General features: G+C 71.1%; 342 protein-coding genes, 6 tRNA genes, 8 pseudogenes, 1 CRISPR repeat array and 1 riboswitch (2 of these 358 running past the window's edge). Of the genes and pseudogenes, 217 read left to right on the top strand and 139 right to left on the bottom strand.

Features of this window, described 5'->3' with window-relative positions; translation table 11 throughout:
* A protein-coding gene (gene secA, locus JG540_RS07930) for a preprotein translocase subunit SecA (RefSeq protein WP_200275170.1) crosses the window boundary here: on the top strand, window positions 1-1,328 show its final stretch. The gene continues 1,462 nt to the left of window position 1, outside the view; only the last 1,328 of its 2,790 coding nucleotides appear in the window; the start codon falls outside the window, past its left edge; the stop codon is at window positions 1,326-1,328.
* Window positions 1,329-1,645: 317 nt separating this feature from the next.
* On the opposite strand, the gene JG540_RS10420 is transcribed toward secA, so the two are convergent.
* Both JG540_RS10420 and JG540_RS07920 read right to left on the bottom strand, forming a co-directional pair.
* Window positions 1,646-2,455: an Rv3235 family protein gene (locus tag JG540_RS10420; protein WP_234042750.1), complete on the bottom strand. Its 810-nt coding sequence runs from the start codon at window positions 2,453-2,455 to the stop codon at window positions 1,646-1,648.
* Window positions 2,456-2,726: 271 nt separating this feature from the next.
* On the bottom strand, window positions 2,727-3,704 hold the full coding sequence (locus tag JG540_RS07920; RefSeq protein WP_200275168.1) for a LysM peptidoglycan-binding domain-containing protein: 978 nt from the start codon (window positions 3,702-3,704) through the stop codon (window positions 2,727-2,729).
* Window positions 3,705-3,819: 115 nt separating this feature from the next.
* Between JG540_RS07920 and JG540_RS07915 the strand changes: the two genes are divergently transcribed.
* Complete coding sequence (locus JG540_RS07915) at window positions 3,820-4,353, top strand: Fis family transcriptional regulator (RefSeq protein ID WP_200275166.1); 534 nt, start codon at window positions 3,820-3,822, stop codon at window positions 4,351-4,353.
* Between the two features lie 10 nt (window positions 4,354-4,363).
* Here the strand turns inward: JG540_RS07915 and JG540_RS07910 are convergent, their stop codons facing one another.
* Entirely contained in the window at window positions 4,364-4,585 is a 222-nt protein-coding gene (locus tag JG540_RS07910; RefSeq protein ID WP_200275164.1) for a helix-turn-helix domain-containing protein, read from the bottom strand.
* Between the two features lie 113 nt (window positions 4,586-4,698).
* On the opposite strand from JG540_RS07910, the gene JG540_RS07905 reads away from it, so the two are divergent.
* From JG540_RS07905 to JG540_RS07895, 3 genes are read left to right on the top strand one after another with little or no spacing between them, the layout of a single operon-like run.
* Window positions 4,699-5,397 (top strand): hypothetical protein, encoded by a 699-nt coding sequence (locus JG540_RS07905; protein ID WP_234042749.1) that lies wholly within the window; start codon window positions 4,699-4,701, stop codon window positions 5,395-5,397.
* Window positions 5,394-7,535, top strand: a complete 2,142-nt coding sequence (locus JG540_RS07900; RefSeq protein ID WP_200275162.1) for an AAA family ATPase — start codon at window positions 5,394-5,396, stop codon at window positions 7,533-7,535. Before JG540_RS07905 ends, JG540_RS07900 begins: the two co-directional genes overlap by 4 nt.
* A gap of 16 nt (window positions 7,536-7,551) precedes the next feature.
* A complete protein-coding gene (locus JG540_RS07895; RefSeq protein ID WP_200275160.1) occupies window positions 7,552-8,022 on the top strand; it encodes a DUF6912 family protein in 471 nt (156 codons plus the stop codon).
* A 137-nt stretch (window positions 8,023-8,159) separates the two neighbouring features.
* On the opposite strand, the gene JG540_RS07890 is transcribed toward JG540_RS07895, so the two are convergent.
* The 3 genes from JG540_RS07890 to JG540_RS10615 all read right to left on the bottom strand — a co-directional run bounded on the left by JG540_RS07890 (window position 8,160) and on the right by JG540_RS10615 (window position 16,062).
* Window positions 8,160-11,798, bottom strand: coding sequence for an AAA family ATPase (locus JG540_RS07890; protein WP_200275158.1), 3,639 nt, complete (start codon window positions 11,796-11,798; stop codon window positions 8,160-8,162).
* Entirely contained in the window at window positions 11,798-13,186 is a 1,389-nt protein-coding gene (locus tag JG540_RS07885; protein WP_200275156.1) for an exonuclease SbcCD subunit D, read from the bottom strand. Before JG540_RS07885 ends, JG540_RS07890 begins: the two co-directional genes overlap by 1 nt.
* A 131-nt stretch (window positions 13,187-13,317) precedes the next feature.
* Window positions 13,318-16,062 carry a tetratricopeptide repeat protein gene (locus tag JG540_RS10615; protein ID WP_267977935.1) on the bottom strand — a complete coding sequence of 915 codons (2,745 nt, stop codon included), beginning with the start codon at window positions 16,060-16,062 and terminating at the stop codon, window positions 13,318-13,320.
* 196 nt (window positions 16,063-16,258) lie between these two features.
* On the opposite strand from JG540_RS10615, the gene JG540_RS07875 reads away from it, so the two are divergent.
* Window positions 16,259-17,905, top strand: a complete 1,647-nt coding sequence (locus JG540_RS07875; protein WP_200275154.1) for an OmpA family protein — start codon at window positions 16,259-16,261, stop codon at window positions 17,903-17,905.
* 113 nt (window positions 17,906-18,018) lie between these two features.
* Here JG540_RS07875 and JG540_RS07870 read toward each other — a convergent pair whose 3' ends face one another.
* The 13 genes from JG540_RS07870 to JG540_RS07810 form a co-directional block, all read right to left on the bottom strand.
* Window positions 18,019-18,858, bottom strand: coding sequence for an undecaprenyl-diphosphate phosphatase (locus JG540_RS07870; RefSeq protein ID WP_200275152.1), 840 nt, complete (start codon window positions 18,856-18,858; stop codon window positions 18,019-18,021).
* Window positions 18,859-18,996: 138 nt separating this feature from the next.
* Window positions 18,997-19,815, bottom strand: a complete 819-nt coding sequence (gene hisN, locus JG540_RS07865; RefSeq protein WP_200275150.1) for a histidinol-phosphatase — start codon at window positions 19,813-19,815, stop codon at window positions 18,997-18,999.
* A 136-nt stretch (window positions 19,816-19,951) separates the two neighbouring features.
* On the bottom strand, window positions 19,952-20,611 hold the full coding sequence (locus JG540_RS07860) for a hypothetical protein (protein WP_200275149.1): 660 nt from the start codon (window positions 20,609-20,611) through the stop codon (window positions 19,952-19,954).
* A gap of 110 nt (window positions 20,612-20,721) precedes the next feature.
* Window positions 20,722-22,182, bottom strand: coding sequence for a proteasome accessory factor PafA2 family protein (locus JG540_RS07855; protein ID WP_200275147.1), 1,461 nt, complete (start codon window positions 22,180-22,182; stop codon window positions 20,722-20,724).
* The gene (locus JG540_RS07850; RefSeq protein ID WP_200275145.1) at window positions 22,179-22,364 is read right to left on the bottom strand and encodes a ubiquitin-like protein Pup; all 186 of its coding nucleotides are present in this window, start codon (window positions 22,362-22,364) and stop codon (window positions 22,179-22,181) included. Before JG540_RS07850 ends, JG540_RS07855 begins: the two co-directional genes overlap by 4 nt.
* Before the next feature lie 52 nt (window positions 22,365-22,416).
* Window positions 22,417-24,252, bottom strand: coding sequence for a proteasome accessory factor PafA2 family protein (locus tag JG540_RS07845; protein WP_234042748.1), 1,836 nt, complete (start codon window positions 24,250-24,252; stop codon window positions 22,417-22,419).
* Window positions 24,253-24,269: 17 nt separating this feature from the next.
* Entirely contained in the window at window positions 24,270-25,835 is a 1,566-nt protein-coding gene (gene arc, locus JG540_RS07840) for a proteasome ATPase (RefSeq protein WP_200275143.1), read from the bottom strand.
* A gap of 574 nt (window positions 25,836-26,409) precedes the next feature.
* The gene (locus tag JG540_RS07835) at window positions 26,410-27,180 is read right to left on the bottom strand and encodes a GNAT family N-acetyltransferase (RefSeq protein WP_234042747.1); all 771 of its coding nucleotides are present in this window, start codon (window positions 27,178-27,180) and stop codon (window positions 26,410-26,412) included.
* A gap of 342 nt (window positions 27,181-27,522) precedes the next feature.
* Window positions 27,523-28,815 (bottom strand): ribosome small subunit-dependent GTPase A, encoded by a 1,293-nt coding sequence (gene rsgA, locus JG540_RS07830; RefSeq protein ID WP_234042746.1) that lies wholly within the window; start codon window positions 28,813-28,815, stop codon window positions 27,523-27,525.
* Entirely contained in the window at window positions 28,815-30,599 is a 1,785-nt protein-coding gene (aroA, locus tag JG540_RS07825) for a 3-phosphoshikimate 1-carboxyvinyltransferase (protein ID WP_267977934.1), read from the bottom strand. Before aroA ends, rsgA begins: the two co-directional genes overlap by 1 nt.
* Before the next feature lie 122 nt (window positions 30,600-30,721).
* Window positions 30,722-30,928: a hypothetical protein gene (locus JG540_RS07820; protein ID WP_200275140.1), complete on the bottom strand. Its 207-nt coding sequence runs from the start codon at window positions 30,926-30,928 to the stop codon at window positions 30,722-30,724.
* 32 nt (window positions 30,929-30,960) lie between these two features.
* A complete protein-coding gene (locus JG540_RS07815; protein WP_200275139.1) occupies window positions 30,961-33,180 on the bottom strand; it encodes an NADP-dependent isocitrate dehydrogenase in 2,220 nt (739 codons plus the stop codon).
* 204 nt (window positions 33,181-33,384) lie between these two features.
* Complete coding sequence (locus JG540_RS07810) at window positions 33,385-33,909, bottom strand: DoxX family membrane protein (protein ID WP_200275138.1); 525 nt, start codon at window positions 33,907-33,909, stop codon at window positions 33,385-33,387.
* 419 nt (window positions 33,910-34,328) lie between these two features.
* On the opposite strand from JG540_RS07810, the gene JG540_RS07805 reads away from it, so the two are divergent.
* The 3 genes from JG540_RS07805 to JG540_RS10725 all read left to right on the top strand — a co-directional run bounded on the left by JG540_RS07805 (window position 34,329) and on the right by JG540_RS10725 (window position 35,797).
* Window positions 34,329-35,054 carry a sigma-70 family RNA polymerase sigma factor gene (locus tag JG540_RS07805; RefSeq protein WP_200275137.1) on the top strand — a complete coding sequence of 242 codons (726 nt, stop codon included), beginning with the start codon at window positions 34,329-34,331 and terminating at the stop codon, window positions 35,052-35,054.
* On the top strand, window positions 35,051-35,395 hold the full coding sequence (gene rsrA, locus JG540_RS07800) for a mycothiol system anti-sigma-R factor (protein ID WP_200275135.1): 345 nt from the start codon (window positions 35,051-35,053) through the stop codon (window positions 35,393-35,395). The genes JG540_RS07805 and rsrA overlap by 4 nt, the downstream gene beginning before the upstream one ends.
* Window positions 35,396-35,722: 327 nt before the next feature.
* Window positions 35,723-35,797 carry a 50S ribosomal protein bL37 gene (locus tag JG540_RS10725; protein ID WP_370427841.1) on the top strand — a complete coding sequence of 25 codons (75 nt, stop codon included), beginning with the start codon at window positions 35,723-35,725 and terminating at the stop codon, window positions 35,795-35,797.
* A gap of 344 nt (window positions 35,798-36,141) precedes the next feature.
* Here the strand turns inward: JG540_RS10725 and JG540_RS07795 are convergent, their stop codons facing one another.
* A complete protein-coding gene (locus JG540_RS07795) occupies window positions 36,142-36,741 on the bottom strand; it encodes a GDSL-type esterase/lipase family protein (RefSeq protein ID WP_200275133.1) in 600 nt (199 codons plus the stop codon).
* A gap of 307 nt (window positions 36,742-37,048) precedes the next feature.
* Window positions 37,049-40,789, bottom strand: a complete 3,741-nt coding sequence (locus JG540_RS07790) for a multifunctional oxoglutarate decarboxylase/oxoglutarate dehydrogenase thiamine pyrophosphate-binding subunit/dihydrolipoyllysine-residue succinyltransferase subunit (RefSeq protein ID WP_407648363.1) — start codon at window positions 40,787-40,789, stop codon at window positions 37,049-37,051.
* 1,176 nt (window positions 40,790-41,965) lie between these two features.
* On the opposite strand from JG540_RS07790, the gene JG540_RS07785 reads away from it, so the two are divergent.
* From JG540_RS07785 to JG540_RS07765, 5 genes are all read left to right on the top strand, one after another.
* Window positions 41,966-42,403 (top strand): hypothetical protein, encoded by a 438-nt coding sequence (locus JG540_RS07785; RefSeq protein ID WP_200275129.1) that lies wholly within the window; start codon window positions 41,966-41,968, stop codon window positions 42,401-42,403.
* Complete coding sequence (locus JG540_RS07780) at window positions 42,403-43,731, top strand: hemolysin family protein (protein WP_200275128.1); 1,329 nt, start codon at window positions 42,403-42,405, stop codon at window positions 43,729-43,731. The genes JG540_RS07785 and JG540_RS07780 overlap by 1 nt, the downstream gene beginning before the upstream one ends.
* The gene (locus tag JG540_RS07775) at window positions 43,728-44,789 is read left to right on the top strand and encodes a hemolysin family protein (RefSeq protein ID WP_200275126.1); all 1,062 of its coding nucleotides are present in this window, start codon (window positions 43,728-43,730) and stop codon (window positions 44,787-44,789) included. The genes JG540_RS07780 and JG540_RS07775 overlap by 4 nt, the downstream gene beginning before the upstream one ends.
* 167 nt (window positions 44,790-44,956) lie before the next feature.
* Window positions 44,957-47,035 (top strand): M23 family metallopeptidase, encoded by a 2,079-nt coding sequence (locus JG540_RS07770; protein WP_200275124.1) that lies wholly within the window; start codon window positions 44,957-44,959, stop codon window positions 47,033-47,035.
* 18 nt (window positions 47,036-47,053) lie between these two features.
* Window positions 47,054-47,842 (top strand): glycerophosphodiester phosphodiesterase, encoded by a 789-nt coding sequence (locus JG540_RS07765; RefSeq protein ID WP_200275122.1) that lies wholly within the window; start codon window positions 47,054-47,056, stop codon window positions 47,840-47,842.
* Between the two features lie 146 nt (window positions 47,843-47,988).
* Here the strand turns inward: JG540_RS07765 and JG540_RS07760 are convergent.
* A tRNA-Arg gene (locus tag JG540_RS07760) sits at window positions 47,989-48,064 on the bottom strand.
* A gap of 225 nt (window positions 48,065-48,289) precedes the next feature.
* Between JG540_RS07760 and argS the strand changes: the two genes are divergently transcribed.
* The 4 genes from argS to thrB all read left to right on the top strand — a co-directional run bounded on the left by argS (window position 48,290) and on the right by thrB (window position 55,622).
* Window positions 48,290-49,966 (top strand): arginine--tRNA ligase, encoded by a 1,677-nt coding sequence (gene argS, locus JG540_RS07755; protein WP_200275120.1) that lies wholly within the window; start codon window positions 48,290-48,292, stop codon window positions 49,964-49,966.
* Between the two features lie 1,193 nt (window positions 49,967-51,159).
* A complete protein-coding gene (lysA, locus tag JG540_RS07750; protein ID WP_200275119.1) occupies window positions 51,160-52,701 on the top strand; it encodes a diaminopimelate decarboxylase in 1,542 nt (513 codons plus the stop codon).
* A gap of 707 nt (window positions 52,702-53,408) precedes the next feature.
* A complete protein-coding gene (locus JG540_RS07745; protein ID WP_200278266.1) occupies window positions 53,409-54,713 on the top strand; it encodes a homoserine dehydrogenase in 1,305 nt (434 codons plus the stop codon).
* Window positions 54,714-54,716: 3 nt separating this feature from the next.
* The gene (gene thrB / locus JG540_RS07740) at window positions 54,717-55,622 is read left to right on the top strand and encodes a homoserine kinase (RefSeq protein ID WP_200275117.1); all 906 of its coding nucleotides are present in this window, start codon (window positions 54,717-54,719) and stop codon (window positions 55,620-55,622) included.
* Here the strand turns inward: thrB and JG540_RS07735 are convergent.
* Entirely contained in the window at window positions 55,610-57,013 is a 1,404-nt protein-coding gene (locus tag JG540_RS07735; protein WP_200275115.1) for a PAS domain-containing protein, read from the bottom strand. The genes thrB and JG540_RS07735 overlap by 13 nt on opposite strands.
* Window positions 57,014-57,203: 190 nt before the next feature.
* On the opposite strand from JG540_RS07735, the gene JG540_RS07730 reads away from it, so the two are divergent.
* From JG540_RS07730 to rho, 5 genes are all read left to right on the top strand, one after another.
* Window positions 57,204-58,397, top strand: a complete 1,194-nt coding sequence (locus JG540_RS07730) for a CE1758 family FMN-dependent luciferase-like monooxygenase (protein ID WP_234042745.1) — start codon at window positions 57,204-57,206, stop codon at window positions 58,395-58,397.
* Window positions 58,394-59,119, top strand: coding sequence for a CE1759 family FMN reductase (locus JG540_RS07725; RefSeq protein WP_200275113.1), 726 nt, complete (start codon window positions 58,394-58,396; stop codon window positions 59,117-59,119). The genes JG540_RS07730 and JG540_RS07725 overlap by 4 nt, the downstream gene beginning before the upstream one ends.
* Window positions 59,120-59,194: 75 nt before the next feature.
* Window positions 59,195-60,019 carry a TIGR03943 family putative permease subunit gene (locus JG540_RS07720; RefSeq protein WP_200275112.1) on the top strand — a complete coding sequence of 275 codons (825 nt, stop codon included), beginning with the start codon at window positions 59,195-59,197 and terminating at the stop codon, window positions 60,017-60,019.
* 62 nt (window positions 60,020-60,081) lie between these two features.
* The gene (locus JG540_RS07715; protein WP_200275110.1) at window positions 60,082-61,074 is read left to right on the top strand and encodes a permease; all 993 of its coding nucleotides are present in this window, start codon (window positions 60,082-60,084) and stop codon (window positions 61,072-61,074) included.
* 420 nt (window positions 61,075-61,494) lie between these two features.
* Window positions 61,495-63,429: a transcription termination factor Rho gene (gene rho, locus JG540_RS07710; protein ID WP_407648362.1), complete on the top strand. Its 1,935-nt coding sequence runs from the start codon at window positions 61,495-61,497 to the stop codon at window positions 63,427-63,429.
* A gap of 238 nt (window positions 63,430-63,667) precedes the next feature.
* Here rho and JG540_RS07705 read toward each other — a convergent pair whose 3' ends face one another.
* Window positions 63,668-63,901: a hypothetical protein gene (locus JG540_RS07705; protein WP_200275107.1), complete on the bottom strand. Its 234-nt coding sequence runs from the start codon at window positions 63,899-63,901 to the stop codon at window positions 63,668-63,670.
* 247 nt (window positions 63,902-64,148) lie between these two features.
* On the opposite strand from JG540_RS07705, the gene rpmE reads away from it, so the two are divergent.
* The 3 genes from rpmE (at window position 64,149) to JG540_RS07690 (ending at window position 66,719) form a co-directional block, all read left to right on the top strand.
* Window positions 64,149-64,361 carry a 50S ribosomal protein L31 gene (gene rpmE, locus JG540_RS07700; RefSeq protein WP_200275106.1) on the top strand — a complete coding sequence of 71 codons (213 nt, stop codon included), beginning with the start codon at window positions 64,149-64,151 and terminating at the stop codon, window positions 64,359-64,361.
* A gap of 199 nt (window positions 64,362-64,560) precedes the next feature.
* Window positions 64,561-65,652, top strand: coding sequence for a peptide chain release factor 1 (gene prfA, locus JG540_RS07695; protein ID WP_200275105.1), 1,092 nt, complete (start codon window positions 64,561-64,563; stop codon window positions 65,650-65,652).
* Window positions 65,653-65,765: 113 nt separating this feature from the next.
* On the top strand, window positions 65,766-66,719 hold the full coding sequence (locus tag JG540_RS07690; RefSeq protein ID WP_267977963.1) for a N5-glutamine methyltransferase family protein: 954 nt from the start codon (window positions 65,766-65,768) through the stop codon (window positions 66,717-66,719).
* 314 nt (window positions 66,720-67,033) lie between these two features.
* On the opposite strand, the gene JG540_RS07685 is transcribed toward JG540_RS07690, so the two are convergent.
* The 3 genes from JG540_RS07685 to JG540_RS07675 are packed head-to-tail and all read right to left on the bottom strand — an operon-like array spanning window position 67,034 to window position 73,247.
* Complete coding sequence (locus JG540_RS07685) at window positions 67,034-68,728, bottom strand: hypothetical protein (RefSeq protein WP_200275103.1); 1,695 nt, start codon at window positions 68,726-68,728, stop codon at window positions 67,034-67,036.
* A complete protein-coding gene (locus JG540_RS07680) occupies window positions 68,725-72,135 on the bottom strand; it encodes a DUF5682 family protein (protein WP_234042743.1) in 3,411 nt (1,136 codons plus the stop codon). The genes JG540_RS07685 and JG540_RS07680 overlap by 4 nt, the downstream gene beginning before the upstream one ends.
* A gap of 11 nt (window positions 72,136-72,146) precedes the next feature.
* Window positions 72,147-73,247 carry an ATP-binding protein gene (locus JG540_RS07675; RefSeq protein WP_200275102.1) on the bottom strand — a complete coding sequence of 367 codons (1,101 nt, stop codon included), beginning with the start codon at window positions 73,245-73,247 and terminating at the stop codon, window positions 72,147-72,149.
* 151 nt (window positions 73,248-73,398) lie between these two features.
* Here JG540_RS07675 and JG540_RS07670 point away from each other — a divergent pair, with 151 nt between their 5' ends.
* Both JG540_RS07670 and JG540_RS07665 read left to right on the top strand, forming a co-directional pair.
* Window positions 73,399-74,244, top strand: coding sequence for a DUF4132 domain-containing protein (locus tag JG540_RS07670; protein WP_200275101.1), 846 nt, complete (start codon window positions 73,399-73,401; stop codon window positions 74,242-74,244).
* Entirely contained in the window at window positions 74,237-78,793 is a 4,557-nt protein-coding gene (locus JG540_RS07665; protein WP_200275100.1) for a hypothetical protein, read from the top strand. The genes JG540_RS07670 and JG540_RS07665 overlap by 8 nt, the downstream gene beginning before the upstream one ends.
* Window positions 78,794-78,909: 116 nt before the next feature.
* Here the strand turns inward: JG540_RS07665 and JG540_RS07660 are convergent, their stop codons facing one another.
* Together JG540_RS07660 and JG540_RS07655 are read right to left on the bottom strand one after the other, a co-directional pair.
* The gene (locus JG540_RS07660) at window positions 78,910-79,221 is read right to left on the bottom strand and encodes a transcriptional regulator (RefSeq protein ID WP_200275099.1); all 312 of its coding nucleotides are present in this window, start codon (window positions 79,219-79,221) and stop codon (window positions 78,910-78,912) included.
* Window positions 79,218-79,901: a hypothetical protein gene (locus JG540_RS07655; protein ID WP_200275097.1), complete on the bottom strand. Its 684-nt coding sequence runs from the start codon at window positions 79,899-79,901 to the stop codon at window positions 79,218-79,220. The genes JG540_RS07660 and JG540_RS07655 overlap by 4 nt, the downstream gene beginning before the upstream one ends.
* Window positions 79,902-80,136: 235 nt before the next feature.
* Here JG540_RS07655 and JG540_RS07650 point away from each other — a divergent pair, with 235 nt between their 5' ends.
* Both JG540_RS07650 and JG540_RS07645 read left to right on the top strand, forming a co-directional pair.
* Entirely contained in the window at window positions 80,137-80,325 is a 189-nt protein-coding gene (locus JG540_RS07650; protein WP_200275095.1) for a hypothetical protein, read from the top strand.
* Window positions 80,322-81,038: a DNA alkylation repair protein gene (locus tag JG540_RS07645; protein ID WP_200275093.1), complete on the top strand. Its 717-nt coding sequence runs from the start codon at window positions 80,322-80,324 to the stop codon at window positions 81,036-81,038. Before JG540_RS07650 ends, JG540_RS07645 begins: the two co-directional genes overlap by 4 nt.
* A gap of 113 nt (window positions 81,039-81,151) precedes the next feature.
* On the opposite strand, the gene JG540_RS07640 is transcribed toward JG540_RS07645, so the two are convergent.
* Window positions 81,152-82,033, bottom strand: coding sequence for an Abi family protein (locus tag JG540_RS07640; RefSeq protein ID WP_200275091.1), 882 nt, complete (start codon window positions 82,031-82,033; stop codon window positions 81,152-81,154).
* A 178-nt stretch (window positions 82,034-82,211) separates the two neighbouring features.
* On the opposite strand from JG540_RS07640, the pseudogene JG540_RS10405 reads away from it, so the two are divergent.
* Window positions 82,212-82,476: pseudogene (locus JG540_RS10405) on the top strand (hypothetical protein); the annotation flags it as partial.
* A 216-nt stretch (window positions 82,477-82,692) separates the two neighbouring features.
* Here the strand turns inward: JG540_RS10405 and JG540_RS07635 are convergent.
* Both JG540_RS07635 and JG540_RS07630 read right to left on the bottom strand, forming a co-directional pair.
* Window positions 82,693-83,721, bottom strand: coding sequence for a DUF5692 family protein (locus JG540_RS07635; protein WP_200275088.1), 1,029 nt, complete (start codon window positions 83,719-83,721; stop codon window positions 82,693-82,695).
* The gene (locus tag JG540_RS07630; RefSeq protein ID WP_200275086.1) at window positions 83,721-84,761 is read right to left on the bottom strand and encodes a hypothetical protein; all 1,041 of its coding nucleotides are present in this window, start codon (window positions 84,759-84,761) and stop codon (window positions 83,721-83,723) included. Before JG540_RS07630 ends, JG540_RS07635 begins: the two co-directional genes overlap by 1 nt.
* Window positions 84,762-84,912: 151 nt before the next feature.
* Between JG540_RS07630 and JG540_RS07625 the strand changes: the two genes are divergently transcribed.
* Window positions 84,913-86,262 carry a DUF5692 family protein gene (locus tag JG540_RS07625; protein WP_200275084.1) on the top strand — a complete coding sequence of 450 codons (1,350 nt, stop codon included), beginning with the start codon at window positions 84,913-84,915 and terminating at the stop codon, window positions 86,260-86,262.
* A 404-nt stretch (window positions 86,263-86,666) separates the two neighbouring features.
* Window positions 86,667-89,864 carry an ATP-dependent helicase gene (locus tag JG540_RS07620; RefSeq protein ID WP_200275082.1) on the top strand — a complete coding sequence of 1,066 codons (3,198 nt, stop codon included), beginning with the start codon at window positions 86,667-86,669 and terminating at the stop codon, window positions 89,862-89,864.
* A gap of 132 nt (window positions 89,865-89,996) precedes the next feature.
* On the opposite strand, the gene JG540_RS07615 is transcribed toward JG540_RS07620, so the two are convergent.
* Together JG540_RS07615 and JG540_RS07610 are read right to left on the bottom strand one after the other, a co-directional pair.
* Window positions 89,997-90,713 (bottom strand): nitroreductase, encoded by a 717-nt coding sequence (locus tag JG540_RS07615; RefSeq protein WP_200275080.1) that lies wholly within the window; start codon window positions 90,711-90,713, stop codon window positions 89,997-89,999.
* Between the two features lie 273 nt (window positions 90,714-90,986).
* Entirely contained in the window at window positions 90,987-92,546 is a 1,560-nt protein-coding gene (locus tag JG540_RS07610) for an ROK family protein (RefSeq protein ID WP_200275078.1), read from the bottom strand.
* A gap of 140 nt (window positions 92,547-92,686) precedes the next feature.
* Here JG540_RS07610 and JG540_RS07605 point away from each other — a divergent pair, with 140 nt between their 5' ends.
* The 4 genes from JG540_RS07605 (at window position 92,687) to JG540_RS07590 (ending at window position 97,760) form a co-directional block, all read left to right on the top strand.
* A complete protein-coding gene (locus JG540_RS07605; protein ID WP_200275076.1) occupies window positions 92,687-93,958 on the top strand; it encodes an ABC transporter substrate-binding protein in 1,272 nt (423 codons plus the stop codon).
* Between the two features lie 15 nt (window positions 93,959-93,973).
* Window positions 93,974-94,924 carry a carbohydrate ABC transporter permease gene (locus JG540_RS07600; RefSeq protein ID WP_234042742.1) on the top strand — a complete coding sequence of 317 codons (951 nt, stop codon included), beginning with the start codon at window positions 93,974-93,976 and terminating at the stop codon, window positions 94,922-94,924.
* Between the two features lie 3 nt (window positions 94,925-94,927).
* Window positions 94,928-95,833, top strand: coding sequence for a carbohydrate ABC transporter permease (locus tag JG540_RS07595; protein WP_200275074.1), 906 nt, complete (start codon window positions 94,928-94,930; stop codon window positions 95,831-95,833).
* A gap of 73 nt (window positions 95,834-95,906) precedes the next feature.
* Window positions 95,907-97,760 carry an alpha-glucosidase gene (locus tag JG540_RS07590; RefSeq protein ID WP_200275072.1) on the top strand — a complete coding sequence of 618 codons (1,854 nt, stop codon included), beginning with the start codon at window positions 95,907-95,909 and terminating at the stop codon, window positions 97,758-97,760.
* A gap of 746 nt (window positions 97,761-98,506) precedes the next feature.
* On the opposite strand, the gene JG540_RS07585 is transcribed toward JG540_RS07590, so the two are convergent.
* Together JG540_RS07585 and JG540_RS07580 are read right to left on the bottom strand one after the other, a co-directional pair.
* Complete coding sequence (locus tag JG540_RS07585) at window positions 98,507-99,181, bottom strand: sugar O-acetyltransferase (protein ID WP_407648310.1); 675 nt, start codon at window positions 99,179-99,181, stop codon at window positions 98,507-98,509.
* Window positions 99,182-100,168: 987 nt separating this feature from the next.
* Window positions 100,169-102,511, bottom strand: a complete 2,343-nt coding sequence (locus JG540_RS07580) for a 6-phosphofructokinase (protein WP_200275071.1) — start codon at window positions 102,509-102,511, stop codon at window positions 100,169-100,171.
* Between the two features lie 318 nt (window positions 102,512-102,829).
* On the opposite strand from JG540_RS07580, the gene sucC reads away from it, so the two are divergent.
* From sucC to JG540_RS07515, 13 genes are all read left to right on the top strand, one after another.
* The gene (gene sucC / locus JG540_RS07575; protein WP_200275069.1) at window positions 102,830-104,014 is read left to right on the top strand and encodes an ADP-forming succinate--CoA ligase subunit beta; all 1,185 of its coding nucleotides are present in this window, start codon (window positions 102,830-102,832) and stop codon (window positions 104,012-104,014) included.
* A 4-nt stretch (window positions 104,015-104,018) separates the two neighbouring features.
* Window positions 104,019-104,966 carry a succinate--CoA ligase subunit alpha gene (gene sucD / locus JG540_RS07570; RefSeq protein WP_200275067.1) on the top strand — a complete coding sequence of 316 codons (948 nt, stop codon included), beginning with the start codon at window positions 104,019-104,021 and terminating at the stop codon, window positions 104,964-104,966.
* Between the two features lie 8 nt (window positions 104,967-104,974).
* Window positions 104,975-106,189 (top strand): cell division protein PerM, encoded by a 1,215-nt coding sequence (locus tag JG540_RS07565; RefSeq protein ID WP_200275065.1) that lies wholly within the window; start codon window positions 104,975-104,977, stop codon window positions 106,187-106,189.
* Window positions 106,186-108,990, top strand: a complete 2,805-nt coding sequence (locus JG540_RS07560; protein WP_200275063.1) for a hypothetical protein — start codon at window positions 106,186-106,188, stop codon at window positions 108,988-108,990. The genes JG540_RS07565 and JG540_RS07560 overlap by 4 nt, the downstream gene beginning before the upstream one ends.
* A gap of 19 nt (window positions 108,991-109,009) precedes the next feature.
* Window positions 109,010-109,834, top strand: a complete 825-nt coding sequence (locus tag JG540_RS07555; RefSeq protein ID WP_200275060.1) for an ABC transporter ATP-binding protein — start codon at window positions 109,010-109,012, stop codon at window positions 109,832-109,834.
* 16 nt (window positions 109,835-109,850) lie between these two features.
* A riboswitch (ZMP/ZTP riboswitch) is annotated at window positions 109,851-109,951 on the top strand.
* 24 nt (window positions 109,952-109,975) lie between these two features.
* A complete protein-coding gene (gene purH / locus JG540_RS07550; RefSeq protein WP_200275059.1) occupies window positions 109,976-111,817 on the top strand; it encodes a bifunctional phosphoribosylaminoimidazolecarboxamide formyltransferase/IMP cyclohydrolase in 1,842 nt (613 codons plus the stop codon).
* A gap of 122 nt (window positions 111,818-111,939) precedes the next feature.
* A complete protein-coding gene (locus JG540_RS07545; protein ID WP_234042741.1) occupies window positions 111,940-112,260 on the top strand; it encodes a DUF3017 domain-containing protein in 321 nt (106 codons plus the stop codon).
* 135 nt (window positions 112,261-112,395) lie between these two features.
* Window positions 112,396-113,778, top strand: a complete 1,383-nt coding sequence (locus JG540_RS07540; protein WP_200275057.1) for a dicarboxylate/amino acid:cation symporter — start codon at window positions 112,396-112,398, stop codon at window positions 113,776-113,778.
* A 145-nt stretch (window positions 113,779-113,923) separates the two neighbouring features.
* Complete coding sequence (locus tag JG540_RS07535) at window positions 113,924-114,913, top strand: malate dehydrogenase (protein WP_200275055.1); 990 nt, start codon at window positions 113,924-113,926, stop codon at window positions 114,911-114,913.
* A gap of 283 nt (window positions 114,914-115,196) precedes the next feature.
* Entirely contained in the window at window positions 115,197-116,537 is a 1,341-nt protein-coding gene (locus JG540_RS07530) for an ABC transporter substrate-binding protein (protein ID WP_200275053.1), read from the top strand.
* Between the two features lie 90 nt (window positions 116,538-116,627).
* Window positions 116,628-117,560, top strand: coding sequence for a carbohydrate ABC transporter permease (locus JG540_RS07525; RefSeq protein WP_200275051.1), 933 nt, complete (start codon window positions 116,628-116,630; stop codon window positions 117,558-117,560).
* Window position 117,561: 1 nt separating this feature from the next.
* Entirely contained in the window at window positions 117,562-118,443 is an 882-nt protein-coding gene (locus JG540_RS07520) for a carbohydrate ABC transporter permease (RefSeq protein WP_407648309.1), read from the top strand.
* Window positions 118,444-118,588: 145 nt separating this feature from the next.
* Window positions 118,589-118,879 carry a hypothetical protein gene (locus JG540_RS07515; RefSeq protein ID WP_200275049.1) on the top strand — a complete coding sequence of 97 codons (291 nt, stop codon included), beginning with the start codon at window positions 118,589-118,591 and terminating at the stop codon, window positions 118,877-118,879.
* 13 nt (window positions 118,880-118,892) lie between these two features.
* On the opposite strand, the gene JG540_RS07510 is transcribed toward JG540_RS07515, so the two are convergent.
* Both JG540_RS07510 and JG540_RS07505 read right to left on the bottom strand, forming a co-directional pair.
* Window positions 118,893-119,345, bottom strand: a complete 453-nt coding sequence (locus tag JG540_RS07510) for a hypothetical protein (RefSeq protein WP_200275047.1) — start codon at window positions 119,343-119,345, stop codon at window positions 118,893-118,895.
* Window positions 119,346-119,444: 99 nt separating this feature from the next.
* On the bottom strand, window positions 119,445-120,794 hold the full coding sequence (locus JG540_RS07505) for a coiled-coil domain-containing protein (protein WP_200275045.1): 1,350 nt from the start codon (window positions 120,792-120,794) through the stop codon (window positions 119,445-119,447).
* Between the two features lie 406 nt (window positions 120,795-121,200).
* On the opposite strand from JG540_RS07505, the gene JG540_RS07500 reads away from it, so the two are divergent.
* Genes JG540_RS07500 through JG540_RS07490 form a run of 3 tightly spaced genes read left to right on the top strand, consistent with a single transcriptional unit; the run spans window position 121,201 to window position 124,587 of the window.
* Window positions 121,201-122,592, top strand: a complete 1,392-nt coding sequence (locus JG540_RS07500) for a hypothetical protein (protein WP_200275043.1) — start codon at window positions 121,201-121,203, stop codon at window positions 122,590-122,592.
* Window positions 122,589-123,629 carry a hypothetical protein gene (locus tag JG540_RS07495; RefSeq protein ID WP_200275041.1) on the top strand — a complete coding sequence of 347 codons (1,041 nt, stop codon included), beginning with the start codon at window positions 122,589-122,591 and terminating at the stop codon, window positions 123,627-123,629. Before JG540_RS07500 ends, JG540_RS07495 begins: the two co-directional genes overlap by 4 nt.
* Window positions 123,630-123,642: 13 nt before the next feature.
* Window positions 123,643-124,587, top strand: a complete 945-nt coding sequence (locus JG540_RS07490; RefSeq protein WP_200275039.1) for a tetratricopeptide repeat protein — start codon at window positions 123,643-123,645, stop codon at window positions 124,585-124,587.
* Between the two features lie 214 nt (window positions 124,588-124,801).
* On the opposite strand, the gene JG540_RS07485 is transcribed toward JG540_RS07490, so the two are convergent.
* On the bottom strand, window positions 124,802-127,168 hold the full coding sequence (locus JG540_RS07485) for a glycogen/starch/alpha-glucan phosphorylase (RefSeq protein WP_200275037.1): 2,367 nt from the start codon (window positions 127,166-127,168) through the stop codon (window positions 124,802-124,804).
* A 490-nt stretch (window positions 127,169-127,658) separates the two neighbouring features.
* On the opposite strand from JG540_RS07485, the gene JG540_RS07475 reads away from it, so the two are divergent.
* Both JG540_RS07475 and JG540_RS07470 read left to right on the top strand, forming a co-directional pair.
* Entirely contained in the window at window positions 127,659-127,922 is a 264-nt protein-coding gene (locus JG540_RS07475) for a hypothetical protein (protein ID WP_200278396.1), read from the top strand.
* Complete coding sequence (locus JG540_RS07470) at window positions 127,888-128,508, top strand: AAA family ATPase (protein WP_234042740.1); 621 nt, start codon at window positions 127,888-127,890, stop codon at window positions 128,506-128,508. The genes JG540_RS07475 and JG540_RS07470 overlap by 35 nt, the downstream gene beginning before the upstream one ends.
* Before the next feature lie 579 nt (window positions 128,509-129,087).
* Here JG540_RS07470 and glgB read toward each other — a convergent pair.
* The 6 genes from glgB to glgX all read right to left on the bottom strand — a co-directional run bounded on the left by glgB (window position 129,088) and on the right by glgX (window position 139,690).
* Window positions 129,088-131,301: a 1,4-alpha-glucan branching protein GlgB gene (glgB, locus tag JG540_RS07465; protein WP_200275033.1), complete on the bottom strand. Its 2,214-nt coding sequence runs from the start codon at window positions 131,299-131,301 to the stop codon at window positions 129,088-129,090.
* Window positions 131,302-131,434: 133 nt separating this feature from the next.
* Window positions 131,435-132,964: a phosphotransferase gene (locus tag JG540_RS07460; protein WP_407648306.1), complete on the bottom strand. Its 1,530-nt coding sequence runs from the start codon at window positions 132,962-132,964 to the stop codon at window positions 131,435-131,437.
* Window positions 132,961-135,507: an alpha-1,4-glucan--maltose-1-phosphate maltosyltransferase gene (locus JG540_RS07455; RefSeq protein WP_325132793.1), complete on the bottom strand. Its 2,547-nt coding sequence runs from the start codon at window positions 135,505-135,507 to the stop codon at window positions 132,961-132,963. The genes JG540_RS07460 and JG540_RS07455 overlap by 4 nt, the downstream gene beginning before the upstream one ends.
* Window positions 135,508-135,811: 304 nt before the next feature.
* Window positions 135,812-136,090, bottom strand: a complete 279-nt coding sequence (locus JG540_RS07450; RefSeq protein ID WP_200275031.1) for a hypothetical protein — start codon at window positions 136,088-136,090, stop codon at window positions 135,812-135,814.
* 97 nt (window positions 136,091-136,187) lie between these two features.
* Complete coding sequence (gene trpS, locus JG540_RS07445; protein ID WP_200275030.1) at window positions 136,188-137,321, bottom strand: tryptophan--tRNA ligase; 1,134 nt, start codon at window positions 137,319-137,321, stop codon at window positions 136,188-136,190.
* A 50-nt stretch (window positions 137,322-137,371) separates the two neighbouring features.
* Window positions 137,372-139,690 carry a glycogen debranching protein GlgX gene (gene glgX, locus JG540_RS07440; protein WP_407648305.1) on the bottom strand — a complete coding sequence of 773 codons (2,319 nt, stop codon included), beginning with the start codon at window positions 139,688-139,690 and terminating at the stop codon, window positions 137,372-137,374.
* Between the two features lie 103 nt (window positions 139,691-139,793).
* On the opposite strand from glgX, the gene JG540_RS07435 reads away from it, so the two are divergent.
* The 3 genes from JG540_RS07435 to JG540_RS07425 all read left to right on the top strand — a co-directional run bounded on the left by JG540_RS07435 (window position 139,794) and on the right by JG540_RS07425 (window position 142,880).
* A complete protein-coding gene (locus JG540_RS07435; protein WP_200275026.1) occupies window positions 139,794-140,552 on the top strand; it encodes an electron transfer flavoprotein subunit beta/FixA family protein in 759 nt (252 codons plus the stop codon).
* Between the two features lie 97 nt (window positions 140,553-140,649).
* Entirely contained in the window at window positions 140,650-141,627 is a 978-nt protein-coding gene (locus JG540_RS07430; RefSeq protein WP_200275024.1) for an electron transfer flavoprotein subunit alpha/FixB family protein, read from the top strand.
* A 368-nt stretch (window positions 141,628-141,995) separates the two neighbouring features.
* Window positions 141,996-142,880, top strand: a complete 885-nt coding sequence (locus JG540_RS07425; protein ID WP_234042739.1) for a hypothetical protein — start codon at window positions 141,996-141,998, stop codon at window positions 142,878-142,880.
* Window positions 142,881-142,988: 108 nt separating this feature from the next.
* Here JG540_RS07425 and JG540_RS07420 read toward each other — a convergent pair whose 3' ends face one another.
* Window positions 142,989-143,267 (bottom strand): DUF1540 domain-containing protein, encoded by a 279-nt coding sequence (locus JG540_RS07420; protein WP_200275022.1) that lies wholly within the window; start codon window positions 143,265-143,267, stop codon window positions 142,989-142,991.
* Window positions 143,268-143,753: 486 nt separating this feature from the next.
* Here JG540_RS07420 and JG540_RS07415 point away from each other — a divergent pair, with 486 nt between their 5' ends.
* Window positions 143,754-144,926: a DDE-type integrase/transposase/recombinase gene (locus JG540_RS07415; RefSeq protein WP_200275020.1), complete on the top strand. Its 1,173-nt coding sequence runs from the start codon at window positions 143,754-143,756 to the stop codon at window positions 144,924-144,926.
* A 66-nt stretch (window positions 144,927-144,992) separates the two neighbouring features.
* Here the strand turns inward: JG540_RS07415 and mnmA are convergent, their stop codons facing one another.
* A complete protein-coding gene (gene mnmA / locus JG540_RS07410; protein ID WP_200275018.1) occupies window positions 144,993-146,111 on the bottom strand; it encodes a tRNA 2-thiouridine(34) synthase MnmA in 1,119 nt (372 codons plus the stop codon).
* Between the two features lie 258 nt (window positions 146,112-146,369).
* Here mnmA and JG540_RS07405 point away from each other — a divergent pair, with 258 nt between their 5' ends.
* Window positions 146,370-151,802, top strand: a complete 5,433-nt coding sequence (locus tag JG540_RS07405) for a ZmpA/ZmpB/ZmpC family metallo-endopeptidase (protein WP_200275016.1) — start codon at window positions 146,370-146,372, stop codon at window positions 151,800-151,802.
* A 166-nt stretch (window positions 151,803-151,968) separates the two neighbouring features.
* Here the strand turns inward: JG540_RS07405 and JG540_RS07400 are convergent, their stop codons facing one another.
* Complete coding sequence (locus JG540_RS07400; protein ID WP_200275014.1) at window positions 151,969-153,156, bottom strand: cysteine desulfurase family protein; 1,188 nt, start codon at window positions 153,154-153,156, stop codon at window positions 151,969-151,971.
* 241 nt (window positions 153,157-153,397) lie between these two features.
* Between JG540_RS07400 and nudC the strand changes: the two genes are divergently transcribed.
* Complete coding sequence (gene nudC / locus JG540_RS07395) at window positions 153,398-154,765, top strand: NAD(+) diphosphatase (RefSeq protein ID WP_200275012.1); 1,368 nt, start codon at window positions 153,398-153,400, stop codon at window positions 154,763-154,765.
* A gap of 61 nt (window positions 154,766-154,826) precedes the next feature.
* Window positions 154,827-156,896 (top strand): ATP-dependent helicase, encoded by a 2,070-nt coding sequence (locus tag JG540_RS07390; RefSeq protein WP_200275010.1) that lies wholly within the window; start codon window positions 154,827-154,829, stop codon window positions 156,894-156,896.
* A 236-nt stretch (window positions 156,897-157,132) separates the two neighbouring features.
* On the opposite strand, the gene JG540_RS07385 is transcribed toward JG540_RS07390, so the two are convergent.
* Window positions 157,133-158,134 carry a thiamine biosynthesis protein ThiF gene (locus tag JG540_RS07385; protein ID WP_200275009.1) on the bottom strand — a complete coding sequence of 334 codons (1,002 nt, stop codon included), beginning with the start codon at window positions 158,132-158,134 and terminating at the stop codon, window positions 157,133-157,135.
* Window positions 158,135-158,474: 340 nt separating this feature from the next.
* The gene (locus tag JG540_RS07380; protein WP_407648361.1) at window positions 158,475-159,698 is read right to left on the bottom strand and encodes a YlbL family protein; all 1,224 of its coding nucleotides are present in this window, start codon (window positions 159,696-159,698) and stop codon (window positions 158,475-158,477) included.
* Between the two features lie 164 nt (window positions 159,699-159,862).
* Here JG540_RS07380 and JG540_RS07375 point away from each other — a divergent pair, with 164 nt between their 5' ends.
* A complete protein-coding gene (locus JG540_RS07375; RefSeq protein ID WP_200275005.1) occupies window positions 159,863-161,272 on the top strand; it encodes a zinc-dependent metalloprotease in 1,410 nt (469 codons plus the stop codon).
* A 139-nt stretch (window positions 161,273-161,411) separates the two neighbouring features.
* On the opposite strand, the gene JG540_RS07370 is transcribed toward JG540_RS07375, so the two are convergent.
* On the bottom strand, window positions 161,412-162,005 hold the full coding sequence (locus tag JG540_RS07370) for a PPA1309 family protein (protein ID WP_234042738.1): 594 nt from the start codon (window positions 162,003-162,005) through the stop codon (window positions 161,412-161,414).
* 678 nt (window positions 162,006-162,683) lie between these two features.
* On the opposite strand from JG540_RS07370, the gene JG540_RS07365 reads away from it, so the two are divergent.
* The gene (locus JG540_RS07365; protein WP_234042991.1) at window positions 162,684-165,650 is read left to right on the top strand and encodes a UPF0182 family membrane protein; all 2,967 of its coding nucleotides are present in this window, start codon (window positions 162,684-162,686) and stop codon (window positions 165,648-165,650) included.
* A 226-nt stretch (window positions 165,651-165,876) separates the two neighbouring features.
* Here the strand turns inward: JG540_RS07365 and JG540_RS07360 are convergent, their stop codons facing one another.
* The 3 genes from JG540_RS07360 to JG540_RS07350 form a co-directional block, all read right to left on the bottom strand.
* Window positions 165,877-169,431: a hypothetical protein gene (locus JG540_RS07360; protein WP_200275001.1), complete on the bottom strand. Its 3,555-nt coding sequence runs from the start codon at window positions 169,429-169,431 to the stop codon at window positions 165,877-165,879.
* 688 nt (window positions 169,432-170,119) lie between these two features.
* Window positions 170,120-170,193: transfer RNA gene (locus JG540_RS07355), tRNA-Met, on the bottom strand.
* Between the two features lie 106 nt (window positions 170,194-170,299).
* Window positions 170,300-170,515 (bottom strand): DUF3107 domain-containing protein, encoded by a 216-nt coding sequence (locus JG540_RS07350; protein WP_200274998.1) that lies wholly within the window; start codon window positions 170,513-170,515, stop codon window positions 170,300-170,302.
* Window positions 170,516-171,014: 499 nt separating this feature from the next.
* On the opposite strand from JG540_RS07350, the gene JG540_RS07345 reads away from it, so the two are divergent.
* On the top strand, window positions 171,015-174,755 hold the full coding sequence (locus JG540_RS07345; protein WP_200274996.1) for a UrvD/REP family ATP-dependent DNA helicase: 3,741 nt from the start codon (window positions 171,015-171,017) through the stop codon (window positions 174,753-174,755).
* A complete protein-coding gene (locus tag JG540_RS07340; protein WP_200274994.1) occupies window positions 174,752-178,348 on the top strand; it encodes an ATP-dependent DNA helicase in 3,597 nt (1,198 codons plus the stop codon). Before JG540_RS07345 ends, JG540_RS07340 begins: the two co-directional genes overlap by 4 nt.
* A 24-nt stretch (window positions 178,349-178,372) precedes the next feature.
* On the opposite strand, the gene JG540_RS10720 is transcribed toward JG540_RS07340, so the two are convergent.
* Window positions 178,373-179,950 carry a phosphotransferase gene (locus JG540_RS10720; RefSeq protein WP_200274992.1) on the bottom strand — a complete coding sequence of 526 codons (1,578 nt, stop codon included), beginning with the start codon at window positions 179,948-179,950 and terminating at the stop codon, window positions 178,373-178,375.
* Between the two features lie 519 nt (window positions 179,951-180,469).
* On the opposite strand from JG540_RS10720, the gene JG540_RS07330 reads away from it, so the two are divergent.
* The 7 genes from JG540_RS07330 (at window position 180,470) to JG540_RS07300 (ending at window position 185,199) form a co-directional block, all read left to right on the top strand.
* On the top strand, window positions 180,470-181,819 hold the full coding sequence (locus JG540_RS07330; RefSeq protein ID WP_200274990.1) for a CpaF family protein: 1,350 nt from the start codon (window positions 180,470-180,472) through the stop codon (window positions 181,817-181,819).
* Window positions 181,819-182,670, top strand: a complete 852-nt coding sequence (locus JG540_RS07325) for a type II secretion system F family protein (RefSeq protein WP_200274987.1) — start codon at window positions 181,819-181,821, stop codon at window positions 182,668-182,670. The genes JG540_RS07330 and JG540_RS07325 overlap by 1 nt, the downstream gene beginning before the upstream one ends.
* Window positions 182,667-183,581 (top strand): type II secretion system F family protein, encoded by a 915-nt coding sequence (locus tag JG540_RS07320; RefSeq protein ID WP_200274985.1) that lies wholly within the window; start codon window positions 182,667-182,669, stop codon window positions 183,579-183,581. Before JG540_RS07325 ends, JG540_RS07320 begins: the two co-directional genes overlap by 4 nt.
* 71 nt (window positions 183,582-183,652) lie before the next feature.
* Entirely contained in the window at window positions 183,653-183,847 is a 195-nt protein-coding gene (locus JG540_RS07315; protein ID WP_200274983.1) for a hypothetical protein, read from the top strand.
* Between the two features lie 37 nt (window positions 183,848-183,884).
* On the top strand, window positions 183,885-184,268 hold the full coding sequence (locus JG540_RS07310) for a TadE/TadG family type IV pilus assembly protein (protein ID WP_200274981.1): 384 nt from the start codon (window positions 183,885-183,887) through the stop codon (window positions 184,266-184,268).
* Window positions 184,265-184,714: a peptidase T4 gene (locus JG540_RS07305; RefSeq protein WP_234042737.1), complete on the top strand. Its 450-nt coding sequence runs from the start codon at window positions 184,265-184,267 to the stop codon at window positions 184,712-184,714. Before JG540_RS07310 ends, JG540_RS07305 begins: the two co-directional genes overlap by 4 nt.
* On the top strand, window positions 184,711-185,199 hold the full coding sequence (locus tag JG540_RS07300; RefSeq protein ID WP_234042736.1) for a glycosyltransferase: 489 nt from the start codon (window positions 184,711-184,713) through the stop codon (window positions 185,197-185,199). Before JG540_RS07305 ends, JG540_RS07300 begins: the two co-directional genes overlap by 4 nt.
* Here JG540_RS07300 and JG540_RS07295 read toward each other — a convergent pair.
* A complete protein-coding gene (locus JG540_RS07295) occupies window positions 185,156-185,524 on the bottom strand; it encodes a CBU_0592 family membrane protein (protein WP_234042734.1) in 369 nt (122 codons plus the stop codon). The two genes, JG540_RS07300 and JG540_RS07295, sit on opposite strands and share 44 nt — an antisense overlap.
* 87 nt (window positions 185,525-185,611) lie before the next feature.
* Here JG540_RS07295 and JG540_RS07290 point away from each other — a divergent pair, with 87 nt between their 5' ends.
* The 12 genes and pseudogenes from JG540_RS07290 (at window position 185,612) to prfB (ending at window position 199,363) form a co-directional block, all read left to right on the top strand.
* Window positions 185,612-186,523, top strand: coding sequence for a LysR family transcriptional regulator (locus tag JG540_RS07290; protein WP_200274978.1), 912 nt, complete (start codon window positions 185,612-185,614; stop codon window positions 186,521-186,523).
* Between the two features lie 219 nt (window positions 186,524-186,742).
* The gene (locus JG540_RS07285) at window positions 186,743-187,828 is read left to right on the top strand and encodes a BMP family lipoprotein (protein ID WP_200274976.1); all 1,086 of its coding nucleotides are present in this window, start codon (window positions 186,743-186,745) and stop codon (window positions 187,826-187,828) included.
* A 103-nt stretch (window positions 187,829-187,931) separates the two neighbouring features.
* Window positions 187,932-189,506 (top strand): annotated as a pseudogene (locus tag JG540_RS07280) (ABC transporter ATP-binding protein).
* A gap of 5 nt (window positions 189,507-189,511) precedes the next feature.
* On the top strand, window positions 189,512-190,738 hold the full coding sequence (locus JG540_RS07275; protein ID WP_407648360.1) for an ABC transporter permease: 1,227 nt from the start codon (window positions 189,512-189,514) through the stop codon (window positions 190,736-190,738).
* Entirely contained in the window at window positions 190,735-192,012 is a 1,278-nt protein-coding gene (locus JG540_RS07270; RefSeq protein WP_200274974.1) for an ABC transporter permease, read from the top strand. Before JG540_RS07275 ends, JG540_RS07270 begins: the two co-directional genes overlap by 4 nt.
* Window positions 192,013-192,031: 19 nt before the next feature.
* On the top strand, window positions 192,032-192,448 hold the full coding sequence (locus JG540_RS07265) for a cytidine deaminase (RefSeq protein ID WP_200274973.1): 417 nt from the start codon (window positions 192,032-192,034) through the stop codon (window positions 192,446-192,448).
* 52 nt (window positions 192,449-192,500) lie between these two features.
* Complete coding sequence (locus tag JG540_RS07260; RefSeq protein ID WP_200274972.1) at window positions 192,501-193,784, top strand: thymidine phosphorylase; 1,284 nt, start codon at window positions 192,501-192,503, stop codon at window positions 193,782-193,784.
* Between the two features lie 82 nt (window positions 193,785-193,866).
* Window positions 193,867-194,823 (top strand): sugar-binding transcriptional regulator, encoded by a 957-nt coding sequence (locus tag JG540_RS07255; RefSeq protein ID WP_200274971.1) that lies wholly within the window; start codon window positions 193,867-193,869, stop codon window positions 194,821-194,823.
* A gap of 149 nt (window positions 194,824-194,972) precedes the next feature.
* On the top strand, window positions 194,973-195,680 hold the full coding sequence (gene deoD / locus JG540_RS07250) for a purine-nucleoside phosphorylase (protein WP_200278242.1): 708 nt from the start codon (window positions 194,973-194,975) through the stop codon (window positions 195,678-195,680).
* Between the two features lie 29 nt (window positions 195,681-195,709).
* On the top strand, window positions 195,710-196,363 hold the full coding sequence (deoC, locus tag JG540_RS07245) for a deoxyribose-phosphate aldolase (protein WP_200274970.1): 654 nt from the start codon (window positions 195,710-195,712) through the stop codon (window positions 196,361-196,363).
* Window position 196,364: 1 nt separating this feature from the next.
* A complete protein-coding gene (locus JG540_RS07240; protein WP_200274969.1) occupies window positions 196,365-198,047 on the top strand; it encodes a phospho-sugar mutase in 1,683 nt (560 codons plus the stop codon).
* Window positions 198,048-198,241: 194 nt separating this feature from the next.
* On the top strand, window positions 198,242-199,363 hold the full coding sequence (gene prfB / locus JG540_RS07235; protein WP_200274967.1) for a peptide chain release factor 2: 1,122 nt from the start codon (window positions 198,242-198,244) through the stop codon (window positions 199,361-199,363).
* Between the two features lie 116 nt (window positions 199,364-199,479).
* Here prfB and ettA read toward each other — a convergent pair whose 3' ends face one another.
* Window positions 199,480-201,162 carry an energy-dependent translational throttle protein EttA gene (ettA, locus tag JG540_RS07230; protein ID WP_200274965.1) on the bottom strand — a complete coding sequence of 561 codons (1,683 nt, stop codon included), beginning with the start codon at window positions 201,160-201,162 and terminating at the stop codon, window positions 199,480-199,482.
* 301 nt (window positions 201,163-201,463) lie between these two features.
* Between ettA and JG540_RS07225 the strand changes: the two genes are divergently transcribed.
* On the top strand, window positions 201,464-202,159 hold the full coding sequence (locus JG540_RS07225; RefSeq protein WP_200274964.1) for a hypothetical protein: 696 nt from the start codon (window positions 201,464-201,466) through the stop codon (window positions 202,157-202,159).
* Window positions 202,160-202,334: 175 nt separating this feature from the next.
* On the opposite strand, the gene JG540_RS07220 is transcribed toward JG540_RS07225, so the two are convergent.
* A complete protein-coding gene (locus JG540_RS07220; RefSeq protein ID WP_200274963.1) occupies window positions 202,335-203,294 on the bottom strand; it encodes an acyl-CoA thioesterase in 960 nt (319 codons plus the stop codon).
* Window positions 203,291-204,988: a phosphoenolpyruvate--protein phosphotransferase gene (gene ptsP, locus JG540_RS07215; protein WP_200274962.1), complete on the bottom strand. Its 1,698-nt coding sequence runs from the start codon at window positions 204,986-204,988 to the stop codon at window positions 203,291-203,293. The genes JG540_RS07220 and ptsP overlap by 4 nt, the downstream gene beginning before the upstream one ends.
* 305 nt (window positions 204,989-205,293) lie before the next feature.
* On the opposite strand from ptsP, the gene malQ reads away from it, so the two are divergent.
* Window positions 205,294-207,459, top strand: coding sequence for a 4-alpha-glucanotransferase (gene malQ, locus JG540_RS07210; protein WP_200274961.1), 2,166 nt, complete (start codon window positions 205,294-205,296; stop codon window positions 207,457-207,459).
* Between the two features lie 91 nt (window positions 207,460-207,550).
* On the opposite strand, the gene JG540_RS07205 is transcribed toward malQ, so the two are convergent.
* The 3 genes from JG540_RS07205 to JG540_RS07195 form a co-directional block, all read right to left on the bottom strand.
* On the bottom strand, window positions 207,551-208,006 hold the full coding sequence (locus tag JG540_RS07205; protein ID WP_200274960.1) for a PTS sugar transporter subunit IIA: 456 nt from the start codon (window positions 208,004-208,006) through the stop codon (window positions 207,551-207,553).
* On the bottom strand, window positions 208,003-208,233 hold the full coding sequence (locus JG540_RS07200; protein ID WP_200274959.1) for a glucose PTS transporter subunit EIIB: 231 nt from the start codon (window positions 208,231-208,233) through the stop codon (window positions 208,003-208,005). Before JG540_RS07200 ends, JG540_RS07205 begins: the two co-directional genes overlap by 4 nt.
* A gap of 197 nt (window positions 208,234-208,430) precedes the next feature.
* Window positions 208,431-209,204 carry a GntR family transcriptional regulator gene (locus JG540_RS07195; protein WP_200274958.1) on the bottom strand — a complete coding sequence of 258 codons (774 nt, stop codon included), beginning with the start codon at window positions 209,202-209,204 and terminating at the stop codon, window positions 208,431-208,433.
* Window positions 209,205-209,470: 266 nt separating this feature from the next.
* Between JG540_RS07195 and JG540_RS07190 the strand changes: the two genes are divergently transcribed.
* On the top strand, window positions 209,471-210,910 hold the full coding sequence (locus JG540_RS07190; RefSeq protein ID WP_200274957.1) for a PTS transporter subunit EIIC: 1,440 nt from the start codon (window positions 209,471-209,473) through the stop codon (window positions 210,908-210,910).
* Window positions 210,911-211,095: 185 nt separating this feature from the next.
* On the opposite strand, the gene pepN is transcribed toward JG540_RS07190, so the two are convergent.
* The 4 genes from pepN to JG540_RS07170 all read right to left on the bottom strand — a co-directional run bounded on the left by pepN (window position 211,096) and on the right by JG540_RS07170 (window position 218,520).
* A complete protein-coding gene (gene pepN, locus JG540_RS07185) occupies window positions 211,096-213,672 on the bottom strand; it encodes an aminopeptidase N (protein WP_200274956.1) in 2,577 nt (858 codons plus the stop codon).
* Between the two features lie 137 nt (window positions 213,673-213,809).
* Window positions 213,810-214,859: an LCP family protein gene (locus JG540_RS07180; protein ID WP_234042732.1), complete on the bottom strand. Its 1,050-nt coding sequence runs from the start codon at window positions 214,857-214,859 to the stop codon at window positions 213,810-213,812.
* A gap of 144 nt (window positions 214,860-215,003) precedes the next feature.
* On the bottom strand, window positions 215,004-215,996 hold the full coding sequence (locus JG540_RS07175; RefSeq protein ID WP_200274954.1) for a hypothetical protein: 993 nt from the start codon (window positions 215,994-215,996) through the stop codon (window positions 215,004-215,006).
* Between the two features lie 388 nt (window positions 215,997-216,384).
* The gene (locus JG540_RS07170) at window positions 216,385-218,520 is read right to left on the bottom strand and encodes a M13 family metallopeptidase (RefSeq protein ID WP_200274952.1); all 2,136 of its coding nucleotides are present in this window, start codon (window positions 218,518-218,520) and stop codon (window positions 216,385-216,387) included.
* Between the two features lie 475 nt (window positions 218,521-218,995).
* On the opposite strand from JG540_RS07170, the gene JG540_RS07165 reads away from it, so the two are divergent.
* The 3 genes from JG540_RS07165 to JG540_RS07155 all read left to right on the top strand — a co-directional run bounded on the left by JG540_RS07165 (window position 218,996) and on the right by JG540_RS07155 (window position 222,547).
* A complete protein-coding gene (locus JG540_RS07165; protein WP_200274950.1) occupies window positions 218,996-219,448 on the top strand; it encodes a ribose-5-phosphate isomerase in 453 nt (150 codons plus the stop codon).
* 3 nt (window positions 219,449-219,451) lie between these two features.
* Window positions 219,452-220,426, top strand: coding sequence for an Fpg/Nei family DNA glycosylase (locus tag JG540_RS07160; protein ID WP_200274948.1), 975 nt, complete (start codon window positions 219,452-219,454; stop codon window positions 220,424-220,426).
* Between the two features lie 798 nt (window positions 220,427-221,224).
* Complete coding sequence (locus JG540_RS07155; RefSeq protein ID WP_407648302.1) at window positions 221,225-222,547, top strand: alpha/beta fold hydrolase; 1,323 nt, start codon at window positions 221,225-221,227, stop codon at window positions 222,545-222,547.
* A gap of 392 nt (window positions 222,548-222,939) precedes the next feature.
* On the opposite strand, the gene epsC is transcribed toward JG540_RS07155, so the two are convergent.
* The 3 genes from epsC to JG540_RS07140 all read right to left on the bottom strand — a co-directional run bounded on the left by epsC (window position 222,940) and on the right by JG540_RS07140 (window position 225,533).
* Window positions 222,940-223,515 (bottom strand): serine O-acetyltransferase EpsC, encoded by a 576-nt coding sequence (gene epsC / locus JG540_RS07150; RefSeq protein WP_200274944.1) that lies wholly within the window; start codon window positions 223,513-223,515, stop codon window positions 222,940-222,942.
* A gap of 130 nt (window positions 223,516-223,645) precedes the next feature.
* Window positions 223,646-224,575: a cysteine synthase A gene (gene cysK / locus JG540_RS07145; protein WP_200274942.1), complete on the bottom strand. Its 930-nt coding sequence runs from the start codon at window positions 224,573-224,575 to the stop codon at window positions 223,646-223,648.
* A gap of 283 nt (window positions 224,576-224,858) precedes the next feature.
* The gene (locus JG540_RS07140) at window positions 224,859-225,533 is read right to left on the bottom strand and encodes an IMPACT family protein (RefSeq protein WP_200274940.1); all 675 of its coding nucleotides are present in this window, start codon (window positions 225,531-225,533) and stop codon (window positions 224,859-224,861) included.
* Between the two features lie 296 nt (window positions 225,534-225,829).
* Between JG540_RS07140 and rpmF the strand changes: the two genes are divergently transcribed.
* The 5 genes from rpmF (at window position 225,830) to JG540_RS07115 (ending at window position 228,238) form a co-directional block, all read left to right on the top strand.
* A complete protein-coding gene (gene rpmF, locus JG540_RS07135) occupies window positions 225,830-225,994 on the top strand; it encodes a 50S ribosomal protein L32 (protein WP_200274938.1) in 165 nt (54 codons plus the stop codon).
* A gap of 39 nt (window positions 225,995-226,033) precedes the next feature.
* Window positions 226,034-226,107, top strand: a tRNA-Gly gene (locus JG540_RS07130).
* Between the two features lie 341 nt (window positions 226,108-226,448).
* Window positions 226,449-227,150: a hypothetical protein gene (locus tag JG540_RS10750; protein WP_234042731.1), complete on the top strand. Its 702-nt coding sequence runs from the start codon at window positions 226,449-226,451 to the stop codon at window positions 227,148-227,150.
* Window positions 227,151-227,237: 87 nt separating this feature from the next.
* A complete protein-coding gene (gene cmtR, locus JG540_RS07120; RefSeq protein ID WP_200274936.1) occupies window positions 227,238-227,597 on the top strand; it encodes a Cd(II)/Pb(II)-sensing metalloregulatory transcriptional regulator CmtR in 360 nt (119 codons plus the stop codon).
* A complete protein-coding gene (locus JG540_RS07115) occupies window positions 227,594-228,238 on the top strand; it encodes a cation diffusion facilitator family transporter (protein ID WP_200274934.1) in 645 nt (214 codons plus the stop codon). Before cmtR ends, JG540_RS07115 begins: the two co-directional genes overlap by 4 nt.
* Window positions 228,239-228,340: 102 nt before the next feature.
* Here the strand turns inward: JG540_RS07115 and JG540_RS10675 are convergent.
* Together JG540_RS10675 and JG540_RS10670 are read right to left on the bottom strand one after the other, a co-directional pair.
* A pseudogene (locus JG540_RS10675) lies at window positions 228,341-228,448 on the bottom strand (LLM class flavin-dependent oxidoreductase); the annotation flags it as partial.
* Between the two features lie 13 nt (window positions 228,449-228,461).
* Window positions 228,462-228,569: pseudogene (locus JG540_RS10670) on the bottom strand (helix-turn-helix transcriptional regulator); the annotation flags it as partial.
* A gap of 822 nt (window positions 228,570-229,391) precedes the next feature.
* Here JG540_RS10670 and JG540_RS07105 point away from each other — a divergent pair.
* Window positions 229,392-230,018 carry an endonuclease III domain-containing protein gene (locus JG540_RS07105; protein ID WP_200274932.1) on the top strand — a complete coding sequence of 209 codons (627 nt, stop codon included), beginning with the start codon at window positions 229,392-229,394 and terminating at the stop codon, window positions 230,016-230,018.
* 147 nt (window positions 230,019-230,165) lie between these two features.
* Here the strand turns inward: JG540_RS07105 and JG540_RS10745 are convergent, their stop codons facing one another.
* Window positions 230,166-230,585, bottom strand: coding sequence for a hypothetical protein (locus JG540_RS10745; RefSeq protein ID WP_456048978.1), 420 nt, complete (start codon window positions 230,583-230,585; stop codon window positions 230,166-230,168).
* Between the two features lie 414 nt (window positions 230,586-230,999).
* On the opposite strand from JG540_RS10745, the gene JG540_RS07095 reads away from it, so the two are divergent.
* Both JG540_RS07095 and JG540_RS07090 read left to right on the top strand, forming a co-directional pair.
* Window positions 231,000-231,073, top strand: a tRNA-Pro gene (locus JG540_RS07095).
* A gap of 37 nt (window positions 231,074-231,110) precedes the next feature.
* Window positions 231,111-231,401: an FMN-dependent dehydrogenase gene (locus JG540_RS07090; RefSeq protein WP_200274930.1), complete on the top strand. Its 291-nt coding sequence runs from the start codon at window positions 231,111-231,113 to the stop codon at window positions 231,399-231,401.
* Between the two features lie 174 nt (window positions 231,402-231,575).
* Here JG540_RS07090 and JG540_RS07085 read toward each other — a convergent pair whose 3' ends face one another.
* Window positions 231,576-232,535, bottom strand: a complete 960-nt coding sequence (locus JG540_RS07085; RefSeq protein WP_200274929.1) for a PI-PLC domain-containing protein — start codon at window positions 232,533-232,535, stop codon at window positions 231,576-231,578.
* A 463-nt stretch (window positions 232,536-232,998) separates the two neighbouring features.
* Here JG540_RS07085 and tig point away from each other — a divergent pair, with 463 nt between their 5' ends.
* The 5 genes from tig (at window position 232,999) to JG540_RS07060 (ending at window position 237,873) form a co-directional block, all read left to right on the top strand.
* A complete protein-coding gene (gene tig / locus JG540_RS07080; RefSeq protein ID WP_200274927.1) occupies window positions 232,999-234,387 on the top strand; it encodes a trigger factor in 1,389 nt (462 codons plus the stop codon).
* Between the two features lie 239 nt (window positions 234,388-234,626).
* Entirely contained in the window at window positions 234,627-235,250 is a 624-nt protein-coding gene (locus JG540_RS07075; protein ID WP_325132769.1) for an ATP-dependent Clp protease proteolytic subunit, read from the top strand.
* A gap of 1 nt (window position 235,251) precedes the next feature.
* Complete coding sequence (locus tag JG540_RS07070; protein ID WP_200274926.1) at window positions 235,252-235,947, top strand: ATP-dependent Clp protease proteolytic subunit; 696 nt, start codon at window positions 235,252-235,254, stop codon at window positions 235,945-235,947.
* A gap of 265 nt (window positions 235,948-236,212) precedes the next feature.
* Window positions 236,213-237,502: an ATP-dependent Clp protease ATP-binding subunit ClpX gene (gene clpX, locus JG540_RS07065; RefSeq protein ID WP_200274925.1), complete on the top strand. Its 1,290-nt coding sequence runs from the start codon at window positions 236,213-236,215 to the stop codon at window positions 237,500-237,502.
* Window positions 237,499-237,873, top strand: a complete 375-nt coding sequence (locus JG540_RS07060; protein ID WP_234042730.1) for a chorismate mutase — start codon at window positions 237,499-237,501, stop codon at window positions 237,871-237,873. Before clpX ends, JG540_RS07060 begins: the two co-directional genes overlap by 4 nt.
* 24 nt (window positions 237,874-237,897) lie before the next feature.
* Here JG540_RS07060 and JG540_RS07055 read toward each other — a convergent pair whose 3' ends face one another.
* From JG540_RS07055 to proC, 4 genes are all read right to left on the bottom strand, one after another.
* Entirely contained in the window at window positions 237,898-239,811 is a 1,914-nt protein-coding gene (locus JG540_RS07055; RefSeq protein ID WP_200274924.1) for an AMP-dependent synthetase/ligase, read from the bottom strand.
* Window positions 239,812-239,925: 114 nt separating this feature from the next.
* Entirely contained in the window at window positions 239,926-241,833 is a 1,908-nt protein-coding gene (locus JG540_RS07050) for an AMP-dependent synthetase/ligase (RefSeq protein ID WP_407648358.1), read from the bottom strand.
* Window positions 241,834-241,985: 152 nt separating this feature from the next.
* Window positions 241,986-244,772, bottom strand: coding sequence for a valine--tRNA ligase (valS, locus tag JG540_RS07045; RefSeq protein ID WP_200274923.1), 2,787 nt, complete (start codon window positions 244,770-244,772; stop codon window positions 241,986-241,988).
* Between the two features lie 524 nt (window positions 244,773-245,296).
* The gene (proC, locus tag JG540_RS07040) at window positions 245,297-246,145 is read right to left on the bottom strand and encodes a pyrroline-5-carboxylate reductase (protein WP_200274922.1); all 849 of its coding nucleotides are present in this window, start codon (window positions 246,143-246,145) and stop codon (window positions 245,297-245,299) included.
* Window positions 246,146-246,816: 671 nt separating this feature from the next.
* Between proC and ileS the strand changes: the two genes are divergently transcribed.
* Window positions 246,817-250,173 (top strand): isoleucine--tRNA ligase, encoded by a 3,357-nt coding sequence (gene ileS / locus JG540_RS07035; protein ID WP_200274921.1) that lies wholly within the window; start codon window positions 246,817-246,819, stop codon window positions 250,171-250,173.
* 140 nt (window positions 250,174-250,313) lie between these two features.
* On the opposite strand, the gene JG540_RS07030 is transcribed toward ileS, so the two are convergent.
* From JG540_RS07030 to JG540_RS07020, 3 genes are all read right to left on the bottom strand, one after another.
* A complete protein-coding gene (locus JG540_RS07030) occupies window positions 250,314-250,517 on the bottom strand; it encodes a hypothetical protein (protein ID WP_200274920.1) in 204 nt (67 codons plus the stop codon).
* 4 nt (window positions 250,518-250,521) lie between these two features.
* The gene (locus JG540_RS07025; protein WP_200274919.1) at window positions 250,522-251,154 is read right to left on the bottom strand and encodes a hypothetical protein; all 633 of its coding nucleotides are present in this window, start codon (window positions 251,152-251,154) and stop codon (window positions 250,522-250,524) included.
* Window positions 251,155-251,447: 293 nt separating this feature from the next.
* Window positions 251,448-251,762, bottom strand: a complete 315-nt coding sequence (locus JG540_RS07020; RefSeq protein WP_200274917.1) for a transcriptional regulator — start codon at window positions 251,760-251,762, stop codon at window positions 251,448-251,450.
* Window positions 251,763-251,825: 63 nt separating this feature from the next.
* On the opposite strand from JG540_RS07020, the gene JG540_RS07015 reads away from it, so the two are divergent.
* Window positions 251,826-253,748, top strand: coding sequence for a bifunctional folylpolyglutamate synthase/dihydrofolate synthase (locus tag JG540_RS07015; RefSeq protein WP_200274915.1), 1,923 nt, complete (start codon window positions 251,826-251,828; stop codon window positions 253,746-253,748).
* A 287-nt stretch (window positions 253,749-254,035) separates the two neighbouring features.
* Window positions 254,036-254,470, top strand: a complete 435-nt coding sequence (gene ndk, locus JG540_RS07010; RefSeq protein WP_200274913.1) for a nucleoside-diphosphate kinase — start codon at window positions 254,036-254,038, stop codon at window positions 254,468-254,470.
* Window positions 254,471-254,695: 225 nt separating this feature from the next.
* Here ndk and JG540_RS07005 read toward each other — a convergent pair whose 3' ends face one another.
* Window positions 254,696-255,946 carry an ABC transporter permease gene (locus JG540_RS07005; RefSeq protein WP_200274911.1) on the bottom strand — a complete coding sequence of 417 codons (1,251 nt, stop codon included), beginning with the start codon at window positions 255,944-255,946 and terminating at the stop codon, window positions 254,696-254,698.
* Window positions 255,943-256,887, bottom strand: coding sequence for an ABC transporter ATP-binding protein (locus tag JG540_RS07000; protein ID WP_200274909.1), 945 nt, complete (start codon window positions 256,885-256,887; stop codon window positions 255,943-255,945). Before JG540_RS07000 ends, JG540_RS07005 begins: the two co-directional genes overlap by 4 nt.
* A gap of 167 nt (window positions 256,888-257,054) precedes the next feature.
* Between JG540_RS07000 and JG540_RS06995 the strand changes: the two genes are divergently transcribed.
* The 11 genes from JG540_RS06995 to JG540_RS06945 all read left to right on the top strand — a co-directional run bounded on the left by JG540_RS06995 (window position 257,055) and on the right by JG540_RS06945 (window position 274,230).
* Entirely contained in the window at window positions 257,055-258,326 is a 1,272-nt protein-coding gene (locus JG540_RS06995; RefSeq protein ID WP_200274907.1) for an alpha/beta hydrolase, read from the top strand.
* Between the two features lie 121 nt (window positions 258,327-258,447).
* A complete protein-coding gene (locus JG540_RS06990; RefSeq protein WP_234042729.1) occupies window positions 258,448-259,797 on the top strand; it encodes a sensor histidine kinase in 1,350 nt (449 codons plus the stop codon).
* Complete coding sequence (locus JG540_RS06985; RefSeq protein ID WP_234042728.1) at window positions 259,794-260,552, top strand: response regulator transcription factor; 759 nt, start codon at window positions 259,794-259,796, stop codon at window positions 260,550-260,552. Before JG540_RS06990 ends, JG540_RS06985 begins: the two co-directional genes overlap by 4 nt.
* Window positions 260,553-260,686: 134 nt before the next feature.
* A complete protein-coding gene (locus tag JG540_RS06980; protein ID WP_200274905.1) occupies window positions 260,687-261,454 on the top strand; it encodes an ABC transporter ATP-binding protein in 768 nt (255 codons plus the stop codon).
* The gene (locus tag JG540_RS06975) at window positions 261,451-263,199 is read left to right on the top strand and encodes an ABC-2 family transporter permease (protein WP_200274904.1); all 1,749 of its coding nucleotides are present in this window, start codon (window positions 261,451-261,453) and stop codon (window positions 263,197-263,199) included. Before JG540_RS06980 ends, JG540_RS06975 begins: the two co-directional genes overlap by 4 nt.
* Before the next feature lie 268 nt (window positions 263,200-263,467).
* On the top strand, window positions 263,468-267,214 hold the full coding sequence (smc, locus tag JG540_RS06970) for a chromosome segregation protein SMC (RefSeq protein ID WP_200274903.1): 3,747 nt from the start codon (window positions 263,468-263,470) through the stop codon (window positions 267,212-267,214).
* Between the two features lie 175 nt (window positions 267,215-267,389).
* A complete protein-coding gene (locus tag JG540_RS06965) occupies window positions 267,390-267,710 on the top strand; it encodes a hypothetical protein (RefSeq protein ID WP_200274902.1) in 321 nt (106 codons plus the stop codon).
* A 296-nt stretch (window positions 267,711-268,006) separates the two neighbouring features.
* Window positions 268,007-269,134, top strand: coding sequence for a signal recognition particle-docking protein FtsY (ftsY, locus tag JG540_RS06960; RefSeq protein WP_200278222.1), 1,128 nt, complete (start codon window positions 268,007-268,009; stop codon window positions 269,132-269,134).
* Between the two features lie 290 nt (window positions 269,135-269,424).
* Window positions 269,425-271,083, top strand: a complete 1,659-nt coding sequence (ffh, locus tag JG540_RS06955) for a signal recognition particle protein (RefSeq protein WP_200274901.1) — start codon at window positions 269,425-269,427, stop codon at window positions 271,081-271,083.
* 144 nt (window positions 271,084-271,227) lie between these two features.
* Window positions 271,228-272,358, top strand: a complete 1,131-nt coding sequence (locus JG540_RS06950; RefSeq protein ID WP_200274900.1) for an amidohydrolase family protein — start codon at window positions 271,228-271,230, stop codon at window positions 272,356-272,358.
* A 348-nt stretch (window positions 272,359-272,706) separates the two neighbouring features.
* Window positions 272,707-274,230 (top strand): alanine/glycine:cation symporter family protein, encoded by a 1,524-nt coding sequence (locus tag JG540_RS06945; protein WP_234042726.1) that lies wholly within the window; start codon window positions 272,707-272,709, stop codon window positions 274,228-274,230.
* A 58-nt stretch (window positions 274,231-274,288) separates the two neighbouring features.
* Here JG540_RS06945 and JG540_RS06940 read toward each other — a convergent pair whose 3' ends face one another.
* The 4 genes from JG540_RS06940 to JG540_RS06925 all read right to left on the bottom strand — a co-directional run bounded on the left by JG540_RS06940 (window position 274,289) and on the right by JG540_RS06925 (window position 278,112).
* Window positions 274,289-274,924: a response regulator transcription factor gene (locus tag JG540_RS06940; RefSeq protein ID WP_200274898.1), complete on the bottom strand. Its 636-nt coding sequence runs from the start codon at window positions 274,922-274,924 to the stop codon at window positions 274,289-274,291.
* Complete coding sequence (locus JG540_RS06935) at window positions 274,921-276,054, bottom strand: sensor histidine kinase (protein ID WP_200274897.1); 1,134 nt, start codon at window positions 276,052-276,054, stop codon at window positions 274,921-274,923. Before JG540_RS06935 ends, JG540_RS06940 begins: the two co-directional genes overlap by 4 nt.
* Before the next feature lie 16 nt (window positions 276,055-276,070).
* A complete protein-coding gene (locus tag JG540_RS10605; protein ID WP_267977933.1) occupies window positions 276,071-276,913 on the bottom strand; it encodes an ABC transporter in 843 nt (280 codons plus the stop codon).
* Window positions 276,914-277,062: 149 nt separating this feature from the next.
* Window positions 277,063-278,112: an ABC transporter ATP-binding protein gene (locus JG540_RS06925; RefSeq protein WP_200274896.1), complete on the bottom strand. Its 1,050-nt coding sequence runs from the start codon at window positions 278,110-278,112 to the stop codon at window positions 277,063-277,065.
* Between the two features lie 424 nt (window positions 278,113-278,536).
* Here JG540_RS06925 and rpsP point away from each other — a divergent pair, with 424 nt between their 5' ends.
* Window positions 278,537-279,004, top strand: a complete 468-nt coding sequence (gene rpsP / locus JG540_RS06920; protein WP_200274895.1) for a 30S ribosomal protein S16 — start codon at window positions 278,537-278,539, stop codon at window positions 279,002-279,004.
* Between the two features lies 1 nt (window position 279,005).
* Window positions 279,006-279,242, top strand: a complete 237-nt coding sequence (locus JG540_RS06915; protein WP_194949043.1) for an RNA-binding protein — start codon at window positions 279,006-279,008, stop codon at window positions 279,240-279,242.
* A 97-nt stretch (window positions 279,243-279,339) separates the two neighbouring features.
* Here JG540_RS06915 and JG540_RS06910 read toward each other — a convergent pair whose 3' ends face one another.
* Window positions 279,340-280,650: a hypothetical protein gene (locus JG540_RS06910; protein ID WP_200274894.1), complete on the bottom strand. Its 1,311-nt coding sequence runs from the start codon at window positions 280,648-280,650 to the stop codon at window positions 279,340-279,342.
* A 411-nt stretch (window positions 280,651-281,061) separates the two neighbouring features.
* On the opposite strand from JG540_RS06910, the gene rimM reads away from it, so the two are divergent.
* From rimM to JG540_RS06860, 10 genes are all read left to right on the top strand, one after another.
* Complete coding sequence (rimM, locus tag JG540_RS06905) at window positions 281,062-281,640, top strand: ribosome maturation factor RimM (RefSeq protein WP_200274893.1); 579 nt, start codon at window positions 281,062-281,064, stop codon at window positions 281,638-281,640.
* 8 nt (window positions 281,641-281,648) lie between these two features.
* On the top strand, window positions 281,649-283,265 hold the full coding sequence (gene trmD, locus JG540_RS10375; RefSeq protein ID WP_234042990.1) for a tRNA (guanosine(37)-N1)-methyltransferase TrmD: 1,617 nt from the start codon (window positions 281,649-281,651) through the stop codon (window positions 283,263-283,265).
* A 202-nt stretch (window positions 283,266-283,467) separates the two neighbouring features.
* The gene (gene rplS / locus JG540_RS06895; protein ID WP_200274892.1) at window positions 283,468-283,815 is read left to right on the top strand and encodes a 50S ribosomal protein L19; all 348 of its coding nucleotides are present in this window, start codon (window positions 283,468-283,470) and stop codon (window positions 283,813-283,815) included.
* A gap of 164 nt (window positions 283,816-283,979) precedes the next feature.
* On the top strand, window positions 283,980-284,798 hold the full coding sequence (gene lepB, locus JG540_RS06890; protein ID WP_234042725.1) for a signal peptidase I: 819 nt from the start codon (window positions 283,980-283,982) through the stop codon (window positions 284,796-284,798).
* Between the two features lie 21 nt (window positions 284,799-284,819).
* Window positions 284,820-285,518, top strand: coding sequence for a ribonuclease HII (locus JG540_RS06885; RefSeq protein WP_200274891.1), 699 nt, complete (start codon window positions 284,820-284,822; stop codon window positions 285,516-285,518).
* A gap of 69 nt (window positions 285,519-285,587) precedes the next feature.
* Window positions 285,588-285,890, top strand: a complete 303-nt coding sequence (locus JG540_RS06880; protein ID WP_200274890.1) for a DUF2469 domain-containing protein — start codon at window positions 285,588-285,590, stop codon at window positions 285,888-285,890.
* Between the two features lie 511 nt (window positions 285,891-286,401).
* Window positions 286,402-286,869 (top strand): YraN family protein, encoded by a 468-nt coding sequence (locus JG540_RS06875; protein WP_200274889.1) that lies wholly within the window; start codon window positions 286,402-286,404, stop codon window positions 286,867-286,869.
* On the top strand, window positions 286,869-288,452 hold the full coding sequence (locus tag JG540_RS06870; RefSeq protein ID WP_200274888.1) for a YifB family Mg chelatase-like AAA ATPase: 1,584 nt from the start codon (window positions 286,869-286,871) through the stop codon (window positions 288,450-288,452). Before JG540_RS06875 ends, JG540_RS06870 begins: the two co-directional genes overlap by 1 nt.
* Window positions 288,442-289,734 carry a DNA-processing protein DprA gene (gene dprA, locus JG540_RS06865; RefSeq protein WP_200274887.1) on the top strand — a complete coding sequence of 431 codons (1,293 nt, stop codon included), beginning with the start codon at window positions 288,442-288,444 and terminating at the stop codon, window positions 289,732-289,734. The genes JG540_RS06870 and dprA overlap by 11 nt, the downstream gene beginning before the upstream one ends.
* Before the next feature lie 151 nt (window positions 289,735-289,885).
* Entirely contained in the window at window positions 289,886-290,848 is a 963-nt protein-coding gene (locus tag JG540_RS06860; protein WP_234042989.1) for a tyrosine recombinase XerC, read from the top strand.
* 1,119 nt (window positions 290,849-291,967) lie between these two features.
* Here JG540_RS06860 and JG540_RS06855 read toward each other — a convergent pair.
* On the bottom strand, window positions 291,968-292,600 hold the full coding sequence (locus JG540_RS06855) for a M23 family metallopeptidase (protein ID WP_200274886.1): 633 nt from the start codon (window positions 292,598-292,600) through the stop codon (window positions 291,968-291,970).
* A 781-nt stretch (window positions 292,601-293,381) separates the two neighbouring features.
* On the opposite strand from JG540_RS06855, the gene rpsB reads away from it, so the two are divergent.
* Together rpsB and tsf are read left to right on the top strand one after the other, a co-directional pair.
* On the top strand, window positions 293,382-294,188 hold the full coding sequence (gene rpsB / locus JG540_RS06850; RefSeq protein WP_200274885.1) for a 30S ribosomal protein S2: 807 nt from the start codon (window positions 293,382-293,384) through the stop codon (window positions 294,186-294,188).
* A 44-nt stretch (window positions 294,189-294,232) separates the two neighbouring features.
* Window positions 294,233-295,072, top strand: coding sequence for a translation elongation factor Ts (gene tsf, locus JG540_RS06845; protein ID WP_200274884.1), 840 nt, complete (start codon window positions 294,233-294,235; stop codon window positions 295,070-295,072).
* Window positions 295,073-295,533: 461 nt separating this feature from the next.
* On the opposite strand, the gene JG540_RS06840 is transcribed toward tsf, so the two are convergent.
* On the bottom strand, window positions 295,534-296,877 hold the full coding sequence (locus tag JG540_RS06840; protein ID WP_200274883.1) for an MATE family efflux transporter: 1,344 nt from the start codon (window positions 296,875-296,877) through the stop codon (window positions 295,534-295,536).
* Window positions 296,878-297,530: 653 nt separating this feature from the next.
* On the opposite strand from JG540_RS06840, the gene pyrH reads away from it, so the two are divergent.
* The 9 genes from pyrH to JG540_RS06795 all read left to right on the top strand — a co-directional run bounded on the left by pyrH (window position 297,531) and on the right by JG540_RS06795 (window position 306,874).
* Entirely contained in the window at window positions 297,531-298,280 is a 750-nt protein-coding gene (gene pyrH / locus JG540_RS06835) for a UMP kinase (RefSeq protein ID WP_200274882.1), read from the top strand.
* A gap of 60 nt (window positions 298,281-298,340) precedes the next feature.
* Complete coding sequence (gene frr, locus JG540_RS06830) at window positions 298,341-298,898, top strand: ribosome recycling factor (protein WP_200274881.1); 558 nt, start codon at window positions 298,341-298,343, stop codon at window positions 298,896-298,898.
* Window positions 298,899-298,942: 44 nt separating this feature from the next.
* A complete protein-coding gene (locus JG540_RS06825) occupies window positions 298,943-299,899 on the top strand; it encodes a phosphatidate cytidylyltransferase (protein WP_200274880.1) in 957 nt (318 codons plus the stop codon).
* A gap of 176 nt (window positions 299,900-300,075) precedes the next feature.
* Window positions 300,076-301,254 (top strand): 23S rRNA (adenine(2503)-C(2))-methyltransferase RlmN, encoded by a 1,179-nt coding sequence (gene rlmN, locus JG540_RS06820; protein ID WP_200278215.1) that lies wholly within the window; start codon window positions 300,076-300,078, stop codon window positions 301,252-301,254.
* Window positions 301,251-301,799, top strand: a complete 549-nt coding sequence (locus tag JG540_RS06815) for a DivIVA domain-containing protein (RefSeq protein WP_234042724.1) — start codon at window positions 301,251-301,253, stop codon at window positions 301,797-301,799. The genes rlmN and JG540_RS06815 overlap by 4 nt, the downstream gene beginning before the upstream one ends.
* 13 nt (window positions 301,800-301,812) lie before the next feature.
* Complete coding sequence (dxr, locus tag JG540_RS06810; protein ID WP_234042723.1) at window positions 301,813-303,102, top strand: 1-deoxy-D-xylulose-5-phosphate reductoisomerase; 1,290 nt, start codon at window positions 301,813-301,815, stop codon at window positions 303,100-303,102.
* 16 nt (window positions 303,103-303,118) lie between these two features.
* Complete coding sequence (locus tag JG540_RS06805) at window positions 303,119-304,432, top strand: M50 family metallopeptidase (protein WP_200274879.1); 1,314 nt, start codon at window positions 303,119-303,121, stop codon at window positions 304,430-304,432.
* A gap of 249 nt (window positions 304,433-304,681) precedes the next feature.
* Entirely contained in the window at window positions 304,682-305,866 is a 1,185-nt protein-coding gene (gene ispG, locus JG540_RS06800) for a flavodoxin-dependent (E)-4-hydroxy-3-methylbut-2-enyl-diphosphate synthase (RefSeq protein WP_200274878.1), read from the top strand.
* Between the two features lie 30 nt (window positions 305,867-305,896).
* On the top strand, window positions 305,897-306,874 hold the full coding sequence (locus tag JG540_RS06795; RefSeq protein ID WP_234042722.1) for a GNAT family N-acetyltransferase: 978 nt from the start codon (window positions 305,897-305,899) through the stop codon (window positions 306,872-306,874).
* 130 nt (window positions 306,875-307,004) lie between these two features.
* On the opposite strand, the gene JG540_RS06790 is transcribed toward JG540_RS06795, so the two are convergent.
* Entirely contained in the window at window positions 307,005-307,259 is a 255-nt protein-coding gene (locus JG540_RS06790; RefSeq protein WP_234042721.1) for an RNA-binding S4 domain-containing protein, read from the bottom strand.
* Window positions 307,260-307,313: 54 nt separating this feature from the next.
* Here JG540_RS06790 and JG540_RS06785 point away from each other — a divergent pair, with 54 nt between their 5' ends.
* Entirely contained in the window at window positions 307,314-309,149 is a 1,836-nt protein-coding gene (locus JG540_RS06785; RefSeq protein ID WP_200274876.1) for a proline--tRNA ligase, read from the top strand.
* A 228-nt stretch (window positions 309,150-309,377) separates the two neighbouring features.
* Here JG540_RS06785 and JG540_RS06780 read toward each other — a convergent pair whose 3' ends face one another.
* The gene (locus JG540_RS06780) at window positions 309,378-310,388 is read right to left on the bottom strand and encodes a ferritin family protein (RefSeq protein ID WP_200274875.1); all 1,011 of its coding nucleotides are present in this window, start codon (window positions 310,386-310,388) and stop codon (window positions 309,378-309,380) included.
* Between the two features lie 117 nt (window positions 310,389-310,505).
* On the opposite strand from JG540_RS06780, the gene JG540_RS06775 reads away from it, so the two are divergent.
* The 4 genes from JG540_RS06775 to infB all read left to right on the top strand — a co-directional run bounded on the left by JG540_RS06775 (window position 310,506) and on the right by infB (window position 315,567).
* A complete protein-coding gene (locus tag JG540_RS06775) occupies window positions 310,506-310,961 on the top strand; it encodes a ribosome maturation factor RimP (RefSeq protein WP_200274874.1) in 456 nt (151 codons plus the stop codon).
* Between the two features lie 82 nt (window positions 310,962-311,043).
* Window positions 311,044-312,093 carry a transcription termination factor NusA gene (gene nusA / locus JG540_RS06770; protein ID WP_200274873.1) on the top strand — a complete coding sequence of 350 codons (1,050 nt, stop codon included), beginning with the start codon at window positions 311,044-311,046 and terminating at the stop codon, window positions 312,091-312,093.
* A gap of 86 nt (window positions 312,094-312,179) precedes the next feature.
* The gene (locus JG540_RS06765) at window positions 312,180-312,521 is read left to right on the top strand and encodes a YlxR family protein (protein ID WP_234042720.1); all 342 of its coding nucleotides are present in this window, start codon (window positions 312,180-312,182) and stop codon (window positions 312,519-312,521) included.
* 91 nt (window positions 312,522-312,612) lie between these two features.
* The gene (gene infB / locus JG540_RS06760; RefSeq protein WP_200274872.1) at window positions 312,613-315,567 is read left to right on the top strand and encodes a translation initiation factor IF-2; all 2,955 of its coding nucleotides are present in this window, start codon (window positions 312,613-312,615) and stop codon (window positions 315,565-315,567) included.
* An 88-nt stretch (window positions 315,568-315,655) separates the two neighbouring features.
* Here the strand turns inward: infB and JG540_RS06755 are convergent, their stop codons facing one another.
* From JG540_RS06755 to rarD, 3 genes are all read right to left on the bottom strand, one after another.
* A complete protein-coding gene (locus JG540_RS06755; protein WP_234042719.1) occupies window positions 315,656-316,285 on the bottom strand; it encodes an RES family NAD+ phosphorylase in 630 nt (209 codons plus the stop codon).
* Window positions 316,282-316,863 (bottom strand): hypothetical protein, encoded by a 582-nt coding sequence (locus tag JG540_RS06750; protein WP_200274871.1) that lies wholly within the window; start codon window positions 316,861-316,863, stop codon window positions 316,282-316,284. The genes JG540_RS06755 and JG540_RS06750 overlap by 4 nt, the downstream gene beginning before the upstream one ends.
* A gap of 428 nt (window positions 316,864-317,291) precedes the next feature.
* On the bottom strand, window positions 317,292-318,230 hold the full coding sequence (gene rarD, locus JG540_RS06745) for an EamA family transporter RarD (protein WP_234042718.1): 939 nt from the start codon (window positions 318,228-318,230) through the stop codon (window positions 317,292-317,294).
* Window positions 318,231-318,992: 762 nt separating this feature from the next.
* Here rarD and rbfA point away from each other — a divergent pair.
* From rbfA to JG540_RS06720, 5 genes are all read left to right on the top strand, one after another.
* Complete coding sequence (gene rbfA / locus JG540_RS06740; RefSeq protein ID WP_200274870.1) at window positions 318,993-319,568, top strand: 30S ribosome-binding factor RbfA; 576 nt, start codon at window positions 318,993-318,995, stop codon at window positions 319,566-319,568.
* Entirely contained in the window at window positions 319,565-320,926 is a 1,362-nt protein-coding gene (truB, locus tag JG540_RS10665) for a tRNA pseudouridine(55) synthase TruB (protein WP_325132739.1), read from the top strand. The genes rbfA and truB overlap by 4 nt, the downstream gene beginning before the upstream one ends.
* Before the next feature lie 13 nt (window positions 320,927-320,939).
* The gene (locus tag JG540_RS06730; RefSeq protein ID WP_200274869.1) at window positions 320,940-322,049 is read left to right on the top strand and encodes a bifunctional riboflavin kinase/FAD synthetase; all 1,110 of its coding nucleotides are present in this window, start codon (window positions 320,940-320,942) and stop codon (window positions 322,047-322,049) included.
* Window positions 322,050-322,417: 368 nt separating this feature from the next.
* A complete protein-coding gene (gene rpsO, locus JG540_RS06725) occupies window positions 322,418-322,687 on the top strand; it encodes a 30S ribosomal protein S15 (protein WP_200274868.1) in 270 nt (89 codons plus the stop codon).
* A gap of 376 nt (window positions 322,688-323,063) precedes the next feature.
* Entirely contained in the window at window positions 323,064-324,092 is a 1,029-nt protein-coding gene (locus JG540_RS06720; protein WP_200274867.1) for a DUF6882 domain-containing protein, read from the top strand.
* A 302-nt stretch (window positions 324,093-324,394) separates the two neighbouring features.
* On the opposite strand, the gene fucO is transcribed toward JG540_RS06720, so the two are convergent.
* Entirely contained in the window at window positions 324,395-325,546 is a 1,152-nt protein-coding gene (gene fucO / locus JG540_RS06715) for a lactaldehyde reductase (protein WP_200274866.1), read from the bottom strand.
* A 386-nt stretch (window positions 325,547-325,932) separates the two neighbouring features.
* On the opposite strand from fucO, the gene JG540_RS06710 reads away from it, so the two are divergent.
* The 3 genes from JG540_RS06710 to JG540_RS06700 all read left to right on the top strand — a co-directional run bounded on the left by JG540_RS06710 (window position 325,933) and on the right by JG540_RS06700 (window position 331,346).
* Window positions 325,933-328,317, top strand: a complete 2,385-nt coding sequence (locus tag JG540_RS06710; RefSeq protein WP_200274865.1) for a polyribonucleotide nucleotidyltransferase — start codon at window positions 325,933-325,935, stop codon at window positions 328,315-328,317.
* A 291-nt stretch (window positions 328,318-328,608) separates the two neighbouring features.
* Window positions 328,609-330,021 (top strand): M16 family metallopeptidase, encoded by a 1,413-nt coding sequence (locus JG540_RS06705; protein ID WP_200274864.1) that lies wholly within the window; start codon window positions 328,609-328,611, stop codon window positions 330,019-330,021.
* Window positions 330,022-330,179: 158 nt separating this feature from the next.
* A complete protein-coding gene (locus JG540_RS06700) occupies window positions 330,180-331,346 on the top strand; it encodes a glycosyltransferase family 4 protein (protein ID WP_200274863.1) in 1,167 nt (388 codons plus the stop codon).
* 173 nt (window positions 331,347-331,519) lie between these two features.
* On the opposite strand, the gene JG540_RS06695 is transcribed toward JG540_RS06700, so the two are convergent.
* Window positions 331,520-332,254, bottom strand: a complete 735-nt coding sequence (locus JG540_RS06695) for an IclR family transcriptional regulator (protein ID WP_200274862.1) — start codon at window positions 332,252-332,254, stop codon at window positions 331,520-331,522.
* Between the two features lie 169 nt (window positions 332,255-332,423).
* Between JG540_RS06695 and leuC the strand changes: the two genes are divergently transcribed.
* From leuC to JG540_RS06670, 5 genes are all read left to right on the top strand, one after another.
* Complete coding sequence (gene leuC / locus JG540_RS06690) at window positions 332,424-333,842, top strand: 3-isopropylmalate dehydratase large subunit (RefSeq protein WP_200274861.1); 1,419 nt, start codon at window positions 332,424-332,426, stop codon at window positions 333,840-333,842.
* Window positions 333,843-333,862: 20 nt separating this feature from the next.
* Complete coding sequence (gene leuD / locus JG540_RS06685; RefSeq protein ID WP_200274860.1) at window positions 333,863-334,546, top strand: 3-isopropylmalate dehydratase small subunit; 684 nt, start codon at window positions 333,863-333,865, stop codon at window positions 334,544-334,546.
* Window positions 334,547-334,894: 348 nt separating this feature from the next.
* Window positions 334,895-336,226 carry a UDP-N-acetylglucosamine 1-carboxyvinyltransferase gene (murA, locus tag JG540_RS06680; protein ID WP_200274859.1) on the top strand — a complete coding sequence of 444 codons (1,332 nt, stop codon included), beginning with the start codon at window positions 334,895-334,897 and terminating at the stop codon, window positions 336,224-336,226.
* 55 nt (window positions 336,227-336,281) lie between these two features.
* A complete protein-coding gene (locus JG540_RS06675) occupies window positions 336,282-337,166 on the top strand; it encodes a lysophospholipid acyltransferase family protein (protein WP_200274858.1) in 885 nt (294 codons plus the stop codon).
* Entirely contained in the window at window positions 337,163-338,227 is a 1,065-nt protein-coding gene (locus tag JG540_RS06670) for an NAD(P)H-dependent glycerol-3-phosphate dehydrogenase (protein ID WP_200274857.1), read from the top strand. The genes JG540_RS06675 and JG540_RS06670 overlap by 4 nt, the downstream gene beginning before the upstream one ends.
* A 10-nt stretch (window positions 338,228-338,237) precedes the next feature.
* On the opposite strand, the gene JG540_RS06665 is transcribed toward JG540_RS06670, so the two are convergent.
* Window positions 338,238-338,876: an AMIN-like domain-containing (lipo)protein gene (locus tag JG540_RS06665; RefSeq protein WP_200274856.1), complete on the bottom strand. Its 639-nt coding sequence runs from the start codon at window positions 338,874-338,876 to the stop codon at window positions 338,238-338,240.
* 64 nt (window positions 338,877-338,940) lie between these two features.
* Here JG540_RS06665 and JG540_RS06660 point away from each other — a divergent pair, with 64 nt between their 5' ends.
* Complete coding sequence (locus JG540_RS06660) at window positions 338,941-340,146, top strand: D-alanine--D-alanine ligase family protein (RefSeq protein WP_200274855.1); 1,206 nt, start codon at window positions 338,941-338,943, stop codon at window positions 340,144-340,146.
* 7 nt (window positions 340,147-340,153) lie between these two features.
* Complete coding sequence (gene thiL / locus JG540_RS06655) at window positions 340,154-341,233, top strand: thiamine-phosphate kinase (RefSeq protein WP_234042717.1); 1,080 nt, start codon at window positions 340,154-340,156, stop codon at window positions 341,231-341,233.
* Window positions 341,234-341,324: 91 nt separating this feature from the next.
* Here thiL and JG540_RS06650 read toward each other — a convergent pair whose 3' ends face one another.
* Complete coding sequence (locus tag JG540_RS06650; RefSeq protein ID WP_200274854.1) at window positions 341,325-342,359, bottom strand: LacI family DNA-binding transcriptional regulator; 1,035 nt, start codon at window positions 342,357-342,359, stop codon at window positions 341,325-341,327.
* Between the two features lie 238 nt (window positions 342,360-342,597).
* Between JG540_RS06650 and JG540_RS06645 the strand changes: the two genes are divergently transcribed.
* Together JG540_RS06645 and JG540_RS06640 are read left to right on the top strand one after the other, a co-directional pair.
* Window positions 342,598-345,684, top strand: coding sequence for a glycoside hydrolase family 2 TIM barrel-domain containing protein (locus JG540_RS06645; RefSeq protein ID WP_200274853.1), 3,087 nt, complete (start codon window positions 342,598-342,600; stop codon window positions 345,682-345,684).
* A gap of 33 nt (window positions 345,685-345,717) precedes the next feature.
* Window positions 345,718-347,115, top strand: coding sequence for an MFS transporter (locus JG540_RS06640; RefSeq protein ID WP_200274852.1), 1,398 nt, complete (start codon window positions 345,718-345,720; stop codon window positions 347,113-347,115).
* Between the two features lie 130 nt (window positions 347,116-347,245).
* Here the strand turns inward: JG540_RS06640 and rpmB are convergent, their stop codons facing one another.
* Entirely contained in the window at window positions 347,246-347,437 is a 192-nt protein-coding gene (rpmB, locus tag JG540_RS06635; protein ID WP_111835583.1) for a 50S ribosomal protein L28, read from the bottom strand.
* Window positions 347,438-347,666: 229 nt separating this feature from the next.
* Between rpmB and JG540_RS06630 the strand changes: the two genes are divergently transcribed.
* On the top strand, window positions 347,667-349,571 hold the full coding sequence (locus JG540_RS06630) for a DAK2 domain-containing protein (protein ID WP_325132727.1): 1,905 nt from the start codon (window positions 347,667-347,669) through the stop codon (window positions 349,569-349,571).
* Between the two features lie 49 nt (window positions 349,572-349,620).
* Window positions 349,621-351,993 (top strand): ATP-dependent DNA helicase RecG, encoded by a 2,373-nt coding sequence (locus tag JG540_RS06625; protein WP_200278197.1) that lies wholly within the window; start codon window positions 349,621-349,623, stop codon window positions 351,991-351,993.
* A gap of 292 nt (window positions 351,994-352,285) precedes the next feature.
* Window positions 352,286-353,410: direct repeats of the CRISPR family, unit length 37 nt; unit sequence GTCAGGAAGCACCACGCACCTGTAGGTGCATTAAGAC.
* A 766-nt stretch (window positions 353,411-354,176) separates the two neighbouring features.
* On the opposite strand, the gene rsmD is transcribed toward JG540_RS06625, so the two are convergent.
* The 3 genes from rsmD to JG540_RS06610 form a co-directional block, all read right to left on the bottom strand.
* Window positions 354,177-354,755 carry a 16S rRNA (guanine(966)-N(2))-methyltransferase RsmD gene (gene rsmD / locus JG540_RS06620; RefSeq protein WP_200274851.1) on the bottom strand — a complete coding sequence of 193 codons (579 nt, stop codon included), beginning with the start codon at window positions 354,753-354,755 and terminating at the stop codon, window positions 354,177-354,179.
* A 187-nt stretch (window positions 354,756-354,942) separates the two neighbouring features.
* Entirely contained in the window at window positions 354,943-356,328 is a 1,386-nt protein-coding gene (trpB, locus tag JG540_RS06615) for a tryptophan synthase subunit beta (RefSeq protein WP_200274850.1), read from the bottom strand.
* A gap of 385 nt (window positions 356,329-356,713) precedes the next feature.
* Window positions 356,714-357,379 (bottom strand): class II aldolase/adducin family protein, encoded by a 666-nt coding sequence (locus JG540_RS06610; RefSeq protein ID WP_200274849.1) that lies wholly within the window; start codon window positions 357,377-357,379, stop codon window positions 356,714-356,716.
* Window positions 357,380-357,590: 211 nt separating this feature from the next.
* Between JG540_RS06610 and fucI the strand changes: the two are divergent.
* Window positions 357,591-357,785: pseudogene (fucI, locus tag JG540_RS06605) on the top strand (L-fucose isomerase); the annotation flags it as partial.
* A gap of 667 nt (window positions 357,786-358,452) precedes the next feature.
* Here fucI and JG540_RS06600 read toward each other — a convergent pair.
* The 10 genes and pseudogenes from JG540_RS06600 to JG540_RS06550 form a co-directional block, all read right to left on the bottom strand.
* On the bottom strand, window positions 358,453-359,124 hold the full coding sequence (locus JG540_RS06600; protein WP_200274848.1) for a 4'-phosphopantetheinyl transferase family protein: 672 nt from the start codon (window positions 359,122-359,124) through the stop codon (window positions 358,453-358,455).
* The gene (locus JG540_RS06595) at window positions 359,121-360,566 is read right to left on the bottom strand and encodes an AMP-binding protein (RefSeq protein ID WP_200274847.1); all 1,446 of its coding nucleotides are present in this window, start codon (window positions 360,564-360,566) and stop codon (window positions 359,121-359,123) included. The genes JG540_RS06600 and JG540_RS06595 overlap by 4 nt, the downstream gene beginning before the upstream one ends.
* Before the next feature lie 25 nt (window positions 360,567-360,591).
* Entirely contained in the window at window positions 360,592-361,851 is a 1,260-nt protein-coding gene (locus JG540_RS06590; RefSeq protein ID WP_200274846.1) for an MFS transporter, read from the bottom strand.
* The gene (locus JG540_RS06585; RefSeq protein ID WP_200274845.1) at window positions 361,844-363,070 is read right to left on the bottom strand and encodes an ATP-grasp domain-containing protein; all 1,227 of its coding nucleotides are present in this window, start codon (window positions 363,068-363,070) and stop codon (window positions 361,844-361,846) included. Before JG540_RS06585 ends, JG540_RS06590 begins: the two co-directional genes overlap by 8 nt.
* A gap of 6 nt (window positions 363,071-363,076) precedes the next feature.
* Window positions 363,077-363,325, bottom strand: coding sequence for an acyl carrier protein (locus JG540_RS10715; protein ID WP_200274844.1), 249 nt, complete (start codon window positions 363,323-363,325; stop codon window positions 363,077-363,079).
* Window positions 363,326-363,334: 9 nt separating this feature from the next.
* Window positions 363,335-364,063: a hypothetical protein gene (locus tag JG540_RS06575; protein ID WP_200274843.1), complete on the bottom strand. Its 729-nt coding sequence runs from the start codon at window positions 364,061-364,063 to the stop codon at window positions 363,335-363,337.
* A 308-nt stretch (window positions 364,064-364,371) separates the two neighbouring features.
* Window positions 364,372-365,112 (bottom strand): annotated as a pseudogene (locus JG540_RS06570) (HesA/MoeB/ThiF family protein).
* 9 nt (window positions 365,113-365,121) lie between these two features.
* A complete protein-coding gene (locus JG540_RS06560) occupies window positions 365,122-365,361 on the bottom strand; it encodes a hypothetical protein (protein ID WP_200274840.1) in 240 nt (79 codons plus the stop codon).
* Window positions 365,358-365,987, bottom strand: a complete 630-nt coding sequence (locus tag JG540_RS06555; protein WP_200274839.1) for a formylglycine-generating enzyme family protein — start codon at window positions 365,985-365,987, stop codon at window positions 365,358-365,360. The genes JG540_RS06560 and JG540_RS06555 overlap by 4 nt, the downstream gene beginning before the upstream one ends.
* Before the next feature lie 75 nt (window positions 365,988-366,062).
* Window positions 366,063-366,458: a hypothetical protein gene (locus JG540_RS06550; RefSeq protein ID WP_200274838.1), complete on the bottom strand. Its 396-nt coding sequence runs from the start codon at window positions 366,456-366,458 to the stop codon at window positions 366,063-366,065.
* Between the two features lie 242 nt (window positions 366,459-366,700).
* Here JG540_RS06550 and JG540_RS06545 point away from each other — a divergent pair, with 242 nt between their 5' ends.
* From JG540_RS06545 to fucP, 3 genes and pseudogenes are all read left to right on the top strand, one after another.
* Complete coding sequence (locus tag JG540_RS06545) at window positions 366,701-367,111, top strand: FGGY-family carbohydrate kinase (protein WP_234042716.1); 411 nt, start codon at window positions 366,701-366,703, stop codon at window positions 367,109-367,111.
* A 49-nt stretch (window positions 367,112-367,160) separates the two neighbouring features.
* Window positions 367,161-367,590: pseudogene (locus JG540_RS10600) on the top strand (RbsD/FucU family protein).
* Entirely contained in the window at window positions 367,590-368,930 is a 1,341-nt protein-coding gene (fucP, locus tag JG540_RS06535; protein ID WP_200274836.1) for an L-fucose:H+ symporter permease, read from the top strand. The pseudogene JG540_RS10600 and the gene fucP overlap by 1 nt, the downstream one beginning before the upstream one ends.
* A 170-nt stretch (window positions 368,931-369,100) precedes the next feature.
* On the opposite strand, the gene JG540_RS06530 is transcribed toward fucP, so the two are convergent.
* Entirely contained in the window at window positions 369,101-370,102 is a 1,002-nt protein-coding gene (locus JG540_RS06530) for a LacI family DNA-binding transcriptional regulator (protein ID WP_200274835.1), read from the bottom strand.
* 148 nt (window positions 370,103-370,250) lie between these two features.
* On the opposite strand from JG540_RS06530, the gene coaD reads away from it, so the two are divergent.
* From coaD to JG540_RS06500, 6 genes are all read left to right on the top strand, one after another.
* Entirely contained in the window at window positions 370,251-370,781 is a 531-nt protein-coding gene (gene coaD, locus JG540_RS06525) for a pantetheine-phosphate adenylyltransferase (RefSeq protein ID WP_200274834.1), read from the top strand.
* Between the two features lie 10 nt (window positions 370,782-370,791).
* A complete protein-coding gene (locus JG540_RS06520; RefSeq protein WP_200274833.1) occupies window positions 370,792-371,352 on the top strand; it encodes an ATPase in 561 nt (186 codons plus the stop codon).
* 83 nt (window positions 371,353-371,435) lie between these two features.
* Window positions 371,436-372,035, top strand: a complete 600-nt coding sequence (locus tag JG540_RS06515; RefSeq protein WP_200274832.1) for a YceD family protein — start codon at window positions 371,436-371,438, stop codon at window positions 372,033-372,035.
* Window positions 372,035-372,838 carry a ribonuclease III gene (gene rnc / locus JG540_RS06510; protein WP_200274831.1) on the top strand — a complete coding sequence of 268 codons (804 nt, stop codon included), beginning with the start codon at window positions 372,035-372,037 and terminating at the stop codon, window positions 372,836-372,838. Before JG540_RS06515 ends, rnc begins: the two co-directional genes overlap by 1 nt.
* Window positions 372,831-373,823, top strand: a complete 993-nt coding sequence (mutM, locus tag JG540_RS06505; protein WP_200274830.1) for a bifunctional DNA-formamidopyrimidine glycosylase/DNA-(apurinic or apyrimidinic site) lyase — start codon at window positions 372,831-372,833, stop codon at window positions 373,821-373,823. Before rnc ends, mutM begins: the two co-directional genes overlap by 8 nt.
* A gap of 71 nt (window positions 373,824-373,894) precedes the next feature.
* Entirely contained in the window at window positions 373,895-374,545 is a 651-nt protein-coding gene (locus JG540_RS06500) for a response regulator (RefSeq protein WP_200274829.1), read from the top strand.
* Between the two features lie 97 nt (window positions 374,546-374,642).
* On the opposite strand, the gene JG540_RS06495 is transcribed toward JG540_RS06500, so the two are convergent.
* From JG540_RS06495 to JG540_RS06475, 5 genes are all read right to left on the bottom strand, one after another.
* Window positions 374,643-376,538 (bottom strand): GAF domain-containing sensor histidine kinase, encoded by a 1,896-nt coding sequence (locus JG540_RS06495; protein ID WP_200274828.1) that lies wholly within the window; start codon window positions 376,536-376,538, stop codon window positions 374,643-374,645.
* Window positions 376,519-378,417 (bottom strand): thiol reductant ABC exporter subunit CydC, encoded by a 1,899-nt coding sequence (cydC, locus tag JG540_RS06490; RefSeq protein ID WP_200274827.1) that lies wholly within the window; start codon window positions 378,415-378,417, stop codon window positions 376,519-376,521. The genes JG540_RS06495 and cydC overlap by 20 nt, the downstream gene beginning before the upstream one ends.
* On the bottom strand, window positions 378,414-380,270 hold the full coding sequence (gene cydD / locus JG540_RS06485; RefSeq protein WP_200274826.1) for a thiol reductant ABC exporter subunit CydD: 1,857 nt from the start codon (window positions 380,268-380,270) through the stop codon (window positions 378,414-378,416). The genes cydC and cydD overlap by 4 nt, the downstream gene beginning before the upstream one ends.
* A gap of 690 nt (window positions 380,271-380,960) precedes the next feature.
* Complete coding sequence (gene cydB, locus JG540_RS06480) at window positions 380,961-382,091, bottom strand: cytochrome d ubiquinol oxidase subunit II (RefSeq protein WP_200274825.1); 1,131 nt, start codon at window positions 382,089-382,091, stop codon at window positions 380,961-380,963.
* 24 nt (window positions 382,092-382,115) lie between these two features.
* Window positions 382,116-383,600 carry a cytochrome ubiquinol oxidase subunit I gene (locus JG540_RS06475; protein ID WP_200274824.1) on the bottom strand — a complete coding sequence of 495 codons (1,485 nt, stop codon included), beginning with the start codon at window positions 383,598-383,600 and terminating at the stop codon, window positions 382,116-382,118.
* A gap of 1,162 nt (window positions 383,601-384,762) precedes the next feature.
* Between JG540_RS06475 and JG540_RS06470 the strand changes: the two genes are divergently transcribed.
* From JG540_RS06470 to JG540_RS06435, 8 genes are all read left to right on the top strand, one after another.
* Window positions 384,763-387,255, top strand: coding sequence for an Rne/Rng family ribonuclease (locus tag JG540_RS06470; protein WP_407648356.1), 2,493 nt, complete (start codon window positions 384,763-384,765; stop codon window positions 387,253-387,255).
* A 68-nt stretch (window positions 387,256-387,323) separates the two neighbouring features.
* Window positions 387,324-389,954, top strand: a complete 2,631-nt coding sequence (locus JG540_RS10590) for a choice-of-anchor M domain-containing protein (protein WP_200274822.1) — start codon at window positions 387,324-387,326, stop codon at window positions 389,952-389,954.
* 240 nt (window positions 389,955-390,194) lie between these two features.
* A complete protein-coding gene (rplU, locus tag JG540_RS06460) occupies window positions 390,195-390,515 on the top strand; it encodes a 50S ribosomal protein L21 (RefSeq protein WP_200274821.1) in 321 nt (106 codons plus the stop codon).
* 42 nt (window positions 390,516-390,557) lie between these two features.
* Window positions 390,558-390,815 (top strand): 50S ribosomal protein L27, encoded by a 258-nt coding sequence (rpmA, locus tag JG540_RS06455; RefSeq protein WP_200274820.1) that lies wholly within the window; start codon window positions 390,558-390,560, stop codon window positions 390,813-390,815.
* A 145-nt stretch (window positions 390,816-390,960) separates the two neighbouring features.
* Complete coding sequence (gene obgE / locus JG540_RS06450) at window positions 390,961-392,547, top strand: GTPase ObgE (RefSeq protein WP_200274819.1); 1,587 nt, start codon at window positions 390,961-390,963, stop codon at window positions 392,545-392,547.
* Window positions 392,544-393,674: a glutamate 5-kinase gene (proB, locus tag JG540_RS06445; RefSeq protein WP_200274818.1), complete on the top strand. Its 1,131-nt coding sequence runs from the start codon at window positions 392,544-392,546 to the stop codon at window positions 393,672-393,674. The genes obgE and proB overlap by 4 nt, the downstream gene beginning before the upstream one ends.
* Before the next feature lie 160 nt (window positions 393,675-393,834).
* Entirely contained in the window at window positions 393,835-395,211 is a 1,377-nt protein-coding gene (locus JG540_RS06440) for a glutamate-5-semialdehyde dehydrogenase (protein ID WP_200274817.1), read from the top strand.
* Window positions 395,212-395,383: 172 nt separating this feature from the next.
* Entirely contained in the window at window positions 395,384-395,815 is a 432-nt protein-coding gene (locus JG540_RS06435; RefSeq protein ID WP_200274816.1) for a hypothetical protein, read from the top strand.
* Window positions 395,816-395,925: 110 nt separating this feature from the next.
* On the opposite strand, the gene JG540_RS06430 is transcribed toward JG540_RS06435, so the two are convergent.
* From JG540_RS06430 to JG540_RS06395, 8 genes are all read right to left on the bottom strand, one after another.
* On the bottom strand, window positions 395,926-396,591 hold the full coding sequence (locus tag JG540_RS06430; RefSeq protein WP_200274815.1) for a response regulator transcription factor: 666 nt from the start codon (window positions 396,589-396,591) through the stop codon (window positions 395,926-395,928).
* Between the two features lie 42 nt (window positions 396,592-396,633).
* Entirely contained in the window at window positions 396,634-398,079 is a 1,446-nt protein-coding gene (locus JG540_RS06425; RefSeq protein ID WP_200274814.1) for a sensor histidine kinase, read from the bottom strand.
* 18 nt (window positions 398,080-398,097) lie between these two features.
* Window positions 398,098-399,291 carry an aminoglycoside phosphotransferase family protein gene (locus JG540_RS06420; RefSeq protein ID WP_200274813.1) on the bottom strand — a complete coding sequence of 398 codons (1,194 nt, stop codon included), beginning with the start codon at window positions 399,289-399,291 and terminating at the stop codon, window positions 398,098-398,100.
* Window positions 399,288-401,069, bottom strand: coding sequence for an ABC transporter ATP-binding protein (locus tag JG540_RS06415; RefSeq protein ID WP_234042985.1), 1,782 nt, complete (start codon window positions 401,067-401,069; stop codon window positions 399,288-399,290). The genes JG540_RS06420 and JG540_RS06415 overlap by 4 nt, the downstream gene beginning before the upstream one ends.
* A gap of 209 nt (window positions 401,070-401,278) precedes the next feature.
* Window positions 401,279-402,493 (bottom strand): glycosyltransferase, encoded by a 1,215-nt coding sequence (locus JG540_RS06410; protein ID WP_200274812.1) that lies wholly within the window; start codon window positions 402,491-402,493, stop codon window positions 401,279-401,281.
* Between the two features lie 15 nt (window positions 402,494-402,508).
* Entirely contained in the window at window positions 402,509-403,699 is a 1,191-nt protein-coding gene (locus tag JG540_RS06405; protein ID WP_200274811.1) for a glycosyltransferase family protein, read from the bottom strand.
* 504 nt (window positions 403,700-404,203) lie between these two features.
* On the bottom strand, window positions 404,204-406,384 hold the full coding sequence (gene gnpA / locus JG540_RS06400; RefSeq protein WP_200274810.1) for a 1,3-beta-galactosyl-N-acetylhexosamine phosphorylase: 2,181 nt from the start codon (window positions 406,382-406,384) through the stop codon (window positions 404,204-404,206).
* 49 nt (window positions 406,385-406,433) lie between these two features.
* On the bottom strand, window positions 406,434-407,216 hold the full coding sequence (locus JG540_RS06395) for a DeoR/GlpR family DNA-binding transcription regulator (protein WP_200274809.1): 783 nt from the start codon (window positions 407,214-407,216) through the stop codon (window positions 406,434-406,436).
* 279 nt (window positions 407,217-407,495) lie between these two features.
* On the opposite strand from JG540_RS06395, the gene JG540_RS06390 reads away from it, so the two are divergent.
* From JG540_RS06390 to JG540_RS06350, 9 genes are all read left to right on the top strand, one after another.
* Window positions 407,496-408,389, top strand: a complete 894-nt coding sequence (locus tag JG540_RS06390) for an SIS domain-containing protein (RefSeq protein WP_200274808.1) — start codon at window positions 407,496-407,498, stop codon at window positions 408,387-408,389.
* Between the two features lie 2 nt (window positions 408,390-408,391).
* Entirely contained in the window at window positions 408,392-409,348 is a 957-nt protein-coding gene (locus JG540_RS06385) for an ROK family protein (RefSeq protein WP_200274807.1), read from the top strand.
* Window positions 409,349-409,420: 72 nt separating this feature from the next.
* Complete coding sequence (locus JG540_RS06380; protein ID WP_200274806.1) at window positions 409,421-410,257, top strand: class II fructose-bisphosphate aldolase; 837 nt, start codon at window positions 409,421-409,423, stop codon at window positions 410,255-410,257.
* Between the two features lie 158 nt (window positions 410,258-410,415).
* Window positions 410,416-411,099: a nicotinate-nucleotide adenylyltransferase gene (gene nadD, locus JG540_RS06375; protein ID WP_200274805.1), complete on the top strand. Its 684-nt coding sequence runs from the start codon at window positions 410,416-410,418 to the stop codon at window positions 411,097-411,099.
* Complete coding sequence (locus tag JG540_RS06370; protein ID WP_200274804.1) at window positions 411,089-412,900, top strand: hypothetical protein; 1,812 nt, start codon at window positions 411,089-411,091, stop codon at window positions 412,898-412,900. Before nadD ends, JG540_RS06370 begins: the two co-directional genes overlap by 11 nt.
* A gap of 22 nt (window positions 412,901-412,922) precedes the next feature.
* Window positions 412,923-413,318 carry a ribosome silencing factor gene (rsfS, locus tag JG540_RS06365; RefSeq protein WP_200274803.1) on the top strand — a complete coding sequence of 132 codons (396 nt, stop codon included), beginning with the start codon at window positions 412,923-412,925 and terminating at the stop codon, window positions 413,316-413,318.
* Between the two features lie 178 nt (window positions 413,319-413,496).
* The gene (locus tag JG540_RS06360) at window positions 413,497-414,105 is read left to right on the top strand and encodes a histidine phosphatase family protein (protein WP_200274802.1); all 609 of its coding nucleotides are present in this window, start codon (window positions 413,497-413,499) and stop codon (window positions 414,103-414,105) included.
* A gap of 244 nt (window positions 414,106-414,349) precedes the next feature.
* Window positions 414,350-414,422, top strand: a tRNA-Ala gene (locus JG540_RS06355).
* Window positions 414,423-414,460: 38 nt separating this feature from the next.
* Window positions 414,461-414,536: transfer RNA gene (locus tag JG540_RS06350), tRNA-Ala, on the top strand.
* A 568-nt stretch (window positions 414,537-415,104) separates the two neighbouring features.
* On the opposite strand, the pseudogene JG540_RS10355 reads toward JG540_RS06350, so the two are convergent.
* Window positions 415,105-415,281, bottom strand: a pseudogene (locus tag JG540_RS10355) (ISL3 family transposase); the annotation flags it as partial.
* A 91-nt stretch (window positions 415,282-415,372) separates the two neighbouring features.
* On the opposite strand from JG540_RS10355, the gene JG540_RS06345 reads away from it, so the two are divergent.
* The 11 genes from JG540_RS06345 to JG540_RS06295 all read left to right on the top strand — a co-directional run bounded on the left by JG540_RS06345 (window position 415,373) and on the right by JG540_RS06295 (window position 429,016).
* Window positions 415,373-415,897 carry a hypothetical protein gene (locus tag JG540_RS06345; protein ID WP_200274801.1) on the top strand — a complete coding sequence of 175 codons (525 nt, stop codon included), beginning with the start codon at window positions 415,373-415,375 and terminating at the stop codon, window positions 415,895-415,897.
* Window positions 415,898-416,602: 705 nt separating this feature from the next.
* Window positions 416,603-417,361, top strand: a complete 759-nt coding sequence (gene ppgK, locus JG540_RS06340) for a polyphosphate--glucose phosphotransferase (protein WP_200274800.1) — start codon at window positions 416,603-416,605, stop codon at window positions 417,359-417,361.
* Window positions 417,358-417,789 (top strand): NifB/NifX family molybdenum-iron cluster-binding protein, encoded by a 432-nt coding sequence (locus tag JG540_RS06335; protein ID WP_200274799.1) that lies wholly within the window; start codon window positions 417,358-417,360, stop codon window positions 417,787-417,789. The genes ppgK and JG540_RS06335 overlap by 4 nt, the downstream gene beginning before the upstream one ends.
* 393 nt (window positions 417,790-418,182) lie before the next feature.
* A complete protein-coding gene (locus JG540_RS06330; protein WP_200274798.1) occupies window positions 418,183-419,781 on the top strand; it encodes a sodium-dependent transporter in 1,599 nt (532 codons plus the stop codon).
* A gap of 1 nt (window position 419,782) precedes the next feature.
* Entirely contained in the window at window positions 419,783-419,971 is a 189-nt protein-coding gene (locus JG540_RS06325; RefSeq protein WP_200274797.1) for a methionine/alanine import family NSS transporter small subunit, read from the top strand.
* Between the two features lie 79 nt (window positions 419,972-420,050).
* Window positions 420,051-420,884, top strand: coding sequence for an HAD hydrolase family protein (locus JG540_RS06320; protein ID WP_234042714.1), 834 nt, complete (start codon window positions 420,051-420,053; stop codon window positions 420,882-420,884).
* Between the two features lie 6 nt (window positions 420,885-420,890).
* Complete coding sequence (locus JG540_RS06315) at window positions 420,891-422,600, top strand: metallophosphoesterase family protein (protein WP_234042712.1); 1,710 nt, start codon at window positions 420,891-420,893, stop codon at window positions 422,598-422,600.
* 124 nt (window positions 422,601-422,724) lie between these two features.
* Complete coding sequence (locus tag JG540_RS06310) at window positions 422,725-423,462, top strand: vitamin K epoxide reductase family protein (protein ID WP_200278189.1); 738 nt, start codon at window positions 422,725-422,727, stop codon at window positions 423,460-423,462.
* A gap of 21 nt (window positions 423,463-423,483) precedes the next feature.
* On the top strand, window positions 423,484-424,311 hold the full coding sequence (locus JG540_RS06305; RefSeq protein ID WP_200274796.1) for a metal-dependent transcriptional regulator: 828 nt from the start codon (window positions 423,484-423,486) through the stop codon (window positions 424,309-424,311).
* 80 nt (window positions 424,312-424,391) lie between these two features.
* The gene (locus JG540_RS06300) at window positions 424,392-424,835 is read left to right on the top strand and encodes an HIT family protein (RefSeq protein WP_200274795.1); all 444 of its coding nucleotides are present in this window, start codon (window positions 424,392-424,394) and stop codon (window positions 424,833-424,835) included.
* A 1,235-nt stretch (window positions 424,836-426,070) separates the two neighbouring features.
* Window positions 426,071-429,016, top strand: a complete 2,946-nt coding sequence (locus JG540_RS06295; RefSeq protein WP_200274794.1) for a leucine--tRNA ligase — start codon at window positions 426,071-426,073, stop codon at window positions 429,014-429,016.
* A gap of 321 nt (window positions 429,017-429,337) precedes the next feature.
* On the opposite strand, the gene JG540_RS06290 is transcribed toward JG540_RS06295, so the two are convergent.
* On the bottom strand, window positions 429,338-431,470 hold the full coding sequence (locus tag JG540_RS06290; RefSeq protein WP_200274793.1) for a helicase HerA-like domain-containing protein: 2,133 nt from the start codon (window positions 431,468-431,470) through the stop codon (window positions 429,338-429,340).
* A 123-nt stretch (window positions 431,471-431,593) separates the two neighbouring features.
* On the opposite strand from JG540_RS06290, the gene JG540_RS06285 reads away from it, so the two are divergent.
* The 5 genes from JG540_RS06285 (at window position 431,594) to JG540_RS06265 (ending at window position 438,310) form a co-directional block, all read left to right on the top strand.
* Window positions 431,594-432,409: a DegV family protein gene (locus tag JG540_RS06285; RefSeq protein WP_200274792.1), complete on the top strand. Its 816-nt coding sequence runs from the start codon at window positions 431,594-431,596 to the stop codon at window positions 432,407-432,409.
* A gap of 270 nt (window positions 432,410-432,679) precedes the next feature.
* A complete protein-coding gene (locus JG540_RS06280) occupies window positions 432,680-433,528 on the top strand; it encodes a helix-hairpin-helix domain-containing protein (protein ID WP_234042710.1) in 849 nt (282 codons plus the stop codon).
* A complete protein-coding gene (locus JG540_RS06275; protein ID WP_200274791.1) occupies window positions 433,525-435,378 on the top strand; it encodes a ComEC/Rec2 family competence protein in 1,854 nt (617 codons plus the stop codon). Before JG540_RS06280 ends, JG540_RS06275 begins: the two co-directional genes overlap by 4 nt.
* Before the next feature lie 257 nt (window positions 435,379-435,635).
* Window positions 435,636-436,664 (top strand): DNA polymerase III subunit delta, encoded by a 1,029-nt coding sequence (gene holA, locus JG540_RS06270; protein WP_200274790.1) that lies wholly within the window; start codon window positions 435,636-435,638, stop codon window positions 436,662-436,664.
* A gap of 260 nt (window positions 436,665-436,924) precedes the next feature.
* A complete protein-coding gene (locus JG540_RS06265) occupies window positions 436,925-438,310 on the top strand; it encodes a TrkH family potassium uptake protein (RefSeq protein WP_200274789.1) in 1,386 nt (461 codons plus the stop codon).
* Window positions 438,311-438,440: 130 nt separating this feature from the next.
* Here the strand turns inward: JG540_RS06265 and JG540_RS06260 are convergent, their stop codons facing one another.
* The 6 genes from JG540_RS06260 to JG540_RS06235 form a co-directional block, all read right to left on the bottom strand.
* On the bottom strand, window positions 438,441-439,931 hold the full coding sequence (locus JG540_RS06260; RefSeq protein ID WP_200274788.1) for a DUF1846 domain-containing protein: 1,491 nt from the start codon (window positions 439,929-439,931) through the stop codon (window positions 438,441-438,443).
* Between the two features lie 129 nt (window positions 439,932-440,060).
* Window positions 440,061-440,321, bottom strand: a complete 261-nt coding sequence (gene rpsT, locus JG540_RS06255; protein ID WP_200274787.1) for a 30S ribosomal protein S20 — start codon at window positions 440,319-440,321, stop codon at window positions 440,061-440,063.
* A gap of 241 nt (window positions 440,322-440,562) precedes the next feature.
* Window positions 440,563-441,225: a type II toxin-antitoxin system PemK/MazF family toxin gene (locus JG540_RS06250; RefSeq protein WP_200274786.1), complete on the bottom strand. Its 663-nt coding sequence runs from the start codon at window positions 441,223-441,225 to the stop codon at window positions 440,563-440,565.
* Between the two features lie 88 nt (window positions 441,226-441,313).
* Window positions 441,314-442,060: an ABC transporter permease gene (locus tag JG540_RS06245; protein ID WP_200274785.1), complete on the bottom strand. Its 747-nt coding sequence runs from the start codon at window positions 442,058-442,060 to the stop codon at window positions 441,314-441,316.
* Window positions 442,061-442,065: 5 nt separating this feature from the next.
* Window positions 442,066-442,944, bottom strand: coding sequence for an ABC transporter permease (locus JG540_RS06240; RefSeq protein WP_200274784.1), 879 nt, complete (start codon window positions 442,942-442,944; stop codon window positions 442,066-442,068).
* Complete coding sequence (locus tag JG540_RS06235) at window positions 442,944-444,104, bottom strand: ABC transporter ATP-binding protein (protein ID WP_200274783.1); 1,161 nt, start codon at window positions 444,102-444,104, stop codon at window positions 442,944-442,946. Before JG540_RS06235 ends, JG540_RS06240 begins: the two co-directional genes overlap by 1 nt.
* Window positions 444,105-444,554: 450 nt before the next feature.
* On the opposite strand from JG540_RS06235, the gene JG540_RS06230 reads away from it, so the two are divergent.
* On the top strand, window positions 444,555-446,120 hold the full coding sequence (locus tag JG540_RS06230; protein ID WP_200274782.1) for an ATP-binding protein: 1,566 nt from the start codon (window positions 444,555-444,557) through the stop codon (window positions 446,118-446,120).
* A gap of 5 nt (window positions 446,121-446,125) precedes the next feature.
* A complete protein-coding gene (locus JG540_RS06225) occupies window positions 446,126-446,875 on the top strand; it encodes a response regulator (RefSeq protein ID WP_200278185.1) in 750 nt (249 codons plus the stop codon).
* A 405-nt stretch (window positions 446,876-447,280) separates the two neighbouring features.
* On the opposite strand, the gene JG540_RS06220 is transcribed toward JG540_RS06225, so the two are convergent.
* Entirely contained in the window at window positions 447,281-447,766 is a 486-nt protein-coding gene (locus tag JG540_RS06220) for a DedA family protein (RefSeq protein WP_200274781.1), read from the bottom strand.
* Between the two features lie 434 nt (window positions 447,767-448,200).
* On the opposite strand from JG540_RS06220, the gene lepA reads away from it, so the two are divergent.
* From lepA to hemW, 3 genes are read left to right on the top strand one after another with little or no spacing between them, the layout of a single operon-like run.
* The gene (lepA, locus tag JG540_RS06215; protein ID WP_200274780.1) at window positions 448,201-450,078 is read left to right on the top strand and encodes a translation elongation factor 4; all 1,878 of its coding nucleotides are present in this window, start codon (window positions 448,201-448,203) and stop codon (window positions 450,076-450,078) included.
* 6 nt (window positions 450,079-450,084) lie between these two features.
* Window positions 450,085-451,008, top strand: a complete 924-nt coding sequence (gene trmB / locus JG540_RS06210; protein WP_200274779.1) for a tRNA (guanosine(46)-N7)-methyltransferase TrmB — start codon at window positions 450,085-450,087, stop codon at window positions 451,006-451,008.
* Entirely contained in the window at window positions 451,005-452,273 is a 1,269-nt protein-coding gene (gene hemW, locus JG540_RS06205) for a radical SAM family heme chaperone HemW (RefSeq protein ID WP_200274778.1), read from the top strand. The genes trmB and hemW overlap by 4 nt, the downstream gene beginning before the upstream one ends.
* Before the next feature lie 360 nt (window positions 452,274-452,633).
* On the opposite strand, the gene JG540_RS06200 is transcribed toward hemW, so the two are convergent.
* Both JG540_RS06200 and JG540_RS06195 read right to left on the bottom strand, forming a co-directional pair.
* Window positions 452,634-453,368 carry a YwaF family protein gene (locus tag JG540_RS06200; RefSeq protein ID WP_234042709.1) on the bottom strand — a complete coding sequence of 245 codons (735 nt, stop codon included), beginning with the start codon at window positions 453,366-453,368 and terminating at the stop codon, window positions 452,634-452,636.
* A 208-nt stretch (window positions 453,369-453,576) separates the two neighbouring features.
* Window positions 453,577-453,888: a DUF4298 domain-containing protein gene (locus tag JG540_RS06195; RefSeq protein ID WP_200274777.1), complete on the bottom strand. Its 312-nt coding sequence runs from the start codon at window positions 453,886-453,888 to the stop codon at window positions 453,577-453,579.
* A gap of 289 nt (window positions 453,889-454,177) precedes the next feature.
* Here JG540_RS06195 and hemH point away from each other — a divergent pair, with 289 nt between their 5' ends.
* Together hemH and JG540_RS06185 are read left to right on the top strand one after the other, a co-directional pair.
* Window positions 454,178-455,233 (top strand): ferrochelatase, encoded by a 1,056-nt coding sequence (gene hemH, locus JG540_RS06190; RefSeq protein WP_234042983.1) that lies wholly within the window; start codon window positions 454,178-454,180, stop codon window positions 455,231-455,233.
* 252 nt (window positions 455,234-455,485) lie between these two features.
* Complete coding sequence (locus JG540_RS06185) at window positions 455,486-456,889, top strand: sodium:proton antiporter (protein ID WP_200274776.1); 1,404 nt, start codon at window positions 455,486-455,488, stop codon at window positions 456,887-456,889.
* A gap of 194 nt (window positions 456,890-457,083) precedes the next feature.
* On the opposite strand, the gene JG540_RS06180 is transcribed toward JG540_RS06185, so the two are convergent.
* Window positions 457,084-458,139 carry a DUF3097 domain-containing protein gene (locus tag JG540_RS06180; RefSeq protein ID WP_407648297.1) on the bottom strand — a complete coding sequence of 352 codons (1,056 nt, stop codon included), beginning with the start codon at window positions 458,137-458,139 and terminating at the stop codon, window positions 457,084-457,086.
* 165 nt (window positions 458,140-458,304) lie between these two features.
* On the opposite strand from JG540_RS06180, the gene hrcA reads away from it, so the two are divergent.
* Complete coding sequence (gene hrcA, locus JG540_RS06175; RefSeq protein WP_200274774.1) at window positions 458,305-459,357, top strand: heat-inducible transcriptional repressor HrcA; 1,053 nt, start codon at window positions 458,305-458,307, stop codon at window positions 459,355-459,357.
* Window positions 459,358-459,398: 41 nt separating this feature from the next.
* Window positions 459,399-460,523 (top strand): molecular chaperone DnaJ, encoded by a 1,125-nt coding sequence (gene dnaJ / locus JG540_RS06170; RefSeq protein ID WP_200274773.1) that lies wholly within the window; start codon window positions 459,399-459,401, stop codon window positions 460,521-460,523.
* A 166-nt stretch (window positions 460,524-460,689) separates the two neighbouring features.
* On the opposite strand, the gene JG540_RS06165 is transcribed toward dnaJ, so the two are convergent.
* A protein-coding gene (locus JG540_RS06165; protein ID WP_200274772.1) for a YggS family pyridoxal phosphate-dependent enzyme crosses the window boundary here: on the bottom strand, window positions 460,690-461,373 show its 3' portion. 147 nt of this gene lie beyond the right edge of the window; 684 of the gene's 831 nt are visible here — the last part of the coding sequence; its start codon lies beyond the right edge, outside the window; it ends in the stop codon at window positions 460,690-460,692.

Raw genomic sequence — 461,373 nt, 5'->3', positions numbered from 1 at the left:
ACATGGCGGGCCGTGGCACCGACATCATGCTGGGCGGAAACGCCGAGCACATCGCCGTGACCGCGCTCAAGGAGAAGGGCCTGGACCCGGAGGAGAACGCGGAGGAGTACGACGCCGCCTGGCCCGCCGCCCTCAAGGCCGCCAAGGAGGCCTGCAAGGCGGAGCACGACGAGGTGGTGGAGCTCGGCGGCCTGTACGTGCTGGGCACCGAGCGCCACGAGTCGCGCCGTATCGACAACCAGCTGCGGGGCCGCTCCGGCCGCCAGGGGGACCCGGGCGAGTCCCGCTTCTACCTGTCCATGGAGGACGACCTGATGCGCATGTTCGCCTCCGGGGCCGCCCAGCGCATCATGGCCTCTGACGCCTACCCCGACGACGTCCCCCTGGAGTCCAAGATCGTCACGCGGGCCATCGCCTCCGCCCAGCGCCAGGTGGAGTCCCGCAACTACGAGATCCGCAAGAACGTCCTGAAGTACGACGACGTCATGACCGAGCAGCGCGAGAAGGTCTACTCCGAGCGCCGCCGGGTCCTGGACGGCGAGGACCTGGAGCCGCAGATGGAGGCCTTCCGCGCCTCAGTGGTCGCCAACGTGGTGGCCGCGCGCACCGCGCAGGGACGTGCCGACGAGTGGGACCTGGAGGGGCTGTGGAACGACCTGGCCCAGCTCTACCCGGTGAGCCTGACCAGTGAGGAGATCCTGGAGTCGGTGGGTGGCACGGACCACCTCACGCCGGAGGTGCTGACGGCGGAGCTCACCGGTGACGCCGAGGTCGCCTACGAGGAGGCGGAGGCCCGCCTGGACGCCAACCCGCTGGCCCAGGACCAGCTGGGGGAGGAACCCATGCGCACCATGGAGCGGCGCATCCTGCTGGCCGTGGTGGACAAGCGCTGGCGCGAGCACCTGTACGAGATGGACTACCTCAAGGAGGGCATCGGCCTGCGGGCCATGGCCCAGCGCGACCCCCTGGTGGAGTACGCCAATGAGGGCGCCCACATGTTCAAGGCCATGATGGAGGGCATCCGCGAGGAGACCGTGGAGCAGATCTTCGCCAACGTGGCCCGCTTTGACGAGGCTCGGGCCCGCTACGAGTCCCAGACGGCGGAGCTGGCTGACGGGCGCGCGGCGGCGGGGATCGACCCCTCCCGCCCCGGCGGCACCGTGCTGGGGGACACCGGGCAGCAGCACATGAGCGACAAGGTGTCCTACTCGGCGCCGGACGAGGACGGCCAGGCCACCACCACCTCCGGCGGGCAGTCCGCTGCGGACGGCGGGAAGGGCCTGAACCGGGCGGCCAAGCGGGCCGCTAAGCGCAGCAAGCGCCGCTAAGCGGAGCAGGCGCCGCTGCGGCGGGCTGGAGCCGGGGCCCGGTTGGCTGTAGCCATGAGCATGTGGGCCGGAGCCGGAGCCTGTGGTCCGGAGGTCTGGCTGCCAGGCCGCCGCTCCCGGGCGACGGCGTAGGGGGTGCCTCCTTCTGGTGCTCCGCGCCTGCTGGTGGTCCTGCGGCCAGTCTGGTCTGACTGCCTGGGCCGCCCCGGCTGGAGCAGGTTGTCTGAGACGGCGCCGCTGTCTAGGTGACCACCACCCGTGCCAGGCAGACCGGCTGGGCGGGTGCCTGCGGTGGCGCTCCTGCCGGGTCGCTGCGGCTAGGCGATCTCCAGGCCGGTGAGGATCCAGCGTCCCCGGCGCAGCAGCAGGTGCGCGGCGGCTGCCCGTACCCGCCCGGCCGCCTCCAGGACCACTACGGCCTCGGCCCGCCCGGGCAGGGGCTCCTGGGCACGGCTGGAGCGCACCTGGGGGACGGTCGCCGGGGAGACCCGGCCTGCTAGGCGCTGGGCCAGGCTGGCCCGCCTGGCCAGGGCGTCAAAGAGCTCGGGGGTGGTGCGGCGCACCAGGGCCTGCACGGAGCGGTGGCCCTCCAGGACCTGTACGCAGGCGCTGACCAGGTGCGCGGCTGCCTGGCCGGGGCTCTCGGCGGGGGCTGGCGGCCTGGGGGTGCTGGCGCGCTCTACCAGGGTGACGGCCTCCGGCTGGGCCACCTGGGTCTGGAACTGCACCCGGTCCCAGTGTTTGCGCGTCAGTGGGGCGGCGGTGACAGTGGGCCCCGGGGACAGAGCCTGGTTCCTGGCGCGGGCGGGCTCGGCCAGCACCGGCTGTGGCGGTAGCGGTTGTTGACGGCGGGGCAGCAGTGCCCCGACGGCGGGGGCCACACTCACGCGCACCTTGGGGGCGCCGCCTGGGGTGGAGTGCTGCTTCAGGTTGTGGCGCGCTTCAGGGTGGCAGCTCCGGGTCGTCGGTGAAGGCTGGCCCGGACGGGCTGGGCGGGGGCGCGGGTGCCCCACCTGGGGCAGGGGCCGCTTGGGTGGGAGCACGTGCGGGCCGGTCACGGCAGGACGGGGCGCCTCCGGGGCGGGTGGGCAGGAGCTGGGCGGCTGCATGGTGGTCAGGGCGGTCATGAGCGTTCCTTGGCTAGGTCTGGGGCCGTGCTGGTGGCCAGTTGCGGGCGGTGGTCAGGGCTGGTGGTAAGGCGTTGGGTACAGGTCGGTGAGGTCGGGGCAGGGGCGCAGATCGGTGGGTGCAGGTCGGCGAGAGTGGATCGGCGGGTCCAGGGCGGCGGGCTACGGAGGGCAGCAGGGTCTGAGCGCTGGGCTACGGAGGGCAGCAGGGTTGGAACAGAACGAGACGGCGATGTCTCGGGCCGCAGGTAGGGTAAGAGCCAAGGCTGGGTCAGGGCTGCTCCCAGGGCAGCTGCAGGACGGTGCCCGGCTGGATCAGGGAGGGGTCTGGGCCAAGCGTCTCCCGGTTGCGCTGGTAGAGCTGGGGCCAGGCGGTGACCAGCTCGGGCGCGCTGTTGTCCAGCCCCAGGTAGGCGGCGCTGATCGACCACAGGCTCTCCCCAGGACGCACCGTGTGCTGAGCCGGAGGTCTCTGGTCCCCGCCGCCGTTCCCGCGCCCGGCCCCAGCCGGGTTGCTGGGGCCGCCGGTGGCTGCCTGGGCTGGTGTGGGTGCCTCCGGGGGTATAGGCGCCGCCGCGGGGGCGCGGGCGGCAGCGCCGGGCGCCTGTGGTGCGGTGGAAGGACTGGTCCCTGGGCGCGCCCCGGGGCTGGCCGCTGGTCCCGGGGCAGGCGTCGGTGCGGCGCTCTCGGGGGTGCCGGGTGTGGCGGGGGCGGCAGAGGGTGCTGCAGGAAGCCCACGGCTTGCGGGTGCTGCTGCGGCTGAGGGCGCGTCTGGCTCGGTTGGCGTGGACGCTGCGCCGTCGGCCTGCGACGGGACGGTGGCGGTGCTGCTGGGCTGCCAGCCCAGGTCATGTGGCGGCGGGACCTCTGCGGCCAGGGCCGGGCTGGCGCTGAGGGACAGTACCAGGGTGCCGGCGGCCAGGCGCCTGATGGCCGGGGCGCCCCAGCGCTGCAGCAGGTACCCGGCCACCTGGCTGCCCAGGCTCGCAGGCAGGCGACGGCGGGGCCGTGGCGGCTGCGGGGCCGTGGCCACCAGGGCCAGCAGGGCGGAGAGCCCGTACCAGGCGGCAGCCACTGCCCCTAGGGCGGAGAGGACGGTGAGCAGGGCGCTGGAGAGCTGGGGGCTACCCCAGGCGGAGCCCGGCAGGCCGCTGAGTGCCTGTGCGTGCAGGTAGGACAGGTGTCCGAGCAGCGCGGCCACGGCTGCCGACGCACAGACAATAAGTTTGAGAGTTGTACGTGTGTGCATCGCTGCTCCATCGTCTTTGGCAATGTTTGATGCTTAATGATGAAACAACGTGGTGCGTGGCCTGTCAAGGGGGTAGGCGCTTGAGGTGGGCTCTGGCCTGTGGTGAAGTGCTGCCGTGAACCTGGAGTCCCTGTTTGCTGACCTGGAGAGCGTCTTCGAGGCGGAGAGGCGCGCGGACCTGGCTGCGGCCGCCCATGAGCTGGCGGAGGCGGAGCTGGGCTCCGTGCGGATGCTGGAGCGGTTGCGGGGGGCCAGCGGGCGCCGGGTCCAAGTGCTATTGCGCGGGGGAGCCGCACTGGGCGGGATGCTGCTGCGCGTGGAGGAGGACCTGCTGCTCGTGCAGGAGGACTCGGGGGTGCAGGCGCTGCTGCCTGCCGCGGCCGTGGTGGCTGCCTGGCCGCTGGGCGCCAAGGCGGTGGTGCAGGCCCCCAGGGGCGGCGTGGGCCTGCGGGCGGCGGCGCGCGCCCTGGTGCGCCGCGGGGTGGTGGTGCGCCTGACGCTGCTGGGCTCAGAGCTGGTGGGGCGGCCGGTCAGGGTGGGGGCGGACCACCTGGACCTCGTCGTCGATGGTGGCTCACCTCTGGGGCCGGGGGCTGGAGGGCGTGTCAGCGTGGCGCTCGACGCCATCGACGCCGTGCGCTCGCTGTGACGCTACTGCCTCAGTCCTCCAGGTCAGCGCGCCCCGCGGCAACCATGTCGCGGGTGGAGGCGTACTGGCGCTGGATGTACTCCTCCAGGGCGGTGTCCTCGATGCGCCAGAGCTTGCGTGCACCGACCTGGATGGCGGGAAGGTCGCCGCTGTGGATCAAGGCGCGCACCGCCTGGGCGGAGAGCTGCAGCTGCTCGGACACGTCGCTGATGGTCAGGAACCGGATACTCATGCCTAGATTGTGACATTATCGTAGGCTAAGCGCTACCGTTAACCATCCCTGAGGGCGCCTAAACCCCTGAAGCAGGCGCCAACAGTGATCGCGAAGCACCAAAGGAGCAGCTCGTGACCGCCCACCGCCCCACCCTGCCACCATCCCTGGGCCCGCTTGCCGTGGCCGGAGGAACAGGGGAGGGCAGCCGGAGTCCCGGCAGGCGCAAGCCCTGGCGTGACCCACGATTCGCCTTGGGGGTGGTCCTGGTGGCGGGTGCGGCCGCGCTCGGGGGCTGGGCCGTGGACAGCGCCGCCGACACCCAGGAGCTCTACGCCCTGGCCGTGGACGTCGCCCCCGGAACAGACCTGACCCAGGAGGGGGTACTGACCGTGGTCTCCTCCCACCCCGGCACCGGCAGCTACGTGGTTGCCGGAGAGCTGCCCGCGCACGCCGTCGCCACCCGCTCCATGAAGGCCGGGGAGCTGCTGCCTGCCGCTGGCGTGTCCCAGGGTACTGACACTGGTATGCGGGCCGTGGTGCTCCCGGTGTCTACCGGCCTGCCCAAGGGCGTAGGGGTAGGCGACCAGGTGGACCTGTGGCTGCTGGCCCGGCCCCAGACGGGCAGGACGGAGGCGGCAGCCCAGCCGGCCCGGATGGTGGCCGGGGGCCTGATCGTCTCTACGGTGGTGGAGCAGGAGAAGACCCTGGTCGGCGGCACCAAGGAGCGGGAGATCGAGGTCCTGGTGCCTGCCGCCGTGCTGCCGGAGGTTCTCGGGGCCCTGGCCGACGGCGGCGCGCTGGTGCTGGTCCCGGTGGGGGCAGGCGTATGAGCACTGCCGTGCTGCTGGCCCTGTCAGGGGACGACACCAGCCTGCTGCGCACGCTGACCGCCCCCGGAACCGGGCTGACTGTGGCCCGCCGCTGCGCCGACCTGGCCGAGCTGCTGGCGGCAGCGGCCGCGGGCCTGGGGCAGCTGGCCGTGATCGACTGCGCGCTGGACCAGGTGGATCTGACGGTCCTGGACCGGCTGGGACGCGCAGGGGTGCGCTGCCTGCTGCTGGCCCCCGCCCAGCAGCTGCCGCAGTGGGGCTCCCTGGGGGCGCCGGTGGAGGACCGGGCGGCAGGGCTGCAGCGGCTCCTGGAGGCGGTCCAGCGCCTGGCCCAGCAGGAGACGTCGCCGGGCCCTGACCTGGCTAGGGAGAGCTCCTGGCCCTTCGCGGAGGCGGGTGGCTGGCCCGGGCAGACCCAGCCGGTGCCAGTCAGCGCCCCCACCCCTGCGGAACCGGGACACGGCGGTTCGACGGCGGCTCTGGTGGACAACCAGCTGGTGGGCTACCCGCCAGCAGGAGCACCGGGCCTGCAGGCGGTCGGCCCTGGTGACGTCGAGAACATGCTCCCGGCTGGCTGGCTGGAGGCCGCCGACCGGGCGGCAGCAGGTCCGGCGGCTGTGGGCGTACCGGCCTACGGCTGGGCGGGAGCCGAGCCAGCGGCTGCTGCTAAGACGCCGGTACTCAGCTGGGCGGAGGCCTTCGGGGCGGCTGCCGACTGTCCTGCCGACGCCGCCCCAGGTGCTGCTGCGCAGGCAGGTGCTGGGGGCGGCGCGGCCCCGGTATGCGGTTCTCCGACGCCGACGTCGCTGCCGACGGTGACGGAGCCGGGCGAGGCTGCCAGTGCTCCGGCTGCGCCGTCGTCACCCTCCAGGGCCTGGATACAGGGGAGGGGGCCGCAGCGTCCGGGGCGGCTGGTGGTGGTCTGGGGGACGGCGGGGGCGCCGGGGCGTTCCACGGTCGCGGCCTCCTTGGCGACGGGGCTGCGGGCGGTGGGGGAGGTGGTCCTGGTGGACGCGGACCTGGAGGCGCCCAGCCTGGTGCAGCTGCTGGGGATGCCGGAGGACTCCTCGGCCTTGGCGACTGCTGCCCGCCTGGCCACCCACGGGGGCCTGGACCAGGAGACCTTCCGGGGCCTGCAGGCGGAGGTGTCTCCGGGGGTGCGGCTGCTGTCCGGGCTGGGCAGGCAGGGGCGGTGGCGGGAGCTGCCGCCGGTGTCCATGGAGGTGGTCTGGAACCGTTGCCGGGCGCAGGCCGACTGGACCGTGGTGGACGTGGCTGGCGGCCTGGTGGAGGACGAGCTTGACGAGCTGACCTTGGAGCCGGGCCGGGGCGCGGTGGTGGCCGATCTGCTGACGCGCGCGGACGTGGTACTGGTGGTGGGCGGCGCGGACCCGGTGGGGGTGCGGCGTCTGCTGCAGATGCTGGCGGAGGTCCGCCCCCAGGGCTGGCAAGGCAGGCTGGAGGTGGTGGTCAACCGGGTGCGGGCCTCTGCCACGGGCCCGTCCCCCAAGCGGGCGGTAAGGGAGGCGCTGTCGCGTTTCGGTGGCCTGCAGGACGTGCTGCTGCTGCCTGAGGACGCCGCCACGGCTGACCGGGCGCTGCTGGAGGGGCGTGCGGTCCTGGAGCTGGCGGCGTCCTCGGAGCTGGGCAAGGCCCTGCATGAGCTGGTGGTGCGGGTGGACCCGGCGGCGGCCCCCGCCCTACGGCAGCGCCAGCGCCAGCGGCGCAAGGATGAGGGGCGGCGGGAGCGGCGCCAGCGTGAGAAGCGCCAGCGTGAGCGGCGGGGCCTGTTCGCGCGCCGCAGGGCCGGGGCGGAGCACAGCTACGGCGTGATGCCGGGGGCGGGTTCTGCTTCGGTCCCGGGGGCGACGGCGGTGCCTGCGGTCGGTTCTGGGCCTGTGCTGGGGGCGGGACCGGGGGCAGCTGCAGCGGCTGGTTCTGGGCCTGTGCCAGGGGCGGGGCTGGGGCCGGGTGGCCCGGTGGGGCAGCCGGTTCCGACCGCGGTGCCTGCTGCTGGCGCCCTGGGGGAACCGCCTGTGGTGCCTGCTGCTGGCGGCCCGGGCGTGCCCGTGGACTGGCCGGGGGCGGGGCCTGCGGGGGACACGCCTCCGCAGCCGTCGGGCCGGCACCGCCGCTGACGTGCACACTGGTGCCATGCGTGTCTATGTTCCTGCTACCGCCGCTGACTTGCGGGCGGCCCAGATCTCTGCGCGTCTGGCTCATGCGGCCACCCGGACCTTGGCTGAGGCCCTGACGGAGGAGGACGAGGAGGGCCTGGAGGTGTCAGCCAGCCTGTGCGCCGCTGATTCCTCCTTGATGCTGCTGGCGGTGCCGGGGGCGGAGACGCTGCCCTCCCGCCGGGTGGTGGTGGCGGCGGACGTGGACGGCGCCAGCGTGGAGGAGCTGGCGGTGGGGGAGGACGTGCTGCCGGGCACGGTGCGCCTGGGAGCGCCGGTGCCGTGGGAGTCTGTGGCGGCGCTGCTGGTTGACGAGGCTGCCGCCGAGGGTGACGTGGAGGCCGCCCGCAGGGGTGATGAGGAGGCCTTTGAGCGGACGGCGGAGGCGGACCTGCTGTGGTTCGACGTCTCTGAGCGCGCCCACCTGGCCGCCGAGCTGGGGGTGTGAGCCTGCGCCTGACTGGCTGCTGACCTGGAGGCCGTGGGGCTGCGGGCCTGCCCGCTGACCTGGAGGTTGCAGGTAGGACCGGATGCTGGCGGCGCCTGCTTCTAGACGGTGGCCTGGTATCAGGCGGTGGCCTGGTCTCAGGTGGCGGTCTGGCGCAGGGTGGAGCCGGTGGCGGTGCGCCGGACCTCGATGCGGTCGGCTATCTGACGGCGTAGCTCTTCCACGTGGGAGACGATGCCGACGGTGCGGCCTCCGGCCTGGAGACGGGCGAGCTCGGCCATGACCTTGTCCAGGGTCTCGGGGTCCAGGGTGCCAAAGCCTTCGTCGATGAAGAGGGTCTCCATGGTGATGCCGCCGGACTCGGTGGCGACCACGTCGGCCAGGGCCAGGGCCAGGGACAGGGAGACGTAGAAGGTCTCCCCGCCGGAGAGGGTCTTGGGGTCGCGGACGGCCTGGTCCCCGAGGTGGTCGATGACGCCCAGGCCCAGGCCCCGGTCCTTGCGGCGGGCGGAGCCGGTCTCGTGGTCCACGTGGGTGAGCTGGTAGCGCCCGGAGGACATCTCGGCCAGGCGCTGGTTGGCGAATACGAGCACCTCCTGGAACCGTTCTACCAGCACCCAGGTGGCCAGGGGGGTGGCGAGGTCGTTGTCCCCGCTGACGAGGGCGGCTACCCGGAGCAAAGCGGCCTGGCTGGCGGTTACCTCCTGCAGGCTGGTGGCGGCGTCCTGGACGCTGGTGCAGGCGTCTTCGAGGGCCTGGTGCTGGGAGCGGGCCCGTTCCAGGGCGCGCACGGCCTGCGTGTGCCGGGTGTCGGCCTGCGTGCGCGCCTCCTGGGCGGCTGGCAGGTCGGCCTGCTCCTGGCCGGTGAGCGTGGTGATCTCGGGCTCGGCCAGGGCCAGGCGGACTCGTTGCCGCTGGGCACGGGCGTCGTCCACCTGGGTGCGCAGGGCCTTCAGCTCGGCTGGGGGCAGGCGCAGGGACTCCGCCTGCTGGAGGCTGGCAAGGCCTTCTGCGCGCAGCACCTGGGCCAGGTCAGTGTGGGCCTGGGCCACGGCCTGGGCGTCTGCCAGGCAGCGGGTGAGGGCCTGGGTGCAGGCCTCGTAGGCCTCGGCCCGCTGGGTCAGGGCGGCGATCCGGGCCTGGACGCTGGGGGCACCGTCCTGGGCCTGGCGGACCTTCTGGGTGTCCGCCTCCAGGGTATCCTGCTGGACCTGGAGGGCCGCGGCTGCGGCCTGGTTGCGGGCCTTGGCGGCGGCGGCCTCCTGGGCCAGGCGGGCGGTGGCCTGGGTGAAGCCAGCGGCCTGCTCCTCCAGGTCCTTGAGGGGCTGGGCGGCCTGCTGCGCCGTCGCCAGCTCCTGCTGGGCGGCCTGCAGGGCGGCGCTGGTATGGGCCTGGCCCTGGTTGCCTGCCTGGGTGACGGCGGCCTCCAGCCGCTCCTGGAGGGACTGGCGCTGCATCACGGTGTCCTGGAGGTACTGGCGGGCCTGGCTGGCGTGGGCCTCGGCGGCCTCGACCTGGGCGCGGCTGACGGTGCCCTCCTCGACGGGGGCGGGGTGTGGGTGCTCGGTGGAGCCGCAGACGGGGCAGGGACTGTCTGCTTCCAGCTCTGCAGCCAGGTTCCCGGCGGTGGTGGCGATCCAGCGGCGCCGTTGGGCGTGTACCGCCTCCTCAGCCTGCTGGGCGGCCTGCGCGGCGGCATCGACGGCCTCCTGCGCCCGCGTGTGCTGCTGCGTGAGCTGGTCGGCCAGGGCGGCGGCCTGGTGGCGGGCCTGCGCCTGGTCGTGGGCGACCTTGAGGGCGGGCAGGGAGTCCTGGGCGGCCTGCGCCGTCGCGAGCCTGGCGTGCAGGGCCTCAAGCTGTGCGGGTCGGGCCGACAGCTCGGCCTCCACCTGGCTGAGGTCCTGCTCGGCCTGCGCCAGGGCCGCGGCCTGGGCGGTCAGGTCCTGCTCCCGCTGGGGCAGCCCGGCCTCGGTGCTAGCCAGGGCGGTCAGGGTCCCGGCCTGCTGCCTGGTGCTCTGGGCGGCGGCGGTGAGTGTCTGGGTGGCGTTGGCCAGCAGCTCCTCGCCGGGGAGCTGGGCGTCAGCACCGGTGGGCCGGGACGCGGGTGCCTCGGGTCCGCTGCCGGGGCTGGCTGTCTTAGAGCGGAGCGTGCCCGGGAGGCGGGGGGAGGCTGAGGCGGGGTCTTCCAGGGAGCCTGCGGCTGCGCTGCCGCTGGGCTGTGCGGCGGGCACCTGCACGGGTGCACCGGGCAGGGCTTCGGTAGCCTCGGGCGCACCGGGGGTGCTGGAGGCACTGGTTTCCAGGGTGGGGCTGCTGGTGGCGTCCTGGAGCAGGCGCAGGCCCTGCTGGGCGGAGCTGCTGACCTCCACGATGGCGGGCTGGGGCTGTGCCAGGAGCGTGGTGGCGGCCTCCACGCTGGCTGTGGCGCTGGCCTGGGCCCGGGAGAGCACCTGCGCGGGGGTGCTGGTGTGGGCGGCGGCCTCGGCCTGCGCGAGCCGCTGCTCGCGCTCCTGCTGCTGGGGTGCCTGGGCCTCCTGCTGGGCCTGTTCCTCCAGGAGCCTGCGGCGTCGTTCCAGGCGGTTGGCCAGGTCACGGACCTGCTCCAGCTGGTGGGTGGCTTGGTCCCGGTCCTGCTGGGCCTGGGCCTCCTGCCCCTCCAGCTGATCCAGCCGGGTGGACGAGGCCTGGAGGGTGCCGTCAAGCACCTGGGACAGGCGCTCTGGGTGGGGCGGAGTCTCGGCGCTGGCTGCCAGGAGACGGTCGGCGGTGGAGAGGACGACCGGCGGCGCCGCAGCACCCGCAGCACCCGCACTGCCCTCGTCGCCCGCAACGCTCTCACTGCCCGCCTCGCTCGAACCACCCGCAGCGCCTTCACCGCTCGCACTGCCCGCCTCGCTCGAACCACCCGCAGCGCCTGTACCGGTGGCGCTCGCGCTTGCGCCCCCGTCCTCCGCCTCCGGCCTCTCCTGGGCAGTGCCGTCTCCCGCTGACACCGCGGGGGAGGGCTGGGGACTACGGTCAGCCGTGCTGCTTGGCCCGGGTTCCGCCGGAGTGTCGCCCTCCGGCTGGGCCCCGGAGCTGCCTGCGGCGTCGTAGGTGCTTAGCAGGGTGAGGAGGTGCTGGACGGTGGCGTCCAGGTTGGTGCGGGCTGCTTGGCTGCGGCGCTTGGCCTCGCGGGAGCGTTCAGCGATCTGCTCCTGCACGCGGTCGTAGACGCCGGTGCCGAACACGTCCCGCAGCAGCTGGTGGCGTTCGGCGGAGCTGGCGCGCAGGAACTGGGCGAACTTGCCTTGGGGGAGCACCACGGTCTGGGTGAGCTGCTCGCGGCTGAGCCCCACCACGCGCGCGACCTCCGCCCCGACCTCCCGGGGCCCGCTGACAGGCTCCTCCGTGGGGCTGGCGTCTGGGTCTGCCAGGCGCCACAGGTGGGCGGTGGCCTTCTCGGTGGTGGTGCCGCCGCCGCGTTTCTTGGGGCGCTGGTACTCGGGGCTGCGGCGCAGCCGGTAGGTGCCTGCGCTGGTGGAGAAGACGAGCTCCACGACGGTCCGGGTGGTGGCCTCGGCGTGGGTGGAGCGGATACGTGCCTTGGAGGAGTCCTCGGAGTCGGCCACCTGCCCGTAGAGGGCGAAGACGATGGCGTCAATGATGGTGGTCTTGCCTGCGCCGGTGGGCCCGGTGAGCAGGAAGCGCCCGGAGGCGGCAAAGCGGTCAAAGTCGATCTGCTCGGTGCCGGGGTAGGGGCCGACAGCGGTCATGGTGAGGCTGTGTACGCGCATCAGCGGGAGCCTTCCTGGTTGCGTGCGGCCTCGTAGGCCTCCCGGAGCACGGCGCTTTCTGCGGGGGTGGGGGCGCGGCCTCCGGCGGCCGCCAGGAAGGCGTCTGCGACCTGGGGCAGGTCCGCCTGGCGGTGTAGGGCGGGCACGCTGCCTGCCGCTAGTGCGGGGGCCACCCGGGTCAGGGCCAGGAGATTGGGGAAGCGACGGCGTAGGCGGGCGGTGGCGTCGTGCACGAGCTCGCCGGTGAGCTCTACCCGCAGCCAGGCCGCCTCCAGGCCGTCGTGCTGGGGGGAGAGGAGCTCTTCAAGGCTGCCCCGCAGGGTCAGGACCTGGTGGGTCTGGGGGGTGGGGACCAGCTCGCTGCGGGTCACGCCCTTGGGGCCGAGCTCCAGCAGCACGGAGGACTTGGGGTAGGGGGCCTCGGAGAAGGAGAAGGGCAGGGGGGAGCCGCTGTAGCGCAGCAGCGGCAGGGGTGTGCCGGTGGACTCCACCTGCTGGCGCAGGGCGGCGGGGAGCTTCACCTGCTGGGGCCGGTGCAGGTGCCCGAGGGCCGCATAGTCCAGGCCGCCGCTGGCGGGGGCGTGGGGAGAGCCGCCCAGGGTGGCGAAGACCTGCGAGGGCACCAGGTCCACGCCCCCCACCTTGATGTCCCGCTCGGACTCACTGGGCTGGGCGGACTCGGCGTCGCTGGCGCCAGGGCCGGTGGGGGAGACGAAGGCGTGGGCCATCACGACGGCGGGCAGGCGGCGGCTCGCGCCCTGGCGCTGCCGGGCCAGGTCCGCGGCCACCAGCCGCAGGGCGCCGCTGACCACCGCCTCATGGGAGCGGGGCAGGCGGGGGCTGCCGGGAGGCTCCTGGCTGGCGGGGGGCGCGAGGCTGGCGGAGTGCTCCGGGGCAGCGGGGACGGTCTGCTGCTCCGGGACCTCGCCCGGGCTCTCCCCGAGGCGTGCGGAGAGCAGTGGCGGCAGGGACCAGCGGGCGGACTCGGGGTCCAGGTAGGGCAGGGCGTAGACGAGCGCGCCAGGGCGGCCTGCGGAGTCCGGCAGGGTGATGGCACGGTCTACGCCGTCGGCCCGGGCCTGGATGACCAGGCCCTCCCGCAGCAGGGAGGAGGCGAAGCCCAGGCGCTGGGCGGAGTCGTGGTTGCCGGGGGTGAGGACCACGCGGGTGCGTTCGCTCAGGCGGCGGAGCGTCTCGTCCAGGAGCTGGACGGACTGCTGGGGCGGGACCGTGCGGTCGTAGACGTCCCCCGAGACCAGCACGGCATCCACCTTCTCGGCGCGCACCAGCTCCAGCAGGTGCTCGGTGAAGGCGGCGTGGGCGTCATCCAGGACGCGCCCGTGAAAGGTGCGCCCCAGGTGCCAGTCGGAGGTGTGCAGGATCCGCATGGATTCAGCCTCTCACAGGGGTCTGACAGGAACTCGCGCAGGCCAGGGCGGTCGGGGCGCGGGCCGTCCTGCCAGGCCTGTGCGGGTCTGGCGGCCCCGGCGCGCTCCCGACGGCGTGGCGGCCGTCTGCCTCAAGGCTGGTCCGGCCGGGTGCCGGGGGCCTCCGGGGCCGGGCTGCCGGACAGGGCCTGCGCCTCCTGCTCCCGGCCCGCCTCCCGGTAGGCGGTGGCCAGGTTCCTCCGGGAGGTGAGGGTGTCAGGGTGGTCAGGACCCAGGACCCGGGCGCGGTCCTCAAGGTTCTGGGAGTGCAGGCTAATGGCCTCCTGCAGACGACGAGCGTCCTGGTAGGCGGTGGCGAGGTTGTTGCGGGCGGTAAAGGTCTGGGGGTGGTCCGGGCCCAGCACGCGCGCGTGGTCGGCAAGGCTCTGCTCGTACAAGGAGGTGGCCTCCCGCAGGCGCCCCGCCTCCTGGTAGGTGTAGGCCAGGTTGTTGCGGGCGGTGAGGGTGTCAGGGTGGTCGGCCCCCAGGAGGCGGGCGCGGTCAGCGAGGTTCTGCTCGTACAGGCGCGTGGCTTCCTGCAGGCGGCCTGCGTCCGCGTAGGCGTAGGCCAGGTTGTTACGGGCCTGCAGGGTGTGGGGGTGGTCGGGGCCCAGTACACGGGTACGGTCCGTGAGGTTCTGCTGGTACAAGGTGACGGCGTCCTGGAGGCGTCCGGCGTCCGCGTAGGCGCTGGCTAGGTTGTTGCGGGAGGTTAGGGTCTCGGGGTGGTCAGGTCCCAGGACGCGGGCGCGGTCCGCAAGGTTCTGCTCGTACAGGGGGATGGCGTCGCTAAGACGGCCAGCCTCCTGGTAGGCGCCAGCCAGGTTGTTGCGGGCTAGCAGGGTGTCAGGGTGGTCCGGACCGAGAAGCCGGGCAACTAGGGCAACGGCCTCCTCCAGGCAGACTGCGGCCTGCGGCGCTCCCAGGGCGGAGGCCTCGTCAAGGGCCAGGCACAGCGCCTCCACCACGGGCTCCTGGCTGAAGAGCTCTTGTGACAGCTCCTGCTCGGCGATGGCCGTCAGCTGGTCCGTCAGGGCCAGGGCCTGCTGCCGGGTGTCGTGAAAGGTGTCCGGTGCCCGCTGGGGCAGGTCGGCGGCACCCAGGACGGCGGCGGCGCTCGCGATCATCTCCGTCCGGCTGCCTGCCCACACCTCCCGGAGCACCCGGGCCTGCAGGCCGTGAAGCAGCACCAGCTGACCGTCAGAGGACCTCTGGCACACTGAGTGCTCAACCAGGTCGGCCAGGGCGGCCCTGGTCAGGTCCTTCCTTCCAAGGGCCTTGGTCAGCCACTCACCGGGTACGCCTGAGGCGGCGAGCCAGGACAGGGCCTCCAGCTGTCTGCGAGCGAGCTGGCCGCGTGCCCGGTCGGAGCGGCAGATGTCGTCCAGGGCCGATTCCGCCGCGAACCACAGGGCTACGGCCACCGCCTCCGGGTACTCGTCCCCCTCCTGCCGGGTCACCGCCCGTTCCAGGGAGGCGCAGCGTAGACGCTCCGCGTACTCCTCGAAGGAGCAGTCCTCGCGCCGTATCGTGGCCGCTGCCTGGGACAGGGCCAGTGGCAGGTCCCCTAGCAGGTCCGCGAGCCTGTCTGCCTGCGTCTCCTGGAGGCTGGGCAGCTGCGAGCGTAGGAAGCCGACTGACTCCTCACGCTCGAACACTCCCACCGGTACCCGCTCCCGGTCCTGCCATATCTGCTGCCTGGTGGTGGTCGCCAGCAGGCGGAGCCCCGCTCCCCGGGGAGCCAGGCCCTCCAGGTCGTCAAGGTCCTCCACGTTGTCAAGGACGACCAGGCGGTCAGCGGCCGGGCTGGAGGCCAGGTGGCTCAGGCAGCGCCGGGCCAGTTCCTCCTTGGTGTCGTCCTTGCCTGCGGGCAGGTGCAGCAGGAGGCCCAGATCGGCCAGGTCTGCCACCAGGGAGTCGCGGGACTGGGCATGCAGCCAGGCCACCAGCGGCCAGCCCTGCTCCTCGCACCTCTGTGCCAGCAGGGAGGCGAGCTGGGACTTGCCTGAGCCGCGCATCCCCACCAGGGCGGTCCTTTCGGCGCCCTGGTCCAGGACCGCCGTCATCAGGGTCTCCACCTGCTGGCGCTCCACGAAGTCTGCGGTCACACGCGGGCGGCTGCCGGAGCGGATGTGCTGGGCAGGCCCAGGGACTGCATTGGCACTGAGCCCGTCCATCTGCTGCTTCATCTGCTCCTGCCCGGCCCGCAGGTGGCTGATGCCGTCCTCTATACGTCTCTGCCTGTCCTGCAGGCTGCTGACCCCGGCCTCCAGGCGCTCCGTGGAGTCCAGCAAGGTGGTGAAGGCGGCCAGGTCAAAGCTCTGCGACCCCGGGGCCACCCGGGTGAAGGCGTGGGCGGACTCCTCCAGCAGGCGGTCAAAGAAGTGCTCGGCGGCGGACTCCACGTGCTGGCGCCTACCTGTGGCGCTGCGCCTGAGCAGGGCCGGAAAGTCCTCGGGCTGCCGCACGGCTGCCAGGATCAGCTCCCTGTCACCGCAGGCGTCGCTGATGGCCAGGGAGACCTCGGTGACCACGCCCCCGAGAAGCTCCTGCGCGTTTCCCGCTTGCGCGCACTGGCGCTGCACCTGCGCAATCTCCTGGGCCAGCTGGCTCTCCAGCTCCGCCGCGAGCTCTCGTGACAGCTCTTCCTGCTGCGGGCCGCCGTCAAGCATCTGCCGCAGAAGCTGCCACCGTGCTGCTGCGTCAGTGGCCGAGCCTAGTCCGTCCGCCACTAGGCTCAGACCTCCGGCAGCAGCAGACTGGCCTGTGAGCCAGGCTCCGGCGGCTAGGAACTTAAGCAGGCTGGTGGTGGCTGGCAGCAACGTCTGTGAACGCACGGGGAGAATCCTAGAGCGTGCTTCCTGGCAAGCGGTCAGCCAGGCTCGGCCCTGTCACCGCACCGCGCAGGTCCGGGCAGCCCTCCCCGGGTACCCGTGGACCGCATGGGTAGCACGGCACTGGTCCCCATACACTTTGGGTACTGCCCGTGCATACCTTGTGGGTATCCGCAAGGTTCCCTAGAAAGGTACTCCAATGCGCAAGCGCAGCGACCTCCTCCTCTCCCGTCGTCGCCTCCTGGGCGTGCCGGTCCTGGCAGCCCTGGCAGGCGCCCTGACCGCCTGCGGTGACGAGTACGCCAGCCCCAAGCCGCCCGCCACCGGCGCCTCCGGCGGCTCCACCCCGGGGGCCCCGGCCTCCGGCGCCCCGGCCCACACCCCGGCAGCCGTGCCCGTCCCCGCTGGCACCACCATGCGTATCGACAACCTGGCAAAAGGCAAGCACAGCATCGAGATGACGGTGGGTCCCGTCATCCGCGTGGACGACAGCTCCTCCCTGCTCAAGGTCGTCGCCCACCGGCCCCAGGACGACCCCGGTGCCGACGAGCAGATCTACCCGCCACTGCCTGAGCTCTGGCTCGGCAGCCAGTCCGCCGAGAACCAGGGAACCCGCCCGCTCCGGCTGGTCGACACCGCCAACCGCAGGGTGTGGGTCAGCACCCAGACCGCCGAGCCCAAGGACCCCTTCGTGGAGAAGGGCGACACCAACGAGTACTACTTCAGCTTCGGGGCTATCGACGCCGGGACCACCAGGCTGGTCGCCATGCTCTCAGAGACCGGCTTCTTTGAGGTGGAGGTGGTGGAGGCTGCCACCGTGCCGGGCGTAGACGGCAAGGCCCTGGTGGCCGCCGCCGCACCGGAGCCGAACCGGTCGGCACCGCTGGACCTGGAGTTCTACGCCCGCGCCTTTGACGGCTCCAGCGGCTCGCTCACCACCAGCAAGGACGTGACCCTGTCCCTGTCCGGTGACGTCACCTTCGCCACCGACTCCGCTGATCTCAGCGCCACCGCTGACGCCGGCCTGCAGGTGGGGGCCCTGCTCATCAAGGCCTACCCTGATGGCGGCAGCATGACCATCACGGGCCACACCGATGACGTCGCCGAGGACGCCTACAACCTGACCCTCTCCGAGAAGCGCGCCCAGACCGTGCACCAGCGCCTGGGAGAGCTGGTGGACCTGTCCAAGTGGCAGGTGGAGGTCGTCGGCAAGGGCGAGACCGAGCCCAAGATCAACGACACCACCGAGGAGGCCCGGGCCGCCAACCGGCGGGTGGAGGTGGTGCTGACCCCCACCGGCGGCACCAAGCTGCTGCCCAAGCCCGACGGGGCGGCTGCCCAGGTCCCAGAACCCAAGGGGCCTAGCGCCACCGGCGCGGCAGGGGTGAAGGTGGTTGACCCGCACAGCCAGGACGAGGTCACCATCTACCTGGACCAGGTCACGCGCCGGGGCCAGGTGCTGCTGGGCGAGTTCCGGGTGGTGGGCGGAAAGGTCGCCCTGTCCTCCAGCCTGAACGTCTGGTTCCGCGACTCCGTGGGCAGCGCCGAGTACACGGCCCGTGGGGAGAAGGCGGGACTGAGCCCCTTCTCCGCGGCCAGCGGCGTGACCCTGGCGGTGGACGGCCAGTACGTCTTCCCGCTGGACTACCTGCCGCTGGGCGCGGACGGGCACCGTCCGCTCGCGGAGCTGGACCTGGACGAGTACGCGCAGGAGGGCAAGACCTACCGGGTGCTGGTGGTCTGGCCGGACACGGGCGGCTCCACGGTCACCGTGGACCGGGCGGACGACAGGGAGAGCCACGCCAACCCCTGGCGCCTGACCGACGTCCCCGTGGTAGAGGCCTGACAGGCGCCTACTGCCCCTGGAGCGCACGCGGCACCGTAAGTACCCCGCTCCCGAGAACGCGGCGGCCCGGCACAGGATCACCCCGTGCCGGGCCGCCGCCTCTGCCAGCAGCCTCAGGCGGCCACGACGTCGGTAGCCACCAGGGCGATAATCACCAGGCCCAGCGCCACCCGGTAGACCAGGAAGCTGGTGAACTTGTTGGAGGAGACGAAGCGCAGCAGCCAGGCGATAGTCGCGTAGGCCACCACCCCGGAGGTCAGGGTGGCGATTCCCGTGGCCGCCCAGCCGATCTCCGGGGAGCCGATCTCGTGGAAGGCAGTGACCGCCTCCAGGGCCCCCGCCGCCACCAGCGCCGGAATACCCATGAAGAAGGACAGGCGCGTGGCCGTAACCCGGTCAAAGCCCCGGAACAGGCCCGCCGAGATCGTGGCGCCGGAGCGGGAGATACCCGGCAGCACCGGGGCCAGGGCCTGGAAGCCGCCGATAATCAGGGCGTCCACCAGCGTCACGTCACGCATGCCCTTGGTCAGGTTGGTGCGCCGGTCCGCCAGCCACATAACCGCCGACCACACGATCAGCGCGCCCGCGATCACCCACAGGGAGCGGGAGGTGACCTCGATAAAGTCCTTCAGCAGCAGGCCGATAGCCGCCACCGGCACGGACCCCAGGATGATGCCCCAGCCCAGGGTGTAGTCCGGGTCCTGACGCTGCTCCTTGGAGCGCAGCCCCCGCAGCCAGGCGGTCACGATCCGCACGATGTCCCGCCAGAAGAACACGACGGCAGCCAGGATCGCCCCCACCTGGATCACGGCGGTGAAAGCGGTCATCCCCACCGAGTCGATCTCGTAGCCGAGCAGCTTCTCGGCGATATTCAGGTGCCCGGTGGAGGACACGGGCAGGAACTCGGTAATGCCTTCGATAACGCCGAGGATGACGGCGTGCAGCCAGTTCATAGGGCTCCCAGGTCGCAGGTACGGGGAGGCCCCAGGCTACCGCCGCCCCGCCCCGGCGCCCTGCCGAGAGCGTGTGGCAACGGCCTCAGTCAGGGCCCAGAGCCTGAGCCAGAGCCTTCAGCCCCGGGCGCGGAGCCTTCAGTCACTGTCCTGCCCCAGCAGCGCCAGGGCAGCCTCGTGCAGGTGGCCGTTGGTGGCCAGGGCGTCCCCGCCCCAGGGGCCCGGGGCGCCGTCCAAGGAGGTGAAACGGCCGCCCGCCTCCGTGACGATCGGTACCAGCGCCGCCATGTCGTACAGGTTCAGCTCCGGCTCGGCCGCCAGGTCCACGGCCCCCTCCGCCACCAGCATGTAGGACCAGAAGTCCCCGTAGGCGCGGGTGCGCCAGCACTGCTGCATGAGCGAGAGCATGGCCCGCAGGCGCCTGCGCTCCGCCCAGCCGGACAGGGAGGAGTAGGACAGGGAGGCGTCCGCCAGCAGCGCCACCCCTGAGGCGCGGACCTGCCTGGCGGAGGACAGGCTGCGGCCCGTCCAGGCCCCGCCGCCCTTGACCGCCCACCAGCGCCGTCCCAGGGCAGGGGCGGAAACCAGGCCCACCACCACCTCCTCGTCCTCCACGAGCCCGATCAGGGTGGCCCACACGGGCACGCCCCGCACATAGCTCTTGGTGCCGTCGATCGGGTCCACCACCCACTTGCGGGAGGAGTAGCCGGTGGTGCCGAACTCCTCGCCCACCACCGCGTCCCGCCCGCGGGCGCGCGCCAGGTGCTCACGGACCAGGGTCTCGGTGGCGCGGTCGGCGTCCGTGACCGGGGTCAGGTCCGGCTTGGTCTCCACCTCAAAGTCCTGGGCCTCGAAGCGCGCCGCCGTGAGCTTGTCCGCGTGGTCGGCGATCAGGTGCGCCAGGTGCAGGTCGTCACGCCAGCGGCGCTCGGGCGTAGGTGACACCGGGGAAGTCATGTGTCCACGGTAACGGGGCGGGGCGCGCCTGCCGCCCACCGACACCAGCCCGCCCCCAGGCGGTGTGTGAGGAGCCGCCGAGGAGCCGCCGAGCAGCAGGCGGACGGCCCCAGGCAGGCGGGCGACGTCGGCGCCGTCAGGAGCCTGGGGAGCCCTGCCCCCGGGTGCGCCGTCGCCACCAGCGGAGGACCGTTACGACGCCGCCGCAGGTGCCTGCCACCAGCATCACCCAGCCGGAGACGCGCTCGGCCACCAGGCTCGGGGTGCTCGGGTCCACCCCCTCCGGGAGCCTTCCCAGCCAGTTTCGTAGCAAGGGCTCCGTGACAGCGCCTACGGGTAGCAGCAGGCGCGCCACCAGGCCGCCCAGGCCCCCGCTCCGCCACAGCGCCCCCAGGGCCCCCAGAGGCACCCCGGCCACCACCGCCGTCACGAACCAATGCAGGTTCTCTGCCCACACCCCAGGAGGCATGATCCCCAGCAGACGGCCCAGGGCGTAGTGGAGCACCAGGGAGAGCTCCCCGGTCAGGACTGCCGCCCAGGCGCCGCGCAGGGGACGTGCCAGCACCGCTCCTGCCGCCAGCTGGGCTGCCGCCCACAGCACACCGGTGTTGAGCAGGAGGGAGACCACCCAGCGGGCTACGGAGAGCTGGTCGGGGACTTGGCGGGACAGCATGGCCAGGCTCTGGAGGTTGCTCAGCAGGGAGCACACCGCGAGCCCGGTGCTCAGCAGCGCGACCACCAGCCAGGGCGACCACCTGCCGGCTGTAGCCGCCGGAGCCTTGCGGTGCTGCGACATAGTCGCATCCTAGGCGCCTCCAGGGTCGGGTGCTGCACCGGCAGGGTGACGCTTTGGTCAGCCTGCGGGAGGCGCCCCCACCCGCTGGCCGCCGGGCTGCGGGCAAGGTGCTAGCGGCCCGGGGCGCGTCGGGGAGCCTCGCCCAGGGCCTCGATCCGTGCCAGCAGCGCCTCCACGGCCTCGTCCTGGCTGCACCGGGGGTCGGGCAGGTCGATCTGCGGCTGCGGGGGCTCGTCCAGGCGCACGTGCGCCCAGCCGACGGACAGGGCACGGCCGGTGCGCTCGCAGGCCTCCACCACCCGGCCCCGCAGCCCCGCCCGGGTGCCGCCAGGCGGCTGGGTGCGGGCCGCCGCCACCACGTCTGCGGGCACGAGCGGGCGCATCAGGCCCGCGGCGCTCAATGCCTCCCGCAGGCCGGTGGACCGGGACAGGTCGTGGTAGGCGAGCTCGGCGCGGCGCACCTGCGGGTCGGCCCAGCCCTGCGGGGCGCGCTGCGCCACCCGCGACAGCACCCGGTGCTTGACCGCCCAGTCCAGCTCGGTGGACACCGGCGCGGCCTCGCCCGTGCGCAGCGCCTGGGCGCCCCGGCGGGCCAGCTCCAGGACCTCCTTGGTCAGGGCGTCCGTGCCCAGGCCGGGGGCGCCTGCCAGCCGCTCCAGCACCAGCTCCAGCAGGTCGGGGCAGGCCAGGGGCGGGCGGCCCCCGCGGCGCGGGCAGAGGGTAGCAGGGGCCAGGTTCCAGGTCCGGGCGGCCTGCACGGGGTCAAGCAGCTCGCACTCGGCCAGGTCCCAGCCCTCCTGCTCCACCAGGGTCAGGACGGCGTCCAGCAGCACCACCTTCACGGCGGTGCCCCAGGGGCTCATGGCGGAGTCCCCGGCCACCACGTGCAGCCGCCGCCACCTGGCGGGGTCCGCGTGCGGCTCGTCGCGGGTGTTGACGAAGGCCCGCTCGTGGGTGGGGTCGGCAGAGGACACCGCGCTGATGTGCTCCGCCCGGGCCGAGTAGCGCAGGGGCCACAGGGGCAGGCCGGGCGCGGGCACCTCCTCGCCCCGTGCAGGCAGGGCCGTCCCCAGCGCAGGCAGCGCCCCCGCCCCCGTAAGCACCTGGCGGGCCGCGAGGAAGCCCACCAGGCCAGGCAGGGGTAGGCGGGTGCCCCGGGCCACCTGGTAGTTCTCGTGGCAGCCGAAGGTCGATCCCCAGGCGTCCGTGTTCGACTTGAGCACGTGCACCCGCACACCAGCCGGGGCGAGCCGCTCGTTCGCGGCCTGCGTCAGGTCCGCCAGCAGCGCGTCCCCCGCCAGGTCCTGGGCCACCACGTCGCTGGCCCACAGGCACTCGGGGCCCGCGTACTCCGGGTGGCTGCCCACGTCCACGTAGAGGCGGGCACCGGCGGTGGTGAAGCGGTGGGTGCCGCTGCGGGGGCTCTCCACGGGCCGGAAGACCTCCTGTACCGCCTCCTCCACGCTCAGCGGCACCCCCGCGGCCCCTGGTCCCAGGGACGTGCTGGTGACCCCGTACTCGGTCTCGATCCCGACGACCCGGTGCAGCGGCCCGGCAGGGGAGCCCTTCACTGGCCGCCTTTCTGGCGGAAGCCCTGCACGAAGGTCAGGGCGTTGACCTCCAGCACGTCGGTGATCTCGTCCAGGACCTCGTCCAGGCCCTGGACCTGGGTGGTCGGGGCGGCAGGCGGGGCCGTGGGCTCGGGCTCGGGGGCTTCCTCATGGGAGGTCTGGGCGTGGATACGGTCAGTCATGCTCTGCTCCGGCTGTCTCTTGTGGTGGGTGGAATGCGAGGGGGCAGGGGACTCAGGGCGGGCCGGGGTCGCGGGCGGCCCGGGCAGGAGGTGCACCCGGTTCCGCAGCCTCGGCGGGGCCAGCACCGCTGGCGGGGCCGGTACGTGCGGCAGTGCCAGCGACGGCGCCGCCGTCTCCCGCGCCGCCTCCTGTGCCGTCGTCGGCCTCGGCGTAGAAGCCCTCGTCCCAGCCGAAGGTCTCCGGTGTCTCCGGCACCTCCAGCCCCAGCGCCTTAAGCGTCGCCACCAGCCGGGCAGCAGGCTCCAGCCCGCCGTCCGCGCAGGACGCGTACGCCGTCTCCACCTCCGCGCGCGTGGGGTGGAGCGGATCAGGCAAGGTGACCCGCAGCAGGTGCTTGCCGTCGGTGTCCACCACCAGCGAGGTCCAGCTGGCCGCCCACACCCGGTCCGGGAAGAGCCGCAGGAAGGCCGCCCGGCCCCCGGCGCGCGTGTCCTGCGGCGCCTGGGTCACCGCCGCCGCCACCTGCGCGGCGGACAGCACCGGGCGCACCCGCCCAGCCTCCTCCAGCCGCGCCGCCAGGGAGCTGCCCGGGTCCACCACCGCGAACTGCAGGTCCGCGGCCCGCAGCCGCAGGTCCTCCCAGCCGCAGCCCGCCCGCTCCCGCAGCCGCTCCAGCACCGAGAGCTTGGCGCACCACTCAACCAGGTGGGCGGCCTGCTCCGGCCCCTGGGCCAGCGCGTCCAGGGCCTCGCGCCACAGCCCCAGCACCAGGGCGGTCTCCGGGTCCGGGGCCTGCGGGCCCAGGCAGGAGGTGACCTCCTCCAGGAAGGCCCGCTGGATCTCCAGGGCAGTGGCCTGGCCCCCGGCAGCCAGCGGGCAGCGGGCGCTCAGGCTCAGGTCCCGGGAGAACACCCGCAGCGCCGTCACCGGGTCCGCCAGGGCCACCCGCCGGGCCAGGGCCTGGGCCCGCTCCGGCGCCTCCTCCACCAGGCCCAGCACGCAGGCGGTCAGGCCCAGCCGCAGCACGGCGCTGACCGCCAGCGACGAGGAGTCTGCCGTGATCACGTGCAGGCGGCGCCACCGCCCGGCGTCGGCGTGCGGCTCGTCGCGGGTGTTGACGATCGGGCGCTCGCGGGTGGTGTACAGCGACACCGGCTGCTCCACGTAGTCGGCCCGCGCCAGGATCTGGAAGCCCGGCTCCTCCCCGGCCTCCCCGATCCCCACACGGCCCGAGCCGCACACCACCAGGCGGCTCACCAGCAGCGGCAGCAGCACGTCGGTGAGCAGCTGCCAGGGGACGGCGCGCGGCACGGCGTAGGACTCGTGCGCTCCCCAGGCGGAGCCCCGGCCGTCCGTGTTGTTCTTGATGACCTGCACCCGGCTGCCACGCTCGGCGGACAGCGCCAGCTCTGCCTGGTGCATGAGCAGGTCCCCCGCCCGGTCGTAGGTGGCGGCCGCCAGGGGGCCCAGCACCTCCGGGGAGGCGTACTCGGGGTGCGTGTGGTCCACGTACAGGCGGCACCCGTTGGCCCCGTGCGTGGCGGTGCCCCGGTAGTAGTGCTGTCCGAAGGCCCCCACCCGCTGGATCCACCGGGCCTGGGTGCCGGTCAGCACCGCCCCCGGCTCCAGGTCGGTGCGGGCCTCGGGGGCCAGGGCGTGCTCCTGGCCGTCGCGCGCGTCGACGGCGGGCAGCTCCCCGGAGTAGTCGAAGCGGGTGCCTGCCCCGCGGGTCAGGGTCCGGCCCGTGCGGGAGGGTACGTGCAGGGTCGAGGGCGCCTGCGGGGCCGCGGCGGTGGCGTAGGCGTACAGCAGGTCCGTGGCCAGCTGCTGGGGGTCGGCCCCCGGCTCGTCACGGTCGAGCAGCGCGTACTCGGTCTCGATCCCCATGATCCGGCGGACGGTGATTATGAGCGCTTCTCCTCCCCGGCCGGGACCAGGGCCGTCACGGGGTCGGTGCGGCGCGACCGGCCGACCACGCGCACCCACTCCTCGGGGTCGGAGGTGCCCGGCTGCTCCGCGGCGTCGGCCGCCTCCGCCGCGACCGCCGCCAGCAGGTGGGCGGTGGTCAGGCCGCGGCGCCCCGCCAAGGCGTCCTTGAGGGCGGCGGCCTTGGCCCGTGCCACCACGGAGGCGATCATGGCCCCGGACACGAGGTCCGCCAGGTACCAGGTCTCGCTGGCCCCTGAGCGGCGGTGCACGTGCAGGACCATGGTGCTGCGGTCGCGGGTGAACAGGGCCGTCAGCACCTCCCGGCTCATGGCCTCCACCAGCCGCTGCGGGGAGCCGTGGGCCTGGACCTCGGCGGGGGCCAGCGGCAGGTCGGGGGTCAGGTAGCGGGCGAGGATCTGGCGGGAGGCCTCATAGTCGGGGCGGTCGATCCGGATCCGCACGTCCAGGCGGCCGGGCCGCAGGATCGCCGGGTCGATCATGTCCTCCCGGTTGGAGGCCCCGATCACGACGACGTTGCGCATCTCCTCCACGCCGTCGATCTCTGCCAGCAGCTGGGGCACCACCGTGGTCTCCACGTCGGAGGACACGCCGGTGCCGCGGGTGCGGAACAGGGACTCCATCTCGTCAAAGAAGATGACCACGGGCACGCCGTCGGCCGCCTTGTCCCGGGCGCGGGAGAAGATCAGGCGGATGCGCCGCTCGGTCTCGCCCACGTACTTGTCCAGCAGCTGGGGCCCCTTGATGCTCAGGAAGTGCGTGCTGCGGCCCGTGGCCCGGCCCAGGGAGGTGGCCACCGCCCGGGCGATCAGGGTCTTGCCCACTCCGGGGGGACCGTAGAGCAGCAGGCCGCGCGGGGGCCGCAGCCGGTGCTCGGCGAACAGCTCCGGGTGCGTCATGGGCAGCTCGACGACGTCGCGAATACGCTCAATGGTCTGGTCCAGCCCGCCGATCGCCTCCCAGGGGGTGTCCGGGGCGGTCTGCAGCAGCAGCTCCTCGACCTCCTGGCGGGGCACGAGCGCCACCACGGTGCCCTCCCGCACGTCTGCCAGGAGGCTGTCGCCGGGGCGCAGGCGGGCGCTGGTGAGCGTGGGGGCCAGGCGCAGCACCCGGGAGTCCTCGGCCCGCACGGCAGCCAGGACGTGGTGCTCGTCCAGGCGTTGCTCGAAGGACACCAGCTCGCCGGTGTCCGGGCTGGCCCCCAGCTCGACGGCGTGCAGGTCGGCGTTGAGCAGGAGCGGGGTGCCCGGCTCCAGTCCCCCCAGGGGCAGCTGCGTGCTGGCCCGCACCCGCAGGCGCCGTCCGCCCTGGGCCACGTCTAGCAGACGGTTGCGGGCGTCAACGACCTGCACCAGGGTGGCGTGGCTCAGGGCCGGGGAGGTCAGGCGGGTGATCTCCCGGTGGGCGGCCTCCAGCTCGGCGCGGGCCTGGCGCAGGGCGTGGGACAGGGCCCGGTTCTTGCGTTCCGTGGGGTTGGTGGGCGCGCTGGGGCCTGGGGGCGGGTCTCCGACGTGCTCTGCCACGACCAGCTCCTTGCGGGCGACGGTGCCAGGCGGGCCTCAGGGCCGAGAAAATGGCACGCCTGTACCAGATAGGGTAGCGCCTCTGTGGCCTGCGCAACAGGAAATGGGCGGGACTTCCGGTCCCCGGTCTGGGGGTGCCCCTATGTGGTGTGTGAAGGCGCGGCCGCCAGTTGGGGTGCTGGATGGGGATCGTAGAGGGCGTCGTCTCTGGGCAGGGGGTGCAGGGTCAGGATGCGGCGGTGGGCCAGGGCGAGGATGCGGCGGCGGGCCAGGGCGAGGATGCGGCGGCGGGCCACGGCGAGGACGACCTGGTTGTGCCGGGGCGTGCCCACCCCACTCCGACTTGTGCATTTCGGCGCGAGTGGTGCGGTATTTCGGCACCACTCGCGCCGAAATGCACCAGTGGAGGCGAAGGGGGCCCGGAGCACGGGTGGCGACCCGGGGGGGACGGGCACAGGCGGGGGAGGGTCCCCGGGGTGCTGGAGCAGGCCGGGTTGACGGGGCTACGTCCCGGCTCAGGCGGGGGAGGGGCCCCGCGGTGCTGGAGCAGGCCGGGCTGACGCTACGTCCCGGCTTAAGTTGGGGAGGGGCTGGCGGGCGCCTGGGCCGGGCGGGTCAGGGCCCAGTAGCGGGGCAGCGGGTCGCAGGGGCCCAGCTCCGCCGTCTCCCGGAAGCCGTGACGCTCGTAGAGGCGCTTGGAGGCGGCAGTGGTGGCCTCCAGGTGCGCGGGCAGGCCGGCGGCGTCGGCCCGCGCCAGCCCGTGCGCCAGCAGCCGTGAGCCCACGCCCCGGCCCTGGGCGCGCGGCGCGACCGCCAGCATGTACAGGTGCCAGTGCGGCTCCAGGGGGCGGACCGCCTCGCACAGCCGCTCGTCCAGCAGGCACAGGTCCCAGGCCCCGCCCATCACCGCCCGGTTGATCCCGGCAGGTGCGGCCGCGGAGCCCTCACCGGTACGGGAGGTCCTGACGGCGTGAGCCCCCGACGACGCGCGCCGGGCCGGACCGCGGGAGGAGGCTACGCGGCTGGAGGCGGGCTGGAGACCGGGGCCGTCCAGGTCTGCGGGCGGGGTGCTGCGGCGGGGGGCGTTCCACAGGGCGGCCCCCAGCAGGGCACCGGTGGAGTCGGCGATGACGTCGACGGCGGTCGGCGCGTGCGGGGCACGCAGGTCGCTGACCAGGTACTCGTCGCGCAGCGTCACCTCCAGCAGGTGGCGCAGCGCCAAGGCGGGGTCCGGGGCCGGGGCGGCCAGGGCGGTCATGAGCGGGTCGGTGCTGAACACCTGCTCCAACAGGTCCGCCAAGGCGTCGTAGTCCCTGGTGCTGGCTGACCGGATCTTCTCTCCCACGGGCCAGACCATACGCCAAGGTCCCTGTTGCCTACCGGGACGGTCCAGGCCCGGCGAAGGTCAGGCCCGGCGAAGGTCTGGCCCGGCGAAGGTCTGGCCAGGTGCGACCGGGCCGGGGTGGCACAGGCGTGGCAGGACGGGCCAGGCCGGGTGGTGGGACTGGACCCGGGGCGGCCACTGGCCCCGGCGTCGGCCAGGTGCGCGAGCTGGGTAGCAGGCCGGGGTGGCACAGGCGTGGCAGGACGGGCCAGGCCGGGTGGTGGGACTGGACCCGGGGCGGCCACTGGCCCCGGCGTCGGCCAGGTGCGCGAGCTGGGTAGCGGGCCGGGGCAGCGGGCCGGCTCAGCGGCTGGGGCGGTGCCCGGTGGGCACCGGGTCCTCCGCCTCCAGGGAGGGGGCCAGCAGACGGCGGAAGGAGTCCAGGCGGGACTGCCGCTGGACCAGCACGCTGTCGGGCGCCGTCGTCCCAGAGCCCGTGCCGTTGGCTGCCAGGCCGTCCGAGCTGTTGCTTGTTACGCCCTGCACGCCGTCAACCGCCTTTGCCAGGCCGTCTGGGCCGCCGCTCGCCACGCCCTGCACGCCGTCAACCGCCTCTGCCAGACCGTCCGAGCTGCTGCCCGGGCTGCTGGCGAGCAGACCGCCGTCGCCGTCGGCACCGCTGGCCCACCGGTCCAGGGCGCAGTCGAGCACCCCGGCCTCGTGCGTGCAGCCCCGGGGGCAGTCCTCGGCCTGGGCCGCCAGGTCCGGGAAGCCACGCAACACGTCCGCGCTGGAGACGTGCGCCACCCCGAAGGAGCGCACCCCCGGGGTGTCGATCACCCAGCCGCCCCCCGGCAGCTCCAGGGCCTGCAGGTTGGTGGAGGTGTGGCGGCCCCGGCCCGTGACCTCGTTGACGTGCCCGGTCAGGCGCTGCGCCCCCGGCACCAGGGCGTTGATAATCGTGGACTTACCCACCCCGGAGTGCCCCACGAGCACCGAGGTGCGCCCAGCCACCGCCTCCCGCACGGCCTGGACCCCCTCACCTGCCCGGGAGGCCGTGCTGCTGGAGGCCGGGTCCAGGCGGGTCAGCAGGGCCCGCACCCCCAGGGGCTCGTAGAGGGCCAGCAGCGCGGAGGGGTCGGCCAGGTCCGTCTTGGTCAGCACCAGCAGCGGCTCCATGCCTGCGTCGTAGGCGGCTACCAGGTAGCGGTCGATCATGCGGGGGCGGGGCTCGGGGTCGGCCACGGCGGTGACGATCACCAGCAGCTGCGCGTTGGCGACCACCGGCCGCTCGGTGCCAGCGGCGTCGCCGTCCTCCGCGCTGCGCCGCAGCAGGGTGGTGCGCTCCTCGATCCGCACCAGGCGGGCCAGGGTGTCCTTGCGGCCGCTGGTGTCTCCCACCACCGCCACCCGGTCCCCGACCACGATCCTGCCGCGCCCCAGCTCGCGGGCCTTCATGGCGGTGATGTCCCCGCCGCCGTCCGCGGTGAGGCGGGGGTCGTCCAGGCGGATGCGGTAGTGGCCTCGGTCGATGCGCGTGACCATGCCGGTTACGGCGTCCTCGTGGGCGGGGCGCTGCTTGGTGCGGGGGCGGGAGCCCTTGCCGGGGCGCACGCGCACCCGGGGGTCGTCGGTGCCGGTGTCGCGGCGGGCCATCAGCAGGCCTCCTGGGTCGTGCGGGTGGTGGCCGGGGCCTCCGCCCAGCTGTCGGGGGCGGGCGCCCGAGAGCCTGGTACCTGTGCGGCGGTGCTGCGCAGCAGCTTCTCCCACAGGGCGGGGAAGCCGGGGAGGGTCTTGGCGGTGCAGGCGACGTCGTCGAGCCTGGTGCCGGGCACCGCCAGGCCGGTAACCGCCGCGAAGGTGGCCAGGCGGTGGTCGGCGTAGGCGTGCAGGCAGGCGGGACGCAGGCGCGTCCCGGCAGGCAGGGCGGCGACCTCCAGACCGTCGGCGGTCTCACGGGCGCGGCCGCCCAGGCGGTTGATCTCAGCGACCAGGGCCGCCAGGCGGTTGGTCTCGTGCCCGCGCAGGTGCGTGATGCCGCGCAGGCGGCTGGGGTGCCCCTGCGCGGAGGCCAGGGTGGCCAGCGCCGCGACGGTAGGGGCCAGCTCCCCGACGGCGGAGAGGTCCGCGTCGATCCCGGTGAGCCGTCCCGTGCCGTGGGCGGTGAGCCGCAGCGCGCCGTCCGGCTGCACGGTGGTGGTGACGGTGCCGCCCAGCCGGGGGAGGAGCTCACGCCAGGCGTCCCCGGCCTGCGTGGTGCGGGCGGGCCAGTGCGGCACGGTCACGCTGCCGCCCGCCACCAGGGCCGCCGCCAGGAAGGGCCCGGCGTTGGACAGGTCCGGCTCGATCTGCACCTCCCCGCCGCGGGGGCGCCCCGGGTGGACCCGCCAGCTGCGCGCGCCGTCGGGGGCCTGGGGGGACGGCTCGTCGACGACGATCCCGCGCTCGCGCAGGCTCTCCACCGTCATGTGGATGTGGGGCAGTGAGGGGACCGGCCCGGTGGGGGTGATCTCCAGGCCGCCGGGCAGCAGGGCCCCTACGAGCAGGAGGGCGGAGAGGAACTGGGAGGACTGGGAGGCGTCGATGCTCACCCGGTGCGGGGCGGTGGGGTCGGCGGGGTCGGCGGGCCGCAGGAGGGCGCCGCTGCCCGGCCCCACGCGCACCGGCAGGTGGCCGGGGGCGCCGAGCTCGCTGACGGCGGCCCCCAGGGCGGCCAGGGCGTCCAGGACCGGTCCCAGGGGGCGCAGGCGGGCGGCCTCGTCGCCGTCGAAGACCACAGGACGCTGGGCCAGGGCGGCCAGCGGCGGCACGAAGCGCATGACGGTGCCTGCCAGGCCGCAGTCGACCTGGGGCGGGCCGCCAGCCGTGGCCGTGACCGGCAGGGGCTCGGTGACGGGGAGGATCCGCAGGCTGCTGCCGGACTCGTCCAGGACCTCGGAGCCGACGCCGAGCACGTGCAGGGCGTCCAGCATCAGGTCGGTGTCCCGGGAGCGCAGGGCTCCACGCAGGGTGGAGGGGGAGTCTGCCAGGGCGGCGAGGACCAGGGCCCGGGCGGTCAGCGACTTGGAGCCCGGCAGCTCCACGACGGCGTCGAGCGGCCCGGTGGCGGCGGGGGCTTCCCAGGCGGTGGGGCCGGGGTTGGTCCGGGTGGCTCGGGCACTGGTGGGGGCGGGGCGGCCGGAGCTGTCTCGGGTGGCTCGGGCGCTGGCGGGGGCGGGGCTGCCGGGGTTGGTCCGGGTGGCTCGGGCGCTGGCGGGGGCGGGGCTGCCGGAGCTGTCTCGGATGGCTCGGGTGCTGGCGGGGGCGGGGTTGGCTGAGGGGCCGGGAGCGGTAGTGCCGGGGCCATCAGTGCGCACTGGGGTGGTGGGAGCGTCGGTGCTGCCTGCGCCGTCTGGGCTGGCAGCACCGTCTGTGGGGGCGGAGGGGGCCTCGCGTGTCACGGGAACCATTGTGTCAGGCCCAGGCACCGGGCTCCTCCCGGCCCAGCCAGCCCGCACTGGTGCTGGGGCCTGCGGCTACGGCGTCGTGCCTGTTCTGCGTACGCCTGGCCCGGTGGCGTGAGTCAGTGTGAGCGGCGGTACCTGAGGACCAGCATCCACAGCACCTGCGCGCCAAGAACCACCAGCAGCAGCCAGCGGACCGGGTGCCAGAGCGCGGTCGGCATGAATGAGTAGGACAGGCCCACTGCCAGGCACCAGATCAACAGAAACTGAAGCTGACGCTTGTTGTCATGCCTGGCGGGTGTGCTGCAAGAAGGTCCTGCGTTCACGGTAGCTCTCCTGGTTCAGGTACTTCAGTGCCTCAGAACGTGTCGATGATCTGGTTGAAGGTGGCGCTGGGCCGCATGACCGCCGCCGTCAGGGCGTGGTCGGGGCGGTAGTAGCCGCCGATCTCCACCGGGTGGCCCTGGGCCTCCACCAGCTCGGCCTGCACCTGCTCATTGGTCTCCTCCAGGGCCCTGGCCACCGGGGCGAAGTGCTGCGCCAGGGCGGCGTCCGCCGTCTGCTGGGCCAGCGCCTGCGCCCAGTACAGGGCCAGCCAGGCGTGCGAGCCCCGGTTGTCCACCGCGCCCAGACGGCGGGCGGGGGAGCGGTCCTCCTCCAGCAGCCGCGCGGTGGCCGCGTCCAGGGCGTCGGCCAGGACGGCGGCGGACGGCTTGGAACGCACCTGAGCCACGTGCCGCAGCGCCTCCGCCAGGGCCAGGAACTCGCCTAGGGAGTCCCAGCGCAGGTAGTTCTCCTCCAGCAGCTGGCGCACGTGCTTGGGCGCTGAGCCGCCCGCCCCGGTCTCGTACAGGCCACCGCCGTTCATCAGGGGGACCACGGAGAGCATCTTGGCGCTGGTCCCCAGCTCCAGGATGGGGAACAGGTCGGTGTTGTAGTCGCGCAGCACGTTGCCGGTCACGGAGATGGTGTCCTCGCCGCGGCGCGCCCGCTCCAGGGACAGGCGGGTGGCCGCCACCGGGTCCAGCACGCGCAGGTCCAGGCCGGTGGTGTCCTCCTCACCCAGGTAGCGCTCCACCAGCACCGTCAGGGCGCGGTCGTGGGCCCGCTGGGGGTCCAGCCAGAAGACGGCGGGGGCCCCGGTGGCCCGGGCGCGGGTGACGGCCAGGTGCACCCAGTCGCGCACGGGGGCGTTCTGGGTCTGGCAGGCCCGCCAGATGTCCCCGGCGGCCACCTCGTGGCTGAGCAGGACCGTGCCCGGGGCGGCGTCGACGCCGTCGACCACCACCACCTCCACGGTCCCGGCCACCGGCACCAGGAAGGTCTTGTCGTGGCTGCCGTACTCCTCCGCCTTGCGGGCCATGAGCCCCACATTGGGCACGCTGCCCATGGTGCGCGGGTCCAGGGCCCCGTTGGCCTTGCAGTCCTCGATCACGGCCTGGTAGACGCCCGCGTAGGAGGAGTCGGGGATCACGGCCAGGGTGTCGGCCTTGGCGCCGCTGGCGTCCCAGAGCTTGCCGCCGCCCCGGATCATGGCGGGCATGGAGGCGTCGATAATGACGTCGCTGGGCACGTGCAGGTTGGTGACGCCCCGCTCGGAGTCCACCATGGAGATACGGGGCCCGGCTGCCAGCTCTGCCTCTATCGCCTCCCGCACCTGCGGGCCCTCGGGCACCTGCTCCAGGCCCGCCAGGATCGCGCCCAGGCCGTCCTCCGCCCGCAGGCCCTCCTGGTCCAGCAGCCCCCCGAAGCGCGCAAAGGTCTGGGGCAGGACGGCGCGCACGGCGTGGCCGAAGATGATCGGGTCGGAGACCTTCATCATGGTGGCCTTGAGGTGCACGGACAGCAGCACGTCGTCGGCCTGGGCGGCGGCCACCTGCTCGGCCAGGAAGGCGTCCAGGGCGGCGGCGCTCATGAAGGTCGCGTCCAGCACCTCCCCGGCGGTCACTGCCAGCTCCTTGCGCAGCAGCAGCGGCTCAGCGCCGTTGGCGGGGCGCAGGCGGATCTGCAGGGTGCCTTCCTCGGGGATGATCACGGAGCGCTCGTTGTGGCGGAAGTCACCGGCGCTCATGGTGGCCACGCGGGTCCTGGAGGTGGGGCTCCACTCGCCCATGGAGTGCGGGTGGGAGCGGGCGTAGGCCTTGACGGCGGCGGGGGCCCGCCGGTCGGAGTTGCCTTCCCGCAGCACGGGGTTGACGGCGCTGCCCTTGACGGCGTCGTAGCGGGCGCGGGCGGCGCGCTCCTGGGCGGTGCGGGGGGAGTCGGGGTAGCTGGGCAGGTCGTAGCCTGCGGCCTGCAGCTCGGCGATGGCGGCCTTGAGCTGGGGCAGGGAGGCGGAGACGTTGGGGAGCTTGATGATGGTGGTGTCCGGCTCCTTGGTCAGGGCCCCCAGGACCCCGAGCTCGTCGGGCCCCAGGTTGAAGGCGGCCAGGACCCGCCCGGCCAGGGAGATGTCAGCGGTGGCGACGGTTACGCCTGCAGCCCGGCTGAAGGCCTGGACTATAGGCAGGAAGGAGTGCGTCGCCAGCATGGGCGCCTCGTCGGTCCAGGTGTAGATCACGTCGCTGCGCTCAGCCATGCTCGGCTCCTCTGGTCTGGCTCCCCGGTGCTCCCGGGCCTTTTCATGCGCCCACCTTAGCGTGACCTTGGTCGCAGGGCCTGTGTGTGGCGGCGGCTTGTTGGTGTAGTGGCCAGGTCTCAGGGCTGCTGAGGTGCTGCGCGGAGCCGTTCGCTGCAACATATGGGACCTAGGTCCTATATGAGGGTGGGTGGGGTCCCGGTCTCAGACCTCCACGTAGCGGGAGGCCACCGCCTGCTCGACGGCGGCCGCCGTGGCCTCACGCACCGCGGACAGCTCCGCCCGGTGCTCCCGCTCGTTGGACAGCCACCAGGCCAGCGAGGGCTTGCCGCCACGGTCCAGCGCGGCCATGACCAGCCCGGCCCCCAGGGCAGCCCCGCGCGTGAGCCCGGACAGCCTCTCGGTACGCACCTGGGCGCTGGAACGCAGCCAGACCGGGTTGTTGACCAGGGTCAGGGGCACGTTCAGGGTGGCCAGCACGGTGGCGCAGGAGCGGGGGGCCACGCCCGTGGCCAGGCCCAGGCCAGCCAGCACGCTGACGGCACCGCTGGCACGGGCCAGCAGGGCGGCGTCGGCGTCCATGACCGGGGGCAGGCCGAGCCTCTCCAGCCCGTTGGTGACGACCTTCAGCCTCTCGACGTGCTTGGCGGGCCGGGTCACGGCGTCCAGCCCGTCGACGACGAAGGGCGCAGCGAGCAGGGGGCGGGCGATCAGGCGCAGTAGGTCCATGCCTCCATAGTCACCCAAATGCTCCGCCGCTGCCAGGGGCGGAGGCGCGCTCGCCCCACCCCGACTTGTGCATTTCGGCGCGAGTGGTGCGGAATTCCGGCACCACTCGCGCCGAAATGCACAATTGGAGGCGAAGGGGGTGCCCCGGCGTGCGGGTGATGCCCAGGGGGGCTGTCGCGGGCAGTACGCGCAGCGCGGCGCTGGGGGGGCGCCGGGGGAGGGACTCTCCTGCTGTGGGTGCCCGGGAAGGGGCTCTCCTGCTGTGGACGCCCTGGAAGGGGCTGCTTGGGGAATACCGGGCGCGGCGCGCCCGTTTAGCGGTCGTGACCTTGACCCTCCAGGACCGCCGTGTCCGATCGCGCCACGCGCCCCGGCCTTCCCGTCCCGTGCGCCGCCGGTCGGCGCTAGGCTCGTGGCTGATGACGGACACCAACCACCCGGGCCCCACCGGCCTGCTGCGGGAAGACCAGGGCCATGCCGCCGAGCTGGTTGCGGAAGCCGACCTGCTCCAGGACGGCAGCGCAGCTGACTACGGCGAGGAGCTGGACCGCGCCCCGGCGGACGAGACCGAGGAGCAGCGCGCCGCCCGCTTCGAGGCGGAGGCCCTGCCCTACCTGGACCAGCTCTACGGCGCCGCCCTGCGCATGACCCGCAACCGCGCCGACGCCGAGGACCTGATCCAGGACGTCTACGTGCGGGCCTTCTCCTCCTTCCACCAGTACCGGCCCGGTACCAACCTCAAGGCCTGGCTCTACCGGATCCTGACCAACACCTTCATCAACTCCTACCGCAAGAAGCAGCGCGAGCCCCAGCAGTCGGACGCCGACGCCGTCGAGGACTGGCAGCTGCACCGTGCCGCCTCCCACGACTCCACCGGCCTGCCCAGCGCCGAGAACCTGGCCCTGGACGAGCTGCCCAACGAGGAGATCAAGGCGGCTTTCGCCGCGCTCAGTGAGGACCGCCGCCTGGCCGTCTACCTGGCGGACGTGGAGGGCTTCGCCTACAAGGAGATCGCCGAGATCATGGGTACGCCGATCGGCACGGTCATGTCACGCCTGCACCGTGGCCGCGCCCAGCTGCGCGAGCTGCTGGCCGAGCACGCCCGCGACCTGGGCTACAAGACGGACGGGGGTGCCCGCCGATGACCGCCTCCCCCTGCCCGGACGAGGTCTCCTGCGCCGAGGCGCGGTCCCTGCTGGAGATGTTCCTGGACGACGAGTGCGACTGCGGCACCACCGCCCGCCTGGCAGCCCACGTAGCGAGCTGCGACCACTGCTCCCGGATCGCGGACGCGGAGCGCCACCTGCGTGCCATCCTGCGCTCCAGCTGCGTGGAGCAGGCGCCGGTAGAGCTGCGGGCCCGGGTACTGAGGCGGCTCTCCGCCCTGCGGGTCAGCAGCACCACCGTCACCCGGACCGTGGTCGTCGACGACGGCCAGGCGGTGGTCTCCTCCACGGTGCGCAGTACCCGCCTGGAACGGGGCTGACCAGCGTCCGGTACGGGGCGCCAGATGAGCCTTGGCGGGGCTGAGGAGCTGGACTCCTGCCTTGGTGCGGCTCTTGGTCGGGGTGCTGGCTGCGGCGCTGCCCTGCTGGTGGCGCTGCGGGGCGCGGGCTGGTTCCCGTCGCTGTGGTGCTGCCCTACCGGTTAATCGGCAGGGCTGTGTCCGGGGCCAGTGCCCGCGTACCTCCTTGTGGTGGTACTCACTAGGGCGGTAGGCGGCAGGGGGTTGGCGGCTGGTCCGGGGCGTGTGCGAGAATCGGCGGCGTTCCGTGCCCCCTCGTGGGGCCAGTCCACACACGAGGAGATCAAGATGAGCAAGCGCGGTCGCAAGCGTCGGGCACGTGCTAAGGGCGGCGCCAACCACGGCAAGCGTCCCAACGCCTGAGCTGGGGGAGCCGCCTGGTAGCGGCCCCCGCCTGGACTCTTAACGGTCGACCATCCTCACGGTGGTCGGCCGTTCTTTTGTCCCTCCGGTCTGCCGCAGGGCTGCTGCAGCTCGTGACCGGGGCCTCGCCAGGGCGGGCGGAACCCGAGGGCAGGGGAGCCCCCGTCAGGCTTAGACCGCTCCCGCGTCGCCGTGAACGAGCGCGACGGCAACTCGGATAGCCCCTGCCGGGCGTGGGCCGCTCCTGCGCCTGGTGCCTGCCCCTGGGGAGCAGACATACCTCCGCCCCTTCCTGGGCCTGCCTCTAAGGCGGATGCTGGTGCGGAGCCCTGTTCCTGGGCGGATCAGACCTGCTCCGGCACCCCCAGCCACTCGTACCAGCCCCGGTGCAGCACCAGCCAGGTCAGCAGCCCGTAACCCGCCTGCCCGGGGCGGGCCCCACCGGTGGCGGCCACGTCAGTGCTCCACTGCTCATGGCCGAGCAGCGGGTGGAAGGTGTCCACGTACGGCACCGCCCGGCGCAGGCACACCTCCGCCATCGCGTCCGAGAGCCGCTCCACGGCCAGCGGGTCGTAGTGGGGTAGCGGCGGCGGTCCCACCACAAAGCACTCCAGGTGCTCCAGGCGGGCGCCGTCCAGCATATTGGCCAGGTTCAGGCGCGAGCGGGAGACCGAGGTGCCGGACTCCAGGTCCGCCAGGCCGATCCCCACCACCATCCGGTTCTGCGCTCCCGGGACCAGGCGGCGACCCACCTCCGTGGGCCAGCGCTCTGCCAGCTGCGCCGTCGTCTCACCGAAGGCCGGCAGGGTGGTCCACATGATCGGCGGGTAGAGCGGGTCCAGGCGGGTGTGGGCCATCACCCGACCCACCCACCCCAGGGCGCGCGCGTCACCGTAGGCAGAGATGAGCTCGTCGCCGACGAAGAGCAGGTTCACAGGCCGCATGGGCCCATTATCAACCGCAGGACCACCCGCGCGCGCCACTGCGTCCAGTTGTTAGGCGCATGTCAGGTAACTTGATTGGCAGAAGTCGCTGCAGGTGGCAGATTCCAGCCCTCCCGACGGCGTCTCTGGTCAGCTGCAACAGACGCTGGCCGCGCCTGCTGGTCAGCTGCAACAGACGCTGGCCGCGCCTGCTGGTCAGCTGCAACAGACGCTGGCCGCGCCTGCGGGTCAGCCGCGAGCACCAGCTGCGCCGTCGCCGTCGCCGGTCAGCTACAGCGGACGCCCGCAGCGCCTACGCCGTCGCCGGTCAGCCGCGTGCGAAGGCCGCCCGCATCAGCTCGGCCTGCTGGCGCTTGTAGGCGCCCGCAGTCCCCAGGGCGGGGGAGGCCGCCTCCGGCGGGGAGACCAGACGCAGCCGCCGCCGCCCGGTCAGCTCCTCCGGCAGGTGCAGCGCCAGCCACGGCCAGATGCCCTGGTTGGCGGGCTCGTCCTGCACCCACACCAGCTCGGCCATGCTGTAGGGGGCCAGGGCGGCGGCCAGGGCCTGCTCGTCCAGCGGGTAGAGCTGCTCCAGGCGGATGATCGCGGTGGCCCGCTCCCCCAGGCGCTGGCGCTCCGCAACCAGGGCGTAGTAGGCCCGCCCCGAGCACAGCAGCACCCGGTCAACGCCCCGCCCGGTGGACAGCTCCTGGTCCACCTCGCCCAGGACCGGCAGGAAGGAGCCCGCCATGAAGTCCTCCACCGGGCTGCTGGCCGCCTTCAGGCGCAGCAGCTGCTTGGGGGTGAAGACCACCAGGGGGCGGCGCGGGCGCGAGTAGGCCTGCTCCCGCAGCAGGTGGAAGTGGTTGGCGGGCGTGGAGGGCATGGCCACCCGCATGTTGTTCTGCGCGCACATCTGCAGGTAGCGCTCGATCCGGGCCGAGGAGTGGTCCGGGCCCTGCCCCTCCTGGCCGTGCGGCAGCAGCATCACCAGGCCCGAACGCTGCCCCCACTTCTGCCCGGCGCTGGTGATGTACTCGTCGATCACGGACTGCGCGCCGTTGGCGAAGTCCCCGAACTGCGCCTCCCAGCAGGTCAGCGCCTCCGGCCGCTCCACCGAGTAGCCGTACTCGAAGGCCAGGGCCGCGTACTCGCTGAGCAGGGAGTCGTAGATCTCGAAGGGCGCCTGCTCGGGGGTTAGGAAGCTCAGGGGCGTCCACTCCGCGCCGGTGACGTGGTCGTGCAGGACCGCGTGACGCTGGGCGAAGGTGGCTCGGCGGGCGTCCTCACCAGCCACCCGCACCGGCACGCCCTCCATCAGCAGCGAGCCGAAGGCGATGAGCTCGCCCAGGCCCCAGTCGATCTCCCCCTCACGGGTGGCGGCCTGGCGCCTGGCGAGCATGGCGGCGAGCTTGGGGTGGACGGTGAAGCCCTCCGGGTAGGCGGTCTGGGAGTCACCGATGCGCTCCACCACGTCCCGGCTCACGGCGCTGGTCCAGCCCAGCATCATGCCCTCACCGGCCTGCTGGGAGGAGGGCACGTCCAGGGTGGTGATCTGGCGGCCCACCTGGGTGGGGTCGGTGGCGTCAATGACCTGTGAGGGGGCGGGGGCGGCCTCGTTGGCGTGGGAGGCGCGGGTCTCCACCAGGATCCGCTCCAGCTCGTCGTGGAAGGAGCGCTCGATCTGCTTGGCGTCCTCCGTGGTGATCTCACCGCGGCCCACCAGCGCCCGCGTGTAGACCTCCCGGGTGGAGGGCAGGGAGTCGATCAGGCGGTACATGACCGGCTGGGTCATGGACGGGTCGTCACCCTCGTTGTGGCCGCGGCGCCGGTAGCAGATCAGGTCGATTATCACGTCCTTGTGGAACGCGGCCCGGTACTCGTAGGCACGCTCCGCCACCCGGGCCACGGTGTCCGGGTCGTCGGCGTTGACGTGGAAGATCGGCACCTGCAGGCCCTTGGCCAGGTCGGTGGCGTAGGTGGTGGAGCGGGCGGAGGCCGCCCCGGTGGTGAAGCCGATCTGGTTGTTGACCACCACGTGCACGGTCCCGCCGGTGCGGTAGGCGGGCAGCTGGCTCATGTTGAGGGTCTCGTAGACCACACCCTGCCCGGCGAAGGCGGCGTCCCCGTGCACCAGCACCGGCATGACCGTGTAGCCCTTCTCTCCCAGGCCGATCCGGTCCTGCTTGGCGCGCACGATGCCCTCCACGACGCCGTCCACCGTCTCCAGGTGGGAGGGGTTGGCGGCCAGCGACACGCGGGTGCTCACGCCGTCGGTGCCCGTGAACACGCCCTCGGTGCCCAGGTGGTACTTGACGTCCCCGGTGCCGTGGCCGACGGTGACGGCGTTGCCGTCGAACTCGTCGAAGACCTGCCCGTAGGACTTCCCGGCGATGTTGGTGAGCACGTTGAGGCGACCCCGGTGCGCCATACCGATCACCACCTCGTCCAGGCCGTCGTGGGCGGCGGCGTCCAGCAGGCGGTCAAGCAGCACGATCAGGGACTCGCCGCCCTCCAGGCTGAAGCGCTTCTGCCCCAGGTACTTGGTCTGCAGGAAGGTCTCGAATGCCTCGGCCTGCTCCAGCTTGGTGAGGATGCGGCGTCGTTTCTCCGAGCTGACCGGGGTCCACTCGCCCTCCAACCGCTCCTGCCACCAGCGGCGCTGGGCCGGGTCCTGGATGTGCATGTACTCCACGCCGACGGTGCGGCAGTAGGAGTCGCGCAGGCGGTCCAGGATCTGGCGCAGGGTGGCACGCTCGGTGCCACCTATGCCGCCGGTGGGGAACACCCGGTCCAGGTCCCACAGGCTCAGTCCGTAGTTGCTCAGGTCCAGGTCGGGGTGACGGCGCAGACGGTAGGTGAGCGGGTCAGTGTCGGCGGCCAGGTGCCCGCGCTGGCGGTAGGCGTGGATCAGCTCGGCCACCCGGGCGGGCTTGCCGGTCTCCAGCTCGGCGTCGTAGGTGGTGTCCCGGGCCCAGCGGACCGGCTCCAGGGGGATGCGCAGGGACTCGAAGGACCGTTCCCAGAAGCCGTCCAGGCCCAGGAGCTTGCGCTCGATCAGGCGCAGCAGCTCTCCGGAGGCCGCTCCCTGGATGACGCGGTGGTCGTAGGTGGAGGTCAGGGTGATGGTCTTGCCCACCCCGGTGCGGGCCAGGGTCTCCTCACTGGCCCCGGCGAAGGCGGCCGGGTAGGCCATGGAACCGACGCCCACGATCAGTCCCTGGCCGGGCATGAGGCGGGGCACGGAGTGCAGGGTGCCGATCATGCCGGGGTTGGTCAGGGTGACGGTGGTGCCACGGAAGTCCTCCACCGTCAGGGCGCCGGCGCGGGCCCTGGCCACGACGTCCTCGTAGGCGTCCACGAAGCCAGCCAGGTCCAGCAGGTCGGCGCCCTTGATGCTGGGGACCATCAGGTGCCGCTCGCCCTTGGCGGTGGGTACGTCCACGGCCAGGCCGAAGGCCACGTGGGCGGGCTGGTGCAGGCTGGGCCTGCCCGTCTCGTCCAGCGAGTAGGAGTAGTTCATGGCGGGCATCTCGGTGAGGGACTCCACCAGGGCCCAGCCGATCAGGTGCGTGAAGGAGACCTTGCCGCCCCGGGTGTGCGCCAGGTGGGCGTTGATGATCGAGCGGTTCTCGATCAGCACCTTGGCGGGGACGGCGCGGGCGGAGGTGGCGGTGGGGATGGTCAGCGACTCCTCCATGTTCTTGGCGGTGCGGGCCGCCGCGCCCTTTAGGCGGGAGTCGGTGTCCTGGGCGCTGTCAGCGGCCGGGGTGGTGCGCGAGGCCTGGCGCTGCGCGTAGGGGGAGGTGGGGGGAGCGACGTTCGACGGCGGTGCCGGGGGCAGGTCCGAGCGGGTCATGTCCTGTACGACGACCGCGGGGCGGGGGGCGGCGTCCGGGGTACGGGGCTCGCTGGGGGAGCCTGCGGGCGGGGGCGCCAGCTCGGGGCCCGGCGTGGCTGCGGGCGCGGGTGCGGCGGGGGTGCGGGAGTCGTGCTCGAAGAACTCTCTCCAGGCGGTGGGCACGGCGCCGGGGTCAGCCTGCCAGGCCTCTCGCATCTCCTCAACCATCCACTCGTTGGCTCCGAAGTCAGTTGCGGAGGTGCGCTGGCTCGTCACGGCTTGTCTCCTTGAGAGTCCTGAACCGGTGCGGGCTGATTGCCCGGGTATGTCCTGTGTCATCTTACGGAAGACGCGCCCGCCGCGTGCGCAAATCCGGGACCAAAGACTCATTCTCGCGAGACCGGGACATATGTACCGCGAGTTCGGTAAGGGGTGCCTTAGTTGTGGATAGCTGGGGAGGTGCTTATGAGGGTGGGAGGGGCTTGGGGGCTCGGGTGTTCCTTGGGAGGCTGTAGATGGTGTCCTGGCCGAGGGGTGAGGACGAGGCCGCCCCGCGTCACCCGTACCCTGGTGGTCCTGGGCGTGCCCATATGCCGATCCGTGCTTTAGCCGCCCACTGCCCCGCACCTGGTGATCCGGGACCCGGCTCCTGTGGGGGGCGCGTAGTGACGCTGTTGCTAAGGCGGCTGCGGGGGTGCGGCCTTGAGCCAGGGCGCTAGCAGCGAGTTCTCCAAGGGCCTGGACGCCGCCGCGCGGTGAGGGCTTGGCCTGTGGCGTCTTGGTCCCTGCCCGTCCGGGGCCGCGTGCTCGAAGCCTGGAACCTGGGTCTTGGGTACGGGTGTCTAGGGGCCTGGTGCTATGGCGCTGGGCTATCTGGGGGCGCGCCTTTTGGGGGCGGGGGTGTCCGGTGGTGGGGCCGGTGGCGGCAGGTTCCTTGGCACGCATGCCCTGTGACGCCTCCCGGAGGCTCAGGAGAGGCTACCCCTTTGGCTCCCTGGGGTGGTTGCATACATTGGAAACAGGCCGGTGTTGGGATTTCAACGTTTCTGGCTGTCTGATGACGAGTAGGACGGCGTTAGTTGTGCAGCGAGGTAGTCGTTGCACAACTAGCCCAGGTGAGCGAAGCCGACAGGTCGGAGCGTGTACCAGGATATTGCCTGTCATGGCAGCGGAAAACCCTGCTCCGTCCGCTGGGGTGCTCTCCGCTATGTGTGCAACCAGGGGTGGGGCTGCCTGTCTCACCTGCAGCAAGCCCCGCAAGCCCCGCCGTCGTCGAGAAGCCGCCAGCCCCCGAGACCGCTGGAGTTATCCACAACTAAGGTCATCCTTACCGAACTCGTGAGCCATATGTCCCGGTCTCGCGAGCCATATGTCCCGGTCTCGCGGTGGTACGGTGCGGGCACTATGCGTCGACATGCCCGCCGGAACCGCCGTCGCCCCGCCGCCTCCCTGCAGGAGAGCGACAGTCCCCACCCAGCCGCGCCCCTACAGCCGCCCGTACCGGCCGTCGCCCCCCTGGTTCTGCGCGACGCCGTAGCCCTACGTTCTGCGGCCGTCGGCTCCAACCTAGCCCCCCTGGGCCTGCGCGACGCCGTAGCCCTACGTTCTGCGGACGTCGGCTCCAACCTCGCCCCCCTGGGCCTGCGCGACGCCGTAGCCCTACGTTCTGCGGCCGTCGGCTCCAACCTAGCCCCCCTGGGCCTGCGCGACGCCGCTCCTGGCTCTCGGTGCGCCAGCGCGTCCCCATCCCCGCGCTCCCACCGTGCCAGCGCGCCCACCGCGCCCACCACGCCCACCCCTCGGCACGCCAGCCCACCCGCCAACCTCGGAGGCCAGCGTTGATGGGCAGCCTCAACGACTGGCTGATGATCGGCCTGGGGGTGCTGCTGACTGCAGGCACCGCCCTGTTCGTGGCCGGAGAGTTCTCCCTGGTGGCACTGGACCCCGCCACCGTGGAGACCCGCGCCGCCGAGGGGGAGCGGCGCGCCGCCACCGTTCGCCGGGCCCTCAGCCGCCTGTCCACCCTGCTGTCCGGCGCCCAGGTGGGCATCACCCTGACCACCATCCTGCTGGGCTACACCATGCAGACCGCCCTGGCCAACGTCCTGACCGGCCTCATGTCCCGCTGGCTGGCCGGCTCCGTGGCCGCCGGGGCCGCCGTCGTGACCGCCCTGGTGCTGGTAAACGCCTTCTCCATGGTGCTGGGCGAGCTGATCCCCAAGAACGCCACACTGGCCAACCCCATGCGTGCCGCCGGGGTGGTGGCCCCCTTCCTGACCGCCTTCACCACCCTGCTCAGCCCGGTGATCCGGCTGCTCAACGGCACCGCCAACCTGTTCCTGCGGCGTATCGGCATCACCCCCACCGAGGAGCTCTCCGGCACCCGTTCCGCCTCTGAGCTGGCCTCCCTGGTGCGCCACAGCGCCGAGGAAGGCACCCTGGACCTGTCCACCGCCGCCCTGCTGACCCGCTCCATCGGCGTCGGCGAGCTGACCGCCGTGGACGTCATGACCGACCGGGGCCGCCTGCACACCCTGGACGAGGACGCCACCGCCGCCGACGTGGTGGAGGCCGCCCGCACCACCGGCCACTCACGCTTCCCCGTGGTAGGGGAGGGGAGCGACGACGTCCTGGGCATCGTCCACCTGCGCCGGGCCGTGGCCGTGCCCTACGAGCGCCGCAGTGAGGTGCCCGTGGCCTCCTCGTCGCTGATGACCCCGGCCCCGCGCGTGCCCGAGACCATGCCCCTGGCCAGCCTCCTGCTCGAGCTGCGCGTGACCGGCAGCCAGATGGCGGTCGTCGTCGACGAGTACGGGGGCACCGCCGGGGTGGTGACCCTGGAGGACGCTGTGGAGGAGATCGTGGGGGAGGTGTCTGACGAGCACGACCGCCGCCGGGCCGCCGCCCAGCCTGGGGCTGACGGCGACTGGCTGGTCCCGGGCTGGACCCGTCCGGACGAGATCGCCAGCCGTGCCCAGCTGCACGTCCCCGACGACGGCCCCTACGAGACCCTGGCCGGGCTGGTCATGAACGAGCTGGGGCGCATCCCCCAGGTGGGTGACCAGGTGGACGTGGCCCAGGTGCGGCTGCGCGTGGAGGCCATGGACGGGCGGCGCGTCATCCGCCTGCGCCTGTCCGCCCTGCCTGACCCGCAGGAGGAGGCCCGGTGAGCACCCCGCTGGCCCTCCTGACCGCCCTGGTGCTGCTGCTGGGCAACGCCTTCTTCGTGGGGGCGGAGTTCGCCGTCACCTCCGCCCGCCGCGCCCAGCTGGAGCCCCTGGCCGAGGCTGGGGACAAGCGTGCCCAGACCGCCTTGTGGGCCTTGCGGCACGTCTCCGCGATGCTCGCCACCGCCCAGCTGGGCGTGACCGTGTGCTCCACCGGGCTGGGCATGGTGGCTGAGCCTGCCATCGCCCACCTGCTGCAGCCCGCCCTGGCCGTCGTGGGTCTGGAGGCGGCTGCGTCCCACGGGGTCGCGGTGGTGGTGGCCCTGGTGCTGGTGGTCTTTGTGCACGTGGTGGCCGGGGAGATGGTCCCCAAGAACATCTCCATCACCTCCCCGGAGACCGCCGTGCGCTGGCTGGCCCCGCCCCTGGTGGCTCTGGCGCGCCTGCTGGGGCCGGTGGTCAGTGGGATGAACGGCCTGGCCAACGGGGTGCTGCGCCTGTGCGGCGTGGAGCCGCGTGACGAGATCCCGGCAGCCTTCAATGCCGCGGAGGTGGCCGCGATCGTGGAGCGCTCCACCGCCGAAGGCGTGCTGGAGGACGAGACCGGCCTGCTGAGCACCGCCCTGGAGTTCTCGGAGGAGGCCGCTGGCAGCGTGATGGTGCCGGTAAAGGACCTGGTTTCCCTCCCGGTGGATACCACGCCTGCCGACGTCGAGCACGCGGTGGCCACTACTGGATTCTCTCGCTTCCCCACGGTAAAGGCTGACGGGGAGGTGGTGGGCTACCTGCACCTCAAGGACGTGCTTTACGCCGACGCCGAACAGCGCCACGCCCCGGTCCCTGGCGGGCTGCTCCGGCAGATGGTGTGTGTACGCCCCGACGACGAGGTGGAGGAGGTCCTGCTGGCCATGCAGCGCAGCGGTGCCCATCTCGGGCGGGTAGAGGACCAGGCAGGTAGGCTGCTGGGGGTGGTGTTCCTGGAGGACATCATTGAGGAGCTGGTTGGGGAGGTCCATGACGCGATGCAGCGTGAGGAGCACCAGCGCCGAGACCTTGTCTAGGAAAAGACTGAGAGCCTATTGTGTGACAGTTGTGAAACCTGGGCGTGACTGTGGTCAATGTGACCGAGGTCCTGGTACGCCCCTGTCTCACTAACTAATGTCAAAGCCCATTGGGCCCCACCGGGCCCTGCCGTTACTGTGACCCTTGACCTGGGAGAGTCCGCAGCGTGTCAGACAAGCCCATGACCCGGCGCCAGCGCCGTGAAGCTGAGAGAGCCGCCGCCCAGGCTGCGCTCCGCCAGGAGGCGGAGGCAGAGGCGCTGGCCGCAGCCGCACGACGCCGCTCCGAGATGCGCTCACGGCAGGGGGACCTCGTAGCACCCGGTCTTGAGCGTGCCGATGACGCTACCCTGGACGCCACCTCTGAGGACACGACGGCGGACGCCACCACCGCCAACCGCAGCACTGCCGCCATCGCCCGGGCAGGCGCTGCCGCCGCCGCCAAGGAGCTTGAGCAGGAGGCCGCCGCAGCCGCGGCGCAGGAGGCTGCTGCCCGGGCGGAGGCTGAGAACGGTGGGGTGGGTCGCTTTGTGGTCCCGCCCAACGCCACGAGCCCGGCTGGGAGGCGCAAGCCCGCCAGGGCCGACCGGAGTGGTGCCAACTCGCGCCCGGGCGGTCCTGCTGGTGCCAGCAGTGGCTCAGCTGACGGTCGCATTGTCGGCGACACCACCGCTGACGGTCCCGACACAGGTGGCGCCGGAGCAGGTGGAACGAGTGTGGGCGGTGCCGGTGCGGGCAAAGGAACACGTCCTGGTGGTCGCGGCACCGGGACTGCCCAGGAGAACCACAGCAGCGTGGCCCAGGCTGGCAGCGCCCGGGGAGAGGCCGGAGCCTCAGCCCGGACCGGCTCCGCCCAGGCTGGCTCTGTATCCAGGCGGAGCCGCTCCAAGGCCCGGACGGGATCCGACTCACAACCGGCTTTCGGTAGCAGCCAGACGACTGTTACCGTCCCCGGTCCGTCGGCCACCCCGGTCGGAGGGGCACAGGCTGCTGCCTCGGCTGTAGAGGCGCAGGCTGATCCCCGGTTGGCGGCGCAGGAGGCCGGCCAACCCGCGGGGAGGCGACGTGGTCGGGCCCAGTCCGTGGCCCGCCGTCTGGTGCGCAAGCCGAACACCGTCTCCGCGCAGACCGCTTCCCGCTTCGTCACCCACATCCCCGCGGCAGCCGAGGACCAGGACGCCACCACCACCGTCATCCACTCCCACGAGCTGACCGCCGGGCCCGCGGCCCGTGCTGCCGCCGCCAAGGTCGGCCCCCGTCCCACCTGGGCGACGTCGGAGCCGGATGCCGCCGTGGCGGCTGAAGCCGGTGCCGCCCCGGAGCCGGACGGCCCCGGCCAGGTCGACGGGGAGGACGCCGACTCGCTGCCCCGCAGCTATCGGCCCCGCCTGGGGGCTGGCGGTGCCTGGGCCCGGGGGGGACTGGCTGGTGCAGGCAAGCCCCGCCCCACCGGGATCGGCACCTTGGGGCGGGCCTCGGTGCTGGCTGTGCTGGGGGTCCTCACCATCGTCATCCCCTTGACGGGCCGGGTCCCTGACATCACCAGCTTTGCCGCGCCCCGTACCGGACATGCCTTCTCCGCCCAGGCCTCCCAGCAGGCCACCGGCTCGTCCCTGGCGGCCCCGATCCTGGGCTCCGACGCCGACGTGGACACCTCCTCCAACGCGGCCCTGAACAACGTCCCTGACGCCGCCACCCTGGCGCGGATCAAGGAGGCCTACGCCAACTCCTCACAGAGCTGTGCCGTCAAGATGGGCGCCTCCGGGGAGGCGGCCGCCTTCGTGCAGCCGCCGGACGTGTACATGCCCATGATTGCTGGCAGCTACGTGGTCTCCTCGCCCTTCGGCTACCGCGTCCACCCGACCCTGGGTTACATGCGCCTGCACGCCGGGCAGGACTGGGCGGCCTCCGTGGGTACCCCCATCTACTCGGTGGCTGACGGCAAGGTCACCACCGCGCGCATGGTCGCGGGCATGGGAACCATCACGATCCAGCACAACGTCGACGGCAAGGTCTGGTACTCCCGCTACCTGCACATGTACCAGGACGGGATCTACGTGTCCGAGGGGCAGGAGGTCAAGGCCGGTGACCTGATCGCTGGTGTGGGCTCCTCCGGGCAGTCCACCGGCGCCCACCTGCACTTTGAGATCCGCACCGCCGACGACTGGGAGGACGGCTCTGCCATCGAGCCCGGTCAGTGGCTGCGGGACCGGGGTGCCGTAGAGTTGTCCTCCGACTGCAAGTGACACCCAGGAGCCCAGGAGATGCTGCGACGTGGACGCCCGCAAGGGCGGGAGCGGAAGGTACCCGAGGTCGTCGCCCACCGTGGTGGCGGCAAGGAGGCTCCTGAGAACACCTGGACCGCTGTGGAGCACACGGTAGGGCTGGGGCTGCAGTGGCTGGAGACCGACCTGCACGTGACCAGCGACGGCGTCGTGGTCCTGTGGCACGACCCGAGCCTTCAGCGGGTCAGTGACCAGGCGCGGCCTATAGGGCAGCAGACCTGGAAAGAGCTGTCCCAGCAGGACGCGGGGGACGGCCGCCCGCCTGTGCGTCTCGACGACGTGCTGTACGCCTTCCCGCAGCTGCACCTGAACATGGACCTGAAGGTCCCCGAGGTGGTGCAGCCGGCCCTCCAGGTGGTGCGGGCCACGGAGGCCCTGGAACGGGTGCGCTTTGCCTCCTTCTCGGCCCGGCGCCTGGCGGTGCTGCGGCGCCAGGAGCCGCGGGCCACGACCTCGGTTGGGGTCAGCGACGTGGCGGGCCTGCTGCTGCGGGCCGAGTCCGGGCTGCCGCTGCCCCGTACCCGCTGGAGCTGGACCCAGGACCGGTCCAGGGTGGACTGCGTGCAGGTGCCTACCGTGCACCTGGGGGTCCCGGTGGTTACCAGCCGTTTCGTGTCCACCGCGCACCAGCTGGGCCTGGAGGTCCACGTCTGGACGGTGGACGACCCCGCCGAGATGGAGCGCCTGGCCCGGATGAACGTGGACGCGCTCATAACCGACGTACCGTCATTGGCGCTGGCGCGCATGAGGCAGCTGGCGGCGGTCTGAGGGCCTGCCGCAGGTGCTGGAGGCGCGTCCTGACGGCGAAGGCGCGTCCGTCTGTCAAACGTGTCCGAGGTTCGGGGCCTGGCCGTTCGGAGCGCACGCCCGAGCACGCAAAAGGGCCGGAACCAGAGGATTCCGACCCTATGCGCTGGTGCCCCGGACAGGATTCGAACCTGCGACCTTCTGCTCCGGAGGCAGACGCTCTATCCACTGAGCTACCGGGGCCCGAGGCAGCACCCTACCAGCGTCTGCGCTCTGGAGCGCAACTCAACTGCCCCAGTACAAAACCGTGATGATGAACACGGTGCTGCGCCTACGGGCCGGTTGACCAGCCCGCCTGCGCCGTCGTCGTCCCCACTGGCCACCCTCACGCGCCCAGCCCCGCGCCATATTGGACACATGGGGCCGCCGTCGGGACGCCTGACGCAGTCCCTCAGATAAACTCCCGCCGTGACCCCAGAAGAGCTTGCTGAAGCGATCCGCACCGTCCTGGCCGCCGCCGTGCAGGACGGCTCCCTGAGCCTCCCCGCCGAGGAGGTGCCCCTGCCCAAGGTCGAGCGCCCGCGCTCCCGGGAGCACGGGGACTGGGCCACCAACGTCGCCATGCAGCTGGCCAAGAAGGCAGGCACCAGCCCACGCGCCCTGGCTGAGACCCTGGTGGACCGCCTGGCGCAGGTCGACGGCGTGGCCTCCGTGGAGGTCGCCGGGCCCGGGTTCCTCAACATCCGCCTCGACGCCGGGGCCGCCGGGGAGCTCGCCCGCACCATCCTGCAGGCCGGGGATGCCTACGGGCGCAACAGCTCCCTGGCCGGGCAGCACGTGAACCTGGAGTACGTCTCCGCCAACCCCACCGGACCTGTGCACCTGGGCGGGGCCCGCTGGGCCGCCGTCGGCGACTCCCTGGCCCGTATCCTCAGCGCCTGCGGGGCCCGGGTCACCCGCGAGTACTACTTCAACGACCACGGCACGCAGATCGACCGTTTTGCCCGCTCCCTGCTGGCCGCCGCCCGCGGGCAGGAGACGCCCGAGGACGGCTACGGCGGCGCCTACATCGCCGAGATCGCTGCCAAGGTAACCGCCGACGAGCGCGCTGCCGGCCGCCCCGAGCCTGCCACCCTGCCTGATGCTGAGGCCGCTGAGGTCTTCCGGGCGCGCGGGGTCGAGCTCATGTTCGCCTCCATCAAGGCCGAGCTGCACGCCTTCAGCTCCGACTTTGACGTGTTCTTCCACGAGGACTCCCTGCACGAGTCCGGCGCCGTCACCAAGGCCATAGGCAAGCTGCGTGAGCGCGGCATGATCGAGGACAGGGACGGGGCCACCTGGCTGCGCACCACCGAGTTCGGGGACGACAAGGACCGCGTCCTGATCAAGTCCGACGGCCAGGCCGCCTACTTTGCCGCCGACGTGGCCTACTACCTGGACAAGCGCTCCCGCGGCGCCGACTGCGCCATCTACCTGCTGGGTGCGGACCACCACGGTTACATCGGGCGCATGATGGCCATGTGCGCGGCCTTCGGTGACGAGCCGGGCAAGAACATGCAGATCCTGATCGGTCAGCTGGTCAACCTGGTCAAGAACGGTGAGCCGGTGCGCATGTCCAAGCGGGCCGGGACCATCGTGACCCTGGAGGACCTGGTCTCCGCCGTCGGGGTGGACGCGGCCCGGTACGCCCTGGCGCGCGTGTCCATGGACTCCATGATCGACATCGACCTGGACGTGCTGGCCTCCGCCAGCAACGAGAACCCTGTCTACTACGTGCAGTACGCCCACGCCCGCACCCGCAACGTGGCGCGCAACGCCGCCGCGCACGGGGTCAGCCGGGAGGCGGGCTTCGACCCGGCGGCCCTGGACGCTCCTGCAGACTCGCAGCTGCTGGGGGTGCTGGCCCGCTTCCCCGCGATCGTGGCGCAGGCGGCGGAGATGCGCGAGCAGCACCGGGTGGCTCGCTACCTGGAGGAGCTGGCTGCCGCCTACCACACCTGGTACGCAGCCACCCGCGTCACCCCGCGGGGGGACGACGCCGTGGACGCCGGTCACGTGGCCCGCCTGTGGCTCAACGACGCAGTCAGCCAGGTGCTGGCCAACGGTCTGGGACTGCTGGGGGTCAGCGCCCCCGAGCGCATGTGAGCCCCGGCGGGGGGCATAGCGTCCCTCTCGCGAGACCGGGACATATGTACCGCGAGACCGGGACATATGGCTCACGAGACCGGTAAGGGTTACCTTGCCTGCGGGGTGAGGGCTTGTGCTGTTGCCCTGTTTGTTAGGTAGCTGCTTGTGTAACTGGCCGTTAATGGCTTGTGCCGGGCGGGTTTGAGGCTGGTGGACCGCTGCTGGCCGAGTGGCGGTGGGAATGACGGTGGATTCCTGATTGGTCTGGCTGGGGTTGGGGGCGTTCACGGTTTTGTACGCAAGTAATTCGCGGGGGTGCGCGGGAACAAATTATCCTCTCCCGGCTTGGTGCCGCCCGGGGTGCGGATCTGGCTGCTGTTTTCTGGGGCATTCTTGGGGAATCCCCGGGGCGTGCAAGGGGCGACGTCGTTGGTGCTGCAGAGGCCGTGCGTTGCACACGTGAGGCTACTGGGCTGTGCATAAAGTACTGAAATTTCAACGTTTCCGACTGGGGTGCAGCAGGGGAGGCGTCGCTAGATGTGCGTCGATGTTGCCGTTGCACATTTAGGCGGGTGCGGGAACTGTCCAGGCAGAAGCAGGGCGAGGCACGATGAGCGTGATTGCAAGGGCAAATCTTCGTAGCCTGCTTTGTGTGGTGCTTTCTGTGTGCAACTGCGACGACGTCGGCACTCGCGCACGTTGTTATGGTCGCTGGGGCCTGCAGGGCCGCGCTCTAACGGGCGCCGTCAGTCCCTAGTGCGTGGTACAGACTTGTAGTCTTTGGCACGCCCCATGTTTAGGCCCACGTCAACCCCTCGCGTTGCACGGACGCTGGTCTAAGGCGCTCGGTCTACAAGGCCAGGCCGGGATGGTGTCTCACGGCGCATACCGCAGGCAGTAGCTACCAGAGCAGGTTCAGGTTGCCAGTCGCTTCTCTGGCTATTGCAAGGCGTGGACCATCTCGTCTGACGTGGGGCTGACCGTGCCCGGGCTCGTTATGGCCTCGACGGCCAGGAACCGGGCCGCGCTGTCCGCAAGTAAGGCCGCCCTTACCGAACTCGTGAGCCATATGTCCCGGTCTCGCGGTACCGATGTCCCGGTCTCGCGAGAGAGGCGGTGGCTCCCAGCTTCCGGGCAAGGCTTGTCCCCTTGCACGGCGCGCTTGTAGAAAGGACCAGACCCCCGGACCAGGACCAAGCGCAGGAGCAGATATGACCAACCCCGCCGTCGCCGCCGGAGAAGCGCCCCTGGGCAGCCTGGTTGCCCCCGAGCCCACGGAGCGCCCGGACCTGTGGCCCACCACGGTCCGCCGTGGACCGGACGGCGCCCTGACCCTGGGTGGACGCACGCTCACCCAGGTGCTGGAGCAGGCCCCCACCCCGGTCTTCGTGCTGGACGAGGCCGACCTGCGTGGCCGCGCCGCCGCCTGGGCCGCCGCCATGGAGGAGGAGTTCTGGCCCCGGTACGGGATGGGTGGGGGCAGCGCCTTCTATGCGGGCAAGGCCTTCCTCACCACCCGGGTGGCGCGCACGGTCCTGGAGGAGGGCATGGGTATCGACACGGCCAGCCGTTGCGAGCTGGCAGTGGGTCTGGCCGCCCTGCAGGATGTCGACGGCGTGCCGGTCTCGGCGCAGAAGACCGCCGCCGCTCAGGGCGCCTTGCAAGAGGTCGACGGCGTGCCGCCTGCCCTGCAGGACGCCCCCACCCAGGCCACCCGCCTGGGCCTGCACGGCAACGGCAAGACGGAGGCTGAGCTGCGGGTGGCCCTGCAGCACCGCGTGGGGCACCTGGTGCTGGACTCCGCCGCCGAGGTCGATCTGGCCGCCTGCGCGGTCCGCTCCCTGCGGCAGGCTGGGGTCTACGGCCCCCAGGAGCAGGGCAAGGTCATGGTGCGCCTGACCACCGGCGTGCACGCGGGCGGCCACGAGCACATCTCCACCGGCCACGAGGACCAGAAGTTCGGGGTGTCGGTGGCCTCCGGGGAGGCGCGGGAGGTCTGCGAGCGGATCATCGCGGCCCCCGAGCTGGAGCTGCACGGCCTGCACTCCCACATCGGCTCCCAGATCCTGGCCCTGGACGGCTTCCGGCAGGCGGCCCAGGTCGTGCTGCGGCTGCGTCACGAGCTGGCCGCGGCCACCGGCTGGCTGTGCCCGGAGGTGGACCTGGGGGGCGGCCCCGGCATCGCCTACACGGGCGCCGACCCGGTGGCCCCCAGTGCCGCGGAGGTGGCCCGCGCGCTGGCGGAGGTGGTCCGCTCCACCTGCGCTGAGCTGGGCGACGGCGTCCCCCATGTCTCGGTGGAGCCGGGCCGCAGCGTGGTGGGCCCCACCACCGTGATGCTCTACACCGTCACGGGGCTGAAGACGGTCCAGCTGGGGGAGGGGGCCAGTCGGGTCTACGTGAGCGTGGACGGCGGCATGAGCGACAACCTGCGGCCCGCCCTGTACGACGCCGAGTACACGGCCCTGCTGGCCAACCGCCGGCCTGACCCGGCTGTGGGGCTGGTGCGCGCCCGCGTGGTGGGGAAGCACTGTGAGAGCGGGGACGTGGTGGTGCGGGACGTGGACCTGCCTGTGGACCTGGCGGTGGGGGACGTGCTGGCGGTACCCGCGGTAGGTGCCTATGGGCGCTCGATGGCTAATAACTACAACCTGTTTACTCGTCCGGGGGTGGCCTGGGTGGCTGACGGCCAGCAGGGCTGGGTGCTGCGCCCGGAGACCTTGGAGGACCTGCTGCGCCTGGAGGGTGACTGACGGCGGAGCCCCGGTCTGTGCCTGCCTGACGGTGGTGGGGTGGTGAGGCCTGCCTGCCGGGCGACGTCGGCCGCCTGGCCGGTGGGTGGCTGGCGACGGCGGGGCGTGCCCACCCCACCACGACTGGTGCATTTCGGCGCGAGTGGTGCCGAAATACCGCACCACTCGCGCCGAAATGCACAAGTGGAGGCACGCGGTGACCACGAGCGTGCGGCGCTCCTGCGCGCCGAGGCGGAAGCCCTGCCCCAGCCGCCCGCAAGGGGCCGCGGCCCCAGTGCCGGCTAAACGCCCCTCCGGGCACGTGGACGCTGACCGCACCGCCCCAGGGCGGGTGCCTGGTGCTCAGGGCCAGGCCCAGGTGAGTGGACGCTGTCCGCACTGCCCGGGGAGGGCACCTATGCTGGCTCCTGTGACCCCGCCCGACCCGGGCGGCCCCCACGACGCAAGGTGGCTACATGACCTCTGAGTCCCGCACCGGCTCCGCTGCCCCCGGCACCCCTGCCGTCCCTGACCTCGTTGCTGGTTCAGGTGCCACGGCTGCAACCGGCGCTGCAGCTGCTGACGGCGCCACGCCCGCCTCCAGCGCCCCTGACCCTGACCCCGCCCCCGGCACCACGGCTGCAACCGGCGTCACCCCTACCGCCCCCATCCCGGCCGCCCCCGTCCCAGCCCCTATCCCGGCTGCCCCCGTCCCAGCCCCCGCCCCCCTGCTGGTGGACCGCCCGGTGCTCAAGGTCGGTGTGCTCGGCGCGGGCACCGTCGGCAGCCAGGTGGTGCGCCTGCTGCTGGAGCGGGCCGAGGACTTCGCCGCCCGCTCCGGCGCCCGCCTACACGTCACCGGGGTCGCCGTGCGCGACCTGGAGGCCCCGCGTGACCCCGCCGTCCCCCGCGAGCTGCTGACCACCGACTCCACCGCCGTCGCCACCGGCAACGACCTGGTTATTGAGCTGATCGGCGGCATCGAGCCGGCCCGCACCCTGATACTGGCGGCCTTCCGCGCCGGGGCCTCAGTCATAACCGGCAACAAGGCCCTGATCGCCGCCCACGGCCCCGAGCTCTACGCCGCCGCCGCCCAGGCCCAGGTGGACTTCTACTACGAGGCCGCCGTGGCCGGGGCGATCCCCGTGGTCTACGCCCTGCGCGAGTCCATGGCCGGGGACCGGGTGACCAGCGTGCTGGGCGTCGTCAACGGCACCACCAACTTCATCCTGGACGAGATGAGTACCAAGGGCCTGTCCTTTGACGCCGCCCTGGCCACCGCCCAGCAGCTGGGCTACGCGGAGGCTGACCCCACCGCCGACGTCGAGGGCCTGGACGCCGCTGCCAAGTGCGCCATCATCGCCTCCCTGGCCTTCCACACCAGGGTGGGGCTGGACGACGTAGCGGTGGAGGGAATCACCGACGTCACCGCTGACGACATCCGCGAGGCCCACGCCTCCGGCTGCGAGATCAAGCTCCTGGCCATCGCCCAGCGCCGTGACGACGAGCTGGCCCAGGGCGTCTCCGTGCGCGTCCACCCGGCCCTGGTGCCCAAGGACCACCCGCTGGCCTCCGTGCGCGGGGCCTTCAACGCCGTGCTGGTGGAGGCCGAGGCCGCGGGCCGCCTTATGTTCTACGGGCAGGGCGCGGGGGGCGCCCCCACCGCCTCCGCGGTCCTTTCCGACGTCGTGGCCGCCGCCGCCCACCGTGTCAACGGCGGACAGGCGCCTCGGGAGTCCTCCTACGCGGCCCTGCCGGTGCTCGGCCTGCAGGACGCCCTGACCCGCTACCAGGTGCAGCTGCGCGTGGTGGACGCTCCCGGCGCGCTGGCAGCGGTGGCCCAGGTCTTCGCGAGCAACCAGGTGTCTATCGACTCGGTGCGCCAGTCCAGCTACGTGGGTGGTCAGGACGCCGTGGTCACCATCGTCACCCACGTGGCCCCCGTTCGGGCCCTGGACGCTGCCGTCCGCGACCTGGAGCAGGAGGAGCGGGTGGAGTCAGTGGTGTCCGTCCGTCGCGTCGAGGGGCTGTGAACCATGTCGGTCAGGCTGTCACAGGAGCGGGCCGCGGTGCGTGTACCCGCCACCACCGCCAACATGGGGCCGGGTTTTGACTCCTTCGGCATGGCCTTCCGGTTCTACGACGAGGTCACGGTGCGCCCGGTGGTAGGGTCCACCCACGTCAAGGTGGTGGGCGTGGGGGAGGGGCAGGTTCCCACGGACGACTCCAACCTGGTGGTCCGGGCCCTGCGCGCGGGCCTGGACGCGGTGGGCGCCCCCCAGGCGGGCTTCGAGATGAGCTGCTTCAACCGCATCCCGCACGGTGGGGGAATGGGGTCCTCGGCCTCCGCCGCGGTGGCTGGGCTGATGCTCGCCCGGGGGCTGATCTCCGAGCCGGAGGCGCTCGGCGACGAGCTCGTGTTCCGCCTGGCCACCGAGTTTGAGGGGCACCCGGACAACGTCGCCCCCGCGGTCTTCGGTGGGGCCACCGTGGCCTGGACCGACATGGACGGCACCCCGCACGCCGCCCCCATGCCTGTGGACGCCTCCCTGCCCGTGAGCCTCCTGGTGCCTCCGGAGTCCACGCGCCTGTCCACGGAGGAGGCCCGTAAGGTCCTGCCCTCGGCGGTGCCGCGTGCCGACGCCCTGTTCAACACCGCCCGGGCGGCCGTGCTGATGCTGGCCCTGGCGGGCCGCCCCGACCTGCTGATGGCCGGGACCGAGGACCGCCTGCACCAGCAGTACCGACGCCGGGTGCTGCCGGACTCCATGGCTGTCATGGACTCCTTGCGCGACCAGGGATATCCGGCGGTGATCTCCGGGGCCGGACCGACGGTGCTGGTGCTGGCCCGTCTGGAGCAGGGCACGCGCCTGGCCCTGGAGCGCCACGGCTGGAGCGTGCTGGAGCCCGCCATCGACCTGGAGGGCGCCTACCTGTCCTGAGGGGCCGTGGCGGCGACGGCGTCGCCAACCTGGGTGACCAGCTCGAGCAGCTCGGTGCCGGTGCTTCCGGAGCCGCTGGTGGCGGCGCACTGGTGGGCCAGCCCGGCCAGGTCGGAGAGGATGCGCTCGGAGTCGGACAGCGCCGTGCTGGCGGCCCGGGTCAGGGAGCGGGCGCTGTCGGCCAGCGTCGGGTCGCTGGCCCGCGGGCTGCTGGTCCACAGCTCCAGGAGCTGGTGGGGCACGGTCAGCAGCCGCTCCACCTGGCTGACGGCCTCACTGGTCCGCTGGGCCAGGTCACGGTAGCTGGCGGCCTGGGCGGCCAGGTCCTCCACCCCTTCCTGCAGGGCCTGGCCCAGGTCGTTGACGGCGCCCTGGGTCAAGATGGTGTCCTGGCTGGTACCGCCTGCCTGCTCCTGCGGGCCCTGGGCGGCGTCGATCAGCTCGGCCAGGAAGGTCGCGGTCATGGATGCGTGCAGGCGGGCCAGGGCGATGCGGAACCGGGTGCGTCCCACATTGGTCTCCATCTGGGCCAGGGTCTGCTGCAGGCGGGCCACCTGAGGGGTGACGAGTGCCTGCATCTGCAGCCACAGGTCCAGCAGCTGCGCCAGGGTCGCCACCTGGGCGTCGGAGCGGTCCAGGGTGCTGACGGTCTGCTCGTTGATGGTGCCGGTGCCTACCGCACGGCCTAGCCGCTTGGAGGCCCGGCGCAGGGACTGGTCCAGGTCGGAGAGCTCCTCCAGCCGGCTCATCCAGGAGTCCAGTCCGGCGCTCAGTGCGTGCACGGCGCTGAGCGCCTGGGCCAGGGGGCCGGTGGCGTCGGGCCGTTGTGGCAGCCCGCTGCTGGCCTCCTCCCGGCTGGCTACCTCTGCGGGCAGGGCCAGGTTCTGGAAGGACTCGTAGGACTCCAGCCCTGACTCTGACAGGAGCCCTACCAGCCTGGTGGCACCTTGCTCGGCGACCTGACGGCGGCTGGCGCCGTTGGCTGCAGTGGCGTGCTCTAGGTCCAGGACCTGCTCGTACAGGGAGTAGGCGGTCTGCTCCAGGTCAGGGCGCATGGGGCGGGAGCGTACGGATAGGTAGCCGCCTGCGCGCAGCGGGGTGATGGTGGCGAAGACCCTGTACTCTGAGCCGGTGGCGGCCAGGTTGCGCACGTAGGCGGCAAAGGGCTGGCCCGCCTTGAGGGTGTCCCACATGACTCGGAAGGCTGCAGCCGGCATGGCTGGGTGCCGCACCAGGTTGTGCGGGGCGTCACTGAGGCTGCTGGCGTCAAAGTGTGAGAGCCGCACGAAGACGTCGTTGGCCCTCTGGATCACGCCTTTGTCGTCGGTGGTGGAGAAGAACAGCTCGTCAACTCCGACCTCGTGGAGCTCACCTGTGGGGGTGCTAGGCATAGCCCGTTATCTCCTCATGATCGGTTTCCTACCGGGGAGGGTACAGGACGCCGCGGGCGAGGGTGGTGGCAGATTCGTTACCCAGCTGTGTCCAGGGTCTCCCTTGAAGTAGTTGAGTACTCAACTATTATGGGTGCCGTACCAAGTAGGCAGACCGGGGCCCCTGTCGGGGCGCCCCCCTAGGAGAGACATGAGCACCGCCACAGCTTCCAGCAGCCCCCGTGGGCGCAACCGTATGCACTTCGGGATCTTCACCGTCGGGGACATCACCTCCGACCCGGCCACCGGCAAGGCGCCCAGCGAGCACCAGCGCATCAAGAACACCGTGGAGATGGCGATCGCCGCCGAGCAGCTCGGGCTGGACTTCTTCGCCACCGGTGAGCACCACAACCCGCCTTTCGTGCCCTCCAGTCCGGTGGCCCTGCTCGCCAGCGTCGCGGCCCAGACCAAGGACCTGCTGCTGTCCACCGCCACCACCCTCATCACCACCAACGACCCCGTGCGCCTGGCGGAGGAGTACGCCTACCTCCAGCACCTGGCTGACGGCCGGCTGGACCTCATGATGGGGCGGGGCAACACCGGGCCGGTCTACCCCTGGTTCGGCAAGGACATCCGTCAGGGCATCTCCCTGGCCGTCGAGAACTACCAGCTGCTGCGGACCCTGTGGGAGCAGACCAACGTCGACTGGCAGGGCGAGTTCCGTACCCCCCTGACCGACTTCACCTCCATGCCCCGCCCCCTGGACGGCGTGGCCCCCTTCGTCTGGCACGGCTCCATCCGCAGCCCCCAGATCGCTGAGCAGGCCGCCTACTACGGTGACGGCTTCTTCCACAACAACATCTTCTGGCCCGCTGACCACGTGCGCCGCATGGTGGACCTCTACCGCAGCCGCTTCGAGCACTACGGGCACGGGCGCGCCGAGCAGGCCTTCGTGGGGCTGGGTGGCCAGGTGTTCCTGGGGTCCAGCCAGGCTGAAGCCATTGAGCGCTACACCCCCTACTTCCGCAACACCTACGTCTACCAGGGCGCCTCCCTGGAGGAGATGACCGCGAGCACCCCGCTCGCCGTCGGCACTCCCGAGCAGGTGGTGGAGAAGTACCTGGGCTACCGTGAGGTGGTTGGTGACTACCAGCGCCAGGCCTTCCTCATCGACATGGGCGGGGTCCCCCACGCCGAGGTCATGCGCCAGCTGGAGATCCTGGGTACCGAGGTGGTCCCCGCCCTGCGTGCCGAGCTGGAGAGCGGACGCCCCGAGGACGTGCCCGACGCCCCGCTGCACCCCCGTCACCTGGCGACCCTTACCGGCAGCCAGCCCCCAGCCGAAGAGCCCTTCGAGCTGACCAACGAGTTCGACCCCCTGACCGGAAGGAAGGTCCGCCTGTGACGTCCAGCAACAACTCTGAGCCGCGTGTGACCGAGGACGCCTGGCAGCGTTCCCAGGCTGGGCGGCTGGCCCGGATCGTGGCCGTGCACGCAGGCCTGGGCACCCCCTCGACCAGCTCCATGCTCGCCGAGCGTCTGACCGTGGCCACCCGGCAGGCCCTGGAGGAAGGCTCCCGCCTGGCGTCCGTCAAGACCCACGGCCTGCGTCCGCTGGCCGTGGACATCGCGGGCGCCTCCATCGGCGGTGCCCTGAGCCCCGCCCTGGAGGAGGTGGTAGCGGACCTGCGCGACGCCGACGGCGTCATCCTGGTCAGCCCGGTCCTCCAGGCCTCCTACTCGGGCCTGTTCAAGTCCTTCATCGACGTGCTGCCCGAGGGCACCCTCAAGGGGGCCCCGGTGCTGCTGGGGGCCACCGGGGGGACCGCCCGGCACAGCCTGGTCACGGAGACCGCCTTGCGTCCCCTGGTAGCCCACCTGGGTGCCCTGGCCGCACCTAGCGCCGTGTTCGCGGCCTCCGAGGACTTTGGGGCTGCCTGGGAGGACACCAGCTCCCAGACGCATCGTGCTGAGGCGCTGGCCAACCGCATCGAGCGGGCGGGCAAGCAGCTGGCTCAGCTGGTGGGCCAGACCAGCCGCCAGGCGCCAGTTGACGCCCTGAGCGACTTCAAGCCCATGGGGCAGCTCCTGAGTCCGGGCACGGGCAAGGGGGAGCAGCAGGGCTAACCTTTCTGCAGGGTGCCTGCCTGGCCGGTGGGCCCCGCGCCACTTGGCGCCGCCCGGCCCGGCAGGAAGGACAGGATGAGCAGGCACCAGCAGCCCCAGGGTCCGGGACGGGCACCATTACAGGTGCCCGTCCCGGACCCGGTGCGTCGGGCCGCGGCAGGTTCCGTCCAGGCGGCTGCCCTCATGGCGGTGCTGGGCCTGGCGGCCCTGGTGCTGTCATTGAACGGCAGGCTCAACCTGTACCTGCAGCCGCGCTTCCAGCCGCTGGTCCTGGTGTCCGCGCTGGCCCTGGTGGTCCTGTCCCTGTGGACCCTGGTGGACCTGGACCGCCCCGAGGTGCTCCGTGCCCACTCGCCGGTCCGTGCCAGCACCTGGCTGCTGCTGGTGCCCCTGCTCCTGGTGGTGCTGTGCGCACCCAGCCCCCTGGGAGCCGCGCACATGTCCTCCGCGGCGGTAGCGGGCGGACTCACTGACTCCCCAGGAACCGGACGGCAGAGCCTGCGGGTGCGCGTTGCCACGACTACAGGCTCAGGCCCCGACGGCGCTGCCGTCCTCCCGCCGCTGCCCACCGGCACCGTCAACCAGCTGCCCCTGGACGAGCTGGCCGACCGCTACACCCTGGCGGACAAGGCTGACCTGGAGGGCCGCACCGTCTCCGTGCTCGGAGTGGCGCTGCCCGGCCCTACCGGCGGCTGGCACCTGGGCCGCTTCAAGATCTTCTGCTGCGCCGCCGACGCCGTCGCCTACCAGGTGGTGCTGGAGGACCTGCCCCAGGAGCCGCAGACGGACCGCTGGTACCAGGTGACCGGGGTGGTGGACACCAGGTCGGGCACGGTGCTGCCCACCATACGGGTCACCCATCTGGAGCCCGTGCCCCAGCCCCAGGCCCCCTACCTGTGATGGGCCGCCAGCCAGCACCGGGACCCAGCCCGCGGACCCCGGCAACCACGGAGGTCGGCGAGGTGACGCAGGAGGTGGCTCGCCGGGCGGCCGCCGGCCGCTGGCTCCTCCCTGCTGCCGCCACCGGTCTCGTGGCCCTGTGCCTGGGGCTGCAAGGCCGCACCGGCAGGCTGTTGGCTCTCGGGGGAGCGTTCGAGGCCTGGGCGGCCGTAACCGTGGCGATCACCTTGCAGGCGCTGCCCTTCCTGGTGCTAGGGGTGCTCGTGTCGGCGCTGGTTGCGGCCCTGGTGCCCCAGTCCCTGCTGCGTCGGCTCACTCCCCGCGACCAGCGGCTGGCCGTGCCTGCGGCCGCCGCCTGCGGCACCTTGCTGCCAGGCTGCGAGTGCGCCTCGGTGCCCGTGGCCCAGTCCCTGATCCGCCAAGGTCTGCCACCGGCGGCCGCCTACGCCTTCCTGCTGGCCAGTCCCGCCGTGAACCCCGTGGTGCTGGTCTCCACTGCCGTCGCCTTCCCTGGCAACCCGGCCATGGTGTGGGCCCGGCTGCTGGCCTCGCTGCTGGCCGCGGTGCTGGTCGGTTGGGTCTGGATCATCCTGGGGCGGGGGCAGGGCAGCGGGCAGGGGCTGCACCACACGCACGGCGGAGCCAGCCGGGCAGAGGTGTTCCGTGCCGCAGCCGTGCACGACCTGATGGGCGCTGGCGGCTACCTGGCGGCCGGGGCCATGGCGGCGGCCCTGATAAAGGTGGCGGCACCGCGCAGCTGGCTGTCCGTGATGGGGCAGAACCCGGCCGTGGCGGTGCTGGTCCTGGCGGGGCTGGCGGTGCTGCTCAGCCTGTGCTCAGAGGCGGACGCCTTTGTGGCCGCCTCCTTCGTGGGGGTGCACCCGACAGCCCAGCTGGCCTTCCTGGTGGTGGGCCCGATGGTGGACCTCAAGCTGGTGGCCATGCAGTACGGGGCCTGGGGCAGAGGATTCGTGCTGCGTTTCGTGCCCCTGACCCTGGCGGTGGCGGTGGCCTGTGCCAGTGCGGTGGGGGCGCTGCTGCTCTCCTGGCCCTGAGGCGGCTGACCGGCCGCCAGCAGCCCACGCTGACAGGCGTCCTGGCCCGGCAGGCGCGAGGCTGCTCAGTACCTGTGCTGCGCAGAGGGAGTGAGGCCCTCGCCAGGGGGCTGCTGCACCTACAGGTCGGCCGGTGCCCTGGCAGGACGCCGGGACCGTCAGGGGCCTGTGGCTCCGGCTGGCAGCCGGATGCAACAGGCTGCCGGATGCTGTTAGACTCTCCCTGGCGTCAGGACCGTAGCGGCCCGCGTCAGCATCAGCCTCGGACCGGTGGTGTAACCCCGGGATCCCGCTGTGCCGGACCTTCCCCGTGACCTATCCGGACGGTCCCTCCCTACGCCACCGGATCTGCCGGAGCCAAAGCACACTGTAAGGACCCTCGTGACCGAGACCTCCCCCAAAGCCACCACACTGACCGCCATGCGACTGGCTGAGCTCCAGGGCCTCGCCAGCCAGATGGGCCTCAAAGGCACCTCCCGGATGCGCAAGAGCGAGCTGGTTGCCACCATCAAGGCCGCCCGCGCAGGCGATGAGCCCCCGGCCGCAGCCTCCGCGGCCGAGCCGAGCCAGGCGGCTGCCGCTGCGACGGCGGCCCCGGAGGGCGCCCCGGAGCCGGTCGGCGGGCGCGGTCGACGCCGTCGGGCCACAGCGGCCGCCGGTGCTCCCACCGCCGCCCCGCTGCTGGACCTGCCACAGACCCGTACCGAGCCGGAGGCGGGGGAGCGGGACCAGGGGGAGGAGCCGGCTGCCAGCCCGGAGCGCGGCCTGCGCGAGCGGCGCCCGGCGCGCACCGACTGGAACGAGCGGGCGGAACGCCGTAACCGGGGCGAGGAGGCGCAGGGCCGCCAGGAGGGTGCGCGCCGTGGCCGGCGTCGGGCCCAGGCTGAGGGCGGCCAGGAGGGTGGCCCCGAGCACCAGGACGCCAAGGCCGCGCTGATGCGTGACCTGGCCGACGTAACCGGCACCCCCGTGGTCGAGCCCAGTGAGGCGCGCCAGGGCGGCCAGCGGGACGACTGGGAGGAGGAGGGGCGCTCCGGACGCCGCCGCCGCGGACGTCGTCGGGGCCGTGACGAGCGCCAGAACGGGCAGAACCACCAGGACGGCGGCCACCAGGGCCACCAGGACGGCGGCCAGCGCGCCCCCCGGGAGGACGAGGTGCTCCTGCCGGTGGCGGGCATCCTGGACGCCTCCGACTCCAACCACGCCTACCTGCGCACCTCCGGCTACCTGCCCGGTCCCAAGGACGTCTACGTCAGCCAGCAGCAGATCAAGAACTACGGCCTGCGGCCCGGGGACGCCATCACCGGGTGGGTGCGCGAGGGCGGGGAGTCCGAGCAGCCGCACCGGGGCGCCGGACGCCAGGGGCGCCGCAACCGGGCCGCCGGGCGCGTCAAGTACAACCCGCTGGTCAGCGTGGACACGGTCAACGGCATGGACCCGGAGCGGGCCAAGCGCCGCCCGGACTTCACCAAGCTCACGCCCCTGTACCCCCAGGAGCAGCTGCGCCTGGAGACCACGCCTAAGGCCCTGACCCCGCGTGTCATCGACCTGGTCTCCCCGATCGGCAAGGGGCAGCGTGGCCTGATCGTCTCCCCGCCCAAGGCCGGTAAGACCATCGTGCTGCAGCAGATCGCCAACGCCATCGCCATCAACAACCCGGAGGTGCACCTCATGGTGGTGCTCGTGGACGAGCGCCCCGAGGAGGTCACCGACATGCAGCGCACCGTCAAGGGTGAGGTCATCGCCTCCACCTTTGACCGGCCGGCCTCCGACCACACCACCGTGGCCGAGCTGGCTATCGAGCGGGCCAAGCGCCTGGTGGAGCTGGGGCAGGACGTGGTGGTGCTGCTGGACTCCATCACCCGCCTGGGGCGCGCCTACAACCTGGCCGCCCCGGTCAGCGGGCGCATTCTCTCCGGTGGTGTGGACGCCTCCGCCCTGTACCCGCCCAAGCGCTTCTTCGGGGCCGCCCGCAACATTGAGAACGGCGGCTCCCTGACCATCCTGGCCACCGCCCTGGTGGAGACCGGCTCCAAGATGGACGAGGTGATCTTCGAGGAGTTCAAGGGCACCGGCAACATGGAGCTGCGCCTGTCCCGCCAGCTGGCCGAGAAGCGGCTCTTCCCGGCCGTGGACGTGGCGGCCTCCTCCACCCGCCGCGAGGAGTTCCTGATCGACCCGGCCCAGCTCAAGATCATGTGGCGCCTGCGCCGCCTGTTCACCGGGCTGGAGCAGCAGCAGGCCCTGGAGCTGGTGCTGGGCAAGCTCAAGGAGACCGGCTCCAACGCGGAGTTCCTCATGGTCATCTCCAAGACGACGCCGCAGGGCAGCTCCCTGGCCGACGCCGACGACTGAGCCGCGGCGGCCGGGCACAGCCCAGGCCTCAACCGTGCAGCAGGGCCCTCCCGTGAGCGGGAGGGCCCTGGCTTGCTGACGGGGCTGGCGGGTGCGGTCCGGGTGACGGCGTTGCAGAGTGGCTCAGGGGTGCCCCGCACCGGCTCAGGCCGTCGGGTGCGGTCCGGGCGCCTGCCGGGGTGGGGTGGCTGGAGCTGGCCGGGGCGGGCCCGGCCGCGGACCTGCCCCGGGGTGGGGCTCAGGCCTGCTCTGGCTTGACGGGTTTCAGCGCCTTCTCCAGGGCCTGGGTGCGGGCCTCGTTCAGCAGGTGGCCGACCAGCAGGTGCGCGGCGAGCACCACCATTGCCAGCAGCATGATGACCCCGGCCTTCCCAGGATGGTCCTGGTAGAAGATGACCCCAAAGAAGACCAGGAGGGCTGCGCTGGCCAGGACGGCGCCGTGACGGTTGGCGCGTAGGTACTTGTAGAGCATCTGGGTGGTCCTCTCTCGTAGGTCTGGACCGCGGCCGGCAGGGGGAGGGCTGCGGCACTGGCGGGGACATACTACTACTGCTGTGACTGGAGTTACATCAATGGCTTCTGAGGTGCCTGAACTCACCAGTCCGCTCGGGCGGGGCCGTTGTTGGCTGGCGACGAAGCCGATATCCTCTGCTGTTGGTATCCGGTTCACCTGTGCGACCCCGTGCGGGACCCGGTGCCCTCTGAAGCTAGGAGATACCATGAAGCAGGGGATCCACCCCGATTACGTGGCCACTACCGTCACGTGCACCTGCGGCAGCACTTTCGAGACCAAGTCCACGGTCACCTCCGGTGAGATCCGTGTGGACGTCTGCTCCGAGTGCCACCCCTTCTACACCGGCAAGCAGAAGATCCTCGACACCGGTGGTCGCGTGGCCCGCTTCGAGGCCCGCTACGGCAAGCGCACCAAGTAAGCAGCCTGCTCGACGCCGACGGTTGGTCCCCGGACCCCGTCGGCGTCGTCGCGTCCCCACCCCTGTTCGCCGCCCCTCTCGCGAGACCGGGACATATGCACCGCGAGACCGGGACATATGCACCGCGAGACCGGTCAGTCCGGCTAGGCACCCCGGGGACGCGCCCCCCAACAAACTCTTAAGACCCAAGGAGCAGAGCGTGAGCGAGGACTTTGCCGCCGTCGAGCCGGTGCTGGCCGAGCACGCCCAGATCGAGCGGGACATGGCTGACCCGGCCACCGCCGCAGACCCCGCTGCCCTGCGCCGTCTGGGACGCCGCTACGCCGAGCTGGGCCGCGTCGTCGCCGCCTACCGCAGCTGGCAGGCCGCCGCCGCCGACGCCGCCGACGCCCGCGAGCTGGCCGCCGAGGACCCGGACTTCGCCGCCGAGCTGCCTGCCCTGGAGACCGCCGAGACCGCCGCCGCCGAGCACCTGCGCGACGTCCTGATCCCCCGGGACCCCGACGACGCCCGCGACGTCATCATCGAGGTCAAGGCCGGGGAGGGCGGGGAGGAGTCCGCCCTGTTCGCCGCCGACCTGGCCCGCATGTACACCCGCTACGCCGAGCGGCAGGGCTGGGCCGTGGAGGTCATGGACGCCACCGACTCCGACCTAGGCGGATACAAGGACCTGCGCCTGGCCATAAAGGCCCGCACCACCCCCGAGCCCCCCGACGGCGTGTGGGCGCACCTGAAGTACGAGGGCGGCGTCCACCGCGTACAGCGCGTGCCCGTCACCGAGAGCCAGGGCCGTATCCACACCTCCGCCGCCGGGGTGCTGGTCATGCCGGAGGTCGACGATCCCGGCGAGATCGAGATCGACCCCGCTGACCTGCGCGTCGACGTGTTCCGTTCCTCCGGCCCCGGCGGCCAGTCCGTGAACACCACCGACTCCGCCGTGCGCCTGACCCACCTGCCCACCGGCATCGTCGTATCCATGCAGAACGAGAAGTCCCAGCTGCAGAACAAGGAGGCGGCGCTGCGGGTCCTGCGCGCCCGCCTGCTGGCTGAGCGGGCCGCCGCCGCGGAGGCCGAGGCCAGCGCCGCCCGCCGCTCCCAGGTGCGCACCGTGGACCGCTCCGAGCGCATCCGCACCTACAACTTCCCGGAGAACCGGATCGCCGACCACCGCACCGGCTACAAGGCCTACAACCTGGACGCCGTGCTCGACGGCGACCTGGGGCCCGTCATCGCCTCCGCCATCGCCCTGGACGAGGCCGAGCGGCTGGCGGCCTTCGGGGACCAGGGGTGACAGGGAGCCAGGAGAAGGGCTGGGCGGGTGCGCCCCGCGACTGGCCGCAGGCTCTTTTAGGTCTTCGGGACGGGCGCTCGGCCCAGCCGCTTGGCCGCTACGCCTTCCGCCGCCTGGTCCGTGACGCCTCTCGGGCCCTGGCGGAGGCGGGGGTGAGCTCGCCGGAGAGTGACGCCCGCGCCCTGGCCGATCTCGTGGTGGGCAGGCCCCTGGTCATGGTCGACGACGTCGGGGCCGCGGAGGCTACGCGTTTTCTTACGCTTGTTGCACGGCGGGCCGCCCGTGAGCCGCTGCAGCTCATCACCGGACGCATGTGGTTCCGGGGCCTGGAGCTGCGGGCGCGCCCGGGCGTGTTCATCGTGCGGCCGGAGACCGAGGTGGTGGCCGGTGCCGCGATCGATGCTGCGCGAGGGCTCGCCCGGGAGGCGGAGAGCCCGGGGGAGCGCGCCGACGGCGGGGCCGCGCGCCACCTGGCCGCGCGCCACCGGGACGCGGACGGGGCCTCGGTGCGGGCCGCGTCCGGTGCGGTGAGTGGGGAGGCGGCGCTGGTTCCTGGGCCGCTGGTGGTGGACCTGTGCACGGGTTCGGGGGCGATCGCGGCGGCGGTGGCCACAGAGGTGCCGACGGCGCGGGTGGTCGCCGTCGAGATCGACGCTGTGGCTGCTGCCCTGGCGCGGGAGAACTGCGAGCGCCTGGCGCCGGGCCGGGTGGAGGTCGTCCAGGCTGACGCTACCGCCCCCGCCACCCTCGCGGCGCTGGACGGCACCGTGGACGTCGTCGTGTCGAATCCGCCCTACGTGCCCGCCGGGGCGGTGGAGGACCCGGAGACCGCGCGGCACGACCCCGAGCGGGCGCTGTTTGGCGGGGGAGCGGACGGCCTGGCGGTGCCGACGGCGGTGGTCCGCCGCTCTGCTGCTCTCCTGCGCCCCGGCGGGCTGCTGGTCATGGAGCACGACGCCGGGCAGGGGGCGGCCCTGCGCGCCGTCGCCACCGCTGCGGGACTCAGGCAGGTGCGCACCGGCCAGGACCTCACCGGCCGGGGCCGCTACCTGCGGGCACGGCGCTGACTGCCTTGGGGCGGGCCGCTGCCTCAGTCAGGGAGCCAGTGCCTGAGCCAGGGCGGGGGTGCTGCCTCAGTCAGGGAGCCAGCGCCTTAGCCAGAGGTGGGGTGCCGCCTAGGCCTGGGTGCTAGCGCCTTAGCCAGGGGCGGACCGCCGCATCAGTCCGGCGGGGGCCAGTGCCTCAGCCAGGGGCCCGTCGCGCAGGCCCAGGTAGCTGTTCTGTTCAGGAGGTGGGCTGCCGGGACCCCGGCCCAGGCCGCACGGCACCTTCCCGGCACTGCCCCAGCCCGGTACTTGTTCGGTACCTGCCCAGTACGCGCTCAGTACTGGCTCAGGGCCAGCCAGGCCCCTCGCAGCTCCGCCGCGTCCGCCTGCCAGGTGCCGTCGAAGCGACGGCTCCCCACGTGCCTGGCGGCCTCCAGGCCCCCCAGCAGCTCCGCCGCGAAAGGCGCCCCAGCCGCTCGTAGCCACTGCCGGTCCCGCTCCAGGGCGGGCGAGGCCAGCACGGCGGGCCCGGCGTCCAGCACCCGCTGGCACCAGCGGGCCGTGACCTGGCGGACCTCAACCGGGCCGTCCCCCGTCCACCCCGTCTCTGTCAGCGGCTCCTGCGGGCCGTGGGCCTCTGTCAGCGGCTCCTGCGGCCCGTGGTCCCCTGCCAACAGGTCTTCCGCCTTCGGGCTCTCTGGCAGCGGCTTCTCCGGCGGCAGCGCCCCCACCCAGGAGCGGTTCACCACGTCCAGCCCCGGCCACCACACGCCTGACAGGGCTGCGGGCACCGTAATGATCCCGGAGACGACGCTCAGGCCCAGCAGCTCGCCTGCGCGGCTCAGGCACCGCACCCGGGTGCCCCGCGCCGCCCCGAACAGCTCCGTGGCCAGCCCTGCCCCGCGGGCCCGCGCCGCCTCCCGCAGGGCCAGGAACCGGCCCCCGACCTTCAGGCCGCGTCGGTTCCCGCCACTGATCTCCGCCTCCACCACCTCGTAGGGTGCCCGGGCCTGGTCCCAGCCGGTACCGGCCGCCCCCAGGCTCGCCCGCACCTGCGCCCCCGCCCCCAGGCGCCCGTCGTCCCGCGCCGTTGCCCGTGCCAGCAGCAGCCTGTGCCGGGACAGGCGCAGCAGCGGGACGCTCAGCTCCTGCCACACCTTCTCCGCCTCGTAGACGCTCTGCACCTCTGAGCCGTCTCCGGGCCGCAGCCGCGCCACCGACCAGGTGCCCCCGCTGGCGTCGGTGTACACCACCTGCACCCCCGAGAAGCCGGAGGCCGCCAGCACGGGCTCGGCGTACAGTGGCACCAGGCGCAGGGCGCCGACCTCCCGGTAGCTGCCCCGGGCGGAGCCCAACAGGTCGCCCACCGGTGCGCCCGCACCCAGCGCCACCACCTGGTGCAGGTTCAGCAGCGCCGTGGCTAGGGCCTGGGCACGCTGCCGGGCACCGCCCCCGAGCTGCTGCACGAAGGCTGTCAGCGCCCGGTCCGCCGTCACCAGGCTGTGCGCCCGCAGCAGGTGCAGGTCCCGGGCCAGCGCGGCCCGGCTGGTGGCCCCCAGGCGGCTCGTGCCCGTCAGCAGCACCCCGCCCAGGCGCTCCAGGACCTCGGTGGCCACGCGGTGCTGCGCGGCGGTCAGCCGCAGCTCCTGCTCCGCCGCCCCCGCAGGCGAGCCCGTCCCGGCAGCCGCCCCCGCCGTCGTCCCGGCAGCCGTCCCCGCAAGCGAGCCGGCCCCGGCAGCAGTCTCCCCGGCAGCCGTCCCCGCCGCCTGCCCCTCCTCCGCCTCGCTGGGCTCCAGCAGCAGGGCGACGACGGCGCGGTGGGCGCAGCGCGGCGCCAGCAGGCAGTTGCAGCGGACCTGCTCCGGGCTGGTCACCACCTCCACCTCGGCTACCGTCACGGTGGCCTCACCCACCACCGTCACCGTCCCGACCTGCGGCGGCTCCGCCAGGTAGACGTCCACCCGCCTGTGCACCCGAGGGCTCAGGGCGTCCACGATCGCGGCCTGCACCGCCGGGCTGATCCGGGTCACGAGCCCTCCCGGACGACGTCGCCCACCCAGCGGGCCAGGTCCAGGGGAGAGACCGCCGCCACCCGCATCCCGGCCGCCGCCACCTGGACGGCCACCCCCACGTTGTACACCCCGGTGCCAGCGTCGTTCAGGGCGGCGCAGCCCAGCAGGGTCACCCCGCTGGCGTGCAACGCCGCCACCTCCGCCACCAGGGCCGCCGGGGAGCCCATCTCCTCAAAGTCAGAGACCAGCACCACCAGGGTGCGGGACGGCACCCGCACCCGCGAGCGCGCCAGCCGCACCGCCCCGGCGATGTCGGTGCCGCCACCCACCTCCACCTCCAGCAGCAGGGCCAGCGGGTCCGCCACCTGCCCGGTGAAGTCGATGACCTCCGTGTTGAAGGCCAGGAAGTCCACGCTCAGGCACGGCGACTGGGCCAGTACCGCCGCCGTCAGCGCCGAGTAGACCACCGACTCGGACATGGACCCGGATACGTCCACCAGCAGCACCAGGTGCCAGTCGACCTCCTGGGTCTGGGCGGCGTGGAAGACGGGGTGCACCGGCACCACCTGGGCACGCCCGTTCACGCTGGCCACGTGCCGCAGGTTCGCGCGCAGGGTGCGCTCCAGGTCCAGCCGGGAGGTGCGACGCCGGGTGGGGCGGCCCACGGCCAGTCCGGTCAGCGCCGGGCGCAGCCGCACCGTCAGCTCCCGCCCCAGCTCAGCCACCAGGCGCGCCACCAGGGGCCGCAGCCGGGACAGGCGCGCCTCCGGCAGCGCCCCGGTCAGGGACAGGGCCGTGGTCAGCAGATCCACCGAGGGGCGCACGGAATCGGGGTTGAGCCTCTCCAGCACGTCGCCGCGGCCCCGCTCAGCCGCCTGCCCGAAGACCTCCTCGATCTGCCCGTGGCCGAACAGGGCCGTGATCTCCTCCTCCCACTGGCGCACCCCCAGCTGGGAGGGGCCGTTGCCCACGCCCCGTTGGCGGGCGTCCAGGGCGTCCGTGCCCTCCCGCCCGTAGAGCTCGTCCAGGGCGGAGGCCAGGCGTCGCCCGGTGGGGGAGAGGCGCTCGCGGCTGGTGCCCAGCACCAGGCGCCAGCGCTCAGCGGGGCTGAAGGCCAGGTCCGCCAACCCCAGGGCCGCCAGGCGGGCGCGCGCCTGCGTGTCCTGCTGGGCCACGGCCACGGTCTCCTCCGGGGGCAGCACCAGCCTCCCTCCCTGGCTGAGCCCCGGGGCCAGGCCTGCCAGCAGCTGCTCCCGCTGCTCCTGGCTGAGCAGGTCGAAGCCGCCCCGCAAGGCGGGCAGGATGGCGGTGAACTCGGCGTCCGGGAGGGTACCGACCCGCTCCACCAGCGCCAGGGTGGCGGGGGCCGTGTCGAAGCGGGCCCCGCAGGCGGCCAGCAGCCCGGTGAGGCGACGGCGCAGCACCCGGCGGGCCGGTGGGGTGGGAGCGTCCAGCCAGGAGGCCACCAGCCCCGCCACCTCCGCCTCGTCCAGCAGCAGCCCGGTGGCGGCCCCTTGCATCAGGGGGGAGCCCTGCGCCACCAGGGTCCGCAGGGCGGCTGTCAGGGACAGTCCGCAGTCTGTTCCCGCCTGCGTGAAGGTGGCCAGGGCGGTGGCGTCAGCCGGGTCGTCCGAGCCTGCCACGCCCCTGATTTCCCGGACGGCGGCGCTGGTGAACACGGTGGCCTGCGCCTGCGCCGCCTCCCGCAGCGACCCGGCCAGGCACTGGGCCCCCGGGACGTGTGCGCGGGCCACGTCGAGCAGGGCGGCGTGAGCCGTGACCGCCCGGGCGAAGCTCACACTGGCTGACTGCGGGCCCAGCAGGTCAAGGGCCCGTTCCACCGCCGCCGGGCAGGCGCAGGCGGCGGCCTCCCGCAGCAGGGCGACGGCGTCGGGCAGGCTGGTGGCGGGGCGGGCCAGCAGGCTGGTGGTCGCCACCTGCTCGCTGCTCAGCCCCCTGGCCCCAGCCAGGTCGATGCTGGCCTCTGTCGCGGCGCTCCAGGCCAGCTGCCAGGTCTGGCTGAGCGTCTCCGCGCCGCGCGTGGTGGTGGCCTCCTGCAGGTGGCCGTAGACGATGCCGCCCGCCTGCAGCCGGTGCAGCAGCACGGTGCGGCGCAGGGCCAGGCCGCCGCGCGCGGGGAGCAGCACCAGCTCCTTGCTGCCTGCGGTCGGTAGGCGGGCGGCCTGCAGCTCCCCGGCCACGGCCTCCCGCAGCGGTGAGCGCGGTGCCCCGGGGGCGACGGCGCCTTGGCGCCGCCCTACCAGCACCTGCTCCAGGGCCTGGGCCACGGCCCGGCCCCGCCCCAGCACCTCGCCCTGGGCCAGGACGCTGGTGACCGCCTCGATCAGCTCCCGCCGGGAGGGGGCGGCCAGGCCCCGCAGGGTCGCCAGGTCCAGGGCCGTGCGGGCGGTCTCCGTGGCCTCACCGGGTCCGGCCGGGTGCCCCTGTGCGCGCAGGGAGCGGGTCACGGCGGTGATGACCTGGGTGGCCTGCTCCTGCAGCGTCCGTGGGTCCAGGCCGGAGTCGTGCACCAGCTGCTGCCAGCCGGGGTCCCGGATACCGGAGGGGTAGCCGGAGCGGGAGTCCAGCTGGGCGAAGGAGTAGCCCACCAGGGCGGAGCGCACCGGGGAGGCCTGTGGCAGCGTCGCAGCCCGACGGGGCGCCAGCAGGGCGGGCGCGTGGAAGGCCCCGACGACGGCGGCCACCCGGCACCCGGCTGCCAGCTCTTGGGCCAGCACGTCCGTCATCCACGCCTCCCGGGCGCGGGTGCGGGCGTCAGGCTGCCCCTCCTCCAGGCGCAGTGCCCAGCCTTGCGCCAGGGCCGCCACCCGTATCTGCTCGGGGGTGGAGGCCGGGGCGTGGGCCTCCACCAGGCGGTCCCAGCCCTCCTGGAAGTCTGTGGGTTCGCTGCGCGCCCGCGCCGCCAGGGCCAGCCGCCCCCGCGGGTCACCGGCGGGCCCGGAGCCCTCGTCCGGCTGCGCCTCCTGCCCGGCCTGCTTCTCCTGCCCGGCCTGCTTCTCCTGCCCGGCCTGCTTCTTCTGCGGCGGCACGCCTGCCGGCAGGTCCAGGCAGACCACCCGCACGCCGCGCCGTCGCGCCCAGCGCAGGGCCGCCAGCTCGGGGGAGAAGTCCGCGAAGGGGTAGAAGCTCAGCCCGGCGTCGGCCTCGGCGCTCAGGGCCAGGGCCACCGGCGCCGTGGTGGCGGGATGCGTCAGCCACTCCAGCCAGGGAGCCGCCTCCACAGGCAGCTCCACGCCCAGCACCTCCGGGCTGAAGTCCTCCAGCAGCGCGGGCACCGCCACCGCCAAGGCGGGGGAGTGGTGCCGCACCCCGATCAGGAACGGGGCCCGACAGCCCGCCAGGTCCGCGACCGCCGCCTGGGCGTCCGGTCCCGGGGCCGCCTCCCGCTCCACGCTGTTGCCCACCGGGTGCCTGCTCAGTCCGCCAGCACGTCACGCAGCTCCCACAGCTGCTTCCAGGTGCGGCGCCCCTCCGCGGCCCGCCGTTTGACCACCGCGTCCCAGTAGGCCAGCAGCCGGGCCCCGTCCTCGGCGTCGTCCTTGCGCACCGCCCCGAGCAGCTGGCCCGGGATCTGGCGCACGCCGTCGCGGGCGTGCGGGAAGAAGGCCCCGGCCAGGGCGATGGACCCCGAGACCGCCACCGCCTCCGCCGTCGAGAGCACTGTGGTGGGCCGCTCTACCGCCCAGCCCTCCTGGCTCACTCCCGAGCGCAGGTCCCGGAAGGCTGTCACCAGGGTCTCCACCACGACGGCGTCCACGCTCACGGGAGCCCCAGCAGCCTCCAGCACCTGCCGGGTGCGCTCCGTGACCAGGGCGATCTCCGCCTGGGCGTCACGGATCGGCCGGACCGTCTCAAAGCTGAAGCGGCGCTTGAGGGCGGCACTCATCTCCGTGACCCCCCGGTCCCGCAGGTTCGCGGTGGCGATCAGGCAGAAGCCGGGGGCGGCGTGCACCGCGTACTCGCCCAGCTCCGGCACCGCCAGGCGCCGCTCCGACAGCACGGAGACCAGCGCGTCCTGCACCTCCGGCAGGCAGCGGGTGATCTCCTCCACCCGCGCCACCCGGCCCGTGCTCATGGCGGACATGACCGGGGAGGGCACCAGGGCCTCCGCGCTGGGGCCGCGGGCCAGCAGCTGGGCGTAGTTCCAGCCGTAGCGCAGCTGGTCCTCCGTGGTGCCCGCGCTGCCCTGCACCGTCAAGGCGCTGGTGCCGCACACCGCCGCCGCCAGCAGCTCCGAGAGCATGGACTTGGCGGTGCCCGGCTCACCCACCAGCAGCAGGGCCCGCTCCCCGGCCAGGGTGACCACGCAGCGCTCCACCAGGGCCGGGTCCCCCACGAGCTTGCGGCTCACCCGCAGGCGTTTGCTGCCGCACACGAAGGCGACCACCGCTGTGGGGGTCAGGCGCCAGCCCGGGGGGCGGGGGCCAGGCACCTGGGCCAGGCGCTCCAGCTCCTCGGCGTAGCGCAGCTCGGGGGGCGGGACCTGCTGCACGCCGGGAGCGGAGGGGATAGGCATCGGGGCTCCTTTGTTTAATGGGCGGGAGGACGGGCTTGCGCGTGGGGCCGGGAACCGTGGTGCGGACAGGCTATCGGAGCCGTGGGCTGTGCCACAGCAGATAGACTCGGCAGGCTTGCCCCAGTGTCGTGTCACAGAGCAGGAGACCCTGATGAAGTGGATCCCCGCCGGTTCCGGCCACGAGCTGAGCATCCGGGCAGGCCGGATCGTCGCCCGCAGCAGCAAGGGCAGGGTGCTTAAGGCGGTGCCTGCGGCGACCAAGAAGACCCAGACCTGGAAGAATCTGGATTCCGCCCTGTCATTCCTGCACCAGCACGACGTCGAGGCCGGGCAGACCGTGGAGCTCTGGCTCCTGCGCTCGCTGCCGGTGCCGCGCGCCGTCATCGCCGCCGTGTGGCCGGACGAGGCCTGGCGCTCCTGGCTCACCGACCTCGTCGTCGCCACCGCGGACGGCACTCTGGGAGGCTTCCTGCGCGCCGCCGACGAGGCGGGCCTGGGCGTGGTGGACCTGGACGGTGAGACTGCCCGGATCAGTGACGCCACGGTCCTTATCCCTCACCCCGCCACCCTGGCGGACCTGGAGGGACTGCGGGAGTTCGCCGCTGAGCTGGGCATTCAGCAGCGCTTCGACCAGCTCTTCCGGGAGGTGCACCGCCCCGACCCGGCCCAGGCCGACCACACCACCCTGGAGGACTGGTCCGGTGGCACCTTCAAGCAGCTGCGCTTCGCTACGGGCCGCGCCCTGGCCGCAGGCTTCCAGGTCTCCGGCGGCTACGTGGTCTGCCCCGTCCACGAGGACGGCGAGCTGGTGACCGCCCGCTACTGGATCGGGGCGGAGGCCCCGGAGCTGGAGACCGAGACCGGGGACCTGCACTGGGTATGCGCGGACAGGGTCCTGCCGGTGGGACAGGTTGGTCCAGTCGCCTACTCGGAGGGCGTGCGCATGGCCGCCCACGTCTACGCCGGACGCACCGTGGAAAGGGACACAGATGACTGACGACTCGCAGGTGGCTGCTCTTGGGGGCGTGTCCACCACGGCGGCGCCGGAGCTCACCGGGCTGCAGGCCCGCGCCTACACCCACCCCGCCCTCGCCGGGCGCACCGTCGTGCGCCTGGTGCAGGACAACCTGGTGGAGGCAGAAGACCTCTCCCTGAAGACCTTGTTCTTCACCCCAGCCGGGGGTACTAGCGTCGGCTACGTGCGCAGCCGCGCCATCGGCTTCCCCGCCTGGCCCATAGTCAACGACCCGCAGAACGCCCACCACGCCCTGAACCTGGTGGGGGACCTGCGGCGGGTCGCGAAGCAGGCACGGACCAAGCCGGGCAACGCCAAGGACAGCCTGGACCGGCTGGCGAAGACGCTGGGGGACAGCGCCCCCCACTTCCTGCCGACCTTCCTGGAGGAGGCGGCCCGCATCTTCCTGCGCCACGACAACCGTGACTATGCCGCCCAGTTCTTTGGCAAGGCCCGGGAGGCGGAGCGCGTCCACAACCTGGCCGTCGACGAGGAGCGGCACCGCCAGGCGATGCTGGAGTTCGCCCTGGCGGGAGCCCTGAGCGCCAAGGAGCTGAGCGCGGAGTCCAAGGCGCTGCTGGAGCGGCAGGCGCCGGAGCCCGCCCTGGAGAGCTTCCTGCGGCTCAACATCGAGCGGGTCAAGGGCGGCATGCCGCCCTACGGGGGTCTGGCCACGGACCTGCGCCGCCTCGCCCGGGCCGCCAAGGTCCCCCAGCAGGAGGCGCTGACACAGTTCCTGCAGGCGGTTATCGGCTCCCCCGCCCTGGAGAAGGCCCCGGCGGCCTTCTGGAAGAGCTTTAAGTCCCCACTGGTGGCCCTGGTCCGCGAGCAGCCGGAGACCAGGCAGGCCCTGCTCGCCCTGGTCCCCGCCGCCGTCCCCTCTGACGACTGGGTGGGGCTGCTGGAGGACACGGGCGCTGTGGCAGAGCTGCTGGAGGGGCGCTCTGACGCACGCGCCTGGGCAGAGCGCTACACCCGGGCGCTCCAGAACACCGAGGACGCCGCCTACCCCCGTCGGCTCAGTCTCCTGGTCCGGCGCCTACCGGGCCTGGCGGGGCAGAAGGTCCGGCTCCGCAGCCTCCTGAACCGCCTCCAGCCGGAGCTGCTGGACGCCTTGCTGGAGACGGGGGCACGGGTGGTCTTTGACGAGTCCCGCACCTACGGGCGCCTGGACCTGGAGCCCTGGGTGGCGGCGGAGGAGCGGCCCGACCTGGGGTTCCTGGCCGACAGCGAGCACGCCGGTATCGCGGCGCCCGCAGCAGGTGAGATGGCCAAGAAGCACCTGGACCTGCTGCTCGCCCACCCGGGTGCTCGCAGGCTCCTGGGCCAGTGGAACGAGTCGCGGCTGGGGGAGCACCCCACCGCTGTGGAGGTGCACCAGGAGTGCCTCCGCCTGCAACCCCTGTTCTCCCCGCAGGCGCGCGCCGCCTACCCGCGGCAGCTGGCGGAGCTGACCCGGCACCTGGACACCCCCACGCTGCTTGCCGGGGTCCTGCGTGACGGCCTGCTGGTTGAGTACACCTGGCCCGCGCTGGAGACGGCTGCCGCCTCGCTGGGCGGCGAGGTGACCTTGCACGAGTCCTTCCCCGCCGTCGGCGTCGCTGCCGCGGGACGTGTGATCTGGGTGGACGGCCAGGAACGGGTCGCGCAGGCCACCTTCACCCCCCGGCACGCCAGCCATCATGAGGACTGGGACTACCTGCTGGTAGGTGAGGCCACCGCCTGCGCCGCATACATTGAATCCTGGTCCCGGGTCCTGCTGTGGTCCACCAGACCGGGCCTGGAGCGTGATCTGGATCCCTTCTTTCAGGACTCTCGGTCCACCCTGACCCTGCCCGTTCCTGAGGGGCGCCTGGTGGGTGCGCACCTGGTCCGTCCGGGGGACCTGGAGAACCCTTTCCACTACCGTTCCCGGCTGTTCCAGGAGGGGACCCACTACTGGGCGGACGGCAGGGAGGTCCGGGAGGTGGACCCGGACACCGGCACCAAGGGCCGACGGTCACTGCCCGGCCCTCTGGCGGGGCTGGTGGAACCCTACCTGCGGGAGGGCTGGGAGCTGAAGCCCTACAACACCACCTGGTGCCCGACCTACCCGACGACGTCGGCCTCCTGCTTCTCCACCGCGGCCGGACGCCACGTCTGGGTGGCCCTGAGTCGCGACGCCGAGTACCTGTACCTGGACGCCGACGGGCAGGCTACGGTCTCCTCCACTACCAGTCTCCTGAGGGGACGCCTGCAACGGCCTGGCGGAGGCGCCTGGATCGCCAGCTGGGACGGTCTGTGCCGGGAGGAGGACCAGGCGCCCCTGCTACCCGCCGCTGGTGCCGACGGCTGTAAGCACCTGCTGCACCGGCTGCCCTGGGCGGGCTGGCACCAGCTCCAGGTGCGTAACGCCGCCGTGAGCGCCCGCCTGCGGGCCGTCACCCCGGCCCAGGCCGCCATGCTGCTGGCGGTGGTTCCGGCAGCCAAGCACCTGGAGAACAAGAGCGGGGCTGACTCCAGCAGCCAGGAGGACGCCTCCCGGGTCCTGAACTGGAAGGCCCGCCTAGCTGCCAGTCTGCTGTTGCGGAGCAAGGACGCAGACTTGGTGAACGCCGTCATCTGGGCCGCAGCGCGCGTCAAGCGGATCGTCAGCGAGCCCCAGACCTGGCTGCAAGCCACCCCGGAGGCACCGTGCAGCTTCCTGGGGGAGGCCTCCACGAGCCTCATGGGCTGGGCCACCGGCGCCGGGGACAGCACCACTGACCGTGAGGGGACCCTGGACATCGGCAGACGCCTGGCCGGTGCGGAGATCCCCTTGATCTCGGTGAGGTTCAACACCGCCTACCTGTTGACCCACCCCCTGGCCCTGCTCTTCTCCGCCACCCGCCCCCTGGCGCCCCGGAAGGTGGTCCTCCAGGCGGCGGCGGCCTTTGGCGACGTCGTGGACGCGGGCATCTACTCACCCAGCTGCTGCGTCTTTGACGTGCCTGGTCTGGACGTGCCCGAGGCTGCCGGGGTGCCTGCCCGGGTGGTGAGGACAAGAAGAGGGCCCGCCGTCCTGATCGGCAGCAACTTTGTGTTCGCAGCCTGGGCCACGGCAGCCCGCTTCTACTCGCCCTCCGGAGGCGTACCCAGGTTCGTTGACTGGCGCCCCACCAAGGTGGTGATGCGCGGCTGCGGGCTGGAGGCCGGGGTGCTGCTGGAGGCCTTCCGGGTGCTGCTGGAGCAGGGGGCACCCCCGTGGGACCCGCAGAAGGTGACCCGCCTGGCGGAGGGGACCGGCTGGGAGCCAGCCGCCGCCGCCCTGCTGCTGGCGGGACTGCCGGAGCAGTGGGCTAGCTCCGCCAACTTCCTGGGCAAGGATCTGCGGGAGCTGCTGGGGCTGAAGGCCAAGGAGGCCCGTAGCGGCCGCGAGTTCCTGGATGGCCTGGGGCGTGAGACCCTGCTGCGCCTGGTGGAGGCGGGGGCTGCGGACCCGCTGCGCCTGGTGCGTGAGGGACTGGACGTGGAGGCGGTGATAGCCGCCTGGCGGCGTGAGCAGAGCAGGCTCTCCTTGTCCGGGGCGGCCCGCCCCTTCTACCTGCCCGGAGAGCTCCTCTCCGCTGCCGACAGCGCCTTCGCCTGGAACGGGGCGCAGCGCCTGCGGGACCTGGGTGAGGAGCCGGACACCCAGTACCTGGACATCTGGCTCTGGGCGGTCACGCAGGCTCGGCCCGGCAGTGACCTCGCCGCCTGGCTGGCGCAGGTCTACACGGATATGCGCCAGCACGCTGCGAGGAGCAGCCTGGAGCTCATAGACCATGACAGCGGGCTGCGGGCCGTGCTGGGTCTGCCTAAGGTGGACGAGACCACCCCTGAGGGGACGGTGGACACCGTGGCAGGCTGGAGCCTCACCTGGAACGGCTCCAGCAGCGGCGTGGTGTGGAACCCCCGCAAGTCCAGGGACTGGGAGAAGGACCGGCGTATCCTGGCGGCGGTGCCAGGCGGGGAGAGGCTGTTCTCGCTGCTGCGTTACCGCCTGGACGTGCTGGTGGGATCCTATGACGAGATCGCCGCGGACCTGCTGGTGGAGGCTTCCGGGCACCCGAAGGACCCGCTGGCCTCCGCCCCGCAGGTAGTGGCCGAGGTGTCCCGGGTGCTGGGCCTGGAGCAGGACCCAGCCCGCTACTGGCTGCAGCTGCTGGCCCTGAGCGACCCGACGGAAGCGCGCGTGCAGGAGTGGAACGGCTGGACCAGGGCGCAACGGCTGGCCGCCGGCGCTCCGCTGCTGGAGCAGGGCCTGGTGATAGAGGCCAAGCGGGAGCGGGCGGGACGCCGTCTGTTCCTGCCGGGAGGCTGGCTGGAGGCCTCTCGCCCGCATCTGCCCCTGGAAGTGTGGAAGGCTCCCTTCTACGACCTGTCCGACGGGCCCAGGGTGACGCCGAACCTGGGGGTGGTGGTGCCCCTGACCACCATGCGGCGGCTCTTTGAGGATGCTTGGCGGCGCTACCAGGACGGTGACCGGCCCGGCTACACGGAGCTGCGCACCGAGCGCTACCGCAGACGGTAACTGCTGGGCGGGTGCTTGCGCGGGAGCCTGCGCGGGCGCCCACCGAGGACCTGCCTGGGGCGCCGTCGCTGATGACGGGGAGAAGACGGGCGCCGCCCGCCCGCCTCCGGCCGCCGTCATCCCTCGGCGATGGCGCGCAGGGCCTCCAGGTGTGCCTGCCACTGGGTGCGGCCCTCCGCGGTCAAGGACATCCAGGTGCGGGGCCGCTTGCCGACGTAACCCTTCTTGATGCGCACCAGGCCGAGGCTCTCAAGCTGGGAGGCCTGCCGGCTGAGCACCGAGTCGGAGACCTGCAGGGTGTCGCGCAGGGTGGGGAAGTCAATCTCCTCAGCGGAGGCCAGCGCAGCGGCCAGGGAGAAGCGCACCGGGTGCATAAGGGCGTCGTTGAGCCGATGGCGGGGGTGCTGCGTGTGCTGCTCGGCGCTCACTTCCGGGCCTCCCGCCAGGCGCCCCACGTCGTCACCGCGGTGATGGCCCCGATACCGGTGAGGGCGAACCAGAGCTCACCCCTCCACAGGATGGTCATGCCGAGCATGATGAGCAGCCACAGGACGCCCCAGGCCGTCATCACCTGGAGCCACCGTGTGGAGAAGCCCGCCTTGGCCGACCGGTGGAAGGCGCCGAAGGCGATGAGGAGGATAGCCAGCCAGGGCATGGAGACCGCCAGCGGTAGCCACACGAGGCTCTCATCGGTGAGGGCGACCAGGTGCAGGGCGCCGATAAGCATCGAGCACAGGCATCCCAGGGACAGCAGGAAGAGGCTCGGGGCCGCGCTCGCGCGTGAGCGGGTGGAGGCGCCCAGGCGCTCGGCCTGCATGAGGAGGGCTCGGGCCTGTGCGGCGTCGAGCTGCTGGGCTGAGGGGGTGGGTGGCAGGAGGGGGGCCTCCGCTTCCACCTCATTGGCTGTTTCTTCCACCTGACGGGCGCGGTGGGCGGGGACGGCAGCGAGAGAAGCGGTGCAGATCGTGCCTATGAAGGGTATCGCCGGGTCCTTTGTCACGATACCGACGACGATGAAGGCGGCGACGGCGACGATGCTCAGCGCGATAAAGATGCGCCCGGGGGCCTGGAGATAGGTGCTCCGACCTGGGGTCCTGCTGGTGTCCATGGTGTTCTCCTGCGGGTTGGTGTGGCTGGTGCTGGAGGGGCGGTACCCTATGATCTGAATTCTAGCAAGCACTTTCCAGAGTGACAACTACTTGCGTTCTGCGAGGATGGTGGGCTGGTCCTCGTTGGTTGGTGGGTTGGCCTGGCAGGCTGGCTTGGTGGTCCGGCCTGGCGGGACGCCGTTGCGCGTCTGCGGGGCCTGTTGGTGGGGTTCCAGGTGGGCGAGCCCCGGAATCATGCGGATCGACCACGTGGCCGATTCTTGGTGGGTAGCAGTAGGGGCTCTGACCGCTGCCTGCACGCCCGCCGCTGACCGGCCAGGGGTGGGCTCCCGGGCTGACGACGGCGGGGGAGTGCTGGTGCCCCGCCGTCGTAGCTGCAGCTGCGCTGATGACGCGGCGGCAGCGGCTATCGTGACGGTATGAGTCCACTGGCAGGTACCCGGCTCGCCGAGGAGGCGGGAGCCTTCATCCACGGGCTGCGCGCTGACTTTGCGGCGGCAGGGGATCCGGCGCGGGCTGAGCAGCAGCGCCGGTACCTCAAGTCGGAGATGCCCATGTACGGGGTGGGGGTGCCCCAGGTGCGGGCCCTCGCCGTGGCCGCTGCCCGGGCGCACCCGGGGCTGTGGGTGGACGCCGTCACCTGGGAGACGACCTTGCGGCTCCTGTGGGACCAGGCGGAGCACCGTGAGGAGCGCTTCGCGGTGCTGTCGGTTATCCGCGCCCGGCTCTCGACGGCGCACGCCGGTCGGCTGCAGTCCCTGGACCTGTACGAGCGCCTGCTGCGCACCGGCCAGTGGTGGGACCTGGTGGACGAGACCAGCCACGCGGTTGGGCTGGTGCTGCTGGAGCACCCGGAGGCGGGTGGGACCCTGCTTTCCTGGGCGCGCGACCCCGACCTGTGGGTGCGCCGCAGCGCCATCATCTGCCAGCTCCAGCACAAGGACCGCACGGACCTGGACCTGCTCACGGAGGTTATCGAGGCCAACCAGCATGACCGTGAGTTCTTTATCCGCAAGGCTATCGGCTGGGCGCTGCGCGACTACGCCCGCACGGACCCCACCTGGGTGCGGGCCTTCGTCGAGCGCCACCCGGACCTGTCCCCGTTGAGCCGCCGCGAGGCCCTGAAGCACCTGTAAGGACGGCTGCTGTACGACTCCTTTACGGGTCTTGAGCCAGCTTCTGGTCAGCTGGTTGACAAGGGGTGCCTGCAGAGGTTGATAAGGGTAGAGGATGTGGCAGGTTCTTCTAACTACAGGCGCCTGCTCCAGCTCGCTGGGACACCTAGGCTGCCGGGGGACACGAGAGGGTTTGGGAGGAAGTCGTCGTTGACCAGGGTGGCAACCTTCTCGGGCCAGGTCGTCCCCGGAGACGTCACGCGCAGCAGGTAGGCCATAACGGTTAGGGATCCGAAGATCCGTTCGCTCTGACCCTCAGGAAGGCTGGAGAGCGCGTGCTGGGTGCGTAGTGCTGCCGTGGTCGCAGGTATAAAGTGCTTGTTCCACACCCTGCCGTGATGCGCGCAGGTATTGCGCAGGATAGTGAGCTGTTCCAGCCAGCTAGTAAACGGTGAGCTGCTTATAACTCTGCGTCGCTGGCTTATTGATAGCGCGCTAAGGTCAATGACGATGCCGAGACCTTCGGCGATGCTGTGCTGGCCCTGAGGATGCAGTCCTTGGAAAAGGCGTGACAGGTCAGAGAAGTCCAGCACCTCCGCCAGCACCCAGAAAGGGTGCCTGCCACCGTACTCGTCACGGTAGTGCCTGATGGACTCGTTGCAGCCTCTCGCGCGGTCGATTCTCCTGCGAGCAGTCTCTATCCACAATGCGTGGTTGAAGTTGCTGCGGAACCTGTGCGGCTCGTTGTAGGCGAGTGGGTCGTCAGCGCATAAGAGCTCGCCGATGCGGGCTCGCATGGTGATCTCGATCCTCTCCATGCCGTCGTGGATGAGTGTGCGCAGCCTCCGGTCAGCCTCATAGAGTGCAACCACGTCCTTGAAGGCTGTGCCCTCATGGAAGCTGTCGCTTCTTGCTCCCCGCTCATCTCGTGTGCGGGCGGGGTACCAGTACGCCGAGAGCCGGTAGCAGCTCACGTTGGTGAGCCACTGTTGTGCCAGGGCCTCATCAATATCCATGCCGCGGTCTTGAAGCAGCTTGATCTGTTCCTCGATCGTTGTGGCAGGCTTGATTGACCTCTGTTACATCGCCGTTCCCGGGCCGGAAAGAAATCCAGCCCACTCTCGACCGGAGTCGAGGCGGGCTGAACGGTTAGTTGAAGTATAGCACATTAGCTTCCGACGGACGATCCTGGGTGCGGGCCTTCGTCGAGTGGCGCCCGGCCCACCCCCCGCCGCGCTGAGGAAGGCCGGGCGGGCGCGGATCGACGCCAAGCTCAAGGCCCACGGCGCCAGACGCCACACCACCTGAGCCCAGGCCATCGTTGACGCGCTCACCCGCCAGAGGTTCCCGGTCTGTCGGATGCTGTGGACATCGTCCACAGGCCAACGCCTTCACCCGCCAGAGGTTCACAGTCGCTGGCACCGACGCCGTCGGCGTGGTCCTGCCAGACCTGGCGCGCACACCTCCCTCGCCTCCACTTGTGCATTTCGGCGCGAGTGGTGCGGTATTCCGGCACAACTCGCGCCGAAATGCACAAGTCAGTGGGTGGGGCGAGGCCGCTACAAGTGCTTCTGGTGCGCAGGCCACTAAGAGTCCAGGGGGACGGCGCGGGCGCTACGGAAAGCCGCGCCCGCGCCGTCCCGCCCAGCAGCAGCGGGCAGGCAGCCGCCAGGGCCTAAGCGCCTGTAAAGCCCGCCTCGGCAGGCGTCTTCCCTAAACGAGCCGCGATCAGCTCCTTGTCCTCCTCGCTGGCCAGGTCGCGCACCCAGGAGACGTAGGTCGGCTCATCGGCGTGCACCTCCTGCGTCAGCGGGTTGCGGCGCGTGCGCACGGCCTTGCGCAGGTGCAGCACCAGCACCACCGCGTTCGCCACCAGGGAGGCGGCCGCGACCAGCAGCATCGCCGTCGGGTTGTGGGCGCTGCGGTGGGCAAAGGCCGAGTCCTGCATGAAGTGCGGGAAGGTCAGCACCACGCCGGACCAGAAGGTCAGGGTGTAGGCCCGGTACTGGATCCAGGAGCCGCGGCCGCACCGCAGGAAGGCCGGGATCGTGCAGGCCGCCAGCAGCCCCACCCCCGAGTACCAGGCCCGGTCCGCCAGGCAGTTGTAGACGTAGGAGAAGTTCCACAGGTCGTAGGCGATGATCCAGCCGATGGTCAGGTCGCCCCACACCAGGGCCCGCTCCTTGCCCTTGGACACGAAGATCCCCACCCAGCCGGAGATCGCCAGCAGGTTCAGGATCCCGGCGACGCCGTTCATGATGTTCCAGGGACCGCCCCAGGTCACCATGCCCTGCGTCGGGTCCACCCCGTGGATCGTGTAGCACTGGAAGTCACGCACCACCGCCTCGGCGATGTTCAGCGCCAGGATCAGCGGCGGGATCAGCAGGTACCAGTGCTTGTGGCGCAGCCGCGGGAACACCTGCAGGGCCACTAGGCTCAGCGACCCGGCCAGCGCCGAGTACTGCTTGACCAGCGGGAACCAGCCTGCCGAGTTCGTCCCCGCCGTCGAGGTCGGCCACCAGAAGACGGTCAGTGTCACGGGGACGACCACGAACACGGCCAGCGCCACCCACAGGCTGCGCTGGGCGAGCCAGGCCGTGAACGCCAGGGCGGCCACCACGAGCACCAGCATCGCGTAGTCCCACCACTGGCCGGTCTCAAAGAAGAAGAGGGTCGGGTAGTCCGGTGGGGTGATGGCGCCCATCAGTCCTGCTCCTTGCCCCAGTCAGGCAGGTAGCTGCGCTCCAGCTTCTGGCGGATCTGCTCCTCCCAGGAGAACTTGGGCTCACGCCAGCCCTCGAAGTAGCTGGTGTCCACCTCCGCCTCCCAGGGGGTGCCGGGGCCGGTGGGCGGCCAGGTGGGGTCGTCGGTGACCGGTGGGCGGATCTCGGCGACGGCGGGGTTGGAGCGGCCGTAGCGGAACCACTGGGTGAAGGTGTCCTCGAACAGAGGGGTGCCGTCGTGGCGGCCGGCCGGGGTGCCGGTGGGCAGGAAGAGGCCCCCGAGCATCCCACGCATGAAGCGGCCGGTGAGCTGCTGGCGCTTGCGGAACTCCAGCACCCGCTTGACGTAGAGGTTCTGCAGGTGGGTCATGCAGCCGCCAATGAACTCGATGTTCACCCAGTTCAGGGCGGTCATGAGCGGGGAGGCAGGCTCGTAGCCGATACGCCAGTGGTTGATCAGGCGGGTGCGGCCACCAGCCAACGGCACCATGTAGAAGCACCAGGCGGCGGCGAAGTGGCGCATCCCGGGGAAGCGGAAGGCGTAGGAGCCGGGCGCCTGGGGCGGGTTCTTGGTGTCCACCCACTGCACCAGGTACTTGCCGGGCACGATGTCCGCCCACTCCATGGACATGCCGTGGAAGTCGAAGGCGGCGATGTCGCCAGGCATCATGGAGTCGGGCTGCTGGAACTCCTCCTGGATCTCGTAGGAGTTGAAGAAGGGCAGCCGGGCAAAGGTCCGCTCCAGGAACTCTGAGGAGAAGGACCCCGACTTCTCCGCCCCGATCTGCTTGAACAGGCGCCACACGGCGTAGGCGGGGGCGTCAATGGTGATGGCGTAGGTGGAGGAGTAGCCGTTGTCGTAGTTGGCGTCGATCAGGTCGTCGCCGGGGTAGCGCCAGTCCTGCTCCGCCTGCGTGGCCTTGCCGGACAGCTGGCTGAAGGCGTACATCCCGGCTAGCAGGGCGCCGCCGCAACCGGCGGCGAGGGCGCACAGACGACGTCGGCTGGTGCTACTGGTCATTTTGGTGGCCTCCTTGGGGCGAGGGGACGCCCGACACCGTCGTCGGGCGGCTGACCCGCAGAACTGGCTGGGAAGAACCTGGGTCCGGGCTGGGTCTAGGTACTAGGATATTCCTCTAAGTCATATAGGGAGCGTCATTCGGAGGCTGACAATGGAGTCACTGTTCCTGTGGGAGCTGGGCACACCGAAGGTCTACCTGGTCTGGGTGGCGGTGCTGGCGGCACAGATCCTGGTGGCTGAGGTCAACCGCCGCTGGAGCTGGACGATCTTCGCCGTGTGGACCGTGGGCGGGATCGCCCTGATGCCCTACGCCTGGATCCACGGCACCCCGATGGTGGGCTGGTTCCCCTTCGGCAAGTACGCGATCATGGTGCTCACCGCCACCATGACCGGCACGGTCCTGGTGTACGCCAAGCGCCACCCGGTCAGGGCCCACCGCTACGCGATCTGGCTGGGGGTGGCGCTGTGGGTCGGCCTGGCCGTCAACATCATGGAGGCGAACATCCGTGACCTGACGATCTTTGCCAACGCGGAGCAGTACTACGCCTGCGGCGCCGACTGGCAGTGCCTCAAGCACGTCAACGACACGCACACCATAGACATGATCGCCGGGCTGCCTGAGGCCCGGGGAGTCACCGCCGAGCTGCACTCCCAGGCCTGGTACCAGGCGGTGGCCGCGAACCTGTCCGCGCGGCACGTGGGTATCGACCCGGAGACGGGCTTCCGTACCATCGGCGGCTACTGGAACCTGCTCTCCGCGGCGGCCGGCCTGCTCAACATCATCACGATCACCGGCCTGGGCAAGATCATCGTGACCTCTCCCGGCAAGCAGAAGGTCCGGGGGCTGATCTGGGCGGACATGGTGTGGCCCTGGGTGATCGCCTACGACCTGTGGAACCACGCCTTCCTGTACAACTCGCTGGCGGACTACACCTGGTACTGCACGCTGGCGCTCCTGCTGGCCTGCACGATCCCGGCCTTCACCTGGGCCAAGGGCCAGTGGATCTGGTTCCGCTGCTTCACGCTCATGTTCTGGATCGCGATGAACACGCTGCTGCCCGAGCTGCTGGTGCCGCCGTCGGACATCTTCAACTTCGCCACCATGGACCCGCGGGCGAATATCGCCTGTGCGGTGGTGGCGCTGGTGGCCAACGTGGCCTTGTTCGCCTACTGGCTGTACAAGGTCGTGGTGTTCAGGAGGAACCCGCTTACCGGGGTCCTGTACTGCGAGCTGGCTGAGTTCCGCGCGATCGTGCGGGAGCACTGCGACGACCGTGACAAGTACTTCCTGGTGGACCGGATCAAGCAGACCCCGGAGGAGCTGGGCCTGGAACCGGACTCCCCGCTGCCGCCAGCGGACGGCTACGTCTCCTACATGCCCTGGTGGGGCAAGGAGGACCGGCGCTACCCCAAGCCGCGCACGCCCCTGGCGGCCGACCCGGCCCTGGTGGAGCGCGGCGTGCGGGCAGAGCCCCAGTGGGAGATGGGTACCAAGCCCTAGCCGTGACCGTGGGCTGGGGTGGCTGGGGCGGCGGACCCTTGCGGCTGGTGGTTGCGGTGGTGCGTCCCCACCCCATCCCGACTTGTGCATTTCGGCGCGAGTGGTGCGGTTTTCCGGCACCACTCGCGCCGAAATGCACAAGTGGAGGCGAAGGGGCTGCCCGGCCGGCCTGCGAGCGCTGCATGGTTGGCTCAAGCCGCTGGCGGTGAACGGAGTCCCGCACGGTGATGTAGGTGCGCTACGCCTGGCCTAGGGTTGGCTCAGGCCGCTGGCGGTGAACGGAGTCCCGCACGGTGATGTAGGTGCGCTACGCCTGGCCTAGGGTTGGCTCAGGCCGCTGGCGGTGAACGGAGTCCTGCACGGTGATGTAGGTGCGCTACGCCTGGCCTAGGGTTGGCTCCAGTATGAACGCGATGAACTCCCTCTTCGGTGACCTGCCGATGCCTGGCGCCAGCAATGCCGGCAATGGCAGCAGCCCCAGCCGCTCCCACGCCTCCGAGTCCTCCCTGCCCCCTATCGCCCCGGCCTCCGGCTGGGATACCGGCTGGGAAGACCTGGAGCCCCCCGCCGATGACGAGTCCCTGCCCCTGGACCCGCAGGCGGCACAGCACTGGGACAGCCCCACGGCCCAGGACTATGACGCGCACCTGGCCGAGGTCTCCGCCCAGGTGGCCCGCGCCCAGGCCCAGGCCGCCGCGGCCCGCGCCCGTGCCACCGGTGAGCCCACCCAAGCCACCGGCTCCACCCCGGCTCCCGGTCTGGACCATGCCCCGGCCAGCACTCCTGCCCCCGGTCGGGCCGACGCCCCGGCCAACCCCCTGTCCAGCCAGCAGGACCCGCTGGTGGAGGGCACCGCCCTGTCCCGCTGGGGCCGGGAGGGGAACCTGACCGTCTCCGACCCCGCCGCGCTGACCCACGGCCTGAACCCCCAGCAGGCCGCCGCCGTCACCCACGCGGGCTCCCCCCTGCTGATTATCGCGGGAGCGGGCTCGGGCAAGACCCGTGTGCTCACCCACCGCATCGCCTACCTGCTGGCCACCGGGCGGGCCCGCGCCGGGGAGGTCCTGGCCATCACCTTCACCAACAAGGCCGCCGCTGAGATGCGTGAGCGCGTGACTGCCCTGGTGGGGCCGGTAGCGCAGCACATGTGGGTCTTCACCTTCCACTCCGCCTGCGTGCGCATCCTGCGCCGCGAGCACGAGGCCGCCTCCCTGCGCTCCAGCTTCTCCATCTACGACGCCGCCGACTCCCAGCGCCTGGTCACCCTGGTGGTCAAGGAGCTGGGGATCGACCCCAAGCGCTTCACCCCCAAGGCATTCGCCCACCGCATCTCGGACCTGAAGAACGAGCTGGTGGGGCCGGCGGAGCTCGCGGAGCGGGCCATCACCTCCAACCCCTTTGAGCGCCACCTGGTGGAGGTGTACCGCGCCTACCAGCAGCGCCTGGTGGCCGCCAACGCCCTGGACTTTGACGACATCATCATGCGTACGGTCGAGCTGCTGCGCTCCCGCCCGGGCGTGGCCGAGATGTACCGGCGGCGCTTCCGGCACGTCCTGGTGGACGAGTACCAGGACACCAACCACGCCCAGTACGTGCTGGTGCGTGAGCTGGTCGGGGGGCCGGGTACCTCGGGGGCGGGCAGCCCCCTGCCTCCGGCCGAGCTGACGGTCGTGGGCGACTCCGACCAGTCCATCTACGCCTTCCGGGGCGCCACGATCCGCAACATCGAGGAGTTCGAGCAGGACTACCCGCAGGCCCGCACGATCCTGCTGGAGCAGAACTACCGCTCCACCCAGAACATCCTGGACGCCGCCAACGCCGTGATCGCCCGCAACACGGGGCGGCGTCCCAAGCGGCTGTTCACCGAGTCGGGAGCGGGCGCACCCGTGACCGGCTACGTGGCGGACTCGGAGCACGACGAGGCCCGCTGGGTCTCCAACGAGATCGACCGCCTGGCTGACACCGCGGGCACCCGCCCGCGCGACGTCGCCGTCTTCTACCGCACCAACGCCCAGTCCCGGGCGCTGGAGGAGGCCTTCATACGGGCGGGCCAGCCTTACAAGGTGGTGGGCGGCACGCGCTTCTACGAGCGGCGGGAGATCAAGGACGCTATCGCCTACCTGCGGGCGGTGGACAACCCGGACGACGACGTCTCGATCCGCCGCGTCCTGAACGTGCCCAAGCGGGGACTGGGGGACAAGGCGGAGGCAGGCCTGGCGGAGCACGCCGCCCGCCACGGGGTGTCCTTCGGGCGGGCGGTGGCCGACGCGGCCGGGGAACCGCGGCCTGCCGCTGCCTCGGGGACGGCGGGTGCCAGCGGGCCGGAGGCGGCTGCTAGGGAGAGGCAGCAGCCGGGTGCGGCGTCGGCGTCGGGCGGCACGGGCGGACCGGACCTGGCCAGCCCCACCGTCGGGGAGGATGACGCCGCGCTGCTGACTGAGCCACCGGCGGTGCTGGGACTCACCAGTCGGGCCCTGAAGCAGGTCAAGGGCTTCCACGAGCTGCTGGTCTCCCTGCGCCACCAGCTGGCTGACGGCGACGGCGTGGCGGAGGTGCTGGACTCGGCCCTGGACGCCTCCGGCTACCTGGCCGAGCTGCGCGCCTCGGACGACCCGCAGGACGCCACCCGGGTGGAGAACCTGGCGGAGCTGCACTCGGTGGCCAGCGACTTCCAGGAGGCTAACCCGGACGGCACCCTGGCCGACTTCCTGGAGCGGGTGAGCCTGGTGGCTGACTCAGACCAGCTGCCGCAGGCCGCCGACCTGGCGGAGATGACGGAGGCTGAGGCCGCCGCAGCCCAGCAGGAGGCGGCCGCCGGGCAGGTCACCCTGATGACGGTGCACACCGCCAAGGGGCTGGAGTTCCCGGTGGTCTTCGTGACCGGCATGGAGGACGGTACCTTCCCGCACGCCCGCTCCCTGGGGGAGGAGACCGAGCTGGCTGAGGAGCGGAGGCTGGCCTACGTGGCCCTGACCCGGGCCCGCGAGCGGCTCTACGTGACCCGCGCGGCGGTGCGCTCCGCCTGGGGGGCCGCCAACGCCATGCCCGCCTCCCGCTTCCTGGATGACATCCCGGCCGAGACCATGGACTGGAAGCGCCTGGCCTCCTCCACCGAGGCCCTGCACGGTGACTCCATGGGCTGGGGCCGGTCCTGGGGCGAGGGGGGCTTCGGCTCGGGCCGGGGGACCTCGGGGCGGCGTGCGGGCGGTTCGGCCTACAGCGAGGACGACGACTTCGCGCCGCCGATCGGGGGCGGTGGGCGCAGTGGCCGGCTGGGGCGGGTGGAGACCGCCAAGGACCGGGCCGCAGCCCGCCGCGCCCAGCGCCTGGAGGCACGTGGCAAGGCGGTGCGTCTGGACGGCTCGGCCGCCCCCGCCACCGCAGGCGGCAGCAAGACGACGGCGTCGGCGTCGGCAGGTGCGGGGGAGGCGCCGCAGTTCCGGGTGGGGGACCGGGTGCGCCACGAGTCCTACGGCGAGGGGACCGTCACGGCGCTGGAGCACCGGGGGCGGGCGCCGGTGGTACACGTGGAGTTCACGATCGACGGCGTGCCTACCACCAAGCGCCTGATGGTGGGCTTCGCCAAGTTCGAGAAGGTCTGACGCGCCGCCCCACCCCCGACTTGTGCATTTCGGCGCGAGTGGTGCCGGAAAACCGCACCACTCGCGCCGAAATGCACAGGTGGAGGCACAAGTTGAGGAGGCGCCCGACGGCGGGGCCTGGGCCCCGTGGGGCTAGCGCGGCTCGGCGATCTTGACGGGGCGGCGCTCGGCCCGGAAGTCGTTGACCGGGTCCTTGGAGGCGTAGCCCAGGGCGAAGCCGGTTATGAGCCGGTAGGCGTGGGGGATCTCGAACTCATCGTTCAGGGGGGTGCGCCAGGCGGCCAGTACGCCCAGGGGGCAGGAGTCCACGCCGCGGGCCTTGGCGGACAGGAACAGGGTCTGCAGCATGATCCCGGCGTCCAGGGCCGCGAAGGGCATCAGGCCCTTGTGCACCAGCAGGAAGCCGATGACCGGCGCGCCGAAGGCCTGGCAGTTGCGCCTGCCTGCCTCGTCCCGGGCCTCCAGGTCGTCGCGGGCGATCCCCATGTGCGCGTACAGGCGACTGCCCAGCTCCTCGGCGTGGGGGCGTAGGTCCTTGGGGTAGCGCCGCCAGACGGGGTAGTCGCCGTCAGGCCGGTCGCCGGAGAAGACCAGCCGGGTCTTGGCGAACAGCTCCTTGTGCTGCACGGCCAGGGTCTTGTCGAACTCCGCCGTGTAGGCGTCACGGAGACGGTCCGCACGGTCGCCGGTGGCCAGGGCCAGCATGAAGGGGCGGGTGTTGGACCAGCTGGGGGCCTGCCTGGCGTCGTCGAGGATCGCGTCCAGGACCCACTGGGGTACGGGGTCAGGGCGGAAGTCGCGCACAGAGTGGCGCGAGGCCACCAAGGTTGACAGTAGCTCAGGGATCACCGGGCCACTTTATGTGCAAAATCCTGACAACTGTCTGATAACACCGCGTTTCTCCGTGACTTTCGCGAGACCGGGACATATGTACCACGAGACCGGTAAGGGTGCCCTAAGCGATGAGGTCTCTCCGGCGCCGCTGGCGCCCTTGGCTACTCGCCTGGCATACCCGACGTGCCCGTCACGCCGGTCGCGCGAGACCGGGACATACTGCTCACGATTCCGGTAAAGGTGTCCTACTGGCCAACGCAGGCGGCTACCTGGTGGGAGAGGCCGGTGTCACAGCCTGCCGCGGACCCGTTCCCGCAGTGCCAGGGCCGCCGCGCCCCGGGCCCAGTCGACCCGATTGTGCTGGCGTACCACCAGGCGCACGGGCTCTGCCTCCAGGCGCCGCACCTGGTTGATGCCCGCCCGCACCTCGTCCTCCAGCAGGCTGGCGACGGCGCTCATCTCCCCGGCGACCACCACCACCTCCGGCAGGCAGAAGGCGGCGGCGGTCCCGATTAGGCGCCCGAGCCGACGCGCTAGCTGGCGGCAGACGGCGACGGCGTCAGCCTCTCCCGCCTGGGCGGCGTCAAGGACCTCCTGCGCCGTGCGGGCCGGGTGGCCCTTGTCGGTCCAGGCCTGCTCCAGGGCGTGGTTTGTCAGGCAGTCCTTCGCGGGCAGCGCGGTGGGGGGCTCGCCGTCGTCTGGCACTGGCACCATGCCCAGCAGCCCCAGGTCGTTGTCCACGGAGGACTGGACCCGGCCCTGGACGACCATCCCGAAGCCGACTCCTGCGCCGACCGTCAGCAGGCAGAAGGTCTGCTGCTCCTTGCCGACCCCGAACCACGACTCCGCCAGCGTGAATCCCCCCAGGTCATTGCCGATGGTGGTGGGCACACCGGTGCGTTCCTGGATCATCTGGGCCAGCGGGACCTGCCGCCAGCCCAGGAACACCGCCTCGGAGGTCAGGCGCCCGTCCGGGCTGGAGCCTCCCAGTGTGAGGCCGATGCAGCTGGGTGGGGGGAGCTGGTCGACTGGCGGGGTGGGCTCGTCGCTGGTCCCGGTGTCGGTCCCACTGCCAGGGCTGACGCCGAAGCGGGAGCCGCTGCTGGTCGCGGTCCCACTGCTGGTCCCGCTGCCGGGGGTGACGCCGGAGCCGGTGCCGGTCCCATTCCCGCTGCTGGTCCCGCTGCTACTGCCAGTGCCAGTACCGACGCCGACGCCAGAGCCACCGCCAGTACCGACGCCGACGCCAGAGCCACCGCCAGTACCGACGCCGACGCCAGAGCCACCGCCAGTACCGACGTCGCTCCCGCTCCCGCTGCTACTACCGCTCCCGTCGCCACTACCGCTCCCACTGCCAGGCTCAGCGGGGGAGGCTGCCGTGCACGCGGTGGCCGTCAGCTCACTGAGGGCCGCGGCCACCTGGTCGGCCACGTCCTGAGGCCTGTGGCTGACCAGGCGGTAGCGCACGGTGGCGACCGGAGCGAGGGACAGGTCGGTGAGCACTGCCGTGAGCGTGGTCCCCGAGAGGGTCACCCCCAGGACGCTCTCGGTCTGGGCGCGCAGCGCCAGCGGTGACTGCGGGCGGCCGGTGCTCGCAACCTGCTCGGTGCGTGAGACCAGGAGCCCCGCCTCCACGAGCGGCGTGGCCAGGCGGGTGATGGAGCCGGGGGAGACGGAGAGCAGCTCCATGAGCGCTGGGCGGGAGAGCTGGCCGTGCTGCATCAGTGCCAGCACCAGGGCGCGCTGGGTGCCGGTCAGGCAGGCCCAGGGCGACGTCGTCGGGCTGTCGGTGGTGGCGCGGGTGCGCGGGCGGTCGGGCGGGGGGTCCTGCGTTGCTGGCTGGGGCATGCCGCCCATCATGCCCGAGCGGTTGCCAGGGTTGGGGCCTCACTTGCGCAGGTGTTTTTTTCGGAGCAAAATAATGCCGTCCGCCCCGCCTGGTGCGGCGGACGGTTCCCCTAGTAGGCAATGACGCGCGGGAGACACACATGACAGCACTGAGCAGGCGCTCCTTCCTGGCGGGCACGGCGCGGGCCGCGGCGCTCGCAGCTGCCGGAGCCACCGTCACCGGTTGCGGTGCGGGCGGTGACGGCAAGGTCCACCTAGAGCTCTTCCAGTTCAAGAGCGAGGCCATCGAGCTCTTCGACCGGATCTGCGCGGAGTTCAACGCCGCCAACCCGGACGTGGTGGTCAGACAGAACTTCCAGGCCTCCAGCATCACCTCGCTGCGGGCCCGCCTGGTCAAGGGAGACGTACCCGACCTGCTCACCATCAACGGCGACTACAGCTACGGCGCCCTGGCAAGGACCAAGATCTTCTACGACTTCCGGCCCTCCGGGCTGCTGGACGGCGTCAACCCGGCCATCGCCTCGATCCTCGACACGCTGGGAACCGGAGGCCAGGGGCAGACCAACGGGATCGCCTTCGCGGACAACGGCTCCGGCATCATCTACAACAAGGACGTATTCGCACAGGCCGGTGTGGAGCCCCCCAGCACCTGGGCACAGCTGATCGAGGTCTGCGAAGAGCTTACGGCCCAGGGCATAAACCCCTTCTACTGGGCCACCAAGGACAGCTGGACCAGCTCCCCGGCCTTCGCCTCCCTCTCCGGCTCCTTCCTTACCGACGGCGTCGCCGCCTGGTACCAGCAGCGCGCCGACCTCGGCTCCGGCACCTCCTTCCGGGAGCTGAGCCCCGTCTTCGAGAAGATGCGCCAGGCCTACGGCTACGGCAACGACGACAAGGCGAGCCTGGGCTACAACGACGGCAACCAGGGCTTCGCCCAGGGCAAAGGCGCCATGTACTGGCACGGAACCTACGCCATCCCCGCGATCCGCTCCTACAACGAGGACATCAACCTGGGCACCTTCGCCGTCCCCGCGGACTCAGCCGCCGACACCAAGGTCGTCTCCGGCGTGGACGTGGCCTTCACCATGGGCAAGGACCCCAAGCACCCGGAGGAGTGCCGCCGCTTCCTGGAGCACGTCCTGGCCGCAGAGAACATGCGCGCCTACTGCCAGGAGCAGGTGGCCTACCCGACCCTGACCAGCCTGTCCGCCCAGGACCCGGCGCTGGTAGGGCTGCAGCCCTACTTCGACCAGGGGCGCGTGGCCACCTACTCCGACCACAGCTTCCCGCCCGCCATCACCTTGAACGCCTACCTGCAGCAGTTCCTCTTCAGTGGGGACGTGGACCAGCTGGTGTCCACGCTGGACAACCGGTGGGACAAGGTCATCCGCCGTGTCAAAGAGTCCGAGTGAGCCAGGAGCAGACAGATGAGCACATCAGTCAAAGCCGCTGAGGCCCCCGCCCGTACCAACCGCCCAGACCGTCCCGACCGTCCCACTCAGGGCAGCCGCCCCCGGTCCCGGAAGGTGGACCCGGCATTCATCTGGATGACGGTTCCCGCCGCCCTGGTCTTCACCGTCCTGCTCACCATCCCCCTGCTGACCGGGTTCTTCTACACCTTCACCAACTCGAAGGGCTACGGCGACTGGCACTTCGTGGGGCTGGCCAACTACAAGAACCTCCTGAGCGACGAGATCATCTGGCAGTCCTACCTGTTCACCTTCAAGTACGCGATCGTCGCCTCGCTGCTGACCAACCTGGTCTCCTTGGGGCTGGCCCTGCTGCTCAACGCCAAGATCAAGGCACGCAGCCTGCTGCGTGGGGTCTTCTTCATCCCCTACGTCCTGCCGGTCCTGGTGGTGTCCTACATCTTCAGCTACCTGTTCACCAACAACCTGCCCCTGGTCGGCAAGGCCCTGGGCTGGGAGTGGCTGAGCACCTCCCTGCTTGCCAACGAGTCCCTGGCCTGGCTGGCGGTCGTGCTGGTGGGCGTGTGGCAGACGGTCGCCTACAACACCATCATCTACCTCGCCGGGCTCCAGACGGTCCCCGAGGAGATCTACGAGGCCTCCGCCCTGGACGGCGCCGGGCCCGTCAGGCGCCTGTGGTCCATGACGCTGCCGCTGATCATCCCGTACATGGGCATCAACATGGTGCTGTCCTTCAAAGGCTTCCTGGGGGTGTTCGACCAGATCGTCGCCCTGACCTCCGGCGGCCCCGGCACCGCCACCCAGTCCATCTCCTACCTCATCTTCACCAACGGGTTCCAGGGCGGTGAGTACGCCTACCAGACGGCCAACGGCATCATCTACTTCCTGATCGTGGTGCTCCTGTCCTTCGCCCAGCTGCGTTTCACCCAGAGCCAGGAAAGGGTCTGAGCCATGACGTCCACAACCGCCACCACCACCGCAGCCCCGGGGACGGGGACCACCGTGACCCAGGACCGGCAGCGTCGTCGTCGGGAAACAGCCTTAGGGGGAACCAACTGGTGGGCGACCGCCCTGGCGGTGGTCCTGAGCCTGACGATCCTCGTGCCGCTGTACTTCACCGTGGTCACCGCCTTCAAGACCCCGGAGGAGCTGGCCGCCTCCGGCTGGGCGCTGCCCCGCTCCCTGAGCCTGAAGAACTTCGCGACAGCCTGGGAGCTGACCTCCTACCCCAAGCGGCTGCTGACCTCCGCGGTAGTCACTGTGGGGGCCACGGTCCTGACCCTGCTGACCAACTCCATGGTGGCCTACGCCCTGGGGCGCAACCTGCACTGGCCCTGGTTCCGACGCCTGTACTACTACTTCGTGGCGGCGCTGTTCGTTCCCTTCCCGATCATCATGCTGCCGGTGGTCAAGGAGACGGCCTTCCTGCACCTGGACAACGAGGCGGGGCTGATCATCCTGTACGTGGTCTACGGGCTCGCCTTCAACATCCTGCTGTACACCTCGTTCATCAAGTCCATCCCCGAGGAGCTGGAGGAGGCCGCGGCCATTGACGGCGCCTCCCGCTGGCAGATCTTCTGGAAGGTGGTCTTCCCGCTGCTGACCCCCATGAACGCGACCGTGGGGATCCTCACCTGCCTGTGGGCCTGGAACGACTTCCTGCTGCCCCTGGTCATCCTCACCGACCAGACCAAGGCCACGCTGCCACTGGCCCAGTACGTGTTCCAGAGCCAGTTCAACACGAACTACCCGGTCTCCTTCGCCTCCTACCTGATGGCGATCGCGCCCATGTTCCTCGTCTACGTCTTCTCGCAGCGCTGGGTCATCTCCGGCGTCATGCGCGGCTCGCAGAAGTGAGCCGGGACGGGGGGCGGCCAGGCCCAGGCCGCTGCCTGTCCACCGGTCAGTCCCAAGCAGCCTAGGAGTCTCCATGGGCTACCCGCTCCTTGTCCCCAGCCCGCGCCACGTAGGGGAGGAGCCTGGGTGGTGGCGGCGCGCCGTCGTCTACCAGGTCTACCCGCGCTCCTTCCAGGACACCGACGGCGACGGCGTCGGCGACCTGCAGGGGGTGGTCTCCCGGCTGGACTACCTGGACGCCCTGGGCGTGGACGTGGTGTGGCTGAGCCCGGTGTACCGCTCACCCCAGGACGACAACGGCTACGACATATCCGACTACGAGGACATCGACCCGGTCTTCGGCTCGCTGGCGGACCTGGATGAGCTGGTGGCCGGGCTGCACCAGCGGGGCATGCGGCTGGTCATGGACCTGGTGGTCAACCACACCAGTGACGAGCACCCCTGGTTCCAGGCCGCTAGGTCCTCCAGGACGGACCCCCAGCGGGACTGGTACGTCTGGCGCCCCGCCCGGGAGGTTCATGGCCTGGAGCCGGGGGAGCCGGGCACGGAGCCCACCAACTGGGGCTCGGCCTTCTCCGGGTCGGCTTGGCAGTGGGACGCGCGCACGGGCGAGTTCTACCTGCACCTGTTCTCAGCCAAGCAGCCTGACCTGAACTGGGAGAACCCGCAGGTCCGGCAGGCCGTGTACGACCTGATGGGACGCTGGCTGGACCGGGGCGTGGACGGCTTCCGCATGGACGTCATCAACCTGGTCTCCAAGACCTACCCGCTGGCGGACGGCCCCCAGGGGCCGGGGGACCGGTACGGCTCAGGTTTCGAGGCGGTGGCCAACGGGCCGCGTGTCCACGAGTTCCTGGCGGAGATGAACCGTGTGGTCTTCCAGCCGCGCCACCGGCACGTGCTGACCGTGGGTGAGACCCCGGGCGTCACCCTGAGCGAGGCCCGCCGGTACACCGACCCGGGCCGGGGTGAGCTGGACATGGTCTTCCAGTTCCAGCACGTGAGCCTGGCGGAAGGCCCCGGGGGCAAGTTCGACCCCCGGACTGTTGACCTGCGGGCCCTCAAGGAGAACCTGGCTGCCTGGCAGGAGGCGCTGGCGCCCGTGCGCGACGCCGCCGGGCACCTGGTGGCCGAGGTCGGCTGGAACTCCAGCTACTGGGACAACCACGACCAGCCGCGGGCGGTCTCCCGCTTTGGCGACGCCGACCCGGCGTGGCGCAGTATCAGCGCCAAGACCCTGGCCTCCGTGCTGCACCTGCATCGCGGCACCCCCTACGTCTACCAAGGGCAGGAGCTGGGGCAGACCAACACCGGCCTGCGCGGGATCGACAGCTACCGTGACCTGGAGTCCGTGAACTACTACCACGAGCGCGTGCGCCAGGGCGAGGAGCCGGAGGCCGTCCTGGCCCGGATGGCCCCGAACTCCCGGGACAACGCGCGCACGCCGGTGCAGTGGGACGCCACGGAGGCGGCTGGATTCACCACCGGCACCCCTTGGATAGACGTCACCGCCAACTACCCGCAGGTCAACGCCGCGGCGCAGGTGGGGGTGCCCGGCAGCGTGTTCGAGCACTACCGGGCCCTGATCTCCCTGCGGCACAGCTGCGACACCGTGGCGCTGGGGAGCTTCCGGCTGCTGGCTGCGGATGACCCCACCTCCTGGGTGGTGCTGCGCGAGCACCGGGACGCGAGCGGGCAGGTGCAGGTGCTGCTGCTGGCCTCGGTCACGCGGGCGGGCCTGGACCTGACGGAGGGGTCGGCGCTGCGGACCCGCCTGGCTGCGGAGGGGGTGGACCTGGGCGAGTGGGAAAGCGCGGAGCTGCTTCTGCAGGCCAGCCTGCCTGCTCCTGCGGCTGGGGCCGACGGCGTGGGCTTTCCCGGGCACTTGGCAGGCTGGGACTCGGTGGTGCTGCGTCGCCGCCTCTGAGGTGGTGCCTCCCAGGTGGTCGCGTGTGTGCGTCCCACCGGTCTCGTGGTACCGATGTCCCGGTCTCGCGAGACCGGGACATCGGTACCACGAGACCGGGACATATGGCTCACGAGACCGGTTAGGTAAGCCTAATATGGTGGTTTCAGGGGGTGGGTGCGAGGGGTTTGTTGTTGTGTGTTTGCAGCAGCTCGTTGAGCTTTTCTGCTGGTGTGGCTCAGCCTAGGGTCTTGCGGGGGGCAGGTGCTGGGCGTAAGGCGTCCGGTCCCTCCCCGCAGCCGCCGCTGGCATGAAGACGCGGTGGGGCCGGGCCTGGGCATAAGGAGGCGGTCCCTCCCCGCAGCCGCCGCTGGCCTGAGGGCGTGGTGGGGCCGGGTTTGGGCGCGATCCTGGTTCTGGGGCGGGCGGGTGGAGATACCGGGTCCTTCCAGCCCGTCCACGCAGCCCTGCCCCAGTCCCATGCCCCGCAGCCTGCACCGGTGCGAGCCCGTATGCACCCCGCCCCGCACAGCCACCCCGCCTCCACCAGCACCCGGACGACGGTGAACGGGGCGGAGGTGTCCAAATTGATGACCAACAGCCCGGAGCGCCGCGCGCGATCCGCATGATTCCGCCAATCCTGCCCAGCCGCACAGGGCCGATAACGGCCTTGGTCACCAGTCCGGACACCTGTCCGCCAGATCCCCCCTCAAGGCGCCCTCAAGACACTGGCAAGGTACCCTAAGCGTCGGTGCAGGCTCCGGGATTCAGTGGCGCGGCCGGAAGGTGGAGTCGTCCAGCGCGCGCAGCACGCGTGCCGGGTTGCCCACCGCCACCACGTCTGGGGGTACGTCACGGGTCACGACGCTGCCCGCCCCGATCACCGAGTTGCGGCCGATCCGCACCCCGGGGCACACGATCACCCCGCCCCCGAGCCACACGTTGTCCTCCAGCACGATCGGGTCGGCGGACTCCACCCCGGCGGCCCGGGGGGAGGGCTCCAGGGGGTGGATGGGGGTGAGCAGCTGGCAGTGGGGGCCGATCTGGCAGCGGTCGCCGATGCTGATGGGGGCGACGTCGAGCGCGGTGAGCCCGTAGTTGATGAAGGTCCCGGCGCCGATGCTCAGGTTCTCCCCGTAGTCCACCCACAGGGGCGGGCGGACCGTCGCCGTCGGGTGGGCTGCGGGCACGGCCTGGCGCAGGTGCTCCCCGGCCTGCGGGTCGCCGTCGATAAAGGCCTGCTCGTAGCGGGCCAGGGCGCGCCTGGCGCGGGCGCTGACGGTCTCGTTCTCGGCGTCGTCGGAGACGTACCAGTCTCCGTCCCGCATGCGTTGGCGGTTGGAGCGGCCGTCCTGGCTGAGGTAGCGGGCGGCGTCCGGGAAGGGCCCGGGAGCGCTGGGCGGGGGCGGGCTGGGTGCTTGTGAAGGCCTCGTACTGCTCATGGGCTGATTGTCCTGGAAGCGGCCAAGGCCGTGGGGCGGTCAGCCGTCAGACCTGTGCAGGCCCACCAGTACGTGGAGGAGCCAGGGTGGGGCCTGCGGTCGACGGCGGGGTGGGCAGGTGGCCGAGCCGGTGCTTTACCGGGACGTTGACTGTTTCCAAGGAAGTTCTCAGCCAGTGCGGGGGCGTTCTCCCAGTTGAAGGGGCTTACATAGTTGTCACCACCGGACGGCAGCCTCCTAGAGGGTTGGGGAACCTGATGAAGGGTTGCTGCTGAGTGTCCTACCGGGTTTAAGGGAGCCTGGTGGCCACGTTCTGGTGAAGCAGGAGCCGCTCCTCGCGTGTCATGGGAATCGCGCGGGTCGCAGCCATGGCTCCTGACGACGAGGGCCCGTGGGCCGGGAGGGATCCCGGCCCACGGGCCACAGTCTTTCCTGGACGAGCGCAGTTCGAGTTATCAGTGCGAATGTGTGTGGTTCGGGGGGATCGGGGGTTATCGGCGCGAATGTGTGTGTGATTCGGGCGTGTCGTGGGGGTTAGTGGGGTCGTCCTGCCCAGCCTTCTTTCCCAGGCCCGCCAGTTCCGCCTGGACCGGCACAGTCTTGCCCAGATCAGGTGAGTTTGGCTGCCCCCTGCTGGGCGCGTGCGGGCGCCCTCCGGTGAGCGCCTTCTGGGGCCCGGGCGGGCGCGTTTTGTCACTGGCGGAGGATTAGAGCACCTCTCTGGTTTTGGGGTGGGGGAGTTTTTGGCTTGATTCCGCGGTGGTTAAAGGATCAGCGGTCGGTGTCAGGGCTCTTAGCCCTCCGCCAGTGACAGTTCCCGCTCTGCCCAGCCCACCAGGGGCAGCCGGGGCCGCAGGGGCACCAGCCCCGTACTCACACAGACACACCGAGCCCAGCAGGGAGCAACCGGTCCCACAGGCCCCTCCGGCACATGGGCCGGAGGGGCCTGACAAGCGGGCCAGGCCCCCGGTCAGCGGTCCGTGGTGCCTAAGGGGCTGGCGCGGCGTCCACGGTCTCGCGGAAGTCCGGCACCTGCTCTATGGACAGCACCCCGGAGTTCTGGCTCACCAGCGGGATCGCTCCGCGCAGGCCCATCCACCACTGGTCCAGGGGGCGGCGGGCCTCCAGGTCCAGGTCCTCCTCCATGCGCTCCAGCGGACGGGCGGAGAGCCGCCCCTCCATGATGCCCACGTAGGAGGAGCGGATGCTGCCCTCAGACAGCCGCTCAGCCAGCAGCCCCAGGGCGTGCGCCACCAGTTTGGTGGCCATGATCCGGTCGAAGGGGGTGGGGTCACCACCCTGCTGCAGGTGCCCGATCACCGCCTGGCGCACGTCGTACAGGCCCCGGCCCTCCTCCGCGAAGATGTGGGCCAGCACGTCCGTGGTGTAGCCCTCGGAGGCCCGCTCGTTGCGGATCGCCAGGTAGAGCCGCCGCCCGGAGCGGAAGGCCTCCACCATCCGCTGGGAGTCCGCGGCCAGGGTCTGCAGGTCCAGCGGGTCCTCGTTGAGGTACACCCGCTCAGCGCCCGTGGCGATACCCGCGGCCAGGGTCAGGTAGCCGCACTTGCGGCCCATCATCTCGGCCACGAAGCACCGCCGGGAGGCGGAGGCGGACAACTTGATGGCGTCCAGGGCGTTGACCGCCTGGTTCAGGGCGGTGTCCGAGCCGATCGCCAGCTCGGAGCCCGGCAGGTTGTTGTCGATGGAGGCGGGCACGCACACCACCGGGATCTTGAAGGCGGGGTAGCGGTCCCGCTCGGTGACCAGCCGGTGGGCGGACAGGTAGGCGTTGTAGCCCCCGATCACCAGCAGCGCGTCAATCCTGTTGAGCTCGATCTGCCGACCCAGCGCGTAGAGCTGCTCGATCGTGGGCACGTCCCGGTGGGTGCCCAGCTCGGCCCCGCCGTCGCCGACCCAGCCCTCCACGTCCGCCCAGGTCAGCTCGCGCACCCGCCCGTCGATCAGTCCGGGGAAGCCTCCCTCCACGCCCAGCATGTTGAAGCCGTGGTCCAGGCCCAGGCGGACGGCGGCCCGGGCGGCCGTGTTCATGCCCGGGGCCAGGCCCCCGGCGTGGATGATCGCCACCCGCTTGAGGCTGGTGCCTGCCGTGGCGGCGGGCTCCAGGGCCGGGGGAGTGGAGAGGGTCTTGAAGATCGAGGTCATCCGCTGGAAGGAGGAGCCGCGGGCGGCTACCGCTGCGTCGTAGTCGCCGTCCTTGATGAACTGGGCGACGGCGCGGGTGGCCCGCACCTGCTCCATCATCGGCAGGCTCCGGATCCGGTTGTGCCGCTCGGCGATGATGACGGGCTCGGAGTCGGGGCTGGCGGTAAGCACCTCGCGGGCGGCGGCCGCCCCGAGCAGGGTGGACATCCAGCGGTCGTAGGCGGAGGGCTTGCCTCCGCGCTGCACGTGCCCCAGGATCGTCACGCGCGCGTCCTCACCCAGACGTTCGGACAGGACGGCGGAGACGTCGGCAGCGGTGATCCGGTTGCCGTCCCGGTCCGTGGCGCCCTCGGCCACCACCACCATCGACTCGCGGCGTCCGGCCGCCCGTCCCTCCCGCAGCTTGGCGCACATGTCTTCAGCCCAGTCGGCGGTGGGCATCTCCGGTACCAGCACGTAGTCGCAGCCACCGGCGACGGCGGCCATCAGGGCCAGGTAGCCGCAGCGCCGCCCCATAACCTCGACCACGAAGGTGCGCTGGTGGGAGGCGGCGGTGGAGGAGATGGCGTCGATGGCCTCCAGGATGCGGTGCAGGGCGGAGTCCGTGCCGATGGTCATGTCGGCACCCACCAGGTCGTTGTCGATCGACCCGACGATCCCGGTAACCATCAGCACCGGGTGCGCGTCCGCGACCTCCTGGCTGATCTCTCCACGCTCCACCAGGGATGCCAGCAGCTGGGGCCAGTTGGTGCGGAACTCGTCAGTACCGGTGAGCGAGCCGTCCCCGCCGATCACCACCAGCCGGTCGATGCCGTGCTCCAGCAGGTTGCGGGCCGCCCGCATTTGGCCCTCCAGCTCCCGGAACTCCGGGCAGCGGGCGGTGCCGATCACGGTGCCGCCCCGGTGCAGGATCGAGCCCACGGAGTCCCAGCCCAGGGGACGGATGCCCTCACCCCCGGACACGGCCCCGGCCCAGCCCTCCATGACGGCATAGGGGCGCGCCCCCATGCGCAGGGCGGTGCGCACCACGGCCCGCACGGCCGCGTTCATTCCCTGGGCGTCACCGCCGGAGGTGAGCACCCCGACGCGCACCCCTTGGCCGTCAGGGCCGAGAGCCGGCTGGGTGAGCTCCTCAAGGGTGGTGGGTGTGGGGGCGACGGCGGGCATGTGGGTCCTTCCGGTGGGCGTGGACAGGGTGTGCGCCTGGCGGGCCAGGAGCGCACGGTCCCCATTGTGGTGCAGCGGGCCTCCGGCGTCATGCTCCGGGCCTGCGGAGCGCCGGGTGTGGGCGGGCGCGTCCGGTGCTCGGACCGGGCCGTCCTCCCTCCGGCGGACCTTGGTCCCGATTCGGCCTGCAAACTTGCCCCGGATGTGGGCTAGGTCGCGTTACGCTCCTGAGTGGGTGGGCACGCCTGCGCCGGGACGCCCCGCAGGACCTGGAGTCCCACCGGGCTCAGGCAGGCCGGAACTGAGAGGAAGCACTGTATGGACCTATACGAGTACCAGGCGAAGGAGCTCTTCGCCGCCCACGGGGTGCCGGTGCTGCCGGGCACCGTCGCCACCACCCCGCAGGAGGCGGAGGAGGCCGCCAGGCGCATGCTGGCTGAAGGCTCCAGCCTCCTGGTCATCAAGGCCCAGGTGAAGACCGGGGGCCGGGGCAAGGCGGGCGGCGTCAAGCTGGCCCGCAGCGTGGAGGAGGCCCGTGCCCGCGCCGAGGAGATCCTGGGCATGGACATCAAGGGGCACACCGTGCGCACCGTCCTGGTGGCTGACGGCGTGGACATCGCCGCCGAGCTCTACTTCTCCGTGCTGCTGGACCGGGCTGAGCGCCGCTACCTGGCGATGTGCTCCCGGGAGGGCGGCATGGACATCGAGACCCTGGCCAAGGAGCGCCCGGAGGACCTGGCCCGCGTGGGCGTGGACCCGCTGGTCGGCATCACCCCCCAGGTGGCCCAGCAGATCGTGGCCGCGGCCCGGATAGAGCCCCCGCAGGTGGCGGCCCAGGTGGCCCAGGTGATCGAGCGCCTGTGGGAGGTCTTCACCGCCGAGGACGCCACCTTGGTGGAGGTCAACCCCCTGGTCCTCACCCCGGACGGCCGGGTGCTGGCGCTGGACGGCAAGGTCAGCCTGGACGACAACTCCGCCTTCCGTCACCCCGGGCACGCCGCCTTCAAGGACACCCGGGACGCCGACCCCCTGGAGACCCGCGCCAAGGAGGCCGGGCTGAACTACGTGCGCCTGGAGGGCCAGGTGGGGGTCCTGGGCAACGGGGCCGGACTGGTCATGTCCACCCTCGACGTCGTGGCCGGGGCCGGTGAGAGCCACGGCGGTATGCGCCCCGCCAACTTCCTGGACCTGGGGGGCGGCTCCTCCGCCGAGGTCATGGCCACCGGCCTGGAGGTCGTGGCCTCCGACCCTCAGGTGCGGGCGATCCTGGTGAACGTCTTCGGGGGCATCACCTCCTGCGACACCGTGGCGGAGGGCATCATCACTGCCGTGCGGGAGCTGGAGGGCTTCAGCAAGCCCGTCGTGGTGCGCCTGGACGGCAACAACGCTGAGCTGGCCCACCAGATGCTGGCCGAGGCGGCACTGCCCGGCGTCACCGTAGTAGAGACCATGGACGGCGCCGCCGACGTCGTCACCGCCATCGCTGAGCAGCAGGGAGCCTGAGACCGTGAGCATCTTCCTTGACCACAGTGACCGCCTGATCGTCCAGGGAATGACCGGCTCCGAGGGCCGCAAGCACACCCGCCGCATGCTCTGCGCTGGCAGCCAGGTGGTGGCGGGCGTGAACCCGCGCAAGGCCGGCACCAGCGTGGACTTTGAGGTGGAGCCGATCGGCCCGGGCGCGGGCCAGGTGCGGGCCGGGACCGTGTCCGTGCCCGTGTACGGCAGCGTAGCCCAGGCCCGGGAGGCCACTGGGGCCACCGTCTCCGTGGTCTTCGTGCCCCCGGCCTTCGCCAAGGACGCCGTGGTGGAGGCGGTGGACGCCGGACTGTCCCTGGTGGTGGTCATAACCGAGGGAGTTCCCGTGGCGGACACCACCTACTTCCGGGCCTACGCCGCCGCCAAGGGCGTGCGCCTGATCGGCCCCAACTGCCCGGGGATCATCTCCCCGGAGCGCTCCAACGCGGGCATCACCCCGCCGGACATCACCGGCGCGGGACCCCTGGGACTGGTGTCCAAGTCCGGTACCCTCACCTACCAGCTCATGCATGAGCTGCGGGACCTCGGCTTCACCACCTGCATCGGTATCGGCGGGGACCCGGTGGTAGGTACCACCCACATCGACGCCCTGGCGGGCTTCGAGGCGGACCCGGACACCGAGCTGGTCGTGATGATCGGTGAGATCGGGGGCGACGCCGAGGAGCGCGCCGCCGCCTACATCAAGGAGAACATGACCAAGCCAGTTGTCGCCTACGTGGCGGGCTTCACCGCCCCCGAGGGCAAGACCATGGGCCACGCCGGGGCGATCGTCTCCGGCTCCTCCGGCACGGCCGCCGCCAAGAAGACGGCGCTGGAGGCCGCGGGCGTGCGCGTTGGCCGCACCCCCTCGGAGACGGCGCGCCTGGCCCGCGAGACCCTGGCCGCCACGCGCGCGGCCGCTGCTGGCCGGGCGTGACAGGAGCCGTGCCGCCGAGCACCCGCAACCGCCCAGGACTGGTCCCCCCGGACTGGCCCTGGGCCTTGCGCGTAGCGGGAGAGTGCGTGCTGCTGAGCTGGCTGCTGGTGCTGGCCACGGTGCTGGCCGTCTACCTCAGCGGCACGGCGCAGGACGCGGCGGCGGCCCTGTCAGCCGACGGTGCGGTGCGTGCCGCTACCCGCCTGTGGGGCCTGGGATTCGGCGGGACCTACAGCCCGTTCACCGGTGAGGGCGGGGACGCGGACCGGCTAAGCCTGCCGCTGCTGGGGCTGACCCTGCTGCACGCTGTGCTTGCCTGGGGGGCTGCTGGCCGGGCCCGGCTCGCCGGGCTGCTGTCGGTGCTGTGGGTGGGCCTGGCTGCTGGGCTGGCGGCCGGGGTGCTGTGCCTGCTGGGTGGTGGCGGCCCGGTGTGGGGGGCCGTGCCCGGGGTGGCGCTGGTGACCGGTGGGACCGCCTGGGCCCGCTGGTGGCGGGAGCGGCGCCGGGCGGCGTCCCAGACCGGCCGCACCCGGCTGCTGCCCTCCGGCCCGGACTGGCTGGCTGAAGGACTGCTGCTGGCCACCCGGACGGCGGGGCTGCTGGCCCTAGCGGCCCTGGTAACCGCCGGGGGGATGCTGCTGAACGGCTGGGAGCGGGTCACGGCCCTGCAGCAGGCTCTTGCTGGCGGGGGAGTGGCTGCCACCGCTTCCCTGGTGCTGCTGCAGCTGGGCTGGCTGCCCACCTGGCTGGTCTGGGCCCTGTCCTGGCTGACGGGGGCGGGCTTCCGGGTGGGGGACGGCACCTTGTTCTCCCCGGGAGGGGTCAGGGCCGGGCCGGTCCCCAGCCTGCCGCTGCTGGGGGCGCTGCCTGACTCGGGCCTGGGGGCGGTGGCCGTCTGGGTGGCGCTGGTGCCGCTGGCGGTGGCGGCGCTGTGCGCGTGGTCCCGTAGACGGCGGCTGTGCCAGCTGAGCCTGCCGGGTGCGGTGGCGGCCTGCGCGGCGGCCACCGGGCTGCTGGTGGTGGGTGCGGGACTGGCCTTCTGGGCGGCCAGCGGCTCGGCGGGCCCCGGACGTCTGACCCAGGTGGGGCCCTCCACCTTGGGCCTGGTGCTCCTGCTGGTGGAGTGCGGCACCGGCCTGTGCCTGACCACCGTGCTGCTGCACCCGCGCACGCGCGAGCACGTCACCAGGACCTTGTTCAACGCCGATAGCAAGGCGCTGTGAGGGCCCCTAGGCGCAGGCAGCACGGCAGCCTGGTCCGACGCTGCCAGCGGGTGCTCCGCCGGGCCGGGGCCATGGGGCTGCTTGCTGTGGTCCTGGTGTGCTCCAGCCTGGTCGGTGCCCGTGCGGAGATAAGCGTCAACCAGGCCCTGCTGACTGCCCGTGACCAGCCCGTCGACCTGCTCATCACCGCTGGGCCTGACCTCGCCACGCCTCTGGACGGGCACCCCCACCTGGCCCCGGACGCCTGGATGACCCCCGGCCTGGTCTCTGAGGAGCAGATCCGCCAGGTGCAGGTCGTGCCGGGCGTAGAGGTGGTGGCCCCCGCCACCGTGCTGCCGACCTGGGCCAAGCCCGCAGGCGAGGCCGTCAGCGCCTGGCTGCCCTCCCAGCCGGGCGCTGACCTGGCCTGGACCGCTGACCTGCAGGTCGCCACCACGGACGGCACCGGCACCCGTCGCACTGACCTCCAGCAGGTGGGGGCCCTGCTGCAGGCAGACACCACCCTGGTCTCCCCCGGCATCAGCCGGGCGAGCCTGCTGGGCCCCACCGCCAGCCCCGTCGTGGTCCTGGGCCCGGAGGGCTACCGCTACGAGCCCCAGTACGCCCCGGCCACCGGCGCGGGACTGCTGGCCAACACCTACCTGACCGCAGCCCGCTCCTTCGCGGTGGCGGTGGACCCTGAGGCCGAGGCGCGCCTGGCCCGCGCCGTCGGGGCGGAGGACCTGGCCTCCTCCCTGGACACGCTGGCACAGACCTCCACTGCTGCCGACGCCGGCACCCAAGAGGCAGCCATGGCCCGCTTGTCCCCGCCCCTGACCAACGGCCAGCCCGTCCCCGCCCTGGTCAGCACTGAGCCCCGGGGTGAGATCACGGTCGAAGCCACCATCACTGCCCGCACCCCCGCCGACCTGGGCCCACAGGCGCAGGCCCCGGACGGCGGCTGCCAGACCTCCCGCCTGCTGAAAGGCTGCCACTCGCTGACCCCGGAAGGGCTCGCCGCCCTCCACAGCCTGCCGGTCACCGAGATTCGCAGCTCATCCCTCTCCTCACCATTGAGTGCCTGGGCCGGACACGCCCACCCCTACACCACGGACGCGGCGAGCCCGGTACCAGTCATCAGCACCGGCCCGTTCTGGGCCCACCCGGACGCCGCCTCCGCCAAGGTACTCACCCCCCTGAACCGCACCTACAGCAGCGGCAGCAGCGGCCCCGGCGTCGTCCTCAGCCCGGTGGGTCCACCCAGCTCCCTGGGCAGCCAGTGGCACGACGAGACCTACCGCCCCCACACCCAGCGCCCCACACCGGTGCCCGCGCTGAGCCTGCTGGCCGGGGAGGCCGACACCTACACCCCCGTCACCAGTACCTTCCAGGCGGGTACTAGCCCGCTGAGCGCCTCCACCCTGCGCACCGCTGACGGGCCCGTCCGGCAGACCCTGGACGCCACCGGTGCTGCCACCTCCGCCGCCCCAGCCCTGGTCTCCCGCCAGCTGCTCCAGGCCCTCATGCCGGGCGGGGAGCTGGGGGCAGGGGTGCTGCGCGTGCGCCTGGAACGGCCCACCGGGCAGCCGCCCTCGGACACTGAGTTGGAACGGGTCGCCGCCCAGATCGCGCAGACCGGCCTGGACGTGACCGTGCTCACCGGCGCCTCCCCCGTGGAGGTGGGCGTCACGCTCGGGGGCCACGACCCGGTGGCCTGGCACGGCACAGCCACCGAGACCTGGACGGAGCTGGGCGCCGTGCTGCGGGTGGAGCAGGCCACCGGGCGGGCCCTGCGGCTGCTGCCCGTCCTGGCCGTGCTGGTGGTCGGTGCCCTGACCGTGCTGGTGGAGTCCAACGCCTCCGTGGCCCGCCGCCAGGAGGCCCGCACCCTGCTGCACACAGGCTGGACGGGCCAGCAGGTGCGCCGCCGCCTCCTGGCCGCCACCCTGCCCGGCAGCACGCTGGTAGGGGTGGCCTGCCTGCTCGTGGTCCTGCTGGCCCTAATCCGGCCGGTGGCCAGCGCCGGGCCGGGCACGGGAGCGCTGGTGGTCGTCGGGCTGGCGGCCTGCCTGGGAACGATAGCCCTGGCCTGGTGGGACGGGTGGCGGGCCGCGCAGCCCCGCCGGATCGCCCCTCCCACTCCGACCGGGGGTCGCGCCTCCTGGCGGCGTCTCAGGCTCTGGCGTGCCCGCAGGCGGGGCGGCGGGGCCAGCGGCTCGCCCCTGGCCGTGGGCTGGCACGCCCACAACCCGGGCCGCTGGGCCGTCAGCGGCGCGGCCCTGGCCGCCGGGGCCCTGACAGTCCTGGGGCTGGAGGTGCTCAGCGCCACCAGCAGCCAGGCAGGCTTCTCGGAGCTCGCCGCCCAGGGCACGGGCCTGGTCGGGGCGGCAGCACGCCTCCTGCTCCTGCTGGCCGCCTGCGCCACCGCCGCCGTCCTGCTCCTGGGACTGGGGGACCTACGGCGCGCCGCCCACCGTCGCCAGCGCCTCCTGGCCAGCCTGGGCTGGTCGCGGCGCTCGCGGCTGGGGGCGGAGGCGGCCCTGTGGGCCCGCCAGCTCGCACCGGTTCTGCTGGTACTCCTGCCGACGACGGCGCTGGGGCTCGGCGGTCCTACAGGCTGGTGGCAGTCGGGAGGCCCAGCCGGGACGGGGTCGGCCCTGCTCTGGGGCTGCCTAGTGGTGGCCTGCGTGCTGCTCGTGGCGGTCGGCCTGACCGTGCGGACGGCGTTGCGGGCCTCCCAGCCGGTCAGCCTGCCCGCCCCCGCAGGCAGCGCCCCTGCCGGTAGCCCAGCCCGTGCCGCAGCCAGTGTTCCGCCCGTATGAGTCCCGGAGGACGACCACGATGACGCAGACCGCCGCCAGCCCCCAGGACGCGCGGGGCCGGGAGGAGCCTAGGCACGAGGCACCCGGCCACGACCCGGCCAGCCCGGACACGACCAGCCGCGGTGCCTCGGGCCAGGACACCCCCAGCGAGGCCCAGCCTGCAGCCCGGCAGCCAAGCCACCCCGGGGGAGAGCCGCTGCTGGAGGCGGAGGGGCTGTGCCTGGCCGTGCCCGGCCCCGCGGGCCCGCGCCAGGTCCTCCATGACCTTTCCCTGGGGCTGCGGGCGGGGGAGCTGGTGGCTGTCACCGGCCGCACCGGAACCGGCAAGTCCACCCTGCTGCGCCTGCTCGCCGGGGTGCTCCGGCCTCAGACAGGTTCTGTGCGCTGGCAGGGTACTCCCCTGGAGGGGCTGGGCCCCGAACAGGTCACCCGGATGCGCGCGGGCTTCTTGGGCTACCTGGACCAGGGCGTGCCCGTCATCGAGGGGCTGACGGCGCTGGAGGCCGTCATGGTGGGGGCTGGCCCGCTGCGCCGCTCCCAGCGGGCCCAGACGCGCCAACGAGCCCGCCAGGCCGCCCACCGGCTGGGCCTGGACCTAGTCCTGGACCACGAGGTGCGTACCCTCTCCGGCGGGGAGCGGCAGCGGGTGGGGCTGGCCAGCCTCATCACCGCCCAGCCTCGCCTGCTCCTGCTGGACGAGCCGAGCTCCGCCCTGGACGAGGCCACCACCCGCCAGCTCATCGCCTACCTCCAGGAGCTGGTGGCCCAGGGCACCGGCGTGCTCGTGGCCACCCACGACCCGCTGGTGGTGGAGGCCGCGGACCAGGTACTTCCCCTGGACTGAGCCGGGCGCGCTATCCTGGCCCTGCCGCGACTGGCGAGGGTGGGCAACCACCGGGGAGCGGCAGGCCTGCACCTGGCACCACCGCAGCACGGGGCGTCGTCCGCCTGGGCTTCCCGGCGACCAGAGCCCCAGGAGCGCCGCATGAGCCTGACCCCTGCCACCCACCCCGCCGAGCCCACAGAGCCCCTGGGGCAGGTCCCCGTCAAGCGGGCCCTGCTGTCCGTCTATGACAAGACCGGTCTGGTAGGGCTGGCCACCGCCCTGCACGCAGCAGGCGTGGAGCTGGTGGCCACCGGCTCCAGCGCCGCCGCCCTCGTGCAGGCGGGCCTGCCGGTCACCGGCGTCGAGCAGGTCACCGGCTTCCCCGAGTGCCTGGACGGCCGGGTCAAGACCCTGCACCCGCGCCTGCACGCCGGGATCCTCGCCGACCGGCGCCGGCCCAGCCACCTTTCCCAGCTGGCCGGGCTGGAGGTCACCCCTATAGACCTGGTGGTGGTCAACCTCTACCCCTTCACCGAGACCGTCCGCTCCGGGGCTCCTTTTGACGCCTGCGTCGAGCAGATCGACATCGGTGGGCCCTCCCTGGTGCGGGCCGCCGCCAAGAACCACGCCGCCGTCGCCGTGGTCACCGACCCGGCAGGCTACGACCAGGTGGTCCAGGCGGTGGCCAGCGGCGGCTTCCACCTGCAGCAGCGTCGTGCCCTGGCCGCGCGGGCCTTCGCCTACACCGCCGCCTACGACGCCGCCGTCGCCACCTGGTTCGCCCAGCAGGCCGATACTGCGCCCGAGACCGCCTCCGCAACACCTCCCGACACCTCCCCCGACGCCGCAGGCCACAGCCCGCAGGCCGCCCGCGCCCCCCTGCCCGCCTACCTGGGCCTGGGCTACGAGCGGCTGGCCACCCTGCGCTACGGGGAGAACCCGCACCAGAGGGCCGCCGTCTACACCCTGGCCGGGCAGGGAGGCGGCGTGGCCAACGCCCGCCAGATCCACGGCAAGGCCATGAGCTGCAACAACTACACGGACACCGACGCCGCCGTGCGCGCCGCCTACGACCACCCTGGCCTGGTCACCGTCGCCGTCATCAAGCACGCCAACCCCTGCGGCATCGCCGTGTCCGCCAGCGGGGACGTGGCCGAGGCGCACCGCAAGGCCCACGCCTGCGACCCGGTGTCCGCCTACGGCGGGGTGGTCGCCACCAACGCCCCCGTCACCGTGGCGATGGCCCAGCAGGTCAAGCAGGTGTTCACCGAGGTGGTGGCCGCCCCCGCCTTCGAGCCGGAGGCGGTGGAGATCCTGCGGGCCAGGAAGAACCTGCGGCTGCTGGTGGTGGAGCCCCCGGCCCGTGACGGCTGGGAGCTGCGCCAGGTAAGCGGTGGAGCCGTGGTGCAGGAGCGTGACACCTACCAGGGGGGCGACGACGACCCCGCCACCTGGCAGCTGGCCTGCGGGGAGCCGGTGGACCCAGGCACCCTGGCTGACCTGGTGTTCGCCTGGCGGTCGGTGCGGGCGGTGCGCTCCAACGCGGTCCTGCTGGCCCACGACGGCGCCACCGTCGGGGTGGGTATGGGGCAGGTCAACCGGGTGGACTCCTGCCGCCTGGCCGTCGAGCGGGCCAACACCCTGGGGCGGCGCACCACCGGCGACGCCGCCGCTTCGGACCCGACCGCCGCCAGCCCCGCAGGCGCTCCCGGTAGCAGCGACACCAGCGCCTCCGGTAGCGCCGCTGCCAGCTCGGCTCCAGCGGCGCAGGCGGACGCCGTCGAGCAGCCGGGCGCCACGGCACCGCAGCGCGCCCGCGGCTCCGTGGCCGCCTCCGACGCCTTCTTCCCCTTCGCGGACGGCCTGCAGGTGCTGGCGGAGGCCGGGGTGAAGGCGGTGGTGCAGCCAGGCGGCTCCATCCGCGACGAGGAGGTGGTGGCCGCCGCCCGCCAGGCCGGGGTCACCATGTACCTCACTGGCGTGCGGCACTTCGCCCACTGAGCCGCCCCGCCCCGCGCTTGGGCTGGTACTGCTGGGGCCGGGGCAGCGCGTGTTCCTCAGGGAAGCCCCGGCACCCGGCCCGGTGACGGAGGCGGGGTCCAGCAGGCACTAGCATGGCCCGCGTGGAGCAGGACCAGCAGCATGAGGTCAGGTCCCGGGGCTATCAGCACCAGGACCGGCCCTGGCAGCGCTACCGTACCGCGGGCGTGGTGCTGGTCGGGGCGGGCCTGGCACTGACCCTGGCCCTGGCCCTGCTGGGGCGCGCCTACCTGGCGGTCCTCTGCCTGGCGGCCCTGCTGGGTGCCGTCTCCTGCGTCCGGCTGCAGCGCCCGGTCGGCTCCTGGATGGCGGCCCGCAGCAGGCTGTTCGACGCCGTGTTCGGCCTGGGGCTGGTGATCGTGCTGGTAGCCCTGTCCGGTCTGGCGGCAGGGCACCACGGCTGACTCCCCGGTCCCGCCGTTCCAGCTGGTGGACAGATATGCCGGGGATTCGGCGTCGTCACCAGAGGCGAATAGATTGGCGCCAGCCTGGGAACCTTTGTGCCCGCACCTACCAACCACTGGCCGAAAGGCGCCACCATGCCCGTCTCCGCAAGCACTCCCGCCAGCACGGTCCTGCCCTCCCGGCAGGGGTCCTGGCTGCACCGCGCCGGGATCCTGCCCTGGGTGCTGGCGGCTATCGCCCTGTCACTGCTGCTCGGCTCCCTGCGCCTGGGCGGGCAGCCCCTGGTCCCGGTCTCCGTGGGGCGCCTGTTCGCCACCTTCTCGGCGCTGTTCAGCCAGTTCCTGAGCTTCTCGATCCCGCTTATCATCATCGGCCTGGTCACCCCCGCCATCGCTGACCTGGGTCGTGGGGCGGGCAAGTGGCTGGGTATCACCACGGCGATCGCCTACGGCTCCACCCTGTTCTCCGGGCTGCTGACCTACGCCGTCTGCGCGGCGGTCCTGCCCCGCCTGCTGGCGGGCTCCAGCCTGGCGGACGTCAAGGAGCCCGGCAGCGCCCTGGTCCCCTACTTCACCATCGAGATGCCTGCGCCGGTGCCGGTTATGACAGCCCTGCTGCTGTCCTTCGTGGTGGGGATCGGGCTGTCCATGGTGCCGCGGGGCGTGCTGCGCAAGGGCTTCATCGAGTTCCGGGCCATCATCTCCAAGCTCATCTCCCGCATCATCGTGCCCTTGCTGCCGCTGCACATCTTCGGGATCTTCCTGAACCTGACCTACACGGGCGAGGCCTGGGTGGTTATGCGGACCCTGGTGCGGGTGGTCGTCGTCGTGCTGCTGCTGGAGGTCGTGATCCTGCTGACGCAGTACTGCGTGGCCGGGGCGATCGCCGGGCGCAACCCGCTCAAGGCGATCGGCGTGATGATGCCGGCCTACGTCACCGCCCTGGGCACCTCCTCGTCCGCGGCCACGATCCCGGTCACCCTGCTGCAGGCCAGGCGTAACGGGGTCTCCGACGCCGTCGCCTCCTTCACCATCCCCCTGTGCGCCACCATCCACCTGGCGGGCTCCACCTCCAAGATCTTCGCCTTCGCCTTCGCGATCGTCATGACGCAGGGGCTGACCGTCTCCGCCGCCCAGTGGGTGGGCTTCGTCTTCATGCTGGGGGTGACCATGGTGGCGGCCCCCGGCGTGCCCGGCGGGGCCATCGTGGCGGCCACCGGTCTGCTCTCCTCCATGCTGGGCTTTGACGAGTCCCAGGTCGCGCTGATGATCGCCACCTATATCGCCATGGACTCCTTCGGTACGGCCACTAACGTCACCGGGGACGGTGCTATCGCCCTGATCGTCGACCGGCTGGCAGGCGGCGGCTTCAGCAGCGACGGCGACGTCGAGAACGCCCGCGAGCTGTCCTTTGACGGCATGAAGTACCTGGACCGGGTGAGTGTGGAGGGCGTGGTCAGTGCGGAGGAGCTGGCCGCCTCCGCTGAGGCCGCTGGTCCCAACGCCGTCAGCCACTGAGACGGGGGCTGTACCGCCCCGTTATGTGCTGGATCACAGGCGCTGCTGAGGCTGTGGGACTATCGGGCGACACCGGCGGGGCTGGTCGGCTTAGGCTTGGTCCATTGGGTCACGAGCCCACCTGACCATTCCGAAGGAGTCCTCTATGGCTAACGCCCCCGTGAACGTCACCATCACCGGTGCCGCAGGCAACATCGGCTACGCGCTGCTCTTCCGCATCGCCTCCGGGGCCCTGCTGGGCCCGGACCAGCGGGTGAACCTCCGCCTGCTGGAGATCCCGCCCGCCATCAAGGCCGCTGAGGGCACCGCCATGGAGCTGTTCGACTCGGCCTTCCCGACCCTGGGCTCCGTGGACATCTTCGACGACCCCAAGCAGGCCTTCGAGGGCGCCAACATCGCCTTCCTGGTGGGCTCGATGCCCCGCAAGGCCGGCATGGAGCGCTCCGACCTGCTCTCCGCCAACGGTGGCATCTTCGGCCCCCAGGGCGAGGCCCTCAACGCCGGTGCGGCAGACGACATCAAGGTCCTGGTGGTCGGCAACCCCGCCAACACCAACGCCCTGATCGCCTCCGCCCACGCCAAGGACATCCCGGCCTCCCGCTTCACCGCCATGACCCGCCTGGACCACAACCGGGCCCTGGCCCAGCTGGCCGCCAAGGCGGGCTGCCACGTCACCGACATCGACAAGATGACGATCTGGGGCAACCACTCCTCCACCCAGTACCCCGACCTCACCCAGGCCACTGTCAAGGGCGAGCCCGTCAAGGAGCTCCTGGCTGACCGCGCCTGGGTGGAGCAGGACTTCATCCCCACCGTCGCCAAGCGTGGTGCCGCGATCATCGAGGCCCGGGGCGCCTCCTCGGCCGCCTCCGCCGCCTCCGCCGCCATCGACCACGTGCGCGACTGGTGCCTGGGCGTCAAGGGCTACTCCTGGACCTCCTCCTCCATCATGTCCGACGGCTCCTACGGCGTGCCCGAGGGCATCATCTCCTCCTTCCCCTGCACCAGCGAGAACGGGGAGTGGAAGATCGTCCAGGGCCTGGAGATCGACGACTTCTCCCGCGCCAAGATCGACGCCTCCGCCGCCGAGCTGCTGGAGGAGAAGAACGCTGTCGCCGGCATGGGCCTGATCTGAGCCACTAGCCCAGCCTGACCCGCCTGTAACGGTGCTGCTGCGCCCGGTCCGCTACCTGTGGACCGGGCGCAGCAGCGTCCTAGGAGTGGTCTCAGAGCAGCCGCAGGTGGCGGGATCGTGACAGATTGTGATCGGCCTTGAGGATAGTTGCGCGATTCTGCTCTGGATGGACATATACTTCACACGCCCGGCCGGGCACGTGGCGAGGACGCCACACAAGGAGCGGCCCCAGCCTCTCTAGACCCGGCTCCGACATGAAACAGTGCAGTTTCTAGGAGAGAACATGCGTAACCCCGTCATCTCCCGGCGGCAGGCCCTGGTAGGACTGTCCGCGACCGCCGTCATGGCAACCCTGGCAGCCTGCGGCTCCAAGAAGGAAGCCGCGTCCGCAGACGGCGGAGGTGGGACCTCTGCCCAGGGCGCTGGCGAAGGGGACGCCTCCAAGGTCGACGTCGTCACCTGGTGGTCCGCTGGCTCCGAGAAGGCTGGCCTGGACGCTCTGACCAAGGTGTTCGCCGAGCAGTTCCCGGAGACCACCTTCGAGAACAAGGCCGTCTCCGGTGGTGCCGGTTCCCAGGCCAAGCAGAAGCTGGCCACCGACCTGGCCTCCAAGAACCCGCCGGACACCTACCAGGCGCACGCCGGTGCGGAGATCAAGGACGACATCGACGCCGGCTACCTGGTGGACATCTCCGACCTGTACGAGGAGTTCGGCCTGACCTCCGCCTTCCCCGAGACCCTGGTGGACCGGCTCAAGGACTCCGAGGGCAAGATCTACTCGGTGCCCTCCAACATCCACCGCGCCAACGTCGTTTGGGCCTCGGTCTCCGTGCTCAAGGCCGCCGGGCTGGACCCGGCCGCTCCCGCCAAGGACCTGGACGGCTGGCTCGCCGACATGGAGAAGGTCAAGGCCGCTGGCTACACCCCCATCACCATGGGCCAGGCCTGGACCCAGCTCCAGCTCCTGGAGACCGTCCTGCTGGCCGACCTGGGCGCCGAGAAGTACAACGGCCTGTTCGACGGCAAGACCGACTGGATGGGTGCCGACGTCACCAAGGCCCTGGGCCACTACGAGAAGCTCGTGGCCCTCACCGACACCTCCCTGTACACCGAGGACTGGGAGCCGGCCATGAAGCCCGTCATGGACAACAAGGCCGCCTACAACGTCATGGGTGACTGGGCGGTGGCGGCCTTCGACGGCGCCAACCTCAAGGCGGGCACCGACTACGTCTACTTCCCGGTCCCCGGCACCGACGGCGTCTTCGACTTCCTGGCGGACGGCTTCACCCTGACCGAGGGCGCCAAGCACCCCGGCGGGGCGAAGAACTGGCTCAAGTGCATCTCCTCCAAGGAGGGCCAGATCGCCTTCAACACCGTCAAGGGCTCGATCCCGGCGCGCAAGGACCTGACCGACGAGGAGAAGGCCAAGTTCTCTGAGTACCAGCAGTCCGCCATGGAGTCCTTCGGCAAGGACACCATCGTCTCCTCCATCGCCCACGGCGCGGCCCTGCCCGCCAAGGCCTCCAACTCCATGAGCGAGGCGCTGAACAAGTTCGCGCAGAAGGCCTCCACCCTGGAGGACCTACAGAAGGAGCTGTCTGACGCCTACAAGTCGGTCGCCTGAGCCAGGTGACCCACAGCTGCGGGGCGGACGAGCCCAGCGCCGTCCGCCCCGCAGCCACGCACGCAGGCGGCAACACAGCAAGGAAAAACCGTGAGCACAACCAAGACTGCAGCACCACGACGCAGGCGGTCCCACTGGCGGCAGTGGGGGCCCGGCCTGCTCCTGATCTCCCCCTCCCTGGTCCTGGTGGCGATCTTCGTCTACGGCATGATCGGGGTGAACATAAACACCTCCCTGATGGACACCCACAAGGCAGCCCAGATCTCCGGCCGTAAGCCCTCCAAGTACGTCGGCTTGGAGAACTTCGTGAACCTGTTCAAGGACCCTGACTTCCAGCACTCGTTCATCAACCTGCTGCTGTTCACCGTGGCCTTCCTGGCAGGCACCCTGGTTATCGGCTTCCTCTGGGCCTGGCTGCTGGACAAGCCCATCAAGGGCGAAGGCCTTTTCCGCTCGGTCTTCCTGTTCCCGATGGCCGTGTCCTTCGTGGCCTCGGGCGTGGTGTGGCGCTGGCTTCTCAACTCCGCCGAGGGTGACAACGCCTCCGGCCTGAACCGCCTCTTTGAGATGACGGGGCTGACCTTCCTGGAGAACAGCTGGACCCAGAACACCACCTTCGGCATCCTGGCCATCGCCCTGCCTGCGATCTGGCAGCTGGCTGGCTACGTCATGGCCCTGTTCCTAGCAGGCTTCCGGGGCATCAGCGACGACCTGCGGGAGGCCGCCCGCGTGGACGGCGCCAACGAGTGGCAGCTGTACAAGTCGATCATCTTCCCTCAGCTGACCCCGATTGCGCTGAGCGCCGTCATCATCGTGGGGCACATGTCCTTGAAGTCCTTCGACCTGATCATGTCAATCACGGACCAGCGCACCTACTCCACCAAGGTCCCGGCGATCGACATGTTCAACTACATGACCGACAACGACTACTCCAACGCCGCCGCGGTGGGGACCGTGCTGCTGCTGGTGGTGGCTATCGCCGTCATCCCGTACCTGATCCACGACGCCAAGGGGAGGAAGTGACATGAGCGCCAACACCATGGCGGCCCCTGCCGCTGCCAGCAAGCCAGCCAGCCAGACCCGGGGTATCGCCTGGGGCACCGTGCTCCGCTACGTGCTGCTGCTGTTCTCCCTGTTATTCGTGCTGCTCCCCGTGTACGTCTTGCTGGTCACCAGCTTCAAGAACGGTGCCGAGGCCTCACCCTCCACCACCTGGTTCCTGCCCAAGACCTGGGACTTCAGCAACTGGGGCAAGGCCTGGGACGAGCTCAGCGGCGGCCTGGTGCGCTCCCTGCTGCTGGTGCTCCCCTCCTCGCTGATCTCCTCCATGCTGGGTAGCGCCAACGGCTTCGTCCTGTCCAAGTGGCGCTTCCCCGGCGCGAACCTGGTGTTCACGCTGATCCTGTTCGGCATGTTCATCCCCTACCAGGCGGTGATGATCCCGCTGATGAGGCTGCTGACCACCGTGGAGGTCGGCATGGGTATCCCCACCCTGATCTTCATGCACGTGGTCTACGGCATCCCGATCTGCACCCTGATCTTCCGCAACTACTACGAGACGATCCCCGACGAGCTGGTGGAGGCAGCCCGTGTGGACGGCGCCGGCATGCTGCGCACCTACTTCTCTGTGGTGCTGCCGATCTCCGTTCCCAGCTTCGTGGTCGTGATCATCTGGCAGTTCACCAGCGCCTGGAACGACTTCCTGTTCGCGCTGTTCTTCGGTGGCGGCGCCCAGTCCGGCCCGGTGACCCTGGCGCTGAACAACCTGGCGCACGGCTCTATCCTGGCCGACTACGGGGCCTCGATGTCCGGGGCGCTGATCGCCTCCGTGCCGACGCTGCTGGTGTACGTCCTCCTGGGCAAGTACTTCGTGGGCGGCCTGATGGCCGGCTCGGTCAAGGGCTGAGCCAGGGACGACGCCGTGACGGGCCGGGGCGCTAGGGCGCCCCGGCCCGTCCTAGTCCCTGCCTGGCTTCCTCCGCCCCGCCGTCAGGTGGTCCCGGTCGCTTCCTCTCCTGGCCCCGCCGTCGCCAGGGGATAGAGTCAGGCCTATGGCCAGACGGAGCAGGAAACGCCCTTACGGGCAGGGGCACGTCCCCCTGGACCTGGGGCGCCTGGCCTCGCTGCCGCGCACGCAGCAGGGGCCCGGAGGGGCTGAGTTCACCGTCCGGCACCTGCGGGGCAGCACCAAGCCCTACACCTGCCCCGGCTGCAACCGGCAGATACCGCCGGGCACCCCGCACGTGGTGGCCTGGTCGAACGAGTCCCTGTTCGGGGCTGACCGGGGCCTGGAGGAGCGCCGTCACTGGCACGGCTCCTGCTGGGAGCGCCGGCTGTGGTGAGCGGCGCCCCGCGCTAGACCAGCGGGGTCTGGCAGCGTTCCCGCCAGCCGGGGGAGAGGGCCTCCAGGGCGTCCAGCAGCGGGATCACGTCGCCGTCACGTCCGCCTTCACCAACCACCAGGGGCACGCGGGCCGGGGCGGGGCTGGCTCCCAGCAGGCGCTCACGCAGCCCCAGGGGCAGCATGAGCACGTAGAAGGCGCCGTCCTCTCCAAGGGCGACCGTGCGGTCCCCGCGCAGGTACCAGCCGCGTAGGGAGGTGCGGGCGGTGCCCCCGTGGTAGCCGCGGGCATGCAGGCGGGCGGGTGCGAGCCCGTCCCGGGCGGCCTGGGCCAGGAAGGCTGAGACGATCCGCTCCGCCTTGGCGTGCTCCGCGTCCTGGCGGGCCCGTAGCATCCGGGCCCGCTCGGCTGCCGCCTTACGACGCTGGCTGGCCCACTGGCTGGGGGAGGTCTGGTCCGTGCTCATGCGACCCCATTGTGCCGCCAGAAGGACGGTCCCCCCACCATTCGGTGAGGGGACCGTGAGCCGGGTACAGGAAGCCTGGGGCAGCCTGTGGGTCCGGGGCTACTTGCCCTTCTTGCTGCTGCCCGTGCCCTTGCCGTTCTGCTCCTGCGCGCCCTGGCCGTCCTTGGAGCCCGAGTCAGCCTCCTCGCCCTTGAAGCTGATGGGGGCCACAGGCTCCGGGATGTGGGAGGGGACCGCCGCGCCCAGGACGCCACGCATCTCGTCTAGGTAGGTGGTCACGGACTCACGCTGCCGCTCCAGGTCAGCGAGCTGGCGCTGGGCGGACTGCATGATCGTGTCGGCGTCCGCCCGGGCGTCCTGCACGATCTGCTCCGCCTGCTCGCGGGCGCTGCGCAGGGTCTCCTCGGCGTTGCGGGAGGCCTCGCTCTGGCGCTTGCGGTTCTCCTCGTCCGTGGTGGTGCGGACCTGCTCGGCACGGTCCAGGGCCTCCTTGAGGCGGGCCTCGGCGTCGGCGGCCTGGGCCTCGGCCTTCTGGATCATCTCCTGGGTGCGCGTACGGGCCTGCTCGTGGGCGTCAGAGTCCTCCTGCGCGGCGGACTCGTGCATGGCGGCGACCTCCAGGGTGGCCTGCTGACGCAGCTCCTTGGCCTCGGCGTGGGCCGCCTCGGCCTCGTCCTTGGCCTGGCGCAGCATCTCGGAGGACTCCTGGCGGGCGGAACCCAGCAGCTCCTCGGCCTCAGCCTTAGCCTTCTCCAGGAGGCTCTTGGCCTCGGAACGGGCGGAGGACAGCAGGGACTCAGCCTGCTCCGTGCTGCTGCGACGCAGCTCCTCAGCCTCAGCGACGGCGGCCTCGCGGGTGGCGGTGGCCTCCTGCTCGGCGGTCACAGATACCTCGGAGGCCTGCTTGGTGGCCTGGGCGAGCAGCAGGGATGCCTTGCGCTCAGCGGCGGAGGTGGTCTCGGCGGCGGCAGCGTCGGTGGAGGCGGTGATCTGAGCGGCCTGGCGCTCGGCAGCGGCCACGAGCTCGTCGGCGCGGGCCTGCGCGTTGGTCAGGGTGGTGGAGGACTCGTCCTCGGCTTGGGAACGCAGGTCGTCGGCGTCGCGGCGGGCGTCACCCAGCAGGGTGGCGGCCTCGGACTCAGAGCGCTGGGAGAGGGTGGCGGCGTTCTGCCGGGTGCGGCTGAGCAGGGCCTCAGCCTCACTGTTCGCCTTGGCCAGGATGGAGGCGCTCTGCTCCTCGGCAGAGCGGAGCAGCTGCTCGATTCGTGAGCCCAGGCCGGCGTAGCTGGGCTTGTCCGCCTCACGCAGACGACGCTTGGCCTCAGCGAGCTCTCCAGCCACGGTCATGGCCCGGGCGTCCAGGGCGGCTACCTCACGGCGGGCGTCAGCGAGCTGGCGCGTAAGCGCCTCCAGGCGCTGGTCCACCTGCGCTCGGTCATATCCACGCATTGTGATTGCGAATTCGGCAGTGTCTTCGGGCACGACTATCTCCTCCTAGCAAGGCGCCTTGGGTGGGGCGCGGTAGTTAGGGATAGATTAAGTGTTGTCGTCCCAGGCCGAAAGCGCAGAAACAGACTAGCGGTAGCCAGGGCTTTCCGCACCTGAAGCGAGGTCCGTTATTGCAACGTTATCTAGTCTTCTACCAGGTTTCTTTGACTATTTTCACAGTTGGAGATCATCTGACGTCCTGTCCGCTCAGGGCGCAGGGTGTGTGATCTTCCGCCCAGGAGCAGGCTTTCTCGGGTGTGGGCGTGGGATTCTGGTGTGCCGAGCGCTTGTGTGCTCAGGCCCACGGACCCCTAACAACATGGTTTGCTGGTGGGGGCTGAACCGAAAACCCAAGGAGTGTCAACTCGTGAGACGACGTATCCTGAGTGAGATCCTCGCGTTAGCCGGACTGGTGGTAGTCATCCTGGCGGTCTGCTCCGCGACCATCTGGAGGCCCAGCTCGACCGCGGTCGCCACGCTCACCTCGACGCCGAGCTCTGCCTACGTCGTCACGCGCCCCGGCGTCCTGGGGGTGGCTGACCCCGAGGTGACCATCACCGCGACGGCCACGGACGCCAGCAGCCCGGTCACGATCGCCGTCGCTCGCTCCGCGGACGTCCAGTCCTGGCTGGCCAACGACCCCCACGAGGCCGTAACCAACCTGGATGGCTGGGACAAGCTCGTCTCCCAGCCGGTGCGCACCACCTGCGACCTGCCTGGGCAGGAGGCCGGTGGGGGCGAGTGCACCGAGCTGGTCGCCACCGGGGCCAACCCGGCCACCTCCGACCTGTGGCTGCGCACCGCCAGCGGCACCGGTAGCGTCACCCTCTCCGTCAACGCCGCCGAGGCGGACCTGGTGGCCCTGGTGGCCACGGACGGCACCTCCCCGGCCCCGAGCCTCTCCCTGAGCTGGCCCCGCACCGTCTCCACCCCCTGGCTGATCCCGGGCCTGGTCCTGGGGGGTCTGCTGCTGCTGGTCGGGGTGTTCGGCTTCGTGCTCGACCTCCAGCTGCGCAGCCAGGAGGAGGCCCGCCGCGCCCGTGCCGCCGAGCGGGCCGCCCACCTGGCTACCGCCGACGCCGTCTCCACCGCCGCTATCCCGCAGGTGGCTGGGCAGGCAGGTACCCCCACCCGGCGGCAGCAGCGGACCCATGAGCGTGCGGGGCTCCTGGAGCCGGAGACGACACCGGCGGAGGAGACCCCGGACGTCCTGAGGGTTCCCCCTGTGCCCGTGCCCACCGCCGAGCAGGTGCCCACCGCCTCCTTCGAGCCGACCAGCGAGCAGATGCGCGAGCACGTCGGCGCCTCCATGGGCACCGCCGTCATCCCCGGCCTGGCCGAGGAGGTTGTGGCGGCGCACCGGGCCAAGCGGATGGTGCCGGAAGGACCGGCCTTCGAGGTGGCCACCGAGACCGGGTCCGATCGCGTGCAGACCGAGACCGACGGCCCGTTCGGCGCTGCGGGCAGCCCTGCGGACTACGACGGCCAGGAGGAGCAGGAGGCGCTGGTGGTGCCCCCGGTGATCGAGCCCATGCTCAGCGCAGGCTCCGCCGACCTGACGGACACCACCCGGATCCCCGTGGTCCGGGAGCCCGAGCCCGCCGCCGAGCCGGCCCCCGGGACGGCGTCGGAGACAGTCGGAGACACCTGGCCCCGCCCCTTCAGGAAGTGGCAGGCTCCCGACCAGGAGGAGCCTGCGGACAGGCCTGGGGACCTGCCAGCCGGACGCCCCGCCAACCACCATGAGGAGAACGCATGATTACCACCCGACGTGCCTTCATCGGGGCTGGCTCCGTGCTCGCAGCGGCCGTGCTGGCCGCCTGTGCGGACGAGGCTCCGCAGGTCTCTGCCGCCAGCTCGGCCCCCTCTGCGGCCCCCGTGCTCGACTCCGAGCGCCTGGTGACCGTGCTGGAGCGCATCCAGAAGGGGCTCGACGCCGCTGACGCGGCCAAGGACCCGGAGAGCCTGAACGGCTTCCTGACAGGCCCGGCCGCCCGGGTCCGCGCCGAGTCCTACACGCTGGCTACCAAGGCAGGTGACGACACCAGGATCCGCCAGCTCAGGACCACCAGCCAGGCCAGCGCCGTGGGCCTGACAAACGAGTTCCCCCGCACGGCGATCACGGTCACGGAGGGCACCGACACCTCCAACGTGCCGCTCCTGCTGGCCCTGACCCAGGCGGACGCCCGCTCCGACTACCAGCTGTGGGGCTGGGTCCAGGTCTTCGGGGGCGCCACCGTGCCCCGCACGGCCTCCGCCGCGGCCGGGTCGCAGCAGATCGCGGCTGACGACCCCAGCCTGGCGGCCACCCCGCAGGCCGTCCTGGAGGCCTACGTAGACGCCCTGAACAACCCGGAGGGCGCCAACGGCACCGCCTTCGCCGACGACCAGCTGCGCCAGCAGGTCGCGCGGGAGCGGGCCAACGACGTCTCCGCCGCCGGAGAGGTAAGCGTCCAGGCAGCAGCCGGGACGGACGGCTTCCAGGGCCTGGCCACCGCCGAGGGCGGGGCCGTGGTCATGACGACCCTGACGGTCACCACCACCTTCAAGAAGACCGTGGCTGGAGGCAAGCTCACGCTGCAGAGCGGAGACATCGGCCCCATGCTCGGGGACAACAAGGAGGTACTGGGAACAGTCACCGCCGTTTATGACGCTATGGTTGCCTTCCACATCCCGGCGGCGGGAGGCGGTCAGGCCACCGTGCTAGGTGCGGAGATCGTGCTGGCAAAGGTGGACCGGGACGACTCACAGGCCCCAACCCCAGCCCCCACCGCCACCGCCACCGCCAACCGCTGAACCAGGAGCACCCATGAGCATGTTCGGGGCCGTAGACCTGTCCAACCTGGCTCCGGCCAAGCCGGCCGCCGCCACGGGCCGTGAGACGGGCCCCGGCCGCCCCGGCCCCGGGCAGGCCCCCCAGCCTGTCCTAGGACTGGGGGTGGCCGGTGACCTGGTGGTCCGGCTGGATGCGAGCAACCTCCAGCAGGTCGCCCAGACCAGCACCCAGCTGCCAGTGGTCATCGTGGTTCACACGGCCCGCGTGGAGGCCTCGGAGCAGGCCGCCGAGCTCCTGGAGCAGCTGGCGGCCGCCTACGCCGGGCGCTTCCAGCTGGCGCTGCTGGACGCCGACGCCGCCCCGGAGGTGGCCCAGGCTCTGCAGGTGCGGGCGGTGCCCACCGCCCTGGGCCTGCTTGCCGGGCAGCCGGTACCGCTTTTCGAGGGGCCGGTCCAGGAGCCCCAGCTGCGGTCCCTGCTGGACCGGCTGCTGGAGCTGGCGGCCGCCAACGGCGTCGACGGCGTGCTGGAGGCCTCCGCGGCGCAGCAGCCCGAGGAGCCGCAGGAGACTGAGACGGAGCGGGCCGCCCGTGAGGCCATTGAGGCCGGTGACCTGGCGGCCGCCGAGGCCGTCTACGACCGGGCCCTGGCCCAGGCCCCGGGGGACGAGCAGCTGCGGGTGGCCCGTGAGCAGGTCCGCCTCATGGCCCGCCTGGAGGGACAGGACCCCCAGGCGCTGCTGGCTGCCTCGGACGTCCCCGGGGCCGGTACCGAGGCGCTGCTGGCTGGTGCGGACGCCGCCCTGGCCCTGGGGGACCTGGACGGCTGCCTGGGCCGCGGGCTGGAGGCCGTGCGCACCAGCAGCGCGGAGGAGCGGGAGAAGGCTCGCAAGCGGCTGCTGGAGCTCTTCGACGTCATCGGGGCCACCGCTCCCGAGGTGGCGCGGGCCCGCCGCACCCTGGCCAGCCTGCTGTTCTGAGCCAGGGGCCAGCTCCCTGGCCGCGCCCCCAGGAGCGCGTCTGCAGGCGGGTACAGCCGTGTACAGCCGCCTCGGGCGCGCTCAGGCTCCTCCGGCGCGCTCAGCCGCCTACAGGCGCGTGCAGGCAGCAGCACAGGCGTAGACACTCCTGGACACTGAGGCGCCCGCCGCACCGGATCCCTCCGGGCGGCGGGCGCCTCAGCCGTAAGCGCGCTCAGGCGATCGGCGCAGCCTCGATGTGCCACACCTCGCGGGCGTAGTCGCTGATGGTGCGGTCCGAGGAGAAGCGCCCGGAGCGGGTGATGTTCACCCAGGCCTTGCGCTGCCAGGCGCGCTGGTCGGCGTAGTCGGCCGCCATGGCGTCCTTGGTCTCCCGGTAGGCCGCGAAGTCACCTAGGACGTAGTACACGTCCGCAGGCTCGTAGGAGGCCTCCAGCAGGCTGCGGCGCAGGTCCGCGAAGCCGCCGGTGCCGTGGTCGTCCAGGGTGCCGTCGATCAGGGCGTCCAGGGCGCGGCGCAGGCCGGGGACGTTCTCGTAGGCGGCCCGCGGGTCGTAGGTCTGGCGCAGGGTGGGCAGCTCGTCCTCGGTGGCCCCGAAGATGTAGGCGTTGTCGTCACCCACCGAGTCCAGGATCTCCACGTTGGCGCCGTCCAGGGTGCCCAGGGTCAGGGCGCCGTTCATCATGAACTTCATGTTGGAGGTGCCCGAGGCCTCCTTACCCGCCATGGAGATCTGCTCGGAGACGTCCGCCGCCGGGATGATGTGCTCGGCGGGGGAGACGTTGTAGTTGTGGATGAACACGACCTTGATCCGCTGGGAGACCACCGGGTCGTTGTTGACCAGCTCACCGATGGTGTTGATCAGCTTGATCACGGCCTTGGCGCGCACGTAGCCGGGGGCGGCCTTGGCACCGAAGATGAAGACCCGCTTGGGGACCTCCAGGGAGGGGTCCTCCTTCATGCGGAAGTACAGGTCCAGCACGTACAGGGCGTTGAGCAGCTGGCGCTTGTACTCGTGCAGGCGCTTGATCTGCACGTCGAAGACGGCGTCGGGGTCGATCTCCACGCCCTCGCGCTCCTTGACCCAGGCGGCGAAGTCCACCTTGTTGGCCCGCTTGACCTCGGCCAGGCGCTGGTAGACGGACTCGTCCACGCTGTCGGTGTGCTGGGCCAGCACGGACAGGTCGGTGACCCAGGCGTCAGAGCCGGTGACCTCGTCCAGCAGGGCGGACAGGCGCGGGTTGCACTGGCGCAGCCAGCGGCGGGGGGTGACTCCGTTGGTCTTGTTGTTGAAGCGCTCCGGCCAGATGGCGTGCCACTCGCCGAGGGTCTCGCGCTTGATGATCTCCGTGTGCAGGGCGGCCACGCCGTTGATGGAGTAGGAGGCGTAGCAGGCGATCCAGGCCATGCGCACCGTGTTGCCGCTGACCGGGGACATATAGTCGATGGTCTCCTGCGGCAGGCCGCGCTGGGCCATGTCCAGGCGGAAGCGGCGGTCGATCTCCCGGACGATCTCGGTGATGCGGGGGAAGAGGCGGTCAAAGATGGAGATGTCCCAGGTCTCCAGGGCCTCAGCCAGCACCGTGTGGTTGGTGTAGGCGAAGGTCTTGGTGACGACCTCCCAGGCGGCCTCCCAGCCGAGCCCGTGCTCGTCCATGAGCAGGCGCATGAGCTCGGGGATGGCCAGCACCGGGTGGGTGTCGTTGAGCTGGATGGAGTTGTACTCGGCGAAGCCGCTCAGGTCCGTGCCGTGGTGGGCGATGTAGTTGTCCACGATCTCCTGCAGGGAGGCGGAGCAGAAGAAGTACTGCTGGCGCACGCGCAGGAGCTTGCCCTCGAAGGTGGTGTCATTGGGGTACAGGACCCGGGAGATGTCGTTGGTGCGCTCACGGTCCACGATGGCCTCGGTGAAGCGCTGGGAGTTGAAGGCCTCGTAGTCGAACTCCTCGACCGGCTCGGCCCGCCACAGGCGCAGGGTGCCGACGTTGTGGGTGCCGTAGCCGGTGATGGGCATGTCGTGGGGGACGGCCTTGACGGTGAGGTCGTTGTAGCGGACCAGGCGGGTGGCCTCCTCGCGGCGGATGACGAAGGGGTAGCCCTCCTCCATCCACGGGTCGGGCTGCTCGGTCTGGAAGCCGTCGGAGAAGAGCTGCTTGAACAGGCCGTAGCGGTAGAGGATGCCGTAGCCGGTCACCGGCAGGTTCAGGGTGGCGCAGGAGTCCAGGAAACAGGCGGCCAGGCGGCCCAGGCCGCCGTTGCCCAGGGCGGCGTCCGGCTCCTGCTCCAGCACGGTGGACAGGTCCTGGCCGAAGGTGGACACGGCCTGGCGGGCCTCGTCCACCAGGCCCAGGTTGGTCAGGTTGTTGAGCAGCGCCCGGCCCATGAGGAACTCGGCGGAGAAGTAGTGCTCCTGGCGGCCGGCGCGGTACTTCTCACTGGTGGCGTGCCAGTCGTCGGCGATGCGCGAGACGACGGCGGCGGACAGGCCCTGCCATACCTCCATGGGGGTGGAGGCGGCGGCCGGGCGGCCTGAGACCGCACGTACCTGGGAGGGCACGGTGCTAGCCAGGTTCTGCGACATACTTCATTCCTCTGTCAGGTGTTGGAGCGATGCTTGCAACTGATTGCAACAGTCTTGCAGATCTTACATGCTGGGCTGGGACGGCACTCGGCCAGCTGCCGGTAAGCATCCCACTTGAGACTACCTAACTAGGCCTGTGTCGCCCAGAGGTGCCAGAGGAAGGGACCAATGGGTCGGGTCACCCTGCGTTCCTCAACCCGCAGACCAGACGACGCCGCAGGCCTATGTGGCGTGGTGCACTGTCTGGGCTCCGTGTGGACGCGGCCCTCACCCTGCAGCGCCCGTGCCCTGAGAAAGGATCTCGGTATGGCCAAGCGGCTACGCAAGACCCTGCCCAAGGACTGGAAGCATCTGTGCGAGACAGCCAGTGTGGAGGAGCTCAAGGAGGTGCTGTCGGGCTGCCAGGTCGGCGCCGTGGACGACCGCTTCTCCAGTCACACCGCCTGGATGCTGAGCTGTACCCCCGTGGAGGTGGTCGAGTGGCTGGTGCGTGAGCGTGGTGCCCACCGCCGAGCACCGCCGGGAGGTCACCCAGATCGGCCAGGACTTCGAGTCCTACCGCCAGCGCTTCAACCCTGAGTGCCTGGAGGAGGCAGAGGCTGCCTTGCGTGGGCTCTACGAGCTCTTTGACGTCACCCCTGTGCCAGCATGCCTGGTGCACGACGGCACCAGCCCCATCGTTCCGGGGCTGGAGTGGCATCAGTGCTGCCCTCTCTCAGATGGCGGACCTGGGTATCCTCCGCATCGAGCTTGAGGAACAGGAGATCCCTCCGAAGGTGCTTGAGGAGATCCGGTCTATTGCCGCGCGTATTAAAAGGGAGGAGGCCGAGCTTCCCGATGAGTTGCTCCGCCAGCTCCGTCGTTCCCTCGTCTTCGTCCATCGTGGTCCTGACGGCTCCGAGTGTCGGCTAGGACTCGGTGCCCAGAGTGAGGGCACCCTCACCTGGCTTGCGACCGCTGGTCCTGCCATAGAAACCTTGAGGCGCGGAGGAGTGCTCGTCGTCGACGAGCTTGACGCGAGCCTTCATCCACATCTCACCGCCACTCTTATCGAGATGTTCCAGGACCCGGATCTCAACACGACTGGCGCCCAGCTCATTGCTACCAGCCATGACACCTCGCTGCTGGGAAACACTCCAACACCCAGGCTTGAGGGTGCCGAGGCGTGGCTGTGCGAGAAGGAGGACGACGGTTCCTCAATCATCTACTCGCTGGCTGATTTCACTGACCTGCGTCGGGGTAGCAACAAGGAGAAGCGCTACCTCGTCGGTGCCCTCGGCGGCGTTCCTAGGGTTGGCTCCTCTGGCCTGCGCCGCATCCTCGCGGCAACGGAGGCCTGAGATGGGGCGAGGTCTCTCTCTCGGGGACATGCGCCCCGTGTACAGCGCCGAGCAATCTACGTGGTCACGAACGGTCGGCGGACCGAGAAGGCGTACTTGGAGGGTCTCAAACAGAGGGTAGGGCGGGAGATTGCGCTCACGGTCCGGTTTGCAACTACCAGGACCAGCATGACGCCCAGCGGCACTACGCGCAGATAGCCGGAGTGCGCCAGGGCGAGGAGAAGTATCTTCCCAAGGGATTCCCTTGGGATGCCGCCCAGGACGCCGCCCAGCGGTGCCGACTCACGGGCGTCCCCGAGCCGGAACCGGACACCCAGGGTCCCTGCCCATCAACGACGATGCCCCATCTGATGCGCAGCCTCGGACTTCTGTAACCCCCCGGTCTCAGCCGTCTTCCTGCTCCTGGCGGTGCTGGTGCTGCTACGCGCCCGCCAGCACCGCTGGTCGCTGGACCAGTAGCGCTGGCGGGCGTTGCTTAAAGGGCTCGGCCTGGCTCGGCTCAGTCGCGCGTGTGCAGCCGGGGGCTTGGCACGCGTCTTCCTCGCCTCGCAGTCCTGAGCAGGCTCGGCCTGGCTCGGCTCAGTCGCGCGTGGGACGCAGGAAGATCGCGCCCATGGGGGGGATGCGCAGGCGCACCGAGGCGGGACGGCCGTTCCACGGCAGCTCCTCCGCCTCCACGTGCCCCAGGTTGCCCACGCCCGAGCCGCCGTAGACCTCCGAGTCCGTGTTGATGACCTCGTCCCAGCCACCGGCGAAGGGCAGCCCCACCCGGTAGCCCTCGTGCGGGGTGCCCGCGAAGTTCACGATCGCCACGATCAGGTCGCTGCGGCCGTCCGGGCCCGTGCCCTTACGCAGGTAGGACAGGACGTTGTGGTCGCCGTCGCCCGCCTCGATCCACTCAAAGCCCCGGTGGGAGAAGTCGTCAGCCCACAAGGCGGGGGAGGAGGTGTAGAGCCGGTTCAGGTCCTGGACCAGGCGCAGCAGGCCCTGGTGGCCCGGGTCGTCCAGGATCCACCAGTCCAGGGAGCTGTCCGAGTTCCACTCCGCGCCCTGGCCGAACTCCTGCCCCATGAACAGCAGCTGCTTGCCGGGGTGCGACCACTGGTAGGCGTACAGGGCCCGCAGCCCCGCCAGCTCCTGCCAGGCGTCACCCGGCATCTTGGACAGCAGCGAGCCCTTGCCGTGCACGACCTCGTCGTGGCTCAGCGGCAGGATGAACTGCTCAGAGAAGGCGTAGACCAGGGAGAAGGTCAGCTCGCCGTGGTGGTAGCGCCGGTTGATGGGCTCCTCCGCCAGGTAGCGCAGGGTGTCGTTCATCCAGCCCATGTTCCACTTCAGGCCAAAGCCCAGGCCGCCGTACTCGGTGGGGGCGGTGACCCCCGGCCAGGCGGTGGACTCCTCCGCGATCATCACCGTGCCCGGGTTCTTGCGGTAGGCGGTGGCCGTGGCCTCCTGCAGGAAGCTGATCGCCTCCAGGTTCTCCCGGCCGCCGTACTGGTTGGGGTGCCACTGTCCGTCCTGGCGGGAGTAGTCCAGGTACAGCATGGAGGCGACGGCGTCCACGCGCAGGCCGTCCACGTGGAACTCGCTCAGCCAGTACAGGGCGTTGGCCACCAGGAAGTTGCGCACCTCGTTGCGGCCGAAGTTGAAGATGTAGGTGCCCCAGTCCGGGTGCTCGCCCCGCTGCGGGTCCGGGTCCTCGTACAGGGGCGTGCCGTCAAAGCGGGCCAGCGCCCACTCGTCCTTGGGGAAGTGCGCCGGCACCCAGTCCAGGATCACGCCGATACCCGCCTGGTGGAGCTGGTCCACCAGGTAGCGGAAGTCGTCCGGCGTGCCGAAGCGCGCCGTCGGGGCGTAGTAGCCGGTCACCTGGTAGCCCCAGGACCCCCCGAAGGGGTGCTCCGCCACCGGCATGAACTCCACGTGCGTGAAGCCCGCCTCCTTGACGTAGGGCACCAGCTCGTCGGCCAGCCCCCGGTAGCCCAGGCCCTGCCGCCAGGAGCCGATGTGCAGCTCGTAGATGCTCATGGGGCCCGAGTGCGGGTCCTTCTGGGCGCGGGCCTCCATCCACTCGGCGTCACCCCACTGGTGGAAACGGTCCGTGACCACCGAGGCGGTGGCCGGAGGCACCTCCGTGGCCCGGGCCAGCGGGTCAGCCTTCTGGTGCCAGGAGCCGTCAGCGTTGCAGATCTCGAACTTGTAGCGCGCCCCCACGCCCACGCCGGGCAGGAACAGCTCCCACACCCCCGAGGCGCCCAGGGAGCGCATGGCTGAGGCCGTGCCGTCCCAGTAGTTGAAGTCACCGACCACGCGCACCGCCCGGGCGTTAGGGGCCCACACCGCGAAGGCAGTGCCCTCCACCTCGCCCATAGGCCCCGAGAAGTGCTTCAGGTGCGCGCCCAGCACCTCCCACAGCTCCTCGTGCCGCCCCTCCGAGATCAGGTAGGTATCCATCTCGCCCAGGGTCGGCAGGAAGCGGTAGGGGTCGTCAACCGTGGTGGTCTCCTCCCCGTAGGTCACCGCGATGCGGTAGTCAGGAACCTCGGTGCCCGGCAGCACCGCCGTCCACACGCCGTCCTGCTCGTGCTCGGCCGGGAAGGTGCCAGCGGTGGTGACCACGGCGACGGCGTCGGCCAGGTGGCGCACCGTGCGGATCGTGACGCTGTCCGGGCCCACGTGGGCACCAAGGACCTCGTGCGGGTTGTGGTACCGCGCGTAGGCCACGTCGGCCAGGACCCAGGGGTCCACGTGGACGGGGGCGGGGGAAGGGGCGGGCGTGCTCGCGTCAGTCATGTCTTAACTGTTCCATGTTCGGGCACCGACGGGGGTGCGTTCGGGTGGGAATCGGACTGTGGTCGCAGTCGGGGACGGGGGTAGGGTGGCAAGGCAGGCGGTAGGTCCTGCTCAGTGCTTGTCTAGCGGCTCCTCACGGGAACAGTAACCGCTCCAGGCCAGCCACCGGGACCGGCAGCCAGGTGGGGCGGTTACGGGCCTCGTAGACAGCCTCGTACAAGGCCTTGTCCAGCTCCAGCGCCGTGAGCAGGACCGGGGTGGCAGTCGGGGCACCACCATCGGCCAGGCCCGCCATGAAGGCCTGGCGCACCAGCACCACCCAGTCGGGGTGCGGAGCCTGCCCCATGGCGGCGGCGTAGTCGAAGGAACGCAGCATCCCCGCCACGTCCCGCAGCGGCTGGTCCCGCTCCAGGCGCTGGGCCAGCGGCCGCAGCGGCTCCCCCTCAAAGTCCAGCACGTACCAGCGCTCAGGGGTCTCAGCCGTAGGGCGGGCCAGCAGCACCTGCCCCAGGTGGTAGTCGCCGTGGACCCGGGTGGCTGGGGGCAAGGACTCCAGCGCGGCCAGCCGCGCGTAGACCGCCGCGACCTGCTGCTCCATCCGGGGCAGGCGCTCCACCAGCTGGGGGACCTCCCGCAGGGCCCAGGCGGCACGCTCCCGGAGCCGCCCCGCCAGGACCTGCGGGCCCGGCGCCGGCTCCACCCCCAGGGCCTGGGCCAGCAGGGCGTGCATCTGGGCGGTCGTCTCCCCCAGGGAACGGGCCAGGGCGGTGGCGCGCTCGCGGGCCGGGGAGCCCGGGCCTGCGTCCTGGCCTGCCAGCTCGCAGAACAGCTCGAAGCCGTCGTCCGCGGCGGGCACGAAGGCGCAGGCCACCGCGGCGTCCGCCTCCACCGCCCCCGGCAGCGGCAGGACCGACCAGGCCACCGGGCGGCGCACCCGGTCCCAGCCCGCCTGGGCCAGGGCGACAGGCACCTCGACGTCGGGGTTGCGCCCCGGCTCCAGCACGCGCAGCACCTTGACGATCAGGTCCCCGGTGGCGGCGTCCTCCGGCCCGCCCGCAGTCTCCTGCGGGCGCGGGGCAGGCAGGACCACCGAGGTGTTGGACTGCTCCCCGACGGTCACGCGCAGACGCTCACAGCGCTGGATGACGGCCTGGGCCCCCGCCGGGCTCAGCACCGTGCCCGCCGCCAGGGCGGCAGCCGCCCAAGCCCGCCAGTAGGCGGGGTGGTGGCCACCCTCCACCAGGGCGAGCCCCTGCGGGTCAGCAGGCTCCTGGGGGCCTCCACCAGGAGCCAGAGGCAGGCCCACGTTCCCGGGCGCCTCCCCCGCCGTCGCCAGCCCCTCCAGGGCGCAGGCGCGGTCCAGCACCAGGGGGACGTGCAGCAGCACCGGCGGCGCGGCGGCGTCGTCGCCCCGAGGAACCGACAGGACCAGCTCGCGCACCTCAGGGGCCAGGTCCACACAGGTGGCGATGCTGATCTGCCCGGGGGCGGGGGCCGCCGCGCCCTTCAGCGGGAACCAGCGCCGCTGCCGCAGCCACGGGTCCAGCGCCTGGAGCAGCGCCTGGTCAGCAGGCCAGGCCAGGGGGCCGCTGGGGGAGCCGGGGCTGGCGGCGTCCGTGCTCTCGGGGTCGGTGCTGGCAGGGCTGCTGCCTGAGGCGCTCACAAGGCCTCCACGCGCAGCACGTGCGCCACCTGCCCGGCAAAGGGGTCCAGCCGCACGAAGCCGTTGCCGGACCACTCAAAGGAGGCGCCCGTCAGCTCGTCCGTGAGCCGGATGACCGGCTGGGAGCCGTCCACCCAGCCAGGCAGGCCCAGCTGGTCCAGGTTCAGGTGCACCAGGCCCTCACGGGCGGCGTGGGGGTCCAGGTTGACGACCGTGAGGACCACGTCGTCGTGCCCCGTGGGGCTGTGAGCGGCCTCCACCCGCTTGGAGTAGGCGATGAGAGCGTCGTCCGTGGTGCCGTGGAACCAGACGTCCCGCAGCTGCTGCAGGGCCGGGTGGGCCGCCCGGGCCGCGTTCAGGCGGGTAAGCAGCTCCTCGATCCCGTTGGCCTTGGCGGACTCGAAGTCGCGGGGCTTGAGCTCGTACTTCTCGTTGTCGATCTGCTCCTCGTAGCCCGGGCGGGGCACGGACTCCGCCAGCTCGTAGCCGGAGTAGATGCCCCAGGTGGGGGACAAGGTGGCGGCCAGCACTGCCCGCAGCTTGAAGGCCGGCACCCCACCGTGGGTCATGAAGGGGGTCAGGATGTCGTGCGTGGTGGGCCAGAAGGCGGGACGCATGATGTGGGCGGTGCGCTGGGACAGCTCCACCGTGTAGTCCGTGAGCTCCTGCTTCGTGTTGCGCCAGGCGAAGTACGTGTAGGACTGCTGGAAGCCGATCATGCCCAGGGTGCGCATCATGGCGGGGCGGGTAAAGGCCTCCGCCAGGAACAGCACCTCCGGGTGGTCCCGGCGCACCTGCCCCAGCAGCCGCTGCCAGAAGCTCAGCGGCTTGGTGTGGGGGTTGTCCACCCGGAAGATCGTCACCCCCCGCTCGATCCAGGTCTCAACCACCTCGTGCACGGCCTGGTAGATGCCCTCGGGGTCGTTGTCGAAGTTGAGCGGGTAGATGTCCTGGTACTTCTTGGGTGGGTTCTCCGCGTAGGCGATCGAGCCGTCCGCCAGCACCGTGAACCACTCCGGGTGCTCCTGCACCCAGGGGTGGTCCGGGGAGCACTGCAGCGCCAGGTCCAGGGCCACCTCCATGCCCAGCTCGCGGGAGCGGGCCACCAGGGCCTCGAAGTCCTCCACCGTGCCCAGGTCGGGGTGGATGGCGTCGTGGCCGCCCGCGGGGGAGCCGATGCCGTAGGGGGAGCCGGGGTCGCCCTGGCGGGCCTTGAGGGTGTTGTTGCGCCCCTTGCGGTTGGTGGTGCCGATAGGCGAGATGGGGGTCAGGTACAGGACGTCAAAGCCCATGGCGGCGATCCGGTCCAGGTGCGCGGTGGCGCTGCGCAGCGTGCCCGTGTGCCAGTGTCCCTGCTCGTCCACCCCGGAGCCTAGGGAACGGGGGAAGATCTCGTACCAGGAGCCGTAGAGGGCGGTACGGCGGTCCACCTGCAGCGGGTAGCTGCGGGAGGGGGAGACCAGGTCCCGCAGCGGCAGCCGCTCCAGGACCGCCTGCACCTCCGGGCTGGTGGCTGCCTCCAGGCGCTCAGTCTCCGGGCGGGAGGCGTCGCGCAGGGTCACCACCACGGACTCCAGCAGGGCCACGTCGGCGGAGGCCCGGCCGGGCACGGCGGCGGCCCGCTGCAGGACCCGTGCTCCCTCCTCCAGCATCAGCTCGACGTCGATACCGGCGTGCACCTTGATGGAGGCGTCGTGCTCCCAGGTGGCGTAGGGGTCCGACCATCCCTCGACCCGGAAGGACCAGTCCCCGGGGGCGTCCGCCGCCAGGCGGGCCTCGTAGCGGTCCAGGCCGGGGCTGATCTCGTACATGCGGGCGCTGGGACCGGGGGTGCCGTCAGGGCGGATCAGCACCGCCGTGGCCCCGAAGCGGTCATGCCCCTCCCGGAACACCGTGGCCCGGATCGGGAAGACCTCACCCGGCACGGCCTTGGCGGGCCAGCGCCCGTCCTCCACCACCGGGAACACCTCGGTGACAGGGATACGGCCCACCGGGTACTCCGGGTGGTAGGAGCGGCGGTGGGAGGGCGGGGGCACCGTCTCCTGCGTAGCCGTGTGCTCAGCGAGCGAGGCGTATACGTTGTGGATCGCCGCGGCGGTAGACAAGGGCGTGGAGGCGGAGACGGTGGGGGCCGCGGGCACCGCCAGGCTGGTGGGGGTGGGGGGCACCGTGGCGGTGTCCGCCACCATGGAGGCTGGGGCCAGCGGCTCTGCGCCCGCCACCTGGGAGCCCGCCGCCGTCTCCGGGGAGGCCGCTGCCAGCGGCCAGGTGTTCAGCGGCACGCTCGCCCGCTGCGCCGGGGCCTGTGGGGACGGGGCCTGCGAAGCCGGGGCCGGGCGAGTCTCCGGCTCGGGGGCGAAGACGATAGCGGGCCTGCCCTCCACCATGTCAGGGGACTCCTGCGAGGCCGTGGCCAGGCTGTCTGCCTGCCCCTGCGGCGGCGGCGGCGCAGAGTCCGGTCCCTGGGCGGGCTGGGCCCCGAAACGTCTCGCGAAAGGCTTGTAGTCAGGAGAGGCGTGGCGCGGTCGCTTGAAGGGTGTCACAGGCCAATAGTACGGATTGAAGCGGTATGAGTCACATTCGTGGCCTGTCAGAGGCAGCCGGAGTGCCACCCACAGCAGCCTCCGCGCCCCGGGGCGGTGCCGGTGCCTGCGGCGGTGCAGGGCGTGGCGGCAGACGCCAGCGCGTAAGCGGCTTCCTTAAGCTATCTGGTCCTCTCCGTGCCCGGTCAGCCCCGCAGGCTGCCACTCACGGGCGAGGACCACCATGTTCCTTCAGACGCGCCAGGAGGTGATCCGTCGCCCAGCTGGGCCGGTCGGATGGCCCGCGAACATACCAGGGCACGAGTCATACCTGTTCTGCCTGTTCGGAGGACAGTGCCTCGGGGCTAGGCGGCTGGTGGTCCTCAGAGGCGTCGCCTGGGCTTAAGCCGTCTGCGCCGGCACGTCGTGCCCACGCGAGCGTCAGGGCGCCAAGGGCACCCAGGGCGGGGGCGGCGAGCAGGATGAGCGCAGCGTTACGGCCGTGCCCCAGGGCGGTCGCCACCAGGCCCACTGCGGCCGCCACCGCGCACGTAGCCAGGACGTAGCAGACCGCCACGGCCCGGGGACGTCGTCGCTCCCTCATAGGAGCCTCCTGCAGGCGCATGGCTCGTTCATGTGTGCCAGCCGCACGCCGGGCGCGAGCCGACCTGCTGGACGGGGCGGGCGAGCCGGAGCAGCACTCAGTAGTGCATGTGCATGGCGGTGCGCACCGCGTCCAGGGTCTCGTCCGCCACCGCGTTGGCCTTCTCGTTGCCGGCCCGCAGCACCGACAGCAGGTGGTCCTCATTGGCCAGCAGCTCGCTGCGGCGCGCCCGGACCGGGGCGAAGAACTCGTTGACCGCCTCCGTCGTCACCGCCTTGAGCCGCCCGGCCCCGCCGTCGCCGATCCGCTCCGCGATCTCCTCAGGGGCCCCCGCCCCGCACAGGGAGGCCAGCAGCAGCAGGTTGGACACCTCCGGGCGGCCCACCGGGTCGTAGGTGATGACCCGGTCGGAGTCAGTCTTGGCCTTCCTGAGCGCCTTGGCGGTCTCGTCCGCCGTCATCCGCAGCTCAATGGTGTTACCACGGGACTTGCTCATCTTCTCCCCGTCCAGGCCCAGCAGCAGCGTGGCCTCACCCAGCAGGGCCTCCGGACGGCGGAACACCGGGCGCTTCCTGTCCGCCCGCCCGTAACGCTTGTCGAAACGCTGGGCGATCAGACGGGCCTGCTCCAGGTGCGGCAGCTGGTCCTTGCCCACCGGCACCAGGTTGGCCTGGCAGAAGAGGATGTCCGCCGCCTGGTGCACCGGGTAGGTCAGCAGCAGGCCGCTCATGGCGCGCCCGTCAGTGGCCTCCAGCTCCGCCTTGACCGTGGGGTTGCGGTGCAGCTCGGACTCGGTCACCAGGGACAGGAAGGGCAGCATCAGCTGGTTCAGGGCGGGCACGGCCGAGTGCGTGAAGATCGTGGAGCGCTTGGGGTCCACGCCCACCGCCAGGGTGTCTGCCACCAGGGAGAGCACGCGCTCGCGGATCGGCCCCACGGCGTCCCGGTCAGTGATCACCTGGTAGTCCGCCACCAGGATCCAGGTGTCCACCCCCCGGTCCTGGATCGTGGCCCACGAGCTCATGGTGCCGAAGAAGTGCCCCAGGTGCATGTTGCCGGTGGGGCGCACCCCGGTGAGCATGCGGTAGCGGCCCGGGTTGACGTCCAGGTCAGCCTCGATCTCGGCGCTGCGGGCCACGGAGCGGGCCAGGGAGGCCTCGTTGGTGGAGCTCGCCAGGGACTCCTCGTCGCTGGCGGCGGCAGGGGCTGTGGGCGTCTGGGGCTGCGTCATGGGGGACATCCTAGGGGCACGGGATACGGCGTCATTCACGCCCACTTGAGTCAAGGGGTAGGGAGGCTGTGCTCGCCGGACAGGTAGATGCGCACCGTCAGCGCGTCCACCGACGTCGTGTCCCCCGGCCGGTCATGGCGGCAGCCTACGAACGGCGGCAGCGGCCCGCTGCCCGCACCACGTACCACCGAGGCCGCCGCCCGGGGACGGCGCACCCGGTGCGCCAGGGCGAAGGCCGAGGTGTGCGGTCGCGGCACCGGCCAGTTCGAGTCCCACACCAGGTGGTAGTCCGTGCCCCGGCCCTCCGGGAGCGTGAAGTCCACCTGGTCCAGGGCGCCGTTGATGAGCACCAGCAGGTCGTCGTCACCCACCGGGGCGCCCGAGCGCAGCATCTGCACGCAGCGGCAGTACGGGTCGTGCCAGGACTCGGGCGTCATCTCGGCGCCGTCGGCCCGGTACCAGGACAGGTCCGGGATCGAGTCCCCCGGGGCCGGGGAGCCGGTGGCGTACACCGCCGGACGCAGCACCGGGTGGTGCGCCCGCAGCCCGATCAGGAAGCGCGTGGTGGCCACCAGGTCCCGCTGCCAGCTGTCCAGGTCCCAGTCCACCCAGCTGAGCTCGGAGTCCTGGCAGTAGCAGTTGTTGTTGCCCTGCTGGGTGCGGCCCATCTCGTCCCCGCCCAGCAGCATGGGCGTGCCTGCGGACACGAACAGCGTGGCCAGGATGTTGCGGGCCGAGCGGTGCCGCAGCACCTCGATCGGGCCCATGTCCAGCCCCTCCTGGACCAGTCCCTCAAAACCGTGGTTCCAGGAGCGGTTGTCGTCTGTGCCGTCCCGGTTGTCCTCGCCGTTGGCCAGGTTGTGCTTGTGGTCATAGACCGTCAGGTCCCGCAAGGTGAAGCCGTCGTGGGCCGTCACGAAGTTCACGCTGGCCAGGGGGCCGCGGCCCCCCGCCAGGTCGCCGTGCCCGAACAGGTCCGGGGAGCCGGACAGGCGCGTAGCCAGGTCCCGCAGGTCCGCCCCCGGCCGCCCCTTGGAGATCTCCGCCGCGTCAGACAGCCAGAAGGAGCGCACCGTGCCCCGGTAGCGGTCGTTCCAGTCCTGGAAGGGGGAGGGGAACTCGCCCGTGCGCCAGCCGCCCGGTCCCATGTCCCAGGGCTCTGCGATCAGGACCACCCCCGAGAGCACCGGGTCCGCCGCCATCCCCACCAGCAGCGGGTGGTGGGAACGGAAGTCCATGCCCTCCCGGCCCAGGGTCGTGGCCAGGTCGAAGCGGAAGCCGTCCACCCCGACGTCACCCGCCCAGTAGCGCAAGGAGTCCAGCGCCAGCTGTACCGCGCGCGTGTTGCGGAAGTCCACCGTGTTGCCGGTGCCGGTGACGTCGTAGTACTGGCCGCGGTGGAAGGGCGCGTGCAGGTAGTAGCCGCGGTCGTCCAGACCCCGCAGGGACAGGGTCGGCCCCTCGATCCCGCCCTCACAGGTGTGGTTGTAGACCACGTCCATGATGACTTCCAGGCCGGCCTCGTGCAGCATCGAGACCATGCCGCGCACCTCCGCCAGCACCGCCTGCGGGCCCGCGGCCTGCGCGGCCGCCGTCGCGTAGGAGGGCTCCGGGGCGAACCAGGACAGGGTGGAGTAGCCCCAGTAGTTGCGCTTGCCCTGCAGCTGCAGGAAGGGCTCTGAGAAGGCTGCGTGGATCGGCAGCAGCTCGATGGTGGTGACCCCCAGGGAGCGCAGGTGCGTGACCGTGGCCGGGTGCGCCAGTCCCGCGTAGGTACCGCGCAGCTCCTCCGGCACGCCCGGCAGGTTCAGGGTCAGTCCCTTTACGTGCGCCTCGTAGATCACGCGCTCCTCACGCGGCACCCGGGGGCCCGGCACCACCGGGAACTGCTCGCCGACCACCACTCCCAGCGGGGCCGCGCCCAGGGAGTCCAGGGGGGAGGGGGTGAAGGGCACGAAGGTGGGGTGCAGGTCCTCGTCCACCTCGTGCGCGTACAGGCTCGGCTCCAGGCGGGCCTGCCCGGCGACCGCCCGGGCGTAGGGGTCCAGCACCAGCTTGTTGGGGTTGTGCAGCAGCCCCTCAGAGGGGTTCCAGGGGCCGTGCACGCGGTAGCCGTAGAGCTGGCCCGGGCCTACGCCCTCCACGTGCGCGCTCCAGGCCCCCAGCGCGGGGCCGCGCATGCCCACCCGGCGCTCCGAGACGACGGCGCCCGCGTCGTCGGTCTCCACCAGGCACAGGTCCACCGCCGTGGCCCGGGGGGCCACCACCACGAAGTCGACCCCGCCCGGAACGGGCGTGGCCCCGAGCAGGTGAGGTCTATGTGCGGCCTGGTTGGCAGGCTCCGCTGCGGGGAGAATCGGCAAGGACATGCCTGCCATTGTGGTGAAAGACGGTCAGTGGCGCTAGCGTGCTACCCCCTGTCGTGATCGACCGCTCAACTTTGGGCCTTCGGCGCTGTGGCAGGCTTGGCCCATGAAGATCGTCGTCGCTGTCAAGCACGTGCCCGACGTGCAGTCTGATCGTCGCCTGGAGGACGGTGTCCTGGTCCGAGGTGAGGAGGACGTCCTCAACGAGCTGGACGAGAACGCCGTCGAGGCCGCCGTCACCCTGGCCGAGGAGCTGGACGGGCAGGTCGTGGCCCTGACCATGGGGCCCGCCGACGCCGAGGACGGGCTGCGCCGCGCCCTGCAGATGGGCGCCGACAGCGGCGTGCTGGTCACCGACGAGGCCCTGGAGGGGGCGGACGTGCCCACCACCGCCCGGGTGCTGGCCGCCGCCGTCAAGCAGATCGGGGACGTGGACCTGGTGGTCACCGGCATGTCCGCCCTGGACTCCATGACCTCCATGCTCCCCGGGGCGCTGGCCACCGCCCTGCAGGTACCCGCCCTGACCCTGGCCAGCCGGCTGGAGGTGGCCGACGGCACGGTCACCGTCACCCGCACCCTGGGCACCGTCACCGAGACCCTGGCCGCCCCCCTGCCCGCCCTGGTCTCGGTCACCGACCAGGCCAATGAGCCCCGCTACCCCAACTTCGCCGCCATGCGCGCCGCCAAGAAGAAGCCCGTGGAGGAGTGGGGCCTGGCGGACCTAGGGCTGGAGGCCCACGCCCCCGCCGTCGCCGTGGTCGAGGCCCAGGCCCGCCCCGCCCGTGAGACCGGCACCATCATCACCGACGCCGGACAGGCCGGAGCGCAGCTGGCGGCCTGGCTCGTCGACAAGCAGCTGGTCTGAGCTGCCGCCGCGCCGTTGCGCTGGAGCGCCGTCGCACAACCTGGTGCCCCCGCCTGAAGCACCCGCCTGACACCCACCCCGGCCAGAAAGTCCCAAGATGCTCAACACCCCCGTGCTCGTCCTGGTGGAGACCGACGAGTCCCAGCCCACCCCCGCCAGCGCCGAGCTGCTCACCACCGCCCGCCGCCTGACCAGCGGCGACGTCCTCGCCCTGGCCCTCGCCCCCGTGAGCGCCAGCGCCTCCGCCCTCCTGGCCGGGCACGGCGCCACCCGCCTGCTCGTGGCCGAGCTGGCTGAGCGTGCCTGCCTGGCCGCCCCCGTGGCCGACGCCCTGGTGGCCGCCGTGCAGCACACCGGGCCCGCCGCCGTACTGGTCACCTCCGACTACCGGGGCAAGGAGGCCGCCGGGAGCGCCGCCCTGCTGCTCGGATCCGCCTGCGTCAGCGACGTCGCCGAGCTGGAGGTGGACGAGGACGGGCTGCGCGCCTCCAAGCTCGTGCTCTCCGGCTCCTGGAGCACCACCGCGGCCCTCGGCACCGGTGGGCACCCGCCGGTCCTGGCCGTGCGTCCCGGCAGCGTGGAGGTGCCTGCCCCCCTCAGCGCCGAGCCCCTGGCCGCCGAGCCCCTGGAGGTCTCACTGCGCCCCGAGTCCGCCGCTGTCCGCCTGGTCAGCCGCGAGGTCTCCCACGCCGCCAGCGGGCCCGACCTGGCCAGCGCGCGCACCGTCGTCGTGATGGGCCGCGGGACCGAGGGGGACCTGGAGCTGGTGCGCTCCCTGGCCGAGCCGCTGGGGGCGGCCGTGGGCGCGACCCGCGTGGCCTGCGACGAGGGCTGGATCGACCGCAGCGCCCAGGTGGGACAGACCGGCGTGTCCATCTCTCCGAGCCTGTACCTCTCCCTGGGGGTCTCCGGCGCGGTGCACCACACCTCCGGCATCCAGGGGGCGGGGACCATCGTGGCTATCGACTCCGACTCTGAGGCCCCCATCTTTGAGATCGCTGACTTCGGCGTGGTGGGTGACGTCACCGAGGTGGTGCCCCAGCTGGTCAGCGAGCTCGCGCGGCTGCGCGGCTGAGACTCCTTCCTGATTCCTGCCGGGTGGTTCGCCTGCCGGTCGGGTGGGGTTCTGCGAGGGCTGCCGCAGGACTCCGCTCGCACTGGGCCGTGCGTCCCCGGCGGTGAGCGGCTTGAGGTGCGTCGAAGCTGCCGTGGTCGGCGGTGGTGCGGCTGAGGCTCGTGGGCGGGGTTCCTGCCCGGCGGGCGGCTCTCTGCGGGCGGACCCGGGGACGCTCGTGCTGGCGGGCAGGGTGGCCGAGTCTCACGGGCGGAAGGGCTGACGGCTGCGCGGCTGCGGACGGGGGAGACGACGCGGCTTGTGGCAGGCCCCAGGGTGTGCTTAGTTTAGCCTTACCTGGACAGCCGAGCAGACCCAAGGACGAGCACGTGAGCGACCCAGCCACCGCCAGTACGGCCTACCCCGCCGTCGCCTCCCGACGCATGGCGCGCCGCCTCCTGTCCGGCGCGGGCACCGCCTCCCTGTCCTCCTACCGCCTGGCCCCGGAGGCGCCTGCGCAGATGGTCCTGCACGCCTTCGACAGCTCGGGCCAGGTGATCGTGGCCGCCCTTCCCGCCCCCGACCACCCCCTGGCCGCCGTCCCCTGCGGGGAGCCGGTGGCCGTGCGTATGGACGTGGAGATGGAGGCCGCCGACGCCGGGCTGCGTGTCACCACCGCCAGCTGCCACCTGCTCGGCCTGCTCTCCTGGCTGGACGACGCCGCCGCCGCGCGCCTGCTCACGGGCGGCTCGGCCACCTGCCACTGCCCGCTCACCGGAGACAGCCCGCTGGCGGCCCTGCAGGACCTGGCTGGTGCGGAGCGGGGGCGCCTGGGCGTGGTCGTGGCTGACCGGGTCACCGTCCACGACCCTCTGGGGGTCGGAGGGCACAGCATCGCCCAGGTGCTGGACCCGGCCAGCGACGGTGCCGGGGCCCTGCTGTGGTCGCAGGCGGACACGGCCTCCGCGCAGGAGGAGGTCTGCGCGCTGGGGGAGATTGCCTTGGACCTGCTGGTCTCCGGGGTGCTCACGGGGCGGACCCCGGGGGTGGTGTGCTCACGGCGTCCTTCTGCGGGCCTGTGCCAGCAGCTGCACGGGCGGGTCCTGTGCGTGGACGTGTCCCCTTACGGAGTGACCCTCATGCGCCTGGGCGAGCTGGAGACGGTCACCGTGCAGCTGCTGACGCCGTCGGGAACCACCGAGCCCTCCCAGGTAGGGCGGCACCTGGGGGAGCTGGTCTCAGAGACCATGGTCTCCGGGTTGCTGGGAGCCTGAGCTGGCAGTAGGCCGGGACCGGGCGTGGGCAGACCTTGAGGGCGGCGGTCCTGCGTGGCAGGACAACCGCCCTCGTCGTCGTGAGCCGGGTGGCGGGGCCGCGGCGCCTCAGCGGGCCTCGTAGGTCAGGCAGCTGGCGGTGCCGGAGCCGATCTTGACGCCCTCGGCGGTGCACATCAGGTCGGTGTTGTGCACGCACTCCAGGCGCTTGCAGGCGCCGACCTTGCCCTGGGCCACGGGCAGGCCGCCACGGGCGTCGAGGGTGACGAGCGTGGTGCAGGCGGGGGTGGCGTCGCCGCCGACGGTGATGGCCAGGGCGGTGCAGCCGCCGCGGTTGTAGGCGCAGGTGGTGGCAGCGCAGGACTTGATCTCGGTTGCAGTCTTCATGGCGGACTTCCTTTCGGAGGGACCGGAGCTGCTTCGAACCGGTCATTTACGTAAATCAAGGTAGGGATCTGGGGGCGGGCGGGCAAGCGTTGTCTGAGGCGATTTTGGTGAAGGTGGGGGAATGGCGCATTTGCAGGGAAAAGTCGTGTCCCTGGTGGTGTTGCAAAGGGAGTGTGACGAATTACGTAACGCCGTCTTGGGCATGTTGCGTATTTCGTAAAAGGGTGAGGTGAGGCTGGGCTGGCGGAGGGTAGGCAGGGCTTGCTAGGGAGAGGTGTGCCGCGTGTCTAGGAATGCGACCGGGGGCGGTAAGGGGGGTGGTGTGCCTGGCCTGGCTTAGGGTGCCCTTACCGGTCTCGCGGTCCATATGTCCCGGTCTCGCGGTCCATATGTCCCGGTCTTGTGATGTCTCATGACTTCTGGCAGTGCCAGATGTGTTGAGTTGTCTCGGGCCTGTCATGCTCGGGGATGGCTCGTGAGGTTCGTGTGTCCGTCCGGTTGAAGGTTGTCGAGTTCCGTGCGGGTGGTGGTGAGAGGGTCGAGGCCTTCTGCGAGCGGCTGGGGATCTCGGTGCGGTCCTTCTACCGCATCCGCCGCGCCTGGCGCGAGGGCGGGCGGGAGGCTCTCCTGCCTGCCTCACGCGCCCCGCACCACCCCTGGCGGGTCTACGGGGAGGAGACCGTGGAGGCGGTAGCGGCCCTGCACGCCGAGCTGACCGCTCTAGGGGTCGACGCCGGGGCCCAGACCATCGTCTTCCACCTGCAGCGGGCCGGTGTGAGCCCGCTGCCTTCAGTCTCCACGGTCAACCGCATCCTGGCCCGTTTGGGCCTGTCACGCACGAACCGCCGCAAGCGGCCCAGGGCCTCCTACACGCGCTTCTCACGCGCCCGGGCCAACGAGCTGTGGCAGATCGACGCCATCGCCTGGCACCTGCCCAGAATCGGGACGGTGACGATCTACCAGGTCATCGACGACGCCACCCGCCTGTGCGTGGCCCTGCAGGCCTTTGCCGGGGGCGAGAGCACCCAGGGAGCCATAACCACCCTGGCCCAGGCCGTCAGCCGCTACGGCCCCCCGGCGTGCGTGCTGTCCGACAACGGCGCGGCCTTCCCCGCCCACCGGCTGGGCAGGCTGTCAGCCACGGAGCGCTACCTGGCCGACCTGGGAGTCCTGCCCGTCTCCGGCAGGGTCGCCCACACCCAGACACAGGGCAAGGTCGAACGGGCCCACCAGGTCGTCCAGCAGTGGCTGCGGGCCCGCCCCGCCCCCTGCTCGTGCGAGGAGCTCAACACAAGCCTGCACGAGCTGCGCGACTACTACAACCACGAGCGCCCCCACCAGGCCCACACCCCCAGGTGCACCCCGGCCCAGGCCTGGCAGGCCACGCAGCAGGCCCCTGGCCCCACCACACCGATCGACCCGGCCACCCTCCTGCCACACCACCACGCCCCCCTACGCACCGTGCGCCAGCGCGGGGTCCTGTCCTACCAGGGACACACCCTCTACCTGGGCACAGCCATGGCAGGACGCACCCTGAGCCTGACCCACACCCCCGGACTACTGACCCTGACCGACCTGACCCGAAACCAGCCCCTGACAACCATCACCTGGCCCCCACCAACCAGATACCTCAACCTCACCCACTGCCAGAAGCCATGACCCAGACACCTGCCAGAAGTCATGACACAACACAATATGTCCCGGTCTCGCGGGAGAAGAGAAGGGTCAGGAGACGGTGGCCTGGGCCAGGACCTGCTGGCCGGTGGGGCCGCCGTAGACCACCACGCTCTGACCGGCGGCCAGTCCTCGCAGCGGCTCGTGCAGGCTGGCCCGCAGCCTGCCAGACTCCAGGTCCACCACCACGTCGGCGGGCACCGGCCTCCCGTGGGCCCGTACCTGCACCGCCACCGCCTGCCAGCCCGCGCCCGTCCCGCTCTGCTCGGGATCAGCCAGCAGCACCAGGTCGGTGCCCTCCACCAGGGAGCGGCTCAGCAGCTCCTCCGGCCCTACCACCACCTCGTTGGTGGCGGGCCGCGTCTCCACCACGTAGCGGGGGCGGCCGTCCGGGGCGGGGCGTCCCAGCCCCAGGCCCTTGCGCTGTCCCACCGTGAAGCCGAAGTAGCCCGCGTGCGTGCCCAGCACCTCACCATCGGGGGAGACCAGGGTGCCCGGGCTGGTGCCCAGCGAGCGGGTGAGGAAGCCACGGGTGTCGCCGTCGGCCACGAAGCAGATGTCGTAGGAGTCGGGCTTGTCGGCCACCGGCAGCCCCCGCTGCTGCGCCTCAGCCCGCACCGCCTCCTTGGAGGGCGCGTCCCCCAGGGGGAACAGCGCCCGGGACAGCCCTCTACGCCCAGACACCGCCAGCACGTAGGACTGGTCCTTGGCGGTGCTGACGGCACGCTCCAGCACCAGGCTGTCAGCCTCTCCCGGCTGCCCGGCGGCGGCCCCGCCGCGCAGGCGCGCGTAGTGGCCGGTGGCTACGGCGTCGAAGCCCAGGGACAGGGCGCGCTCCAGCAGGGCGTCGAACTTGACCCGCTCGTTGCAGCGCACGCAGGGGTTCGGGGTGCGTCCCGCCCGGTACTCAGCCAGGAAGTCCGCCACCACCCGCTGCTCGAAGTCCTCGGACAGGTCCCACACGTAGAAGGGGATGCCCAGGATCTCCGCGGCCCAGCGGGCGTCAGAGGCGTCCTCGATCGAGCAGCAGCCCCGGGAGCCGCTGCGGCTGGCGGGCCGGTTGCGCGTCAGGGCCATGTGCACACCCACCACCTCGTGACCAGCCTCCTGCGCGCGTGCGGCGGCGACGGCGGAGTCCACGCCCCCGGACAGGGCGGCCAGTACCCGCATCTGCTCTCCTCTCGACGGCGGCGGTCTGCCGCTTGCCTGGGCCTGGTGCCTAGGGGCGGGGCTCAGGTGCCTGGGGCCCGTGCAGGCAGGGTCCCCAGCCCCAGGCAGGGTACCTGCTGCGCCTGGCGGTGCTGAGTCCCGATCGTTACCTGCTGGCTAGGCGCCTTAAGCAATCAACATGCTAGGTTCGCGCCGGGCGGCGGCCAGGTATCTCCGACCTTCTGCGGAAACGCCGGGCGCCTTGAGGTAGGGAGACAGATGGACCAGGACCTTTCACTGACGAGGGCCAGCAGGCCGGGGTCGGGAGCAGCTACCGGGATCGGGCTCGTCCTGGTCCTCCTGCTGAGCCTCGTCGTGCCTGTGGTGCAGGCCCGGGCGGCGGACCCAGGCCTGTACGACCAGGTCAGGAGCGACTATGAGGCCATCACCTACGACGACCTGGCTTCCATACTGGATATCCGTATACGTTCCCTCGACAAGAATGCTGCCAGGACCGCGCTCAAGGAGAGGCTGGGCCGGGAGGCCACCGAGCAGGAGGTGGAGCAGTCGCTGTGGCCCCGGTACATGGACCAGCTGGCCATGCGCAAGGACTTCGAGGCCCTGAAGGCTGACCTGGGCACGCGCATGCGGGAGCTGATCTCCAAGGACCAGTTCGTCACCGCTGACATCCTCAGGCGCGACGCCAAGAAGATCCTGTTCGCCCTGACCTACCTGGACCACTACTACTCCGCTGAGGTCGGGGGCAGAAAGCTCAAGGACCTCATCCTCTTCGAGCCGCAGGAGGCCTTCGGGGCCCAGAACGGCACGCCGGTGGTCCGGCTGCAGCGGCTGGCCCAGATCAAGCACTTCGGGGCGCAACCGAGCCAGGCCTCCCGGATCTTCTCCAACGCCGTCGACCCCCGTGGGCGGAGCGTGACCACCTGGCTGAGCGAGATGGTCAGCAGGTACGAGCCGTCCGTGTCCCCCAGCAGCTGGTTCAGGTCCCGCACCAAGGCCGTCATCCACGAGGGCGGCAGCACCACCCTCTACGAGCAGATGGAGAACGATGAGCGGCTGCGCTCCCACCTGCTGCCGCTGCTGGCCCTGAGCTCGCCCAGCGTCTACGCCCTGAGCGTGGACCACTCCGTGACCTACGGGCTGACCTCTGGCTACGGCGGTGCAGACAACCCCGCACTGAAGAGCGCCCTGTCCCGGTACGCCAGGAACCAGCAGTCCTTCGTGGAGATGTGGAAGCGTGTCTCCGCCACCCCGGAGGGCTTCGGGGAGGGGCCTGTCGTGGTCGTGCGCGACGGCATGTTCAAGGCCCCCCGGTCCGCTGGTCTCCTTCCCGCCGCGCGCTGGTCACCGCAGCACGGCCCCGACGCCGACCCCGGCGTCCTGGAGTTCTTCGGCCCGCTTGGGTTGTGGGGCAGCTACCAGTTCATCGGAGGCCAGGCCAGCCCCATCGACCGGCGTATCGACCTGGTGCTCTACGAGGCCCTTTCTGACAATGGTGTTACCACCTTCACCCACGAGATGACCCACATCTTCGACGAGAAGGTCTGGTTCAACGGACACAAGCGTCGTGAAGGTGTCAAGATCGAGGCCTACGCCCGGGGCTTCTTCGAGTCCATGGACAACACGCAGGCCACTGAGGCGGGGGCCTCGGAGTACGCGCCCTTCTTCAACCTGAACACCGCCTTCGAGCTGGGGCAGGGACGGGTGCAGAACGCCTCCCCCTCACGCTTCCAGTCCTCCGCGGACCTGGGGCAGTACATGCGAGGGCTCATGGACGTCATCTACTCCCTGGAGGTGCTGGAGGCGGAGGCCACCCTCGCCCTGACCCCCCAGGAGAAGGCTGTGGCCTTCAGCAAGGTCACCCAGGTGCCCGACCCCGACGAGTCAGGCACCCCCGGCACCACCGACTCCTTCACCCACATCGACCTGGAGGAGGCCACCAGCCTCAGGACCGTCAACGACCTGGTGGACCACGGCATCGTGGCCGGACGCCTGAGCGCCAAGGGAAAGGCCTCCACGGCCCTCACCGTAAAGAGCAACGACTACGTGGTGGTGCCCCTCTACGAGCCTGTCTACGCGGGCCTGCAGAACGACGCCCAGGCCGTAGGAGACTTCCTCTTCCGCCGCTACGCCCACGAGATGCTGGGCGAGTACGGCTGGGAGCGGGGCATGGTCGCCTACGCCTCTGACCAGTACCCCAACGACGCCGTCGCCCTGGCCGCCATCATGCCTGAGCACGGCGGCAGCATGGCTGCCTTCAAGAAGGCGGTGTACGCACAGCGAGGGGCCAGGCTGTCTGACCTCAAGGCCGTGGCAGGCTTCGCTGACGTCGAGGAGATCCGCGCCGCCATGGCCACCGCCGTCAAGGCTGACGTCACCAGGCTCGCCCAGAACCGCGCCAACGGCGTCACCGTCGAGACCGAGGGCGTCACAGCCGTCAACACCCTCAAGCACAAGATCTTCCGCGGTTACCTGCTGGACACCGACGACTTCCGTAGCTCGATCTACCGTGAGCCTACGGCGCGCGAGCTGTGGGTCCGTAACGGCAGCGAGTCGGACGGCTCCGGTGCAGGCACCTACGAGCAGCCCTACCAGAACATCGCTACGGCCATGAGGAACGCCCGCCCGGGGGACGTCGTCAAGCTCAAGGAGGACGTCACGGTCAACGGCACCGCTGCCTCCGTGCTGCTGGACAAGGCCGTGACCCTGGACGGCACCGGGCACACCCTGGTCCTGCGTGGCCAGGACATCGAGGTGGCGGCAGACGTCACCATAAGAGACATGAACCTGGTCATGCTCCAGGAGAGCTCCGCCTCCGGCACCATCTACGCGGGCGGGCACAAGCTGGTGCTGGACAAGGTGACCACCCGCGTCTCCCAGTCACAGACCGGCCAGCGCCCGGTGATCGTAACCGGCACCAAGGGGGACCGGGCTCCCGGGCCCAAGGCGGAGGTCGTGGTGCGCAACGCCACCGACCAGACCCGTTTCAAGTCCATCATCGTCGGCGACCTGGACACGGCCTCGAGCACGCCAGCGTCCATCGTCCTGGACAGCAGGCTCATAAGGGTGGAGGACGGCGTGTTCCTGTCACCTCCGAACGGGCCTGTCCGCAACGGGGCCGTAGACCTGGTCTCCAAGTCGGACTTCGTGAACATCGTGCGTAACCCTGCAGGCTCCACCAAGACGGGTGACAGCTCGGTGACCTTTGACGGCGCGTCCCTCAGCGGCGTGGTGATGGACGAGGTCAACAACCTCACCCTGGCCAACAAGGCACGTGTGACCCTGGCTGATGGAAGCAAGGACCTCCTTATCTCGGACGTCCTCAACCTGCAGGACCAGACCGTGCTGGACGTGGCCGAGACCATCACGAGCGTGCGTGAGTCAACAGGCAGCGGACTGGTGCGCATCGGGGACCAGGGTGCCTTCCTGTCAGGTGCCACCAGCGAGACGATCTCCTACGAGGTGTACAAAGGTGACTGGGACTACAGCGAGTACCTGGGCAAGGCATACGTAAGTACCAATGACCCCGCTCTGGAGCCGGAGGTGAGGCTGCTGCCCGCAGGCAGCCCCTACAGGCTGGTCAAGGATGACCGGGGGGCCTGGAGGCTGCAGGCCGTGGACACCACCGCCAAGGTCGCCCCGGTAGCCGCTGTCACCCTTAGCGAGGCCGGGCGGCCCAAGACCCTTACCGCAGGGGAGTTCGCGGTCACCGTCACCCCGCACCCCGACAACGACACCGCCGTCGAGGTTACTGGCCTGCCCTCTGGTGAGGTGCCTGTCGGTGACGACGGCTCCGCGGACCTGGGGCGCTGGAGCATCGGCGCTGAGGGCGTCTACAGGTTCACTGTCAGGCAGGTGGACAAGGGCGCCGCGGGCGTCACCTACGACCAGGAGCCCGTCGAGGTCACGGTCACCGTGGAGCAGAACCCCGACTTCCCGACCAGGCTGGGGCTCGTAGCCACCACGACCTTCCGCAAGGCCGGTGCCGTGGTCCAGGGCATCAGCTTTGCCAACACCTTCACGGCCCCGGCGCAGGATGCCGACGGCGACGGCGTGGTGGATAGCGTGGATGCTTGTGAGGGCACGCCGGTGGGTGCTCAGGTGGGTGTTGATGGTTGTTCTGTGGCTCCGTCCTTGGGTGTGGTGCCTGGGGTTGTTGGGGTCAAGGGCAAGGCTCTGGCTGCGGTTAGTGTGCCGGTCAGCAACCCGGGTGCCGCGAAGGGCCTGCGCTGCGTGGCGCAGGGTCTGCCTGCTGGCCTGGTGGTAGCCCTGTCCACGGGCGGGGACGCCTGCGTGATCTCTGGGACCCCGGAGGTGGACACCCGTAAGGACCAGGCTTTCACGGTGTCGTTGTTCTACACGCCGGTTGACGGTGGTCGCCCGGAGGCCAGTGTCAGTGGGCCGGGTGTGGTCAGTGTGCGTCTGCCTGCTTTCAATATTGGTGGGTCGATCCTGCAGGATGATGACGGCGATGGTGTGGCTGATGTCAGTGACCGTTGTGAGGGCACGCCGTCTGGTGTGCGTGTGGGTGCTGATGGTTGTGCGCTGGCTCCGGTTCTGGGGGCTGTGCCTGAGCTGACTGGGGTCAAGGGCAAGGCTCTGGCTGCGGTTAGTGTGCCGGTCAGCAACCCGGGTGCCGCGAAGGGTCTGCGCTGCGTGGCGCAGGGTCTGCCTGCTGGCCTGGTGGTGGCGCTGGCGCCGTCTGGGGACGCTTGCGTGATCTCTGGGACCCCGGAGGTGGACACCAGCAAGGACCAGGCCTTTACGGTGTCGTTGTTCTACACGCCGGTTGACGGCAAGCGCCCCGAGGCCAGCATCAGCGCCCAGGGCAAGGCCAACATCACCCTGCCCGCCCTGAGCCTGGGGCCCTCTACCAAGCAGGACGACGACGCTGACGGCGTGCTCGACGAGGCCGACAAGTGTGCAGGGACTCCAGCTGGTGCTCAGGTGGGTGTTGATGGTTGTTCTGTGGCTCCGTCCTTGGGTGTGGTGCCTGGGGTTGTTGGGGTCAAGGGCAAGGCTCTGGCTGCGGTTAGTGTGCCGGTCAGCAACCCGGGTGCCGCGAAGGGTCTGCGCTGCCAGGCGCAGGGTCTGCCTGCTGGCCTGGTGGTAGCCCTGTCCACGGGCGGGGACGCCTGCGTGATCTCTGGGACCCCGGAGGTGGACACCCGTAAGGACCAGGCCTTTACGGTGTCGTTGTTCTACACGCCGGTTGACGGTGGTCGCCCCGAGGCCAGCATCAGCGCCCAGGGCAAGGCCAACATCACCCTGCCCGCCCTGAGCCTGGGGCCCGGTCAGAAGGCCAGCCCCAGCCCGACGCCAACGGCCCAGAGCCAGGCTACGGCCTCGGCTAAGCCGTCAGCGCAGGCATCGTCGGCTCCGACCCCGCAGGCCTCCACCAAGCCGACCCCGCAGGCCTCCACCAAACCGACAGCACTGGCCACGGCTAAGCCGACTGCGCAGGCCTCGGAGACCTCCACCCCACAGGCTAAGGAGACCCCCACGCCGCAGGCCTCGGCGAGCGCGGAGCCGACCGCCACCAGCACGGCTACGCCTCTGCCGCAGCAGCAGGTCAAGGAGCAGGGCAAGGGGCTGGCGCGCACCGGTACGGACGCCTTCCAGCTCCTGATCCTCCTGGCCGGACTGCTGGTCAGCGGGGGAGTGCTGGTCGCCTACCGCAGGCAGCGGGGCTGAGCCAGCCCCTAAAGGACGGTCCCCTGACCCACCGAGCCAGGTGGGGCAGGGGACCGTCCCTTGTCGCGCTAGAACTTGCGGGCACGCGCGGCAGGGCTGGGCGTACTGGGCGCCGCGGGGGCGGGAAGACCGAGGACGCGGGCCCCACAGAAAAGCCCCTAGCCGCTCAGCGGGCCCGCCGCGCCGTCTCCAGCGCAGCTGGCAGTACCTCCAGCAGCCGCTCCACCTCCGCCAGCGACGTCGTCGGCCCCAGGGAGCAGCGCAAGGTGGCCCGCGCTGCCGCCTCCGGCAGCCCCATAGCCAGCAGGACGTGGCTGGGCCGGGCTACCCCCGCGTGGCAGGCTGAGCCCGCCGAGGCGTCCACCCCCGCCAGGTCCAGTGCCATCAGCAGCGCCTCGCCGTCGGTGTCCGCGAACCAGAAGTGCGCCGTGCCCGGCAGGTGCGGTGCCTCAGGCGGCAAGGTCGCTCGCGCCCCCGGAAGCGCCAGCACCCCCGCCACCAGGCGGCCGCGCAGGGCCTCCAGGCGGGCGGCCTGCGCCGTCCGCTCCGCCACCGCCAGCTCCACCGCCAGCGCCAGGGCGCGCGCCCCCAGCACGTCCTGCGTGCCCGAGCGCAGTGCCCGCTCCTGCCTGCCCCCGCCGACGGGCGCCCGCAGCACCAGGTCACGCCGCGCCACCAGCGCCCCCACCCCCACCGGTGCCCCCAGCTTGTGCCCGCTCAGGCTCATCGCGTCCAGGCCCCAGCCGTGGAAGTCCACCGGCACCCGCCCCAGGGCCGCCACCACGTCCGAGTGCACCGGGACGTAGCCGGGACGGCCCGGCCGGTCCTGGCCGCTGGCCTGCCTGACCTCGGCCACCAGTCCCGCCACGTCCTGGACCAGCCCCGTCTCGTTATTGGCCGCCATGACGCTGACCAGCGCCACCCCGCCGTCGGAAACCGCCTGCGCCACCGAGGCGGGCACCACCCGGCCCAGCGCGTCCACCTCCAGCAGGCGCAGCCCGGCCCCCAGCTGCTCCTGGGCCACCCGGGCGCTGTCCAGCACCGCCGGGTGCTCAGTGGGGGAGAGCACCAAGGTCCGGCGCCCCTCCTCCCGACCGGCCAGCGCCCGGCCGCACACGGCCAGCGCGTCCGCCTCCGTGCCCCCGCTGGTCAGGAGCACCTCATGGGGGTGGACCTCCAGCGCCGCCGCCAGCCGGGCCCGGGCCTGGGACAGCAGCGCCCCCGCCCGCCTGCCTGCTGCGTGCAGGGCCGCCGGATTGGCCCCCGGGAGGCCGTCACGCAGGTCCTGGGCCAGCTGCTCAGCGACCTCCGGGCGGACCGGGCAGGTGGCGGCGTGGTCAAGGTAGGTGCGCATCCCACCACCCTAGACGCTGCAGTACCCAGCCGGTCTGCCCGCCGGCGTCTGCAGCCTGCCCGCGGCGGCTGGGCACAGCGCCTAGCTGGTCTGCCCCCGCCGTCTCCAGCCCGCCCGCAGTGGCAAGCCGACCTGACCCCTGTACCCGGACCACACCACCTGGCCGCGGTACCCAGCCGGGCCGCCCCCTGGAGACTGGATCCTGCCCGCGGCGCCTGGGCGCAGGGTGCAAAGTGGTGCCATGAGCCCGTCCCCAGACCAGCCCTCCGGCCCGAGCGCCCCCAGCACCACCCCGGCCACCACGCCGCTGGCTGCCCCGTCAGGAGGCCCTACCGCCCAGCCGGGTACCCCCGCCAACAGAGCAGGTACCCCCGTCAACCCGCCGGGCTGGTTCCGCTCCCTGTCCCGTCACAGCACCGACCGCGACGCCGCACGCCGCAGCCAGCCGGGCCTGCTCGCCAGGCTGCTTAAGGCACCCTCCACCCGGGTGCTGCTGGTAGACCCCCGTGGCCGCGTCAGCCTGGCCGCCCCGACCGGCACCCCCGACCTGCCCGACGACGGCCTGACCCCCGCCGTCCCCTCGGACGCCGACCGGGCCGTCTGGCAGCAGGACTCCCCAGGGGACGGGGCCATGCGCGGCCTGAGGCTGGCGCCGCTGGCCGTCGCCGACCTCCCAGCCAGCCTGCTGACTGCCCTGACAGAAAGCGCCCTGGCTGAGAGCGCCCTGGCAGAGGCCGGAGCAGCGCCCGGGCCGGCCTCGGAACGGCAACCGCCGCCGCCTGCCGACAGCCCGCAGGCCATCTACCTGGGCCAGGAGGAACAGCCTGCGAGGCCCACCTCCTGGATCGCCGTCGTCGTGCCCCCAGAGACCGCCACGGACGCCGCCCTGCTGGGCACCGGCGCCACCCTGGGCGCCCCCACTGGCGGCAGTGTGCCGGATGCGGAAGGAGCCGCCCACCCGCACCCAGGGCTCCTGTCCCTGCTGGCCCGGTACCCGCTCACCGCCCTGCGCGCCGTCGGCGCTGAGCTGGACGCCCACGACGCCGGACTAGCGGCCCCTGCCATCGCCCTGGCCGCCTGGCACGCCCGCAGCCGCTTCTGCCCGGCCTGCGGCGGGCCGCTCAGCGCCGTGCAGGCCGGGTGGGCCCGCCGCTGCCAGGCCTGCGGGGCCCTGCACTTCCCCCGCACCGACCCGGCGGTCATCACGGCAGCCACCGACGAGCAGGACCGCTTGCTGCTGGTGCACGGCGCCACCTGGCCCCAGCAGCGCTACTCGGTGGTGGCAGGCTTCGTGGAGGCCGGGGAGAGCGCCGAGCAGGCGGTGCTGCGGGAGGTGGCGGAGGAGACCGGGCTGCAGGTGGCCAGCGTGGAGCCCTTCTCCACGCAGCCCTGGCCCTTTCCCCGCTCCCTCATGCTGGCCTACCGGGCCCGCCTGGTACCTGGGCAGCAGCGGCCGGTGCCCGACGGGCAGGAGGTTACCGACGCCCTGCTGCTCTCCCGTACCGAGCTGGTGGAGGCCCTGGAGGCCGGGCGGATCGGCCTGCCCGGGGCGACGTCGATCGCCCGGGCGCTGATGGAGGACTGGTTCGGCGGACCGCTGCCGCAGTGAGCCGGGCCGCCACCGTCCCCTACCGGGAAAAGTGTCAGCACCCCGTGGCAGGCTGGGCCTGATGAACTCCACGCCTGCCACCAGAGCCTCCCGCCGCCCTCCTGAGCCGGAGGCGCTGCTTGACGCCCTGGACCCGGACCAGCGCCAGGTCGCTGAGCACCTGGAGGGGGCCTTGAGCGTGCTGGCCGGACCGGGCTCCGGCAAGACCCGGGCCATCACCTACCGCATCGCCTACGGGGCGCAGGTGGGGGCCTACCAGCCCAGCCAGGTCCTGGCCCTGTCCTTCACCAAGCGGGCCGCCGGGGAGATGCGCTCCCGCCTGGCCTCCCTGGGGGTGCCGGGCGTGCAGGCCCGCACCTTCCACTCCGCTGCCCTGCGCCAGCTGCGCCACTTCTGGCCCACCGCCGTGGGCGGCTACCTGCCCGAGCTGGTGCCCGGCAAGCTCCCCCTGGTGGCCACCGCCGCCCAGCGGCTAGGCATCAGCGTGGACAAGACCGCCCTGCGGGACCTGGCGGCGGAGGTGGAGTGGGCCAAGGTCACCCTCACCCTCCCGGAGGACTACGAGCAGGTGGCGCAGGCCGCCGGGCGCGTGGGGGTGGCCGACCAGCCCCCCGCCCGCGTCGCCCAGCTCCTGAGCGCCTACGAGGAGGCCAAGTCCGAGCGCGGCGTGCTGGACTTCGAGGACACCCTGCTGGTGCTGATCGGCATCCTCCTGGACCGCCAGGACATCGCGGAGGCGGTACGCGGCCAGTACAAGCACTTCGTGGTGGACGAGTACCAGGACGTCTCCCCGCTCCAGCAGCGGCTCCTGGACGTGTGGCTGGGGCGACGGCGCCAGCTGTGCGTGGTGGGGGACGTCTCCCAGACCATCTACTCCTTCACCGGCGCCACCCCCCGCTTCCTGCGGGAGTTCCCCCACCGCTACGCCGGGGCGCGGGTGCTGACCCTCAGCCGTGACTACCGCTCCACCCCCCAGGTCGTGGCCATGGCCAACCAGGTCCTGTCCACTCCCGTGCGGCCCGGTGCTCCCCGGGGGCTGCCGCACGGGGCCGTGCACCTGGTGTCCCAGCGCCCCTCCGGTCCCGCCCCGCTCTTCCTGGCCCATGACGACGACGTCGCCGAGGCCCAGGCGGTGGCCGAGCAGGTGCGCCGGCTGCGGGCCGCCGGGGTGCCCCTGTCGGAGATCGCGGTGCTCTACCGCACCCACGCGCAGTCACCGGTGCTGGAGCAGGAGCTGGCGCAGGCCGGTATCAGCCACGTGGTGCGTGGAGGAGCCCCCTTCTTCCGCCGGGAGGAGGTCAAGCAGGCCATGGCCTTCCTGCGCGCCGCCCCCCGCACCGAGGCCGACACCCTCACCGGCGACCTGCTCACCGACGTCAAGAAGGTGCTCAGCCACTGCGGCTGGTCCGAGACCGCCCCCGCCACAGAGGGCGCCGCCCGGGAGCGCTGGGCCTCGCTGGAGGCCCTGGTGTCCCTGGCGGAGGAGCAGGCCACGCACCCGGAGGCCAGCCTGGAGGGCTTCGTGGCCGAGCTGCTGGACCGCGCCCAGAACGAGTACGAGCCGCGCGTGGACTCCGTGACCCTCTCCCCGCTGCACACCGCCAAGGGCCTGGAGTGGGACGCCGTCATTATCGTGGGCCTGTCCGACGGCCTGCTGCCCCTGCGGCAGGCCCGCTCCACCGAGGAGCTGGAGGAGGAGAGGCGGCTGCTCTACGTGGGGGTCACCCGCCCCCGGGACCACCTGGTCCTGTCCTACGCCCGCGCGCGCAACCCCGGGGGCCGCCCCTCCCGGCAGGTCTCCCGATTCCTGCGGGGCACCTGGCCCCAGGAGGTCCCGGCCCCTAGCCCCGCCCAGCTGCGCAAGGCCCGCGCCCAGTCCTTTGAGGAGGAGTCCGACGCCGCGACCCTGGCTCTGTTCAGCGCCCTCAAGCAGTGGCGCAAGGAGGTGGCCACCAGTGCCAGCCTGCCTGCCTACACCGTGTTCCCGGACGTCACGCTGCGGGAGATCGCCCTGACCCGCCCAGCCAGCCGCCAGGAGCTGGCCCAGGTCAAGGGGGTGGGCGGGGTCAAGCTGGAGCGCTACGGGCAGGAGGTCCTGGAGATCGTGTCCTCCCAGCAGACCGCCCAGTAATCCCGGGCGGTCTTGCTCAGCCAGGCGAGCCCGTCAACCCAGGTGCCTGGTGGGCCTAGGCCTCCCCGCCCAGCCGGCTCTCCCTGCGCAGCACCGAGAAAGGCAGGACCGCCACCTTGCAGGCCCCGCCGAGCAGCCGGGCGGCCCAGCGGGACCGGGAGGTCTTGCCCAGCGGGGTCCCCCAGCCCGCAGGCTGAGCTGGCTCCGGGGGCGCCCAGGCCGGTGCCGAGCGCGGCTCAGGTGTCCAGGCAGCCGCAGTCCGGGTGCGGCTCCCACCGGCGCTCCGCCCCCAGCGGGTCCACCGCTGTCAGCTCCACGCTGGTGCCCCACCAGGCACGGCCCCGGGAGGTCAGGGCGTCCAGCACCATCCTGGCGGCCAGGGCCGCGCACTGCTCCGTCAGCAGGGACTCCAGGGCGGGGCGGGGCACACTGCGCAGCTGGAGCGTGAGGGTGGGCCAGGCCGGGTCGGCGTCACGCCGCCACATCTCCAGGCACATGCCGCAGGGGGTGCGGCCGGGGACCACCAGCGGCCCCACCTCTACCCCGGTCTCCCGCACCGTGACCAGCAGGTGGCTAAGGTCCTCCTGCTGCAGACGGCGCTCCTGCACCAGGTCGGTGGCGCCCGTGGCGATGCTCACCGTCAGGTCCGGCCGGGTGCCCAAGGGGGCGTGCTGCACCAGCGCCGGATAACGGCTGCGCAGGACCTGGCTGCCAGCCCGGTCACCGTGCAGCAGCAACGTGCCTACCCCCGCCACCGCCAGGTGGCAGGCCAGGGGCAGGGCCAGTGGGTCCGGAGCCGGGACGGGGCCGGTGCCACCGGCAGACACCGGCGGCTGGCTGCGCCCGGCCCGGGGCGCCATGGTCGGGCGGGGAACCGGCTCCGCCCCCAGCACCCCCACCACCGACCGGTACAGACGGCGGCTGCGCGCGCGGGCGTCGTCAACCAGGGCGTCCCAGTACACCTCGTCAGCCCCCACCGGGCAGGGGACCCGGTCCGGGGCCAGCACCCCGGCCAGGAGCAGCAGCCGGGCCAGGTCCTCGGCGCGCTTACGGGGCAGGCCCAGCTGCGGGGCCGTGGCGTGCAGGTCTATCGGGTCCGGGGAGCCGGAGAGGCGCTCCAGCAGGCGCTGCTCGCCACGGTCCAGGCCGGAGACGACGACCGCCCGCCCGGGCGTGGAGCCGACCTGGCAGACGCCCTCGTCCCGCCACAGTACCGGTGCACCGGCACGCAGATGCATGACAACCTCCTTGCCGCTGGTGCCCGCAGGGGAGGCACCAGGTGGCAGAAGCGTGGCACCGTGTGCCCGCCCGTGGGACGGTGGCCCCAGATCTGTGGACAACTGGGCCGGAAAGCCCTCCCGCCTTCGCGAGACCGGGACATACGTACCGCGAGTTCGGTAAGGGTGCACTAAGTAGAGGTCGTCGCTACTGGTGCTGGAGGGCGACCCACCCCAGTTATCCACAGGCGTCACCGGTCTCGTGAGCCATATGTCCCGGTCTCGGGAGCCATATGTCCCGGTCTCGCGAGACCGGGACTGCCTCGCCTCCTAGGGGCCGCCTCCCAAGGTGCCGTCCGCCTCAGCCCTGGGAGAGCACCGCCTGGCAGCTGCGCAGGCCCGCAGTCGAGCCCTGGCCCACCAGCGTGGCGGCCTCAACCGCCTCGTGCAGCGTGCTCACCGGGACCACGGTCAGGCCCTCAGGCTCGTTACCCACCACCTCGTCACAGTTGGCGGCCGGAGCCAGGAACACCGTGGCGCCGTCACGCGCCGCCCCCTTCATCTTCTGGACGACGCCACCGATCGGGCCGACCTTCCCGGCGATGTCAATGGTGCCCGTGCCAGCCAGGTCCTGCCCGCTTAGCATGGGGCCGGGGGTGAGCTTGTCCACGATCCCCAGGGCGAACATCATGCCGGCGCTGGGACCGCCCACGTCCTGCAGGGCGAAGGTAGCCTCTACCTGAGAGTCGGCCTTGGCGCTGATCAGCACCCCCAGCACCGAGCCTGCCCGGCCCTCCTCCTGCGGCGGCTGCGTGGTGAGCTGGACGCTGGTGGGCTGGCCGCCCCGCTCCAGCCCCAGCTCCACCGGGGTGCCCACGGGAGTGGCCGCCAGCAGCTCCCGCAGCTGCACGAAGCTGGTGAGCGTCGTCTTGGTGCCGGAGACGGTGATCTCCCGCAGCACGTCCCCCTCCTGGAACAGGGCCTGGGCCTGCTCGGTGGTGCCGCCGTTGATCGTCAAGGTCATGGAGGTGGCGGCCCCGGACTCCATCAGGGCGGCCAGCACGGCGGAGTCCTGGGAGGAGGTCATCTGCAAGTGCGACTGCTCGTCAATGTCCTGCTGGCTCAAGGAGGCCGGGCAGATCTGCTCGCGGTCCACCACCCGCTGGTCCGGGGACAGCCACGCCACGATCACGTCCAGGCCGGTGATCGGGTGGCCCGGGCAGCCGCTGACCGACACGGTGGTCATACGCATCTGCCCGGAGGTCGCGTAGGTGGGGGCGCCGCTGACGGCGATCAGGTCCGTGCCCGGCTGCCCGTCAGTGCCCGGGGTACTGGCCAGCACGTCCCAGGTGGGACCCGGGCTCTCAATGACCTTCCCCTGGGGCAGCCGGGCCATGAGCGCCGCGGCCAGCACCAGCACCAGCGCTCCTGCCAGCAGCCACCGCAGCCGACGCCGAGGCCGCCCCTCCGGCCCGGGGGCGGGCGCAGGGGGCGCCGCGGGCTCCCGGGGCTGTTGGAGCGGGTCCGCGGTCAGGGGCCTAGCGGAGTGCGGGTGTGCTTCATCAGGCGCAGTCACGGGGACCATCATGGCCCGTCGGCTGGGATCTGCCCAGGTGAGGCCTGCCCAGGTTTCACCCAGCGCGCAGCGGCCGGGCCCGCCGCCCGCCCCGTACCACCCGGGCCGCAGGCATGGCAGGATCGCCGTCGTAGGTACCCGGCCAGGCCCCTGGGCCAGCGTGAGGAGGAGCCATGTCGGCAGAGTCACAGGACCCCTTCGAGAGGCTGCGTGGCCTGCTGGCCTCCTTGATGGGGGAGCAGGCCGCCGCCGACGCCGTCGCCGCCCTGCAAGCCTCCGGGGTGGACGCCGAGCAGCTGGCCAGCATGGGGGGCCTGGAGGAGCTCTCCAGGATGAGCCCCAACCAGGTCCTGGCCCTGCGTGCCCAGCTGCAGCAGATGCTCAGCTCCTCAGCCGGTGAGCCCGTGAACTGGAAGGTCGGCCAGGAGCTGGCCCTGCAGCAGGCCCGCTCCGGCGGGGACCCGGTGGTCACCGCCGCCCAGGCCCAGGAGGTGCGCCAGGCCCTGACCGTGGCCGACCTGTGGCTGGACACCTGCACAGACTTCCTGCCAGCCCCCGGGGTGCGGGAGGCCTGGAGCCGGGCGGACTGGGTGGAGCACACCATCCCCGCCTGGAAGGAGGTCTGCGCCCCGGTGGCCACGGCCGCCACGGAGGCCCTAACCAGCGCCCTGGTCGAGCAGATCAAGGAGATGCCCGCGCACCTGGGGGAGCAGACCAGGCAGCTGGGGGCCCTGGGCTCCATGATGCGCATGATGGCGGGCACCGCCTTCGCCCTGCAGCTGGGGCAGGCTATCGGGCAGCTGGCCACCGAGTCCGTCTCCGCCACCGACATCGGCCTGCCCCTGTGCCACCGCCCTGGGACCGCCCTGGTGCCTGCCTCCGTGGCGGCCTTCGCGCAGGGGCTGGACGTGCCCGAGGAGGAGGTGCGCATGTTCCTGGCGGTGCGGGAGGCGGCCACGGCCCGCCTGTACGCGCACGTGCCCTGGCTGCGCGGCCAGGTCATGGCGGCGGTGGAGGCCTACGCCCGGGCGATCAAGATCGACCACCGTGCCGTCCAGGAGGCGGTCAGCCAGGTGGACCCCAGTGACCCGCAGGCCCTGCAGGAGGCGCTGCGCGGCGGCATGTTCGCCCCGCAGCAGACGCCGGCCCAGCAGGAGGCCCTCACCCGCCTGGAGACCCTGCTGGCGGTGGTCGAGGGCTGGGTGGAGGTGGTCACCTTCCAGGCGGTGGTGGCCCAGCTGCCCCACGCGCTCCAGCTGCAGGAGATGCTGCGCCGCCGTCGCGCCCAGGGAGGGACGGCGGAGCAGGTCTTCGCCCGCCTGGTGGGGCTGGCCTTCCGGCCCCGCCGCGCCCGGGAGGCTGCCCAGCTGTGGCGGCACCTGGGCACGCAGGTGGAGGTCGGTGAGCGGGACGCCTTCTGGAAGCACCCGGATATCGCCCCCGGCCCCCAGGACCTGGACGCTCCCGAGGACTTCCTGGCCCTGCGCCGCGCCGCCCGGGACATGGAGTCCCAGGTGGACGCGGCCCTGGAGTCCCTGCTGGAAGGCACCCTGGGCTATGAGGGGGACGCCGAGTCCCACTGAGACAGCCCCGTGCTCGCCTCATTTGCCCGGGGCAGCAGGCTGCAGGGCGGCTGGGGGGCGACGTCGGCGCGTCGGCGCAGCCTGGGGTACAGGCTGGCCAGGACCGGGCCGGTGCCTGGGCGGCAAAGGCCGGGGAGGCTCAGGCGAAGGTGCTGTGCAGCCCGGTGACCAGCTGGGGCACCAGGGACTCGCCCTGCAGCAGCTCCTCCTGCCCCCGGCTGCGCATGACGCACCAGCTGTCCCCGCTGCGCAGCGCCGCGGCCAGGATCCGCACGTCCTGGCGCTCAGGATGCGTGCGCAGGAGCTCTGCCCGCTCCTGCTCGTCAGCCAGGGCCAGGGCCTCCTGCTCCACCGCGGCAGGAACCACCGTGGACTCTGTGCAGATCGCCGCCCCCTCGACGTGCTCCGGCCAGGCCAGGGCACCCAGTAGCTCCTCCAGGGTGGAGGCCTCCGGCAGGTCCTCCTGCAGCACCGCGGTCAGGGCCTCCGGGTTGGCCTGCGCCTCCTGCAGGGCCTCCGGCGGTAGGAGCCGGGCCACCTGCGGGTCAGCGTCCCGCACGGCCAGGGTGCGGGCCAGGGCGAAGACCAGCACCGGCCGGTCCCAGCCGAGCTGGTCTACATGGCCCTCGATCTCGACCAGGGTGCGCGCCAGGGACTCCTGGCGGCTCAGGGGCCGGGGCGCCTGGTCTGCGGCGGTGGGCGTGGGGGAAGGGGCGGTGGGGGAGTTGCTCATAGGCTGATCCTCGCACCGTGCTGACACTTTTCCCGGCAGGGCGGACGGTGTGGGAGCATGGACGGAGCAGGCGCGCACCCGCGCAAGCTTTTCCGAAGATGGAGCGTCAACGTGAAGAAGCACCCTGACGACGAGTCCCCAGACAAGGAGCCGACCGGCTCCACCCCTGCGGGCTCCCCAGGCGCTGACGGCACCGGCCACCCTGAAGGTGGCCCCGACGGTGCGCCCACCGGCGTCCCCGCGGACGACCCGGCAGGGGAGGAGACAGGCCCAGACCGGTTCCGGGCGGCGCGCCGTTTCTGGACCGATCCCGTGGGCCGTCCGGACGGCCCCCAGGAGGACGGCTCCGGCCGGTCCGCCGGGCTGGGCCGGGGCGCCGCGGCCTCACAGGCTGGTGGATCCTCCCGGAACGGTCGTGAGGACAGCCACCGGGAGGACAAGCCGCGGGAGGGCCTGTCGGCGGCACGCAGCGCCGAGGAGTTCCTGTCCGCTGCCGACGAGCTGTTCGCCGGGCTGAGCGGCAGGCGTCCGGCTGCCGCTGAAGGCGCGGGCGAGCGTCCGGCAGCTGGGCGGGCGCAGCAGGCCCGGCCCGCGCGGGGCTCCGGGCAGCCGCCCCGTAAGGGCTCTGGCTCCGTGGCCCGGGGGGAGCAGTCCCCACGCCTGCCTGGCCCGCTGGTCATGACCATCAGCATCCTCGCGGTGGCGGCGACGGTGCTGGCATTCTTCGCGGACACCTGGACCGAGGTGCTGTGGTTCAACCAGATCGGCTTCGCCCGGGTGCTGTGGACCCGCTGGGGCACCATGTCGGTACTGTTCCTGGTGGGCCTGGTGGTTACCGCCGCCAGCGTGGGCACGGCTATGGTCCTGGCCCGCCGCGCCCGGATGGAGGACCCCACTGACGTGTCCAGCCGGAACCTGGCCGCCTACCGGGAGATGGTGGATCCGCTCTGGCGGCTGTTCTCCTGGGGGGCGCCTCTGCTCCTGGGGACCCTGGCGGCCCTGTGGGAGCTGGTGCCGCACTGGAGCAAGGTCCTGCTGGCGCTGCACGCGCACGAGTTCGGCACCACCGACCCCCAGTTCGGCCTGGACATCTCCTTCTATATCTTCCACCTTCCGCTGCTGCGCCTGCTGCTGGGCTACCTGACCCGTACCGTGCTCTTGGCCGGGGTGGTCAGCGTGGCCCTCCACTACCTGTACGGGGGCATAAGCCTGACGCGCTCGCCCCACGTGACCCGCCAGGCCCGCCTCCACCTGACCGTCCTGCTGGCCCTGTACTCGCTGCTGCGGGGCGCCTCCTACTGGCTGGGACGCTACGAGGCCCTGGCCTCCTCCAACGCCAAGTTCGACGGCGCCGCCTACACGGACGTCAACGCTGTGCTTCCCGCCTTGGCGATCCTGGCGGCGATCGCGGTGGTGATCGCCGTGCTCTTCCTATACTCCCTGCGCACCGAGTCCTGGCGCCTGCCGGTGATCGGCGTGGTGGTGAGCGTGGCCTCCGCGCTGGTCGTGGGCTGGGCCTACCCCGCCGTCGTGCAGCAGTTCGTGGTGGAGCCCAACGCCCAGGCGGAGGAGGCCCCTTACATCCAGCGCAACATCGACGCCACCCTGGCGGCCTACGGGCTGGGGGACGTGGAGAAGCAGGCCTATGACGCCCGCACCACCGTGGAGGCGGGCCAGCTCAAGGAGGACGCGGAGTCCACCACCTCCATCCGCCTGCTGGACCCCAACGTCGTCGCCCCTACCTTCCAGCAGCTCCAGCAGCAGAAGCAGTACTACTCCTTCACCTCCTCCATGAACGTGGACCGGTACGACATCGGGGGCAGCAGCAGGGACACGATCGTGGCGGTGCGCGAGCTGAACCTGGACGGCCTGGACGCCCAGCAGCAGACCTGGGTCAACACCCGCACCGTGTACACCCACGGCTTCGGGGTGGTCACCGCCCACGGCAACACGGCCACCTCGGACGGCTCCCCCTCCTTCTGGGAGGGTGGGATCCCCTCGCGCGGTGACCTGGGGGAGTACGAGCCGCGTATCTACTTCGGGCGCCAGTCGCCCAGCTACTCGATCGTGGGTGGCTCCGACGGCGCCCTGAACGAGCTGGACTACCCGGACGACGCCTCCAACGGGCAGGTCAACACCAGCTTCGCGGGAGACGGAGGCCCCGACGTAGGCAACCTGTGGAACAAGCTGCTGTACGCGATCAAGTTCCGTGAGGTGAACATCCTGTTCTCCGGGCAGGTCAACGCCGGCTCCCAGATCCTCTACGACCGCGACCCCGCCACCCGCGTGGCCAAGGTCGCGCCCTGGCTGACCCTGGACGCCAACCCCTACCCGGCGGTGGTGGACCACGACGACGACGCCTCCACCCCCAAGCGCGTGGTGTGGGTGGTGGACGGCTACACCACCTCCAACGAGTACCCCTACTCGCAGCACGAGTCCCTGGCGGAGGCCGTCACCGACTCCACCGGCGGCACCACCCTGCTGCGGGCTCCCGCCCAGGCCAACTACGTGCGCAACTCCGTCAAGGCCGTGGTGGACGCCTACAACGGCGCGGTCAAGCTCTACCAGTGGGACGAGCAGGACCCGCTGGTCAAGGCCTGGCAGGAGGTCTTCCCCGGCACGGTCAGCCCCATGAGCGAGATGAGCGCGGACCTGATGGCCCACATGCGCTACCCCGAGGACCTGTTCAAGGTGCAGCGCGACGTACTGGCTCGCTACCACGTCACTGACGCCGCCGAGTTCTACTCCGGTGGGGACTTCTGGAAGGTGCCTGACGACCCCACCAAGGACGGGGACTCGCCCCAGTCCCCCTACTACCTGACCCTGCAGATGCCGGGCCAGGAGCGGGCCAGCTTCTCCCTGTCCAGCGTGTACATCATCGGCGGCAACACGGACCGCAACGTGCTGACCGGGTTCCTGGCGGTGGACTCGGAGACCGCCACGGGGGAGAAGGGCAAGCGGGCGCCCGGCTACGGCAGGCTGCGGCTGCTGGAGCTGCCGCGCTCCTCCAACGTGGCGGGACCGGGACAGGTGCAGAACAAGTTCAACACCGACCCGGTGGCCAGCCCGGTGCTGACGCTGATCGGCCAGCAGGGGAGCCAGGTCATCAAGGGCAACCTGCTGACGCTGCCGGTGGGCGGGGGGCTGCTGTACGTGCAACCGGTTTACGTGCAGTCCTCGGGGGACACGCACTTCCCGCTGCTGCGCAAGGTACTGGTCCTGTTCGGGGACAAGGTCGGCTTCGCGGACACGCTCTCCGAGGCCCTGGACAAGGTGTTCGGGGGCGACTCGGGGGCCACGACCGGTGAACAGGTGGTGGACGGCAACGCGGGAGCGGCCAATGACACCTCCAAGCCGCCCACGGACCCTGCGGGTGGTGGCGACTCCACCGCGGCCCCGCAGCCCAGCTCGGAGCCCCAGGCCACCGTGGATCCCAGCACCCCGGCGGGCACCGCCCCGGCACCGGGGGGCAGCGGGGACCCGCAGGCGGACCTGGACAAGGCCCTGCAGGACGCCAAGACCGCTATGACAGACTCGGAGGCGGCGCTGAAGGCGGGTGACTGGGCCAAGTACGGTGAGGCCCAGAAGCGCTTGAACGACGCCTTGAACCGGGCCCTGGAGGCTGACGGGCGCCTGAACGGGTAGCGGACTGGCCGCTGGCTACCCAGTAGGCCCCGGCTGCCTGCACCTACCTGGTGCGGGTGGCCGGGGCTCTGCTACTTGCGCGGGCTCGTCAGCGACGGGACCGGGCTGGGTACGTGTTGACTCGGCAGGGAAGCGGGCAAGCCGCTGGGGACCGGCCCAGGTGCGGCTGCTGCTGGCAGGGACAGGCGGGCCCAGTGGGCCCGGCGCGCGGCTCGGGGCCCTAGCGTCAGCCGCGGTGGCGTCCCCGCCGGGCCCGCAGCAGCGAGAAGGCGCCCAGCCCCGTAGCGGCCAGCACCGCCAGCGTGGCCAGAGGCGGGTGGAAGCGCAGCCCCGTCCCCGGGGCGACGGCGGCACCTGGCTGCGGGCCGGCGGGCAGGAACAGACCGCCGTGCTGCGGGGATCTGGCTCCGGCAGCCTGCGCCACCGGGGCTGACAAGGGAGGCGGTTGCATGCTGCTGCCAGGTGGTCTGGGGGCGGCGCTGGGTGGCAGCGGGAAGGTCCCAGGCGGTACCGGCAGGGCACTGGCCGACGGCGTCGCCTCCGGGGTGGCGCTGCCAGCAGCGTTCCCCAGGTCCTGCTCCGGGATGGTAGCCGGGGACGGCTCCGCGGCGTCGCTGGGGCCTGGTGGGGGCGTGACCGCTGGACCGCCGGTAGGCCGAGCCGGGGCGGAGGCCGGGAGAGGGGTGGTCGTCGGCCCGACGGCGGGGCTGGTGGTCCTGCTGCCGTTGTCGCAGCGTGGGACGGCCGGGCTGGAGGCAGAGGCGTCGCTGGGCGCTGAGGCTCCAGGGGCTGGGGACAGCGGCCCGGGGCCGGGGTGGGCGCAGGTGGGGGCGCTCCCGGTCGGGGCGGCCGTCACGGAGGGGCTGGCAGCAGTCGGGGCTGCCGGGGGGCTCTGGGGTGGGCGGGTAGGCGCCAAGGGTGTGGGCCGGGGCATCCTGCTGGCGCCTGCTGCGGGAGCGTCGCTGGGGCTGCCGGTGGTGGAGGCACCTGGGTGACGGGGGCTGGCCGGGGTCGGGGCCGCCTGTGGGGAAGGCTCAGGCAGGTGCGTGCTGGTTGCCTGCCCTCGGGTGGGGGAGGGGCGCGGGTTCGGGACCGGCAGGGCCGAAGGGCGGGCCGAGGGGCCTGCCGAAGGCGCTGTGCTGCTGTGGTCCGGGGCGGGGACACCAGGGCCCGGCGTGCTGGTGGCGCCCGCTGTGGCTACCTGCTCACCGCCGGTGGGCGACGTCGTCGCCGCCGTGCCGGGGCCCGCCTGCGGCCCCGGGCTGGCGCTGCCTGCCGGAGAGCTCGTTGCCGGGCCACCGCCGGCTGGCGCCTCCGGGGCCGCCCCGGCAGGGAAACGGTACAGGCCGCTCGTGCTGCCTGACGGTGCCGGGGCCAGCACCAGCACCTCCTGGGAGGTAACGGCCAGGGCCGCAGGGCTGCCGGAGGAGGCCACCACCTCACCCAGGCGCGCCCAGGAGCCAGCCAGGTCCAGGGGGGAGGTGTAGACCTCCACCAGGTCACCGGGACCCGAAGTGGTAAGCAGGTAGACGGTCCCGCCCTTGATCATGACCTGCACACGCTTCAGGGCAGAGGGCAGCCCGGTGGCGGGCACGCTCCGCAGCACCCGGCCCTCCGGGCCCAGCAGCTCCACCGAGGCGCCGCCCGCGGTGGTGGCGCGTACCACCAGTGAGCGCTCCTCCGGCCCGCTGCCCCAGGTGCCTGCCGCCTGGCTGTGCGGAGACTGCTCCAGGCTGTGGGTCTCCTGCCAGGCACCAGACTCCAGCCGCAGCGTCACCGCCCTGGGGCTGTCCGGCTGACCGGCCAGCACCGTGGGAGCGCCCCCGGTCTGGGTCAGCACCGGGTTGGCTAGCGGGCCCGGCAGCTGGGGGCCCACCGGCTCCAGGCCCTGGCCCGGCACGAGGCGCAGCAGCTGCGGCTGCCCGCCCTCACCCCCGGCCAGGGCGTAGAGCTCCGTGCCCAGGGCGGTCAGCAGCGGCGCGTCGGTCGGGGCGGTGGTGGCCTGCTCCGCCACCTGGGTCCACTGGGACCCCTCATAGGCCCACAGGACCACCCGGGGGGCCTCCGTGGTGTTGTCGGGCGCCAGCAGGTAGAGCCGCTCCTCCACCCAGGACAGGACCGGGGTTCCCCACTGCCGGGTGGGGTCGAGCGCAGGCGCGCCCAGGGCGTGCCAGGCCCCGCCGGAGAAAGCGGTGACTGCGTAGGCGCCGTCGGGCTGCTTAGCCACTGCGGCCACAGCGCCTCCGGGAGAGCTGGTGACTGACGGCGTGCTGGCGGCGTCGGCTGCCAAGGCACCGGCGGGGAGGCTAGCGGGAGCCTGCACCAGGGACCACGCGGGCTGGCCGGACAGGTCCGGCACGCTCAGCCTGAAGGTTAGGGAGTCGTCATCCTGCTCCAGCACCTCCACGATCAGGCCGGAGTTACGGCCCAGGGAGTCCACGATCGCGTCGGCCTGGATACCGGCGGACAGCTGGGAGGAGCCCAGGCGGGAGCGCACGCCGTAGCGGGGCCCTGCCACCGCGAAGCGCCCGCTGGGGGCGGTCAGGGTAGCCTCAGCCAGACGGCCGGCGGCGTCGAGTACACCGGTCTCCCCGGGGCGGAATACGTACAGGTAGTCGCGGCCTACGCCCTCCTTGCCCGGACGGGCGGCGCCGGTGCTGGCGGCTGCAGGGTTGACGCGGTAGACGAGCAGGCCGGAGCGGGGAAGGCTGCGGTCGGGTGCGGGGGCGCCGGGCTTGTACTCGCTCTTGCGCCGGTACTCCAGCACGAAGGACTCAGTCGGGTTCAGGGGGGAGGCGATCCTGACGGCCTGGGGGCCGGCGGCGGAGCCGAAGCTGTGGAGAGTGACCGTCTGGTTGCCGGGGGTGGAGGGCAGGCGCTGGATGCTGGTCCAGCCCAGGTCCTCCCGGCTCTGGGCCAGCGGCAGCTGGTTGGCGGCCTTGGCCCGAGGGTCCCAGGGGCCGACGGGGCCGGTGGGGTCCTCCCGCTCAGCCTCGCTGCGGTACAGCGGGGGCAGCCCCAGGACTCCCAGGTACTCCTGCTTGACGGTGGAGTCCCCCAGGCCGAGGGTGTAGTCGGGGCTGTCGGTCTCGGTGTGGCGGGCGGGGAGCAGGCTGTAGTCGCTGACCGCCAGCCCGTCTACGCCGGTGCTGGCTGACAGCCTGCCGTGGTGCGGCCACAGCAGGGGGGAGGAGGCGGTGACCGGCTCGCTGACAGAGACCTGCACCAGCACCGAGAGGTGGTCCACCTGATGGTCCTGGTTGGTGTCCCACTGGGCGGAGGCCGGGGTGTCCAGGGCGTCCAGGGCGGCGACCACGTCCTGGAGCAGCTGGGTGCCTGCGGGCTCGGTGGAGGCGGTGGAGGCGGACTCGTACTGGGTCTTGGTGCGGGGTAGGTCTATGTAGGTCACCTGGGTGTCTGGGCCGGAGGGGCCGCTGGCGTCCTGGGGGAAGAAGGAGGAGACCTTGCGCTGGTTGGCGGAGACGTGGCGGATGTAGGCGTCCAGGGAGAGCACGGAGGCCAGGATCTGGTCCGGCTGGCTGGTGTACTGGGCCTTGAGCTGGGTCCAGCGGCTGAGGTTCTTGTGGATGGGGTGCCTGGCGTTCAGGCCGGTCTGCTGGTCTCCGACCGTGTCTCCTTTGAACCTGGCGACGACGACGACGTTGGCCTCCCCGGTGCTGGCGGTGGCGACGGAGTAGGGGGCGGCAGGGTGCTGGATGGTAGTGAGGGCTGCCAGTGAGATGGTGGAGAGCAGGGCGACTGTTCTCGAGCTCGGGTGCACAGCAGGCTCCTGGGTCTAGGGGACTGTGGGAGCATAACCGATATGAAATGGCGTTTCTAACGCAGATCAATTAGGCGGGTTTCATGGCTGGTGCTTGTGTGTCTGGAGTGGTTGAGCTGAAGAGTGTTGCGTTTCCAGTAGCAAATTGACCGCCGGTAAGGGGGTGGGGGGCCTTCTGGGCGGGTTTGGCGGGGTGGTGGGTCTTATGTCATGGGAGCGGATTGGTCTCGGTCGGGTTTCTGCCGGGCTACGACGTTTTGTCACTGGCGGAGGCTTAGGGGTCATTCGTTAGCAATGATGTGGCAAAGGCGGGGTTGCTATCTCAACGTTCTGTGATGCGGGGTGGGGTGGTGCTGCTGCTCTAGTCCTCCGCCAGTGACAGTTTCCGGGCGGGCAGTGCCAGGGTGTGCGCTGGCGGGTAGGTCCGGCGGGGTGGTGGAGCGCGCCCGGGCGGAGGAAGTCTTAGCGGCCGCGGCACGGGTAGTCCCTGGGGTGGTGGAGCGTGCGGGGTCTCGTGGGCGTCTCGCGTCTGCGTTGGCGCCTGGAGGATGCTGTAGGTCCAGGCGACTACAGGGCAGTGCTCGGGCGACAGGAAGAAAGTCGGGGCAGAAGGCCTGGGTAGCAAGGCCCGGGCAGCGCAAGAGCCCGGCCCCTGCTGGGACCGGGCTCCGTGCCGCTACGGCGTCAGTGGCGGGGACAGGATTCGAACCTGCGACCTCCGGGTTATGAGCCCGGCGAGCTACCGAACTGCTCCACCCCGCGGCGATGCCTAGAACTCTAGACCGCTCCTCTGTACGGTAGCAAATCCTTCCGGCGTGCCTTTCCTCACCGGCCTGTGACCGGGGAGACGAAAAGGTGGTGGTCTGCCTCAGAGCCCGAAACCTACCCGCCGGGGTTCAACCTCGCCGAGCTCCACGTAGGCCAGGGAGCCTGCCGGGACGAACACCTTGCGGCCCCGGTCGTCAGTCATAACGACGTCACCGGTGGCTGCGCCGCTCAGGCGGGAGAGCACCTCGTCCTGGGACTCGGAGGTCTCCAGGGTGAGCTCCCGGCTGGCGTGCTTGATGCCGATGGTGACCTTCACAGTGCCTCCTCAGGTAAGCCGCACGTTCTGGGCTGGCGCGTGCAGCGGGACATGGTTGCGCAACAGCCTAGGCTCTACGCTGGCGGCCACCGGCACGGAAGGGGGTAGCGAGGCCCGGTTTCGCAGCGCGCGGACGCTCGCCTGCGGGAACTCTGGACCCTCGGTGGGCAGCCGACGTCGAGGGCGGCGGGTTGCGGCCCGGCCCGCCTTCAGGGCCGGCGGAGGAAGGCCGGGCCGTGCCCGCGGCAAGAGCTGTGGCGCCCGCGCAGAGCCTGGTGCCGACCTCGAGGGCGCAGGACCTGACGCATCGAGGCCCTGTGGGTCACCGATGAGGGCCGTGCCGATCTCGCAGGCGCAGGACCTGACCTCGCGGAGACAGGCTAGGAGCGCTGCTGCTCGAGTCGGCCCCTCGCGCCGGGATTAACTCGTCACGGAACCCGCGTCCGCACGAGCATGGTGTGCGCGAGTTTGTGTCACAGGCTCGTGGTGTCATTGACCCATGCCTTCCCAACCCGCCAGCCCCGTCGTCAAGCTGCTGCCGCCCTTGGCGCCGGTGCCGCTGCCACAGCCTGACTCCTGCGGCCAGCTGGTCCTGGAGGCGGTGCGGGGCGGAGGGAACCTGGTGGTGCTGGGTGCGGCGGGCACCGGCAAGACGGAGCTGGCCCTGCACGCCCTGGTGGAGGCGGTAGGCCAGGGGCGTGACACCGTGCTGCTGGCCCCCACCCGGGCGCGGGCGGACCGGCTGCGCCAGCGGGCCGCCCACCTGCTGGCTCAGGCCGGGAAAGGCGCCGGGGAGGTGCGCGTGCGCACTCCCGTCTCCCTGGCGCAGAGCATCCTGACCACCTTCCTCACCCGCCGTCCCGACCCGCTGCCCCCACCGGTCCTGCTTACCGGTACGGAGGAGGACACCGTGCTCGCGCAGATGGTCCAGGCCGTGGAGTGGCCGGGGCTGGCGCCGGAGGCGGTGGGCTCCCGGGCTCTGCGCTCCGAGCTGCGCAACGTCCTGGCCCGGGCGGGGGAGCTGGGGGTCGGTGCGGAGGAGCTGCGTGAGCTCGGGCAGGTGCTCCAGGTGCCGGTGTGGGAGCCGGTCTCCGCCCTGCTGCGCACCTGGGACGCGCAGGGGCGGGCCTCGGCGGCGCGGCGCTCCCAGGTACGCAAGATGGACAGCGTGCGCCTGCAGGACCGGGCCGCGGAGGCACTGCGTGACTGGGACCGTGAAGGCGTCCTGGAGCCCCGGCCGGTCCCCGCGCTGGTGCTGGTGGACGACTACCAGGACTGCACCGCTGCCACCGCCCGGCTGCTGGCCCAGCTCGCCCAGCCGGACACGCAGGGGCACCGTGCCCAGGTGGTGGTGTTCGGTGACCCGGACGTGGCGGTGGAGACCTTCCGGGGCGGTTCCCCCAGCCTGCTGGAGGAGGCCCGGTCCCGCAGGACCCTGGCGGCGCAGCTGCTGGTCCTGGGCGTCCGGCACCGAGGTAACGCCGCCCTGCTCAAGGTATGGCAGGACCAGGCCGCCCGGGTTCCGGTCACCGGGAGCCCGGCCTACCGGCAGGCGTCCTTCCCGGACGTGCCGGACCTCCCTGCACCTTCCCGGAGAGCAGGCCAGGTGCGACAGTACCTCCCGGGCGTGCCGGAGGTCCCGGAGGTACCGGCGGTGCCGGACCGGGACGGGCAGGCTGGACTAGGGGTGGCCCTCCGCACCGGCACCCCGTCAGCAGGCTCGGCGCAGGACGGCGCGCCCCACGGCGTCAGCGTGCTCCTGGCCTCCTCCCCGGTGCAGGAGGCAGCGCAGGTGGCCCGTACCCTGCGCGCGGAGCACGTCCACCACGGCACGTCCTGGAGCAGCATGGCCGTGGTGGTGCGCTCCGCCAAGCAGGTGCGGGTGGTCGCGGGGGAGCTACGACGGCGGGGAGTCCCCCTGGCGGCCTCTCAGCCAGCGGTTCTGCTGCGCTCGGAGCCTGCTGCTGCCGCTCTGCTGGACGTGGTCCAGGCGGCCGTGGCCCAGCAGCTCGGGCAGGGACCGGGCAGCCTGCCCGAGCACGCGGCGGCCATGGCGCTGCTGGGCAGCCCGCTGGTGGGGCTGAGCAGCCTGGACCTGCGGCGGCTACGGCGTCATCTGCGCCAGGGAAGAGCAGCCGAGGCCAGCCCAGACCAGTACCTTCTGGAGACGGTCAGCAGCCCGGAGGCCGCTGCCGGGCTCGCCCAGGAGCAGGTCGGCTCCCCGCTGCGCCACCAGTGGGCCCTGGTCTGGCGGGCCGCCCAGATCATCGCGGCCCTGCGTAGGCTCACCGGCCCGGCGGCCGGGACGTTGCAGGCGGGCGGTCTTGGGGCCGCGCTCGTCCCGCCGGAGGAGGGGGCCGCTACCGCCTTGGCTGAGGGGGGTGCTGCCAGCTCTGTGGCTGGGAAGGGGCCGGTCCCCTCTCCTGCTGGCGGGGGAGCGCAGGCAGGAGGCCAGCCTGCGGCGGCACCGGGGCCTGACGTGGAGGCCCTGCTGTGGGCCGCCTGGGAGGCCTCCGGCTGCGCCGCCCGCTGGCAGGCCACCGCCCTGGGCCTGCCAGCGCCCAACGAGACCGTGGGCCCCGCCGCCACTGCTTCGGCAGGTACTCCGAAGGTCTGGCCGAGCCCGCAGGACGGCCGGGTGGACCCCGAGCTGCAGGAGGCTGCCGAGCACGACCTCGACGTGGTCACCACCTTGTTCAAGCGCGCGGAGGTCTGGGCGGAGCGGCACCCCGGGGCCCGGGCCCAGGACTTCCTGGCCGAGGTCGCCGCCGAGGCGCTGCCGTCGGACTCTGTGGCCCCCCAAGGCATACGCCCTGAAGGCGTGCAGGTACTCACCCCGGCCAGCGCTGCCGGAGGGCAGTGGGAGCTGGTGGCGGTCATGGGGCTGGAGCGTGACGCCTGGCCGGACCTGCGCCTGCGAGACTCCCTGACCCGCTCCGGCCTGCTGGTGGACGCCGTCACCGGGCGGCTGCCCCTGGGCGCGGACGGCACCCCCCGCAGCCAGGTGGACCCGGTACTGGCCCGCGCCCAGGTGCGCGGCGATGAGCGGCGCATGCTCCTGGCCGCCCTGACCCGTGCCAGCCGTCGGCTGCTGGTCACCGCTGTCAGCGACGCCGAGCACGCCCCCTCGTCCTTCCTGCTGGAGATCGCCCAGGCAGCAGGCACGCCCGTGCTCGACGACGACGGCCAGCCGCTCCTTCAGGAGGACGTCGGCGACCTCACCCTGCGCGGCCTGGTAGCCGAGCTGCGCCAGCACCTGCTGGTCGGCGCCCTCCCGGAGGCCTCCGACACCAGGCGGGCGCGGGCGCAGGCAGCCGCGCAGCTGCTGGCCGAGCTGGCCGACCAGGGGGTGACCGGAGCCGCCCCGGAGCAGTGGCTGGGGCTCCAGGGCCCCACCTCCCAGGAGCCGCTGGTGGCGGCAGGGCAGGTCGTGCAGGTCAGCCCCTCCGCCGTCGAGTCCCTAACCCAGTGCCCGTTGCGCTGGTTCCTGCAACGGCACGGCGCCGGTGACGCGCCCTCCGTAGCGCAACGGCTGGGTGACCTGGTGCACCAGCTCGCCCAGGAGCAGGAGGAGCAGGGCCTCAGCCGGGACAGGCTCCTGGAACGCTTTGAGACCCTGCTGCCCACGCTGGGCTACCCCGCTACCTGGCTGGGGCAGGTGGCGGCAGACCACGCCCGGGAGGTGGTCGAGCGCCTGGCCACCTACCTGGAGTCCGTGCTCGAGCCAGCCCTGGTGGAGCAGGAGATAACCGCGGAGCTGCTGCTGGAGCCTGCCGCCGGGAGCCCGGGAGCCCCGGTCCCGGTGCGGGTGTCCGGACGCATCGACCGCCTGGAACGGCTGCCGGGGCCGAGCACCGCCCCCCAGGGGAAGGTCCGCCTCATAGACCTCAAGACCGGGCAGCGGGTCTACAGCGAGGCCAGCCGCCATCCCCAGCTGGCCACCTACCGGCTGGCGCTGGAGGCCAACGGCTACGAGGTGGACGGCGCCGCCCTGGTGCTGCTGGGCAAGGAGCCGCGCAAACGTCACGGTGGCCTGCCCGCCTTGGAGCCCCCGGGGGCGGCCCTGGACCCCAGCCCCGACCCCGACAGCGGGCAGGACTGGGCCCGCGAGCTGCTGCGGGAGGCCGCGCAGGCCGCCAGCGGACCCACCCTGCTGGCACGCAGCGGGGAGCAGTGCCGCAGCTGCTCCGTCAAGGACTCTTGCCCGATCCAGCCAGAAGGCCGCAGGACCATCGTATGAGCACCACCCCCCAGCCCCAGCGCCTGACCTCCCCGGGCCTCGATCCCGAGTCCCCGAGCCCTTCCCTCCAGTCCCCGGGCCTGGCCTCCCGGGACCTCACCCCCGAGCAACTGGCCCGCGCCCTGGGGGTGCACACGCCCACCCCCGAGCAGTCCCAGGTCATATCCCACCCTCTCAGCCCCGTGCTGGTGGTGGCGGGGGCCGGCTCCGGCAAGACCGCCACCATGAGCCAGCGGGTCGTCTACCTGGTGGCCAGCGGCCAGGTGCGCCCGGAGCAGGTCCTCGGGCTGACCTTCACCCGGAAGGCGACGGCGGAGCTGGACCAGCGCGTAGCCACCAGGCTCTCCCAGCTCGCCGCCTCGGGCCTGCTGGAGGGGCAGGCGCAGGAAGCCCCGGAGCCGACCATCGCCACCTACAACTCCTTCGCCGGGAGCATTGTGCGCGACCACGGGCTGCGCATCGGAGCCGCCCCTGACTCGGTGCTCATAACCGAGGCCCGCGCCTGGCAGATCGCCTCCGGCCTGGTGGAGTCCTGCACCGAGCCGCTGCCTCTGGACAAGGCGGGCTCCGCCACGTCCCTGGTGCTGCGGCTTGACGCCGCCCTGTCCGAGAACCTGCTGAGCGTCCCGCAGGCGCAGGAGCAGCTGGCCGACCTGGAGGAGCTGTTCACGGCACTGGCCGGGGTCCGGGGGCTCAAGAGCATCATCGGCAAGGCCCCTGGCAACCTGCGCACCCAGCGTCAGATGCTGGGGCTGGTGCAGGCCTACCGGGACCATAAACGGCGCCACAACCTGCTGGACTTCGGGGACCAGGTGGCCCTGGCCTGCCGGGTCTGCGAGGAGGTCCCCGAGGCCGTCCACGCCCTGCGCGCCCAGTACCCCGCCGTGCTCCTGGACGAGTTCCAGGACACCTCGGTGGCCCAGCTGCGCCTGCTCTCCGCGCTGTTCGCGGGCAGTGGGGTCACGGCGGTCGGGGACCCCAACCAGGCGATCTACGGCTGGCGGGGAGCCAGCGCCGGGGCCCTGGACACCTTCCACGCCCGGTTCAACCCGGCAGGCACCGCCGCCGTAGCCGCTGGCGGACCGGCTGCCACCCACACCCCGGTCCTGCAGCTGTCCACTGCCTGGCGCAACGACCGGCGCATCCTCCAGGCCGCCAACGTCACCTCCGGGCCGTTGCGCCACCACCAGCCGCAGGCGGGGGACCCGCGCACCGAGCACATACCCGTGCAGGAGCTCGTGGAGCGCCCTGCGGGCACCGGGCTGGCTGACGGCCTGGTGGCGGGAGCCTTCCTGCAGGACCCGCTGCAGGAGGCCGAGCACATCGCCCGCTTCCTGGATGAGCGCTGGGGTCCCACCGCCCAGATGGCGGTCCTGTGCCGGACAAGGGAGCAGCTGGGGCCCGTGGCCCAGGCGCTGGAGGCCCACGGCCTGCCCTACGAGGTGGTGGGCCTGGGCGGGATGCTCTCCGTGCCAGAGGTCGCCGACGTGCGCGCCCTGCTCACGGTCGCAGCCGACCCGGAGCGGGGCGACCGCCTGGTGCGCCTGCTCACCGGCAGGCAGATCGGGGCCAGCGACCTCCAGGCGCTGCACCGCCTGTCCCGCAGCCTCCTGCGCCGTACCTCCCACAGCCCGGGCTGGCAGCCGGACAGTGAGGAGGCGGAGCACCCCCTGCTGGCCGAGGCCGTAGAGCACCTCACCCGCCTGGACGAGCAGGAGCAGCCTCCGACGGCGCCCGGTCTCAGCGAGCCGGGCCGACGGGCCGCCGTCGCCCTGGGGCGGGCGGTCCGGCGCGCCCGGCGGGCCCTGGGCCTGCCCCTGCCGGAGCAGGTGGTGCTGGCTGAGCGGGCGCTGGGGCTGGACATCGAGGTCACCGCCCGCGTCGGCAACCCGTTGGGGCGCCGGGCGCTGGACGCCTTCCGTGCCACCGCGGAGCAGTTCACCGCCGACATGGAGGCCCCCACCCTCACCGGGTTCCTGCAGTGGCTGGACACCGCTGAGGAGCGGGAGGCTGGATTCGCCGCCCCAGAGGTGGAGCCGGAGCCGGGTGCGGTGCAGGTGCTCACGGTCCACGCCTCCAAGGGCCTGGAGTGGGACACCGTGTGCGTCTGCGGCCTGGACGAGCAGGTGTTCCCCTCCTACCGGGCCAAGCCCACGGACGACCTCACCCTGGTGACATCCGGCTGGATGACCAGCGCGGAGGAGCTGCCCCACCCCCTGCGTGCCGATGCCGACACCCTGCCCCCCTTCACCCTGGGAGGCATGGAGCCCGCTGCAGAGCAGGCCGCTGACCTCAAGCAGGAGCTGGCGGTCTACCGGGAGGCGCTGGGCAGGCACAGCCTGGCGGAGGAGCGGCGCCTGGCCTACGTGGCCTTTACCCGGGCCCGGCACGACCTGCTGCTGACCGGCTCCCACCTGGCCAAGGGGGCCAGCAGCCCCCGCCCCGTGTCCCGCTTCCTGGCCGAGCTGCGACGCCGTGAGCTGGTCACCCCCTACGGTGACGGCTGGACGGAGCCCGACCCGCAGGCCCTGAACCCGCTGGTAGCCTCTCAGGCCACCGGTACCTGGCCGCATGAGACCAGCCCCGACACGCGGGAGGGCCGGTTGCAACAGGCTCGGCTGCAGGCCGCCCAGCTGGTCAGGCAGGCCCGGACACGGCCCGCAGAGACAGGCCCTGCCGGAACGCCTGGCACTGGGCTACCGGAAGCTGGTCCGCTGGGCACTGGGCTGCCGGACGCCGGACTGTCTGGCGCGGCACTGCCTGGCAGCAACCGGGCCACCGTCGAGGCCCCCGCCCCCGCCCCCCGGGTGGCGCGCTGGTGCACGGAGGCGACGCCGTCCGGCGCCAGGCGGCCCGGTAGCGGCCTGACTGACACTGACGCGGCTACTGCCGGGGCCCCTGCCCCTGACCTGCGGGTGGCGCGCTGGTGCACGGAGGCAGCCCTGCTGCTGGCCGAGCGCAGCCAGCTGGCGCAGGAGGTCCCCCAGGTGCGGCTGCCTGCGCACCTGGCCGCCACCAAGGTCGACGACCTGCGGGAGCGGCCGGACGAGCTCGCGCTGGCGCTGCGTCGTCCCCTGCCCCCCAGGCCCAGCCCGAGCAGCCGCCTGGGTACCGTGTTCCACGAGGCGGTGGCCCAGCGGCTGGCGGCGCAGGCCGGTCTGCTCAGCCTGCAGGAGGCCGGGGCGCCCCCGACCCTCAGCCCGGCTGACCGCCAGCAGGTGGAGTCCTGGCTGCAGGTCGTCGAGTCCCTGCCCCTGCTGGAGGGCTACGTGCTGGCGCACACGGAGAAGGAGCTGGAGACCACCCTGGCCGGGGTCACGCTGCGCTGCCGCCTGGACGCGGTCTTCAAGCAGGTGGACGGCGGGGGCTGGCTGATCGTGGACTGGAAGACAGGGCGTCAGGAGGTCCCGGTAGAGCAGCTGAGCGTCTACGTCCACGCCTGGGCCCGGGCGCAGGAGGTCGAGCCGGAGAGCGTGCGGGCCGCCTACGTGTACGTGGCCCAGGCCGAGCCGTCCCGGCAGGTGCGTGAGCTCTCAGCCCAGCAGCTCGTGCCCCTGGAGGAGCTGACCCGTGCCCTAAGCCTCAGTGGCTGATCCCGGCCCAGGACCCGCCGGGACCTACTCGACGGTTGAGGAGGTGAGGATGTCCTCGTCACTGAGGTCGTCAATCAGGCCCAGGGTGCTGTCGGCCAGAGGCGTGGCCGCCTGCCCCAGACGGCTGCGGGTGCCCGCCCCGGGCCGCGCAGAGGGACGGGAGCGGAGGCCGTCCCCGCCGGAGGCCGGAGGAACCGGAACGCCCACCGGCTCCGTGACGGCGCCGTCACCCGGCCCGCCCGCTCCCTGTGCTCGGGAGCCTGTTCGCCGGTTCTGCCCGTTGCCGGACACCCCCAGACGGCCTAGATCGTCCTGCGGCTCCTTCTCCTTGTGCAGGACCGTGGTGCCAGTGGGGGCGGCAGGCACCACACTGAGCTGCACCGTGGCGGGAGCCTGGCTGGGAACCGGCTGGTGCTGCTGCACTGGCGCCTGCCTGCCGCTGGGGGGGACCTGGCTCAACGTCTCGGTGACCTCGCCGTCCCTCTGCGGGGCAGGCGCTGGCTCCTCAGGCTGCTCCACACCGACCATCGCCACGTCCAAGGTGGTGTCATCGGGGGAGGTGACGCGGGCGGAGCTCACCGGGGCCAGGTGGGCCTCTATCTCCTCCACCAGGGGGTCGTCCCCCACCTGCTCCAGCAGGTCCGCGAGCATGGCGACGGCGTCCTCCACCACCGTCTCGTCCTGGGACCGCACCCCGTGCAGCAGCCACCGCGCCAGGCCCAGCTCACTGACCAGCTCGGCCCGGTCCCGCAGGTGCTTGTCCACCCCCTCGCTACGGGCGATGTCGTAGCCGTTCTCGATCGAGTCCAGGCACTCCAGGGGCACGGAGGCGTACACCCAGGCCAGGTCCTCCGCCGGGTCACCGACATGGGCCTGGGACAGGCCCCGGATGCCCACCACGCCGCCGCCAGCGACCAGGACGTTCTCCTCAGCCAGGTCACCGTGGACCACGACCGGCCGGAAACGCCACAGGGCAGGGTGCCGCAGCGCCTGCCGCCAGCGGCGTACCAGCTGCTCAGGCAGCCTCCCGGTCCTCTCAGCCTCGTCCAGGAGCTGGACCCAGCGCTGGCGCACCTCCTGCGCGCTGTAGGACGGCAGCCCCGCCTCGTTTATCACGGACACCGGCAGCTCATGCAGCTCACCCAGCGCCCGGCCCAGCCCGGAGGACAGCCCGGGGCCGGGGTGCAGCCTGCGCAGGTCTATGGGGGAGCCGGGCAGGTAGGTGCGCACCTGGACGTGCGTCCCCCCGGTACGCACCGATCCCGCCACCCGGGCCACCTGGAAGGAGACCCGCCCGTCGTCCGCCACCCGGCCGATGGACCGCAGCACCCCGGCCTCAGCCTCCAGGGAGGCGCCGGTGGCGTCGTCCTGGGGCTCCAGCACCTCCCAGGTGCGGCCCGCAGTGTCTACCACGCCGATCTGCCGCAGTTCAGGAGAGCTGTTCTGGGGGGTGGTCAGGCGGGCCGGGTCCAGGCCGGGCACCGCCACCGAGGCCAGTGCTGCCAGGGACAGGGCGGAGCGCTGCTTGGCAGCGGCTCTGCTGCGCGCGGTTGAAGCCACAGGCGCTGCGTTGAGGGGCGGCGGCGCGGGGGAGTCAGGCATGTGTCCACCGTATGCGAGGGCGGGCCAGGACCGCCAGATCACCGGTAGAAGGAACGTGTGCGGATGTTACGGGAGCCGGGTCGGCCTGTACGGCCCCAGGAAGCAGCCTGCTGCAGGAACCGGCGCAGGGTAACCAGCTTGTGGCCCCTGCAGCCGTAGGGCAGGCGCCGGGCTTGGCTCGGTAGTCCAGTTACGGGGCGTGCCGCCCGCAGCCGGAGGGTAGGCCATGCCGTCAACCGTTATCCGACACCCGCTAGTGCCGTCCGCGCCGCAGCCGGAGGGGCGGTGGCGGGCACCGGGCTGGTGCCAGGAGCCGTGGCCAGGGCGCGCCGTCAGGGCCAGTTATTTATCCACAGATCTGGCAGCCTGCCCCCGCGCGCCGGAAAGTAGGCATAACCTTTCACCTGCTTCCCGGGAGCTGGCACCCCTGCCCCGGCAACCGGGACGGGCGCGCTGACGCGCCCTTAGCAAGCTGTCCCTGACAATCCAATCCCTGAGCACACTGACTGAGAGGTCATCTTGGACGCAGCCGCAATCCTCAGCGCGGAGGTGCGTGAGCTGGTGCGCCGACGCGGCGTAGACCCGCTCCACGACGCCACTGCCTTCGAGGCGCTGGTCTCGGAGGCGGGGGCGGACTACCTGTCCCGGGCCGACGCCGGGCTGGTGCCGCCCCTGGCCGACTACGACGCCGCCGCGCAGGCCGCCTTCGACTCCCTGGCCGGGGCGGGCTCCCTGCAGCGCTACCTGGTGGACGACTCGGTGGAGGAGATCTGGGTCAACGGGGAGGACCGGGTCTTCGTGGCCCGCAACGGGCGCCCTGAGCTGACTACCACCCTGCTGGAGGAGGGGGAGCTGCGGGTGCTGGTGGAGCGCATGCTGCGGGTCTCCGGGCGGCGCCTGGACCTGTCCTGCCCCTTCGTGGACGCGCAGCTGCCCACCGGGGAGCGGCTGCACGTGGTCATCCCCCCGATCACCTCCGCCAGCTGGGCGCTGAACATACGCAAGCACACCACCCGCTCGGCCCGGCTAAGTGACCTGGCCCGGATGGGCTCCCTGACCCCGCAGGTGGCGGCCTTCCTGGAGGCCTCGGTACGAGCGGGCCTGAACATCGTGGTCTCCGGGGCCACCCAGGCAGGCAAGACCACCATGGTGCGCGCCCTGGCCGGAGCCATCCCGGCCAGCCAGCGGGTCATCACCTGCGAGGAGGTCTTTGAGCTGGCCCTGGCCAACCGAGACTGCGTGGCCATGCAGACCCGCGCCGCGAACCTGGAGGGCGTCGGGGAGATCACGCTGCGCCGTCTGGTCAAGGAGGCCCTACGGATGCGGCCCGACCGGCTCCTGATAGGTGAGGTGCGGGAGGCGGAGGCCCTGGACCTGCTGATCGCCATGAACTCCGGCATCCCATCCATGTCCACCCTGCACGCCAACTCCGCCCGGGAGGCGGTGCTCAAGCTGTGCACCCTGCCGCTGCTGGCCGGGGAGAACGTGGGCTCCGCCTTCATCGTCCCCACCGTCGCCACCGCCGTGGACCTGGTGGTCCACCTGGATATCGACGCCGACGGCCGCCGTACCCTCCGGGAGGTGGCGGCGGTGCCGGGCCGGGTGGAGGAGGGCGTCATCGAGATGGCGGAGGTGTTCCACCGGGACGCACAGGGCCGCCTGGTGCGCGGGCAGGGGCAGCCGCCCCACCCGGAGCGCTACGCCCGGGCGGGCACGGACCTGGCGGCCCTCCTGGCTGGCGACGGCGTCGCCGCGGCTTCCTCGTGGTCACCCTGGACGCCGGGGCCGCAGCCCGGGGCCTGGCCTGAGGCACCTGCACGTCGGCGGCAAGCCGGTGACCGGCTGCGCGGCGCAGAGGCGGGCCGCTGATGGGGGCGGTCGCGGGCGTGCTGGCAGGCTGCGGCCTGCTCCTGGTCTGGCTGTCCCTCACCACTGAGGTACCTCGCTGGCGTCCGACGGGCTCCAGGCACCTGGCCGACCTGCTGGTACAGGCGGGCGTGGGACGCACCAGTCCCACGACCTTCGTGCTGGGGGCGCTGGCCCTGGCCGGGGTGGTGGGGCTGTTCTTCCTGGGCTTCTCCCGGGCCTGGCCGGTGGCCCTGGCATTCGGGACGATTACGGGGCTGGCCCCCTACTGGGCGGTCTCCGCGCGGGCACGTTCCCGCCGTACGAGCCTGCGGGAGGTCTGGCCGGAGGTGGTGGACACGCTGGTCTCGGGCACGCGCGCAGGCATGAGCCTGCCGGAGGCGGTCTCCGCGTTGGGCGAGAAAGGCCCCCTGGCGGTGCGCCCGGAGTTCGCCGCCTTCGCGGCCGACTACAACGCCACCGCCCGTTTCGACCTGTGCCTGGACCGCTTGAAGGACCGCTTCGCCGACCCGGTGGCTGACCGGATCGTGGAGGCGCTGCGCCTGGCCCACGAGGTGGGCGGCGTGGAGCTAGGGAACCTGCTGCGTGCACTGGCCCGGATGCTGCGGGAGGACATGCGCACCCGGGGCGAGCTGGAGGCCCGCCAGTCCTGGACGGTCAACGGTGCCAAGGTCGCGGTGGCGGCCCCCTGGCTGGTGCTGGCCCTGCTGTCCACCCGCCCCCAGGCGGCGGCAGCCTACTCCAGCGCCACCGGGGCCCTGGTGCTGGTGGCGGGGGCCGGGGCGAGCGTGCTCGCCTACTGGCTGATGCTGCGTCTGGGGCGCCTGCCGGAGGAAGAACGGGTGCTGCGATGAACCTGGGTGCGCTCGCGGGAGGCGGGCTGGGGATCGGGGTGCTGCTGTTGCTGTCCGCCTGGCGCGCCCGTAGGCCACGGCTGGCGGAGAGGGTGGCCCCCTACATGCGTTTCCGGCGTGGGGCCCAGGCTGCGGCTGGGCAGGTCCCTGGCTCGCGCACGGTCTCTGCGGCCTTGCTGAGCCAGGTGGGTGCGGCGGGGCGGTTCTTTGAGTCGATCGGCTCCTCGGAGGCCTCAGTGCGGCGGCGTCTGGGGCGCAGCGGCACCACGCTGACGGTTGAGGAGGTACGGCTCCAGCAGGTCCTGTGGGCCGGGGCCGCCATGGCTGTGGCGGCCGGGGGCGGTCTGCTGCTGCGCAGCGTCCGTCCGGTGAACCTGCTGGCGGTGGCGGTCCTGGCCGTGGTGGCGGCGGGATTGGGGGCGGCGGCCCGCGACTGGTGGCTGAGCCAGACGGTCAGCCGCCGGCAGGCGGCTATCGAGGCCCAGCTGCCGGACGTGGTTGAGCTGCTGGCGCTGGTGGTCGGCGCCGGGCAGGGGCCGGTGGCGGCGATGGAGCGTGTCGTCGGCCTGGGCCAGGGGGCCCTGATCGACGAGCTGGCCCTGACCCTGGCGGACGTGCGTGCGGGCAGCACGCTGGGGGCCGCCATAGGGCGCCTGGACAAGCGGGTGGGGGCCCTGAGCGTCACGCGCCTGGCTGACGCGGTGTCCGCCGCCCTGGAGCGGGGCACCCCCTTGGCGGAGGTGCTGCGGGCCCAGGCGGCGGACGCCCGGGAGGCCTCGCGCAGGCACCTGATCGAGGAGGGCGGCCGCCGGGAGATCGCCCAGATGGTGCCGGTGGTGTTCCTGATCCTGCCGATCACCGTCATGTTCGCCCTGTTCCCGGGACTGCTGGTGCTGCGCCTGGGGCTGTGAGGCCTCTAGATCACCGGGTGCCCCGTGCACCTGGAAACCGACCCTGACAAACCGCTCCAAGGAGGAGACCAATGGTACTGACACACCTCAGGAAAGGGCTGCGCATGCTGGGCCACCGGCTGGGGGCGGAGCGTGGGGACGTGCCCGGCTGGGTGCTGGTGACGATGATGACCGCTGGCCTGGTGGTGGCCCTGTGGGCGGTGGCGGGCCCCGCCCTGACCGACGTGTTCACCCAGGCGATGTCCAAGGTCACCGGTGCGATCTGAGCGGCGGTCGTCGGGTGGCGAGCGCGGGTCCGCGCCGGTGGACTTCGCGCTGGTCTCCGTGCTGGTGGTGGCCCTGGGGCTGGGACTGCTCCAGCTGGCCCTGGGACTGCACGTCCGTAACGTCCTGGTGGACGCAGCCGGTGAGGGGGCTAGGCGGGCCGCCCTGCTGGGAGGCTCCGAGGCTGAGGGGCGCGCCCGGGTCGCGGAGCTGGTCGCCCAGGCCCTGACAGACGACTACCTGCAGCAGGTGGAGGTCCGGCGGGTGAGCCGGGGCGGGGTGGCGGTCGTGGAGGTCACGGCCAGCGCGCCGCTGCCGGTGCTGGGGCTGCTGGGGCCCGCCGGGACCCTGCGGGTGAGGGCCCACGCCGTCGACGAGTCAGCGCTGACCAGCGACCCCGACGGTGCGGGGCGCCAGCCATGAGCCGCGCGCGCCGGTGGGACCGGTGGCTGCGGGACCAGGCGGGCAACGCCCAGGTGGAGTTCGTCGGCTGGGTGGTGGCGGTGCTGCTGCCGGTGGCCTACTTGGTGGTGGCCCTGGCCGGGGTGCAGGCGGCCAGCTTCGCCACGACGGCGGGGGCGCAGGCGGCGGCACGGATGCTTATCAGCTACCCGGGGGAGAAGGGCCTGGACCTGGCCCGCAGCTCGGTGGTCCTGGCGCTCACGGACCAGCGCGTCGACGCCGACGAGGCCGCCCGGGCGCTCACGGTGGAGTGCGAGCGCCCGGGCTGCGCCGGTGGACAGGCGGTGGTACGGGTGGCGGTCGGGGTGGATCTGCCGGTGCTCAGCGCGGTCGGGCTGGGGCAGGACGTCCTCGTGGTGGACGCCGTGCAGCAGGTGTCCCTGCCAGCGGGACCGGAGCAGCCGTGAGCCGGGGCAGGGAGGCGGCTAGCCGCCTGTGGGCGCGGCTGCGGGCGCGTCTGCGGGCGGAGGAGGGGCAGGTGCTGCTGCTGGGAACGGGCCTGCTGGCGGTCGTCCTGGCCCTGGTGCTGCTGGTGGCCTCCGTCAGCTCCGTCTACCTGGACCTCAAGCGGCTTACGGGCCTGGCGGACCTGGCGGCGGCCAGCGCCGTCGCCAACGTGGACCAGGACCAGTACCTGCGCACGGGGGCCAACGCGGACCGGCCGCTGGACGACGCGGGGGTCAGCCAGGCAGTCCACGCCTACATGCAGCAGGTGCGGACAGAGGGCGGGCTGACCGGTGTGGAGGTGGTCAGGGCCACCAGCCCTGACGGGGCCAGCGTGCGGGTGGAGCTACGGGGGCGTTCCCAGCCGCCCTTCCTGCCCTGGGGCGTGATCGGCGCGGAGGGCTTCACGCTGCGGGCCCAGGCCTCCGCCCGAGTGGCGCAGCGCTGAGGGACCGGCGCCACCAGGCGCTGACCCGCCACTGGGCGGCCGCCTGCACCTGGTTCTGGGCCAGCTGGGCGATGTAGGCGCGCTTGACGGTCATGAGGATGTTCAGCCCTACCAGCACGTAGAAGATGTTGGCCACCGCGCTGGGCCAGGCCCCGGTGCGGGCGCAGTTGAGCAGCAGCAGCACGGAGGCGGACAGGTTCAGGGCCTGGTAGCGCAGCGAGTCCCCGGCGAGCCGGCCCTTGGACACCAGGAAGTAGGCGAGCAGGAACTCGGCGGCCCCGATCCAGCCGCCGACACCGATGAGCAGGTCAACCACGTCAGTCACAGGCGGCATCCTGGGGCACCGCCAACCTGAAGATCAATTACATAGACCTTCATGTGGCCTGTAGTGAGACTGAACTATGCTCGGGGGGTGAACATCTCGCCCCACCGCATCAACGTGCTGCTGGCCGTGCAGCGGGCCGGAGGCGTTGTGGCGGCAGCGGATTCCCTGCGCCTGACCCCCTCCGCCGTGAGCCAGCAGATCAAGCTCCTGGAGAAGGAGACCGGTCTGCGCGTGCTCAACCGCACACCGGCGGGGGCCACGCTGACCCCGGCCGGGCGGGTGCTGGCGGACGCCGCGGAGCGCATCGAGGTGGAGCTGGCGACCGCCCGCCGGGAGCTGGCCGCCGTTGACGCCGCCGCCCCGGCCGGGACCGTGCGCATCGGCTCCTTCTCCACCGCCATCCGGGCCCTGCTGCTGCCGCTCCTAAGCTCCCTGGAGGCCGCCTACCCGGCGGTTGAGTTGGTGGTCGAGGAGGTGGAGGAGCGGGCGGCCCTCAAGCGGCTGCGCCACGGGGAGCTGGACCTGGTGCTCCTGGAGCGCGACGAGCACACCCTGCCGCCCGCGCCCCGCGCCACCGCGGACCTGCCTCTGCTGGACGAGTCCTGGCTGGTGGTGGTGCCCCCGGGCTGCCCGGCCCCCAGCAGCCTGGCGGACCTGGCGGGGGTGACCTGGATCGACCTGGACCCCCACACGGCGGGTGCCTTCGCCCTGACCCGGCTGGCCCAGCAGCTCGCGGTCCCGCTGGAGACCCGGCACGTCGCCTACGACTACGACGTGGTGCTGGCCATGGTCAGCCAGGGGCTGGGGCACGCCCTGCTGCCGGAGCTGGCGGTGCGCTCGGGCTTCGTACCCGAGGGGGTGGTGGTGTCCCGGCTGCCGGGGCTGGGCACGCGCCAGCTTGTGGTGCGCCACCGGGAGACCCGCTCGGACCCCTCCGCAGCGGTGCGCGCGGTTCTGGAGGTGCTGCTGGCCCAGGTAGAGTCACTGGAGCTGGGGTGACAGACGCCCCGGCCACGGCGCCTCGCAGGTGGGGGGAACATACTCGGAGTCTCCGGCTGGCTTGACAGGCCGGGGAGGACGGACGACACTATTTGTCAAGCGTCAAAGTACAGATTGACATTCGTTAATCCCGACGGGTGTCCATCGCTTTGACGGGGCAGCACCCCAGCTGCGTCCCCCACCTGTTCAAGGGCGAACAACCAACCGGAGGAACACGATATGAAGACCCTCTCCAGGATTATTGCGGTCGCGAGCATCTCCGCGCTCGCCCTCGCCGGGTGCGGTGGTGGAGGCACCTCCACTGACGGCGGCAGGAAGGAAGCGAGCAGCTTCAAGGCCTGCGCCATCTCCGACGCCGGCGGCTGGGACGACAAGTCCTTCAACGAGTCCGCCTACCAGGGGCTCAAGGCCGCGGAGACCACCCTCGGCATCAAGACCAACACCGCTGAGTCCTCCTCGGACGCCGACTTCCAGCCCAACGTGGAGGCCATGGTCTCTGACGGCTGCAACCTGATCATCGGTGTCGGCTTCAAGCTGGAGCAGGCGCTGCACGCCAACGCCGACATCAACAAGGACCTGCACTACGCCCTGGTGGACTCCGGCTTCTCTGGCCCGGACAACCAGCCGGTCACCCTGGAGAACGGCCGTCCGCTGCTGTTCAACACCGCTGAGGCCGCCTTCCTGGCCGGCTACGTCGCTGCTGGCATGTCCCAGAGCGGCAAGGTCGCGACCTTCGGAGGTATCCCGCTGCCCTCCGTCAACATCTTCATGGACGGCTTCGCCGACGGCGTGGACGCCTACAACAAGGCCCACGGCGCCAGCGTCCAGCTCCTCGGCTGGGACAAGGCCACCCAGAACGGGGCCTTCACCAACAGCTTCGACGACCAGGCCCTGGGCAAGCAGCAGGCCCAGCAGTTCATCGACCAGGGCGCGGACATCATCATGCCCGTGGCTGGCCCGGTGGGCCTGGGAGCCGCCGCCGCCGCCAAGGCGGACGGTGACACCTACATCATCGGTGTGGACTCCGACTGGTACGAGGCCAACCCCGACTACAAGGACATCGTCCTGACCTCCGTGAAGAAGGAGATCGGGGCCTCCGTGGAGCAGGCCATTAAGGACTCGGTGGAGGGCAAGTTCACCTCTGAGCCCTATGTCGGCTCCCTGGCCAACGGCGGCGTGTCCATCGCCCCTTACCACGACTTTGACTCCAAGGTCCCCCAGGGGCTCAAGGCCGAGGTAGACAAGCTCACCGAGCAGATCAAGAGCGGCGAGCTCAAGGTCGAGTCGCAGAACACCCCCAAGTGAGCGTGACCTGAGGGCGTGGCGGAGGAGGCTCCGCCACGCCCTCAGGCTCCTTCGTCCGCGTCACGCGGTAAGCAGCACTAGGTGAGCAGGAGGGCCGGCGGCCGTGGAACTGGAACTCAGAGGGATCACCAAGAGATTTGGTCCCCTCGTGGCAAACGACAACATCAACCTCACCATCAGGGAAGGGCATATCCACGCCCTGCTGGGGGAGAACGGGGCGGGCAAGTCCACGTTGATGAATGTCCTCTACGGCATGCACCAGCCGGATGAGGGCCAGATCCTCATCGACGGCCAGCCGGTCGTCTTTAGGGGGCCGGGCGACGCCGTCGCCGCCGGGGTGGGCATGGTCCACCAGCACTTCATGCTCATCCCGGTGTTCACCGTCGCCGAGTCCATCGCCCTGGGCTACGAGCCCCTGGGCAAGGCCGCGCTGATCGACGTGGCCCAGGCCCGCCGGACCGTCCAGGAGGTCTCGGCCCGCTTCGGCTTCGACCTGGACCCCGACGCCCTGATCGAGGACCTGCCCGTAGGCGCCCAGCAGCGGGTGGAGATCGTCAAGGCCCTGTCCCGCGACGCCAAGGTGCTGATCCTCGACTAGCCCACCGCGGTCCTGACCCCGCAGGAGACCGATGAGCTCATGGAGATCATGCGCCAGCTGGCCCAGGCGGGCACCTCCATCGTCTTCATCACCCACAAGCTCCGGGAGGTGCGCGCCGTCGCCGACGAGATCACGGTGATCCGTCGCGGCGCCGTCGTCGGCACCGCCTCGCCGCAGGACAGCGAGGCCGAGCTGGCCAACAAGATGGTGGGCCGCTCCATCATGATGCGGGTGGAGAAGACCCCCGCCAGCCCCAGCGGCGGCGGCCTGAGCTTCCAGGACGTCTCCCTGCTGTCCCCCTCCGGCACCACGCTGCTGGACCACGTCAGCCTCAGCGTCGGGCGGGGTGAGATCGTCGCCGTCGCCGGCGTCCAGGGCAACGGCCAGACCGAGCTGGCGGAGGTGGTGCTGGGCCTGCACGCCCCGGAGTCAGGCACCATCACCCTGGCCGGGCAGGACATCACCCGCACCAACCCGGCCCGCTCCCTGGCCGCCGGGATCGGCTTCATCCCGGAGGACCGCACCACTGACGGCATCATCGCCGGCTTCTCGATCGCCGAGAACCTGGTGCTGGACCAGTTCAAGAGCCCGGCCTTCTCCCGGGGGCCGCTGCTGAGGCTCGGCGCGATCGCGCGCAACGCCCAGGAGAAGAGGGACGAGTACGACATCCGCCTGACCAGCATCGAGGACCCGATCTCCTCCCTGTCCGGCGGCAACCAGCAGAAGGTCGTGGTAGCCCGCGAGATCTCCAAGGACCTCAAGCTGCTGGTAGCCAACCAGCCCACCCGGGGCGTGGACGTGGGCTCTATCGAGTTCATCCACAAGCGCATCGTCGAGGTGCGTGACCAGGGCGCGGCGGTGCTGCTCATCTCCTCCGAGCTGGACGAGGTGATCGCCCTGGCGGACCGGATAGCGGTCATGTACCGCGGGCGGATAGTCGGCCTGGTCCCGGCAGACACCTCCCGCGAGGCCCTGGGCCTGATGATGGCCGGGGTGCCGCAGGAAGAGGCCCTGGCCTCCCAGGCCACGACGGCGGACGCCACCAGCGTGCAGCGTCCCGGACAGGAGACAGCGCTATGAACCAGATGAGAGCAGCCAAGGCCCTGGTGGTCCTGCGGCACCTGCTCAGCTCCAAGCCCTTCGTCTCGGTGCTGGCGGTGCTCATCTCCTTCGCACTTGGGGCGATCCTGATCGTGATGGCGGGCGCCTCCGTGGGGGAGGCCTACTTCGCCATGTTCCGCGGGGCGGTCTTCGACCCGACCGCCGCCACCACGCAGCGACAGGTCAAGCCCTTGACGGACTCGCTGTTCTACGCGATCCCCCTGATCATCGGCGGCCTGGGCCTGGGCTTCGGCTTCCGGGCGGGACTGTTCAACATCGGCGGGCAGGGGCAGGTGATCCTGGGGGCCATGGCCGCCGTCTGGGTGGGATTCTCCCTGAGCCTGCCACCGGTGGTGCACACCCTGGTCGCCTTGCTCATGGCCATGCTCGCCGGGGCCCTGTACGCCGGGCTGGCCGGGCTGCTCAAGGCCCGTACCGGCGCCAACGAGGTGATCGTGACGATCATGCTCAACTCCATCGCCTTCCTGGCTCTGGGCTACGCACTGTCCCAGGAGTCCTGGCAGGTGCCTGGCTCCAAGCAGCCCCAGACGCCTAACGTGGCGGAGAGCGCCGCCTTCATCAAGCTGCTGCCCGCCCCCTTCAAGCTGCACGCGGGGATCCTCGTGGCCGCGCTGGCCGTCGTCGTCTTCTGGTGGCTGCTGGACCGCTCCACCATCGGCCTGCAGGTGCGGGCGGTAGGAGCCAACCCGGACGCCGCCCGCACCGCCGGCATCCCGGTGGGTGGGATCACCACCTTGACCATGGCGATCTCCGGTGCCTTCCTGGGGCTGGCCGGCGCCAACGAGGCTCTGGGCACCATCGGCTACGTCTCGCGGGGCGTGGCCGGGTCCATCGGCTTCGACGCGATCACCGTGGCCCTGCTGGGCCGTAACAAGCCCCTGGGCACCCTGGCCTCCGGGCTGCTCTTCGGGGCCTTCAAGGCCGGTGGCTACACCATGCAGGCCAAGGGGGTGCCGGTGGACATGATCCTGATCCTGCAGTCGGTGATCGTGCTGCTGATCGCCGCCCCGGCACTGGTGCGGTGGCTGTTCCGCCTGCCCACCCCTAGGCGCCTGAGCCTGGGCCAGGAGCTGGCCGCCCTGGGAGCCGGGGCTGGGAGCACCGGCGTCCAGCCGGGGACCGCCAGGCAGGTGCCTGCTGACGACAAGGGCAGCGATGCCTCCTTAGAGCCGAAGGGAGAGGCCCGATGACTACCGCCACCACTGCGAGCACCGAGGTGCAGACCAGGCGCGCCTGGAAGATCCCGGTCATCTACCTACTGGCCACCGTCCTGCTCGGCTTCATGGCCTACTCTGCCAAGGGGGACGTGACGATACGTCTGCGTGACAAGTCCCAGAGCCTGGCCATCCCGGACATCGTGACCTCCGGTCCCAGGATCCTGGTGTTCCTGCTGATCGTTATGACGGTCCTGTGCCTCTGGGGCTGGGCCAGCACCATCCTGCGTATCAGGGTCCCCCGCCTGGTGGAGGTCGCCGTCATGTCCTTGGCGGTCCTCTCCACGGTCCTGGGCTTCCTGGTCTTCGCGGCCACCGGCTCGTCTGCGGCCCTGACCCTGACCTCGGTGCTGGTCTCTACGATCGCGATCTCCACGCCCCTGATCTTCGGGTCCCTGTCCGGCGTGGTCTCGGAGCGCGTGGGCGTGGTCAACATCGCCATTGAAGGTGACCTCCTGGTGGGGGCCTTCGCGGGTGTCATGGCCGCCTCCTACTTCCGCACCCCCTACATGGGGCTGGTGGCGGCGCCCCTGGCGGGCGCGCTGCTGGGATGCCTGCTGGCCCTGTTCGCGGTGCGCTACGGCGTGGACCAGATCATCGTCGGCGTGGTGCTCAACGTGCTGGCCCTGGGCCTGACCACCTTCTTCTACCAGACGGTCATGAAGAAGGTCCCTGAGAGGCTCAACACCAACCAGTTCTCCCTGGCACCCATCAAGATCCCGGGGCTCTCAGAGATCCCGGTGGTCGGCCCGATGCTCTTCAACCAGACGATCCTGGTCTACCTGATGTACCTGGCGGTCGCCTTCCTGACCGTCTACCTGTTCCGCTCCCGCTGGGGCCTGCGCCTGCGGGCCTGCGGCGAGCACCCCCGGGCCGCGGACACCGTGGGCATCAACGTGAACCGCACGCGGGCCCTGAACACGATCCTGGGCTCGGCCTTCGCCGGGCTGGGTGGTGCCTTCTTCACCCTCGGCTCGGTGCTGTCCTTCACCGACAACATCTCCGCCGGCAACGGCTACATCGCCCTGGCGGCCATGATCCTGGGTAAGTGGCACCCGCTGGGGGCCATGGGGGCGGCGCTCATGTTCGGCTTCGCCCAGGCGGTGGCCCGGATGCTGCCCAACGTGGCCCCGAGCATCCCTTCCGACCTGGTGGCCATGATCCCCTACGTCGTCACCATCGTGGCGGTGGCCGGGTTCGTGGGCAAGTCGCGGCCCCCGGCGGCAGAGAACGTCCCCTACGTGAAGTGAGCACAAGGAGCTGACAGGTATGCAGATCGACTGGGAGGCGCTTACCGCGGCCGCCGTGGAGGCGATGCGTCACGCCTACTGCCCCTACAGCGGCTACCCGGTGGGAGCGGCCGGGCTCACCACCGACGGGCAGGTGGTGGTGGGCTGCAACGTGGAGAACGCCTCCTACGGACTGGGCCTGTGCGCCGAGTGCGCCATGGTCGGGGCCCTGGCCCTCTCCGGCGGGGGGCGGCTGGTGGCCGTGGCCTGCGTTAACGGCAACGAGGAGCCGGTGGTCCCCTGCGGGCGCTGCCGCCAGCTGATCCTTGAGCACGGCGGCCCCGGGTGCCTGGTGCGCATGCCTTCGGCCGTCATGCCCATGAGCCAGGTGCTGCCTGAGGGCTTTGAGCCCACGGACCTGACGTTGGTCCCCACCAGTACCTTCCGTCAGCACTGACACGCCAGCCACACGAGTAACGGGCCTAGGCCCCAGAAGGAAGAGGGAGAAGATGGAGCAGTTCGACGTCGTCGACGTCATCCGGACCAAGCGGGACGGCGGTCGGCTCAGCCCGGAGCAGATCGCCTGGACCGTGGACGCCTACACCCGGGGAGCCGTCAAGGACGAGCAGATGGCGGCCCTGGCCATGGCCATCTTCCTGCGGGGCATGGAGCGGGAGGAGATCGCCCAGTGGACCCAGGCGATGATCGACTCCGGTGAGCGCATGGACTTCAGTGGCATCGGCCGCCCCACCGCCGACAAGCACTCCACCGGTGGCGTGGGCGACAAGATCACCCTGCCGCTGGCCCCCCTGGTGGCCTGCTTCGGGGTGGCCGTGCCCCAGCTCTCCGGGCGGGGCCTGGGGCACACCGGCGGCACCCTGGACAAGCTGGAGGCCATCCCCGGATGGCGGGCCAGCCTGTCCAACGAGGAGATCCTCCACCAGCTGGGCCAGGGCTGTGGCGCCGTGGTCTGCGCCGCGGGCGCGGGCCTGGCCCCGGCGGACAAGAAGCTCTACGCCCTGCGGGACATCACCTCCACCGTGGACTGTATCCCGCTGATCGCCTCCTCCATCATGTCCAAGAAGATCGCCGAGGGCACCGGTTCCCTGGTGCTGGACGTCAAGGTGGGCTCCGGGGCCTTCATGAAGGACCTCAGCTCAGCCCGCGAGCTGGCCCAGGCCATGGTGGACCTGGGCAAGGACGCCGGGGTGCGCACCTTCGCCTTCCTCACCGACATGTCCACGCCGCTGGGCCTGAAGGTCGGCAACGCCCTGGAGGTGGAGGAGTCCGTGGAGGTGCTGGCTGGCGGCGGCCCGCAGGACGTCGTCGAGCTGACCCTCGCCCTGGCCCGCAAGATGCTGGAGATGGCGGGCCAGCCTGACGCCGACGTGGAGGCGGCCCTCAAGGACGGGCGCGCCATGGACCGCTGGCGGGCCATGATCCGTGAGCAGGGCGGTGACCCGGACGCGGCCCTGCCCACCTCCCGGCACAGCCACCAGGTGCTGGCCACCGCGGACGGGGTCCTGGAGAGCCTGGACGCGCTCTGCGTAGGCGTGGCCTCCTGGCGGCTGGGTGCAGGCCGGGCGGTCAAGGAGGACCCGGTCCAGGCGGCGGCAGGGATCGAGATCCACGCCAAGCCCGGCCAGGTCCTGCGTCAGGGCCAGCCGGTGCTCACCTTGCACACCGACGACGAGTGGCGCGTCCCCCGGGCCCTGGAGGCCCTGGAGGGCGGCATCCGGATCGGCACTAAGGCCCCGTCCCGCGGCAGCGTGCTGCTGGACCACGTGGAGTGACCTGGAGCCAGGACGGCCCACGGCTGAGTGCGGCACCGGTGCCGCCCGGAGGCCCGGGACGCAGACCTGAGTAGGGGGACCCATGGACAAGCGTGACGAGCAGGCCATCACCGCCGTCCGGCTCTACTTTGAGCGCGGTCTGAGCCAGGCGGAGGTGGCTGTCGCCATGGGCCTGTCCCGGCCCACCGTGGCCAAGCTGCTTCAGCGGGGCAAGGAGGCCGGTTACGTCACCGTGGTCATAAACGACCCGCGTGAGACCTCCTCAGAGCTGGGGCACCGCCTCCAGGAGCGCTACGGCCTGGCGGAGGCGCGAGTGGTGCACGCCCCGGTCTCCTCCGACGCGGAGCTCCTGGAGGAGCTGGGGCGCGTAGGGGCCGAGCTGGTCACCGGGCTGGTGCGGGACGGCATGAGCGTGGGGGTGTCCTGGGGGCGGACCATGAGCGCCATCGCCTCCCGGCTGCGGCACACTGCGCGGCGGGACGTGCGGATAGTGCAGCTCAAGGGCGGCAGCTCCTACTCCGAGCAGGCCACCGACGACTTCGAGGTCATGCGGGCCTTCTGCGACGCCTTCAGCGCGGTGCCTCTCTACCTGCCGCTGCCGGTGGTCTTCCAGGACGTGACCACCTGGCAGATCGTCCAGGAGGACCCGCACATAGCAGCCGTCCTGGCTGCCGGGGCCCAGGCTGACGCCGTGGTGTTCACGGTGGGTGCGGTCACGCCGGACAGCCTGCTGCTCAGCCATCGTCAGCTGGACCAGGAGGACCGCCAGGCCGTGCTGCAGGAGGCCGTTGGGGACGCCTGCTCCCGCTTCTTCAGCAGCGCGGGGCAGGTGGCGGTCAAGGACCTGGACGAGCGTACAGTGGGCATCACCCTGGAGGACCTGGCCTCCCGGCCGGTACGGGTGCTGGTGGCCGGAGGGCAGGGCAAGGCCCGGGCCGTGTCCACCGCGCTGGAGATGGGCCTGTCCAGCCACCTGGTGGTGGACCAGCGCCTGGCCCTGACGCTGTTGGATGAGGGCCGCCCGGAGGCTGCGTCGTAGCGCCTGGACCCCCTGCGGCACGAGGGCACCCAAAGGGCTGAACAAATGTAAAACACTGAACTGACAAAGAGATACCATCGGGGTGGTGCCCGGCAGCCGAGTCCGGCCTGTGCCTAGGCAGCGCCCCACCAACCAGAAACGGAGTGATGATGAAGTCAACACCGCATATCAACCCGCAGGCCCCCATCGCCGAGACGATCCTCCTGCCCGGGGACCCGCTGCGCGCCAAGTTCATCGCGGAGACCTACCTGGAGGACGTCCAGCAGTTCAACTCCGTGCGCAACATGCTGGGATTCACCGGCACCTACCAGGGCACCCCCGTGTCCGTCATGGGCTCCGGCATGGGCATTCCCTCCATCTCCCTGTACGCCTGGGAGCTGATCCACGTGTTCGGCTGCAAGAAGCTGATCCGGGTGGGTACCTGCGGAGGCATGCAGGAGGGCGTCAACCTCTACGACGTGGTCATCGGCCAGGCCGCCTGCTCCAACTCCAGCTTCACGGACCAGTACGGCCTGCCCGGCACCTACGCGCCGATCGCCTCCTACCGCCTGATCGAGGCCGTGCGCGAGCAGGCCAAGGCCAAGGGCGTGACCACCCACGTGGGCAACATCCTGTCCTCGGACGTCTTCTACCACGCCGACCCCACCTTCAACGAGCGCTGGCAGAAGATGGGGGTGCTGGCCGTGGAGATGGAGTCCGCCGGCCTGTACGCCACCGCCGCCCACGCCGGGGTGGAGGCCCTGGGCATCTTCACGGTCTCCGACTCCCTGGTGACCGGGGCCGAGACCACCGCCGAGGAGCGGCAGACGGCCTTCACCCAGATGATGGAGCTGGCCCTGCCCCTGGCAGCCCTGTGAGAAGCGAACTGACTACCTAGGAGCTGAAGATGAAGAAGACTGAGGTCGCGCGCCTGATCGACCACACCCTGTTAAAGCCCGAGGCGACCTCCGCCGACGTGGCCGCGCTGGTCCAGGAGGGGGCGGCCCTGGGCACCTGCTCCGTGTGCGTGTCGCCGTCCATGCTGCCCCTGGAGCACCCGGAGGGCCTGCTCACCGCCTGCGTGGTGGGCTTCCCCTCCGGTGCCGTAAAGGCGGAGGTCAAGGCCTTTGAGGCCGCCCAGGCCGTCAAGGACGGGGTGGACGAGGTGGACATGGTCGTCAACCTCGCCCTGGTCAAGGAGGGGCGCGCCGCCGAGCTGCAGGCTGAGATCCAGGCGGTGCGCGACGCCGTACCCGCCCCCCGGGTGCTCAAGGTCATCATCGAGTCGGCGGCCCTGACGGACGCGGAGATCGTCATGGCCTGCCAGGCCGCCCAGGCCGCCGGAGCGGACTTCGTGAAGACCTCCACCGGATTCCACCCGGCCGGGGGCGCCTCCACCCACGCCGTCGCCCTGATGCGCGCCACCGTGGGGGAGGACATGGGGGTCAAGGCCTCTGGTGGTATCCATGACGCCGCCACCGCCGTCGCCATGATCGAGGCGGGGGCAAACCGCCTGGGGGTCTCCGCCACCAAGGCGATCCTGGCTGGGCTGGAGGACTGAGATGAGTGAGCAGGAGCTTTTGGACCGGGCCGAGCTGTGGGCCGGGCACGACCCCGACCAGTCCACCGCCGTGGCCCTGCAGACCGCGGTGGAGGCCGCCCGCGCCGGGGACGCCGAGGCCCTGGCGGAGGTGGCGGCCGCCATGGCCGGGCCGCTGGAGTTCGGCACCGCCGGGCTGCGCGGCCAGATCGGTCCCGGTGAGTCCCGCATGAACCTGGCGGTCGTCATCCGGGCGACGGCGGGGCTGTGCGCCTTCCTCAAGGACAGCACCACGCGCGTGCCCCGGGTGGTGATCGGCTGCGACGCCCGCCACGGCTCCGTGGACTTCGCCCGCGCCGCCGCCCGTGTCGTCTCCGCCGCCGGCTGCCACGCCCTGGCCCTGCCGGTCATGAACCCGACCCCGCTGACCTCCTTCGCCGTGCGCCACCTGGACGCCGACGCAGGCATCATGGTCACCGCCTCCCACAACCCGGCCCAGGACAACGGCTACAAGGTCTACCTGGGGGGCTCCGTGGTCACCGACGCCGGGCAGGGCGCCCAGATCGTCCCGCCCTACGACGGCCAGATCGCCGCCGCGATCGCCGCCACCCCGCCAGCCGACCAGGTGCCGCAGGACGAGGCCCGCATCGAGCAGGTGGACCCGCGGGCAGACTACGTACAGGCGGCCAGCCGCCTGGCCTCCGGCAGCAGCGCCAAGGCGGACCTGAAGATCACCCTCACCGCCATGCACGGCGTGGGGGCGGCCCTGGCCGAGCAGGTGCTGCACGAGGCGGGCTTCCCCCAGGTCCAGCCGGTGGCTGAGCAGGCCGAGCCGGACCCGGACTTCCCGACCGTGTCCTTCCCCAACCCGGAGGAGCCGGGCGCCCTGGACCTGGCTATCGCCCAGGCCGACGCCCAGGGGGCCGACCTGCTGATCGCCGTGGACCCGGACGCGGACCGCTGCGCCCTGGCGGTGCCGGACGCGGCCGCCCCCAAGGGCTGGCGCCAGCTCTCCGGGGACGAGATCGGCTCCCTGCTGGGGGAGTACCTGGCGGCCCGCGCCCCCCAGGGGGCGGTGCTGGCCAACTCGATCGTCTCCAGCCGCCTGCTGGAGCGCATCGCCCAGGGCCACGGGCTGGAGTACCGTCACACCCTGACCGGCTTCAAGTGGATCGCCCGCACCCCGGGGCTGTTCTTCGGCTACGAGGAGGCCATCGGCTACTGCCCCGACCCGGAGCACGCCCGGGACAAGGACGGCATCGCCACCGCCGTGGTGGCGGCCTCCATGGTCGCCGATCTCAAGGATCAGGGGCGCACCGTGGGGGAGGAGCTGGAGCGCCTGGCCCGCACCTACGGCCTGTACCAGACCATGCCCCTGACCTTCCGGGTGGAGAACCTGGAGCTGATCGCCCAGGGCATGGAGCGGCTGCGCCAGCACCCGCCCGCCACCCTGGCCGGTTCCCCGGTCACCTCCGTGACCGACCTGTCACAGGGCTGGGACGGGCTGCCGGGCACCAACGCCGTCATGGTGCTCACTGCGGCCGACGACCGGGTCATCGCCCGGCCCTCCGGCACGGAGCCCAAGCTCAAGTGCTACCTGGAGGTGGTGCTGCCGGTGGCGGAGGGCGCTCTGGTGCCCTGGGAGCAGGCCCGCCAGCGGCTGGAGACCATCAAGAGCGAGTTCGCCGCCGCCATCGGCATCTGAGCCGAGACCCCTACAGGCTGCCCGGGAGCGTGCCAGCAGGCTGCCGCTCCCGGGCAGCGCTGTGCCCCACCGTGCCAGCTCCTTTGCCAGGTCGCTTACCTGGTCCCTGGCTGTGCCTCACAGCACCAGCCTCCTTTCACGGTGCCAGGGCCCCGGCGCGGCGGCAGGACCGCCCCGGCGGGTATGCTCGGCCCGTGGCCACTGACTTTCCCGCAGAGATCGAACGACTCCGACACACCTACGCCTCCATCGCCGCGGTGACCGACCCGCAGGCGCTGCGTGCCCGCATCGCCGAGCTCTCCGAGAAGGCCGCCGCCCCTGACCTGTGGGACGACCCCGACGCCGCCCAGGTGGTCACCTCCGCCCTGTCCCACGCCCAGGCCGACCTAAAGCGTGTGGAGGACCTGGGCGGGCGCATCGACGACCTGGAGGCCATGGTGGAGATGGCCGCCGAGGAGGAGGGCGAGGACGCCGCCGAGCTCCTGGCGGAGGCCGAGTCTGACCTGCAGGCCATATCCAAGGACCTGGCCGAGCTGGAGATCCGCACGCTGCTCAGCGGCGAGTACGACCAGCGCGACGCCGTCGTCACCATCCGCTCGGGGGCCGGGGGCGTGGACGCCGCCGACTTCGCCGAGATGCTGCTGCGCATGTACCTGCGCTGGGCCGAGCGCCACGACTACGCCGTCAAGGTGCTGGACACCTCCTACGCCGAGGAGGCGGGGCTGAAGTCCGTGACCTTTGAGGTGCACGCCCCCTACGCCTACGGCACGCTCTCCGTGGAGGGCGGCACCCACCGCCTGGTGCGCATCAGCCCCTTCGACAACCAGGGCCGCCGCCAGACCTCCTTCGCGGCCGTGGAGGTCATCCCGCTGATCGAGTCCACCGACCACATCGACATCCCCGAGACCGACATCCGCGTCGACGTCTTCCGCTCCTCCGGGCCCGGCGGGCAGTCCGTGAACACCACCGACTCGGCCGTGCGCATCACCCACCTGCCCACCGGCCTGGTGGTATCCATGCAGGACGAGAAGTCCCAGATCCAGAACCGGGCCGCCGCCATGCGCGTGCTCCAGTCCCGCCTGCTGCTGCTCAAGAAGCAGGAGGAGGACGCCAAGAAGAAGGAGCTGGCCGGGGACGTCAAGGCCTCCTGGGGGGACCAGATGCGCAACTACGTGCTCAACCCCTACCAGATGGTCAAGGACCTGCGCACCAGCCACGAGGTGGGTAACCCGGAGGCGGTCTTCGACGGCGACATCGACGGCTTCATCGACGCGGGCATCCGCTGGCGCAAGCAGCAGGAGCAGGCGGAGGGCTGAGGCGCTTGCGGCCTGCCAGCCAGGCTGGCAGACACGCAGACTGAAAAGGGGCTGTGCCCGCCGCACCAGTGAGGTTGCGGCGGGCACAGCCCTATCTACGTGGCTGACGGCGCTGCTCAGTCCCGGGTTAGCTTGCGGTAGGTGACGCGGTGGGGGCGGGCGGCCTCAGCACCTAGACGCTTGACCTTGTTCTCCTCGTAGGAGGCGAAGTTCCCCTCGAACCAGTACCACTTGGCCGGGTTCTCCTCGTCCCCCTCCCAAGCCAGGATGTGCGTGGCCACCCGGTCCAGGAACCAGCGGTCGTGGGTGATGACCACGGCGCAGCCGGGGAACTCCAGCAGGGCGTTCTCCAGCGAGCCCAGGGTCTCGGTGTCCAGGTCGTTGGTGGGCTCGTCCAGCAGGATCAGGTTGCCGCCCTGCTTGAGGGTCAGCGCCAGGTTCAGGCGGTTGCGCTCACCACCGGAGAGCACCCCGGCGGGCTTCTGCTGGTCGGGGCCCTTGAAACCGAAGGCCGCCACGTAGGCGCGCGAGGGCATCTCCACGTTGCCGACCTTGATGTAGTCCAGGCCGTCGGAGACGACCTCCCACAGGGTCTTGCTCGGGTCGATACCCGCCCGGGTCTGGTCCACGTAGGACAGCTTGACCGTCTGGCCGATCTTGAGCTCGCCGCTGTCTAGCTCCTCCAGGCCCACGATGGTCTTGAACAGGGTGGTCTTGCCGACGCCGTTGGGGCCCACGATCCCCACGATGCCGTTGCGCGGCAGCGTGAAGGACAGGTCGTCGATCAGGGTGCGCCCGTCGAAGCCCTTGGTCAGGTGGCTGGCCTCCAGCACGATGTTGCCCAGGCGGGGGCCCGGCGGGATCTGGATCTCCTCGAAGTCCAGCTTGCGGGTCCGCTCGGCCTCGGCCGCCATCTCCTCGTAGCGGGCCAGACGGGCCTTGGACTTGGTCTGGCGGCCCTTGGCGGAGGAGCGCACCCACTCCAGCTCCTCCTTGAGGCGCTTGGCGAGCTTGGCGTCCTTCTTGCCCTGGACCGCCAGGCGCTTCTCCTTGGTCTCCAGGTAGGTGGAGTAGTTGCCCTCGTAGGGGTATAGGTGGCCGCGGTCCACCTCCGCGATCCACTGGGCCACGTGGTCCAGGAAGTAGCGGTCGTGGGTGACGGCGATCACGGCGCCCTTGTAGGTGCTCAGGTGCTGCTCCAGCCAGAGCACGGACTCGGCGTCCAGGTGGTTGGTGGGCTCGTCCAGCAGCAGCAGGTCTGGGGCCTCCAGCAGCAGCTTGCACAGGGCCACCCGGCGGCGCTCACCACCGGAGAGGTGCTTGACCTCCGCGTCCGGCGGGGGGCAGCGCAGCGCGTCCATGGCCTGCTCCAGCTGGGAGTCCAGGTCCCAGGCGCCTGCGGCGTCCAGCTCGTCCTGGAGCCTGCCCATCTCCTCCATCAGGGCGTCGAAGTCCGCGTCCGGGTCCGCCATGGCGGCGGAGATCTCGTTGAAGCGGTCCAGCTTGCCCTTGATCTCGGCCACGCCCTCCTCGACGTTGCCCAGGACCGTCTTGTCCTCGTTGAGCGGCGGCTCCTGCAGCAGGATGCCGACGCTGTAGCCGGGGGTCAGGCGGGCCTCACCGTTGGAAGGCTGGTCTAGCCCGGCCATGATCTTGAGGATTGAGGACTTGCCCGCGCCGTTGGGGCCGACCATACCGATCTTCGCGCCCGGGTAGAAGGCCATGGTCACGTCGTCGAGGATCACCTTGTCCCCGTGCGCCTTACGCGCCTTGATCATCTGGTAGATGTACTCAGCCACTTCTGCTGTGCGCCTTTCGTGTGGAGGAGCGGGTGCTGCTGCGCGGCGACGGCGGGGCTGTCACGGCCCCGGGTGGCCCGCGCACTGGGGCCAAGCCTACGGGAGCGCCGCGAGGGCCACGAGGCCCAGCCCCGTGAGCCGCTGCACGCTGCGTCCTGTGCCGCGCCGCAGGCCGTAAGCGGGGAGGGTCTGGGCAGGCAGCGGGCTGGTGGCCCGTGCATGGCTAGAGGATGTCTGGTGGCTCACAGGCTATAGGATGGGTGGCGTCCTGATCTCCTGCTCCCTGAAGAGGTTTCCACGAATGAGTGTCCAGAACAGTACCGACTTCATGCTTGCCCCCGGTGAGCAGAACGTCTACGGCGACCGTTTCACGGAGTCGGTCGTCCTGCCGTATCTCAAGGCTCAGCTGATGTGCTCAAGCACCCGGTTCGTGTTCAAGGACCCCAACACCCTGCTGGGACTGATCCCCCTGGGAGCCAATGAGAGCTCCATCCCGCTCAGCAGCATCGCCTCCGTGTCCGTATCCAGCCACTTCCGCCTGGGGCGCGCTCTGCTGGCGATCATCCTCCTGATACTCGGATTCGCGATGATCACGGACTGGATCCTGCCGTGCCTGCTCATGATCGTGCTGGGTCTGCTGATGATCGTGACGGTGTTCCCGTCAGTGCTGCTGGTGCAGAACCATGCCGGGATGGTGACTGCTATCGAGGTCGCGGTGATCGAGCGCAAGCGGCTCGCGGCCTTCTGCTCCGAGCTGCAGGCGCGGGTCTTCGCTGACCAGAGCGCTATCCACAACCAGGAGGCCCAGACCCTCCGGGCTCAGCAGCTGACCTTGCAGCAGATGGCCTTCCAGCAGCAGATGGCCTTGCAGCAGAACGGCGGCTACGTGCCTGGTGCGGCCCAGGCGCCGCAGGTGGGCTCGCAGCAGCCCGTCCAGCTGGACGCTGCGCACCACCGTCAGGACCCCTACCCGGGGCAGCCGGGCAGCCAGGTCTGAGACCGGCGCGGCTGCTGCCTGAGGGCCTGCCCCGCTACCTGTGGTGGGGCAGACCCTTCTTAGGGGCGACGGCGGGGCCCTGCCTACGCGTGGTACCAGGGGCCGTCCGAGGCGTGGCGGGGGCCGCCGGGCTACGGGCTCCGGACTCCGGGCTGAGGTCCCCAAGCCCCAGGGCTCAGCGGCCCTCGCCGTCCATGCGGACGCTCCAGGAGCCGCTGCCACCGGAGTGCTGGGCGTCCGGCACCCGGATCATGCCCTCCTGGGCAATGGTGGAGACGAGCAGGCCCTCTGAGTCAAAGACCTGGGCCCGGGCCATGGCCCGGCCTCCTTGGGAGCTGGGGGAGTCCTGCACGAACAGGAGCCACTGGGAGACGTCCACGTCCCGGTGGAACCACTGGGCGTGGTCCAGGGTGGCCAGGCTCATCCCCTCGCTGCGCCAGCTCAGTCCCTGGCTGCGCAGGGCCGGCTCCAGCATCACCTGGTCGCACACGTAGGTCAGCAGCGCCCGGTGGACGGTCTGGCTGGTGGCGGCGGGCACCGCCCCGCGCGCCCGCACCCACAGGTGCTGCCTGCCCAGGCGGTCAGCAGCGGGGCGCAGGTAGACGTTGCCCTCCACGTGCCGCAGGTCGAAGGCGGCAGTACGCCCCAGGTACTTGGCCACCGGGTGGTCCACCGTGCGGAACAGCTCCAGTGCACTGGGCACCTCCTGCGGCCCCGGCACCGACGGTGCAGGCAGCTGCACGTCGGCACCGGGCTGCTGCTCCTGGAAGGAGGAGACCATGGTCAGGATCGGCCGGCCGTACTGCGTGGCCGTGGTGCGGCGCTGGGAGAAGGAGCGTCCGTCGTGCATGCGCTCCACCTCGAAGCCGACAGGGCTCTCCGGCTTGCCGCCCCGCATGAAGTACGCGTGCACCGAGTGCGGCAGACGCACGCCGTCGCCGTCATCAACCATGGTGGCGGCGGCTGCCAGCAGGCCCTGGGCCACCACCTGGCCGCCGTAGATGCGGCCCGACAGCTGGGGCAGGCAGGTGCCGGTGAAGGCGTCCGGCTGTGCCTGAGCCTCCAGGGCCAGCACCCGGGTCACCGCCCCGAGCGGCTCCTCGGAGGCGATCGGTACCGGGTAGGGGGCGGTCACAGCCCCAGTTCCTCCAGGACCGGCAGCTGGGCGCGCACCGCCGCCCGGGCATCCTCCGCGGTCGCGGCGTCCAGGGCTAGCGCCGCGAGCTCACGGCACTGCGCCAGGGTCACCGACTTGAGCACGGCGTCGACGTCCGGCAGGGCCCGGGCCGTCATGGACAGGCTAGCCACCCCGCAGCCGACCAGCACCACGGCCAGGGCCGGGTCAGCCGCCGCCTCACCACAGACCCCCACCGGGCGGCCCTTAGGGGCGGCACCGTCACAGGCCTGCTTGATCAGGCGTAGCACGGCCGGCTGCCAGGAGGTGGACAGGTCCGCCAGGGAGGACAGCAACCGGTCCGCGGCCATCACGTACTGGGTGAGGTCATTGGTGCCCACCGAGGCAAAGTCCGCGTACTCGAACATCTTGTCGGCCATAACCGCCGCCGAGGGTACCTCGATCATCATCCCGGCGGTGGACAGGCCGTGCGCGCGGGCCTTCTCCGCGAAGGACTGAGCCTCCTCCACGGTGGAGATCATGGGGGCCATGACCCACACCTGGGCCTCCGTGGCGGCCTGTGCCTGGGCCAGGGCCTCAAGCTGGTGGTCCAGCACCTCCGGGTCGCGACGGGTGGTGCGGTAGGCGCGCACGCCCAGCGCCGGGTTGGCCTCAGTGGCGTCAGTGAGGAAGGGCAGGGGCTTGTCCGCGCCCGCGTCCAGGGTCCGCACCACCACCTTCTTGCCGGGGAAGGCAGCCAGCACCTCGGTGTAGGCCGCCACCTGCTGCTCCACGGTGGGCTCCAGCGGCTGGTCCAGGAAGCAGAACTCGGTGCGGAACAGGCCCACACCCATAGCGTTGGCCTCCGCCGCCGAGCGGGCGGCGGCACCGTCACCCACATTCGCCAGCAGCTGCACCACGTGGCCGTCCATGGTCCCGCCGTCACCGTTGAAGACCCGCACCCGGCTGGCCAGCTCCTTGGCGTGTCGCAGCTGCTCCTCGGTGGGTGACAAGGTGATCAGGCCCTTGGTGCCGTCCACGAGGATGATCTCGCCCTCGTGCAGCTGGTCCGTGACCTCGCTGCCCGTGCCCACGATCGCGGGCATGCCCAGGGCCCGGGCCAGGATCGCGGTGTGTGAGGTGGGGCCGCCCTCGGAGGTGACGAAGGCGACCACCTTCTCCGGGTCCAGCAGGGCAGTGTCCGCAGGGGCCAGGTCCTCCGCCACCAGCACGAAGGGCTCGGGCAGGCTGGGGATCCCGGGCATGGGGGAGCCGGTGAGGACCGCCACGATGCGGTCACGCACGTCCGCGACGTCCCTGGTGCGCTCGGCCATGTAGCCGCCCAGGGACTCCAGCATCGCGGCCAGGGTGCCAGCCGCCTCCCAGACGGCCCGCTCAGGCACCAGGCGGCGCTCGCGGACCATGGCCTGGGCGGAGGAGGTCAGGGTCGGGTCTGCCGCCATCTGCGCCGTGGTCTCCAGCAGGGTCCGGCCCTCGCCCTTGGCCTGCAGGGCTGACAGCTCCAGCCCCTTCTTGACCTCCTGGGCGGCGGCGGTGATCCGCTCGCACTCCCGCTCCAGGTCCCGGGCTGGGTCTAGCACCTCCAACGCGGGCTCTGGTACACCGGGGGCCATGCGGGCCACAGGGGCCGCCACCAGGCCAGGGCTCACGCCGATTCCGCTGAGCTGGACGGGGGACTGCTGGGCGGCGGCCATAGGAGCTCCTTGGGTCGGCTGCGGATGGACAAGCAGGTGTCGCGCCCAATTGTGCCTGGCGACGTGGCGCCCGGTGCCTGTTCCGCCAAGGGGAGAACGGCGGAGGGCGCCGCAGTCCCGACCTGGTGCGTTCCCGAAAGATCTTGCAAGGTTTTCAAGGACACATCGCTGATGTACCGGGTGGCAATGTGCAATCCGCTGCACGGGACGGCATGCTAGGACCTGGATGCGGCCCTCCCGAGACCGCCCGCCCTTCCCGTCCACCCAGCGCGCGCCGCGCGCGAGAGCAACGAGGCCTCACCGCGATGTCCCAGTCCACCGTAGCCGCCCAACCGCCCAGTGACCGCCTGCTACGCCTAGCCGACCTGCACGGGGTCTCCACCGAGTACTGGGACTTCCACGGGAACCTGGCCTCCCCTTCGCGCCAGACCCTGGAGGCGGTCCTCGCCGCCCTGGGGGTGCCTGCCAGTACCGAGGAGGAGATCGCCGCCGCCCTCAAGGAGGTGGAGATCGAGCCCTGGCGCCACGCCCTACCACCCTGCACGGTCACCCGCAGCGGCAAGAGCGAGACCGTGCGGGTCCACGTGCCTGACGGCGCCGACGTCTCGGTGCGGATCGTGCTGGAGGACGGCGGCGAGCGCTGGCTCAAGCAGACTGACGACTGGACCCCGGCCCGGGAGGTTGACGGTGTGCTCACCGGGCGCGCCTCCTTCGAGCTGCCCACGGACCTGCCGCTGGGCTGGCACAGCATGGTCGCGGAGATCCGGGCCAGGGGCACTGAGCCGGCCCGCACGGTCACCGCTCCCCTGGCGGTTACCCCCGACCGCCTGGAGATCCCCCAGGCCCTGGGGGAGGGGGGCTGGGGCGTGATGGCCCAGCTGTACTCGGTGCGCTCCCGAGGCTCCTGGGGGATCGGTGACACGGATGACCTCACCGAGCTGGCCGGCTTCCTGGGGGACGAGGGCGCGGACTTCCTGCTCATCAACCCGCTGCACGCCGCCGAGCCGGCCGGCCCGATGACGCCCTCGCCCTACCTGCCGGTCACCCGCCGTTTCGTGAACCCCGTCTACATCCGGCCGGAGAACATCCTGGAGGTCTCACGGCTCTCCGGCCCGCGCCGCTCCCTGGTGCAGTGGGCCCTGGAGGAGGTGCGCGAGCACAATCTGCAGACCACCCCGATCGACCGTGACGAGGTCTGGAAGGCCAAGCGGGAGGCCCTGGAGGTCATCTTCGCGGCGGGCCGTTCCCGGGCCCGGCAGCGGGACTTTGAGCGCTTCCGTGCCGAGCAGGGGGAGGGCCTGGAGCGTTTCGCGCTGTGGTGCGCCCTGACCGAGAAGTACGGGGACCTGGCCACCTGGCCCCAGAACCTGCTGGACCCCGCCTCGGCCCACGTGGCCAACGAGGCCCGGTCCCTGGCCGACCGGATCGAGTTCTACGCCTGGATGCAGTGGGTGGTTGACGAGCAGCTGGAGCGCGCCCAGAGTCAGGCCCTGGCCTCCGGCATGGCCCTGGGAATCATGGACGACCTGGCTGTCGGTGTGCACCCGCGCGGCGCCGACGTGTGGTCCATGCCGGACGCCTTCGCCCCGGGCATGCAGGTGGGGGCCCCGCCGGACATGTACAACCAGCTCGGGCAGAACTGGTCCCAGCCGCCGTGGAGCCCGGTCTACCTGGCTGAGCACGCCTTCCAGCCGCTGCGGGACATGGCCCGCACCGTCCTGCGGCACGCTGGCGCCCTGCGGGTGGACCACATCATCGGCCTGTTCCGCCTGTGGTGGATCCCCGAGGGCATGGGGGCCGACCAGGGGGCCTACGTACGCTACGACCATGAGGCCATGGTCGGGGTGCTGCTGCTGGAGGCCTACCGTGCGGGCGCGGTGGTCATCGGTGAGGACCTGGGCACCGTAGAGCCCTGGGCGCGCGAGTACCTGGCCAGCCGGGGGGTGCTGGGCACCTCCGTGCTGTGGTTCGAGAAGCAGGGTGACGGCTGGCCCCTGCAGCCGCAGGCCTACCGCAGGCTGGCCCTGTCCACCGTGAACACCCACGACCTGCCGCCGACCGCCGGCTACCTGGCTGACGAGCACGTGGAGCTGCGGGAGCGCCTGGGGCTGCTGACGGAGCCGGTGGAGCAGGTGCGGGCCGAGGCCCGGGTGGAGCGTGACCGGATGACGGCGCGCCTGCGGGAGCACGCTCTGCTGGGTGAGGAGCCCACGGAGCGGGAGGTCGTGGAGGGCCTCTACCGCTACGTGGTGCGCACGCCCTCCGCCCTGATCGGGGTGTCCCTGGTGGACGGCGTCGGTGAGCGCCGTACCCAGAACCAGCCGGGAACCGACCGTGAGTACCCCAACTGGTGCGTGCCGCTGGCGGACGGCTCCGGTGAGGTGGTTCTGGTGGAGGACCTGCCGAGCTCGGTGAGGCTGGGGAGCCTGCTGGCCGCGGTGCGTGACGAGCTGGCCCAGCGTCAGGCCTGAGGCCGGAGCAGCCGGTACAAAGGTGGTGGCCCGGTCCCCCGACGGGGACCGGGCCACCACCTTTATCAGTGACCTGGCGGCAGTGCCAGGATCACTTGACGGTCATGAGCGTCTGGCCGACGGTCACCTCTGCGCCGGGCTGGGACAGCACCAGGGCAGCCTCGTCAGCCTCCAGGGCGATAACCGGGACGATGGGGTTGCGCCCGCCCTGCTCGACCTGGGCCGGGCTCCAGGTGACCACCGGGTCCCCGGCCTGGACCTGCGCCCCCTCCTGCACCAGCACCTCAAAGCCCTTACCGGCGAGCTGCACGGTGTCCAGGCCCAGGTGCACGAGAATGCCCTGGGCGCCGTCGGAGACGATCACGAAGGCGTGGGGGTGCACCTTGGCGACCTTGCCGCTGATAGGGGCCACGGCCGTGACCTGTTCAGCGCGGTCAGGGTCCACGGCCACGCCGGGTCCCACGAACTTGCCTGAGAACACGGGGTCAGGGACGTCCTCTACCGCAATCAGCCTGCCCGCCAGGGGGGCGGAGACGGTAAGGGTCACCGCAGGTCCTCAATGTCCTCAGCGATGGTGTCGGCATTGGGACCCACGATCACCTGCACGGAGTCACCGACCTTGAGCACGCCGTGGGCGCCGGCGGCCTTGAGGGCGGCCTCGTCCACGATGCTGGAGTCCTCCAGCTCGCAGCGCAGGCGGGTGATGCAGGGCTCGATCTCGGTGATGTTGTCGAATCCGCCTAGGGCGTCAACGATCTTCTGCGCCTGGGACATGGTGGCCTCCTGATGGTTTCCGGCGGTGCCGGAGGTGCTTGGCTAGTGGCGGGCCACCTTGCCCGGTAGAGCAGCAGTGGTCCATACCAGTGGAAATAGTACCTGGCTGAGCGGGACTGTCCAGCACCTTCACGCCGGTCGTTCCAGGCGGGTGGCGGCGGCTGGGACGGGTAGGGCGGGTCCGTGGCGGGTAGGGCTCAGCCTGCGGCCGCCGGGTGCTCGTCCGGGGCTGCGGGTGCCTTGCCGGGACGGCGGGAGACCGTGGGAGCGGGCACCGCCACGGGCACCCACAGCGCGTAACGGTCCGCGCGGTAGATCGAGTGGGAGTAGTCCACCACCTGGTGGTCGTGGAAGGCCCGGCGGGTGATGTACAGGGTGGGCGCGCCCTCGCGCACGCCCAGCAGGGTTGACTCCTCGATGGTGGCGGAGTGCGCCTCGATCAGGTCCTCGCCCCAGCTGGGAGCCAGTCCCGCCTCCGTCAGGCGCTCGTACACCGAGAAGCTCAGGGGGCCTGACAGGAGTACGGGCAGGGCGCTGGCAGGCACCCAGTTCTCCTCGATGGCCATAGGGGTGGAGTCAGCCGTCAGCAGCCGTCGCAGGTGGTGTACCGGGGTGCCGTCGGGGAGCTCTAGGTGCTTAGCCACCTCCGCGGTGGCCGGGACGGTCTCGGCCAGCAGGAACACGGAACCGGGCTGCATGCCCCGACGACGCATCTCCTGGGTGAAGGAGGTCAGCCGCACCTGCAGGTCCACCTTGGGCCGGGCCACGAATGTGCCCTTGCCCTGGTGGCGTTCCAGCACGCCGTCGACCACGAGCGTGTCAATGGCCTGGCGCACGGTCATGCGGGAGACCCGGAACTGCCTGCACAGCTCCCGCTCGGAGGGGATGGGGCTGCCCGGGGACAGCCTGGACCGCACCTCGCTCAGGAGGTGCTCGCGGACCTGTACGTACTTGGCGCGGGAAGGAGGCATGGCGGGTGGCTGGGCTGTGACGGGCTGTGGTGGTCTTCTACTGGTCTACATAGCGACCTGGTTGCCGCCAGTGGTAGGGACCGTGGTCCCATTGTGCAGCACGATCTGGTAGATCATGAGCGAAACGCGGCGTCGTTGCTTGACAGGTACCAGCGGGATGGGTTTTTCTATCCGCGCTGGTCCAGACCTCTACCTCACCTGACCAGCGTCGCCGTCCAGCCGGTCGGCTTCCCTTGACCGCAGCAAGGTGGCTGCGTGAACCCCATATGGAGAACAACGTGTCTACAAAGAAGTCGGGTGGCGCTTTCGCCGTCGCCCAGCGGCTTGGGCGCTCGCTCATGCTGCCGATCGCCACGCTGCCCGCAGCGGGCCTCCTGCTGCGGCTAGGCCAGGCCGACATCCTCGGCGCCGATGGCGTAGCAAAGAGCCTGCCCTGGATGCAGCCCGTCGCCGACCTCATCAACGCCGCCGGTGGGGCGGTCTTCGACAACCTGCCCCTGATCTTCGCCGTCGGCGTAGCCGTGGGCTTTGCCAGGAAGGGCGACGGCTCCACCGGTGTGGCCGGCCTGTTCGGCTACCTGGTCTACCGTCACGTGCTGTGGGTCATGGCCCCGCTCATCATGGGCAAGCCCGACCCGGTCAGCGACAAGCAGCTTGAGTGCCTGCACAGCTTCACCGCTGACGGCAAGATCGGCCAGGTCGGCCCTTGGAACCAGGGCGTCAAGGTTTGTGACCTGGCCACCCAGACCCCGATCAACTACGGCGTGCTCGGCGGCATCGTCATGGGTGTGGTCGCGGCCCTGCTGTGGCAGAAGTTCTACCGCGTCAAGCTGCCCGACTGGCTGGCCTTCTTCGGTGGGCGCCGCTTCGTGCCGATCGTGACCTCCGTGGTGGCCATCTTCGTGGCCATCGGCATGGCCTACCTCTACCCGGCCTTCAACTGGCTGATCAACAAGCAGCTCGGTGGCTGGCTCATGCAGGCCGGTTCTGAGGGCGGTGTCTCCGGCGCCCTCGCGGCCTTCGTCTTCGGTACCGCTAACCGTCTGCTGATCCCCTTCGGCCTGCACCACCTGCTCAACTCCATCCCGTGGTTCCAGCTCGGTGAGTGCAAGAACGCCTCCGGCGACGTCCTCCACGGTGACCTCACCTGCTTCTTCAACGGCGTGGATGGCTCCAACGCCTGGACCGGCGGCTTCATGACCGGCTTCTTCCCGATCATGATGTTCGCGCTGCCGGCCGCCGCCCTGGCCATCTGGCACACCGCCAAGCCCGAGAAGCGCAAGGCCACCGGCGCCCTGATGGTCTCGGTCGCCCTGACCGCCTTCATCACCGGTGTCACCGAGCCCCTGGAGTACGCCTTCGCTTACGTGGCCTTCCCGCTGTACGCGGTGCACGCCGTGCTGACCGGCTCGGCCCTGGCCGTCTCCAACTTCCTGGGTGTCAAGTACGGCTTCTCCTTCTCCGCTGGTGCGACCGACTTCCTCATCAACTGGGGCAAGTCCTCCGAGCTGTCCACCTCCGTCCTGCCCGGCCCGATCATGGTCATCATCCTGGGCCTGGTCTACGCCGTGATCTACTACTTCCTGTTCCGCTTCCTGATCACGAAGCTCAACTTCGCGACGCCGGGGCGCGAGGAGGACGAGGCTGACTCCTTCGCCGCCGCGCAGGAGGCCGCCGCCAAGTCCTCGGGCAAGAAGAAGGCCTGAGCACCCGCATCCAGTCCTGACAGACCGGGGCCTCGGCACCAAGTGGTGCCGAGGCCCCGGTTCTTGCCTACCCGGCCTGCCAGCCCTCCCTGGACGGACGCCGCCGTCGCCTTGCGGGACAGCAGCCGGGCCCGGCGTCGGACGATGGTCTGGGCCCGGCAGCCACCAGGCCCAGACCTACCGCCTCACAGGACCGGCTTGGTGGCCTGCACGCGCGCCACCCGCAGCACGTCGTCCAGGTTCTCCGCCACGATCCGCCGCAGCGCCGCAGGCGCCTGGGGGTGAGACTCCAGCCAGCCGCGCAGCACGCCCTCGGCGTCAACCCCAGGCAGCCCCACCGGCACGCAGCTCCACAAGGAGGCCAGCAGGTTCTCCGCCATGTGGAAGGTGCGCGACTCCCAGATCTGGTCCACCACCCCCGGGTAGGCCGCCACGTAAGGCGCCAGCAGCTGCGGCTGGCGGGCGCAGGCGGCGAAGCCCCGCAGCATCTTGACCTGCGTCTCGTTGGGGATGCTGGCGTCCTCCACCAGGGCGCTCCAGGCGGCCGCCTTGGCCTCCGCCGTGGGCACCGCCGCCCGGGCCTGCGCCGCACGCTCCCGCCCGGTGGTGGTCACGTCCCGCTCGGCCTCCGCCGCGATCTCCGCCTCACCCAGGCGCCCGGCGGCCACCAGCCCCGTCAACAGCTCCCAACGCAGGTCCTGGTCCACCACCAGTCCCTGCGGGACCCGGCTGCCGTCCAGCATGGCGGCGACGGCGTCCAGCTGGGCCGGGGTGCTGGCCGTGCCCGCCAGGGCCTGCGCCAGCTGCAGCTGCTTGTCAGAGCCGGGCGCAGCCGCCGCCAGCAGCTGCAGCAGCGCGTCCGCCGTGGCCACAAAGCTCTCGGGGCGCTCAGCCTGCGGCAGGTAGGCACCCAGGCAGGTGGACAGCTGCCCCAGCAGGATGCGCAGCACCGTGGAGTGCTCCTCCACCTGCAGGGCCTCCAGGACCGAGGGCAGGTAGTCCACCGCCGCCAGCTCGCCGTCACGCACCATGTCCCAGGCGGAGGCCAGCACCAGGGAGCGCGGCAGGGAGTCCGCGAAGGCGGCCACGTGCTCCAGTCCCGCCCGCAGCGAGGCCTCGTCCAGCCGGACCTTGGCGTAGGTCAGGTCGTCGTCGTTGAGCACGATCACGGCCGGGCGCGGGCGGCCCACCAGCTCGGGCACCTGCGCCACTGCGCCGTCCAGGTCGATCTCCACCCGGGCGGTACGGGTCATGGCCCCGTCCACCAGGTCGTAGCAGCCCACCGCCAGACGGTGGGGGCGCAGGGACGCGGGGGAGCCCTCCGGCACCTCCTGCAGCACCTCCAGGTTGGTGACCACCCCGGCGTCGTCGGTGCTTACCCGGGTCCGCAAGGTGGTGACCCCGGCCTCCTGCAGCCACACCCTGGTCCAGGCCTGCAGGTCCCGCCCGCTGGTGGCCTCCAGCTCGGTGAGCAGGTCCGCCAGGGTCGCGTTGGCGTAGGCGTGCTTGGCCAGGTAGCGGGCGATGCCCCGGAAGAAGTTCTCCCGGCCCACGTAGGCCACCAGGGCGGAGAGCACCGAGGCGCCCTTGGCGTAGGTGATGCCGTCAAAGTTGACCTCCACGTCGTGCAGGTCGTTGATCTCGGCGGCGATCGGGTGGGTGGAGGAGAGCTGGTCCTGGTTGTAGGCCCAGGCCTTCTCCGCGGCCTGGAAGGTGGTCCAGGCCTGCGTGAAGCGCGTGGCCTCCGCCGTGGCCAGGGTGGAGGTGTACTCGGCGAAGGACTCGTTGAGCCACAGGTCGTTCCACCACTTCATGGTGACCATGTCACCGAACCACATGTGTGCCAGCTCGTGCAGGATCGTGACCGCCCGCCGCTCCACCCGGGCCTCCACCGGCCGGGAGCGGAAGATGTAGTCGTCACGGTGCGTCACGCAGCCCGCGTTCTCCATGGCCCCGGCGTTGAACTCAGGCACGAAGACCTGGTCGTACTTCTCAAAGGCGTAGGGGGTGGCGAACAGCTCCTCGTAGAAGGCGAAGCCCCGCTTGGTCAGGTCCAGGATCTCCTCGGAGTCCATGTGCTCCAGCAGGGAGGCCCGGCAGTAGGTGCCCAGGGGGATGCTGCGGCCGTCCGGGGCGGTGTAGACGTCCGTGCGCCCCACGTAGGGGCCCGCCACGATCGCGGTGACGTAGGTGCTCATCGGCTGGGTGGGGGCGAAAGCGAAGCGTGAGGCCGGGGCGCCGTCGCTGCCGGTGACCGCCTGGGGCTCAGGCGTGGGGGAGTTGGAGAACACCGTCCAGCCCTGCGGGGCCGTGACCGTGAAGGTGAAGGAGGCCTTCAGGTCCGGCTGCTCGAAGCAGGGGTAGACCCGGCGGGCGTCCGGCACCTCGAACTGCGAGTACAGGTAGGTCTGGCCGTCTGCCGGGTCGGTGAAACGGTGCAGGCCCTCACCGGTGTGCATGTAGGCGCAGTCGGCGTCCACCACCAGCGTGTTCTCTGCAGCCAGGCCCGTCAGGGCGATGCGCGAGTCGGCGTAGACGGCGGCCGGGTCCAGGGACTGGCCGTTGAGGGTGATGGAACGGACCTGCGGCGCGATCAGGTCCACGAAGCTGCTGGAGCCAGGAACTGCCCGGAAACGGATGGTGGTGACAGAACCGAACACCTCCTCACCACGGGTGAGGTCCAGGACGACCTCGTACTGCTCAGTAGTAACGACGGCGGCGCGTTCGGCCGCCTCCGTGCGGGTCAGGTTCTGACCGGGCATCTGGGCTCCTTAGATGGCGCAGGGGCATGGCTGGCGGCCGGGCCGCCGGGAGGGCGGGCAGCCTGCTTGCCAGAGGGAGGCTGCCCGTCAGGGAGCCATCCTCTCACCAGCAGGCGGCCGGGCGTAAAGGTTCGCGGCTAGCCGCCCGCGGGGGTGCAGGCGGCCTGCTGGTAGCCGTGCTCCTCCAGGACCCGGTAGGTCTCCGCGGTGGGCGGTGCCACGAAGGTGTCGTTGACGACCTGCGCAGGCACGTCCACGACGTCGATCTGCTCCGCGCCGGTCACGGCCCGCGCCAGGCCCAGCAGGTCCGGCAGACCGGTGTCCTGGTCCAGGCCGGTGTTGCCCGCCACCGTGTGCGCCAAGGAGCGGGCGGCCAGCGGGGAGCGGGTGCGCTCGCGGAGCCTGTGCATGACCTCACGCATGACCAGGCCGCTGGCGAGGGTGCGGCGGTGGGCTCCCTCGGCCTCCGACAAGGTCACCCAGGTACCGTCCCGGAGTACCTGCGGGTGGCGGGAGCGGACCAGGGCCAAGGCGGTGACGCCGTCCAGGTGCACCCGGCCGGCCTGGGGGAGGCTGAGCCCGGCCATGACGTCCTGCACGGGCTCAGCGACGTCTATGTCGATGCCGCCCAGGGAGTCCACGATGCTGGCGAACTGGGCCATGCTGACGGTGACCAGGTGGTGCACGGGCACGCCCAGGCTCCCGCACAGCAGGTCCGCGGTGTTCTGGGGACCAGCCAGGAAGCTGGTGGCCAGGCGCTCCTCCTCGAATAAGGAGGGGCCGATGATCAGGTCGCGGGGCAGCAGGAGGACCGTGACCTTGGAGCCCTGGGTCTGCAGCAGGGCGAGCACGTCCGCCCGCTTGCCTTCTCCAGCCTCCTCCACTGTGCCGAAGGGGAGGCCGGGGCCCTCCGGCACGTCCTCACGCGAGTCCGTGCCGACTATCAGCCAGGTCTCCGGGGCAGGTCCGGACTGGGCTGGGGCCGCTAGCGGATAGCGCTCAGTCCGGGAGAGCAGCACCGCCAGGTCAGTGCCGACGGCCACCAGCAGCACGGCCAGCAAGGCGCACAGCAGGGTGGCGGCGCGGTGACGGCGGTAGCAGGCGGTGACCCGGTTGCACAGCGGCTGGCTGGCGGAGGGGTGGCCGGTGCTCTCGTGCGCTTCTCGTGCGGGTTCTTGCTCGTTCAATGGGGTCCTTTCCTGGCACGCGGTACAGCTGCCGTGGGGACACAAGTATCCGGGTGGTCCCGCTGCAGCAGCGGGACCACCCGGACAACTGGGTCTACCTAGGTTCGATAAGCCTGTGGCCCTCGGTCTAGGAGGCTAGGAGTGTCAGGCCTTGCGACGCTTGAGGGCGACCGCGCCGGAGCCAGCCATCCCCAGAGCGAGCAGCGCGACGGCGGGGGCAGCCACACCGGTCTTGGCCAGCTCCTTCTGCGTGGCAGGCTTGGCGGGCTGCTTGTCGGCGACGTTCTTGGCCGGGGGCTGCTGCTGCTGCTGCTGGGCGCCCTTGTCCTTGTCGTCGCCCTTGTCCATGTCGGCACCGCCGTTGCCGGAGGCGTCATCCAGGCCCTTCACGTAGTAGAGCTGGCCGTTCATGCCCTTGTAGACAGCCTTGAAGGTGCCGGACTCGCCGCTGCCGGCCTTGAGGGAGATGACGAAGTAGCCGTCTGGGACGTTGCTCGGAACGGGCAGCATGAGCTCGTAGGAGCCGTCGGCGCCGACGGTCCCGGAGGCCAGGGTGATGCCAGCGGCGTCGTCAGCGACCTTGCCCTGCTCGTCAGAGGGGGTGAGCATGAAGGTGAGCTGGTCACCGGGGTTGAACCCGGTGCCGGTGGCCTTGAGCATCGTGACCTTGTGCTCGGAGTCCGACTCCGTGTGGACCTTGCCGTCGGCCTTGGTCAGGTAGAAGCTCTCCTCCTCGACCTGGCTTTGGGGGCCGTTGTAGTGCTGGCACTGGGCGAACACGTACCACGGGTCGGTCTTGGCGTCGCCGCCGGACTTCTTGATCGCGTCGGCCATGTTCACGGTCAGGCTCCAGGTGCCGTCAGCGTTGGCCTTGACGTCGCCCACGAGGGTGGCGTTGTCCTGCGCGTCACCGATGGCGACCCGGACCGTGCCGGGCATGTCCTTGCTGATGCATCCCTTGCCGGTGAAGGTGTAGCTGCTGTTGGGGTCGATGTGGTCGCTGACGTCGTCCAGGTCGAAGCTGGGAGCGCCGCCACCGGGGGCGGGCGGGGTGACGCTGTCTGCGTAAGCGGGGGAGGTGATGCCAGCAGCCAGCACGACTGCGGCAGTGAGAGCGAGGGGGCGTCCAAGACGCATGGTGTCCTCCATGTGTATCTCAGGGAAGGCTAGGGGTGCCTTTGACGTCGCCATTCTTTCCCACGGGGTGAGAGGGCACAAGGATGAGTGTGTGCCGCGTCATGGAGGTAACAGACTTGTTAAAAAACACGTAAGTCGCACCAGTCACATCAGCCACAGAGGTGCGGATGTTTTGTGAGAGAAACACAAAGAAGCGTCCTCTATATCTCGGAAATCGAGAGAACGTGCTGGTGATTGCTCATTAAGCTCCCACCTCATCCTCAGGCTGCGCAGCCAGAAAAGTGCCCCTGGCAGGTCGGGGGACACAGTCTCCATCACCTGCCAGGGGTGTCCGGCATCTCCTGCCAAGCACCTGCCGGAGGTCTGCCAGCGTGGGCTCCTCGCGGTGCTACCAGATGCTGACGCGCTCCTGGGGGGCCAGCCACAAGGCGTCTCCCTCGTGGACGTCAAAGGCCTCGTAGAAGGCGTCCAGGTTCCGCACGATCCCGTTGCACCGGAACTCCGCAGGTGAGTGCGGGTCGATCGTCAGCAGCAGCTCGGCGTAGTCGTCACGGTTCTTGCCCCGCCAGATGCGCGCCCAGGAGAAGAAGAAACGCTGCATGGCGCTCAGGCCGTCAATGACGGGAGCCTGCGCCTCCGACTCCAGGCCCTCCCGGGCCAGGGCCAGCCGGTAGGCCTTGAGCGCGATCCCCAGGCCCCCCAGGTCACCGATGTTCTCCCCGATCGTCAGCGAGCCGTTGACGTGCGGAGCCTTGGAGGCGTCCCCCTCTTTGGCGGCACGAGCCACCAGGGAGGCAGGGCTGTAGGCGTCGTACTGGGCGATCAGCGCGCCTGTGCGCTCCTTGAAGGCCTCCCGGTCCGCCTCGGTCCACCAGTCAGTGACCTTCCCGGTGCCGTCAAAGGTGGAGCCCTGGTCGTCAAAGCCGTGCCCGATCTCGTGCCCGATAACCGCGCCTATCCCCGCGTAGTTCACGGCGGCGTCCGCCTGCGGGTCGAAGAAGGGCGGCTGCAGGATCGCCGCCGGGAACACGATCTCGTTCATGGTCGGGTTGTAGTAGGCGTTCACCGTCTGCGGCGTCATGTGCCACTCATCGCGGTCTACCGGCCCGCCCAGCCGGTTGACCTCCCGAGCCAGCTCCACCTGCTCCACGCTGCGCACGCTGGCCAGCAGGTCGCCCGCCGTGACCGTCACCGCCGAGTAGTCCCGGAACTTCTTGGGGTAGCCGATCTTCGGGGTGAACAGGGACAGCTTCTCCAGGGCCTTGCCGCGGGTCTCCTGGCTCATCCAGTCCAGGGTGCTGATCGACTGCCGGTAGGCCTCGATCAGGTCTGCCACCAGCACCTCCATAGCGTCCTTGTGCGACGCCGGGAAGTGCCGCTCCACGTAGATGCGCCCCACCGCCTCACCCAGGCAGGACTCCACCAGCCCCACCCCGCGCTTCCATCGGGGCCGCAGCTCGTCAGTGCCCTGCAGGCGCTTGCCGTAGAAGGCGAAGTTCTCCTCCACGAAGGCGCTGGACAGCAAGGAGGCCCGCACGTGCACCACGTGCCACACCACCCAGGCGCGCAGGTCCTCCAAGCTGGTGCTCTCCCACACCTGGCCCATGTGCGGCAGGTAGTCCGGCTGCCCCACGATCAGCTCCTCCAGGAAGGTGCCCCGCTCGCAGTCAGCCCCCCGCACCGCCTGCTCCACACCCTTCAGCCACTGCAGCCAGGGGAAGGAGCCGGTAGCCGCCTCCGCCCAGGTCATCGGGTTGTTCATCTGCTCAATGTCCCGCAGACGCACCCGGTCCCAGTGCCCGGCCGCCAGCGCCGTCTCCACCGCCATGACCCGCTGGGCCACAGCGGTGGCCGCGTCGACGTCGGGAGCCGTGCCAGCCTCCCTGGACCCCGGGGCGTCACCCGTGGCCAAGTCACCGACCACCCCCGCCAGGCGCAGCATGGCCGCCACGTGCTCCACATAAGCCTGCCGCAGCTCCGCCTGGGACTCCTCCCGGTAGTAGGACTCGTCAGGCAGCGCCAGGCCGGACTGGCCCATCCAGGTGGTGTAGCGCTCCGGGTCGTTGAGGTCCACCTCCACCCCCACGCTCACCGGGCCGGTGAAGCCGATCGCCAGGCGTGCTCCCAGCAGGCGAGCCAGCTCCTCCTTGGAGGCCGCCCGCAGCACCGGCTCCAGCTCAGCCCGCAGCGGCTCAGCCCCCAGGGCCTCGATCCGGGCCTCGTCCATGAAGGTCGCGTAGAGCGCCCCGATCTTGGCCTGCTCGCTACCGTCTGCGGCGGCGCCGGAGGAGACCTGCCCGGCACACTCCTCCACGATCTGGCGGCAGGCCAGCTCGGCCTCGTCACGCAGCTGGGTGAAGGCACCGGTGGCGGGCCGATCAGCGGGGATCTGCGCCGTCGCCAGCCAGGCTCCGTTGACGTGGCGGAACAGGTCGTCCTGCGGGCGCACGGACAGGTCCTGGGCGGCGGTCTCCAGCACGCCAGCGAGGACCGGGGCGGGGGCGGAGGGTGAGGTTTCAGTCATGAGCACACGCTAGCCGAAAGGTCTGCGGCGGCCAGGTGTCCAGAACGATGACAAAGACCGCTGCTGACTCGGCCCGGCCCTGTGAGGACCGTGGAATCATGCGGATCGACGGTGAGGCTCCGCGCTGCCCGACGTCGTTTGTCATAGATCCGGACACTTCGAGCCTGCTGTGCGTGAAGTCCTGGGCCTGGGGCGGGGCGCGTCCTGCTGGCGACGGCAGCGCTCCAGCCAGGCAGGCCCTCCTGCGGCCCACGCTGACGCAGCACCAAGCCCCGAGCGGCGTCCGACCGTGGCTCGCCCCGTGGTTGATCCGGGTGTGCCGGTCTCCGATGCTGCCGCCCGGTTCCAGGTCTCGTGGCCCACCCTCAAGCGCTGGGCCTCCTGCCACCGGCCCGCTCAAGGCCCTGCCCGGGCCCAGAGCCGGAGGCTCTGGTGAGGTTAGGCCCACGGCCGCTGCTGAGGCACAATTCAGGACATGCGCATCCATATCGCCACCGACCACGCGGGCTTCGAGCTCAAGAACGAGCTCGTCAAGCACCTGCAGGACGCTGGGCACGAGGTCATCGACCACGGGGCCCACGAGTACGAGCCCCTGGACGACTACCCCTCCTTCTGCATCGACTGCGGCAAGGGCGTGGTGGCCGACCCCGGCAGCCTGGGTGTGGTGATCGGCGGCTCCGGCAACGGCGAGCAGATCGCCGCGAACAAGGTGGACGGGGTGCGCGCCGCCCTCGTGTGGAACGAGGACACCGCCCGCCTGGCTCGCGCGCACAACGACGCCAACGTCATCTCCATCGGGTTCCGCCAGCACGACCTGGACTACTGCTTCCACCTGGTGGACCTGTTTATTGCCGAGCCCTTCAGCGGCGACGAGCGCCACGTGCGGCGCATCAGCCAGATCGCCGCCTTCGAGGCGGAGCGCCGCTGACCGGTGCCTGAGGGCCACACCATCCACCGGCTGGCCAAGGCGCTGGCCGAGCTGTGGAGCGGACAGCGCCTCCAGGCGTCCTCCCCGCAAGGGCGCTTTGCCAGCGGGGCCGCGCGCCTGGACGGTCAGGTGCTGCTGGGGGCCCACGCGCACGGCAAGCACCTGTTCGTGCCCTTCGCGCCCCAGGCCGACGTGCCGCTTGAGTCCCCGGAGGTCACCTGGCTGCGCGTGCACCTGGGGCTCTACGGCTCCTGGACCTTCGACGGCGACGCCGCCTTCCAGGCCCCGCACGCCATCGGCGCGCCCCGGCGTCGGGTCGGTGAGCGCGGCGAGCAGGCCGTGGCCCGAGGTGAGGGCTCCGTGGCAGCGGACCCGGACGGGCCGGGTGCGCAGGCGCCGTCGGTGGGGGAGTGGGAGCCGCCCGCTCCCCGTGGGGCGGTGCGCCTGCGGCTCCTGGGGGAGCACGGCTGCGCCGACCTGACCGGCCCCGCCGCCTGCGAGCTGCTGGACAGCGAGGGGGTGGCGGCGGTGCGCCGTCGCCTGGGGCCGGACCCGTTGCGTGAGGACGGGGAGCGGGCTGTCTTCGTGGCGGCGGCACGGCGGCGTCGCAAGAGCGTCGGCGAGCTGCTGATGGACCAGTCGGTGCTGGCCGGGGTGGGCAATATCTACCGGGCCGAGGTGCTGTTCCGCTGCGGCGTGGCCCCCGCGCGCCCCGGCAGCGCCGTGAGCGAGCAGCGGCTGCGGGCCGTCTGGGACGACCTGGTGCCCCTGATGCGGGACGGCGTGGAGACCGGGCTCATCACCACCGTGGACGCTGACGACGTGCCCGTGCCGCTGCCGCCGGAGGACCAGGAGGCGGGCCGCTGGTACGTCTACCACCGGGAGGGGCGGCCCTGCCTGCGCTGTGGGGCCCGGGTGCGGCGGGCTGAGGTCGCGGGGCGCGCCCTGTTCTGGTGCCCCCGCTGCCAGTCCCACTAACTCCCCCGTTGCTTGCCGCGAGACCGGGACATATGGCTCGCGAGACCGGGACATATGGCTCGCGAGATCGGTAAGGGTAGCCTTAGTTGTGGATAGCTGGGGGTGGTTGGTGGGCGGGGGACGGCTGCCTACGTCGGTGGCGCTCCCGCCGCAGGCGTGCTTGGTGGAGAGGGGGCGTGTAGGTGGTGGGCCCTCGTGCCCTGGGTGGCGCGGGCGCGGTTGGTGGCGACGTCGTCGGGGCACGCAAGGGGCTTGGGTGGTCTTGGTGCTGCGGGTGGTGCTGGGTGACGGCGTCGCCAGGGACGCGTGGTGGGCCTGGGCGTCCTGGATGGTGCGGGTTGTGCGCACGGGACTGCTTGCCTGCTGTCGGACCACAGGGATTTCAACGGTTCTGGTTCTCAGTATGTTCATGACGACTGCGCTGGGTGTGCATCGAGGTCGCCGTCGCACATCTAGCGGGGGTCCGGGGGTGGCCAAGGAGCGGGCTGCTGCAGATGGAACCGCGTGATCGTAGGGGAAGTCCCCTGTAGCGCCCTCAGACGGGCCTGCTCTGGTGTGTGCAACAAGGCCCTGCGCGACCATGTGGCGCAGGAGCGGGTCCATGGCCAACCGGCCGAATGTGCTTTTGCCGCTTGGGTACCCAGGCGGGCGTTGGTGTCCTCTGCAGGTGCCTGGCTCACAGGGCACCGCTCGTGCAGGACACCGCGACCACATGATCTTAGGGCACCCTTACCGGTCTCGCGGTACATATGTCCCGGTCTCGCGGCAAACAAGGGGGTTGGGTGGGGAGCGCATAGGGTGTGGGTCGTGACCGCATCTGAAGCCTCTGCCCTGCACGCCAGCCCCTGGTCGGCCAGCACCGCCGGGCTCCTGACCCGCGACCTGCACCTGACCGTCCCCCTGGACCGCTCCGGCCAGGGCGACACGCTCCCGGACGGCAGCCGCACCATCACCGTCTACGCGCGGGAGGTAGCCCTGGCGGAGCCCGGTGGCGGGAACGACCCCCTGGCCAAGCCCCCGCTGCTGTTCCTCCAGGGCGGCCCCGGATTCGAGTCCCCCCGCCCCAGCGCCGACGCCGGGCTCGGCTGGCTCGGCGCGCTCCTGGAGCACCACCGCGTCATCCTCCTGGACCAGCGGGGCACCGGGCGCTCCACCCCAGTCAGCCAGCCTGAGGTCGGAGGCAGTGCCGCCGGGACCGCCCGCCTGCTCACCCACCTGCGTGCCGACGAGATCGTGGAGGACTGCGAGGACCTGCGGCGCGCGCTCGGGCTGGAGCGCTGGAGCCTGCTGGGCCAGTCCTTCGGCGGGTTCTGCGTCACCCGCTACCTGTCCACTCACGCCGACGCCGTCGAGACCGCCTACCTGACTGGCGGCCTGCCCGCCGTCGGCCACAGCATCGACGAGGTCTACGTCCTCACCTACCAGGCGGCACAGGCCAAGACGGCAGAGCTCTACGCCCGCTACCCCCAGGACCGTGACCGGATGGCTGCCCTGATGGAGGCGGCCGCGCGCGGTGAGGTCACCACCGCCCACGGCGTCCCCGTCAGCCCCGAGCGGCTGCGCGGCCTGGGCGCCCAGCTGGGCGCCAGCGGCGGCCTCGACGCCCTGCACCACCTCCTGGAGCTGTCCCTGGACTCTGCCGCCTTCCGGTACGACCTGGAACGCTGCCTGCCTTTCAGTGGCCGCAACCCCCTGTACGCCGTCATCCACGAGTCCTGCTGGGCCGACGGCGGGACCACCGGCTGGGCCGCCGAGCGCACCCGCCCCAGCAGCTACGACGCCGACCCCACCCTCCTGACCGGCGAGCACGTCACCCGTGCCGCCCTGCGCGAGGACCCGCTGCTGCGCCCCTGGCTGGAGGTGGCCGAGATCCTGGCGGTCCACGAGTGGCCCCGCATCTACGACGTCGACGCCTTGCGTGCCGCTGGCACTCCGGGGGCCGCCGCCGTCTACGTCCGGGACCTGTTCGTGCCCATGAGCACCTCCCTGGAGACCGCCTCGCTGCTCCCTGGAATGCGCACCTGGGTTACTAGCGAGTGGGAGCACAACGGGGCGCGTGCCAGTGGGGGAGAGGTATTCCGGCACCTGCGTGCGCTCGCGGGCGGCACGCGGCTGCGTTGAGCCTGCCTGCGGCGGCTCGCGCTCGGGGCGACGGCCTAGGTGCGTCTGCCGCACACGGTTCCGGCGGGGCCGGGGCTGCGGCGTCGGGCTGGCTGACGCAAACGGTTCCCGTGGGGGAGTGGGGGACGTGGGGGAGGAGTGTGGGCGGGGACGCCGGGTAGGTCCCGCCCGGGCGTACCGGCGGCAGCGACGGTGGGGGCGCTTGTCACTGGCGTAGCGGTTCCGCTCTGCCCGCGCGTGCACCACGCGCTTGCTCCCTGCGGCTCTGTTGTGGCGTCCTGCCGTCGTCACCGCGCCCCACTCCATTGGTCACGCAAGCTCACCACCCCAGTAAGTAAGGTTCCCCTTACCGGTCTCGCGAGCCATATGTCCCGGTCTCGCGGGAGGTGGGGTCAGATGTAGGCGGTGGGGTCCAGCAGCAGCTCGGGGTCGGTGTGGCGGCTGCGCGCCCGCGCGGGCACCCCGACGCCCACGTGGTCCGCAGGCAGGTTCTTGACCAGCACGGCGTTCGCGCCGACGCTCGCCCCGTCCTCCACCGTCACCGGCCCCAGCACCTTGGCCCCGGCCCCGATCTGCACGCGGTTGCCGATCGTGGGGTGGCGCTTGCCGGGGCTCATGGACACCCCGCCCAGCGTCACGCCGTGGAACAGCAGCACGTCCTCGCCGACCTCCGCCGTCTCCCCGATGACCACCCCCATGCCGTGGTCAATGAAGCAGCGCCGGCCGATCGAGGCCGCCGGGTGGATCTCCACCCCGGTGAGGTTCCGGGCCGCCTGGGACAGGGCCCGCGCCGTGAAGCGGAAGCCCTTGTGCCAGAGCTTGTGCGCCGCCCGGTGGGCCCACAGGGCGTGCACGCCGGGGTACAGCAGGGCCACCTCAAGGCTGGAGCGGGCCGCCGGGTCCCGGCGGCGGGCGGTGGCCAGGTCCTCGCGGATCAGGTCCAGGACAGTGTGGTCAGAATCGTGCATGGGTTCTCCTGCGGGACGACGCCGGCGCGGTGCCGTGGGGCACGGCCGGTGCGCCGCGCTCCCGGCCTTGCAAACACCGGCGGCCGCCCGCCTGTTCCCGGGAGGTGGCCGCCGGTGTGAGAGCCGTGGCTCAGTTCAGGTACTCGGCGAAGAGCGCGGTGGACAGGTAGCGCTCACCGGTGTCCGGCAGCACCGTCAGGATGGTCCTGCCCGCCAGCTCCGGACGCTGGGCCAGCTGGGCGGCGGCGGCCAGGGCCGCGCCGGAGGAGATGCCCACCAGCAGGCCCTCCTCCTTGGCGGCGCGGCGGGCGTACTCCAGGGCGAGGTCTCCCTCGATGTGCAGCAGCTCGTCCCAGACCTGCTGGTCGAGCACCTCGGGCACGATGTTGGGGCCCAGGCCCTGGATCTTGTGGGGGGCGGCCTGCCCCTCGGCCAGCAGCGGGGACTCGGCGGGCTCCACCCCGAACACCTTGATTCCGGGGACCTGCTCGCGCAGCACCTGGCCGACGCCGGTGAGCGTCCCGCCGGTGCCGATCCCGGCCACGAAGGCGTCGATCTGGCCGCCGGTGGCGGACAGGATCTCCTGGGCGGTTGTGGCCCGGTGCACGGCGGGGTTAGCCGGGTTGGCGAACTGGGAGGCGAGCACGGAGTTAGGGGTCACGGCCTGGATCTCCTGGGCCTTCTTGACGGCGCCAGCCACGCCGCCCTCCGTGGTCAGGACCAGCTCGGCGCCGAAGGCCCGCATGATGGCACGCCGCTCCTTGGACATGGTCTCCGGCATGGTGATGACCACCCGGTAGCCCAGGGCCGCGCCCACCATGGACAGGCCTACGCCCGTGTTGCCGCTGGTGGCCTCGATGATCGTGCCGCCGGGCTGGAGGCTGCCGTCGGCCTCGGCCGCGCGGATGATGGCTAGGGCGATCCGGTCCTTGACGGAGCCTGCCGGCTCAAAGGACTCCAGCTTGGCCAGCACGGTGGCGGGCGCGCCGTCGGTGAGCCGGTTGATGCGGACGATCGGGGTGGAGCCGACAAGCTCGGTGACGTTGCTGGCGATGCTCATGGTGTCTTCGTGTCTCCTTGACGGGCTGGTCTGGACGGCGTCCTGCGCGGGCTGTCACTGGCGCTGCGCTGGTTCGGGATGCTGCGGCTGCTGCCGCGGCTGGTGGGCCGGTGGCGCCACCTCGACGGCGGTCCCGGGGTGCCTTGGGGCCGGGCCCTAGGACCTGACGCGTTCGGCGTGGCCCGAGGCCGCCTGCCCTGAGGGAACGCCGGACCGTGGACTTCTGTTCCCGCCGAGCCTGCTTGCTTCCTGGGACGGTGCTGGCCGCGGGCGTCCCCAGTCCTCACACGGGGGTCTCCACGACCTGGCTGCCAGCGGCCTGCGCACTGGCCTCGCCCCGTGTCAGGCCCGCGAGCAGCGCGTTGAGGGCCGTAGGGTCGGCGCTGGCGGTGGTCACGGTGATGACGGCGTGGGTGGGCCCCCACAGGGTGCCGGTCACGTCCAGCCCGGCCAGCTGCGGGGTGTCCGGCTGGGCCCGCAGCTCCGCCTCCAGGCGTCCGGCCTGCGGAACCGGGACCGCTACCTCCCACAGGTGGCGGGTCTCCAGGCGCACCCGGCTGGCGGCGGCCAGGGCGGCGGAGGCAGCCTGCGTGTAGGCGTGCACCAGCCCGCCGGTGCCCAGCAGGACGCCCCCGAAGTAGCGGGTCACGACGACGGTCACCTCACTCAGGCCCGAGCCGCGCAGCACCTCCAGCATGGGGGTGCCGGCCGTGCCCGAGGGCTCGCCGTCGTCGCTGGAGCGCTCGATGGGCAGTGCTCCGGGCCCGCCGTTGACCACGAAGGCGGAGCAGTGGTGGCGTGCGTCGGGGTAGCGGCTGCGCACCGTGGCGATGAAGGTGCGGGCCTCCGCCTCGGTGCTGGTGCGGGCAGCCTGCCCCAGGAAGTGCGAGCGCTTGATCTCCAGGTCGGTCTCGGGCTGCTCGCCACGGGCCAGGGTGAGCGTGGGGGCGTCAGGCATGGAGCCATGCTCTCATTACCGGGGGCGTTCCGAGCGGGCGCCCTGGTCGCGCCAGGCAGGAGACGCCGGGCCGGGGCAGGAGGGGGCGGGCATAAGGTACGGGGCCAGGGAGGCTCTGGGGAGGGGGCGGCTGCGCCGTCGGCAGTCCCACCAGTGGCCAGGCGGGGGCTGACGGGACTGATCTCACACGCCTGCTGGCTGTGCTGGCTGGAAGCCGGGGGTGGGATTCGTTAGGGTGTCCCTCGGTCCAGTTTCACGGATCTGCGGATCCACAGACTTTTGAGAGGAGCGGGCTCATGGCAGTGCCGAAGCGGAAGATGTCCCGCAGCAACACCCGTAAGCGTCGTTCGCAGTGGAAGGCTGAGCTGACCGAGCTCAACACCATCCGCGTGGCCGGCCGCGAGGTCACCATCCCGCGCCGTCTGGCCAAGGCCTACAAGATGGGGCTGCTCTCCGACTGAGCGGGTAGAGTCGTGCGCCGCCGTCACGGTGGTGCCAACGCGGGTGTAGCTCAATGGTAGAGCCTCTGCCTTCCAAGCAGATTGCGCGGGTTCGATTCCCGTCACCCGCTCCAATGTGATGTGGCAAGACATATGAGACAGTTCATAGGTCTTGCCACACGTTTATCTAGCCGGAGAAATGAGACACCCTTTCATGTGCTTTTTCCGGTGCATCTATCCGGACTTATGAGACAGTTATGGTTGCTTTCTTGCGCGGTAGTTCTTGTTGGGATCTAGGATGTATTCCCCGATTATTTCTCCGCTGCCTATCAGCATCACTGTGACTTCTTTTTCGGATATCAGCGCATAGACTCTTTTGTCCGCGTACCCTCTTCTGGGGTCTCGTTTGTTGTGCTAGATGTTTAGTTTGTTGTGTTGGTAGGGGTGTCTCATATGTGTTGCTTCTAGACAGGTCATGGGCGAGGAGACGACGAGGCGGCTGGAGCGGATCACGGCCCCGGCGTCGACCTCCTCGCCCTCCAGCGACGTGTCCGCGAGGATCGCGAGTATCGAGATCAGGCAGAACGAGATCGCGAGCACGCTCGGCGAGTTCGCGCAGAGTCTCAACGGCGAGAGCTTGAATGCCGCGTGGCGGAGCTTGGTTGCGGAGGCACAGAAGAATCGCGCGGCTACGGCCTCGGCGATTGAGGGGCTCAAGGCGCAGGCCGCGGCGAACCAGAAGCTCGTGAGCCAGGTCGGCGGGGTGGTTCAGCGGGTCGAGAAGGCTGTCGAGCAGGTCGCCGGGGAGGCCGCGGCCACGATGACCGCGAACCTCTACGCCTCGAACGAACGGGCCGAGCGAATCATCGCGGCGACGGCGAAGCTGGAAGCGCGTCAGCTCTGGTCGGCGGCCGCGGCAATGTGCCTCGCTCTCCTGCCGGTGGTCGTGGTCGTCGCCGGGCTCTGGATGGGTATCGTCGGGCTCATCACGGGCGCTCAGTGGGCGCTGGACGTGGATGGGAGCGTGTGGCTCGGCGTCGGGCGCTGGCTCGTGGTCATTGTGGGCCTCGCCGGGGCCGGCTACGGTCTCTTCGCGTCCGTCCGCTGGGTTGCGAGCTTGGTGGAGACGTGGCGCGGTCGCGGGATGTCGAAGTGGCCGAGGTGGCGGAAGAGGTGACCACGGTTCCCGAAGGCAGGCGCGCGGAGCGCGTGCGGCAGCCCTTACACCTGGACATTGGTCAGTGCGCACTGTATAGTTCAGTGCATGCTGACTATTGCTTCGCGCCTCGACGTCATGAACCGGCTCGGCCGGGCCATGGCCGACCCGACGCGCTCCAAGATACTCATGACCCTGCTCGACGGCCCGAGCTATCCGGCCGTGCTCTCGCGCGAGCTGAACCTGACCCGCTCGAACGTCTCGAACCACCTGACCTGCCTGCGCGACTGCGGGATCGTCATCGGCGAGCCCGAGGGGCGGCAGACCCGCTATGAGATCGCCGACCCGCACCTCGCGGCGGCGCTCGTCGCGCTGGTGGACGTGACGCTGGCTGTCGACGAGCATGCGCCGTGCGTGGACTCTGCGTGCACGGTGCCGGGCAGCTGCGGGACGGGGGTGGAGGCGTGAACGAGGCCCTGACCACCGCGCGCCGCGCGACCCTGCACCGCCGCGTTCGCTTCATCGTCGGCTTCACGATCACCTACAACGTGATCGAGGCCATCGTCGCCGTCTGGGCGGGCGTCCTCGCCTCGTCGGCCGCGCTCATCGGCTTCGGGCTCGACTCAGTCGTCGAGGTGCTCTCGGCGGCCGCCATCGCCTGGCAGTTCACGCGCAAGGACCCCGAGCGGTGGGAGAAAGTCACCGTCAAGGCCATCGGCATCGCCTTCTTCGCGCTGGCCGCCTACGTCTCGATCGATGCGGTGCTCGCGCTGGTCGGCCAGGAGGGCCTCGACCACAGCCCGCTGGGCCTCGGCATCACCGCGCTGAGCCTGCTCGTCATGCCGCTGCTGGCGTGGTTCGAGGTCCGCACCGGGCGAGAGCTGGGCTCCAAGAGCGTGATGGCCGACGCCAAGCAGCTCATCCTCTGTGTCTATCTGTCCGGTACGGTGTTCGTCGGCCTGGTCCTCAACAGCCTGTTCGGCTGGTGGTGGGCCGATTCGGTCGCGGCGCTGGTCGTGGCGGTGCTCGCGGTGCGCGAGGGACTGGAGGCCTGGCGCGGCGACGTCGAGTCGCCGTTCGAGGTCCTGGAGGACCTCGACGACGACTGATTCCTACCCACGAGAGGATGGCGGAGACCCCCGGAGCGCTGCTTCTGGGGGTCTCAGTGTTTCCATCACACTTCACGAGTGTCATGACTCGGACATGTGCTAGCGCATATCAATCACACCGGTGCCGACCTCGATGTTTTTGGTGCGCGCACCCGCTGCTGCGAGCACGGGCACTGGAGAGGCGGCCTGGCGAGCCCAGTGGTGCACACGCCGTGCGGTCCGACTCCCACTTGGAGATCGCCTGACGCGACACCCCGAGCAGGACAGCCAAACGCTCCTGGGTGAGGCCACGACTGGACCTCAGGTACTGAAGGTTCGCACTAAAGGACATGGCAACTCCTGCACTTAGGCCGTAGGAGAGGCGGCTGACATCCGATTCCCCTGTGGCGGTTCCTCCTCCACTGTGCCAGTGAGGACGATGCACATCCACCACCCAACGGTTGCGATCCACAGAGCAACCACATGTCTCCCGCAACCACTGGTTGCATCCACCCGAACATCACGAGAGGTGATGTGCTCCGATCCCAAGGCACGTGTTCCAGCACAAACTTTCGTGTTGCGAAGGGTGTTCTGGATAAAAATGGCACCTGGAGGCCCGGAAAAACGGCTCCCGAGGGACACCTCGCACGGCGATTCCATACTTGTTGTCAGTTACTACCTCATAAATAAGTTCCTTTGGAGTCAGCAAGCCGACTCCACAATTTCTCATGACACCTCATCAATTTGACATCCGGTCCGTTGCGCCTCTGAATCGTTTTCGCGCGAAATGTGAACCAGTCCGCACCTAGCGGCGCGCCCACCAGGCCCGGCTTTGCACCCACCTGTACCCAGAGATGCACCCACCGGGCCTCGCAGTGCACCCACTTGGCTTGGTTATGCACCCACCCCGGCTCTTGTATCCATCGTGACCACCTTTGGTCCAAGACTTTCTGTTGAAGTGGCGCCGTTTCCGGGCAACCGGCAACGGCGCTCCCTCATGAGAAACGTGTTCGCGTGCTCCAGCGCGGCTCCTTGCGCCTACCGGTGTGCTGGGAGTGGGCACCCTGCCAGCGCGTCCCCGGGGCTGGGTGGGCTCGGCTGGGACAGTGTGGGAGCCCGGGGCTGCCGTGCTGGTGCGGGCAGGCGGCCGCAGGCGGCGCGGTAGCCTGGGGAGATGGACTGGCGTGCCCTTTACGAGCTGTTGGACGCGCGCTTCGAGATTGGGGCCTGGTGGCCCGCGGAGAGCGGCTTCGAGGTCATGGTGGGGGCCGTCCTGACACAGAACACCACCTGGACCAGTGTGGAGCAGGCAGTGGCCCACCTCCGGCAGGCACAGTGCCTCACGCCAGAGGCCGTGCGCTCCTGCCCGGACGCGGAGCTGGTGAGGTTTATCCGTCCGGCCGGCTCCTACACGCGCAAGGCTGCCACGCTCAAGGGGCTGGCCGCCTGGCTGGCTGAGCACGGTGAGGAAGCGCCCGATATGCCGGATACTGCGCTGCGGGAGAGCCTGCTCGCTGTCAACGGCGTCGGCCCCGAGACCGCGGACGTCATCTGCCTGTACGTCTACGACCGTCCGGTCTTTGTCTTCGACGCCTACGCGCGCAGGATGCTGGAGGCCCTGGGCGCGCCGGTGGGCAGCACCTATGAGGGCACCCGTCGGCTCCACCAGGACAGCGTCCACCAGGCAGGCCTGTCAGCCAGGGAGCACGGACGGTTCCACGGCCTGGTCGTCACGGCGGGCAAGCGCGCACGGACCGTGGGCTGGGCGCAGGCCCTGGGGGACCGGCTGCGGGCTGGGTAGCGACGGCGGTGCGGGACGCCGTCGGCGGTCTGCCCGTGCAGCCGGCGCGCCTGTGGGGAGCACGGCAGCGCCCTCCGGTGCCGGGGCGTGGCTACCAGAGGGCGCTGCGGAGATAGACGGGCTCGGCCTGAGCCGCCAGGGGCTGGGTCAGGACAGCTTCTCGTCGACGCGGGCCTGCACCTGCTCGTACAGGTCGCCGAGGGCGGCCTCGCGCTCCTCGCCGTTGCCGTAGTCGCCGCGGATCACGGCGTCGGCCAGGGCGTCGATGTCGGGGGTCTCCGCAGCGGCGGGAGCCTCCTCGACGGCGGGGGCCTCCTCCACGACCGGGGTCTCCTCAACGGCGGGAGGCTCCTCGGACACCGGGGCGGCCTCCTCCACGGGGACGACCTCCTCGACCGGGGCCGCCTCTACCGGAGCCTCCTCGACTGGCGTGGCCTCGGCGGCGACAGCCTCCTCCACGGGAGCGGGCTCGGCCGGAGCGTCCTCGCCGGAGAGGGCCTTCTTGACAGCGGAGATCACGTTGAACCCGACGGAGGCGAGGGCTCCGGGAGCCTGGTCTTCAGCCATGTAACGTTCCTTTCTCAGGGGGCAGAGGTCACACACGCTGTGACCACCGGCAGGATAACCCGTCGTAGGCCTAAGCGCCTAGATGAGTCCGGGGCGGCTGCTCTGCTTGCCAGGTGCTGGTGTGTATCCCTGCCAGCAGCGCGGCCCAGCGGTACCGGGATCACAGACGTGCACCCCCGGGACCTTAGGCCGCGGCGACTGCCTGGGCCGCGGCGACTGCCTGGGCCGCGGTGACTGGGGGAGCGCGGCGGCCGGACTGGGCCAGCCCTGGACGGTTCCCCAGGCCACGGTGACTGGGTGAGTGACTTAGGTGGCACGGCACGGTGGCGGACCACGGGCTCAGGCGTGCTACCTTTTGCGTTGCGCGAGGGCCGGTCGCCTGGCCTGAGCGGCACAGCACGGCCACGGCCGTGACGGGGTGTGGCGTAGCTTGGTAGCGCGCCTGCTTTGGGAGCAGGAGATCGTGGGTTCAAATCCCGCCACCCCGACCCCTGGTGGCACCAGGCCCTCCTCTAGGCTGGGGCTATGCCCTCTTACCGCAGCATCCTGACGATCGGGGCCCTGAGGCCAGGCCAGCAGCCTGACGCCGTGGAGCAGGCCGCCCGGCAGGCGGTCACCCGCACCACCGCCCTGGAGGCCTTTCAGGTGGACGTCGTACGTGGGGAGCCTCGCGTCACCGTCCGCTTCACCGCCGCCGACGACGCCGACGCCCGCCCCGTCCACGAACGCACGCTCACGGCGGTACGTGAGGTAGGCAGCGCCCCACGTGCCGTGCTCGCCAAGGTCGTGGGCGGGCGCAGCGTCCCCCTGCGCTGAGCCGCAGTCGCGTGGGCCGGTCCCAGACAGGGCGGCCAGCCTCCCGGTGCCTGGAGGGCTGACGGAGCGGCAGTGCCCGGGGCCCGCTGGCAGGCAGTAGCCGCAGCGGGGTGGGGCGCCCGGCAGCGCCGGGGCCCCACCCCGCGAAGGTGTCTCAGCCTGGCAGGCCCAGTATCACCAGGGATCGTCCTCGTTGGTGGCCATGCGGTGCGTCTCGGGGTGCGAGGCCACCCAGCCACGGATCAAGGCGATGGCCTCGTCAGTGTGCGGGTGCTTGTAGAAGTGGGTGGCCTTGAAGCCCGCGATGATGCCGTCGACATGAGCCTGCCCCAGCAGGTCGGCTACGCGGCCGCCCTGACCTGCGGCGGCGGTCCAGCCGAAGGTCTTGCCGAGCCGCCCCTGGTCACGCGCCTCGCTGGCGAGGCGCAGCTGGTCACAGGTGCGGTCCCAGCCGCGGGTGCAGGGGCCGAAGCCCTGGTTCAGGTTGTAGTAGCCGTAGTCCGCGACCCGCTTGGCGGCAGGGACCTGCCTGCCGGACAGGCTCTCGTAGTCGTTGAGCACGGACTGGGCGGTACCACTGACCGCCACGGCCTCAAGATCGTTGAGGGAGGAGGAGACCTGCTTCCACGCCGGACCGCCTACGGTCTTGTAGAAGCCGTACAGGGCGTGCACTCCCTGGGCCTCGAAGGTGCTCCGGGCCAGGTCCTGCAGCCTGCTGATCGAGCAGACGGGGTGCTGGGGGCTGCAGTGGTCAGGGTTCTTGATGTCCAACCAGACGAAGCTGATCGTCCTGCCTTCCTGGCGGCGCTGGGCGATATGACGGAACAGGGTCTCAGCAGTGTCCCCGGCGCTGGTGGGCAGGCCGTCGTGGTCCGCCCACCAGCCGGACTTCGTCCAGGCGGTGAGGTCGACCTCCAGGGCGTTCGCACCCGCGTCCAGGGCGTCGTCGACGCCCTGCCTGGTCAGCACCCGGTGCGCGATGGCGTAGACCGGGCGCTGGCCCGCAGCGGCCTGGGCCTGGTGGCTGACGGGATGTGCGGGTGAGTGCGGCGCAGCCACCGCAGCTGGTGCTCCGATCGACGCCAGGGCGAGCAGCGATGCAAGTGCCGTGAGGAATCGTCTTTTCATCTTCATGTGAGGTGTTCCTTGAGCTGTTGTCACTGGTACAGGGGCTCTCCGGTAAAGGCAACGTGCCGACGGTGCCCCCTGCGGTGGCAAACAATATTGCTAATGACAGCAGTAGGTTGTCGATAACCTCAGGTGACGTGGGTCTCATTCTATGAACGCAGGCTGTCATATCAACCAAAGGGATTGATCTGCTTTGTAGTTCATAGAATGTGGATACAAAAGTTTTGTATACATCCTCAAGGGGGTGGGGGTGAGGGGTCAGATAAAAGCCGTGGCCCGCCGCCTTGGTGCCAGGTTCTGGGCGCTGACCAGGTGGTCGGGGCCCCTGGGGCCCTGTGCCTGGCCTCATTTTTCGACTCTCCTGGCAGTTGCCCTAAGATGGCACGGACTGACGCCGCCCAGGGGCGTCCGCGAGAAGCCTGCTGCTCCCCGCGCCACCACAGATTCCAAGCATTCGGAGTAGACCCCCGTGAAGAGCACTGTCGAGAACCTTGACCCCACGCGCATCAAGCTGACCGTCGAGGTCCCTTACGAGGAGCTCAAGCCCAGCCTCGACGCCGCCTACAAGGAGATCGGCTCCCAGATCCAGGTCCCTGGCTTCCGGCGCGGCAAGGTGCCCGCCCGCGTCGTCGACCAGCGTGTGGGCCGCGGCACCGTCATCCAGGAGGCCATCAACCACAAGATGCCTGACCTCTACCGTCAGGCCATGATGGAGTCCGGCCGCGTCCCCATGCTCCAGCCGGAGATCGAGGTCACCGAGCTGCCCGCAGTCACCGGCCCCAACGGTGGCCAGCTGGGCTTCACCGTGGAGGTCGTCGTGCGCCCGCAGGTCGAGCTGCCTGCCCTCGACGGCGTGGAGCTGGAGGTTGACGCCGTGGAGGTCACCGACGAGGACCTGGACACCGAGCTGGACAACCTGCGCGCCCGCTTCGGCTCCCTCAAGGCCGTCAGCCGCAAGGCCAAGACCGGTGACTTCGTGACCATCGACCTCAAGGCCGTCATCGACGGCGAGGAGGTGGACTCCGTCTCCGGCATCTCCTACGAGATCGGCAAGGGCAACATGCTCAAGGGCCTGGACACCGCCCTGCGCGGCCTCAAGACCGACGAGTCCGCCACCTTCACCACCACCCTGGCCGGTGGCGAGCACGCCGGTGAGGAGGCGGAGGTCACCGTCACCACCACCGCGGTCAAGGAGCGCGAGCTGCCCGAGGCCGACGACGACTTCGCCCAGATGGCCTCCGAGTTCGACACCATCGAGGAGCTGCGCGAGGACCTGAGGAAGCAGGTCACCGAGCGCAAGACCGGTGAGCAGGCTGTCGCGGCCCGTGACGCCCTCCTGGAGAGGATCCGCGCTGAGGTGGACTGCCAGGTCCCGGAGGCCGCCGTAGACCACGAGGTCAAGCAGCACCTCGCCGCCGAGGGCAAGGCCGACGACGAGGAGCACGCCAAGGAGATCCGGGAGGAGGTCGCCACCAACCTGCGCGACCAGGTCATCCTCGACGTCCTGGCCGAGTCCATGGAGGTCGGCGTGGGCCAGGAGGAGCTGATCGAGTTCCTGATCCAGACCGCCCAGCAGTACGGCATGGAGCCCGGCCAGTTCATGCAGGGTGCCCAGAAGGCCGGCCAGATCCCCGCCTTCGTCTCCGAGATCGCCCGCAACAAGTCCCTGGCCATGGCCCTGCGCCACGTCACCGTCAAGGACTCCAAGGGCGAGACCGTTGACCTGACTGAGTTCATCGGCTCCGACGAGGCCGACGCCGCTGCCCTGGTCTCCCAGGTCGAGAAGGTCGCCGCCCCGGTGTCCTCCGCCTCCAGCGCCTCCTCCGCCAGCACCCCCTCGGCCCCTAGCGCCAAGTGAGGGCGCGCCCTAGCAGCGCTGAGGACCCCAGGCGGGCCGCTCCCAGGCAAGTGGGGGCGGCCCGCCTGCGTCGTCGTCGGCTGCGTGCCTGGGCCGACCGCGACCGTACGGCTGCGGCAGCGAAGGCTGGGCGGGCAGGCACTGCCGCACTGGGCCGTGAGCGAAAAGACGCCGTGAGGGGCATGAACAGCCAGCGGTCCGGGTTAGCGTTGTCAGGCAACAGAGACGAGAGGACTGACGTGAGCGAGCTGACTGCGCGGACCACGCCCGTGGCCGAGACCCCCGCTGCCGGCCTGGGTTTGACCGACTCCATTTACAACCGCCTTCTCAAGGAGCGGATCATCTGGCTCGGCTCCGAGGTGCGTGACGACAACGCCAACGCTATCTGCGCCCAGATGCTCCTGCTCGCCGCGGAGGACCCTGAGCGGGACATCTACCTGTACATCAACAGCCCCGGTGGCTCCGTGACCGCAGGCATGGCCATCTACGACACCATGGAGTACGTGCAGCCCGACGTCGTCACCGTGGCCACCGGCATGGCTGCCTCCATGGGGCAGTTCCTCCTGAGTGCCGGAGCCAAGGGCAAGCGCTACATCACCCCCCACGCACGCGTGCTCATGCACCAGCCCTCCGGCGGTGCAGGCGGTTCCGCCACCGACATCCGTATCAACGCCGACCTAATCATCAAGATGAAGCAGGAGCTCGCGGAGATCACCGCGGAGAAGACCGGCCACACCGTGGAGGAGATCATCCGCGACTCAGACCGTGACCACTGGTTCAGCGCGCCCGAGGCCCTGGAGTACGGCTTCGTGGACCACATCGTTTCCTCCGCCCGTGAGATCCAGCAGAACGGAGAGAACTGATATGACCAGCTCCCGCCCCTACTTCGACGCCGTCGCCCGCCAGGTCGCTGCCGCAGGCGTGGACCCTGCCGCCCTGCCCGCGGCCCGGTACGTCATGCCCCAGTTCGAGGAGCGCACCGCCTACGGCTTCAAGCGTCAGGACGCCTACTCCAAGCTCTTTGAGGACCGGATCGTCTTCATGGGCGTGCAGGTGGACGACACCAGCGCCGACGACGTCATGGCCCAGCTGCTGGTCCTGGAGTCCCAGGACCCGGACGGCCTGATCACCATGTACATCAACAGCCCCGGCGGCTCCTTCACTGCCCTGACCGCGATCTACGACACGATGCAGTACATCAAGCCGCAGATCCAGACCGTCTGCCTGGGGCAGGCAGCCTCCGCGGCGGCCGTGATCCTGGCGGCGGGCTCCCCGGGCCGCCGTCTGGCCCTGCCCAACGCCCGGGTGCTGATCCACCAGCCCGCCATGGAGGGCGTGCAGGGGCAGGCCTCCGACATCGAGATCGTGGCCAACGAGATCGACCGGATGCGTGGCTGGCTGGAGCAGACCCTGGCCTCCCACACCGGGCAGGACCTGGCCAAGGTCCACCAGGACCTGGAGCGCGACAAGATCCTGACCGCCGAGGGCGCCAAGGAGTACGGGATCGTGGACCAGGTGCTCGCCTCCCGCAAGGCCCCGGCCTCCCCGCACTCCGCCTGACGGCCTCCCCGCACTCCGCCTGACGGGCTGCCCGCACTCCGCCTGACGGGCGCGCCCGCCCCCTGACTGGTGCATTTCGGCTCGACTTGTGCGGTTTTCCCGCACAAGTCGAGCCGAAATGCACAGGTGGGTGGAGGGGGAGGGCCGGTGAACGTTCAGGGGCGCGCCGGGCGCGGCTCTCGCGCGGGGGAGCGGGACCTAATAGGCTGGTGGTGCTCCCCGGCTCCCGGGGCGCAGCTTGCCCATTTACAGGTAGGGGAAACACGTGGCACGTAACGCCGAGAGCGTGGACCTGCTCAAGTGCTCTTTCTGCGGAAAGAGCCAGAAACAGGTGAAGAAGCTCATCGCAGGCCCGGGCGTCTACATCTGTGACGAGTGCATCGAGCTGTGCAACGAGATCGTCGAGGAGGAGGGCGCCGAGGGCAACGCCGGCGTGCCCCTGGAGCTGCCCAAGCCCCAGGAGATCTTCGACTTCCTCAACCAGTACGTGATCGGCCAGGAGGCCGCCAAGCGCGCCATGAGCGTGGCCGTCTACAACCACTACAAGCGCGTGCAGGTGCGTGAGCGCTCCGTGGCGGAGGGAGAGGACCTGGAGCTCGGCAAGTCCAACATCCTGCTGCTGGGTCCCACCGGCACCGGCAAGACCCACCTGGCCCGCACCCTGGCCAAGCTCCTGGACGTGCCCTTCGCCATCGTGGACGCCACCGCCCTGACCGAGGCCGGGTACGTGGGCGAGGACGTGGAGAACATCCTGCTCAAGCTCATCCAGGCCGCCGACGGGGACATCAAGCGGGCCGAGAAGGGCATCATCTACATCGATGAGATCGACAAGATCGGCCGCAAGGCGGAGAACCCCTCCATAACCCGGGACGTCTCCGGCGAGGGCGTGCAGCAGGCCCTGCTCAAGATCATTGAGGGCACCACCGCCTCCGTGCCCCCGGGGGGCGGGCGCAAGCACCCCCACCAGGAGTTCCTGGAGATCGACACCACCAACATCCTGTTCATCGCCGCCGGGGCCTTCGCGGGGATCGAGGAGATCGTCCGCCAGCGGGAGCGCAAGGAGGCGGGCACGCAGCTGGTGGGCTTCGGGGCCACCCTGGCCAAGGACAGCGCCAAGGACGTGTTCTCCTCGCCGGTGCGCCCGGAGGACCTGCACAAGTTCGGGCTGATCCCCGAGTTCATCGGCCGCCTGCCGGTGATCGCCACCGTGCAGGACCTGGGGATGCCCGAGCTGGTGCGCGTCATGACCGAGCCCAAGAACGCACTGGTGGCCCAGTACGAGTACCTGTTCAGCCTGGACGGCGTGGAGCTGGTCTTCACCCCGGAGGCGGTGCGTGGGATCGCCGAGCTGGCCCTGGCGCGCAAGACGGGGGCCCGGGGCCTGACCTCGATCGTGGAGGAGGTGCTAGGCACCGCCATGTTCGAGGTGCCCTCCCGCCCGGAGGTGGGGCGCGTGGTCGTTGACGCCGAGGCCGTGGCAGGAAAGCGGGCGCCACGCTACGAGACCACCGCGGGTGCCCCGGCGGCCAGGCCCGGGCGGAGCCGCACCGCATGAGCCCTGCCGGGAAGCGGGCGGCGCACGCAGGCAGCGAGCGGGTGGAGCGGGACGTGCCCGGCGTCCCCGCAGAGCTAGCCCACTACCGGGCCACTATCGACAATCTCGACGCCGCCCTGGTGCACCTGCTCGCGGAGCGCTTCCGCTGCACCCAGCAGGTGGGGCTGCTCAAGGCCCGCCTGGACCTGCCCCCGGCCGACCCGGCCCGGGAGGAGCGTCAGGTTGCCCGGCTGCGGGCCCTGGCAGAGGACTCCGGCCTGGACCCGGTGTTCGCGGAGAAGTTCTTCACCTTCATCGTCTCTGAGGTGATCCGCCACCACGTGGCTATCCGTGAGGAGCACGGGGAGACGGAGCCGGACCAGCCCCGCTGAGGGCGGCTCCGCCCTCCCCGCCCGTCACAGGCGCTCGTAGAGGGAGTCGATCTCCGTGGCGAAGCGCTCCGCGGCCTGGGCCCGGCGCACCTTCATGGACGGCGTCAGCAGGCCGTTCGCCACCGTGAAGTCCGTGGGCAGCACCTTAAAGGTGCGGATCGACTCCGCCCGCGACACCGCCTCGTTGGCGCGCGCCACCGCCTGCTCCAGGGCTGCACGCACCCGTCGGTCGCTAGCGGCGTCCACCACGTCCATCTGCTCCAGGCCGTGGCTGGACAGCCACAGGGGCAGCATCTCCGCGTCCAGGGTCACCAGTGCCCCGATGCAAGGGCGGTTGTCGCCCACCACCAGCACCTGGGATACCAGCGGGTGCCCGCGCAGCCGGTCCTCCAGTGCCGCCGGGGCCACGTTCTTGCCCCCCGCCGTCACGATCAGCTCCTTCTTGCGCCCCGTGATCCGCAGGAAGCCCCGGTCGTTGAAGGAGCCGATGTCCCCGGTGCGCAGCCAGCCGTCCTCCGACAGCACCTCCGCCGTCGCCTCCGGGCTGCCGTGGTAGCCCTGGAAGACCCCGATACCCTTGACCAGGATCTCACCGTCCTCCTCCACCCGGATGCTGGTGCCAGGGATCGGCAGGCCCACAGAGCCGATCTCCGTGGCCGTGGGCAGGTTCACGGTGCAGGGGGCGGAAGTCTCCGTCAGCCCGTAGCCCTCCAGGACCGTCACGCCCGCGCCCCGGAAGAAGTGTCCCAGGCGCTCACCCAGCGGGCCGCCGCCGGAGATCACGTGGGTGACCTGCCCGCCCAAGATGTTGCGTAAGGTCCGGTACACCAGGCGGTCAAAGGCCGCGTGCTGGGCACGCAGCCCCCGGGAGGGCCCCTGAGGGGAGTCCAGGGCGCGGGAGTAGGCGATAGCGGTCTTGGCCGCCAGACGGAACACCTTCTGCCTGGCCCCCTGGTTACGGGCGTCCGCCGCGTTGTAGATCTTCTCAAAGACCCTGGGGACCGCTGGCACGAAGGTGGGGCGGAAGGTCGCCAGGTCCGTGACCAGGTTCTTCACGTCCGGGGCGTGCCCCAGGACGCCGCCGGAGGAGCAGACCACCGCCAGCTCCACGAAACGCCCCAGCACGTGCGCCAGAGGTAGGAACAGCAGGGCCCGCACAGTCTGGGCCTCCAGGACCTCAGGCACGTGCACGCAGGCGTTGAAGGCCAGCCCGAACAGGTTCCCGTGGCTGAGCTCCGCACCCTTGGGACGCCCCGTGGTACCAGAGGTGTAGACGATGGTCGCCAGGCTGTCCCTGGTCAGGGCGGCGGTACGCCGGTCCAGCTCGGCCACAGGCACCTGCTTGCCCGCCAGGACCAGCTCGGTGACCGCCTCCCGGGCCAGGCACAGCACCTCCAGCCCCGCCAGCGCCGGATTCTGCGCCTTGAGCGCGAGCACCATCAGCTCCATGGACTCGTCCTCGACCACCACCAGCCGGACGGCGGCGTCGCTCAGGATCCACTCGGCCTGCTCGGCGGAGGAGGTCTCGTACACCGGCACCACCACCAGGCCAGCCTCCCAGGCCGCGAAGTCCAGCAGGGTCCACTCGTAGCAGGTGTGGGACATGATCGCGATGCAGTCCCCCGGCTCCAGACCCTTGGCCACCAGGCCCGCGGCCGCCTCCCGCACCCGGTCCCGGAAGGCCGCGGCGCTCATCTCCCGCCAGGACCGGCCCAGGGAGGACTTGCGGGAGATCAGCGCCCCGGTGGGGTTGCGCTGGGCACGCTGGGCCAGGGCCCAGGGGCCGGTCATGCCCGCGTGCAGCGGCACTGCCAGGTCGGCGTGCAGCTCCCGGGAGGCCCTCCCGCCGACGGGTGGCAGCCCGGCTGCGGCGTCCCGCCCAGGCAGGCTGGGACTGGATGCCTGGGCGGCGTCGGGCTGGGCGGGAGAGCTGCTCATACACCAAGCATGTACCGCCCCGGGCCCCGGCGTCTTTCAGACAACCCTGCGAAAGCCCGCCGACATTCGGTGGAAAGGTACTAAACAGCCTGCTGGTTCCCCAGCGAAGCCGTCCTAGTCCTGCGGTCCGGCCTTAACAGACTTGTAGATGTCGTCAACGACCTCGGAGAAGCACTCCAGCACTGCGTTGCGCTTGACCTTCAGTGAGGGGGTCAGCAGCCCGTTAGCCTCCGTGAAGTCCGAGGTCAGCACCCGGTAGGAGCGGATAGACTCGGCCCGGGAGACGGCCCGGTTGGTGCGGGCCACCGCCTGGTCCAGCTTGGCGAGCACCTGCGGGTTGGTGGAGGCCGTGACCACGTCCATCTCCGGCAGGCCGTGGTTAGTGAGCCACTGCGGCAGCATCTCCGCGTCCAGGGTGATCAGGGCGGAGATGAAGGGCTTCTGGTCACCGACCACCAGCACCTGGGAGACCAGCGGGTGGCCGCGCAGGCGGTCCTCCAGCAGGGCCGGGGCCACGTTCTTGCCCCCGGCGGTCACGATCAGCTCCTTCTTGCGACCGGTGATCGAGATCCAGCCCTCCTCGTCGATCGCGCCGATGTCCCCGGTGCGGAACCAGCCGTCCGGGGTGAAGGCCTCCGCGTTCGCCTCCGGGTTGTTGCGGTAGCCCCGGAAGACCCCCAGGCCACGCACCTCGATCTCGCCGTCCGCACTGACCCGCACCTGGTTGCCGCACACCGGCGGGCCGACCGTGCTGATCTTGTTCCGCTCCGGCAGGTTCACGGAGGTGGGGCCGATGGTCTCGGTCAGCCCGTAGCCCTCCAGGACCTCCAGGCCGATACCCCGGTAGAAGTGCCCCAGGCGCTCGCCCAGGGGGCCGCCCCCGGAGATCGCGTACCTGGCGTTGGGGCCGAGCAGGGAGCGCAGGGTGCGGTACACCAGGCGGTCAGCCAGCTGGTGGCTGGCGGCCAGGGACCGGGAGGGGCCCGCCTCCGTGTCCAGGGCCCGCGAGTACTGGATGGCTACCTTCGCGGCCCAGCGGAAGGTCCTGAGCCGCAGGCCGGTTCCCGCCTTGGCGTCAGCGGCGTTGTAGATCTTCTCCAGCACCCGGGGCACGGCCAGCACGTAGGTGGGGGCGAAGGCCTTGAGGTCCGGCAGCAGCGTCTTGGGGTCGGAGTGGCCCAGCACCCCGTTGCCCGCCAGGGCCAGCAGCTGCAGGAAGCGGGCGTAGGAGTGCGCCAGGGGCAGGAACAGCAGCAGGCGGGCGTCCTTGGCCCACAGCAGCTCAGGGATCCACCGCACCCCGTTCCAGGCCAGCCCGGCACAGTTGCGGTGGGTCAGCTCCACGCCCTTGGGCCTGCCGGTGGTGCCGGAGGTGTAGATGACGGAGTACAGGTCGTCAGTGGTCAGGGAGGCGGTGCGCTCGTCCAGCTCGGCGCGGCTCACCTTGCGGCCCGCCTCCGCCAGCTGGGTCAGGGCGTCCCGGGCCAGCACCAGCACCGGGATGCTCGGGGTCTGCGGCCGGTCCTGGCGCACGGCCTTGACCGCGCCGCGGACCAGCTCGCCCAGCGCCGCGGAGTCCGTGATGACCAGGCGCACGTCGGAGTCGGTCAGGATCCACTCGACCTGCTCGGCGGAGTCGGTCTCGTAGATCGGCACGCTGACCAGGCCCGCACGGGCGATAGCCATGTCCACCAGGGTCCACTCGTAGGAGGTGCTGGCCATCAGGGCCACGGACTGGCCCTGGCGCAGCCCCAGGCCCATCAGCCCGGCCGCGACCTGGGCCACCTCCTCCGCGAAGTAGCGGGCGGTCACCTTCTGCCAGCCGCGCCCCAGGTGGGTCTTGCGCTCAATGACGACGGAGTCGGGGTCCCGCTCCACCCGCTGCGCCAGCAGCCACGGGACGGTCCAGCCTGACTGCGGCTCCTCAGTCAGCGGGCTGGAGCTCACGCCGTCACGCACCGACACCTGTGCTGGTGCCGGGGTAGTGGAGGTCTCCTGGGGCTGGCGGGTAAGGAAAGGGATCACCCGCACATTGTGTCAGTGCCACGGCCTCAGGGGCTGGGGCGGGAACGAGAGATACACCCAGGGGTCTTGTAGAAACCCACTAACAGAGGTGTCTCTGGTAGTGGGCTTCAGGAAGGTCCGCCGGGGCTCGCCGCCCCCGCGGGCACGGTTCAGGCCTTGGCAGGCTTGGCCGGAGCCTCACCCAGCACGTGCGCGGTGACCAGTACCGGGGCCACCGCCTCAGCCTCCGCCGTCGGGGCGGCAGCCGTGAGCGTCAACGGGCCAGTCACCTTGGCGGCCTCCAGCAGGTCCGCACGCACCAGCTCAATCGCCTCCGCCAGCTCCGCGGAGACCTCCAGGGTCACGGACTCAATCGGCGTCTTCTGGCTGACCTTGGCCTCGGACTTGAGCTTGCGCAGGGCCGCCAGCGCCGTGCCAGCCTGGCCGATAAGCGCCTGGTCCGCGCCCGCGGCCGCAGCCCGCAGCCCCGCCGCCTGCGGCCAGGCAGCGCGGTGCACCGAGCCGGTGCGGTACCAGCTCCACACCTCCTCGGTCACGAAGGGCAGGAAGGGGGCGAAGAGCCTTACGAAGGTGTCCACCGCCACCGCCAGGGTGGTGCGGGCCGAGGCCACCGCGGCGGCCGCGTGGACGCCGTCGAAGTCATTGGCCCGGTCCTTGACCAGCTCGATGTAGTCGTCGCAGAAGGTCCAGAAGAAGGACTCGGCCACCTCCAGGGCGCGGGCGTGCTCAAAGCCCTCAAATGCCTTGGTGGCGGCGTCCACGACGTCAGCCAGGGCCGCCAGCACCGCCCGGTCCACCGGTTCGGTCACGGCAGCGGTGTCCAGGCTGGGGGCGGGAGCGGCGGCCGCGGTGGCCGCGTCGGCGTCCCACGGCACCCCCATGGACAAGGCGAACTTGGAGGCGTTCAGCACCTTGATGGCCAGACGGCGGCCCACCTTGATCTGCGCCTCATCGAAGGTGGCGTCCAGGCCCAGGCGCGCCGAGGCCGCCCAGTAGCGCACCGCGTCGGAGCCGTACTTCTCCAGCAGGCCCATAGGGGTGACCACGTTGCCCTTAGACTTGCTCATCTTCTTGTGGTCCGGGTCCAGGATCCAGCCGGAGATACCCGCGTGCGCCCACGGCAGGGCCCCGAACTCCAGGTTGGCGCGCACCACCGTGGAGAACAGCCAGGTGCGGATGATGTCCTGGCCCTGGGGGCGCAGGTCCATCGGGTAGGTGCGGGAGAACAGGTCCTCGTCGCTCAGCCAGCCGCAGGCCAGCTGAGGGGACAGGGAGGAGGTGGCCCAGGTGTCCATGATGTCCAGCTCGCCCACGAAGCCCCCGGGCACGCCCCGCTGCTCCTCGGTGAAGCCCTCCGGGACGTCCGAGGACGGGTCCACCGGTAGGGCGGACTCGGCGGGGGTGATGACGGCGTCGTAGTCCACCTGGCCCTCGGCGTCCACCCGGTACCACACCGGGAAGGGCACGCCGAAGAAGCGCTGCCGGGAGATCAGCCAGTCGTTGTTCAGTCCCTTGACCCAGTTCTCGTAGCGCACCCGCATGAAGTCGGGGTGGAAGGCCAGGTCGCGGCCCCGCCCGATCAGCTCCTCGTTCAGGTCGGCACCGCTGGCCGGGTTGGTCCAGGGCTTGCCGCCGTTGCGGATGTACCACTGGCGGGAGGTGACGATCTCCAGGGGCTTGTCGCCCTTCTCGAAGAAGCTGGTCTGGCGCAGGGTCCTGACGGGCTCGCCGCGCATCTCCCCAGAGGCGGCCAGCTCCTGGACCAGCACCTCCCGGGCGGAGAAGGTGGTCTTGCCCGCCATCTGGGCGTAGACCTCACGGCCCTTGGCCGAGGTGATCCACTCGGGGGTCTCCGCCTCCAGACGGCCGTCCTTGCGCAGCACCGCCCGCAGCGGCAGGGAAAGGTCCCGCCACCAGTCGATGTCCGTGGTGTCACCGAAGGTGCAGCACATGGCGATGCCCGCGCCCTTGTCCATCTCCGCGGCCGGGTGGGGCAGCACCGGCACCTCGACGCCGAAGACCGGGGAGGCCACGGTGGTGCCGAAGAGCGGCTTGAAGCGCTCGTCGTCGGGGTGGGCGACCAGGGCCACGCAGGCGGGCAGCAGCTCGGGGCGGGTGGTCTCGATGCAGATGTCCACCTCGTCCTCGATGGGAGCGCCTGCAGCCCTGGCCGAGGCGGCGGCCTCGGCGTCCACCACGTGGAAGGCCAGCCGGTGGTAGAAGCCCGGGTACTCGCGCGACTCCAGCTCGGCCTGGGCCACCGCCGTCTGGAAGGTCACGTCCCACAGGCCGGGGGCAGCAGCCTGGTAGGCCTCCCCCCGGGCCAGGTTGCGCAGGAAGGCGGCCTGGGCCACCTTGCGGGCGCGCGCCCCGATGGTCTGGTAGGTCTGCTTCCAGTCCACGCTCAGGCCCAGGTAGCGCCAGAGCTGCTCGAACTGGGCCTCGTCCTGCACCGTCAGGCGCTCGCACAGCTCCACGAAGTTACGGCGGGAGACCGGCACCTGGTCGCGGGCCTTGACGGACCGGCCCTCACCGCCCTCGAAGGGGGGCTGGAAGTCCGGGTCGTAGGCAAGGGTGGGGTCGCAGCGCACGCCGTAGTAGTTCTGGACCCGACGCTCCGTGGGCAGGCCGTTGTCGTCCCAGCCCATGGGGTAGAAGACGGCCTTGCCGGTCATGCGCTGGTAGCGGGCCACGGTGTCCGTGTGCGTGTAGGAGAAGACGTGCCCCACGTGCAGGGAGCCGGAGGCGGTGGGCGGCGGGGTGTCGATCGAGAAGGTCTGCTCGCGGGAGGCGCTGCGGTCGTAGGCGTAGGTGCCCTGCTCCTCCCAGCGCTGGCCCCAGGCCGTCTCCAGTCCGTCGGCGCTGACCTTGGCGGGCACGCGCGGGCTGTGGAGCTCGGAGGGCAGGATGCGGTTAGACGGCTCAGATCCAGACATGCGCCCGATTCTGTCATGCGCCCGCAGCACCACTACCGGCAGGCAGGTCCCAGGCCCTGTGAAGTGGGCTACGGGGGGAAGGTGTGCAGGGCGGTGGGGTGCTGGGCGCCTTGCAGGCGCGGTGGGGGCACGGTGGGGCCTGTTGGTGGCGCAGGTGGAGCTCGGGGTAGGCGGTGTGCCAACCACTGAGTGCGTGGTGGTGGGTTTCTCCAGGTCCGATAAGACTCTGGCGCGTCACCCGACCCCGACTTGTGCATTTCGGCGCGAGTGGTGCGGTTTTCCGGCACCACTCGCGCCGAAATGCACAAGTGGAGGCGAGGGGGTGGGGCATGGTGCGGGCGGTCTGGGCGATGTCCTGGGTGCCATGCGCGCTGGCCTGGGCGATGTCCTGGGTGCCATGCGCGTTGGTCGGGGAGATGTCCGGGGTGTCATGCGCGTTGGCCTGGGCGTTGTCCGGGGCGGGTCGGCTACGCGGCGTATGGAGGCCCGGCAGGCAGAGCGCCGGGGCCTGTGCGGGTGCCTGCTCAGGCCCCCAGCTCGCGGTCCCGGTCGATCGTGGCCTGGACGCCCGCCACGACGGCGGGGGAGAAGCCTGCCCGCTCCAGGGCCACCAGCCCGGCCACCGTCGTGCCCCCGGGGGAGCAGACGGCGTCCACCAGGTCGGCGGGCGTGCGCGCAGGCAGCCCGGCGGCGGCGCGGGCCGCCTCGGCCTGGATGCTGAGGGCGGATCCCAGGACCGCCTGGGTGGCGATCTCCACCGCCTGCGCCTTGGGCAGGCCCGCCTCCACTCCACCGCGGGCCAGGGCCTCGACGAAGGTGAACACGAAGGCCGGGGAGCAGCCCGCGATCGCCGTGAAGGCCGCAAAGAGCCGCTCAGGCAGCACGACGGTGCGGCCCACGGCCCCCAGCAGCGCGGTGACCGCGGCCAGGTCGTCGTCGGTGGCCTGCGGCCCGGCGGTCAGGGCGGTCATGGACTGGCCGACGGCGGCCGCCATATTGGGCATGGCACGCACCACGCGAGCGTCTTGCGGCAGGAGCGAGGCCAGGCGGTCGAGGGGGAGCCCCGCGGCCAGGGAGACCACGAGCGGGCGGCTGCTGGTCAGTGGCTCGCGCAGGGCGGCCAGGACCTGGGGGACGACGTGCGGCTTGACACCCAGCACCAGCACGTCACTGCGGCGCACCAGGGCAGGCGCTTCCTCCAGCGCCTCCACGCGGGGGTCCGCGAGCTGCGCGGCCAGGGCGGCGGCCGAGTCGTGGGCGCTCGTGACCAGGACGGTAGCGGGGTCCGCCCCGCGGGTCAGGCCCGCCGCTACCGCGCCGCGCACGATCGCGCCCGCCATGTTCCCCGCGCCGATAAAGCCGTAGACCGTCATGGGGCCAGGGTAGCCGGGACCGGCGGCGGGATCCTGTCACTGGCGGAGGCCTGGAGCGGCTCCGGCTCCTGGAGGCGGGGGCGGGACCCGCGTGCTTGCAGTGACGGCAGCCCGACTGTCTTGCAAGGACCTGGTTCTAGCCCTCCGCCAGTGGCAAGAACGGGTGGAGAGGCAGCCTTCGGACTGGGGCCCGGACCATCACCTCAACACCTTACTGCTACCTTGCTGCAACCTTCCTGCCAGGTCAGGCAGCGCGGGCACAGACCAAACGCCAGGCCAGACTCCAGGCCAGGCTCCAACCGGACCCCGGCCGGTGTGGCCAGCACGACGCCGGGGAACCGCGCCCGCCCCTGGAAGTCGCCACAGCCAGCCGCTAAACTCCCCGCCAACAGGCACTGACCCGGCCAGGGAGGCGCAGCCACGCGGCCCTGGGTATCACCGGCGAGCCTCCCGGAAGAACCGGTGCCCCGGCACCCCAGTAGAACCGGGCGGGCGGGGCCCGCACAGCCCCCTAACGAGCGGCCCGGCCACGCCGTCTCCGGTCACCCGGACCCGGCAGGCCAGGCAAGCGAGGTGGTACCGCGGTGCGGTGCCCGCGGTCCGGCAGGACCGGCTGGCACCGGCGTCGTCCTCGTCCCCACACGGCACGAGACGGACGCGAGGCAGAGCAGATGGCCACAGACACCGACCACACCGGCACCCCCACCGGGGCCTCCTTCTACCCCCTGCACCGGCCCGGCCAGCAGGTTGACCCCGCCCCCTCCTTCCCCAGGATCGAGGAGGAGGTCCTGGCCTACTGGAAGGAGGACGGCACCTTCCAGGCCTCTATCGACGCCCGCCCCACCCACGACCCCGACGGCACCCCCAACGAGTTCGTCTTCTACGACGGCCCGCCCTTCGCCAACGGCCTGCCCCACTACGGGCACCTGCTGACCGGCTACGTGAAGGACGCCGTGGGCCGCTACCAGACCCAGCAGGGCCGCCGCGTGGAGCGGCGCTTCGGCTGGGACACCCACGGGCTGCCCGCCGAGCTGGAGGCCCAGCGGCTGCTGGGCATCGACGATGTCTCGGAGATCACCCGCCCCGGGGGGATCGGCATCGGCAGGTTCAACGAGGAGTGCCGCACCTCCGTGCTGCGCTACACCAAGGAGTGGGAGGAGTACGTCACCCGCCAGGCCCGCTGGGTGGACTTCGAGGGTGACTACAAGACCCTGGACCCCGACTACATGGAGTCCGTCATCTGGGCCTTCAAGACCCTCTACGACAAGGGGCTGGCCTACCAGGGCTACCGGGTGCTGCCCTACTGCTGGCACGACCGCACCCCCTTGAGCAACCACGAGCTCAAGATGGATGACGACGTCTACCAGGACCGTCAGGACAACACCGTAACCGTCGGCATGCGCCTGACCGAGCCGCTGCTGCCCGAGGCCACCACCCCCGAGCTGGTGCTGATCTGGACCACCACCCCCTGGACCCTGCCCTCCAACCTGGCGGTCGCCGTGGGCCCGGACATCGACTACGCGGTGGTGCGCGTGGCCCCGGACCTGGACTCCCCGCTGGCCGGGCAGGACGTGGTCCTGGGGGAGGCCCGACTGGCCGCCTACGCCAAGGAGCTCGGTGAGGAGCCCCAGGTGCTCGCCCGTCTCAAGGGCTCCGAGCTGGTGGGCCGCCGCTACCACCCGATCTTCGGCTACTTCGACGACGCCGGGCACCGGGCGGAGGGGGCCGCGCCCGGCCCCAACGGCTGGACGGTCATCGGCGGCGACTACGTGACCACCGAGGACGGCACCGGGCTGGTCCACCTCGCCCCCGCCTTCGGTGAGGACGACATGCTCGTCTGCCAGGAGGCTGGCATCAACCCGGTCCTGCCGGTCGACGACGGCGGCTGCTTCACCGCCGAGGTCCCTGACTACCAGGGGCTGCAGGTCTTTGAGGCCAACAAGCCGATCATCGCGGACCTGCGCGACGGCAGCGGCCCGCTGTCCCGGGTGGAGTCCGCCCGCCGCGCCGTCCTGGTGCAGCAGAAGAGCTACGTGCACAGCTACCCGCACTGCTGGCGCTGCCGCAATCCCCTGATCTACAAGGCCGTGTCCAGCTGGTTCGTGAAGGTGACGGCCATCCGTGACCGGATGGTCGAGCTCAACCAGGACATCGAGTGGACCCCCGCCCACATCAAGGACGGGATCTTCGGCAACTGGCTGGCTGGCGCCCGCGACTGGTCCATCTCCCGCAACCGCTTCTGGGGTGCCCCCATCCCCGTGTGGCGCTCCGACGACCCTGCCTACCCGCGTGAGGACGTCTACGGCTCCTTCGAGGAGCTGGAGCGGGACTTCGGGGTGGAGGTCAAGGACCTGCACCGGCCCTTCATCGACACCCTGGTGCGCCCCAACCCGGACGACCCCACGGGCCGCTCCATGATGCGCCGTATCCCCGACGTCCTGGACTGCTGGTTCGAGTCCGGGGCCATGCCCTTCGCCCAGGTGCACTACCCCTTTGAGAACGTCGAGTGGTTCGAGTCCCACAACCCGGGGGACTTCATCGTGGAGTACATCGGGCAGACCCGCGGCTGGTTCTACACCCTGCACGTGCTGGCTACCGCCCTGTTCGACCGGCCTGCCTTCCGCACCTGCGTCTCCCACGGCATCCTGCTGGGTGACGACGGCGCCAAGATGAGCAAGTCCCTGCGCAACTACCCCGACGTCAACATGGTCTTCAACCGGGACGGGGCGGACGCCATGCGCTGGTTCCTGCTGTCCAGCCCCGTGGTGCGCGGCGGGAACCTGGCGGTCAAGGAAAAGGCCGTCCGGGACACGGTGCGCCAGGTGCTCCTGCCGCTGTGGAACACCTGGTACTTCTTCTCCCTGTACGCCAGCCAGGCCCAGGAGGGGGGCTGCTACACCACCCCCGGAGTGGACCTGGCGGACCAGAGCCTGTTCGGGCCGCGCGGTAGCCTGCCGGTGATGGACCGCTACGTGCTGGCCCGCACCAAGGACCTGGCCGCCACGGTGGCCGCCCAGATGGACGCCTACGAGGTCACCGGGGCCACCGCCACGATCCGGGACTTCATGGACGTGCTCACCAACTGGTACCTGCGCACCTCCCGGTCCCGCTTCACCGACGCCGACCCCGCCGTCCACCGGCCGGCCTTCGACACCCTGGCCACGGTGCTGCGCGTGCTCACCCAGGTGATGGCCCCGCTCGCCCCGCTGGTCAGCGAGGAGGTCTATCGGGGGCTGACGGGCGAGCGCTCCGTGCACCTGACCGACTGGCCGGTGCTGCCCACCCACGTGGCCGACCCCGCCCTGGTCTCTGCCATGGACGACGCCCGGGAGGCGGTCTCGGCGGCCCTGAGCCTGCGCAAGGCGGAGAAGCTGCGGGTGCGCCAGCCCCTGCGCTCCCTGACCGTGGCCACCACCGACCCGGCGGGCCTGGCGCCCTTCCGGACGCTGATCGGTGAGGAGGTCAACGTCAAGGAGGTGCGGGTCCTGGACGCCGCCGACGCCGGCTACCAGATCACCGAGCAGCTGGCGCTCAACCCGCCCGCCTTCACCCCCGAGGTGCGCAAGCTGACCTCCCGGCTCTTCGCCGCCGTCAAGGCCGGGGAGTGGGAGCTCACGGAGGACGGCGACGTGCGCTTCGACGGCGTGCTGCTGGAGGGCACCCCCGTGGTCCTGGAGGCGGAGGAGGGCTCCTTCACCCTCACCAGCCGCATCGAGCTGGAGGACGAGTCGCTGGCCGCGACCATGCTCGGCTCCGGGGCCTTCGTGGTGCTGGACACCGCCCTGGACGAGGCGCTGGAGGCGGAGGGTTGGGCCCGTGACCTGGTGCGCCTGGTCATGGATGAGCGCAAGGCGGCGGGTATGCAGATCGGGGAGCCGGTCAACCTGACCCTGACGGTGCCTGCGGACAAGGAGGCCTGGACCGGCGCCTATCTTGACCTCATCAAGGCGGAGACGAGTTGTGTGGCCGCGGACGTCGTGGCCGCCCCCGCCGTCGGCGAGCCTAAGGCCAGGGTTTCCCGCGCCTGAGCGCGGGCGGCGACGAGTTGACCCGGCCCCGCCGTAGGCTCAACGGCGACAGCGGCGAGGGTCCCTGCGGTGATGACCGGAGGGACCCTCGCCCTGCCCGTCATGGGGGCGGCGCGGTCCGGGGTGCGCCCATGCCCGTCTCAGCGCTTGCGCTGGTCGAGGAGGAGGAACACGACGGTCGCTATGATCAGGGTGGAGGACACTGCCCCGAGCGGTGACGAGTCTTTGCCATTCAGTGACATGACCAGGGCGATGATGCTGGTGATCAGGCCGACGATGGCGAGGATGAGGATGACCGCCCGAGCGGCGTGACTCTTCTTGGGGGTGCGGTTCATAGTGGTCACCGACTTATTGTGCCCAGCAGACGGGAACAGCGGCAGGGGTGACGTACACCTTGATACCCCTTCCCCATGAATTGCAGAGACCGTATATGCCGCCTGTGATGACGAGTGCAGAGGCGATCGCGCTAGCGCCGACCGCGCCGATACCGGTCCAGCCTGTGAGTAGTCCAGCAACTCCGGCAACGCCAGCTCCTGCGTTCAGGAGGTTGTTCAGTACGGAGGCCTGGCACGAGTTGAGATACACGGTGGGCCAAAAGGCTCGAGCCCCAGTGCGGCCAACGTAGCTCCCTCGCTCGACAGGGATGCGGGAGAGTTGATCCTTGTATGCATCGAGCGCTAGTTCCTGGCTTGGGGTAATGGCGGACCGAGAGTTGGAGGTGACTACATGGCCGCCTCCGATGTAGTAGCCGACGGCAAACTCGATCGCTGTCTTCTCTGCGATGCGAGTGTCAAGGAGGGCGTCGTTGAGGAGGAATCCCTCGTCTGTTATATATTCGTTCACAGCGGTATATGAATCCGCGACTGACCTCTCCGTTTCGGCGGCGGTCGCAGGTGCGCTCGTCCAGAGTGCCATGAGCGCGACAAGGATGAATGCAAGTTCCTGTCTATAGGAACGGGCTCGTGGGGACACGCTGAGCATGGTTTGAGCCTTTGGTTTGAGAAATGCTTGGTCGCAAACTCACGCAGAGTGAACTGTATCATACGTTAACAGAATCTGTGGGAGTCAGTGGGCGTTATGAGTTAGGGGGAGGCGAGCCCTGTCGTCCGGTGGAACGGACTCCAGACAGCTGTCGCGAGCCCACCTTGAGGGGGCGCCGAGCATAAGGACGGCAACGAGCTTGGTGAGGGAGAGCCAGACACGCTCCGCAGGCTGAAGCTCGACTCGCCCCCGAAAGCAACCGCGCTAGGCCCACCCCGGCCCTCAGGAGCACCTCAGCGACTGCGCGGCGCCGGCACCTGCTCCCACACGGCCTCCAGCACCTCCACGAGCGCGCCCGCCTCCTGCTCATCCTTGGGTATCGGCAGGCGGCGGGCGGGCTTGGCCCCCGGGTAGGGATCCTCCAGCGGGGCGTCCGGCACCGCCTCGCGCACGGCGGGCACGTCCTTGAGCAGCAGGCGCTCGTCGTAGACGCCGCCGACCACCCGCTCACGCCAGTACAGGACGTACTCGCCCATCATGGCGCGAGCACGAGCCCCAGGACCCAGCAGCTCTGTGAGCGATGCGATGGTCTGCTTCGACGTAGCCATGCTCCTAGGCTAGCCGCGGCGTCGTTAGGCTGTGCGCGGTCCACCAACAGGGGAGAGCAGCAGATGAGCAGCGAGCACAAGCACCACGCCAGCCAGCCCAGCCAGCAGGTCGAGGGCAGCCACCCTGGCGCCGCCTTCGGTATCCCCGCGGGCGCCACCGGCGAGGAGGTCGTGGACGCCATCTTCAACCCCGCAGGCCCCGGCGGTGGTGTGGACCCCGAGCTGCTGCCCTACCTGGAGGCCGCCGACTCCGAGGACGGCCTGTCCATTGCGGAGGTCCGTGAGGCCGGGCGCACCGCCGCCGAGCGCGAGCAGGAGGCCGAGGACGAGCGCCTGGCCGCCCTGCGCGAGCTGGTGGCCCACAACCTGGTCCCCGGCGGGGACCTGGCCCGCCTGGACGAGCTCCTGGCTGAGGTGGACGCCGACGACAGCGACGACTGGAACGACTGGGAGCCCGTCCTGCCGGACCCGGCCGCCTCCGCCTCCGGCAGCGCCTCAGCCCGCAGCGCCGACGAGGCTGACGACGCCGCCGTCGCCGTCGCCGACCACGGGCGCGGAGGTGCGGCCCACACCACCGCCCTGCTGGAGGCCCGCCGTCGCAGCGTCGTCGCCCAGCGGATGCGTGAGGTGGAGGCGGAGATCCTCTCCCGGGCCCCCGAGCACCAGGTGCAGCCCTCCCTGGAGCGGGTGGAGGCCGTGCTGGACATTATCGGCAACCCGGAGCGCGCCTACCGTGTGGTGCACGTGACCGGCACCAACGGCAAGACCTCCACCGCCCGCATGGTCGAGCGCCTCCTGGCCGCCACCGGCATGCGCACGGGCCGCTTCACCAGCCCCCACCTGGCCACCATCCGCGAGCGCATCAGCCTGGACGGGGAGCCCATCAGCGAGGAGGGCTTTATCGCGGCCTGGGAGGACGTGGCCCCCTACATCGCGATGGTCGACCAGGACAGCCAGGCCAAGGGCGGGCCGCGCCTGAGCTTCTTTGAGGTGCTCACGGTCATGGCGCTGGCCGCCTTCGCCGACTACCCCGTGGACGTGGCGGTGATTGAGGTCGGCATGGGCGGGCGCTGGGACGCCACCAACGTGGTCGCCTCCGAGGTGGAGGTCATCACCCCGGTCGGGCTGGACCACACCAGGTGGCTGGGGGACAGCCTCACCGAGATCGCCACCGAGAAGGCCGGGATCATCAAGGACGGCGCCACCCTGGTCACCGCGCGGCAGCCCGAGCAGGCCCTGGGGCCGATCAGCCAGGCCGCCCAGGAGCACGCCGTGGTGTGGCGCCGCGAGGCGGACCCGGACTCTGAGCCGCAGGCAGAGCCCGGCGCGCCGCAGGCCGGGGAGCTGGCGGTGGTGGACCGGGAGCTGGCGGTGGGCGGCCAGCTGGTAACCCTGCGCACCGCCGCGGGCGTCTACGAGGACGTGTTCGTGCCGCTGCACGGGGAGTACCAGGCCCGTAACGCCCTGCTGGCCCTGGCCGCCGCCGAGGCCCTGTTCGGGGGGCGCCTGCTGCCCGCGCGGATCGTCGAGGAGGGCTTTGCCTCCGTCACCAGCCCCGGGCGCCTGGAGGTGGTGCGCTCCTCACCCACCGTGCTGGTGGACGCCGCCCACAACCCCCACGGGGTGGCCGCCCTGCGTGAGGCGGTGGAGGAGGTCTTTGGCTTCACGCACCTGGTGGCGGTGCTCGGGCTCATGGCGGACAAGGACCTGGAGGGGGTGCTCGCCGAGCTGGAGCCCTTCTGCGAGGCGGTGGTCTGCGTGCCCGTGGACTCGCCGCGGGCGGCCGCGGCTGAGGACCTGGCTGAGGTGGCGCGGGAGGTCTTCGGGGCCGACCGGGTGCAGGCTGCCGACAGCCTGCCCGCAGGCCTGGAGCGGGCGCAGGAGCTGGCGGAGCGCCACGACGGCCCCCTGCCCAGCTCCGGGGTGCTGGTGCTGGGCTCGGTGGTGCTCGCCGCCGAGGCCCGCGCCCTGTTCGGCCGCGCCTGAGCGGCTGCCGTTCCTGGCTGGGCCGTCTCTGCCGTGCTGGTCCTGGCTGGTCGCGGGCTGTGACGCCGTAGCTGGCGCAGATACTGGCTGGGATGGTTCTGGCTGAGGGCGGTACCGCCACGGCCCTGAGGTGACGCCTTGTGCCGCCGTCCTGACCGGCGGCCTTCCCGGCGGCAAGCCCGCTTGCTAGATTGCCGTTGCCGCGCCGGGGCGCCCGCCCTGCCGCGCCCACCAGACCGCCCGCTGCCGCCCGCCAGCCGCACGGTGCGAGAAAGGACCGCCCGCCCATGACGACGCTCCCCTCCCGCACGCTGATCCTGCTCAAGCCCGACGCCGTGCGGCGGGGCCTGACCGGCGAGATCCTGCGACGCTTTGAGAACAAGGGCTACCAGGTTGTCGCCCTGCGCCTGCTCACCGCCGCCGCCGAGACCCTGGCGGAGCACTACGCCGAGCACGTCTCCAAGCCCTTCTACCCGGGGGTGGAGGGCTACATGTCCTCCGGGCCGCTGGTGGCCCTGGTCCTGGAAGGGCACCGGGTGGTGGAGGGGGCCCGCTCCCTGATGGGGGCCACCGACCCCACCACCGCCGCGCCGGGCACCATCCGGGGGGACCTGGGCCGAGACTGGGGCGGGGAGGCCATCGAGAACCTGGTCCACGGCTCCGACAGCGACGAGTCCGCCGCACGGGAGATCGCCATCTGGTTCCCTGAGCTCGCGGCCTGAGCCAGTCGACCCGCAGAGGCCGTTGAGGCCAGAGGGTCTGCCCGGCGCGCTCGGCTGCTGAGCCCGGTGGCTTGCTGGTTCCTGCACGTCAATGGGCCACCGGGTCTGCTGAGAGCGTCGGGCTGACAGCACTGGCAGCACTAGCCTCAGCAGCAGTCGTAAGCACGGCAACGCCCTGCGGGGCCCAGCGACCTGGGCACCCGCAGGGCGTCGTCGTCAGGTGGTTCAGGCGGACCTGCGCCCCAGCACCTCCCGCAGCGGCACCCGCGCCCCCGTGCGGGTGACCGCCCGCTGGTAAATACGGGCCGAGACCCACACCAGCACAGGCAGCACCGCAACGGCCACCGCCAGGCCGATAGCCTGCTCACCCCAGCTGGAGACCCCGAGCACCAGCCGCGCCGGCATCAGGAACGGGGAGAAGAAGGGCACGTAGGACAGCACCTGCCACGTAGTCGCCTCCGGGCTGTTCAGAGCCATGTAGATGGAGGCCATGTAGGGGGCCATGACCAGCATGATCAGCGGGCCGGTGGTGCTGGGCATGTCCTCCTGCCGGCTCACCAGTGAGCCAGCGGCCCCGAACAGGACGGCGAAGGTCAGGAAGCCCACCACCATCCACAGCAGCATGACCACCAGGACCGCGTCCAGGTTGACCTGCACCTCCGGCAGGACCCCCGTCAACCTGGCGGTAGCCAGCCCCACGGCAGCCAGGAGCCCGTAGGACAGCACCACGGCCGTGCCGGTGCCCAGTATCTTCCCGGCCAGCAGGGAGGTAGGTCGCACGCAGGCCAGCAGGATCTCCACGATCCGGCTCGCCTTCTCCTCGACCACGCCCATGGCGATGGCCTGGCCGCCACCCATCAGGGTGATCATCAGCAGGACGTCCACGGCCATCAGCAGGGCGTAGCGGGCGCCAAAGTCCTCCTGGTCGGTGCTGGGCGGGTCCAGGGCCACCACCTCCGGGGTGGCGGAGGCCAGGGTGGTGGCCAGGCCGCTGGGGTCCCCGCCCAGGGAGGAGAACTGCTCGGCCAGGGCGCTCTGCTGGAGCACGGCGGTGATGCCCGCCTCCACCGCCGGGTCCGCGGACTCGCACACGTTGAGCCTGGGCTTGTCCCCGCTCAGGTCCAGCACCAGGTTGGGGGCGTCCTCCGGAGCGTCCTCGCACAGGCTCTGCTTGGTGGGAGGCGCGGCCGTGACCACCTCCACCGCCTGCCCCTGGGAGGTGACGACCTGGGCCAGGGCGGCGGAGACCTGGCTGTCGGCCCCGCTGACCCCCAGGCGGTAGGGCTGGTCGGTGCCGCTGTTGTACAGGCTCCAGCCGATGATGCCCCCGACCATAACCACCAGCATGATGGCGGTGGAGATCAGGGAGCTCTTGCGCAGCAGCTGGGTGCGCAGCTCGCGTCCCGCCACCAGCAGGATCTCGCTGCGGCGGGACATGGCGGCAGGGCCGCTAGCCTGTGGTGCGGTGGGGCTCATGCCTGCTTCTCCTTGTCGTTCTGCTCATCGCTGGGGGACTGAGGGGCGGCCAGGGCCTCCCGGAAGATCTCGGTCAGGCTGTGGCGCACGGGGCCCAGCTCCCGCACCGTCCCCAGCTGCCGGGCCGCCTCCAGCAGGGCCTGCTCGTCTGGACCGGTGGCGGTGACGACCAGCCGCCCGCCGTCGGCCTCCACCTGCGCCTCAGGCAGGCTGGCAGGCAGCTGCAGCTGGTCGGGTCTGGTGGGGGAGCCCGGCTCGACGACGACGCGCCAGCGGGGGGAGGCGGTGGCCTGCAGCTCGGCCACGGTGCCGTCAGCCACCAGCCTGCCGGAGCGGATGATCACCACCCGGTCGCACAGGCGCTCCACGACGTCGAGCTGGTGGGAGGAGAACAGGGTGGGCACGCCCGCCGCGGCCTGCTCGCGCAGCACCTGGCTCATAACGTCGACCGCCACCGGGTCCAGCCCGGAGAAGGGCTCGTCCAGTACCAGCAGGGAGGGCGCGCCCACCAGGGCAGCAGCCAGCTGGACCCGCTGCTGGTTGCCCAGGGAGAGCTTCTGCACCTCGTCACCGGCCCGCGCCGCCACCTCCAGGCGCTCCATCCAGTCCTGGGCGGTGGCCTTGGCCGCGGACCTGCCCAGGCCGTGCAGGCGGGCCAGGTAGCCCAGCTGCTCCCCGACCTTCATCTTGGGGTAGAGGCCCCGCTCCTCCGGCATGTAGCCGATCCGACGCCGCACGCTGGCGTCCAGCGGCCGTCCGTCCCAGCTGACCTCCCCGGAGTCGGGGGCCAGCACCCCCATGGTGATACGCATGGTGGTGGACTTCCCGGCACCGTTGGCCCCGACGAAGCCGACGATCTCACCGTCCTCCAGGTGGATGGACAGCTGGTCCAGGGCCTGCACGCTGCCGAAGCGCTTGGACAGGTTGCTTATCTTGAGCATCTAGTGCTCCGTCCTGGGTGGAGTGTGTACGGAAGGGCCGGCATGGTCCTGGCAGGCGCTAGCAGGCCCTAGGAGTTCACCGGTGATCCTAGGAGGCTGGGGCGCGATCCTCCTCATCCTGGCGGAGGAGCCCGGTGCGTAGCGGGATCCTTCGTTAGGGTGACCTTGTGCAGCAGGCTCCCCGGACGACCCCCTGGCGCGCTCGTGCCGCCACGGCCACCACCGCCTGCCTGCTGGCCGCCGCCGGGGTGAGCGCGCTGCTGGCCCTGGCCATGTTCCTGCCCCTGCCCGGCCTGGACTACTCGCTCATGCTGGGAACGTGGGGGCTGGCGGTCTCCGTCCTGCTCCTGCTGCTGGCAGCCGGGGCCGCCGTCTCCTCCCGGCGACGCCGCAGCCGCTTGCGTCTCCTGGCCGCCGTGCTGTCCGCCTGCGCGTTGCTGGCCACCGGCGTGGCCGGGACCGCCCAGCTCCGCTCCGCCCAGGCGGCAGGCACTCCGGTCAGCTGGTGGCAGGCTACCGGGATCGGCCAACGGGGGCGGCTGCCGGACCTGGAGCCGGTATTCATGGAGGACCGGGACTCCGGGCAGCGGCTGCAGGCGGGGGTCTGGCTGCCCCGCCACCAGGGCACCGGCCGGGTGCTGAGCCGCGAGGAGGTGCTGGCCGTCCACCCGCAGGGCGTGCCCGTCGTGGTGCTGCTGCACGGCGGGGGCTGGCGCACCGGTGACCGGCGCAACCCCATGACCAAGGGGCAGGCCACCTGGTTCGCCCGGCAGGGCTACCTGGCGATCGCCCTGGACTACCCGCTGTCCCTGCCCAGCCTGCCCACCTGGTGGCTGGCCGAGTCCCGTGCGGCCCTGGGCCTGTCCTGGGTGGGGAGCAATGCCGGGACCTGGGGCGGTGACGCGCAGCGCCTGGCCCTGGTGGGAGACTCCTCGGGCGGCCACCTGGCCCTGGAGATCGCCCTGCGTCAGGCACTGGGAACCATGGAGCAGGTCTGTGCGGAGCCGGTGCCCCCGGTGCGGGCCGTGTCCCTGACCTACCCGGTAGCGGACCCCGCCGGGTTCCACGACAACCCCGACCCGATCATGTCCCCCTACGTGGCTGGGCGGGCCGCCATGTACACCGGGGGCAGCCCCCGCCAGAAGCCGCAGCGCTACCTGGAGATCAGCCCCCTCGTCAAGGCCCGGGCGCTGCGGGAGCAGGGGCTGGGGGCGCAGGTGCCGCCGGTGCTGATCGTGCACGGCGAGCGCGACCACGTGGTGCCGGTGGCAGGCAGCGAGCAGCTGCACCAGGAGCTGGTGCGGGCCGGGGCGCGCAGCCAGCTGGTGGTGGTGCCCTACGCGGACCACGTCTTCGACCTCAACCCCGGCTCCCTGCCCTCCCAGCAGTGGCGGCACCTGACCCTGGAGCTGCTGCGCGACGTCGGCCTGGGGCTGTGAGACAGGGCGGTGCCCGCCCGGGTCCCGGACGCGCCCCTGGAACCTAGCCCTCCCTAGGGGGGAGCCACGCTCCTCCCTGCTGCTGAGGCGCGCGGGCCCGCCCAGGACGATAATCCTGCCGGTGAGAACCTTGGGTCCCGACAGCTCCGACGCCGCCATCCTGCGCGCGGCCACCGACTGGCGGCTCAGCGTCAGGCTGCTGGGCCGGGGCGGTACCCGCTGGGCCCTGCCCTGGACTGACCTGGCCCTAGGGGCGGTGTGCCTGCTGCTGGCAGGCAACAGCCTGTCCTTCATCAACCGGTTCGGAGCGAGCCCCTTCTACCTGGCTGACCTGCTGGTGGCGGTGGTGCTCGCCGGAGCACAGCTGCTCCGCCGCTGGGCCCTGCACGGCTCCTTCTGCGTGACAGCCGCGGCCCTGGCTGTCTACGCCGCCCTCACCTGGCTCTCGCCCCTGCCCCTGGGACTGTCCCCACTGAGCCTGACCGCCCTGAGCTCCTTGCACGCGGTCACCCGCTGGAGCCCGCAGCGGCGCTGGCGGCAGGCGGCCCTGACCACCGCCCTGGTGGGCACCCTCGTGAACCCGGTGAACATGCTGCTGACCGGCCGCAACCAGGTGTTCTCCGTGCTCTCCGCAGGTGCACAGCCGCAGGTCAGCGTTATCGGCCTGCTGCTGGTCTGCCTGGCCGCCACCGCCCTGGCCGCCCTGACCGTGCTGCTAACCGCCTCCGACGCGCGCCACCGCCGCCGCCTGGCGCAGGAGCGGGCCCGGCTGCTGGTGCAGACCCGGGCCACGGCGGTCGCTGCGGAGCGGCTGGATCTCGCCCGTGAGCTGCACGACCTGCTCGGGCACTCCCTGACCGCGATAAAGGTGCAGGCCGCTACCGCGCTCGCGGTCGGGGGCGGCAGCGTGCAGGCCCAGGCCCTGGAGAGCATCGAGCGCAGCGCCGCCAGCTCCCTGGAGGAGGTGCGCGACCTGGTGCGTCTGCTGCGTGCCAGCCCCAGCCAGCCGGAGGCACCGGCCCCCACCGGCCTGGTCGTTGCCGACGCCCTGGCACAGGCGCTGGAGCGCGCCCGGCAGGCCGGGCTCCACCTGGTAGCAGACACCCCCGCGCAGCCCCGGCTGCGGGAGGCCACCGCCACCTGGACGCGTCTGCAGGGCCTGGCCCTGACCCGGGCGCTCCAGGAGGGGCTGACCAACGCGCTACGGCACGGGGACGGCTCCGCCCACCTCACCCTGCGCCTGCCCCCGGGCCGCTGCGAGCTGGAGGTGACCAACCCCCTGCCCGCCGCCCCTGGGCCGCAGGCGGTGGAGGCTCCCGGGGCCGGGCTGGCCGGGCTGGCAGAGCGCCTGGCCCTGGTGTCCGGGAGCCTCCAGACCGGTACCACCACCCTCCCCGACGGGACCCCGGCCTTCCGGCTGCAGGCCTGCCTGCCCGTCGCTACCACGACCAGAAAGGCGGAGGAAGCGTGAAGGACCAGCAGCCCCCTAGCCCCAGCCCGGTCAAGACGGTCCTGGTGGACGACCAGGCCCTACTGGTCTCCGCCTTCTCCCTGCTGCTCGGCTCCCAGCCGGGCCTGGAGGTGGTGGGCACCGCTACCGACGGCGCCGCCGCCCTGGTGCTGCTGCGGCAGCTGGCGCAGGCGGGCGCCGGGGCCGACGTCGTGCTGATGGACATACGCATGCCCGTGCTGGACGGCATCAGCGCCATCAAGGCGATGCGCGCCGACCCGCTGCTCGCGTGCACGCCGGTGCTGGTGCTGACCACCTTCGAGGAGGAGGCCCTGGTGCTCGGCGCGCTGCGGGCCGGGGCACAGGGCTTCCTGCTCAAGGACGCCCAGCCCCAGGTGCTGGTGGCGGCGGTGCGGGAGGTGGCGGCAGGCGGGCACTGGCTGGACCCGGCCGTCACCGGCACCGTGCTGGCACAGCTGGGCGAGGCCGCAACGGGAGCCGCAGCCGGTGCCCCTGCCAGCAGCCCGGCCGCGTCCTCGGCCCCGGCGGCGGAGCCGGGCGGCCAGGTGGTGCAGGAGCCGCTCACCGGCCGGGAGCAGGAGGTGCTGGCCCTGGTGTGCGAGGGGCTGCCCAACGCCGAGATCGGTGAGCGCCTGCACCTGGCGGAGTCCACCGTCAAGACGCACGTGAAGTCCCTGCTCATCAAGACCGGCTGCACCAACCGGGTGGAGCTGATCGTGCTGGCCTTCCGCAGCGGCCTGGTGCCTCCGGCCTGAGACGACGGCGCAGCAGCCAGGTGGTTGCGGCTCCTCCCTGGGGAGGGGCGCAGGCCCGGCTCCTGGCTGAGGCCCGCACAAGCCGTGTACCCAAGGGGGATACGGGGCCCAGGGCCAGGTGCCAGCCTGGCTGCATGAACGAGACACTCCACCTCAGCCCGCAGATGCCGGTCCCGGCTGGCCCCCCTGGACTGTGCCTGCGCCAGGTGCACAAGGCCTTCGGCTCCAACCAGGTGCTGCGCGGCCTGGACCTCACCGCGCAGCCAGGCCGGGTATACGCCCTGCTCGGGCCCAACGGGGCAGGCAAGTCCACCTCCCTGGGCATCGCCCTGGGCCTGCAGCGGGCTGACGCAGGCGCCGTCGAGATCCTGGGGCGGCCCTGGAGCCGGGACCTGCTCAGCCACGTGGGCGCCTCCCTGAACGGCCCTGCGTTCTTCCCCCAGCTGTCCGCGCCGCGCAACCTGCTGGTGCACGCCCGCCTGACCGGCACCGACCCCGCCCGCATCAGCCCCCTGCTGGCGCAGGTGGGCCTGGACGGTGCCGGGCGCAGAAGGGCGGGCCGCTTCTCAACCGGCATGAAGGTCCGCCTGGCGCTGGCCATGGCGCTGCTGACCGACCCGGAGGTGCTGGTGCTTGACGAGCCCCAGAACGGCCTGGACCCCCAGGGGGTGATCGAGCTGCGCCAGCTGCTGCGGTCGCTGGCCGGGGCGGGGCGCACCGTCGTCGTCTCCAGCCACCAGCTGGGGGAGATGGCCCGGGTGGCTGATGACGTAGGCGTACTGGTGGCCGGGCGGCTGGCCTATGAAGGCCCCCTGTCCGGACTGGCTGACCCTGACGACGGCCCCGGGCTGGAAGCCGCCTACCTGGCGCTCGTGCAAGGCACGGGGGTGAGCCCCCGATGACTGCCCCAGCAGCTGCCCCCGGCCTGCCCGCCCGGGACCAGGCCCCCCACCGCCCCGTCTCCTTCACGGCGACGGTCCGGGCCGAGGCCCTGCGGACCCGACGCACCTTCACCCGTGGGGTGGTGCCCCTGACCAGCCTCTGGGCCCTGTGGGCCGTGATGGTAGCCTCCGCCGTCACCGGTGCGGGGCTGGCTACGGCGGAGGGACGCTGGGCTGGCAACGTCCTGGCCTGGCTCTCCGTCTACCCCTTTGGCCTGGCCCTGCCCACCGCGGCCCTGGCCGGGGCCATGAACCAGTGGCGGGAGCAGCGTGTGCGGGGCGGGGGCACCATGTGGCTGCCCCTGGGCCCCCGCCAGGTGGCTGGTGCCCGTGCCCTGGTGCTCGCCTGCGTCACCCTGGCCTGCCAGCTGGCCTGGCTGCTGCCCGTGCTGCTGTACGCCCTGGCCACCGGCGCGGGCTGGGGACCGGCCGACGACTACCTGGCGCTGGTGCTGCTGGAGTGGGTGGCTACTACCGCAGCGGCCTGGGGAGGGATGCTGACGGCGCAGCTCCTCGGTGGGGCGGCGGTGGGACTGGCTCCTGCCGTCGGCCTGGTGTGGGGCCTGGCAGGGGCGGTGCAGGCAGAGTCAGCCTCCTGGCTGCTGCAGCCCTGGACCTGGGGCACCCGCCCGGCGCTGCCGCTGATGGGGGTCCACGGAAACTCGGTGAACCTGGAGCCGGGGGCCGCCGCCTGGGACTTCTCCTTCCTGCCGGGCGTGCTGCTGCAAGCAGGGCTCGGGGCCGTGGTGCTGGCGGGGGTCCTCTGGGCCGCTCGCCGGGACGCTTACGGTCCCCGGTGGCACCTGGCAGGGGCGCGGGGGACGGTGCGGCCCGCAGGTGCGGCAGCGCCGTCAGGTACGGGAGCGAGCTCGGGGGCGGCTTCGGGTGAGGCAGCGCGAGGGACGTCGTCGTGGGGCAGGAGGGCGCGCCTGGAGCCGGGCGGGCGCTCAGCCGCCGCAGCGGGGGCCGGGGCGGTGGGGCAGCCAGCGGTGGCAGGGCCGCCTAGCCGTGGGGCACGCCCGGGGGTGCTAGGGGTGGTGCTGGGGCTGGGCAGCGTCCTGCCCTGGGGCCTCTGGACGCTCCTGGCCGGGCTGCTGGTCGGGATGACCCTGGCGGTGCGACAGGTATACGGCCCCCACCTGACGGTGTCCTTGCTGGCCCTGCTGGGGGTGCCGGTGGCGGCGACGGTCGTGGGGGTCTCCACCTGGGTGCGGCTGCAGCGGGGGTGGCGCGGGGCGCTGCTGCGGGTAGGCCCGCTGCGGGCGCTGGGGGCCGCCCTGGTCCCCGGGTGGCTGTTCCTCTCGGGTGTGCTCACGCTGGCCTTCCTGGTGGCGCAGGCAGGAGCCGGCCGGCCGGAGGCGGAGGACGGCGTGGGGGTGAGGCTCGTCTACCTGCTGCTGGTGCTCGCCTGGGTGGTCCTGGCACTGGAGCTGCTCGCCTACGCGCTCGCCCAGTCCTGCTCGGTGGCGGTGTCCGTGGCGGTGACGGTGCTGGGCCTGCTGGCCTCCCTGCTGATCGCCGGTAACACGGTGCTGTCCGGGGCGCCGGGGCTGTGGCTGACGGCGCCCTGGGGCTGGGTGCAGGTGGTGGGGGACTGGCCGCAGCGGTGGCCGGTGGTGGTCCTGGGCTCCTGGGCGCTGGCTGCGGCCTCCCTGGCGGCGGCTGCCTGGTCGGCGCGCCCGGCCGCCTTGCGGGAGGAAGGCTGAGCTCCCGCTCCTGCCGGGTGGGCAGGTGTGGGCGTGCTTCTGCCGGCCGGGTGCGCTTGCTCGCCGTGGCAGCGGGCTGGGACGCGGGCGTGGACTGTGGGGCGGGCCCGGGCTGGGGCGCGCCTGCGCGGGCGCACCCGCGTCCGGAGGTTGAGTCCGCGTCCACGGGCTGGCCCGCACTCGCGGGGCCGGACCAGGATCCAGGGCCCGGCGCCAGCACCCGCCCCGGCTCCCGCGCAGTGCCTGTAAACCTGGGTATCGTGGGCGCGTGCACCTCAAGACGTTGACGATCAAGGGCTTCAAGTCCTTCGCCTCGTCAACCACCCTCCGCCTGGAGCCCGGCATCACCGCCGTCGTGGGCCCCAACGGCAGCGGCAAGTCCAACGTGGTGGACGCCCTGACCTGGGTCATGGGGGAGCAGGGCGCCAAGAACCTGCGCGGCGGCTCCATGGCGGACGTGATCTTCGCGGGGGCGGGCTCCCGGCCCGCGCTGGGACGCGCCGAGGTCTCCCTGACCATCGACAACACCGACGGCGCCCTGCCGATCGACTACTCCGAGGTCACTATCACCCGCACCCTGTTCCGGGGCGGAGGCAGCGAGTACCAGATCAACGGCACCACCTGCCGCCTCCTGGACGTCCAGGAGCTCCTGTCAGACACCGGCCTGGGCCGCCAGATGCACGTGATCGTGGGCCAGGGACAGCTCGACGCCGTCCTGTCCGCCACCCCGGAGGACCGCCGCGGCTTCATCGAGGAGGCCGCCGGGGTCCTCAAGCACCGCCGACGCAAGGAACGGGCCCTGCGCAAGCTTGACTCCATGGCCGCGGACCTGACCCGCCTGACCGACCTGGCCACCGAGCTGCGCCGCCAGCTGGGCCCCTTGGCCAGGCAGGCGGCCGTGGCCCGCCGCGCCCGCAGCATCCAGGTGGAGGTGCGGGACGCTACCGCCCGCCTGCTGGCCGACGACGTCGCCCAGGCCCAGTCCCTCCTGGAGGCTGGTCAGGCCGACGCCGGGGAGCTGGAACGACGCCGGGAGGCGGCCGCCGCCGCGGAACGGCAGGCTCGTGACCGCCTGGCCGAGCTCGCCGCCGTGGACGCCTCCAGCGGACGGCGGCTGGAGCGGGCCACCACAACCTGGGAGGAGCTGGTCGGCCAGGCGCGGGCCCTGACCTCCCTGGCGGAGGTCGCCGCCGAGCGGGTACGGCTGCTGTCCCAGGTCCGCCACGCCGTCCACGGCACCGACCCGGAGGAGCTGGAGCGCCGTGCCGACAGCGCCGCCGCCCAGGAGGCTGAGCTGGCTGACGCGGTGGAGGCTGCCCGCAGCGCCCTGAGCCAGGCCAGCCAGGAGCGGGTGGACGCCGAGGCCGCGGACTCCAGCGCCGAGGCCGCCCTAGCCGCCCTGCAGCGCCGCCTGGCGGAGCAGCGGGAGCGGGTGGCCCGGGCCGGTGGGCGCGTCGCCTCCGCCCGCTCCCGGCACGAGGCCGCCCAGGTGGCGCTGGACCAGGCCCGCAAGTCCCTGGAGGCCGCCAGTGGGCGCGCCCAGCAGGCCCGGCAGGCGCTGACGGAGGCCGGGGGAGAGCGGGCGGCACGTCCTGAGCAGCCCGGGACCGGCACCGGCCCCGCCGGGCTCAGCCCCGAGCAGGCCCAGGCCCTCCAGGCGCAGGCGGAGCACGACCAGGCCACGCAGGCCCTGGCCGCCGCCCGGGACGCGGTCGCCAAGGCCACCGAGGCCCGCCGGGAGGCAGCCGCGGACGTCGCCACCTGGACCGCTCGCCGTGACACCCTGGCCCTGTCCCTGCGGGCCAAGGACGGCACCGGTGCGCTGATCGAGGCCGCCCCCTCCGGCCTGCTGGGCGCGCTGGCCGAGTGGCTGCGGGTGGAGCGCGGCTGGGAGAACGCCGTGGCCGGCCTGCTGGGCGAGCTGGCAGGCGCAGCCCTGATGACCGACGCTGCCAGCGCCCACCAGGCCCTGGACCTCTCCCGCGAGCAGGACGTGGGGCAGGTACGCCTGGTGCTGGCTGACGGGGAGGTGCCAGCACCTGCTGCCGACGCCGCGCCCCTGCTCCAGGCCGTGGCCACCGCCTGCCCGCAGGCGCTCGCGGCCCGGGGCCTGGTCACGGTGCTGCCGTCCCCGGGGCAGGAGGCCCCCGCGCTGGCGGCCCTGCTGGACCGGCTGCTTGCCGGGGCCGTCGTCGTGCCCGGGCTGGATGAGGCGGTTGCCTTGCGTGAGGCCGTGCCGGAGGCGGTGGTGGCGACCCGGGCCGGTGACGTGCTGGCGCCCGGCTGGGTGGTCGGGGCCGGGCGGGGGGCCTCCTCGGTCCTGGAGCTGACGGCCGCGCACGAGGAGGCGGCCAGTGAGGCGGAGGCGGCCGCGGAGGCGGAGACCCTGGCCGCAGGCGCCGTCGAGCAGGCCCGGGCCCAGGAGGAGGCCGCCCGCCAGCAGGTCTCCCAGGCCCTGGTGGCGCTGCGGCGGGCCGACGCCGAGGCCGCCCGTGCTGCGGAGGAGGTGGCCCGCCTGGCCTCCTCCGCGCGGGCCGCCACGGAGGAGGAGGGGCGGGCTAAGCGGGTCCTGGAGCGGGCCGAGGGGGAGCTGGCCACGCGCACCGCCGAGCTGGCGGCCGCCTCCGCCGCCCTGAGCGAGCTGGAGGAGTCCGGAAAGGACCCGGCGGACCAGGAGACCGTCCTGGAGCGGGCCCGCCATGAGCGGGAGACTGCCGCGGCCACCGCCAGCCAGGCCCGGGCCGCCGAGACCGAGGCCCGTCTGACCCTGCGCACGGCGGAGGAACGGGAGCGTTCTGGCCGGGGCCGTGCACAGTCCCTGCGGGCCACGGCCCGTCGTGAGCGGGAGGCGCGCGCCCAGGCGGAGCGGGCCGAGTCCCGGCGTCTGGCCAGCCTGCGGGTGGCCACCCACGTGCGGGACCAGGCGACGCTGGCCGCGCAGGCCGCCGCCGCCTCCGTCACCCGTGCCCAGGAGCAGCGCCGCCACCTGGAGCAGGAGCGGGTGCAGACCATCGAGGCCGTCAACGCCGTCCGGGAGGAGATCGACCAGCACTCCCGTGAGCTCTCTGCCCTGACTGACGCCGCCCACCGGGAGGAGGTGGCCCGCGCGGAGCAGCGTATGCGCCTGGAGGCCCTGGGGGAGCGGGCCCTGGCCGAGCTGGGCATGAGCCTGACGGACCTGGTGGAGGAGTACGGGCCCCACATGCCGGTCCCCGAGGTGCAGGCGGAGGAGGCCGCAGCGGTCCCGGATGCTGCCGAGGACGGCGCAGATGGACAGGACGGCCTGGCCCCGGGGCGCTCCCGGGCGGCTGGCGGGGCGGGGGAGCCCGTGGCAGCGGCACCCGTGGCGGGGCGGCCCTTCGTGCGGGCCGAGCAGGAGAAGCGCCTGGCCCGGGCGCAGCGGGACCTGGCCCGGCTCGGCAAGGTCAACCCCCTGGCCCTGGAGGAGCACGCGGCCCTGGAGCAGCGCCACCAGTTCCTGGCCACCCAGCTTGACGACCTCAAGCGCTCACGCAACGACCTGCTGCGGATCGTGGAGGAGATCGACGCCCGCGTGCTGGAGGTCTTCTCGGCCGCCTTCCGGGACACCGCCGCCCAGTTCGCGGACGTCTTTGACCGCCTGTTCCCCGGCGGCGAGGGGCGCCTGGTGCTCACCGACCCCAGCGACCTGCTCGCCACGGGGGTGGAGATCGAGGCGCGGCCAGCGGGCAAGAAGGTCAAGCGGCTGTCCCTGCTCAGCGGCGGGGAGCGGTCCCTGGCGGCGGTGGCCCTGCTGGTGGCGATATTCAAGGCCCGCCCCTCGCCCTTCTACGTGATGGACGAGGTGGAGGCGGCGCTGGACGACACGAACCTGGGACGGCTGCTGGAGATCTTCACGGAGCTGCGCGAGTCCAGCCAGCTCATCATCATCACCCACCAGAAACGCACCATGGAGGTCGCTGACGCCCTGTACGGCATCACCATGCGTGAGGGTGTTACCAAGGCGGTTTCCCAGCGTCTGGCAGAGCGCGGCTGAGGACGCCGGGTGGGCAGAGGAGGCAGGGGCTGGTGGAGCCTTCTCCCGACCCTAGTGGTGGCATGGTGGTGATTTAGGGAACGTATCGATCATGACCAAGCAGATAGTCAGGTCTGTGAAGTCTCGCATAAGCTCTCCGCTGGCGTGCGGGTTATCACGGGGGCATCATGGAGATATGGCACCCCTGATCCCTGTGCTCATGTTCCTGCTGGTCGGGCTACTGGTCCTGGCCGCTCTGCTGGCGGAGCGGCACCCCCTGCGTACCTGGGGTGCTCACCTGCGTACCTTCTTCAAGGTCCTGCGCGCACGTGACGAGGAGCCGGTGCGGGTCGTCTCCAGCACCGTGTCCCTGGACGAGCTCATGGTCCGTGACGCCACCCCTGCCTACATGGGCACGGACTCCTTCCCCGGGCTGGTCAAGGCCGTGGACCGGGCCCTGGACAACGCGGAGGCCGCAACCAGCGTGGGCCGGCGCGGCAAGGTCGGCGTCGGCTGAGCCGTCAGACCGGCGTCAGCACCCGCCCGGCCTGGCGACGTAGTCGGGCTCAGGGGCGAGACCATGAGGGCCGGTTCGGGGGCTTGAAGGCCTGAAGGCGCTGCGGCGAGCCTGCTGGCTCAGGGTCTGCTGGGGCTGCCTGCCCCGCCCGCCGTCTGCTGCTGCCAGCGTCGGCACGGCGCCACTACGACGGCGTAGGCAGCTGGCACAGCCTTGGGCGAGCCAGTGAACAGGCCGCCGATCTGTGTCGGTGCCCCAGCCTAGGCAGCTGTTTCAGGCATTATTGTCCTATGTATATGGACCCGATCTACATAGTCCTTGCCGTGCTGGCTGCCGTGGCCCTGGTCGGCGGCCTGTGGTACCTGGTCTCCCGCCGCCCCGGCTCCGAGCTGCCGCCGGAGGTCACCGCCCACAAGCCGGTCAGCGCGGAGGAGGCCACCGCCCCCACCCCGGCCCCCCACGCCACCCTGGACCTGCCCGAGTCCATCCCCGGGCGCATGCAGCGGCTGCGGGCCCGCCTGGCCGGGTCCGGGGGCTTTGGGCGCGCCGTCCTGTCCGTGCTCTCGCGCGGGGACCTGGCCGAGTCCGACTGGGAGGAGATCGAGGACACCCTGCTGACCGCCGACCTGGGCCTGGAGGTCACCACCAGCCTCATGGAACGCCTGCGCACCCAGGCCAAGGTGCTGGACACCCAGGACCCCCAGGCCGTCCGCGCCGTCCTGCGCGCCGAGCTGCTGGCCCTGGTGGACCCCAGCATGGACCGCTCCCTGAACCTGGCCAAGCCCGCCCCCGCCGCCGGGCTGGAGTCCGGCACCCCGGCCGCCGCGGTACTGATGGTGGGCGTCAACGGCACCGGCAAGACCACCACCTGCGGCAAGCTGGCCCGCGTGCTGGTGGCCCAGGACAAGCGCGTCGTCATGGGCGCCGCTGACACCTTCCGAGCCGCCGCCGCCGAGCAGCTGACCACCTGGGGGGAGCGCGTGGGCGTGCCCGTGATCCGCTCCGCCAAGGAGGGGGCCGACCCCGCCTCCGTGGCCTTTGACGCCGCCCAGGCCGCTGCCGCCCAGGAGGCCGACGTCGTGCTGGTGGACACCGCCGGGCGCCTGCAGAACAAGGCCGGGCTGATGGACGAGCTGGGCAAGATCAAGCGCGTCATGGAGAAGGTCGCCCCCGTGGGTGAGATCCTGCTGGTCCTGGACGCCACCACCGGGCAGAACGGCATGCGCCAGGCCCAGGTCTTCTCCGAGGCCGTGGGAGTGACCGGCATCGTGCTGACCAAGCTGGACGGCACCGCCAAAGGGGGCATCGTCGTCACCGTGCAGCGGGAGCTGGGCGTGCCCGTCAAGCTGGTGGGCCTGGGGGAGGGCGCTGACGACCTCGCCCCCTTCGACCCTGAGGGCTTCGTGGACGCCCTGCTGGGCTGAGCGCCTGCATGGAACTGTCCGTGCCCGGCGTGCCAGGCGCGTCCCGGGCGCACCCGCCTAGGGGGACCCGCCCGGCGTGCCCTTGAGCTGGAAGCCCAGCAGGCCCGCGAGGACTACGCACGGCAGAGGCCCGGCGTGCCCGTGCTCTGGAGGCACCCGTCAGCGTTGAGAGGCACCCGCCTGCTCTAGGTGGCGGAGCGGAACGCTATCCTAGGCGGCAGCACCGCCCGCCCTGTTCCTGGGGCGGGACCCGAAGTCAACGCGCCCCCGGCGCCCAGGAAGGACCCCGCGTGTTCGGCAACCTCTCCGACCGTCTAACCGCCTCGTTCAGCGCCCTGCGCGGCAAGGGCCGCCTGACCGAGGCCGACATCGACTCCACGGTCACGGAGATCCGTCGTGCCCTGCTGGAGGCTGACGTGGCCCTGCCGGTGGTGCGCTCCTTCACCGCCGCGGTGCGGGAGAAGGCCAAGGACGCGGTGCGCTCCAAGGCCCTGAACCCGGGCCAGCAGGTCGTCAAGATCGTCAACGACGAGCTGGTGGAGGTCCTGGGCGGGGCCACGCGCGAGCTCAACTGGGCGGACCGCGGCCCCACCGTCATCATGCTGGCCGGTCTGCAGGGCGCGGGCAAGACCACCCTGGCCGGGAAGCTGGGCTGCTGGCTCAAGGGCGAGGGCAAGCGGGTGCTGCTGGTCGCCTCCGACCTGCAGCGCCCCAACGCCGTCACCCAGCTGGGGGTGGTCGCTGAGCGCGCCGGGGTGGATATCTGGGCCCCCGAGCCCGGCAACGGCGTCGGCGACCCGGTGCAGGTGGCCCGCACCGGCGTGGAGCGGGCGCGCACCGCCGCCTACGACGTCGTGATCGTGGACACCGCCGGGCGCCTGGGCGTGGACGCCGAGATGATGGACCAAGCCGTGCGCATCCGCGACGCCGTCCGTCCCCACGAGATCCTGTTCGTGCTGGACGCCATGGTGGGGCAGGACGCCGTCAACACCTCCGTGGCCTTCCGTGACGGCGTGGGCTTCACCGGCGTGGTGCTCTCCAAGCTCGACGGCGACGCCCGCGGTGGTGCCGCCCTCTCGGTGCGGGGGGTCACCGGCGCGCCCGTGCTCTTCTCCTCCACCGGTGAGGGGCTCAAGGACTTTGAGCGCTTCCACGCCGACCGCATGGCCTCGCGCATCCTGGACATGGGTGACCTGCTCACGCTGATCGAGCAGGCGCAGAAGGCCTTTGACGACAAGGAGGCGGAGGACGCCGCCGCCAAGCTCGCCTCAGGCACCTTCACCCTGGACGACTTCCTGAACCAGCTGCGCCAGATCCGCAAGATGGGCTCCATGAAGAAGCTCCTGGGCATGATGCCCGGCATGGGGCAGATGCGGGAGGCTCTGGACGCCTTCGACGAGCGCGAGGTGGACCGGGTGGAGGCGATCGTCTGCTCCATGACGCCCGCCGAGCGCCGCGACCTGTCGATCCTCAACGGCTCGCGCCGCGCCCGTATCGCCAAGGGCTCGGGCACCAGCGTGCAGGCGGTCAACGAGCTGGTGGAGCGCTTCGCGCAGGCCAAGAAGATGATGGAGGCCATGGCCTCCGGCAACCTGGGCATGGGAGGCATGACCGGCATGGGCTCCCTGCCCGCCATGGGCAAGCACGCCAAGGCCCGGCAGGCCCCCAGGTCCAGTAAGTCCAAGAAGAAGACGGGCGGTAAGAAGGGGCGCTCCGGAAACCCGGCCAAGGCGGCAGCCCAGGCGCGGGCCGCTCGCGAGGGGGGTGCTGCCCCGGTGGAGGCCCAGCCGCAGCAGGCAGCGGGCTCGGCCTTTGGGCTGGGGGCGCAGGCCGCTCCCGGGGGCTACGGCATCATGCCCGGCCAGGGGGCCCCGGCTGACGACGGGGCGGCGATGGCTGACGCGATGGCGGCCCTGCCCGAGGACCTGCGCCGGCACCTAGGCCTGTGACCTCATGCCGCCCGCCCCGCCGTTCTCGCGAGACCGGGACATATGTACCGCGAGACCGGGACATATGTACCGCGAGACCGGGACATATGCACCGCGAGACCGGGACATATGTACCGCGAGACCGGTAAGGGTCGCCTTACTAGCGTGAGTGTGGAGCCGGGGCAGGCGCCGCTGACCAGACGAGCCGGGGAGGGCTACACCATCCCCGGTGGGCTGGTAGACGTCCACTGCCACATCGGTCTGGGGCCCGGCGGCGCCGTCAACCGGCCGACCGCCCTGGCTCAGGCACGAGCCGCCGCGCGGGCGGGTATCGGGCTCATCCGTGACTGCGGGGCGCCTACGGACACACATTGGCTGGAGGACCCCGGACAGGTGGCTGCGGCTGAGCTTGGCGCAAGCGGTGCCGACGCCGTCGGGTGGGACCGTGGCGCAGGCGGTGCCGACGCCGTCGGGTGGGACCGCGGCACAGGCGGTGCCGACGCCGTCGGGTGGGACCGCGGTAAAGGTGCTGGCTGCGCGCCGCCGCTACCACGCATCATCCGCGCCGGGCGCCACCTGGCCCGCCCCAAGCGCTACCTGCTTGGCTTCGCCGAGGAGCTCGCCTCCCCGGACCAGCTCCCCGAGGCGGTGGCCCGCCAGGCCGCGTGCGGGGACGGCTGGGTCAAGATCGTCGCCGACTGGATCGACCGCTCCCAGGGGGTCGACGCCGATATCGCGCCCCTGTGGCCCGCGCCGGTCCTGGCCGAGGCGGTGGCTGCCGCCCACGAGGCCGGCGCCCGCGTCACCGCCCACACCTTCAGCCGGGCTGCGCTGGGGCCGCTGATCGAGGCGGGAGTCGACTGCCTGGAGCACGCCACCGGCGCTGGCCCTGACGAGATCGCCGAGATCGCCGCCCGCGGCATCGCGGTGACGCCCACCTTCCTGCAGGTCGACCGCTTCCCCTCCTTCGCCGCGCAGGCTGGGGGCAGGTACCCGCGCTACGCGGCCACGGTCACGTCCCTGCACGCGGCTCACGAGGCGCAGGTCGCCGCCATGCACGACGCTGGGGTCCGGCTCCTTCCCGGCTCCGACGCCGGGGGCTCGCTGCCGCATGACTGCCTGCCCGCCGAGCTCCTGGCCTGGCGGAGGGCGGGCCTGGCCGACGTCGAGATCCTGCGTCTGGCCACCACCGGTGCCCGGGAGTTTCTGGCCGTGCCTGGCGTGGAGGCCGGGCCGGTGACCTACCTCCGCGACCCGGCTGAGGACCTGACCGCCTTGCTGGAACCAGTGCTTTAACCAGTGCTGGAGCCTGTGCTGGCTCCTTGATCCACGACCAGGCGGTCCCTGCCGCTGGGCAGGCGCGGGGTGGTGCTTGAAAGGCTCTAGCGGGCAGGGCCCGGCGTCCGTCGCTGCCTGACGATCAGCCCCCATTTATCCACAGCTTAGGTAGCCCTTACCGGTCTCGTGGTCCATATGTCCCGGTCTCGTGGTCCATATGTCCCGGTCTCGCGGTACCGATGTCCCGGTCTCGCGAGAGAAGGGCGGGGTGGGGGTGGGGGCCGGCTGGTGAACGGAAAAGTATTCACCTCCCTGTATGTTGTAGCCTCCGGCTGAACTCCCGCTCCCCAACGGATGGACACGACCGTGCAAGCAGCACCGACCGCTCTGGCCGCCCAGAGCACTGAACCCACCTCGCTGGTAGACGTCCTGGCGAGCCTGGAGGGCTTCGTCTCCGGCAACATCCTCATCTGGGTGCTCCTGGGAACCGGGGCCATGCTCACCGTGGCCACACGCTTCGTGCAGCTGCGGCTCTTCACCCGTGCCGTCCACCTGGTGCGGCGCTCCCGCCACCAGCGTGGCTCCCTGTCATCCTTCCAGGCCTTCGTGATCGGCCTGGGCGGTCGCGTAGGCACCGGAAACATCGCCGGGGTCGCCCTGGCCGTGACCCTGGGCGGTCCGGGCGCCCTGTTCTGGATGTGGGTGGTGGCCTTCCTGGGCATGGCCACCTCCTTCGCCGAGTCCAGCCTGGCGCAGGTCTTCAAGGTCCGCGCCGCCGACGGCATCTTTAGGGGCGGCCCGGCCTACTACATGCAGCGCGGTATCGGGCACGGTTGGCTGGGGCGCGGCATGGGCGTGGTCTTCGCCGTCATGCTGGTGTTCTCCTACGGCCTGATCTTCCCGATGGTCCAGTCCAACACCATCTCCCTGACCCTCCAGGAGGCCCACGGCGTCCCGGTGGCCCTCACCGCTGTGCTCCTCATGCTGGTCACCGCCCCGATCCTGCTGACGGGGATGCGCGTGGTGGCGCGTGTGACCGAGTGGCTGGTACCGCTGATGGCCCTGGCCTACCTGCTGGTGGTGGCCTTCGTCATCATCGTGTCCCTGCCGCGGGTGCCGGGGGTGCTGGCCGACGTCGTCGCGGGCGCCTTCCACCTCAAGGCGGGCCTGGCGGGCACCGGTGGCGGGCTGTTCGCCACCTTCCTCAACGGCACCAAGCGCGGCCTGTTCTCCAACGAGGCCGGTCAGGGCTCCTCTCCCAACGGCGCCGCCACCGCCGACGTCGCCCACCCGGTCACCCAGGGCCTGATCCAGGCGCTGGGGGTCTTCATCGACACCATCGTGATCTGCACCGCCACCGGCCTGACCATCCTGCTGGCCTCCAAGGAGGTCTACACCCCCGGGGTCGAGCCCGCCTGGGCGGAGACCACCCTGGTCCAGCACGCCCTGGCTGACGCCCTGCCCGGGCAGTGGGTCATCTGGTTCATGAGCTTCGTGGTGCTGACCTTCGCCTACTCCTCGGTGCTGGGCTACTCCACCTTCGCGGAGGTCAACGTCTCCTACCTGGGGGGCCGCCGGGTCTCCAGCCTGGCGCTGCGCCTGGCGATGACGGCGGCCACGGGCCTGGGCGCCGTCGTGGAGCTGAGCCTGGCCTGGGTGATGGCGGACGTGGCCCTGGCCCTGATGACGATCCTGAACCTGGTGGCCGTGCTGTGGCTGACCCGCTGGGTGCTGGGCACCTTGCGGGACTACGACCAGCAGCGGGCGCAGGGCGTGGCCGAGCCCGCCTTCGTGGCCGCAGGCAACCCCTTGCTGCCCGGCGACCTGGACGGCGACGTGTGGACCGCCGAGCGCGCGGCCCAGCGCGTGGCCACCCTGGACGAGGCCTGAGCCTGGACGAGGCCCGAGCCTGTCAGGCCTGAGCCCCCGGGCCTGCGCCGCAGACGCCTCAGAGCCAGCCGTTGGACTCGGCGGTGCGCGCCGCCTCGGTGCGGTTGCGGGCGTGGGTCTTGGTGATCGCGCTGGACAGGTAGTTGCGTACCGTGCCCTCGCCCAGGTGCAGCACCTGGGCTATCTCGCGCACGTCCGCCCCGTCGACGGCGGCCCGCAGCACCTCCTGCTCCCGGGCCGTCAGCGGGTTGGGGCCCAGGATCACGGACTCCTGGGCGAGGGTCGGGTCGATCACCCGCCCCCCGGCGTGCACCGTGCGGATGGCTGCCGCCAGCGCCTCGGGCGGGGTGTCCTTGACCACGAAGCCCGCCCCCCCGGCCTCCAGCGCCCGCGACAGGTAGCCGGGCCGCCCGAAGGTCGTCACGATCAGGCTCCGGCAGGGCAGCCCGGAGGCCTGCAGGCGGGAGGCTGCCGTCAGCCCGTCCACCACCGGCATGTCAATGTCCAGCAGTGCGACGTCGACGGCGTGCTCCCGCACCGCCTCCACCACCTGCTGGCCGTTGTCCAGCTGGGCGACGACCTCCAGGTCCGCCTCCAGCCCCAGCAAGGTGGCCAGGGCGCCACGCACCAGCGTCTGGTCGTCGGCTATCAGGAGCCGGATCGGCTCGCCCGCGCCGGGAGCACCCGGGTTCACAGGCGCACCTCCAGGCAGGTTCCGGGCCGCGGGGTCCCGGGGGCGGGGCTGCTCAGCCGCAGCTCGCCCCCGGTGCCCTGAATCCGCTCCCGCAGGCCGCGCAAGCCGTTGCCCGGAGCCTGCCCGGTCTGTGGCGGCAGGCCGACGCCGTCGTCCACCACCTGCAGCAGCCCGGGGGCCAGCACCACCTGCACGTGCTGGGCCTGCGCGTGCCGGATCACGTTGGTGGTGGCCTCACGTAGCGCCCAGGCCAGCAAGGGCCGCTGCTCCGCGGGGACGCCCGTGGCCGTGCCCTGGACGGTGGCCTCTAGCCCGGCGGCGGTAAAGGCTGTGCAGGAGGCCTTGATCTGGCTGCCCAGGTCGGGGGTGCGCAGGCGTGAGACGGTGGCGCGCACGTCCGTCAGCGCCGAGCGGGACAGCTCGATGATCTGGGCCAGCTCGGCCTCAGCCCGCTGCGGGTCGCGCCGTACCAGGCGCTGGGCCACCTCCGCCTTGAGGGTCGGCACGGTCAGGGTGTGCCCCAGGATGTCGTGCACGTCCCGGCTGATCTCCGCCCGCTGGGTGGTGGCCAACCGCTCAGCCTCCCGGGCCAGGCGCCGCTCAGACAGCTCGGCCGCGAGGCGCCCCACGACAATGAAGGCGCAGGAGCTGGCGCAGCCCAGCGACATCCAGACCTGCCCGGGCGGGGCGAGCAGAGCGGTCGCCGTCACCATCAGCGCACAGGCGGCGACGGTCAGGCTCACCCCGGTGCGCGCAGGCGTGGCGAAGAGCAGCAGCGCCACCAGGTAGGGAAGGAGGAAGACCTGGTACCAGCCGAGGACCGGAGCGCTAGGCAGGGACAGCGCCGCCAGCAGAGCCAGCCTGCCCGCTACCGGACGCAGCTGCTGGCGCAAGGTGGCGTCCGCGGGCAGCTGCTGCCAGGGGTGCAGGGTGGAGACGGCCCACACGTCCGCTGCCGCGAAGCAGAGCAGGCCCAGGAGGGCGGCTGCCCGCAAGGCCGCAGGCAGCTCGGTGGAGCGCAGCACGTTGGCGGCTGGCAGCACCAGCAGCACCACCCAGAAGGCGTTCAGCCAGTCGATGCGCTGGTACCAGGGGCCGCCCGGCCCCGCCGGGGCCTGCACGAGCGTCACGCTGCCCTGCCTAGTCTCAGCGCCGCGCCGTCGCGCGCCTGCGGGCAGCCAGGCAGACGAGGGCAAAGACGAGGGTCCACACGCTGATGTTAGCCACCGGCACCCACAGGGACTCGTGGATGACACCGGTCATGGTGGCCACGAGGTCGCCCTGCAGGGCGCGCGTGGCCAGGCTCCCGGCCCCGTACATGGGGGTGTAGCGGGCGAAGGTGAGCAGCCCGCCGTCCAGGGGCATGAACAGGTTGCCCAGGAAGGCGTAGATGCTGATGGAGGCGCCCGCGATACCGACGGCGGCCTGGGCCGGCACCCACATGCCTACGGCCAGCCCGTAGCAGGCGAAGGGCACCGCCACAAGCAGGCTCAGCAGGTAGCTGGCGGCCCACACCAGGGGCGTGTCCATCTTGGCGCCGGTGAGCGCACCGGCCACGAAGATCACCGTGACCGGGCAGACAGAGACGAGCAGGGCGGTCAGCAGCTTGGTGACTGTGTAGCTGCGCAGCCCCCCGGCGGTCAGGGCGATCTGGCGGCCCCAGCCGGTGGCCTGCTCCACGGCGGCCCCGGCGGCGGTGCAGGTGGCGGCGATCCCCACCGAGAAGGTGGACATGTTGATCATGGTGGCGGCGGCGACGTTGCCGCGCCCGGCGTCATAGTCTGAGTAGTCCTGGAGGGCGCCCCAGAACAGGTACATGCCCAGCGGCATGACGACGGTGAAGAACAGCATGTCCGGGCGGAGCAGCGTGTTCAGCGTGTCCGTGCGCGTGTACACCCAGGGCCGGGGGCGGCGTCTGGGGGAGACGACGGCGTGGGCGCGGTCTCTGGTGGCGCTAGCGGGGGCGGCGGGGGTGGCGGAGGTACTCATCTGGGGCTCCTGGAGCAGTGTGGTGTTGAGGTTCTGGGACGTCGGGGTTTCTGGGGGTGGTGCCGTGAGGCGTGGTGCGCTCAGACTCGGTGTGCTGAGGCCCTGGCGCGCGGGGGCGGGGCTGTTCAGGCGGCTCCGGGGATGCTCGCCTACGCTGGGCTGGTCGCCTCGGGGGAGACCAGCTCGGAGAACACCTCCTCCAGGCTCAGGGCGCTCACGCCCAGGTGGCTGGCGGGGGTCTGGGTGAGCAGGAGCCGGGCGACGTCGTCGGAGGCGGAGGTGCGCACCTCCAGGTGGTCTCCGAGCACCTTGACGCCGAGCAGGCTGGCGGCGGCCGGGGCCAGGGCGCGGCGCAGCTCGGCCTCCCCGCTCAGGCCCGCCCAGGTGGCGGTGACGGTGGTGCCCTCACCCAGGGCGCGCACCTCGTCCACCGAGCCGCAGGCCACCAGCCGTCCCTGGTGGATGATGAGGATGCGGTCGGCGTAGTCGGCGGCCTCCTGCAGGTAGTGGGTGGCGAAGAGGATGGAGCGGCCCTGGGCGGTCTGGTGGCGCATGGTCTGCCAGAAGGCGGCGCGGGCGGTCGGGTCCATCCCGGCGGTGGGCTCGTCGAGCACCAGCAGCTCTGGCTGGGGCAGCAGTGCCAGGGCCAGGCGCAGGCGCTGCAGCTCGCCGCCGGAGCACTTGCCGACCTTGCGCTTGAGGAGCCCGACCAGGTTGGCCTGCTCGATCACGGCCTGCACGTCCGGGGTGCGGCGCTGCAGGGAGGCGACGACGTCGAGGACCTGGCGCACGGTGTAGTCCGGCAGCAGGGAGCCGGTCTGCAGGACGGCGCCCACCCGGCCCTGGGCGACGGCCTCGGCGGGGGTGGTGCCGAGCACCTGCACGCTGCCGGAGCTGGGACGGCTGAAGTTGAGGATGACGTCGATGGTGGTGGACTTCCCGGCGCCGTTGGGGCCCAGGAAGGCCAGCACCTCACCGGCTTCCAGCCGCAGGTCCAGGTGGTCCACGGCCACCAGCTGCCCGAAGGTCTTGGTCAGCTGGCTGACGGCGATGGCCGGGGTGGTGGCAGGGGCGGGGACTGTGGCGGCCCAGGGGCTGGCCAGGGGGCGGGAGCGGCTGGGGGCGGCGTCCTGGCGAGCCCGGGAGCCGGTGGAGGGGGAGGTGGCGGCAGGGGGTACCGCAGGGGTGTAGGTGCTCATGGGCCTAGGTTCTGCCGGGTGGAGGCGGCCTGGTACTGCTGCCCGTCACCGTTTCCAGGTGACAAGTGTCAGGACCACTAGCGGGCGGGGGGCGGCTCGCGGGCCTCGCCCCCCGCCCTCCCGGGAGCTCTAGGTCCGCGCAGTCCCGGAACGGCGTCTCTGAGGCCCCGGCCGTACCCTCCCGGGAGCTCCATCCAGACCGCGGGCGGGGCGGCTGTGGGCGATCTCGCAGCGATCGGGGGCGGGCCGGGGGCCTGGCTGCTGGCGGGCGGGCGCGGGGGTCTGGCAGAATCACCTGCTGCACTCGTCTGCGTGCGGTCCCTCTCCCGGGCGTGGACGCGTCTCGGCGCGAGCCGGACAACGTTGCTTGACCCCACCGGGGTCTGGTAAGCGCCAAACCATTGAGAACCAGGAGTTCAACCAAGTGGCAGTCAAGATTCGCCTCAAGCGCATGGGCAAGAAGTTCCAGCCGTTCTACCGCGTCGTCGTGCTCGACAGCCGTAAGCGCCGGGACGGCCGCGTCATCGAGGAGATCGGTATCTACGACCCGATGCAGGAGCCCTCGCTCATCCGCATCGACCCGGAGCGCGCTCAGTACTGGCTCGGCGTCGGCGCCCAGCCTTCTGACACCGTCTTCAACCTGCTCAAGATCACGGGCATCTACCAGGCCTTCAAGGGCCTGAAGGTGCCTGAGGGCAAGCTGAAGGTCAAGGAGGGCGACGCCGCCTCCGCCGCCCAGGCCGCCATCAAGGCTGCCGCCGCGGACGCGGAGAAGCGCAAGGCCGCCGCCTCTGAGGCCAAGGCCAAGGCTGAGAAGGAGGCCGCTGAGGCGGCTGCCGCCGAGGCCAAGGCTGCGGAGGAGGCCGCTGAGGCCCCCGCCGAGGAGGCCTGAGATGCTCGCTGACGCGCTCGAGCACCTCGTGCGGGGCATCGTCGACAACCCCGACGACGTCACCGTCACCTCCCGGTCGCTGCGCCGCGGCGACCTGCTTGAGGTGCGGGTGAACCCCGAGGACCTCGGACGTGTCATCGGTCGTTCTGGGCGCACCGCGCGGTGCCTGCGCACCGTCGTCAACGCCCTGGCAGACAGCCCGGTACGGGTCGACGTGGTTGACACCGACCGGCGCTGAGCAAAGCCGCGACGCCTACGCCGTCCGCCCCCGCAAACGGGGCGGACGGCGTCTTTCTTGCGCCAGCGGGCCTAGCCTCCAGGTGCTGGGTGGCGGCTCAGAACCAGCTGGTGGCGGGGAAGAAGGTCCCTGGCTCGCAGGCCAGCCCCCAGCTGCTGACCGCCACGGCACTCATCCAGCCGGCAGTGTCGTCCACCTGCTGCAGGATCTGGCCGGATGACAGCGATAGCAGCTCGAGGGGACTGGTGCTGCTGGAGGCCGACAGGGTGTAGGCCACGTCCCCGAACAGGGCCGTGTGCCGGGGCACGGGGCCGGACTCGCTGGTACGCCGTAGGACGGGGGCGGCCTGCCCGGGGCGCAGCACCTCCAGCAGGTCCTGGCTGTGCAGCACCAGGTCGTGGGTGTCGGAGCTGACCCGGGGCCAGGCCTCGGCCAGTAGGTGGGCCTGCTTGGGGTCGGTGTGCAGGCTGAGGGTCTGGTCGGTCTCCAGGTTCGTGGCCAGCATCTGGGTGCCGTCACCGTAGTAGCACCAGCCTTCGTGCACCAGGGACAGACCGGTGACCTGCTCCTGGGAGGCGCCTGTGGGCAGCATGACGGTGAGGGTCTGGTCGTGCTTCAGGGAGTGGGCGACCACCGCCTGCCCGAAGGACTGCATCTCGTAGGAGCTGGGGTCGCTGAGCAGGTCGTGTACGTCCAGCTCCACCGCCAGGCTCTGCGCGTGCAGGCGCATGCCGATGAAGTCCGCGGAGCCGTGGGAGGAGCCCGCCACCACCACCTTGCGGCGATCCGGGCTGAATGACAGCGCCAGGTCCGTCCCCAAGGTGCCCCGCCTGGAGAGCAGCTGCACGGAGAAGGCTGCGCTCAGCCGCCTCACCGCCTCCAGCTGGCCGTCCTGCAGCCGCACTCGCAGCAGGTGCACCGGGCAGACAGCCTCCGGCGTGACCTCCTGCTCGTCTGGTCCTGCCGGGGTGCGCGTGGTCTCGGTGCCCACCACCAGGTAGGCGTGCGTGCTGTCCAGCAGGGCGGCGCACGTGTGCAGGTGCACCACGGCCTCGCCGCTGGGCTGGTAGGCCTCAATGGCCTCGGTGTACTCGCCCGGGTCCAGGGAGGCAGGGGCGGTGCGCAGGCCGCCGGCGCCGTCGGGCAGGACCACGGTGGTGCTGCCGGTGCTCAGGTCGGTGACGGCGGGGCACAGTCCGTGCGCGGTCAGCCCCACGGCCTGGGGGCTCCAGGTGGTGCCCACCAGGAACTGCTCGTGCACGGCCAGGATGGAGACCCCCTGCCACGAGGGGGTGGTGCTGAAGCCGCTAGGGGTGGCGCTGGGGGAGGGGGGACGGGGCAGGTCTGCCCTGTCTGCAGGCGTTGGGGGGTGGCCTGGCTGGGGGGTGCTGGCGGCGGTGTAGGGCATGGTGCAAGCCGTCAGCGTCGCCGCAGCAGCGGCTGTGGCGGACGCTATGAACAAACGCCGGTCCATTACCTCTCCAGGGTTGGGACACCTGCGGGAACCGGTGCCTTGGGGCCGGTTCCAGTGTGCCAACTGCTCCTGGCAACGGCAACGCAAGCCGGTGTCGGTCTGGGATCGGCTTGCGCAAGACGAGGTCTCGGCCACTACGTGCAGGCGGCTCAGCCGCAGGTCGGCCACCTACAGGTGGTGGACGGCTCCTGCCCGCCGCCCGCGTACGGCGACGTGCTTCTCCCCGGCTAGCAGCCGCAGGGCCTCGCGCCCGCGGCCCGCGCACGGGCTTGCCGCTGCCTCGGGGACCGGGTGCCGCTGGTGCCGTGTGTGCCACCGCCACGGCTGTCCAGGTAGTTTGGAGGGGTGTTGCTGAACGTCGCCGTCATCGGTCCTGCCCACGCGCTCAAGGGCGAGGTGCGCCTGGAGCTGCGCACTGACGACCCGCAGGGGCGGCTGGCTCCGGGCACGGTCCTGCCCGTGCAGGCGCCGCGCGGCCAGGACGCCCCCCAGGAGCTGACCGTCACCCGCCTGCGTCACGACGGCGCCCGCTGGTTCGCTACCTTCGCCGAGGCCCCCGACCGCACCAGTGCGGAGGCCTTGCGCGGCCTGCGACTGCTGGTGGAGACGGACACGGAGGAGCCCGCTGAGGAGGACGCCTGGTACGCCCACGAGCTCACCGGGCTCAAGGCCCACCTGCTGGAACCAGGTGATGGGGCCGACGGCGGGGTCGCGGCAGGCAGGCTGCTGGGGGAGGTCACCGGCGTGGAGCCGGGGGTGGCGCAGGACCGGCTGCTGGTGCGCACCCCCGACGGCCAGCAGGTGGAGGTGCCTTTCGTGGCCCAGCTGGTGCCTGTGGTAGACCCGGAGGCCGGGATCGTGCTGCTGGACCCGCCGGGCGGCCTGTTCCCGGGGCTGGGCGGGGCCGAGGAGGTACGCCCGTGACCGGTGCCCTGCGCCTGGACGTGGTGACCATCTTCCCTGACTACCTGCGCGTGCTCGACCTGTCCCTGATCGGCAAGGCCGCCGCCACCGGGCTGATAGACCTGCGGGTGCACGACCTGCGGGACTGGACGCAGGACCGTCACCGCACCGTGGACGGCACCCCGGTGGGCGGCGGGGCGGGCATGGTCATGCGTGCCGACGTGTGGGGGCAGGCCCTGGACGCCGTGCTGGCCCCCGACGCCGCCACGGCTGTTGCGGACGCCAGCGGGGGAGGTGCTGCCGTGGCTGCCGACGCCGTCGGCCGCCGCGTGCTGGTGGTGCCCACCCCTGCCGGGGAGGTCTTCACCCAGCGCACCGCCGAGGACCTCGCCCGCGCCGACCAGATCGTCTTCGCCTGCGGGCGCTACGAGGGCATTGACGCCCGCGTGGCCGAGCACTACCGCCGCAGCGGCCTAGAGGTGCGTGAGCTGTCGATCGGCGACTACGTGCTCAACGGCGGGGAGGTGGCCACCCTGGTGATGGTCGAGGCCATCGCCCGCCTGCGCCCCGGCGTGCTGGGCAACCCCGAGTCGGTGGAGGAGGAGTCCCACTCCGTCGCCGGGCTGCTGGAGTACCCCGTCTACACCCGCCCGATCGCTTGGCGCGGCCTGGACCTGGCCGCCACCGAGGCCCCCCTGCTCTCCGGGGACCACGCCCGTGTGGCCCGCCACCGGCGCGACCAGTCCCTGACCCGCACCGCCGCGCGCCGCCCGGACCTGGTGGCCGCCCTGGACCCGGCCCGGCTGGACCGGGAGGACCGGGCGGTGCTGGCCCGCTGCGGCTGGGCCGTGCCCCCCGGCAGCCCCCACCCGGTCCCGCTGCGGCTGCGCCCGGCCACCGCCGCGGACTTGCCCGAGCTGACCCGGCTGGCGGCACGCACCTTCCCCGACGCCTGCCCGCCCGGGCTGGAGCCCGCCAGGATCAGCGCCCACACGGCCCAGGCCCTGAGCCCAGAGCGCTTCGCCGCCTGGCTGACGGACCCCCGCGCCCATCTGACGGTGGCCACACTCCCGCAGGGACTGGCCGCCTCCGGCCCCCAGCAGGTTGGCCCTGGTACCGGCCCGGGGAGGGCCGCAGGTGGGCAGGCCACCGGTGGGGGAGACAGCGCCCCGGCCGGTGGGGAACCGTCCGCGCCGGAGGCTGCCGCACCAGAAGCGGCCTGCGCCGTCGAGCTTGCCGAGTCCGCCGCACCCCTGGCGGCAGGGGCTCTGGTCGGCTACAGCCTGGTCCTGCTGGGGCAGCCAGGGGCGCCTGGGGGTGGGCCAGAGGGGCTGGACCCGCTCCCCGACTGCCTGCGCCCGCAGGGTGCGGAGCCGGTGGCGGAGCTGTCCAAGCTGTACCTGGACCCCCGGCTGCGCGGCTCGGGCCTGGGCCCGGCGCTCCTGGAGCAGGCGGTGGAGGCCGCCTGCACCGCCGGGGCGCGTCGTCTCTGGCTGGGCACCCACACCGGCAACCGCCGCGCCCAGAAGGCCTACAAGCGGGCCGGTTTCAGACGGGCCGGTACCCGCGTCTACGACGTCGGTGGGCAGCGGTGCCACGACGTCGTCATGGTCCTGGAGCTGTCTGCCGCCACCGCCGTGAGGTGAGGCACTTCGCCCAGCCTCCACTGCCGGTTCCCCCTGGCGCTGTGGCACACTGGGCGGGCCCGCGGGCCTGGGCCTGTGTCTGCCACTGGGGACCGAGCCGCAGCAGGACCAGCGGGCGCAAGCACCGGTGCCGGCCCCGTGTGGCGCGGGCACCACTGAGCAAGTGCTCCTGACCAGTGGCAGAGGCACGTGGAGAGATCCAATGAACCTGATCGACGAGATCAACGCCGCGTCGCTGCGCGACGACATCCCCTCCTTCCGCCCCGGCGACACCCTCAAGGTGCACGTCAAGGTCGTGGAGGGTAACCGCTCCCGTGTCCAGGTCTTCCAGGGGGTCGTCATCGCCCGTCAGGGTGGTGGGATCTCGGAGACCTTCACGATCCGCAAGATCTCCTTCGGGTGCGGCGTCGAGCGTACCTTCCCGCTGCACACGCCCTCGATCGAGAAGATCGAGGTGGTCACCCGTGGTGACGTGCGCCGCGCGAAGCTGTACTACCTGCGCAAGCTGCGCGGCAAGGCTGCGAAGATCAAGGAGCTGCGCGAGGACTGATCCTCGCTGCTCTCCCGGTGGTGCCCGGACCCGCTTCCTGGGACCGGGCACCACCGCAGCCAGAACCTTTAAGCCACTGTCAGGCCGCTGCGCCCGCAGTGGGCGGCCCCTAGTTCCCTGTCCAGGAGGATGTCAGCGTGAGTCAGCCAGCGGAAGGGGCACCAGTGTCGAGGGACCCGTACCAGGCTGACGACCCACAGACCTCCCTCCAGGACCTGGCGGAGGAGGAGCTACCGCCCTCTATCCCGCCCCGGGAGCCGCAGGAGGACGAGGAGCCGGAGGAGCACAAGGCCCACGGGTCCACCCTGCTGGTGGTCGTGGTCATGCTGGTGCTCATGGCCCTGTTCAAGAGCTTCGTGGTGCAGACCTACGAGATCCCCTCCTCCTCCATGGAGAACACCCTGGCGGTGGGCGACCGGGTGGCGGTGACCATGTACAACGCCAGCGACATCGAGCGCGGGGACATCGTGGTCTTCGTGGACCCTGGCGGCTGGCTGGCGGGCTACGAGGAACCGACCGGCGCCCGCAAGGTCCTGCGTGACGTGCTCGAGTTCACCCGGCTCCTGCCTCCCCACTCCGGCCACCACCTCATCAAACGGGTGATCGGTATGCCCGGCGACCGCGTGGTCTCCGACGGCAAGGGCTCCCTGAGCGTCAACGGGGTGGAGCTCTCCGAGGGCTACGTGAAGGCCGGGGTGTCGCCCTCGGACATCGCCTTCGACGTCACGGTCCCTGCGGGCTACGTGTGGCTCATGGGCGACAACCGTTCCAACTCCATGGACTCCCGGATGCACCAGGACGACCCTAACCAGGGCTTCGTGCCGCTGGACAACGTGGTCGGGGTGGCCCGCTACCTGTTCCTGCCGGTCAAGCACTGGGCGGTGCTGGACCAGGAGGGGAGCGTGTTCCGGCGCGTGCCTGAGCCCACCAGCCTGCCGAGCCAGCTGGCGCCCGCCCAGAGCAGCCCCCAGCCCACCAGCTGACCTGACCGGGGAGAGCCCACCATGAGCCCAGCGGTCAGGCCTGACCGGCAGTTGGAGAAGGCGCTGCTGGCGAGCCACCAGCTGGTCGCGGGTATGGACGAGGTCGGCCGCGGCTCCCTGGCTGGCCCGGTCACGGTCGGTCTGGCGGTGGTTGGCCGCCACACCCCGGACCTGTTCCCGGTAGGCCTGGCGGACTCCAAGCAGCTTACGGCCCGACGGCGTCAGGCGCTGGTGCCCGCCTGCCGTGAGTGGCTGACCGACTACGCCGTTGCCCACGCCAGCCCTGCGGAGATAGACGCGCTGGGCATCGTGGGGGCGCTGCGGCTGGCCGGGATACGGGCGCTCAGCCAGGTCGCGGCTCGCGGCAACCGGCCCACGGTGGTGGTCCTGGACGGCACCGCCAACTGGTTGGCCGCCCCGCCCCCGGACCTGCTGACCCTGGCTGACGACGACGCCCTGCCTGGCCACCCTTTTCCGGACGGCTCCTGGCCGCTGGTGCGCATGGAGGTCAAGGGGGACGCCCGCTGCGCCGTGGTGGCGGCGGCCTCGGTGCTGGCCAAGGTGGAGCGGGACCGGCTCATGGAGACCCTGGAGGACCCGGGCTACGGCTGGGCCAGCAACAAGGGGTATGCCTCACAGGCTCACCGGGAGGCCCTGGCCCGCCTGGGGGCCTCCGCGCAGCACCGCCGTTCCTGGCGGCTGCCCGGCCTGAGCGGCTGAGGGCGTACCTGCCGGTGGGTGGGCGCGTCGGAGGTGACTGGCTAGGACCGTGGCAGGCATTATGAGGCGGTGGGAGCAGAAGACCTGGAGAAGTACGAGAACGACCTGGAGCTGGAGCTCTACCGCGAGTACCGGGACGTGGTCTCCCTGTTCTCCTACGTGGTGGAGACCGAGCGGCGCTTCTACCTGGCCAACTCCGTGGACGTGCAGGTGCGCACCAACGGTGGTGAGGTCTTCTTCGAGCTGGCGCTGGAGGACGCCTGGGTGTGGGACATCTACCGGGCCTCTCGGTTCGTGAAGTCCGTGCACGTGGTGACCTTCAAGGACGTCAACGTGGAGGAGCTGACCAAGCCGGAGATCGAGATCCCCTGACGTTTTCTAGGGGCGCGGGGCTCCGGGCCGGTGACGGCGGGGCACGCGCTGGGCTGGTGACGGCGGTGCCGTGCCGCCTGTGACGTGTGGCGGGGACTGGCTTGTGGCGGGGGAGCCCTTGGCGTGCGCTGGCCGGGGCCACACTTGGACCCTGACGGCGGGGCACGCGCTGGGCTGGTGACGGCGGTGCCGTGCCGCTTGTGACGTGTGGCGAGGACTGGCCTGTGGCGGGGGAGCCCTTGGCGTGCGCTGGCCACGGAGCGCAGGTGTCCTACGGGGCCTCGGCGTGCGCCACCCGCGTCCCGCAGCTGCTCTACGGGAACCCCCTGGCATCTGCCACCCGCGTCCCGCAGCTGCTCTACGGGAACCCCCTGGCATCTGCCACCCGCGCTCCACAGGTGGTGTAGCGCAGCGCCTGTCCACCGCAGACGCCTCTGGCCGGTGACGGCAGGAAACCTGTCCGGATCCTGTTGGGGTGAAGCCAGAGCCCACTGCCCCTGCACCAGCCCCAGTGAACACAACGTCATGCCCAGTAACAGCTGGTAGCCGCCCCGCCAGCCCTCCCGCCGGAGCACCCTCAGCGGCAGCCAGCCGACGCGCCGAGCTGGGGCGCCAGGGGGAGGAGCTGGCCGCCGCCCACCTGCGCGCACAGGGCTGGCGGCTGCTGGACCGCAACTGGCGGCCCGGACCTGGTCATGACGGGCAGCCTCCGCTGCGCGGCGAGCTGGACCTGGTAGCGGTAGACCCCGACGGCGCCCTGGTGGCTGTGGAGGTCAAGACCCGCCGTTCAGAGCGCTACGGTCCCCCGGCGGCCGCCGTCGGCCACGGCAAGCTGCGGCGCCTGCGGCTGCTGGCCACCGCCTGGGCCCACGGACACGACACCGGCAGCCACAGCGGGCTGCGGCTGGACGTGGTCTCCGTGCTGCTGCCGCCCGACGGCCCCGCCGTGCTGCGCCACCACCGGGGAGTGGGGCTCTGATGGCGCTGGGACGCACCCGGGCGGTAGCCCTGACCGGCCTTGAGGGCCACCTGGTGGACGTGGAGGCGCACGCCGTGTCCGGCCTGCCGGGCTTCACCCTGGTGGGGCTGCCGGACGCCGCCCTGCGGGAGTCCAAGGAACGGGTAAGGGCCGCCCTGAGCAGCTGCGGCGTCGCCTGGGGAGAGCACCGGGTGACGATCAACCTGTTCCCGGCGGACCTGCGCAAGACCGGCACCGGCTTCGACCTGTCCCTGGCGCTGGCGGTGCTGGGGGCCTTGGGCGTCATCCCGCCTGGCGGGGCCTCCCGCCTGGCCCAGGTGATGCTGGTGGGTGAGCTGGGCCTGGACGGCAGCGTCCACCCGGTGCGCGGGGTGCTGCCTGCCGTGGCGGCCGCCGTCGCGGCGGGCCTGGAGCAGGTGGTGGTCGCCGCAGGTTGCGAGGCAGAGGCGCGGCTGGTCCGTGGGGCGCAGGTGCGGGGCGTCAGGCACGTGGGCGAGCTGGTGCTGGAGTACGGCGGCAGGCTCAAGGAGCCGGTGCGCCGGGCCCTGGAGCAGCTGCTGGAGACGGGTGCACCGGCCGTGCGTGCCCGGGCGGTGGCCCCTGAGACCCCGCAGGTGCCTGACCTGCGCGAGGTGGTGGGGCAGGCGCAGGCCCGCCGGGCCCTGGAGGTCGCAGCCGCAGGCGGGCACCACCTGCTGCTGGTCGGCCCACCCGGTGCGGGCAAGACCATGCTCGCGGAGCGGCTGCCAGGCATCCTGCCGCCCCTGGAGCACGAGGACGCCGTCACCGTCACCTCCATCCACTCCCTGGCGGGCAGCTTCAACCCCGACCAGGGCCTGCTGACGGCCCCGCCCCTGCGGGCGCCCCATCACACTGCCACCCGGGCGGCGGTGGTGGGTGGCGGCTCGGGCACGCCCCGCCCCGGGGACGTCTCCCTGGCGCACCGGGGCGTGCTGTTCCTGGACGAGGCCCCAGAGTTCAGCTCCGGGGTGCTGGACTGCCTGCGCCAGCCGCTGGAGTCCGGGACCGTGACCATAGACCGGGTGGCCGGGCGGGCCACCTACCCGGCCGCCTTCCAGCTGGTCATGGCCGCCAACCCCTGCCCCTGCGGCAAGGCGAGCGGGCGGGGCCTGGAGTGCACCTGCACCTCCTTACAAAGACGCCGCTACTTCTCTCGCCTGTCCGGGCCCCTGCTGGACCGCCTGGATATCCAGGTGGAGGTCGGGCCGGTGCAGGCCGCCGACCTGGTGGGCCTGGAGCCCAGTGAGCCCAGTGCGGTGGTGGCGGAGAGGGTCCGGGCGGCCCGGGAGCGGACCGCCCGCCGTCTGGCTGGTACGCCGTGGCGGCTCAACGCCCAGGTGCCCGGCTCCTGGCTGCGCGGACCGGACTCAGGCACTGACCCGCGCCTGGTGTCCCGCCTGATGGAGGCCCTGGAGCGGGGCGTGCTCTCCCTGCGCGGGGTGGACCGGGTGCTGCGCCTGGCCTGGACCCTGGCCGACCTGGCCGGGCAGAGGACCCCAGGCGCCACCGAGCTGGGGGCGGCTCTGTCCCTGCGCACCAGGGGAGGTGGCTATGGGGGTTGAGCGGCGGGTCGTCTTCGACACCACCCATCCGGTGCTGGCCCGGGCCGCCTGGAGCCGGCTGGCCGAGCCCACGGACGCGGCCGCCACCGCCTTGCTGGCCGCCCTGGGGCCGGTGGCGGGCCTGGAGTGGCTGCTGGAGCAGGCGCTTGACGCCGACGGGCGCGTGCGCGCCACGCCTGCCCCGCCCCTGCCCGGCCCAGCCACGTCGCGGTCACGCGCAGCCTGGGCGCAGGCGGCTGGTCGCTGGGCTCCTCGGCTGCGGGGCCTGGACCCCGCCCGCGACCTGGGGCTGCTGGAACGACTGGGAGGCAGCCTGGTGGTGCCTGGAGACCCCTGGTGGCCCCCGGGGCTGGACGAGCTGGAGGCGCCTCCGGTCTGCCTGTGGGTGCGGGGGGACCCGGCCCTGCTGGTCTCCAGGGCGGACAGTGGCACCAGCCCGGCGGCGCCGGTGGTGCGCAGCCGGGAGACGCTGGTGCCCCCAGGGCCGGGCAGCGGGCACGCCGTCGCATTGGTGGGGGCCCGCGCGGCCACAGCCTATGGGGAGCAGGTGGCGGCGCAGCTGGCGTCCGACCTGGCGGCGCGCGGCTGCGTGGTGGTCTCCGGCGGGGCCTTCGGGGTGGACGCCGCCGCCCACCGGGGCGCGCTGGGCACGGGGCGGACCGTGTCGGTTTCCGCCGGGGGAGTGGACCGGCTCTACCCGGCGGGCAACGCGCGGGTGCTGGAGCGGATCGCCGCCGAGGGCGCCCTGGTGGCTGAGGTGCCTCCCGGCTGCGCCCCCGCCCGGCACCGTTTCCTGACCCGTAACCGGCTGATAGCCGCGCTCACCGGGGCCTGCGTAGTGGTGGAGGCCGCCTGGCGCTCTGGGGCCCTGTCCACCGCCCACCACGCCCAGGAGCTGGGGCGACCCCTGGGGGCTGTGCCCGGGCCGGTGACCTCCATGAGCTCGGTGGGCTGCCACCGGCTGCTGCGGGCCGGGGCTACCTGCGTGACGGACGCGGAGGAGGTGCTGGAGCTGGTGACGCCGGTCGGCGCCCTAGACCCGGACCAGGCCAAGGAGGCGGCTGCGAAGGGCCAGCAGCCGGGCCTGCTCGACGGCCTGTCCCCGCAGTGCGCCGCCGTCATGGACGCCCTGCCTGCGCGAGGTGCTGCCGATCTGGCGCGCCTGGCCCGGGTGGCCGGGGAGGACGAGGCAGCGGTGAGCGCTGCCCTAGGCATCCTGGAGCTCGAGGGGCGCGTGCAGCGGGAAGGTAACCGGTGGCGCCGCAGCCGGGTGCTCGCGTAGAGGCAGGGGCTGCGTGGCCGACGGCGACCTTGCCTGCCGTCGCCCCTGAGTGGCCTAGCCTGGAGTGGTGACCTCCCCGCCCGCCGTCGGTGCCCCGCAGCCGCTGGCTGCCGACACCCGCCAGGCCCTCTCGCAGGCCTACGCCCGGCACCTGCGGGCAGTGCGGGGGCACTCCGAGCACACCGTGCGCGCCTACCTGGGGGACCTGGCCGAGCTGCTGGACTTCCTGGGGGTCGGGGCCGAGCCGACCGAGCCCGTGCGGGCCGCCCTGCGGAGCCTGGACCTGGCCGACCTGCGTGCCTGGTTGGCCCAGCAGGCTGGCAGCGGGGCCGCCCGCGCCTCCGTCGCCCGCCGCAGCGCCGCCACCCGCACCTTCTCCACCTGGGCCCACCGCCAAGGGCTGCTGGACACGGACGTGGCGGCGCGCCTGCACAGCCCCCGCCCGGACAACCGCCTGCCCGCAGTGCTCTCAGCCGCCCAGGCGCGCACGCTCCTGGCCGGTGCCGAGCAGGCGGTTCAGGAGGCACAGCAGACCATGTCGGGAAACGGGGCGGGCGCCTCTCCAAGGGGGGCAGCTGCTGGAGCAGGCGCCCACCGGATCGCCCTGGCGGTGCGCGACCTGGCCCTGCTGGAGCTGCTCTACGCCACCGCGGTGCGCGTCTCAGAGCTCACGGGACTGGACACTGCCGACCTGGACCGCCGTGGGCGCACCATCCGGGTGCTGGGCAAGGGTGGCAAGGAGCGCGTGGTGCCCTACGGCCTGCCAGCCTCCCGAGCGCTGGAGCACTACCTGCGGCACCGTCCGACGCTGCTGGGGGCCAGTCACTCGGAAGATGCGCGCCGCGCCTTGTTCCTGGGGGCCCGGGGTGGACGCCTGGACCCACGTGCAGTGCGCTCCGTGGTGCACCAGGCCGCCGCGCGGGCCGGGGTGCCGGACCTGGGGCCGCACGGACTGCGGCACAGCGCCGCCACCCACGTGCTCGGTGGGGGAGCGGACCTGCGCACGGTGCAGGAGATGCTGGGGCACTCCTCCCTGGCCACCACGCAGCGCTACACCCACGTGACGCCGGAACGGCTGCGCAGCGTCTACGAGCAGGCCTTTCCCCGCGCCTAGACGGCTGCCCCGAACTCCAGCTCCATCTGCTCGAACTCGCGGGTCCTTCCCCCGCGCCTAGACGGCTGCCCCGCTGCGCCCGCGCGGCCGGGGCGTGGTGGGTTCGCTGTCGCGGCTCTTGAAGGCCGAAGGCTGTGCCCGCGCGGGCCGGGGCAGGTACGTCCTGTGGCACAGCTCCGCCGTCGCTCGCGGGGCCTTGCTGCCCTTCCTAGGCTGTGACCGTCTCTGTGCAGTTCTCGCCATCACCATGGGACACCGGGACCACCACGCTGCAACAGGTCCAGGCTTTGTATCCTGGCCTGTGTGCGTGGCATGGTTGGCCTGTCCTTACCACCCCCCCCGAAGACCCGCAGACCCCACTTTTCCTTGTGTCGGGGCGCTTCCGCGGCCAGCACCAGGCGAGGTTCGCAAGGTGCTTGCGGAGCCACATCTAGAGGGTGCGGTAAGGAAGCGCCCTAGGTGCGGGAGATGCGGAAGCCAGGGCGGTGGGACTTGATTAATCTCCTTTGCAGGTCAACATCCCTGATCACCTCTCGGTCCTGCCCACAATGATGTGGGCGGGACCGATTTGTCTTTCTGGATGGGGTGCGCCGTCTCCTCACCAGACCTCCGCCGCCCGCGACGTCTCTCCGCTACCCCCGCGTCGTCTCAGCGCAGGGGCTTCAAGCGGATCACCGCGGGGCGCAGCAGGCGCAGCGGGTTTATGTGTCTGTGCCTGCCAGTGCGCGCCCCCTCAGGGCAGCGCGTCCGCCCGCCGCCGGGGAGACCTACGGGCAGCCCATCGGCGTGCCCCAGTGCAGCGCGTCCGCGCCGTCGGCGCGGTTTGCCTGGGCCGAAGCTGGCCTGGGTGGGCGTGTTTTGTCACTGGTGGAGGATTAGGGGGATTTCTGAGCGCTGAGGCTGGGGGGATTTCGGCTTGATTCTGCGGTAGTTGCAGGGGCGGTGGTCGGTGTGGGGGCTTCTATCCCTCCGCCAGTGACAACTCCGCCCTGCACCAGCCCCTGGGACCAGCCGAACCCGTGCCCCTGGGACCAGCCGTGCCCCTGCCCCTGGGACCAGTCCCTGGTCTCAGAACACTACGAGCAGTCCGCTTTGCCGCAACTGCTCCGCCGCGCCGACTCAGCGCAGGGGCTTCAAGCGGATCACCGCCGGGCGCAGCAGGCGCAGCGGGTTTATGTAGCTGCGCCTGCCAGTGCGCGCCCCCCAGTGCAGCGCGTCCACGCCGTCGGCGCGGTGCCCGGACAGCAGCGTGCCCAGCACCTGCCCACGGCTTACGGCCTGGCCCGCCTGTACCTGCGGCTCGACTGGCTCATAGGTGGTGCGGATGCCGTCGGTGTGGTCCACCGACACTACCGGCCTCCCCGCCACCACCCCGGCAAAGGCGACGACGCCGTCGCCCGCGCAGCGCACCGGCGAGCCCGCCGCCAGCCGCAGGTCCACGCCACGGTGGCCCGCCCCCCAGGCCACCGCCGGAGGTCGGAAGCCTTCTATCACCGGTGCCGTGCCCGGCGTGGGCCAGTCGTAGCGGCCGCGGGCGGGAGCTGCCTGGGGTGCGACGGCGGTGTAAGCCCGTCCCGGCGCGGCAGGCGGCCCCCAGGTGGTCACGGCGGCGTAGGACGTTCCCGGGGCGGCGAGTGCCAGGACTGCGGCCACGACCGGCAAGCAGCGGCGGACGAACGGGCCGGGTGGGCCCGGCAGGCTGTGGCCCAGGCGCTCCAGCCGGGAGGTTATCCGTAGGCGTGCACGGCTCATGGGTACAGGATCGCTGCGGGGATGAGGAGCGGGGCCGCGCCCGCAGCCTGGAGGTGAGGTGGGCCCTCCGCAGCGGGGTTGTGGAGCGCAGGGGCAGGTGTCCGCCCAGGGGGTGGGGTGGACGGCGCAGGACCTCGGCCTGGGGTGGGTGTACGGGAGTGGGGCTGGAGCGGTGGGTGCGGGTCTAGGGGTGTCGTGGAGTACCGGCTGGCCCCGGCGTCGCGGCGGTGCGTAGGGGAGCGCGGCCTCCGACAGCAGGACCGGCGTCGTGGGCCGCGTAGTGGTTCCCGCGAGAACGCCGCACCGCCGCTCCGCCCCGGTGCCAGGGGCCCGGTAACGGCGTAGCGCCAACACGGTCCGACGGCCCTGCCCACACCGCTGCCCAGGCTGCCGCCACCCCGCCTTCAGCCCCACGACCCGCCCGCCGTCGTGACCGGTTCCACCCGGTATTCCGCAGATCTGCGGGGAAAACCTGGGTGCTCCCTGTGGTAGCCTCGCGCCTGCAGATGTCTCAGTGCGGCCCCGTGGCCGGGCTGGGCGCTGACTTCGCGTGCCCGCTCCCGTCCTTTCGGGCGTCACGGTCGTGGTCCTGCCACTGGCCTCGTGCCAGCAGCGGGTGGCTGTGCGTCGCGGGTACCAGGCCCTCTCTGCCGTCCCGGTGACGGTACGGGGAAGAACCACCTTAACCAACGGGGTGCCTGGCGGGTCCGCCCACCAGGAGCACCACCCCACGACTCAACTGTGTGCCGAGCAACCTCTCGGCCCACGCGGAAGGACCATCATGGCCGTCGTAACCATGCGCCAGCTCCTGGAGAGCGGTGTCCACTTCGGGCACCAGACCCGCCGCTGGAACCCCAAGATGAAGCGCTTCATCCTCACCGAGCGCAACGGGATCTACGTCATCGACCTGCAGCAGTCCGTGGCGGGCATCAACACCGCCTACGACTTCATCAAGGAGACTGTGGCCCGCGGCGGCAACATCCTCTTCGTCGGCACCAAGAAGCAGGCCCAGGCCGCCGTGGCCGAGCAGGCCCAGCGCGTCGGCATGCCCTTCGTCAACCAGCGCTGGCTGGGCGGCATGCTCACCAACTTCTCCACCGTGCGCGCCCGCCTGGACCGCATGAAGGAGCTCGAGCAGCTCGACTTCGACGACGTGGCCGGCTCTGGCCACACCAAGAAGGAGCTGCTCATGATGCGCCGCGAGAAGGACAAGCTGGTCAAGACCCTCGGCGGTATCCGTGACATGGTCAAGCTCCCCTCGGCCGTGTGGGTGGTGGACACCAAGAAGGAGCACCTGGCGATCTCCGAGGCCCACAAGCTGGGCATCCCGGTCATCGCGATCCTCGACACCAACTGCGACCCTGACGAGGTCACCTACGGCATCCCCGGCAACGACGACGCCATCCGCGCCGTCGAGCTGCTGACCCGTGTCATCGCCGACGCCGCCGCTGACGGCCTGCTCTCCCGCTCCGCCGGGCGCACCCGCACCGGCGAGGAGGCGCAGGTCCCCGCCGACGCCGAGCCGCTGCCCGAGTGGGAGGCCGAGCTCCTGGCGGGCACCGAGGCCCCCGCCGCCGAGCAGGCCTGAGCCCCCGAACCACTGACACAACCTGCACGTAACAGGAGACACATATGGCGAACTACACCACCGCTGACATCAAGGCGCTGCGCGAGCAGACCGGTGCTGGCATGCTCGACGTCAAGAAGGCCTTGGATGAGGCCAACGGCGACACCGAGAAGGCCATCGAGATCATCCGCGTCAAGGGGCTCAAGGGCATCGCCAAGCGCGAGGGCCGCTCCGCCTCCGCCGGCCTGATCGCGGCCAAGGTCGTCGACACCGCTGAGGGCCAGGTCGGCGTCCTGGTCGAGGTCAACGCCGAGACCGACTTCGTGGCCAAGAACGAGAAGTTCATCGACTTCGCGAACAAGGTCCTGGACGCCGCGGTCGAGTCCGGCGTGGACTCCGCCGAGGCCCTGGCCGAGGTCAAGGTCGGCTCCGAGACGGTCCAGGAGCTGACTGACGGCATGCAGGCCGTCATCGGCGAGAAGATCGTCGTGCGCCGCGTCGGCCGCCTGGCCGCCCCCAAGGTGGACCTGTACCTGCACCGCACCAACCCTGACCTGCCCGCTCAGGTCGCGGTGCTGCTGGGCACGGACGCCAAGGCCGCGGAGGTCGCTCACGACGTCGCTATGCACGTGGCCGCCTACTCCCCGCTCTACCTCACCCGTGAGGACGCCCCCGCCGACGTCGTCGCCAAGGAGCGGGCGATCGCCGAGGAGACCACGCGCGCCGAGGGCAAGCCGGAGGCTGCCATCGCCAAGATCGTGGAGGGCCGCCTGGGCGGTTACTTCAAGGAGAACTGCCTGGTGGAGCAGGCCTTCGCCCGTGACCCCAAGACCACGGTCGGCAAGGTCGTGGAGGCCACCGGCGGTGAGATCACCGGCTACCTGCGCTTCCGCGTGGGTGCCTGATCCCAGCGGTCTCTGATAGGGGCGGGTGAGCACGTCAGTGCTCACCCGCCCCTTGCTCTTACCGGCCGGATGCAAAAGCGTTGATGCGCACTACTAGCCCACCGGCTGGGGTTGAGCTGGCGGCTTTCAGGCTGCGTAGTGCCATGGGGTCAAGTTGAGCAGCGTGTTGCAGGGCATTGCGTCATCAATGGTTCGTATACCGGCGCGGAACATCCGGGCAAAACCCGTTGCCTGTCGAAGCGAGCAGGGTCTCGCACACCTCGGCGGCACCGCCGGAGCAAGGTACCTAGCGCTTGGTGGTAGCCGCGCCAAAAACATTGAGGTCGGCGCCGGAGGTAGGTCCTGCCGTCTGGATATAGCTAAGAATAATTGACTGTATCGCATGCACCTCAACCGCGTCTCACGCCGATCGCCAAACATGTCACGCCCGTGCGTGTCACGATAAGGTGAGCCGTCATGCGTCATGACACGCTTTTCCTGTGTGCCAGGATGTAGCGGCTTACTTGCCTCCTGCTGATCCACCACCGCATTATCCAATAGGTTACAAGGGCTGCGAATGGAGCATGAGTTTCGGGGGCGATGAGTGCCAGTGCAAATGCGATTGGGATTTGCCCTCCCCATACGCCGATTGCATTCCCAAAAAACTCTTTTCCAGTGAAACCGAAGACTCGCAGAGCTGTGATTTCACTATATGATGCTGCAGCGATTGGGCACACTACGGCAATGATGAGCGCGGCTTCGAAAAAAGACTCGGTCACCTCAGGGTCGGTGTATGTCAATCGACTGCTTATGGTCGCCAGGGTGGCGATTATGCCACCAACGATACATCCTATTGTCATAAAGATAAGTCTCATGCGGCCGATTAGGGGAAAGAATGTGTCAGGCGCAGTGGAATAGGTCTTCCCTAGGGTGAACAGAAATGCTGACGAGAAACTGGAGATCACGATAAAAATAACAATATGTAACTGTGCCCCAATTCTCATTCCGGCGAGACCGGCTGTACCTGCGCTTGTGAGGATGACGGTAAAAACCAGGTTTCCTCCGTAGTCCACGATGGCGGAGCCCATCGGAGGCAACGACATCTTGAACCACCCCCGATAATTCTCCTGCGCCCCACTAATGTCCTCTAGTCGGCTGCGCTCCTGGTATATGATGAGCATCAGGTAGGGAATTGGGAGCGCAACACTGAGTGAACTGGCTAACCCAGCCCCCAATGCGCCTAGTTCCGGCACCGGGCCGATCCCGTTGATGAGCAGTAGATCAAGGATGAGGTTGGTGGGGCCTGAAAGAAGCATTATGATCATGGGAGTGCGAGTCCTGCCCCATAGCACCAGTGTGGTCGTCAGGAGCGCGCAGATGAATTCAGCGATAAGGCTTGGCGCTCGTGCGGCTAGGTATGGTCCGGTGTCACTTAGGAATGACGAGTGCTCTTGTTTGGTGACGAGAAACGAAACTACCCATAGCAACCCCGTCAGTGCTGCAGAGAACGGGAATAGCACACGAAACACTGATCTGAGTCCTACCAGCTCCCGAGAACTCTCGTTCCCGATACCCAGACGCGGCGCCAAGATGCGATATCCCATCAAGCCGCCGAGTAGGATATTGATGGGAAGTTCATATATAGCCGCACCGAGCGCCACGCCAGCGAGTGCCTGTGTGGAGTATCCCGCAATGATGATAGAGTCGGTCAGGCCGATAGCTATGCCGCCCAGCGAAGCGATCATGGAAGGCAATGCATACCGGAGAAGAGTAGTGACACGAAAACCAGTTCCAGGCTCCTTCGACTCGTACGTGCTCTTGCTCATTTAGGGCCTCCAAATGATATGGCATAAACAGGTATCTTTGAGAGATCATTAGGGTCGCCGAGAAGTGTGCACATGTGCGTATCATTGAATGCTGGTGTGATATGTGGAACTATTCTCAGATGAGCAAGCGCCCATAGGAGCTCGTTGACCATGTCTATCACATCCTCTTGGCTGTTGCGTCTAGTGTGCCTGTGGTGAGAGGGGGGCAAGAATGTGATGACGAGTTGGAGATTGTCGCCAATGCTTGCACGATCTTTTATCGGTTTCGTAGATCTTGACTCCTGTGCTGCCTCCACCTCGGTGCTTCGTGGAGCCCGTCTGGTCCACTGGTGGCGATTCGGTCGCGCTGAGATGAGCGTCACTATTCCGGTTGTGTGCAAGGGCTTGTTACGTGTCGCCCTGTGACGGCCCGGCCGTTGTGGAGGCCAGGGCTCCTCTGTGGGCCCTGGTGGGCGATCGTGTCGGGGACGGTTATCAGATGGTGGAGCGGGGTCCCAGGCTCGCAGAGCCCAGACCGGGCGTCCGGCGGAGCAGGTACGTACAGGGACCGTCCCGGGGCTTCAAGGCCGCGGAGCGGGTAGGCTCGCCCCAGGAGCCCGCCAGGCCGCCCCGCGCCCTGGCGGACCTTGGTGTGACAGACAGGAGAACCCCATATGACTGAGCAGCCGCTGGCCACAGGCACCTCTGAGCAGGACCGTCCCCGCCGGGTGCTGCTCAAGCTCTCCGGGGAGGTCTTCGGCGGCGGCTCCGTGGGGCTGGACCCGGACGTGGTCTCGGACGCCGCCCAGCAGATCGCCGCGGCCGTGCGCCAGGGCGTGCAGGTGGCCGTAGTCGTGGGCGGGGGGAACTTCTTCCGGGGCGCCGAGCTCTCCCAGCGGGGCATGGCCCGCGCCCGCGCCGACTACATGGGCATGCTGGGCACCGTCATGAACGCCCTGGCCCTGCAGGACTTCATTGAGAAGGCCGGGGTGCCTGCCCGCGTGCAGTCCGCCATCGCCATGACCCAGGTGGCTGAGCCCTACATCCCGCTCAAGGCCATCCGCCACATGGAGAAGGGCCGGGTGGTCGTCTTCGGGGCGGGCGCCGGGCTGCCCTACTTCTCTACGGACACGGTCTCCGCCCAGCGCGCCCTGGAGACCCACTGTGACGAGCTGCTGGTGGGTAAGAACGGCGTGGACGGCGTCTACACCGCGGACCCGCGCCGTGACCCCAGCGCCCGGCTGCTGACCAGCCTCACCTACGAGCGCGCCCTGGCGGAGGGCCTGAAGGTGGTCGACGCCGCGGCCTTCTCCCTGTGCCGCGACAACGGCCTGACCATGCGCGTCTTCGGCATGGGCCAGGGCGGCAACATCACCCGCGCCCTGTTGGGTGAGAAGATCGGCACACTGGTCACCGCCGAGTGACCTGAGCGTGGCCCCGTCCACCTCCCAGACCCCCTAGACCACATCACAGAAGGAACCACGATGATCGACGACGTCATGCTCGAGGCCGAGGAGAAGATGGAGGCCGCCCTGGAGGCCGCCAAGCGCGAGCTCGCCTCTATCCGCACCGGCCGCGCCAACCCGGCCATGTTCAACTCCATCATGGTGGACTACTACGGCGCCCCCACCCCCCTGCAGCAGCTGGCGGGACTGACCATCCCCGAGGCCCGTACGGTGGTGGTCAGCCCCTTCGACCGTTCCGCCATGAAGGCCATCACCACCGCGATCCGCGAGTCCGACCTGGGGGTCAACCCCACCGACGACGGCACCGTGATCCGGGTGACCCTGCCCGCCCTCACCGAGGAGCGCCGCAAGGACTACGTGAAGCTGGCCCGCAACCGCGCCGAGGACTCGCGCGTGCAGGTCCGCGGCATCCGCGGCAAGTCCAAGAAGGAGCTGGAGGCCATCAAGAAGGACGGCGAGGCCGGGGAGGACGACGTCAAGCGCGCCGAGACCGAGCTGGACGCCCTCACCAAGCGCTTCGTGGAGAAGATCGACGCCGCCCTGTCCGCCAAGGAGAACGAGCTGCTGGAGGTCTGAGCCGGGCCGGACCCCGCACTCTGACCCGTCTGCGCCGCGCACCCATGAGCAACGCTGAACCTGACTTCCTTACCCGTCTGCTGTACCCCGCACCGACACGGAACATCACACCGCTGCCCGCCACCGGCCGGGCGGGACGCAACCTGCCCGCCGCCCTGGGGGTCGCAGCCGTCCTTATCGGGCTGCTGCTGGCCTCACTGCTGGTGAACAAGGCCCTGTTCGTGGTGTTCACGGTGCTGGCGGTGTGCGCCGCCTTGTGGGAGCTGGCCGCCGCCTTCGCGGTGCGGCGTATCCACCTGCCCCTGGGCCCGCTGTGGCTGGGCACCGTCGGGGTGGCGGCCTGTGCCTGGGCGGTGGGGGCGGAGGCGGCTTTCGGCGCCTACATCGCCACCGTGGGGGCCTGCAGCCTGTGGTCCTTCCTGGAGCAGGCGGAGGCGGAGACCGGCACCGTGCTGGAGCGCCCGGACTCCGGGGTCCCGCGCACCTATGCCCACGACGACCACCGCCGCTCCCGGTCGGTGGCCACCTTTGCCGCGGTCTTTGCCGCCACCTACCTGCCTTTCCTGGGTGGTTTCGGGGTGCTGCTGTGCAACCAGCACGACGGCGTCGGCAAGGTGCTGCTGCTGATCGGTTTGGCGGCCGCCAACGACACGGGCGGCTGGCTGGCGGGCATAACCCTGGGACGCCACCCGATGGCGCCGTCAGTGTCCCCCAAGAAGTCCTGGGAGGGGCTGGGCGGCTCCCTGGTGGCGGCCGTGGCCGTGGGGGTGCTGGGTGTACACCTGCTGGGGGGCAGCTGGGCCGCCGGGGTGCTCCTGGGGGCGGGGATCGTGGTGGTCTCCACCCTGGGTGACCTGGGGGAGTCCCTGGTCAAGCGGGACCTGGGCCTGAAGGACATGGGCAGCCTGCTGCCCGGCCACGGGGGCGTGCTGGACCGCCTGGACTCCATCCTGGTGGCCGCCCCGGTGGTCTACCTGTTCAGCATCCTGCTGCTGCCCTGAGCGTCTAGTCCAGGTACCCTCAATGGGGCATCCCCGTGCCTGCCCCACTCTGCCCCTCCCGGAAGGAGCGTCTACCCTTGACCCGCCCAGCTGAGCCCCGCTCCGGCGCCGTGCGACCGTCCTCGGACGCCTTGCGCCGCGCCCCGGCGCGCCCAGCCCCCGGCGAGGTCCAGGTGATGCCCACCGACCAGCCCCCGGAGGGCGCCACCAGCCCGGACGCCCGGCCCCGGCTCTCCCTGGTGGTCCCGGCCGCCCGGGGCAAGGCCCCCCGCCACCTGGCGGACCTGGACCTGGCGGGCCGCAAGCAGGCTCTGAAGGACGCCGGGCTGCAGGCCTTCCGTGCCGACCAGCTCTCCCGCCACTACTTCACGCACTTCACCCGTGAGGCCAGCGAGATGACGGACCTGCCGGCCGCCCAGCGACAGGCCCTGTGCGCGCAGCTGCTGCCGGAGCTGATCCAGGAGGTGCGGGCGCTGCGCGCGGACGGCGGGCGCACCATCAAGCACCTGTGGGAGCTTCACGACGGCGTGCGGGTGGAGTCGGTGCTTATGCGCTACCGGGACCGCACCACCTTGTGCGTATCCTCACAGGCGGGCTGCGGTATGGCCTGCCCCTTCTGCGCCACCGGCCAGATGGGGCTGACCCGTAACCTGACCACCGCCGAGATCGTGGAGCAGGTGCGCCACGCGGCCCAGGCCTCCGCCCGTGGGGACCTGACCGGGGGGCCGGCCCGGCTGAGCAACGTGGTGTTCATGGGCATGGGGGAGCCGCTGATCAACTACAAGAACGTGGTGGCGGCCTTGCACCGGCTGGTGGACCCGGCCCCGGAGGGCTTCGGGCTCTCGGCGCGGGCCGTGACCGTCTCCACGGTGGGGCTGGTCCCCTTGATAGACAAGCTTGCGGGGGAGGGGCTGCCAGTGACCCTGGCAGTGTCCTTGCACGCCCCCGACGACGAGTTGCGGGACGCCCTGATCCCGGTCAACTCAAAGTGGAAGGTCGGTGAGCTGCTGGACGCGGCCTACCGGTACTTCCGCAGCACCGGTCGCCGCGTGTCCATTGAGTACGCCCTGATCAAGGACATGAACGACCATGCCTGGCGCGCCGAGCTCCTCGCGCAGGAGCTCAACCGGCGCGGACACGGGTGGGCCCACGTCAACCCCATCCCGTTGAACCCCACCCCCGGGTCTATCTGGACCTGCTCGGAGCCTGTGGTGCAGCAGCGTTTCGTGCAGACCCTCCGGGCAGCGGGTATTACGACGACGGTGCGCGACACGCGCGGCAGTGACATCGATGGCGCGTGTGGACAGCTCGCCACCGAGGTGCTTAATCAGGAGAGGGCAGGGACAGCCGTATGAGCCAAGACATGTTTCCCCGGACCAAGTTCCGGCGCCTGGGGTACCGGCCCGAGCAGGTCGACGGCTACTTCACCACGGCCCACGAGATCTACGAGGCGGGCGAGATCGCAGAGATGGACTCTGAGGGGGTGCGCACCGTCGCCTTCTCGGTAGTGCCGGGTGGCTATGACCCGGTGGCCGTGGACTCGGCGCTGGACCGCCTGGAGGCCGCCTTCCTGCACCGACGTCGGGCCGACTTCGTGGCCGAGCACGGCCGCAAGGCCTGGATGGACCAGGTGGCCCAGCTGGCCACCACGCTCTACCCGCGCCTGCTGCGGCCTGCGGGCAAGCGCTTCGCCCCGGCGCGTGGCAAGGGCTACCTGGTCGCGGAGGTGGACGACTTCATGGACCGGGTGGCGGCCTACTTCGACTCGGCGGCCTCCCTGACCTCCGCCGAGGTGCGCACCGTCACCTTCAAGGCGGGGCGCGGCAGCAAGGGCTACGACGAGAAGAGCGTGGACCGTTACCTCGCGCGCGTCGTCGAGGTGCTTCTAAGCGTCGAGTGAGATCCTCCCCTCCGTGAATCCAACCTCCACCATCCCCACCTGCCCCCACCCCAGCGGCTCCGGATCCCTGGTGCTCCTGGGCTCCACCGGATCTATCGGCACCCAGGCCCTGGAGGTGGTGGAGCACCTGGGACGCACCGGTGCCGCCCCCCGGGTGGTGGGCCTGGCTGCCGGAGGCGGGCGCCCCGAGCTGGTGGCCCAGCAGGCCCACCAGCACCAGGTCCCCATCCTGGCCCTGGCTGACCCCGCCGCCCAGGAGCCGGTCCAGGCTGCGTTACAGGCCCTGGCGGAGCGCACCGGCAGGCCCAGCCCGGTCAAGCAGGTGCTGACCGGACCCGAGGCCGCCACCGAGCTGGTGGCCGCCACCGGGGTGGGGCCGGGAGACACCGTGCTCAACGGCGTCACCGGCTCGGTGGGACTCCTGCCCACCCTGGCGGTCCTGCGCAGCGGCGCCACCCTGGCCCTGGCCAACAAGGAGTCCCTGGTGGTGGGCGGGGCCCTGGTCAAAGCCGCCCTGCACCACCCGGGCCAGGTGGTCCCGGTGGACTCCGAGCACTCCGCGATCGCCCAGGCGCTCCTGTCGGGCAGGCACGAGCGCGGCCTGACCAGCCCGGTGCTCACCGGCGCCTCAGAGGTGCGCCGCCTGGTGCTAACCGCCTCCGGGGGGCCGTTCCGGGGGCGTGACCTGCACGAGCTGGCCGGGGTCACCGCCGCCCAGGCCCTGGCGCACCCCACCTGGCAGATGGGCCCGGTGGTCACCGTCAACTCCTCCACCCTGGTCAACAAGGGCCTGGAGCTGATCGAGGCGCACCTGCTCTTTGACGTCCCCCCGGCGGACATCGCCGTCGTCGTCCACCCGCAGTCCGTGATCCACTCCATGGTGGAGCTCCGTGACGGGGCCACCATTGCTCAGGCCTCCCCGCCCGACATGCGGCTGCCGATCGCCCTGGGGCTGACCTGGCCCCAGCGCCCGGACCTGGCCGGACTGGTGGCGGCCAACGACTGGCAGGTCCCCGTGCGCTGGGACTTCGAGCCGCTGGACGACGCCACCTTCCCGGCGGTGGACCTGGCCCGGCAGGCGGTGTCCGCCTCCGCCACCCACCCGGCTGTGCTCAACGCCGCCAACGAGCAGGCGGTGGCGGCCTTCCTGGACGGGCGGCTGCGGTGGCTGGATATAGTGCGGGTGGATGCGCAGGTTATGGAAGCGCATGAGGGGCTGCCTGACCCCACCTTGGAGGACGTGCTGTCCACCGAGATCTGGGCGCGGGCCCGCGCGGACGAGCTGATCGCCGCGCTGAACTGACTGGAGAGAACCGCATATGAGCCTGTCCTACCTGGCTGGGATCGCCGTCCTCGTGCTGGGGCTGGCCGTCTCCGTGGCCCTGCACGAGCTGGGGCACCTGGTCCCCGCCAAGATCTTCGGGGTGAAGGTCTCGGAGTACTTCATCGGCTTCGGTCCCAAGATCTGGTCCTTCAAGCGGGGCGAGACCGAGTACGGGGTCAAGGCCCTGTGGCTGGGCGGCTACGTGCGCCTGCTGGGGATGCTGCCCCCCGCCCCGGCAGGCAAGCCGGACAAGCCCGGCTCCCTGGTGGCCACCTCCCGCCAGGAGGCGCTGGCGGAGCTGGGGCCGCAGGAGCAGCACCGCGCCTTCTACCGCCTGAGCGTACCCAAGAAGCTGGTGGTCATGGCCGGGGGCATCCTCACCAACCTGGTGCTGGGGGTGGTCATCCTGCTGGTGGCGGTCGGCCTGGTGGGTGTGCCCGGCTACACCAGCACCCTGGGCTCGGTCAGCGAGTGCCTCAAGGCGGACCCCGCCGACACCTCCGCCTGCACCCCGCAGGACCAGGCCGCGCCAGCCCTGTCCGCCGGGCTGCGGTCCGGGGACCAGGTGCTCTCCTGGGGCGGCACGCCGGTCAGCACCTGGGCTGACGTGCAGGCTGGCATCAAGGCTGCCGGGACGCAGCCGGTGCAGGTGGTGGTGCTGCGTGACGGCACCGAGCAGACGCTCACGGTCACCGCCGCCGAGGTGCGCAGGCCCGTGCTCGACGACTCCGGCAAGGAGCTGGTGGACGCGGAAGGCAAGCCGGTCACCGAGCCACGGCCCTTCGTGGGGGTCGGCCCGACCCTGGGCACGATCCCCCAACCGGCCTCCGCCCTGCCCGCGATCGTCGCGACGGCGGTGGGGGGCACGCTCAAGGCGATCCTGACCCTGCCGGTGGGCCTGTACCACGCGGTGGCGGCGGGGCTGGGGCTGGAGCAGCGTTCTCCCGAGGGACTGGTGGGTCTGCTGGGCATCGGGCGCCTGGCCGGAGAGGCCGCCAGCGGAGGTGCCGCCAGCGGCCCCCTGGCGATCCCTTTCTCCATGCGGGTCTTCAGTCTGCTCTCCCTGCTGGGCTCACTGAACCTGGCCCTGTTCGCCTTCAACCTGATCCCCCTGCTGCCGCTGGACGGCGGGCACGTCCTGGGGGCCCTGTACGAGGGGGCTCGCAGGCGCTGGGCGCTGGCCCAGGGGCGGCCTGACCCCGGCCCGGTGGACACGGCCCGCATGCTGCCGGTGGGGCAGGCGGTGTTCGGCCTGCTGATCGTCATGACCCTGGTGCTGGTGTGGGTGGACGTGGTGGCCCCGGTCTGAGCGCCTCGAGCTGTTAGCCGCAGGCATGGTGGGGACCTTAGGGGCGGTAGTGGCTCCCGGCGTGGTGCCGCCTCCTGTGCCTCCCTGGACGGGGGCGTCGTGCCAACGCCTGGTCCAGGACCAGGGACAACAGGTGCGCCTCCCCGATCCGGGGGCGTCGTCGCCCCGGGGGCTGGGCCCTACGAGAGTGAGGCCACACCAGGCCCTACGGCAGGACGCCCCGGCCCCTTGCAGTGACATACTGGGCCGGTGACTGAAGCGATTGCCCTAGGTATCCCCACCGTCCGCGAGGACCGCCCCGTCCTGGCGCCGCGCAGGCCCACCCGCAGGCTGCGCGTCGGTGACCTCTACGTCGGTGGTGACGCCCCCATCACGGTCCAGTCCATGACCACCACCAAGACCCACGACATCGGCGCCACCCTCCAGCAGATCGCCGAGCTCACCGCCGCGGGCTGTGACATCGTGCGCGTGGCCTGCCCTACCGACAAGGACGCTGAGGCCCTGCCGGTGATCGCCAAGCAGTCCCGGATCCCGGTGATCGCGGACATCCACTTCAACCCCAAGTACGTGTACGCCGCCATCAAGGCGGGCTGCGGGGCCGTGCGCGTGAACCCCGGCAACATCCGCAAGTTCGACGACCAGGTGGCGGGCATCTGCCAGGCGGCCGCCGACGCCGGGGTGTCCCTGCGCATCGGGGTCAACGCCGGCAGCCTGGACCCGCGCCTGCTCAAGAAGTACGGCAAGGCGACCCCGGAGGCGCTGGTGGAGTCGGCGGTGTGGGAGGCCGGGCTCTTTGAGGAGTGCGGCTTCCGTGACTTCAAGATCTCCGTCAAGCACCACGACGTCGTGACCATGGTCCAGGCCTACCGGATGCTCAGCGAGCAGGGGGACTGGCCCCTGCACCTGGGGGTTACGGAGGCCGGTCCCGCCTTCCAGGGCACCATCAAGTCCTGTGCGGCCTTCGGCACCCTGCTGGCTGAGGGCATCGGGGACACCATCCGCGTGTCCCTGTCCGCCCCGCCGGTGGAGGAGGTCAAGGTCGGCACCAAGCTCCTGGAGTTCATGGGCCTGCGGGAGCGCAAGCTGGAGATCGTCTCCTGCCCCTCCTGCGGCCGCGCCCAGGTGGACGTGTGGACCCTGGCCGAGCAGGTCGAGGAGGGCCTCAAGGACATCCAGGCTCCCCTGCGGGTGGCCGTGATGGGCTGCGTGGTCAACGGCCCGGGGGAGGCCCGGGAGGCCGACCTGGGCTGTGCCTCCGGCAACGGCAAGGGCCAGATCTTCGTCCACGGGCAGGTCGTGGAGACCGTGCCGGAGGACCAGGTGGTGGAGACGCTCCTGCGCCACGCCCAGGAGATGGCTGCCAAGATGCAGGCGGAGTCCGGTGAGGAGGCCCTGGCAGGCTCCCGCCCCGTCGTCACCACCCCGGGCGCCTGAGCCGTACCGGGCCCACGTGGAGACACTGAGGTGGGTTTCCTGGAGCGCCGTCTGACCTCGGTCGGGCCGGAGCAGGTGGCGGGCGTGCTAGCCCTGTGCGGGCAGGACCCGGTCATGGGCCTGCCCCTGGCCCAGCAGGTCATGCGCTGGCGGCAGTGGGGCCGGGGCGACGTCGTCGTCCTGGGGCGCCTGGGGGCGCCACGGGCAGCGGCCTGGGCCACCAGCTCCCTCATGCCGGTGGGGCTGGCCGCCCGCCCCTGGCGGGGGCAGACGGCCTTGAGCAGGAGCGAGCTGCGTAGCCTGGCTGAGCACGCCCGCCCTCGGATCACCCGCCGCGGCTCGGTCATGGGCCCGCAGACGGACGTGCACGCCATCTGGACCCACCTGGAGGACTGCGGCCTGAGGGCGCGCCAGGAGCGCTGGAACCAGCCCATGCTGGTGGCACCCGGCCCCCAGGAACTCCAGGGGCTGCTGGCAGGGCTGCTGCGCGAGCGCCCCGGGCTACGGGCCTTCGCCCAGGCGCTGCGCCCGGCCGTACCCGCGGAGGAGGACCTGGTCCTGCCCGCCTCGGTGGACATGTTCATCCACGAGGTCGGCTACGACCCGCTCACCGGCGGGGGCACCTACGCCCGCCACGTCGCCGAGCTGGTGCGGATGGGCCGCACCTATATCGTCCTGGACGACGGCGACGGCCACCCGGTCCCCGCGGGTACCCCCGGCGCGACAGTGGCCTTCAAGGCGGATATCGGCTGCCTGTGGCAGCGGCCTCCGGGGCGCGACGCGACCGGGGTCGGGCAGGTCACCGGCGTGTGGACCAGGCCCGACCTGCGGGGGCGGGGTATCGCCGCCGTGTCCCTGGCCCGCATGGTGCAGCGGGTGCGGGCCGAGCACCTGGGCGGCACGGGCCGGGTGAGCCTGTACGCCAACGACTTCAACACCCCGGCCCTGTCCCTCTACGCCCGCCTGGGCTTCACCCGCCACGGCACCTACGCCACCGTGCTCCTGTAGCCTCCGGCGGCGGGGACTGCCCACCAGGCGGCACATGGGTGTCTGCCGGTCCTGGAGGCGGCGCCGGCAGCCGGGACCTCTCCCAGCGCCGCCTGACGGTGCGCCCGGGGCCGGTGGGGTCGCTGGCGGCTCAGGGCACCGCGGCCACCACGGCCCCGCGCGGCCCGGCGGGCAGGTCCACCAGCACGACGTCGCCGTCAGCCAGGTGGTGGCCACGGCGGGTCTCCACCTCCCCGTTGACGGTCACGTCCCCGGACTGGACGGCGATACGGGCCTCCGCGCCGTCCTCCACCAGGCCCGCCAGCTTGAGGAACTGGCCGAGCTTGATCTCCCCCCGGACCTGGACGGCAGGCAGGTCCGGCTGCCTAGGCTGCTTGGTGCTCACCGGCACATCATGGCAGTGGCCAGGCGGACGCGCCATGCACGTAGGATCTGCCTCGTGCTTCAGCGAATGTCCACCGCCTTCATCCGTACCCTCCGCGAGGACCCGGCCGACGCCGAGGTCGCCTCCCACAAGCTGCTTGTGCGCGCCGCCTACATCCGCCGCACCGCCCCGGGCATCTACACCTGGCTGCCCCTGGGCCTGGCGACCCTGCGCAAGATCGAGGGCATCGTGCGGGAGGAGATGAACCGCATGGGGGCCCAGGAGGTCCACTTCCCGGCGCTGCTGCCCGCCGATCCCTACAAGGCCACCGGGCGCTGGAGCGAGTACGGGCCCACCCTGTTCAAGCTGGCTGACCGCAAGGGCGGGGACTACCTGCTGGCCCCCACCCACGAGGAGATGTTCACCCTCCTGGTCAAGGACATGTACTCCTCATACAAGGACCTGCCCCTGTCGATCTACCAGATCCAGACCAAGTACCGGGACGAGGCCCGCCCCCGCGCCGGGGTGATCCGGGGCCGGGAGTTCGTCATGAAGGACTCCTACTCCTTTGACATGGACGAGGAGGGGCTGGAGGCCTCCTACCAGGCCCACCGGGAGGCCTACAAGCGGATCTTCACCCGCCTGGGGCTGGAGTTCGTGCCCGTCAACGCCATGGCCGGGGCCATGGGCGGCTCCCACTCCGAGGAGTTCCTGCACCCCTCGCCCGTGGGTGAGGACACCTTCGTGCGCTCGGCCGGGGGATACGCCGCCAACGCCGAGGCCGTCACCACCCCGGTGCCGCCCGCCGTGGACGCCTCCGCCGAGCCTGCCGCCGTGGTGGTGGACACTCCGGACTGCCCCACCATCGACTCCCTGGTGGAGCTGCTGAACCGGCGCCACCCCCGCCAGGACCGCCCCTGGACCGCCGCGGACACCCTCAAGAACCTGGTGGTCACCCTTACCCACCCGGACGGCGGCAAGGAGCTGCTGGTGGTGGGCGTGCCCGGGGACCGGGACGTGGACATGAAGCGCCTGGAGGCCGCCGTGGCCCCCGCCGAGGTGGAGCTGGCCGTGGAGGAGGACTTCGCGGGCCACCCCGAGCTGGTGCGCGGCTACATCGGCCCCACCGCGATCGGCCCGAACTCCCCGCTGCGCCGTGCGGAGCTCGACGAGCAGGGCCGGGAGGTCCTTACCGGCTCCGTGCGCTACCTGCTGGACCCCCGGGTCGTGGACGGCACCAGCTGGGTCGCGGGCGCCAACAGCGTCGACCAGCACGTGCTGCACCTGGTCAAGGGCCGCGACTTCGAGGCTGACGGCACTATCGAGGCCGCTGAGGTGCGTGCGGGTGACCCCGCCCCGGACGGCTCCGGCCCCCTGGAGCTGGCGCGCGGTATCGAGGTCGGGCACATCTTCGCCCTGGGCCGCAAGTACGCCGAGTCGCTGGGCCTGACCGTGCTGGACGAGAACGGCAAAGCCCGCGTGGTCACCATGGGCTCCTACGGGATCGGCGTGTCCCGCGTGATGGCCGCCCTGGCGGAGGCCTACCACGACGACGCCGGCCTGGCCTGGCCGATCCAGGTGGCCCCCTTCCAGCTGCAGGTGCTCGCCACCGGCAAGGAGGAGGCCGTCTTTGACACCGCCCAGGAGCTGGCCGCCTCCCTGGACGCTGAGGGCTTCGAGGTGCTCTACGACGACCGCCGCAAGGTCTCCGCGGGCGTGAAGTTCGCCGACGCCGAGCTGCTGGGCGTGCCTTTCACCGTGGTGGTGGGACGGGACCTGGCCAAGGCGGGCACCGTGGAGGTCCGGGACCGTCGCAGCGGGGAGCGTCGTAGCGTCCCCGCCGCCGAGGCCGCCGCCGAGCTGGCCCAGGTGCTGCGCGCGGCCCTGGCGGAGGCCGCCGCCCTGGGCTGAGACCGGTCTGCGGACCCGCCGCGCCGGGGTCGGTGGCCGGGTGCCTCACGGGCGCCCGCCGTCGGCCCCGGCTGCGTAGCGGCCAGCAGGCGCGCCCCCTGCGACCTCTAACTGGTGCAAATGCGGCTGGGGTGCGCCTCCTCCGTCTCCTGCCTGGGGAAGGGGTGGGTGGTGCGCGCCGCCTGCGCCTCCTGCCTGGGGTAGGTGCGGTTGGGACCGCGCCGGACGCTAGCCGTCCAGTCCCGGCCAGGGGCTGTCGCCGGGGCCACTGCCCCACTGGCGGGCCCGCAGCGCCATGTCTGCCGCGCCTGCCAGCGCCTGCAGGCGGTCCGCCCCCTCCAGGGTGGCGCAGGCCGCGACCTCCGCGTGCAGGACTGCCATCTCTACCGCATGGGCCCAGTCCTGCTCCGGGGAGCCGGTCGCACGCACCTGGGGCGGGTCGTAGGCCGGTAGCCGCGGGTCCTCACCCCCCAGGGCCAGCGAGGCCCTTACCACCCGGTCCGCCACCTGGGCGTCCGCGACGGCGCGCTCGCGCTGGGCGTCGGTGCTGCGGGCCGCCACCGTCTGCAGGGTGAAGCGGGCTGAGTCGTAGGCGAGCAGCAGCGCGGCGGGCAGGGGAGCACTCAGCAAGGTGGTGTCCCGCCCGGGCTCTGCCGGGGTCTGCGGGGCGAGCCGGTGCTGCCAGACGGTCCAGGCCACGTACAGGGAGGCGTAGGTGCTGGCCACCTCGGGCACGCTCTCCTGCTCGCAGCAGCCACGCGCCAGGTCCGCGCCAGCCTCCAGGCAGGAGACCAGCTCCTCCGGGCCCGCCGTCGCCGACGCCGTAGGCAGGGGGGTGGCCGTGGGGAAGCCGGAAGGCAGGGCGGTGGCGGTAGGCCACGGCTCCCACACCCCACCCAGGGCCTTTGCCTGCGTGGCGGCCCAGTGCGTGATCTGGGCCGCGAGCTTGTGCACCGGCTCCTGGCCGCCCTGGGCCACCACCTCCGCGGTCTCGGAGATCAGCCGCGCCTGGCGCGCCAGGGAGTCACGGGCGGCCTCAGCCGCGTCCGCCGTCGGTACGACCGGCATCGGACTGGTGCCCAGCCGCAGTTCACAGCCAGCCAGGCCCGCCGTCAGCGTGCCACCCAGCGCAGCCAGCAGCACCCGCCTGCGCAGGCCGGTGGTCTCTACGGGAAGCGCACCTCCCCCGGGGGCCACAGGCTGGTGGGGCGTGTCTGGGTGGGGGAGCGAAGGGCGCACCGGATGATCCTGCCACGCTGCACGGCGGCGGGTAGCATGATCTGCATCTGGCCGCGCTCAGCCCCGGCCACACATACGCCCCGCCACCGGGGCCCAACACAGGAAGGCAGGCTCCTCATGGCGGAAACCCTGGCCCAGACGCTGACCGAGCTGCTCACCCCCGTGGTCGCCGAGGCAGGACTCTTCCTGGAAGGGGTGGAGACCACGCGCGCCGGACGCTACTCCACCGTGCGCGTGGTGGTCGACCTGGTGGACGGCCCGGGGGAGATCGACCTGGACACTGTCGGCCAGGCCACCGTCGCCATCTCCACGGCTCTGGACGAGGCCGACCTGGTCAAGGGCCAGTACCAGCTGGAGGTCACCAGCCCCGGGGCGGAGCGTACCCTGACCACCCCCCGGCACTTCCGCCGTGCCCAGGGCCACACCGTGCACCTGGTGCTCGCCGGCGGGGAGGAGCTCAGCGGCAGGCTCAGCGGCGTTACCGAGAGCAGCCTGGAGCTGGAGGCTGACGGCACCAGCCGGGAGGTCGCCCTGGACCAGGTTGACAGCGCCCAGGTCGTCGTCGTCATCTGAGCAGCAGGAAAGCAGGCGGGAACCGGCCCCTGTGGGCCGGGCCGCGTGCGGCAGACGTCAAGGAAAAGAGGAAGAGGAGACCATGGACATCAACATGCCTGAGCTGCGGGGAGCGGCTGAGGAGCTGGGAATCGACCTGGACAACCTGCTGCCCGCCATCGAGGACGCGATCCTGCTGGCCTACCTCAAGGAGCCCGGCGCCATCCGCGGCGCCCACGTGGAGATCGACCGCAAGAGCGGCCACATGTCCGTGATGGCCCCGGAGATCGACGAGTACGACCAGCCCACCGGCGAGTTCTTTGACGACACCCCGGACGGCTTCGGGCGCATCGCCCAGACCACCGCCCGCTCCGTGATCGTCCAGCGCATCCAGGACCGGCGGGACTTCGAGGTGCTGGGGGCCTTCAAGGACAAGACCGGCGAGCTGATCTCCGGGGTGGTGGAGCAGGGCCGCGACCCGCGCACGTGCTACGTGCGCCTGGACGAGGAGCACGAGGGCATCCTGCCGCCCCACGAGCAGGTGCCGGGGGAGCGCTACCGCCACGGTGAGCGGATCCGCGCCTACGTCACGGAGATCAGCCGGGGTCTCAAGGGCGCCCAGATCATGCTCTCGCGCACCCACCCCGGACTGGTCCGCAAGCTCTTTGAGCGGGAGGTGCCCGAGCTGGCCAGCGGGGACGTGGAGATCGTCTCCATCGCCCGGGAGGCCGGGCACCGCACCAAGGTGGCCGTGCGCTCCAAGGTCAAGGGCGTCAACGCCAAGGGGGCCTGCATCGGTCCCATGGGCCAGCGGGTGCGCGCGGTCATGGCCGAGCTCGGCGGGGAGAAGATCGACATCGTCGACTACTCCGAGCAGCCCGCCCGTTTCGTGGCCAACGCCCTGTCCCCGGCCCGGGTCGCCTCCGTGAGCATCATCTCCGAGCGGGACCAGACCGCCCGGGCGATCGTGCCGGACTTCCAGCTCTCCCTGGCCATCGGCAAGGAGGGGCAGAACGCCCGCCTGGCCGCCCGCCTGACCGGCTGGAAGATAGACATCCACTCCGACGCCGAGCTCGGCCAGGTCACCCCCGGGCGGGGCTCACGCGCCGACGAGGACGTGACTGTTCCCTCACAGCTGGCCGAGGAGGGCTGAGCGCGCGCCCGGTACACTCTGCCTGGGCTGGTGCGCGCCCTGACACTGGGGCGCCGTGCCAGCGCGGGCACGGACAGTCTAGGCAGGTGAGGACGGTGACGACGGCGGCGGTGAGCTCCCACGTCCCCGAACGCACCTGTGTGGGCTGCCGGGGCCGGGCCCCCAGGTCCCGGCTCCTGCGCCTGACAGTGGCCGGTAGCACGGTCCTGGTTGACGCGCCCGCCCGCAACCCAGGACGCGGCGCGTGGATCCACCAGGACCCGGCGTGCCTCGCCCTGGCCGAGCGCAGGCGTGCCTTCGGGCGCGCCCTGCGGGTGGAGGGCCTCCTTGACCTGGGGCCGGTCCACCAGTGGTTCAGCCGCCTCCCCGTGGCTGGGCCCGCCGTCACCCCGACAGGTGGCGGGACCACCGATTGCAAAGGCGGGTAGGAAGCCGATGGGCACCCGATGAGTACCCAGCGATGAGCTGCCTCAACTAGCGCCCACCCTGTTCCGGGGTGGGCAACCGGACAGGAGAATTGTGGCTAAACCACGCGTTCACGAGCTTGCCAAGGAGCTCGACCCCTCGGGGAAGAAGATCACCTCCAAGGTGATCCTCGCTTGGCTCAAGGACCAGGGCGAGTTCGTAAAGGCCGCCTCCTCGGCGGTCGAGCCGCCGGTGGCGCGCCGGGTGCGCGAGCACTTCGGCGCTCAGGCCGCCGAGGCCGCGCCCAAGACCGAGGCCGCGGCTGCTAAGCCCCAGGCGGCGGCGCGCCCCGCTGCCCCCGCCAAGCCTGCGGCGGACAAGCCTGCCAGCGCCCCTAAGCCGGTGCCCGGCAAGCCTGCCGCCCCGGCCAAGCCGGGGGCGGGCAAGAGCAGCCCGACCCCGGCTGCCCCGGCCGCACCTGCTGCGGCCCCGGCCCCGGCGGCTCCTGCGCCCCGGCCTGCCCCGGCGGCACCCGCCGCGCGTCAGGGCTCAGCCGGGGGCGGGGAGCGCCCGGCGGCACCCGCGGCCCCGCGTCCCTCCGGCCCGACTCCGGGGCCGCGCCCCGGTGGTGCGGGCCCGCGGCCCGGCAGTGGCGGTGGGCCTCGCCCCGGTAACAACCCCTTCGCCTCCTCCCAGGGCATGCCCCGCCCGGGTGGCTCCGGCGGCCGCTCCGGCCAGCCGCGTCCCGGCGGTCCGCGCCCCGGTGGCCCGCGCCCGGGCAACAACCCCTTCGCCTCCTCCCAGGGCATGCCCCGCCCGGGCGGCTCCGGCGGACAGCGCCCGCAGGGAGGTCCCCGTCCTGGTGGCACCCCTGGGCCGCGCCCTGGCGGCGCTGGCGGGCCGCGCCCGCAGGGGGCCCCGCGCCCCGGGGGGATGCGCCCCAACCCCGGCATGATGCCCGGCCACAGCTCGGTGGGCCGTCCCGGTAGCGCCGGACGCCCCGGCGGTGCTGGCCGTCCCGGTGGGGGCGGACGTCCCGGCGGCGGTGGACGTCCAGGCGGTGGCGGCGCTGGCCGTCCAGGCGGTGGCGGCGGCTTCGGTGGCGGCGGCCCGCGTGGCGGTCGCGGCGGACGCGGCTCCACCCAGGGCGCCTTCGGGCGCGGCGGTGGCCGCTCCGGAGGCCGTAAGTCCAAGCGCACCAAGCGGCAGGAGTTCGAGCAGCAGGGTGCGCCGTCGATCGGCGGCGTCGTCGTCCCCCGCGGTGACGGCTCCACCCCGGTGCGCGTGCGCCAGGGCGCCACGCTGACGGACTTCGCCGAGAAGATCGGCGCCAACCCCGCGGCCCTGGTGACCGTACTGTTCCACCTGGGCGAGATGGTCACCGCCACCCAGTCGGTGGACGAGGACACCTTCCAGCTGCTCGGTGCCGAGCTGGGCTACGACGTCCAGATCATCTCCGCCGAGGACGAGGACCGCGAGCTGCTGGAGTCCTTTGACATCAACCTGGACGCTGAGGAGGCCGGCTTCGACGACGCCGACCTGCTGCCGCGCCCGCCGGTGGTCACCGTCATGGGCCACGTGGACCACGGTAAGACCAAGCTGCTGGACGCCATCCGCTCCACCGACGTGGTGGCGGGGGAGGCCGGTGGCATCACCCAGTCCATCGGTGCCTACCAGGTGCACGTGACCCTGAACGGGGAGACCCGCCCCATCACCTTTATCGACACCCCCGGCCACGAGGCCTTCACGGCCATGCGTGCCCGCGGTGCCGAGGTCACCGACATCGCCATCCTGGTTGTGGCTGCCGACGACGGCGTCATGCCCCAGACCGTTGAGGCGCTGAACCACGCCCAGGCGGCCGGGGTGCCGATCGTGGTGGCCGTGAACAAGATCGACAAGGAGGGCGCCAACACGGACAAGATCCGTGGCCAGCTCACCGAGTACGGTCTGGTGCCCGAGGAGTACGGCGGCGACACCATGTTCGTGGACATCTCCGCCAAGCAGCGCCTGCACATCGAGGAGCTGCTGGAGGCGGTGCTGCTCACCGCGGACGCGGCCCTGGACCTGCGGGCCAACCCGGACTCCGACGCCCGCGGCGTGACCATCGAGGCCAAGCTGGACAAGGGCCGTGGTGCCGTCACCACGGTGCTGGTGCAGCGCGGGACCCTGCGCGTGGGCGACCCGATCGTGGCGGGCAGCGCCTACGGGCGCGTGCGGGCCATGTTCGACGAGCACGGGCACAACCTGGAGGAGGCGGGCCCGGCCCGGCCCGCCCTGGTGCTGGGGCTCACCTCGGTGCCCAGCGCCGGCGACTCCTTCATCGTCTCGCCTGACGACCGCACCGCCCGCCAGATCGCGGACAAGCGGGAGGCGGCGGAGCGGGCCGCCCTGCTGGCCAAGCGCCGCAAGCGCGTGAGCCTGGAGAACCTCACCGACGTGCTCAAGGAGGGCAAGGTCGACACCCTCAACCTCATCCTCAAGGGCGACAGCTCGGGTGCGGTCGAGGCCCTGGAGGACTCCCTGCTCAAGATCGACGTGGGCGAGGAGGTCGCGCTGCGCATCATCCACCGCGGGGTGGGTGCCATTACGCAGAACGACGTCAACCTGGCCACCGTGGACTCCGCGGTCATCATCGGCTTCAACGTCCGCCCGGCGGAGCGTGTGGCCGAGATGGCGGACCGCGAGGGCGTGGACATGAAGTTCTACTCGGTGATCTACGCGGCCATCGAGGACGTGGAGGCCTCCCTCAAGGGCATGCTCAAGCCGGTCTTCGAGGAGGTGGAGCTGGGCACCGCCGAGGTGCGGCAGGTCTTCCGCTCCTCCAAGTTCGGCTCCATCGCGGGCTCGATCGTCCGCTCCGGCACCATCAAGCGCGGTGCCAAGGCCCGCCTGGTGCGCGACGGCGTGGTCGTCAACGGCGACCTGTCCATCGCCACCCTGCGCCGGGAGAAGGACGACGTCACCGAGGTCCGTGAGGGCTACGAGTGCGGTATCAACCTGGGCTTCAACGACATCGCCGAGGGCGACGTCATCGAGACCTGGGAGATGCGCGAGAAGGCCCGCGACTGAAGCGCGCCCTGACCGCCTGAAGGCTGCGGGCCTGTTCCACCACCCGGTGGGCGGGCCCGCAGCCCTTTAGACCGCCAGCAACGGGCGCTTACACGACGTCGTAGCCGATCTGCGGCGCAAGCTCGCACAGCAGCGCGTGGACGGTGGGGTCGTCCAGGGGCGCAGTCTCCGCCGGGAAGGTGGGAATCGAGTCAGCAGCCGCTGAGAACAGCACAGTCATGGGCTTTCCGGTCATGGTGGAGCGCACGCGCAGGCCGTCAGTGCCGGGCCGTTGCGCACGGACCGCGCGCGACCAGGCGCGGCAGGTGGAGCGGCTGTCGCTGTCCAGGCTGACGGAGGCGCCGTTGCGCAGCGCCCACCTGGAGCTCAGGTCCAGCAGCCGCAGCGGGCGGCTGGGGTACCAGACCTGCAGGACAGGGGCGTCGCTGCGGGTGTCGATCAGGCGGGTGTCGGCGAAGACCTCTGCCGTGCAGGTAAGCAGCTCGTCAGCGGTGTAGAGCACGCCGACGCCAGGGTGCTCCCCAGGGGGAGGGGGCTGCGGGTCCCAGCGGCAGCGGGAGACCGGCCCCCAGGTGCGCAGCTGGCCCCAGGGCAGGGCGTAGGGGCTGGTGGAGAAGGTGATACGGGCCAGGGGCGAGTCGTACAGCTCAGTGAAGTCGCCAGGCTCAAAGGTCAGCGGGCAGGGAGGTGTGCTGGGGTTCTTGGGGCGGGGGCTCACCGGTGGTCGGCCCCGTCCAGGAGCCGGACCACCTCGGCGGGGTCTGCGCCCTGCTGGAGCCAGGTGACCGGGCTCAGGCCGTCAAGCACCTCGGGGTCGGGGGTGGTCATACGGGCCTCGATGGTGGCTGGGGTGAGCTCTGGACGGAGGTGGGGGACGACGCCGCCGAGCCCGGGCAGCGGGCGCCCGTCCACGAACTGCCAGGTGGGGAAGCGCAGGGCGCGACCGTCATGGTAGGCGTAGAGCTTGCGGCCAGCGGCACGCGTGATGGAGGAGGGGTTCTTGTGCAGCAGCTCCGCTACCTCCTTGGTGGACAGTGAGCGGGCCAGCTGGCTCACGGCGGTGCGGGCCCGGTGCTGGGCGGAGATCGCCTCGGCGTAGCTGCGGTCCGCGACGATCCGCTGGACCTGCTCGGGGTGGCGGGCTGTGGGCACGGAACGCCGCAGGAAGCTGGTCATACCGGCAGACAGCGGGGCGGCTCCGGCCCGAGCCCGCCCCGAGGACTCTCGCCGCAGGAGCTCAGCGAGGTCCTCCTCGGTCAGGGACAGTTCGGCCAGGACGTCGTCGAGTACCGTCATGCAGCTATGGTAACGCATCCTATTGCAGGTACATGCGCTATTAATGCACTGCACCCTGGGACCTGCCCCTCCTAACAACCCCTTCCCTTGCCGCGAGACCGGGACATATGTACCGCGAGACCGGGACATATGTACCGCGAGACCGGTAAGGGGGGCCTAAGCTGCCTTGGTTCTTAGCGTATTCAGCGTGCCGGGTTCGTCGTCGTGGTGCGCCGTCCAGCGGCTGGTGCCAGTGCCCGGACCTGACGACGCCGCGCGCTGCCGTCTTGCCTGTCGCCCAGCGCCGCGCCGTCGCTGTGCCTCGCCGTCTGGCCTGACGCCGTGTGCCTCGCCGTCTTGCCTGTCGCCCAACGCCCCGCCGGTACCCCTGCCCCGCCATCGCCCGGGCCTTCGTCGTCGCCGCGTGCCTCGCCGTCTGGCCCGCCGCCTCACCGGCTGCGGCTGCGCGGCAGCGAGCGAAGCTGGGCCAGCAGGTCCACCACGAACACCAGCACCGCCAGCCACACCAGCCCCATCGCCGCCCAGCGGGCGCTCGTGATCTCCTCCCCGAAGACCAGCCAGGCCAGTAGGAACTGCATAGCCGGTGCCAGGTACTGGCTCAGCCCCACCACGCTCAACGGCACGCGCGCCGTGCCAGCAGCAAAGAGCAGCAGTGGCAACGCCGTCACCGGTCCCGCCAGCACCAGCAGCACCATCAGCCCGGCCCCTCCCTGCGGCCCCTGAGGTGCGGCCCCTCCCGCAGCCTGCAGCCAAGCCAGGTACCCCAGGGCGAAGGGGGCCACCACCAGCGACTCCACCGTCAGGCCGCTGAGCGGGTCCACCCGCCCGCCCACGCTCTTCTTGGCCAGCCCGTACAGGCCGAAGGACAGCGCCAGCCCCAGCGACACCCACGGCACTGAGCCCTGCAGCGCCACCATCACGCCCACCCCCGCCGTCGCCAGGAGGATCGACAGGAGATGCGCCCGCCGCAGCCTCTCACCAAGCACCAGCGCCGCCAGGGCCACCGTGACCAGGGGGTTGATGAAGTACCCCAGGGCGGCGTCGGCGGTCCGCCCGGCGTTGACACCGTAGACGTAGATCAACCAGTTCACGGTAATAAGTGCCCCCGATGCCACCAAGGTGCCCAGCAGCCGTGGCGTGCCCAGGACGCGCCCCAGCCGCGCCCAGGAGCGGCGCAGCGCCACCAGCACCAGACAGGTCACCAGGGTCCACATGATGCGGTGCCCGATGATCTCCACCGCGCCCGCCGCTGCCAGCAGCTTGAAGTACAGCGGGAAGAATCCCCACAGGAGGTAGCAGCCCAGCACCATCGCCATGCCGGAGCCGTCCTGCTGGTTCTGCGGTGCTGGGTGGCTTGGCGACGGCATTGGCTGGCTCGTGCTTGCGGTTGGCGTGTGCGGCTCAGCGGTTCTCATGTGTCTCCTCGCGGCTTGGGCCCGTTGATGCTACCGGCGTGGGGGAGCGGCTTGGGGTGGGGTGGCCGTAGGAGGGGGCGGTGCGGGGGTGCAGGTGGGGTGGGGTGGCCGTAGGAGGGGCGCAGCTTGGGGTGGGCTGGTTCGGGCGGCGAGGCGTGGGGGAGCGGCTTGGGGGCGGGCTTGTGCAGGCTGGGCGGCGTTGGGGGGCGGGTGGGTGGCCAGGCCTTGGAGCCGGCGCACACTAGGGGCGCCGCCGCCTGCGGGTGGAAGCGTTTTTCCTTGGAATGACGGGCTCCTGCTGTCGGGCTGGTTTGCGGGTGCCTGCCTGCGCCCCTCTAAAGGTGCAGGTCGCTGGCTGGGGCACGCCTCACGCCCTGCCCGTACGGCTCGGCAGGGTCAGGAGCGTTGGAATCCCACGTTTGTGAAAGTCGTGCGGGTTTCAGGGCGTGCAGCTCGACGGCGGCGCCCACGTGACGGGCTGCTCAAGGCTGTCTGCGGCTCTCTCCAGCAGCCGTGGACGCTCCTGAGCGGTAGTTATCCACAGGGCGTACCGGTCTCGTGAGCCATATGTCCCGGTCTCGCGGTACATATGTCCCGGTCTCGCGAGAGAGGGGGTGGGGGTGGGGCGGGAGAATCTGCGACAATGCGTGCCGCCCCGTCCTCCGGGGTCGCCCCAGCGCTACCGCGCCCCGCCCTGCCTGAAGGAGACACGAAATGGCTGACGCCGCCCGCGCCCGGAAGGTCGCCGACCGGATCCACCAGACCGTCGCCCGGCTCCTGGAGCGCCGTATCAAGGACCCCCGCCTGGGCTTCGTGACCGTGACGGACGTGCGAGTCACCGGTGACCTGCAGCAGGCCACCGTCTTCTACACGGTCTACGGCTCGGACCGGGAGCGCCGTGACTCTCAGGCCGCGCTGCGTTCCGCCTCCGGCCTGATCCGCTCCGAGGTGGGCAAGGCCCTGGGCATCCGCCTGACCCCGTCTATCGCCTTCCAGCTGGACGCCCTGCCCACCCAGGCCCGCACCTTTGAGGACGCCCTGTCCCAGGCCCGCCAGCGTGACGCCGAGATCGCCAAGGCCTCCGAGGGGGCCCAGTACGCGGGCGACGCCGACCCCTACCGTCACGACGAGGAGGAGGCCGGGGACGACGACCCGGCTGACGGGGCCGCCGCGCCCGTCGCGTCCTCCGCGCCTGCCGAGGCTTACAGGGCTGTCGAGGCCGACTGGCCGGAGGACGAGCCCGCCGGGGTTCCCGAAGCCGCTGCAGCCGACGAGGACCCCAAGGCGTGACCACCAGGTTCCCGGAGAAGCTGCCTCCAACCAGGCCTGCTGCCCGCCCAGGCCGTCCAAGGTTCCCCCGCGCCGCCGCCCCCGCCCCGGACGGCCTGCTGCTGGTGGACAAGGCCGCCGGGCTGACCAGCCACGACGTCGTCGGGGCCGTGCGGGCGCTGGCCGCCACCCGGAAGGTAGGGCACGCCGGGACCCTGGACCCGATGGCCACCGGCCTGCTGGTCCTGGGCGTCGGCAAGGGCACCCGCTTCCTGACCTACCTGGTGGGGGCCGACAAGACCTACACCGCTACCGTCCGCCTGGGCCAGGAGACCAGCACCGAGGACGCTGAGGGCGAGGTCACCACCGCCCGGGGCTGCCCACCGCCAGCGGAATGGCCCGCTCCGGGGCTGGAGCACGCCCTGCATACGGCGCTGGCGGAGCTGACCGGGCCGATCATGCAGGTGCCCTCAGCCGTGTCCGCCATCAAGGTGGACGGGGTGCGCGCCTACCAGCGTGTGCGTCAGGGCCAGGAGGTGGAGCTGCCCGCCCGCCCTGTGACCGTCCACGAGCTGCGGCTCCTGGGGCCCTTGCGCCCGACCCTCGCCGCGGACGGCACCCCGGTGGTGGACCTGGAGCTGCACGTGTCCTGCTCCTCGGGCACCTACGTGCGGGCCCTGGCCCGTGACCTGGGGGCGGCCCTGGGCACCGGTGCGCACCTGACGGCCTTGCGCCGCACCCGGGTGGGGCCCTTTGACCTGTCGGAGGCGCACAGCCTGGAGCAGCTGGGGCAGGAGGTGGAGGCGCAGCTGGCTGTGGCGGCCACGGGCGGCCAGGCCCAGCCGCTGCAGACGCTGCCTCTGGCGCAGGTGGCGCGGCGCTGCTTCTCCTCCCTGGACCTCACCGGTGCCCAGGCTCGCGCCCTGGGGTACGGGCAGCCGCTTCCTGCCGCCGTCCTGGAACAGGTGAGCTGGCTGCCGCAGGCCATTACCGCCAAGGCTCTGGAGGGCCGGACGGCGCAGGCGGGCCGGGGTGGCCGGGCAGGTCCGCAGAGCCGGACGGTGCAGGTGGTCCAGGTGGTCTCGGAAGGCCGGACGGCGCAGGCGGGAGCCGGAAGCCAGGCGCCGCAGGTTGGGCGAGGTGAACCGGCCGGTCAGGCCGGTCAAGCGCCCAGAGACCGCCAGGTGCCCCAGGGCACCCAAGCGCCCCAGACCAGCCAGCCTCCCCAGGCCGACCAGGTGGTGGCCGGGTTCGCGCCGGAGGGCAGCCTCGTGGCACTGTTGGCGCGTCGGGGCGGCGGCCTGCGCCCGCTGCTGGTCCTGGAACCGGCAGCAGGCGGCACCGCCCCAGGCGCCCCAGAAGCCAAGCAGAAGAGTTAAGGACACACATCCCGTGCAGGTCTGGTACGGCCCCGAGCAGGTTCCCCAGTCCCTGAGAGCCCCTCAGGGGCCGGGCAGCGTCGTCACCATCGGTGTCTTTGACGGCGTGCACCGGGGCCACCAGGCCATCCTGGAGGCCGTGGTGGCGCGTGCCCACCGTGCCGAGCAGGCCCGTGCCACCTACCACTCCTACCTGCCTGGCCAGGCCCACGGGCCCCGCCCCGCCTCCGACACCCGCCCCCCCTCCGGCACCTCCGCGCCCACAGCCGCCCGCCCTCTGGCGGTGGCCATCACCTTTGACCCGCACCCGGCACTGGTGCACCGTCCCCGGTCCTGCCCCACGCTCATCACCTCCCTCGCGGACCGCCTGGACTCCCTGGAGCAGGCTGGCCTGGACGCGGTGCTGGTGGTCGAGTACACGCTTGAGTTCGCCTCCCAGGGGGCGGAGGACTTCATCCGCACCTGGGTGGAGGGGCTGCTGGGGGCGCGCGCCATCGTGGTGGGCGACGACGTGCGCTTCGGCTCAGGTAACTGCGGTGACGCCCGGTGCCTGCAGCAGATCGGGCAGGCTGACGGCCTGGAGGTGGAAATCGTCGCTGACGTGACCGCCCCGAACGGCCGCCGCTGGTCCTCCACCTGGGTGCGTGAGCTGCTCCAGGAGGGTGACGTGCGTGGCGCTGCCGAGGTGCTGGGCCGCCCCCACCGTCTGCGCGGCACGGTCGTGCACGGCCTGCGTCGGGGCCGCGAGCTGGGCTTCCCCACCGCTAACCTGCAGGCGGCCAGCGCCGGGGTGGTCCCTCCTGACGGCGTGTACACGGGCTGGCTGCTGCGGCCGGTGGCGGGGGGCTGGGAGCGCCTGCCCGCCGCCATCTCGATCGGCACCAACCCGACCTTCGACGACGTGCCCGAGCGCACCGTGGAGGCGCACGTCCTGGGGCGGGCGGACCTGGACCTCTACGGGCAGGAGGTGGTCATAGAGCTGGTTGACCGGCTGCGCCCGATGCTGGCCTTTGACGGGCTGGAGCCGCTGCTGGAGCAGATGCGCGAGGACGTGGAGCGGGCCGCGCACCTGCTGGGGGTGCCGGTGCCTGAGCCGATCTCCCCGGCCGACGTGACCGCCTGAGCCCTGGCCCGTCTTCCGGCGGCGGCCAGTAGGGGTACTCTGGCCCGCTGACGGCGGTGTGTGGCTGCGGCGCTGCTTGGCCTAGTCCTTTGTGGGCCTGCCTGCAGCTGCGCCCCTGGGTGCCTGCGGGCTGTCGGGGGTGGCGACGGCGGGGTGGGCTACAGGCTTCTGGGCGTGCGTCTCCCCGCGCGGCCTTACCGGCCTGTACCTGGCTGCCGGGGCCCGCGTGTCTGGTTGCACAGGGCGCTGGCTGGGGCCGGGCGGGGGAGTGCTGGTAGGGTTGCCGGGCCGTCTACCGGCCACGGAAGCGTAATGCCCAGGGAAACCGGCCCTGGAGCTCCGTGCAACGAGACCTTAAAGGAGTCCCGATGTCGATTTCCGCCGAGCGCAAGCAGCAGCTCATCGCCGAGTACGCCACCCACGAGGGTGACACGGGCTCCCCGGAGGTGCAGGTGGCGGTGCTGTCCGAGCGCATCTCCAACCTGACCGAGCACTTCAAGTCCCACACCCACGACCACCACTCCCGTCGTGGGCTCTACCTGCTGATCGGTAAGCGTCGCCGTCTGCTCGACTACCTCATGCAGGAGGACATCGAGCGCTACCGTTCGCTGATCGCCCGCCTCGGTATCCGCCGCTGAGCGCCGGGGAAGCCCCCACAGAAACTGAGCCCCTGGCCCCCGTCGCCCGTTCTGGGAGGTGGGGGCCAGGGCCGTTTTACCCTGCCGCAGCGTGGATAGTGCGCCCCGGTGAGAATGGGGGAGCCGTGAGGGTGCGCTGACGATTCGCGCCGTGTGGCCAGCGCGTTGGGGAACCTGGTGCTCCTGAGGGCCTGCAGGCGTCTTAGAAGTCAGGGGGCCGAAGCCGCTTGGGAGTGCGCTTGACGCACGCGGGTGCCTATCATCACAGGCTGCCAGTCCGCATGGGGAGTCCAGCCCCTTTGCCGGGCGCCAGCGGCTGCCAGACGATTGGACCACCGGCGGGGACCTGCCCCGCAGCAAGCTGAGGAGAGGCCCTGTGGGAGCTGACCTTACCTACGCAAGCACACCAGCCGGGGCTGCGCCCTCCCGCCCGCTGACCACGAACACCTCCCTCTTCCCGGCGGACACGCCCTCGGAGGCAGGCACAGGCCCAGAGTCCGGCCGTACCCTCCAGACAGGCGTGCGCCCGGAAGCGAGCACCCCGCCAGAGTCAGGCGTCCGCCCGGAGGCAAGTGTGCCCCCGCCGGCGGCTCCCGCCCCGGTCCCCCCTGTATCGGTCAGCCCCGCACCCGCCCCCGCTTCGACCAACCCCTACCCAGCCACACCCGCCCCCGCCCCTGGGCAGCTGGCAGCCACCTGCACCGCTCCCCGCCAGCTGGCCTTCAATGCCGGGGTCGAGCTGGACCTGCAGGACTGGCGGCAGGTCTACTCCGCCTGCCTGGGCCCCTCCCGGGCCGTCCAGGAGGCCGTGGCCGAGCAGGTGGTGCGCGACCGGGACTGGTACGTGGACTTTGACCTGGGCACCCTGGCCTTCGGGGAGGACTCCTTCCCGGTGCAGTTCCTCGGCTCGGAGGCCGCCGACGACCAGACCTGGATGTGGGGCTGGCACAACGTCAACAACTTCCCCTCCTCGATCGTCGCCATCGCCCAGTACCTGCGTCAGCTGGGTCACCGCTGGGGCCTGGCAGAGCTCGCCACCCCCAGCTTCCCGCTCAGCCAGGAGCTCAACGGCCACGCCCTGGCCGCCGTAGCCTCCGTGCTGGCACCCGAGCCGGTGGCCTACTACCGCGGCCCCCACACCGGTGGCGTGGTCCTGCTGGCCTTCTCCGATCTGCCTGCGGAGGTCTTCGCGCCGGTGGGCCCCCAGCGCCTGGCCAGCTTAGTCTCCCAGTGCCTGGGCCTGCCCTGCGACCACCGGCTGCTGGTGGAGGGCCTGCTGTGCTGGAACGGCACCGCCTACAGCTGGCAGGGGCGCAGCCTGGTGGCCAGCTGCCCCCAGGAGCTCGTCTTTGACTTTGACGCGCACTGGCGGCTCACGGGCCTGAGCACCCGGCAGCCCGCCTGAGCCGCCCCCTGCTGCGGCAGGGTCTGAGCACCCGGCAGCCCGCCTGAGCCGCCCCCTGCTGCGGCAGGGCCTGAGCACCCGCCAACCCGCCTGAGCCACCCCTTTTGCGGTGGCCGTGCCGCACCCGTAGACGGGGGCGGGGCCACCGGTTCCCTGGCCGGTGACCCCGCCCCTCCACGTCCTCGGAGGTGAGGGGACCCCGACGCGGCTGAGTCGCAGGCGCCCCGCCCCTGCGCTGCCTCAGTGCTCGCCGACGCCGCTTCCGGCGCGGCCGCGCCGTCAGCACCTCCGCCCCGCAGGGCCTACAGCAGCGAGCGGTAGAGCGCCTCGATGTCCTCCCGGGTGGCCGGGCGCGGGTTGCCGGGGGTGCACACGTCGTTGAAGGCGTCCTCCGTCAGGTCCGCGATCCCGGACTCGTCCACCCCGATCTGCGAGATCCTGGTGGGGTTGCCCAGGTCCGCCGTCAGCTGGGCGACGGCGTCCACCGCCGCCTGGCGCGCCTGCGCCAGCGGCATGGTCTGGGCGCCCTCCACCCCGAAGGCCTCGGCGATGTCCCGGTACTTCTCCCCGGTGTAGTCCGCGTTGTAGGCCATGACGGGGGCCAGCAGGATCCCGTTGGCCAGGCCGTGCGGGGCGCCGTAGCGGCCCCCGAGCGGGTGGGCCATGCCGTGCACCAGTCCCAGGCCCACGTTGGAGTAGGCCATGCCGTTGATATAGGCGGCCAGCCCCATGGCCTCGACGGCGTCGGCGTCGCCCTCCGCGGCCTGGCGCAGGTTCTTGGCGATCATCTGGATAGAGCGCAGGCACAGGGCGTCGGACAGGTCCCAGGCGCCGGGGGTGATGTAGCCCTCGATGGCGTGGGTCAGGGCGTCCAGGCCGGTGGCGACCTTCAGGGAGCGGGGCATGCCGTCCATCAGGTCAGGGTCCACCACCGCCACCACAGGGATGTCGTGCGGGTCCACGCACACGAACTTGCGCTGCCTGGCGGTGTCCGTGATGACGTAGTTGATGGTGGTCTCCGACGCCGTCCCGGCGGTGGTGGGCACGCCGATGATCGGCACGCCCGGGTTCCTGGTGGGGGACAGGCCCTCCAGGGACAGCACGTCCTCGAACTCCGGGTTGGTGGCGATCACGGAGACCGCCTTGCAGGTGTCCTGCGGGCTGCCGCCGCCCAGCCCGATCAGCACGTCCGCGCCGGAGGCCCGGAAGGCGGCCAGCCCGGCCTGCACCTTCTCCACCGGCGGGTTGGGCACGACGTCGCTGAACATCTCCCAGCTGATGCCCGCCCCGTCCAGCAGGTCGGTCACCCGCTTGGCGGTGCCGTTCTCGGCCAGCACCGGGTCGGTGACGATGAATGCCTTGCTCAGGCCCCGGGCGGCGATCTCGGTGGGGATGTGGCTGATGGCCCCCCGGCCGAAGTAGCCAGTCTGGTTAAGGATCATGCGGTAGGTCATTTTTGGTGCTCCTGTGCGTGGTGCAGCCTGCCTTCTGGCGCAGGCCTGCAGTGTGACCAGGGTCTCCTGGGGGGAGGGTAAATGACAGGACCAAAAGTCCCTCGGAGGCTGCCGGAGGGCGGCCCAGATCACGTCGGCGAGCGCACGGCTTCACGGCCTGCCCGGCGTCTCGCAGGCTAGGATGGCGGGGTCCATAGCCTGTGCGCTGCAATATGAGGGGCGCGCAGCGGGACCGCAGCCTGGGGTCAGCCCCCAGGTGCGTCGGCCAGACCCGTCGGTTTTCGGTGGTGGCCTCCGGATACACGCCGTGGCGCGTGCGCTCCGTGGGCCTCGATCGAAGGCCACGGTCCGGCCCCGTGAACCTTCGAGAAAGAGACTCAGCACAGATGTTCGACGACACCGAGGTCACCGCCGCACAGGCCGTGATCGACAACGGCTCCTTCGGGAAGCGCGTTGTCCGCTTCGAGACTGGCCGCCTGGCCAAGCAGGCTGCCGGAAGCGCCATGGCCTACCTGGACGGCGAGACCGCCATCCTGTCGGCCACCACCGTGGGCAAGCACCCCAAGGACCAGTTCGACTTCTTCCCCCTCACCGTCGACGTGGAGGAGCGTCAGTACGCCGCGGGCCGGATCCCCGGCTCCTTCTTCCGCCGGGAGGGCCGCGCCGGCACCTCCGCCATCCTGGCCTGTCGCCTGATCGACCGTCCGCTGCGCCCCTCCTTCGTCAAGGGCCTGCGCAACGAGGTGCAGGTAGTGGAGACCGTCCTGGCCATCCACCCCGACGACGCCTACGACGTCCTGGCGATCAACGCCGCCTCCATGTCCACCCAGATCGCGGGCCTGCCCTTCGCCGGGCCGGTCGCCGGCACCCGCCTGGCCCTGATCGACGGCCAGTGGGTGGCCTTCCCCCGCTACTCCGAGCTGGAGCGCGCCACCTTCAACATGGTGGTGGCGGGCCGCGTCCTGGAGGACGGCGACGTTGCCATCATGATGGTGGAGGCCGGGGCCACGGAGAACGCCTGGGACCTGATCCAGGCCGGGGCCACCGCCCCCACCGAGACCGTCGTGGCCGAGGCCCTGGAGGCCGCCAAGCCGCACATCAAGGCCCTGTGCGAGGCCCAGCTGGAGGTCGCCAAGCACGCCTCCAAGCCCACCGCCGAGTTCCCCCTCTACCTGGACTACTCCGACGAGCAGTACGCCGCCGTCGAGCAGGCCGCCCAGGCCCACGACCTGGCCGCCGCCATCGCCACCGAGGGCAAGCACGCCCGGGACGAGGCCATCGACGCCGTGCGCGACCTGGTGCTTGCGGACCTGGCTGAGCAGTACAGCACCGAGGAGGACCTCAAGGCCCTCAAGGCCGCCTTCCGCTCCGTCACCAAGAAGGTGGTCCGCCACCGCACCCTGACCGAGGGCGTGCGCATGGACGGCCGCGGCCTCAAGGACATCCGCACCCTGGGTGCGGAGGTCGAGGTGCTGCCCCGCGTGCACGGCTCGGCGATCTTCGAGCGCGGCGAGACCCAGATCCTGGGGGTCACCACCCTCAACATGCTGCGCATGGAGCAGCAGATCGACGACCTCTCGCCGGTCACCCACAAGCGCTACATGCACCAGTACGTGTTCCCGCCCTTCTCCACCGGTGAGACCGGCCGCGTGGGCGCCCCCAAGCGCCGTGAGGTCGGCCACGGCGCCCTGGCGGAGCGTGCGCTCGTGCCCGTGATCCCCAGCCGCGACGACTTCCCCTACGCGATCCGCCAGGTCTCTGAGGCCCTGGGCTCCAACGGCTCCACCTCCATGGGCTCCGTGTGCGCCTCCACCCTGTCGCTGCTCAACGCGGGCGTGCCGCTCAAGGCCCCGGTGGCGGGTATCGCCATGGGCCTGATGCACGAGGTCATCGACGGGGAGACCAAGTGGGCCACCCTGACCGACATCCTCGGCTCCGAGGACGCCTTCGGCGACATGGACTTCAAGGTGGCGGGCACCCGCGAGTTCATCACCGCCCTGCAGCTGGACACCAAGCTGGACGGCCTGCCCTCCGAGGTCCTGGCCGGGGCCCTGGGCCAGGCCCGCGACGCCCGCTTCTACATCCTGGACGTCATGGAGCAGGCCATTGACGGCCCCGACGAGATGGCCCCCACGGCCCCGCGCGTGCTCACGGTCCACATCCCGGTGGACAAGATCGGTGAGGTGATCGGCCCCAAGGGCAAGATGATCAACCAGATCCAGGAGGACACCGGCGCCGACCTGACGGTCGAGGACGACGGCACCATCTACATCGGTGCCTCTGACGGGCCCTCCGCCGAGGCGGCCCGCGACGCCGTCAACGCGATCGCCAACCCGCAGATGCCGGAGATCGGGGAGCGCTTCGTGGGCACGGTCGTCAAGACCACCACCTTCGGCGCCTTCGTGTCCCTGTCCCCGGGCAAGGACGGCCTGCTGCACATCTCCCAGATCCGCCGCCTGGTGGGTGGCAAGCGCGTGGAGAACGTGGAGGACGTGCTCAACGTCGGCGACAAGGTGCAGGTGGAGCTGGCTGAGATCGACCCGCGCGGCAAGCTCTCCCTGCACGCGGTGCTCTCCGAGGAGCAGCTGGCTGCCGAGGAGGAGGCCAGGTCCTTCCGTGGTGCCCGCGCTGAGGACGACGGCGAGGAGCGCCCGCGTCGTGAGCGCCGTCCCCGCCGGGAGCGGGCCGAGGGCGAGGAGGGCGAGGAGCGTCCGCGCCGTCCGCGCCGCCGCCGCACCCGCACCGCCGAGGAGATCGCCACCGAGGAGTGAGCCTGCCTGACGCCTGCGGCGTCTGTTAGCGGCCCAGGGGGGCCGGTACCACCAGGTGCCGGCCCCCGCCCCTATCCCGCCCCTTTCGCGAGACCGGGACATATGGCTCGCGAGTTCGGTAAGGTCCACCTAAGTTCATGGGTGCAGGCGGCGTCGCGCCCCCGTCCCACCCGCCGCCCGTTCCACGCGAGGTGGCTGGGGGTGCGGCGTCGTGCCCCCGTCCTGCCCACCACCCGGCCGCGTGAGGCAGTCGACTGCTGGCGCGGGAGCCCCTGCCGCTAGGCTCAGGCGGTGACCAACTTGCAGCCCGCCGCCCCCGCCACGGCCTCAACCGCCACCGGTGCCCCTGCTTCCACCACCGCAGACGCCACCACCAGCTACACCGAGCTGGAGCTCCTGCGCGGCCCCGCTGGCACCCCCGGTACAGAGCTCAGCCTGCTCGACGGCGGCGCCACCCTGCGCCGTTCCATCCTGCCTGGCGGCGTGCGCGTCATCACCGAGCAGGTGCCCGGCCTGCGCTCGGCGTCCATCGGCATGTGGTTCGGCGTCGGCAGCCGCGATGAGGTGCCGGGCCAGGAAGGCTCCACCCACTTCCTGGAGCACCTGCTGTTCAAGGGCACCGCCAAGCGCGACGCCCGCGCTATCGCTGAGGCCTTCGACCTGATCGGCGGGGAGTCCAACGCCGCCACCTCCAAGGAGCACACCTCCTACTACGCGCGCGTGCAGGGGCATGACGCCATGACCGCCCTGGACGTCGTCACCGACATGGTCACCTCCTCCCTGCTCAGCCCCCAGGAGGTGGAGACGGAGCGCGGCGTCATCATCTCCGAGCTGGCCTCTGCGGCTGACGACCCCGCCGACGTCGCCCAGGAGGCCTTCGCCAAGGCCGCCTTCGGTGAGGACGCGCCCCTGGGGCGGCCGATCGGCGGCACCCCGGAGGTCATCGCCGCGGTGGCCCGGGACGCCGTGTGGGAGCACTACAAACGCACCTACGCCTCCGACACCCTGGTGGTGGCCGCCGCCGGCGCCGTCAACCACGACGAGGTCTGCGAGCGGGTCATGGCGGACCTGGCGGAGGCAGGCTGGGACACCTCCGCCAGCGCCGCCCCGCGGCCGCGGCGTTTCGAGACCACCGCCGTGGAGCCCCTGGACGTGCACGACGTCACCGTGCGCCGCGAGACCGAGCAGGCGCACGTCTACCTCACCTGCCAGGGCATCGCCGTGCGCGACGAGCGCCGCTGGGCCATGAGCGTGCTCACCACCATCCTGGGCGGAGGCATGTCCTCCCGCCTGTTCCAGGAGGTGCGGGAGCGGCGCGGCCTGGCCTACTCGACCTACGCCTTCGACGTCTCCTACGCCGGGGCCGGGGCCTTCGGCATGTACGCGGGCTGCGCCCCACGGGACGTGGAGGAGGTCTGCGCGGTCATGGAGGGGGAGTTCGAGCGGCTCGCCACCCACGGCGTCACGGAGCACGAGCTGGCGCGGGCGCGCGGGCAGCTGACCGGCTCCATGGTGCTGGGCGGGGAGGACTCCCTGGCCCGCATGGGGCGGCTGGGGCGTGGTGAGGTGGTCACCGGGCGGCTGCGCTCCATGGACGAGTCAGTGCGCCTGCTGCGCTCCGTGACCGCGGCGGAGGTCCAGGAGGTGGCCACCTGGCTGGCAGGGCAGGCCCGTGCCCGCGTGCTGGTGGGTCCTGGTTCCTGAGGTCTGGCGACGCCACAGCCGTCGCCGTGGCGGGCTGGGCTGGGCCTGCCGCCGGGGTGCGCAGCCTCCGTGACTCCGAAGGCCCGTTCCGCCAGCCTGCGGCCGCGAGTCCGAGAGCCCCTACCCGCCCTCGGCCGCTCCGGTGCTAGATTCACAGGGTGCGGATCCTCATCGTCTCTGACTGCTACGCGCCCCGGCTCGGCGGCATCGAGACCCAGGTGCGGGACCTCGCCCGCAACCTCCTGGCCGCCGGGCACGAGCCCATAGTCGTCACCGCCACTCCCCAAGGGGCCCAGCGTGGCCACAGCTGCGAGCGGCCAGACGGCTTCGCCGTCCACCGGTTCACCGCCCGCCTGCCCGCCGAGCTGCCCGTGCACCCTCGCGCTGGCACCGAGCTGTTCCGGCTCATGACCGTCCTGCGCCCCGACGTGGTGCACGTGCACGTGGGCATCGTCTCGCCCTTCGCCTGGTCCGGGATCGCTGCCGCCCGGCGCCGTGGCCTGCCGGTGGCCGCCACCTTCCACTGCGTGCTGGGCCCCTGGGCTGATGCCGGTGCCCTGGCGGGTCCCCTCAGCCCGGTGTCCCGCTGGCGCCGTGCTGGGGTGGACCTGACTGCCGTGTCCACCATGCTGGCCCAGGAGGTGTCCCGCGCCGGGGCCGGGAAGGAGGTCACCGTGCTGCCCAACGGCATCACCGTCGAGGACTGGCGCCTGCGCGACCAGCCCCGGCAGGTGGGGGAGCGGGACCCCGTCAAGGTGGTCGCCTCCCTGCGCTGGATCGCCCGCAAGTGCCCCCTGGAGGTGCTGCAGGCCTTCACCCGCGCCGTCGAGGTATCTGGTTCGACGACGGCGACCCTGGCCGTCTACGGTGACGGCCCCCTGCGTGAGCAGATGCACGAGGTGGTCTCCCGCTCCCCCCTGGCGGAGCGGATCGAGCTGGTGGGGCGGGTGGAGCGCAGCCGCCTGGCACAGGACTTCCAGGACGCAGACATCTACCTGCAGACCTCTCCGGCGGACTCCTTCGGTATCGCGGCCCTGGAGGGGCGGTGCGCAGGGCTGGCGGTGGTCGGCGTGGCCTCCAGCGGTGTGGCGGACTTCATCACCGAGGGGCAGGACGGCTACCTGGCGGAGGGGGTGGAGGGGCTGGCCCAGGCCCTGGCCCGGCTGCTAACCGACCGGGAGGCCCTGAACCGTATCAAGGCGCACAACCTGGCGGTGGACCCGCTGCCGGTGTGGTCCAGCGCCGTGGGCCTGAACCTCCAGGCCTACGAGCGGGCGCGGGCGACGGCGCGGCGGCGCTTCCAGCAGCGGCTCGCTGGGCGCTAGCTGGTTGGCTGCTGGAGGGGGGGCGACGGCGCCCCCGCCTCCGGCATGGCCTGCGCCGTCGGGGCTGACCGGCTGTCAGGGGGCAACGGCGCGGCCAGCGGCATAGCCGTGGGCAACAGCGCGGCGGCGTCACCGGCGGCACCGCCTGCCTCACGGGAGCGGGAGCCCCCGCACTACTCGGCGGCGAGCAGGATCTCGGAGAGGCGCTTGCCTGCTGCTACGACCACGGGCCCGTGCACCCGCCCCGGCTGGCGGCCCATGCGCTCGATCGGGCCGGAGATGGAGATCGCGGCGATCACCTTGCCGCCAGGGCCCCGCACCGGCGCGGACACGGAGGCCACCCCCGGCTCACGCTCGCCCACCGACTGGGCCCAGCCGCGACGCCGCACCGCCGAGAGCATGGTCGCGTTGAAGCGGGCGCGCACCAGGCCACGGTGCAGCCGGTCGGGGTCCTCCCAGGCCAGCAGCACCTGGGCGGCGGAGCCAGCCAGCATGGACATGGTGGCCCCCACCGGGATCGAGTCGCGCAGCCCGATAGGCCGCTCCGCGTTGGCCACGCACACGCGCACGTCACCCTGACGGCGGTAGAGCTGGGCGGACTCGTGGGTCTTGTCCCGCAGGGCGGTCAGGACCGGTCCGGCAGCCGCCAGCAGGTGGTCCTCGCCCGCGACGGAGGCCAGCTCGGTCAGGCGCGGTCCCAGCACGAAGCGCCCCTGGGAGTCGCGGCTGACCAGGCGGTGGTACTCCAGCGCCACGGCTATGCGGTGGGCGGTGGGACGCGCCAGGTGGGTGGAGCTCACCAGCTGGGCCAGGGTGGCCGGGCCCGCCTCCAGGGCGCTCATGACGAGCACGGCCTTGTCGATCACGCCGACGCCGCTGCTGCTGTCCCGCTCAAGAACGTCGTCCATAATCTGATACTGCCATTCCGAGGTGTGAGACTTCAAGTACTCTCGCCAATCCAGCAGGGTCAGCACCCTGCACCGGGGCCGTCCGTGCCGCCCTGACCAGCAGGACACCGCACCAGGCAGGCCGGCCACCGGGGCCGTAGAGGCGGGCAGTCAACACGAAAGGCAAGCAATGGGCCGCACCCTCGCGGAGAAGGTCTGGCGCGACCACGTCGTGCGCAAAGGGGCCGACGGCGCCCCCGACCTGCTCTACATAGACCTGCACCTGCTGCACGAGGTCACCAGCCCCCAGGCCTTTGAGGGGCTGCGTCTGGCGGGCAGGCAGGTCCGCCGTCCCGACCTGTGCATCGCCACCGAGGACCACAACACCCCCACCCTGGACATCGACCTGCCGATCGCGGACGCCACCAGCCGCACGCAGATCGAGACGCTGCGCCGCAACTGCGCGGACTTCGGGATCCGCCTGCACTCCCTGGGCGACGCCGACCAGGGCATCGTCCACGCCGTCGGCTCGCAGCTGGGACTGACGCAGCCGGGCATGACCGTGGTCTGCGGCGACTCCCACACCTCCACCCACGGGGCCTTCGGGGCGCTGGCCTTCGGCATCGGTACCAGCCAGGTCGAGCACGTGCTGGCCACCCAGACCCTGCCCATCGCGCCCTTCCGCACCATGAGCGTGCTGGTCGACGGCGAGCTGCCCGCAGGCTCCGGCGCCAAGGACATCATCCTGGCCATCATCGCCAAGATCGGTACCAACGGCGCCCAGGGGCACGTCATCGAGTACCGGGGCCGGGCCATAGAGCAGCTGTCCATGGAAGCCCGCATGACTATCTGCAACATGAGTATCGAGGCCGGGGCCCGGGCCGGGATGATCGCCCCGGACCAGACCACCTTCGACTACCTCCGGGGCCGCCCGCACGCCCCCGAGGGAGCGGACTGGCAGGCCGCGACCGCCTACTGGGCCTCCCTGCGCACCGACGCCGACGCCACCTTCGACACCGAGGTGGTGCTGGACGCCGCCGACATCGAGCCCTACGTCACCTGGGGCACCAACCCCGGCCAGGGGCTGCCGATCTCCGGGGCCGTGCCCGACCCGGAGAGCATCGCCGACGAGACCGAGCGCCGCGCCGCCCAGCGGGCCCTGGAGTACATGGACCTGGCCCCCGGCACCAGGCTGCGCGACATCCAGGTGGACACCGTGTTCCTGGGCTCCTGCACCAACGGGCGCATCGAGGACCTGCGGGCCGCTGCCGCCGTGCTCAGGGGGCGCCGCAAGGCCCCCGGGCTGCGGATGCTGGTGGTGCCCGCCTCAGCCCGGGTGCGCCTGCAGGCCGAGGCCGAGGGCCTGGACCAGGTGTTCAAGGACTTCGGGGCGGAGTGGCGCAACGCCGGGTGCTCCATGTGCCTGGGCATGAACCCGGACCAGCTCGCACCGGGGGAGCGCTCCGCCTCCACCTCCAACCGGAACTTTGAGGGCCGCCAGGGCAAGGGCGGGCGCACCCACCTGGTCTCCCCGCTGGTCGCCGCCGCCACCGCCGTGCGTGGCACCCTGTCCACCCCCGCCGACCTGGCTGGAACGCCCGCCGCCTGAACCGGAGCTGGAGCAACGCTATGGAGAAGTTCATCCGCCACACCGGCGTCGCCGCCCCGCTGCGCCGCAGCGCCGTGGACACCGACCAGATCATCCCCGCCGTCTACCTCAAGCGCATCACCCGCACCGGCTTTGAGGACGCCCTGTTCGCGCTCTGGCGGGCCAGCGAGCCCGACTTCGTGCTCAACCAGGAGGCCTACCGGCGTGCCAGCGTCCTGGTGGCCGGGCCGGACTTCGGCACCGGCTCCTCCCGGGAGCACGCCGTGTGGGCGCTGAAGGACTACGGCTTCAAGGTGGTACTGGCCCCGCGCTTCGCGGACATCTTCCGCGGCAACGCGGGCAAGCAGGGGCTGGTGGCCGGGGTTATCAGCCAGGAGGACGCCGAGCAGCTGTGGAAGCTGCTGGAGGCGGAGCCGGGCACGGAGGTGACCGTGGACCTGGAGGCGCGCACCGTCCATGCGGGGGCCTTCCGCACCACCTTCGCCATCGACGACTACGTGCGCTGGTGCCTGATGGAGGGGCTGGACGACATCTCCCTGACCCTCCAGCACGAGGCGGAGATCGCCGCCTACGAGTCCGCCCGCCCGGCCTGGAGGCCCCGGACCCTGCCCGCCCGGCACCTGCCCGCCGCCGAGGTGGTGCCCGCCCGCGCCAGCCAGGTGCCGGTGCCCCTGCCGCCGCCCACGGTGCGTTCCGGAGCCTGAGCAGGCGGGGGCCGTTCCGGCCCCGGCGGGCGCACGTGCCCCAGCGCGGCAGCCGCCTCCCCAGGGCGCCTGGGCGGCCGAGGGGGCGGTCCGGGCCGGTAGGGCGTGGGCAACCACCTCGCAACAGCGGCCTGGCGCCCCGCAACGGGGCCCGATGAGGCCAAGCACACTCCGCAGGGCCGTAAGGCCCAGCCGCTGGAACTGCCCCACCAGGTGGTGGGCCCCTATGCTTAAGCGGTGCGCGCAGCAAGGCGCGTAACCGGCAGGCAGCCCTGGCTCCAGCCCTGCCGGAGTCCCTAGGACCGCCCCCAGGAACCGCCTGGCGGGTGGCGCAGTACGGAGGTTCATATGGCTGACGGTGTCGACGGTCTGCTTCAGGTCGAGGGCGGACGCCCGCTGCACGGAGAGATCACCGTGCGTGGCGCCAAGAACCTGGTCCCCAAGGCCATGGTCGCCGCGCTGCTGGGAGAGACCTCCTCCGTGCTGCGCAACGTCCCCCTGATCCGCGACGTCGAGGTCGTCTCCGGGCTGCTGCGGCTGCACGGCGTCGCCATCGACTACGACCAGGCTGAGGGCGTGCTGCGCCTGGACCCCTCCCGGGTGGAGAGCGCCCACATGGCGGACATCGACGCCCACGCCGGCTCCTCCCGCATCCCGATCCTGCTGTGCGGGCCGCTGCTGCACCGCCTGGGGGAGGCCTTCATCCCGGACCTGGGTGGCTGCCGCATCGGTGACCGTCCCATCGACTTCCACCTGGACATCCTGCGCAAGTTCGGGGCCAGCGTGGAGAAGCTGGAGGGGGGCATCCGCATGAGCGCGCCCCACGGGCTGCGCGGTACCACCATCGACCTGCCCTACCCCAGCGTGGGGGCCACCGAGCAGACCCTGCTCACCGCCGTCCGTGCTGACGGGCTCACGGAGCTGCGTGGCGCCGCCATCGAGCCGGAGATCATGGACCTGGTGGACGTGCTCCAGAAGATGGGCGCGATCATCTCGGTGGACACCGACCGCACCATCCACATCGAGGGAGTCTCCGGGCTGCGCGGCTACAACCACCTGGCCTTGACCGACCGCATCGAGGCCGCCTCCTGGGCCTCAGCGGCCCTGGCCACCCACGGGGACGTGTTCGTGCGCGGCGCCCACCAGTCCCACATGACCACCTTCCTGAACACCTTCCGCAAGGTGGGGGGCGCCTTCGACGTCACTGACGACGGCATCCGCTTCTACCACCCCGGCGGGGACCTCAAGAGCATCGTGGTGGAGACCAACGTCCACCCCGGCTTCATGACCGACTGGCAGCAGCCTCTCGTGGTGGCCCTGACCCAGGCCAAGGGCCTGTCTATCGTCCACGAGACCGTCTACGAGAACCGCTTCGGCTTCACCCAGGCCCTGCGGCAGATGGGGGCCACCATCCAGGTCTACCGTGAGTGCCTGGGCGGCACCGCCTGCCGTTTCGGGCAGCGCAACTTCTACCACTCCGCCGTGATCTCCGGCCCCACCCCGCTGCAGGGGGCGGACATCGTGGTGCCTGACCTGCGTGGCGGCTTCTCCCACCTGATCGCGGCCCTGGCCGCCGAGGGCACCAGCCGGGTCTCCGGCATCAACCTGATCGACCGCGGCTACGAGCACTTCATGGACAAGCTGTCTGCGCTCGACGCCGCCGTAACCCGTCTGTCCTGAGCCGCCCCTGGGCCCTCCCGGAGAGAAACAGAGTCCTACCGTGACCCAGCGCCGCATGACCCCCTTTTACCGCTTCGCCGCCCGGGGGGCGATCATCCCCTTCCTGAGGCTCGTCTCCCGCCACCACGTGCGCGGCACCGAGCACATTCCCCGGGAGGGCGGCTTCATCGCCGTGTGCAACCACCTGTCCGACCTGGACTCCCTGACCGCCATGCGCTGCCTGGTGGACGCTGGCGTGCCCGTCTACTCCCTGGCCAAGTCCACGATCTTCTCGGTGCCGGTGCTGGGGCACGTGTTCAAGGCGGGCGGGCAGATCCCCGTATACCGGGGCACCGAGCAGGCCGGGAGCTCCTTGATCGAGGCGGAGCGGCGACTGCGGCAGGGCGACGCCATCATGATCTTCCCGGAGGGCACCCTCTCCCGTGACCCCCTCAAGTGGCCCATGACCGGCAAGACCGGGGCCGCCCGCCTGGCCATGGCCACCGGCGTGCCCGTGCTGCCCATGGGCCAGTGGGGGGCGCAGGACATCCTGGACTCCTTCGGCGGGGGCTTCCACCCCTTCCCGCGCAAGGACGTGCACGTGGTCATCCGCGAGCCCTTCACGCTGGAGCAGTACGGCTCTGACACGAGCGACCGGGAGGCGGTGCGGGCCGCCACCGCCGAGATCATGCGGCGGATCACCGAGATCGTGGAGGAGCTGCGGGGCGAGAAGGCCCCTCGCCCCTACGACATGCACTACGACGGCGACCCGGGCCCGGACAAGCGCGGGGTCCGCAAGCCCGATCCTGTGCCCGTGGAGGACACTCAGCCGACGGCGCCCGCCAGCGCCGCTCCCGCCGCGTCCACCAGCGCCTCCGGCGATCCCGTCAGCGCCCCGGCTGAGGACGCCTCCGAGGTCCCTGCCCCGGAGGTTCCCGGCCCGGACCAGGGGCAGCAGTGAGCCGCCGCGAGCAGGCGGGGACGGCGGAGGCCGCCCGCTTCACGCGCGCAGCCGTCATCGGCTCCGGTGCCTGGGGCACCACCTTCGCCTCGCTGCTGGGGCAGGGCGGCACCCGCACCACCATCTGGGCCCGCCGCCCGGAGGTGGCCGCCGAGATCAACCAGGGCACCAACGAGCGCTACGTGCCCGGCCACCGCCTGCCCGCCTGCGTGGACGCCACCACGGACCTGCGGGCAGCGGTCGCAGGCGCGGACCTGGTGGTGGTGGCCGTCCCCAGCCAGTCCGCCCGCCAGGTGCTGGAGCCCCTGCACGGCCAGCTGGCCCCCTCCTGCCTGGCCGTGTCCCTGATGAAGGGCATCGAGCTGGGCACGGGCGCGCGCATGAGCCAGGTGCTGCAGCAGGCCCTGGACCTGCCCGCCGAGCGGGTAGTGGTGGTCTCCGGCCCTAACCTGGCTGACGAGATCGCTGCCGGGCAGCCCACGGCCACGGTCGTGGCGGCCCAGGGGCTGCGGGCCCCGGAGGTGGCCGCCACCGTCGCCTCCCTGTGCGCCACCCCCACCTTCCGCCCCTACACCAACACGGACCTGCTGGGCGTGGAGCTGTGCGGGGCCGTCAAGAACGTGATCGCCCTGGCGGTGGGGGTGGCCAGCGGCAGGGGCCTGGGGGACAACACCAAGGCCACCATCATCACCCGGGGCCTGGTGGAGATCACCCGCCTGGGGCTGCGGCTGGGGGCCGACCCCGCCACCTTCTCCGGCCTGGCCGGGATGGGGGACCTGGTGGCCACCTGCTCCTCGCCCCTGTCACGCAACCAGACCTTCGGGCGGCACCTGGGGGAGGGCATGAGCGTGGAGCAGGCCGCGCAGGCCTCCCGGGGCGTGGCCGAGGGCGCCAAGTCCGCCCGCGCCGTGCTGGACCTGGCGGGCGCCCACGGCGTCGAGATGCCCATAACCGCGGCGGTGGCCGCGATCGTGGAGGGGCGGCTGAGCGTGAGGGAGGCCACGGAGGCCCTGCTCTCGCGCCCCCGCAAGGCTGAGGGCGTCGACGCTAAGCCGCTCTGAACGGGCGCGGCTAGGCCTGCGGGTGGGCCACGTCCACCACCAGGCGGGTGGGGGAGCTCAGGGCCTCCACCCGGTAGGCGCGCGTCCGGGTGCCCAGCACCAGCTGGAACTGCGCCTCAAAGGTCGGGTCCAGGTAGGCGGCCACCAGTCCGGCCCCGCCCACCGGCAGCAGGGAGGGCCCCTGGTAGGCGACCTGCTGCTGCTCGGGCAGCACCGGCATGGTCACCCCGGTGCCGCGCAGCAGCAGGAGGTGGTCTCCCTCCACCGTGATCTGGTCCCCCTTGCCCTGGGTGTAGGCCTCCTCCACCCACTGCACGTCCCAGCCGGGCGTGCCCGTGCCGGTGAAGTCGACCACCAGCCGGTCGTAGCCCTCGTGGACCCCGGTGCGCACGGCGGTGATGACCAGGTCCGGGCTGCCGGAGGCGGGCTGGGAGCTGGCCTCGCTCAGCCAGGCCCCTGTGCTGCCCGTGGGCTCCGGCTGGGGTGGCAGGCTGGGCGTGGCCGCGGAGGCGGTGCCGGTAGGCGCCAGCTTGGTAGAACTGGTGGAGGAGTCCTGGCTGGGGGCGGTCTCCCGGCCACAGCCCACCAGCAGGCCCGAGAGGGCTAGCGGCACGGCGGTAAGTACACGACGGCGGGTGATGGTGGTCATTTGCGGCTCCAGACTCGTGGGCTTGCCCGCCCAGGTTAGGCCCCTTGGCGGTAGCGTGGGCCTTATGCCACGTGACAATGACATTACGTCTTCCCCTGCTGTCCCTGCCCCGGCTGCCTCCCCCGCCCCTGAGCCCGCTGGCCGCCCCAGCGCCCGACCCCGGGTGGCGGTCGTCTTCGGGGGCCGTAGCGGGGAGCACACCATCTCCTGCGCCACCGCCGCCGGGGTGCTGCGCGCGATCGACCGGGAGCGCTACGACGTCGTCCCCGTGGGCATCACCCGCAGCGGCAAGTGGGTGCGGGTGGCGGACGACCCGGCGGCCCTGGAGCTGGACGACTCCCGCCCGCCGGTGGAGATCACCGTGGAGGGCATGGGCCAGGGCGAGCTGGTGGTGGCCCTGGGCGGCGGCCCCCTGACCGCCGTGACCGCCGGGGGGCCCGAGCTGCTGGGGGAGGTGGACGTCGTCCTGCCGCTGCTGCACGGCCCCTACGGGGAGGACGGCACCATCCAGGGCCTGCTGGAGATGCTGGGCCTGCCCTACGTGGGCTGCGGCGTGCTGGCCAGCGCCGCCGGCATGGACAAGCAGGTCACCAAGGTGCTGCTGGGGGCCGCCGGTATCGAGACCGCCCCGCACGTGGTTGTGGGCCCGCACCGCTGGGCACGGGAGCGCGAGCAGGTGCTGGCCGAGTGCCAGTCCCTGGGCTACCCGCTGTTCGTCAAGCCTGCCCGGGCGGGCTCCTCCCTGGGTATCACCCGGGTGGATGCGGGCGGGGACCTGGTGGCCGCCATCGAGGCCGCCCGCCTGGTGGACCCCAAGGTGCTGGTGGAGGCTGGCGTGGTGGGCCGGGAGGTGGAGGTGGCGGTGCTGGCCGGGCACGGCGACGACGCCCCCCGCGTGGCCGAGCCGGGAGAGATCGTCATGGACGCCGCCCACGGGGCCGGGGAGTTCTACGACTACGAGACCAAGTACCTGGCCCACGAGGCCGTGCAGATGGTCTGCCCCGCCCGCACCACCCCCCAGGAGCGTGAGCTGCTGATGAGCACCGCCGCCCGCGCCTTCGAGGCCCTGGGCGGGGAGGGGCTGATGCGCGTGGACTTCTTCCTGACCGCTGACGGCCGCGCCCTGGTCAACGAGGTCAACACCATGCCCGGCTTCACGCCCTTCTCCATGTACCCCTACATGTGGCAGGTCTCCGGCCTGGGCTACACCGAGCTGGTCACTGAGCTGATCGAGCTGGCCCTGGAGCGCCCCACCGACGTCAACCGCTGAGGCCAGCGTGCTGCCGCTCGACGACGCCCGCCTGGTGGGTGAGGTGGGTGAGGAGGCGCTGCTGGCCGCCTTCACCCCGCTGCTGCCTATCGGGGGGCACGCCCTGGTGGGCAACGGTGACGACTGCGCGGTGCTGGCCGCCTCCGACGGGCGCTACTGCGTGAGCACGGACCTGCTGGTGGAGGGCCACCACTTTGACCGCGCCTGGTCCACCCCCGAGCAGGTTGGGGCCCGCGCCGCCGCCCAGAACCTGGCGGACGTGGCCGCCATGGGGGCGGTGCCCACCGCCGTGGTGGTGGGCCTGGTGCTGCCCCCCAGCACCACCGTGGGCTGGGTGCGGGGCCTGGCCCGGGGCCTGGGGCAGGCCTGCCAGGCCTGCGGCGCCGGGGTGGTGGGTGGCGACCTCAGCGCCGGGGAGCAGCTGGTGGTCAGCGTGACCGTGCACGGTGACCTGCAGGGTCGTGCCCCGCTGCTGCGCGACGGCGCCCGCCCCGGGGACCTGCTGGTCCACGCCGGGGACCTGGGGAGGTCCGCGGCCGGGCTAGCGCTGCTGCGTGCCGGGATCAGCGGCCCCGAGCAGCTGGGACCGCAGGCTAGCCCGCCGGTGCGGGAGGCGGTGGCCTGGGCGCTCGCGGGCTTCCGTAGCCCTGCCCCGCCGCTGAGCCTGGGGCCCGCCCTGGCGCGGGCGGGGGCCCACGCCCTGATGGACGTCTCCGACTCCCTGCTGCGTGACGCCGGCCGCCTGGCCCGGGCCAGTGGGGTGCGCCTGGACCTGGACGACCCCTGCGGCCAGGGCAGCTGGCTGGCGGGCTGCCGCCGACGTCTGGAGGTACTGGTGCCGCTGCTGCAGGCCCCGGGACCAGGGGCGCTCACGGCGGAGGTGGCCCGTACCGCAGCCGCCTGGGTGCTTACGGGAGGGGAGGACCACGGTCTGCTGGCGGCCGTGCCCGCAGGCAGCCAGGAGGCCCTGCCCGCAGGCGTGCGGGTGCTGGGCCGGGTGCTGGAGCATGTGCCGGGTACGCCCTCGGTGACGGTCGGCGGCGAGCCCTGGCAGGGGGCGGTGGGCTGGGACCACTTCGAGGCCTGACCAGACAGGTGTGGCAGCGCCTGCCCTGAGCCTGCCGCGGCCAGGGCGCACTGGGTCAGCCGGGACCGGTCAGCAGGTCAGCCAGGACCGGTCAGTGGGGCGGCGGCGCCGTCGAGCTGCGCACAACCAGCTTGGTCGGGATCGTGACGCGCCGGGCCCCGTCCTTGGGCCCCTCCTCGATCTGCTCCATGATCAGCTCCACCATGGTCGCACCGGCGCGGTGGAAGTCGAGCTGGACCGTGGTCAGCGGGGGAGAGGCGTAGGCCCCCAGGGACAGCCCGTCAAAACCGACCACCGACACGTCCTGGGGGACCCGGCGGCCGCGCTGCTGCAGCGCGCAGACCAGCCCGAGGGCGACCTCGTCATTGGCGCAGAAGACGGCGGTCACCTGCGGATCCTCAGCCAGCAGGCAGCCGGCGCGGTAGCCGTCCGTGGCCTCCCAGCCGCCGGGCAGCGGCGGGGGCACCGGCAGCCCGTGCTGCTCGAGCCTGCGGGCCCAGGCGGTCTGGCGCAGCCGGGCCGACTGGGAGTCCTCGGGGCCGCAGACGTGCTGCACCTGGCGGTGCCCCAGGCCGACCAGGTGGTCTATAGCGGCCTCCACGCCGCCTACCTGGTCAGCGGAGGCTGAGGGGTAGTAGCCGACCAGGGCGGAGTCGGAGGAGGCTACGGGCAGTCCTGGCGGGAGCGCCAGGTGCTCCGCCGTCGCCCGGCCGGACTGCACGATCACCAGGCCCTCGACCGGCTGCCGCACGAGGTCGGTCACGGCTGCGTGCATGGCGTCGGCCTCCGGGTGGTTGACCTGGGTGACGGTGACGGCGATCCCCCGGGCCCTGGCGGCGTCCAGGACCCCGCTGAGGGTGTGCGCCTCCCCGGTGCGCTCCACCTGTTGGGTGAGGACGCCGATCACGTGGTAGGAGCCGCTGCGCAGGGCCCGGGCGGCGCGGTTGGGGACGTACCCGAGCTGGCGCATGGCCACCAGGACCTTGTCGCGCGTGCTGGGGCGGACCTTGTCCGAGCCGCGCGAGACCCGCGAGACGGTCTGTGCGGAGACGCCCGCGAGGCGAGCGACGTCGTCGATTGAGGGGGCGCGCCGGGTGACGGGGTCACCTGCCTGTGCAGGATCCATGGCCAGACCCTACCAACGGCGGACAGGGTGGCTGGGGACTGGGGTGTGCGCCACCCCTGCCGCAGCTCAGAATGATGACGTCAACATTCCCCAAGAGGAGAGTCTGAGGTTAGTTTTTCTATTGACACCTGGAAGTGACGGTGACCATAATGGCGACGTCGCCATTTGGGTGGCACGACTGAGGGCATGGCAGCGCGGCTGTGCGCCAACGCTGCCTCGAGTGTCAGGAGTACGGACAATGATCGTCCCCCGCTACTACGAGGACCTTTCTGTTCTTCACGAGAACACGCTGCCGCCCCGGGCGTACTACGTCCCGGACTCGGGGGCGGCGCCCAGACCAGTGCCACAGCGCGAGCGTTCCGACCGCTTCCAGCTGCTGACCGGCACCTGGATGATGGCCTACTACCCGTCGGTCCACGAGCTCACGGAGCCCTTCTGGCAGGAGGGTGCGGACCTCTCCGGCTTCCGCGCGCACGAGGTGCCGGGGACCTGGCAGTTCCAGGGGCTGGACGCCCACCAGTACACCAACGTCCGCTACCCCATCCCCCTGGATCCCCCCTTCGTCCCGCAGGACAACCCCGCCGGGGCCTACCTCACCAGCTTCGACTACGTGCCCGACCCCGCCGCCCCGACCACCACGCTCGTCTTCGAGGGGGTGGACTCCTGCTTCTACGTCTGGCTCAACGGCACCTACGTCGGCTACAGCCAGGTGAGCCACGCCACCAGCGAGTTCGACGTCTCCGCCCTGGTCCGGGCGGGCGGCAACCGCCTGGCGGTCCTGGTGCTCAAGTGGTGCGACGGCACCTACCTGGAGGACCAGGACAAGTTCCGCACCACCGGCATCTTCCGCGACGTCTACCTCCTCAAGCGCCCCACGGCCCACGTGCACGACTACGTCGTCACCACCACTGTCGGCCAGCAGCCGGGGGACCGGGCGGTGGTCAGCCTGCGCGCCTCCTTCCGTGGCGGTGAGCCGCAGGTGCGCGCCGTCCTGACCGACGACGCCGGCACCCGGCTGGCGGCGGGCGAGCTCCGGCGCACCGGGGACGACGACGAGCCCCACCCCTGGTCGGTAGAGCTCCCGGTCGACCAGCCGCGCCTGTGGAGCGCGGAGGACCCCTACCTCTACAACCTGGAGATCGTCGCGGCCGACGAGGTCATCCGCGAGCGCGTCGGGGTGCGGACGGTCCGGACCGCGGGGCCGGTGCTCCTGGTCAACGAGCGGCCGGTCAAGCTGCGGGGCGTCAACCGCCACGACTCGGACCCGCTGACCGGGCCCACGGTCAGCCTGGCGCACATGGAGCGCGACCTGCGGCTCATGCGGGAGCACAACATCAACGCCGTGCGCAGCGCCCACTACCCGAACGACCCGCGCTTCTACCAGCTCTGCGACGAGTACGGCTTCTACGTCATGAGCGAGGCGGACAACGAGAGCCACGGCACCCAGACGCAGTTCCTGGAGGACAGCTCCTGGCCCAACGTCGTCGAGCACTGGAACGAGCGGATCGCCAACAACCCCGACTGGATCGAGCCGACCCTGGACCGTGTCCGCCTGTGCGTGACCCGTGAGCGCAACCGCCCCTCGATCATCTCCTGGTCCGCCGGCAACGAGTGCGCCTACGGGTGGACCTTTGAGGCGGCCCTCCTGTGGATGAAGACGGTCGACCCCACCCGGGTCACGCACTACGAGTCCGCCTACTACCGCTCCCAGGACCGCCGCTACGACTACTCCAGCATCGACCTCTACTCGCGCATGTACCCGGCGCTGGACGAGATCCGCGAGTACCTGGCCGCTGAGCCGGACAAGCCCCTGGTCCTGGTCGAGTACAGCCACGCCATGGGCAACGGCCCCGGGGACCTGGAGGACTACTGGCAGCTGATCCTGGATGAGCCCAGGATGTGTGGCGGCTTCGTCTGGGAGTGGTGCGACCACGCCGTGCGCGCAGGCACCACGCCGGAAGGCCGGCCGGTCTACCTCTACGGCGGCGACCACGGTGAGACCGTCCATGACGGCAATTTCTGCGTGGACGGCCTGGTGCGCCCGGACCGCGTCCCGCACACCGGCCTCAAGGAGCTGTGGAACGTGCAACGGCCGGTGCGGGTCTGTGGGACCGACCTCCCGGCGGGCACGCTCCGCCTACGCAACCTGCTCGACTTCACCCCCCTGCGCGGCACGGTGGAGCTCACGGCGGTGCTCACGGTGGACGGCGCCGTGGCCGCCACCTGCCCCCTGGGCCTGGAGGAGCCGGTGGAGCCCGGCGCCACCACCACGGTCACCCTGCCCCAGCCCCTGCTCGACGCCGTTCCCGACGCCGGGCGGTGCACGCTCACGGTCGAGTACCGCCTGGCGCGCCCCCTGCCGCTGCTGGAGCCGGGCCACCTGCTCGGCTTCGACGAGCTACCGGTCCCCACCGTGGACCCCCGCCCGGCCGCCGTCCGGGAGGTCCTGGACCGGGAGGCCTGCGGGGTGCCGCCCCGGGCCACGACCAGCGGCACCTGCATCACCGTGACCGGCAGCGGCTTCCGCTACGTGTTCGACCGGCGCTGCGGGATGCTGGCCGAGGCGGAGGTCTCCGGGAACCGGCTGCTGGACGCCCCGGTCAGCCTCAACATCTGGCGGGCCCCCACCGACAACGACCGCCACCTCCAGGTCGAGTGGAAGCGGGCGCGCTACGACCAGGCCTGTACACGCGCCTACTCCTGCCAGGAGACCACCAGCGGCGCCCTGGTCACGGTCGAGGCACAGGTCGCCGTGGTGGCCCCGACGGTCCAGCCGATCCTGCGGGGCACCGTCCGCTGGGTCGTGGACCCCGGCGGCGCCCTGGCCGTCACGGTCACCGCGGCCCGCGAGGACCAGTTCCCCTTCCTGCCCCGGTTCGGACTGCGCCTGTTCCTGCCCCGCGAGCTGGACGCCGTCAGCTACACGGGCCTGGGACCCCAGGAGGGCTACGTAGACAAGCACCGGGCCTGCCGCTACGGCACCTACTCAGGAACCGTCGCGGAGCTGGTGGAGCGCTACACGCGCCCCCAGGAGAGCGGCTCACGCACAGGCTGCGACCACCTGGAGGTCTCCAGCGAGCAGCTGAGCCTGCGGGTGCTCTCCCCGACCCCGTTCAGCTTCAACGCCTCGCCGTACACGCAGGAGCAGCTGGCCGCCACCGCGCACGACCACGAGCTCGTCGAGAGCGGCAGCACCGTGCTGTGCCTGGACGCCGCCCAGTCCGGCGTCGGCTCCGCCAGCTGCGGCCCGGCCCTGCAGGAGCAGTACCGCCTCGCAGCCAAGAACCTGTCGGCCTCCTTCGTCCTGGTCGCCGACCCCCACTGACCCCAACCACGCCTCAACGAGGAGAAGATCCCTATGAACGACAAGAAGTACCTGAAGTGGTACAACAAGCTCGGATACGGCACCGGAGACATCGCCGGGAACGTCGTCTACGCCTTCCTGGCGTTCTTCGTCATGATCTACCTGACCGACACCCAGGGGATGAGCGCCGGGGTCGTCGGCACCCTGATGATGCTCTCCAAGCTGTTCGACGGCTTCTCGGACTTCATATTCGGGGTCCTGATGGACAAGACGCGCTCGCGGATGGGCAAGGCCCGGCCCTGGATGTTCTGGGGCTTCTTCGGGTGCGCCGCCATGATCATCGCGATATTCGCGATCCCCGTCAGCCTGGGGGACACCGCCAAGTACGCCTGGTTCTTCGTGGCCTACACCCTGCTGAACGCGGGCTTCTACACGGCAAACAACATCGCCTACGGCGCGCTGACGGCGCTCATCACGAAGAACGCCAACGAGCGGGTGCAGATGGGCTCGATCCGCTTCGTCTTCGCCTTCGGCACGAGCCTGGCGATCCAGGCTGCCACAGTCGGTGCCGTGGACGCGCTGGGAGGCGGGGCGGAGGGCTGGCGGGCGGTCGCCATCATCTACGCCCTGATAGGGCTCTTCTGGAACAGCGTGGCGGTCTTCTCCGTGCGGGAGCTCACTCCTGAGGAGCTGGCCGACGCCGGGGCCGGCGCGGTCGAGGACCGGATCCCGCTCAAGGAGTCGCTGCAGCTGCTGCGCGCCAACAGGTACTACATGCTCCTGGTGGTCATGTTCATCATCATGCAGCTCTTCGGGGCGCTCAACGGTATGGGCATCTACTTCATGACCTACGTCCTGCACGACCCGAAGCTGCTGGGGGCCTTCGCCTGGGCCTACAACGTCCCGCAGATGCTCGGCCTGCTCGCGCTGCCCTTTATCGTGGCCAAGGTCGGGAACATGCGGCGCGTGGACCTGTGGGGCTACGTGGTCGCGATCGCCGCCCGCGTCGGCATCATCGTGGGCGGGTACATGCTGAACGTCCCGGTGATGCTCTTCTTCACGGCGGTGGCCATGCTGGGCACCTCCGCGCTGCAGGGCACGCTGACGGCGCTGATCGCGGAGGCCAGTGAGTACACCTACCTGCGCTCCGGCAAGCGGGTGGACGGGCTCATGTTCTCCTGCACCTCGCTGGGCACCAAGCTCGGCGGGGGACTGGGAACCGCCATGTCCGGCTGGCTCCTGAGCGCCGCCGGGTACGTGAGCTCCACCTCCGGGCAGACGGTCGAGCAGCCGCACTCCGTGATCACCATGCTGCAGGTCTCCTACCTCTGGCTGCCGACCGCCGCCTTGCTGGTGGTCATGGGGCTCCTGTGGTTCATCGACGTCGAGCAGGTCAACGAGCGGCTCCGCGGTGAGGCGGCCGCCTCGGTGGAGCAGGCGGCGCAGGCCTGACCGTCAGGCGCTGGGCGCCCCCGGCCCTAGGTGGCGCCGCGGGGGCGCCCAGCAGCAAGCAGCAGCAGAAGGCCGCCGTCACCACGGGGGCGACGACGGCCTGGCTGAGCCGGAGGGCTAGTACCGCAACTCAGGCGTTGCGGGTAACCTTCCCGGCCTTGAGGCAGGACGTGCACACGTTCAGGCGCTTGGGGGCGCCCTTCACGATCGCACGCACGCGCTGGATGTTCGGGTTCCAACGGCGGCTGGTCCGCACGTGGGAGTGCGAGACGCTCTTGCCGAAGATGGGGCCCTTGCCGCAGACGTCGCACACAGCAGCCACGGTTCACTCCTGAAATCTTCTTGCGGAGCGCGGAGCCTGCAGGCCCTGCGCCAGGTCTACCGCCCGACGGTACGCGCCGCGGGCAACCCCGCAACCATAGCCGAAGCGCCCTACCGGCCCCAAACCACGTGGGCGTGGGGTGAGGCACACCAGGGTGTCCCAGGTACCCTTTGCCTGGTGGCCCAGGACCGCACCCCGGGGCCGGCCCCACCACCCAGGAGGCGAGACCGTGACTGCACCCAGTGGCCGCAACCCGGCTGCCCCCCAGGCGGCCCAGGTGCTCAGCGCCCCGGTCATGGTCCGCTGGCTGCACCTGGCCCAGGCCGTGGCCGCCGCCAGCCGGGACCTGGTGGACTGCCTGAACGTGTTCCCCGTGCCCGACGCCGACACCGGCACCAACGTGCTGCTGACCATCCGCGCCGCCGCCGACGCCCTGAGCCTGCTGCCCCGTTCCGCCGACGCCGCCCAGGCCGCCCGGGCTGCCGCCGACGGGGCGGTGCGGGGGGCCAGGGGCAACTCCGGGCTGCTGCTGTCCCAGGCCCTGGCCGCTCTGGCGGAGGTGGCTGCTACCGCCCCCGACCCTGCGGGCCTGCGCCCGGTGGAGATGGTGCACGCCTACGAGCGTATGGCCAGTGAGGCGCGCGCGGCGGTCTCCCGGCCCGTTGAGGGCACCCTGCTGACGGTCGCCGCCGACGCCGCCCAGGCGGCCCGCAACGCCCTGCGGCACCCGGAGAGCGGTCCCACGCGCACCCCCACGCTGGCCTCCGTGGTGGCCGCCGCCGCCCTGGGGGCCCAGGAGTCCGTGGTGGAGACGGCGGGCCTGGGGCACGGGCCGGTGGACGCCGGCGGGGCCGCGCTGATGCTGCTGCTCACCGCCTTGAGCGACGTCGTCAGCCAGGAGCCTGCCGCCGGTGCTCAGGATCCCGCCGGGCAGGCCTCGGTCGGGCAGGAACTGGTTGGGCAGGACCCGGCGAACGCCTCCGTCGCCCCCGCACCTGCCGCGCCCACCACCAGCTCGCCGCTGACGGACGTGGCCCACCAGATGCTCCTTGACCTGGCCGCCGGGGGCGCCGCCCACTCCGCCGGGGAGGTGGAGGGAGTGTCCACCGGCGAGTTCGAGGTCATGTACCTGCTGGAGGCCACCAGCGCCCAGGCGGCCGAGCTGCGGCGCTCCCTGGAGCAGATAGGTGACAGCGTGGGCGTGGTAGGCACCCCCGACGCCCTGGGGGTGGGCCTCTACCAGGTGCACGTGCACACAGACACCCCCCGGGCGGCCCTGCCCCGTGCGGGCTCCCGGCGGCAGGTTTGCGTCCGCCACCTGCACCGCTCCTCCCTGGCGCAGGACGTTCGCACCGACGAGCCGCCCCTGCCGGGCGGCAGGCCGCGCCCCGGGGCTGCTGTCGTCTCCTTTGAGCGGCTGGCCTCCAGGCGGGCGGACCCGGCAGGCGTCGCGCCCCGGCGCCGTGACCACGAGGGCGTCGGGGTGATCGCCTGCACCCGGGCTCCGGGGCTGATCGAGCAGCTGGCCCGCACCGGGGCCGTGGTGGTCCTGGACCCGGAGCGGGAGGGGATCGTGCGGGCGGTCGGTGACCTGGGGGCCGCCCAGGTGCTGGTGCTGCCTTGCGACGCCGCCAGCGCCTTCCAGGCCCATGAGGCCGCCCGCCACCTGCAGGCCCGCTCCGCCGTCTCGAGCGTGACCGGGCCGGAAGGAGCCCGGACCCGGCCTGCCGCCGTCGCCGACGCCGTCGCCGAGGCCACCCAGCTGCTGGTGGCTGACACGGATGACGAGGCCCGCGTGCTGGCCGCCGCCGTGGAGGTGGCCGGGTACGTGCGGACCTTCTCCCTGGGGGACCTGGCTGCCCGGGCCGCCCGTGCGGCCGCCCGGCTGCGCACCATCGCCTGCAGCGGGGAGCAGGCCGAGCCTGACGCCTTGGTCGCCACCTTGGACCGGGCGGTTCGGCACGAGGTCGAGCTGGTCACCGTGATCCTGGGACGGGACGCCGCCCCCGACGTCGGCGCCACCGTGCGCAGCGCCGTCTACTCCTCGAACAGGTGGTTCTGCTACCACGGCGTGGAGGTGGTCATCCACGCGGGCGGCCAGCCCACCCCCGACGTGCTGGTGGCCCTTGAGTAGGGCCCAGCCTCCCCGGGCGCGCGGCTCCGTGCCCCTGCTGGAGCGGCCGCTGGACAAGCTGGTGGGGCCGGGCACCGCCAAGCAGCTCGCGGCCCTGGGGCTGGAAACCGGTGCGGACCTGCTGCGCCACCTGCCCAGGCGCTACGAGTCCTGGGGGGAGCTCACGGACCTGCGGACCCTGGTGGAGGGGGAGGCGGCTACGGTCCAGGCCCAGGTGCTGCAGGCATCCTCCCGCCGCACCCGCTCCGGGCGTCCCCCCGCCCTGCTGGAGGCCGTCATCACGGACGGCACCACCCAGATGGACGTGGTGCTCTTTGGGGCCGCGGGCATGATGCGCTCCTACGCTGACCGCCTGCCCCCCGGAGCCACCGTGCTCGTCAGCGGCAAGGTGGGGCTGCGCCTGGGCCGCCGCCAGCTGACCGGCGCCCGCTTCCAGGTGCTGGACGACCTGGACGAGGCCGAGCGCCAGGCCCTGCTGGCCCGCCCCATCCCCGTGTACCGGGCCACTGAGTCCCTGCCCTCCTGGCGCGTAGGCAAGGCCGTGCGCACCGTGCTGGACCAGCTGCTGCCCGGGGACGTGCCCGAGCCCCTGCCCGAGCAGGTGCGGCAGGACGCTGGCCTGGTGGACGCCCTGACCGCCTACCGGTGGGCGCACACGCCGGTCGATGAGCAGCAGTGGCGGGCGGCCCGCCGTCGCCTGCGCCACGAGGAGGCCTTCGTGCTGCAGGCCGCCCTGGCCCAGCGGCGCCTGCAGCACCAGCACAGCCGGGCCGCCGTGGCCTGGCCGGTGCCCGCCGCCAGCGGCTCCTTGCGGGCGGACCTGGACGCTGCCCTGCCCTACGAGCTCACGGACTCCCAGCAGCGGGTGGGTCAGGAGCTGGCGGAGGCGCTGGACTCCACCACCCCCATGCTGCGCCTGCTGCAGGGCGACGTCGGCTCGGGCAAGACGGTGGTGGCCCTGCGCGCCATGCTGCAGGTGGTGGGGGCGGGGGGCCAGGCCGCCCTGCTGGCCCCCACGGAGGTGCTGGCCGCCCAGCACGCCGCCTCCCTGACCAGCCTGCTGGGGCCCCTGGCGGGCAGCGGGATGCTGGGGGGCGCGGAGCGGGCCACGCGCGTACTGCTGCTGACCGGCTCCGCCACCGCCCCCCAGCGCCGTCAGGTGCTGGCTGACCTGGCCTCGGGGGAGCCGGTACTGGTGGTGGGCACCCACGCCCTGCTGTCACAGACCGTGCAGATGCCGCGCCTGGGCCTGGTGGTGGTTGACGAGCAGCACCGTTTCGGGGTGGCGCAGCGTGACGTCCTGCGGGAGCGGGGCGGGGTGCTGGACCCGGCCACGGGGGAGAGGGCGGTGCCGCACCTGCTGGTGATGACCGCCACCCCGATCCCGCGCACGATCGCCATGACGGTGTTCGGGGACCTGGAGGCCAGTGTGCTGGAGGGGCTGCCTGCGGGGCGCGCCCCGGTGTCTACCCACCTGGTGCCCTGGGAGCGGCAGTCCTGGGTGGCGCGGGTGTGGCAGCGGGCCGCCCAGGAGATCGCGGAGGGCGGGCGCGTGTACGTGGTCTGCCCGCGCATTGACGCCGGTGATGAGCCGGAGGACGGCGGGGACGAGCCGCTGGACGGCGGGGCTGGGCTGGACGGCGGGGGTGAACGGGACGTCGGGGCGGGGCTGCTGGACGGCGGGGGTGAACGGGACGCCGGGGCGGGGCTGCTGGACGGCGGGGGTGAACGGGACGCCGGGGCGGGGCTGCTGCCGGGTGTGTCTCCGGCGGAGGCGGCTGCGGGCGGTCCGGGGGAGGGGGCCCGGCCGCTGGCCTCCGTGACCCAGTGGCAGGAGCTCCTGGCCGCCGAGCCTGCCCTGGCCGGTGTGGGGGTGGGGGTGCTCACCGGCCGCATGGGGGCGCCGGAGAAGGCGACGGCGATGGCGGCCTTCGCCTCCGGGCAGCTGCCCCTGCTGCTGGCCACCACGGTGGTTGAGGTGGGGGTGGACGTGCCGGAGGCCACCATGATGGTGGTGCTGGACGCGGAGCGTTTTGGGCTCTCCCAGCTGCACCAGCTGCGGGGCCGGGTGGGGCGCGGCAGCAGGCCGGGGATCTGCATGGCGGTCACGGGGGCGCAGGTGGGTTCCCCGGCCTACCACCGGCTGCGGGCCTTCGCGGCGACGACGGACGGCTTTGCCCTGGCGGAGGCGGACCTGGAGCTGCGCAGTGAGGGGGACGTGCTGGGGGCGGCCCAGTCGGGGCGGACCAGCGGGCTGGACCTGCTGCGGGTGCGGCGTGACGCGGCGCTGATCGCCCGCGCCCGGCAGGAGGCCACCGAGGTGGTGTCCGCTGATCCGCTGCTGCAGGGGCACCGGGCGCTCGCGGCGGCCATTGCCTACCGGCTCGACGAGGAGTCCCAGGCCTTCCTGGAGCGGGTTTGAGGCGGGGGTGTGTGGCGGCCGGGGGCGCCCACGGTGCGGGCGGTGACAGGGCCGGTTGCTGGGAGTTTGCTGTGTGTTTGCTGGTTGGGGTGCTTGGAGGGGGACTTTTTGGCTTGGTCTCGTTGGAAGTCGGTGGCTGGGGGTGGTTTTGGGGTGTCGGTGGCGCTTGGCTTGATTGGGCCGAAAAGTGGGTATAGTGGGGGTGTGCTGGCCGGTCCTGTGGGGTGCTTGCGGGGCCTGTGGCGCTCTGGGTCCTGGAAGTGGCGTGATTGCAAGGATTCTGGGGGCCAGGGTCAGGAAGCACCACGCACCTGTAGGTGCATTAAGACCCGTAAATAGCAGCCGCCACAGCGAGAATCGATACGTCAGGAAGCACCACGCACCTGTAGGTGCATTAAGACCTTTTCTTAGGGGTGAAATCACCGTCCTTGACCGCGTCAGGAAGCACCACGCACCTGTAGGTGCATTAAGACTCGGGTCCGGGCAATGGGGAATCGCCATGAAGAGCCGTCAGGAAGCACCACGCACCTGTAGGTGCATTAAGACGAGAGGATCGTTAAGGTGAGGTGGTCCGTCAGCATTGTCAGGAAGCACCACGCACCTGTAGGTGCATTAAGACTTCATTATCTCCTCCAATGCTTTATCGAGTTCTTGTCAGGAAGCACCACGCACCTGTAGGTGCATTAAGACAGGATCAGCGAAACCGGACCTGGCGACTTCCTCAGCGTCAGGAAGCACCACGCACCTGTAGGTGCATTAAGACGGGTAGCCCAGAGCGTCCAGAACGTCGTTGAGGAGTCAGGAAGCACCACGCACCTGTAGGTGCATTAAGACGCGATAAGACCTAGTGTTACTGTACCGGCGCTATAGTCAGGAAGCACCACGCACCTGTAGGTGCATTAAGGCACGAATGTGATCTCCACTTTTTGTTCCTCTCTGTAGTCAGGAAGCACCACGCACCTGTAGGTGCATTAAGACTTTCCGTCCTGATCCCGGATGAGGACACCGGGAGCGAGGTCAGGAAGCACCACGCACCTGTAGGTGCATTAAGACGCATCTGACGCCACGAGCGAAGCGCGATTTGACAAGGTCAGGAAGCACCACGCACCTGTAGGTGCATTAAGACCGCTAAACCCCGCCTTCTCAAGCTCGCTGGCCCATTCGTCAGGAAGCACCACGCGCCTGTAGGTGCATTAAGACCATTCCTACTTTCCTTCCCGGATGGTCTCGAATAGGGTCAGGAAGCACCACGCACCTGTAGGTGCATTAAGACAAAGGTGTTCGCCCCTCCTCAGGCGGCTCTTTCCGGTCAGGAAGCACCACGCACCTGTAGGTGCATTAAGACCCCACGCCGAGACGGGGGTATCCATCTCCCAGTCTGTCAGGAAGCACCACGCACCTGTAGGCGCATGAAGCCACTGGCAGAAAAGTTGGCACGGTGTGCCACTACGGGCCAGTTGTAATTCGTCTTGGTGAGGTGATTGCGGCGCTCGGGGCCTTGGTTTTCGCTTGATGGACGTTTATGGGTGTCCTTGTTCGTGAACGCGAGAGTGTGCCGCTGGGCGGCTGGGGGTGCCTCTACGTGGTGCGTCAAGCTGCGGCAGTTAGTTCGGGTGCTGGTTAAGGGGTGTGGAGGGTGTCGTCTGTGGTCATGGTGTGTGGCTGTGGTGCGGGGTGATCTGGGTGTGGTGGGGCGTGCCCGCCCCACCCCCCGACTGGTGCATTTCGGCGCGAGTGGTGCCGGAAAACCGCACCACTCGCGCCGAAATGCACAAGTGGAGGCGAGGGAGGTGTGCTCGCCGCGGATTGAGGGGCCGGACATGCGGGTGAGGGGTCGGGCCTGCGGGCTAGGGGTGCGGGCCTGGCGTAGGAGGCCGTCTGGGGGCCGCAGGTGGAAGACCCGGTCTGGGCTGGCCGGGGGCGCATTGCCCTCAGTCAGGACTGGGCCCATCACCTGGCGGCTGGGCTTGGGCCTCCCGACTTCACTACAGCGGAGTCGGGGCCGCAGGTGGAAGACCCGGTGTGGGCTGGCCGGGGGTGCATTGCCCTCAGTCAGGACTGGGCCCATCACCTGGCGGCTGGGCTTGGGCCTCCCGACTTCACTACAGCGGAGCCCCAGCGGAGCCTGCCGCCCGCCGTCGAGCAGAACCAGGACCCCCGCGCCCTGCCTCCACCCAGGGCACTCAGGCGGCGTCGTCGGCTGTCTCCAGCTCGGCGAACCAGACGCGCGTCTCCCCGTAGCGTTTCTCGCTGAAACGCCGCAGGCCCGCAGGCCAGGTGGGCTCGGGGGAGCGGGAGGAGCGCTCCACCACCACCACGGCCCCCTCGGCCAGCCACGGGTCCTCCGTGCGCGCCAGCGGCTCCAGCATCAGGGACAGCTCCGCCTCCGGCAGGTCATAGGGCGGGTCCAGCAGCACCAGGTCCACCCCGGCCCCCGCCACCCCCGCCAGGAAGGACGTGACCTTAGCAGTCACCACCCGCACCCCCCGCAGGCCCAAGGCCTTCACGTTGGCCGCGCACACCTGCGTGGCGGCCCGCGCCGAGTCCACCAGGGTCACGTCCGTGGCCCCCCGGCTGGCTGCCTCCAGCCCCAGTGCCCCCGAGCCTGCGCACAGGTCCAGTACCCGGGCCCCAGCAACCACCCCGTAGTGCTCCAGGCGGCCAAACAGCGCCTCCCGCACCCGGTCCGAGGTGGGGCGGGTGCCGGAACGAGGCACCTCGATACGCCGTCCACCCGCACTACCCGCCACGATCCTGGTCATGCGCAGAGCCTACGGCAGCCGCCGCACACCCTGGAACCCGGCCGATAGCAGGACAAAGACGACGGCGCGGGCGCGGGGCAGAGCGCCTCTTGGGAGCACCCCGCCCCGCGCGGCACCGCCTGGCCTCAGCCCTGGTGCGCCACGGAGCGTCCGGCCTCAGCCCCGCCCCGCTCGGCACCGCCTGGCCTCAGCCCTGGTGCGCCACGGAGCGCCCCGCCTCGCGGGCGTTGGACTCCGCCGTCATCATCCGCAGGATCTCCGAGATGCGCAGCCCCTTGGTGGGCACCTGGGCGGGGTCGGCGAACATCAGCTCGCCCAGCACGTTCTGCACGTACTCCATGTCCTTGTCCCCCCGGCCCGAGAGGTTCACCAGGATGCTCACCGGCTCGGCGACCTCCTGCCCCTCCAGCTCCTGGGCGATCCGCAGGGCGTGGGCCAGGGCGTGGGAGGACTCCAGGGCCGGGATGATGCCCTCGTAGCGGCTCAGCAGCCGGAAGGCCTGCAGGGCCTCGTTGTCGTCCGCCCCCACGTAGGTGGCCCGGCCCGTGTCCATCAGGTGGGCGTGCTCCGGCCCCACCCCCGGGTAGTCCAGGCCCGCGGACACTGAGAAGGACTCGCCCAGGTCGCCGTCGGAGGAGCGCAGCACGTAGGAGCGCGAGCCGTGCAGCACCCCCACCACGCCCCGGTTCAGCGGCGCCCCGTGGCGGGAGGTCTCCAGCCCCTCACCGGCAGGCTCCACCCCCACCAGGCGCACCTGCTCGTTGCCCGGCTCGTCCTTCAAGTACTCGGCAAAGGCGCCGATAGCGTTGGAGCCCCCGCCCACGGCCGCCACCACGTAGTCCGGCAGCCGCCCCGTGCGCTCCAGCATCTGGGCGCGCGACTCCCGCGAGATCACGGACTGGAACTCCCGCACCAGGGTGGGGAAGGGGTGGGGGCCGCAGGCCGAGCCCAGCAGGTAGTGGGTGGTGGCCAGGTTCTCCACCCAGTCGCCCAGGGCCACGTCGATCGCGTTGGACATGGAGCCGCCGTCCTCATTGGTCACCGGCACCACGGTGGCCCCCATCAGACGCATGCGGCGCACGTTGGGCTGCTGGCGGGCGACGTCGGTGGCCCCCATGTAGATGGTGCAGTCCATGCCCATCAGGGCCGCGACCATGGCGGTGGCGGTGCCGTGCTGGCCCGCGCCGGTCTCCGCCACCAGGCGGGTCTTGCCCATGCGCCTGGCGATCAGGGCCTGCGCCAGTACCTGGTTGCCCTTGTGGGCACCGCCGTGCACCAGGTCCTCCCGCTTCAGGAAGATCCGGGCCTTGCCGCGGCCGTGCCCGGGCAGGGGCAGGTTCGCGCACTCGGTGACGGCGGTGGGGCGGCCCAGGTACTCGCGCTGCAGGCGGTCGAGCTCGGCCAGGAAGCCCGGGTCGGCCAGGGCCTCCACGTAGGCCCGCTCCAGCTCGTCGAGCACCGGCAGCAGCTGGTCGGGCACGTACTGGCCCCCGTACTCGCCGAAGTAGGCGTTCAGGAGCGTGTCACGCAGACGGATCTCCGGTGCGGGGGTGCTAGGGCTGTTCATGTTCATGGGCCTTTCTGTGGGGCCCCCTGCGCAGCCAGGCTGCCGCAAAAGCGACCGGCCCGCTGCCTCGGGGGGTGAGGTGCGAGCCGGTTGCGTGGACTACCTGCATGTGGGCTCGCCTATCAGGCGGGCCACCAGGTGCAGGTCGTCTTGCGCATGGGCTGATGCTAGGGGGAGCTCCCGGCCGAGCGCAAGCAGCGTCCGGGGACGGCTGGGCCGTCCTTCTCCTGGGTGGTGGAGGCCAGCCCTCCTGTGAGGCTGCGGTCTCAGCCTTCCTGCGGAACGGCGGGCTCAGCCCTCCTGTGAGGCTGCGGTCTCAGCCTTCCTGCGGAACGGCGGGCTCAGTCCTCCTGCGAGACGGTGGGGTCATCCCTGTTCCGGGACGGCGGGCTCAGCCCTCCTTCGGGGCGGACTGGCCGTAGCCGGTGTCCCGGATCTTGCGGGCCACCTCCTCCACCTGCTCGTCGGTGAGGATCCGGGGCGTGCCCGCGGCCAGGGTGCGCAGGTAGAGCTCGCAGACCCACTCCAGCTCCAGGGCCAGGGTGTAGGTGGCGCGCAGGTCAGGGCCGGCCACCACCGAGCCGTGGTTGCTCATCAGGGCGGCCGTGCGCCCCTCCAGGGCCTTGGCCACGTTGGCGGCCAGCTCGGGGGAGCCGTAGACGGCGTAGTCGGCCACCCGCACGTCGGTGCCCCCGAACATGCAGATGTAGTAGTGGACCGCGGGCAGGGTGGTCACCCCCTCCAGGCTGGCCACGGTGGTGGCGGCATAGGAGTGGGTGTGGACGACGGCGCTCTCGCCGGTGGTGCGCAGGGTGGTCAGGTGCAGGTCCAGCTCGCTGGCTGGCTTCAGGGGGCCGTCCACCTGCTGGCCGGTTTGGTAGTCCACCACCGCCACCAGGTCGGGCCGCATGTCCTCGTAGGGCAGGCCGGAAGGGGTGATGGCGAGCAGGTCCCCCTCGCGGACGGAGAGGTTTCCGGCGGTGCCGACGACGAGCCCGTCGGCGCACAGGTGCGAGCAGGCCTCGGCGATCTGCTCCCGGGCGTCTTGAAGAAGCATGGGCGTGTTCCTCTTTCCTGCAGTCCGGGCGCCACGTCGCGCCCCGTTGCGGCGGCTGCGCCCACCACTGTTTCATGATTGCGCTCTCATGTCTACGGCTGCGGAAGACAACTGGGATATTGACGCCGTGATCCACCTGTGACCATACTATGTTTGCGCTCACATAGAAGCGTGATCTGGTCAAAGCCGCCCAGTGAAAGGGAAACCTGCCATGTCCCCGAACGCCTCCTACCCCGCCATCGGTATCCGGCCCCTGATCGACGGACGCCGTCGTGGGGTCCGTGAGTCCCTGGAGGAGAAGACGAGCCAGCTCGCCCAGGACGTCGCCGAGCTCATCTCCACCAACCTCACCTACCCCGACGGCACCCCCGTGCGCTGCGTGATCGCCAAGACCGCGATCGGAGGCCCTGAACTCGGTCTAAATCATCTCGACCAGTCCTTCCTCCTTATGGCCCTACGGGCTTGGGGCAGGTTTCTCCAGGATCATGTAGCCCAACCAAGACGCCCTTGACCAACGGCACATCACCAAGACCGGGTAGTTGCCTTACTCGCGATTAATGGGGATCGTAGTTCTTGCTCACTGCTGTTCCTTCGTAAGCAAATCCGCCTTGATCAGGAACTCGTTCTCGTGCCACGGCTCGCGGACCTGTATCTTCAGGCAGGTTACCTTCACGGCCTCAGGTGTGCCTGCCGCTCCTTGGTGCTTACGTGCTCTTTTTGTACTTCGTGACCCAGTTAACTACCGTCTGGGGCGCCAGTTAGTAGGAAGCGGACACCGACGCCATCGCACGATCATTTAAGGCCACCTCCTACGCTATCTGCTCCTTAAACTTAGCACAGTACTTCGCCTTTGACATGGCTCCATCCTATCGAATCAAAGGAGACAAAAAACCTCCTCTGTCCGAGAAATGGCACCCAGTCCACGATCCTACCTACACCTTCAAATGGGAAGAGGCAATATCTAGAAAATAACATACCGTCCGGTAAACTATGTCCTCAACTAGGAAAAGCTACTAGAACGGGCTGAGTCAAGAGTAAGGGGTTCACATATAGCCAGCGTAACTGGATCAGGTTTAATCGCGAGTAGGCCACTCGCCAGAGGGAACAATAAAGGCTGTGATCAGCAAGTCTGCCGACCGCATCCATCTTCCGTAATGTAGTGAACATGTTCGACCGCCGATGGGGAGTTTTGCGCAGAATGATCCACCGGCATGTATCTCTATCCTAATATCGCGTAGCAAAAGTTTTTTGTGCTCTTTAGGGAACCATGCCTTGAAGGCGCTTTCTTTCGCGCTGAGCAGTAAGCGATTGGTGATGGTAGGATCTATGGATGTAACAGTATCTAGGTATTCTTGCTCTGTCTTATTAGTGGCGATTTGGAAAGTTCGTGATGTGACAGGGATATTGCGTTCGGCGTCAATACCTATCGCGTCAACGATGGCGCGATAGGCTATGGCGGCGGCCGCGTATCCCTTGCAGTGCGTAAGGCTTCCAATTACTTCAGTGGGCCAGGTTGGGGCGCCACCATAAGAGGGAACCATTATGGGGCGTCGTATGTTTAATGTTGCAAGAGCCTCGGCCGCCAGTCTGCGCACAGTCTTGAACTCTGAGCGACGAGCGAAAGAAGCGCCTTCAAGATACGCAATCTCCTCAGGGAACAGGATGCACTGGAGCGGGGAGAAGGATTCTATCGCGACTAATCCATACCTGGTGAGTCCACCAATTAGAAACTGGAGATTGGTCATAAGTGTCCGACCGGTCCTGCTGGCAGCAAGGCGGAAGCGCTTCTACGGTCTCGTTTTCCGCTTAGGGTCTGAGGAAGGGGGTGATCTAAGCAAAGAACTTCGGTTAACAGGTGGCGGCGGGGCAGGTGGAGATCCAGGAAAGAATTAATGTCAGCAATTGAGATGTTGCCACGGTCGCTGTGTAACACGCAACCGATAGAGGTAGTTCCATCTGAAGCGGGACGTGCAACGGCTACTGCGTCGAGAACTCCATCGATCTGGTTGACATACTTCTCAATCTCTAGCAGGTCAACGCGATGCCCGGCCACGTTAATCACCTGGTCATCGCGACCCACGAAGACGAACGAATCGCCTTTTAGTTCGACTAGGTCACCCGTGTCGTGCCATTGACAACGAGCGTGAGTGCGTACGAAACGACCTTCGATGATTCTATGGGTTGCAGCTGCGGGAGAACTAATCCATAAACGCGAGGCTCCCGGAGGGCCTGAACTTGTACGCCATTCCACGCCATCAAGTGGATGACCTAAGGAAATAGTATCGCTTGTGTCTCTAGTTATCCAGGATCCAGAAATGACGGAACACTCAGTTTGACCGTAAAGGCTGTAGAACTGGGCATCAGGTGATAGATTCCATATATGTTTGAGAGCGGTGAGCCTAACTGCTTCGCCCCCCAGAACAACTTTTACCTCGTTCATGCTGGCGGGCGGCAGGTGGCTGGCTAAAAGATCAAGAACCGTCGGGACACAATGCCAGATAGTGGCACCGAGAGTAATCATGCGACGTGCACTGCTGAGCAGAGTCAATGGTGATCGAGGATTGGCAGGCATCAGTGTAGCGCCATGTAGCAGGGTTGAGAATACATCAACTACCGCTGCGTCGTGACCAATAGAAGCGAAACTCGCGATGCGATCATCCGAATTGAGGCCAATGGCGTGAGAGTAAGAAGCCACCATGCATTCGATGTCATGCCAATCGTGAGGAACACATTTAGGGTTACCTGATGATCCTGAAGTATACAAAGCGTAAACCCATTGTGAGGATAACGCATCATTAGAGCTGCTGGCTGAGGCGGTAGGCTGCATTAGCGTATAGAATCCTAAGGCGCCTTCAGGGGAGGTAGATGGTGAGACTAATGAGCCAAGTCCGACCGGCAGCTTATCGGCGACCAAAAAATGGGATCCGGCATTGCTCATCTGCCGAACGACCATAGCAGCAGGGGTGTCTGGGGCAAGAGGAAGATAAGGGCGTCCTGACAGGATGCAGCCAATGATAACCGTAACTGCTAAAGAGTAACGGTCGCACAGTACTGCTATCATACTATGTTCAGATTTACAAGACTGCGTCATATGTTCAGCAACTTCCTGCGCCCGCTCGAGTAACTGGCCGTAGGTAAGGGTTGTGTCGCCGTCGATAATTGCAGTACGTGATCGGTTGTGCTCCAAGGAACTCAAGATTGCGTTTGCTGGACTATTCATCCTGTAAATCACATCCCTGTACGACGGATGGTGAACGGCGTCTTCCAACGAGAACGAACAAGACAGCAACTCCGACCGCAGATAACGTAAGTACAGAACTAACTCGGATAAAACCGCTTAACTGGCTGTGATCTATGCCGTGGGAAAGATATCCCATAAGTGTCGCAGAAAGGGCGGTAAGGCAGAACTGTCTTACGCCTGCTATTCGGGCAATCATCGCTCTCTGGGTGTGTGTCTGGAGAAAGAAGGCGAATGCTGAAACGGAGATTGAGTTGATCGTTCCGATCAGCAGCATTGCAATCGCCACCGTATAGGCTGACTGCGTCAACAGATAGGAGGCAAGGAACGCCTCCACTAGTAGGCACACGGCGGGAACCTGCCATCGGCTCTGAAGAATCGTCATCCTGCCAAACAAATTGACGCCAACAATGGCTCCCACGGCAAAACACACGTCCCATACCGATATCCAGGTCTCCTGTAGTCCTAGCCTAGAGAGCATCGGAGCGTAGGCGATGTTGATGACATTAATGAATATCAGGTCGGAGGCAGCTAAGAAAGACATTCCGAAGATGAGAGGAGAGTGTACGCAGTACTTGAACGCCTCCCACCAGTCGTGTACAGCCTTTTGCGGATGGAAGAGTTGAGGGATGAAGGTTCGCCATCGCACCGAAGGCTCTTGCTCAGGAACGGTGCATACCCACGTGAAGAATGCGGAAGCCAGGTAGCTTAGAGCGTTGATCCACAGGGGTAGATATAGCCAGAACCCCATTAATACACCTGCGGAACCCGCGCCCAGGAACTGGCCAAGCTGCTGAAAGGTAGAGGTTCTTGCATTATAGCGCGCAAGGTCTTCACCGTCTGCGATGAGTGGACCAATCTTAAAGATCGATGTGCGAAAAAAAGGCTGTGCCAGACTAAGGAGAACCCCAGTCACGGCTAGTGCTAAACTGTGTCCCATGGTTGCAAAAAGTGCGCCAAAGGCAACTAGTGTTGCCCTGCATATCTCGGCCAGGACAGCGAGGCGCTGCGAGTGGCCCCTGTCTGCGCCCACTGAAGCAAATACCTGCATACCAAGCACCGCGGCAGACTGGTAGACGAGCAGCCAGGCAAACATTGCCGATGAGCCGGACGAGCGATAAAGAATTACGCTTACCGCTAGTAGGTACATTCCGTTGCCGGTATTCGAGACTAGCATTCCGGTAGGGATTGCACGTTTAGGATCACGCAATGCAGGAAGTACAAAATTAGTCATGAGCAACCTTCACAATAAGGTCAGCGGCAGCTGCCTGCAAAACGACCTCAGGGGAGTCTCCCGGCTCTAGGATGCCCTCGAACCAGGCGAGGTATCCGAAAGTCGTTCCCTCGCGAGGAAGAAAGTCTCCGACACGGCGCCGCCAGATTACCCTGTCAACGCATTGGTGCTGACTATAGAAGTTGGGCGGAGTTTTCAACTCCTTAATGAACCCGGAATCGATATAAGGTGTGTTGTACCAATAGTGTCGCATTGATTCGCGAGGAGGGGCGGATGGGTAAACTGGAGTATCAGATCCGGTACACGCAGCTACGAGGGTTTTGAATAATGGGATACCGTAGGCGCGCTGGTAGACCGGGTACAAGCCACAGCCGGCTCCAGGTCTAAGAGCGGCTTCAATTACAAAGGCAGTGCCGTCGCGGGGGTCGATACGGATTTCCGTGTGGGTAGCCCCACAGGTAACTCCTACGGAGGCACATGCCTTGGTGGCCGTGTCCACCAGGCGAGCATGTATTCCATCGGGGATAGTTGGGTCGACCATATAGAGACGGTCGAGAAGATCGGATCGGCCTGGAACTCCTTTTGATAGAACGCAGCTAGCGACTGGACGTCCTTGGCTCCATACCTGGTCTACGCAGTATTCTGGCCCGTCGATGTACTGCTCTACCAGAACTCCAGAATGAACGTGTCCTTCTTTTGCAAGCGCCGTAACATTGAATCTGAGCACGGCCCGACGAGCACGCTGTAACTCATCCAAGTTGTCCACGACAGTTACACCCGCACTAGCAGCACCGAATACAGGCTTTACGACTAGCGGAAAGTTGTCGCTTTCTAATGGCGGAATCTCTTCTGTGCCAGCAAAATAAAGTCTTGGGGTGGCGACGTCAGCGGCCATCCAAGATTTCTTCATGGCAGACTTGTCACGTAATGCCGAAGCAGCTTTACCGTTCTTTGTTGGTAGATTCAATAACTGGGACAACGTTTCAGTAAGTTCTACGTACCCTTCAATACAGTTGACAATACCGACAGGATCTGCAAAACGTTCACGTATCTCAGCTGCAGTTTTCTCGGCGTCCCCGAAAGTTTTAAGGACATGCAACGGCTCGGGGGTGGTGGCTTCACGCTCAGAAAGGAATACTGGCTCGTGGCCCAGTTCCTCACAGGCAGTTCGCAGAGCCTGCATGCTGGAAGGCTCGGCAAAGATAAGTACCTTACTCATGAGAACTCATACCTCGTTTCGACCAAGTAGGCTACTCAGTCCACGTAGTGTTGTGAGACTGTCAGGATCAATAGTTTCGTAGTCCAGTTCGTGGCCGAGATCCTGCTCTATACGAGTTAGGACTTCGAAGGTCGATAAACTATCTAGTCCAAGGTGTGTAAGCGGTCGGTCTAAATAATCCTGCGGTGAAGAGCTGATTTGGGCTAGGATATCCTTAGGTAGGAGCCCATGGAGCAATGCAACAAAGTTAGTCATGAGTGATCCTTACAGCGAGGCGTGCATAACTGAAGTCAGGCATTTATCGGCTAATCGTGTCCAGTCGTGGTGGGTCTCGGCTAGTCTGGTAAGGGCGCGGACATAACTGTTGAAAGTGGTTTCAGAAGGTCTTCCGTAGAATAGTATGAAGTGCTTACGGAGCTCTGCGTAATCACGCTGGCAGCAATCTTCGGCTTTCTTCAAAGACAGCACAGTCTCCTCGGGGGCAAGCGAAACCAGCTCAGCGTCTCTGAGGAGATGATGGCGCCATGTCCTCCACAAGGGCTGCAACTTATTACCGATATGCTTGTTTAAACGGAGCTGTAGTCCCTTGTCGGTCTGAATCTTCATAATGGAACTTCGGTTTTCTTGAACTTCGTCAACAAGCCTGTATAGGGCCTTTGCGGATGCGTCTACTGCGTGACCGTCCATCAAAATACCACCCTCTCCAGCAGTCTGGTAGCCGTACAGGTCGAGCATGATGAAGCGGAGAAGCCTGGCGCCTGAGAGCCCGGAGAGTTGCTCTTTAAGGCCGGGGTCCAGGTGGAGAAATCCGATTATGGAAACCCTATCAGGGGACCTGGAGAACCGAGACAGGAGATCCTTGCCTGACACATATGTGCGAGTCTTATGGTTCTGCTCGTTGGTCTTAGTTACAAGGAAGCCGTCGTCAAAAGGCTCCTCGATAAGTGTGCTGGTATTGTATACTGTCCCATCGGGGCGGTTGGTTAGTAACATCGCACGCGCCTGAGTCCCGGGGCGGAGGCGGTTGCGCAACAGGGGAAGAATATCTTCGTGTGGTACTGTCTCAATACTCTCAATTCGTTTCAGTAAGCGACTGAGGCCATCGCCTTGGAACTGGAGCGCTTCATTCACGTTCGGGACATGATGCATATGGTAGTGTCTGTCAGCGTAGAGCCAGAAGAAATGCTGCAGTGCTTGATTTCTTGCAAAGTGATAGAGCGACCTCTCATAGCAGACAAGTGGGAGACTGTCCTCTAACTCAGATGGTGATAAACTCCGCCCGTAAGCGTCATTGTGAGTGTTCATGAACGTCCTTGTTGGCAAAAGCAGTCGGCCCGTCTTGAGCATGGGCGCCGCGTCAGTATAGAATGCTTGATGTCCATCTGAATTAAGTTCGTCTGACTGTGCCGATGGCCGCACAGGTGCATGATGGCCTCCGCTGCTTGCCACGATCCGATAATTCCTGCTGTTGCTCCGAGAATAGGAATTGGCGCGGTTCGAGGCTTGTCTCGCTTTGGGAAAACGCATTCGTAGCAAGGCGAAGTGTCTGAATCAGGGTTGTATACATAGACCACTCCTCTTAGTTCTTCAACAGCGCCGAACACTACCGGTACTGCTGCAGTGACTGCCCATCTGCTGAGCACATAGCGAGACTCAAGATTGTCTACTGCGTCTACAACTATCGTACATCCCTCTAGGAGCGAGGCTACATTCTCAGCGGTCATGTGACTGACTGACGCGACTACTTGTGTGCAAGGGGAGCGCGTGGATAGTTGCTCGGCAGCGATCGGAGATTTGTAACCACCCACATCAACTTATGTGTAGAACAGTTGTCGATTCAGGTTGGTCACATTGACGGTGTCAGAATCGACAACCTTGATACTGCCTACCCCTGCGGCTGCCAGATAACTGAGAACAGGGAAGCCAAGTCCACCCGCGCCGACCACTCCGACAGTGGCTCTCGCAAGAGCTGCTTGTCCTCGGGGGCCGATATCAGGCATGGCAAGTTGGCGCTGAAATACTTCGGGGTTCTGTATTGACATGATGAAGTGTCAGCCTCCTGACAATTGTAGAAGAAACTCCACTGAACTTGCGCCAGAGAGGCAGGAGTCCCTTGTTTGGTTGATGACTACACCATCAACCACTACAATCACAGAGGGGTGAAGATTCTTCTGGTCTAGCAGGCACGCATCGGTGAACTCAGGGCATTCTTGCGCCATTATAGAGACAACTTCGGATAGCTGGTTGACTTTTGAGAACTCTACAGTATAGTCAAAGAAAGTGGCGATCATGAGTTACTCCTATAGCAGACGCGAAAACCCAGGTCTCGTGCGCGATACGTTTTTGGTAGATCGACGGAGATGGTCGAACGGCACATCTCTGCGAAAGAGAAGTAGCTGCCGCCTTTGCTCGGGGCTTGAATGGGATTTGCGCTGTCACACCACTCCCACGCATTGCCGAGCATGTCATAGAGGCCAAACTTGTTAGGTTTCTTTGTTGCTACTCTCTGTAGGCGGTTGTTGGGACTTTCGCTGAACACGGCATATTGAAGAAGTTCCGGGGCTCTCATGCCTTGCCTTTGTGTGGCAACCTGATCGTCGCACAATCTGTCCCATTCTGCGGGAGTTAATAACCTTGTTCCGGTGATTGTGCAAAATGTAGTGGCATCATTCCAGGAGACGTTTACCATCGGTTGGTTGAGATAGTGGGCGTCAGTGAACTCAGGGATGTCGTAGCTGAATACCTTATAGTATTGCTCGACTGTTATCATTGTCTTGCTGACCTGTAACCCGCCCCCGACGTCGAGAAATTCGACGCTGTCGAGAAGGCGAGGCTGCTGTAGGGTGGGTGTGATGGTGGGAGAGGGGCTGGATTGATTAATGATGGGTATCTGGAAGGCTTGTCCTCCCTTGATCATGAAGGCGGCCAGTTCTGGGTGTGCTGGGTTTATAAGGCTAACTAGGAAATGCCATAGGCTGGGAATAGGGTGAAGTTACTGGTCGACTTCGGCAAAGTATGCCGGATGTCGAAGGTGGGTGTGAAATGCGGCGACGCGACGATATCTCATTGCCTTGCGGTGTTCGTTTTCTGCCACAACTTCTGTTGCTGTTGCCAGGAAGCCGGCATTGCTGTTGTGTCGGTAATACTCGCCGATACTCTCAAATGATCTAGCTACTTCTTCCTTCGAGCGGTCGTCGTCGTGGAAGATGTAATAGTCTGCGACGCTCGTTTCGCCTTCGTTTGCGTACAGGAAACCAAAAGTTTTGCGTGGATACTCCCGGAGCAGCGAAAGCACTAACTTATCAAGAACCCCAGGGAGGAATGAGGCTTCCAGTGTTGTGTTTGACTCTGCTGGCAGTTGTGGAACTGATGCGTAAACCATCTCCATATGGTGACCCTAGGGTTAATGCAATTAGCCTGTCAATAGCAGGGGTGGGTGTTTCAGAATATGAGAACAGTGGCATGGCTCTTCCTAGCCCTCGGCATGTGGGTTTCGAGGCTATGGGTGGTCGGGGATGTGGGCGCGTCGCTGCCTGGGTGGCGGGCGAAGTCTTCCGATGGCAGGGGCTGTTAGGCCAACGCGTCCGAAAGGCATAGGCCTTTCCAGTGCTTCCCTGGTCTCTCCCTGACTTGACCACGTTCATCCGCTTTGAGGGACTTGGCCCTGAGGGCGTTGGGTGGGACGTGGGGTCCCTGGCTGCGGCGTTGGCCTGCGCCCACGCCGCCTACGCCGAGCAGCTCAGCCGGGTGCTGGGCCCCGCCCTGGCCGCGGACGCCCCCGTGCACCTGGTGGGCGGCGGCGCCCGCAACACCCTGCTCGCCCAGATGACCGCCTCCGCCTGCGGGCGCCAGGTCGTCGTCGGGGCCACCGAGGCCAGCGCCCTGGGCAACCTGCTCAGCCAGCTGGAAGCCACCGGAGCCATCGCCCCGGGCCAGCGGGCACAGGTAGTGGCCCGCACCGTCCGCCCGCACACCGTTGAGCCCGCTGACCCAGAGGCGCTCAACCTCATGCAGGAGCGCCTGCTCGACGCCGTCGGCTGAGCGCGCCCGCACCCCACCAACACAGACAGACGACCAGAAAGGAGCAACGATGCTCCGCAAGATCCCAGCAAACCTCTCACCCGAGCTCGTCAAGACGCTCATGGAGATGGGGCACGGGGACGAGATCCTCCTGGCAGACGCCAACTTCCCCGGGCACCACCTGCACCCGCGCACCATCCGTGCCGACGGGCTGGGCATCCCCGAGCTGCTGCGCTCCGTCCTGGAGCTCATGCCCCTGGACCGCTACAGCAGCTACCAGGTGGCCCTGATGCAGACCGTCGGCGACGACCCCCGCCCCCCCGGTGTGGGACGTCTACGAGCAGATCTGGACCGAGGCGGAGCAGGAGGCCGGGCCGGTCGCCGTCAAGACCATTGAGCGCATGGCCTTCTACGAGCACACCCCCAGCGTGCACGCCGTGGTGCTCACCGGTGAGACCGCCCTGTACGGCAACCTGATCCTCAAGAAAGGGGTGCTGTGATGGCCGCCGTCCGGACCACCACCGCCCAGGCCCCCGCAGACGCCTCCCAGGGGACGGCGGACAAAGGCTTCCTCTACCCAGGGATGGTGCTGCCCTTCTGCCTGCTGGTCTCCTGCTTCGCGGCCTGGGGCCTGGCCGGGAACATGACCGACCCCCTGGTCAAGGTGTTCCGCTCCGTGTTCTCCATGACCAACCTGCAGTCCTCCCTGGTGCAGTCGGCCTACTACGGGGCCTACTTCTGCCTGGCGATCCCCGCGGCCTTCATCAACAGCCGCCTGGGGTACAAGGGCGGGGTGCTGATCGGGCTGGTGCTGGCGGGAACCGGTGGACTCCTGTTCATCCCCGCCGCCTACGTGATGACCTACTCGGTCTTCCTGACCGCCCTGTTCACCCTGGCAGCCGGGCTGTCCATCCTGGAGATCAGCGCCAACCCCTTCGTCATGTCCATGGGGCCGGAGCACAACGCCACCAGGCGGCTGAACTTCGCCCAGGCCTTCAACCCCATCGGCTCCAACCTGGGGGTGCTGCTGGCCGCCCTGCTGATCCTGCCCAAGGTCAACCCGGCCACCGCCGAGCAGCGGGCCGCCATGAGCGAGGAGGCCCTGCTGGCCACCCAGAGCGCCGAGCTCCAGGCCGTGATGGGCCCCTACGTGGCCCTCGGGCTGCTCTACATCCTGCTGGCCGTGATGATCGGCCGCGTCAAGGTCCACGAGCGGCCGGAGCAGGCCCAGGCGGAGGGCAGCGGCGGCCCGGGCCGCCTCATGCGCCTGGTCCGCAACAAGCGCTACAGCTTCGGGGTGGTGGCGCAGTACTTCAACGTGTCCGCCCAGACCTGCATCTGGACCTTCACCCTGCACTACGTCACCGAGGCCCTGGGGGTCACGGACAAGGTGGCCGGGTACTGGCTCCAGGCCAGCCTGATCATCTTCCTGGTCTTCCGGTTCCTGATGGTGGGGCTGATGGGCCGCTACGACGCGCGCAAGCTGCTCCTGCTCATGTGCTCCCTGGGCGTGGCGCTGTCCCTGTTCGCCATGGTCAGCGTGAACCTGCTCGGCGTGCTGGCCATCATCTCGCTGTCCGCCTGTATCTCCCTGCTGTTCCCTACCATCTACGGGGAGGCCCTGACCGGCCTGGGGGAGGACACCAAGTACGGGGCCGCCGGGCTGGTCATGGTGATTATCGGCGGGGCCACCATGCCGCTGGTGCAGAGCGCCATCATGGACCGGACCTCACCCGCCGTCTCCTACATCACGGTGGCCGGGTGCTTCCTGGTGGTGGCCGCCTACGGCCTGTACACCCTGCGCACGCCCCGGCCGGTGAGCGCAGCCGCGACGGCCTGAGGCAAGGCGTTCCGAGTGCCCGCCCGGGCGGGCCTGGCAGCCTCCACCAGACGGAGGCGCGGGCCTGCCCCGGGCGGGTGCCCGGCTGCCTCCGGGCCGGGCAGCAGGCAGACGGCGTGGGGTGAGCGGGGGCGGTCGCTGGGGTCCGGCCGTGTGCGGGACGGCCTGTATCAGGACCTGGTGGCGGAGGAGTCGCGCACCACCAGCTGGGGAGTGAGCACCTCGTGGCGCGGCTGGCGGTCCTCCACCAGCCGCAGCGCTGCCGCCAGGGCCGCCCGCCCCAGGGCGTCAAAGTCCTGGAAGACGCTGCTCAGCGAGGGCGTGGCCCAGCGCGCCTGGGGGACGTCGTCAAAGCCCACCACCGCGACGTCGTCGGGAATCCGCACCCCGGCTGCGAGCAGCTCGTGGCAGATTCCCAGGGCGATGTCGTCGTTGCCGGCGAATACGCCCTCCGGCAGGCCGTCCTCCAGCAGACGGCGGGCCACCCGCGCCCCGCCCTCCCCGGTCCAGGAGCCGGTGGACAGCCAGCGGTCCGGCACGCCCGCCTGCAGGCAGGCGTCCTGGTAGGCGGCCAGGCGCTCGGAGGCGTCCTGCCAGGAGAGGTCGCCCGAGACGTGCAGCAGGCGCCTGCGACCCCCCTCCAGGAGGTGGCGGGTGGCCAGGCGGGCTCCTTCCACCTGGTTGATGGACACGGTGGGGAACACCTCCGAGTCGTGCTGCCCGGAGATCACGGTGACCACCGGACCCGGGTCCCGCTGGGAGGCCAGTACCGACAGGACGTTGGCGCGCTGCGTCAGCACCACGGTGGCCTTGACCCGGTAACCGCGCAGGTGGGCCAGGGCGGCCTCGATAGAGGAGCGCCGGACGCTGTCAGCCGTGGCCAGCACGAACTGCCCGCCCTGCTCGCGCACCGCCCGGGCCAGGGCCGCGAAGGTGGAGGTCATGCCGTGGGAAAGGTCCGTGGTCAGCAGGATCCCCACGGCACCGGAGGAGCCTGCGGCCAGGGAGCGGGCCGCCAGGTTCGGCTCGTAGCCCAGGGACCTGACCGCGCTGAGCACCCGCCTGCGGGTCTCCGGACGCACCGAGGGGTGGTCGTTGAGCACCCGCGAGACCGTCTGGGCGGAGACTGCTGCGGCAGCGGCGACATCCGCCAAGGTCACTCGACTGGGCATAGCGCCGACTATACGCCGCGGCCCGGCGGGCACCCAGGCGGCCGGGACGACTCGGCAGGCTGACGACGCCGGTGGTGAGCCCCCACACTGTGGGACGCCTCGGCGCGCGTCCCCGCAGGACCTAAGGCCTGCGGCTACGGTGGGGGGCATGACGCTGGCTGTGTACCCAGGGAGCTTTGACCCGATCACCCTCGGGCACGTGGACATCGTGCGCCGTGCCCTGCGCACCTTTGACCAGGTGGTGCTCGCCGTCGGCGTCAACCCGGCCAAGGCCGGGCACCAGCTCTTTGACGCCGAGACCCGCGTGCGCCTGGCCCGCCAGAGCCTGGAAGGACTAGCAGGTGCCAGCGTGGACGTCATGCCCGGGCTGCTCGCCTCGTACTGCGAGCAGGTGGGGGCCCGGGCCATAATCAAGGGGCTGCGCTCCGGCACCGACCTGGACGCGGAGGCGCCGATGGCCCTGCTGAACCGGGAGATCGGTGGCCCCGAGACCTTCTTCCTGGCCGCCTCACCGGCCTTGGCGCACGTCTCCTCCAGCCTGGTCAAGGAGGCGGCCCGCTTTGGTGCGGACGTCTCCGGCTTCGTGCCCCCGGCGGTAGCCGAGGCCCTGCGCCAGGCGCTGCCCGGGCTGCCAGCAGCTGGCAGCCCGGACCAACAGACCCTGCAAGCCCAACGATAGGAAGCCACTGATGCCCACCAGCACTTCCGGCGAGAACCTGATCCAGATCCTCGACGAGATCGAGGAGCTGATCGTCACCGCCCGCAACATGCCCATGAGCTCCTCCGTACTGGTCAACCGGGAGCAGGCCCTGGATCTGGTGGAGAAGGCCCGCCGTGCCGTGCCTGCCGCCGTGCGCCGCGCCGGTGCGGTGCTGGCCGACGCCGACTCCGTACTGGCCCAGGGGCGTGCCGACTCCGACAAGATCCTGCGCCGCGCCCACGAGGAGGCCGAGCGCCTGGTCTCCGCCGAGAGCATCACCCGCCTGGCCGTCCAGCGCGCCGACGAGATCGTCGCCGCAGCGGAGGCCAAGGCGGCCGAGATGCGCCGGGGCGCGGACCAGTACGCGGAGCGCTCCCTGGTGGGCCTGCAGGAGGAGGTAGACCGCATCGCCGAGCAGATCCGCTCCGGCCGCGAGGTCCTGGCCGCCCGCACCGCCGAGCCCCTGGAGCAGCCCGTTGCCCCCGCCAAGCCGCAGGCCGCCGCGGGACGCCGTCGCCCCGGCTGGTCCGTGGACCCGGCCAGCGCCTGAACCGCCCCCGGCTCCCGGACGGGCCGCAGGCGCGGTAGCCTGCTCGCGCCCGCCGCAGTCAGCCAGCCCGCAGGAGGAACACCGTGGCCGGACTCGTGATCGACATCGCCGACCTGCCCCGCCAGGTCGGCTCCTACAAGGACGTCCACCTGGAGCTGCCCGCGCCCGAGGGGCTGGGCACGGACATGATCGGCGCCCAGCCCGGCACCCCGCTGCTGGTGGACGCCACCCTGACCTCCACGGAGGACGGCGTGCTCGTGCGGGCCAGCGTGCAGGCGCACGTGCGTGGCGAGTGCGTGCGCTGCCTGGAGGAGGTCACCCAGGACACCCGCCTGTCCTTCGACGAGCTCTACCTGCTGCCTGAGGCCGCCCAGCGCTACCAGCAGGAGGAAGAGGACCCCGAGGCCGCGCAGGAGCCCGTCTTCCTGCTTGGTGAGACCAGCCTGGACCTGGAGCCCGCCCTGCGTGACGCCCTGGTCGGCTCCCTGCCCTTCCAACCCCTGTGCGACCCGGACTGCCTGGGACTGTGCCAGGACTGCGGGGAGCGCCTGGCGGACCTGCCCGCGGACCACCACCACGAGACGCTGGACCCGCGCTGGGCGGCCCTTGAGGGCCTGCTGCAGGACCCGGCTGACGACGCCCCCGGGCCACAGGCCCCCGCCCAGGGCAAGGACCAGCGCTGATGGTCCGCACCCGACGCGACAGCCCCCCGGCCCGTGAGGACCTGGAGACCCTGGTCCACCGCTGGGGGGAGAAGATCGACCCCGAGCTGCTGTCCCTGGCCCTGGTCCACCGCTCCTGGGCCAACGAGCAGGGGGGCCTGCCCACCAACGAGCGCCTGGAGTTCCTGGGTGACTCCGTGCTGGGCGTCATCGTCACCGACAGGCTCTACCGCAGCCACCCCGACCTGCCTGAGGGGCAGCTGGCCCGGATGCGGGCCGCCACCGTCTCCGAGCCCGCCCTGGCGGCGGTGGCCCGTGACCTGGGCCTGGGGGAGTTCATAAGGCTGGGGCGCGGTGAGGCCATGTACGGGGGCCGGGACAAGGACTCGATCCTCTCCGACACCGTTGAGGCCCTGATCGGAGCCACCTACCTGACGGCGGGCCTGGAGCCCACCCGCACCGTGGTGGAGCGCCTGGTCTCCCGCTTCCTGTCCACCGCCCTGACCCGGGGCGCCGGCCTGGACTGGAAGACCAGCCTGCAGGAGCTGGCCGCCGCCCACGGACTGGGCAGCCCCCGTTACGAGGTCAGCGGCGAGGGACCGGACCACCAGCGTGTGTTCACCGCCCAGGCATTCGTGGACGAGCAGCAGCGTGGGCAGGGCGTGGGCAGCTCCAAGAAGGTCGCGGAGCACGCCGCCGCAGAGGCCGCCTACGCCTCCCTGCTGGCTGAGCGCGGCGACGGCGGGCTGGACCTGCCCGGCGTGAACGAGGCGCTGCGGGCCGACCTGCTGGCCCACCAGGACCGCGAGGCCCCCCGTGCCTGAGCTGCCTGAGGTCGAGTCCGTGCGCCTGGGCCTGGAGCGCCACCTGCGTGGCCGGGTGGTCCAGCGCGTGGAGGTACTGGACCCCCGGCCCCTGCGGCGTCAGGCGGGTGGGGAGCAGGCCTTCGTGAAAGAGCTCACCGGCCGTACTATCACCGGGGCGGCCCGGCGGGGCAAGCTCATGTGGCTGCCCCTGGACGACGGCCGCGCCCTGCGCGCCCACCTGGGCATGTCCGGCCAGCTGCTGGTGCGGGGCACCGCCGCCCAGGCCCAGCCGGACCCCGCCGTGCTGGGGCAGTCCGGGCCGGACCTCACCGCCACCCAGGCCCCCACCCTGGTGCGTGACCTCAGTACCCGGCCCCGGCACCTGCGTGTGCGCCTGCACCTGGCCCACCAGGACGGTGACGAGCCCACCGGGGCCGCCCTGGACCTGGTGGACCAGCGCATGTTCGGGGGCCTGCTGGTGGACGACCTGGTGCCCACCGCCGACGGCCTGCCCGGCGGCCGCGGGGAGCAGCGCGCCCTCATCCCGGCCAGCGCCACCCACGTGGCCCGCGACCTGCTGGACCCGCACCTGGACCAGGAGCAGGCCAGCGCCCGTCTACGGGCCTCCGGACGGGGCGTGAAGACCCTCCTGCTGGACCAGGGGATCGTGTCCGGCGTCGGCAACATCTACGCCGACGAGGGCCTGTGGGCCGCCTGCCTGCACGGGCGGCGGCGCGGCAAGGCCCTGGGGCGGGCGGCCGTGGCCCGGCTGCTGGAGGAGACGGCGGCGGTCATGCGGCGTGCCCTGGCCGTGGGCGGCACCAGCTTTGACGCCCTGTACGTGAACGCCGACGGGGCGCCCGGGTTCTTCGCCCGGAGCCTGGCGGTCTACGGGCGGGCGGGGCAGGACTGCCGCCGCTGCGGCTCCACCCTGCGCTCTGAGGTGGTGGGCGGGCGCAGCCACGTGTTCTGCCCCCAGTGCCAGACCCGGCCCCGCGGCTGAGCCCCGCCCCTCCGGCAGGCGGCGACCCAGAGCTAGCGGCACCAGGTCCCCTCACTGATAGGCTCCCGTTCATGGCTCCAAGCGCAGCCCCTGAGCAGGTCAGGGTAATGATCGTCGACGACCACGAGATCGTCAGGCGCGGCATCTCAGAGATTATCGACCGTGCTGACGGGCTGGACGTGGTGGCGGAGGCGGGCTCGCGCACCGAGGCGCTGCGGCGCGCCGAGCTGATGCGCCCCGACGTGGTGCTGGTGGACCTGCAGCTGCCGGACGGCACCGGCATAGAGCTCATGCGTGAGATGCGTGAGGTGGTCCCCGAGGCCCTGCCGATCGTGCTCACCTCCTTCGACGACGACGAGGCCCTGGCCGAGGCCCTGGAGGTCGGGGCCCGCGCCTACCTGCTCAAGACGGTCCACGGCGCGGAGATAAGCGAGGTGGTGCGGGCGGTAGCCTCCGGCCGGGTGCTGCTGGACGAGCGCACCGTCACCCGCCGTCGGGCAGACCACGACGACCCCACCGCGGACCTGACCAACGCCGAGCGCAAGGTCCTGGAGCTGATCGGTGACGGGCTGTCCAACCGGGAGATCGGCGAGCGCCTGGGCGTGGCCGAGAAGACCGTCAAGAACCACATCACCTCCCTGCTGGCCAAGATGGGGCTGCAGCGGCGCACCCAGGTGGCGGCCTGGGTCGCGGGCCAGCGGGCCTCCGGCTGGCGCAACTGACTCCCAGGCGGGTTCCCCAGGTGCTCCCAGCCGCGCCCGGAGCCGCAGGAGACCACCGGCGCCGCAGCACCGGCAGGAGCCCCGGGCTGCCAGGCGTCTAGCGCAGCACCGGCGGCTGCCCCAGAGGCGCCCGCCAGGTGAAGCAGGTGCCCCGGCGGGCGCCGTCGGAGCGGGCCCGCGGCCCGATCACGAAGCTGCCGCCGTGCCGACGGGCGCGCTCCGCCATATTGGCTGTGCCGGAACGGCGGGTGACGGCAGGGTCCACGCCTACGCCGTCGTCCCGCACCACGATCTCCACCACCGGCTGCCCCCTGAAGGCCTCCGCGTCGCCGGAGGCGTGACCACCCGGCTGGGCGCTGCCAAGGGGGACGGCACTGGCGAGGGCACCTGCGGGCACGCCCGTGATCTTCACGTCCACCGTCACGGAGGAGGCGTGGGCGTGCCGGGCCACGTTGCTCAGGCCCTCCCGCACCACCGCCACCATGTCGTCGGCCACGTCCTCCGGGACCAGCTGGTCCGCGGCGGTTATCAGGGCGTCCTCGTCCACCCGCTCGGCGTGCGCCAGGCCCACCCCGTTGACGCTCAGCAGCAGGGAGGGCGCGAAGCCCAGGGAGGTGCGGGCCAGGGAGGCCTCCCGCCGCAGCCGCTCCACCAGGCTCACGTCCTCGTCCCGGTCCCGCAGGGAACGCACGATAGAACGGATCTGCTGCACCGAGTCGTCCACGGCCAGCAGGGCGCTGTCCAGCACCTCGGCCACCGTCTCAGAGCTGAGACGCTCCCCGGAACGTAGGCGGTCCCGGGCCGCCGAGATCTGCATCCCGGTGGCGAAGAGCTGCTGGATCGCCAGGTCGTGCAGGTCCTGGCCGATACGGGAGCGTTGGTCCAGCAAGGTGGCCATCTCCTCAGCGTGCTGGGCGTCCGCCAGCTCGAAGGCCATGGTGGCCTGCCCGGCCACCAGCTCGGCTATCTCCAGGTCCTGGGCGGTGAAAGGATCCTCCCCGCAGGCGCGCAGCAGCAGCATGACCCCCACGCCCCGCCCCCGGTGGATCATGGGCGCGTACAGGGCCGGGCCGAACGAGGCCAGGGCCGGGACCAGCAGGTCACCCTCCTGGGCGGCCTGGGCCAGTGACTCCACTATGGTGCCGCTCTGGCGTGCCAGGGTGGTCAGGGCCCGCCCCTGCGGGGGGAAGAGCGTGCCCACCAGCTCCTTGGCGTGCGCCCCCTCCGCGATCTCGCACACCCAGGTGTCCCCGACACTGGGCAGGATCAGGGCGGCGGTGTCCGCGCAGGCCACCTCCCGCACCCGGTGGGCGATCAGCGTCAGGGCGTCCTCCTCCTCCGCGCCCGACAGCAGCAGGGTGGTCAGCTCCTGGGAGACCGCCATCCACTGCTCCCGGTCGCGGGCCTCCCGGTACAGGCGGGCGTTCTCCACGGCGACGGCGGCCGCCTCCGCCAGCATCAGCACCGTGGTCACGTCCTGCTCGTCAAAGCCGCCGGGCTTGTCACCCAGGTAGAGGCGGCCGTAAACCTGCTCGTGCAGGCGCAGGGGGGCGGACAGCAGGCAGCCGGGGGGCTCGCCCTCTATCGGGCCGGTGAAGGCCTGGGCCACGGACAGGTCGTTGTCCACCACTACCTCCGCGCCCGCCGGGCCGATCGGCTGGCCCTTGGCGGCGTGCCCGGCCAGGGCCTCCGGGCTGAGGGCTGGGGCGCCCTGGGTGACGGTGGCCGTGGGCGGGTCGGTGTCGGCCTTGGACAGGACTGTGATCGTGCCCCACTGCGCGCCCGTCAGGGAGCAGGCGGAGTCCACCAGGCGGCGCAGGGCGTCGGGCACCTGCAGGGAGCTGGTCAGGCGCAGCGCCGCCCGCACCAGGGCCGTGCTGGTGGGCTGCGAGCCGTCAGGGTGGTCGTGGTTGGCGTGGATCGCGTACGCCAGGCGGGAGCCGTGCACCGGCCGCCTGGGGCCGGGAGCGGGCTCAGCGGCCGGGTTGCTCATGCTTGCCTTCCTGCTCGTGTCCGGTGGCTGGCTGTCCGTCTGCCCGCCGCAGCTCCAGCTCCTGCTCCAGGGCCCAGCGGTAGCCGGGGGAGGAGGCGACCAGCTCGGCGTGGGTGCCGCGCTCCAGCACCCGGGCAGGCCCCTGCGGATCGGCGGGGTCGGGGCCCAGCACCAGCACCTCGTCGGCGCTGTCCAGGGCGCTGAGCCGGTGCGTCACCAGCAGCACCCCCCGGCTGGCGGGGGCGGGCACGGCAGCCCCCGTGCCCCCCAGCAGCAGGTCGGTCACCAGGGCGTCCGCGGTGGCGGCGTCCAGGTGCTCGGCGGGCTCGTCCAGCAGCAGCAGCGGGGCCGGGGCGGCCAGGGCCCGGGCCAGCAGCAGACGGCGCCGCTCCCCGCCGGAGACGTCACGGGCGTCAGCCCCCAGCAGGGTGTCCAGGCCCTGCGGCAAGGAGCTCAGCCAGGCTCCCAGGCCCGCCCGCTCCAGCAGCTGCGTGGCCTGCGGGGCGCTCAGGGCGCCGTCAGCCACCCGTAGGTTCTCCAGCACGGTCGTGGAGAACACGTGCGCGTCCTCCGCCGTGAGCACCAGGCGGCTGGCAGCGTCCGGGCGGGCGGCCTCCCAGGGGGCTGCGCCGTCAAGACCAAGCTGTCCGCCCTTAGGCTCCAGGAGACCGGCCAGCGTGAGCAGCAGGGTGGTCTTGCCGGTGCCAGAGGGGCCCACTACCGCCAGACGGCGGCCCGGACGCAGCTCCAGGTCCACCCCCTGGACCACCACCGGCCCTCCCGGCCAGCCCACAGCCAGGTCCCGGGCCTGCAGCACGGGGCCGGTAGCGGCAGGCTCCGCCAGCGGCCGGGGGGCGGGCGCCTGCACGGTCGAGGCCTCCGCCGTCTCCACCAGCTCCACCACCCGCTGGGCGGCCCCGGCGGAGCGCACCAGCTGCACGGTGGCGGGCCCCAGGGCGGCGTTGGCCTCAAAGGCCGCCAGCGGCACCAGCACGGTGACAGCCAGCATCACAGGGGGCAGCTGGCCGCTGCTCACCGCAGGCACGCCCAGGACGATGCTGCCCAGAACCGCCAAGGCCATTCCCGCCAGGTCCAGTACCGCCGCCCAGGCGGCAGGCCGGGCGGCCCGGTCGCGGCTGCGCGCCAGCCGGGCCTCCGTGCTGGCCAGGGTGGACATGACCTGCTCCAGGCGTCCGGCCACCGCCAGCTCGGTGCCCCCCTCCAGCACCGTGTGCGCCAGGGCAGCCACCTCCGTGGCCTCGCTCTGGCGGGCCAGCTCGGCCCGGCGGGCGGCCTGCATGGTGGCCAGGGGACCTCCCAGGCCGGACAGCAGCAGCCCGGCAGCCAGCACCAGGCCGCTGGCAGGGTGTACGGCCCCCACCAGTGCGGTAGAGGCCAGGCCCAGGCAGGCTGCCACGCACATAGGCAGGTAGGCGCGCACCAGCAGGTCACCGACGGCGTCCACGTCGTTGCCCACCCGGGCCAGCACGTCCCCGCGACGCAGCCGGGCCACGTTGTCGCTGCGGGAGGTGGACAGGATCTCGTACAGGTGGGTGCGCAGCGCCGTCATGCCACGCAGGGCGGTGTCGTGGGAGACCAGGCGCTCGCAGTAGCGCAGCACCGAGCGGGAGATGCCGAAGAAGCGCACCGCCACCGGCGCCACCCCCAGGGCCACCACCTCAGGGGTCTGGGAGGCGCGGGCTATCAGCCAGGCTGACACGGCTGACAGTCCCACCGCGCTGGCCAGTCCCAGCGTGCCGGTGAGCACGGACAGGGCAAAGCGCCTGCGGTCCAGGTCCAGCAGGCCCAGGGCCCGCCGTAGGGCCCGCCGCTCGGGGGCGGTAAGCAGCAGCGTGGCGGTGCGGGTGGTGGTGCTCATGCCTGGACCTCCACGGCGGCTGTGGGGGTGGATGCCTGGGGAAGGCCTGACTGGGGGGTGTCTGTCTGGGGAGTGGCCGCATGGGGGGTGGCTGGCTGTGGCCCGTCCGCATGAAGGCTGGCAGGCTCCGGGGTCCCCAGGCGGGGGTCGGGACGGGCGGAGACCCGGACCTCCTGGTCGGCGACAGCCACCAGGGCGGCCCGGTGGGCGATCACCACCACCGTGCGGCCCGCGTCACGCAGGGCCTGTACCGCCCGGAGCACGTGGGCCTCGCTGGCGGCGTCCAGGTGGGCGGTGGGCTCGTCCAGCACCACCAGCGGGGTGGTGGCCAGCAGGGCGCGGGTCAGGGACAGGCGCTGGCGCTGCCCCAGGGACAGGCCCACGCCTCCGTGGCCCAGCGGCGTGTCCCAGCCTGCAGGCAGGGTCTCCACCACCTCGTTGAAGCCGGTCTGCCGGGCAGCCTGCTCCAGCCGGGACTGGGTGGCGGGGGAGTGAGTGGCGGCGTCGTCCCCCAGGACGTTCTCGCGCACGGTGCCGGGGACGATGGTGGGGCGCTGCGGCACCCAGGTCACCTGCCGCCACCAGGAGGCGGGATCCACCTGGGACAGCTCCAGGGGCGTGCCACCGGGCAGGCTGGCGGCCCGGTGGGGGTGGCCAGACGGCGTGGGGCGGGGCAGCAGGCGGACGGTGCCGCGCCCGGCGGGCAGCAGACCCAGCAGCACCTGGGCGGTGGTGGTCTTGCCAGCCCCGGAGCCGCCGGTGAGGGCCACGAGCTGGCCCGGCTCAATGGTGGCGCTCAGGGAGCAGGGCGCCCAGGCCCCGCGGGCGGCCACGCTCAGGCCCTCGATGCTGATGGCGGTGCGGGACAGGTCCGGGGCGCTGCGCGTGCCCTGCTCAGGCACGGGCGTGTCCAGCACCTGGAAGACGGCGTCGGCGGCGGCCACCCCGTTGGCGGAGGCGTGGAACTGGAAGCCGACCTGCCGCAGGGGCTGGTAGACCTCGGGGGCGATCATGATGACCAGCAGCGCCGTCGCTAGGTCCATGTACCCGTACAGGAGCCGGAAACCGGTCTCCACGGCGATGATCGCCACCGACAGGGTGGTGATGAACTCCAGCACCGCCCCGGAGAGGAAGGCCACGCGCAGGGTGGACATGGTGGCCCGGTTGTAGGCCTCTCCCAGGGCGCGCACGCGCTGCTCCGGGCCCTGCTCGCGGCCCAGCGCCTTGAGGGTGGGCAGCCCGGCCAGCAGGTCCAGCACCTGCCCGCCCAGCCGCTTCATGGTCTCCAGGCGCTCGGCGGAGTGGCTGGCGGTCATGCGCCCCACCAGGATCATGAACACCGGGATCAGGGGGATGGTCAGCACGACGGCGACGGTGGAGGCCAGGTCCTGGGTCAGCATCACGACGACGGTGGCCGGGGTGACGGTGGCGGCGAGCAGCAGCTGCGGCAGGTAGCGGGTGAGGTAGGGTTCCAGGTCCTCCAGGCCCCGGGTCACCAGGGTGGAGGTGCCGGTGGCGTGCTGTGCCTGCCAGCGGGGCCCCAGGGCTACGGTGTGGCGCAGCACCTGGGCGCGCAGCTCCGTGATGGTGGCGGTGGCGGCGCGGTGGGCGCGGCTCTCCTGCACGTGCAGCACCAGGAGGCGGGCCCCGAGGACCGCCGCCAGGCCCAGCACCAGGGGGGCGACGTCGGCCCAGCCGGCCTGGCCGCCGATGACGGGGGAGATGGTGCGGGCTACCAGCACCGCCTGGGCGATCACCAGGGCTGCGGTGAGCGCGCCAGTTACCGCCGTGAGGATGATGTAGCGGCGGGCGGCGCGCGCGTAGCGCATCAGCCTGGGGTCCAGTGGTTTCACGGCAACAGGATAGGCGAGCAGGTCCAATGTCCCACCCGCCCCTTGTCTACCGCGAGACCGGGATATCGGTACCGCGAGACCGGGACATATGGCTCGCGAGTTCGGTAAGGGGGGCCTTAGTTGTGGATAACTGGGGTGGTGGGCTTTGGGGACGCAGGAGAGCTTGACGTGTTGGTTGGTGGTGTGGATGGGGCTTGGGGGTGGGCGGCTGCTGTGGCTGGGGGACTGATCGCCGTGAGTGTGGCGACGGCGACGTCGTCGTCGCTTGTGGGAACCGTAACGGTTGGCTGGTGGCTGGTGCCCAAGGTGGTGGTCTGAGGCCACAGCGTGTCGCTGAGGCGCAGGGCCGTCAGGGGAGCGGGGTGGGTCGCGGGCGCCTGGTTCAAGGAACGGCGCCGCTGCTGACGAGTCCGCTGGCTGTTGCGGCTTAGTGCATCCTTACCGGTCTCGCGAGCCATATGTCCCGGTCTCGCGAGCCATATGTCCCGGTCTCGCGGTAGACAAGGGGGTTGGGTGGGGCGGGGATAGGTAGAGCGGGGGCCGTGTCGACCACTGCTGGTGACACGGCCCCCGCTTAGGAGTACCCGAACGAGCCGTCCTCGGGACAGAATCTGCTCGGTGCAGGCCCGGTGCGGACCCCGCACCCGCCCGACGCGGGCCCGGGACGGCCCCTCGCAGGCCCGGGCAGGCTCAGTGCAGAGCTACCTCGGGCTGCTTGGAGTCGCGGATCCTGGTGGGGTGCAGCCCACCCGTGTTGGGGTCGATCTTCTCAGCGTTGATCCGCGCCGAGAAGACCATGTAGCCCCACACCGTGTAGCCCAGCACCAGCGGCACAAAGATCACGGCGGCGATCGTCATGATCGTCAGGGTCACGTCAGCCGAGGCAGCCTGGGCGATGGTCAGCGAGTAAGCCTCGTTGACGGAGGAGCGCATGACATTGGGGGCCATGGCCGCGAATACGAACACCACGGCGAAGGCGATCCCGCCGAAGTGCAGCCAGAAGGCGGGCTTCTCCCTGCCCTGGAGCGTGAACAGCAGTGAGCCCACCAGGGACAGGGCCGCCAGTACCAGCGGGACCCAGGCCAGGGCGTTCAGGGAGTAGGCAACCTGTGCCCACAGCGCCCAGACGGCCGTGACGCCGGTGGAGGCCAGGGCGGACTTCTTGGCCAGGCCCTTGGCGCGCTCGGAGAGGTCGCCGCTGGTCTTGAGCGCGATGAACAGCGCCCCGTGCGTGACGAACAGCAGGCAGGTCATGACCCCACCCAGGATGGTGAAGGGGGTCAGCAGGCTCAGGAAGCCGCCGGTGAGCTGGTGGGAGGAGCCAGCCAGCAGGCCGCTGGCGGGCACGAGCTCGGGCTTTACGACGGTGCCGCTCGCCGTCTCCACCACCTCGATGCGCATGCCCTGCACCAGGTTCGCGAAGGCCGCGCCCCACAGGATCGAGGGGATCCAGGCGGAGACGATGTGCGCCCAGTCCCAGCGGTCCCGCCAGGTCTGGGAGTTGATCTTGGTGCGCCACTCGATGGCGCAGATGCGCACGATCAGGCACAGCAGGATCAGGAACAGGACCAGGTAGGCGCCGGAGAACAGGGTGCCGTACCACTCGGGGAAGGCCGCGAAGGTGGCCCCACCGGCGGTGAGCAGCCAGACCTCGTTGCCGTCCCAGTGGGGGCCGATGGTCTTGACCATGGCCCGGCGCTCGCGCTCGTCCTTGCCCAGGACGCGCAGGAGCATGCCGACGCCGAAGTCGAAGCCCTCAAGGGTGAGGTAGCCGATCCACAGGACGGCGATGAGGATGAACCAGAGGATGGGGAGCGTCATGATGTGTACTTCCTTCTGCTCGGCTCAGTACTCAAAGGAGAGGGCTTGGTTCTCGGTCTCGCCCGCGGCGGAGTCGCTGGCGGCCACGGGGGTGCGCACGCCCTCACGGATGTAGCGGCGTAGCAGCATGAACCAGATGACGCCGAGGACCGCGTACAGGACGGTGAACAGCACCATCGAGGTCAGGACGGTGGTGGAGGAGACGACGGTGGACACGCCGTCAGCGGTACGCATGTAGACCTGTGACACGGGGTCTGCCAGGTTGGGGGCCACCACCCAGGGCTGGCGGCCGATCTCCGTGAAGATCCAGCCGAAGGAGGCCCCGATGAAGGGCAGGGGCAGGATCCACAGTCCCAGCCTGCCGAACAGCGGACTGGTTATGAGACGGTTCTTGCGGATCAGCCACAGGCCCACGGCGCCCACGAGCACGGAGATCATGCCCACCCCGATCATGAGGCGGAAGGACCAGAAGGTGACCATCTCGTCGGGCGTGTAGTCCTGCCCGGCGCCGTAGCGCTCCTCGTACATGGCCTGAGCCTCCTTGAGGCCCATCATCTTGGCGTTGAAGTCGTTGGTGGCCATGAAGGAGTAGACGCCAGGGATGGTGATGATGTGCTGGGCGGTGCCGTCCTCGCACTTGCCGAAGGCGGCTACGGTGAATCCGGCCCCCTCCTGGCTCTCGCAGAGCATCTCGGCGGCGGCCATCTTGGCGGGCTGCTCCTTGACGACGACCTGGCCCTGGGCGTGCCCGGTGGCCGCGGTCAGCAGGCCGGAGACGATCACGACGACGCCGCCGAAGCGCGTCATGCGGCGCCACAGGTCGCGGGCCTCGTACTCCTGCTTGGCGGCGGAGGCCTTGACCATCCACCACACGGACACGCCGAAGATCATGGTCCCGGCCACCAGGAAGGAGGTCCCGATCACGTGCAGCAGGGTGGTGATGAGCAGCTCGCTGGTGAGGATCGCGAAGAAGCCGCCCACGCCGTCGAGCTCGGCCCGGCCGGTGGCGGGGTTGATGACAGCGCCGACGGGGTGCTGCATCCAGGTGTTGGCGGCCAGGATGAAGAAGGCGGAGACGTTCGTGCCGATGCCGACCATCCACATGCACAGGTTGTGCAGCTTGGGAGACAGGCGGTCCCAGCCGAAGATCCACAGGCCCAGGAAGGTCGACTCCAGGAAGAAGGCCAGCAGGGCCTCGAAGGCCAGGGGTGCGCCGAACACGTTGCCCACGAAGCGGGAGTACTCGGACCAGTTCATGCCGAACTGGAACTCCTGGACGATGCCCGTGGCCGCGCCGAGGGCGAAGTTGATGAGCAGCAGGCGTCCGAAGAACTTGGTCGCGCGCAGCCACTGCTCGTTGCGGGTGCGGATCCACTGGGTCTCCATGAGGGCGACCAGGGGGGACAGGCCGATGGTCAGCGGCACGAGGATGAAGTGGTAGACGGTCGTGATGCCGAACTGCCACCTAGCCAGGTCAAGGGAGTCCAGCGCCATTGGGGCGAGCGCCATCGTTGCCCCTTTCAAGAGTGCTAAGAGTTAGACGGAAACGTCAGGACGTTGGTCCTGAGCAATTGTGATTATAAGGCTGTTGCGACAGGATGTCGTCTTGCACGTGATGGTTGCGGCTTCTGTTGCGTAACGTGCGGCGGCTGCTCGCGGGGCCTGCCGGCGGCGGTGCTCGACGGCGTGAGGTGCGACTCGGGAGGTCGCGGCGCGCAGGCCGCTGGGCTGTGCGATACTCGCCTTGGCTCCGCGGCCCCCGTACCGGGCGGCAGGGCCCGTGCCTGTACGACGATCCCGCCGGGGACCTTGCGCCGCTTGAGCGTCGCCGCAGTCCCTGGACGCGCAGACGTCGTCCGGGCCCGTCGCCCCGAGGGGCGTACCTACAGACTTTTTCGCCCCCTGGGCGCACAACCGCACCAGAGCCCCGCAGGTACGGCGGTGGTGAGGTGCACGGAGGGTGCTCTGCATCATGGTCCGAAACACTGACAAGGACGCCGCTGAGGCCGTTGACTCCCCGAAGGCTGAGGTGGTGGAGGCCGCTGCTGCTCCAGCCCCGGCGAGTCGACGTCGCAAGGCGGTAGCCGCCCAGAGCGAGCCCGTTCTGGCTGCCGAGCAGGACGCGCCAGCCGCAGTGGAGCCGGGTGCGCAGGAGGCCAGGAAGCCGGTGCGCCGCGGGCGCAAGAAGGCGTCGTCCCAGCCGGAGGCGGTCGCGGAGGCTGCTGCTGGCGACGACGCCGCAGGGCGCGCGGTCGCTGGGTCCCGGACCAAGGCCGGGGCCACCGCCGGGGAGGCCCCGGAGGGTGAGGTGACTGCGGAGGAGGAGCCTGCCGAGGCTGAGTCCTCGGCGTCTGAGACGACGGCGGAGCCCGGCGTAGAGACGCAGGTTGCTGAGGCCGCGGCTGCTGCGGAGGTGCCCGAGCCTGCCCCCAAGCGTCGCCGTCGCAAGGTCGAGGCCGCGGCTGCCGAGCCGCCCGCCGCGGAGATTCCCGCCGCTGAGGCGTCTGCCGTAAAGTCTGCGGAGGCGCCCGAGCCTGCCCCCAAGCGTCGCCGTCGCAAGGTGGAGGCCGCGGCTGCCGAGCCGCCCGCCGCGGAGATTCCCGCCGCTGAGGCGTCTGCCGTAAAGTCTGCGGAGGTGCCCGAGCCTGCCCCCAAGCGTCGCCGTCGCAAGGTGGAGGCCGCGGCTGCCGAGCCGCCCGCCGTGGAGATTCCCGCCGCTGAGGCGGCTGCCGTAGAGGCTGCGGAGGCTGAGGCTGACGAGGCTGAGCAGCCCGCCGCGGCGGAGGCCGCTGCCGAGGCTCCTGCCGAGACTGCGCCGGAGCTCTCTGAGCCGAGCCCGGCTCCCGCCCCTAAGCGTCGCCGCCGCAAGGTGGTGGCGGCCCAGGCCGCCCCGGCCCCCGCCCCGGAGCCGGAGGTCGCGCCCGCAGAGGCGGCCCTGGCCCCAGAGGAGGAGGCGGAACTGCTGGAGGCGGAGCTGCTGGAGGCGGAGCCGGAGACGTCCGAGGACTCTCCCCGCCTCCCCGCCGCCTCGCTCCTGTTCCAGGCCCCGGACCCGGCTCGCGCCAAGCGCCGCCGTCGTAAGGCCACCGCCGCCGCCCAGGCCCCGCAGGCCGCTCCCCAGGCTGAGCCGCCCGCCTCGGACCAGGCGGGCAGCGACGAAGGCGAGGCGGTTACGGAGGCCGCCCCTGCCCCCGCCAAGCGCCGCCGTCGTAAGGCCACCGCCGCCGCCCAGGCCCCGCAGGCCGCTCCCGAGGCTGAGCCGCAGCCGACGGACGCCGACACCTCGGAGACCCCGGAGGCGGAGGCTGCAGCCGAAGGTGAGGAGCAGGAGCGCGGCACCCGCAAGCGTCGCCGCGGTGGCCGGGGCCGTCGCTCCCGCAACCGTGCGGAGGAGGGTGAGGCCAGCAGCTCAGCGGAGGACGCCCCGCAGGAGGCCCTGTCCGAGGGTGAGACCAGTGACGACGATGACGTGGAGGCCGCCGAGGGCTCCTCGCGCCGTCGGCGCCGCCGCCGCTCCCGCTCCCGGGCCGAGCGTGCCGAGTCCCGTGACGTCCGTGACGAGATCACCGCGCCCAAGGGCTCCACCCGCCTGGAGGCCAAGCGGCAGCGCCGTCGTGAGGGCCGGGCCGCCGGACGCCGCCGCCCGATCGTCACCGAGGCCGAGTTCCTGGCCCGCCGCGAGTCCGTGGAGCGCCAGATGATCGTGCGCGAGCAGGGCGGGCTCAACCAGATCGCGGTCCTGGAGGACGGCCTGCTGGTGGAGCACTACGTGGCCCGCCGTACCCAGACCTCCATGGTCGGCAACGTGTACATCGGCCGCGTGCAGAACGTGCTTCCCTCCATGGAGGCCGCCTTCGTGGACCTGGGCAAGGGGCGCAACGCCGTGCTCTACGCCGGTGAGGTCAACTGGGACGCCGCCGGCATGGAGGGCAGGCCCCGCCGTATCGAGGAGGCCCTGTCCAACGGTGACACCGTGCTGGTGCAGGTCACCAAGGACCCCATCGGGCACAAGGGCGCGCGCCTGACCAGCCAGGTCACCCTGGCGGGCCGGTACCTGGTGCTGGTGCCCGGTGGCACCATGACGGGCATCTCCCGCAAGCTGCCGGACACGGAGCGCTCCCGCCTCAAGAAGATCCTCAAGAAGGTCGTTCCCGACGACGCCGGCGTGATCGTGCGCACCGCCGCGGAGGGGGCTAGCGAGGAGCAGCTGTCGGCCGACGTGCAGCGCCTGCTCAAGCAGTGGGAGTCCATCGACAAGAAGGCCAAGCAGGTCATGTCCGGTTCCGGCAAGGCCCCGGTGCTGCTCAAGGGCGAGCCGGAGCTGGCGGTACGTGTGGTGCGTGACGTCTTCAACGAGGACTTCAAGCAGCTGATCGTCTCCGGCCGGGACGCCTGGGCCACGATCAGCGAGTACGTGACCGAGCTCAGCCCGGACCTGGCCGACCGGCTGGTCCACTGGGTGGAGCCGCAGGACGTGTTCGCCGCCCACCGGGTGGACGAGCAGCTGGCTAAGGGCTTCGACCGTAAGGTGTGGCTGCCCAGCGGCGGCACCCTGGTCATTGACCGCACCGAGGCCATGACCGTGATCGACGTCAACACCGGGCGCTTCACGGGCGGGGCTGGGGGTACCCTGGAGGAGACGGTCACCCGCAACAACCTGGAGGCGGCTGAGGAGATCGTGCGCCAGCTGCGGCTGCGCGATATCGGCGGCATGGTGGTGATCGACTTCGTGGACATGGTGCTGGAGGCCAACCGTGACCTGGTGCTGCGCCGTCTGGTCGAGTGCCTGGGGCGTGACCGTACTCGCCACCAGGTCACGGAGGTAACCAGCCTGGGGCTGGTGCAGATGACCCGTAAGCGCGTGGGGCAGGGCCTGGTGGAGGCCTTCTCCACCCAGTGCGACTGCTGCGGGGGGCGTGGCTTCATCGTCCACGACGACCCGGTGGAGAACCAGGCGGTGGACATGTCCGCCTCGGCCTCCCGGGGATCCGGCCGGGGCCGCAGGTCCAAGCAGGAGCCGTCCGCCTCCGGGGCGCGCGAGCGCGGTACGGAGGCGGGCAAGGCGGCGGAGGCCGCCGAACCGGTTGACGAGGCCTCCCGGGAGGTGGCGCGCAACGCCCTGGCGCAGATCGCGGCGGCGGCCGAGCAGGCGCACCGAAGTTGACCAGAGCGGGGCACCCGAAGCAAGATTGATAACCACTATCAACTCTTGCTAGAAAGTGCTCCCCGCAGATGCGTCAGATCCCCCTCAACGCTGCTCTCCCACGCGCCTGGCGCCGCCGGGCGCGTGGGCGGCGCCTGCCCGTGCTGCTGCTCGCCCTGTTCTCCCTGGTGCTGGGTGGAGGAGTGGTGCAGGCCTGGGCCAGCCCTGACCTGGGCCGGACCGTGCTCACCCGCACGCACGTGGACGCTCCCGTGCCGTTCTACGACGCCGCCCACGGCAGGCTCTCCATCAAGGCCGGCGGGCACGACCCCCAGGACGTGGTCCTGTGGCTCGGCCAGACCCGCGCCGGGGGGCCGGTCCCGGCCAACCTGTTCGTGGTGCCCGGAGGGGACCAGCGCCTGGACTTCCTGGGCGAGGCGGGCACCGTCTACAACGCCGCCCCCCAGAACGTGGACACCTCCCAGGAGCCGATCTTCGCGGGCGTGGGGGTGGACCCCTCCGTGACGGAGGCCGCCGCCGACGGGGCCTTCGAGGACGGCACCTACGCCCTCGACCTGGTCGGGGTGGAGGGGCCTGGGCACGTGGAGGTCTTCAAGGACACCGGTGGCCTGATCAGGCGCCTCTACTCCTCGCGGGACAGCGTGCACCGCAGCATCTTCTTCCCGCGCCACGACCACATGTACACGCTCTTCTCCAAGCCGGGGCGCTACACCCTGTACTACCGGGCCGTGGCCCGCAGCGCGGAGGGCGACCACGCCCTGATCGCCTCCGAGCCCACCCCGATCGTCTGGCAGGTGGGGGGGACCTCGCCCGTGGTGCACAAGGTGTCGGACCTCCCCGCCGCCTTCGCCCAGGCGCCCCAGCAGGGTGAGGGCGGGCACGGCCTCACCCTGCGTCCAGCCCCCCAGGAGTTGCGTGGCGGCGCCTACAAGACGGAGATCGCCTTCAGCACCGGCAACCCGGCAGACGAGGGCACCCTGGTGCTGACTATCGACGGGCACCACCTCAGCGAGCTGGAGGTCACCGGTGGCCAGGCGGTCACCTACGAGGCCCTGGGCTCTGACAGCGCCACCATCCAGGCCGTGTACCTGCCCGCCCAGGGTCCGGCGAGCCGCTGGGCCTCGGCGCCCCGGCCCTACCGGGCTGCCGACGGCGAGGTGACGGTCTCCGCCAGCGCCGCCCAGCTGCAGGCGCCTACCGCCGGAACCGGCCTGCTGGACTACGCCACGCGCGCCGTCTCCAGCAGGCGGGTGGACTTCTCGCTGAGCCCGGACCCGGCCCGCCCCGGCCACTCGGTGGTGCGCCTGAGCGGTATGGACCCGGCCCTGAGCGCCGGCTACCGCGTCTCCCTGCACGACCCGGAGGACCGTGCAGGCGACCGCTTCCCCGCCTGCAGCTTTGAGGGTGCCGTTGTCGGGGGCCAGGACGTGGTGCTGGACCTGGACGGCTGCCAGCGGTCGGCGCTGCTGAAGGTCGAGGTCCGGCCCCACCCGGCCGCCAACGTCCGGGCCGTCGTGCACAGCGTCTCTGACCCTGCGGTCTCCACCGGCCTCAGCGCGGAGCTCGAGCTGCCCTTGCGTGAAGGGGGTGCGGCTGCTCCGCCGGACCAGGGCGGCCAGGGCGGCCAGGGTGACCAGGGCGGGGACCAGGGGGCTCCCGGAGAGCAGCCGGGCCGTCCGCTGCCTGACGACCCCGCCCCCTCCGTCCCGGAGCAGGGGCTGGACGCCACCAAGGTCACGATCGAGCACGGGCACCTGGACCTGCGGCTGGTCAAGGGCCAGGACGGCCAGGGCCACCTGATCGCCGTCAAGGACGACTCCGGCAGGAGGTCGGTGCTGCGCGAGGTCGGGGCGGTCACCCTCAAGGTGGGGGAGGGCTTTGCCTGGACCCGCTCCGCCGAGCTGACCGACCCCTCCTACGACGTCGTGGGCGCGGTGGGGCAGAAGGTCTACGTGGTGCCGGAGAGCCAGGTGACCCCGAACCAGCTCTGGCCCGGCTTCAGCACCGAGGGGGTGGACTACTCCGGCTTCCCCGAGGGCCTGGACTACGAGATGACCCTGCTGGAGGGCCCGGCTGGCGGGCGGGTGGTCTTTGGCGCGCAGACCCTGCTAGGGGCTGGCTTCACCACCTACCTCAATACCGCGGACGCCAGCCAGAACCGGCTGCGTACCAGCTCTCCCACGCACCTGCACGGGGCCTGGGTGTTCTCCCACCCGGGCACCTACCGGCTCAGCCTGCGCGCCGTCACCGGGACCCCGGCCCGACAGGTGACCGAGTCGGTGACGCTCACCGTGGTCGTAGGGGCGGCCAGCCAGGCGGGCCCCGAGAACCCGACCCCGGCTCCCACGCCCGGGAAGGAGCCCGGGACCGGGCCCACGGCCTCGCCCACGCCTACGCCCACGCCCACTGCGGGTGCCGGCGCTACGCAGCGGGCCACGGCGCAGGCCTCGGCCAGTGCTGCCGTCACCCCGACCGCCGGGGGCGGCCTCGCCTCCCGGACCGGTGTCACCGGGGGCGGTGACCTGGTGGCTGGCACTGGTGGCACCGCTCCGCAGGCCCCGGGTGCGGGTGCAGGCGGCAAGGCTGCCGGGGGCCTGGCACGCACCGGCGCCAGCGGCTGGCTGCTCCTGCCGGGAGCCGGGCTGGCCCTGCTGGGGGGCGCGGTGCTGTGGCTGCGGCGTCGCCCCAAGCAGGACTGAGCACCACCTGGGCGGGCGGGGAGCCTATGGTCCCGCCCGCCCAGGCGTCCGCCGTCAGCAGCAGGCGGCAACGGGCGGTGCTCCGTGCCCAAGAACACAGAGGTGCGCGGTGACCTGGCTTGGAACCAGGTAGGGCGAGCACGTAAAGTAGTCAGCCGGTGCGTCACGCACCATTGCCCAAGGAAGGATGCGACCCAGGCCCTAGCCGCCCGGGAGGCATCCTGAAGAACTTCGACAGAGATGAGCAACAACGTGGTCTACGCGATCGTCAAGGCCGGCGGCCGTCAGGAGAAGGTCTCCGTCGGCGACGTCGTGGTCGTCGACAAGCTTGCTGGTGAGATTGGTGACGAGGTGTCCCTCGCCCCCGTCATGCTGGTAGACGGTGACAAGGTGACCACCGGAGCTGCCGCGCTCTCCAAGTCCTCCGTCAAGGCCGAGATCATCGGCGACGAGAAGGGCCCCAAGATCAACATCCTCAAGTTCAAGAACAAGACCGGCTTCCGCAAGCGCCAGGGCCACCGCGCCAAGCTGACTGCCATCAAGGTCACCGCGATCAAGTGACCCTCCGGTCCTAGACGCACAAGCACACAGAAAGAGGCTGACATGGCACACAAGAAGGGTCTTGGTTCCTCCCGCAACGGTCGTGACTCGAACGCTCAGCGCCTGGGCGTGAAGCGCTTCGGCGGCCAGTTCGTCAAGGCTGGGGAGATCCTCGTCCGCCAGCGCGGCACCCACTTCCACCCCGGCACCAACGTGGGCCGCGGCAACGACGACACCCTCTTTGCCAAGGAGGCGGGGAACGTGGAGTTCGGCACCCACCGTGGGCGCCGCGTCGTCAACGTCGTGCTCGCTGAGGCCTGAGCCTGAGAGCACCCGCAATCTCTATGAGGGCGGACGGCTTAAGCCGTCCGCCCTCGCCGCATGAACCAGCCCCGGTCCCGCAACGGCCCTGAGGGAGAACCCGGCTAGCCGCTCAGCAGGCTCCCCAAGCACCCAAGGAGACAAGATGCCCACCTTCATAGACCGCGTGGTCCTCCACGCCTCCGGCGGCTCGGGCGGGGACGGGTGCACCTCCATCCACCGCGAGAAGTTCAAGCCCCTGGCCGGCCCTGACGGCGGCGACGGCGGGCACGGCGGCTCGGTGGTCCTGGAGGTCGACCCCCGGGTGACCACCCTGCTCAGCTACCACCGCTCACCCCACCAGCGGGCCACCAACGGCACCCCGGGCATGGGGGACTGGCGGCGCGGCCAGGACGGCAAGGACCTGGTGCTTCCCGTCCCGGCAGGCACCGTGGTCAAGGACAGCGAGGGCACCGTGCTGGCCGACCTGCTGGAGCCTGGCGAGCGCGTCGTAGTCGCGGCTGGCGGCACCGGGGGGCGTGGCAACTTCTCCCTGGCCTCCTCCCAGAGGCGGGCCCCCGGATTCCACCTGCTGGGAGAGCCCGGCCAGCAGCTTGACGTGGTGCTGGAGCTCAAGACCATCGCCGACGTGGCCCTGGTCGGCTACCCCAGCGCAGGCAAGTCCTCCCTGATCGCCGCCCTGTCAGCCGCCCGCCCCAAGATCGCGGACTACCCCTTTACGACCCTGGTGCCCAACCTCGGGGTGGTGGAGGCAGGGGAGACCCGCTACACGATCGCCGACGTGCCCGGCCTGATCCCCGGAGCCAGCCAGGGCAAGGGCCTGGGCCTGGAGTTCCTGCGCCACATCGAGCGCTGCGCGGTGATCGCCCACGTGGTCGACTGCGCCACCCTGGAGCCCGGACGCGACCCGCTCAGCGACCTGGACACCATCGAGTCCGAGCTGGCGGCCTACGCCTCCGGCCTGGGGGGCAAGGAGGCCGACCCCGCCCGCACGGGCCGCCTGCCGCTGATGGAGCGTCCCCGGGTGGTGGTGCTCAACAAGGCGGACGTGCCCGACGCCGCCGAGCTGGCCGAGTTCGTGCGTGAGGAGCTGGAGGCCCGCGGCCTGCCGGTGTTCACCGTCTCTGCCGTCTCCCACCAGGGCCTGCGGCCCCTGTCCTTTGCCCTGGCCCGCCTGGTGGAGCACGCCCGGGCCCTGGCGCCCGCCGGCAGCCCCCAGGAGGAGCGGCCGGTGATCAGGCCCGCGGCGGTGGGACGCCGCAAGCCGGAGGTGGTGGCTACCGTCACCCTGGTCCAGCACCCCAGCGAGGGGCAGGTGTACCAGGTGCGGGGCAGCAAGCCGGAGCGCTGGGTGCGCCAGACCGACTTCTCCAACAACGAGGCCATCGGCTACCTGGCGGACCGCCTGGCTGCCGCCGGGGTGGAGGACGAGCTGGTCAAGGCCGGGGCGCACGCCGGGGACCCGGTGATTATCGGCGACCTGGACGGCGGGGTCCTGTTCACCTGGGAGCCCACCCTGACCACCGGTCCTGAGCTGCTGGGGGCGCGCGGCACCGACGCCCGTATCGACCCGGTCCGCCGCCGCACCAACGTCCAGCGCCGGGCCGAGTACCACGAGCTCATGGACGCCAAGGAGGCCGCTCGGGCCGAGCTGCGGGCGGAGGGGGCGGAGGGCCTGTGGACCGACGCCACTGCCTGGGAGGAGGACTACGAGGAGGAGCCGCGCGCATGAGCCGTCCCCGCCGTCTGGCGCCCGGGTCCCGGGTGGTGCTCAAGGTCGGCTCCTCCTCCCTGACCCGCCCGGACGGGGGACTGGACCTGAACCGGATCGACACCCTGGCCTCTCTGACCGCCAGGCTGCGGGCGCGCGGGCACAGCGTGGTGCTGGTCTCCTCCGGGGCGGTGGCCGCGGGCCTGGTGCCCCTGGGACTGGGCGGGCGTCCCAGCGAGCTGCGGCTGCTGCAGGCGGCCGCCAGCGTGGGGCAGGGGCGCCTGGTGGGCCGCTGGGACTCCTCCATGAGCGCCTACGGCGTGGTCACCGCCCAGGTTCTGCTCACCGGGCAGGACGTGGCGGTGCGCAGCCACTACCGCACGGTGCGGGCCACCTTTGACGCCCTGCTGTCCCTGGGGGCGGTGCCGGTGGTCAACGAGAACGACGCCGTCAACAACACCGAGGTCAGCCTGGGGGACAACGACCACCTGGCCGCACTGGTCTCCCACCTGGTCAACGCCGACCTGCTGGTGCTGCTCACGGACGTGGACGGCCTGTGGACCGCCCGCCCCGGCACCCCTGGAGCCCGGCCCGTGCGCGAGGTCACGGACCTGGCCGAGCTGGCGCGGATCGACGTCACGGGCCGGGGCAGTGCGGTGGGCACCGGCGGGATGCGCAGCAAGGTGCAGGCCGCCGCCATCGCCTGCGCCTCCGGCACCGCCACCCTGATCGCCAGCGCCGACGACGCCCTGGAGCTGCTGGGGGCTGAGGAGCTGCCTGCCGGTGTGGGCACCTGGTTCGCGGCCACCGGCCCGCACCGCTCCAGCCGCCGCCTTTGGATGGCGCACGCCGCCCGGCCTGAGGGGCGGGTCAGTGTGGACGCCGGGGCGCAGCAGGCCCTGACCGTGGGCAAGAGGTCCCTGCTGCTGCCTGGAGTGGTGGGGGTCAGCGGGGACTTCGAGTCCGGCGCGGTGGTGGAGGTGCTGGGGCCCGCCGGGCTGCTGGCCAGAGGCGTGTGCCGCTACTCCTCCGCCGAGCTGGCTGAGGTGCTGGACGCCCGCGCCAGCGGCGCGCCCGCCCCGGACCACGTGGCACCGGTGGTGCACCGGGACGACCTGGCCGAGCTGCCGCGTACAGCCGGGGCCTGAGGGGCCCGGCCTGCTGCTGCCCGGCCTGCCGCCCGAGGCGACAGCGTGCCACCGGCCCCGACGCAGCCCTCCTGCCGGGGGACCACGGCCTGTCTGCAGGGCGCTGCCTGCGGGTCCTGGCGTAGGGTTCCCCCAAGGTCGTAGCAGGAAGGGCAGGAACATGACTGCAGAGGCGAGCCACCAGGTACAGGACGGCCCCGGCACGGTGCCGGTAAAGGCCCCGGAGACGGCCCCGGCCGCCAGCAGCCCCGAGGCGGCGCAACAGCTGGTGGGGGAGGCGGCCCGCCGGGCCCGCGCCGCCCAGCGGAGCCTGGCCCAGGCCACGCGGGAGCGCAAGGACGCCGCCCTGGTGGCGGTCTCCCAGGCCCTGCTCACCGCCGTACCGCAGATCCTGGCCGCCAACGCCCTGGACCTGGAGCACGCTGAGGCCGCCGGTATGCGTCCGGGCCTGCTGGACCGTCTGCGCCTGGACGAGCAGCGTCTGGAGGCCGCCGCCGGGGCCGTCCTGGAGGTCGCGGCCCTGCCGGACCCGGTCGGGGAGGTCCTGGAGGGCTCCACGCTGCCCAACGGTCTGCGCGTGCGACGTCAGCGCGTGCCTCTGGGGGTGGTCGGAATGATCTACGAGGCCCGCCCGAACGTGACCATCGAGGTGGCCAGCCTGACCATCAAGTCCGGCAACGCCGTGGTGCTGCGGGGCGGCAGCGCGGCCCAGGCCTCGAACGCGGCTATCGTCGCGGTGCTGCGCTCGGCCCTGGCGGGCTGCGGCCTGCCGGCTGACCTGGTCACCACCGTGGACCAGGCGGGCCGGGAGGGCGCCCAGGCCCTGATGCGGGCCCGGGGCCTGGTGGACGTGCTGGTGCCCCGGGGCGGGGCGGGGCTGATCGCCTCGGTGGTGGAGCACGCGCAGGTGCCGGTGATCGAGACCGGGTCGGGCAACTGCCACGTCTACGTCGACGCCTCCGCGGACCTGTCCCAGGCGGTGGAGGTGGTGGTCAACTCCAAGACCCAGCGGGTCGGGGTGTGCAACGCTGCTGAGACCCTGCTGGTGCACACCCATCTGGCAGCCACCTACCTGCCGCTGGTGGCGCAGGCCCTGTGGGAGCGGGGCGTGACCCTGCACGCGGACGAGGCCACCCGCTCGGTGCTGGCGCCGCTGGCTGCCCGGACCCAGCGCGACAGGCAGCTGACGGCGGCCACCACTGCCGACTGGGACACCGAGTACGGCTCCCTGGACCTGGCGGTACGGGTGGTGGACAAGCTGGAGACCGCCATAGACCATATCCGCCAGCACACCACCGGGCACACCGAGGCCGTGCTGGCCCAGGACCTGCGGGTGGTCAACACCTTTATCGCGGGCATGGACAGCGCCGTCGTGATGGTCAACGCCTCCACCCGCTTCACCGACGGCGGCCAGCTGGGACTGGGGGCGGAGCTGGGTATCTCCACCCAGAAGCTGCACGCCCGCGGCCCCATGGGGCTGCGGGACCTGACCTCCACCACCTGGGTGGTGGAGGGCCAGGGGCACGTACGGCCCTGACCGTCCCGGGACCCGGACGGAGGCGTGGCAGGCCCGGGACCCGGACGGAGGCGTGGCAGGCCCGGGACCCGGACGGAGGCGTGGCAGGCCCGGGACCCGGACGGAGGCGTGGCAGGCCCGGGACCCGGACGGAGGCGTGGCAGGCCCGGGCAGGCAGGCTACTATCGTTGGTATGAGTGGTGGACGTGTACGGGTACTCGTGGCGCTGGTAACTGCCGGTGCCGCGGCGCTGTTCGTGACGCTGATGGCCCTGCAGTACTGGTACCCGGCTCAGGACAAGGTAGAGCCAGGGGTGCAGGTGCTCGTGCCCAGCAGCCCGGCCACCCCTAGCGCCACCGTCCTGGCCCCCGCTGCCGGCGGCGACGCCACCAGCCCGCCTGACGGGCAGGACCCTGCTGCCGGGGGCGCCGTCGACGCGCCTCCCCCAGCCGCACCCGTGGAGCCTCCCGGTGGGAACCCTGGCGGCCAGCCGCTGCCGCCGGCCCCTGGCCCGGAGGTGCAGCCAGCGCCCCAGCCGGTGGCCCCGCCAGCGCCGCTACCTGCCCCCGGGACCGACGACGACCACGACGACGACCGGGACATCGACGACGACCTGGACGACTGAGGCTGAGCCCGTAGCGCCTCAGGCCCTGCCCCTGCAGCCGTCAGCGTCGCTCCAGGCGGCCTCCAGGAGCGGCGCCGTCAGGCCTGCTGCCCCTTGGGGGCTTCCAGGAACTACCTGAGCCGGTAGCCGACCCCGCGCACCGTCTCCAGCCGCTCCTTGCCCAGCTTGGAACGCAGGTAGGACACGTACACGTCCACCACGTTCGAGCCGGGGTCAAAGTCCATGCCCCACACGGCGGCCAGCAGCTGCTCGCGGGTCAGCACCTGTCCGTAGTGCCGCATGAAGGTCTCCGCCAGCGAGAACTCCCGGGCGGACAGGTCTATGGCCCGTCCCTCCACCTCCACGCGCCGTGAGCGCAGGTCCAGGACCAGCCCGCCGCGCTCCAGCCTCCCCGGGTCCCCGACCGTGCTGGTCTCCTGGGGGCGCAGCCGCAGCCGGATCCGGGCGAGCAGCTCCTCGAAGGAGAAGGGCTTGGGCACGTAGTCGTCGGCCCCGTTCTCCAGGCCCGCCACCCGGTCGGCCACGGAGGAGCGGGCCGTGAGCATGATGACCGGCACCTGCGTCCCCTGCCCTCGCAGCAGCTCCAGCACCTCGAAGCCGTCAATATCCGGCAGGCCCACGTCCAGCAGCACCAGGTCCACGCCGCCCAGCAGCACGCTCTCGACGGCGTCCCGGCCCCGGCCCACCACCTGGGGGGTGAAGCCCGCTGCCCTGAGCCCCTTGGCCACGAAGGCGGCGATACGCTCCTCGTCCTCCACCACCAGCACCGTGCTCACTGCTTCTCCTCCATCCTGCCTGACCTGGCCCGCCCGGGCCTGCTACACCGCCTCAGGGGCGGTGCTGGGTGGGCCCTTCAGGGGCAGACGCATGGTGAACACCGAGCCCTGCCCAGGGGTGGACCTGATGTCCAGCACCCCGCCGTGCGAGGAGACGATCCCCTCCACGATACTCAGCCCCAGCCCGTGCCCGCCCGTGCTGCTGCGGGTCAGGCTGCTGCGGGCGGAGCGCTGGCGCACCAGCTCTATCTCGTGCTCCGGGATGCCGATCCCCTCGTCCTCCACCCACAGCAGGACGTCGTCGCCGTCCACCTGCGAGCCCAGGGTCACTACCGAGCCGGCCTCGGAGTAGCGGACGGCGTTCGACACCAGCTGGAGCCAGGCCTGGGTGGTGCGCACCGGGTCCAGCACCGCCGTCTGCTGGCTGCAGGACCCTAGCCGCCAGCAGCGGTCCCCCAGGGCGGAGGCCTTGTCCAGCACCTGCAGCGTCAGCTCCTCGACGTCGGTGGGGCTGGCCTGGATGCTGTCTATGCTGCGTGAGGCGGCCAGGGCGAGCAGGTCGTTTACCAGCACGCCCATACGGTCCAGCTCGTCGATGGCCAGCGTGGTGGTGCGGGTGACGTCCTCCGGGTCCTGGGCGTCCACCAGCTCCAGGTGACCACGCAGGATGGTTATGGGGGTGCGCAGCTCGTGGCCGACGTCGTCCAGCAGCTGCCGCTGGTTCTGGACCGCGTGCTGCACCCGGTCCAGCATCCGGTTGACGGCGTCGGCCAGCATGGACAGGTCGTCGTGGCCGTGCACCGCCACCCGGCTGGTGAGGTCCTGCTCGTGGATGGCCTCGGTAGCCTTGCGCAGCGCGGCGATCGGCCGTAGCAGGTGTCCGACACCGAACCAGGCGATCCCGGCCACCAGGGCCAGCGCCCCGCAGGCGGCCAGGGCGTAGAAGCGCATGGTGTGCCAGGACTCGGCCTCCGCCAGGTCCAGGTCCACGACCCGGGCGTAGGCCACCGTGGTGCTCTGGTCCCGGACCGGTACCACCAGCACGCGGTAGCGTCCCCTGCTGGTGGTCACGGAGGTGATCCGGGCATCAGGGTCGTCAGCCAGGGCGAGCAGGTGCGCCAGCAGGGCCTCGTCAGACTCCGGGCGCAGTCCCCGCCCGGGCGGCGCCAGCCAGCGCAGCCTGCCCTCGACGATGCCCAGCTCGCCCTCCTCCGGGGACAGGGAGGCGCGGCGCAGGTAGGTCCGCAGAACCTCCTCGGCGGAGCCGGGGGGACGGGAGGCCAGCGGGTCCACCGGGTCGCTGGAGAGGTGGCGCAGGGCCTCCACGGACATGCGCAGGCGGGCGTCTACCCGGTTGTGGCTGGCGCGCAGGCTCAGTGCCAGCACCACCGCGCCGGAGACCACCAGCGCAGCCAGGGCCACCAGGACGATGGCGCACATCACCCTGGCGTGGATGGTGGAGCGGGCCACCGTCGCCCGGAGGTTCACAAAAGTATTGTGCACAGGTCACGCCAGGTGCGTGTGGTGGTCCAGGTGCCTCAGCGTCCCCGGTCCGGGTGCCCGTGCCCCGTGCGGGGACCACCGGCCAGCGGCCTCCCGCAGGGACCGGGCCTCCTTGGAGACCTGCTCGTGCCAGCCCGGGGCGCCACGGCGCAGCGGCTCAGTCAGGCGGGCCAGGCGGGAGCGCAGCGCCCCGGCCTGCAGGAGCGGCTGCGGGGGCGGCTGGCCCCCGGCGTCTGCGTAGCCCTCCAGCAGGGCGGCCCCGGTACCGGGCGGGGCCAGGGACAGGAAGGACCCCAGGTCCAGGGCGGCAGGTGCCCGGCACAGGCGCTCGAAGTCCGTCAGCCACACCTGGCCGTGGTCCCGGTCCACCAGGACCTGGTCGGGGGAGAAGTCCCCGTGGCTCAGCACGGGGCGGCTGCCGGGCTCGGCCAGCGCGGGCAGGGCGGCCCCCGTCTCCAGCACCTGCGCGGCCAGGGACGGGTCCAGGGCGCTGAGCACCTCGGCGTGCACCTGGGCCAGCCGCTGCGTGCTTGCCGGGGCCGTGACCTGGGGGACCTGGTAGCGGTGCAGCCGGGCCAGGGCCGCCCCTGCCCGCACCGCGGCCTGGTGGTCAGGCCGGGCGCCCAGGTCGCCGTCGCCCACGTAGCGGACGGCGCTCAGGTGCGTTCCCTGGTGCAGCTGACTGCGCATGACCCCGGTACGGGGAGGTACCGGCACCGCCTGGGCCAGCAGCTCAGTCAGGGCTATCTGCTGGTCCTGCGGGGAGGTGGTCACGCGCACCACCTCCTGACCGTGGTGCACCACCAGACGCCGCAGCGGGTTGTAGCGCAGGATGCTGGTGCCTCGGCGCTCAGGCAGGACCCCCAGGCGGAAGGCGGCGCGCAGGTGGGGCAGCAGCCGCGGGTCCGTGCTGACCCGGCCGGTCTGCAGCACCAGCTCCGGGCTGAGACGGCGCTCCGTGGTACGCAGGCCGTGGCGCAGGGCCTTGCGGGCCAGCAGCGCGGTCTTGACGTGGCTCTCGGGCCACAGCAGCCTGCCCCAGCCCCAGGTGCGGGCGCTGTCTGGGTCGAGCAGCGCGAAGACCACGGAGACCCCGGGCTTTACCCGCAGGCGGGTGGCGCGCACCGGCGCCTCCACGAGCTCGCTCAGACCCGCCTGGTCGAGCACGGTGGCAACGGCCTCCCTGGTGGTGCTCATGGCAGCCTCCTGCTGCCAGCGCGGGTCCTTGGGACGGAGCCTCCCTGCTGCACCCACTCGCGGAACCTGGTGGAGGAGACGAGCAGCTCGGCGGGAGGTCCCTGCAGTGCCACCTGGCCCTCCTCCAGCCACACCACCCGGTCGGCGCGCAGGGCCACCAGCGGGTCGTGGGTGACCAGCACCGCGGTGCGCCCCTGGCACAGGCGCTCCACCGCCTGCAGCACCTGGGTGGCGGCCTGGCTGTCCAGCCCCGTGGTGGGCTCGTCCAGCACCACCACCGGGGCGGCCCGCAGCAGGGCACGGGCGATCGCCACCCGCTGCCGCTGGCCGCCGGAGAGCGTGGCTCCCCGCTCACCGAGCTCGGTGTCATAGCCCTGAGGCTGGGCGCAGATGAACTCGTGGGCGCCGGCGTCCCGGGCGGCCTGCTCCACCTGCTCGTCGGAGGCGCCCACCAGCCCCAGGCGGATATTGTCCCGGATGGTCCCGGTGAACAGCACCGGGTCCTGGTGCAGCACCGACACGCAGGCACGCAGCTCGTTCAGGCTGAGCCGGGAGACGGGCTGGTGGTCCAGCAGCACCTGGCCGCCGGTGGGGTCGTTCTCGCGTGATAGCAGCGAGGCCAGGGTCGACTTGCCGGAGCCCGACGGGCCCACCAGGGCCACGTGCTCACCGGGGGCCACCGCCAGGCTCACCCCGTGTATGACCTCGTGGCCGTCGTAGGCGGCCCGCACCTGCTGCAGGCTGAGGCGCCCACGCACCGGAGCGGTCGGCAGGGGGTGGGCGGGGGAGGTGATGGTGGGCTGTACCGCCAGCAGGTCCGCCACCAGCTCACCGCTGGCGGCCGCCCGCGCTACCCGCCCGGTGTACTTGGCCAGGTCGCGCAGCGGCTTCATGGTGGTGCGCAGGTAGGTGGTGAACAGGACCAGGTCGCCCACGGTCATCCCACCCTGCATCACCCGCAGGCCGCCACCGGTCAGGACGACGGCGGTGGCCACCCCGGCGATCAGGTCGGTGCTGCGCTCCAGGCGGGCGGACAGGCGCCGGGCGCGCACGCCGGTGCCCAGGCAGCGCTGGTTGGCGCCCTGGAAACGGTGCAGCAGCAGCGGCTCCAGGCCGTAGGCCTGGACCACCCGGATGGCGCTGAGGGTCTCTTGGGCGGTGTTGGCCAGCTGGGCCTCGTTGCTGCGGGTGCGCTGGGAGGCGGTGGTGATCTGCCTGGAGCCGCGGGAGGAGGCCAGCAGGAAGCAGGCCACGGCCGCCACCACCACGACCGCCAGCAGCGGGTCCAGCCAGACCATGACCCCGAGCATCACCAGCAAGGTGGCGGTGTTGGCGCACAGGGGCAGTCCCGCGGTGGTGGCCACCTCCTGCATGCGGGCCACGTCCCCCACCAGGCGCTGGACGGTGTCGGCGCTGCGGTTACGGGCGTGGAACTGCTGGGACAGGCCCTGCACGTGCGCGAAGGCCCGGGCCCGCAGGCTGGCCGCGCTGCGGGCCCCCACCAGGGTGAAGGCGATGGTGGACAAGTAGCTGGCGCCCGCCCGGCCCGCCACCAGCAGCACCAGGGCCAGGCCGCAGGCCGTCAGGCTCAGGACGGTGGCGGGGGCGTAGCCGGTGCTCGCCCCCAGGGAGGCCAGCACCGAGTCGATAGCGACCTTCATGGGCCAGGGCTCCAGCACCCGCAGCCCCACCTCGCACAGCATGGCGACGCTCCCCGCCAGCACCAGGGCCCAGTGCGGGCGCAGGTCGGGGGCCACCAGGCGCAGGGAGCGCCTGATGGCTCCGGCCCGCCGGGAGCGCTGGCGCGGGGACCGGCTGCTGGCCTGGGTGGCGGCCCGGTCCCCTCCGCGGCCTGCAGGCGGCGTAGGTGCTGCTGCGGGCGACGGCGTCGGGGGCGTCGTCGGGGGCAGCGACGGTGCCGGGACAGGCGGCCCCGGGGGCGTCGTCGGTGCTGCTGGCCCGAAGGCCGGGGCCGGGATCGTGGCGGTCATCTGGCACCTCCTAGCTGGCTCCCCTCCCAGCTGGCCAGCTGGGCGGCCTGTACCCGGGAGTCGAACTCCGTCTCGATCAGTGCCCGGGCCCGCAGCGCCATACCGGTAACGTCCAGCCGTCCCAGGGCCAGGTCACGCAGGCTGGCAGCCAGTGCCTGCGGCTGCCCGGGCTCCAGCAGGACGCCGGTGTCCCCGTCGCGCACCGCCTCCCGCATGCCGGTGACGTCAGTGGCGACCACGGGGGTGCCGCAGGCCATGGCCTCCAGCACCACGGTGGGCAGACCGTCGATGTTGCCGTCCTGCGTGGGCACGGAGGGCACCACCAGCACGTGCGAGTCACGCAGCAGGGAGCGCACCTCCTGCTGCGGCAGCGCCCCCGGCAGGGTCACCGAGTCCTGCAGACCGGACTGGGCCACCTCCTGGCGCAGCGTCTCCAGCAGCTCGCCCTCCCCAGCGAGCACCGTCTCCACCGCCACCCCCTGCTCGCGCAGCAGCGAAATAGCGGTCAGCAGGTCGTGGAATCCCTTCTTGGGCACCATGCGGCCCACCGCCGCCACCTTCAGCGGGGTGGTGGGGGGCAGGGGGGTACGGAAGGGGAAGCGGTCCAGCTCCAGGGCGTTGTAGCGCAGGCTCACCCGCGCCCCCGTGCCCGCCAGGACCCGTCCCAGGTGCTCCTCGTTGAAGCGGCTGATAGCGATCACCCGGTCAGCGTCCGCGCACACGCGCCGCAGCCACACCGGGTCCACGGACTCGTGGTAGATGTCCTTGGCGTGGGTGGTGACCGTGTAGGGCACCCCGGTCAGGCGAGAGGCCAGCCAGGCCATGCGCCCCGCCAGGGAGGCGAAGTGCGCGTGCAGGTGGGTGATGCCGTCGCGCCGCACCATCTGGGCCAGTGACACCCCCTGGACCACCTCGTCAAAAGGCAGGTCCGCCAGCAGAGGGATGAGCTGGGCGAAGCGCTCGCGGAAGTCGGCCTCAGGCATGGAGCTAGCCAGGTAGGCCCACATCTCGGTGACTCCTCGGGGCCGGGAGGGCCAGCGCACCGGCGCCTGCACGCGGCAGATCTCGGGGTGGAAGCGGGAGTCGGAGGTGCCACGCAGGGCGTAGATGGTCAGGTCCTCCCCCTGGTCCTGGCGGGCCAGGATCTCGGTGACCACGAAGGTCTCCGAGAAGCGGGGGTAGACCTTCAGGACGTATCCGATGCGGCTCATGTCTTTCTCCTTGCTCTACTTGCCGGTGGTGAGGCTCTTAGCGGCCCGGGTGCCGACGACGGTGGCGGCCATGGCGGCGGTGGTGCGCAGGCCGTCGCGCCGCAGGTGGCTGCGGGAGGTGCTGCGGTGCACCGCCTGGCTGGCCCAACGGGACAGGCTCTGGGGGCTGAGCTGGTGCTGGCGCAGGACCTCAACGGCGCCGACTCGCTCCAGGGCGCGGGCGCGGATCAGCTGCTCGGTGCGGGGCCTCTCGCGGGGGACCACCAGGGCGGGGGTAGAGGTGGCCATCAGCTCGCAGGCGGTGTTGTAGCCGCCCATGGTGATCAGGGCGGAGGCCTGCTCGATGTAGCGGCTCAGGCCGGGCACCGAGCTGAGCACCAGTGTGCCTGCGGGGGCCGTGCGGCGCAGCGTCTCCAGGAGCCGGGGGCTGGCGTGGGGGCCCGTCACCACCAGGTGCCGGTGCCGGTAGGGCACGCGCATGGCGACGGCGGCGCGCAGCAGCAGCTCACCGTCGGCCCCGCCTCCAGCGGTGGTCAGCACGTAGGGGCGGGTCACCTGGGTCGGCTCCGGGTCGTGCTCCCGGCGTCCGTCAGCCAGGTAGCCCGTGAACACGGTGCGGTCGTGCAGGACGGCGGGAACCTCCCCGCTGGCCAGCGGGTCGTGGACCTGGCGGTCGCCGTAGACCCACACCTCGTCCACCAGGTGCACCAGGTCCTGGAGCCGCCCTAGCGACTGCCACTCCCGGGCGGCGACCTCCGGGGCGTCCAGCACCTCGCGCAGGCCCAGGACCACCCGGCTGCGCGGGCAGGTGGCCCGCAGCCGCTCCAGGGGCCTGCGCAGCTCCTGGTTCATGCCCAGCAGGTGGCGGTCCACCAGCACCAGGTCCGGTTCCAGGGAGCACAGGGCTGCCTCCAGCAGGGAGCTGCGCATCCCGGTGGTGACCTGGGCCGGGGCCTGCAGCCGACGCGGCACGTACTGCCCCTGCTGCTTGACCAGGCCGGGCAGGACCAGCCAGTCCAGGCCGGGAGGAGGGGTCGTCCCCGCGGGTGGGAGCACCCCCACACTGAGCAGGCCGCCGACGGGCTTTCCCACCGCCTCGGGCAGGTCCTGGGCGATCTGGTGGGCGATAGCCAGGTTCCGCCGCAGGTGTCCCAGCCCCAGGGCGTCGTGGCTGTAGAGCAGCACCCTGATCTCGTTGCGGTCCATGTCCTCCCCCTTCGGTTCGGGGTGACGGCGGGTGCGGTCACCCTGGCGGGCTTGCCGCTACCAGGTTCGTGCCGGGGGAGTAAGGCACGATGAGACGAGTATTAGAGTCCTCTTAGGAAGCATGTTGTGAGCGCTACCGGGGGCTGGCTGCAGGTCAGGAGAAGCAAGCAGCCATGCGGAGGAACAGGTGTGACCAGGGTGCCCTTGCGTGGTGTGTCAAGGCGTAATGGCTAGCTCGGGTGCTGGTTGGGGGTGCCCTTGCGTGGTGTGTCAAGCTGCGGCAGCTAGTTCGGGTGCTGGTTGGGGGTCGTAGGGGGCGTCGTCTGTGGTCGTGGCCTGTGACTGTGGTGTGGGTGACTTGGGTGTGGTGGGGGGCAGCCACCCCCGACTTGTGCATTTCGGCGCGAGTGGTGCGGTATTTCGGCACCACTCGCGCCGAAATGCACCAGTGGAGGCGAAGGGGTGCCTCTCTGTGGTGTGTCAAGCAGTGGCCGCGCGCCGGGCTCAGTCCACCTCGACCCACTGCGAGCCCATCGGCTCCAGGACCAGCTCCCAGCTGCGTCCCTCACCCCGCACGGTGGTGGCGGCCTGGCTGTAGGAGTTGTTGGTCACCAGGAAGCGGCGGTGCCCGGGGTACCAGGCCACCTCCGTGTCCGGGTTGCTGGTGAACCACTGCTCCAGCAGGTCCTCGCGCCGGGCCGCCCAGTACAGGGCCCGCTGCAGGGTCCGGCTGTTGACCGCCGAGTAGGGCAGGCCCGAGAAGTACACGGCCCGGCCCCGACCGAAGGCGTTGGCCGCCACGCGCAACGTCCCGTCCACGTAGGACAGCACCTGGGTACGCGGACCGGTGGCGTACACGTCCCCGCCGGCGCCCTCGCCGTCGTCGAAGGGCGCCCGGAGGTCCGCGGTGATGACGTGCTCGTCCACCACGTTGGGGTAGCGGTCGGTGGACAGGGTCAGCTGGCGCTCCCGGTCCACCCCCAGCACGTCGGACAGCTGCAGGAAGGTCCCGCCCTGCTCGTAGGCGGAGGGCTCACCCACCCCGATGAAGCCGTGGCCCTCCGCCACCCACTGGCGGAGCAGCTCCGCCAGGCGGCCGTCAGCCCAGGCGTCCCCGCCGGAGAAGGCCGTGCCCGCAGCCCCGGCGTTGACCAGCACCCCCACCTCCGGGGGCACGCCGTCGCGCAGCACCTCCTCAAAGGACAGGAAGCGCACCTTGAAGGGCAGCCCGGCCAGGGCCTCGACCACGCCCACGTAGGAGTAGGCGGCCTTGTACCACAGTGCGTGTGCCACCATGTGGGTCTGCCAGGTGCGCAGGGCGCCCCAGGCGTTGAGGACACCCACCGTGAACGGGGCGTCCTGGGGCAGCTCACCGCCGCTGAGCTCGTGGATGTCGCGGAACTCCTGGCAGATCGCGGTGATCCGCTCAATGAACTCCGGGAACTCCAGGGCCAGGGACACGTAGCCGCCGTAGCCCATGCGGTCCAGGGGGCGGCGCACGATCGCCCGTCGGGAGCTCAGCCAGGACTCGTTGGCCTCACCCACCGGGTCGCCGCCGTCGTGGTTGAACACGTCCGGGAAGAAGTAGGGCAGGAAGCGCACCTCCGTGTACCTCACCCCGGGGATGTCCGAGATCAGGCGGGTGGTGGCCGCCGAGCCCGCCGAGCCCACCACGGCGTCCAGGCCGATGGAGGGGAAGTAGGGACCGTAGGGCTCGGTGCCTATCCAGTTGTCTCCCAGGAACATCATGGCCTCGCGCCCGGCCGCGTGGGTGATGTCCACCAGCTCCTTGGCCCGCTGGGCCACGAAGCGGGACTGGAAGTCGATCCAGTCCCGGAACTGCCTGGTGGGGCAGCGGAAGGGGGAGTTGTAGTAGCCCGCGTCCACGAAGTCCTCGGCCCGCAGCCGGTAGCCGTACTCGGCCTCGAAGGCGTCGATAGCCTCCGGGGAGACGGAGGCGGAGTAGCCGAACCAGTCCACCATCTTCTCCTTGCCCTCAGAGTTGAAGGCGATCGTGAAGTGGTAGAAGAAGGTGGTGAAGCGCACCACGTCCACCTCCGGGTGCTGCTCCAGCCAGCGTCCCAGGGCCTCGCGCATGTACTCCCACACGCCGTTCTTGCGCACGTCGTAGGGGCGCTCCTTGACACGGGTAGGGTCGGTCTCGCCCCAGCCGTTGGTGATGTAGTTGTACATCTGCGTGGTGTCCCACACCTGCTCGGCCAGGAATCCGACCGTGTACTCGTGCCAGGGGGCGGGCTCGGCGACGGTGAGCACGCCGGTGGCCTGGTTCACGCTCCAGCCGCTGGGGGGCACTACCTCGCCGCTGGTGCGGTCGATCACCTCCCAGAAGCGCTCCACGCGCTCGTAGCAGGGCCGGAACTGCTCCCGGAAGTAGCCCTCCAGCACGTCGATCCGCAGGGGGCCGGGGCCCATGGCGGTCACGCGCGCGCTCATGAGGTACTGGTTGACCAGGGTGTCTGGGTGGGCCAGGGCCCACTCCTGGTCGCCGCGGGCAGGGAAGTAGGTGGAGTAGACCTTGTCCACCAGCTCGGAGGCGATCTCAGGCAACCAGGTGCCGTCGGAGTTGCGGACGGCGTCGGCGCCCAGGGCCTGGGCTAGCTCACGGATCTGCTCGTCGATGCCTTCCTGGATAGGCATGGTGACGCGGCCGGTGGTTCTGGGCATAAGGGGTCCTTGGTCGGGTGGGTGGGTGGGGAGTGGGCGGCGCGGGGGCCTAGACGAGCTGTACGGCCAGTCCGATATCGCGCAGCATGGTGACCTGCTCGGGGCTGGCGCCGTCGTCGGTGATCACCAGGTCTATCCGTTCGGGGGTGCAGATCCGGGCGAAGGCGGTGGAGCCCAGCTTGGTGTGGTCGCACACCACTACCACGGTGCGGGCCGCCCGCACCAGGGCGGCGTTGACGGCGGCCTCGCCCTCGTGCTCCGCGAAGGCTCCGCGCTCGTCCAGGGCGTCCACCCCCAGGAACAGCGTGTCCACGCTGATGGAGGGCAGGATCAGCTCGCTCAGGGGGCCGGTCAGCTCGTAGGAGCGGGCCCGGGCCACGCCACCGGTGACGACGACGCGCACCCGCTGGCGCACGGTGAGCTCGGAGGCGATGTTGACGGCGTTGGTGACCACGGTGATGGGCAGGTCCGTGCCGCCGGAGGGGTCCGGGGGCAGGACCGCCAGCTCGCGGGCGACCTCGGTGGTGGTGGTGCCGCCGTTGAGGCCGACGGTGTCCCCGGGGTGGATCATGGCGGCGGCGGCCCGGGCGATGCGCGTCTTCTCGTCAGCCATGCGCGTGGTGCGGTAGCGCAGGGGCAGCTCGGAGGAGGTGGGGTTGGCGCTGGCGCCGCCCCGGGTGCGGGTGACCAGCTGCTGGTTGGCCAGCAGGTCCAGGTCCCGGCGGGCGGTGGCGGCGGAGATACCTAGGCGCTGGATGATGTCGTCGATGTGTACGGTGCCCTCCTCGACGATCATGCCCAGGATCGTCGAGAGGCGCTCGTGGCGGGTCATTGGTCCTCCAAACGGGTGGGACGCCCAGGTGGTCAACAGCTCGCGCCGTCCGGCTTCAGAAGGCTTGCACCAACGTCAGCGTAGGTGCGTGGTTCCTGGGAACATTGCTCACTATAGGCCAGTGTCAACCCAATTGTCGCACATGTTCGATTGATCTTGACTAGTTTACTGCTAGTATTGTCGTAATCGCTCACAGTGCGCCGTGGCACTGCTGAGCTGCCGTGGGTGGCAACACGGCTCCCCACTCCCGACTGATCGCACACAAGCAACGGAGGCATCGTGGTCAACAAGACGACGGCAGAGATCTTCACCCAGCCTGATACCTGGGCGCGCGCGGCCCAGCTGGCCGCCACCGCCCCGGGGCTGCCGGTCAGCGGTGAGCGCGTGGCCGTGATCGGCTGCGGCACCTCCTGGTTCATGGCGCAGTCCTACTGCGTGCTGCGCGAGCAGCTGGGCCACGGGGTCTGTGACGCCTTCACCTCCTCCCTCTTCCCGCTGGGCCGCGACTACGACCGGGTGGTGCTGCTGTCCCGCTCGGGCACCACCACGGAGATCGTGGACCTGGCCAGGGACCTCAAGGCGCGGGGAGTGCCCACGGTGCTGGTCACCGCCGTCGGCCAGGGCCCGGTGGCCGAGCACGTGGACACCGAGATCGTCCTGGACTTCGCGGACGAGGAGTCCGTGGTCCAGACGCGCTTCGCCACCAGCGCCCTGACCCTGTTCCGGGCCTCCCTGGGCCAGGACCTGACGGCGGCCGTGGCTGACTGCCGCAAGGCCCTGGAGCTGGAGGTTCCCGGCTCCTGGGTGGAGGCCGACCAGGTCACCTTCCTGGGGGACGGCTGGTGCTTCGGCCTGGCCAACGAGGCAGGCCTGAAGTGGCGGGAGGCCTCCCAGTCCTGGACCGAGAGCTACCCGGCCATGGAGTACCGGCACGGGCCGATCGCCATCGCCCAGCCGGGCCGCCTGACCTGGGTGTTCGGGCAGGCCCCCGCAGGCATGGCCGAGCAGGTGGCCGCCACCGGCGCCGAGTTCCTGACCTTCGACCTGGACCCCGTGGCCACCCTGGTGCTGGCCCAGCGGGTGGCGGTTCTGCGCGCTGAGGCCCGGGGGCTGGACCCGGACCGTCCGCGCCACCTCAGCCGCGCCGTGATCCTGCCCGACGGCGGGCACTGAGCATGACGGCGCGCTACGCCGTCGGCGTCGACGTCGGGGGGACCGCCATCAAGACGGTCCTGGCCGACGCCGCCGGCAGGGCCCTGCTGCAGCGGGAGGACCCCACCCCCCGAGGCGTGGAGCCGCTGCTGGAGGCCGTGCGGCAGCTGGTGGCCGAGGTCGAGGCCGCGGTCGCCGCTGGCACGGTTGCTGACGGGCCGGAGCCGGTCCGCCCCGAGCAGGTGGTGCCCACTGTGGGCGTGGACGTGCCTGGCATCGTGGACGAGTCCACGGGCACGGCGGTGCTCTCAGTCAACCTGGGCTGGCAGGACGTGCCCATGGCGCGTCTCCTGTCCGAGGCCCTGGGCCGGCCGGTGAGCCTGGGGCACGACGTCCGCTCCGGGGCCTGGGCGGAGGCCCGCTGGGGGGCAGGCAGCAGCAGCTGCATGTACCTGGCGCTAGGCACCGGCGTGGCCGCCGTGTTCATCATCGACGGCCGCCCCGTGGTCAGCGGCGGCTGGGCCGGGGAGGTGGGGCAGGCCCTGGTGCCGGACCCGGACCGCCCGGGCCGCCTGGAGCGCTTTGAGGCGGTGGCCTCCGCGGGCGCCCTGGCCCGGCGCCTGGCCGCCACCCGGGAGCCTGGGCGCCGTCAGGAGGTGGAGGCCGCCGGGGCGCTGGGCGTGCAGATTGCTATGGAGGCCGGTGACCGGGAGGCGCAGCGCGTCTGGGACACCGCCCTGGACGCGCAGGCCGAGGTGATCGCACGCAGCGTGTGCATGCTCGGGCCGCTGGACGTGGTGATCGGTGGGGGCCTGATGAAGGCGGGCCGCAGGCTGCTCTTTGAGCCGCTGACCGAGCGGGTGTCCCGGCTGCTGACCGTCAGCCCGGTGCCGCGGGTGGTCCCCGCCGCCCTGGGGGCCTGGGCGCAGGCCCTGGGCAGTGCTGGTCGGGCCCTGGAGTCCCAGGAACAGCCGCGCTAGCCGCTGCGGGCTGGGTCCCGCCGTCACCGCCCGCTACAGAACTACCTGAGATAGAGCTGGAAGGAGAGCACAGTGCTCGCCGACATCCGTAAGCTGGCCGCCGACGCCGCCCAGGAGGGCAAGGGGCTGGGGGCCTTCAACATCGTCATGCTGGAGCAGGCGGAGGTCTTTGCCGACGCCGCCGAGGCCGCTGGCCTGCCGCTGGTGATCCAGATCAGCCAGAACGCCGTCAAGTACCACGGGGGCAGGCTGGCTCCGCTGGCCAAGGCGGCCCTGGAGGTGGCTGAGGCGGCCCGGGTGCCGATGGTGGTGCACCTGGACCACGCCGAGGACCTGGACCTGTGCCGCCAGGCCGTGGACCTGGGAGTCACCTCCATCATGTACGACGGCTCCCACCTGCCCGACGACGTCAACCGGGCCACCACTGCCGAGATCACCGCCTGGTGCCACGAGCGCGGCGCCTCGGTGGAGGCCGAGCTGGGGGAGGTCGGCGGCAAGAACGGGGTGCACGACCCCTCCGCCCGCACCAGCCCGCAGGACGCCGCCCGGTTCGTGGCCGACACGGGGGTGGACCTGCTGGCGGTGGCCGTGGGCTCCTCCCACGCCATGACCACCCGGGGGGCGGTGCTGGACACCGGGCTGATCCGGGCCATCCGGGCGGAGGTGCCCGTGCCCCTGGTGCTGCACGGCTCCTCCGGGGTCTCTGACGAGGGCATGCGCGCGGCGATCGAGGCGGGCATGACCAAGATCAACGTCTCCACCCACCTGAACGTGGTCTTCACGGCGGCGGTCCGGGAGTTCCTGGCGGCCAACGAGAAGGCGGTGGACCCGCGCAAGTACCTGCAGGCGGGCAACGCCGTCGTGGGGCCGGAGGTGGAGCGGCTGCTGCGCTGGTACGCGGGACGGTGACCGGTAACGCGCCCGGCTGACGGCGCGTTGCTAACCGGGAATCCGGTAATCGTCGTGCCTGCCGTGGCAGTATGTAGGCATCCACGTCCCTTGTGAGCATGGTGCCAGCTCTCCTGTGAGCCGGTTCCCCACAGGGGAGCTGCACCTAGGAGGCCTGCTTGAGCGAGAAACGGCGTGCGCCGCGTATCGGGATCATGGGCGGCACCTTTGACCCTATCCACCACGGCCACCTGGTGGCGGCCAGTGAGGTCCAGGACGCCTTTGAGCTGGACGAGGTCATATTCGTGCCCACCTGGGCGCAGCCCTTCAAGAAGGACCGGAGGGTCACGCAGGCGGAGCACCGTTACCTGATGACGGTGATCGCCACGGCCTCCAACCCCAGGTTCACGGTCTCCCGGGTGGATATCGACCGGGGGGGCACCACCTACACGATCGACACGCTGCACGACATCGCGCGTGAGTACCCGGGAGCGGACCTGTTCTTCATCACGGGGGCGGACGCGCTGGCACAGATCCTGACCTGGAAGGACGCGGAGGAGCTGTTCTCACTGGCGCAGATGATCGGGGTGACCCGGCCCGGCCACGTGCTGGACGGCTCGGGGCTGCCCCGGGACCGGGTCTCGCTGGTGGAGGTGCCTGCCATGGCGATCTCCTCCACCGACTGCCGGGAGCGGGTCTCCAAGGGGGGACCGGTCTGGTACCTGGTGCCGGACGGCGTCGTGCAGTACATCCGCAAGTACGGCCTCTACCGGGGCCTGTCGCGCCGGTCCTCGCCCACGTCGATGACCGCGCGCGTGGCCCGGGGGCAGTCGCTTAGGAAGGAGAACCAGGGTGAGCAGTGACAGCAGCGCCAGCCCCCACGAGCGCAAGCGGGGCGGTAGCCGCCGCGCCATGCGGGACGCTGAGCGGCAGGCGGAGCGCGAGGCCTACCTGACGGGGCAGCAGCCCCTGCTGACCCGCCGGGAGATGAAGCGGCTGCGGGAGGAGTCCGAGGCGCTGCAGGCGGCTATCGACAGCGGGGAGATCACGCTGGACCAGGCCAAGGCCCTGCAGAACCCCTTGGCGGAGCAGCCGGACATCGACGTGCCCGTGCTCAAGGCCACCGGCTCTCACGCCGCCATCACTGACGAGATGCTGGAGAAGCTCGACGCCGTGGCGGGGCGAGAGGAGAAGTCTGGGTCTGCGGGTGAGGAGCAGCAGGCCGCAGGCGAGGAGGCGGCTGGTAAGGACGCCGAGCCAGCGCCAGAGCCGGCGCCGGAGCCGGAGCCCGCCCAGGCGGAGGAGAAGACTGCTGCTGAGGAGGCCTCCGGGAAGGCCCCGGAGGCGGATGCTTCTGCAGAGGCCGACGCGGCTGAGACGGAGATGGAGCAGGCTGCTGCCGAGACGGCGACGGATGAGGCTGCTGCCGAGCCAGAGGCTGCTGATCCGGGAGCTGAGCCAGACCAGTCTGAGTCGCAGGCTGAAGGGAAGGAACAGGCTGATACGGACAAGTCTGCGCAGGAGGCGCGGGATGCTGACACTGCTGGGGCCGCGGAGTCTGAGACCGAGCAGGCTGGTGCTGAGCCGGAGGTGCAGGAGGCTGCCGTAGAGCTGGAGGCCCCCGGTGGCGAGGCCCAGGACGGTGAGCAGCCGGAGGAGTCCCAGGAGCCGCAGGAGGCGCAGGAGGCGCCTGATGCGGCGGCACCGGACTCTAAGGAAGGTCCCACCAAGGACGAGAACGAGACCGAATCGGAGGCTGAGCGCAAGGCCGCTGAGGAGAAGGCGGCGGCCGAGAAGGCTGAGGCTGAGCGCAAGGCTGCTGAGGAGAAGGCGGCCGCGGAGAAGGCTGAGGCCGAGCGTAAAGCGGCTGAGGAGAAGGCGGCCGCGGAGAAGGCTGAGGCCGAGCGCAAGGCTGCTGAGGAGAAGGCGGCGGCCGAGAAGGCTGAGGCCGAGCGCAAGGCTGCTGAGGAGAAGGCGGCCGCGGAGAAGGCTGAGGCCGAGCGTAAAGCGGCCGAGGAGAAGGCCGAGGCCGAGAAGGCTGAGGCCGAGCGTAAAGCGGCCGAGGAGAAGGCCGAGGCCGAGAAGAAGGCCGCTGGGAAGAAGCCTGCGGAGGACAAAGCCGCCGATGAGCCGGAGACCCAGGGCAAGCCGGTGCCCAAGCGCCGTCCCATCGTGCGGGTGCCGGGCGTGGCTCAGGGCGTGCGCTCCGTGAACGCCGACACCGGCGAGCTGGAGGCCATCAAGCCCGTCGAGGGCGAGGACTATGAGCCGGGTGAGGCCCCGCACTGGCGTTCGCTGCGCGGCGGGGGCTTCCAGGTGCGGGACACCGGCTTCGCCGTCGACGATGAGGGGCACAAGGGCGCACCCACCGCCTCCGGTGCCGAGCAGCCCGACGACCTCCTGGACGGGGACAGCAGCCCAGCAGGGCGTGCGGTAGCATCGGACGACGCCGACCAGCGCACCTGGCAGGACATCTCGGCGATCCCGGGGCTGCAGGCTGAGCTGGACAAGGAGGCCAACAGCTCCCCGCTCATGCGCTACCTGCTGATCGGCCTGCTGGTCCTGGTGATCCTGCTGGTGGTGGGTGCCGTAGTCTGGGCATTCCTGTCCAAGAACAGTGACGCAGCCGCGCTGGCGCCCAGTTGGGCGCCCATGCTGACCTGACCGCACGCCACCGAGGAGAGCCTTGACTGCCACCGCCCGCGCCATCGAGTTTACGCACGCCGCCGCCCGCGCCGCCGCCGAGAAGAAGGCGGAGGAGATCATCGCGCTTGACGTCTCCGAGCGCCTGGCCCTGACGGACGTGTTCCTGGTCCTGTCCGGCAGGACGGACAGGCAGGTCAAGGCCATTGTCGACGCCGTGGAGGAGGCCCTGCTCAAGGCCGGGGCCAAGCGTAGGCTGCGGGAGGGTCTGGAGGAGGCCCACTGGGTGCTGCTCGACTACGACGACATCGTGGTGCACGTGCAGCAGAGCGAGGACCGCGAGTACTACGCCCTGGAGCGGCTCTGGAAGGACTGCCCCCTGGTGCCCCTGCCCGAGGACCTGGAGCAGGTGGCGCAGGCGGCCGCGGAGCAGTTCTGATGCCCTGCTGCTGGCCAGCCCTGACGCCCGGTCCTGCTGCCCTGCGGGTGAGCAGCCCGGTGGCTGGGGGCGCAGGTGCCCTGATGTGTGGCACCACTGATCTGCGGGTGAGCAGCCCTGACGCCCGGTCCTGCTGCTGCGCCGCTGAGCAGCCGGGTGGCTGGGGGAGGAGGTTCCGGTGACTGACCTGGTGCTGTGGCGGCACGGTCAGACCAGCTATAACGCGCAGGCCCGCGTGCAAGGACAGGTGGATATTCCTCTGGACGAGACCGGCTGGTCCCAGGCCCGCCAGGCTGCCCCTGCGCTCGCCGCGCTCGGCCCGGCCCGGATCGTCGCCTCCCCGCTGGAACGGGCCCAGCAGACGGCGTCGGCGCTGGCCGCCCTGACCGGGCTGGCGGTGGCCACCGAGGCGGCGCTGGCTGAGCGCGCTTTTGGCCAGTGGGAGGGCCTGAACCGCGAGCAGATGACGCAGGGCTGGCCGGAGCAGTACGCGGCCTGGCAGCGCGGGGAGGACCCACAGGGGGTGGGCGTGGAGACGCGCGCCCAGACGGCCCAGCGCGTGGGAGGTGCCCTGGCGGAGCTCGCCTCCCAGGCCGAGGAGGCAGGGGAGGGGGCGGTGGTGGCGGTGTCCCACGGCAGCGCGCTGTCCCTGGGGGTGACCCACCTGCTGGGGCTGGACCCGAGCGCCTGGTTCGGGCTGCGGGGCCTGGACAACTGCCACTACGCCGTGCTGCGGCGGGGGCAGCGCGAGCCCGGCTGGCACCTGGTGGCCTGGAACGTGTTCTGAGGCGTGGGGGATGGGAGCGGGAGACGGCGGGGCCGGTGGGGGCTGGTGAGGCTTCCGGCGGCTCCGGTGCTTCTGGGGTGGCGTGTGCCCGGGGCCTGTACGGTGCGCAGGCGGGCCGGTGCGGTTCTGGTGGCTTCTGGCCCGGCGTGTCCTGGGTGAGAAAGCGCACTGCTTGTTGATTTGCCTGCGGGTGCGGGTCCTCCGTAGAGTAGCGCCGTCGCCCTTGAGGGGTGGCAGCCACTACGGGGCTATGGCGCAGTTGGTAGCGCGCTTCCATGGCATGGAAGAGGTCGGGGGTTCGAATCCCCCTAGCTCCACGATCCCTCCGGCAGCGGCTGGCGGGGTTCCCGGTGACGGGGCTATGGCGCAGTTGGTAGCGCGCTTCCATGGCATGGAAGAGGTCGGGGGTTCGAATCCCCCTAGCTCCACCAGAAGCAGCAGGCGCAGGGCGCCTGCTTTTTTGTTGTGTGGGGCTTGGTGTGCCGGGGTCTGTGACTGGCGGAGGGGTGCCTGCTTTCTGTTGTGCAGAGTGAGCGCGCTGGAAACTGTCACTGGCGGAGGGGCGCCTGCTTTTCTGTTGTGCAGAGTGAGTGCGGCGTAAGCTGTCACTGGCGGAGGGCTAGAAGCCTCCGCACCGTCTGCTGAAGCCTCAACTACCGCGGAATCAAGCCGAAAACTCCCCGGGCTCTCCGGCAGGGGTGCGCTCTAATCCTCCGCCAGTGACAAACACGCCCGCCGACCAGCCCGACGCGCCCTGCTGGCGACCTTAGGCGCCTTCATCATGGCGCGAGCCGCTTCTAGGAGGCTCACGGCGAGCGTGGAAGGTCTGTATAGGGAGCATGTCGATGCTGTTGTACGTGCCGTCCGATCTGGGGCCCCAGGGACTGTTAGAACCCGCTGCCGGTCCGTGAGTACGTCTGGACGTGGTCTTCCTGAGCAGGTGTGGGTTCAGAGATACGGACGTGCGCCTGCCGCACGTTAACACTAAACAGACTCATCTCAATTAGAGTGTGGGTGGGGTCTGAATCCGCCTGGTTCGAGCAGGCGGGGGGTGATATAGTTGGCCAGGTTGCGGAAGCCCGGAGCGCTGCCGCGTAGGAGTTCTAGGCGGATTTTGCTGGGAACGGGGCTGTCGAAGTAGGCCAGCACGTCGGTGGTGCGTTTCTTCAGTGCCTGGCACGGATGTGAGGTGCTCATGGAGTTGTCAGTTCCTGTGTGTATGCCCGCGTTCTGGTGGAGAGGTGCAGCGCAGCACGTTCGAGAATGGGTGCTTGAAGACCCGGATCAGGAGGATCACCGTGAACCTCGTTGGCGTGACACCTACGAGCAGCGCTGGAGACTGATTGCCTATGCCGTTGTCCTCGTCGGCGACGAACTTGCTGCGGGACGGTGGACCATCGATGAAGATGACGACACGTACTACGGGAAGGTAACGGCCCTGGTACCGAAACCTCTTACGGAGACTGAGCAGCGCATCGTTAACTCATGGTTCTCTTATTCCGAAGCAGTCTGTATCGACCCATGGTTCGAGGACATCTACAACGGGCGGCACCGTCTCTGGAACACGTTGACGCATTTTGGTGATCTGTTGGTTCCCGTAGCCAGCAACGCATTGCGATACGCGACACCGACCGACACCGAAGTTCTTGGGGAAGGGTGGCATGAGTATTATCGAACGCATGTCGACGAACTCGCAGCGATCGAGTGGTTCGACCTGCACGACTCGATGAACTCCCGCTTTGTCCGTGCGCTTGCACAGGCAGCACGCGGCGAGCACCCTGAACCCCGATAGAAGCATTCGGCTGGTCAGATGATGCGTCCTAGCATGGAGAGGTGTCGGCAGACGGACGCCTCGCGCAACTCGCCTTTGAATGCAAGGATCGAGAACGAAAGTACTCTTCCAGCAGAAGATCCTGGATCTTGCACCGGCTACCGGTGATGACCAGTAGTTTACGCTGGACTAGGAGCCGGTCGGAAGTCGGCTCTTTCCAGTTGAGGGTGCAGGTAGGTGGGGCTGGCGTGTTGGTGCCTGGGTAAGGGGGTGAGGTCTTCCGATGATGGGGGTTGTTAAACCAGCCCATCCGAAGGGCCTTGGCATGTCCAACGCTACCCTGGCTCGCCCTACCTTGACCACGTTCAACCGCTTTGAGGGGCTTGGTATGGATGTTCGGCCCGACAAGTTCCAGCCCCTCAAATAATGACAGGATTCTCCCGCTCACGCGGCGGGAGACCCAGCCTCCCGGGCAAGGCCGCTCCACCCAGGCCCACCAGCCCATCTCAAAGACCTCGACTTGTCCAACGCAACCCGGGCCCGCCCCGCCCAGCCCCACGGCCAACGCCACCACCTAGGCCCTTCTTCCTACCTCGCCTGCCACCTCCCTCCTATCCACCCCACCAGCCCCCACCGTCCCCGGCCCGGCCGCCCACACCGCCTCCGCCCACCCCGCCGTCGCGGTAACCTTCGACCATCCCCAACCGGACAAGCAAGGAGGCAACCGTGGCCAAGGTCGCGTGCGGTATCGACATCGGTGGGTCAGGCGTCAAGGGCGCGCTGGTGGACCTGGAGACCGGTGAGTTCATCGGCGAGCGCGTGCGCATCGACACCCCCAAACCAGCCACCCCGGACGCTGTGGCCCAGGTCTGCAAGCAGATCCTCGACCAGCTGGAGGTCGGCCCGGAGGTCCCCGTCGGCATCGACTTCCCTGCCCCCATCGTCCACGGTGTCGTCCCCTTCATCGCCAACCTGGACGAGTCCTGGGAGGGTACCGACGTCATCGCCCTCATGGACAAGCACCTGGGCCGCGCCGTCACCGCCCTCAACGACGCCGACGCCGCCGGCCTGGCCGAGGTCGCCTTCGGTGCCGCCAAGGACGTCAAGGGCACCGTCATCGTCACCACCCTGGGTACCGGCATCGGCTCCGCCGTCATCGTGGACGGCACCCTGGTGCCCAACACCGAGCTCGGCCACCTGGAGATTGACGGCCACGACGCCGAGTCCCGGGCCTCCTCCGGCCAGAAGACCCTCCAGGACCTGTCCTGGAAGAAGTGGGCCAAGCGCCTCCAGCGCTACTACTCCCACGTGGAGATGCTCTTCAGCCCCGACCTGTTCGTCGTGGGCGGGGGAGTGTCCAAGAAGCACGAGAAGTTCCTGCCCCTCCTGGACCTCAAGACCCCGATCGTGCCCGCCGCCCTGTTCAACACCGCCGGGATCGTCGGTGCCGCCTGGCAGGCCAGCCGGGAGCAGGGGCGGGCATGAAGGTCCTGGTCCCCGTCACCGCTGACGGGCAGGTCGAGCCCCGCTTCGGGCGCGCCCCCCGCGTCGCGGTAGCCACCGTCGAGCAGGGAGCGGTCACCGACTGGCGGGAGCACGCCGTCGGCTGGGACGCTTCCCACGACACCGGCACCGAGGGCGCCCACCACGCCCGCCTGGTCCGCTTCCTGCGCGAGCACCAGGTCCAGGCCGTGGTGGTCACCCACATGGGGGCGGGGATGCAGCGGGTCACCAGCCGCATGGGCATACAGGTGCTCGCCACCGACGGCGGCCCCGCCCGCCAGGCCCTCCTGGACGCCCTGGCCGACCCGCAGCCGCTCCCGACGCCAACAAACCTGCCGCTGGTCGCCCACCCCGGCGGCCCCGCGCAGCAGGAGCCCAAGCAGGCGGTGCCCGGCCAGCCGGACTGCTAGACGGCAGCGCCCGCACCGCAGCCCTCCGGACGCCAGCACTGAGGCTCACCAGCACTGAGACGCCCGCCTCCCAGCCAGCCCCGCCGCCACCACCCGGCCCGGCGGGGCTGGCCCGTGTCCCGCACCTGTTCTCCAGCCGCCGCGACCGTGTACGGCTGCCAGCCCGGGCCTCGCTGCTGCGCCAAGCCTGGTACGCCCGCAGCAGCCCGCCCCTTGTCCTGGAGCGCTCTGCACCTGCCCGCCCGAGCACGCTGCCTGCATCCCCCACCAAGCCGTGGTCCCATAATGCGGACGTTCATGGTCCGGTAGTCGGTCGGACTTTAGCGTTAGCCCGACCCGCTGCTGGAGCGCCCCAGTGCGCCCCAGCCGTTCCCCTTCAGACCGGAGGCCAGTATGTCGTCCTCGTCAGCGTCCCCAGCCAGCACGGCGGTAGAGGGACCCCAGCGCGAGCAGTGGGGCAGCCAGCTCGGCTTCCTCATGGCCGCCATCGGCTCCGCCATCGGGCTGGGCAATATCTGGCGCTTCCCCGGCGTCACCTACGCCAACGGCGGTGGCGCCTTCATGATCCCCTACATCGTGGCGCTGCTGTCCGCCGGAATCCCTATCCTCCTGCTGGACTACGCCCTGGGACACCGCTACCACGGCTCCGCCCCCGCCGTCTTCCGCCGCCTGTCACGCAGGCTGGAGTGGCTGGGCTGGTGGCAGGTCCTCGTGTCCTTCATCATCATGACCTACTACGCGGTCATCATCGCCTGGTCCCTGCGCTACGTCTTCTACTCCGTGAACGTCGCCTGGAAGGCTGACGCCGACGGCGCCAAGAACTTCTTCTTCAACAAGTTCATCCAGGTCTCCGAGACCGTCACCTACAGCCCCACACCCGTGTGGAACGTGTTCCTGCCCCTGGCCGCCGTGTGGGCCGTCGTCATCCTGGTGATCGCCAAGGGCGTGACCGCGGGCGTGGAGAAGGCCAACAAGGTGTTCCTGCCGCTGCTGCTGGTCCTGTTCATGGCCCTGGTGCTGCGGGCCCTCATGCTGCCGGGCGCCACCGACGGCCTCAACGCCCTGTGGACCCCCAACTTCGCGGCCCTGTCAGACCCGCAGGTGTGGATCAGCGCCTACGCCCAGATCTTCTACTCCCTGTCAGTGGCCTTCGGCATCATGCTGACCTACGCCTCCTACCTGCGCCGCCGCTCCAACCTGGTGGGCACCGGCCTGGTCTCCGCCTTCGCCAACTCCTCCTTCGAGGTGCTCGCCGGATTCGGCGTGTTCGCCACCCTGGGCTTCATGGCCAACCAGCAGGGCGTGGCCGTGGGCGAGCTGGAGGGACTGACCGGCATCTCCCTGTCCTTCGTGACCTTCCCGACCGTGATCGCCCAGATGCCCGGCGGGGCCGTATTCGGGGTGCTGTTCTTCCTGTCCCTGACCCTGGCCGGAGTTACCTCCCTGATCTCCCTGGTGCAGGTGGTCGCCGCAGGCGTGGGGGAGAAGTTCGCCCTCGCCCCGCGCCGGGCCGCGATCATGGTGGGTGTGCCCGCCGCCGCCATCTCCCTGCTGGTGTTCGGCACCACCACGGGTATCTACTCGCTGGACGTGGTAGACGCCTACATCAACCAGATCGGGGTGGTGTCCTCCGCGATCCTCATGTGCTTTATCGTCTCCCTGGTGCTGCGCAGGCTCCCGCTGCTGCGCCGTCACCTCAACACCGTCTCCGAGTCCGGCAAGGCCGTGGGCGTGTGGTGGCAGCTGCTGGTGGGCTACATCGTCCCGGTGGTGCTCAGCTACATGCTGATCGACACCCTCATAAAGTTCGTCACCGACCAGTACGACGCCCAGTCCTACAGCCGCCTCTTTGAAGGCGTGTTCGGCTGGGGGGCCGTCGGGCTGGCCGTAGTCGGGGTGGCAGTCATGACCATGGTCCCCTGGCGGACCCCGGTGGACGACTTCGCCCCCCTGGACCTGGGCGACAGCGAGACGCCCAAGGAGGTGAGATGAGATGACCGGATCCGCCATCGCGCTGATGCTCGTCACCGTGGTAATCATCTGGGGCGGGCTCACCGCCTCCGTGACCGCCCTGGTCCTGCGTGGCCGCCGCGAGCAGCGGGAGGCCCTGGGCGCCGCCCACGCCCGCGCCCACGAGCACCTGCACGACTCCTCCCAAGACTCCCACCCGCAGCAGGACTGACGTTCCAGCACGGCCTGCAGCAGCCCAGGAGCCCGGCACCGGCTTTCACGGTGCCGGGCTCCTGGACCAAAATGCCCCCATGATCGACGACGCCGCCCCCGGCAACCAGCCCCGCCCCCTGCCCCGCCTGGTCGCCTTCGACCTGGACGACACCCTGGCCCCCTCCAAGTCGGCCATGCCCGCCCCCATGGCCCAGGCCCTGCGGCAGCTGCTCGCGGTAGTGCCCGTGTGCGTGATCTCCGGCGGGCAGATCGGACAGTTCCGCGACCAGGTGCTCGCCCACCTCAGGGCGGACGAGACCGGGCTCCGCCAGCTGCACCTCATGCCCACCTGCGGTACCCGCTACTACACCCGGGCCTCCCAGGCCGACCCCGCCGCCGACGCCGAGCTGCCCGGCTGGCAGCTGGTCTACGCCAACGACCTCACCGAGGCCCAGAAGGCCCAGGCCCTCCAGGTGGTCGAGGAGCAGGCCCGTCGTCTGGGCCTGTGGGAGGAGCGGACCTGGGGGCCGGTGCTGGAGGACCGCGGCTCCCAGATCACCTTCTCCGCCCTGGGCCAGCAGGCCCCCCTGGAGGCCAAGCGTGCCTGGGACCCCACCGGGGAGAAGAAGAGCCGCCTACGCGACGCCGTCGCCGCGCTGCTGCCGGAGCTGGAGGTGCGCTCCGGCGGCTCCACCAGCGTGGACATAACCCTCAAAGGGGTGGACAAGGCCTACGGCATGCGCAGGCTCGCAGGGGTGACGGGAGTCGCTCTGGATGAGATGCTGTTCATAGGGGACCGCCTGGACCCGGAGGGCAACGACTACCCGGTCAAGGCCCTGGGCGTGCCCTGCCACGCGGTCACCGGCTGGGAGGAGACGGCCCAGTACGTCACCGAGCTGGCCGCGCGAATAGCCCACGGCAGACAGGACTGACTGAGTATGCAGCAAGGGGACAGCACCAGAGGACGCCAGGACCTGCGGCGGTGGTGGCTGTCCCGCCCCGTGTGGCTGCGGCGGCTGGTGCGCACCACGGGGACGCTCGCCGCCGTCACCGTCTTCTCGCTGCTGCTGGGGCTGGGCACGGCCAAGGCCACCAGCCCCCTGGGCCCGCACGAGGCCCAGTGGCGGACCACCGTCAACGCCACCGTCACCCTGGACCTGGGGCCCCTGGGGGCGATCTCCCAGCCCTCACCCGCCAGCCCGCTGGGGGTGGACGTCGTGCTCAAGGAGGTGCCCGCCCAGGTGGGGGTGCCCAGCCTGGAGCAGGCCACCCTGGCCCAGATCCTCTCCGGCGACGCCGCCTCCTACGGCACCCTCATGTCCCACCCGGAGCACGCCGCCCGCGCCGGGGTGCTGGCCCTGGTCGACGACGCCCTGCGACGCGCCGGAGTCGTCTGGGTGGTCCTGCTGTGCCTGATCGGTGCGGGACGGCTGCTCTCACACGGCCACTTGCGGGACTCCGTGCGGCGCGCCCTGACCCAGCCCGCGCCCCTGGTGCTGCTGGGCGCCACCGCGCTGCTGGCCGGGTCCTCGGTGCTGGTCCCGGCGCTGCGCACCAACCCGGGGGAGGGGCAGCAGCTGGCGGTGCTGGCAGGCACCTCCTTCGAGCAGGCGCGGCTGTCCGGGCGGGTGGCGGACATCGTGCAGGCCTACGGCGGCCAGGTGCGCAGCAAGTTCGAGGAGAACACCGTCTTCTACCAGCAGGCCCAGGCCAACCTGCGTGCCTCCTGGCAGCAGGCCGAGACCCAGCCCAGGCCCGCGGCCCTCTCCGGTCGCCACACCACCGTGGTGGTCTCCACGGACCTGCACTGCAACCTGGACGTCATCGCCTTCACCGGGGTGCTGGACGAGGTCGCTGGCGCCGACATCCACCTGGACGACGGCGACCTGACCATGAACGGCTCCAGACCCGAGAACATCTGCGCCGACGCCCTGCACCGGGCCGTGCCTGCCGGGGTGGAGCGCGCCTTCTCCGTGGGCAACCACGACTCGGCCGCCACCGCCGAGCACATGCGCTCCCTGGGGTGGACCGTCACCGACGGCACCGTCCAGGAGGTCGGGGGGCTGCGCCTGCTCGGGGACTCCGACCCCACCCGCACCACCACCACCGGCACCACCCAGATCGGGCCGGAGGACGCCCCCGCCCTGGGAACCCGCCTGGCGGAGACCTCCTGCCGCAAGGGCGCCGACGTCGACCTCGTGCTGGTGCACCAGCCCTACACCTTTGAGCCGCTGGTGCGGGACGGCTGCGCGCCCCTGCTGATCGCCGGGCACGTCCACCGGGAGGACGGGCTCAGCGCCACCGTCTCCACCCGCAGCCGCACCGGGACCGTGGCCCAGCTGGTCTCCGGGGCCGGTAAGGGCGGCACCTCCCTGGGGCCGGTCACCGAGGACGCCTTCCTGCACGTGCTGGCCTTCAGCCCCGACGGCGACCTGCTGGCCTGGCGCACCGTGAGCCTGCACCCGGACGCCACCGTCACCGTCAGCCCCTGGCAGGAGCCACCCACCAGCGCCCAGGCCGAGCCCCAGCCCGCCGCCACCCCCACGGCTGCCCCAAGCGGGACGGCGGAGCCCACCGCCGCCACCGCGCCAGCCGACGAGGGCGCCCGTACCGGTGACGCTGCCGAAGGGGCAGACGACGGCAGGTGACCGGCCTGGGGGCCGTGGGACCGGACCAGGGACTCACGGGCCCGGACCCTGCGGATTCCAAGGCGGCCGATGGGGCACAATGGAGCCGCCGATGCAACCGGCAAGCATGAGGGAGGGACGCCGCATGGCCCATGTGCCTACAGAGGCCGAGATCGACGCCATGAGCGAGGAGGAGCTGGAGGCCTACCTCGCCTCCGCCCAGGCCGCGCAAGCCGCCCAGGCCGTCCCCGTCTACGGCAGCAGCGACTCCGAGGCCCCTGACAGCGGGCCCCTGGCCCGAGGCGGCGCCCCCCGCTCCTACGGGCTGCTGCTGGTCCTGTGCGGGCTGCTGGGGCTAGCCGCCAGCTGGGAGCTGATGCTGGCCGAGCTCACCCAGCTGCGCAACCCCACGGCGGACCTTGCCTGCGACGTCAACCCGCTGGTCTCCTGCGGCGCCTCCCTGAACGTGTGGCAGGGCAACCTCCTGGGCGTGCCCAACTCCTTCCTGGGGGGCATGGCCTTCACCGCCGTCATCATGAGCGGGGCGCTGCTGGCCACCGGGGTGCGCCTGCCCCGCTGGGTCTGGTGGGCGCTCGTGGCCGGGTGCGTAGGGGGAGCAGGCTTCGTGGCCTGGTTCCTGGGGGTGTCCGTGCTGACCTTCCACAAGCTGTGCCCCTACTGCATGGTCATCTGGGCGGCCGTGGTCCCGGTGGCCTGGCACACCTGGGCGCGGGCCGCCGACGGCGGGCACCTGCCACTGGACCGCGGCACCGCCGTCGCCCTGCTGCGGTGGCGCTGGTGGCTGGTAGGCGCCAGCTACCTGCTTATCGTCGCGGTGGTCGTGGTGGGATTCTGGGACAAGTGGCTACTGGTGCTGCGCTGAGAGGCGTGGGGAGGCGGGAACATGGCGGCTAAAGGCCCCAGCCGGAGCGGACGTAGCGACCTGGCAGGCTCCCAGGTGGCTGAGGACTACCTCAAGGCCGTGTGGGCCGCCTGCGAGTGGGGTGGGCCCGGGGCCTCCGTGACCGGGCTGGCCTCCCGCCTGGGAGTGGCTGCCTCCACGGCCTCCGAGACCGTCTCCCGCCTGGTGGAGGCCGGGCTGCTGGAGCATGAGCCCTACCGGGCGGTCACGCTCTCAGAGACGGGCCGGGAGCGGGCAGTCGGCCAGATCCGGCGCCACCGGCTGCTGGAGACCTACCTGGTGCAGGTACTGGGCTTCGGCTGGGACGAGGTGCACGCGGAGGCCGAGGTGCTGGAGCACGCGGTCTCCGACCGGTTGCTGGAGCGCCTGGACGCCGCGCTGGGCCACCCCGTGCGCGACCCCCACGGCGACCCGATACCCCAGGCCGACGGAACCCTCACCCAGCCGCGCCTGCGCCCCCTGGAGTCCCTGGAGGACGGCGAGGTGGGCGTGGTGGCCCGGATAGCTGACGACCCCCGGCTGCTGGTGGCCCTGGAGGCTGCGGGCATCGGGCTGGACACGCCCGTGCGGCTGGTCGGCCGCAGCGAGGCAGGGGGTGCCAGCCGTGGCGAGGGACTGGGGCAGGTTGCGCCCCAGGGGCGTGAACGGAGCCGTAAGAGGTCAGCTGGTGCGGGGGAGACGACGAGGGCAGGCTCCGCCTGCGGCGGCGGGGGCGCCGTCGTCATCATCCGCGACGGTGGGCCGGAGGAGGCTGCTGTGGGGGAGTGCCCGGCCACGGTGCCGCCGGGCTCCCTGTGGCTCCTGGCCTGAGCGGCGCGTAGGGGCGGTGGCTCGGGGACCGGTCCGCCTGACCTCCGGCGGGGGCGGGTCGGAGCCCCTATGCTCGGCGTATGAGCGTCTTCACCAAGATCATTGACGGGGAGATCCCGGGCCGTTTCGTGTGGGCTGACGAGGTCTGCGTGGCCTTCGCGACCATTGAGCCCCAGTCCGAGGGACACGTGCTGGTGGTGCCGCGCGCCGAGGTTGAGTCCTTCACTGACGCCTCCGAGGCGGTGGTGGCGCACCTGGCGGTGGTGGCCCGGCGGATCGCCGCCACGCAGCTGCGGGTCTTCGACGCCGTGCGCCCGGGGATCATGGTGGTGGGCCTGGACGTGCCGCACCTGCACGTCCACGTGCTGCCCCTACACAGCGCTGCTGACGTGGCGCTCTCATCCGCCCGTGCGGCCACCGGCGCGGAGCTGGACGCGGCCATGGAGCGGCTGCGGGCCGGTCTCGTGGCTGACGGCTGGCAGGCTTACGTGCCGCCCGCCCTGGGCTCCGCCGCCCTGCGCTGACGCCCAGCTGGTGCCGCCCCCGCCCCGCCCCGTTCTCGCGAGACCGGGACATCGGTACCGCGAGACCGGGACATATGGCTCACGAGATCGGTTAGGTAAGACTAATGCGGTGGTTTCAGGGGGTGAGTGCGAGGGGTTTGTTGCTGTGTATTTGCAGTAGCTCGTTGAGTTTTTCTGCTGGTGTGGCCCAGCCAGCCTAGGGTCTTGCGGGGGCGCTTGTTGAGCAGGTGCTGGGCGTGGGCCTCCAGGCAACGGGTCACGTACCGGCTACGGCGGCTGGCGGCTTGCTGGTGGTATAGGCTTCCTGGCTCCCAGGCCCGGGATGTATCACGGTCGACCGTGCAGGGAGTCCCTCAGCAAGGTGGTGGGAGTCCTGCCGCACATATTGGAACCCGGCTGGTGTCGGGATCTCAGTGTCTCCGGCTTCCAGGTGTTAGGGAACGGGGCGTGGGGTGTGCAGCGACGTCGTCGTGGCACGTTTACCCCGGGTGGGTGAAGCGCTCACGTCGAGGTGTGTTCTAGAACATTGGACGTGATTGCTACCTGAAACTCGGATCCGGCCTCTGAGGTGCTGCTCCCCGTGTGTGCCATCAGGGGCCTGGCTAGGTAAGTCGCCCTCGATGCCCCGCCCAGTCGCCGTTCCACGGGCTGGGTCTGGCAGAGCGAGCCTTCGGCGACACCCGTTCGACTGACTGCTGGCCTTGACGGCCCTGCCGCCCGACCGCCTTGTCCGGCCCGGCACCATCCCTCCCGTCCTTTCCCGCAGGCTCCGCGCCCAGCGAGCGCTACCGTCGTCGAGAAGCCACCGGTAGCTGCCAAAACCACTCGAGTTATCCACAGATAAGGTCATCCTTACCGAACTCGTGGTGCATATGTCCCGGTCTCGCGGTACCGATGTCCCGGTCTCGCGAGACCGGGACATATGGCTCACGAGACCGGTGAGGCCTGTGGATAAGTGGGGTCGGTCGCGCTCCAGCACCAGCGATGACGACGTCGCGGCCCCCGTCCTTCTTGAGCATCCCCAGCTCCCACCCGCCGCCGTCGTCCATCAGCCCCTGTCCGGGGCAGTGACCTGTGCCTCCCTCCCAGCCTGTGGCAGCCCAGCAGGCCGCTCCAGCCAGGGCACTAGTGTGGAACCTGTAGCCGTGCAGCACGCGCCTCCGCCCCGCCCGGGCGGCTGGACGCGGGCCGCCCGGCAGGCAGCCCAGGCCACGAGCACGGAAGAGAGCCCTCGGATGACGCAGGACGCGCAGCCCACCCCCAGCGCCGAGAACCCCACCCCCTACCGCTACACCGCGGCCCTGGCGGACTCCATCGAGACCACCTGGCAGGACCGCTGGGAGGCGGAGGGGACCTTCCACAGCGACAACCCCGTGGGCAGCCTCGCCGGCCCGGAGGCCTCCAAGGAGAAGTTCTTCCTGCTGGACATGTTCCCCTACCCCTCGGGCAAGGGCCTGCACGTGGGCCACCCGCTGGGCTACATCGCTACCGACGTAGTGGCCCGCTTCACCCGCATGACGGGCAAGAACGTGCTGTACACGATGGGGTATGACGCCTTCGGGCTGCCTGCTGAGCAGTACGCGGTGCAGACCGGGCAGCACCCGCGTATCTCCACCGAGGCCAATATCGCCAACATGCGCCGTCAGCTGCGCCGCCTGGGCCTGTCCCACGACTCGCGCCGCTCCGTGCAGACCATTGACGTGGACTACGTGCGCTGGACCCAGTGGATCTTCCTGCAGGTCTTCGGCTCCTGGTTCGACCCGACCGCCCCCCGCCGTGACGGCCGTGGCCTGGGCGCCGCCCGGCCCGTGGCCGAGCTGGAGGCCAAGCTGGCTGCCGGTGAGGTGGCGGTGCCCTCCGGCCGCCCCTGGGCGGAGCTGGACGCGCGGGAGCGGGCTGCGGTGATCGACTCCTTCCGTCTGGCCTACGTCTCCGACGCCCCTGTGAACTGGTGCCCGGGCCTGGGCACCGTGCTGGCCAATGAGGAGGTCACCGCTGAGGGCCGCTCCGAGCGTGGCAACTACCCTGTCTTCAAGCGCAACCTGCGCCAGTGGATGATGCGCATCACCGCCTACGCCGACCGCCTGGCTGACGACCTGGACACCGTGGACTGGCCCGAGAAGGTCCGCTCCATGCAGCGCAACTGGATCGGCCGCTCTGAGGGCGCCGAGGTCACCTTCGCCGTCGACGGCGCCGCCGCGGCAGGCAGCGCCGTCACCGACCTGACCGTGTACACCACCCGTCCGGACACGCTCTTTGGCGCGACCTTCATGGTCGTGGCCCCCGAGCACCCTCTGCTGGGCGCGCTGGAGGCCACCGCCGCCAGCGGTCTGACCGTGCCCGCCGCCTGGCCCGCAGGTACCCGTGAGGCATGGAAGGACGGTCACGCCACGCCCGCCGACGCCGTCGCCGCCTACCGGGCCTACGCGGCCAGCGCCACCGAGGCCGAGCGCACCGACGAGGGCCGCACCAAGACCGGCGTGTTCACCGGCCTGTTCGGCCTGAACCCGGTAAACGGCAAGCGGGTGCCGATCTTCGTGGCCGACTACGTGCTGATGGGCTACGGCACCGGCGCGATCATGGCCGTGCCCGCCCACGACGAGCGTGACTGGGCCTTCGCCCGCAAGTACGACCTGGACGTCGTCCAGACCATCGGCCCCGCCGAGGACCCCCGCAGCGTGGACCTGAGCGCGGGCGCCTTCACCGGCGACGGCGTGGCCGTGGACTCCGCGAACGCCGAGATCAGCCTGGACGGCCTGAGCAAGGACGAGGCCAAGGCCGCCATGACCGCCTGGCTGGAGTCCCAGGGGACCGGACGCGGCGCCGTCACCTACCGCCTGCGCGACTGGCTATTCAGCCGCCAGCGCTACTGGGGCGAGCCCTTCCCGGTGGTCTGGGACGAGGAGGGGGGCGTGCACGCCCTGCCCGAGTCCATGCTGCCCGTCGAGCTGCCGGAGGTCACCGACTACTCGCCGCGCTCCTACGACCCTGACGACGCCGCCTCCAGCCCCGAGCCGCCGCTGGGCAAGGCCGAGGACTGGGTCAAGGTGGAGCTGGACCTGGGGGATGGCCCCAAGGTCTATCGCCGCGAGACCAACACGATGCCCCAGTGGGCGGGCTCGTGCTGGTACGAGATGCGCTACGTGGACCCCACCGACGACCAGCAGCTGATCGACCCGGCCAACGAGGCCTACTGGATGGGGCCGCGCCCTGAGGCGGGCAACACCTCCGGGGGCACCGACCTGTACGTCGGGGGTGTGGAGCACGCGGTGCTGCACCTGCTGTACTCCCGCTTCTGGCACAAGGTGCTGTTCGACCTGGGCTTCGTGTCCTCCTCGGAGCCCTACCACCGGCTGTTCAACCAGGGCTACGTGCAGGCCTGGGCCTACAAGGACGCCCGCGGGCAGTACGTGCCCGCTGAGGAGGTCCAGGGAGATGAGGCCACCGGCTTCACCTGGCAGGGCCAGGAGGTCACCCGCGAGTACGGCAAGATGGGCAAGAGCCTGAAGAACATCGTCACCCCCGACGACATGTACGAGGCCTACGGGGCCGACACCTTCCGCGTCTACGAGATGAGCATGGGGCCCTTGGACCAGGACCGCCCCTGGGACACGCGCGCCGTGGCCGGCTCCCAGCGCTTCCTGCAGCGTCTGTGGCGCAACGTGGTGGACGAGGCCACCGGGCGGACCACCGTGGTGGACGAGCCCGCTGACCTGGAGACCCGCCGCCTGGTGGCGCGCACCACCGTGGGGGTGCGGGAGGACTACGAGGGGCTGCGGATGAACACCGCGGTCGCCAAGCTGATCGTGCTCAACAACCACCTCACCTCCCTGGCGCAGGTGCCGCGCGAGGCCGTGGAGGCGCTGGTGCTGATGACTGCGCCGGTGGCCCCGCACATCTGTGAGGAGCTGTGGCAGCGGCTGGGGCACAGCCAGTCCCTGGCCCGCGAGCCATTCCCGCAGGTGGAGGACGAGTCCCTGCTGGTGGCCGAGTCGGTCACCTGTGTGGTGCAGGTCAAGGGCAAGGTCCGCGACCGCCTGGAGGTGGACCCCGGCATCGATCCCTCCGAGCTGGAGAAGCTGGCCCTGGCCGCCCCGGGCGTGCTGCGGGCCCTGGACGGGCGCGGCGTGCGCAAGGTGATCGTGCGCGCCCCGGGTCTGGTGTCCATCGTCCCGGAGTGACCGGCTGAGGCTGGACGGGCGTGGCTGGCCGAGGCTGGGCGGCGTCTGAGGCTAGACGGCGTGGGTAGTTGAGGCTGGGCGGCGTCGGCTGCCTGGGCCCGGGGAGGCCCGCACCAGCCGGGGCTGCTGCTGGTTGCCGCTGTCTTCTGCCCCGGCTGGGTAGGCCCTCGCGCGTAACACGGGCGACGCCGCAGCTGGGTGCTGAGCAGCGCCGTCCAAAGCGTCAGCAAGCGCTCATAAACCGCTCAAAAACAATCGTCCTCACCGGTCTCGCGGTACATATGTCCCGGTCTCGCGAGACCGGTGATGACGAGGGCGGGATCAGCGGCCGCGCAGGATGTTGCCCAGGATCGAGCGGGTGATCTGGCGGCCTACCGAGCCGATCGTCTTCTCGATCTCCCGGTTGCGGCGCTCCGCCGCCCGCTCCGCCTCACGCCGCTGCCGCTCCGCCGCCTTCTCGGCCTCACGCTGCATGCGCTCGGCCTGCTTCTGCTGCTCGCGGCGCATCCGCTCGGCCTCCTTCTCCAAGGCGGCGGCCTGGCGCTCGGCCTCCTTCTTGGCGGCCTTCTCCGCCTCCGCCGCGGCCTTGGCCTCCGCGGCCGCCCGCTCAGCCTCCTCCTTGGCGGCCTGAGCGGCGGCCTGCTCGTCCGCCAGGCGCTGGGCCAGCAGCTCGAAGGCGGACTCGTTGTCCACCGCCGTGGTGTAGCGGTCCCGCAGGGGGGAGCTGTTGAGCAGCTGGGAGACCGTTGCCGGCTGGGCGGGCCCCATCACGGCGGCGGGGGCGTTGACGACGACGGCGGTCACCGGCGCCGGGCGGCCCTTCTGGTCCAGCACGGAGACCACGGCCTGTCCCGTGCCCAGGCTGGTGAGCACCTTGGTCAGGTCCAGGGGGGAGGTCGGGAAGGTGGACACCGCCTTCTTGAGGTTGGCGGCGTCAGCCGGGGTGTGGGCGCGCAGGGCGTGCTGGACGCGCGAGCCCAGCTGCGCAAGCACGGCGTCGGGAACATCCGTGGGGGACTGGGTGATGAACACGATGCCCACGCCCTTGGAGCGGATCAGCCGCACCGTGCGGGTGACGGCCTCCAGGAAGGCGTTGGTGGCACCGTTGAACAGCAGGTGGGCCTCGTCAAAGAAAAACACCATGGTGGGCTTGTCCGGGTCGCCCACCTCCGGGAGGATCTCGAAGAGCTCACCGAGCAGCCACATCAGGAAGGTGGAGAAGATAACCCCCTGGGACTGGATATCGGCCAGCTCCAGGGAGCTGATGACCCCGCGGCCGTCGGGCGCCAGGCGCAGCAGGTCCCTGACGTCCAGGGCGGGCTCCCCGAAGAAGGCGGTGCCGCCAGCGGCCTCCAGGGCCGCCACCTCACGCAGGATCACCCCGGCCGTGGCGGCGGAGACGCCACCGATCACCCGCAGCTCCTCCTTGCCTGCGTCGGTGTTGGTCAGGTAGTCCACCACCGCCCGCAGGTCCTTGAGGTCGATCAGGGCCAGGCCCTGCTGGTCCGCCCAGTGGAACACCAGCTGCAGGGCGGAGGACTGGGTGTCGTTCAGGCCCAGGACCCGGCCCAGCAGCACCGGGCCGAACTCGGTGACGGTGGTGCGGATAGGCGTGCCCTGGGCGCCCTGCCCGGTGGGGCTGTCCGAGCCGCCCAGGGTGAACAGCTCCACCGGGAAGGACTGGCCCTTCCAGTCCTGGCCGGTGGCGGTGGTGCGGGCCGACAGCTTCTCCGAGGCCTGGCCCGGCTCGGCCAGGCCCGTCAGGTCACCCTTGATGTCGGAGAGGAACACCGGCACCCCGGCGTTGGACAGGCCCTCGGCCAGCAGCTGCAGCGTGCGGGTCTTGCCGGTTCCGGTAGCCCCCGCCACCAGGGCGTGCCGGTTCATCAGGCCCAGCGGGATCCCGATCTGCAGGCCGGGCACGGGGGCGGGGTCCTGGCCGGGGGCGGGCGCCTCCACCGTCTCCAGGTAGGTGCCCACCGGCAGGAAGGCCTTGCCGAAGTCGTAGCCCGCCCGGACCGTCTCGGCGTAGCCGCTGGCCTTCACGGTGGCCTGCGGGGCAGGGGCCGTCTCAGCGGCGACGGCGGCGGGGGCGGTCTGTGGTGCGCCAGCCGCGTCGACGGCGGGGCTGGGGGTGGCAGCGGCCGGGGCCTCCGGGGGTGTGGCCTCCTTGGCCGCCTCAGCCGCGGGCTGCTCAGCGGCTGTCTCCGGGGCCTGCTCGGTGGACGCCTCCGTGGCGGTCTCTGCGGCTGTGGCGGCAGCCTCCGGCTTGGTGGGCTCAGCAGGTTCTGCGGGCTCGGCGGGGGCCTGTGGCGCGCCCTGCCCCTGGGCGGCCATAGCCGCTTCGAGGGCAGCCTGGGCGGCGGCGGCCTTGGCGGCGGCCGCCTCCGCGGCCGCCTGCGCGGCCTCAGCCTTGAGACGGGCGATGTCGATGTCCTTGCTGGCGTCAGTCATGCTTCACATCGTATGGGAGCCGCAGCGGCTTGTGACCAGGCTGGCGCAGGAGTCTCGCCAGCCGGTGTCGCTGGCTCCCCGGACGCAGGGCACCAGCCACCGGGGACCACTAGGCTGGCAGCCATGACGCTTGCCGTGGTCACTGACTCCACCGCCTGCCTGCCCGCCCCGCTGGCCCGTGAGGCCGGGATAACGGTGGTGGAGGTGCCGGTGGCGCAGGGGACCAGCTCGCGGCCCGCCGTCGTCGAGCTGCAGGAGGCCTACCGCCACGCCCTGGGCCAGGCCGACGAGGTGCTGGCCGTGCACATCTCCGCCGCCCTGTCCGGCACCGTGGACAACGCGCGCCTGGCTGCCGCCGCCCTGGGGCAGGACTCCGGGCGTGTGCGCGTGCTGGACTCGGGCAGCGCCGGGGCCGGGATCGGTTTCGCGGCCCTGGCCGCCGCGACCGCCACGGACCTGCGCCGCGGGGAGGCCCTGGCCCGGGAGAGCGCCGCCCGCTCCACCGTGCTCCTGCTCGCCGGTGACCTGGGGCGGCTGAGCCGCGGCGGGCGCCTGGACCGGGGCACCGCCTTGAAGGGCGGCACCCTGGGTATGCGGCCCATCCTCCAGGTCACAGGGGCGGGCATCCAGGCGGTGGAGACAGTGCGGGGCGCGGCCCGCGCCCGCAGGCACCTGCTGTCCCGGGCGCTGCAGGCCGCAGGTGTAGGCCAGGGCAGCACCCCCCGGCCCCCGGCAGTGCCGGTGCGGGTGGCCGTGCACCACGCCCAGGCCCAGCAGGAGGCTGAGGACCTGCTCGCCGAGCTGCGGACGGCGCTGCACGACGGGGGAGCCACCGTCACCACCACCCTTTGTGCTCCGGTGGACGCCGCCACCGAGGTGCATGTGGGGGCGGGCTCGTTGGGCGTTGTGGTGGCTCCGGTGGTGGGGGCGGCCAGCTGACGGGGCGCGTTGCGCAGTAGGCCTGAGTGCTGGCTGTGCGGCGGGGACGACCTGCTGTGCAGTCCCGGCTGGGACGATCTCCGAGCGGGGCCTGGTGCGCTGGACTGGGCAGCTTGCTGCGGGGCGCCGCCCACAGGACGGGGCTTCTGTGTGCCTGGCTGGGGTGGTCCCCAGACAGGTCCGCGCTGCACAGGTGCTCGAATGACTCGCCCGTACACCGCAGAGATGCGTGCGGGCGGTGCCAGGGGCGCGGCACCGTAACTTGCCGTTATGGCAGGCAGGAGGGTCCTAGGGCGGGGAGGCAGGCGCAGGCTCGATGAGCTGGTGCGCCGCGCCTACACGGTCGAGCCCCAGCCGACGGTGCACCACCCGCGCCGCTACGCCCTGGCCCCGCGCGTGGCTATCGCCGCTGGCTGCGCCCTGATAACCCTGGCCCTCGCCCTGGCGGCGCACGCCGTCCTCAGGGCCCCGGTTACGGCACCGGGGACCGCGCTGGCAGCAGCCCCGCAAGGCACAGCCAGCCCCGGTGGCACAGACGGCGGCGGCCCCGGTGGCACAGACAACGTCTACCCCGGTGGCACAGACGGCGGCGGCCCCGGTGGCAGGCAGGCAGGAGTCTCCCCGGGACCCGGTGCGCAGAAGGTACCCGCCGGGGAGGTCACCGTCCACGTCACCGGGGCGGTGGGCAACCCCTCGGTCCAGCGCCTGCCTGCGGGCTCCCGCGTGGCCGACGCCGTGGCCGCCGCCGGGGGAGCCAGCCCTGAGGCCGACACTCAGTCCCTGAACCTGGCCCGGGTGCTCAACGACGGCGAGCAGGTGCGCGTACCCAAGGTCGGTGAGTCCCCACCAGCGGCCCCGGCCGGGGCTGAGGGGAGCCAGACCGGGGCGGGCCCCGGCGCGGGAGCAGCCCCAGGCGGTGGGCCGGCAGGCAAGGTCAACGTGAACACCGCCGAGGCCAGCGCCCTGGAGACCCTGCCCGGCATCGGCCCCACCCTGGCCAAGCGGATAATCGCCTACCGCAACGAGCACGGTCCCTTCGCCACGGTCGAGGACCTCACCGACGTCCCCGGCATCGGCCCCGCCGTCCTGGAGGGCCTGCGCCAGGAGGCGACCACATGAGTGCCCCAGCAGGTGCCCCGCGCCCGCGCGTGCGCTCCACGCCCCAGGCAACGCGCCTGAGACCGTCCGCTGCATGCCCGCGCCCGCGCGTGCGCTCCACACCGCACCTGCCAGGATCCTTCACCCCGAGCCTGCAGGATTCTGCGTCCTCTTCAATCCCTCCGGCGCCCGCAGGCTCCCAACGTCCCCAGGTACCAGGAGCTCCCAGGGGACGGCAGGACGCGCCCGCTGCCCCGCACCCACAGGGCTCCCCGGCTGCGCTGCGCCCCCAGGCACCCGCCGCCCTGGACCTGCGGCTGGCACCAGCAGCGCTCGCGGCCTGGGCCACCGCCTGGTACGCGACCGCCGTCACCGGTCCGCAGGCCTGGCAGCGCGTAGCCCTACAAGGGGCGGCGGCCAGCCTGGTGGCGCTAGGGCTGCTGGCTCTAGCCCACCGCTTCAGGCCGCCCCGGCACCGCCTGGACCCGCGTCCAGGGGCCCAGGACCTGCCCGCGGCCAATGTCGGCTCCACCACTGCCAGCCTGCTGCTGGGGGTCGTGGCCGTCGTCGCCATGCTGCTGGTCACCAGCGCCCAACTGGCCGTCCGCCAGGCAGACCCACTGTCCCAGGCGGCCGTCAACCGGCAGCCGGTTACCGTCATCGGCACCCTCAAGCAGGCTCCCCTGGAGGTGGTCGGCGGCCACGGCACCGTCTACACCGAGATCGACGTCGAGACCGTGGACGGCCAGCCCAGCCACCTGCAGGCCCGTGTCATCAGCCGTGGGCCCTGGCAGACCATGCGCCTGGGGGAGCAGGTGCGGGTACGCACCACCGTGCAGCCTGCCGGGGCGGGGGAGCGTGCCGTATGCCTGGTACGCAGCCCCCAGGTCCGTTCCCTGGCCCCGCCCAGCGGCCTGGCTGGCGGGGTGGAGCGGCTGCGCGGACAGGTGCGCAGCGTGCTGCAGGGCCTGGACCCGCCCGGCCCGGACCCACCGGCAGGCAGCCGGGAGCTGGTGCTGGGCCTGGCCCTGGGGGACGACTCCAAGCTGCCCACCGGCCTGCGGGAGGACATGCGCACCGTCTCCCTGACGCACCTGACCGCCGTGTCCGGGCAGCACGTGGCCATAGTCCTGGGGCTGGTGCTGGCCGCCCTGGGGGTGCTGCCGCGCCCGGCCCGGGCCCTGGCGGGCGCCCTGGTCCTGGCTGCTCTGGTGGTGCTGGTGCGCCCCGGGGGCTCCGTGCTAAGGGCCACCACCATGGGTGCCGTCATGCTGCTGGGGGTGCTGCGCGGGCGCCCCTCCGTGGCCCTGCCCGCCCTGTGCGGCGGGGTGCTGGTGCTCCTCCTGCTGGACCCCTGGCAGGCCCGCGACTACGGCTTTGCCCTGTCCGTGCTGGCCACCACGGCGATCCTGCTGTGGTCCCGGCCGGTCGCGGCCTGGCTGAGCGTCCTGCTGCCCCGGTGGCTGGCGGCTGCCACCGCGCTGCCGCTCGTGGCCCAGCTCGCCTGCGCCCCGGTGCTGGTGCTGCTGCGTCCCCAGTGGAGCCCCTGGGCGCTTGTGGCCAATGTGCTGGCTGCCCCGGCGGTCGCCCTGAGCACCGTCAGCGGGCTGCTGGCCTCGCTGCTGGCACCTCTAAGTGGCGCGGGGGCGGGGCTAGCCGCGCTGCCCGCCCTGGCTGGCTGCTCCTGGATAGTGCTGGTGGCTGAAGGCTGTGCGCGGCTGCCTGCCGCCAGCCTGCCCTGGCCCGCTGGGACCACCGGGGCGCTGCTGCTCGCGGCGGTGGAGCTGGGGGCAGTGCAGGCCGCACGCTGGGGGAGGCGCTGGCGGCAGCGACGACGACGCCGTCGCCAGGAGCGCCTGTGGCAGTGCTGACCCGAGGCGGCCAGCCAGGCCCAGTAGGGCAGCGGTGTCCCGGCGCTGGGAGCAGAGGGCCGTGCGGTACCGTTCCGCCGGTGGTGACACCGGTGCTGCGTTGCCCGGATAGGCGGCCTACGTGCCCACTGGCAGCCCACGGAGCCCAGCCCCGTACGGGCACCGAGGCCCGCAGCGGCCAAGGTCGCGTCCCGGCCAGGGCGGCAGAGAGTGCGCGCCACGCGGAGCCTGTCAGGGCTCCGTGGCAGGCTTGGACCATGGCCGCACGCACTCGCTCCACCCGCCCCGCCCCGGCAGGCATCAGCTGGGACCAGGCACAGCTGGCCCCGATAGTCCTGGTACGGGGCGGGGAGGGGCTGCTCGCGGACCGTGCCGTCTCCCGCCTGCTGCATCAGGCCCGCCAGGCCGACCCCGCCACGGAGGTCACACGGGTAGAGGCCGCCACCTACGAGCCGCACCAGCTGGACGCCCTGGTCTCACCCTCGCTGTTCGGGGAGCCGCGCCTGGTGCTCGTGCCAGAGCTGGAGCAGATGAACGACGCCCTCCTGAACGACCTGCTCGCCTACCTGCCGCGCGCCGACCCTGAGGTGCACGTGGTCCTGCGGCACAACGGCGGCCTGCGCGGCAAGAAGCTCCTGGACGCCATCAAGGCCTCCCCCTACCCGGTGGTCTCCTGCGAGCCGGTCAAGTCCCCCAAGGACAAGGCCGCCCTGGTCACCGCTGACGTGCGCCGCGCGGGCCGCAGCATCGAGCCCGCCGCCGTCGGCGCCCTGGTAGACGCCCTGGGCAACGACCTGCGGGAGCTCTGCGCCGCCACCGACCAGTTCCTGGCTGACACCCAGGGCCAGATCACGGCTGCCCAGGTGCGCACCTACTACGCCGGACGCATCGAGGCCACCGGCTTCTCCGTGGCCGACGCCGCCGTCTGCGGGAACGTCTCCCTGGCCATCACCTCCCTGCGGCACGCCGTGGCCACCGGCACGGACCCGGTGCTGGTGGTATCGGCCCTGGCCACCAAGGTCCGCCAGCTGGCGCGGGTGGCCGCCGTCTCCGGACGCTCCGGGGTGCAGGGACGCAACCTGGGCATGGCCCCCTGGCAGGTGGAGCGTGCCCGCAAGGAGCTCTCCGGCTGGAACGACGACGCCCTGGCCGCCGCGATCGTCGCCGTCGCCAAGGCGGACGTCGCCGTCAAAGGCGGCAGCCGGGACGCCGTGTACGCCGTGGAGCGGGCGGTGCTGGACATCTGCTCCGCCCGCCGCCGCGCGGCCCAGGCCCGCCGCCGCTGACAGGGGCGGGCCGCCGGGCAGGACTGACGGCGTGCGCAGCACCTGGGGGTGCCCTCGGCCGGGCACCCGGCGGGCTGCTGGGCAGGACTGACGGTGTGCGCAGCGGCCGCGCCGTCGTCGTCCGGCTTGCTCTGTTGGCAGAAGGACCTTAAGCACCCAGTTCGGGTGCTGGGCGCGGGGCCGTCTCGGTCCGCCGGTCAGGGAACCAGCACCAGACCCGTTCACCCTCTGGGACGCCCGCAGTAGGTACCCTGGCGCGCGTGCCTAGCCCCCAGCCCCGACTCCGCCGCCAGGTCCTGGCGATTCTGAGCAAGGGGCGTGGGCTCCTGCTGCACCCGGCACGGATCGTGCCCGCCGCCTACCTGGCCGGCTGGCTGCTGGGCACCCTGCTGCTGTGGCTGCCCTGGGCCACTAAGGACGGGCAGACCAGCTGGTGGGAGGCCTCCTTCACCGCCATGTCAGCCCTGTGCATCACCGGCCTGGCCGTGGTGGACACCGCCTCGCACTGGAGCCACGCGGGGCAGGCGGTAATCCTCCTGCTCATCCAGGTGGGTGGCTTCGGCATCATGACCCTGACCTCCATGATCGTGTTCACCGTCACCGGCCGGGCCAGCTCCGTGCTCGCCCGCATAGCCCAGACCGAGACCCGCACCAGCCTCAAGGGCATCCGGCGGCTGCCGCTACGGATCCTCACCCTGTCGCTGGTGTGCGAGTCGGTGGTGGCCCTGCTGCTCACCCTGCGGTTCCTGGCCCTGGGATACCCGCCGGAGCGGGCGCTCTACCACGGCCTGTTCCATGCCGTGTCCGCCTTCAACAACGCGGGATTCGCGCTGTACCCGGACAACCTGGTGGGCTTCAACGCCGACCCCTGGGTGATGGTGCCGGTGTGCACGGCCGTGGTGCTCGGCGGCCTGGGCTTCCCCGTGTGGAACGAGCTGCTGGACCGGCTGCGTGGCACGGCCCCCAGGCGCCTGTGGTCGGTGCACCTGCGCCTGACGGTGGGGGCCAGCCTCCTGCTACTGGCCGCCGGGTTCCTGGCCGTGCTGGCGCTGGAGTGGAGCAACCCCGCGACCCTGGGCTCCCAGGGCCTGTCCGGCAAGCTCCTGGGGGCGCTAGGGGGGACCGTCTTCCCCCGCACCGCAGGCTTCAACTCGATCGACTACGACCACGTCACCGGCTCCACCCTGCTGGTCACCAACGCCCTGATGGTGATCGGGGGCGGCACCGCAGGCACGGCGGGCGGGCTCAAGGTCACCACCGTGGCCGTGCTGCTGCTTACGGTGCTCACCGAGGTCTCCGGCGAGCAGGTCACGGTGGTGGGTGGACGGCGCGTGTCCGAGGCCTGCATCCGCCAGTCCCTGTCCGTGGCGGTGCTGGGGGTGGCGGTGGTATTCGGCGGGGTGCTGGCCATGGCCTCCCTGGAGAGCCTGCCGAACGAGGCCCTGTCCTTTGAGGCGATCTCGGCCTTCGGCACCGTGGGCCTGTCTACCGGGATCACGCCCCGGATCAGCCACGGCTCCTGGGGCGTGCTCATGGTCCTGATGTTCCTGGGGCGGGTGGGGCCGGTGTCTGCCGCTGCGGCGCTGGCCATGCGTGCCCGGCTACGGCGCTTCGCCTACCCGCCGCAGGACCCGCTGGTCGGCTAGCGGCGGGGCGGGGTGGGGCGGAGTCCAGGCCCGGACGGCAGGCCGCAGGCTCCCGACGCCGTGCCCCAGGTCCCAGACGCCCAGGCCCGGGGGCCCGGACGCGGTGTCCCCGCCCCGCCGTCGGCACCGCTCAGCGCTTGCGGTACAGCGACTTGGTGGCGTACACCGGCTCGTTGGTGACCTGCACCCCCAGGGAACGGAAGATGCCCTCGTCGACGCTGCCCAGGATCGTGGAGGTGTGCACGTCACAGCCCCGCAGCGCCTCCAGCTGCTCCAGCGCCAGGCGGGCGTTGTCGTCCGTGGCCGCGGACACGGCCAGGGCGATCAGCACCTCGTCGGTGTGCAGGCGCGGGTTGCGGGAGCCCAGGTGCTGGGTCTTGAGGGTCTGGATCGGCTCGATAGAGGACTTGGCCAGCAGCTCCACCTGGTGGTCGATCCCGGCCAGGGTCTTGAGCGCGTTGAGCAGCATGGCGGAGCAGGCCCCCAGCAGCGCCGAGGTCTTGCCCTGCACGATGGTGCCGTCAGGCAGCTCGATAGAGGCCGCGGGCTGCTGGGTGGCCTCAGCCAGGCGGCGCGTGGGGGTGACCACGGGCCGGTCCTCGGGCCGGGTGCCCAGCTTGGTCAGCAGCAGGGCGATCCGCTCGGACTGGACGGGCTCCGCCATCTCCTTCTTCTCGGTCACCAGCGCCTTGTAGTAGCGGCGGATGACCTCCTGCTTGGAGGCCTCCCGGCAGGCCTCGTCGTCACTGATGGAGTAGCCCGCCATGTTCACCCCCATGTCGGTGGGGGACTGGTAGGGGCACTGGCCGAGGATCTGCTCGAACAGGCGCTGCAGCACGGGGAAGATCTCCACGTCCCGGTTGTAGTTGACCGTCTGGACGCCGTGGGCGGCCAGGTGGAAGGGGTCGATCATGTTGACGTCGTCCAGGTCGGCGGTGGCCGCCTCGTAGGCGATGTTGACCGGGTGGTCCAGGGGCAGGTTCCAGATGGGGAAGGTCTCCCACTTGGCGTAGCCGGAGGCCTTGCCACGCTGGTGGTCGTGGTACATCTGTGACAAGCAGGTGGCCATCTTGCCGGAGCCGGGCCCGGGGGCGGTGACCACCACCAGTGGGCGGCTGGTCTCGATGTACTCGTTGCGGCCGTAGCCCTCCGGGGAGACGATGCGGGCGACGTCGTTGGGGTAGCCGGGGATCGGGAAGTGCCGGTACACGCGGATGCCGAGCAGCTCCAGCTTGCGCTTGAGCTCCTGGGCCTGCTGGATGTCGTCGCTCCACTGGGTGATGACCACCGCCCCCAGCCTCAGCCCGTACTCCCCGAAGGCGTCGATGTGCCGCAGCACCTCGTCCTCGTAGGTGGTGCCCAGGTCCGCCCGCACCTTGTTGCGTGCGAAGTCCTTGGCGTTCACGGCCACCAGGATCTCGACGTCGTCGGCGAGCTTGGCCAGGGTGCTGATCTTGTTGTCCGGCTTGAACCCTGGCAGGACACGGGCGGCGTGCATGTCGTCAACCAGCTTGCCACCGAACTCCAGGTAGAGCGTGCCGCCGAACTGGGCGCGGCGGGCGGCAATGTGCTCTGACTGGAGGGTCAGGTACTTATGGGTGTCGAATCCGGTGCGGTGCATGGGTCTCCTGTCAGCGGGGCAGTGGAGGGCAAGGGGTAGGGGGAGTGGGCAGGGGGAGCGCCCGGCAGCAAGGCGACGGCGCCGCGTCCCGGGAGGGGAGCGGCGCCGTCGGTGTCATGGGAGGCTTTCTCAGAGGGCCTCGACCTGCTTAGCGAGCTTGGACTTGCGGTTGGAGGCCTGGTTCTTGTGGATGATGCCCTTGGAGGCGGCCTTGTCGAGCTTGCGGCAGGCCTTGCGCAGGTGCTCGGTGGCGAGCTCCTTGTCGCCCGCGGCAATGGCCTCGCGCACGCGGCGCACGTAGGTCTTGAGCTCGGACTTGACGGACTGGTTGCGCAGGCGGGCCTTCTCGTTGGTCTTGATGCGCTTGATCTGGGACTTGATGTTCGCCACGGTTGGTGAAGCTTTCTTGTTCGGGTGTGGTCGGTGGCCGGAGAGAGGGTTCGCGCCACGGGCCAAGAGGTGGTGGAAGCACCCGGCGAGCCCGGTCGCTGGACCCCGCAGCCGGCCAGGCCAGAGGTCCAATGGGTGACTTTAGCATTGCGGGTGCTCAGCCCGGGCGCCTGCGGCGGGACGACGGCGTGAGGTTGGTCGCGGTCATGGTGGGTGGGGGCCCAGCTCGGGGCCGCCAGGCTCAGGCCCAGTGCTGGCGCAGCGCCCGGGTCGCGGCCTCAAAGGTGGTGCGCGGCATGGTGGCCCCCTCCCGGCGCACAGCCCCAGGATCCACCAGCAGCAGCCGGTCCAGGCGCATCTCGGAGCGGCGTCCCCGCGGGTCCCAGGGGCCGGAGCCGACGTCGAACCAGTACCGGCCCCAAGAGGCCTCCTGGGCGGCGTCACGGTCATGGTCCTTGCTGGTCAGCTGGGCCACCACCAGGCTGCCCTGGTGCCGGGAGAGCACCAGCACCGGACGGTCCTTGCCCTGGCTGGGGTCCTCCTCGAACGGCACCCAGGTCCACACGACCTCGCCCGGGTCCGCGTCGCCGTCGCTGGAGGGGCGGTACTGGAAGTCTGGCAGGCCGTGGGCGGCGACGTCGTAGACCGCCACCCCCGCATGAGCCCCCTCCTGCGGGCTGGTGCGGGCCTTGGGCCGGGGCCCGCTGCCCGCGCCGCCACGTTTGGAGCCGCCCCGGGAGGAAGGCGCCGAGGAGGCAGGGGCCTCCTTGCGGGAGCCGGAGCCGGAAGGCTTGGGGCCAGCCTCCGGGCCGGTGAGGTCGCGCATCTTGCTGCGCAGCAGGTCGGTGGCGGCGTCCTTGGCGCTGCGCCCCAGGAAGGACAGGATCCGGTCAAGCAGAGACATGCCCTGAGCCTAACCGGATCCGCCCCACCTCAGCCGCCGACTGCCCGGAGCCCGCGCCCGCCCGGCCGTTCTAGCCTTCCGAGGTGCCCTACCGCACCCCGCCGGTGCGCTGCGCCACCACCCCCAGCAGCCCCCAGCAGACGGCCCCACAGCCCAGCGCACCCAGCAGCACCGGCAGGATCCCGGCCGCGTCCAGGTGCCCGGAGGTGCTGACCGCCGAGGAGTCCAGGGTCAGGCAGACCGTCACCAGGGAGGTGGGCCACAGCTTGGCCAGCGGGCTGCTGCTGGCCACCAGGCCCATGCCCACCACCACCCCCAGGAAGCACACCGCCACCGGCGCGGCGAAGGAGCGCATACGCATACTCAGCAGGGACTGGAAGGCCAGCAACGGCTGGGCGGCCAGGACCACCAGCAGGCACTCCGCCACGAAGGCCGCAGGCACCACCGGCCCCAGGCCCAGCACGGCCCCCACCACCCAGGCCAGCGCCAGCACCACCAGCTGCATGGCCGCCAGCGGCAGGCTGGCCGCCAGGGTCTTGGCCGCAGCCACCCGCCAGGGCGCGTTCCCCGTGGTGCGCATCGCGTTCCAGCTCGTGCCCCGGTGCTCCGGCCGCCAGACGGTGGCCGCCAGCAGGGACACGCCCATGGCGCAGAAGAACAGGCTGTAGAAGACCAGCACCTGGGAGGTGTAGGACTGCCAGCCAGCGCTCAAGGTCTCCTGGTTGGCCAGGTAGTTCACCGTGCCGGACACCACCGCCAGCACCGGCAGCAGCACCACCACCAGCCACACCGAGGAGCGGCGCAGCTTCAACAGCTCAGCAAGTAACAGGCTCATGGTCCTCACCTCTCGATCCGGTCAAGCCGCCGGGTAGCGGCAGCGAACAGCGCAGCGGCCAGCAGCAGGAAGCCCAGCACCCAGCCCCACGGCGGGGTCACGTACTCGGCCCCCGCCCGGCCCGTGCCCGATATGCGGGCGCAGCACACCATCGCGTAGTAGCCCCAGGGCACCAGGCGGGTCACCCACTGGGGCGCCAGCAGCATGTAGACGGCGACGAAGGCCCCCAGCAGCCCCACGCCCACACCCACCAGCTGGTTCTCCTGCACCGCCGCCAGCCACACGTGGAAGGCGCAGAACACCAGGTCCACCAGGATCAGGCCCACCGTGTAGGACACCCAGGGGCCTGCCTGCCAGGGCACGCTCACTCCCGCCAGCCGGGCCACCAGCACCAGGCCCACGCTCTGGGCCACCACCGTGGGCACCACCACCAGGGCCAGGGCGGCCAGCTTGGCCCGGCACAGCGCCCCGGGGGTGTGCCCGGCGGTCGCGAACAGGGTCCAGCCCGCGCCGGAGTGCTCGATGTCGGTCTGACGGCTGGCCAGCACCGACACCAGCACCGGCCCGGTGATCGCCGCCATCATGCCGTAGCCCAGCAGCAGCCCCTCCCACAGGTGCTCTGCGGGGTCGGAGAAGCCGGGGCGGGCGGAGGCGGCGAACAGGTTCATGGAGGACAGGGCCACCGTGGCCCCGGCGAGCAGCGCCACCACCGGCAGCGTGCGCAGGCGTCGCATCTTGGCCAGCTCCAGGCGCACCGCCGCCAGCGGGGAGGCCGCCAACGACGCCGTCAGCGGGGCTGCCGCCCGCGGGTCCCGAGCTCTCGGGGTCCTCACTTGCGGGGACGGCGCCACCGGGACCTCCTTGGTCTTGGTCTGCGCGCTCATCACAGCACCCCCGCCCCACCGGTGAGGTCCATGAACACGTCCTCCAGGCTCTGGGCCTCACGACGCAGCTCATGCACCTCCACCCCGGCGGCCACCAGGCGCCGGTTGAGCTCGGCGGCCTCCTGCGGGCCCAGGCCACTGACCCGGACGCCCTGCGGCGTGCGCACCACCCCCACCGGGCCAGCAGCCGCACCCGCAGACGCTGCCGCCACCCCGGCGCTGGCCGACGCCGTCGTCCCTGCCGTGGTTGCGGAGGCCTGCGCCGTCGTCGCCGCCGGAGCGGCAGCCTGCGGGCCGAGCCCAGCCAGCAGCCGTGCGTCAACCGCCTCCGGCGTGGGGGTGACCACCAGCAGGTCCGGCACGCTGCGGCGCATCAGCTCAGCCCGCGTGCCCTGGAACACCATGCGCCCCGCCGAGAGGATGCCCAGCACGGAGGCCATCTTGTCGATCTCGTCCAGCAGGTGGCTGGAGACCATGACCGTGACCCCCTCCCCAGCCAGGTGGACCAGCAGGCTGCGCACCTCCTCGATACCGGCCGGGTCCAGGCCGTTGGTCGGCTCGTCCAGTACCAGCAGCTCCGGCTCCCGCGCCAGGGCCATCGCGATGCCGAGCCGCTGCTTCATGCCCAGGGAGTAGGCGCGCGCCAGCCGGTCCTTGTGCTCGGTGAGCCGCACCAGCGCCAGCGCCCGGGCCACCTGCGCCTCAGACAGGCCCAGCATCCGCTGCACCACCCGCATGTTCTCCGCACCGGTGAGGTGCCCGTAGCCGGGAGGCTGCTCGATCATGGAGCCGGTACGCGCCATGACCTGCCCCAGGTTCCGCCGCTCCAGCCGGGTGCCGAACAAGGTGGCGGTGCCCGCCGTGGGAGTCAGCAGCCCCAGCAGCATCTTCATGGTGGTGGACTTGCCCGAGCCGTTGGGCCCCAGGAATCCGTACACGCAGCCGCGCGGCACGGCCAGGTCCAGGCGGTCCACGACCGTGCGGGCAGCCTGCCCCTTGCCGAAGGTCTTGGTCAGGCCCTGGGTGGAGACCACCAGCTCAGTGCCCGCCGTGGAGGGCACCGGGGCACCAGGGTGACCAGGCTCGGCGACGGCGGGCAGGCGGTCTCCTGCCGGGGTACTGGGGGCGCGCAGCGGCGCGGTGGCAATGTGTGTGCTCATGTGCCCAGGTTGCCGTCCGCAGGCGGGCAAGTCGTCAGACCACGGCCTGAACCTGCGGCCCCGGCGCGCACCAGCCTCATACCGGGGTATGACGAGACCCGGCGTCCCAGCCGCTACGTTCATAACATGAGCCAGCAACCCCAGACGGCAACCCGTCAGGACGAGCCACCACGGCCCGCCCCCGCCGCCCCCGGCACCAGCGACGGCGTCGGTGCTGGCGGTTCCGCCGGTGCCAGCAGTGCCAATGGCAACGGCGGTGCCAGTGGTCCCAGCGGTGCCAGTGGTCCCAGTGGTCCCAGTGGTTCCAGCGGTGCCAGTGGTTCCGGTACTGCCAGCGGGTCGAACAGCGCCAGTGGAGACAGCGGTGCCAGCACTGCTGGTGCGGCCAGTGCTCTCAGAGGTTCCAGTGGTTCCGGTACTGCCAATGGTCCCAGCGGTTCCGGCGCGGCCTTGGCCCGCAGGGCGCGGCTGCGGGACCTGCCCCGACCCGGCTGGCTCGACGTCCTGGCCGCCGCCCTGACCGGCTACGTCGCCGTCTGGAACAACCCCGACGGGACAAGGGGCCTGCTGCCCGTGCTCCACCAGTGCCCGGAGGTGTGCCTGGAGGTGGTCTGGGCGGCTGTCGTGCTGCTGTGCTGCAGCGGGATCCTGCTGCGGCGCGTGGTCCCGGTGACGGCGGTCCTGGTGCTGACCGGCGCGCTGGGCACCCACCTGCTGCTCTTCGGTGAGGCCAGCCTGGCGGCCCTGATCTCCTGCCTGGTGCTCGCCGAGACCTGCACCAGCCGCCTGGCGCGCCCCTGGTCCGGGCTGCTGCTGGCCGCCTGCTACCTGGGGGCCGCGCTCAGCGTGCTGTGGATCGGCTACCTGGGCGGGGAGGAGCAGCTGGAGCCGGTGCGGGCCCTGACCCTGGTGGGCATGGCCAGCACCGTCCTCACCGTGGCCGCCCTGACGGGGCTGCTGCGGCGGCGCTCGCGGGAGAAGGTGGAGCAGGCCCTGGAGCGGGCGGCGGTGCTGGCCGCCCAGCAGGACGCCGAGCGGCGCCTGGCGGTGGTACGGGAGCGCCAGCGCATCGCCCGCGACGTGCACGACCTGCTAGGCCACTCCCTGTCAGTGATCGGCATACAGGCGGCGGGAGCGCGGGCCGTCCTGCCCAGCGACCCGGCGGCGGTGGACCAGGCGCTCGCGGTGATCGGGGAGACCAGCCGCAACGCCGTCGACGAGGTGCGTGCCCTGGTGGACGTGCTGCGGGCCGACGAGGACCTGCCTGGCCCTGCTGAGGCCTCCACCCTGCCGGGGAAGCCGGGGGAGCCTGGCAGGGCGGCCCTGGCTAGTCGGGGCGACGACGGCGCCAGCGGGCCGCTCCCGGCGGACGGGCCACGCCCTGCAGGTGGTTCGGGGGGTACGGGTGGTCTGCCGCCTGCGGGTGGTCCTGGGGCTGCTGGCGCTCTGGCTCCGGCAGCGGCTCAGGCTGGTGGGGGAGCTGAGGGCGCGGTGGGGCCGGTTGAGCAGACCGGGGCCGGTGGGCGGCTGCCGGGGCTGGAGGGGCTGCCCGCGCTGCTGGCCGGGGCCCGCCGGGCCGGGCTACCGGTGCGCAGCAGCCTGGAGCAGTGCGCTGACACCAGCCAGCCGGTGGCGGAGGCCGTCTACCGGCTGGTGCAGGAGTCCCTGACCAATGTGCTGCGCCACGCCGACGGTGCGCAGACCCACGTCACCGTGCGGGTGGGTGAGCAGGAGGTGGAGGCCGTCGTGACCAACGAGGCCGCCCCACGGGCGTGCCCTGCCCAGGACGGCACGGGCCGTGAGGGTACAGGGCTGGCGGCCATGCGTGAGCGCGTCACTAACCTGGGCGGCCAGGTGCAGGCGGGGCCGACGTCGTCCGGCGGCTGGCAGGTGCGTGCCCGCCTGCCCCGGACGGGGGGCCAGGCCACTGGGGCGCAGGGCGAGCAGCTGGCGGCAGACGCCGGGCGGCCTGGGACGGATAGCCTGCAGGCCGGGACGGAGGAGGGAGCGCCGTGAGCGAGGTGATCCGGCTGGGGCTGGCTGACGACGAGCCCCTGCTGACCGCAGGCCTGGCCATGCTGCTGAACGCCCAGACCGGTATGGAGGTGCTCTGGCAGGCGGCAGACGGTCAGGAGGCCCTGGAGCGCTGCCGCTCCCACCCGGTGGACGTGCTGCTCCTGGACGTGCAGATGCCCGGCCTGGACGGGCTGGAGACCACCCGGCGTCTGGTGGAGCAGGGCCTGCCGGGGCGGGTGGTGATCCTGACGACCTTCGACACCGACGGCTACGTGCTGGGGGCCATTGAGGCGGGGGCGGCGGGCTTCCTGCTCAAGAACACCCCGCCCGAGCAGCTGGTGGCAGCCGTGCGCACCGTGCACCGAGGCGACTCGGTGATCTCCCCAGGCCCGACCCGCCGCCTGCTCTCCGCCCTCCGGCAGGGCGCTGCTCCCTGGGTCGCAGGTGGTGTCGGGGACGCTGCGTCGGGAGGGACGGCGGGCCAGGTGGTGGCTGCGGCCTCTGGGGCGGTGGCGGGCTCGGGGCCGGTGCTGCCGGGGGAGCTCACTGAGCGGGAGCTGGAGGTGCTGAGGCTGGTGGCCCTGGGCCTGACCAACCAGGAGGTCTGTGACCGCCTGTGGCTGAGCATGGCGACGGTCAAGACGCACGTCTCCCACCTGCTGTCCAAGACCGGTGCCCGTGACCGGGTGCAGCTGGTGCTGCTGGCGCTGCGCAGCGGGGTGGTCAGCCTGGAGGAGGTCCTGAGCTCCCCCTAACCCCCCACTTTCTTACCGCGAGACCGGGACATATGTACCGCGAGTTCGGTAAGGGTGGCCTTAGTTGTGGGTATCTCGGGTGGGTTTGGTGGCTGCTGGTGGCTTCATCGACGACGGCGGGCGTAGGCGCTGGGGATGCTCAAGGACGGCGACTGCAGGCAGCGCAGGGGCTGAAGAACGACGACGGCGGGCGTAGGCGCTGGGGATGCTCAAGATTGACGGTCGCCGCGACGTCGTCGCCACTGGTGCTGGAGCGCGACCCACCCCAGTTATCCACAGGACTTACCGGTCTCGTGAGCCATATGTCCCGGTCTCGCGGTACCGATGTCCCGGTCTCGCGAGACGGGGAAGGGCGCCACGTGCGAGTTGGACTCGTCAGGGCTCCCGTGCCCCGGCGCGAGCGTCTCAGGCCACGCTGTCCGGGACCTGCATGGTGGTAACCCGCCGGGCCTGGAAGCGCCGGAAGGCCCACACGATCAGCCCGATCAGCGCAAGCAGCCCCAGGGCCCACAGCCCTCCGCGCTCGGCCCACACCCGGAACACCGCGAGGCCCACGGTGGCGTAGAGGACCGCCCAGATGACTGACCCCAGGGCGACGGCTGGCAGGTAGAGCCGCAGAGGCATACGGGTCACCCCCGCCCAGACCTGCACGCAGGTCTGCGCACCGACCGTCAGGAAGCTCAGGGTCACGGCCACCGGCCCCCAGCGCTCGGCTATGGCAGCCGAGCTGATGTAGGTACGTGACTCCAGCAGCCTGGCCCAGCGCGTGCGGGAGGTGCCTGCGGTGATGCCTCGGCCGACCCAGTAGCTGCCGTTGGCGCGGCCCATGACTATCACCCACAGGGCGGCAACGGCCCACCCCCACGGCAGCTCCAGGATACGGTCGATCATAAGGTGACCCTAAGTCATCAGGGACCCGGCTGCCCAGCGGCTTCGCCGTATTGCTGCTCACGTGCGCGTGCCCGGGCGGCTGACAGGTCTCATGGGGCGACGGCGGGGCCGGCGTCCGCTCGTGCCGAGGCTCCTCGGGCCAGCACCTGCTCAGATCGAACCTCCCTCAGGCTAAGGCATGCCCAAGCCGGTGCTTGCTCCTGCCCAACCTGGAGCAGGCTAGATCCCGCGCAAGACGGTACCCGCTCAGGACAGGGCCAGCCCAGGGTGGCGGCCGATACTGCCGGTGCCCGCTGCCCAGTCCGGGTTCGGCCAGCCCTCGTCAGCCCGACGCCCGCTCGGGACGGACACGGCTCACACCAGCAGGTTCGCTGGCACCTGCCGCCTCGTGGGAGACTTGCCTCAGACCATGTCCGCACCACAGAAGGGCCTTCGTGTCTCCCGTCGCCACGCCTGAGCAGCTCGCCTCGGTCCAGCCCCTCCACACCCCCCAGGCCCAGCTGCGCAACTTCTCGATCATCGCGCACATCGACCACGGCAAGTCCACGTTGGCTGACCGCATGCTGCAGGCCACCGGCGTCGTCGCCGCCCGGGACATGCGCGCCCAGTACCTGGACCGCATGGACATTGAGCGGGAGCGCGGGATCACGATCAAGTCCCAGGCGGTCCGCATGCCCTGGACCGTGACTGGTGAGGACGGTGCCCCCCGCACCTACGCCCTGAACATGATCGACACCCCCGGGCACGTGGACTTCTCCTACGAGGTCAACCGCTCCCTGGCGGCCTGCGAGGGGGCCGTCCTGCTGGTGGACGCCGCCCAGGGCGTGCAGGCCCAGACCCTGGCCAACCTCTACATGGCGATCGAGGGCGACCTGCACATCATCCCGGTGCTCAACAAGATCGACCTGCCCGCGGCCGAGCCGGAGAGGTACGCCGCCGAGATCGCCTCCATCATCGGCTGCGACGTCGACGAGGTGCTGCAGGTCTCCGGCAAGACCGGCCAGGGGGTCCCAGAGCTCCTGGACCGTATCGTGCAGACCGTGCCCGCGCCCGCCGGTGACCCGGAGGGGCCCGCCCGGGCCATGATCTTCGACTCCGTGTACGACACCTACCGGGGCGTGGTCACCTACGTGCGGGTCGTGGACGGCACCCTCAAGGCCCGGGAGCGCATCGAGATGCTCTCCACCGGGGCGGTGCACGACCTGCTGGAGATCGGCGTCATCAGCCCCGAGCCGGTGGTCACCAAGGGGATCGGCGCCGGGGAGGTCGGCTACCTGATCACCGGCGTGAAGGACGTGCGCCAGTCCAAGGTGGGTGACACGGTCACCTCCGCGGCCGCCCCCGCCGCCGAGCCCCTGGCCGGCTACCAGGACCCCAAGCCGATGGTCTTCTCCGGCCTGTTCCCCGTGGACGGCTCGGACTTCCCCAACCTGCGTGACGCCCTGGACAAGCTCAAGCTCAACGACGCCGCCCTGACCTACGAGCCGGAGACCTCCGTGGCCCTGGGCTTCGGCTTCCGCTGCGGCTACCTGGGGCTGCTGCACCTGGAGATCATCCGGGAGCGCCTGGAGCGCGAGTTCGGGCTGGACATCATCTCCACCGCCCCCTCCGTGGTCTACGAGGTCACCATGGAGGACAGGTCCACCCACGTGGTCACCAATCCCTCAGAGTTCCCGGAGGGCAAGGTCCTGGACGTGCGGGAGCCGGTGGTGCGGGCCACCATCCTGACCCCCAGCGAGTTCGTGGGCACGGTCATGGAGCTGTGCCAGTCCCGCCGCGGCACCATGCAGGGCATGGAGTACCTCTCCGAGACGCGGGTGGAGATGCACTACACGCTGCCCCTGGCGGAGATCGTCTTCGACTTCTTTGACGCCCTGAAGTCCCGCACCCGCGGCTACGCCTCCCTGGACTACGAGCCGGACGGCCAGCAGAGCGCCAACCTGGTCAAGGTGGACATCCTGCTCAACGGGGACAAGGTGGATGCCTTCAGCGCGATCGTGCACAAGGACTCCGCATACTCCTACGGCGTCATGATGACCAAGCGGCTCAAGGACCTGATCCCCCGCCAGCAGTTCGAGGTGCCGGTGCAGGCGGCGGTGGGGGCGCGCATCATCGCCCGCGAGACCATCCGGGCCCTGCGCAAGGACATGCTGGCCAAGTGCTACGGCGGTGACATCACCCGTAAGCGCAAGCTGCTGGAGAAGCAGAAGGAGGGCAAGAAGCGCATGAAGGCCATCGGTCGCGTGGAGGTGCCCCAGGAGGCCTTTATCGCCGCTCTGGGGGCGGACACCCCCACCGGCAAGGACAAGTGACCTGGGGTGGACGGCGGCCAGCAGGTGCACGCCCCCCGCTCCCACGCTATCCGCTCCCGGGTGCGCTCCTTCTCCCGGGCCGGGGGGCGCCTGAGCGGCGGCCAGCAGGCGGCGCTGACTGAGCACGGCTCGCACTACGTGGTGCCGGTGCCGCGGGCTGACGCGGTCCGCACGGTGCACCGGGACTTCCAGCTGGACCCTATGGCACTGTTCGGGCACCCCGGCGAGGTCCGCCCCCTGGTGGTGGAGGTGGGCAGCGGCAGCGGTGAGGCGCTGCTGGCGCACGCCGTCGCCAACCCCGGCGTCGACCACCTGGCGGTGGAGGTGTGGGAGACGGCGATCGCCAAGATCGTGCGTGACGCCGCCCAGGCCGGGGTGGACAACCTGCGGGTGGTGCCTGCTGACGCCTCCCAGCTGCTGGCCACGGCCCTGCCGGTGGGCTGTGCCAGTGAGGTGTGGTTGTTCTTCCCGGACCCGTGGCGCAAGCCCCGGCACCGCAAGCGGAGGCTGGTGAACGAGGCCTTTGCGCTGTCGGTGGCGCGGGTGCTGCGCAGCGGCGGGGTGTGGCGCCTGGCCACCGACTGGTCTGACTACGCCTTCCAGATGCGGGACGTGCTGGAGGCGGCGGCAGCCCTGCCCAGCGGCCTGCGTGCGGACGCGAGCCTGCCGCTGCTGTCCTTCCCGGACGCGGGCCGTCTGCCGGACCTGGGGGCGCAGACGGCGGAGCCTGGCAGCCTGGGCAACGGGGTGGACCCGGGCTCACCTTCCGGGGTGCGGGGCGGCTGGTCGGAGCGCTTCACGGGGCGGGTGATGACGCGCTTCGAGCAGCGGGGGATCGCGGCGGGCCGCACGATCCGGGACCTGACGGCGGTGCGCACGGAGGTCATGTGGGCGCCGCGCGCCGTGCCGGTGCGCGCCGGGCAGGCATGAGCCCCAGGCAGCCGGAGGGCGTGCCACTGTCTGGCCTGGGCACGCTGCCCCCGCAGGTGGGAGCGGTCCCGCCGGAGGGTGGGCGGCGGCCCTTCAGCGTGTACCTGCACGTGCCTTACTGCCGGGTGCGCTGCGGCTACTGCGACTTCAACACCTACACGAACCTGTCCCTGGGGCCGGGCGCCTCTGCGGGGGACTACGTGGACACCTTGGCGGGGGAGCTGGCGCTGGCCCGGGCCGCCATGGAGGAGGCGGGGCTGCCGCCGCGCCAGGTGCAGACGGTGTTCCTGGGTGGGGGCACCCCCACGATGCTGCCTGCCTCGGACCTGGCGCGGATGCTGGAGCTGGTGCGGCTTACCTGGGGGCTGGCCCCGGGGGCGGAGGTGACCACGGAGGCCAACCCGGAGACCGTTGACCAGCGCTACCTGGAGGACTTGGCGCAGGCGGGCTTCACGCGGGTGTCCTTTGGGATGCAGTCGGCGGTTCCCCGGGTGCTGGCGGTGCTGGACCGGGTGCACCGCCCGGAGCGGGTGCCGCAGGTGGTGGCCTGGGCCCGCCGGGCGGGCCTGTCTACCAGCGTGGACCTGATCTACGGGGCGCCGGGGGAGTCCTTGGCGGACTGGCGGCGCTCCCTGGAGGCCGCGGTGGAGACGGGCCCGGACCATGTGAGCGCCTACGCCCTGGTGGTGGAGGAGGGCACGCGGATGTGGGCGCAGGTGCGGCGCGGGGAGCTGGAGCTGCCCAGTGACGACGACGAGGCCACCAAGTACGAGCTGGCGGACGAGCTGCTGGCGGCCGCCGGTTACGAGTGGTACGAGATCTCTAACTGGTCCCGCCCCGGCCAGCGGTGCCGCCACAACGAGGCCTACTGGCGGGACTGGGACTGGTGGGGGGCCGGGCCGGGGGCCCACTCCCACCTGGGGGACGTGCGCCTGTGGAACGTGAAGCACCCGCTGGCCTGGGCGGGGCAGGTGGCGTCCGGGCGGCTGCCGGTGGCTGGGCACGAGGTGGTGGACGCGGCCTCGCGCGAGCTGGAGCGGGTGATGCTGGGCATCAGGCTGCGTGAGGGCCTGCTGCTGCGGGGCCTGGCCCACGGCGGCGAGCCGGTGACGGCGGCTGGCACGCCTGTGCGGCTGGTGCCGGTGGTGGCCCGCCTGGTGGGGGACGGCCTGCTTGACGGCGTCGCCGCTGCTGGGGGCCGGGCGGCCCTGACCCTGCGGGGCCGCCTGATGGCTGACGCGGTGACGCAGGCGCTGCTGCCTTAGCTCTGCGCCTGCCCCTGGTGCCAGGGCTCGTCACTTGACGAGGCGAAGCGTGGGCCGTCCCTTGGGCCCGCTGCGGCTACGCCTTTCCCTGCTGGTTGCTGTCAGGAGCTAGACAAAGGTGAATGCGGAGACGTCAGGCGTCGGCGAGCCGATGGAGGCGGCCCAACGGTGCGGCGCCCGGCCGCGTTTGCGCATGGTCTCTGCGAGGGCCTCATAGACGCGGGAGCGCTCGAATGTCAGGGTGGAGCCGGGTTCTGCCCGGTCAAGGCCCTCGTTGACCAGGAAGGTGCTCCTGGCGGACGAGGCCTCTTAGACCCAGGTTCCTGGCCGGGACAGCGCGCCCCGACCTGGCCCGGCCTGCTAGGCGGTGGCGTGCGGGGCCAGGAGGTTGTCGCCGTCGGCGCTGGCCTGCCGGGAGGAGTCAGGAACCAGGCGGGAGATTCCGTATCCCAGCCAGAACACCCCTAGGCCCCCCACCAGGGTGAACAGGTAGTACCAGGGCTGGCCCAGGAAGCCGAGCACCGGCATGCTGCGCTGGTAGAAGTAGTTGCCTCCGGTCAGCAGGTTGGCGGTCACGGCCACCAGCGAGTAGGCCACCATCCAGCCGAAGGCCCGCCACAGCGCCTGCTTGCTCGGACGCCAGTCGGTGGTCACCCAGGCCAGCACCGGCATCAGCAGGGTGATGACGTGGTTGACCAGGAAGGTCCAGCCGAACAGGTTCCAGAAGGGCCACACCTCCTGGGGGTAGGAGAAGCTGAACCACGCCCACAGGCTGAAGTAGAACAGCACGTCCATGACCCGGCGGGAGCCGGTGGCCAGGTAGACCACGCACAGGATCGCTGAGACCCGCGAGATGTGCAGGGGCAGCGACTCGCCCCAGTCCCAGCCGGTGGCCGCGTACATGCCGTAGAGGGTGGCCTGCTGGAGCACGGAGGCGGTGAGCACCCAGTAGCGCACCTGCCTGGTGCGGGCGCGCACCCAGTGGCGCTGGCTCACCAGGAGGTAGGCGGCTAGGGCTAGCGCCAGCAGGTACATCAGGTGGTCCGGGCCGCCGATCGTGATCCACCCCGGCGTGGGATCGAGGAATCTGTGCACGGCCCCACGCTACCCAGCCAGGAAGGAGGGCGGCAAAAGCAGAGGGTGTAGGCAGGCGGGCCAGGCTCCGGGGTGGCTGGTCACGCCGGGGCGCAGGCCGGTCGCTGTTTCGACGACGAGGCACCGGCCGGTCCCTGCCTAAGGTCGCGGCGAGGGGCGGGCCGTGCCAGGCTGACGCCCCCTGACGCCTGCCTGTGAGTCCGGCGGCTCAGCCCGCGAAGTACTGGGCGCACAGGCGCATCAGCCGCACCATCAGCTCGTGCTGGCGTCCGTGCAGGTCCCAGATGGTGTCCTCGCCCGTTACCGCCAGGCGCGGGTCGAGCTCGGCGGTGGCCTCCAGGTCCTTTAGCCAGGTGCCGTGGTACCCGGCCATAAGCGGCGTCATGGCCGCGCTCATGGCCTCCAGGGCGGCCGTGGCGCTCTCGGCCTCCTCCATGCGGGCCTCAGCGGTCAGGTAGAGGGCCTCCAGCGCCTCCAGGCGTGCCAGGGCCTGCTGGGGGTCAGGGGCGTGGTCACTCATAGCTGCCTCACTTGGTGGGTCGTGCTGGCCTGCTCTGCCTGGGGCAGGACTGGTCTGCTCTGGTCTGTGGCTGCTGGCCTGGGCCTGCTGCCCCGACGATAGCGGCTGCCGCCCTGCTTCTGTCCTACAGCCTGGGCTGATTCTGGATAGGGGAGGGCTCGGCTGGTCAGGCAGGGGCCAGGAAGCAACTAGACTGCGGTGCTGACACCTGTGGTAGATCCGTCATTAACGCCGTTGAAGGAGTGTCGTGCGCACCTCAGTCCCAGAACCGCGACCCCTGGACCGTCCTCTGGACCCCGGGCAGCCTGAGGCTGCCGCTCCGCCCGGAGCCGCCGAGCCTCCGGTCCTGCTGCTGGTCAACCTCGGCACCCCCGCCACCCCCACCGCCAAGGACGTGCGCCCCTTCCTGCGGGAGTTCCTCTCCGACCGCCGCGTCATCGAGATGCACCCGCTGCTGTGGCGTCCCGTCCTGGAGGGCGTGATCCTGCGGGTGCGCCCCCGGGCCAGCGCCGCCAAGTACGCCACCGTGTGGCTTCCCGGCCAGGAGGCGGACCAGGGCGGCTCCCCGCTCATGCACGGCACCCAGGCGCAGGCCCAGATGCTCCAGGAGCGCCTGGACCGCGCAGGCGTAAAGGTGCAGGTGCGGGTGGCTATGCGCTACGGCGAGCCCGCCATGGGCAAGGTGATCGACGAGGTCCTGGCCACGGGTGCCCGCCGTCTGGCTGTGCTGCCGCTCTACCCGCAGTACTCGGCCACCACGGTCGCCTCCATCGTGGACGTGGCCGCCCGCCGTCTCCTGGCGCACCGGGACCAGCCCGAGCTGCGCACCGTGCGCTCCTTCCCGGTCTCCCGGCCCTATATCGCGGCCCTGGCCACCGCCCTGGAGGAGCACTGGGGGCGGGTCGGGCGGCCGCAGCCCCAGCGCGGCGACCGGCTGCTGCTCTCCTTCCACTCCATCCCCAAGGCCATGCACGACGACGGCGACCCCTACCGCGCCGAGTGCGAGGCCACGGTGGCTGCCCTGCGCGAGCACATGCAGCTGCCCCCGGAGCTGGTGCGCACCACCTACCAGTCCGTGTTCGGGCCCGCCGAGTGGATCGGCCCGGCCACCATCGACACCGTGGAGGCCCTGGGACGGGAGGGCTGCCCCCGGCTGGACGTCATCTGCCCGGGCTTCATGGCCGACTGCCTGGAGACCCTGGAGGAGATCGACCAGCTCAACCGGGAGACCTTCGTGCAGGCCGGGGGCGGCGAGTTCCACTACGTGCGCTGGGGCAACGGCACGCCAGGCGCCGTCGACGCCTTGGAGGAGCAGGCCCGCCAGGTGCTCTCCGGCTGGGTCTGATCGAGGGTGGGGCATCCCGAGACGGCCTGACGGCGCATCCGCTCCGCCTGGATGGCACAGGTTGGCTGGGAGGGGGCAGGTCGTCTGACAGAGAGCGTGCAGGCTGGCTCGGAGCGTTCAAGCCGCCCGGTTGAGGCCGTGCAGGCCGCCAGTGCGGGTACAGGCTCACCGCTTGAACGGCGCAGTACCGCCGTCGGGTCCACAGCCTTGGCGTATCGTGGTTAGCAAGTCACCTACCGGAGGAGTAAACGCATGCACCTGCAGTGGTGGTCCACCCTGCCGTTCGCCGTAATGCTCGCGTCTATCGCCGTCCTGCCGCTGCTGCCAGCCACGGCGCACTGGTGGGAGAAACGCTCCAGCCAGCTGGGTCTGGCCCTGGTGCTGGGGCTGCCGGTGGCGCTGTGGATGTGGTTCGCGCTCGGCTGGGAGGTCGTGTTCCACTCCGTGGTGGAGTACGCGCAGTTCATCTCCCTGCTGCTGGCGCTGTTCGTGGTCTCCGGCGGCATATTCCTCAAGGGCGACATCGAGGCCACCCCCAGGAACAACACGATCTTCCTGGCGGTCGGCGGGGTGCTGGCCAGCTTCGTGGGCACCACCGGCGCGGCCATGCTGCTGATCCGTCCGCTGCTCAACACGAACCAGGAGCGCAGGTACCGGGTCCACACGGTGCTGTACGCGATCTTCGTGGTGGCCAACTGCGGGGGCCTGCTCACCCCGCTGGGCGACCCGCCGCTCTTCCTGGGATTCCTGCGGGGAGTGCCCTTCACCTGGACCTTCCACCTGGCTCCCGAGTGGCTGTTCGTGAACCTGCTGCTGCTCGTCAGCTACTACGGGCTGGACAGCTGGTACCACGGCCGGGAGCCTGCGGCCGCCGTGCGCGAGGACCGGACCGACGTGGAGCCCCTGGGGCTGCGCGGGGCCAGCAACCTGCTGTGGTTCGCCGTCATTATCGCGGCGGTGGCCTTCGCCCCCTCCGTGGACGCCGAGGCCATCGGGCACGGTAGCGCCACCCTGCTGGACTGGCTGCCCCTGCGCGAGCTAATCATGCTGGGAGCCGCCGCCTGCTCCTTCCTCCTGGGGGACAAGCGCGCCCGTTTTGAGGACAACCAGTTCGAGTGGGGGCCGATCGCGGAGGTGGCCAGCCTGTTCATCGGGATCTTCCTGACCATGATCCCGGCCCTGCACTACCTGGACGAGGTGGCGGGCTCACTGCCGCTGAACCACATCACCTTCTTCGTGTTCACCGGGGGGCTCTCCTCCGTGCTCGACAACGCCCCCACCTACGCCACCTTCTTTGAGATAGCGGGGCAGGTTCCCCACCCGGGCGGGGCCGTGGTGGCCGGGGTGCCAGAGGCCTACCTGGTGCCTATCTCCCTGGGCGCCGTGTTCTGCGGGGCGATCACGTACATCGGCAACGGCCCGAACTTCATGGTCAAGTCCGTGGCGGAGGCCCGTGGGGTGGCTATGCCCTCCTTCGGTGGCTACGTGGGCCAGGCGGTTATGCACCTGGTGCCGGTGCTGACCTCTATGGTCTGCCTGTTCATCGCCCACTCCTGGTGGGCCAAGCTGGTCGGGCTGCTGCTGGCTGCCCTGGTGGTGGCCAATAGTGTGCGCCTGGCCGTCAAGGGCCGTCGTCTGGCCCTGGCCGACGCCTAGCCCCTCCCACCCCCTCTCCTTCGCGAGACCGGGACATCGGTACCGCGAGACCGGGACATATGGCTCACGAGACCGGGACATATGGCTCACGAGACCGGTACGCCCTGTGGACAGCTACCGCTCAGGAGCGTCCACGGCGGCTGGAGAGAGCCGCAGGCACAGTGAGCGGCCCGTAAGGTGGGCCGCTACCGTCCTCAGCAGGTACCAGGGGCGGTGACGAAGTCGATCAGCTCCTCCATGCGGCCTAGCAGGCTCGGCTCCAGGTCCTTGTAGGAGCGCACCGTGGCCAGGATCCGCTGCCAGCCACGGGCGACATCCGCCTGGTCTGCGTGCGGCCAGCCCAGCGCCTCCAAGGTGCCGTGCTTGATGTCCGTGCCCCGCGGCACCTGCGGCCAGGCGCTCAGGCCCAGCCGCTGAGGGCGCACCGCCTGCCACACGTCCACGTAGGGGTGCCCCAGCACCAGCACGTTCCTCCCGCCTGGCATCTCGCGCACCCGCTGCGCGATCCGTGACTCCTTGGAGCCCGGCACCAGGTGGTCCACCAGCACGCCTGCCCGCCGCTGCGGCCCCGGCTGGAACTCGGCCATGACCTGCTCCAGGTTGTCCACGCCGTCCAGCATCAGCACCACCACGCCCTCGTGACGCAGGTCGTCCCCCCAAACCTTCTCCACCAGCTCGGCGTCGTGCCTGCCCTCCACCCAGATGCGTGAGGCCCGGGCCACCCGCGCCTTCTCCCCCTCCACCAGGTAGGAGCCTGACGCCGTAAGCCTCCGCCCGGCCGCGCTGACCGGCCCCTCCGGGCCCCGGGGGCGGGGCACAGGCGGGTCCACCACCACCGGACGTCCCTCCAGCAGGAAGCCCGGCCCCAGGGGGAAGGCGCGGCGCACCAGGTGCCGGTCCTCCAGGACCACCAGGTGCACTCCGCCCGACTTCTCCACCGACACGGCGGCCCCCACGAAGCCGGTCTCCTGGTCCTCCAGCACCATCCCACGCTCCAGGGGCACCCGTACCGACTCGGGGCGGATCGCTCCCGGGCCGACGCGGTGCGGGTCGGTGCTCAGCACGTCCGCGCCGTAACGGTCACGGGCCGACGGCGGGGCGCTACGGCGGGCAGGCTTGTGGGCCCGGCCGCGGGCCGCCCCCGGCGTCGGCTGCTGGGCCTCCTGCTGGGCGGCCTGCTCGCGCAGGGCCAGACGGCGGGCGGCGGTGGAGCCGGGGACAGGGCGGGAGTACGGGGCGGGCGTGTTCACTTTGGGCACGCTAGGTGAAGGTCACGCGCCAGCCTGGTTGGGCGCGCCGGTACCCGGCGTAGGATGGCACTCGGGCCCTGTGAGTGCTAACCGGGCTCGGCTACCACAAATGCCACCGCGAACTACTCAGAGCACCAGGAAGCATCCAGGAGGGGAGGAGCGCCCATGTCCGACGACCGGCGGCTAAAGGTCCTCTCCGCCATCGTGACCGACTACGTGCGCACCCGCGAGCCGGTCGGCTCCCGGGCCCTGGTGGAGCGCTACCGCCTGGGCGTCTCCCCGGCCACCATCCGCAACGACATGGCGGCCCTGGAGGACGAGGGCTACATCCAGCAGCCCCACACCAGTGCCGGGCGGGTGCCCACCCAGAAGGGCTACCGGCACTTCGTGGACCGCATCGCCTCCGTCAAGCCCCTGTCCTCCCCGGAGCGCGCCGCCATCACCCAGCTCCTGTCAGGGGCGGTGGACCTGGACGCCGTGGTGGCGCGCACCGTGCGCGTGCTCGCCCAGCTCACCGGCCAGCTCGCTGTCGTGGAGTACCCCAGCCTGCGGCGTACGGCCCTGCGCCACCTGGAGCTGGTGGCCCTGGGACCCAGCCGCCTGCTGCTGGTCATCATCACCGACACCGGGCGGGTCGAGCAGCGCACCGTCAGCCTGCCCGCCGGGGAGCTGGTGGACCCCCTGGTCCTGGACAGTCTGCGCGGCCGCCTGAACAGGATCATGGCCGGGCGCCTGGCGGAGGACGTCGTGCCCGCCCTGAGCCTGCTGGCCGAGCAGGCCCCCAGTGAGGAGCGCGCCGTGCTGTCCGCCGTCGCCGGGGAGATGGTGGCCGCCCTGCGCCCGGAGGCCGAGGAGCGCCTGGTGGTTGCGGGCACCGCGAACCTGGCCCGCGCCACCCCGGACTTCTCCTCCCTGGGGCCCTTGCTGGACGCCATCGAGGAGCAGGTGGTGCTGCTGCGGCTCTTCGCCTGCATGGACGCCGCCGCCTGCACCGAGACCGGCGACGGCCCACGCGTCACCATCGGGGCGGAGAACGACGACGACGCCCTGGCGGAGGCCAGCGTCGTCACCGCCACCTACGGTCCTGGCGGCGGTGACGCCGTCGCCCACCTGGGTGTGATCGGCCCCACCCGCATGGACTACCCCGCCACCATCGCCGCCGTCAACGCTGTGGCCCTCTACCTGTCCCGGTTCCTGGCCGGGCCGCAGGAGCAGTAAGCAGCACCCGGCACCTCCCCACAGAACCCGAAGGAACACACGTGCGCGACTACTACGAGATCCTGGGCGTCAGCCGCAACGCCACCGCCGAGGAGATCAAGAAGGCCTACCGCAAGAAGGCCCGCTCCCTGCACCCCGACGTCGCTGGCCCCGGCCACGAGGAGGAGTTCAAGCAGGTCTCCGTGGCCTACGAGACCCTCTCCGACGCCGACAAGCGCCAGATGTACGACCTGGGTGGGGAGGAGGCCCTGCGCGGCGGCGGCAGCTTTGGGGGCTTCGGTGGCTTCTCGGCCGCGGACCTGGGTGACCTGGGGGGCATCTTCCAGTCCATGTTCGGCGGCGGGGCAGCCCGCGGTCCGGCCTCCCGGGCGCGGCGCGGTCAGGACGGCATCGTGGCCCTGGAGGTGAGCCTGCAGGACGTGACCTTCGGGGCGACCAAGCCGGTGACCGTCAGCTCCTACGTGACCTGTGAGACCTGTGAGGGCTCCTGCTGCCTGCCGGGAACCGAGCCGGTTACCTGCTCGGGCTGCAACGGCTCCGGCTCCGTGCAGCGGGTGGTCAGCTCCCTGTTCGGCCAGGCGGTCACCACCGCCCGCTGCCCCCAGTGCAGCGGCTTCGGCACGATCATCGCCAGCCCCTGCAAGGACTGCTCCGGTGAAGGGCGCAAGCACGTGCGCCGGGAGGTGGAGGTCAAGGTCCCGGTGGGGGTGTCCACCGGCACCCGGCTGCGCATGGACGGGCAGGGGGAGGCAGGCCCCGGCGGCGGCCCCAACGGCGACCTGTACATCGAGTTCCACGAGACCGAGCACCCCACCCTGCGGCGCGAGGGCGACGACCTGCTGACCGAGCTGCGTATCCCCATGACCGCTGCCGCCCTGGGGGGAACCTTCACGGTGGAGACCCTGGACGGCCCCCGCGAGCTGGAGGTCAAGCCCGGCACCCAGAACGGCCAGGAGAAGGTCCTGGACGGCCTAGGCACGGGGCGGCTGCGCCGTCGGGGCCGGGGCGACCTGCGCATCTCCCTGGTGGTGGAGACGCCGGTGCGCCTGGACGAGGAGCAGCGTGAGCTGCTGCGTCGGCTGGCTGAGCTGCGGGGGGAGACCACCCAGGGGAGCAAGGACTCCACCCTTAAGCGCAAGCTGGGGGACTGGATCAACGGCCGCTGACCCCGGCGCGGGCCGGCGGCGCGGGACGTGGGTGCGCTGAGCCCCAGCGCGGGGAGGGGCCTAGGGCGCCGGGAGGTCAGGTGTACGGGTGCCTGAGCGGCTGGCTGCCTAAGCGGCTAAGTGCCTGAGCGTCCGGGCTGCCTAGGCGGGACCGCCCCGGTGAGGGTCAGGATGCTGCGGGCGCGGGCCGGGACCCGAATACCGCCTGCCCCACCCGCACGCAGGTGGAGCCCTCGGCGACGGCGAGCTCCAGGTCCCCGCTCATGCCCATGGAGAGCAGCCCCGCACCGACGGTGCCCGCCTGCCTCGCGCTGTCCCGCAGCTCGCGCAGCAGGCGGAAGCAGGAGCGGACCTGGGCGGCGTCGTCGCTGTTGACGGCGATGGTCATGAGGCCCACCACCCGCAGGGAGGCGTAGGCGCGCAGCTCCTGCAGGAATCCGGCCAGCTCGGTCGGGGGCAGGCCGGACTTGGAGCCCTCCCCGGAGGTGTTGACCTGCACGTATACGTCCAGCCCCCGCCCCGCGGCCTGCAGGCGACGGTCCAGGGCCTGGGCCAGGCGCAGGGAGTCCAGGGACTGCAGCTCGGCGGCGCAGGCTATGGCGTCGCGGACCTTGTTGCCCTGCAGGTGGCCGATCAGGGACCAGGTCACCGGCAGGCCCGCCAGCTCAGCCGCCTTGGCCCGCGCCTCCTGCACCCGGTTCTCACCCAGGCGGGTGGCCCCGGCGGCGACGGCGTCCCGCAGCACCGCGGCGGGGACGGTCTTGGACACGGGCAGGACACTGACCTCAGCCGGGTCCCGGCCCGCCTGGCGGGCGGCGGCGTCCACCCGGGCCCGCACCTGCGCCAGCCG

Source organism: Actinomyces weissii, assembly GCF_016598775.1.
Classification (GTDB): domain Bacteria; phylum Actinomycetota; class Actinomycetes; order Actinomycetales; family Actinomycetaceae; genus Actinomyces; species Actinomyces weissii.
This window is presented reverse-complemented; position numbering and strand designations above follow the sequence as displayed.

What these genes read in the sequence shown, in the direction of transcription:
- JG540_RS10420 (WP_234042750.1), bottom strand. Translation starts at nt 2,455, where the DNA reads ATGACCGCCCTGACCACCATGCAGCCGCCCAGCTCCTGCCCACCCGCC.
- JG540_RS07920 (WP_200275168.1), bottom strand. Translation starts at nt 3,704, where the DNA reads ATGCACACACGTACAACTCTCAAACTTATTGTCTGTGCGTCGGCAGCC.
- JG540_RS07910 (WP_200275164.1), bottom strand. Translation starts at nt 4,585, where the DNA reads ATGAGTATCCGGTTCCTGACCATCAGCGACGTGTCCGAGCAGCTGCAG.
- JG540_RS07900 (WP_200275162.1), top strand. Translation starts at nt 5,394, where the DNA reads ATGAGCACTGCCGTGCTGCTGGCCCTGTCAGGGGACGACACCAGCCTG.
- JG540_RS07895 (WP_200275160.1), top strand. Translation starts at nt 7,552, where the DNA reads ATGCGTGTCTATGTTCCTGCTACCGCCGCTGACTTGCGGGCGGCCCAG.
- JG540_RS07890 (WP_200275158.1), bottom strand. Translation starts at nt 11,798, where the DNA reads ATGCGCGTACACAGCCTCACCATGACCGCTGTCGGCCCCTACCCCGGC.
- JG540_RS07885 (WP_200275156.1), bottom strand. Translation starts at nt 13,186, where the DNA reads ATGCGGATCCTGCACACCTCCGACTGGCACCTGGGGCGCACCTTTCAC.
- JG540_RS07875 (WP_200275154.1), top strand. Translation starts at nt 16,259, where the DNA reads ATGCGCAAGCGCAGCGACCTCCTCCTCTCCCGTCGTCGCCTCCTGGGC.
- JG540_RS07870 (WP_200275152.1), bottom strand. Translation starts at nt 18,858, where the DNA reads ATGAACTGGCTGCACGCCGTCATCCTCGGCGTTATCGAAGGCATTACC.
- hisN (WP_200275150.1), bottom strand. Translation starts at nt 19,815, where the DNA reads ATGACTTCCCCGGTGTCACCTACGCCCGAGCGCCGCTGGCGTGACGAC.
- JG540_RS07860 (WP_200275149.1), bottom strand. Translation starts at nt 20,611, where the DNA reads ATGTCGCAGCACCGCAAGGCTCCGGCGGCTACAGCCGGCAGGTGGTCG.
- JG540_RS07850 (WP_200275145.1), bottom strand. Translation starts at nt 22,364, where the DNA reads ATGACTGACCGTATCCACGCCCAGACCTCCCATGAGGAAGCCCCCGAG.
- JG540_RS07845 (WP_234042748.1), bottom strand. Translation starts at nt 24,252, where the DNA reads ATGGGGATCGAGACCGAGTACGCGCTGCTCGACCGTGACGAGCCGGGG.
- rsgA (WP_234042746.1), bottom strand. Translation starts at nt 28,815, where the DNA reads ATGGCCCGCCGCGACACCGGCACCGACGACCCCCGGGTGCGCGTGCGC.
- JG540_RS07815 (WP_200275139.1), bottom strand. Translation starts at nt 33,180, where the DNA reads ATGGCTGAGCGCAGCGACGTGATCTACACCTGGACCGACGAGGCGCCC.
- JG540_RS07810 (WP_200275138.1), bottom strand. Translation starts at nt 33,909, where the DNA reads ATGGACCTACTGCGCCTGATCGCCCGCCCCCTGCTCGCTGCGCCCTTC.
- JG540_RS07805 (WP_200275137.1), top strand. Translation starts at nt 34,329, where the DNA reads ATGACGGACACCAACCACCCGGGCCCCACCGGCCTGCTGCGGGAAGAC.
- rsrA (WP_200275135.1), top strand. Translation starts at nt 35,051, where the DNA reads ATGACCGCCTCCCCCTGCCCGGACGAGGTCTCCTGCGCCGAGGCGCGG.
- JG540_RS07795 (WP_200275133.1), bottom strand. Translation starts at nt 36,741, where the DNA reads ATGCGGCCTGTGAACCTGCTCTTCGTCGGCGACGAGCTCATCTCTGCC.
- JG540_RS07790 (WP_407648363.1), bottom strand. Translation starts at nt 40,789, where the DNA reads ATGGTTGAGGAGATGCGAGAGGCCTGGCAGGCTGACCCCGGCGCCGTG.
- JG540_RS07785 (WP_200275129.1), top strand. Translation starts at nt 41,966, where the DNA reads ATGCGTCGACATGCCCGCCGGAACCGCCGTCGCCCCGCCGCCTCCCTG.
- JG540_RS07780 (WP_200275128.1), top strand. Translation starts at nt 42,403, where the DNA reads ATGGGCAGCCTCAACGACTGGCTGATGATCGGCCTGGGGGTGCTGCTG.
- JG540_RS07765 (WP_200275122.1), top strand. Translation starts at nt 47,054, where the DNA reads ATGCTGCGACGTGGACGCCCGCAAGGGCGGGAGCGGAAGGTACCCGAG.
- lysA (WP_200275119.1), top strand. Translation starts at nt 51,160, where the DNA reads ATGACCAACCCCGCCGTCGCCGCCGGAGAAGCGCCCCTGGGCAGCCTG.
- thrB (WP_200275117.1), top strand. Translation starts at nt 54,717, where the DNA reads ATGTCGGTCAGGCTGTCACAGGAGCGGGCCGCGGTGCGTGTACCCGCC.
- JG540_RS07735 (WP_200275115.1), bottom strand. Translation starts at nt 57,013, where the DNA reads ATGCCTAGCACCCCCACAGGTGAGCTCCACGAGGTCGGAGTTGACGAG.
- JG540_RS07730 (WP_234042745.1), top strand. Translation starts at nt 57,204, where the DNA reads ATGAGCACCGCCACAGCTTCCAGCAGCCCCCGTGGGCGCAACCGTATG.
- JG540_RS07720 (WP_200275112.1), top strand. Translation starts at nt 59,195, where the DNA reads ATGAGCAGGCACCAGCAGCCCCAGGGTCCGGGACGGGCACCATTACAG.
- rho (WP_407648362.1), top strand. Translation starts at nt 61,495, where the DNA reads ATGCGACTGGCTGAGCTCCAGGGCCTCGCCAGCCAGATGGGCCTCAAA.
- JG540_RS07705 (WP_200275107.1), bottom strand. Translation starts at nt 63,901, where the DNA reads ATGCTCTACAAGTACCTACGCGCCAACCGTCACGGCGCCGTCCTGGCC.
- rpmE (WP_200275106.1), top strand. Translation starts at nt 64,149, where the DNA reads ATGAAGCAGGGGATCCACCCCGATTACGTGGCCACTACCGTCACGTGC.
- JG540_RS07675 (WP_200275102.1), bottom strand. Translation starts at nt 73,247, where the DNA reads ATGCCTATCCCCTCCGCTCCCGGCGTGCAGCAGGTCCCGCCCCCCGAG.
- JG540_RS07670 (WP_200275101.1), top strand. Translation starts at nt 73,399, where the DNA reads ATGAAGTGGATCCCCGCCGGTTCCGGCCACGAGCTGAGCATCCGGGCA.
- JG540_RS07665 (WP_200275100.1), top strand. Translation starts at nt 74,237, where the DNA reads ATGACTGACGACTCGCAGGTGGCTGCTCTTGGGGGCGTGTCCACCACG.
- JG540_RS07655 (WP_200275097.1), bottom strand. Translation starts at nt 79,901, where the DNA reads ATGGACACCAGCAGGACCCCAGGTCGGAGCACCTATCTCCAGGCCCCC.
- JG540_RS07650 (WP_200275095.1), top strand. Translation starts at nt 80,137, where the DNA reads ATGCGGATCGACCACGTGGCCGATTCTTGGTGGGTAGCAGTAGGGGCT.
- JG540_RS07645 (WP_200275093.1), top strand. Translation starts at nt 80,322, where the DNA reads ATGAGTCCACTGGCAGGTACCCGGCTCGCCGAGGAGGCGGGAGCCTTC.
- JG540_RS07640 (WP_200275091.1), bottom strand. Translation starts at nt 82,033, where the DNA reads ATGGATATTGATGAGGCCCTGGCACAACAGTGGCTCACCAACGTGAGC.
- JG540_RS07635 (WP_200275088.1), bottom strand. Translation starts at nt 83,721, where the DNA reads ATGGGCGCCATCACCCCACCGGACTACCCGACCCTCTTCTTCTTTGAG.
- JG540_RS07630 (WP_200275086.1), bottom strand. Translation starts at nt 84,761, where the DNA reads ATGACCAGTAGCACCAGCCGACGTCGTCTGTGCGCCCTCGCCGCCGGT.
- JG540_RS07625 (WP_200275084.1), top strand. Translation starts at nt 84,913, where the DNA reads ATGGAGTCACTGTTCCTGTGGGAGCTGGGCACACCGAAGGTCTACCTG.
- JG540_RS07620 (WP_200275082.1), top strand. Translation starts at nt 86,667, where the DNA reads ATGAACGCGATGAACTCCCTCTTCGGTGACCTGCCGATGCCTGGCGCC.
- JG540_RS07610 (WP_200275078.1), bottom strand. Translation starts at nt 92,546, where the DNA reads ATGCCCCAGCCAGCAACGCAGGACCCCCCGCCCGACCGCCCGCGCACC.
- JG540_RS07605 (WP_200275076.1), top strand. Translation starts at nt 92,687, where the DNA reads ATGACAGCACTGAGCAGGCGCTCCTTCCTGGCGGGCACGGCGCGGGCC.
- JG540_RS07600 (WP_234042742.1), top strand. Translation starts at nt 93,974, where the DNA reads ATGAGCACATCAGTCAAAGCCGCTGAGGCCCCCGCCCGTACCAACCGC.
- JG540_RS07595 (WP_200275074.1), top strand. Translation starts at nt 94,928, where the DNA reads ATGACGTCCACAACCGCCACCACCACCGCAGCCCCGGGGACGGGGACC.
- JG540_RS07590 (WP_200275072.1), top strand. Translation starts at nt 95,907, where the DNA reads ATGGGCTACCCGCTCCTTGTCCCCAGCCCGCGCCACGTAGGGGAGGAG.
- JG540_RS07585 (WP_407648310.1), bottom strand. Translation starts at nt 99,181, where the DNA reads ATGAGCAGTACGAGGCCTTCACAAGCACCCAGCCCGCCCCCGCCCAGC.
- JG540_RS07580 (WP_200275071.1), bottom strand. Translation starts at nt 102,511, where the DNA reads ATGCCCGCCGTCGCCCCCACACCCACCACCCTTGAGGAGCTCACCCAG.
- sucC (WP_200275069.1), top strand. Translation starts at nt 102,830, where the DNA reads ATGGACCTATACGAGTACCAGGCGAAGGAGCTCTTCGCCGCCCACGGG.
- JG540_RS07555 (WP_200275060.1), top strand. Translation starts at nt 109,010, where the DNA reads ATGACGCAGACCGCCGCCAGCCCCCAGGACGCGCGGGGCCGGGAGGAG.
- purH (WP_200275059.1), top strand. Translation starts at nt 109,976, where the DNA reads ATGAGCCTGACCCCTGCCACCCACCCCGCCGAGCCCACAGAGCCCCTG.
- JG540_RS07540 (WP_200275057.1), top strand. Translation starts at nt 112,396, where the DNA reads ATGCCCGTCTCCGCAAGCACTCCCGCCAGCACGGTCCTGCCCTCCCGG.
- JG540_RS07535 (WP_200275055.1), top strand. Translation starts at nt 113,924, where the DNA reads ATGGCTAACGCCCCCGTGAACGTCACCATCACCGGTGCCGCAGGCAAC.
- JG540_RS07530 (WP_200275053.1), top strand. Translation starts at nt 115,197, where the DNA reads ATGCGTAACCCCGTCATCTCCCGGCGGCAGGCCCTGGTAGGACTGTCC.
- JG540_RS07520 (WP_407648309.1), top strand. Translation starts at nt 117,562, where the DNA reads ATGAGCGCCAACACCATGGCGGCCCCTGCCGCTGCCAGCAAGCCAGCC.
- JG540_RS07515 (WP_200275049.1), top strand. Translation starts at nt 118,589, where the DNA reads ATGGCCAGACGGAGCAGGAAACGCCCTTACGGGCAGGGGCACGTCCCC.
- JG540_RS07510 (WP_200275047.1), bottom strand. Translation starts at nt 119,345, where the DNA reads ATGAGCACGGACCAGACCTCCCCCAGCCAGTGGGCCAGCCAGCGTCGT.
- JG540_RS07505 (WP_200275045.1), bottom strand. Translation starts at nt 120,794, where the DNA reads ATGCGTGGATATGACCGAGCGCAGGTGGACCAGCGCCTGGAGGCGCTT.
- JG540_RS07495 (WP_200275041.1), top strand. Translation starts at nt 122,589, where the DNA reads ATGATTACCACCCGACGTGCCTTCATCGGGGCTGGCTCCGTGCTCGCA.
- JG540_RS07490 (WP_200275039.1), top strand. Translation starts at nt 123,643, where the DNA reads ATGAGCATGTTCGGGGCCGTAGACCTGTCCAACCTGGCTCCGGCCAAG.
- JG540_RS07485 (WP_200275037.1), bottom strand. Translation starts at nt 127,168, where the DNA reads ATGTCGCAGAACCTGGCTAGCACCGTGCCCTCCCAGGTACGTGCGGTC.
- JG540_RS07470 (WP_234042740.1), top strand. Translation starts at nt 127,888, where the DNA reads ATGGCGGACCTGGGTATCCTCCGCATCGAGCTTGAGGAACAGGAGATC.
- glgB (WP_200275033.1), bottom strand. Translation starts at nt 131,301, where the DNA reads ATGACTGACGCGAGCACGCCCGCCCCTTCCCCCGCCCCCGTCCACGTG.
- JG540_RS07450 (WP_200275031.1), bottom strand. Translation starts at nt 136,090, where the DNA reads ATGAGGGAGCGACGACGTCCCCGGGCCGTGGCGGTCTGCTACGTCCTG.
- trpS (WP_200275030.1), bottom strand. Translation starts at nt 137,321, where the DNA reads ATGACGCAGCCCCAGACGCCCACAGCCCCTGCCGCCGCCAGCGACGAG.
- glgX (WP_407648305.1), bottom strand. Translation starts at nt 139,690, where the DNA reads ATGTCCTTGCCGATTCTCCCCGCAGCGGAGCCTGCCAACCAGGCCGCA.
- JG540_RS07435 (WP_200275026.1), top strand. Translation starts at nt 139,794, where the DNA reads ATGAAGATCGTCGTCGCTGTCAAGCACGTGCCCGACGTGCAGTCTGAT.
- JG540_RS07430 (WP_200275024.1), top strand. Translation starts at nt 140,650, where the DNA reads ATGCTCAACACCCCCGTGCTCGTCCTGGTGGAGACCGACGAGTCCCAG.
- JG540_RS07420 (WP_200275022.1), bottom strand. Translation starts at nt 143,267, where the DNA reads ATGAAGACTGCAACCGAGATCAAGTCCTGCGCTGCCACCACCTGCGCC.
- mnmA (WP_200275018.1), bottom strand. Translation starts at nt 146,111, where the DNA reads ATGCGGGTACTGGCCGCCCTGTCCGGGGGCGTGGACTCCGCCGTCGCC.
- JG540_RS07405 (WP_200275016.1), top strand. Translation starts at nt 146,370, where the DNA reads ATGGACCAGGACCTTTCACTGACGAGGGCCAGCAGGCCGGGGTCGGGA.
- JG540_RS07400 (WP_200275014.1), bottom strand. Translation starts at nt 153,156, where the DNA reads ATGCGCACCTACCTTGACCACGCCGCCACCTGCCCGGTCCGCCCGGAG.
- nudC (WP_200275012.1), top strand. Translation starts at nt 153,398, where the DNA reads ATGAGCCCGTCCCCAGACCAGCCCTCCGGCCCGAGCGCCCCCAGCACC.
- JG540_RS07390 (WP_200275010.1), top strand. Translation starts at nt 154,827, where the DNA reads ATGAACTCCACGCCTGCCACCAGAGCCTCCCGCCGCCCTCCTGAGCCG.
- JG540_RS07385 (WP_200275009.1), bottom strand. Translation starts at nt 158,134, where the DNA reads ATGCATCTGCGTGCCGGTGCACCGGTACTGTGGCGGGACGAGGGCGTC.
- JG540_RS07380 (WP_407648361.1), bottom strand. Translation starts at nt 159,698, where the DNA reads ATGGTCCCCGTGACTGCGCCTGATGAAGCACACCCGCACTCCGCTAGG.
- JG540_RS07375 (WP_200275005.1), top strand. Translation starts at nt 159,863, where the DNA reads ATGTCGGCAGAGTCACAGGACCCCTTCGAGAGGCTGCGTGGCCTGCTG.
- JG540_RS07370 (WP_234042738.1), bottom strand. Translation starts at nt 162,005, where the DNA reads ATGAGCAACTCCCCCACCGCCCCTTCCCCCACGCCCACCGCCGCAGAC.
- JG540_RS07365 (WP_234042991.1), top strand. Translation starts at nt 162,684, where the DNA reads ATGACCATCAGCATCCTCGCGGTGGCGGCGACGGTGCTGGCATTCTTC.
- JG540_RS07345 (WP_200274996.1), top strand. Translation starts at nt 171,015, where the DNA reads ATGCCTTCCCAACCCGCCAGCCCCGTCGTCAAGCTGCTGCCGCCCTTG.
- JG540_RS07340 (WP_200274994.1), top strand. Translation starts at nt 174,752, where the DNA reads ATGAGCACCACCCCCCAGCCCCAGCGCCTGACCTCCCCGGGCCTCGAT.
- JG540_RS10720 (WP_200274992.1), bottom strand. Translation starts at nt 179,950, where the DNA reads ATGCCTGACTCCCCCGCGCCGCCGCCCCTCAACGCAGCGCCTGTGGCT.
- JG540_RS07325 (WP_200274987.1), top strand. Translation starts at nt 181,819, where the DNA reads ATGGGGGCGGTCGCGGGCGTGCTGGCAGGCTGCGGCCTGCTCCTGGTC.
- JG540_RS07320 (WP_200274985.1), top strand. Translation starts at nt 182,667, where the DNA reads ATGAACCTGGGTGCGCTCGCGGGAGGCGGGCTGGGGATCGGGGTGCTG.
- JG540_RS07315 (WP_200274983.1), top strand. Translation starts at nt 183,653, where the DNA reads ATGGTACTGACACACCTCAGGAAAGGGCTGCGCATGCTGGGCCACCGG.
- JG540_RS07305 (WP_234042737.1), top strand. Translation starts at nt 184,265, where the DNA reads ATGAGCCGCGCGCGCCGGTGGGACCGGTGGCTGCGGGACCAGGCGGGC.
- JG540_RS07285 (WP_200274976.1), top strand. Translation starts at nt 186,743, where the DNA reads ATGAAGACCCTCTCCAGGATTATTGCGGTCGCGAGCATCTCCGCGCTC.
- JG540_RS07275 (WP_407648360.1), top strand. Translation starts at nt 189,512, where the DNA reads ATGAGAGCAGCCAAGGCCCTGGTGGTCCTGCGGCACCTGCTCAGCTCC.
- JG540_RS07270 (WP_200274974.1), top strand. Translation starts at nt 190,735, where the DNA reads ATGACTACCGCCACCACTGCGAGCACCGAGGTGCAGACCAGGCGCGCC.
- JG540_RS07265 (WP_200274973.1), top strand. Translation starts at nt 192,032, where the DNA reads ATGCAGATCGACTGGGAGGCGCTTACCGCGGCCGCCGTGGAGGCGATG.
- JG540_RS07260 (WP_200274972.1), top strand. Translation starts at nt 192,501, where the DNA reads ATGGAGCAGTTCGACGTCGTCGACGTCATCCGGACCAAGCGGGACGGC.
- JG540_RS07255 (WP_200274971.1), top strand. Translation starts at nt 193,867, where the DNA reads ATGGACAAGCGTGACGAGCAGGCCATCACCGCCGTCCGGCTCTACTTT.
- deoD (WP_200278242.1), top strand. Translation starts at nt 194,973, where the DNA reads ATGAAGTCAACACCGCATATCAACCCGCAGGCCCCCATCGCCGAGACG.
- deoC (WP_200274970.1), top strand. Translation starts at nt 195,710, where the DNA reads ATGAAGAAGACTGAGGTCGCGCGCCTGATCGACCACACCCTGTTAAAG.
- JG540_RS07240 (WP_200274969.1), top strand. Translation starts at nt 196,365, where the DNA reads ATGAGTGAGCAGGAGCTTTTGGACCGGGCCGAGCTGTGGGCCGGGCAC.
- JG540_RS07225 (WP_200274964.1), top strand. Translation starts at nt 201,464, where the DNA reads ATGAGTGTCCAGAACAGTACCGACTTCATGCTTGCCCCCGGTGAGCAG.
- ptsP (WP_200274962.1), bottom strand. Translation starts at nt 204,988, where the DNA reads ATGGCCGCCGCCCAGCAGTCCCCCGTCCAGCTCAGCGGAATCGGCGTG.
- malQ (WP_200274961.1), top strand. Translation starts at nt 205,294, where the DNA reads ATGTCCCAGTCCACCGTAGCCGCCCAACCGCCCAGTGACCGCCTGCTA.
- JG540_RS07200 (WP_200274959.1), bottom strand. Translation starts at nt 208,233, where the DNA reads ATGTCCCAGGCGCAGAAGATCGTTGACGCCCTAGGCGGATTCGACAAC.
- JG540_RS07195 (WP_200274958.1), bottom strand. Translation starts at nt 209,204, where the DNA reads ATGCCTCCTTCCCGCGCCAAGTACGTACAGGTCCGCGAGCACCTCCTG.
- JG540_RS07190 (WP_200274957.1), top strand. Translation starts at nt 209,471, where the DNA reads ATGGAGAACAACGTGTCTACAAAGAAGTCGGGTGGCGCTTTCGCCGTC.
- pepN (WP_200274956.1), bottom strand. Translation starts at nt 213,672, where the DNA reads ATGCCCGGTCAGAACCTGACCCGCACGGAGGCGGCCGAACGCGCCGCC.
- JG540_RS07175 (WP_200274954.1), bottom strand. Translation starts at nt 215,996, where the DNA reads ATGCGTCTTGGACGCCCCCTCGCTCTCACTGCCGCAGTCGTGCTGGCT.
- JG540_RS07170 (WP_200274952.1), bottom strand. Translation starts at nt 218,520, where the DNA reads ATGACTGAAACCTCACCCTCCGCCCCCGCCCCGGTCCTCGCTGGCGTG.
- JG540_RS07165 (WP_200274950.1), top strand. Translation starts at nt 218,996, where the DNA reads ATGCGCATCCATATCGCCACCGACCACGCGGGCTTCGAGCTCAAGAAC.
- epsC (WP_200274944.1), bottom strand. Translation starts at nt 223,515, where the DNA reads ATGCACGATTCTGACCACACTGTCCTGGACCTGATCCGCGAGGACCTG.
- cysK (WP_200274942.1), bottom strand. Translation starts at nt 224,575, where the DNA reads ATGAGCATCGCCAGCAACGTCACCGAGCTTGTCGGCTCCACCCCGATC.
- JG540_RS07140 (WP_200274940.1), bottom strand. Translation starts at nt 225,533, where the DNA reads ATGCCTGACGCCCCCACGCTCACCCTGGCCCGTGGCGAGCAGCCCGAG.
- rpmF (WP_200274938.1), top strand. Translation starts at nt 225,830, where the DNA reads ATGGCAGTGCCGAAGCGGAAGATGTCCCGCAGCAACACCCGTAAGCGT.
- JG540_RS10750 (WP_234042731.1), top strand. Translation starts at nt 226,449, where the DNA reads ATGGGCGAGGAGACGACGAGGCGGCTGGAGCGGATCACGGCCCCGGCG.
- cmtR (WP_200274936.1), top strand. Translation starts at nt 227,238, where the DNA reads ATGCTGACTATTGCTTCGCGCCTCGACGTCATGAACCGGCTCGGCCGG.
- JG540_RS07105 (WP_200274932.1), top strand. Translation starts at nt 229,392, where the DNA reads ATGGACTGGCGTGCCCTTTACGAGCTGTTGGACGCGCGCTTCGAGATT.
- JG540_RS10745 (WP_456048978.1), bottom strand. Translation starts at nt 230,585, where the DNA reads ATGGCTGAAGACCAGGCTCCCGGAGCCCTCGCCTCCGTCGGGTTCAAC.
- JG540_RS07090 (WP_200274930.1), top strand. Translation starts at nt 231,111, where the DNA reads ATGCCCTCTTACCGCAGCATCCTGACGATCGGGGCCCTGAGGCCAGGC.
- JG540_RS07085 (WP_200274929.1), bottom strand. Translation starts at nt 232,535, where the DNA reads ATGAAGATGAAAAGACGATTCCTCACGGCACTTGCATCGCTGCTCGCC.
- JG540_RS07070 (WP_200274926.1), top strand. Translation starts at nt 235,252, where the DNA reads ATGACCAGCTCCCGCCCCTACTTCGACGCCGTCGCCCGCCAGGTCGCT.
- JG540_RS07060 (WP_234042730.1), top strand. Translation starts at nt 237,499, where the DNA reads ATGAGCCCTGCCGGGAAGCGGGCGGCGCACGCAGGCAGCGAGCGGGTG.
- JG540_RS07055 (WP_200274924.1), bottom strand. Translation starts at nt 239,811, where the DNA reads ATGAGCAGCTCTCCCGCCCAGCCCGACGCCGCCCAGGCATCCAGTCCC.
- valS (WP_200274923.1), bottom strand. Translation starts at nt 244,772, where the DNA reads ATGTCTGGATCTGAGCCGTCTAACCGCATCCTGCCCTCCGAGCTCCAC.
- proC (WP_200274922.1), bottom strand. Translation starts at nt 246,145, where the DNA reads ATGACGGTCTACGGCTTTATCGGCGCGGGGAACATGGCGGGCGCGATC.
- ileS (WP_200274921.1), top strand. Translation starts at nt 246,817, where the DNA reads ATGGCCACAGACACCGACCACACCGGCACCCCCACCGGGGCCTCCTTC.
- JG540_RS07025 (WP_200274919.1), bottom strand. Translation starts at nt 251,154, where the DNA reads ATGCTCAGCGTGTCCCCACGAGCCCGTTCCTATAGACAGGAACTTGCA.
- JG540_RS07020 (WP_200274917.1), bottom strand. Translation starts at nt 251,762, where the DNA reads ATGGCTACGTCGAAGCAGACCATCGCATCGCTCACAGAGCTGCTGGGT.
- JG540_RS07015 (WP_200274915.1), top strand. Translation starts at nt 251,826, where the DNA reads ATGAGCAGCGAGCACAAGCACCACGCCAGCCAGCCCAGCCAGCAGGTC.
- ndk (WP_200274913.1), top strand. Translation starts at nt 254,036, where the DNA reads ATGACGACGCTCCCCTCCCGCACGCTGATCCTGCTCAAGCCCGACGCC.
- JG540_RS07005 (WP_200274911.1), bottom strand. Translation starts at nt 255,946, where the DNA reads ATGAGCCCCACCGCACCACAGGCTAGCGGCCCTGCCGCCATGTCCCGC.
- JG540_RS07000 (WP_200274909.1), bottom strand. Translation starts at nt 256,887, where the DNA reads ATGCTCAAGATAAGCAACCTGTCCAAGCGCTTCGGCAGCGTGCAGGCC.
- JG540_RS06980 (WP_200274905.1), top strand. Translation starts at nt 260,687, where the DNA reads ATGAACGAGACACTCCACCTCAGCCCGCAGATGCCGGTCCCGGCTGGC.
- JG540_RS06975 (WP_200274904.1), top strand. Translation starts at nt 261,451, where the DNA reads ATGACTGCCCCAGCAGCTGCCCCCGGCCTGCCCGCCCGGGACCAGGCC.
- JG540_RS06965 (WP_200274902.1), top strand. Translation starts at nt 267,390, where the DNA reads ATGGCACCCCTGATCCCTGTGCTCATGTTCCTGCTGGTCGGGCTACTG.
- ftsY (WP_200278222.1), top strand. Translation starts at nt 268,007, where the DNA reads ATGGACCCGATCTACATAGTCCTTGCCGTGCTGGCTGCCGTGGCCCTG.
- JG540_RS10605 (WP_267977933.1), bottom strand. Translation starts at nt 276,913, where the DNA reads ATGAGTACCTCCGCCACCCCCGCCGCCCCCGCTAGCGCCACCAGAGAC.
- JG540_RS06925 (WP_200274896.1), bottom strand. Translation starts at nt 278,112, where the DNA reads ATGAGCACCTACACCCCTGCGGTACCCCCTGCCGCCACCTCCCCCTCC.
- JG540_RS06915 (WP_194949043.1), top strand. Translation starts at nt 279,006, where the DNA reads ATGCTCGCTGACGCGCTCGAGCACCTCGTGCGGGGCATCGTCGACAAC.
- JG540_RS06910 (WP_200274894.1), bottom strand. Translation starts at nt 280,650, where the DNA reads ATGCCCTACACCGCCGCCAGCACCCCCCAGCCAGGCCACCCCCCAACG.
- rplS (WP_200274892.1), top strand. Translation starts at nt 283,468, where the DNA reads ATGAACCTGATCGACGAGATCAACGCCGCGTCGCTGCGCGACGACATC.
- JG540_RS06885 (WP_200274891.1), top strand. Translation starts at nt 284,820, where the DNA reads ATGAGCCCAGCGGTCAGGCCTGACCGGCAGTTGGAGAAGGCGCTGCTG.
- JG540_RS06870 (WP_200274888.1), top strand. Translation starts at nt 286,869, where the DNA reads ATGGCGCTGGGACGCACCCGGGCGGTAGCCCTGACCGGCCTTGAGGGC.
- dprA (WP_200274887.1), top strand. Translation starts at nt 288,442, where the DNA reads ATGGGGGTTGAGCGGCGGGTCGTCTTCGACACCACCCATCCGGTGCTG.
- JG540_RS06855 (WP_200274886.1), bottom strand. Translation starts at nt 292,600, where the DNA reads ATGAGCCGTGCACGCCTACGGATAACCTCCCGGCTGGAGCGCCTGGGC.
- rpsB (WP_200274885.1), top strand. Translation starts at nt 293,382, where the DNA reads ATGGCCGTCGTAACCATGCGCCAGCTCCTGGAGAGCGGTGTCCACTTC.
- tsf (WP_200274884.1), top strand. Translation starts at nt 294,233, where the DNA reads ATGGCGAACTACACCACCGCTGACATCAAGGCGCTGCGCGAGCAGACC.
- JG540_RS06840 (WP_200274883.1), bottom strand. Translation starts at nt 296,877, where the DNA reads ATGAGCAAGAGCACGTACGAGTCGAAGGAGCCTGGAACTGGTTTTCGT.
- pyrH (WP_200274882.1), top strand. Translation starts at nt 297,531, where the DNA reads ATGACTGAGCAGCCGCTGGCCACAGGCACCTCTGAGCAGGACCGTCCC.
- frr (WP_200274881.1), top strand. Translation starts at nt 298,341, where the DNA reads ATGATCGACGACGTCATGCTCGAGGCCGAGGAGAAGATGGAGGCCGCC.
- JG540_RS06825 (WP_200274880.1), top strand. Translation starts at nt 298,943, where the DNA reads ATGAGCAACGCTGAACCTGACTTCCTTACCCGTCTGCTGTACCCCGCA.
- rlmN (WP_200278215.1), top strand. Translation starts at nt 300,076, where the DNA reads ATGCCCACCGACCAGCCCCCGGAGGGCGCCACCAGCCCGGACGCCCGG.
- JG540_RS06815 (WP_234042724.1), top strand. Translation starts at nt 301,251, where the DNA reads ATGAGCCAAGACATGTTTCCCCGGACCAAGTTCCGGCGCCTGGGGTAC.
- JG540_RS06805 (WP_200274879.1), top strand. Translation starts at nt 303,119, where the DNA reads ATGAGCCTGTCCTACCTGGCTGGGATCGCCGTCCTCGTGCTGGGGCTG.
- JG540_RS06775 (WP_200274874.1), top strand. Translation starts at nt 310,506, where the DNA reads ATGGCGGAAACCCTGGCCCAGACGCTGACCGAGCTGCTCACCCCCGTG.
- nusA (WP_200274873.1), top strand. Translation starts at nt 311,044, where the DNA reads ATGGACATCAACATGCCTGAGCTGCGGGGAGCGGCTGAGGAGCTGGGA.
- JG540_RS06750 (WP_200274871.1), bottom strand. Translation starts at nt 316,863, where the DNA reads ATGACGGTACTCGACGACGTCCTGGCCGAACTGTCCCTGACCGAGGAG.
- rarD (WP_234042718.1), bottom strand. Translation starts at nt 318,230, where the DNA reads ATGCCGTCGCCAAGCCACCCAGCACCGCAGAACCAGCAGGACGGCTCC.
- rbfA (WP_200274870.1), top strand. Translation starts at nt 318,993, where the DNA reads ATGGCTGACGCCGCCCGCGCCCGGAAGGTCGCCGACCGGATCCACCAG.
- rpsO (WP_200274868.1), top strand. Translation starts at nt 322,418, where the DNA reads ATGTCGATTTCCGCCGAGCGCAAGCAGCAGCTCATCGCCGAGTACGCC.
- fucO (WP_200274866.1), bottom strand. Translation starts at nt 325,546, where the DNA reads ATGACCTACCGCATGATCCTTAACCAGACTGGCTACTTCGGCCGGGGG.
- JG540_RS06710 (WP_200274865.1), top strand. Translation starts at nt 325,933, where the DNA reads ATGTTCGACGACACCGAGGTCACCGCCGCACAGGCCGTGATCGACAAC.
- JG540_RS06695 (WP_200274862.1), bottom strand. Translation starts at nt 332,254, where the DNA reads ATGGACGACGTTCTTGAGCGGGACAGCAGCAGCGGCGTCGGCGTGATC.
- leuC (WP_200274861.1), top strand. Translation starts at nt 332,424, where the DNA reads ATGGGCCGCACCCTCGCGGAGAAGGTCTGGCGCGACCACGTCGTGCGC.
- leuD (WP_200274860.1), top strand. Translation starts at nt 333,863, where the DNA reads ATGGAGAAGTTCATCCGCCACACCGGCGTCGCCGCCCCGCTGCGCCGC.
- murA (WP_200274859.1), top strand. Translation starts at nt 334,895, where the DNA reads ATGGCTGACGGTGTCGACGGTCTGCTTCAGGTCGAGGGCGGACGCCCG.
- JG540_RS06675 (WP_200274858.1), top strand. Translation starts at nt 336,282, where the DNA reads ATGACCCCCTTTTACCGCTTCGCCGCCCGGGGGGCGATCATCCCCTTC.
- JG540_RS06665 (WP_200274856.1), bottom strand. Translation starts at nt 338,876, where the DNA reads ATGACCACCATCACCCGCCGTCGTGTACTTACCGCCGTGCCGCTAGCC.
- JG540_RS06660 (WP_200274855.1), top strand. Translation starts at nt 338,941, where the DNA reads ATGCCACGTGACAATGACATTACGTCTTCCCCTGCTGTCCCTGCCCCG.
- JG540_RS06650 (WP_200274854.1), bottom strand. Translation starts at nt 342,359, where the DNA reads ATGGATCCTGCACAGGCAGGTGACCCCGTCACCCGGCGCGCCCCCTCA.
- JG540_RS06645 (WP_200274853.1), top strand. Translation starts at nt 342,598, where the DNA reads ATGATCGTCCCCCGCTACTACGAGGACCTTTCTGTTCTTCACGAGAAC.
- JG540_RS06640 (WP_200274852.1), top strand. Translation starts at nt 345,718, where the DNA reads ATGAACGACAAGAAGTACCTGAAGTGGTACAACAAGCTCGGATACGGC.
- rsmD (WP_200274851.1), bottom strand. Translation starts at nt 354,755, where the DNA reads ATGACCAGGATCGTGGCGGGTAGTGCGGGTGGACGGCGTATCGAGGTG.
- trpB (WP_200274850.1), bottom strand. Translation starts at nt 356,328, where the DNA reads ATGAACATGAACAGCCCTAGCACCCCCGCACCGGAGATCCGTCTGCGT.
- JG540_RS06610 (WP_200274849.1), bottom strand. Translation starts at nt 357,379, where the DNA reads ATGCTTCTTCAAGACGCCCGGGAGCAGATCGCCGAGGCCTGCTCGCAC.
- JG540_RS06600 (WP_200274848.1), bottom strand. Translation starts at nt 359,124, where the DNA reads ATGACCAATCTCCAGTTTCTAATTGGTGGACTCACCAGGTATGGATTA.
- JG540_RS06590 (WP_200274846.1), bottom strand. Translation starts at nt 361,851, where the DNA reads ATGACTAATTTTGTACTTCCTGCATTGCGTGATCCTAAACGTGCAATC.
- JG540_RS06585 (WP_200274845.1), bottom strand. Translation starts at nt 363,070, where the DNA reads ATGAGTAAGGTACTTATCTTTGCCGAGCCTTCCAGCATGCAGGCTCTG.
- JG540_RS10715 (WP_200274844.1), bottom strand. Translation starts at nt 363,325, where the DNA reads ATGACTAACTTTGTTGCATTGCTCCATGGGCTCCTACCTAAGGATATC.
- JG540_RS06575 (WP_200274843.1), bottom strand. Translation starts at nt 364,063, where the DNA reads ATGTTACTAACCAACCGCCCCGATGGGACAGTATACAATACCAGCACA.
- JG540_RS06560 (WP_200274840.1), bottom strand. Translation starts at nt 365,361, where the DNA reads ATGATCGCCACTTTCTTTGACTATACTGTAGAGTTCTCAAAAGTCAAC.
- JG540_RS06555 (WP_200274839.1), bottom strand. Translation starts at nt 365,987, where the DNA reads ATGATCAAGGGAGGACAAGCCTTCCAGATACCCATCATTAATCAATCC.
- JG540_RS06550 (WP_200274838.1), bottom strand. Translation starts at nt 366,458, where the DNA reads ATGGAGATGGTTTACGCATCAGTTCCACAACTGCCAGCAGAGTCAAAC.
- fucP (WP_200274836.1), top strand. Translation starts at nt 367,590, where the DNA reads ATGGCCGCCGTCCGGACCACCACCGCCCAGGCCCCCGCAGACGCCTCC.
- JG540_RS06530 (WP_200274835.1), bottom strand. Translation starts at nt 370,102, where the DNA reads ATGCCCAGTCGAGTGACCTTGGCGGATGTCGCCGCTGCCGCAGCAGTC.
- coaD (WP_200274834.1), top strand. Translation starts at nt 370,251, where the DNA reads ATGACGCTGGCTGTGTACCCAGGGAGCTTTGACCCGATCACCCTCGGG.
- JG540_RS06520 (WP_200274833.1), top strand. Translation starts at nt 370,792, where the DNA reads ATGCCCACCAGCACTTCCGGCGAGAACCTGATCCAGATCCTCGACGAG.
- rnc (WP_200274831.1), top strand. Translation starts at nt 372,035, where the DNA reads ATGGTCCGCACCCGACGCGACAGCCCCCCGGCCCGTGAGGACCTGGAG.
- JG540_RS06500 (WP_200274829.1), top strand. Translation starts at nt 373,895, where the DNA reads ATGGCTCCAAGCGCAGCCCCTGAGCAGGTCAGGGTAATGATCGTCGAC.
- JG540_RS06495 (WP_200274828.1), bottom strand. Translation starts at nt 376,538, where the DNA reads ATGAGCAACCCGGCCGCTGAGCCCGCTCCCGGCCCCAGGCGGCCGGTG.
- cydC (WP_200274827.1), bottom strand. Translation starts at nt 378,417, where the DNA reads ATGAGCACCACCACCCGCACCGCCACGCTGCTGCTTACCGCCCCCGAG.
- cydB (WP_200274825.1), bottom strand. Translation starts at nt 382,091, where the DNA reads ATGACGCTCCCCATCCTCTGGTTCATCCTCATCGCCGTCCTGTGGATC.
- JG540_RS06475 (WP_200274824.1), bottom strand. Translation starts at nt 383,600, where the DNA reads ATGGCGCTCGCCCCAATGGCGCTGGACTCCCTTGACCTGGCTAGGTGG.
- JG540_RS10590 (WP_200274822.1), top strand. Translation starts at nt 387,324, where the DNA reads ATGCGTCAGATCCCCCTCAACGCTGCTCTCCCACGCGCCTGGCGCCGC.
- rplU (WP_200274821.1), top strand. Translation starts at nt 390,195, where the DNA reads ATGAGCAACAACGTGGTCTACGCGATCGTCAAGGCCGGCGGCCGTCAG.
- rpmA (WP_200274820.1), top strand. Translation starts at nt 390,558, where the DNA reads ATGGCACACAAGAAGGGTCTTGGTTCCTCCCGCAACGGTCGTGACTCG.
- obgE (WP_200274819.1), top strand. Translation starts at nt 390,961, where the DNA reads ATGCCCACCTTCATAGACCGCGTGGTCCTCCACGCCTCCGGCGGCTCG.
- proB (WP_200274818.1), top strand. Translation starts at nt 392,544, where the DNA reads ATGAGCCGTCCCCGCCGTCTGGCGCCCGGGTCCCGGGTGGTGCTCAAG.
- JG540_RS06440 (WP_200274817.1), top strand. Translation starts at nt 393,835, where the DNA reads ATGACTGCAGAGGCGAGCCACCAGGTACAGGACGGCCCCGGCACGGTG.
- JG540_RS06435 (WP_200274816.1), top strand. Translation starts at nt 395,384, where the DNA reads ATGAGTGGTGGACGTGTACGGGTACTCGTGGCGCTGGTAACTGCCGGT.
- JG540_RS06420 (WP_200274813.1), bottom strand. Translation starts at nt 399,291, where the DNA reads ATGAGCACCACCAGGGAGGCCGTTGCCACCGTGCTCGACCAGGCGGGT.
- JG540_RS06410 (WP_200274812.1), bottom strand. Translation starts at nt 402,493, where the DNA reads ATGAGCCGCATCGGATACGTCCTGAAGGTCTACCCCCGCTTCTCGGAG.
- JG540_RS06405 (WP_200274811.1), bottom strand. Translation starts at nt 403,699, where the DNA reads ATGGACCGCAACGAGATCAGGGTGCTGCTCTACAGCCACGACGCCCTG.
- gnpA (WP_200274810.1), bottom strand. Translation starts at nt 406,384, where the DNA reads ATGCCCAGAACCACCGGCCGCGTCACCATGCCTATCCAGGAAGGCATC.
- JG540_RS06395 (WP_200274809.1), bottom strand. Translation starts at nt 407,216, where the DNA reads ATGACCCGCCACGAGCGCCTCTCGACGATCCTGGGCATGATCGTCGAG.
- JG540_RS06385 (WP_200274807.1), top strand. Translation starts at nt 408,392, where the DNA reads ATGACGGCGCGCTACGCCGTCGGCGTCGACGTCGGGGGGACCGCCATC.
- JG540_RS06335 (WP_200274799.1), top strand. Translation starts at nt 417,358, where the DNA reads ATGAAGGTCCTGGTCCCCGTCACCGCTGACGGGCAGGTCGAGCCCCGC.
- JG540_RS06330 (WP_200274798.1), top strand. Translation starts at nt 418,183, where the DNA reads ATGTCGTCCTCGTCAGCGTCCCCAGCCAGCACGGCGGTAGAGGGACCC.
- JG540_RS06325 (WP_200274797.1), top strand. Translation starts at nt 419,783, where the DNA reads ATGACCGGATCCGCCATCGCGCTGATGCTCGTCACCGTGGTAATCATC.
- JG540_RS06320 (WP_234042714.1), top strand. Translation starts at nt 420,051, where the DNA reads ATGATCGACGACGCCGCCCCCGGCAACCAGCCCCGCCCCCTGCCCCGC.
- JG540_RS06315 (WP_234042712.1), top strand. Translation starts at nt 420,891, where the DNA reads ATGCAGCAAGGGGACAGCACCAGAGGACGCCAGGACCTGCGGCGGTGG.
- JG540_RS06310 (WP_200278189.1), top strand. Translation starts at nt 422,725, where the DNA reads ATGGCCCATGTGCCTACAGAGGCCGAGATCGACGCCATGAGCGAGGAG.
- JG540_RS06305 (WP_200274796.1), top strand. Translation starts at nt 423,484, where the DNA reads ATGGCGGCTAAAGGCCCCAGCCGGAGCGGACGTAGCGACCTGGCAGGC.
- JG540_RS06300 (WP_200274795.1), top strand. Translation starts at nt 424,392, where the DNA reads ATGAGCGTCTTCACCAAGATCATTGACGGGGAGATCCCGGGCCGTTTC.
- JG540_RS06295 (WP_200274794.1), top strand. Translation starts at nt 426,071, where the DNA reads ATGACGCAGGACGCGCAGCCCACCCCCAGCGCCGAGAACCCCACCCCC.
- JG540_RS06290 (WP_200274793.1), bottom strand. Translation starts at nt 431,470, where the DNA reads ATGACTGACGCCAGCAAGGACATCGACATCGCCCGTCTCAAGGCTGAG.
- JG540_RS06285 (WP_200274792.1), top strand. Translation starts at nt 431,594, where the DNA reads ATGACGCTTGCCGTGGTCACTGACTCCACCGCCTGCCTGCCCGCCCCG.
- JG540_RS06280 (WP_234042710.1), top strand. Translation starts at nt 432,680, where the DNA reads ATGGCAGGCAGGAGGGTCCTAGGGCGGGGAGGCAGGCGCAGGCTCGAT.
- JG540_RS06275 (WP_200274791.1), top strand. Translation starts at nt 433,525, where the DNA reads ATGAGTGCCCCAGCAGGTGCCCCGCGCCCGCGCGTGCGCTCCACGCCC.
- holA (WP_200274790.1), top strand. Translation starts at nt 435,636, where the DNA reads ATGGCCGCACGCACTCGCTCCACCCGCCCCGCCCCGGCAGGCATCAGC.
- JG540_RS06260 (WP_200274788.1), bottom strand. Translation starts at nt 439,931, where the DNA reads ATGCACCGCACCGGATTCGACACCCATAAGTACCTGACCCTCCAGTCA.
- JG540_RS06250 (WP_200274786.1), bottom strand. Translation starts at nt 441,225, where the DNA reads ATGTCTCTGCTTGACCGGATCCTGTCCTTCCTGGGGCGCAGCGCCAAG.
- JG540_RS06245 (WP_200274785.1), bottom strand. Translation starts at nt 442,060, where the DNA reads ATGAGCCTGTTACTTGCTGAGCTGTTGAAGCTGCGCCGCTCCTCGGTG.
- JG540_RS06240 (WP_200274784.1), bottom strand. Translation starts at nt 442,944, where the DNA reads ATGAGCGCGCAGACCAAGACCAAGGAGGTCCCGGTGGCGCCGTCCCCG.
- JG540_RS06235 (WP_200274783.1), bottom strand. Translation starts at nt 444,104, where the DNA reads ATGAGCACACACATTGCCACCGCGCCGCTGCGCGCCCCCAGTACCCCG.
- JG540_RS06220 (WP_200274781.1), bottom strand. Translation starts at nt 447,766, where the DNA reads ATGATCGACCGTATCCTGGAGCTGCCGTGGGGGTGGGCCGTTGCCGCC.
- hemW (WP_200274778.1), top strand. Translation starts at nt 451,005, where the DNA reads ATGAGCCCCAGGCAGCCGGAGGGCGTGCCACTGTCTGGCCTGGGCACG.
- JG540_RS06195 (WP_200274777.1), bottom strand. Translation starts at nt 453,888, where the DNA reads ATGAGTGACCACGCCCCTGACCCCCAGCAGGCCCTGGCACGCCTGGAG.
- JG540_RS06185 (WP_200274776.1), top strand. Translation starts at nt 455,486, where the DNA reads ATGCACCTGCAGTGGTGGTCCACCCTGCCGTTCGCCGTAATGCTCGCG.
- hrcA (WP_200274774.1), top strand. Translation starts at nt 458,305, where the DNA reads ATGTCCGACGACCGGCGGCTAAAGGTCCTCTCCGCCATCGTGACCGAC.